Annotated in this window: 376 protein-coding genes, 3 tRNA genes, 3 rRNA genes, 2 pseudogenes and 2 riboswitches (2 of these 386 running past the window's edge); of the genes and pseudogenes, 201 read left to right on the top strand and 183 right to left on the bottom strand. The window is 69.1% G+C overall.

The annotated features are described in order from the left end of the window. The 3 genes from dnaG to rpsU all read right to left on the bottom strand — a co-directional run. Positions 1-1,654 carry the 5' portion of a DNA primase gene (gene dnaG, locus OD750_RS11510; RefSeq protein WP_263545378.1) on the bottom strand. The gene continues 164 nt to the left of window position 1, outside the view, so only the first 1,654 of its 1,818 coding nucleotides appear in the window; the start codon lies at positions 1,652-1,654; its stop codon lies off the left edge, out of view. Between the two features lie 60 nt (positions 1,655-1,714). After that, on the bottom strand, positions 1,715-2,167 hold the full coding sequence (locus OD750_RS11515) for a GatB/YqeY domain-containing protein (RefSeq protein WP_263545379.1): 453 nt from the start codon (positions 2,165-2,167) through the stop codon (positions 1,715-1,717). A 112-nt stretch (positions 2,168-2,279) separates the two neighbouring features. Beyond that, positions 2,280-2,495 (bottom strand): 30S ribosomal protein S21, encoded by a 216-nt coding sequence (gene rpsU / locus OD750_RS11520; protein ID WP_263545380.1) that lies wholly within the window; start codon positions 2,493-2,495, stop codon positions 2,280-2,282. Positions 2,496-2,618: 123 nt separating this feature from the next. Here rpsU and tsaD point away from each other — a divergent pair, with 123 nt between their 5' ends. From tsaD to OD750_RS11540, 4 genes are all read left to right on the top strand, one after another. Continuing rightward, positions 2,619-3,635, top strand: coding sequence for a tRNA (adenosine(37)-N6)-threonylcarbamoyltransferase complex transferase subunit TsaD (tsaD, locus tag OD750_RS11525; protein ID WP_263545811.1), 1,017 nt, complete (start codon positions 2,619-2,621; stop codon positions 3,633-3,635). A gap of 14 nt (positions 3,636-3,649) precedes the next feature. Next, positions 3,650-4,003, top strand: a complete 354-nt coding sequence (folB, locus tag OD750_RS11530) for a dihydroneopterin aldolase (RefSeq protein WP_263545381.1) — start codon at positions 3,650-3,652, stop codon at positions 4,001-4,003. A gap of 120 nt (positions 4,004-4,123) precedes the next feature. Beyond that, entirely contained in the window at positions 4,124-5,590 is a 1,467-nt protein-coding gene (locus tag OD750_RS11535; RefSeq protein WP_263545382.1) for a circularly permuted type 2 ATP-grasp protein, read from the top strand. Then, positions 5,590-6,519, top strand: coding sequence for an alpha-E domain-containing protein (locus OD750_RS11540; protein WP_263545383.1), 930 nt, complete (start codon positions 5,590-5,592; stop codon positions 6,517-6,519). The genes OD750_RS11535 and OD750_RS11540 overlap by 1 nt, the downstream gene beginning before the upstream one ends. A gap of 30 nt (positions 6,520-6,549) precedes the next feature. On the opposite strand, the gene OD750_RS11545 is transcribed toward OD750_RS11540, so the two are convergent. Beyond that, the gene (locus OD750_RS11545; protein WP_263545384.1) at positions 6,550-7,299 is read right to left on the bottom strand and encodes a proteasome-type protease; all 750 of its coding nucleotides are present in this window, start codon (positions 7,297-7,299) and stop codon (positions 6,550-6,552) included. Positions 7,300-7,393: 94 nt separating this feature from the next. Here OD750_RS11545 and folK point away from each other — a divergent pair, with 94 nt between their 5' ends. After that, positions 7,394-7,882: a 2-amino-4-hydroxy-6-hydroxymethyldihydropteridine diphosphokinase gene (folK, locus tag OD750_RS11550; RefSeq protein WP_263545385.1), complete on the top strand. Its 489-nt coding sequence runs from the start codon at positions 7,394-7,396 to the stop codon at positions 7,880-7,882. 74 nt (positions 7,883-7,956) lie between these two features. Next, the gene (locus tag OD750_RS11555) at positions 7,957-8,802 is read left to right on the top strand and encodes a DUF6159 family protein (protein WP_263545386.1); all 846 of its coding nucleotides are present in this window, start codon (positions 7,957-7,959) and stop codon (positions 8,800-8,802) included. A 54-nt stretch (positions 8,803-8,856) separates the two neighbouring features. Here the strand turns inward: OD750_RS11555 and OD750_RS11560 are convergent, their stop codons facing one another. Next, complete coding sequence (locus OD750_RS11560; RefSeq protein WP_263545387.1) at positions 8,857-9,597, bottom strand: pteridine reductase; 741 nt, start codon at positions 9,595-9,597, stop codon at positions 8,857-8,859. A 70-nt stretch (positions 9,598-9,667) separates the two neighbouring features. Between OD750_RS11560 and OD750_RS11565 the strand changes: the two genes are divergently transcribed. Then, positions 9,668-10,798 (top strand): class I SAM-dependent methyltransferase, encoded by a 1,131-nt coding sequence (locus tag OD750_RS11565; protein WP_263545388.1) that lies wholly within the window; start codon positions 9,668-9,670, stop codon positions 10,796-10,798. 106 nt (positions 10,799-10,904) lie between these two features. After that, the gene (locus OD750_RS11570; protein ID WP_263545389.1) at positions 10,905-11,300 is read left to right on the top strand and encodes a VanZ family protein; all 396 of its coding nucleotides are present in this window, start codon (positions 10,905-10,907) and stop codon (positions 11,298-11,300) included. Here OD750_RS11570 and OD750_RS11575 read toward each other — a convergent pair. Then, positions 11,290-12,510, bottom strand: a complete 1,221-nt coding sequence (locus tag OD750_RS11575; protein WP_263545390.1) for a multifunctional CCA addition/repair protein — start codon at positions 12,508-12,510, stop codon at positions 11,290-11,292. The two genes, OD750_RS11570 and OD750_RS11575, sit on opposite strands and share 11 nt — an antisense overlap. 250 nt (positions 12,511-12,760) lie before the next feature. Between OD750_RS11575 and OD750_RS11580 the strand changes: the two genes are divergently transcribed. Beyond that, a complete protein-coding gene (locus tag OD750_RS11580) occupies positions 12,761-13,195 on the top strand; it encodes a group I truncated hemoglobin (protein WP_263545391.1) in 435 nt (144 codons plus the stop codon). Positions 13,196-13,199: 4 nt separating this feature from the next. Here the strand turns inward: OD750_RS11580 and OD750_RS11585 are convergent, their stop codons facing one another. Continuing rightward, complete coding sequence (locus OD750_RS11585) at positions 13,200-15,176, bottom strand: lytic transglycosylase domain-containing protein (RefSeq protein ID WP_263545392.1); 1,977 nt, start codon at positions 15,174-15,176, stop codon at positions 13,200-13,202. A gap of 279 nt (positions 15,177-15,455) precedes the next feature. On the opposite strand from OD750_RS11585, the gene OD750_RS11590 reads away from it, so the two are divergent. Further along, positions 15,456-16,259 carry a sulfite exporter TauE/SafE family protein gene (locus tag OD750_RS11590; RefSeq protein ID WP_263545393.1) on the top strand — a complete coding sequence of 268 codons (804 nt, stop codon included), beginning with the start codon at positions 15,456-15,458 and terminating at the stop codon, positions 16,257-16,259. Between the two features lie 298 nt (positions 16,260-16,557). Beyond that, the gene (locus OD750_RS11595) at positions 16,558-19,470 is read left to right on the top strand and encodes a TonB-dependent receptor domain-containing protein (RefSeq protein WP_263545394.1); all 2,913 of its coding nucleotides are present in this window, start codon (positions 16,558-16,560) and stop codon (positions 19,468-19,470) included. Positions 19,471-19,530: 60 nt separating this feature from the next. On the opposite strand, the gene OD750_RS11600 is transcribed toward OD750_RS11595, so the two are convergent. Both OD750_RS11600 and OD750_RS11605 read right to left on the bottom strand, forming a co-directional pair. Further along, the gene (locus OD750_RS11600; RefSeq protein ID WP_263545395.1) at positions 19,531-21,630 is read right to left on the bottom strand and encodes a TonB-dependent receptor family protein; all 2,100 of its coding nucleotides are present in this window, start codon (positions 21,628-21,630) and stop codon (positions 19,531-19,533) included. Positions 21,631-21,765: 135 nt separating this feature from the next. After that, a complete protein-coding gene (locus OD750_RS11605) occupies positions 21,766-25,224 on the bottom strand; it encodes a S8 family peptidase (protein ID WP_263545396.1) in 3,459 nt (1,152 codons plus the stop codon). A 334-nt stretch (positions 25,225-25,558) separates the two neighbouring features. On the opposite strand from OD750_RS11605, the gene OD750_RS11610 reads away from it, so the two are divergent. Then, the gene (locus tag OD750_RS11610) at positions 25,559-26,155 is read left to right on the top strand and encodes a hypothetical protein (RefSeq protein ID WP_263545397.1); all 597 of its coding nucleotides are present in this window, start codon (positions 25,559-25,561) and stop codon (positions 26,153-26,155) included. Positions 26,156-26,245: 90 nt separating this feature from the next. Here OD750_RS11610 and OD750_RS11615 read toward each other — a convergent pair whose 3' ends face one another. From OD750_RS11615 to OD750_RS11630, 4 genes are all read right to left on the bottom strand, one after another. After that, entirely contained in the window at positions 26,246-27,046 is an 801-nt protein-coding gene (locus OD750_RS11615; RefSeq protein ID WP_263545398.1) for an endonuclease/exonuclease/phosphatase family protein, read from the bottom strand. A gap of 116 nt (positions 27,047-27,162) precedes the next feature. Further along, complete coding sequence (locus OD750_RS11620; protein WP_263545399.1) at positions 27,163-27,807, bottom strand: thiol:disulfide interchange protein DsbA/DsbL; 645 nt, start codon at positions 27,805-27,807, stop codon at positions 27,163-27,165. A 30-nt stretch (positions 27,808-27,837) separates the two neighbouring features. Continuing rightward, complete coding sequence (locus OD750_RS11625) at positions 27,838-28,521, bottom strand: thiol:disulfide interchange protein DsbA/DsbL (protein ID WP_263545400.1); 684 nt, start codon at positions 28,519-28,521, stop codon at positions 27,838-27,840. Between the two features lie 172 nt (positions 28,522-28,693). Then, complete coding sequence (locus tag OD750_RS11630) at positions 28,694-29,356, bottom strand: c-type cytochrome (protein ID WP_263545401.1); 663 nt, start codon at positions 29,354-29,356, stop codon at positions 28,694-28,696. A gap of 156 nt (positions 29,357-29,512) precedes the next feature. On the opposite strand from OD750_RS11630, the gene yihA reads away from it, so the two are divergent. Continuing rightward, on the top strand, positions 29,513-30,160 hold the full coding sequence (gene yihA, locus OD750_RS11635) for a ribosome biogenesis GTP-binding protein YihA/YsxC (protein ID WP_263545402.1): 648 nt from the start codon (positions 29,513-29,515) through the stop codon (positions 30,158-30,160). Positions 30,161-30,310: 150 nt separating this feature from the next. On the opposite strand, the gene OD750_RS11640 is transcribed toward yihA, so the two are convergent. Both OD750_RS11640 and OD750_RS11645 read right to left on the bottom strand, forming a co-directional pair. Continuing rightward, the gene (locus tag OD750_RS11640) at positions 30,311-31,246 is read right to left on the bottom strand and encodes an ABC transporter permease subunit (protein WP_263545403.1); all 936 of its coding nucleotides are present in this window, start codon (positions 31,244-31,246) and stop codon (positions 30,311-30,313) included. Beyond that, positions 31,243-32,829 (bottom strand): peptide ABC transporter substrate-binding protein, encoded by a 1,587-nt coding sequence (locus OD750_RS11645; RefSeq protein ID WP_263545404.1) that lies wholly within the window; start codon positions 32,827-32,829, stop codon positions 31,243-31,245. The genes OD750_RS11640 and OD750_RS11645 overlap by 4 nt, the downstream gene beginning before the upstream one ends. A gap of 98 nt (positions 32,830-32,927) precedes the next feature. Between OD750_RS11645 and OD750_RS11650 the strand changes: the two genes are divergently transcribed. Continuing rightward, a complete protein-coding gene (locus OD750_RS11650) occupies positions 32,928-34,292 on the top strand; it encodes a glutamate--cysteine ligase (protein WP_263545405.1) in 1,365 nt (454 codons plus the stop codon). Positions 34,293-35,315: 1,023 nt separating this feature from the next. Beyond that, the gene (locus OD750_RS11655) at positions 35,316-35,528 is read left to right on the top strand and encodes a type I toxin-antitoxin system SymE family toxin (RefSeq protein ID WP_263545406.1); all 213 of its coding nucleotides are present in this window, start codon (positions 35,316-35,318) and stop codon (positions 35,526-35,528) included. Between the two features lie 56 nt (positions 35,529-35,584). On the opposite strand, the gene OD750_RS11660 is transcribed toward OD750_RS11655, so the two are convergent. Together OD750_RS11660 and OD750_RS11665 are read right to left on the bottom strand one after the other, a co-directional pair. Next, positions 35,585-36,706: a polysaccharide deacetylase family protein gene (locus tag OD750_RS11660; protein ID WP_263545407.1), complete on the bottom strand. Its 1,122-nt coding sequence runs from the start codon at positions 36,704-36,706 to the stop codon at positions 35,585-35,587. A 57-nt stretch (positions 36,707-36,763) separates the two neighbouring features. Next, positions 36,764-37,936: a YfaP family protein gene (locus OD750_RS11665; protein WP_263545408.1), complete on the bottom strand. Its 1,173-nt coding sequence runs from the start codon at positions 37,934-37,936 to the stop codon at positions 36,764-36,766. A 253-nt stretch (positions 37,937-38,189) separates the two neighbouring features. Here OD750_RS11665 and ppc point away from each other — a divergent pair, with 253 nt between their 5' ends. Both ppc and OD750_RS11675 read left to right on the top strand, forming a co-directional pair. After that, positions 38,190-40,910 (top strand): phosphoenolpyruvate carboxylase, encoded by a 2,721-nt coding sequence (ppc, locus tag OD750_RS11670; RefSeq protein WP_263545409.1) that lies wholly within the window; start codon positions 38,190-38,192, stop codon positions 40,908-40,910. An 86-nt stretch (positions 40,911-40,996) separates the two neighbouring features. After that, positions 40,997-43,744: a site-2 protease family protein gene (locus tag OD750_RS11675; protein WP_263545410.1), complete on the top strand. Its 2,748-nt coding sequence runs from the start codon at positions 40,997-40,999 to the stop codon at positions 43,742-43,744. An 89-nt stretch (positions 43,745-43,833) separates the two neighbouring features. On the opposite strand, the gene OD750_RS11680 is transcribed toward OD750_RS11675, so the two are convergent. Further along, positions 43,834-44,727: a hypothetical protein gene (locus OD750_RS11680; RefSeq protein WP_263545411.1), complete on the bottom strand. Its 894-nt coding sequence runs from the start codon at positions 44,725-44,727 to the stop codon at positions 43,834-43,836. 261 nt (positions 44,728-44,988) lie between these two features. Here OD750_RS11680 and OD750_RS11685 point away from each other — a divergent pair, with 261 nt between their 5' ends. The 4 genes from OD750_RS11685 to OD750_RS11700 all read left to right on the top strand — a co-directional run bounded on the left by OD750_RS11685 (position 44,989) and on the right by OD750_RS11700 (position 48,088). Further along, a complete protein-coding gene (locus OD750_RS11685) occupies positions 44,989-46,098 on the top strand; it encodes an S-(hydroxymethyl)glutathione dehydrogenase/class III alcohol dehydrogenase (RefSeq protein ID WP_263545412.1) in 1,110 nt (369 codons plus the stop codon). A 2-nt stretch (positions 46,099-46,100) separates the two neighbouring features. Continuing rightward, a complete protein-coding gene (gene fghA / locus OD750_RS11690) occupies positions 46,101-46,943 on the top strand; it encodes an S-formylglutathione hydrolase (RefSeq protein WP_263545413.1) in 843 nt (280 codons plus the stop codon). Positions 46,944-47,033: 90 nt separating this feature from the next. Next, a complete protein-coding gene (locus OD750_RS11695; RefSeq protein WP_263545414.1) occupies positions 47,034-47,546 on the top strand; it encodes a hypothetical protein in 513 nt (170 codons plus the stop codon). 101 nt (positions 47,547-47,647) lie between these two features. Beyond that, positions 47,648-48,088, top strand: a complete 441-nt coding sequence (locus OD750_RS11700; protein ID WP_263545415.1) for a hypothetical protein — start codon at positions 47,648-47,650, stop codon at positions 48,086-48,088. Positions 48,089-48,248: 160 nt separating this feature from the next. Here the strand turns inward: OD750_RS11700 and OD750_RS11705 are convergent, their stop codons facing one another. Together OD750_RS11705 and OD750_RS11710 are read right to left on the bottom strand one after the other, a co-directional pair. After that, positions 48,249-48,695 (bottom strand): hypothetical protein, encoded by a 447-nt coding sequence (locus tag OD750_RS11705; RefSeq protein ID WP_263545416.1) that lies wholly within the window; start codon positions 48,693-48,695, stop codon positions 48,249-48,251. Between the two features lie 137 nt (positions 48,696-48,832). After that, complete coding sequence (locus OD750_RS11710) at positions 48,833-50,641, bottom strand: tetratricopeptide repeat protein (RefSeq protein ID WP_263545417.1); 1,809 nt, start codon at positions 50,639-50,641, stop codon at positions 48,833-48,835. A 152-nt stretch (positions 50,642-50,793) separates the two neighbouring features. On the opposite strand from OD750_RS11710, the gene OD750_RS11715 reads away from it, so the two are divergent. From OD750_RS11715 to OD750_RS11745, 7 genes are read left to right on the top strand one after another with little or no spacing between them, the layout of a single operon-like run. Further along, positions 50,794-51,606 (top strand): TylF/MycF family methyltransferase, encoded by an 813-nt coding sequence (locus OD750_RS11715; RefSeq protein ID WP_263545418.1) that lies wholly within the window; start codon positions 50,794-50,796, stop codon positions 51,604-51,606. 10 nt (positions 51,607-51,616) lie between these two features. After that, positions 51,617-52,291 (top strand): acetyltransferase, encoded by a 675-nt coding sequence (locus OD750_RS11720; protein WP_263545419.1) that lies wholly within the window; start codon positions 51,617-51,619, stop codon positions 52,289-52,291. 41 nt (positions 52,292-52,332) lie between these two features. Further along, positions 52,333-52,569: an acyl carrier protein gene (locus tag OD750_RS11725; protein WP_263545420.1), complete on the top strand. Its 237-nt coding sequence runs from the start codon at positions 52,333-52,335 to the stop codon at positions 52,567-52,569. After that, on the top strand, positions 52,566-53,309 hold the full coding sequence (locus OD750_RS11730) for an SDR family NAD(P)-dependent oxidoreductase (protein ID WP_263545421.1): 744 nt from the start codon (positions 52,566-52,568) through the stop codon (positions 53,307-53,309). The genes OD750_RS11725 and OD750_RS11730 overlap by 4 nt, the downstream gene beginning before the upstream one ends. Then, on the top strand, positions 53,306-54,688 hold the full coding sequence (locus tag OD750_RS11735) for an AMP-binding protein (protein WP_263545422.1): 1,383 nt from the start codon (positions 53,306-53,308) through the stop codon (positions 54,686-54,688). Before OD750_RS11730 ends, OD750_RS11735 begins: the two co-directional genes overlap by 4 nt. Next, a complete protein-coding gene (locus OD750_RS11740; RefSeq protein WP_263545423.1) occupies positions 54,685-55,755 on the top strand; it encodes a LuxE/PaaK family acyltransferase in 1,071 nt (356 codons plus the stop codon). The genes OD750_RS11735 and OD750_RS11740 overlap by 4 nt, the downstream gene beginning before the upstream one ends. Beyond that, entirely contained in the window at positions 55,752-56,969 is a 1,218-nt protein-coding gene (locus tag OD750_RS11745; protein ID WP_263545424.1) for an acyl-CoA reductase, read from the top strand. The genes OD750_RS11740 and OD750_RS11745 overlap by 4 nt, the downstream gene beginning before the upstream one ends. 163 nt (positions 56,970-57,132) lie before the next feature. Here OD750_RS11745 and OD750_RS11750 read toward each other — a convergent pair whose 3' ends face one another. From OD750_RS11750 to bioD, 6 genes are all read right to left on the bottom strand, one after another. After that, positions 57,133-60,417 (bottom strand): amidohydrolase family protein, encoded by a 3,285-nt coding sequence (locus OD750_RS11750; RefSeq protein ID WP_263545425.1) that lies wholly within the window; start codon positions 60,415-60,417, stop codon positions 57,133-57,135. 90 nt (positions 60,418-60,507) lie between these two features. Continuing rightward, positions 60,508-60,858, bottom strand: coding sequence for a hypothetical protein (locus OD750_RS11755; RefSeq protein ID WP_263545426.1), 351 nt, complete (start codon positions 60,856-60,858; stop codon positions 60,508-60,510). A 14-nt stretch (positions 60,859-60,872) separates the two neighbouring features. Continuing rightward, positions 60,873-61,217 carry a hypothetical protein gene (locus OD750_RS11760; protein ID WP_263545427.1) on the bottom strand — a complete coding sequence of 115 codons (345 nt, stop codon included), beginning with the start codon at positions 61,215-61,217 and terminating at the stop codon, positions 60,873-60,875. Positions 61,218-61,318: 101 nt separating this feature from the next. After that, the gene (locus OD750_RS11765) at positions 61,319-64,429 is read right to left on the bottom strand and encodes an efflux RND transporter permease subunit (protein ID WP_263545428.1); all 3,111 of its coding nucleotides are present in this window, start codon (positions 64,427-64,429) and stop codon (positions 61,319-61,321) included. A gap of 10 nt (positions 64,430-64,439) precedes the next feature. Beyond that, the gene (locus OD750_RS11770) at positions 64,440-65,534 is read right to left on the bottom strand and encodes an efflux RND transporter periplasmic adaptor subunit (protein WP_263545429.1); all 1,095 of its coding nucleotides are present in this window, start codon (positions 65,532-65,534) and stop codon (positions 64,440-64,442) included. 391 nt (positions 65,535-65,925) lie between these two features. Next, on the bottom strand, positions 65,926-66,633 hold the full coding sequence (gene bioD / locus OD750_RS11775) for a dethiobiotin synthase (RefSeq protein ID WP_263545430.1): 708 nt from the start codon (positions 66,631-66,633) through the stop codon (positions 65,926-65,928). 122 nt (positions 66,634-66,755) lie between these two features. Between bioD and OD750_RS11780 the strand changes: the two genes are divergently transcribed. The 3 genes from OD750_RS11780 to OD750_RS11790 all read left to right on the top strand — a co-directional run bounded on the left by OD750_RS11780 (position 66,756) and on the right by OD750_RS11790 (position 69,051). Then, positions 66,756-67,244, top strand: coding sequence for a GAF domain-containing protein (locus OD750_RS11780; RefSeq protein WP_263545431.1), 489 nt, complete (start codon positions 66,756-66,758; stop codon positions 67,242-67,244). A gap of 65 nt (positions 67,245-67,309) precedes the next feature. Further along, entirely contained in the window at positions 67,310-67,741 is a 432-nt protein-coding gene (locus OD750_RS11785; RefSeq protein ID WP_263545432.1) for a TfoX/Sxy family protein, read from the top strand. Between the two features lie 140 nt (positions 67,742-67,881). Next, a complete protein-coding gene (locus tag OD750_RS11790; protein WP_263541087.1) occupies positions 67,882-69,051 on the top strand; it encodes an IS4 family transposase in 1,170 nt (389 codons plus the stop codon). 112 nt (positions 69,052-69,163) lie between these two features. Here the strand turns inward: OD750_RS11790 and OD750_RS11795 are convergent, their stop codons facing one another. Together OD750_RS11795 and OD750_RS11800 are read right to left on the bottom strand one after the other, a co-directional pair. Further along, the gene (locus OD750_RS11795; protein WP_263545433.1) at positions 69,164-70,579 is read right to left on the bottom strand and encodes a nicotinate phosphoribosyltransferase; all 1,416 of its coding nucleotides are present in this window, start codon (positions 70,577-70,579) and stop codon (positions 69,164-69,166) included. Positions 70,580-70,630: 51 nt separating this feature from the next. Continuing rightward, a complete protein-coding gene (locus OD750_RS11800) occupies positions 70,631-71,671 on the bottom strand; it encodes a bifunctional nicotinamide-nucleotide adenylyltransferase/Nudix hydroxylase (RefSeq protein WP_263545434.1) in 1,041 nt (346 codons plus the stop codon). Positions 71,672-71,828: 157 nt separating this feature from the next. Here OD750_RS11800 and recC point away from each other — a divergent pair, with 157 nt between their 5' ends. From recC to OD750_RS11820, 4 genes are all read left to right on the top strand, one after another. Further along, a complete protein-coding gene (recC, locus tag OD750_RS11805; RefSeq protein ID WP_263545435.1) occupies positions 71,829-75,263 on the top strand; it encodes an exodeoxyribonuclease V subunit gamma in 3,435 nt (1,144 codons plus the stop codon). Next, entirely contained in the window at positions 75,260-78,889 is a 3,630-nt protein-coding gene (gene recB / locus OD750_RS11810) for an exodeoxyribonuclease V subunit beta (protein WP_263545436.1), read from the top strand. Before recC ends, recB begins: the two co-directional genes overlap by 4 nt. Continuing rightward, positions 78,879-80,837 carry an exodeoxyribonuclease V subunit alpha gene (gene recD / locus OD750_RS11815; protein WP_263545437.1) on the top strand — a complete coding sequence of 653 codons (1,959 nt, stop codon included), beginning with the start codon at positions 78,879-78,881 and terminating at the stop codon, positions 80,835-80,837. The genes recB and recD overlap by 11 nt, the downstream gene beginning before the upstream one ends. 312 nt (positions 80,838-81,149) lie before the next feature. Then, positions 81,150-84,269, top strand: coding sequence for a M36 family metallopeptidase (locus OD750_RS11820; protein WP_263545438.1), 3,120 nt, complete (start codon positions 81,150-81,152; stop codon positions 84,267-84,269). 53 nt (positions 84,270-84,322) lie between these two features. Here OD750_RS11820 and mmsB read toward each other — a convergent pair whose 3' ends face one another. From mmsB to OD750_RS11850, 6 genes are all read right to left on the bottom strand, one after another. Then, on the bottom strand, positions 84,323-85,213 hold the full coding sequence (gene mmsB, locus OD750_RS11825) for a 3-hydroxyisobutyrate dehydrogenase (RefSeq protein ID WP_263545439.1): 891 nt from the start codon (positions 85,211-85,213) through the stop codon (positions 84,323-84,325). Beyond that, on the bottom strand, positions 85,210-86,376 hold the full coding sequence (locus OD750_RS11830; protein WP_263545440.1) for an enoyl-CoA hydratase/isomerase family protein: 1,167 nt from the start codon (positions 86,374-86,376) through the stop codon (positions 85,210-85,212). The genes mmsB and OD750_RS11830 overlap by 4 nt, the downstream gene beginning before the upstream one ends. Continuing rightward, on the bottom strand, positions 86,373-87,170 hold the full coding sequence (locus OD750_RS11835) for an enoyl-CoA hydratase (protein WP_263545441.1): 798 nt from the start codon (positions 87,168-87,170) through the stop codon (positions 86,373-86,375). Before OD750_RS11835 ends, OD750_RS11830 begins: the two co-directional genes overlap by 4 nt. Beyond that, entirely contained in the window at positions 87,167-88,345 is a 1,179-nt protein-coding gene (locus tag OD750_RS11840; protein ID WP_263545812.1) for an acyl-CoA dehydrogenase family protein, read from the bottom strand. Before OD750_RS11840 ends, OD750_RS11835 begins: the two co-directional genes overlap by 4 nt. An 11-nt stretch (positions 88,346-88,356) precedes the next feature. After that, positions 88,357-89,880 (bottom strand): CoA-acylating methylmalonate-semialdehyde dehydrogenase, encoded by a 1,524-nt coding sequence (locus OD750_RS11845; RefSeq protein ID WP_263545442.1) that lies wholly within the window; start codon positions 89,878-89,880, stop codon positions 88,357-88,359. A 130-nt stretch (positions 89,881-90,010) separates the two neighbouring features. Beyond that, positions 90,011-90,233, bottom strand: a riboswitch (cobalamin riboswitch). Positions 90,234-90,267: 34 nt separating this feature from the next. Further along, the gene (locus OD750_RS11850) at positions 90,268-91,281 is read right to left on the bottom strand and encodes a zinc-dependent alcohol dehydrogenase family protein (RefSeq protein ID WP_263545443.1); all 1,014 of its coding nucleotides are present in this window, start codon (positions 91,279-91,281) and stop codon (positions 90,268-90,270) included. A gap of 133 nt (positions 91,282-91,414) precedes the next feature. Here OD750_RS11850 and OD750_RS11855 point away from each other — a divergent pair, with 133 nt between their 5' ends. Together OD750_RS11855 and OD750_RS11860 are read left to right on the top strand one after the other, a co-directional pair. Next, positions 91,415-92,350 (top strand): LysR family transcriptional regulator, encoded by a 936-nt coding sequence (locus OD750_RS11855; protein WP_263545444.1) that lies wholly within the window; start codon positions 91,415-91,417, stop codon positions 92,348-92,350. Beyond that, positions 92,347-92,943 (top strand): YdeI/OmpD-associated family protein, encoded by a 597-nt coding sequence (locus OD750_RS11860; protein ID WP_263545445.1) that lies wholly within the window; start codon positions 92,347-92,349, stop codon positions 92,941-92,943. The genes OD750_RS11855 and OD750_RS11860 overlap by 4 nt, the downstream gene beginning before the upstream one ends. Before the next feature lie 197 nt (positions 92,944-93,140). Here OD750_RS11860 and modA read toward each other — a convergent pair whose 3' ends face one another. The 3 genes from modA to OD750_RS11875 all read right to left on the bottom strand — a co-directional run bounded on the left by modA (position 93,141) and on the right by OD750_RS11875 (position 94,833). Then, positions 93,141-93,911 carry a molybdate ABC transporter substrate-binding protein gene (modA, locus tag OD750_RS11865; protein WP_263545446.1) on the bottom strand — a complete coding sequence of 257 codons (771 nt, stop codon included), beginning with the start codon at positions 93,909-93,911 and terminating at the stop codon, positions 93,141-93,143. A gap of 11 nt (positions 93,912-93,922) precedes the next feature. Continuing rightward, a complete protein-coding gene (locus OD750_RS11870) occupies positions 93,923-94,420 on the bottom strand; it encodes a molybdopterin-dependent oxidoreductase (protein WP_263545447.1) in 498 nt (165 codons plus the stop codon). Positions 94,421-94,488: 68 nt separating this feature from the next. Further along, positions 94,489-94,833: a winged helix-turn-helix domain-containing protein gene (locus OD750_RS11875; protein ID WP_263545448.1), complete on the bottom strand. Its 345-nt coding sequence runs from the start codon at positions 94,831-94,833 to the stop codon at positions 94,489-94,491. Between the two features lie 830 nt (positions 94,834-95,663). Here OD750_RS11875 and OD750_RS11880 point away from each other — a divergent pair. The 3 genes from OD750_RS11880 (at position 95,664) to OD750_RS11890 (ending at position 97,194) form a co-directional block, all read left to right on the top strand. Next, positions 95,664-95,873 (top strand): type I toxin-antitoxin system SymE family toxin, encoded by a 210-nt coding sequence (locus OD750_RS11880; protein ID WP_263545449.1) that lies wholly within the window; start codon positions 95,664-95,666, stop codon positions 95,871-95,873. A gap of 175 nt (positions 95,874-96,048) precedes the next feature. Next, a complete protein-coding gene (locus OD750_RS11885) occupies positions 96,049-96,630 on the top strand; it encodes a ComF family protein (RefSeq protein ID WP_263545450.1) in 582 nt (193 codons plus the stop codon). Between the two features lie 3 nt (positions 96,631-96,633). Beyond that, a complete protein-coding gene (locus OD750_RS11890) occupies positions 96,634-97,194 on the top strand; it encodes a hypothetical protein (RefSeq protein WP_263545451.1) in 561 nt (186 codons plus the stop codon). Between the two features lie 52 nt (positions 97,195-97,246). Here the strand turns inward: OD750_RS11890 and OD750_RS11895 are convergent, their stop codons facing one another. The 3 genes from OD750_RS11895 to OD750_RS11905 all read right to left on the bottom strand — a co-directional run bounded on the left by OD750_RS11895 (position 97,247) and on the right by OD750_RS11905 (position 101,595). Next, entirely contained in the window at positions 97,247-98,101 is an 855-nt protein-coding gene (locus OD750_RS11895) for a hypothetical protein (RefSeq protein ID WP_263545452.1), read from the bottom strand. A 115-nt stretch (positions 98,102-98,216) separates the two neighbouring features. After that, the gene (locus OD750_RS11900; RefSeq protein ID WP_263545453.1) at positions 98,217-100,550 is read right to left on the bottom strand and encodes a winged helix-turn-helix domain-containing protein; all 2,334 of its coding nucleotides are present in this window, start codon (positions 100,548-100,550) and stop codon (positions 98,217-98,219) included. 211 nt (positions 100,551-100,761) lie between these two features. Then, positions 100,762-101,595, bottom strand: a complete 834-nt coding sequence (locus OD750_RS11905) for an AraC family transcriptional regulator (protein WP_263545454.1) — start codon at positions 101,593-101,595, stop codon at positions 100,762-100,764. 114 nt (positions 101,596-101,709) lie between these two features. Between OD750_RS11905 and OD750_RS11910 the strand changes: the two genes are divergently transcribed. Further along, positions 101,710-102,252 (top strand): carboxymuconolactone decarboxylase family protein, encoded by a 543-nt coding sequence (locus tag OD750_RS11910; RefSeq protein ID WP_263545455.1) that lies wholly within the window; start codon positions 101,710-101,712, stop codon positions 102,250-102,252. A gap of 182 nt (positions 102,253-102,434) precedes the next feature. After that, on the top strand, positions 102,435-103,889 hold the full coding sequence (locus OD750_RS11915; protein WP_263545813.1) for a S10 family peptidase: 1,455 nt from the start codon (positions 102,435-102,437) through the stop codon (positions 103,887-103,889). A gap of 65 nt (positions 103,890-103,954) precedes the next feature. Here OD750_RS11915 and OD750_RS11920 read toward each other — a convergent pair whose 3' ends face one another. Further along, positions 103,955-105,946, bottom strand: coding sequence for a sulfatase-like hydrolase/transferase (locus tag OD750_RS11920; RefSeq protein WP_272841935.1), 1,992 nt, complete (start codon positions 105,944-105,946; stop codon positions 103,955-103,957). 221 nt (positions 105,947-106,167) lie between these two features. On the opposite strand from OD750_RS11920, the gene OD750_RS11925 reads away from it, so the two are divergent. Both OD750_RS11925 and OD750_RS11930 read left to right on the top strand, forming a co-directional pair. Beyond that, on the top strand, positions 106,168-106,542 hold the full coding sequence (locus tag OD750_RS11925) for a hypothetical protein (protein ID WP_263545457.1): 375 nt from the start codon (positions 106,168-106,170) through the stop codon (positions 106,540-106,542). After that, on the top strand, positions 106,539-106,886 hold the full coding sequence (locus OD750_RS11930; RefSeq protein WP_263545458.1) for an NIPSNAP family protein: 348 nt from the start codon (positions 106,539-106,541) through the stop codon (positions 106,884-106,886). Before OD750_RS11925 ends, OD750_RS11930 begins: the two co-directional genes overlap by 4 nt. Before the next feature lie 10 nt (positions 106,887-106,896). Here the strand turns inward: OD750_RS11930 and OD750_RS11935 are convergent, their stop codons facing one another. From OD750_RS11935 to OD750_RS11945, 3 genes are all read right to left on the bottom strand, one after another. Beyond that, the gene (locus OD750_RS11935; RefSeq protein ID WP_263545459.1) at positions 106,897-109,755 is read right to left on the bottom strand and encodes an extracellular catalytic domain type 1 short-chain-length polyhydroxyalkanoate depolymerase; all 2,859 of its coding nucleotides are present in this window, start codon (positions 109,753-109,755) and stop codon (positions 106,897-106,899) included. Positions 109,756-109,852: 97 nt separating this feature from the next. After that, positions 109,853-111,184 (bottom strand): sensor histidine kinase, encoded by a 1,332-nt coding sequence (locus OD750_RS11940; protein ID WP_263545460.1) that lies wholly within the window; start codon positions 111,182-111,184, stop codon positions 109,853-109,855. After that, positions 111,181-111,846, bottom strand: a complete 666-nt coding sequence (locus OD750_RS11945; RefSeq protein ID WP_263545461.1) for a response regulator transcription factor — start codon at positions 111,844-111,846, stop codon at positions 111,181-111,183. The genes OD750_RS11940 and OD750_RS11945 overlap by 4 nt, the downstream gene beginning before the upstream one ends. Positions 111,847-111,953: 107 nt before the next feature. On the opposite strand from OD750_RS11945, the gene OD750_RS11950 reads away from it, so the two are divergent. The 5 genes from OD750_RS11950 (at position 111,954) to OD750_RS11970 (ending at position 117,878) form a co-directional block, all read left to right on the top strand. Continuing rightward, complete coding sequence (locus OD750_RS11950) at positions 111,954-112,529, top strand: class I SAM-dependent methyltransferase (RefSeq protein WP_263545462.1); 576 nt, start codon at positions 111,954-111,956, stop codon at positions 112,527-112,529. Between the two features lie 188 nt (positions 112,530-112,717). Next, entirely contained in the window at positions 112,718-114,610 is a 1,893-nt protein-coding gene (locus tag OD750_RS11955) for a choice-of-anchor X domain-containing protein (protein WP_263545463.1), read from the top strand. 259 nt (positions 114,611-114,869) lie between these two features. Then, complete coding sequence (locus OD750_RS11960) at positions 114,870-116,321, top strand: DUF4832 domain-containing protein (protein WP_263545464.1); 1,452 nt, start codon at positions 114,870-114,872, stop codon at positions 116,319-116,321. Positions 116,322-116,397: 76 nt separating this feature from the next. Beyond that, positions 116,398-117,381 (top strand): bifunctional helix-turn-helix transcriptional regulator/GNAT family N-acetyltransferase, encoded by a 984-nt coding sequence (locus OD750_RS11965; protein ID WP_263545465.1) that lies wholly within the window; start codon positions 116,398-116,400, stop codon positions 117,379-117,381. After that, positions 117,378-117,878: a GNAT family N-acetyltransferase gene (locus OD750_RS11970; protein ID WP_263545466.1), complete on the top strand. Its 501-nt coding sequence runs from the start codon at positions 117,378-117,380 to the stop codon at positions 117,876-117,878. Before OD750_RS11965 ends, OD750_RS11970 begins: the two co-directional genes overlap by 4 nt. Here OD750_RS11970 and OD750_RS11975 read toward each other — a convergent pair. Next, entirely contained in the window at positions 117,875-118,747 is an 873-nt protein-coding gene (locus tag OD750_RS11975) for a LysR substrate-binding domain-containing protein (protein ID WP_263545467.1), read from the bottom strand. The two genes, OD750_RS11970 and OD750_RS11975, sit on opposite strands and share 4 nt — an antisense overlap. 311 nt (positions 118,748-119,058) lie before the next feature. Here OD750_RS11975 and OD750_RS11980 point away from each other — a divergent pair, with 311 nt between their 5' ends. From OD750_RS11980 to OD750_RS12000, 5 genes are all read left to right on the top strand, one after another. Next, positions 119,059-119,676 carry a LysE family translocator gene (locus tag OD750_RS11980; protein ID WP_263545468.1) on the top strand — a complete coding sequence of 206 codons (618 nt, stop codon included), beginning with the start codon at positions 119,059-119,061 and terminating at the stop codon, positions 119,674-119,676. Between the two features lie 79 nt (positions 119,677-119,755). After that, positions 119,756-121,030 carry a hypothetical protein gene (locus OD750_RS11985; RefSeq protein ID WP_263545469.1) on the top strand — a complete coding sequence of 425 codons (1,275 nt, stop codon included), beginning with the start codon at positions 119,756-119,758 and terminating at the stop codon, positions 121,028-121,030. 44 nt (positions 121,031-121,074) lie between these two features. Next, entirely contained in the window at positions 121,075-123,429 is a 2,355-nt protein-coding gene (locus OD750_RS11990) for a winged helix-turn-helix domain-containing protein (RefSeq protein ID WP_263545470.1), read from the top strand. Positions 123,430-123,613: 184 nt separating this feature from the next. Continuing rightward, complete coding sequence (locus tag OD750_RS11995; RefSeq protein ID WP_263545471.1) at positions 123,614-124,360, top strand: hypothetical protein; 747 nt, start codon at positions 123,614-123,616, stop codon at positions 124,358-124,360. A gap of 35 nt (positions 124,361-124,395) precedes the next feature. Continuing rightward, positions 124,396-125,841, top strand: coding sequence for a hypothetical protein (locus OD750_RS12000; RefSeq protein WP_263545472.1), 1,446 nt, complete (start codon positions 124,396-124,398; stop codon positions 125,839-125,841). 33 nt (positions 125,842-125,874) lie between these two features. Here the strand turns inward: OD750_RS12000 and OD750_RS12005 are convergent, their stop codons facing one another. The 4 genes from OD750_RS12005 to OD750_RS12020 form a co-directional block, all read right to left on the bottom strand. Then, entirely contained in the window at positions 125,875-126,435 is a 561-nt protein-coding gene (locus tag OD750_RS12005; protein WP_263545473.1) for a hypothetical protein, read from the bottom strand. Then, a complete protein-coding gene (locus tag OD750_RS12010) occupies positions 126,432-127,010 on the bottom strand; it encodes a DUF4352 domain-containing protein (protein ID WP_263545474.1) in 579 nt (192 codons plus the stop codon). The genes OD750_RS12005 and OD750_RS12010 overlap by 4 nt, the downstream gene beginning before the upstream one ends. Beyond that, positions 127,007-127,660, bottom strand: a complete 654-nt coding sequence (locus tag OD750_RS12015; protein ID WP_263545475.1) for a hypothetical protein — start codon at positions 127,658-127,660, stop codon at positions 127,007-127,009. Before OD750_RS12015 ends, OD750_RS12010 begins: the two co-directional genes overlap by 4 nt. Positions 127,661-127,758: 98 nt before the next feature. Continuing rightward, on the bottom strand, positions 127,759-128,787 hold the full coding sequence (locus OD750_RS12020; RefSeq protein ID WP_263545476.1) for a LysR family transcriptional regulator: 1,029 nt from the start codon (positions 128,785-128,787) through the stop codon (positions 127,759-127,761). Positions 128,788-129,159: 372 nt separating this feature from the next. Between OD750_RS12020 and cysG the strand changes: the two genes are divergently transcribed. The 3 genes from cysG to OD750_RS12035 all read left to right on the top strand — a co-directional run bounded on the left by cysG (position 129,160) and on the right by OD750_RS12035 (position 132,569). Then, a complete protein-coding gene (gene cysG, locus OD750_RS12025; RefSeq protein WP_263545477.1) occupies positions 129,160-130,593 on the top strand; it encodes a siroheme synthase CysG in 1,434 nt (477 codons plus the stop codon). A gap of 27 nt (positions 130,594-130,620) precedes the next feature. Then, positions 130,621-131,595: a cysteine synthase A gene (gene cysK, locus OD750_RS12030; protein WP_263545478.1), complete on the top strand. Its 975-nt coding sequence runs from the start codon at positions 130,621-130,623 to the stop codon at positions 131,593-131,595. Positions 131,596-131,714: 119 nt separating this feature from the next. After that, entirely contained in the window at positions 131,715-132,569 is an 855-nt protein-coding gene (locus tag OD750_RS12035; RefSeq protein ID WP_263545479.1) for a hypothetical protein, read from the top strand. 2 nt (positions 132,570-132,571) lie between these two features. Here OD750_RS12035 and OD750_RS12040 read toward each other — a convergent pair whose 3' ends face one another. Together OD750_RS12040 and OD750_RS12045 are read right to left on the bottom strand one after the other, a co-directional pair. After that, the gene (locus OD750_RS12040) at positions 132,572-133,327 is read right to left on the bottom strand and encodes a hypothetical protein (RefSeq protein WP_263545480.1); all 756 of its coding nucleotides are present in this window, start codon (positions 133,325-133,327) and stop codon (positions 132,572-132,574) included. Positions 133,328-133,405: 78 nt separating this feature from the next. Next, complete coding sequence (locus OD750_RS12045; protein WP_263545481.1) at positions 133,406-133,789, bottom strand: RidA family protein; 384 nt, start codon at positions 133,787-133,789, stop codon at positions 133,406-133,408. Positions 133,790-133,903: 114 nt separating this feature from the next. On the opposite strand from OD750_RS12045, the gene OD750_RS12050 reads away from it, so the two are divergent. Further along, positions 133,904-135,682, top strand: a complete 1,779-nt coding sequence (locus tag OD750_RS12050; RefSeq protein WP_263545482.1) for a vWA domain-containing protein — start codon at positions 133,904-133,906, stop codon at positions 135,680-135,682. Here OD750_RS12050 and OD750_RS12055 read toward each other — a convergent pair. Beyond that, the gene (locus OD750_RS12055; protein ID WP_263545483.1) at positions 135,666-136,268 is read right to left on the bottom strand and encodes a YiiX family permuted papain-like enzyme; all 603 of its coding nucleotides are present in this window, start codon (positions 136,266-136,268) and stop codon (positions 135,666-135,668) included. The two genes, OD750_RS12050 and OD750_RS12055, sit on opposite strands and share 17 nt — an antisense overlap. A gap of 41 nt (positions 136,269-136,309) precedes the next feature. On the opposite strand from OD750_RS12055, the gene OD750_RS12060 reads away from it, so the two are divergent. Beyond that, positions 136,310-137,116 carry an alpha/beta hydrolase gene (locus OD750_RS12060; protein ID WP_263545484.1) on the top strand — a complete coding sequence of 269 codons (807 nt, stop codon included), beginning with the start codon at positions 136,310-136,312 and terminating at the stop codon, positions 137,114-137,116. On the opposite strand, the gene OD750_RS12065 is transcribed toward OD750_RS12060, so the two are convergent. Continuing rightward, complete coding sequence (locus OD750_RS12065) at positions 137,071-138,024, bottom strand: glucose 1-dehydrogenase (protein ID WP_272841936.1); 954 nt, start codon at positions 138,022-138,024, stop codon at positions 137,071-137,073. The two genes, OD750_RS12060 and OD750_RS12065, sit on opposite strands and share 46 nt — an antisense overlap. 64 nt (positions 138,025-138,088) lie before the next feature. Here OD750_RS12065 and OD750_RS12070 point away from each other — a divergent pair, with 64 nt between their 5' ends. From OD750_RS12070 to OD750_RS12080, 3 genes are all read left to right on the top strand, one after another. Next, positions 138,089-138,898 carry an SDR family NAD(P)-dependent oxidoreductase gene (locus OD750_RS12070; RefSeq protein WP_263545486.1) on the top strand — a complete coding sequence of 270 codons (810 nt, stop codon included), beginning with the start codon at positions 138,089-138,091 and terminating at the stop codon, positions 138,896-138,898. Further along, positions 138,895-139,944 (top strand): saccharopine dehydrogenase family protein, encoded by a 1,050-nt coding sequence (locus OD750_RS12075; RefSeq protein ID WP_263545487.1) that lies wholly within the window; start codon positions 138,895-138,897, stop codon positions 139,942-139,944. Before OD750_RS12070 ends, OD750_RS12075 begins: the two co-directional genes overlap by 4 nt. A gap of 92 nt (positions 139,945-140,036) precedes the next feature. Then, positions 140,037-140,612, top strand: coding sequence for a TIGR00645 family protein (locus tag OD750_RS12080; RefSeq protein WP_263545488.1), 576 nt, complete (start codon positions 140,037-140,039; stop codon positions 140,610-140,612). Here OD750_RS12080 and OD750_RS12085 read toward each other — a convergent pair whose 3' ends face one another. After that, positions 140,613-141,992, bottom strand: coding sequence for a M61 metallopeptidase family protein (locus tag OD750_RS12085; RefSeq protein WP_263545489.1), 1,380 nt, complete (start codon positions 141,990-141,992; stop codon positions 140,613-140,615). Between the two features lie 244 nt (positions 141,993-142,236). On the opposite strand from OD750_RS12085, the gene OD750_RS12090 reads away from it, so the two are divergent. Then, on the top strand, positions 142,237-142,929 hold the full coding sequence (locus OD750_RS12090; protein ID WP_263545490.1) for an outer membrane beta-barrel protein: 693 nt from the start codon (positions 142,237-142,239) through the stop codon (positions 142,927-142,929). A gap of 67 nt (positions 142,930-142,996) precedes the next feature. On the opposite strand, the pseudogene OD750_RS12095 reads toward OD750_RS12090, so the two are convergent. Together OD750_RS12095 and OD750_RS12100 are read right to left on the bottom strand one after the other, a co-directional pair. After that, positions 142,997-143,607: pseudogene (locus OD750_RS12095) on the bottom strand (DUF1579 domain-containing protein). A 111-nt stretch (positions 143,608-143,718) separates the two neighbouring features. Further along, the gene (locus tag OD750_RS12100; protein ID WP_263545491.1) at positions 143,719-144,600 is read right to left on the bottom strand and encodes a LysR substrate-binding domain-containing protein; all 882 of its coding nucleotides are present in this window, start codon (positions 144,598-144,600) and stop codon (positions 143,719-143,721) included. Positions 144,601-144,683: 83 nt separating this feature from the next. Between OD750_RS12100 and OD750_RS12105 the strand changes: the two genes are divergently transcribed. After that, positions 144,684-145,268: a LysE family translocator gene (locus OD750_RS12105; RefSeq protein WP_263545492.1), complete on the top strand. Its 585-nt coding sequence runs from the start codon at positions 144,684-144,686 to the stop codon at positions 145,266-145,268. Then, positions 145,265-145,852, top strand: a complete 588-nt coding sequence (locus OD750_RS12110; RefSeq protein ID WP_263545493.1) for an NADPH-dependent FMN reductase — start codon at positions 145,265-145,267, stop codon at positions 145,850-145,852. The genes OD750_RS12105 and OD750_RS12110 overlap by 4 nt, the downstream gene beginning before the upstream one ends. Here OD750_RS12110 and OD750_RS12115 read toward each other — a convergent pair. The 3 genes from OD750_RS12115 to OD750_RS12125 are packed head-to-tail and all read right to left on the bottom strand — an operon-like array spanning position 145,798 to position 147,033. Further along, positions 145,798-146,217 (bottom strand): GFA family protein, encoded by a 420-nt coding sequence (locus OD750_RS12115; protein ID WP_263545494.1) that lies wholly within the window; start codon positions 146,215-146,217, stop codon positions 145,798-145,800. The genes OD750_RS12110 and OD750_RS12115 overlap by 55 nt on opposite strands. Then, positions 146,214-146,699 carry an SRPBCC family protein gene (locus tag OD750_RS12120; RefSeq protein WP_263545495.1) on the bottom strand — a complete coding sequence of 162 codons (486 nt, stop codon included), beginning with the start codon at positions 146,697-146,699 and terminating at the stop codon, positions 146,214-146,216. Before OD750_RS12120 ends, OD750_RS12115 begins: the two co-directional genes overlap by 4 nt. Beyond that, positions 146,683-147,033 carry an ArsR/SmtB family transcription factor gene (locus OD750_RS12125; protein ID WP_263545496.1) on the bottom strand — a complete coding sequence of 117 codons (351 nt, stop codon included), beginning with the start codon at positions 147,031-147,033 and terminating at the stop codon, positions 146,683-146,685. Before OD750_RS12125 ends, OD750_RS12120 begins: the two co-directional genes overlap by 17 nt. Positions 147,034-147,634: 601 nt before the next feature. On the opposite strand from OD750_RS12125, the gene OD750_RS12130 reads away from it, so the two are divergent. The 13 genes from OD750_RS12130 (at position 147,635) to OD750_RS12190 (ending at position 162,671) form a co-directional block, all read left to right on the top strand. Continuing rightward, positions 147,635-149,221, top strand: coding sequence for a 2-isopropylmalate synthase (locus OD750_RS12130; protein ID WP_263545814.1), 1,587 nt, complete (start codon positions 147,635-147,637; stop codon positions 149,219-149,221). Positions 149,222-149,230: 9 nt separating this feature from the next. Next, positions 149,231-150,178 carry a branched-chain amino acid transaminase gene (locus tag OD750_RS12135; RefSeq protein WP_263545497.1) on the top strand — a complete coding sequence of 316 codons (948 nt, stop codon included), beginning with the start codon at positions 149,231-149,233 and terminating at the stop codon, positions 150,176-150,178. After that, positions 150,178-151,605, top strand: coding sequence for a 3-isopropylmalate dehydratase large subunit (gene leuC / locus OD750_RS12140; RefSeq protein WP_263545498.1), 1,428 nt, complete (start codon positions 150,178-150,180; stop codon positions 151,603-151,605). The genes OD750_RS12135 and leuC overlap by 1 nt, the downstream gene beginning before the upstream one ends. Then, on the top strand, positions 151,602-152,183 hold the full coding sequence (gene leuD, locus OD750_RS12145; RefSeq protein ID WP_263545499.1) for a 3-isopropylmalate dehydratase small subunit: 582 nt from the start codon (positions 151,602-151,604) through the stop codon (positions 152,181-152,183). Before leuC ends, leuD begins: the two co-directional genes overlap by 4 nt. Further along, positions 152,180-153,253, top strand: coding sequence for a 3-isopropylmalate dehydrogenase (gene leuB / locus OD750_RS12150; protein WP_263545500.1), 1,074 nt, complete (start codon positions 152,180-152,182; stop codon positions 153,251-153,253). The genes leuD and leuB overlap by 4 nt, the downstream gene beginning before the upstream one ends. Before the next feature lie 77 nt (positions 153,254-153,330). After that, a complete protein-coding gene (gene ilvD, locus OD750_RS12155; protein WP_263545501.1) occupies positions 153,331-154,980 on the top strand; it encodes a dihydroxy-acid dehydratase in 1,650 nt (549 codons plus the stop codon). A gap of 83 nt (positions 154,981-155,063) precedes the next feature. Further along, entirely contained in the window at positions 155,064-156,101 is a 1,038-nt protein-coding gene (ilvC, locus tag OD750_RS12160) for a ketol-acid reductoisomerase (protein ID WP_263545502.1), read from the top strand. A gap of 2 nt (positions 156,102-156,103) precedes the next feature. Continuing rightward, positions 156,104-157,822, top strand: a complete 1,719-nt coding sequence (gene ilvG / locus OD750_RS12165; protein WP_263545503.1) for an acetolactate synthase 2 catalytic subunit — start codon at positions 156,104-156,106, stop codon at positions 157,820-157,822. Further along, a complete protein-coding gene (locus OD750_RS12170) occupies positions 157,819-158,067 on the top strand; it encodes an ACT domain-containing protein (RefSeq protein ID WP_263545504.1) in 249 nt (82 codons plus the stop codon). The genes ilvG and OD750_RS12170 overlap by 4 nt, the downstream gene beginning before the upstream one ends. A gap of 148 nt (positions 158,068-158,215) precedes the next feature. Continuing rightward, positions 158,216-159,205 (top strand): pyridoxal-phosphate dependent enzyme, encoded by a 990-nt coding sequence (locus tag OD750_RS12175; RefSeq protein ID WP_263545505.1) that lies wholly within the window; start codon positions 158,216-158,218, stop codon positions 159,203-159,205. A 102-nt stretch (positions 159,206-159,307) separates the two neighbouring features. Next, positions 159,308-160,768: an alpha/beta hydrolase gene (locus OD750_RS12180; RefSeq protein WP_263545506.1), complete on the top strand. Its 1,461-nt coding sequence runs from the start codon at positions 159,308-159,310 to the stop codon at positions 160,766-160,768. Further along, positions 160,765-161,499, top strand: a complete 735-nt coding sequence (locus OD750_RS12185) for an ABC transporter ATP-binding protein (protein WP_263545507.1) — start codon at positions 160,765-160,767, stop codon at positions 161,497-161,499. The genes OD750_RS12180 and OD750_RS12185 overlap by 4 nt, the downstream gene beginning before the upstream one ends. Further along, positions 161,496-162,671 (top strand): ABC transporter permease, encoded by a 1,176-nt coding sequence (locus OD750_RS12190; RefSeq protein ID WP_263545508.1) that lies wholly within the window; start codon positions 161,496-161,498, stop codon positions 162,669-162,671. The genes OD750_RS12185 and OD750_RS12190 overlap by 4 nt, the downstream gene beginning before the upstream one ends. An 846-nt stretch (positions 162,672-163,517) precedes the next feature. Here OD750_RS12190 and OD750_RS12195 read toward each other — a convergent pair. Continuing rightward, complete coding sequence (locus OD750_RS12195) at positions 163,518-165,344, bottom strand: DUF885 domain-containing protein (protein ID WP_263545509.1); 1,827 nt, start codon at positions 165,342-165,344, stop codon at positions 163,518-163,520. Between the two features lie 325 nt (positions 165,345-165,669). Here OD750_RS12195 and OD750_RS12200 point away from each other — a divergent pair, with 325 nt between their 5' ends. Next, the gene (locus OD750_RS12200; RefSeq protein WP_263545510.1) at positions 165,670-165,918 is read left to right on the top strand and encodes a hypothetical protein; all 249 of its coding nucleotides are present in this window, start codon (positions 165,670-165,672) and stop codon (positions 165,916-165,918) included. 3 nt (positions 165,919-165,921) lie between these two features. Here the strand turns inward: OD750_RS12200 and hemF are convergent, their stop codons facing one another. The 3 genes from hemF to OD750_RS12215 form a co-directional block, all read right to left on the bottom strand. After that, a complete protein-coding gene (gene hemF, locus OD750_RS12205; RefSeq protein WP_263545511.1) occupies positions 165,922-166,830 on the bottom strand; it encodes an oxygen-dependent coproporphyrinogen oxidase in 909 nt (302 codons plus the stop codon). 136 nt (positions 166,831-166,966) lie between these two features. Next, on the bottom strand, positions 166,967-167,368 hold the full coding sequence (locus tag OD750_RS12210; RefSeq protein WP_263545512.1) for a hypothetical protein: 402 nt from the start codon (positions 167,366-167,368) through the stop codon (positions 166,967-166,969). A gap of 98 nt (positions 167,369-167,466) precedes the next feature. Then, complete coding sequence (locus OD750_RS12215) at positions 167,467-168,162, bottom strand: YdcF family protein (RefSeq protein WP_263545513.1); 696 nt, start codon at positions 168,160-168,162, stop codon at positions 167,467-167,469. A gap of 143 nt (positions 168,163-168,305) precedes the next feature. Here OD750_RS12215 and OD750_RS12220 point away from each other — a divergent pair, with 143 nt between their 5' ends. The 6 genes from OD750_RS12220 to OD750_RS12245 all read left to right on the top strand — a co-directional run bounded on the left by OD750_RS12220 (position 168,306) and on the right by OD750_RS12245 (position 174,566). Further along, on the top strand, positions 168,306-169,505 hold the full coding sequence (locus tag OD750_RS12220) for a beta-ketoacyl-[acyl-carrier-protein] synthase family protein (protein ID WP_263545514.1): 1,200 nt from the start codon (positions 168,306-168,308) through the stop codon (positions 169,503-169,505). After that, on the top strand, positions 169,502-170,299 hold the full coding sequence (locus tag OD750_RS12225) for a beta-ketoacyl synthase chain length factor (RefSeq protein ID WP_263545515.1): 798 nt from the start codon (positions 169,502-169,504) through the stop codon (positions 170,297-170,299). Before OD750_RS12220 ends, OD750_RS12225 begins: the two co-directional genes overlap by 4 nt. Next, positions 170,296-171,048, top strand: coding sequence for a glycosyltransferase family 2 protein (locus tag OD750_RS12230; protein WP_263545516.1), 753 nt, complete (start codon positions 170,296-170,298; stop codon positions 171,046-171,048). Before OD750_RS12225 ends, OD750_RS12230 begins: the two co-directional genes overlap by 4 nt. 87 nt (positions 171,049-171,135) lie before the next feature. After that, entirely contained in the window at positions 171,136-172,392 is a 1,257-nt protein-coding gene (locus OD750_RS12235; RefSeq protein ID WP_263545517.1) for a cation:proton antiporter, read from the top strand. Continuing rightward, positions 172,389-173,981, top strand: a complete 1,593-nt coding sequence (locus OD750_RS12240) for an NAD(P)/FAD-dependent oxidoreductase (RefSeq protein WP_263545518.1) — start codon at positions 172,389-172,391, stop codon at positions 173,979-173,981. Before OD750_RS12235 ends, OD750_RS12240 begins: the two co-directional genes overlap by 4 nt. A gap of 45 nt (positions 173,982-174,026) precedes the next feature. Beyond that, positions 174,027-174,566 (top strand): hypothetical protein, encoded by a 540-nt coding sequence (locus tag OD750_RS12245; protein WP_263545519.1) that lies wholly within the window; start codon positions 174,027-174,029, stop codon positions 174,564-174,566. Between the two features lie 3 nt (positions 174,567-174,569). Here the strand turns inward: OD750_RS12245 and OD750_RS12250 are convergent, their stop codons facing one another. The 3 genes from OD750_RS12250 to OD750_RS12260 form a co-directional block, all read right to left on the bottom strand. Next, a complete protein-coding gene (locus OD750_RS12250) occupies positions 174,570-175,796 on the bottom strand; it encodes a hypothetical protein (protein ID WP_263545520.1) in 1,227 nt (408 codons plus the stop codon). A 60-nt stretch (positions 175,797-175,856) separates the two neighbouring features. Then, complete coding sequence (gene glnE, locus OD750_RS12255) at positions 175,857-178,721, bottom strand: bifunctional [glutamate--ammonia ligase]-adenylyl-L-tyrosine phosphorylase/[glutamate--ammonia-ligase] adenylyltransferase (protein ID WP_263545521.1); 2,865 nt, start codon at positions 178,719-178,721, stop codon at positions 175,857-175,859. An 83-nt stretch (positions 178,722-178,804) separates the two neighbouring features. After that, positions 178,805-181,393, bottom strand: coding sequence for a fibronectin type III domain-containing protein (locus OD750_RS12260; protein WP_263545522.1), 2,589 nt, complete (start codon positions 181,391-181,393; stop codon positions 178,805-178,807). A 668-nt stretch (positions 181,394-182,061) separates the two neighbouring features. Here OD750_RS12260 and OD750_RS12265 point away from each other — a divergent pair. The 5 genes from OD750_RS12265 to OD750_RS12285 all read left to right on the top strand — a co-directional run bounded on the left by OD750_RS12265 (position 182,062) and on the right by OD750_RS12285 (position 189,300). Next, the gene (locus OD750_RS12265) at positions 182,062-183,867 is read left to right on the top strand and encodes an assimilatory sulfite reductase (NADPH) flavoprotein subunit (RefSeq protein WP_263545523.1); all 1,806 of its coding nucleotides are present in this window, start codon (positions 182,062-182,064) and stop codon (positions 183,865-183,867) included. A 1-nt stretch (position 183,868) separates the two neighbouring features. Continuing rightward, a complete protein-coding gene (gene cysI, locus OD750_RS12270) occupies positions 183,869-185,557 on the top strand; it encodes an assimilatory sulfite reductase (NADPH) hemoprotein subunit (RefSeq protein WP_263545524.1) in 1,689 nt (562 codons plus the stop codon). Continuing rightward, positions 185,554-186,276: a phosphoadenylyl-sulfate reductase gene (locus OD750_RS12275; RefSeq protein ID WP_263545525.1), complete on the top strand. Its 723-nt coding sequence runs from the start codon at positions 185,554-185,556 to the stop codon at positions 186,274-186,276. The genes cysI and OD750_RS12275 overlap by 4 nt, the downstream gene beginning before the upstream one ends. Before the next feature lie 110 nt (positions 186,277-186,386). Then, positions 186,387-188,135, top strand: a complete 1,749-nt coding sequence (locus OD750_RS12280; protein WP_263545526.1) for a bifunctional sulfate adenylyltransferase/adenylylsulfate kinase — start codon at positions 186,387-186,389, stop codon at positions 188,133-188,135. 40 nt (positions 188,136-188,175) lie between these two features. Next, a complete protein-coding gene (locus tag OD750_RS12285; protein ID WP_263545527.1) occupies positions 188,176-189,300 on the top strand; it encodes a Fic family protein in 1,125 nt (374 codons plus the stop codon). A 61-nt stretch (positions 189,301-189,361) separates the two neighbouring features. Here OD750_RS12285 and OD750_RS12290 read toward each other — a convergent pair whose 3' ends face one another. Beyond that, complete coding sequence (locus tag OD750_RS12290; RefSeq protein ID WP_263545528.1) at positions 189,362-191,461, bottom strand: serine/threonine-protein kinase; 2,100 nt, start codon at positions 191,459-191,461, stop codon at positions 189,362-189,364. Between the two features lie 215 nt (positions 191,462-191,676). On the opposite strand from OD750_RS12290, the gene OD750_RS12295 reads away from it, so the two are divergent. Next, positions 191,677-193,107 carry a hypothetical protein gene (locus OD750_RS12295; protein WP_263545529.1) on the top strand — a complete coding sequence of 477 codons (1,431 nt, stop codon included), beginning with the start codon at positions 191,677-191,679 and terminating at the stop codon, positions 193,105-193,107. A gap of 29 nt (positions 193,108-193,136) precedes the next feature. Next, positions 193,137-194,600, top strand: a complete 1,464-nt coding sequence (gene wsfD, locus OD750_RS12300) for a glycan biosynthesis hexose transferase WsfD (RefSeq protein ID WP_263545530.1) — start codon at positions 193,137-193,139, stop codon at positions 194,598-194,600. Here the strand turns inward: wsfD and OD750_RS12305 are convergent. Further along, complete coding sequence (locus OD750_RS12305; RefSeq protein WP_263545531.1) at positions 194,597-195,562, bottom strand: chorismate transformation FkbO/Hyg5 family protein; 966 nt, start codon at positions 195,560-195,562, stop codon at positions 194,597-194,599. The genes wsfD and OD750_RS12305 overlap by 4 nt on opposite strands. Positions 195,563-195,732: 170 nt before the next feature. Here OD750_RS12305 and OD750_RS12310 point away from each other — a divergent pair, with 170 nt between their 5' ends. Further along, entirely contained in the window at positions 195,733-196,002 is a 270-nt protein-coding gene (locus tag OD750_RS12310; RefSeq protein WP_263545532.1) for a phosphopantetheine-binding protein, read from the top strand. A gap of 21 nt (positions 196,003-196,023) precedes the next feature. Here OD750_RS12310 and OD750_RS12315 read toward each other — a convergent pair whose 3' ends face one another. After that, positions 196,024-197,349: an NAD(P)/FAD-dependent oxidoreductase gene (locus tag OD750_RS12315; protein ID WP_263545533.1), complete on the bottom strand. Its 1,326-nt coding sequence runs from the start codon at positions 197,347-197,349 to the stop codon at positions 196,024-196,026. A gap of 82 nt (positions 197,350-197,431) precedes the next feature. Here OD750_RS12315 and OD750_RS12320 point away from each other — a divergent pair, with 82 nt between their 5' ends. The 7 genes from OD750_RS12320 to fabG all read left to right on the top strand — a co-directional run bounded on the left by OD750_RS12320 (position 197,432) and on the right by fabG (position 203,561). Next, entirely contained in the window at positions 197,432-198,166 is a 735-nt protein-coding gene (locus tag OD750_RS12320) for a COG4648 family protein (protein WP_263545534.1), read from the top strand. Positions 198,167-198,264: 98 nt separating this feature from the next. Then, on the top strand, positions 198,265-198,555 hold the full coding sequence (locus OD750_RS12325) for an ApeI family dehydratase (RefSeq protein WP_263545535.1): 291 nt from the start codon (positions 198,265-198,267) through the stop codon (positions 198,553-198,555). Next, on the top strand, positions 198,552-199,502 hold the full coding sequence (locus tag OD750_RS12330; RefSeq protein WP_263545536.1) for a lysophospholipid acyltransferase family protein: 951 nt from the start codon (positions 198,552-198,554) through the stop codon (positions 199,500-199,502). Before OD750_RS12325 ends, OD750_RS12330 begins: the two co-directional genes overlap by 4 nt. After that, a complete protein-coding gene (locus OD750_RS12335; protein WP_263545537.1) occupies positions 199,435-200,067 on the top strand; it encodes a LolA-related protein in 633 nt (210 codons plus the stop codon). The genes OD750_RS12330 and OD750_RS12335 overlap by 68 nt, the downstream gene beginning before the upstream one ends. Beyond that, positions 200,064-202,397 carry an MMPL family transporter gene (locus OD750_RS12340; protein ID WP_263545538.1) on the top strand — a complete coding sequence of 778 codons (2,334 nt, stop codon included), beginning with the start codon at positions 200,064-200,066 and terminating at the stop codon, positions 202,395-202,397. The genes OD750_RS12335 and OD750_RS12340 overlap by 4 nt, the downstream gene beginning before the upstream one ends. After that, positions 202,387-202,833 carry a hotdog family protein gene (locus OD750_RS12345; RefSeq protein ID WP_263545539.1) on the top strand — a complete coding sequence of 149 codons (447 nt, stop codon included), beginning with the start codon at positions 202,387-202,389 and terminating at the stop codon, positions 202,831-202,833. The genes OD750_RS12340 and OD750_RS12345 overlap by 11 nt, the downstream gene beginning before the upstream one ends. Then, the gene (gene fabG / locus OD750_RS12350) at positions 202,830-203,561 is read left to right on the top strand and encodes a 3-oxoacyl-ACP reductase FabG (protein WP_263545540.1); all 732 of its coding nucleotides are present in this window, start codon (positions 202,830-202,832) and stop codon (positions 203,559-203,561) included. Before OD750_RS12345 ends, fabG begins: the two co-directional genes overlap by 4 nt. Here fabG and OD750_RS12355 read toward each other — a convergent pair. After that, a complete protein-coding gene (locus OD750_RS12355) occupies positions 203,542-204,537 on the bottom strand; it encodes a mitochondrial fission ELM1 family protein (RefSeq protein ID WP_263545541.1) in 996 nt (331 codons plus the stop codon). The genes fabG and OD750_RS12355 overlap by 20 nt on opposite strands. A gap of 219 nt (positions 204,538-204,756) precedes the next feature. Here OD750_RS12355 and OD750_RS12360 point away from each other — a divergent pair, with 219 nt between their 5' ends. Further along, complete coding sequence (locus OD750_RS12360; RefSeq protein WP_263545542.1) at positions 204,757-205,326, top strand: YceI family protein; 570 nt, start codon at positions 204,757-204,759, stop codon at positions 205,324-205,326. Positions 205,327-205,375: 49 nt separating this feature from the next. Continuing rightward, the gene (locus OD750_RS12365) at positions 205,376-206,083 is read left to right on the top strand and encodes a pirin family protein (protein ID WP_263545543.1); all 708 of its coding nucleotides are present in this window, start codon (positions 205,376-205,378) and stop codon (positions 206,081-206,083) included. Between the two features lie 18 nt (positions 206,084-206,101). Here OD750_RS12365 and OD750_RS12370 read toward each other — a convergent pair whose 3' ends face one another. Then, complete coding sequence (locus OD750_RS12370; protein ID WP_263545544.1) at positions 206,102-207,361, bottom strand: Yip1 family protein; 1,260 nt, start codon at positions 207,359-207,361, stop codon at positions 206,102-206,104. A 238-nt stretch (positions 207,362-207,599) separates the two neighbouring features. Here OD750_RS12370 and OD750_RS12375 point away from each other — a divergent pair, with 238 nt between their 5' ends. From OD750_RS12375 to OD750_RS12390, 4 genes are read left to right on the top strand one after another with little or no spacing between them, the layout of a single operon-like run. Further along, positions 207,600-207,809, top strand: a complete 210-nt coding sequence (locus OD750_RS12375) for a zinc-finger domain-containing protein (protein ID WP_263545545.1) — start codon at positions 207,600-207,602, stop codon at positions 207,807-207,809. Positions 207,810-207,820: 11 nt separating this feature from the next. Further along, positions 207,821-208,948, top strand: a complete 1,128-nt coding sequence (locus OD750_RS12380; RefSeq protein WP_263545546.1) for a glycosyltransferase — start codon at positions 207,821-207,823, stop codon at positions 208,946-208,948. A gap of 40 nt (positions 208,949-208,988) precedes the next feature. After that, the gene (locus OD750_RS12385) at positions 208,989-210,245 is read left to right on the top strand and encodes an O-antigen ligase family protein (protein WP_263545547.1); all 1,257 of its coding nucleotides are present in this window, start codon (positions 208,989-208,991) and stop codon (positions 210,243-210,245) included. Continuing rightward, positions 210,245-211,003 (top strand): glycosyltransferase family 2 protein, encoded by a 759-nt coding sequence (locus OD750_RS12390; protein ID WP_263545548.1) that lies wholly within the window; start codon positions 210,245-210,247, stop codon positions 211,001-211,003. The genes OD750_RS12385 and OD750_RS12390 overlap by 1 nt, the downstream gene beginning before the upstream one ends. 3 nt (positions 211,004-211,006) lie before the next feature. Here OD750_RS12390 and OD750_RS12395 read toward each other — a convergent pair whose 3' ends face one another. Genes OD750_RS12395 through lpxL form a run of 3 tightly spaced genes read right to left on the bottom strand, consistent with a single transcriptional unit; the run spans position 211,007 to position 216,184 of the window. Next, positions 211,007-212,386: a DUF3999 domain-containing protein gene (locus OD750_RS12395; RefSeq protein WP_263545549.1), complete on the bottom strand. Its 1,380-nt coding sequence runs from the start codon at positions 212,384-212,386 to the stop codon at positions 211,007-211,009. Beyond that, positions 212,383-215,214 (bottom strand): DUF2339 domain-containing protein, encoded by a 2,832-nt coding sequence (locus OD750_RS12400; RefSeq protein WP_263545550.1) that lies wholly within the window; start codon positions 215,212-215,214, stop codon positions 212,383-212,385. Before OD750_RS12400 ends, OD750_RS12395 begins: the two co-directional genes overlap by 4 nt. A gap of 46 nt (positions 215,215-215,260) precedes the next feature. Continuing rightward, complete coding sequence (gene lpxL, locus OD750_RS12405; protein ID WP_263545551.1) at positions 215,261-216,184, bottom strand: LpxL/LpxP family Kdo(2)-lipid IV(A) lauroyl/palmitoleoyl acyltransferase; 924 nt, start codon at positions 216,182-216,184, stop codon at positions 215,261-215,263. Positions 216,185-216,253: 69 nt separating this feature from the next. Here lpxL and waaA point away from each other — a divergent pair, with 69 nt between their 5' ends. Continuing rightward, positions 216,254-217,534 (top strand): lipid IV(A) 3-deoxy-D-manno-octulosonic acid transferase, encoded by a 1,281-nt coding sequence (gene waaA / locus OD750_RS12410; RefSeq protein WP_263545552.1) that lies wholly within the window; start codon positions 216,254-216,256, stop codon positions 217,532-217,534. Between the two features lie 217 nt (positions 217,535-217,751). On the opposite strand, the gene OD750_RS12415 is transcribed toward waaA, so the two are convergent. The 5 genes from OD750_RS12415 to OD750_RS12435 form a co-directional block, all read right to left on the bottom strand. Next, complete coding sequence (locus OD750_RS12415) at positions 217,752-219,128, bottom strand: TolC family outer membrane protein (RefSeq protein WP_263545553.1); 1,377 nt, start codon at positions 219,126-219,128, stop codon at positions 217,752-217,754. Positions 219,129-219,212: 84 nt separating this feature from the next. Further along, positions 219,213-219,869, bottom strand: a complete 657-nt coding sequence (locus OD750_RS12420; protein ID WP_263545554.1) for a protein-L-isoaspartate O-methyltransferase family protein — start codon at positions 219,867-219,869, stop codon at positions 219,213-219,215. Positions 219,870-220,007: 138 nt separating this feature from the next. Beyond that, positions 220,008-220,301, bottom strand: coding sequence for a hypothetical protein (locus OD750_RS12425; protein WP_263545555.1), 294 nt, complete (start codon positions 220,299-220,301; stop codon positions 220,008-220,010). A 34-nt stretch (positions 220,302-220,335) separates the two neighbouring features. Beyond that, positions 220,336-223,521: an efflux RND transporter permease subunit gene (locus OD750_RS12430; protein ID WP_263545556.1), complete on the bottom strand. Its 3,186-nt coding sequence runs from the start codon at positions 223,519-223,521 to the stop codon at positions 220,336-220,338. Positions 223,522-223,723: 202 nt separating this feature from the next. After that, positions 223,724-224,836: an efflux RND transporter periplasmic adaptor subunit gene (locus tag OD750_RS12435; RefSeq protein ID WP_263545557.1), complete on the bottom strand. Its 1,113-nt coding sequence runs from the start codon at positions 224,834-224,836 to the stop codon at positions 223,724-223,726. A gap of 107 nt (positions 224,837-224,943) precedes the next feature. Between OD750_RS12435 and OD750_RS12440 the strand changes: the two genes are divergently transcribed. The 3 genes from OD750_RS12440 to OD750_RS12450 all read left to right on the top strand — a co-directional run bounded on the left by OD750_RS12440 (position 224,944) and on the right by OD750_RS12450 (position 228,800). Then, positions 224,944-225,567: a TetR/AcrR family transcriptional regulator gene (locus OD750_RS12440; RefSeq protein WP_263545558.1), complete on the top strand. Its 624-nt coding sequence runs from the start codon at positions 224,944-224,946 to the stop codon at positions 225,565-225,567. A 44-nt stretch (positions 225,568-225,611) separates the two neighbouring features. Further along, positions 225,612-225,703: riboswitch (TPP riboswitch) on the top strand. 55 nt (positions 225,704-225,758) lie between these two features. Then, positions 225,759-227,639 (top strand): phosphomethylpyrimidine synthase ThiC, encoded by a 1,881-nt coding sequence (thiC, locus tag OD750_RS12445; protein WP_263545559.1) that lies wholly within the window; start codon positions 225,759-225,761, stop codon positions 227,637-227,639. 138 nt (positions 227,640-227,777) lie between these two features. After that, entirely contained in the window at positions 227,778-228,800 is a 1,023-nt protein-coding gene (locus OD750_RS12450; protein ID WP_263545560.1) for a DUF2333 family protein, read from the top strand. A gap of 85 nt (positions 228,801-228,885) precedes the next feature. Here the strand turns inward: OD750_RS12450 and ppa are convergent, their stop codons facing one another. The 3 genes from ppa to OD750_RS12465 all read right to left on the bottom strand — a co-directional run bounded on the left by ppa (position 228,886) and on the right by OD750_RS12465 (position 233,173). Then, on the bottom strand, positions 228,886-229,425 hold the full coding sequence (ppa, locus tag OD750_RS12455) for an inorganic diphosphatase (RefSeq protein ID WP_263545561.1): 540 nt from the start codon (positions 229,423-229,425) through the stop codon (positions 228,886-228,888). 136 nt (positions 229,426-229,561) lie between these two features. Continuing rightward, positions 229,562-231,622 (bottom strand): sodium-translocating pyrophosphatase, encoded by a 2,061-nt coding sequence (locus OD750_RS12460; RefSeq protein ID WP_263545562.1) that lies wholly within the window; start codon positions 231,620-231,622, stop codon positions 229,562-229,564. 288 nt (positions 231,623-231,910) lie between these two features. Next, the gene (locus tag OD750_RS12465) at positions 231,911-233,173 is read right to left on the bottom strand and encodes a 6-phosphofructokinase (RefSeq protein WP_263545563.1); all 1,263 of its coding nucleotides are present in this window, start codon (positions 233,171-233,173) and stop codon (positions 231,911-231,913) included. A gap of 336 nt (positions 233,174-233,509) precedes the next feature. Here OD750_RS12465 and OD750_RS12470 point away from each other — a divergent pair, with 336 nt between their 5' ends. Further along, positions 233,510-234,082 carry an adenylate kinase gene (locus OD750_RS12470; protein ID WP_263545564.1) on the top strand — a complete coding sequence of 191 codons (573 nt, stop codon included), beginning with the start codon at positions 233,510-233,512 and terminating at the stop codon, positions 234,080-234,082. 15 nt (positions 234,083-234,097) lie between these two features. Here the strand turns inward: OD750_RS12470 and OD750_RS12475 are convergent, their stop codons facing one another. Then, the gene (locus OD750_RS12475; RefSeq protein ID WP_263545565.1) at positions 234,098-234,346 is read right to left on the bottom strand and encodes a sulfurtransferase TusA family protein; all 249 of its coding nucleotides are present in this window, start codon (positions 234,344-234,346) and stop codon (positions 234,098-234,100) included. 26 nt (positions 234,347-234,372) lie between these two features. Here OD750_RS12475 and OD750_RS12480 point away from each other — a divergent pair, with 26 nt between their 5' ends. Genes OD750_RS12480 through OD750_RS12495 form a run of 4 tightly spaced genes read left to right on the top strand, consistent with a single transcriptional unit; the run spans position 234,373 to position 237,367 of the window. After that, positions 234,373-234,927, top strand: coding sequence for a hypothetical protein (locus tag OD750_RS12480; RefSeq protein WP_263545566.1), 555 nt, complete (start codon positions 234,373-234,375; stop codon positions 234,925-234,927). A gap of 2 nt (positions 234,928-234,929) precedes the next feature. Further along, complete coding sequence (gene mpl, locus OD750_RS12485) at positions 234,930-236,291, top strand: UDP-N-acetylmuramate:L-alanyl-gamma-D-glutamyl-meso-diaminopimelate ligase (RefSeq protein ID WP_263545567.1); 1,362 nt, start codon at positions 234,930-234,932, stop codon at positions 236,289-236,291. A 22-nt stretch (positions 236,292-236,313) separates the two neighbouring features. Further along, entirely contained in the window at positions 236,314-236,922 is a 609-nt protein-coding gene (locus tag OD750_RS12490; protein WP_263545568.1) for an LON peptidase substrate-binding domain-containing protein, read from the top strand. Between the two features lie 25 nt (positions 236,923-236,947). Next, positions 236,948-237,367: a VOC family protein gene (locus OD750_RS12495; protein WP_263545569.1), complete on the top strand. Its 420-nt coding sequence runs from the start codon at positions 236,948-236,950 to the stop codon at positions 237,365-237,367. 19 nt (positions 237,368-237,386) lie between these two features. Here the strand turns inward: OD750_RS12495 and OD750_RS12500 are convergent, their stop codons facing one another. Beyond that, positions 237,387-238,505 carry a trans-sulfuration enzyme family protein gene (locus OD750_RS12500; protein WP_263545570.1) on the bottom strand — a complete coding sequence of 373 codons (1,119 nt, stop codon included), beginning with the start codon at positions 238,503-238,505 and terminating at the stop codon, positions 237,387-237,389. A 142-nt stretch (positions 238,506-238,647) separates the two neighbouring features. Between OD750_RS12500 and OD750_RS12505 the strand changes: the two genes are divergently transcribed. Beyond that, the gene (locus tag OD750_RS12505; RefSeq protein ID WP_263545571.1) at positions 238,648-239,874 is read left to right on the top strand and encodes an acetylornithine/succinylornithine family transaminase; all 1,227 of its coding nucleotides are present in this window, start codon (positions 238,648-238,650) and stop codon (positions 239,872-239,874) included. Here OD750_RS12505 and hemL read toward each other — a convergent pair. Then, positions 239,871-241,154, bottom strand: coding sequence for a glutamate-1-semialdehyde 2,1-aminomutase (gene hemL, locus OD750_RS12510; protein ID WP_263545572.1), 1,284 nt, complete (start codon positions 241,152-241,154; stop codon positions 239,871-239,873). The genes OD750_RS12505 and hemL overlap by 4 nt on opposite strands. A gap of 12 nt (positions 241,155-241,166) precedes the next feature. Continuing rightward, positions 241,167-241,787, bottom strand: a complete 621-nt coding sequence (thiE, locus tag OD750_RS12515; RefSeq protein WP_263545573.1) for a thiamine phosphate synthase — start codon at positions 241,785-241,787, stop codon at positions 241,167-241,169. Between the two features lie 118 nt (positions 241,788-241,905). On the opposite strand from thiE, the gene OD750_RS12520 reads away from it, so the two are divergent. Then, positions 241,906-242,112 carry a rubredoxin gene (locus tag OD750_RS12520; protein WP_263545574.1) on the top strand — a complete coding sequence of 69 codons (207 nt, stop codon included), beginning with the start codon at positions 241,906-241,908 and terminating at the stop codon, positions 242,110-242,112. A gap of 39 nt (positions 242,113-242,151) precedes the next feature. On the opposite strand, the gene OD750_RS12525 is transcribed toward OD750_RS12520, so the two are convergent. Next, entirely contained in the window at positions 242,152-242,982 is an 831-nt protein-coding gene (locus tag OD750_RS12525; protein WP_263545575.1) for a SirB1 family protein, read from the bottom strand. Between the two features lie 188 nt (positions 242,983-243,170). Here OD750_RS12525 and OD750_RS12530 point away from each other — a divergent pair, with 188 nt between their 5' ends. After that, positions 243,171-243,365 (top strand): hypothetical protein, encoded by a 195-nt coding sequence (locus OD750_RS12530; RefSeq protein ID WP_263545576.1) that lies wholly within the window; start codon positions 243,171-243,173, stop codon positions 243,363-243,365. A gap of 9 nt (positions 243,366-243,374) precedes the next feature. Here OD750_RS12530 and OD750_RS12535 read toward each other — a convergent pair whose 3' ends face one another. Both OD750_RS12535 and OD750_RS12540 read right to left on the bottom strand, forming a co-directional pair. Then, complete coding sequence (locus OD750_RS12535; RefSeq protein ID WP_263545577.1) at positions 243,375-243,809, bottom strand: DUF192 domain-containing protein; 435 nt, start codon at positions 243,807-243,809, stop codon at positions 243,375-243,377. A 14-nt stretch (positions 243,810-243,823) separates the two neighbouring features. Then, positions 243,824-244,165 carry a PilZ domain-containing protein gene (locus OD750_RS12540; RefSeq protein WP_263545578.1) on the bottom strand — a complete coding sequence of 114 codons (342 nt, stop codon included), beginning with the start codon at positions 244,163-244,165 and terminating at the stop codon, positions 243,824-243,826. 550 nt (positions 244,166-244,715) lie between these two features. On the opposite strand from OD750_RS12540, the gene OD750_RS12545 reads away from it, so the two are divergent. The 8 genes from OD750_RS12545 (at position 244,716) to OD750_RS12580 (ending at position 253,144) form a co-directional block, all read left to right on the top strand. Next, positions 244,716-246,254, top strand: a 16S ribosomal RNA gene (locus tag OD750_RS12545). 88 nt (positions 246,255-246,342) lie between these two features. Continuing rightward, positions 246,343-246,418, top strand: a tRNA-Ala gene (locus OD750_RS12550). A gap of 37 nt (positions 246,419-246,455) precedes the next feature. Beyond that, positions 246,456-246,532, top strand: a tRNA-Ile gene (locus OD750_RS12555). A gap of 183 nt (positions 246,533-246,715) precedes the next feature. Then, a 23S ribosomal RNA gene (locus OD750_RS12560) occupies positions 246,716-249,590 on the top strand. Positions 249,591-249,713: 123 nt separating this feature from the next. Next, positions 249,714-249,826 (top strand): 5S ribosomal RNA (gene rrf / locus OD750_RS12565). The 16S, 23S and 5S rRNA genes sit together here with 2 tRNA genes alongside, the layout of an rRNA operon. A 401-nt stretch (positions 249,827-250,227) precedes the next feature. Then, positions 250,228-250,458, top strand: a complete 231-nt coding sequence (locus OD750_RS12570) for a hypothetical protein (RefSeq protein WP_263545579.1) — start codon at positions 250,228-250,230, stop codon at positions 250,456-250,458. Between the two features lie 203 nt (positions 250,459-250,661). Next, on the top strand, positions 250,662-251,279 hold the full coding sequence (locus OD750_RS12575) for a hypothetical protein (RefSeq protein WP_263545580.1): 618 nt from the start codon (positions 250,662-250,664) through the stop codon (positions 251,277-251,279). A 248-nt stretch (positions 251,280-251,527) separates the two neighbouring features. Beyond that, positions 251,528-253,144, top strand: a complete 1,617-nt coding sequence (locus OD750_RS12580) for a hypothetical protein (RefSeq protein ID WP_263545581.1) — start codon at positions 251,528-251,530, stop codon at positions 253,142-253,144. Between the two features lie 67 nt (positions 253,145-253,211). Here OD750_RS12580 and OD750_RS12585 read toward each other — a convergent pair whose 3' ends face one another. Next, positions 253,212-255,749, bottom strand: a complete 2,538-nt coding sequence (locus tag OD750_RS12585) for a polynucleotide kinase-phosphatase (protein ID WP_263545582.1) — start codon at positions 255,747-255,749, stop codon at positions 253,212-253,214. Beyond that, complete coding sequence (locus OD750_RS12590; RefSeq protein WP_263545583.1) at positions 255,746-257,137, bottom strand: 3' terminal RNA ribose 2'-O-methyltransferase Hen1; 1,392 nt, start codon at positions 257,135-257,137, stop codon at positions 255,746-255,748. Before OD750_RS12590 ends, OD750_RS12585 begins: the two co-directional genes overlap by 4 nt. A 282-nt stretch (positions 257,138-257,419) precedes the next feature. On the opposite strand from OD750_RS12590, the gene OD750_RS12595 reads away from it, so the two are divergent. The 9 genes from OD750_RS12595 to lepB all read left to right on the top strand — a co-directional run bounded on the left by OD750_RS12595 (position 257,420) and on the right by lepB (position 277,041). After that, on the top strand, positions 257,420-260,875 hold the full coding sequence (locus OD750_RS12595; RefSeq protein ID WP_263545584.1) for a DUF4132 domain-containing protein: 3,456 nt from the start codon (positions 257,420-257,422) through the stop codon (positions 260,873-260,875). A gap of 43 nt (positions 260,876-260,918) precedes the next feature. Beyond that, the gene (locus OD750_RS12600) at positions 260,919-264,608 is read left to right on the top strand and encodes a DUF4132 domain-containing protein (protein ID WP_263545585.1); all 3,690 of its coding nucleotides are present in this window, start codon (positions 260,919-260,921) and stop codon (positions 264,606-264,608) included. Positions 264,609-264,622: 14 nt separating this feature from the next. Continuing rightward, complete coding sequence (locus OD750_RS12605; RefSeq protein ID WP_263545586.1) at positions 264,623-268,060, top strand: DUF4132 domain-containing protein; 3,438 nt, start codon at positions 264,623-264,625, stop codon at positions 268,058-268,060. Further along, positions 268,057-269,148, top strand: a complete 1,092-nt coding sequence (locus OD750_RS12610; protein ID WP_263545587.1) for an ATP-binding protein — start codon at positions 268,057-268,059, stop codon at positions 269,146-269,148. The genes OD750_RS12605 and OD750_RS12610 overlap by 4 nt, the downstream gene beginning before the upstream one ends. Next, positions 269,145-271,466, top strand: a complete 2,322-nt coding sequence (locus OD750_RS12615; protein WP_263545588.1) for a DUF5682 family protein — start codon at positions 269,145-269,147, stop codon at positions 271,464-271,466. The genes OD750_RS12610 and OD750_RS12615 overlap by 4 nt, the downstream gene beginning before the upstream one ends. After that, positions 271,463-272,623, top strand: coding sequence for a VWA domain-containing protein (locus OD750_RS12620; protein WP_263545589.1), 1,161 nt, complete (start codon positions 271,463-271,465; stop codon positions 272,621-272,623). Before OD750_RS12615 ends, OD750_RS12620 begins: the two co-directional genes overlap by 4 nt. Beyond that, positions 272,620-274,548 (top strand): SWIM zinc finger family protein, encoded by a 1,929-nt coding sequence (locus OD750_RS12625; protein ID WP_263545590.1) that lies wholly within the window; start codon positions 272,620-272,622, stop codon positions 274,546-274,548. Before OD750_RS12620 ends, OD750_RS12625 begins: the two co-directional genes overlap by 4 nt. A 64-nt stretch (positions 274,549-274,612) precedes the next feature. Next, complete coding sequence (aceK, locus tag OD750_RS12630; RefSeq protein WP_263545591.1) at positions 274,613-276,331, top strand: bifunctional isocitrate dehydrogenase kinase/phosphatase; 1,719 nt, start codon at positions 274,613-274,615, stop codon at positions 276,329-276,331. A gap of 53 nt (positions 276,332-276,384) precedes the next feature. Beyond that, positions 276,385-277,041: a signal peptidase I gene (lepB, locus tag OD750_RS12635; protein ID WP_263545592.1), complete on the top strand. Its 657-nt coding sequence runs from the start codon at positions 276,385-276,387 to the stop codon at positions 277,039-277,041. A gap of 64 nt (positions 277,042-277,105) precedes the next feature. On the opposite strand, the gene OD750_RS12640 is transcribed toward lepB, so the two are convergent. Next, positions 277,106-277,273 carry a hypothetical protein gene (locus OD750_RS12640; RefSeq protein WP_263545593.1) on the bottom strand — a complete coding sequence of 56 codons (168 nt, stop codon included), beginning with the start codon at positions 277,271-277,273 and terminating at the stop codon, positions 277,106-277,108. 113 nt (positions 277,274-277,386) lie between these two features. Here OD750_RS12640 and OD750_RS12645 point away from each other — a divergent pair, with 113 nt between their 5' ends. From OD750_RS12645 to OD750_RS12655, 3 genes are all read left to right on the top strand, one after another. After that, a complete protein-coding gene (locus OD750_RS12645) occupies positions 277,387-278,313 on the top strand; it encodes a LysR substrate-binding domain-containing protein (protein WP_263545594.1) in 927 nt (308 codons plus the stop codon). Positions 278,314-278,411: 98 nt separating this feature from the next. Further along, a complete protein-coding gene (locus tag OD750_RS12650; protein ID WP_263545595.1) occupies positions 278,412-279,338 on the top strand; it encodes a class I SAM-dependent methyltransferase in 927 nt (308 codons plus the stop codon). A 146-nt stretch (positions 279,339-279,484) separates the two neighbouring features. Beyond that, positions 279,485-280,030, top strand: coding sequence for a pseudouridine synthase (locus OD750_RS12655; RefSeq protein ID WP_263545596.1), 546 nt, complete (start codon positions 279,485-279,487; stop codon positions 280,028-280,030). 39 nt (positions 280,031-280,069) lie between these two features. Here OD750_RS12655 and OD750_RS12660 read toward each other — a convergent pair whose 3' ends face one another. Next, on the bottom strand, positions 280,070-280,906 hold the full coding sequence (locus tag OD750_RS12660) for a YbaY family lipoprotein (RefSeq protein WP_263545597.1): 837 nt from the start codon (positions 280,904-280,906) through the stop codon (positions 280,070-280,072). A 184-nt stretch (positions 280,907-281,090) separates the two neighbouring features. On the opposite strand from OD750_RS12660, the gene OD750_RS12665 reads away from it, so the two are divergent. After that, positions 281,091-282,266, top strand: coding sequence for a vWA domain-containing protein (locus OD750_RS12665; RefSeq protein WP_263545598.1), 1,176 nt, complete (start codon positions 281,091-281,093; stop codon positions 282,264-282,266). On the opposite strand, the gene bioC is transcribed toward OD750_RS12665, so the two are convergent. From bioC to bioB, 4 genes are all read right to left on the bottom strand, one after another. After that, positions 282,263-283,138, bottom strand: a complete 876-nt coding sequence (bioC, locus tag OD750_RS12670; RefSeq protein WP_263545599.1) for a malonyl-ACP O-methyltransferase BioC — start codon at positions 283,136-283,138, stop codon at positions 282,263-282,265. The two genes, OD750_RS12665 and bioC, sit on opposite strands and share 4 nt — an antisense overlap. After that, positions 283,135-283,896 (bottom strand): pimeloyl-ACP methyl ester esterase BioH, encoded by a 762-nt coding sequence (bioH, locus tag OD750_RS12675; protein ID WP_263545600.1) that lies wholly within the window; start codon positions 283,894-283,896, stop codon positions 283,135-283,137. Before bioH ends, bioC begins: the two co-directional genes overlap by 4 nt. Beyond that, a complete protein-coding gene (gene bioF / locus OD750_RS12680) occupies positions 283,886-285,076 on the bottom strand; it encodes an 8-amino-7-oxononanoate synthase (RefSeq protein WP_263545601.1) in 1,191 nt (396 codons plus the stop codon). The genes bioH and bioF overlap by 11 nt, the downstream gene beginning before the upstream one ends. A 99-nt stretch (positions 285,077-285,175) precedes the next feature. Next, complete coding sequence (gene bioB, locus OD750_RS12685) at positions 285,176-286,204, bottom strand: biotin synthase BioB (protein WP_263545602.1); 1,029 nt, start codon at positions 286,202-286,204, stop codon at positions 285,176-285,178. A gap of 62 nt (positions 286,205-286,266) precedes the next feature. Between bioB and OD750_RS12690 the strand changes: the two genes are divergently transcribed. After that, a complete protein-coding gene (locus OD750_RS12690) occupies positions 286,267-286,989 on the top strand; it encodes a ComF family protein (protein ID WP_263545603.1) in 723 nt (240 codons plus the stop codon). Here OD750_RS12690 and ubiA read toward each other — a convergent pair. Both ubiA and OD750_RS12700 read right to left on the bottom strand, forming a co-directional pair. Next, a complete protein-coding gene (gene ubiA / locus OD750_RS12695; RefSeq protein ID WP_425508228.1) occupies positions 286,986-287,918 on the bottom strand; it encodes a 4-hydroxybenzoate octaprenyltransferase in 933 nt (310 codons plus the stop codon). The two genes, OD750_RS12690 and ubiA, sit on opposite strands and share 4 nt — an antisense overlap. A gap of 177 nt (positions 287,919-288,095) precedes the next feature. Next, positions 288,096-290,102 carry a bifunctional 2',3'-cyclic-nucleotide 2'-phosphodiesterase/3'-nucleotidase gene (locus OD750_RS12700; protein ID WP_263545604.1) on the bottom strand — a complete coding sequence of 669 codons (2,007 nt, stop codon included), beginning with the start codon at positions 290,100-290,102 and terminating at the stop codon, positions 288,096-288,098. Between the two features lie 127 nt (positions 290,103-290,229). Between OD750_RS12700 and OD750_RS12705 the strand changes: the two genes are divergently transcribed. Beyond that, positions 290,230-291,939, top strand: coding sequence for an alkaline phosphatase family protein (locus OD750_RS12705; RefSeq protein ID WP_263545816.1), 1,710 nt, complete (start codon positions 290,230-290,232; stop codon positions 291,937-291,939). Here the strand turns inward: OD750_RS12705 and OD750_RS12710 are convergent. Further along, entirely contained in the window at positions 291,917-292,525 is a 609-nt protein-coding gene (locus OD750_RS12710; RefSeq protein WP_263545605.1) for a DUF1287 domain-containing protein, read from the bottom strand. The genes OD750_RS12705 and OD750_RS12710 overlap by 23 nt on opposite strands. Before the next feature lie 94 nt (positions 292,526-292,619). Here OD750_RS12710 and OD750_RS12715 point away from each other — a divergent pair, with 94 nt between their 5' ends. After that, positions 292,620-293,711 (top strand): PQQ-dependent sugar dehydrogenase, encoded by a 1,092-nt coding sequence (locus OD750_RS12715; protein ID WP_263545606.1) that lies wholly within the window; start codon positions 292,620-292,622, stop codon positions 293,709-293,711. Positions 293,712-294,113: 402 nt separating this feature from the next. On the opposite strand, the gene polA is transcribed toward OD750_RS12715, so the two are convergent. Further along, positions 294,114-296,849: a DNA polymerase I gene (gene polA / locus OD750_RS12720; RefSeq protein WP_263545607.1), complete on the bottom strand. Its 2,736-nt coding sequence runs from the start codon at positions 296,847-296,849 to the stop codon at positions 294,114-294,116. 114 nt (positions 296,850-296,963) lie between these two features. Between polA and OD750_RS12725 the strand changes: the two genes are divergently transcribed. Continuing rightward, positions 296,964-297,389 carry a DUF2782 domain-containing protein gene (locus tag OD750_RS12725; RefSeq protein WP_263545608.1) on the top strand — a complete coding sequence of 142 codons (426 nt, stop codon included), beginning with the start codon at positions 296,964-296,966 and terminating at the stop codon, positions 297,387-297,389. 144 nt (positions 297,390-297,533) lie between these two features. Here OD750_RS12725 and purH read toward each other — a convergent pair whose 3' ends face one another. From purH to cutA, 11 genes are all read right to left on the bottom strand, one after another. Beyond that, complete coding sequence (purH, locus tag OD750_RS12730; RefSeq protein ID WP_263545609.1) at positions 297,534-299,111, bottom strand: bifunctional phosphoribosylaminoimidazolecarboxamide formyltransferase/IMP cyclohydrolase; 1,578 nt, start codon at positions 299,109-299,111, stop codon at positions 297,534-297,536. A 77-nt stretch (positions 299,112-299,188) separates the two neighbouring features. Next, positions 299,189-299,467 carry a helix-turn-helix domain-containing protein gene (locus OD750_RS12735; RefSeq protein WP_263545610.1) on the bottom strand — a complete coding sequence of 93 codons (279 nt, stop codon included), beginning with the start codon at positions 299,465-299,467 and terminating at the stop codon, positions 299,189-299,191. Between the two features lie 181 nt (positions 299,468-299,648). Next, positions 299,649-300,434, bottom strand: coding sequence for a zinc-ribbon and DUF3426 domain-containing protein (locus OD750_RS12740; protein ID WP_263545611.1), 786 nt, complete (start codon positions 300,432-300,434; stop codon positions 299,649-299,651). Between the two features lie 49 nt (positions 300,435-300,483). Next, positions 300,484-301,368, bottom strand: a complete 885-nt coding sequence (gene prmA, locus OD750_RS12745) for a 50S ribosomal protein L11 methyltransferase (protein ID WP_263545612.1) — start codon at positions 301,366-301,368, stop codon at positions 300,484-300,486. A gap of 208 nt (positions 301,369-301,576) precedes the next feature. Next, on the bottom strand, positions 301,577-302,944 hold the full coding sequence (gene accC / locus OD750_RS12750) for an acetyl-CoA carboxylase biotin carboxylase subunit (protein ID WP_263545613.1): 1,368 nt from the start codon (positions 302,942-302,944) through the stop codon (positions 301,577-301,579). 71 nt (positions 302,945-303,015) lie between these two features. Then, complete coding sequence (gene accB, locus OD750_RS12755; protein ID WP_263545614.1) at positions 303,016-303,495, bottom strand: acetyl-CoA carboxylase biotin carboxyl carrier protein; 480 nt, start codon at positions 303,493-303,495, stop codon at positions 303,016-303,018. A gap of 40 nt (positions 303,496-303,535) precedes the next feature. Further along, on the bottom strand, positions 303,536-303,970 hold the full coding sequence (aroQ, locus tag OD750_RS12760) for a type II 3-dehydroquinate dehydratase (protein ID WP_263545615.1): 435 nt from the start codon (positions 303,968-303,970) through the stop codon (positions 303,536-303,538). Positions 303,971-304,089: 119 nt separating this feature from the next. Then, positions 304,090-306,060: a reprolysin-like metallopeptidase gene (locus OD750_RS12765; RefSeq protein ID WP_263545616.1), complete on the bottom strand. Its 1,971-nt coding sequence runs from the start codon at positions 306,058-306,060 to the stop codon at positions 304,090-304,092. A gap of 70 nt (positions 306,061-306,130) precedes the next feature. Continuing rightward, entirely contained in the window at positions 306,131-306,757 is a 627-nt protein-coding gene (locus tag OD750_RS12770; protein WP_263545617.1) for a TlpA disulfide reductase family protein, read from the bottom strand. After that, positions 306,757-309,063 carry a protein-disulfide reductase DsbD gene (locus OD750_RS12775; protein WP_263545618.1) on the bottom strand — a complete coding sequence of 769 codons (2,307 nt, stop codon included), beginning with the start codon at positions 309,061-309,063 and terminating at the stop codon, positions 306,757-306,759. Before OD750_RS12775 ends, OD750_RS12770 begins: the two co-directional genes overlap by 1 nt. A 36-nt stretch (positions 309,064-309,099) precedes the next feature. Further along, a complete protein-coding gene (gene cutA / locus OD750_RS12780) occupies positions 309,100-309,414 on the bottom strand; it encodes a divalent-cation tolerance protein CutA (RefSeq protein ID WP_425508227.1) in 315 nt (104 codons plus the stop codon). A 264-nt stretch (positions 309,415-309,678) separates the two neighbouring features. Between cutA and groES the strand changes: the two genes are divergently transcribed. The 3 genes from groES to OD750_RS12795 all read left to right on the top strand — a co-directional run bounded on the left by groES (position 309,679) and on the right by OD750_RS12795 (position 312,365). Then, on the top strand, positions 309,679-309,969 hold the full coding sequence (groES, locus tag OD750_RS12785) for a co-chaperone GroES (protein WP_263545620.1): 291 nt from the start codon (positions 309,679-309,681) through the stop codon (positions 309,967-309,969). Positions 309,970-310,059: 90 nt separating this feature from the next. After that, complete coding sequence (gene groL / locus OD750_RS12790) at positions 310,060-311,712, top strand: chaperonin GroEL (protein WP_263545621.1); 1,653 nt, start codon at positions 310,060-310,062, stop codon at positions 311,710-311,712. 347 nt (positions 311,713-312,059) lie between these two features. Continuing rightward, entirely contained in the window at positions 312,060-312,365 is a 306-nt protein-coding gene (locus OD750_RS12795; RefSeq protein WP_263545622.1) for a hypothetical protein, read from the top strand. 78 nt (positions 312,366-312,443) lie between these two features. On the opposite strand, the gene OD750_RS12800 is transcribed toward OD750_RS12795, so the two are convergent. After that, positions 312,444-314,681, bottom strand: coding sequence for a DNA helicase II (locus OD750_RS12800; RefSeq protein ID WP_263545623.1), 2,238 nt, complete (start codon positions 314,679-314,681; stop codon positions 312,444-312,446). 106 nt (positions 314,682-314,787) lie between these two features. Here OD750_RS12800 and ygiD point away from each other — a divergent pair, with 106 nt between their 5' ends. After that, positions 314,788-315,561 carry a 4,5-DOPA-extradiol-dioxygenase gene (ygiD, locus tag OD750_RS12805; RefSeq protein ID WP_263545624.1) on the top strand — a complete coding sequence of 258 codons (774 nt, stop codon included), beginning with the start codon at positions 314,788-314,790 and terminating at the stop codon, positions 315,559-315,561. A gap of 4 nt (positions 315,562-315,565) precedes the next feature. Here the strand turns inward: ygiD and OD750_RS12810 are convergent, their stop codons facing one another. Further along, positions 315,566-317,791: a winged helix-turn-helix domain-containing protein gene (locus OD750_RS12810; protein WP_263545625.1), complete on the bottom strand. Its 2,226-nt coding sequence runs from the start codon at positions 317,789-317,791 to the stop codon at positions 315,566-315,568. Positions 317,792-318,052: 261 nt separating this feature from the next. On the opposite strand from OD750_RS12810, the gene OD750_RS12815 reads away from it, so the two are divergent. Next, positions 318,053-319,273, top strand: coding sequence for an FG-GAP repeat protein (locus tag OD750_RS12815; protein WP_263545626.1), 1,221 nt, complete (start codon positions 318,053-318,055; stop codon positions 319,271-319,273). A gap of 77 nt (positions 319,274-319,350) precedes the next feature. Continuing rightward, positions 319,351-319,932 (top strand): hypothetical protein, encoded by a 582-nt coding sequence (locus OD750_RS12820; RefSeq protein ID WP_263545627.1) that lies wholly within the window; start codon positions 319,351-319,353, stop codon positions 319,930-319,932. A gap of 10 nt (positions 319,933-319,942) precedes the next feature. Here the strand turns inward: OD750_RS12820 and OD750_RS12825 are convergent, their stop codons facing one another. From OD750_RS12825 to OD750_RS12845, 5 genes are all read right to left on the bottom strand, one after another. After that, the gene (locus tag OD750_RS12825; protein WP_263545628.1) at positions 319,943-320,533 is read right to left on the bottom strand and encodes an LOG family protein; all 591 of its coding nucleotides are present in this window, start codon (positions 320,531-320,533) and stop codon (positions 319,943-319,945) included. Positions 320,534-320,607: 74 nt separating this feature from the next. Beyond that, positions 320,608-321,162 (bottom strand): hypothetical protein, encoded by a 555-nt coding sequence (locus tag OD750_RS12830; RefSeq protein WP_263545629.1) that lies wholly within the window; start codon positions 321,160-321,162, stop codon positions 320,608-320,610. An 85-nt stretch (positions 321,163-321,247) separates the two neighbouring features. Continuing rightward, positions 321,248-323,296 (bottom strand): DUF7452 domain-containing protein, encoded by a 2,049-nt coding sequence (locus OD750_RS12835; RefSeq protein ID WP_263545630.1) that lies wholly within the window; start codon positions 323,294-323,296, stop codon positions 321,248-321,250. Positions 323,297-323,357: 61 nt separating this feature from the next. Further along, positions 323,358-326,249: a protein kinase domain-containing protein gene (locus OD750_RS12840; protein ID WP_263545631.1), complete on the bottom strand. Its 2,892-nt coding sequence runs from the start codon at positions 326,247-326,249 to the stop codon at positions 323,358-323,360. Next, positions 326,246-326,902: an ECF-type sigma factor gene (locus tag OD750_RS12845; RefSeq protein ID WP_263545632.1), complete on the bottom strand. Its 657-nt coding sequence runs from the start codon at positions 326,900-326,902 to the stop codon at positions 326,246-326,248. Before OD750_RS12845 ends, OD750_RS12840 begins: the two co-directional genes overlap by 4 nt. 183 nt (positions 326,903-327,085) lie before the next feature. On the opposite strand from OD750_RS12845, the gene OD750_RS12850 reads away from it, so the two are divergent. Continuing rightward, positions 327,086-329,497 (top strand): winged helix-turn-helix domain-containing protein, encoded by a 2,412-nt coding sequence (locus OD750_RS12850; RefSeq protein WP_263545633.1) that lies wholly within the window; start codon positions 327,086-327,088, stop codon positions 329,495-329,497. Between the two features lie 154 nt (positions 329,498-329,651). Continuing rightward, a complete protein-coding gene (locus tag OD750_RS12855; protein ID WP_263545634.1) occupies positions 329,652-331,463 on the top strand; it encodes an N-acetylmuramoyl-L-alanine amidase in 1,812 nt (603 codons plus the stop codon). Between the two features lie 54 nt (positions 331,464-331,517). Here OD750_RS12855 and OD750_RS12860 read toward each other — a convergent pair whose 3' ends face one another. From OD750_RS12860 to OD750_RS12875, 4 genes are all read right to left on the bottom strand, one after another. After that, on the bottom strand, positions 331,518-331,895 hold the full coding sequence (locus OD750_RS12860) for a YbbN family protein (protein WP_263545635.1): 378 nt from the start codon (positions 331,893-331,895) through the stop codon (positions 331,518-331,520). 57 nt (positions 331,896-331,952) lie between these two features. Beyond that, positions 331,953-332,207: a hypothetical protein gene (locus OD750_RS12865; protein WP_263545636.1), complete on the bottom strand. Its 255-nt coding sequence runs from the start codon at positions 332,205-332,207 to the stop codon at positions 331,953-331,955. 82 nt (positions 332,208-332,289) lie between these two features. Next, the gene (locus OD750_RS12870) at positions 332,290-332,832 is read right to left on the bottom strand and encodes a hypothetical protein (protein WP_263545637.1); all 543 of its coding nucleotides are present in this window, start codon (positions 332,830-332,832) and stop codon (positions 332,290-332,292) included. A gap of 64 nt (positions 332,833-332,896) precedes the next feature. After that, positions 332,897-334,156 (bottom strand): PepSY-associated TM helix domain-containing protein, encoded by a 1,260-nt coding sequence (locus OD750_RS12875; RefSeq protein WP_263545638.1) that lies wholly within the window; start codon positions 334,154-334,156, stop codon positions 332,897-332,899. A gap of 287 nt (positions 334,157-334,443) precedes the next feature. Between OD750_RS12875 and olsE the strand changes: the two genes are divergently transcribed. From olsE to OD750_RS12910, 7 genes are all read left to right on the top strand, one after another. Continuing rightward, a complete protein-coding gene (gene olsE, locus OD750_RS12880) occupies positions 334,444-335,367 on the top strand; it encodes an ornithine lipid hydroxylase OlsE (RefSeq protein ID WP_263545639.1) in 924 nt (307 codons plus the stop codon). A gap of 53 nt (positions 335,368-335,420) precedes the next feature. Beyond that, positions 335,421-336,458: an NHL repeat-containing protein gene (locus tag OD750_RS12885; protein ID WP_263545640.1), complete on the top strand. Its 1,038-nt coding sequence runs from the start codon at positions 335,421-335,423 to the stop codon at positions 336,456-336,458. A gap of 106 nt (positions 336,459-336,564) precedes the next feature. Next, positions 336,565-337,605: a lactonase family protein gene (locus OD750_RS12890; protein ID WP_263545641.1), complete on the top strand. Its 1,041-nt coding sequence runs from the start codon at positions 336,565-336,567 to the stop codon at positions 337,603-337,605. Between the two features lie 139 nt (positions 337,606-337,744). Then, on the top strand, positions 337,745-338,212 hold the full coding sequence (locus OD750_RS12895; protein WP_263545642.1) for a MarR family winged helix-turn-helix transcriptional regulator: 468 nt from the start codon (positions 337,745-337,747) through the stop codon (positions 338,210-338,212). 116 nt (positions 338,213-338,328) lie between these two features. Next, positions 338,329-338,757, top strand: coding sequence for an organic hydroperoxide resistance protein (locus tag OD750_RS12900; protein ID WP_263545643.1), 429 nt, complete (start codon positions 338,329-338,331; stop codon positions 338,755-338,757). A gap of 31 nt (positions 338,758-338,788) precedes the next feature. After that, positions 338,789-339,553, top strand: coding sequence for an alpha/beta fold hydrolase (locus OD750_RS12905; RefSeq protein WP_263545644.1), 765 nt, complete (start codon positions 338,789-338,791; stop codon positions 339,551-339,553). 127 nt (positions 339,554-339,680) lie between these two features. Next, positions 339,681-340,085, top strand: a complete 405-nt coding sequence (locus tag OD750_RS12910; protein WP_263545645.1) for a globin — start codon at positions 339,681-339,683, stop codon at positions 340,083-340,085. On the opposite strand, the gene OD750_RS12915 is transcribed toward OD750_RS12910, so the two are convergent. Next, a complete protein-coding gene (locus OD750_RS12915) occupies positions 340,079-342,079 on the bottom strand; it encodes an amidohydrolase family protein (RefSeq protein WP_263545646.1) in 2,001 nt (666 codons plus the stop codon). The two genes, OD750_RS12910 and OD750_RS12915, sit on opposite strands and share 7 nt — an antisense overlap. 120 nt (positions 342,080-342,199) lie before the next feature. Here OD750_RS12915 and OD750_RS12920 point away from each other — a divergent pair, with 120 nt between their 5' ends. Next, a complete protein-coding gene (locus OD750_RS12920) occupies positions 342,200-343,537 on the top strand; it encodes an aspartate aminotransferase family protein (protein WP_263545647.1) in 1,338 nt (445 codons plus the stop codon). Here the strand turns inward: OD750_RS12920 and OD750_RS12925 are convergent, their stop codons facing one another. Together OD750_RS12925 and OD750_RS12930 are read right to left on the bottom strand one after the other, a co-directional pair. Next, positions 343,538-344,251 carry a TetR/AcrR family transcriptional regulator gene (locus OD750_RS12925; protein ID WP_263545648.1) on the bottom strand — a complete coding sequence of 238 codons (714 nt, stop codon included), beginning with the start codon at positions 344,249-344,251 and terminating at the stop codon, positions 343,538-343,540. Positions 344,252-344,283: 32 nt separating this feature from the next. Then, positions 344,284-345,684, bottom strand: coding sequence for an aminotransferase-like domain-containing protein (locus tag OD750_RS12930; protein WP_263545649.1), 1,401 nt, complete (start codon positions 345,682-345,684; stop codon positions 344,284-344,286). 111 nt (positions 345,685-345,795) lie between these two features. Between OD750_RS12930 and OD750_RS12935 the strand changes: the two genes are divergently transcribed. Then, complete coding sequence (locus tag OD750_RS12935; protein ID WP_263545650.1) at positions 345,796-346,656, top strand: DMT family transporter; 861 nt, start codon at positions 345,796-345,798, stop codon at positions 346,654-346,656. A gap of 18 nt (positions 346,657-346,674) precedes the next feature. Here the strand turns inward: OD750_RS12935 and cfa are convergent. The 4 genes and pseudogenes from cfa to OD750_RS12955 form a co-directional block, all read right to left on the bottom strand. Further along, a pseudogene (gene cfa, locus OD750_RS12940) lies at positions 346,675-347,795 on the bottom strand (cyclopropane fatty acyl phospholipid synthase). 190 nt (positions 347,796-347,985) lie between these two features. After that, a complete protein-coding gene (locus OD750_RS12945) occupies positions 347,986-350,892 on the bottom strand; it encodes a hypothetical protein (RefSeq protein ID WP_263545652.1) in 2,907 nt (968 codons plus the stop codon). A 202-nt stretch (positions 350,893-351,094) separates the two neighbouring features. Further along, entirely contained in the window at positions 351,095-353,443 is a 2,349-nt protein-coding gene (locus OD750_RS12950) for a winged helix-turn-helix domain-containing protein (protein WP_263545653.1), read from the bottom strand. A 25-nt stretch (positions 353,444-353,468) separates the two neighbouring features. Continuing rightward, positions 353,469-354,404 (bottom strand): S41 family peptidase, encoded by a 936-nt coding sequence (locus tag OD750_RS12955; protein ID WP_263545654.1) that lies wholly within the window; start codon positions 354,402-354,404, stop codon positions 353,469-353,471. Positions 354,405-354,587: 183 nt separating this feature from the next. Between OD750_RS12955 and OD750_RS12960 the strand changes: the two genes are divergently transcribed. Further along, complete coding sequence (locus OD750_RS12960) at positions 354,588-355,346, top strand: hypothetical protein (protein WP_263545655.1); 759 nt, start codon at positions 354,588-354,590, stop codon at positions 355,344-355,346. 117 nt (positions 355,347-355,463) lie between these two features. Beyond that, positions 355,464-357,275 (top strand): DUF885 domain-containing protein, encoded by a 1,812-nt coding sequence (locus OD750_RS12965; RefSeq protein WP_425508229.1) that lies wholly within the window; start codon positions 355,464-355,466, stop codon positions 357,273-357,275. Positions 357,276-357,285: 10 nt separating this feature from the next. On the opposite strand, the gene OD750_RS12970 is transcribed toward OD750_RS12965, so the two are convergent. From OD750_RS12970 to OD750_RS12985, 4 genes are all read right to left on the bottom strand, one after another. Further along, positions 357,286-357,837: a hypothetical protein gene (locus OD750_RS12970; protein WP_263545657.1), complete on the bottom strand. Its 552-nt coding sequence runs from the start codon at positions 357,835-357,837 to the stop codon at positions 357,286-357,288. Positions 357,838-357,845: 8 nt separating this feature from the next. Next, the gene (gene glmS, locus OD750_RS12975) at positions 357,846-359,678 is read right to left on the bottom strand and encodes a glutamine--fructose-6-phosphate transaminase (isomerizing) (RefSeq protein WP_263545658.1); all 1,833 of its coding nucleotides are present in this window, start codon (positions 359,676-359,678) and stop codon (positions 357,846-357,848) included. A 108-nt stretch (positions 359,679-359,786) separates the two neighbouring features. Next, positions 359,787-361,157, bottom strand: a complete 1,371-nt coding sequence (gene glmU / locus OD750_RS12980; RefSeq protein ID WP_263545659.1) for a bifunctional UDP-N-acetylglucosamine diphosphorylase/glucosamine-1-phosphate N-acetyltransferase GlmU — start codon at positions 361,155-361,157, stop codon at positions 359,787-359,789. Between the two features lie 28 nt (positions 361,158-361,185). Then, positions 361,186-363,840, bottom strand: a complete 2,655-nt coding sequence (locus OD750_RS12985; protein ID WP_263545660.1) for a glycosyltransferase — start codon at positions 363,838-363,840, stop codon at positions 361,186-361,188. A 97-nt stretch (positions 363,841-363,937) separates the two neighbouring features. Between OD750_RS12985 and OD750_RS12990 the strand changes: the two genes are divergently transcribed. Then, the gene (locus OD750_RS12990; protein WP_263545661.1) at positions 363,938-364,690 is read left to right on the top strand and encodes an ABC transporter permease; all 753 of its coding nucleotides are present in this window, start codon (positions 363,938-363,940) and stop codon (positions 364,688-364,690) included. Beyond that, complete coding sequence (locus OD750_RS12995) at positions 364,690-365,391, top strand: ABC transporter ATP-binding protein (protein ID WP_263545662.1); 702 nt, start codon at positions 364,690-364,692, stop codon at positions 365,389-365,391. The genes OD750_RS12990 and OD750_RS12995 overlap by 1 nt, the downstream gene beginning before the upstream one ends. Here the strand turns inward: OD750_RS12995 and OD750_RS13000 are convergent. The 6 genes from OD750_RS13000 to OD750_RS13025 form a co-directional block, all read right to left on the bottom strand. Beyond that, positions 365,388-366,482, bottom strand: a complete 1,095-nt coding sequence (locus tag OD750_RS13000) for a hypothetical protein (protein ID WP_263545663.1) — start codon at positions 366,480-366,482, stop codon at positions 365,388-365,390. The two genes, OD750_RS12995 and OD750_RS13000, sit on opposite strands and share 4 nt — an antisense overlap. Positions 366,483-366,566: 84 nt before the next feature. Beyond that, complete coding sequence (locus tag OD750_RS13005; protein ID WP_263545664.1) at positions 366,567-367,607, bottom strand: hypothetical protein; 1,041 nt, start codon at positions 367,605-367,607, stop codon at positions 366,567-366,569. A 61-nt stretch (positions 367,608-367,668) separates the two neighbouring features. After that, positions 367,669-368,682: a hypothetical protein gene (locus OD750_RS13010; protein ID WP_263545665.1), complete on the bottom strand. Its 1,014-nt coding sequence runs from the start codon at positions 368,680-368,682 to the stop codon at positions 367,669-367,671. Between the two features lie 67 nt (positions 368,683-368,749). After that, on the bottom strand, positions 368,750-368,911 hold the full coding sequence (locus OD750_RS13015) for a hypothetical protein (protein WP_263545666.1): 162 nt from the start codon (positions 368,909-368,911) through the stop codon (positions 368,750-368,752). 59 nt (positions 368,912-368,970) lie between these two features. Further along, positions 368,971-370,020: a hypothetical protein gene (locus OD750_RS13020; protein WP_263545667.1), complete on the bottom strand. Its 1,050-nt coding sequence runs from the start codon at positions 370,018-370,020 to the stop codon at positions 368,971-368,973. 4 nt (positions 370,021-370,024) lie between these two features. Next, positions 370,025-371,017 carry a hypothetical protein gene (locus OD750_RS13025; RefSeq protein WP_263545668.1) on the bottom strand — a complete coding sequence of 331 codons (993 nt, stop codon included), beginning with the start codon at positions 371,015-371,017 and terminating at the stop codon, positions 370,025-370,027. Between the two features lie 241 nt (positions 371,018-371,258). On the opposite strand from OD750_RS13025, the gene OD750_RS13030 reads away from it, so the two are divergent. Further along, the gene (locus tag OD750_RS13030; protein ID WP_263545669.1) at positions 371,259-372,080 is read left to right on the top strand and encodes a hypothetical protein; all 822 of its coding nucleotides are present in this window, start codon (positions 371,259-371,261) and stop codon (positions 372,078-372,080) included. Positions 372,081-372,134: 54 nt separating this feature from the next. On the opposite strand, the gene OD750_RS13035 is transcribed toward OD750_RS13030, so the two are convergent. The 13 genes from OD750_RS13035 to OD750_RS13095 form a co-directional block, all read right to left on the bottom strand. Beyond that, the gene (locus OD750_RS13035; RefSeq protein ID WP_263545670.1) at positions 372,135-373,265 is read right to left on the bottom strand and encodes a S1C family serine protease; all 1,131 of its coding nucleotides are present in this window, start codon (positions 373,263-373,265) and stop codon (positions 372,135-372,137) included. After that, complete coding sequence (locus OD750_RS13040) at positions 373,262-374,443, bottom strand: hypothetical protein (RefSeq protein ID WP_263545671.1); 1,182 nt, start codon at positions 374,441-374,443, stop codon at positions 373,262-373,264. Before OD750_RS13040 ends, OD750_RS13035 begins: the two co-directional genes overlap by 4 nt. 119 nt (positions 374,444-374,562) lie before the next feature. Then, positions 374,563-374,985: a F0F1 ATP synthase subunit epsilon gene (locus OD750_RS13045; RefSeq protein WP_263545672.1), complete on the bottom strand. Its 423-nt coding sequence runs from the start codon at positions 374,983-374,985 to the stop codon at positions 374,563-374,565. Between the two features lie 66 nt (positions 374,986-375,051). Then, the gene (gene atpD / locus OD750_RS13050) at positions 375,052-376,461 is read right to left on the bottom strand and encodes a F0F1 ATP synthase subunit beta (protein ID WP_263545673.1); all 1,410 of its coding nucleotides are present in this window, start codon (positions 376,459-376,461) and stop codon (positions 375,052-375,054) included. A gap of 87 nt (positions 376,462-376,548) precedes the next feature. After that, on the bottom strand, positions 376,549-377,412 hold the full coding sequence (gene atpG, locus OD750_RS13055) for a F0F1 ATP synthase subunit gamma (protein WP_263545674.1): 864 nt from the start codon (positions 377,410-377,412) through the stop codon (positions 376,549-376,551). Between the two features lie 171 nt (positions 377,413-377,583). Continuing rightward, positions 377,584-379,131: a F0F1 ATP synthase subunit alpha gene (gene atpA / locus OD750_RS13060; RefSeq protein WP_263545675.1), complete on the bottom strand. Its 1,548-nt coding sequence runs from the start codon at positions 379,129-379,131 to the stop codon at positions 377,584-377,586. Positions 379,132-379,239: 108 nt separating this feature from the next. After that, positions 379,240-379,773: a F0F1 ATP synthase subunit delta gene (locus tag OD750_RS13065; protein ID WP_263545676.1), complete on the bottom strand. Its 534-nt coding sequence runs from the start codon at positions 379,771-379,773 to the stop codon at positions 379,240-379,242. 3 nt (positions 379,774-379,776) lie between these two features. Continuing rightward, positions 379,777-380,247 carry a F0F1 ATP synthase subunit B gene (locus OD750_RS13070; RefSeq protein WP_263545677.1) on the bottom strand — a complete coding sequence of 157 codons (471 nt, stop codon included), beginning with the start codon at positions 380,245-380,247 and terminating at the stop codon, positions 379,777-379,779. Between the two features lie 104 nt (positions 380,248-380,351). After that, positions 380,352-380,621, bottom strand: coding sequence for a F0F1 ATP synthase subunit C (atpE, locus tag OD750_RS13075; protein WP_263545678.1), 270 nt, complete (start codon positions 380,619-380,621; stop codon positions 380,352-380,354). Positions 380,622-380,690: 69 nt separating this feature from the next. After that, a complete protein-coding gene (atpB, locus tag OD750_RS13080) occupies positions 380,691-381,527 on the bottom strand; it encodes a F0F1 ATP synthase subunit A (protein ID WP_263545679.1) in 837 nt (278 codons plus the stop codon). 10 nt (positions 381,528-381,537) lie between these two features. Next, entirely contained in the window at positions 381,538-381,906 is a 369-nt protein-coding gene (locus OD750_RS13085; RefSeq protein ID WP_263545680.1) for an ATP synthase subunit I, read from the bottom strand. A 225-nt stretch (positions 381,907-382,131) separates the two neighbouring features. Beyond that, the gene (locus OD750_RS13090) at positions 382,132-383,058 is read right to left on the bottom strand and encodes an alpha/beta hydrolase-fold protein (protein WP_263545681.1); all 927 of its coding nucleotides are present in this window, start codon (positions 383,056-383,058) and stop codon (positions 382,132-382,134) included. A 95-nt stretch (positions 383,059-383,153) separates the two neighbouring features. Further along, complete coding sequence (locus tag OD750_RS13095) at positions 383,154-385,193, bottom strand: hypothetical protein (RefSeq protein ID WP_263545682.1); 2,040 nt, start codon at positions 385,191-385,193, stop codon at positions 383,154-383,156. A 193-nt stretch (positions 385,194-385,386) separates the two neighbouring features. Here OD750_RS13095 and OD750_RS13100 point away from each other — a divergent pair, with 193 nt between their 5' ends. The 4 genes from OD750_RS13100 (at position 385,387) to OD750_RS13115 (ending at position 388,376) form a co-directional block, all read left to right on the top strand. Continuing rightward, positions 385,387-386,208 (top strand): cyclic nucleotide-binding domain-containing protein, encoded by an 822-nt coding sequence (locus OD750_RS13100; protein ID WP_263545683.1) that lies wholly within the window; start codon positions 385,387-385,389, stop codon positions 386,206-386,208. 20 nt (positions 386,209-386,228) lie between these two features. After that, a complete protein-coding gene (locus tag OD750_RS13105) occupies positions 386,229-387,248 on the top strand; it encodes an FHA domain-containing protein (protein ID WP_263545684.1) in 1,020 nt (339 codons plus the stop codon). Between the two features lie 7 nt (positions 387,249-387,255). Next, a complete protein-coding gene (locus OD750_RS13110) occupies positions 387,256-387,798 on the top strand; it encodes an STAS domain-containing protein (RefSeq protein ID WP_263545685.1) in 543 nt (180 codons plus the stop codon). A gap of 185 nt (positions 387,799-387,983) precedes the next feature. Further along, a complete protein-coding gene (locus OD750_RS13115) occupies positions 387,984-388,376 on the top strand; it encodes an MAPEG family protein (RefSeq protein ID WP_263545686.1) in 393 nt (130 codons plus the stop codon). A gap of 141 nt (positions 388,377-388,517) precedes the next feature. Here OD750_RS13115 and OD750_RS13120 read toward each other — a convergent pair whose 3' ends face one another. From OD750_RS13120 to OD750_RS13135, 4 genes are all read right to left on the bottom strand, one after another. Then, positions 388,518-388,916 (bottom strand): phasin family protein, encoded by a 399-nt coding sequence (locus OD750_RS13120; protein WP_263545687.1) that lies wholly within the window; start codon positions 388,914-388,916, stop codon positions 388,518-388,520. Positions 388,917-389,080: 164 nt separating this feature from the next. Continuing rightward, complete coding sequence (locus tag OD750_RS13125; RefSeq protein WP_263545688.1) at positions 389,081-389,659, bottom strand: chalcone isomerase family protein; 579 nt, start codon at positions 389,657-389,659, stop codon at positions 389,081-389,083. Between the two features lie 46 nt (positions 389,660-389,705). Continuing rightward, the gene (gene queD, locus OD750_RS13130; protein WP_263545689.1) at positions 389,706-390,071 is read right to left on the bottom strand and encodes a 6-carboxytetrahydropterin synthase QueD; all 366 of its coding nucleotides are present in this window, start codon (positions 390,069-390,071) and stop codon (positions 389,706-389,708) included. Between the two features lie 41 nt (positions 390,072-390,112). Next, positions 390,113-390,189, bottom strand: a tRNA-Met gene (locus OD750_RS13135). A gap of 145 nt (positions 390,190-390,334) precedes the next feature. Between OD750_RS13135 and OD750_RS13140 the strand changes: the two genes are divergently transcribed. From OD750_RS13140 to bfr, 3 genes are all read left to right on the top strand, one after another. Beyond that, positions 390,335-390,886: an RNA pyrophosphohydrolase gene (locus OD750_RS13140; protein WP_263545690.1), complete on the top strand. Its 552-nt coding sequence runs from the start codon at positions 390,335-390,337 to the stop codon at positions 390,884-390,886. Between the two features lie 89 nt (positions 390,887-390,975). Beyond that, on the top strand, positions 390,976-391,185 hold the full coding sequence (locus tag OD750_RS13145) for a (2Fe-2S)-binding protein (protein ID WP_263545691.1): 210 nt from the start codon (positions 390,976-390,978) through the stop codon (positions 391,183-391,185). 121 nt (positions 391,186-391,306) lie between these two features. Next, on the top strand, positions 391,307-391,777 hold the full coding sequence (gene bfr, locus OD750_RS13150) for a bacterioferritin (RefSeq protein WP_263545692.1): 471 nt from the start codon (positions 391,307-391,309) through the stop codon (positions 391,775-391,777). A gap of 63 nt (positions 391,778-391,840) precedes the next feature. On the opposite strand, the gene OD750_RS13155 is transcribed toward bfr, so the two are convergent. The 3 genes from OD750_RS13155 to hemJ form a co-directional block, all read right to left on the bottom strand. After that, positions 391,841-394,171 (bottom strand): ATP-binding protein, encoded by a 2,331-nt coding sequence (locus tag OD750_RS13155; protein WP_263545693.1) that lies wholly within the window; start codon positions 394,169-394,171, stop codon positions 391,841-391,843. A gap of 135 nt (positions 394,172-394,306) precedes the next feature. Beyond that, a complete protein-coding gene (locus OD750_RS13160) occupies positions 394,307-396,943 on the bottom strand; it encodes a GGDEF/EAL domain-containing response regulator (protein ID WP_263545694.1) in 2,637 nt (878 codons plus the stop codon). Positions 396,944-397,101: 158 nt separating this feature from the next. Further along, positions 397,102-397,518: a protoporphyrinogen oxidase HemJ gene (gene hemJ, locus OD750_RS13165; RefSeq protein ID WP_263545695.1), complete on the bottom strand. Its 417-nt coding sequence runs from the start codon at positions 397,516-397,518 to the stop codon at positions 397,102-397,104. 176 nt (positions 397,519-397,694) lie between these two features. Between hemJ and OD750_RS13170 the strand changes: the two genes are divergently transcribed. The 5 genes from OD750_RS13170 (at position 397,695) to OD750_RS13190 (ending at position 401,226) form a co-directional block, all read left to right on the top strand. Then, positions 397,695-398,465, top strand: a complete 771-nt coding sequence (locus OD750_RS13170; protein ID WP_263545696.1) for a DUF6776 family protein — start codon at positions 397,695-397,697, stop codon at positions 398,463-398,465. Next, the gene (locus tag OD750_RS13175; protein ID WP_263545697.1) at positions 398,422-398,847 is read left to right on the top strand and encodes a bactofilin family protein; all 426 of its coding nucleotides are present in this window, start codon (positions 398,422-398,424) and stop codon (positions 398,845-398,847) included. The genes OD750_RS13170 and OD750_RS13175 overlap by 44 nt, the downstream gene beginning before the upstream one ends. Before the next feature lie 48 nt (positions 398,848-398,895). Further along, positions 398,896-399,279: an iron-sulfur cluster insertion protein ErpA gene (gene erpA, locus OD750_RS13180; RefSeq protein WP_263545698.1), complete on the top strand. Its 384-nt coding sequence runs from the start codon at positions 398,896-398,898 to the stop codon at positions 399,277-399,279. A gap of 19 nt (positions 399,280-399,298) precedes the next feature. Next, a complete protein-coding gene (gene nudC, locus OD750_RS13185; RefSeq protein ID WP_263545699.1) occupies positions 399,299-400,270 on the top strand; it encodes an NAD(+) diphosphatase in 972 nt (323 codons plus the stop codon). Positions 400,271-400,350: 80 nt separating this feature from the next. Next, on the top strand, positions 400,351-401,226 hold the full coding sequence (locus OD750_RS13190) for a beta-lactamase induction protein (protein ID WP_263545700.1): 876 nt from the start codon (positions 400,351-400,353) through the stop codon (positions 401,224-401,226). On the opposite strand, the gene OD750_RS13195 is transcribed toward OD750_RS13190, so the two are convergent. Continuing rightward, entirely contained in the window at positions 401,223-401,900 is a 678-nt protein-coding gene (locus tag OD750_RS13195) for an ArsR/SmtB family transcription factor (RefSeq protein WP_263545701.1), read from the bottom strand. The two genes, OD750_RS13190 and OD750_RS13195, sit on opposite strands and share 4 nt — an antisense overlap. 59 nt (positions 401,901-401,959) lie before the next feature. On the opposite strand from OD750_RS13195, the gene OD750_RS13200 reads away from it, so the two are divergent. After that, complete coding sequence (locus tag OD750_RS13200) at positions 401,960-402,943, top strand: alpha/beta hydrolase (RefSeq protein WP_263545702.1); 984 nt, start codon at positions 401,960-401,962, stop codon at positions 402,941-402,943. Between the two features lie 59 nt (positions 402,944-403,002). On the opposite strand, the gene OD750_RS13205 is transcribed toward OD750_RS13200, so the two are convergent. The 4 genes from OD750_RS13205 to OD750_RS13220 all read right to left on the bottom strand — a co-directional run bounded on the left by OD750_RS13205 (position 403,003) and on the right by OD750_RS13220 (position 409,851). Next, positions 403,003-404,427 carry a hypothetical protein gene (locus OD750_RS13205; protein WP_263545703.1) on the bottom strand — a complete coding sequence of 475 codons (1,425 nt, stop codon included), beginning with the start codon at positions 404,425-404,427 and terminating at the stop codon, positions 403,003-403,005. Between the two features lie 36 nt (positions 404,428-404,463). Then, a complete protein-coding gene (locus OD750_RS13210; RefSeq protein ID WP_263545704.1) occupies positions 404,464-406,188 on the bottom strand; it encodes a sodium:solute symporter family transporter in 1,725 nt (574 codons plus the stop codon). 19 nt (positions 406,189-406,207) lie between these two features. After that, positions 406,208-408,595: a TonB-dependent receptor gene (locus OD750_RS13215; RefSeq protein ID WP_263545705.1), complete on the bottom strand. Its 2,388-nt coding sequence runs from the start codon at positions 408,593-408,595 to the stop codon at positions 406,208-406,210. Positions 408,596-408,699: 104 nt separating this feature from the next. Beyond that, positions 408,700-409,851 (bottom strand): mandelate racemase/muconate lactonizing enzyme family protein, encoded by a 1,152-nt coding sequence (locus OD750_RS13220; protein WP_263545706.1) that lies wholly within the window; start codon positions 409,849-409,851, stop codon positions 408,700-408,702. A gap of 72 nt (positions 409,852-409,923) precedes the next feature. Between OD750_RS13220 and OD750_RS13225 the strand changes: the two genes are divergently transcribed. From OD750_RS13225 to OD750_RS13240, 4 genes are read left to right on the top strand one after another with little or no spacing between them, the layout of a single operon-like run. Next, positions 409,924-411,663, top strand: coding sequence for an SMP-30/gluconolactonase/LRE family protein (locus tag OD750_RS13225; protein ID WP_263545707.1), 1,740 nt, complete (start codon positions 409,924-409,926; stop codon positions 411,661-411,663). Between the two features lies 1 nt (position 411,664). Then, positions 411,665-412,423, top strand: coding sequence for an SDR family NAD(P)-dependent oxidoreductase (locus OD750_RS13230; RefSeq protein WP_263545708.1), 759 nt, complete (start codon positions 411,665-411,667; stop codon positions 412,421-412,423). Further along, the gene (locus OD750_RS13235; RefSeq protein ID WP_263545709.1) at positions 412,423-413,304 is read left to right on the top strand and encodes a 2-dehydro-3-deoxygalactonokinase; all 882 of its coding nucleotides are present in this window, start codon (positions 412,423-412,425) and stop codon (positions 413,302-413,304) included. The genes OD750_RS13230 and OD750_RS13235 overlap by 1 nt, the downstream gene beginning before the upstream one ends. Continuing rightward, positions 413,301-413,924 carry a 2-dehydro-3-deoxy-6-phosphogalactonate aldolase gene (locus OD750_RS13240; RefSeq protein ID WP_263545710.1) on the top strand — a complete coding sequence of 208 codons (624 nt, stop codon included), beginning with the start codon at positions 413,301-413,303 and terminating at the stop codon, positions 413,922-413,924. The genes OD750_RS13235 and OD750_RS13240 overlap by 4 nt, the downstream gene beginning before the upstream one ends. A 4-nt stretch (positions 413,925-413,928) precedes the next feature. Here the strand turns inward: OD750_RS13240 and OD750_RS13245 are convergent, their stop codons facing one another. Together OD750_RS13245 and OD750_RS13250 are read right to left on the bottom strand one after the other, a co-directional pair. Next, on the bottom strand, positions 413,929-415,056 hold the full coding sequence (locus OD750_RS13245; protein WP_263545711.1) for an MGDG synthase family glycosyltransferase: 1,128 nt from the start codon (positions 415,054-415,056) through the stop codon (positions 413,929-413,931). Then, positions 415,053-416,942: an MFS transporter gene (locus OD750_RS13250; protein WP_263545712.1), complete on the bottom strand. Its 1,890-nt coding sequence runs from the start codon at positions 416,940-416,942 to the stop codon at positions 415,053-415,055. Before OD750_RS13250 ends, OD750_RS13245 begins: the two co-directional genes overlap by 4 nt. 134 nt (positions 416,943-417,076) lie before the next feature. Here OD750_RS13250 and OD750_RS13255 point away from each other — a divergent pair, with 134 nt between their 5' ends. Then, a complete protein-coding gene (locus tag OD750_RS13255) occupies positions 417,077-418,738 on the top strand; it encodes a tetratricopeptide repeat protein (RefSeq protein ID WP_263545713.1) in 1,662 nt (553 codons plus the stop codon). Positions 418,739-418,792: 54 nt separating this feature from the next. Here the strand turns inward: OD750_RS13255 and purD are convergent, their stop codons facing one another. The 7 genes from purD to OD750_RS13290 all read right to left on the bottom strand — a co-directional run bounded on the left by purD (position 418,793) and on the right by OD750_RS13290 (position 428,639). Then, positions 418,793-420,073, bottom strand: coding sequence for a phosphoribosylamine--glycine ligase (gene purD, locus OD750_RS13260; RefSeq protein ID WP_263545714.1), 1,281 nt, complete (start codon positions 420,071-420,073; stop codon positions 418,793-418,795). Between the two features lie 56 nt (positions 420,074-420,129). After that, on the bottom strand, positions 420,130-421,464 hold the full coding sequence (locus tag OD750_RS13265) for a hypothetical protein (protein ID WP_263545715.1): 1,335 nt from the start codon (positions 421,462-421,464) through the stop codon (positions 420,130-420,132). After that, positions 421,461-422,837, bottom strand: a complete 1,377-nt coding sequence (locus OD750_RS13270) for an AMP-binding protein (RefSeq protein ID WP_272841944.1) — start codon at positions 422,835-422,837, stop codon at positions 421,461-421,463. The genes OD750_RS13265 and OD750_RS13270 overlap by 4 nt, the downstream gene beginning before the upstream one ends. Before the next feature lie 42 nt (positions 422,838-422,879). Beyond that, on the bottom strand, positions 422,880-423,419 hold the full coding sequence (gene tsaC, locus OD750_RS13275) for an L-threonylcarbamoyladenylate synthase type 1 TsaC (protein ID WP_336407560.1): 540 nt from the start codon (positions 423,417-423,419) through the stop codon (positions 422,880-422,882). A gap of 76 nt (positions 423,420-423,495) precedes the next feature. Continuing rightward, a complete protein-coding gene (locus OD750_RS13280; protein WP_263545716.1) occupies positions 423,496-425,970 on the bottom strand; it encodes a DNA topoisomerase I in 2,475 nt (824 codons plus the stop codon). 264 nt (positions 425,971-426,234) lie between these two features. Continuing rightward, complete coding sequence (gene dprA / locus OD750_RS13285) at positions 426,235-427,371, bottom strand: DNA-processing protein DprA (protein WP_263545717.1); 1,137 nt, start codon at positions 427,369-427,371, stop codon at positions 426,235-426,237. 101 nt (positions 427,372-427,472) lie between these two features. Beyond that, positions 427,473-428,639 carry a LysM peptidoglycan-binding domain-containing protein gene (locus tag OD750_RS13290; protein WP_263545718.1) on the bottom strand — a complete coding sequence of 389 codons (1,167 nt, stop codon included), beginning with the start codon at positions 428,637-428,639 and terminating at the stop codon, positions 427,473-427,475. A 217-nt stretch (positions 428,640-428,856) separates the two neighbouring features. On the opposite strand from OD750_RS13290, the gene def reads away from it, so the two are divergent. The 8 genes from def (at position 428,857) to OD750_RS13330 (ending at position 438,574) form a co-directional block, all read left to right on the top strand. Next, on the top strand, positions 428,857-429,363 hold the full coding sequence (gene def / locus OD750_RS13295; RefSeq protein ID WP_263545719.1) for a peptide deformylase: 507 nt from the start codon (positions 428,857-428,859) through the stop codon (positions 429,361-429,363). Between the two features lie 8 nt (positions 429,364-429,371). Next, on the top strand, positions 429,372-430,316 hold the full coding sequence (gene fmt / locus OD750_RS13300) for a methionyl-tRNA formyltransferase (protein ID WP_263545720.1): 945 nt from the start codon (positions 429,372-429,374) through the stop codon (positions 430,314-430,316). After that, positions 430,313-431,614: a 16S rRNA (cytosine(967)-C(5))-methyltransferase RsmB gene (rsmB, locus tag OD750_RS13305; RefSeq protein ID WP_263545721.1), complete on the top strand. Its 1,302-nt coding sequence runs from the start codon at positions 430,313-430,315 to the stop codon at positions 431,612-431,614. The genes fmt and rsmB overlap by 4 nt, the downstream gene beginning before the upstream one ends. After that, positions 431,589-432,176, top strand: coding sequence for a DUF4390 domain-containing protein (locus OD750_RS13310; protein WP_263545722.1), 588 nt, complete (start codon positions 431,589-431,591; stop codon positions 432,174-432,176). The genes rsmB and OD750_RS13310 overlap by 26 nt, the downstream gene beginning before the upstream one ends. Further along, the gene (locus OD750_RS13315; protein WP_263545723.1) at positions 432,152-434,317 is read left to right on the top strand and encodes a sensor histidine kinase; all 2,166 of its coding nucleotides are present in this window, start codon (positions 432,152-432,154) and stop codon (positions 434,315-434,317) included. The genes OD750_RS13310 and OD750_RS13315 overlap by 25 nt, the downstream gene beginning before the upstream one ends. A gap of 88 nt (positions 434,318-434,405) precedes the next feature. Next, positions 434,406-436,199, top strand: a complete 1,794-nt coding sequence (locus OD750_RS13320) for a DUF885 domain-containing protein (RefSeq protein ID WP_263545724.1) — start codon at positions 434,406-434,408, stop codon at positions 436,197-436,199. Between the two features lie 65 nt (positions 436,200-436,264). Next, positions 436,265-437,983 carry an ArnT family glycosyltransferase gene (locus tag OD750_RS13325; RefSeq protein ID WP_263545725.1) on the top strand — a complete coding sequence of 573 codons (1,719 nt, stop codon included), beginning with the start codon at positions 436,265-436,267 and terminating at the stop codon, positions 437,981-437,983. A gap of 111 nt (positions 437,984-438,094) precedes the next feature. Beyond that, positions 438,095-438,574 (top strand): hypothetical protein, encoded by a 480-nt coding sequence (locus tag OD750_RS13330; RefSeq protein ID WP_263545726.1) that lies wholly within the window; start codon positions 438,095-438,097, stop codon positions 438,572-438,574. Positions 438,575-438,583: 9 nt separating this feature from the next. On the opposite strand, the gene OD750_RS13335 is transcribed toward OD750_RS13330, so the two are convergent. Beyond that, positions 438,584-439,366: a glycosyltransferase family 2 protein gene (locus tag OD750_RS13335; protein WP_263545727.1), complete on the bottom strand. Its 783-nt coding sequence runs from the start codon at positions 439,364-439,366 to the stop codon at positions 438,584-438,586. A gap of 177 nt (positions 439,367-439,543) precedes the next feature. Between OD750_RS13335 and OD750_RS13340 the strand changes: the two genes are divergently transcribed. The 3 genes from OD750_RS13340 to OD750_RS13350 all read left to right on the top strand — a co-directional run bounded on the left by OD750_RS13340 (position 439,544) and on the right by OD750_RS13350 (position 443,034). Then, entirely contained in the window at positions 439,544-441,250 is a 1,707-nt protein-coding gene (locus OD750_RS13340; protein ID WP_263545728.1) for an ArnT family glycosyltransferase, read from the top strand. An 81-nt stretch (positions 441,251-441,331) separates the two neighbouring features. Beyond that, on the top strand, positions 441,332-442,714 hold the full coding sequence (locus OD750_RS13345) for a sigma-54-dependent transcriptional regulator (protein ID WP_263545729.1): 1,383 nt from the start codon (positions 441,332-441,334) through the stop codon (positions 442,712-442,714). Beyond that, positions 442,714-443,034: a hypothetical protein gene (locus OD750_RS13350; RefSeq protein WP_263545730.1), complete on the top strand. Its 321-nt coding sequence runs from the start codon at positions 442,714-442,716 to the stop codon at positions 443,032-443,034. Before OD750_RS13345 ends, OD750_RS13350 begins: the two co-directional genes overlap by 1 nt. A 28-nt stretch (positions 443,035-443,062) precedes the next feature. On the opposite strand, the gene OD750_RS13355 is transcribed toward OD750_RS13350, so the two are convergent. Further along, complete coding sequence (locus OD750_RS13355) at positions 443,063-446,980, bottom strand: efflux RND transporter permease subunit (protein ID WP_272841948.1); 3,918 nt, start codon at positions 446,978-446,980, stop codon at positions 443,063-443,065. Next, positions 446,977-448,038: an efflux RND transporter periplasmic adaptor subunit gene (locus tag OD750_RS13360; RefSeq protein WP_263545733.1), complete on the bottom strand. Its 1,062-nt coding sequence runs from the start codon at positions 448,036-448,038 to the stop codon at positions 446,977-446,979. The genes OD750_RS13355 and OD750_RS13360 overlap by 4 nt, the downstream gene beginning before the upstream one ends. Before the next feature lie 190 nt (positions 448,039-448,228). Here OD750_RS13360 and OD750_RS13365 point away from each other — a divergent pair, with 190 nt between their 5' ends. Together OD750_RS13365 and OD750_RS13370 are read left to right on the top strand one after the other, a co-directional pair. Beyond that, on the top strand, positions 448,229-448,900 hold the full coding sequence (locus tag OD750_RS13365) for a response regulator transcription factor (protein WP_263545734.1): 672 nt from the start codon (positions 448,229-448,231) through the stop codon (positions 448,898-448,900). After that, positions 448,897-450,300: an ATP-binding protein gene (locus OD750_RS13370; RefSeq protein ID WP_263545735.1), complete on the top strand. Its 1,404-nt coding sequence runs from the start codon at positions 448,897-448,899 to the stop codon at positions 450,298-450,300. The genes OD750_RS13365 and OD750_RS13370 overlap by 4 nt, the downstream gene beginning before the upstream one ends. Before the next feature lie 102 nt (positions 450,301-450,402). Here OD750_RS13370 and OD750_RS13375 read toward each other — a convergent pair whose 3' ends face one another. Continuing rightward, the gene (locus OD750_RS13375) at positions 450,403-451,296 is read right to left on the bottom strand and encodes a lysophospholipid acyltransferase family protein (protein WP_263545736.1); all 894 of its coding nucleotides are present in this window, start codon (positions 451,294-451,296) and stop codon (positions 450,403-450,405) included. 83 nt (positions 451,297-451,379) lie between these two features. On the opposite strand from OD750_RS13375, the gene dtd reads away from it, so the two are divergent. From dtd to OD750_RS13390, 3 genes are all read left to right on the top strand, one after another. Further along, positions 451,380-451,820, top strand: coding sequence for a D-aminoacyl-tRNA deacylase (gene dtd, locus OD750_RS13380; RefSeq protein ID WP_263545737.1), 441 nt, complete (start codon positions 451,380-451,382; stop codon positions 451,818-451,820). 104 nt (positions 451,821-451,924) lie between these two features. Next, on the top strand, positions 451,925-453,790 hold the full coding sequence (rpoD, locus tag OD750_RS13385; protein ID WP_263545738.1) for an RNA polymerase sigma factor RpoD: 1,866 nt from the start codon (positions 451,925-451,927) through the stop codon (positions 453,788-453,790). A gap of 76 nt (positions 453,791-453,866) precedes the next feature. Then, on the top strand, positions 453,867-455,399 hold the full coding sequence (locus OD750_RS13390; protein ID WP_263545739.1) for a hypothetical protein: 1,533 nt from the start codon (positions 453,867-453,869) through the stop codon (positions 455,397-455,399). A 73-nt stretch (positions 455,400-455,472) separates the two neighbouring features. Here OD750_RS13390 and OD750_RS13395 read toward each other — a convergent pair whose 3' ends face one another. The 3 genes from OD750_RS13395 to OD750_RS13405 are packed head-to-tail and all read right to left on the bottom strand — an operon-like array spanning position 455,473 to position 458,238. Further along, complete coding sequence (locus OD750_RS13395; protein ID WP_263545740.1) at positions 455,473-456,360, bottom strand: cobalamin-binding protein; 888 nt, start codon at positions 456,358-456,360, stop codon at positions 455,473-455,475. A 10-nt stretch (positions 456,361-456,370) separates the two neighbouring features. Further along, positions 456,371-457,171 (bottom strand): ABC transporter ATP-binding protein, encoded by an 801-nt coding sequence (locus OD750_RS13400; RefSeq protein ID WP_263545741.1) that lies wholly within the window; start codon positions 457,169-457,171, stop codon positions 456,371-456,373. After that, complete coding sequence (locus OD750_RS13405) at positions 457,168-458,238, bottom strand: FecCD family ABC transporter permease (RefSeq protein WP_263545742.1); 1,071 nt, start codon at positions 458,236-458,238, stop codon at positions 457,168-457,170. Before OD750_RS13405 ends, OD750_RS13400 begins: the two co-directional genes overlap by 4 nt. 223 nt (positions 458,239-458,461) lie before the next feature. On the opposite strand from OD750_RS13405, the gene OD750_RS13410 reads away from it, so the two are divergent. Continuing rightward, on the top strand, positions 458,462-459,805 hold the full coding sequence (locus OD750_RS13410) for a PQQ-dependent sugar dehydrogenase (RefSeq protein ID WP_263545743.1): 1,344 nt from the start codon (positions 458,462-458,464) through the stop codon (positions 459,803-459,805). A 121-nt stretch (positions 459,806-459,926) separates the two neighbouring features. Here OD750_RS13410 and OD750_RS13415 read toward each other — a convergent pair whose 3' ends face one another. Continuing rightward, positions 459,927-460,481 (bottom strand): DUF2058 domain-containing protein, encoded by a 555-nt coding sequence (locus OD750_RS13415; protein WP_263545744.1) that lies wholly within the window; start codon positions 460,479-460,481, stop codon positions 459,927-459,929. A gap of 74 nt (positions 460,482-460,555) precedes the next feature. On the opposite strand from OD750_RS13415, the gene OD750_RS13420 reads away from it, so the two are divergent. Continuing rightward, complete coding sequence (locus OD750_RS13420) at positions 460,556-461,053, top strand: M48 metallopeptidase family protein (RefSeq protein WP_263545745.1); 498 nt, start codon at positions 460,556-460,558, stop codon at positions 461,051-461,053. A 28-nt stretch (positions 461,054-461,081) separates the two neighbouring features. On the opposite strand, the gene OD750_RS13425 is transcribed toward OD750_RS13420, so the two are convergent. Continuing rightward, positions 461,082-461,373, bottom strand: partial view of a GNAT family N-acetyltransferase gene (locus tag OD750_RS13425; protein ID WP_263545746.1) — the 3' end only. It continues 350 nt past the right edge of the window; 292 of the gene's 642 nt are visible here — the last part of the coding sequence; its start codon lies off the right edge, out of view — the gene reads right to left on this strand; it ends in the stop codon at positions 461,082-461,084.

The following is a 461,373-nucleotide window of genomic DNA, read 5'->3' on the forward strand; positions in this document are numbered from 1 at the left end:
GATCGCCGGGCAGGTCGAGCACCGCGAGCTTGCGCAGCGCGGCACCTTCGTCGCGCTCATTGAAGTGTTCGAGCAAGCCCGCGCTGTTGATTTCCGGCCGCGCACGGCACAGCTGAAGCAGCTCCACGAGCAGCGGCACGCCAGGCCGGCGCAGTGCGACGAACGCGTGCGGCGGCGTCGCGGCTTGCGCGAACGACGGATGCTGCAGCAGCAGCGCCACGGCCTGGCGCACGACGCTGCGTCCGCCGTCGCCGCCTGCCGGCGCGCGGCCGGCCGATTCGCGCGTCGCCGGGGCGGCGGCCGCCGGATCGCCGCGCAATTGCGCGTAGCGTTCTTCGAGCATGCCCTGCGCGCCCTCGCGCATCTGCGGCGACAGCGTCGCGGCCAGCGACCAGCGGATCGCGGTCTTGTCGGTCAGGATTTCGAGCATGCGATCGCGGAACGCGCCTTCCGGTATGCCGCCGATCAGCTCGCGGCAGCGTTCGGCGAGCCGCGCGCGGCCGTCCGCGGTGCGCAGGTCGGTATCGGCTTCCTGGTGCGCGTAGAAGAATTCCGACAGCGGCGTGGCGCTCGTCAGGCGCTGCTCGAAACCTTGAGCGCCCTCCTTGCGGATCACCGAGTCGGGATCTTCGCCGTCGGGCAAAAACAGGAAATGCGCCTGGCGGCCGTCGCGCATGCGCGGCAGCACCGACTCGACCGCGCGCCACGCGGCCTGGCGCCCGGCGCGATCGCCGTCGAAGCAGAAGTACACATCGGCGCAGTTGCGAAAAAGCAATTCCGCGTGGTCGCGCGTCGTCGCGGTGCCGAGCGTCGCCACCGCCTGCGGCAGTCCGTACTGGTGCAGCGCGATCACGTCCATATAGCCTTCGACGACGATGATGCGCGACACCTTCTGCGCCGCCTGCCGCACCTGCCACAGCGCGAACAGCTCGCGGCCCTTGTGGAACACCGGCGTCTCCGGCGAGTTCAGGTACTTCGGGCCGTCGTCTTTCTTCATCACGCGGCCGCCGAACGCGATCACGCGACCGCGGCGATCCAGGATCGGAAACATCACGCGGTCGCGGAAGATGTCGTACAGGCTGCCGCGCTCGCCGCGTTTGACGAGTCCGCCTTTTTCGAGCAGCGCCGAGCGCTGGGCGTTCGTGCCGAGCTGCGACTTGAGCGCATCCCACTGGTCCGGCGCGTAGCCGAGCCCGAAGCGCTTCTGCGTTTCCGCATCGAGCCCGCGGCCCTCGAAATACGCCTGCGCGGTCGGGTTCTGCGACAGCGCGCGCTGATAGAACTGCGCGGCCTGGTCGAGCACGCCGTAGAGATCGGTGTTGTCGGTCGCCGCCGGCGCGTTCGAGCGGCCGCCTTCGTACGGCACTTTCAGGCCGACGCGACCGGCGAGCTCCTCGATCGCGTCGGGGAATTCGAGCCGGTCGTAGTCCATCAGGAACTTGATCGCGCTGCCGTGCGCGCCGCAGCCGAAGCAGTGATAGAACTGCTTGGTCGGGCTGACCGTGAACGACGGCGAGCGCTCGTCGTGGAACGGACAGCGCGCGCTCCAGTCGCGTCCCGCCTTCTTGAGGGGAATGCGCTCCTGGACAACGTCGACGATATCGACGCGTGCCAGCAGCTCGTCGATGAACGTGTCGGGGATGCGACCGGCCATGCGTAGGCCCTGCTATCGCCAGAAGACCCCGGAACGACGCTGCGCTCCGGGGCGAAAGTATCAGCCGAGCGTGGCGAGCTTCGCCTTGACGAGTTCGGACAGCTTGCCGGTGTCGAAGCGGCCGGCGATTTTCGGTTTCGCCGCGCCGATCACCTTGCCCATGTCCTTCGGACCCGCCGCGCCGACTTCGGCAACGGCCGCGGCAACGATTTCGATCGCCTCGGCTTCGGACAGCTGCGCCGGCAGGTAGGCCTGGATCACGCCGATTTCGTAGCGCTCGACGGCGGCGAGGTCTTCGCGGCCGGCCGCTTCGTACTGGGTGACCGAATCCTTGCGCTGCTTGACGAGCTTTTCGAGCACGGCCAGCACCTGCGCATCGTCTAGCGCGATGCGCTCGTCGACTTCGCGCTGCTTGATCGCGGCATTGATCAGGCGGATGACGCCGAGGCGATCCTTTTCGCCGGACTTCATCGCGGTCTTCATGTCGTCGGTGAGGCGGATTTTCAGGGACATGGGACAAGTTTCCTCAAATCGCAGAAAGCACAAAGCCGGCGCCACTTGCGTAGCACCGGCCGGCGGAGCAGCCCGCTGAACGGGGAGGACGGGCGTACGCCCGCCCGGGTGCTCAGTACAACCGCTTGCGCTTGGTCACGTCGCGACCGACGCGACGCAGATGGCGCTTGACGGCCGCAGCGCGCTTGCGCTTGCGTTCCTGGGTCGGCTTTTCGTAAAACTCGCGCTTGCGCGTCTCGGCGAGGACGCCGGCCTTTTCGCAGGTGCGCTTGAAGCGACGCAGGGCAAATTCGAAGGGTTCGTTTTCGCGAACTTTGACGTTGGGCATGAGATCTCCGCTGTTACACTGGGCCCCGTTCTTGGGCGAGCCGCGAAGTTTAGCGTGTCAGACGTGTCAATTGCAAAGCCGATCATCAAGCCCGCCATCGTCAAGCCGGCTGTCGTAAAGCCCGTGCTCGGGATCGAGTCGTCGTGCGACGAAACCGGCGTCGCGGTCTACGACATCGAACGCGGCCTCCTCGCGCACCGCCTGTACAGCCAGATCCGGCTGCATGCGGAGTACGGCGGCGTCGTGCCGGAACTGGCCAGCCGCGATCACGTGCGCAAGCTCTTGCCGCTCGTGCGCGAGACGCTGGCCGCGGCCGGCATCGGCGTCGGCGACTTAGGCGGTGTGGCCTATACCGCCGGACCCGGTTTGATCGGCGCCTTGCTCGTCGGCGCGTCGGCCGCGCGTGCGCTCGCCTGGTCGCTCGACGTGCCGGCGATCGGCGTGCACCACATGGAGGGTCATCTGCTGGCGCCGTTGCTCGAAACCGAGTCGCCGGCACCGCCGTTCGTCGCGCTGCTCGTGTCCGGCGGCCATTCGATGCTGATCGCGGTCGACGCGATCGGCAGCTATCGCCTCCTCGGCGACACGCTCGACGACGCCGCCGGCGAAGCGTTCGACAAGACCGCGAAACTCATGGGCCTGCCGTATCCGGGCGGACCGCAGCTGGCGAAGCTCGCCGAACACGGCGTGCCCGGACGATTCAAGTTCGCGCGGCCGATGACCGACCGGCCCGGTCTGGATTTCAGCTTCTCGGGCCTGAAGACGCAGGTGCTGCTCGCGTGGCAGCAGAGCGATCGCAGCGATGCGACGCGTGCCGACATCGCGCGCGGCTTCGAAGAGGCGATGGTCGATACGCTGCGCATCAAATGCCTGCGAGCGCTCGAGGCCACCGGCGCGAAGTCGCTCGTGATCGCCGGCGGTGTCGGCGCGAACCGGCGCCTGCGTGCGGGGCTCGACGAAGCGACGCGGCGCATCGGCGCGCGCGTGTACTTTCCGCGGCCGGAGTTCTGCACCGACAACGGCGCGATGATCGCGCTCGCCGGCGCGCTGCGCCTGTCCGCCGGACAGATCGAAAGCCCGGCGATCAAGGTGATGCCGCGCTGGGATCTGGAAAGCCTCACCGCGCTCGAAACCCGCTAGGAGATCCGTCGTTCATGGACACCGTCTTCATCGAAGACCTGCGCATCGAAACCGTCATCGGCATCTACGACTGGGAACGCAAGATCCGTCAGGTCGTGGCCATCGATCTCGAAATGGCGTTCGACAATACGAAGCCCGCCGCGACCGATCGCATCGAGGACACGCTCGATTACAAGGCCGTGTCCAAGCGCCTGATCGCGTTCGTCGAGGCGTCGCACTTCGAGCTCGTCGAGACGCTGGCCGAGCGCTGCGCCGCGATCGTGCTCGACGAATTCGGCGTCAGCTGGTTGCGTCTGAAACTGTCCAAGCCCGGCGCCGTGCGCGGTTCGCGCGCCGTCGGGGTGCGCATCGAGCGCGGCAAGGCCTGATCGTTCCTCGCATCCGCGTCGCCGGCTGGAAAAGCGTTCTCGTTCCGCGTATAGATGATCCCGACGTGGTGCGGCGCATCATTCGTCGCACTGCCCAACCGGTGTCGCCGGGGAGGCGCAATGGGGTCGAACGCGATTGGGTCGGCGTGGGGACGCTACCGTTCGTCGACGTGGGACGAACTGATCACGACGGAAGGCGCCGCCCGGCCGGCCGCCGAACATCTGCTCGCCTATCTCGGCGGCCTCAATGCGCGCGATCTCGGCGAGCGCCAGCTCGCCGCCGGGCTCGCGGCGCGGCTCATGGGCATCACGTTCACCGTCTACAGCGACGGCCGCAACGTCGATCGCACGCTGCCGTTCGACATCGTGCCGCGCACGATCACCCGCGCAGAGTGGCGCCGTACCGAAGCCGGCCTGCGCCAGCGCGTGACCGCGCTGAACCGGTTCATCGGCGACATCTACGGCGAGCAGCGCATCGTGCGCGACCGAGTGTTTCCGCGTGCGCTGTTGAGCAAATCGGTGAATTTTCGACCGCAGTGCGTCGGCGTGAAGCCGCCGCTCGGCGTCTGGGCGCACGTGTGCGGTTCGGATCTCGTGCGCGACGGCGACGGGACGCTGTACGTGCTCGAGGACAACCTGCGCATACCGAGCGGCGTGTCGTACATGATCCAGAACCGCATGGTCGCCAAGCGCGTGTTTCCGGAACTCTTCGGCACGAGCGCGATCCTGCCGGTCGACGAATATCCGGCGCAGCTGTACGACACGCTGGCCGCGCTGACGCCGCGTCCCGGCGACGTGCCGACCATCGCGCTGCTCACGCCCGGCATCTACAACAGCGCGTATTTCGAGCACTGCTTTCTTGCGCAGAGCATGGGCATCGAGCTCGTCGAAGGCACCGATCTCTTCGTCGGCGACGACGACTGCTGCTACATGCGCACGGTCGAAGGTCCGCAGCGCGTCGACGTGATCTACCGTCGCGTCGACGACCTCTTCCTCGATCCCGAAGCGTTCAACCCCGATTCCGTGCTCGGCGTGCGCGGCCTGATGCGCGCGTGGCGCGCGGGCAACGTCGCGCTCGCGAACGCGCCGGGCGCCGGCGTCGCCGACGACAAGGTCGTGTTCACGTACGTACCGAAGATGATCCGCTACTACCTCGACGAAGAACCGATCCTGCCGAACGTGCCGAGTTATCTTTGTACGCAAAAGCGCGAACGCGACTATGTGATCGAGCATCTGCACGAGCTGGTCGTCAAACCGGCGAACGAGTCGGGCGGCTACGGCATGCTGATCGGGCCGCGTTCGACGGCGCGCCAGCGCGCGAAATTCCGCGACCTGATCCTCGCCGATCCGCGCAACTACATGGCGCAGCCGACCTTGTCGCTGTCGACCGTGCCGATTCTTACCGAATCGGGTTTCGAGCCTCGCCACGTCGACCTGCGCCCGTTCGTGCTGTCGCGCGAAGACGTCTACGTCACGACCGGCGGCCTCACGCGCGTGGCGATGACCAAGGGCTCGCTCGTCGTCAACAGTTCGCAGGGCGGCGGCGCGAAGGACACGTGGGTGGTCGACATCGAGGAGGCGCACTGATGCTTTCGCGCGTTGCCGACTCTCTCTACTGGTTCAGCCGCTACCTGCGCCGCGCGGAAAACTGCGCGCGCCTCGTCGGCGTCAACGGACAGCTCGAACTCGACCTGCCGCGCGGCCTGCGTTTCGCGTGGGAACCGCTGGTCGAGACGCTCGGCGTGCAGGCGCAGTTCGCGCAGCTGTATCCCGACGGCGGCGAGACGGCCGTCGCGCGCTTCCTGCTCGTCGACGAGCGCAACCCGTCGTCGATGCTCGTCTCGCTCGCGCAGGCGCGCGACATCCTGCGCTCGATCCGCGAAACGCTGCCGCAGGAAGTGTGGTTCAAGGTCAACCACATGCACCTGGACCTGCAGGAAGGCGCCGAGCGCGGCATCGCGCGGCGCTATCGCCACGAGTTGCTCGCGCGCGTCGTCGACGGCTGTCTCGCCGTTTCCGGCATTCTCACGGCGAACGTCAGCCGCGACATCGGTTATCAGTTCCTGCGACTCGGCACCGCGCTGGAACAGGCCGACATGACCAGCCGCATCATCGACGCCGGCGCGCTCGGCCTGATCCGATCGCGCCTGACCGACGATGCGGCCACGATCCGCAACCTGCAGTGGATGAGCGTGCTGCGCTCGCTCGAAGCCGACCAGATGTTCCGCCGCCATGCGCGCGCGCGTTTCGCGCCGGCGCCGGCATTGCGCTTTCTGCTGCAGAGTCGCGATTTTCCGCGCAGCGTCGCGTTCTGCCTCGTGCGCATCCGGCAGTTGCTGCCGTCGCTGCCGCACTACCAGCCGGTCGAGCGCGCCGTGCTGCGCGCGCTCGCGCTGGCGACCGACGCCGACGCGGAAAGCCTGGTCGAAGCCGGGACTACGGCGCTGATGGACGAAATCCAGCGCGCGCTCGCAAGTCTCGACGACGAACTGCGGATAGCCTACTTCCGCGCCTGAGCGCAACCCGGCCGGGCCGGGCCGACTTGACTAGGCCGACTTGATCTTGGCCGCGTCGGTTTCCCACGCGAAGCGCGGCAGCGAATGCACCGCGTGTTCGAGCTTGCGCGACCACGTGTCGCGTATCTCGACGTAGAGCGGCGTATCGGCCTCGAGCCGCAGCGTCTGCGCGATCTTGAGCTCGCCCGTGCGCACGATCGCAAGATCGAACGGCAGGCCGACCGACAGGTTCGAGCGTGCCGTCGAATCGAGCGACACGACGGCGCAGCGCGCGGCGTCCTCGAGCGTCGTCGCCGAACGCACGATGCGATCGAGAATCGGCTTGCCGTATTTCGACTCGCCGATCTGCACGTACGGCGTTTCCGGCGACGCGGAGATCCAGTTGCCGAGCGGATAGATGAGGTACAGCGCCGGCTGCTCGCCGCGAATCTGGCCGCCGAGGACGAGCGTCGCCTCGACGTTCACCGGGTTCGGGCTGTTGTTGTTCGCGACGAGCTGCTGCGCGGCGACGAGCGTCTGGCCGATGTGCTCGGCCACTTCGAACAGATGCTTCGCGCTGCGCAGGCCCGAAGCCTCGTTTTCGGCGTCGCACGCGAGGCGCGCGAGCACCGTCTGCGTCGTGGCGAGATTGCCGGACGAGAGCAGCACGAGCACGCGGTCGGGAAATTCGAACACGTGCATCTTGCTGTGGATGCGCACGTCGTCGAACGCCGCGCTCGTGCGCGTATCGGCCGCGAACACGAGCCCTTGCTGTACCCGGATGCCGACGCAGTAGGTCATGGCGATGCCGTCGTGAAGATGCGCCGATTCTACGACAGACCTCCGCATCGCGACGCGCTTGACCGTCGCATGCCGGTCATGCGCGAATGTCGGCATGACCCGCTACTACCTCAGCCTCGGTTCCAACGAGGAGCCCGAGCGTCACCTCGCGTCCGCGCTCGCCGAACTGCGCGCGTATTTCGGCGACGTCGTCGCTTCCGCCGCCTGGCGCTTTCCCGCCGTCGGTTTCGACGGTCCCGCGTTCGTCAATCTCGCCGCCGGCATCGACACCGAACTCGATCCGGAAGCCCTCAACGACTGGCTGCACGCGCTCGAAGACCGCCACGGCCGCCGTCGCGACGTGCCGCGTTATTCCGACCGCACGCTCGACGTCGACATCGTGCTCTGCGGCGAACGCGTGCTCTCGGGCCGCGGCAACCTCAAGATTCCGCGCGACGAGTTGAAATACGCGTTCGTGTTGAAACCGCTCGCGCAGATCGCGCCGGAAGCGGTGCACCCGGTCGCGGGCGTCCGCCTCGCCGATCTGTGGCGCGAGCACGCCGACTACGCGCGCGACTACGACATCGTGACTTTGAGCACCTGACGTTTCGTCCATGACGGCGCCCCGGCGCCGTGCTAATTTTGCGCACGACTTCAGGGAGCGTCAGGGGAACGACCATGATCGAAAAGTTCAAGCAAAGCTGGGAACTGATGAAGGCCAGCGCAGGCGTACTGCGCGCGGACAAGGAACTGCTGCTGTTTCCGGCGCTGTCGGCGCTGTGCTGCCTGATCGTCGCCGCGACGTTCTTCGTGCCGGCCGCGTTCGCGGGCCTGTTCGAGCACTTTTCGCGCGACAAGATCGATCCGGTGCTCGCGGTGCTCGGGTTCCTGTTCTACCTCGTGCAGTACTTCGTCATCATCTTTTTCAACACCGCGCTCGTCGGCGCGGCGATGATCCGCCTGCGCGGCGGCGACCCGACCGTCGCCGACGGCTTCCGCATCGCGATGTCGAAGCTGCCGGCCATCCTCGGTTACGCGCTGATCTCCGCGACCGTCGGCATCATCCTGCGCGCGCTGCAGGAACGCGCCGGCTTCATCGGCCGCTGGATCGTGGGCCTCATCGGCGCCGCGTGGACCGTCGCGACGTTCCTCGTCGTGCCGGTGCTCGTCAGCAACGACGTCGGCCCGGTCGATGCGGTCAAGCGCAGCGTCGAGCTCCTGAAGAAGACGTGGGGCGAAAACCTCATCGGCAACGTCGGCGTCGGCCTCGTGTTCGGCGTGCTGATGTTCGCGACGGTCATGGGCGGCGTGCTGCTGATCATGGCGGCGGCGTCGGCGAAGTCGGGCGCGCTCGTGGTCACCGCGGTGGCGCTGATGTTCTTCGCGATCGTCGTCCTGAGCCTGATCCAGGCCGCGCTGTCGGGCATCTACGCCGCGGCGATCTACCGCTACGCCGAAGAAGGCGAGATCGGCGGCGGCTTCGACCGCGAACTCGTCGCGCACGCGTTTCGCGTCAAGGCATAAGCGTTCGTCCGATGCGATGCACGAAGGCCCGGCCGACGCCGGGCCTTCGTCGTTTCAGATGCCGAGCGACCGGCCGCCGTCGATGCGGACGACCTCGCCGGTCGTATAGCGCGCGTCGCGAGCGAGCCACAGCACGGCGTCGGCGACGTCGTCGGGCGTGCCTGCGCGCGCGAGCGGCGTGCGTGCGATCAGCGCGTCGCGCTCGGCCGCCGTCTTGCCGGCCTCGGGCCACAGGATCGCGCCCGGCGCGATCGCGTTGACGCGCACGTCGGGCGCGAGATCGAGCGCGAGCGCGCGCGTCATCATCACGAGCGCCGCCTTTGCCATGCTGTACAGCGGATGTCGTGCGAGCGGCCGTTCGGCGTAGATGTCGACGAGATTGACGATCGCGCCGTGCGACGTCGCGAGCGCGGCGGCGGCGGCCTGCGCGAGAAAGAACGGCGCGCGCGCGTTGCTGGCGAACAACTCGTCCCACTGCGCGGCCGTCACGGTGCCGACCGGCGTCGGGTAGAACGCCGAGGCGTTGTTGACCAGCACGTCGAGCCGGCCGTAGCGCTCGAGCGCCGCGTCGACGAGGTCGGGCAACGCCTCGACATTCGCGAGTTCCGCCTGCAGCGCGAGCGTGCCGTTCGGGCGCTCGCGTTCGAGATCGGCGATCAGCGCGTCGAGTTCGGCGCGCGAGCGGCGGCAGTGCAGCGCGACGTCGTAGCCGGCGGCGTGCAGGCGCCGCGCGATCGTTGCGCCGACGCGCCTGGCGGCGCCGGTGACGAGGGCGACGGGACGGATATCGGTCATGGTGTCGGGCCCGCGAGTGAGCAATGCTGACTTATCCTAGGCGCCTTCACGTCTTGCGGCGAGCCCGACCTTGCGTATCGATCTGCCCGAACCCACCGCTGCCGAGCGCGAGCATTCCGACACGCTCGCGCGTTTCATCCGCAACGAAATCGCCGAAAAAGGCCCGATGCCGTTCTCGCGCTTCATGGAGCTGGCGCTGTACGCGCCCGGGCTCGGCTACTACAGCGCCGGCAAGACGAAATTCGGCGCGGCCGGCGATTTCATCACGGCGCCGGAACTCGGGTCCGTGTTCGCGCGCTGCGTCGCGCGCGCGGTGGCGCCGGCGCTGCGCGATATCGGCGCCGACGCGGCCATGCTCGAACTCGGCGGCGGCAGCGGCGCGTTCGCGGAGCATTGCCTCGCCGAACTGCAACGTCTCGACGCCGTGCCGGCGACGTATTCGATCCTGGAGCCGAGCGCCGACCTGCGCGAACGCCAGCGCGAACGCGTGCGGACGGCGCTGCCGCCCGACCTCGCCGCGCGCGTGCGCTGGATCGACCGCCCGCCCGAGGACGACTGGCGCGGCGTGCTGTTCGCCAACGAGGTGATCGACGCGTTGCCGACGACGCGCTTTTCGATCCGCGGCGGCGAAGTGTTCGAGGAACACATCGTCGACGACGGCGACGGCGGTTTCGCGATCGTCGACCTGCCGGCGGACGGTTTCGTCGGCGGCGCGGTGCGCCACATCGAGCGCGACATCGAGCAGCAGCTGCCCGACGACTACCGCTCCGAAGTGCTGCCGCAGCTGCCCTACTGGATCCAGGCCGTGTGCGGCGGACTTGCCGAAGGCCTCGCGATCTTCGTCGACTACGGCTACGCGCGGCGCGAGTACTACCGCGCCGACCGCCGCGACGGTACGCTGCTGGCCAATTACCGCCACCGCGCTCACGACGATCCGTTCCGTCTCGTCGGTCTGCAGGATATTACTGCCTTTGTGGATTTCGGCGCTTTGGCCGAGGCCGGCAAGGGCGCCGGGTTCGACATCGCCGGGCTCGGCACGCAGGCCGATTTCCTGATCGCCAACGGCCTCGCCGACGTCTTCGCCGATCTGCAGGCGAATGCCGACGAGGTCGAGCGCTATCGGGTTTCGCAGGAAATCAAACGCCTGACGCTGCCCGGCGAAATGGGCGAGAAGTTCAAGGTGATCGCATTCTCGCGCTGATGCTCTCGCCCGCGATGCCGACGCCCGCGTTTTGCCAGATCGTCGCCGCGGCGATCGCACGAGCGGGCGGCACGCTGCGCGAACCTTCGAAAACGGACGCTGCGCCATGGCGATGACTGCCCGCCCTCTGCGACACCTCGCGTACTGGCGACTGCTCGGCCGCCTGCTCGTCGCCCTGATGCTGATGCTCGCGCTGCTGCCGGCGCCGCAGGTCGTCGGCGCCGTGCCGTTCGGCGACAAGATCGGCCACGTGCTCGGTTTCGCCGCGTTGATGCTGTGGTACGCGCAGATCTACGGCGGCGTGCGCGAACGCCTGCGCTGCGCGCTGGCGTGCGTCGCGTTCGGACTGGCGATCGAGGTGTTGCAGGCGCTGACGCCGTACCGCAGCGCCGAATTCGCCGATCTCGCCGCCGACGCGCTCGGGGCGGTCCTCGGCTGGCTCGTCGCGCGCGGGCCCTTCGGCGACCTGTTTACGTGGGTCGAGCGTCGCGTTACTGCCTGAGCGCCGCGATCGCGCGAATACGCGCCTCGCGCATCGCCTCGCCGACCGCGGGGCCGGCAAGCCCGCGGTCGACGAACGTCGCGGCCGTGATCGCGGCGGCAGCCGCATACGCTTCGCGCAGCCACCGCGCCTGCGGATACTCCGACTCGGTCAGGCCGAGCCGGCCGCGCTTGTCCGCCTCGCAGACGAGCAGAAACTGTTCCACACGTTCCTTTTTGCGAAAACCGTCGAGCTTCTCGAAAAGCTCGAGCACCGTTCCGGGCCGCAGCTCGAGCGCGCGATGCGCGTTCAAGTGCTGGCGGCAGCACAGCACGGCGAGTTCCGCGAATTCGGCCGGCACGCGATAGCGCGCGTTCACCGCGCGGATCGGTTCGACGCCGCCTTCTTCGTGGCCGACGTGGCGCGGCAGCTGATCGGCCGGCGTGAGCGCCTTGCCGAGATCGTGCACGAGCGCGCACCAGCCGACGAGCGCGTCGCCCGGCGCGAGGCGCGCGGCCATGTCGACGACCATTTCGGTGTGCACGCCGGTGTCGATCTCCGGATGATATTCGGGCCGCTGCGGCACGCCGTACAGCGCGTCGATTTCCGGAAACAGCCGCGCCAGCGCGCCGCAGGCGCGCAAGGCGGCGACGAACGCGGACGGTTGCGGTTCGGTCAGCGCGCGGCGCGTTTCGGCCCATACGCGCTCGGCGACGAGGTGGTCGACCTCGCCGTCGGCGGTCATCGCGCGCATCAGCGCGAGCGTTTCGGGGGCGATGCGAAAACCGAGCGGCGCATAGCGCGCGGCGAACCGTGCGATGCGCAGGATGCGCACGGGATCTTCCGCGAACGCCGGCGACACATGGCGCAGCACGCGCGCCTCAAGATCGGCCGCGCCGCCGAACGGGTCGACGAGGTTGCCGTCCTCGTCCTGCGCCATCGCGTTGATCGTCAGGTCGCGGCGGCGCAGGTCGTCCGCCAGCGTCACGGTCGCGTCGGCGTGAAACGCGAAGCCCGCGTAGCCATGGCCGCTCTTGCGCTCGGTGCGCGCGAGCGCGTATTCCTCGTTCGTCTGCGGGTGCAGAAACACCGGAAAATCCTTGCCGACCGGCCGGTAGCCCAGCGCCAGCAACTGCGAGGGATCGGCGCCGACGACGACGTAGTCGCGATCGACGACCGGCCGGCCGAGCAGCCGGTCGCGCACCGCGCCCCCGACGAGGTATATCTGCATGCTTTCCGACTCCCTGCCGCCCCGGATCGAACGTCGCAGCTTAGCAGCAAGCCGCGCGAACGGCCGGCGGCGCACCCTGGTGCCTGGTGGCCTGCAACAGCCGAATCGAAAGCAGCTCGCTCGTCCTGGCCGCGCAGTACTTGCCGCTCACTCAGCCAATAGCGATGCTATCGGCTTCGCTCCGCAGCGGCGTCCTGCGCGACCAGTCCTTCGCGATCCCTCTTCCGATTTGGCTGATACAGGCCACTAGATGAAAAAAATCGTTCCGATGCTCTGTGCCGTCGCGCTCGCCGCGTGTGCCGCGGCACCGCAAAAACCCGTTGTTCAGAAAGACGCGTTGTATCTGTCCCTCGGCGGACAGGCGGGCATCGATCGTCTCGCCGAAGCGACGGTCAGGGAACTCCTCAACGACCTGCGCATCAACCTGTTCTTCGCCAACGGCAGCATGGCCGAGTCGCGCCGGCTGCTCGCCGAACAGCTCTGCGCGATCAGCGGCGGGCCGTGCACGTACACCGGCCGGTCGATGGAGGAAGCGCACTCCGGCATGTACCTCGTCGACGCCGATTTCGATGCGTTCATGCAGGACTTCGCCGCCGCGATGAACGCGGTGACGGTGCCCGCCGACGCGCAGCGCCGATTGACGGCGCTGTTCGAGGCTATGCGACCGCAGATCGTCGGGCAGTGACCCGTCAGGAGCCGGGCGCGGCGGTCGCCGAGGCCGCGTCGGCCGGTTCCGCGGCGGCCGGGCAGACCACGGCCTTGCGCGGCGTGTCGTCTTTCGGCGCCGCATAGGCCTGGCCGTTGCGCGGCAGGCGCGCGGCGAGCGCGAGCGCCTTGCCGTTCATACGCCAGTCGTAGATCACGCTGAACGCGAGTACGCGCGCGACGTATTCGCGGGTTTCGCGATACGGAATGCTGGCGATGAAGAAGTCGGGTTCGAGGTCGCCGCGTGCCGCGAGCCAGCGTGCGACCGGCGCCGGTCCCGCGTTGTACGCGGCGCTCGCCAGCCACGGCGCGCCGTTGTACTTTTCTGCCATTTGCGACAAGTAGCGCGTGCCGAGCGCGATGTTCGTGTCGGGCAGAAACAGGTCTTCGGCGCGCCGGTACGCGATGTTTTCGGTTTTCGCGAGCTGTGCCGCGGTGCCGGGCAGGAGCTGCATCAGGCCGAGCGCGTTCGCGCTCGAGCGCGCGTCCTCGACCCACGCGCTTTCGGCGCGGATGATCGCGTAGGTCCACGCCGGATCGAGTCCGGTTTCATGCGATTCGCGGCGAATCTGCGGCTCGCGCGCCAGCGGAAAGCGCTGCTCATACAGCTTGAGTTCGTCGCCCTTGTTCAACGCGAACACGGCACGGTCGTACCAACCTTCGCGATACGCGAGATCGGCCGCGAGCCGGCGCTGCGGGGGCGTGAAGCGCGCCATCGCCCAGTCCCATTCGCGCCGCGCGTCGCGCAGCCGGTCGACCGCGCGCCATTCGAACGCGCGATCGAGCGCGCCTTCCCTCAACGATTTTTCCGCGTCGCGGTCGGCGGCCAGCGTCAGCGGGCAGATCGTGTAGGCCTCGCCGCTCCAGTCGGCCGCGAGGAAGCCGTAGAAATTCGCCTCGCGAGCGAGCGCGGCGAATACCGGCGCGGCCTCGCTCTTGCGGTCGAGTTTCGCCAGCACGCGAGCGCGCAGGTAGCGCCATTCGGCGTCGGCCTTCTGCGTGTCGGACAGCGCATCGAGCGCGGCCAGCGCCGCGGTCCAGTCCGATGCCGCGAGCGCGACGCGCACGCGCCACTCGCGCGTGCCGTCGGTCTGCGACGCCGCGGGCACCGACGCGAGACGTTCGAGCGCGTCGGCATCGAATTCGGTCGCACGGTACAGCGCGAAAGCGGCGGCGACGTCGCCTTTTTGCTTGTCCGAAAATTGATACCGGGCCTTGAGCTTCGCGTAGGCGTCGGCCGCGCCGTCGGCGTCGCGACGCGCCACGCGCTTGATCGCGGCGACCACGGCGTCGCGATGGCGCGTGTCGTCGGGCCACGTCGCGGCTTGCTTGAGCGCCGCGGGCGCGTCGCGCAGCGCCAGCGCGATCTGCGTCGCGGCCGGCCGTTCGGCGGCCGGCAGATGCGCGACGAGTTCGTCGATGACGCCGGACTGGCCCGCGTCGAGCGCCCGATCGATGCGCTGTCTGAGCCTGGCGCCGTCGATCACGCCCGCGTCGACCGAGCGCGCGAGCGGCCCGTCGCACGACGCGGGCAGCGCCGTGGACGACTCCCACAGCGCGGTCCAGTCCTTGGCGAAATCGAGCTTTTCGCCGTCGGCCAGGCGCGCCGCGAGGTCATGGCACGCGAATTCGCGGCCGAGACCCGGCGCGTAGGCGGCGCGAAATTCCTTCCAGCGGCCGTTTCCGGCGCGATCGGCGAGCCATGCGCGGCGCACGTCGTCGGCCGCGAGCGTTTCGGGCCAGCGGGCGAGGAACGCTTCTATCTCGTCGGCCTTGATCTCGTCGGGCTTCTTCGCCTTGCCGATCCGGCGCGTCAGCTCCAGCGCCTCGAGCGACGGCAGCAGCGGATAGCGTTCGAGGACGGCGGCTTCCTTCTTCCAGTCGCGTCCGTGTTCGACGGCGTCGAGCGCGCGGCGGAACGCGGCGCGTTCGTCGTCCCGCTGCGCGGCGTAGGCAGGCACCGCCGCGAGCACGCCAGACCAAAGTAACAATCGGCCCAGCGCGCGCCCTAGGGGTGCGCCGCCCCACAGGTAATCCGACCAATTCCGGCGTCTTTCGCCGCGATCCTGCGTTGCGGCTCGTCGCCGTACTGCCGGTACGGCTCCTCGCCGCGCCTTGTCTCGCGACGAAATCCATCCGGAATCTTTGGTCGAATTACCTGTGGGGCGGCACACCAGGTCGGGCATACTTTTGAAATACATGCGGCGATTGTAGCCGCAACGAAAGGAGCGGCGTTCCGCATGGTTCTCGATATCGCGTTGTACCTCGCCGTCGGCGCGGGAGCGGGATTGCTCGCCGGACTCCTCGGCGTCGGCGGCGGCCTCATCATCGTCGCGGCGCTCGCCTGGCTGCTGCCGGCGCGCGGTTTCGCGCCCGACTACGTCATGCAGGTGGCGCTCGCGACGTCGCTCGCCAGCATCGTGCTGACGTCGATCTCGTCGGCGAGCGCGCACTGGCGCCGCGGCAGCGTGCTGTGGACGAGCGTGCGCTCGCTCGTGCCGGGCATGATCCTGGGCGGCCTCGGCGGTGCGCAGATCGCCAGCCACCTGCCGAGCGACGTGCTGCGCTGGATCGTCGCCGGCTACTGCATGATCGCCGCGGCGCAGCTGCTGTTCGGACGCGTGCAGCCCGCGCGCGAAGCGCACGACGCGCCGCACGGCCCTCTGCTGTTCGCCGCGGGCGTCGGCATCGGCGCGCTGTCGGCCGTCGTCGGCATCGGCGGCGGCAGCATGACCGTGCCGCTGCTCGTCTATTTTGGTGTCGTACCCGTGCGTGCGGTCGGCACGTCGGCCGCCTGCGGTTTCGCGATCGCGGTGGCCAGCGCCATCGGCTTCGTGTACGGCGGCCATGCGGTCGGCGCGACGATGCCGCCGGGCAGTCTCGGCTTCGTCTATCTGCCCGCCGCGCTCGGCTGCGCGGTGGCTTCGGTGCTCGTCGCGCCGCTCGGCGTGCGGCTCGCGCATGCCTTGTCCGGCGAGGCGCTCAAGCGCGTTTTCGCGGCGTTTCTGGTGCTGATGGGGCTTGCCGTCGGCCTCAGCGGCTAGGCGTGCGCCGGCGAATCCGCCTGGGACCCCTGTCGTAAGTCGTACCCGCGGCCCCTAGCCGCTGTCTGAAATCTGATTTACATTTCTTTTACACGTTTCCAGGGCGGGGGGCCTCGAAGCGTACGGAACGGAAAGTTCCGGGCGTGCGTGCCTTGGGGGGCCTCGCACGTCTGCAACCGGTTCGAACGAACGCCGCACCGCGCGTGCCCTTTCCGGGCGCCGTGGCGCGGTCGCGTGGGAGGCGCTGGGCCGGTCGATAAGCCTCGGGTATTCGGGTCACCAAAACGGGAGTCACCCAATGAAACTGCTGCACCGTCGCAAGCTCAGCCTGACCATTCACACCGTAACCGCCGCGATGCTCGCCGGCAGTTTCGCCGTGCCGGCGTTCGCCCAGTCCGAACGCGGCGACGACACCACTCGCCTCGAAGCCGTTCAGGTAACCGGCTCGCGCATCAAGCGCGCCGAGCTCGAAGGCAAGAATCCGATCGTCACGATCACGGCGCGCGACATCGAGGCCACCGGCCTCAACGGCATCGGCGACGTGCTGCAGCGCATGAGCGTCAGCGGCTCGTCGCTCAACACCAAGTTCAACTCGGCCGGCAACTTCGGCTTCCCGGCGGACGGCGGCGGCGTCGGCTCCGGTTCCACCACCGTGTCGCTGCGCAATCTCGGCGCCAAGCGCACGCTGGTGCTCGTCGACGGCCTGCGCTGGGTCAGCGAATCGTCGGGTTCCGGCGTCTCGGCCGCGGTCGACCTCAACACGATTCCGTCGAGCGCCGTCGAGCGCATCGAAATCCTGACCGACGGCGCCTCGTCGCTGTACGGTTCGGACGCGATCGCCGGCGTCATCAACATCATCACCAAGCGCAAGCAGGAAGGCGCGAGCGCGAGCTTCCAGTACGGCGACTACTCGATCGGCGACGGCACCACGAAGTCGGGCAACCTGTCGCTCGGCGGCAGCACCGACCGCCTCGACTTCTTCCTCGACATCAGCCACTACGAGCAGGATTCGATCAGCGCGGGCGACTGGGGCCAGTCGTTCTACCCGACGCCGGGCGCCGGCATCTTCGGCGGCAGCTCGTACATTCCGTTCACGCGCACGATCTTCTACCCGACCGACCCGCTCAACACGTACGGCGGCCTGTGCCCGATCGACGCCAGCGGCCGCGCGCGCTGCAACATCACGGCCAACGGCACGACCAACGGCGTGCAGCCGTTCCCGGACGGCTTCCACCGCTTCACCAACGCCGACCGCTTCAACTTCGCGCCGTACAACCTGCTGCTCACGCCGAACGAGCGCAACGCGTTCTTCGGCCAGGCGCGCTACAAGGTCGCCGACAGCATCACCTGGTATCTCAAGGGCAGCTACACGAACCGCAAGTCGGCCAACCAGGCCGCGCCGGAACCGATCGGCCTCGGCTCGGCGCTCAATACGAGCGACCTCGGCCTCATCACCGGCGTCGACGCGACGAATCCGTACAACCCGTTCGGCGTGACGCTCGATCCGAACTCCAACTTCCTCGGCCTCGGCCGCCGTCCGGTCGAAGGCGGACCGCGCGTGTTCAGCCAGGACGTCGACACGCGTTACTTCGCGACGGGCCTGGAAGGCAGCTTCACCGCCGGCGACCGCGACTTCTACTGGGACGTCAACTACGTCGACGCCACCAACAAGGGCCAGCAGACCGTCCACGGCACCTACAACATCGCGCACATCGCGCGCGCGCTCGGCCCGATCAGCCAGTGCACCGCGCCGTGCGTGCCGCTGAACATCTTCGGCGGCCCGGGTTCGATCACGCGCGAAATGCTCGACTACATCAGCTACATCGAGCACGACATCAGCGAGAACAAGCTGCAGACCTGGACGGCCAACATCTCGGGCGACATCGTGCAGCTGCCGGCCGGTTCGCTCGCGTTCGCGGCGGGCTATGAAAACCGCAAGCAGACCGGTTCGTACACGCCGGACGCCATCGTCGTCGCCGGCGAGTCCAACGGCGTGCCGTCGCTGCCGACGCGCGGCGAATACGACGTCGACGAGTACTACCTCGAACTCAACGTGCCGCTGCTCAAGGACGTGGCGCTCGCCAAGAGCCTCGAGCTCTCGATCGCCTCGCGCTATTCCGACTACTCCACGTTCGGCGGCACGACGAACAACAAGTTCGGCTTCCGCTGGCAGCTGTCGGACGACCTGACCGCGCGCGGCACGTGGGCCGAAGGCTTCCGCGCGCCGTCGATCGGCGAACTGTACGGCGCGCCGGCACGTTTCGACGCGACCATCTCCGATCCGTGCAACGGCCAGACGAACCCGACGCTCGCGGCGAACTGCATCGCGCAGGGCGTGGCCAATCCGGGTTCGTTCGAGCAGGCGAACACGCAGATCTCCACGCGCACCGGCGGCAACATCCTGCTGCAGCCGGAAACGTCGAAGACGCTGACCGCCGGCATCGTCTACAGCCCGGGCTGGGCCGAGAGCACGAACTGGGCGAACAAGCTCGACTTCGACCTGACGTTCTGGAAGGTGAAGATCGAAGACGCGATCCAGGCACCGGACGCGCAGGCGCAGCTCGATCGCTGCGTCGCGACGAACCAGGCCGTGTTCTGCAACGGCATCGTGCGCGGTACGTCGGGCGACATCATCAGCTTCAACAACCAGCTGCGCAACCTCGGCAAGATCGACACGCAAGGCTGGGACATCGGCGTCAACTGGTTCGGTCCGGAGTGGAGCTTCGGCACGCTGGGCCTCGCGCTGCAGACCACGTACGCCGACAAGTACAAGGTCGTCGCGTCCGACACCGGCCAGTCCGAACCGCTGACCGTCGGCGTCGAGGTCAACAACTCGTCGATTCCGGAATGGCGCACGCAGGCGTCGCTGATGTGGTCGAACGGTCCGTGGAGCGCGCGCTGGACCTCGCGCTACACCTCGGGCCTCGAAGAAACCTGCAACCCGGACCTGACCGAAGTCGGCGCGGTGTGCAGCAATCTCAACTCGGCCGGCACGGGCGGCACCAACCATCTCGGCGCGACGACGTTCCACGACGTGCGCCTGAACTGGAAGCTGCCGGTGAACTTCGACTTCACGCTGACCGCGGGCGTCAACAACGTGTTCGCGAAGGATCCGCCGATCTGCGTGTCGTGCTCGCTCAACGGCTATGACGCGTCGACCTACGACCTGCCGGGCCGCTTCAGCTATGTCCAGGCGAGCGTGAAGTTCTAAGCATCGTACACAAGGCGACAAACGCATTCGGGCCGCGCAAGCGGCCCGAATCGTTTCCGCCTAGCGCGCATCCCACGTCCAGCGCAATCCCGCAAGCCAGGTCCTTGCCGCCCCGGGCTCGTAGTAGCGCGCATTGCCTTCGTTGACGATGACCGAGCCGACGTAGCCACGATCGAACACGTTGTCTATCCGCGCGAACGCGCGCAGCGTGCCGTCGCCGAACGCGAAGTCGCACGCCGCCTCGACGTCGACGCGCGCGTAGCCCGGCGCCGCTTCGGTGCCGCGGTCGTCGACCGTCACGCGGCCGACGGCGCTCGCCTGCATCGCCGCCGACCAGCCGCCGTCGCGCCACGCCGCACGCAGCCAGGCCTGATCGCGCGCGACGCCCGGCAGGCGCGTGCCGGGCGTGACGCGCGCCGTCGGCGTCGTGCAGCCGGCCGCCGTGCAGACCGCGAACGCGTCGCGGAACGTCGCGTCGAGCCGCGTCGCCGCGATATCGACGCGCCACGCCGTCGACAGCGGAATCGACGCCGAAATTTCAACGCCCTGGCGCCGCGCGCGGCCGACGTTGCGATAGCTGCTGCGGCCGCCGACGTTGCGGGCGACGGCGAGCTCGTCGTCGGTGTCGGCGCGAAACAGCGCGGCTTCGAGCGACGCGCCGTCGGCGCCGCGCCATTTCGCGCCGAGCTCGAGGTTACGGCTGCGCGCGGGCTTCAGGTCGAAAGCGAGCCCCGAACCGCCGTCGGCGCGATACCCGAGTTCGTTGAACGTCGGCGTCTCGAACCCGCGGCCGGCCGACGCGTGCACACGCACGTCGTCGCGCGGTGCGAAGACGAGGCCGGCAACCGGCGTCGTCTGCGCATAGTCGACGCGTCCGCCGTCGTCGGGATTGGCCGCGGTGACGTAGCGGTCGTCCGACGCGAAGCGCACGTCGCTCGCGCGCGCGCCGACGAGCGCCGACCAGCGCGGCGCGAACGCCCACCACGCCTGCGCGTAGCGGTCGACGCTGCGCGCGTCGTTGATCTCGTCGCGCCGCAGCGCGCCGCGGATGCCGGTTGCGGAGCCGACGAAATTTTCAAAGCCGCGGCGATGCTGGCGCTGCCGGTCGGCGTCGATGCCGGCGTCGATCTCGACCGCGCGCGACGCGAGTTCGCCGTGCCACGACCAGCGCAAGTCGACGCCGCCGTAGTCGCCGGCCAGATCGACCACGCCGCCGGCGCTCGTCGGGCTCGCCTGCGCCGTGATCGGCACGGCGAGAAACTGTTCGATCGTGCGGCGCCCGGCGTATGCGGTCGCGCGCAGCGCGTGGCCGCCGCCGAGCGCGTGGCGCCACACCGCGCCGAGCTGGTTCTGCGCCGTCGACTTGCGCGTGTCGAACGCGAGCGCGGCCGGCGTCGCACGGCGCGGATCGGCTCGCGCGTCGGCGCGCGTGAGGCCGAGCGGATCTTGCGCCTCGGGCGCGCGATAGCCGTTGGCGACGAGATCGAGCGTGCCGTCGTCGCCGACCGGCACCCGCAGCTTCAGATTGGCCGACTCGCGGCGCGAGGCGCTGTGCTCGCGCCAGCCGTCGGTATCGGCGACGGCGAACGCGACGTGGTAGCCGACCGGCCCGATCGCGCCGAGCGCGCGTGCGCCGTGGATGCGTTCGCCGTCGCTGCCGAACGCGGTCTGCACGCGCACCTGCGCGGGTTCGGCGCCGTCGGCGGTGAACACCTGTACGACGCCGCCCGACGCGTTGCCGTACAGCGCCGAGAACGGGCCGCGCAGGATTTCGATGCGGTCGGCGGCGACGAGATCGAGATGCGACACCTGGCCCTGGCCGTCGGGCATCGTCGCGGGAATGCCGTCGGCGTAGAGGCGCACGCCGCGCACGCCGAACGTCGCGCGCGCGCCGAAGCCGCGGATCGACAGCTGCGTATCCTGCGCGTGGTTGCGCCGGTCGCGCGCGATCACGCCGGGCGCCTGCGCGAGCGATTCGGCGAGATCGGCATGCGCGCGGTCGGCAATGTCGACGACGCTCACGGACGCCGGCGCGTCGAACGCCTCGACCGATTCGAGGCGTGTGGAGACGACGACGGGCGGCAGCGTGGTTTCCTCGCCGGACGCGGGCAGTGCGATGAAGCCGAGAGCGAACGCGTACGTGGCGGAGCGTCGGGACATCGTTTCGCGGACGCTCCTTGCGCGGTCGTGACGAGCATCGACGGTACCGGCGACGCCGGATCGCGCGCAAGAAAAAGGGCGCGGATCGCTCCGCGCCCTCATCTTTTTACCGCCTACCGCGGTCGCTGCGATCGATCAGTTTTCAAAGTCGTCCGCAAAGATGCGATCCGGCTGGATCACCTGCGCCGCGTTTTCCGGCAGGTTCGTGTGGTGCAGCAGCAGCACGCCGCTCGATCCGTTCGCCGCCATGTTGGCCGGGTTGTACGTGCCGTTGATCTGCGTGCCGTTCTGTTCGAACAGCAGCGCGGCAGGTCCACCGCCCGCGACGTTCACGGTCACGCCCGGCGCGTTGCCGTCGAACGTGAACGGACCGGGCACGGTCGCGTACGCGGAGACCGAGCTGCCGCACTGGTTGGCCGGGTTCAGGCGCACGCACAGCGGATTGAAGCTCGGGCAGACGGCAACGGCGTAGCGCAACGAACGGTCGCCGGCAGCGAGGCCGAGATTGGCCGCGGTGGCGCTGATCAGCAGCGAATTGCTGTTGAACGTGCCGATGTCGATCTGGTCCGGCGACACGAGGTTCGTGAAGCCGACGATGTTGAGCGACGTCGGCGGCGTGAACATGCCGGTGACGAACACGTCCATCGGATCGTTCGCCTGGCCCGCAACCGAGAAATAGCCCGTCACGCTCGTCGCGAACAGCACGCGATCGTAGTTGCCGTCTTCGTTAGTATCGACGCAGACGTTGAACGCCATATTGTTCGGCGTCGCCTTCGCACCGAACGTCGAGATGCCGAACACGAAGCGATCGGCGCCGTAGGTGACGCCCAGGTGCTGCACGTCGAAGTAGCCCGGCAGTTCCTCGTTGCGCGTGCCGGTGTACTGCAGTTCGAGCGCGGACACGAGCGACTGGTGGTCGACGCCGCTTGCGGCATCGCAGCTCGAGCCCGCGAGCGTGCCGGTACAGACGCCGGTGCCGGCGACGTTCAGCTGCAGATTCGGACCCGGGCCGACGGTGGCGCTCAGGTCCGAATGCGGACGGTGCGCCATGTACACCGGGACGCGCGCGACTTCATTGCCGGCCTTCGACACGATCAGGTTCGCCGATTCCTCGTCGAGGTAGTAGCGCGGCAGCGGGCCGAGCGCGGCTGCGCCCGCCGATGCGCCGACCTGCGTCGCCGACACGGTCGGATCGCGATGGCGCTTCATGTCCGTCGCGGTCGCGGTCATGCGGACCGGCACGATCACGGAGCCGGCCGGCGGCACGGTCACCGTCGTCGGGCCGGTCAGCGCGAACGCGACGCCGGGCGAGTCGTTGAGCGTATCGAGCGCAAGCGTCACCGACTGGGCGAGCGCCGTGCGGTTTTCGAGGCGGATGTTCTTCGTCACGTCGGCCGTGCCGACCACGGTGTCGTCGAACGACAGCGAGACCTGTTCCGGATTCGCATCGTTCAGCGCGAGGATCGGCGAAACCGCGTGCGCGACATCGGCGCGACCGGAGCCGATGCGACCGCCGGCGTAGCGGTCGAGCGTGCCGGCCGGACCGAAGAAGAGGTCGTGGCTCGCCGAGTTCATCGCGACCGCCTTGATTTCGGCGACGCTCGCGCCCGGGTTCTGCTGGCGCAGCAGCGCCGCGTAGCCCGACATGTGCGGCGCGGCCATCGACGTGCCGCTGAGCGACAGCGGTCGGCCGGAGGCGAGGTAGCCCGACGGATCGAACGCGACGCAGCCCGTGGCATTGGCGGTACAGATGATGCCGCTCTGCGCCGAAACGATGTTCGTGCCGGGCGCCGAGATATCGGGCTTGAGCGACTGCTGTCCCGGCGCGCCGCTCGGGCCGCGCGAGGTCGACGCGTTCACCGTGTCAGCGCCGTTGGTCAGCGTCGCGGTGACGCCGGCGGCGAGGTTCGCGCGGAACGCGTTCGCGTCGGGCAGGGCGATCAGGCCCGACGGGATCGTCACGGCCGGAATCGTCGCATCGTCGGCCATGCCGATGACCGCGTTCGGATTGCCGCTCAACGCGACGTTGCCGATGATCACGCCGGCCGCGCCGTTCAACTGCGCGTTGTACACCTTGAGCTTGAACGGACAGGCGCCGCGATCGATGAACGCGATCTTGCCGGCTACCGCGGCGGCATTGAGGAACGGCGTCGAGCAACCGTCTTGCGGCGTGCCGCCGGCCGAGCCGGGCGGTACCGTCGCGGTCGAACCGTCGTCGACGGCGACGACGGGCAGCGTCAGGCCCGCCGGCGGCGGCGCGACGCCGAAGTTGGCCGCGCCCGTGACCTTGAGGCCGGCGACGGCCGCCGGCGCATCGCCGCGGACCGGGCCGCCGACGCCGTCGTCCATCGTGTTGGCCACGCTGATCGCGTTCTTCGCGCTCGACGGCGAGCCGAGCACGAAATGCGTATCGCCGTTGTTGCCGGCCGAGATCACCACGATCATGCCGGTCGAGGCGGCGTTGTCGGCGGCGGTCGCCGAATCGTCGTCCGGCTGGCCGAACGCCGAGCCGAGCGACAGGTTCGCAACGTCCAGACGGTCGCTCAGATCGCCGTCGTCGTTCGGATCCTGCGCGCGTTCGAAGCCGGCGACGGTGAGCGCGGTCGAACCGGAGCAGCCGAACACGCGGATCGCGAACAGCTCGGCGCGCGGCGCGACGCCGGCGCCGATGCGCAGGCCGGAGAAGTCGGTCGTCGTGTCCCACGGGCCGTTGTACGGCGTGCCGTCGGCCTTGACGCCGTAGCCCGCCGCGGTACCGGCGACGTGCGTGCCGTGGCCGCCGCAGTCCATCGGATCGGGGTCGGGCGCCGGCGTCGCGGTCGCCTGCGCCGCGGCGTTGTACGCGTCGCCGGCAAGGTCGGTGCCGCCGAACACCTTGGCGGTCGGGAACGCGACCGAGCCGTTGATGAGGTCGGTGATGAGCGTGCGGTTGTTCGCCTGGTAGTCGGCGAGGAGGCCGGTGCCGCCGAACATCGGATGCTGGTAGTCGATGCCGCTGTCGATGATGCCGATGCGGATGCCTTCGCCCTTGTAGCCCGCGCTGTTGAGCGGCGTGCCTTCCCACAGCTTCGGCGCGTTGATGAACGCGACGCTGCTGGCGTTCGACGGCTCGTGCAGCGGCAGCGGACGCACGGCGACGACCCCGGGCAGCGCCTTCAGGCGCGCGAGATCGTCGTACGACGACACGTTCAGCGCGAAGCCGTTCAGGACGCGCGAGACGCGATACAGCTCGGTGGCGCGGATGCCGCTGTTGGCGAGCGTCGTGGCGAAGCGCGACTGCTCGATTTCGTTCGCGGCGACCGCCGCGCGCGACTGCGTGCCGGCCGCGGTGCGGCCGAGCAGGGTATCGCCGCTGCGCGCGATGGCCCTGGCGTACTCGACCGAGGCGGGCGTGCCTTCGAGCGTGACGAAGACGGCGATTGCACGATCTTCGCCCTGCTGCGCGAGATCGGCACGGCCTGCCGACAACGCTGCGTTGCCGGCGTTCGACGGCTGCAGCGCGGTCGCGCCGCCCGATGCCGCGCCGGATACGCCGGTCGCGCCGGCAAGCGCCAGCGCGATCGACGTCGCGATATATGTGTACTTGTTCGCCATAAATATCCCCGAGAGTTACAAACGCCGCGAAGGGTCGCGGGCGAAGCCGCGCCCGTGCGATTCCGCGCGACATCCGCACGATTTGCGACGTCGCGCCGAGCGTCGAGACGCGCACGGGCACTCGTGAGTATGTCCATACAATTCGACTGGTCCGGTTGGTACATTTTTGCCGCTTTGTACCAATCCGCCGTGCGGTTTTCCCCGATTGCGCTCATGCGGCGCAGCAAAACGCGCCATTCCGCGGAGCGTCCCCCATGCACAACGGCATGCTCCGCGCGTTGCCGTTTGTGCTAATTTGTCGGCGAAGCTTCTCCACGACAGTGCGGAGGTCGTCATGCGACCCGTTAGCCTGCGTTTGTCCGTCCTGGCCCTGATGCTTTGCTGCGCGCTGCCGGCCACAGCGCAAACCCCGACCGGTGCCGCATCGCCTGCCGACGCGGCCGCCGACGCCCAGGCGGCGCTCGCCGTCGCCGATCTCGACCTCTACCAGCGCGGCCTGCAGATGGAAATCGACGCGCTGCAGCTGGCGCAGCAGCGGTTGACGGCCGCCCGCGACGCGCGCGACGACGTCGCCGAAAACGTCGCGCTGCAGCCGGTGCTGTCGCGTCAGTACGAGCGCAACGCCGCCAAGGCGCTGAACGTCGACCTGCGACGCTATCGCGACGTCAAGAAGCGCTTCGGCGACATCCTCGTGCTCGGCGAGTACATCGACCAGCTCAACGCGCAGCTCGAACAGCTGCACCAGACCGGTCTGTCCGCGAAGGCGCGCGCCGACCAGCGCAAGCAGCTCGAGGACATGCGCGCCAAGGCCGTCGATCCGTACGCGGTGCTCGACACGGCGTTGCGAGATGCGCTCAAGGCGCGTGCCGACGCGCTGGTACGCCTGCGCATCAGCAACAACGATCTCGTGCAGGAACTGACCAGCCGCTGACCTCCGCGGCACGCCGGCGGATTCAGGGCCGCCGGAATCTGGCGAAGCCCGCGAGGCGGGAAGGGCGGTGCCGCGCTTGCGGCAGCGGCGTCAGGCGGCGCGTTTGAGACCGTGCTGCAGCCGCGCCGGCAGGCGCAGGCTCGCCGCGACCGGCAGGTGGTCGGAAAACGCCTGCGGCAGCGTCCACAGGCTTTCGACTTCGAGCGCTTCCGACGCGAGGATGTGATCGATCGCCCGGCGCGGCCGCCAGCTCGGGAACGTCGCCGGCGGCGCGGTCGGCGGTCGCAGCGACGTGCGCCGGTACAGCTCGCGTAGCTCGGGGCTGTCGGCGGCGCAGTTCATGTCGCCCATCAGCACCGCGTGCGGCGTATCGGCCAAAAGGTCTGCGATGAAGCCGAGCTGGCGCATGCGCGCCTCGGGGCCGAGCGACAGATGCGAGATCACGACGCACAGCGCGTCGCGGCCGGCGCCGAAGCGCGCGAGCAGCGCGCCGCGGCCGGGAATGCGGCCGGGCAGCGGGTGGTCGATGACTTCGGTCGGTTCGAGCCGGCTGATGAGGCCGTTGGCCGACTGCGCGAGGCGCGACACGCGCCGGTTCGGCTGATGGCTCCAGTACGGAAAATCGGCCGCGTCGGCGAGGTACTGGGTCTGGTTGACGAAGCCCGAGCGCAAGGTACCCGCGTCCGACTCCTGCAGCGCGACGATGTCGAACTCGGCGATCGACGCCGCGAGCGCGTCGAGATTCGCGCGCTTGCCCGGATGCGGCAGCCAGGTTCGCGTCACGTAGTCGCTGAAGCGGCCGACGCTGGCCCCGGCCACGATGTTGCAGCTGACGAGCCGCAAGCGCGTGATGCCGTCCGGGGTGGGCGCCGAGCCGTCGTGGGCGTTCATGGTATCGAAGCTATCCGCGACGCCGATCCGCCGCAAGCCTTGCTAAAGTCACTGTTGCCGCGTTGGCCGCGGCAAGCGGAGCCGGCGGTTGCGCGCCGGCCCCGGTGCGACGGCGATTACTTCTTCGCCCCGGCGATTTCCTTGGCGACGAGCCAGCCCGTCAGATCGACGGCCTGCGGAAAGCCGCCGGCCGAGCCCGCGTTGAGGCGGTACTTGCCGTTGACGATGATCGTCGGCGTGCTGTCGATGCCGTAGGCGGCGAGGTTCTTCTGGCCGTTCGCGAGATTGCCCTCGACGACGAACGACTTGGCCGTGCTGAGGAAGTTCTTCTCGTCGACGCCGACCGTCGCGACCAGCGCGGCGATGTCTTCGATCGAGCGCAGCGGCTTCTTGTCGCGGTGCAGCGCGTCGAAGATCGCCTGGTGCGTCTTGTCGAGCACGCCCAGCGACTGGCCGGCGTAGTAGGCGCGTGCGAACGGCTCCCACGACGGGTTGAACACGACCGGCAGGTAGACGAACGTCGCCTGCTTGGGCAGCTTCGCCTTGATCTGGTCGGCGTACGGTTGGAAGTGCGCGCAGTGCGGGCAGGCGTACGAGAACGCCTCGAGCACTTCGACCTTGCCCGGCGTCGCCACGGCGACCGGCGGGTCGATCACGAAATAGTGCTGGCCTTCTTTCCACTCGGTTTTCGCGGCGTCCTGCGCGCTGACCGTGGCGGCCGCCACGAGGCCGGCGAGGACGATAAGGAATCGCTTGAGCATTGCGGTTTCTCCGGAACGGTGACGGGCGGCTTACTTCGCGGCGCTTTCTTTCTTCACGAGAAACAGCACGAGATCGTCGAGCGCTTCCCAGCTGCCGAGTTCCTTGCTGTTCAAACGGTACTTCCCGTTGACGACGAGCGTCGGCGTGCTGGCGACCTGCGTCGCCTTGAGGTACGCGTCGGCTTTCTTCATTTTGGTGTTGACCGAGAACGAGTTGGCCGTGGCGACGAAGTCGGCCGATTTGACGCCGTACTTCTCGTAGAACTTCGCGACGTCTTCGAGCGTGAGCTCCACCGGCTTGTTCGTGCGGCGGTCGAACACCTTGAGCGGCGCATCGTCGCCCCACACGGCCGGGAAGATGTCTCCGTGCGCCTTGTCGGCAACGCCGAGCGCGAGCGCGGCGTAGTACGCGCGCTGGAACAGCGGCCACTTCTCGGCGGTGTTGAACGACGCCGGCACGTACGTGACGACCGTGTTCGGCGGCAGCTTGGCGACGAGCTTCTTGAACGTCGGCGCGTAGCCGGCGCAGGCCGGGCAGCCGTACGAGAACACCTCGGTGACCTCGACCTTGGTCGGGTCGGCGGTCTGCACCGGCGGATCGATCAGTTCGTAGTGCTTGCCTTCGACATAGGTCGTCGGGGCGGCCGGCGCGGGTGCCTGTGCGGCGGCGGCGAGCGGCAGGGCGGCGAGGGCGATGAGCAAACGCTGGAACATCCGGATCTCCTGGTTGGGCGCGCCGGCGGCGGTTCGGCCGCACGGCGGATAGTCTCGCAGCATAGGGGCGCATGCCGTCGCCATGCTGAACGACTGTCACAGACACGCCGAACCGATCCAAGTTCGCGCCGAAGGCCGTGCTGCACGACCTTCGACGGCAGGTGCCGCGTTGTTACTTCTTCGCTTCCGCGACGGCCGGCTTGGCCGTGTGCAGGCCCTCGGCGTACGAGGCGACCGACACCATGTCCTGGTTCGACAGGCGCTTGGCGATGTCCGGCATGATCTTGGAGCGATCGTCGGTGCCCCAGGTCGTGCCCGCGTTCCACTCCTTGAGCTTCGCGGCGACGTAGTCGGTGTGCTGGCCGGCCAGCTGCGGGTAGCCCGCGCCCGGATTGCCGCGGCCGTCCGGACCGTGGCACGACATGCACGCCGGCACGCCGAGCTTCGTATCGCCGCTGCGCCACAGCGTTTCGCCGCGCGCCTTGAGCTGGTTGTCGCCGTTGCCGGCGACGGCCTGCTTCGTCGCGAAGTACGCGCCGAGGTCGTGCATGTCCTGTTCGGTCAGGTTCGCGACGAAGCCGAGCATGATCGGGTTGGCGCGCGCGCTGCTCTTGAACAGCGAGAGCTGGCGGGCGATGTAGTCGGCCTGCTGGCCGGCGATCTTCGGGTACTGGTTCGTCGGCGAATTGCCGTCCGGACCGTGGCAGGCGCCGCACGCGGCGGCCTTGGACTCGCCGGCCTTGGCGTCGCCGACGACATGGGCGGTCGGTTCGGCGGCCTGGGCCGCACCCGCGGCGATCAAGCCCGCCAGAGCAAAACTGCGCCGAAAACTCATTACACTCGACTCCAAGATTTAGCTGGATTCCGGTCCGATCCTCGCACGGACCGTGCCGGCGGGACGGAAAGGCGCCGGATTATACCCGCGCGGTCGCAAAAGGTCTGCTGGGCCGACCCACTCCCTTCCCGCCGGCCTCTCTCAAAAAGGTTCACGATGTCCGATCATTTGTTCCGCCGCGCGCAGTTCCGGCTCGCCGCGCACGAATTGCACCAGCTGCCGGCCGACCACGGGGCCGAAATCGCGTTCGCCGGCCGTTCCAACGCCGGCAAGTCGACCGCGCTCAATCGCATCTGCGACCAGACCGGCCTTGCGCGCACCTCCAAGACGCCGGGCCGCACGCAGCAGCTCGTCGTGTTCACGCTCGACGAAACCCGCCGCCTGATCGACCTGCCCGGCTACGGCTACGCGAAGGTGCCGAACGCGCTGCGCGACCACTGGCGCGAGACCATCGACGGCTACATGCGTGGCCGGCGCTCGCTGCGCGGCATCGTGCTGATCATGGACAGCCGCCATCCGCTCAAGGATTTCGACCGGCTGATGCTCACGTACTGCCGCGACATCGGCCTGCGCTGCCACGTGCTCGCGACGAAGTCGGACAAGCTCTCGCGCGGCGAAGCGGCGCGCACGCTCCTGGCCACGCGCAGGGAGATGGCGAGCCTGTGTCCCGGCGCGACGGTGCAGCTGTTCTCGTCGCTCGCGAAAACCGGCATCGACGAGGCGCGCGCGGTGCTGATGAGCTGGTTCGAAGATTCCGAGCGCGACGACCGGGAGGAAGCGGCTAGCGCAGGCGGAGCCGACTGACCGCCTCGGGCCAGGCGGCCTGCCGGCTCCGCCCGGCATCGAGCGGGACGGCCGTGTCCGTCGTCCCACGTCGCACAGGCTACGGATGCGCCGCGTTCGCGGCGAGCGCGCTTGCGATGCCGCCGCGGGGAAAAACGCCAAGTTTCGCCGTCATGCCGTGCGCAGGCGCGGATCGAGCCGCTCGCGCAGCGCGTCGACCAGCAGGTTGACCGCGATCACCAGCGCGCCGGCCACGAGCACCACGCCGAGCACGAGCGTGTAGTCGCGGTTGAGCGCACCCTGCACGAAATAGCGACCCATTCCGGGAATGCCGAAGATGTATTCGATCACCGCCGAGCCGGTGATCACGGCGATCAGCGCGGGACTGAGCCACGCCGCGAGCGGCAGCACCGCGGCAGGCAATGCGTGCACGACGAGCAGCCGCAGCTCGCCGTAGCCGCGCGCGCGGGCGGCGCGCAGCCACTCGCTGCCGAGCGCCTCGCACATGCTCGTGCGCGTCAGCCGCGCGCACCACGCGAGGTTCGGCAGCATCAGCGCGACGACCGGCAGCACGCCGTAGCGCCACTCGCCGGTCCAGCCGCCGGCGGGCAGCCAGCGCAGCTCGACCGCGAACACGAGGATCAGCAGCGGCGCGATCACGAACTTCGGCACCGCCTGCGAGGCCGCGCCGACGAACATCAGCGCGCGATCGAGCCGGCTGCCCTCGCGCGCCGCCGCGGCGACGCCGAGCGGCACGCCCAGCACGAGCGCCAGCAGCAGCGCCGCGCCGCCGAGCGCGGCCGACACCGGCAGGCCGCCTGCGATCAGCTCGTTGACCGTGAAATCGGGATACTGGAACGACGGACCGAGATCGCCGCGCGCGACGTCGGCGAGATAGGCGGCGTACTGCGCGACGAGCGGCCGGTCGAGCCGATAGCGCGCCGCGAGCTGCGCCTGCACCGCCGGCGGCGCGAGCTTCTCGGTATCGAACGGTCCGCCGGGCGCGGCATGCAGCAGCGCGAAGCACAGCGTCACGAGCAGCCACAGCGTGACGAGCGCGCCGCCGAGCTTGCGCGCGATGCGCAGGGCCAGCGGCGCGCGGCTCACCGCGCCGCGCCTTCGCGCCAGCGCAGCCAGCGCGTCGCGTGATGGTCGAGCGCGTTCGCCTCGAACCCTTCCACGTCGCGCACGACGAGATGTTTGGACGTATAGAAGTAAAGCGGGATCACCGCGTCGGCGTCGACCAGGCGCGCCTCGGCCCGCGCCAGCAGCGCCGTGCGTTCGGCGCCCTGCGGCAGCCGCGCGGCGCGCATCAGCTGCGCGTCGAATTCGGCGTCCGCGTAGCCGGTCGTGTTGAGCGGGTTGTCGGCGCCGGAAAACGTCGCGAGAAAATCGAGCGGATCGTTGACGTCGGCGATCCAGCCGCCGCGAAACACCTGTGTGATCGCGCGCGCGCGGCGGTTCTGCACGAACACCTTCCATTCCTCGTTGCGCAGCGTCGCGCGTACGCCGAGCACCTGCCGCCACATCGCCGCGACGGCCAGCGCGAGCCGGCGATGCAGGGTCGACGTGTTGTAACGCAGTTCGATCGCGAGCGGCCGCTGCGCCGAATAGCCCGCCGCCGCGTAGCGCTCGCGCGCCAGCGCCTCGCGCTGCGCCTGCGTCAGCGACGCGCTCGCGGGCCGGTACGGCGCGTAGTCGCGCGCACCGGCCGGCACGACGCCGTAGGCCGGCTCCTCGCCGAAGCCGGTGACGTAGCGCGTCACGATGTCGCGATCGATCGCGAGCGACAGCGCCGAGCGCAGCGCCGGGTTGTCGCGCAGCGGCGGGCGCGTCAAGTTCATGCCGAGCCAGAAGCTGCCGAGGTAGGGGCTCACTTTGAGCGCATCGCCGAATTCGGCGCGCAGCGCCGCGAGCGGCCGGGGCGGCACGGTTTCGGTCAGGTGCAGGTCGCCGGCCTGGAAGCGCTTCAGTTCGCTCGCGGCGTCCTCGGTCACCGCGAAGCGCACGCGCTCGACCGCGACCGACGCGGCAGAGTGGAATTGCGTATTTTTGGTCAGAACGACCGCGGCCTGCGGCGTCCACGCGTCGAGCCGGTACGCGCCGTTGCCGACGAGCCGACCCGGCCGCGTGTGCTGCGCGCCGAACTGCGCGACCGCCGGGAGGTACACCGGAAACGCAATCGGAAACGTCAGGCGGTCGAGCAGCGCGACGGGTTCGTCGAGCCGGATGACCACGGTCGAGGCGTCCGGCGCCGCGACGCCGAGCGATTCGGGCGGCGCCTCGCCGCGCATCACCGCCGGTGCGTTCGCGATCGGCCGCAGCAGCGCCGCGACGGGCGCGGCGGTCGCCGGATCGAGCGCGCGGCGAAAGCTCGCGACGAAATCGTTCGCGGTCAACGCTTCGCCGTTCGACCAGAGCAGTTCGTCGCGCAGGCGGAAACGCCACTCGCGTCCGTCGGTCGAAACCGACCATGATTGCGCCGCACCCGGAACGATCGCGCCGTGCGCGTCCTCGGTCACGAGGCCTTCGTACAGGTCGCGCAAGATGTTGCCGCAGACGACTTCCTGGCAGCGGTGCGCATCGAGCGTCGCCGGTTCCGGGCCGTTGCCGCGCACGAGCTCGCGCGCCGCCGTCGCCGACGGCAGTAGCGCGAACAACGACAATAGCGCAAGGTGGGGCAGCGGCATCGCGCGAGTGTTTCGATAACGCGCGCCGGCCGCAAGCGCCCCTTTTGTTCGATCCCGGCGTCCCCACGTGGACGCCTTCCGTCCTCAGCGAGCCTCGTATGTCCGGTCCCAGCGCCGTCAAGGAAGAGCCGATCACCCGTCGCGACCAGTTGGTCGAGTTCATCGCGTCGGGCGGCAAGCCGCGCGAGGCCTGGCGCATCGGCACCGAACACGAGAAATTCGGCTTCCGGCTCGACGATCTCAAGCCGCCGACCTGGGAAGGCGAGCGCGGCATCGGCGCGCTGCTCGACGGTCTCACGCGCTTCGGCTGGGAGCCGGTGCGCGAGAACGGAAACCTCATCGCGCTCACGCGCGGCATGGCGTCGGTGACGCTTGAGCCTGCCGGCCAGCTCGAACTCTCGGGTGCGCCGCTCGCGACGGTGCACGAGACGTGCTGCGAGGTCACGAGCCATCTGCGCGAGGTCAAGGCGGTCGCGGACGAACTGAATCTCGGTTTTCTCGGCATGGGTTTCCAGCCGAAGTGGAAGCGCGAGGAAATGCCGTGGATGCCGAAGGGCCGCTACGCGATCATGCAGCGCTACATGCCGCTGCGAGGCGGGCTTGGCCTCGACATGATGACGCGCACGTGCACCGTGCAGGTCAACCTCGACTTCGCCGACGAAGCCGACATGATCAAGAAGTTCCGCGTCTCGCTCGCGCTGCAGCCGATCGCGACGGCGCTGTTCGCCGATTCGCCGTTCACCGAGGGCAAGCCGAACGGCTTTCTGAGCTTCCGCTCGAACGTGTGGACCGACACCGATCCCGACCGCACCGGCATGCTCGACTTCGTGTTCGAAGACGGCTTCGGCGTCGAGCGCTACGTCGACTACCTGCTCGACGTGCCGATGTACTTCAGCTATCGCGACGGCAAGTACATCGATCTCGCGGGTCGCTCGTTCCGGCGCTTCCTCGACGGCAAGCTCGACGAACTGCCGGGCGCGCTGCCGACGCTCAAGGACTGGGCCGACCACATGACGACGGCGTTCCCCGAAGTGCGCCTGAAGAAGTACCTCGAAATGCGCGGCGCCGACGGCGGACCGTGGAACCGGCTGTGCGCGCTGCCGGCGTTCTGGGTGGGTCTGCTGTACGACGATGCGGCGCTCGACGCGGCGTGGGATCTCGTCAAGGATTTTTCGATGACCGAGCGCCACGCGCTGCGCGACGGCGTGCCGCGGCATGGCTTCAAGCTGCCGTTCCGCAACGCGACGGTGCGCGAGCTCGCGCTCGAGGCGCTGAAGATCTCGGGGCACGGTCTTGCGCGGCGCGCGCAGTTCAACAGCGGCGGCGCGAGCGAGGCGGTGTTCATCGAGCCGCTGATCGAGTTCGCGGATGCGAATCAGACGCCCGCCGAACGCAAGCTCGAGTTGTTCCGCACGAAGTGGGGTGGGAGTGTGGATCCGGTGTTCAAGGAGTTTGCGTACTGACGCTCCCGCTCGTCATTCCAGCGCAAACTGGACTGCGAAGGCATGGATGCCGGAGCGAACATTCGCGCAGCGAATGGCCCCGGAGGGGTGAGCCGCGGATGCGGCGAATCATCCAGCCTTTGCTTTCCGCTTTGTAGCTTTCGCCCGGCTTTAAACAAAGCGTTCCGCTCGCTGCCGCGAGCGGGCAGGGAGAGATTGCTTGCCCAATCCCTCCCTGCACCCTCCAAGGGCACCCCGACGGCCGCGGTTTGCGGGCATCCATGCCCGCAAACTTCGCGAGATCGCTCCGGGGTTCGTTGATGGGCCATCCATGGCCCGTCAACGAACTGCGCACATCCTGTGCGCACCCGCTGCGCGGGCTTTTCCTCCGCGATATCGCCGCGACCGACGGGGCCCCGGTGAAGCGGGCGGCTTCCTGCCGCCAGAAGCAACGGCAACGGCCAAAAAGCGCGGCGCTCCACACGCTCGTCATTCCAGCGAAAGCTGGAATCCAGCTTTTAGGCGTCAAGAGCAAGAGCAACGGCTGGATTCCAGCTTGCGCTGGAATGACGATCAAAAGAGAGGGGCCAAGGCTCGCAGCTTCGAGCGCAATACAACTGCTCGCTGCGGTCGTCACAGCCTGGCACCGTGCTCGGCACGTCAAGGACTGTGCAAGTTCGATAAAACCGAATCCTTGACTCCCCCGCTCGTCATTCCAGCGAAAGCTGGAATCCAGCTCTTAGACGTCAAGAGCAACAGCAACGGCTGGATTCCAGCTTCCGCTGGAATGACGATCAAAAGAGAGGGGCCAAGGCTCGCAGCTTCGAGCGCAATACAACTGCTCGCTGCGGTCGTCACAGCCTGGCACCGTGCTCGGCACGTCAAGGACTGCGCAAGTTCGATAAAACCGAATCCTTGACGTGCCTGCGCGCGGCGCTCTGAAAGGTCGCCCACAGCGACCAATCGCTTGAAGGGCGAAAGCGCGAACGGCGCGGTTGGCTCCACGCCGTTCGCTAACCACAAACCACTTAGAAGGAGTGGATCATGGCTGAGCGCAAGCATACGTCACGCGAATCTTCCACAAAGCAAATCCGCATCGGTACGGCCTACTACCCGGCCGTCGACGCCGCGCACCTCCCGCGCGAAGTCCCCAACCTCCGCCTCTGCGGCATCTGGCTCATCAACGCCGGTTTCCTCCCCGGCGATCTCGTCACCATCCGCGTCACCTCAGGCCGTCTCGTCATCACCCGCGCCTGACGCCCGCATCGCGGAAGCCTCGCTCGCCGGGGCTTCCGCGCACTGCCGCCGCATTCCTACTTCGCATACTGCCGGCAATCCCCGAACACGACCCCCGCGTCCTTCGTCTGGGCCACGATCCACGGCACCGCCTTTGCGGCCTTCGGATGCACGTCGTGGAACAGCACCACGCCGCGGCGCCACAGCAGCATCAGCGTCAGCACGCGACCGCCCACCTGGTCGGCGTCGATCTTCGCGCTCCAGTCCTGCGAGTCGATATTCCACAACGCGACCTTCAGACCCTGCTGCTTGAACCACTCGCCGCTATCGGTCGTGCGTTGTCCGTACGGCGGGCGGAACATCGGTACGTACGCGTTCGGCATCGTCGCCTTGACCAGTGCCGTGACGCGCGACACCGAGTCCTGCCATTCGGCCCACCGCGCATGCGACTTGTGCGTCCAGCCGTGCATGCCGACGCATTGCCCTTCGTACAGCGCCGCCGGCTGCGCGTTCGCCTTGATGCGCTCTTCGAGCCGTTCGCCGAGCACGTAGAACGTCGCGGAAAGGCTCTGCTGCTTGAGCATCGCCGCGACCGCGTCGCTCGTGCCGCCGCTGCGCGACGGGCCGTCGTCGAACGTCAATTCGAACTGCTTGTCCGGCACTTCCTCGCCGCGCCGCTCGTTGTCGTTCAGGGTATCGATTTCGCTATTGGTACGACCGAACAATGCGGCGAGCCGCAGCAGTTCGTCGCGATACGCGCGATGGAATGCCGCGGCGCTGTCGTACCACGCCTGGTACTTCGCGTCGGGCACGGCCTTGAAGCCTTGCGCGAGCGCGCGCAGCGCCGCGGCATCGGCAGCCGGCGCGCAGAACACGTCGTCCTTGACGCAGCGCTTCGACGCCGCCGCGTAGTTGCGCGCGAGTTCCTTCCACAACCGTTCGCGCACGCGCTCGAACGACGCGCGGTCGATTTCCTTGATGCCGAGGCGCGCCTTCAACGCGTCGTCGCCGTCGTTCTGGCTTTCCGCCAGCGCATGCGCGAACGCGAGAATTTCCGCACGCGACGCGCGATCGAACGCGGCCGGCGTCGTCGTCGCTTCGGGCCACAGCGCGCGGTCGATCGTCGCGACCGCCGAAGGGCCGGCCGCGTGCACGGCCGGCGCGAGCGCGCACAGCGCGCCGAACATCCATCGTTTCATGACCAGTATCCGGTAGGGGCGCGCGGCGACGCATGCCGCCGCGCGGATGCGAGAGGCTTACTGCTTGCCCTTCACGCGTTCGATGGCCTTGTCGTACACCGGATTGGCCTTCTGGCTCTTCGCCTGCTCGTACGAGCGCTGCGCGTCGGCGAACTGGCCGCTTTCCTCGTACAGCTTGCCGATGTTGTAGTACGAGCTCGCGCGCACCGTCGGCGCCGTGGCGCCGCTCGCGAGCGCGATCGCCTTGCGGTTCGCCCAGATCGCCTCGGCCGGACGGCCCGCTTTCTGATAGGCAAGGCCCAGGTTGCTGTACGCCTGGCCGTATTCCGGGTACAGGTCGATCGCCGAGCGATAGCTGTCGATCGCGCCGTCGAGATTGCCGGCGTGGTACGCCGCTTCGCCGGCGCGGTTGAGTTCCTTCGCCTGCGTCATCGCGTCGGTCGTCGCCGCGACGGCCGTGATCGCGCCGCCGCTCGCCTGCGCGAGCTGCGCGCCGAGCGCGTCGCCCGAGGCGGTCGTGCCGCCCATCGTGTTGATGTCCTGGAACTCGCCGTCGCCGTTGATGCGGAACACGGTCCACAGGTTGCCGGTCTTGCCGGTCGGCACGCTGTAGCTGCGCACGAGCGACTGGCCGATGTACACGTAGACCTTGGCCTGGCTCGTCGACAGGTTCGGCGTGTTCGGCTTGTCGCTGTCGGTGTAGTCGTGCACGGCGTACAGATACGTCTCGCCGAGGTGCTTCTTCTCGAGCGTGATCGTCTCCGGGCCGTAGCTGTCGGTGTCGTCGACGTCGAGGTTCGCGTCGGCGCCCTGCTTCGAGGCGAAGTAGACGTGATTGCCGGGGTACACGACGTGCGAATCGACGTCGTCGGGTTTCTTGCCCCAGGTCAGCACGATGCGCAGACCGTCGAGGCTCTTCATGACCGGGCTCAGCGCATAGGTCAGGCCCTTGCACGGGCAGCGCGCGACGAGCGTCGAATAGCCCTGCATCTTGATGATCAGCAGCGATTCGGCGTCGTCGGCCGCTTCGGTCTCGACCGTCGCCTTGCCGTCGATGCCGGTGCGCGCCTCGACCGACGCCGCGCCGTTGCGCTGCACGGTGACCGACGCATTGGTGATGTGCTGGTCCTTGACCGTGGCGCTGAGCACCGTCACCGGAATGGTGTCGGCGGCGGCGGCGCCGGCGACGAGCAGCAGCGCGGGCGCCGCGAGGCGAAGCAGGTGTTTCATGATGTCCCCCAAGAAAAAGTAATGGCGAGCGAATCGTCGAATGCCCTGCGGCCGTGCCGCGGGCGCGTGCAGGGCAAAACGCGGGCAGTGTAGCGGGGCGAACGTTGCGACGCGTCGTACGCGCGTCGCGGTCGCCGTGCGACGCGTTCCACACTTTGCCCGAGCCGCGGACCCTACCAAAAGCTATTGGCAAGCCCCCCGTCGCGCGTCCACACTCGGCATGCTGCACTGCCGCAACTGCCGGGAACCGCCGATGAGCCGTACCGCTTCCGCCGATGCCGTCGAACTGCGCCACGTCGATTTCCCGCGCACCGACCAGCCGTTGCGCGAAGACGTCAAACGGCTCGGCAGTCTCGTCGGCGAAATCCTCGCCGACCAGGTCGGCGCCGACTTCCTCGCCGAAGTCGAGCGCGTGCGCGCCGCGGCCATCCGCCGCCGCGAAAGTCACGAACCCGCCGACGAACTGGCGAGGCTGCTCGCCGGGTCGGCGTATCGCGCGAACGATCTGGCGCGCGCGTTCGCGACGTATTTCCAGGCGATCAACGTCGCCGAACGCGTACACCGCATCCGCCGCCGCCGCGAGTACGAACGCGCCGGCGCCGCGCCGCAGCCGGGCAGCCTGCGCGACGTGCTGGCGAGCCTGGCGCACGACGGCGTCGGTCGCGACGAGCTCCTGGCCCTGCTCGCGCGCCTGCACATCGAGCCGGTGTTCACCGCGCATCCGACCGAGGCGGTGCGCCGCTCGCTGCTCGACAAGGAGCAGGTGCTGGTTCGGAGCCTGCTCGCCGACGTCGACCGCGGCCGCACGCCGAGCGAGCGCCGCGCCGACACCGAGCGCATGCGCCTGGCGCTCACGGCCGGCTGGCAGACCGCCGACGCCGCGAGCGAGCGGCCGACCGTCGCCGACGAAATGGATCACGTCAGCTGGTTTCTCGCCGACGTGCTGTACGCGATCGTGCCGGTGTTCTACGAAGTGCTCGAAGACCTGCTGCAGGGCGGCGGCGACATCGACATGCCGAGCCTCCTGCGCTTCGGCACCTGGGTCGGCGGCGACATGGACGGCAACCCGAACGTCGGCGCCGCCACCGTGACGACGACGCTGTCGGCCCAGCGCGAACTCGTACTCGCCGCATACCGGCGCGAAATCGCGCAGCTCGAACGCCTGCTGAGCCAGTCGGTGTCGCGCGTCGCCATCGCGCCGGAACTGCTCGCGCGCTACGACGAGTACCGCGAGCGCCTGCCGAAAGCCGCCGCGAAGCTCAAGCCGCGCTACGACGACATGCCGTACCGGCAGTTCCTGAGCCTCGTCGCCGCGCGACTGGCGGCGACCGCGGCCGGGCGCGACGACGGTTACGCGAACGTCGACGAATTCCGTGCCGACATCGCACTCGTCGGCGACAGCCTGCGCGCGCATCGCGGCACGCACGCCGGTTGGCTCGCGGTGCGCCAGCTGCTGTGGCGCATCGATACGTTCGGTTTTCACCTCGCGACGCTCGACCTGCGCCAGGAGTCGGGCGCGCACGATGCGGCATTGGCCGCGTTGTTGAAAAATCCCGAATGGCCGCAGCTGGCGCCGGCGCGGCGTCTGGCCGACCTGCACGCGCTGATCGACGGCGCCGCGCCGGCCGACGCCGATGCGGCCGGCGCCGCGTCGACGCTCGCGGTGCTGCGCACGGCGGGCGACGCGCGCGAACGCTACGGCGCGCGCGCGATCGGTCCGTACATCATCAGCATGAGCCGCAGCGCGGCCGACGTGCTGGCCGTGCTCGCGCTCGCGCGCGTCGCCGGCTGCATCGATGCGACCGGCATCGTGCCGCTCGACGTCGCGCCGCTGTTCGAAACGATCGCCGACCTGCACGCCGCGCACGACATCCTCGTCGAACTCTTCGCCGATCCCTCGTATCGCCGGCATCTGGCCGCGCGCGGCGATCGCCAGGTGGTCATGCTCGGCTATTCCGACAGCGCCAAGGACGGCGGCCTGTTCGCGTCGCGCTGGGCGCTGCAGCGCACGCAGGTGGCGCTGACGGAGCTTGCGCGCACGAGCGGCGTGCGCATCGCGTTCTTTCACGGCCGCGGCGGGTCGATCAGCCGCGGCGGCGGCAAGACCGAGCGCGCGGTGATCGCCGCGCCGCGCGGCTCGGTCGACGGCTATCTGCGCCTGACCGAGCAGGGCGAAGTGATCCACCGCAAGTACGGCATCAAGGCGATCGCGCTGCGCAATCTGGAACAGTCCACCGGTGCGGTCCTGCGCGCGTCGCTGCGTCCGCGCCCGCCCGAGCCGCGCGAGACGCGCTGGCGCGAAATGGCGAACGCGATGGCGGAAGTCGCGCGCGCGCACTATCGCGCGCTCGTGCACGAAGCGCCGAACTTCGCCGAGTATTTTCGCGCGGCGACGCCGATCGACGTGATCGAGCGCCTGCGCATCGGGTCGCGCCCGCCGCGGCGCGGCGGCAGCGCCGGCATCGAACGCCTGCGCGCGATTCCGTGGGTATTCGCGTGGTCGCAGAACCGCGCCGGCCTCACCGCGTGGTACGGCGTCGGCACCGGCCTCGCCTGGGGCGTCGAGCGCTGCGGCATCGACGCGATGCGCGAGGCGGCGCGCGACTGGCCGTTCTTCGCCACGCTGATCGACGACATCGAAATGGTGCTCGCGAAAAGCGACCTCGATATCTACGCGTGCTATTCGCGCCTCGCCGGCGGCCTGCACGACGAATTCCATCCGCGCATCGCCGACGAGTTCGCGCGGACCTTGTCGGTGGTGCTGTCGATCAAGCAGGCCGACACGCTGCTCGCGGCCGACCGGCGCCTGCAGCAGTCGATCCGCCTGCGCAATCCGTACGTCGATCCGATCAGCCTGCTGCAGGTGGATCTGCTCGCGCGCTGGCGCGCGGCCGACCGGCCCGAGGGCGAGCTGTTCCAGGCGCTCGCGGCGACGGTCAACGGCATCGCGGCGGGCGTGCAGAACACCGGCTGAGCCCCGCGCCGCGAACGTACGTCGACGTCGCTATCCTTCGCGGCGTCGGCGCGCAAGAATCGGCGCTTTGCCGCGGCGGCCAGTCGATGATCGATATCGTGTTTCTGATCGGCGCGATCGCGCTCTTGATCGTGCTGCAGATGTTCCGCAGCGTGCTCGCCTTCGTGTTTCCGACCGCGCGATCGCGCCGCGTCGATCTGGCGAAGGCGCCCGACGGCGCGGCCGACCTGTACGCGCAGGCGCATGCCGACCTCGCGACGCTCGGCTTTTCCGGTCCGCAATGGCACCTGCTGCGGCTCGGCGACACGGCCGACGACGCGGCGCATTTCTACGCGACCTACACGCATGAGCGCGGCGACGTCTGCCGGCTGTATCCGCTCATCGGTCTGGACAAACCGAACCGGCTCAACGTCGTGTTCGCGACGCGGCTCGTCGACGGCCGCATGGCGATCGGCCAGGCGTTCGATCCGTTCTTCGAAATCATCGCGTCCGACCGGTTTCCGGCGCGCACGATCGGCGGCGCGACGCTGGCCGAGCAATGGCGGGCGCACGGCGAATTCGTCGCGTCGCTCGGTGCCGCGCCCGATCCGGCCGGCGCGACCGCCGACGCGGGCGCGTTCGACGTCGAGATGCACGACGGCGCACGCGCGCGCCTGCTCGCCGAACGCAAGGCGTGGCTCGACAGCCGCGGTTGGGCGCGTCCGACGCTCGCGTTCGCGTGCCGCATGCTGCGCGCCGTTGTGCGCCGGCCGAAAGCGCCGCCGAACACCGAGCCGGTGCCGCCGGCTCGCCTGGCTGCGCTCGCGCTGATGCAGCAGCGTCTGGTCGAGCGTCCGGCACCGCGGCGCATGCAGGCGTTGCTGTTCGCGATCAGCGTCGCGTTGTTCCTCGCGCTCGGCGCCGCGTTCTGGAGTTCGGGCTTCGCGCTCGTGCTGCTCGTGGTCATCGCGATCCACGAGCTCGGCCACTACCTCGCGATGCGCGCGTTCGGTTATCGCAATGTGCAGATGTTGGCGCTGCCGCTCGTCGGCGGCGTCACGATCGGTCACGAAGCGAAGCCCGACGCCGCGCGGCGCGCTTGGATGAGCCTCATGGGACCGCTGCCCGGCGTCGTCATCGGCTGGGCGATGCTGCTCGCGATGCCGCACCTCGGCGCCGGCGCGCCGTCGTGGTGGATGACCGCGGCATGGGTGTTTCTCGCCGTGAACTACCTCAACGTGCTGCCGGTACCGCCGCTCGACGGCGGCCATGTCGTGCAGGCGCTGTTGCCGGTGCGCGCGGCGCGCCTGCAGGCGGTGTTCATCGTGATCGCCTGCGTGATCGGCGCGCTCGTCGCCTACCGGTTCGGCTTCATGCTGCTCGTCGTGCTCGCGCTGATGCAGCTGACGCTTGCCTCGACGCACTGGCAGCTCGCGCGCGTGATCGATGTCGCGCGCGGCGACGCGGCGCTCGACCCGCAGCGACCGCGCGCGCTGCGCCTGCGCCGGTTGTTCGAGATCGCCGACGACGTGGTCGGTCCGACGCCGCGCGCCGCACCGCGCATCGCGCAGGCGACGCAGGCGCTGCAAAGCCTCGACGTCAGGCCGATGGGATGGCTTCAGCGCGGCGTGATCGGCACGGTGTACGCGGCGTTGCTGGCGGGGCCGGTCGTCGCGGCGGTCGCGATGTGGGGCTTTGCGAGCCGGATGCCGACGGAAGCGGAAATGGCCGCGAGCGCCGATCGAGCGGAACGGCAACGGGCCGACATGGAACGAAAGCGGGTGGCGCTCGCCGCACGGGCGGCGGCACTCGATGTCGGTACGCTCCTGCGGGCGAGGGCGGACGAGGCGTCGTGGCCGCCGCCGGCCTCCGACGAGGCGATCGCCGCGACGCAGGTGCGACTTGGCATCACGCTGCCGGACGATCTCGTCGCGCTGTACCGCGCACACGACGGTCTGCCGGAACTCGGTTTCGCGCCGCTCGCGTCGGTGGCGCGCTGGCGCGACGCGCCGGCTCCCGCACTCGATGCGGCTGCTCCGGACGGCACCGTCGAGGTCAATTTGCGCGGCGGCGACGATTCGCCGTCGAAAGTGCACTCAGTGCCGCGAGCGCGCGCCGCCGAGTGGCTGATGGTCATGCCGGCCGAGGACGGCAGCTTCTTCGCGTACGACGTCGGCGACACGCCAGCCGTGCCCGGTCATCGCGTTTTCGAAGGTCTGGACGGCTATGTCGTAGGGCATCCGTCGCTGCGTGCCTGGCTCGAGGAGCAATGGATTTCCGCCGAATACTCGCGCGACATGGCCCGGCAGGCGCGCGCGGCCGGCGATGCGGCTGAACGCGAATTGGCCGGTCTGCCGGTTCTCGCGCTGATCGATCGTCTGCCGAAACCGGGGTTCCTCGAGCGCATGGCGGGTGCGAATGTTTCGTTGCCCCCGCCGGCCGGCGATGCCGCGATCGCGTCGGTGCAGGAGCGGCTGGGCATCGCGCTCGACGACGATCTGCGCGACCTGCTGCTTCGCCACGACGGCCTGCCTGCGCTGCTCCTGCTTCCGGTTGCCGACTATCGCCGGCTCGACCTTGCCGATGCCGACCATCGCCAGGATCTGGAACGGCAACTCGGGTCGAGGCACCGGGCGTTCGAGCCCCCGCACGACTGGCCGAAGTCGGCCGACGAGCTCGAAGCCTGCATCGCCATCGGCGGCGGCCCGGCACCGCGGTCGTTCGTCAGCGTGTTGTGGTGTCCGACACACGAGGCCCCGCGCCGATATGTCGACCTCTTCGACCGGCGCTTTCACGCGACGCTTACCGGCTACCTGCGCGCCCGTGTCGCAAGCATGAAGTCGCCGGGGTCGTAGCGGCGATCTTGCGTCGCCGCGGCGCCCGCATCACGTGCATCGGGCGCGGTAGCGCACCCGCGGCGGTCCGGCCGCGGGTGCGCGAACGGTCAGTCGACCGAAAACGCCTGCAGCGACACCGGCGTCGTCGCGCCTTCGTATTCGCCGGCCAGCGGCGTGGCGAGCGTCGTCGCCGCGCCGGTCGCGAGGTCGATAGACGCGAAGCGGTTCACGCCGCTGCCTTCGTACAGCCACGCGTACAGCACGCCGGTGGTCTTGTCGAACTCGATGCCCTGCGCGAAGTTCGCGTTGACGCCGGTCGCACCGACGAGCGTCGCCGAACCGTCGACCGTGCTGATCGAATAGATCGAGTCGCTGAAGATGTCGTGGCCGTACATCTGGCCGCTCGCGTTGATCGCGATGTCGATCAGGATCTGCAGCCCGGTGTCGCCGACGAGCGTGGCGACGCCCGTTGCCGGCACCACCGTGTAGAGGTGTGATGTAGCACCGTCCGACGTCGACATGTAGAACGGCGACGCCGCGGTCTGGAATGCAAGGCCCGTGGGATTGTGGCCCGCGGCGACGCCGGTGATCGTGACGCTCGAAGTGAACGCGCCGGTCGTCTTGTTGAGTTCGCCGAGCTGGAGCGTGTCGTTGACGGCCCAGATCTTCTGCGCGACCGGATCGTACTCGAGGCCGTAGATGTTGCCGGTCTGCGGTCCGATGATCGTCGCGGCGTTCGCGTTCGGCAACAGGAACGACTGCAGCGAGTCGGCGCCGGTGCCGGTGGCGCGCATATTGAACTGGTAGGTCGTGTCGCCGATCGTTTTGGGCATCACCGTGAACTCGGCTTCGGCAGCCGGCCCCTTCGCGGCCTTCGCGCCGTACGCGTGGCCGAGGCACAGCTCGGAGTACCAGTCCGGCTCGCGCTTGAAGCTGTTGCGCAGCGCGGCGCAGTCGCGCACCTCGTCGTCCGCCTTCGGGGCTTTCGCCGGTTCCGCCATAACAATTGCAGATGTGGAATAAATAGCAAAGAAAGCGCACAAGCATTTTCTAATATTCATTGCAGCATCCCCAGGGTTCCCCGGCCCCCAACGGCCGGAAGTTTCACTATATCCCTGTTCAATACCGGTTGGCATGTACGGTCGGCATTTACTAATGGACGATGGCCGGAAATCGCACGCTTGCTATCCTTGCCGACCCGATCGGGCGCCGGCCGGACGCCGATCGCAGAATCCTTTGCCGACAAAGACTTGGAGTAGCCCATGAAATCGCGCGCCGCCGTTGCCCTGGAAGCGGGCAAGCCGTTGTCCATCGAAGAAATCGACGTCGAAGGCCCGCGCGCCGGCGAGGTGCTGGTGCAGATCAAGGCAACCGGCGTCTGCCATACCGACGCGTTTACGCTGAGCGGGGACGACCCCGAGGGCCTGTTCCCGTGCGTGCTCGGCCACGAGGGCGGCGGCGTGGTGGTCGACGTCGGCGCGGGCGTGACCTCGCTCAAGGCCGGCGACCACGTGATTCCGCTGTACACGGCCGAGTGTCGCGAATGCAAGTTCTGCAAATCCGGAAAAACCAACTTGTGCCAGGCGGTGCGCGCCACGCAAGGCAAGGGCCTGATGCCGGACGGCACCACGCGCTTCTCGCTCGGCGGCAAGCCGCTGTACCACTACATGGGCACCTCGACGTTCAGCGAATACACGGTGGTGCCGGAAATCTCGCTTGCGAAGATCAACCCGGCCGCGCCGCTGGAAAAGGTGTGCCTGCTCGGCTGCGGCGTCACCACCGGCATCGGCGCGGTGCTCAATACCGCGAAGGTCACGCCGGGTTCGACCGTCGCCGTGTTCGGCCTCGGCGGCATCGGCCTTGCGGTGATCCAGGGCGCGGTGATGGCCAAGGCCGGCCGCATCATCGGCGTCGACACGAACCCCGGCAAGTTCGAACTCGCCCGGCAGATGGGCGCGACCGACTGCGTCAATCCGAAGGACCACGCGGGCCCGATCCAGCAGGTGATCGTCGACATGACCGACGGCGGCGTCGACTACAGTTTCGAGTGCATCGGCAACGTCGACGTCATGCGCGCCGCGCTCGAGTGCTGCCACAAGGGCTGGGGCGAGAGCGTCATCATCGGCGTGGCGGGCGCGGGGCAGGAGATCCGCACGCGGCCGTTCCAGCTCGTGACCGGACGCGTCTGGCGCGGTTCGGCGTTCGGCGGCGTGCGCGGTCGCACGCAGCTGCCGGGCATGGTCGAGCAGGCGATGGCCGGCACGATCGCGCTCGATCCGTACATCACGCACAACCTGCCGCTCGAGCGCATCAACGAGGCGTTCGACCTGATGCATGCCGGCAAGAGCATCCGCACCGTGATTCATTTCTGATCATGACCGCCTCTTTGCAACGCCTCTCGCACCAGCGCTGCTTCGGCGGCTGGCAGGACGTCTACCGCCATCGTGCCGAATCGCTCGGCTGCGACATGAACTTCGCCGTGTACCTGCCGCCGCAGGCCGAGCGCGAGGCGTGCCCGGTGCTGTACTGGCTGTCGGGCCTCACCTGCACCGAGCAGAACTTCATCACCAAGGCCGGCGCGCAGCGCTACGCGGCCGAGCACGGCGTCGTCATCGTCGCGCCGGACACGAGTCCGCGCGGCGAAGGCGTCGCCGACGATCCGGCCTACGACCTCGGCATGGGCGCCGGCTTCTACGTCGACGCGACGCAGGCGCCGTGGTCGGCGCACTACCGCATGCAGTCGTACGTCGCCGACGAGTTGCCGGCGCTCGTCGAACGCGGTTTCGCCGTCTCGCACCGCCGCGGCATCTTCGGACATTCGATGGGCGGTCACGGCGCGCTGATCACGGCCCTGCGGCATCCCGGCCGCTACGCGTCGGTGTCGGCGTTCTCGCCGATCGTCGCGCCGGGCCGTGTGCCGTGGGGCGAAAAGGCGCTGACGGCGTACCTCGGCGACGACCGCGACGCCTGGCGCGCGTGGGACGCGAGCGAGCTCGTCGCGACGGCGCGCGAAAAGCTGCCGATCCTCATCGACCAGGGTGAGGCCGACGAATTTCTCGCAACGCAGCTCAGGCCCGACCTGCTCGAAACGGCGTGCGCCGCCGCCGGCCACCCGCTGACCGTGCGGCGTCATGCCGGCTACGACCACAGCTACTACTTCATCGCGAGTTTCATCGGCGAGCACATCGCCCATCACGCGCGGGCGCTCAGGACTTAACGCATCGGTAACCGGCCGCCGCGCGCGTTGCGCTAACGTCGCGGCGTGTCGCGCCGTCAGATCGTGCGGCGGCCAGGCAGGAGTCCGATCATGAATACGCTCGTTCGAATCGCCGCGGCCGTTGCCGGCCTCTACGGCGCCGGCATCGCCGTTGCCGCAACCCATGAACCGCTGCCCGACGGCGTCGCGCTGCGCGAGCTCGTGCGCCACTATCGGGCGCCGACCGACGCGCTCGGCTATCACTATTCCGGCGTCTCGCTGCCGGCCGCGCTGACGGGCTACGCGCCTCAAAGCTCGCTCGGTTTCGTGTCGGAGACGCCGTTCGCCGGTTCCAGGCCGCTGTACGCCTGTCTCGTCCCGTCGCGGTACGAGGACGCTTCGCCGTTCACGTCATCCGACGCGAACTGCGAAGGCCGCGCCGCGATCCCGGGCGCCGCCGTCGTCGGCCATGTCGCCGCGGCGCCGCTTGCCGGCACCGTGCCGCTGTACCGCTGCCACTTCGCGGGCGGCGGGCGGCTCGACCACTTCGATACCTTGAGCGACGACTGCGACGGCGACAAGCGCGCCCGGCCCGACGGCGTGCTCGGCTACGTGTTCCTCTAGCCGCCCGCGTCCGCGATTTCGACCCGGTTTTTCCCGCCGCCGCGCCTTGCCGCGGCGCGACACGCGACGGACCATGACGAAACCCGTTTCGGAGCTTCGCCATGATCCGCCTGACTGCCGCGCTGGCCTGTCTGCTGGCCGCCACGCCCGCCGCCGCGCACGAGACGCTGCCTCGCCCCGACTGGTGCGAGAACGGCCGCATCGACGTCGTCGGCATGTTCGCCTACGACGGCGGCCAGCTGCATTCGGCGCTCGCGCTGTACTACTGCCCCGACGCGCCGCGCAACTGCGGCGAGTTCGACCACGCCTACGAACGCGCCATGACCTATGCCGGCAATACCTGCGCCGCGTACCAGGGCGGTATCGTGCACGGGGACGCAGGCCAGGTCATTCCGTTCGTGATGTCGCCGGCGACGTTCCTGTCGGCGAGCCATCACTCGGGCTATGTCGTCGCCGACGGCCTGTACGGCTTCTGCCTGCGCTGCACGGATCCGCGCGCGACGGTGCCGGTCGGCCCGCGCGATCCGGGTTCGACGCGCTAATGGCCTGCAACAGACAAATCGAAAGTGGCTCGCTCGTCCTGGCCGCGCAGGACTTGCCGCTCACTCAGCCAATAGCTTGTGCTATTGGCCTCGCTCCGCAGCGGCGTCCTGCACGACCAGTCCTTCGCGATCCCTCTTCCGATTTATCTGCCACAGGCCATTAGTCGTCGCCGAGCTTGCGGATCTCGGCCTCGTAGGCGTCGATGCGGAAGCGCTCGCGCAGATCGCCGAACGCGCGCACGGCCTCGTTCGGCACGCTCACCGTAACGGTCGTGACGCCGTCGACGCCGCCGCCGGTCGGGACCGACAATTCGAAGAAGCCGCGCTTCTGGCACGGCACCTCGGTGTAAGTCGGAATCGTGCACGACGGATGGTTGTGGTTCGCGTGCTGCGCCTTGCTCTGATTCATCATGTTGATGCACTGCTGCATCGTCGTGCCGAGATACGTGTGGCCCGAGCCGTTCGTGTGATTGAGCGACCCGCCATATTTGAGCGAGTCGGCCGTCTGCTGCGTCAGCGGAATCCACGGCGGTATCGCCTGTGCCGCGTTGCTGCCGAAGACGGCCGCGCCGACGGCGGCCAGCGCGAATAGACGGTTTCGAATCATGACGAGCCTCATGCGGATGACCGCGCCGGAATGGCGCCGGGTGCGATCACGCTAGGTTCGGCCTCGCCGGTTCGCCAGCGAAACGCCGGGCCGATTCCGGGCCGGAACGCGATTCGTCCCGCCTTTTTCCCGGCGCCTCAGCCCATCGCGCGCGCCTTGAGCGCTTCGCGCACGCCGGCGACGAGCGCTTCGAGCCGCGTCCGCTCGGCGGCTTCGAGCGGGCATTCGGCCAGCACGAAATACGCGCTGCGCAGCACCTCGCGCCAGCGCGGCTGGCGCGGCAGCTTGGCGAGGCTCAGATACCGCTCCATCGAGCGCATGCGCAGGCGGCCGTCGTCGATGTGCACGCGCCAGATGCCGCTCTTTTCGGCGAATTCGACCGGCGACGTGCGCGTGCTGCGCTCCCACGCGTGCACGCTCGCGACCATCAGCTCGACCAGCGCGCGACGGAACGTATCGGCGGGCGCGACGGTGTCGGCCGGCGGCGCCTCGCCGGGCGCGTTCGCGGCGTCGTCGGCCGCCTCGTCCGGCGGCGCCGCGGCGTCGGTGCGCAGCGCCTCGGCCGCATCGCGGTAGCGCGCGATCTGCGCTTCGAGCCGCGCGCGCTGGCGCCGCACGCGCACGACGAGCGCGCCGGCGACGATCGCGAACAGCGCGAGCGCCGCGCCGAGCCGCAGGCGCCAGCGCGATCCTTCGTCCGCGAGGGTCCGTGCCTGCGCGCGGTTCGTCTCGCGCAGCGCGGCGATCTCCTTCACCTTCTCGGCCACGTCGAGCCGCACCTGCCACTGCGCGATGCGCTCGTTCTGCGTGCGCGTCGCCTCCTCGACGGTGGCCGCCTGTGCCTGTTTGAGATCGGCCACGGCGCGCTCGGCGTCGCCGCCGCGTTCGGATGCCTGCGCGAGAAACCGCCACGCCTCGACGCGGTCGGCGATGGCGTCGCCGTCGCCGGACGCAAGCCGCGCGCGCAGCGCCTGCCGCGCGGGCGACGCTTCGCCGGCGGCGGTCTGCGCGCGCGCCTGCGCCAGCAGCAGCGCGAGCGTCGGCGATTGCTTGAGCGACGTGCCGATGTCGAGCGCTCGCGCGATCCATGCGTTCGCCGCGTCGTTGCGGCCGAGCTCGGCCTCCAGGCGCGCGAGATGCGTCGCGACGCGCAGCTGGTCGCGCGCGGCGCGCTGGCCGGCGAATTCGCTCCAGGCCGCTTCAAGCTTCGCGCGCGCCGCGTCGTCGCGCTGCCGGCGACGGTCGTTCAGCGCGAGGCTTTCGAGCACGTGCGCCACCTGTCGCGGCGACGCCTGTGCGCGATACGCCGCCAGCGCGCGCTGCAGCCAGTCCTCGGCGGCCGCGTAGTCGCCCAGGTCCTGTTGCACGTTGCCGAGATTGTTCAACACCGCGGCGGCTTCGGCGCTCTGGCCGAGCTTTTCGCGCAGGGCCAGGCTCGTCGTGAACGCTTCGAGCGCCTGGGCGTAGTCGCCGACGCGGCGATACGCGTTGCCGACGTCGTTCCAGCTCTGCGCCTGCGCCGCCGCGTCGTCGTGCGCGCGCGCCATGTCGAGCGCCTTGCCGAACGAAAGCGCCGCCTCCGCGAGACGTTCGCGCCGATACGCGACGATGCCGCGGCGCCGTTCGATGCGATGCGCGTCGCGCCAGTCGGCGAACGGCGCGAGCAGCGCGCCGGCGCGGTCGAGATCGGCGGTCGCATCGTCGTAGCGCGCGAGCGCGACGTTCGCGTCGGCGCGTTCGACGAGCGCATCGGCGGCGGTGCGCGCATCTCGCGCGGCGAGGGCGGCGTCGTGCGCGGCGAGGCAGATGGCGAGCGCGTCGTTCGCCGCGCTCTTCGTCGCGCTGCGGCAGGCGTCGAGCGTCGCGGTCTGCGCACCGGCGGCCGACGCGAGCAGCGCGCACAGACCGAACGTCGCGAGAGCCAGCGGCCGGGTCGGGCGTGGCAAGACGATCTCCTCCGCGGGTTCAAAGCGCAGCGTAGCAGCTGCGCGCGAACATCGTTCCGCCGGTCGCAAAGGCCGCGTATCCGGCTAGACTTCGTTACCGGCCGCGCGCCCCGGAATCCCCGCGGTGCCGGGCGCATCGACCAGGAAGATTCATGAGCAGCGACGTTTCGAAGCCTTCGGACGCGGCCCCCGACGAGCCGATTCCGGGCGTACAGAAAATCCGCGGCGAGTTCACGACGCTGACCGGCGACGCGCAGACGCGCCATCGCCGCCTGCGCGACATCGCCGGAGAACTGCTGCCGCAGTACGGCACGAACTGGCACCGCCACGCGCTGGTCGCGACGCAGGCGAGCGCGATGGCGCGCGTTCTGTACTACAACGAGTTGTACCGGAAGATCGTCGACGTGCCGGGCGTGATCTGCGAGTTCGGCGTGCAGTGGGGCGCGACGCTGACTCAGCTCGTCAACCTGCGCAGCATCCACGAGCCGTTCAACCTGAGCCGCATCATCTACGGCTTCGACACGTTCGAAGGCTTCGCCGCGACGGCGCCGCAGGACGGCGACTACTCGGCGAAGGGCGACTACGCCTCGATGCTCGGCTACGAGGAACGGCTCGACGAAATCCTCGCGCTGCACGAGTCGTTCTCGCCGATGCCGCACGTGCGCAAATACGAACTGATCAAGGGCGACGCCGCGCAGACGAGCGCGCGGTGGCTCAAGGACAATCCGCACGCCGTGATCGCGATGGCGATCTTCGACATGGACCTGTACGAGCCGACGCGCGACGTGCTGCGCAACATCCTGCCGCGCCTGACCCGCGGCTCGGTGCTCGTGTTCGACGAACTCAACTGCCGCCAGTTTCCCGGCGAAACGATCGCGCTCGACGAGGTCGTTGGCCTCAACAACCTGCGCCTGCGCCGCTCGCCGCTGCAGCCGTACTGCGCGTGGGCGGTGTTCGGCGAATGAGCGCGCGCGCATGACCGCGGGATTTCATACCGACGAGGCGATCGCCTCGGTCGCGATCGCCGGCGCCGGCGGGTTCGGGCTGGAAATCTTCGACTACCTGACGGCCCGGGCCGCGCACGGCGGACCGCGCGTCGCCGGCTTTCTGGACGACACGCCCGGCGCGCCGCTGCCGCGCGGCGTGGACGCCGCGCACCTCGGCACGATCGACGGCTATCGGCCGACGGCAGGGCAGGTCGTCGTCGTCGCGATCGGTTCGGTGCGCGGACGCCTCGCGGTGCTCGCGCGGCTGCGCGCCAACGGCGCGCGCACCCCGGCGTTCGTCGCCGACATGACGCGCGTGTCCGGCGCCGCGACGCTCGCCGACGGCGTCGTCGTCTGTCCGTTTTCGATCGTCAACCGCAACGCGACGATCGGCGACGGCGCCCTCGTCAACGTGCACTGCAGCGTCGGCCACGGCGCGAGGGTCGGCGCGCATTCGATCCTGTCGCCGTACGCGGCGCTCAACGGTGACGCGGCGATCGGCGAGCGCTGTTTTCTCGGCACGCGCGCGACGATCTTTCCGGGCGTGCGCATCGGCGACGGCTGCATCGTCGACAGCCACACGCCCGTGCGGGCCGATGCCCCCGACAGCCGGATGATATCCTCGCGCGGCCAGTATCTCGTCAACGCGTTGCGGGGCGCCTGACGCGCGACCGACCGCGCGGCGTACCACGAACGGACAACGAAATGTCGATCGACAAGCTCAAGGCTACTTTTGCAGAAAGTCTCGGAATTCCCGCCGGCGACGTGACCGACGCGCTCGCGTACAACAAGGTGCCGCAGTGGGATTCGGTCGCCCACATGGCGCTCGTCGCGGCGATCGAACGCGACTTCGACATCCTCATTAGCACCGACGACGTCATCGACATGTCGAGCTTCGCCAAGGCGCGCGAGATCGTCGCGAGGTACGGGGCCGGCACGTGACGCTCGACGGCAAGGTGGCGTGGGTCACCGGCGCGTCGCGCGGCATCGGCCGCGGCATCGCGCTGGCCTGCGCGCGCGAAGGCGCGAGGGTCGTCGTCGTCGCGCGCAGCGTCGATCATCTCGCGCAGACCGTCGACGAGATCCGCGCCGCGGGCGCTCCCGAGCCGATCGCGCTCGACTACGACATCGCCGATCCGAAACGGGTCGGTGAGGCGTTCGGCAAGGTGTACAAGGAAACCGGCCGGCTCGACGTGCTCGTGAACAACGCCGGCGTCATGCAGGACGCGCTGCTCGGCATGGTCTCCGCGGCGCAGATCCACGAGACGTTCTCGATCAACGTCTACGCCGCGATCTACCACATGCAGTACGCCGCGCGCCTGATGGCGCGCCGCAAGGCCGGATCGATCGTCAACATCGCGTCGATCATCGGCCGCACCGGCAATGCCGGGCAGACGGTGTACGGCGCGTCCAAGGCCGCGGTGATCGGCGCGACGCTGTCGGCGGCGAAGGAACTCGCCCCGCAGGGCATCCGCGTCAACGCGATCGCACCGGGTTTCATCGAAACCGACATGGTGCGCCAGCTCGCGCCGGACAAGTTCGCCGAACGCCTCGGCGGCGTGCGCATGGGCCGCATCGGCACGCCCGACGATGTCGCGCGCGCGACGCTGTATCTGGCGTCCGACGCGTCCGAATACGTGACCGGCCAGGTGCTCGGCGTCGACGGCGGCATGCTCGTATGACGTTCTGGGCGCTGCCCGCGAGCGATGCGCCGGCGCTCGCGCTCGGCGTCGACGCGGCGTCGGCGCGGGTGGTGGACTACCGCCGGCTCGCATCGCTCGCCGACGCCTTCGTCGCGACGCTCGGCACGCGCGCGCGCAAGCGCCTCGGCGTCGTGCTGTGCGCGAACGCGCCGGAACCGATCGCCGCGTACCTCGGCGCGCTGCGCGCCGGCGACGCGGCGATGCTTCTCAACGCGCAGGTCGCGCCCGGCCAGCTTGCGGCGCTCTTCGATGCGTATCGCCCCGACTGGATCGTACAGCCGTCCGCGCGCGACCCGTTGCCGGGCTATCGGCTCGCCGGGGCCGACGGCGGCTGGTCGACGCTGCGCCGCGACGATGGCGCGGGCGCCGGCGAGATCCACGACGATCTCGCCGTGCTGCTGTCGACGTCGGGCACGACCGGCAGCCCGAAGATGGTGCGGCTGTCGTATCGCAATCTCGACGCGAACGCACGGGCGATCGTCGAATATCTCGCGCTCGGCGCCGACGAACGCGCGATCACGACGCTGCCGTTCAACTACGCGTACGGGCTGTCGGTGCTCAACAGCCACCTGTCGGCCGGCGCGTCGCTGGTGCTGTCCGACGACAGCCTGCTCGCGCGCGAATTCTGGAACCGCTTCGCGCTGCACGGCGCGACGTCGCTCGCCGGCGTGCCGTATACGTATGAAATTCTGCACAGGCTCAATCCCGATCGGCTGAATCTCGATACGCTGCGTACGCTGACGCAGGCCGGCGGCCGGCTCGCGCCGAAGCTCGTCGACTATTTCCGCGAGGTCGCGCAGCGCCGCGGGTGGCGTTTCTTCGTGATGTACGGACAGACCGAAGCGGCGCCGCGCATCAGCTACGTGCCGCCGGCGTTGCTCGCGGCCAAGGCCGGATCGATCGGCATCGCGATACCGGGCGGGCGGTTGTCGCTGTCGCCCGACGGCGAACTCGTCTACGAAGGGCCGAACGTCATGCTCGGCTACGCGTTCGATCGCGCCGATCTCGCGCGCGGCGACGAGACCGGCGGTCGCCTCCACACCGGCGATCTCGCCGAGGTCGACGCCGACGGCTGTTACTTTCTGCGCGGACGCCTGCGCCGCTACGTCAAGATCCACGGCAACCGCGTCAATCTCGACGACATCGAGCGCGCGCTCGAGGAGCGGCTCGACCGGCCGGTCGCCGTCGCCGGCGAAGACGATCGCCTGCGGATCTATCTCGGCGGCGACGCCGACGCGGCCAAGGCGTTTCTGACCGACGCGTACCGCCTGCATCATTCGACGTTCGGCATCCGCGTCGTTGAAGAAATTCCGCGCGGTTCGACCGGCAAGATAGACTATTCGGCGCTGCCGCGATGACCGACGCGCCGCCCGCCGTGACGCTCGCCGATCCGTATTCGGTACCGCAGGCCGAACGCGAGGCGCGCCTCCTCGCCGATCTCAACGCGCTGACCGCCTGGCATCGCGAACGCTGCGCCGGCTACGATGCGATGTTGCGCGGCGTCTACGGCGGCGCGACGCAGGCGGCGCGTCTGGCCGACGTGCCGTATCTGCCGGTGCGGCTGTTCAAGCATCTGGCGCTGCGCAGCGTGCCGGACGACGCGGTCGTGCGGCAGCTCACGTCGAGCGGCACGAGCGGACGGCAGGTGTCGCGCATCTTTCTCGACGCCGAAACGTCGGCGCTGCAGGTGCGCGCGCTCGCGGCGATCGTGCAGGATTTCATCGGCCGGCAACGGCTGCCGATGCTGATCGTCGACAGCGCGCAGACGATCCGCGGCGGCGCGTTCAGCGCGCGCACGGCCGGCGTGCTCGGCTTCTCGAACTTCGGGCGGCACCACGAATACGCGCTCGACGAGGCGATGCAGCCGCGCTGGGACGCGATCGAGCGCTTCGTCGACACGCATCGCGACGCACCGATTCTGCTGTTCGGGTTCACCTGGGTCGTGTGGCGGCATTTTCTCGAAGCCGCCGAAAGCGCCGGACGCCGCCTCGACGTCGGTCCGCGCAGCGTGCTCGTGCACGGCGGCGGCTGGAAGAAGCTCGCCGACGAGCGCGTCGACAACGCGACGTTCAAGCGGCGTCTCGCCGAGCGCTTCGGCCTCGTGCGCGTCGCCAACTACTACGGCATGGTCGAGCAGGTCGGCTCGATCTACATGGAATGCGAGGCGGGTTATCTGCACGCGCCGGCGTTCGCCGACGTCGTGATGCGCGACACCGCGACGCTCGCGCCGGCGGATTCGGGCGCGGTCGAGGTGCTGAGCGCGCTGCCGCGCAGCTATCCGGGCCATGCGATCCTGACCGAAGATCTCGGCACGATCCGCGGCCGCGACGACTGCGCCTGCGGCCGCAAAGGTACTTATTTCCACATTCACGGCCGCATTCCCGCCGCGGAACTGCGCGGCTGCAGCGACGTGCGCGCGACATGATCGACTATCTGCTCGCTCCCGCAACGGATGCCCGCGATCTCGATGCGCGGCTCGACGCCGTGGCCGCAGCGCCCGGCGCGGCGCCGTTCGACGAGCGCCGCGTCGCGTTCGTCGCCGAGCTGTCGCGGGCCGTGCTGCTCGACCGGCGCTTTCGCGAATTTCCCGAACTCATGGCGATGGCGCACTGGTTTCGCGCCGCGAGCCTCGCCGACCTGCGCGCGACGCTGACCGGCGGCCCCTTCGTGCGCCGCGGTCTCGTTTTCCATATCGCGCCGTCGAACGTCGACTCGGTGTTCATCTATTCGTGGCTGCTGTCGCTCTTGTGCGGCAACGCGAACGTCGCGCGCGTCTCGCGGCGGCGCACGCCGCAGATGTCGGCGTTCTTCGAAACGACCGGTACGCTGCTCGCGCGCGACGACCACCGCGCGATCGCGGCCGGCAACCTCGTCGTGAGCTACGACCACGATGTGGCCGTGACGCAGGCGATCGGTGCGCGCTGCCATCTGCGCACGATCTGGGGCGGCGATGCGACGATCGCGGCGATCCGCGCCGTGCCGCTGCCGGCGCTCGCGTCGGAACTCGCGTTCGCCAATCGTTTCTCGCTCGCGGCGCTTGCGGCCGGCGCGGTGCTCGGTCTCGACGCCGACGGTCTGGCCGCGCTGGCGCGGGCGTTCTACGCCGACGCGTTCTGGTTCAACCAGCAGGCGTGTTCGTCGCCGCGCGCGGTCGTGTGGATCGGCACGCACGACGACTGCGCCCGGGCGCGCGAACGGTTCTGGCCCGCGCTGGCCGCCGAACTCGCGGCGCGCGGCCACGAAAACCCGGCGTCGCACGTGATGGACCGCGCCACGACGCTGTTCCGCCTCGCGCACGCGCGGCGCGCATCGGCGGCGCAGACCGCGATCGGCGCGCTGCCGACGCGGCTCCTCGTCGACGATCTCGATGCGCAGGACCGTGCCGTTCACGACGGCAACGGCGTGTTTCTTGAGCTCGACCGGCCCGATCTCGCCGGCGTCGCGGCGCTGCTTGCATCGCGCGACCAGACGATCGCGCACTACGGTTTCGATCGCGGCGACTGGCTCGCCGTGCTGCCGATGCTGCCGCCGCACGCGGCCGACCGCATCGTGCCGATCGGACAGGCGCTCGCGTTCGGCGCGGTGTGGGACGGCGTCGACCTGCTGCGCGCGTTCACGCGGCAGATCGACATCCGCTGAAACAAAACCGGCCCGGTCGTTGCGACCGGCAGACCGTGCGATCCAGGGATGGATCGCCCGAACACCGATCGCGCAAGCGATCGGTGTTCGGAGAAGGTGCGCAAGCTCTGCTTGCGCCGTTCGATCGAGAAACAGGCAGGAAGCCTGTTTCTCGACATACGACTTAGTCCTCGTGCGCGTGCACGGTGCCAGACTTCGGGCAGTGGCACGGCGCGGTCGGGCCGTACTCGATGCCGAACGTGCGGCCGTCGCGGTGGCGCTGCCAGTAGAACGTCGGCGCCGGGCGCGCCTTGCCGCCGACTTCGGCCATGTCCGCGTCGACGTCGAACAGACGGCCGTTGACCGCGACGTAGCGCGTGTCGATCGTTGCGCGGATGTTCTCGAGCGGGTTCGAATTGAGCACCGCGAAGTCCGCGCGCTTGCCGGCCGTGAGCGAACCGATTTCCTTCGACAGACCGAGCATGTCGGCGCCGCCGAGCGTCGCCACGCGCAGCGCTTCGTGGTTCGACATGCCGCCCTGCGTCAGCATCCAGATTTCCCAATTGGGAGAAAGTCCCTGCAGCTGGCCGTGGCCGCCGATCTGGATGCCGATGCCCTGATCGCGCAGCGCCTTGACGCTCTTCGAAACCTCCACGTGCCAGTAGTCCCAGTCCGGCGCGGTTTCGCGGCGGATCGAACGCGCCGCGAGCGTCTCCTTCGGGAAGAAGCGGTTGAGCTTCTTGTCTTCCCAGACGTTGTCGCGCGCGTACCACCAGTATTCGCCGGAAAGGCCGCCGTAGCTCACGACGAGCGTCGGCGTGTTGCGCACGTCGGTTTCCTTCCACAGCTTCATCACGTCGCCGTACAGCGGCGCGACGGGGATGTTGTGCTCGATGCTCGTGGCGCCGTCGAGAATCATCGGGATGTTGTGATTGAACGTCGAGCCGCCTTCCTCGACCACCAGCATGCCGAGCTCGCGCGCGGCCTGGTTGATCTGCTGGTGCTGCTCGCGGCGCGGCTGGTTGTAGCTCTTCACGCTGAACGCGCCGTTCGCCTTCATGCGGCGCAGATGCGCGCGCGCGTCGTCGAGCGAATTGACCACGGCTTTGAAATCGCCGTCCGCGCCGTACAGGATCGTGCCGGTCGACAGCACGCGCGGGCCGACGAGCGTGCCGGCCTTGACGAGTTCGGCCTGCGAGAACACGGTTTCGGTCGTCGCCGACGGGTCGTGCATCGTCGTGATGCCGAACGCGAGGTTCGTGTAGTACGCCCAGTTCTGCTGCGGCACCACGCCGCTGTTGAAGTGGTTGGCATGCGCGTGCGCGTCGACGTAGCCCGGCACGATGGTCTTGCCCGACGCGTCGATCACGCGCGCGTTCGACGGCACCGCCACGTTCTTGCCGATCGCCTTGATGCGCTCGCCCTCGACGACGAGCGTGCCGTCCTCGATCACCTCGTCGCCGTTCATCGTGACGAGGCGCGCGTGCGTGAACGCGACGACGTCGCCCGGCTTGTCGCTCGCAACCGTGAGGCCCACCGGAATGCCCTTGAGCGTATCGGGCTTCGGCAGCGTCGCCGGCGCGCCCGGCACGAACGCGAAGGCGTCTTTCAGATCGCGCGAGTAGTACTGGTTGCCGACCATCCAGTGCAGCGACGCGCTGTCGTTGCCCCAGTGCAGGTACGAGCCGACGTCGGCCGAGATCTTGCTGACCGGAATCGCGGTCGTGTCCTTGGAGAGTTCGACCGTGCCGCCGGTCTGCGGCATCGGCGCGACGTACGCGTTGAAGAGTTCGGTGAACGCGACCCAGCGGCCGTCCGGACTCACGGTGACGAAGTCCACGTATTTCAGATCGAACACGTCGCGCGGCTCTTCGCCGGCGAGGCCGACGCTCTGCAGCTTTTTCTTCAGGCCGCCGCCGGTCAGGAACAGCACGCGCTTGCCGTCGGCCGTGAACTGCGGTTCGACGCCGTCGTGCGAGACGCGCTTGGGCGTGCCGCCGGAAACGGACATCACGTACACGCCGCCTTCGCCGGCGTTGAGCGAACCGGTCAGCGACGTGCCGGCCTGCTTCGACCAGGTGATCCACGCGCCGTCGCGCGAATAGCGCGGGCTGTAGTAGAAGCCCGGCGCGGCGGTCAGTGTGCGCTCGGCGCCGCCGGCCAGCGTGCGCTCGACGATCGCGCCCTGTTTCTCGTCGCTCCACGTCGTGTAGACGAGCTTGCGTCCGTCGGCGCTGAACGTCGGCTGGTATTCGAACACGCCGTTCGACGCGGTGAGGCGCTGCGGCGCGCCGTTCGGCAGCGATTTCGTCCACAGCGAACCGACCGCGTGGAACACCATCGTCTTGCCGTCCGGGCTCGTCGCCACGTCGCGGATCATCTTCGGCTCGAAGCGGTCGCCGTCGAACTTCTGTTCGAAGCGCAGCGGCGCCGCGACCGTCTGCTCGACATCGGCGCGGAACGCGATCGGCGCGGGTTTGCCCGACGATGCGTCGACGCGCCACAGCTTGCCCTTGGCCCAGATGACGAGGCTCTTCGAATCGGGCGTCCACGCGTAGTTCGCGTAAGGCCCGAAGATCGCCCAGGCTTCCTGCATGTCGTGCGACAGGCCGTCCCACAGCGGACGCACGTTGTTCGATTCGAGATCGACGACGTGCAGCACGCTCTTGTCGCCGACGCGCTTGACGAACGCGAGCGACTTGCCGTCGGGCGACGGCTGCGGACGCACCGCGCCGCCCGGCGTCGAGACGATGTCTTCGACTTCGCCGGTCTCGCGGTCGAGCCGCTTGATCGCATAGATCGTGTCGTGCGGATTCTTGTTGTACTGGAAGCTCGGTCCCCGGCTGACGTCTTCGGAGTAGTACACGTAGCGGCCGTCGGGGCTCACCGCCGGTTCGCCCAGGTCCTGCTGGTCGTTCTTCTTCTTGACGATCTGCAGGCCGGCGCCGCCGGACTTGTGGTACAGCCACAGCTCGCCGGCGCCGAGCGAGCGCTCGGACGTGAAGTGCTTGCGGCCGACGAGGTATTGGCCGTCGGGCGTCCACACCGGATTGTTGAGCAGGCGGAAGTCTTCCTTCGACACCTGCGACGCGCCCGAACCGTCGGCCTTCGCGCGCCACAGATTGTTGCCGCCGCCGCGATCGGACGTGAACGCGATCTCGCGGCCGTCCGGCGAGTAGCGCGGCTGCACGTCCCACGCGGGGCCCGAGGTGATGCGCTTGGCCGTGCCGCCGTCGATCGGCAGCGCGTACAGATCGCCGAGCAGCGAGAACACGATGGTCTTGCCGTCGGGGCTGACGTCCAGATCCATCCAGGTGCCCTCGTCGGTCGAGAACTTCACCGACTTGGTCGCCCCGTGCGGCGCGTTGACGTCCCACTTGGCGTCTTTCTTGTCGTCCTTCTTGTCGGCGGCGAACGCGGGCAAGGCGAGTATCAGCCCCAGGGCAAGGGCGAGCGGATGGCGCAGCATGGGTGTCTCCCCAGACGGAAAGACCCGATGCTAGGTCATCGGGCGGGCGCGAGCGTAGGACAGAAGTCCCGGTTTGTGCGGGGATTGCCGCTAGGGCACGGCCGATTCGAACCGTTCGCGCAGCGCGGTCGCGGCGGCCGGCAGAAGGTGCGGTTCGAGACAATCGGCGCGTACGCGTTCGACGAGCGCCGATTGGCTTTCTATAAAAGTATCGACGTGCGGCGGATCGGCGCCGTCGCCGAGCACGATGCGAGGCACCTGTTCGACCAGCTGCGCTTTCTGGTGCGGTCGCAGCGCGATCCATGCGCGCAGCAGCAACGCGAATTCGGCGTAGCGCGCCTCGGCGGCGAGTTCGACGCAGACGGCGAGCGCGGGCGCCGACGACTTGTCGATGCGTGCCGCCTGCACCTGCCAGTTCAGGAGTTCGTCGAACGTACGCATTGTCGTTACGCGCGCTACTTCACGTCGTGCAGCTTCCAGGTCCGGCCGGCCAGCAGGTTCAACCGGTGCTTCAGGATCGAATGCGGCAGGTTCGTCACGACTTCGATTTCGGTATGCAGGTCGGATTGCTCGGCCTTTACCGTCGCGCCCGCATCGCTCGCGCCCATCGCATCGTCGACCGCGTCGGGATCGGGCTGCAGCGCCTTCCAGCGCTCCCACAGTGCGGGCGTGCGCAGCGCGGCCTGCAGCGCCGCGGCGAAGCTGTCCGGGCTGATGCCTTCGAACGACAGCTGCGCGTATTCGCCGCGCGCCTTGGAAAGATCGTCGATGCTGAGGTAATACCGCTGCGTCGTGGACATGCCGCGCTCCTGCGTCGTTGGACTCGACCCGAGTGTAACGCCGGAGGAATGCCGCCGCGCGCGTGTCTCACGACAGGCGGCGCGGCGGACTTCGATATTCCTTACGCGTGCGCGGGGCCGCCGATGCCGGCGCCGTGCTCGCTTTCGATCGCCTGGTGCTTGCGCGCCAGCAGCGTGTACACCACCGGTACCACGAACAGCGTCAGCAGCGTGCCGAAGCTCATGCCGCCGACGATGACCCAGCCGATCTGGTGGCGCGATTCCGAACCCGCGCCGCTCGCGAGCGCCAGCGGCAGCGCGCCGAGCACCATCGCGCCGGTCGTCATCAGGATCGGACGCAGGCGCAGACGCGCCGCTTCGAACGCGGCCTGTACCTTCGTGCGGCCCTGCGCCTGCAGCTGATTGGCGAACTCCACGATCATGATGCCGTGCTTGGCGATGAGGCCCACGAGCGTGATCAGGCCGATCTGGGTATAGATGTTCATCGATCCGGTGGCATGCCACAGACCGGCGCCCGCGCCGAGCGACAACAGCCACAGCGCGCCGATCGCGCCGAACATCGCGAGCGGCACCGACAGGAGGATGATCAAGGGATCGATCCAGCTTTCGAACTGCGCGGCGAGCACGAGAAAGATGAATACCAGCGCGAGACCGAACAGCATCCACGTCGACGACGACGATTCGCGGAACTCGCGCGACTGGCCGGAGAAGTCGTACTGCGCGTCGCTGGCCACTTCCTTCACCGCGCCGGCGAGATATTCCAGCGCCTCGCCCATGCTGTAGCCGGGCGCGATGCCGGCGCTGATCGTCGCCGAACGCAGACGGTTGAAGTGGTTGAGCTCCTTCGCCGCCACGGCTTCTTTCGCGGTCACGAGATTGGCCATCTGCACCATCTGTCCGTCGCCGCCGCGCACGTAGATCGCCGAGAGCTGCTCGGGCACCTGACGGCCTTCGTTGGCCACCTGCACGAGCACGTCGTACTGCTCCGAACCGCGCTTGAAGCGCGTCACCTGACGGCCGCCGAGCAGGCTTTCGAGCGTGCGGCCGACGTCGTTCACGTCGGCGCCGACCGCGGCGATCTTGTCGCGGTCCATGTCGATCTTCAGCTGCGGCTTGTTGAGCTTGAGGTCGGTGTCCGGATTCGTCAGCTGCGGGTTTTCGCGGATTTTCGCGAGCAGGCCGTTGGTGATGCGGTCGAGGTCTTCCCACGTGCCGGTGGTCTGCACGACGAACGACACGGGCTGGCCGAAATCGTCCTGCCCGAGCGCGGGCGGCAGCACCGGGAACGCCAGCACGCCCGGTATGCCCATGAACTGCGGAAACAGCATGCCCTGCAGCGCGCTGACCGGCGTATCGCGCTCGGACCAGTCCTTCAGGCCCACGAAGCCGATCGTCTGCGTGACGGTCGGAAAGCCCACGATCTGGAAGTAGCGGTCCACGCCCGGCAGCTGCGAGAACATCGATTCCATCTGCTTGGCGTAGCTGTCGGTGTACTCGGGCGTCGCGCCTTCGGGCGCCATGCCGAAGCCGATGATCATGCCCTGGTCTTCCTGCGGCGCCAGTTCGTTCGGCAGCGCGCGGAACCAGAACAGCGCGACGAGGCCGACCATCACGAGGCCTGCGAAGCCGAGCACGATCGCGCGCTGGCGCATGCCCCAGCGCAGGCCGCCTTCGTAGCCGCGCTGGATGCCGTTCAACACCTTCTCGCCGAGCTCGTACGCCTTGCCGTGCTTTTCGGAGTGCTTGAGCAGGCGCGAGCACATCATCGGCGAGAGCGTCAGCGCGGTGAAGCCCGACACGATCACGGCGCCGGCGAGCGTCAGCGCGAATTCGATGAACAATCGCCCGGTGCGGCCGGTCGAGAACGCGAGCGGCACGTACACGGCGGCGAGCGTCAGCGTCATCGCGATGATCGCGAATCCGATCTCGCGCGAGCCCTTGAGCGCCGCCTGCATCGGCGGCATGCCTTCCTCGACGTGCCGGTAGATGTTCTCGAGCATCACGATCGCGTCGTCGACGACGAGACCGATCGCGAGCACGAGCGCGAGCAGCGTCAGCGTGTTGATCGAGAAGCCGAACAGGTACATCAGCGCGAACGCGCCGACGAGCGACACCGGAATCGTCACGATCGGAATCAGCGCGGCGCGGCCCGAGCGCAGGAACAGGAAGATCACGATGACGACGAGCAGGATCGCCTCGCCGATCGTCTTGTAGACCTCGCTGATCGAGCGGTCGATGAAAATCGTGGAATCGTAGGCGATTTCCACTTTCATGCCCTGCGGCAGCGTGCGCGTGATTTCCGGCAGCAGCGTCTTCAGGCTCTCGGCGATCTGCAGCGGATTGGCCGTCGCCTGTTTGACGACGCCCAGCGGCACCGCGGTACGGCCGTTGTAGCGCGCGATGAAGCGCGCCTGGTCGCCGCCGAGTTCGACGCGCGCGACGTCGCGCACGCGCACGGCGTAGCCGTCGGCGCCGGTGCGCAGCACGATCGCGCCGAATTCCTCGGGCGTCTTGAGGTCGGTTTCGGACAACACCGTGAATTCGCGCTGCGTGCTTTCGATGCGGCCGGCCGGCACTTCGAGGTTCTGCCGGCGCAGCGCGTCTTCGACGTCGGCCGGGGTCATCTGGTACGACGCCAGACGCGCCGGATCGAGCCAGATGCGCATCGCGTAGCGGTTGCCGTAGATCTGCGCCTGCGCGACGCCGGCGATGTTCTGCACGCGATCCTTGACGAGGCGCTTGGCGAGGTCGGCGATTTCCAGCAGCGAGTGGCGGTCGGACGAGAACGCGAGATAGATGATCGGCTGCGCGTCGGCCTCCTGCTTCTGCACGACGGGCTCGCGCGCTTCCTGCGGCAGCACGTCGCGCGACAGCGCGACGCGGTCGCGCACGTCGGCCGCGGCCGAGTCGGCGTCGCGGTCGATGCGAAAGCGCACCGTGATCTGCGACGACTCCTCGCGCGACACCGACTGGATGTAGTCGATGCCTTCGATGCCCGAGAGCTGTTCTTCGATCGGCGTCGTGATCTGCGATTCGATGACCTGCGCGCTCGCGCCGGGATACGACGTCGACACGTTGACGATCGGCACGTCGACCTTCGGGATCAGGCGCACGGCGAGCCGCTCGTAGCAGATGAAGCCGACGAGCAGGATCACGAGATTGACCACCGTCGCGAATACGGGACGGCGGATCGATACGTCGGAAAGGATCATATGGGCTCCGTTACTTCGCGGCCGGCGCGGCGCCCGACGGCGCCTCGCCCGGCGGCTTGCCGTCGACCGGCTGCACCTTCATGCCGGGCCCGATCTTCATCTGGCCGGCGCTGATGACGAGGTCGTTCGCGGTGATGCCGCTCGTCACTTCGACTAGGCCGGGCTTGCGCAGACCGGTCGTGATTTGCACGAGTTCTGCTTTTCCATCTTTGATGATGTACACGAATTGCTTGTCGCCCTGCGGCCACAGCGCCTGTTCGGGCACGAGCAGCGCATTCGCCTTCGAGCCCACTTCGAGCGCGACGCGCGCGAACTGGCCCGGATGCAGCACACCGTCGGGATTCGGCACGCGCGCGCGCAGCGTGACCGAGCGCGTGGTCAGATCGACCTGCGGCGCGACGGCGTACACCTCGCCGTCGAACTTGCGCGCGCCGAGCGCGTCGACGCCGAGCGTGATCTTCTGCCCGGGCTGGAAGCGGCCCAGATACACCTCGGGCAGGCTGAAATCGAACTTCAGCGTGTCGCGCGCGACGAGATCGACCAGCGCGTCGCCGGCGTTGACGTATTCGCCGGGGCTGACCTTGCGCAGGCCGACGGTGCCGGCGAACGGCGCGCGCAGCTCGGTTTTTTCCAGGCGCGTGCGCGTGGAGGCGAGCTTGGCTTCGTCGACTTTCGCCTGCGCGCGCTTCGTGTCGACGTCGGCCGGCGCGATCAGCTTCTTGCCGGCGAGTTCGGTCGCGCGCTTGAGTTCGCGATCGCTGTTGGACGCGTTCGCCTGAGCCTCGGCGACGTCGGCCCGCGCGAGGCTCGGGTCGAGCCGGAACAGCGGCGCGCCCTTGGCGATCTTCTGGCCTTCGTCGAACAGCACCGCTTCGATGCGGCCGGCGACTTCGGGGCGCACCGTCACCGCCTCGTCGGCGCGCAGCGTGCCGACGGCGCTCAGGGTTTCCGAGAGCGATTCGATCTTCGGTTTCGCCGCTTCTACGGCGGTCGGTGGCATCTCGCCGCCGGGAGGGCCTTGCGTGCGGCCGGTACCGGCAATGCCGAGGCAGGCCGCGAGCACGGCGGCGGACAACAGGGAAGGGGATACCAGACGGCGCTGCATACAAGGCTCCGACAAACTTCGGTCGTGATGACTGGCGGCGGCGTCGTCTCGACGCGCCGGCTCTTCAAAGAACTGCGTACCGTAGAAAAATAACGGTAAATCTAAACTCGTGAACCTGCCGGAAGTGCAGGAGGGGCTCGGCGCACCCGCGCAACGGTTCGGCGCAGATGCGAACGTTACCGGGCCGGCGCGACTTTTTCGTGTGACAACCGTCATAAGTGCACCGTTAGGCGCATCATGTGCGGCGCGGGTTTGCCGCGTTCGACGCCGGTCCGCATTGTGCGCCGGCACGGCGTTCGAAGCGTAAGCGTTTGATTCCCCGACGCCTGGGCCGGCCGGCGAGCGCGACGTGTTGCGTGGGTTTGCCCGCACGGGCCGCCCGAACCGACAGCTACGGCAACAGCGCCCCGCAATCGATCGCATGCGCCGCGGCGCCGGCGTCGCCGTAGGGCAGAATCCCGAGACACGGCGCGTCGAGCATCGCGCGCAGGGTGGCGATGTTCTCGTCGGCGCACGGCATGTCGGGATCGATGCGGTTCGCGATCCATCCCGCCAGCACGAAACCGTCGCCGACGATCGCGCGCGCCGAAAGGCTCGCATGGTTGATGCAGCCCAGGCGCACGCCGACGACGAGCACCACGGGCAGGGCGGGAGCGGGCAGCGCGAGCGCGCGCGGCAGCGCCGACATCATCAGCGTATCGGACAACGGCACGTGCCAGCCGCCGGCGCCTTCGACGACGACGTGCGTGGCGTTCGCCGCGAGCGTGTCGTACGCGGCGCGTATCGGCGCGAGTTCGAGCGCGATGCCGCTGCGCCGCGCGGCCAGATGCGGCGCGATCGCTTCGCGCAGCGCGAACGGGTTGCACGTCGCGTAGTCCGGCCGCGGCAGGCTGGCCGCCTGCAGCGCCAGCGCGTCGTCGTTGACGAGGCGGCCGTGCGCATCGGGTTCGCAGCCGCTCGCGACCGGCTTCATGCCGACGGCGCGGGCGCCGCGCGCGTTCAGCGCGGTCAGGAGGGCGACGCTGGCCCAGGTTTTGCCGATACCGGTGTCGGTACCGGTCACGAAACAGCCGCGGGCGGTCGGATTGGCGGTGGACATCGCGGTCGCGCAAGGAAAGGCGCGCGGATTATGCCGCAGCGCGTCGCGCGGGCACTTGATTCCGCACCGAGCGAGCAAACGTTGCCGTGTGGCACACTAGCGGTCTGACTTGGGGAATAACGATGTTCGACGCGGCACCGATCGAAGCGGGTTCGAAGGCGCAGCTGTACGACGCGCTCGCCGGACAGGTGCGCGGACTGTTGCACGACGAGCGCGACCGTGTCGCGAACGCTGCGAATTTTTCAGCGCTCGTGTATCACGCGCTGCCGGACCTCAACTGGTGCGGCTTCTACTTCTACGACGGCACCGAGCTCGTCGTCGGCCCGTTCCAGGGCAAGCCGGCGTGCGTGCGCATCGCGCTCGGCCGCGGTGTCTGCGGGACGGCCGCGGCCACCCGGCAAACGCAGCTCGTGCCCGACGTGCACGCGTTCGAAGGCCATATTGCCTGCGACGCGGCGTCGCGGTCGGAGATCGTCGTGCCGTTGTACCGCGGCGATGCGCTGATCGGCGTCTGGGACGTCGACAGCCCGATTCCGGCGCGTTTCGACGAGGACGACCGCGCCGGCATGCAGCGGCTGTGCGCACTGTTTCTCGAATCCATCCACGCTTGAACCGCCGTCACGCCGCGGTCCGCCGATCGCGGTAAGTTAGCGGCGACAGAACGACCGGAGATCGCATGGCCAGCAACGACAAGATCCGCAACGTCGGCCCGAAATCGGCCGCCTGGCTGCGCCAGGTCGGCGTGCGCACGATCGACGACCTGCGTCGCGTCGGGCCTATCGAGGCGTTCATGAAGGTCAAGCGCGCCGGCTTCCGCCCGAGTCTGAACCTGCTCTACGCGATGCAGGGCGCGCTCGACGACTGCCATTGGGCCGACCTCTCCGAAGAAGTGAAGTCGAGCCTCGTGCTCGCGGCCGAATCGGCCGAAACGGCGAACCCGATCAAGAACCGCTGGGACAAGGCGGCCGCGCGCAGCGCCGCGCGCGACGGATCGGGCAAGTCGAGCGAATCCGGCGGCGAAGATGCCGGGCGCGACGAGGGCGACGGATTCGGCGACGGCGACAGCGGAGTGCGCGAGATTACGGGGACGTCGCGGGATTTTGATTGATCGCCTCGTTTTTGCTCGTCATCCCGGCGCAGGCCCACTGCTGTCCGGAATATTTGTATACGAGCAAGCGAAAAGTGTTGCGGCGCTTGGATTAACGGGTTAAGACCCTGAGCGCCAACTCAAATCCGAGCGCCGCAACGATGTACAGAGTAAGCCGCCTGGGCGAACTATTGGAAGAGAGCTTCCGCGCCCGCTTCGACGCGCAGGTGCGTCAGCACAACGCCGACAAGCACCTCAAGAAGTTCAAACGCTGGGACCAGTTCGTGGCGATGACCTGTGCGCAGTTGCAGGGCGCCACGAGCCTGCGCGCGCTCACCGGCGGTCTGAAGGCGCTGTCGAACCACCACTATCACCTGCGCACCAGACTCGTTGGCCACTCGACCTTGGCCGATGCCAACCAGCGCGATCCGGCGGTGTTCGGAGCGGTGGCGCAAATGCTGATGTCGCAGGTGGCGCGCAAGCTGCGCAAGGAGTGCCAGCGGACGCTGGTACGGATCGACTCGACCTCGATCACGCTCAAAGGCAACGGCTTTGACGCGTGGACGTCCGATACGAGCAACTGCTTCACGCAAGGGCTGAAGCTGCATGTGGCGCTCGACGATGCGGATGTGCCGGTCTATCACAGCATCACGGCGGCCAACGTCAACGATGTGACCGAAGGAGCGAAGATACCGATCGAACGCGGCACGACGTACGTGTTCGACAAGGGCTACTGCGACTATGGCTGGTGGTGGTCGATCCACCAGGCCGGCGCATGGTTCGTCACGCGAGTGAAGACCAACGCGGTGCTGAAGGTCGAGCAGACACTGCCGATTCCTCCGGGCAATCGATCCCGGATTCTGGCTGACGAAGTCGTGCGTCTGAGCAACAAGAACCCCGGCGCGGGCCGCAAGAATCCTTATACCGCGCGGCTGCGGCGTATCACGATACGAAGAGACAACGACCAGACGCTCGTGCTGATCAGCAACGACCTGGACCGCAGTGCTGCGCAGATCGCCGCCTGCTATCAACAACGCTGGGACGTCGAATTGTTCTTCAAGTGGCTCAAGCAGCACTTGAACATCAAGCGCTATCTGGGCCGATCTCCCAACGCGGTGCGTACACAATTGCTCATCGCGCTGATCGTCTATCTGCTCGTGGCCTTGTTAAGACATCGCACGAAAACCGACGCGACGCTCTGGCTGTTCACCGCCGTTCTACGCATGACTTTGTTCGAGCGGCCGCAGTTGCACGAGGACATGCGACAACGACGAGCGACCAAGGCTGCCGAGCTCGATGCTCGACAGCCTCAACTGGCTGATTGGAAATGATATTTATTCCGGACAGCAGTGGGCGCAGGCCGGGATCCAGCTCTTGACGTCGCGGCCTTGCCAAGCCCGAAAGCTCGACCCCGGCCTGCGCCGGGGCGACAGGCACCGGCAGTCACGCCTCGCTGCGCCCCCGCACCTGCGCAAACGTCCAATCCTGCAATAGTTCACCGTTCTCCCACACCGTGACCATCGCGTGTTCCCAGCCCGCGTCGGGGACGTAGTCGTCGACGCGCGCCACGTCGTCGGGCACCGCCACGGTGCGCCAGCTGCCGAATTCGCGGTGATGCAGGAGCGCCAGGCGCCCGCGCTTGGACTGCTTGCCCGGGTCGGTGATCGGCGCCTTGAACACGTCGATCCACGCGCCGTCGATTTTCGCCGCCGAACACTTCAGCGCGAATTTCTGCGTGTCCCGATTGATGCCCTGCAATAGCGCCCCGCCCATGCCGAACGCGAGGTTTTCGGCGCTGTAGCCGCCCTTCGTCACGCGCTCGAGGATCGCGCGGATGCTGTTCGGATTGATGCCGTCGCCCTGGATCAGCCGCACGTGCTTGAGCACTTTGTAGCCCTTCGCGTTGACCGTATGGCCGAACGTTTCGTCGAGCAGCGTCAGGCACTGGTGCACGACGTCGACCGGCTCGCCCGAATCGGGCCGCACGACGAGCGTCGCGCCGCTCGCGATCACTTCGTCGCGCAGCGTCTTGCCCCAGTGTTCGCGGATCGCGCGGTAGATGTCGTAGCTGTCCGACACCACCGCGACGACGGCCCCGGGTTTGGCGAACTGGCGAAGCATGTTGCGGTACGCGTCGACCTCGCGTTCGCGGCCCCAGCTCGTGATCGTCGAATGCTCGGCCGCCGGTATCGAAAACGCGGCCATCGGCTCGTGATAGTACGCGCGCGCCGTCAGCACGCCCGATACGGTGTCGGTGCCGAGGAAGTTCACGAGATGCGCCGCGCCGCCGAGGCCCGCCGATTCGGCGCTCGATACGCCGCGCGCGCCGAAGTCGTGCAGCTTGAAGCCGATCTGCGCGGCCGGGTCGTCGCACGAGAGCTCGAGGTAGTAGCGGATCGTCTGCTTCAGATGCCAGCTCTGCGTCGCGACCGTCACCGGATACCACAGGCGCAGCAGCAGCGTTTCGAGATAGGAGGGCAGCCAGTAGCTGTCCGGGTCGGTCGATTCGATCGTCACGAGCGCGTGGTGCGTCGGCACGACCGTGCCCTCGGGCACCGCGCGGATGCGTAGCGGAAGGCGGCCGCCGAACGTGTCGACGATGCGCCGCCAGCCGGCCTCGTTGAACGGCTCGCCGTGCGCGGCGAAGAAATCGCGCGCCTCGTCGACCATCGCGTGCGTGACCGGCGTGCCGAGGTATTCCTTCAATATCGCCTGCAGTCCGAAGAACAGCGTGCGCTCGTAGACGCCGCCGCGCGATTCCACATAGAAAAAAGTCGCTTCGGTATGCGGCGGATACTGCAGCCAGTGGCTCGCCTTGTAGCTGTCGGTGTTGAGGATCAGGTTTTCGAGGTGACGCATGGTGCGACTCCCGCGCCGCGAAGGCGGCGCCGAACGGATGGGGTGCGGCGCTTACGCGACGCCGAGGAAGAACTGCAGGATGTGGTAGTGGTCGTCGTAGAACTGGTCTTCGAGATCGAGCGCCTGCGCCAGCGGAATCCAGCGCGCCTTGTCGGCGTCGTCGGCGCCGCGCACGGGCGGCAGCTCGCCCGAGGCGAATTCGAAATGGAACGCGTGCGTGATCGTGCGGCCGCGCTGCGAGCGCTGCGGATGGTCGAACACGCGCTGCGCCTTGAGCGAACCTTTGAGCACCGGCGCCGGCAGCTTCAGGCGCGTCTCCTCGCGCAGTTCGCGCAAGCAGGCGTCGAGCAGCGTTTCGGTCTGGCCGACGAAGCCGCCCGGCAGCGCCCACAGGCCCTTGCCGGGCTCGGCGCCGCGGCGCACGACGAGCACGTGGCCCGAATGCACGACGATCGCGTCGACCGTGACGAACGTCGGCGGATACGGCGCGGCTTCCCACGCCTTGCGGTAGTTCTTCAGAAACGTGAACTCGCGCGACAGCTGCGCGAAAGCGGGCGTGCGGCGGAACGCCTCGAGCATCGCGGCGACCGGTGTCGGAACGTTCGCGCGGATCAGCAATTGTCCGCCCTCGTCGGCGCTGAACAGATGCTCGCGGATCTCGGTCGCCGACAGCACCGCGCTGTATTGCACGGCGGCGAGTTCCCACTGCGGAAACTCGCGCAGGTAATAGCTCGACGCGTCCTTGTCGAAGCCGGTGAGACCGACGGTCGCGTCGCTCGCGCCGCCGTCGTCCGCGATCGCCGCGGCCACTTCGCGCTGCACGCCGCCGATCCACGCGGCCTCGTTGTACAGATGGTCGGGCAGTGCACGCAGCAGCACGCGGTCGGCGTCGCCGCCGAGCGCGGCTCGGATCATCACTTCGCGTTCGTTCGCGTTCCACGGATTCGTCGTGGTGCGCGGCTTGCGTGCCGAGCCCACGAGCACGATCACTTTGCGGGCCAGCGTCAGCGCGTGGCGGACGACCGCGTGATGGCCGTTGTGATACGGCTCGAAACGGCCGATGAACACCAGATAGTCGTAACGCATGAGCATCCCTCATGGCGGTAAAGGCGCCGGGTCTATCCCGGCGACAGGCTTATGCTAAGAATGAGCATAAGTGATCGTCAAGTGCCGGATGCGCATCGGAACGCGCACCGCGTCGCAATACGAACACGGCGGGTATCATGGGACTCGACACACGAGAGCGACGATGCGAGGCGAGGCGATCACCCCGGGCCTGATGGTCCTGCAAGGCAACCGGCTGGAAGACCTGCGCGACGTGCTGGCGCTGTGGCTGCGCCGCGAACCGCTCGCGCCGCTCGAAAACGAAGTCGTGCTCGTGCAGTCCAACGGCATCGCGCAGTGGTTCAAGCTCGCGCTGGCGCGCCCGGAGCGCGACGGCGGCCTCGGTGTCGCCGCGGCGGTCGACGTGTCGCTGCCGGGCCGGTTCCTGTGGAACGCGTATCGCGCCGTGCTCGGCGACGACCTGCCCGAGACCTCGCCGTTCGACCGCTCGCGGCTCGTCTGGCGCCTGATGCGCCTCGTGCCCGCGCAAATGCACAAACCCGCATTTGCCACGTTGCGGCATTATCTCGCCGACGACGACGATCTGAAGAAGCGCCATCGCGTCGCCGAACGCATCGCCGACCTGTACGACCAGTACCAGGTCTACCGCGCCGACTGGCTCGCCGACTGGGCCGATCGCCGCAACATCTGGCGCGACGCCGCGGGCCGGCCGCACGCGCTGCCGGAGGCGCAGGCATGGCAGGCGTCGCTGTGGCGCGCGCTGCTCGCCGACGTCGGCATGCCGGCCGCCGCGCAGCACCGCGGTGCGCTGCAGCTCGCGTTCGTCGAGCGGCTCGCGGCGGCAGCGGCGCGACCGGCGAAGCTGCCGCGCCGGGTGGTTGTGTTCGGCATCTCGTCGCTGCCGCGGCAGACGCTCGAGGCGCTGCATGCGCTGTCGCGCGTGACGCAGGTGCTCGTCGTCGTCGCCAATCCGTGCCGCTACTACTGGGCCGACATCGTCGAGCACCGCGACCTCGCGCGCGCCGCCGCGCGGCGCCAGCCCGACAAGCCCGGCATGCCGGTCGCGCCCGACGCGAGCGAGCTGCACCTGCACGCCAATCCGCTGCTGGCGAGCTGGGGCAAGCACGGCCGCGACTACCTGCGCCTGCTCGACGAGATGGACCGGCCCGACGACTATCGCGAACGCTTCAGCGCGTGGGGCCGCGCGATCGACCTGTACGGCGAACCCGAGGCGCGCGGTCTCCTCGGCGACGTGCAGCGCGCGATCCTCGACCTTGCGCCGCTGCCGGCCGACCCGGCGCTGCGGCCCGTCGTCGAGGCCGGCGACGCGACGCTCGATTTCCACATTGCGCACAGTGCGCGGCGCGAACTCGAAGTGCTGCACGACGCGCTGCTCGCGCGCATGGAACGGGCGGCGCGCGACGGCGATCCGCTCGCGCCGCGCGACGTCATCGTCATGGTGCCCGACATCCACGCGTACGCGCCGCTGATCCGCGCGGTGTTCGGACGCTACGCGCCCGGCGACGAGCGCTACGTTCCTTTCGCCGTGGCCGACCAGCGCGCGCGCGGCAACTCGCCGCTGCTCGTCGCCGTCGAGCATCTGCTCGGCCTGCCCGAGTCGCGCGTCGGCGCGAGCGAACTCGTCGACCTCCTCGACGTGCCGGCGCTGCGCCGCCGCTTCGGCATCGACGCCGAACAGCTGCCGCTCGTGCGGCGCTGGGTCGAGGGCGCCGGCATCCGCTGGGGCCTCGACGCCGCGCAGCGTGCCAGCCTCGGCCTGCCGCCGCTCGCGCAGAACACGTGGCGCTTCGGCCTGCGCCGCATGCTGCTCGGCTACGCGGTCGGCGACGGCGCCGGGCGCGACGGCATCGATCCCTACGGCGAAGTCGGCGGCCTCGACGCCGCGCTCGTCGGTGCGCTCGCGCAGCTCGTGCAGACGCTCGAACGCCACTGGGCCGCGCTGCGCACGCCCGCGTCGCCGGCGCGCTGGGCCGAGCGCCTGCGCGCACTGCTCGACGACTGCTTCGAGCCGCGCGACGACGAGGAAATGATCGCGCACGACCGTCTGGTCGCCGCGCTCGAACACTGGCAGGACGCCTGCGCCGAAGGCGAACTCGACGAGGCGCTGCCGCTCGCGGTCGTGCGCGAGGCGTGGCTCGAAGGCCTCGACGAGGGCGGCCTGTCGCAACGGTTCCTGTCCGGCGGCGTCGCGTTCGCGACGCTGATGCCGATGCGCGCGATTCCGTTTCGCGTGATCGCGCTGCTCGGCATGAACGACGGCGACTATCCGCGCGCGCAGCCGCCGAACGAATTCGACCTGATGGCGTGGCCCGGCGCCTACCGCGCCGGCGACCGTTCGCGCCGCGAGGACGATCGCTACCTGTTTCTCGAAGCGCTGCTGTCGGCGCGCCACGCGCTGCACGTCTCGTGGGTCGGCCGCAACGTGCGCGACGACAGCGAGCGCCCGCCGTCGGTGCTCGTGGGCCAGCTGCGCGACTATCTCGCGGCCGGCTGGCAAGGCGCGAACGGTGCGCCGCTGCTCGACGCGCTGACCACGACGCATCCGCTGCAGCCGTTCAGCACCGCGTACTTCGGCGGCGACGCGCGTCTGTACACGTACGCGCGCGAGTGGCGCGAAGCACTTGCCGGCGCCGACGCGGCGGCGCCGGCGGAACTGTCCGAATGGACCTCGCCGTCGCCGCTGACGTTGAACGACGTCGGCAGTTTTCTGCAGCGGCCGGTGCGCTATTTCTTCCAGCAGCGCCTGAAAGTGTTCTTCGAGGACGCGGACGGCGCCGACGACGATCAGGAAACGTTCGCGTTCGACGTGCTCGACAACCACCGCACGTCGCGGCGACTGCTCGATCGCGGCCTCGCGGCCGACGACGCGGCCGGCGGCGTCGCCGCGGTCGACGCAGCGGCCGAGCGCCTGCGCCGCGGCGGCGAACTGCCGCTGGCCGCGTTCGGCGAACTCGCGCTGGCCGAGCCGCTTGCGCACGCGCACGAGGCGCACGCGCGTGCGCGCGAGCACGCCGCGCGCTGGCCCCACGTGTTGCCGCGCGTGGAGCTGTCGTTCGCGCGCGCCGGCCTGCGCATCGAGGACTGGATCGCCGACCTGCGCGCGAACGACGCCGGCGAGCGCGTGCGCATCGAAGCGGCGGCGATGCCGCTTTCGGAAGGCAAGACGATCAAGTACCACCGCTGCGTATCGGTCTGGGCGACGCACGTCGTCGCGCACGCCGCGGGCCTTTCGTTCGCCACGTGGCTCGTCGCGCCGGACGCGGCCTACCGCCTCGCGCCGCTCGACCACGACGACGCGCTCGCGCTCGTCGACCGCATCGGTTTCGCCTACGCGCACGGGCTGCGCGCGCCGCTGCCGGCCGCGCGCAAGACCGCGTTCGCGTGGATCGCCGCCGAGGACCGCGGCGCCGACGGCGCGATCAAGGCGGCGAGCGCCTACGAGGCGCGCGATTTCGGCAGAGGCGGCGAGGCGTCTGAAGATCCGTATCTCGCGCGCAGCTTTCCCGACTTCGCGGCATTGCACGACGCCGGCTTCGAGCGCTGGCTCGACCTGTACCGGCCGCTGGCGCAGCGCCTGCAGCGTGGAGACGACGCGTGAGCGAGCCGCTCGTTCCATTGACGTTTCCGCTCGACGGCGTGCGCCTGATCGAGGCGAGCGCCGGCACCGGCAAGACGTGGACGATCGCGGCGCTGTACCTGCGCCTCGTGCTCGGCCACGGCGCGCCGGCGCTGTGGCCGCCGCGGATACTCGTCGTGACGTTCACGCGCGCGGCGACCGCGGAACTGCGCGAGCGCATCCGCGCGCGGCTCGTCGAAGCCGCGACTGCGATGCGCGGCAATGCGACGGACGATGCGTTGCTGCAAGAACTCCTGGCGTCGTATGCGAACGAACCGGCGCGCGCCGACGCGGCGCGGCGCCTGGAAATCGCCGCGCAGTGGATGGACGAGGCGGCGATCCACACGATCGACGCGTGGTGCCAGCGCATGCTCGCCGAACACGCGGTCGCGAGCCGCACGCCGTTCGGCCTGACGCTCGTCGCCGACGAAACCGAACTCGTCGCCGACGCCGTGCGCGACTACTGGCGTGCCGAGGCCTATGCGCTCGATGCCGCGCAGGCGCAGGCGCTGCGCGCCGTGGCCGCGACACCGAACGACCTTGCGCGTCTCGTCGCGCCGCTGCTCCAGCGCGGCGGCGACGCGCGCGTCGTCGGCATCGATGCGCCGGCGGCGTCGCTGCGCGACACGATCGCGCAGCGCGAAGCTGCCATAGCCGCGCTGCGCGACGGGTGGCACGCGCGCGCCGACGCGCTGGAAGCGTTGCTGCATGGTCTTATCGACGCCAAGCGCGTGAACGGCAGCATGCTCCAGCGGCGCCACTGCGATCCTTGGATCGCGCATCTGCACGCGTGGGCCGACGGCGCCGAGGCCGAACCGCTGCCGGTCGGGAAAGCCGCCGATCGCTTGACGCGCGCCGGCATCAACGAGGCGCTCAAGCCAGGCGCGCCTCCGCTGGCGCACGACGCCAGCGAACTTCTCGACACGTTGGCCGCGCTCCCCGACGCGCTCGAACGCCTCGACCTCAAGCCGCGCGTGATCGCGCATGCGCTGGGCTGGGTGCGTGCGCGCCTCGCCGCCGAAAAGCGCCGCCTCGCCGTGGCGGGGTTCGACGACGTCAAGCGGCGCCTCGCCGACGCGGTGTCGGCCGACGACGGCGCGCCGCTGCGCGACGCGATCGCCGGGCAATACCCGATCGCGCTGATCGACGAATTCCAGGACACCGATCCGGCGCAGTGGCGGCTGTTCCGCGCGATCTACGCGGGGCGGGGCGACACAGGGTTGTTCCTGATCGGCGATCCGAAGCAGGCGATCTACGGTTTCCGCGGCGCCGACATCCGCACGTATCTCGACGCGGGCGCCGCGGCGCGACCGCCGCACTACACGCTGTCGACGAACCATCGCTCGAGCGCCGCGCTCGTCGCCGCGGTCAATCGCGTGTTCGCGTACGGCGAAACCTGGCCGCGCGGCGCGTTCGCGTTCGACGGCGCGCTGCGCTTTCACGACGTCGAGGCGGCCGGACGCAAGACGCGTTTCGTCGACGACGCACGATCGCCGGCGCTGACGTTCTGGCTGCACGACGACGGCGTCGCCGTGCCGTCCGGCGCGTATCAGGCGCGAATGGCGCGCGCGTGCGCCGCGCAGATCGCCGCGCAGCTCGTGCGCGCGGGCGAGCGGCGCTGCGGCATGGTCGACGCCGAAGGCGGCTACACGCCGCTCGCCGCGGCCGATATCGCCGTGCTCGTGCGCAACGTCGCCGAGGCGCGCGCGATGCAGTCGGCGCTCGCCGATCGCGGACTGCGCTGCGTGTATCTGTCCGATCGCGATTCGGTGTTCGCGAGCGACGAGGCGCGCGACATGCTGCGCTGGCTGCGCGCGGTCGCCGAACCCGGCGTCGAGCGACCGCTGCGGGCGGCGCTCGCGACGGCGACGCTCGGCCTGTCGTGGGACGAACTCGATCGCCTGAATCGCGACGAAGTGCATTGGGAAGCGTGCGTCGAACGCTTCCGCGATCTGCACCGCCTGTGGCGCGGCGCCGGCGTGCTGGCGATGCTGCAGCGCCTGCTGCACGAGTTCGGCGTGCCGGCGCGCCTGCTCGCCGCGAACGGCGGCGAGCGCGCATTGACGAACCTGCTGCATCTGGCCGAACTGCTGCAGCACGCCGCGCAGACGCTCGACGGCGAAGCCGCGCTGGTGCGGCACCTGGCCGAATCGATCGCGTGGATCGACGAGGCGCAGACGGCCGAAGAGGCGATCGTGCGGCTCGAAAGCGACGCGGGGCTGGTCAAGCTCGTCACCGTGCACAAATCCAAAGGTCTGGAATATCCGCTCGTCTACCTGCCGTTCGCGTGCTCGTTCAAGGACGCGTCGCGCTCGCCGTACCGGCTCTCGTACGACGCGGACGGCGCGCTCGTCGTCGATCTCGCGCGCGCCGACGGCGACCGCGACGACGACGCGCGGCTGCAGGAAGACCTGCGCGTGCTGTACGTCGCGCTGACGCGCGCGCGCTACGCGTGCTGGCTCGGCGTCGCGCCGGTCACGCGCGGGCAGAACAAGTCGCCGCTCGTGCATCGGAGCGCGCTCGGGTATCTGTTGTCCGGCGGCGAGCCGATCGCCGCGGGCGGCGAACTCGCGCAGCGGCTGGCACGGCTCGCCGGCGACTGCGATGCGATCGCCGTCGTCGCGCCGCCGCAATCGGACGCTCAGGTCGCGCCCGCCGCCGCGCCGGATCTCGCGCCCGCGCGGCGCTACCAGGCCGCGCCGCTGCCGCGCTGGTGGATCGCGAGCTACAGCGCGCTGCGCATCGGCGGCGAGGCCGCGCCCGCCGCGCCCGACACGGCCGGCGAGGACAATCTCGTCGAACAGGCCGGCGCCGACGCGCGCGTGCGCGGCGCGACGCCGCCGGCCGCGGCGCCCGACCTGCCGCTCGCGGATTTTCCGAAAGGCCCCGCGGCCGGCACGTTCCTGCACGGCCTGCTCGAATGGGCGGCCGAAAAGGGTTTCGCGCGCAGCGCGACGGCGTCGCCCGAGGCGCACGACATGATCGCGCGGCGCTGCCTGACGCGCGGCTGGAGAGACTGGATACGGCCGCTCGACGCGTGGCTGCCGATGTTCCTGCGCCAGCCGCTCGCGTTGCCGGGCGCGGAACCCGTCTGCCTCGCCGCGCTCGGCGACGGCGATCGCTACCAGGCCGAACTCGAGTTCTGGTTCGAGGCGCACGACGTCGATCCGCGCCGGCTCGACGCGCTCGTCGCCCTGCGCACGCTCGGCGGCGTCGAACGCGCGCCGCTCGACGCCGACCGGCTCAACGGCATGTTCAAGGGCTTCATCGATCTCGTGTTCGAGCACGACGGGCGCTGGTACGTCGCCGACTACAAATCGAACTGGCTCGGCCGCGAGATCGGCGACTACGCGGCGCCGGCACTCGCCGCGTCGATCGCGCAACATCGCTACGAAATGCAATATTGCCTTTATCTGCTCGCGGTGCACCGGCAGCTGCGCGCGCGCCTGCCGGACTACGACTACGACCGCCACATCGGCGGCGCCGTGTACGTCTACCTGCGCGGCGTCGACGGCGGCGCGCACGGCGTGCACGTCGAACGGCCGCCGCGCGCGCTGATCGAGGCGATGGACGCGCTGTTCGCCGGGCAGGTGCGCGATGGCCGCTGACGCGATCGCGCGCGAACTCGACCGCGCCGTGGCCAACGACGACCTGCGCGCGCTCGACCGCGCGTTCGCGCTGTTTCTCGCCGAACTCGATCCGGCCGCGTCGCCCGCGCTGCTCCTCGCCGCGGCGCTGTGCAGCCGCGCGCTCGGCACGGGACATCCCTGCCTGGATCTCGCCGATCCCGACATCGCCGAACTGCGCGAAAAGTGGCGAGGCTTCGCGCCGGAACTCGGCGACGTCGAAACCTGGCGCGCGCACCTCGCGGCAGCGCCGCTCGTCGCCGGCGATGACGCGCCGCTCGTCGTCGCCGACACGCGCGTCTATCTGCGCCGCTACTACGACTACGAACGCTCGGTCGCCGCCGCGATCACGGCGCGCGTCGCGCGACCGCCGTCGCCGCCCGAGGGTCTCGCGCACGAACTCGACCGGTTGTTCGGACCGGCGCGGGCCGGCGTCATCGACTGGCAGAAGATCGCCTGCGCGCTCGCCGCGCGCGGCGCGTTCGCGGTCATCACCGGCGGACCGGGCACCGGCAAGACGACGACGGTGGTCAAACTGCTCGGCCTGCTGCAGACGCTCGCGCTGCGCGACGAGACGCGCACGCGCCTGCGCATCCGCCTCGCCGCGCCGACCGGCAAGGCCGCCGCGCGGCTGAACGAATCGATCGCGCAGCAGATCGACCGGCTCGACGTCGACGCGGCGGTGAAGGAGGCGATTCCGGCCGAGGTGTCGACGCTGCACCGCCTGCTCGGCAGCCGGCCGGACACGCGCCGCTTTCGACACCATCGCGGCAATCCGCTGCACCTGGACGTGCTCGTGATCGACGAGGCGTCGATGGTCGATCTCGAACTGATGAGCGCGGTGCTCGACGCGCTGCCCGACGCCGCGCGGCTCGTGCTGCTCGGCGACAAGGACCAGCTCGCGTCGGTCGAAGCCGGCGCCGTGCTCGGCGACCTGTGCCGGCACGCGGCCGGCGGCGGCTACGACGCGGCGACGGTCGCGTGGCTCGCCGAGGTCTGCGGCGAAGACGTTTCGGCGTACGCGGCGACCGGCACGCCGCGTGCGCTCGACCGGCACATCGCGATGCTGCGCACGAGCCACCGTTTCGGCGGCGACAGCGCGATCGGCAAGCTCGCGCTAGCGGTGAACCGCGGCGACGCGGCGGCCGTGCGCGCCGCGTTCGCGGCGGGCGGCGACGTTGCACGACTCGAGGCGGCTACGCGGCCCGACGTCGCCGCCGCGCGGCTCGCGGTGCCGCCGCGCGACGCGACGTCGCGCCAGCTCGGCCTGTTCGACGCCGCGCCGGCCGAGCCCGGTTATCGCCACTATCTCGACGTGCTCGCGCGAGCGCGGCCGGCCGAGCGTGCCGAACCCGACGCGTGGCAGCGCTGGGCCGGCGACGTGCTCGCGGCGCGCAACGCGTTTCAACTGCTGTGCGCCGTGCGGCACGGCGACGCCGGCGTCGTCGGCGTCAACGACGCCCTCGCGCAGGCGCTCGTCGAGGCCGGCCTCGTGGCGGCCGGGCACGAGTGGTACGAAGGCCGGCCGGTGATGCTCACGCGCAACGACTACGGCCTGGGCCTCATGAACGGCGATCTCGGCGTCGCGCTGCGCGTGCCCGACGATGCGGGTCGCACGCGTCTCCTCGTCGCGTTCGCCGTGACCGACGCGCAAGGCCGGCGCCGCCTGCGCTTCGTCGCGCCGAGCCGGCTCGACGCGGTCGAAACGGTGTACGCGATGACGGTGCACAAGTCGCAAGGTTCTGAATTCGAACATGTCGCGCTCGTGCTGCCGGTCGACGACGCCGGCGTCGTCACGCGCGAACTCATGTACACCGCCGTGACGCGCGCGCGGCGCCGGTTCAGCCTGATCGCCGACGCGGCGGTCGTCGACGGCGTGGTGCAGCGCGTCGTGCGGCGCAGTTCGGGCCTGGCCGCCGAATGGTCTTAACCGGCTCTTAGCAGGTGCAACCCGGGTTCGTACGAAAAGTAGCGTAGAACTTTTCGCCCTGCTAGAGTCGCAACGCCTTCACGGGAGTCCACACATGAACTACGCGCCTTTGTCGCGAGTTGCAGGAATCCTGTTTGTCCGCCGCCGCGCCGTCGCCTTGTCCCGGGACAGCGCGGGCCGCGCGGCCTCGCGCGCGCTCGCATACCGCACGCAAACGTAACGCATCGCTACGCGACGACGCGGCGCCGCGAACGCCGCGCGTCGAGCGGTCGCCGAAGGCGGCCATCGTTGTCCTCACTGGGGAGGGTTCGAATGAACGGATCAAGATCGTACCGGTGGTCGCCATGGCTGATGGCGGCGGCGTTCGCCGGTGCCGCGCACGCGGCGCCGCCGGCGCTCGACGCGCGCACGCAATGGCTCGGCGGCGACGGGCCGGCGGCGAAGTCCGACGCCGTGCCGCTTGCGCCGGCCACGCGCGCGGGCCGCCGCGCCGCGTTGATCGACGCGGCCGGCCGGGGCACGGGTACGCAGCGTGCCGATCTCGTGCCGGCGGCCGTGCACCAGCAGGCCGGCGCCGCGTCGGTCGTGCAGTACCGGCAGGAAATCGACGGCGTCGAGGTGTACCGCGCGCGCCTGTCGGTGCTGCTCGGCGCCGACCTCGCGCCGCGCGCGTCCGGCGGCGCCCTGGCGGCGAAAACCGGGCCGGTCGCAGGCGCCGCGTTCCGCCTCGACGCCGCGCAGGCGCTGGCCGCCGCGTTGCCGGGCGTCGATGCGTCGCTCACCGCCGCGCCGCGCGAGGTCGGGCAGGCCGGCCGCTACACGCGGTTCGCGCTGGCCGCGACGGCGGAATTCGCGCCGGGCCGTCCGGCCCGCATCAAGCGCGTGTGGTATCCGACCGCCGAGGGTCTGGAACCCGCGTACTACGCCGAGGTGACCGGCACGAAGCGCGGCGCGGACCGGCCGATCGGCCTCGCGCTCGTCGTCTCGGCCGACGACGGCCGTACGCTGGCCTCGCACAGCCTCATTCACGACGCGCTGCCGTTCTCGTACCGCGTGATGGCCGATGCGAACGGCAAGCCCTACTTCGATCCGTACGGTTTCACGAACCCGCATCCCACCGGCCTGCCGGACGGCTGGCTGCCGACCGTGCAGGCGCCGATGCATCTGCTGCCGCGCGTGCACGGCGGCATCAGCACCGGCGATCCGTGGCTCGCCGACGACGCGACGCAGACGCGCGGCAACAACGTCGACGCTTTTTTCAACGCCGAGACGTTCGACGTCGACGGGTTCTGCGACTACAACGGCTGGGGCCCCGGGTTCAACGCGGCCGAGGGCGACTTCCGCGCGCCGGTGACGGGCCTGCGCCGTTTCGACTACGCCTACGACGTCGACCTGCACGCGAGCGACTACTCGCAATGCGACGACGCGCCGGTGCCGATTCCGGTCGGCGACACGCAGCTCAACGCGAAAATCGTGCAGATGTTCTACATGACGAACTGGCTGCACGACCTGTTCTACGACTTGGGCTACGACGAGGAAGCCGGCAACCCGCAGGCGAACAACTACGGCCGCGGCGGCATCGAGAACGATCCGCTGATCGTGCATGCCGCCTACGACACGACGTTCACATTCGCGCCGGCCGACGGCGAAAGTCCGTCGGTGACCTACGGCTTCAACACGTGGACCGACCGTCGCGACGTCAGCGCGCTCGACTTCGGCGTGCTCGCGCACGAATGGGCGCACACGATGTTCGGACGCCTCGTCGGCACGTCGTTCTATCTCGGCCAGGAGGGCGCGCTGAACGAGGCGATCGCCGATTTCGTCGGCATGTTCCTGATGGTGCGCGACCAGGACCGCTATCTCGACGGCCCGGTGGCGTTCAACGGCAAATACGCGGTCGGCGCGTACATGAACGGCAACTACAGCTATCCCGGCGACCCGCTGCCGCCGGTGGGCACGCCGGGCTGGCCCGACAACACGTACTACCACGGCATCCGGCGCTTTCCGTCGACGATCGATCTCGCCGCGAACCCGCTGACGTTCAAGAACATCGGCGTCGATCACCCGGTGCCGCAAAGTGCCAATGCGTACGACTGGAAACAGCGCTCTTTGCTCAATTCGGAAATCCACACCGCCGGCGAGGTGTACACGGCGGCGCTGTGGCAGTGCTCGCGCAACATTCTCGCCGCCGCGCCGCGCGCGCGGTTCGACCGCACGCACAAGCAGTTTCTCGCGTGGCTCGTCGCCGGCATGAAGCTGACGCCGCCCGAGCCGACGTACACCGAGGCGCGCGACGCGCTGCTGATGGCGATACGCGCCGACGACACGCTCGACTATCTGCGCTGCCGCGCCGGCTTCGCCGCCCGCGGCATGGGCGCCGGCGCGATACCGCCGCCGCGCCATTCGTTCGGCCTGCGCGGCACGGTCGAAAGCTTCGACGATGCCGAACGGGCGCTGACGGTGATTTCGACGAAGCTCGAGGAAGTCTCCGGCGCCGACGGCGACGGCGTGCTCGATCGCGGCGAAGTCGGCCGTCTCGTCGCGACGGTGCGCAACACCGGTTTCTCGCCGCTGTCGCACGTGTCGATCGTCGTGCTGCCGCAGTTCGGCCGCTACGCGCTGCCGGGCGGCATCGCCGCCGGCGACGTGACCTTGCAGCCGGGCGAGGAACGCACGCTGACGCTGCCGTTGAACGTCGCCACGTCGACGCCGTCGGCAACGCTCGCGATCGACGTGCAGGCGCTCGCGCTGCAGTTTCCGCCGGTCGCCACGCACCGCGAAACGCCGATCGTCGTGAACTACGACCTCGTGCGCGACAGCGGCACCGACGCGCTCGCGGCGGCGTCGACGTTCGATGCGAACTGGACGCGCGAGTTCACCGATCCGTCGAACCACGGCTGCGCGCGCGGCATGTGTTCGGCCGACACGACCGTACCCGGCGCCTACGCCGACATGCTCGACTGGCAGCGCGTGACGCACCTGGGCGAAACCGCGTACCGCATCGGCGACGAACGCCTCACGTTCGATACCGGCATCGCGACCGCGGCGTTCCAGACGCTGCCCGCGGGCCCGGTGTCGATCACGCTGCGGCACGACTACGACTTCACGCGCAACCAGCCGTCGCCGACGGTGCCGCAGATCGCCAACGGCGTCGGCACGGTGCAGATCGAAGTGAACGGCGGCGGCTGGATGCCGATCGCGCCGTTCGTCGTGTCGGGCCAATGGCAGTTCACCGGGACCTCGGGCGGCTGGCGCGAGGACACGATCGTGCTCAATCCGCCGCTGATCGCCGGCCGCACGCTGCGGCTGCGCCTGCACGCGCGCGCGCCGAGCATCTTCTATCCGGACGACGCGCACTGGGCGATTTCGCGCGTCACGATCAACGGGGCGGCGACGCCGGTGTTCAGCACGGTGCACCCGGACGGGAGCTGATGCACCGTGCGCGCCGCATCCCGGTCGGGCCGGGATGCGGCGCGTTCTTTCGCTCAGACGTCCTTCGCCACGAGCTTCACGACGCTCGAGAAATCGAGGCCGCCGTTGCCCGCGCGGCTGTTCATCGCGTACAGGTTGCGCGCCAGTTCGCCGAGCGGGATCGACGCGCCGACGCCCATCGCCGCTTCGGCGGCGAGGCCCAGATCCTTGAGCATCAGATCGTTGCCGAAACCGCCGGTGTAGCCGCGCGACGCCGGCGCGTTCGCGTGGACGCCCGGCCACGGATTGCACACCTCGGTCGCCCAGCTGCGGCTCGTGCTGACGGCCATCATCTGCGACAGCACGTTCGGATCGAGCCCGTGCGCCACGCCCAGCGCGATGGCTTCGCCGGTCACCGCCATGATCGCGCCGAGCGCCATGTTGTTGCACAGCTTGGCGACTTGGCCCGCGCCGCTCGCGCCCACGTGGAAAATGTTCTTTCCCATCGCCTGCAGCACCGGGAGCGCACGCTCGAGCGCCTGCGCTTCGCCGCCGACGATGAAGGTCAGCGTGCCGGCCGCGGCACCGGCGGTGCCGCCGGACACCGGCGCGTCGATCATCGCGACGCCGCGCGCGGCGGCCGACTCGGCCACTTTTTTCGCCGACGCCGGTGCGATGGTGCTGCTGTCGATGACGAGCGCGTCCGGCGACAGCGTCGCCAGCAGGCCGTCGTCGCCGAGGTAGAGCCGCTCGACGTGGCGGCTGGCCGGCAGCATCGAAATCACGACCTCGGCGCCGGTCGCCGCGTCGGCCGCGTTCGCGGCGGCGTGTGCGCCGGCGGCAACGGCGGCGTCTACTGCGGCGGGCACGAGGTCGAAGACGCGCACGGCATGGCCGGCCTTGACGAGGTTCGCGGCCATCGGGCCGCCCATGTTGCCGAGGCCAATGAAAGCGATGCGGCTCATGCGGAAGTCTCCGTGTCGGCGCGCAGGTCGGCGAGCGGATGCGCGTCGCCGGCCCACGGCGGATTGAGGAAGGTCTCGGCCCAGGCCGGCGTGGCTTCGACCAGCGTGGACGGGTTCCAGCGCGGGTTGCGGTCCTTGTCGATCAGCAGCGCGCGGATGCCTTCGGCGAAATCGCCGTGCGCGGCGCATTGCAGCGAGACGACGTATTCGAGCCGGAACGTGTCGGCCAGCGAAAGCGTCGCCGCGCGGCGCTGCAGCTCGTAGCCGAGCCGCGCCGAGCCCGGCGCGCCGGCGGCGAGCGCGGCTTGCGCGTTGCGCAGCCACGCATCGTCGGGTGCGGCGCTCGCGATCGCCGCGACGACGGTCTCCAGATCGTCGTGTCCGCACAGCGCGGCGACGAGTTCGGCATGCCGCTGCAGCGGACCGGCCGCGGCCGGTTGCGCGAACGACTGCAGCAGCGCGCTCAGGCGCTCGTGGTCGTCGTCGGCGTTCTTACTCCAGTCGACGGCGAGCAGCGCGGCCGTCGTTTCGTCGCGTCGCGCATCGGCGATGCAATAGTCGGCGAGTCCGGCACGGATCGCGTCGCCGGCATCGAGCGGCGCTCCGGTCAGCGCGAGAAACAACCCCGCGCGATCCGGCACGCGGTTGAGCAGCCAGCTGCCGCCGACGTCCGGATACAGGCCGATCGCGATCTCGGGAAACGCGAGCTTCGAACGCTCGCCGACCACGCGATGGCTCGCGCCCGACATCAGGCCGATGCCGCCGCCCATGACGATGCCGTGGCCGAAGCACAGGATCGGCTTTTTATACGTGTGGATGCGATGGTCGAGCCGGTATTCCGTCGCGAAGAAATCGCGCGCGTAGACGTTGTCGCGCGGATCGCGGCTGCCGCTGTCCCGGTACTCGCGCATGCCGCGATACAGCCCGTGCAGATCGCCGCCGGCGCAGAACGCTTTTTCGCCCGCGCCTTGCAGCACGACGACGGCGATGCCGTCGTCGTTCGCCCAGGTGGCGAGCTGCGCGTCGAGCAGCCGCGCCATGGCCAGCGAGAGTCCGTTGAGCGTCTTCGGCGCATTCAACGTGGCGATGCCGATGCGCGAGACCCCGCCGGCCGCGCGCTCCTCGAACAGCACCGGCGCCGGTTCGGTCGTGACGTCGTTCATGCGTTCTTCCATTGCGGTGCGCGCTTTTCCAGAAATGCCGCCACGCCTTCGATCTGATCGGCCGTGTCGAACAAGTCGACGAACGCCTCGCGCTCGCCGACCAGCGCCGTCGCGTGCGACTGCGTGCGCGTCGCCTGCACGAGCGCCTTGCACGCGGCGACGCTGGTCGGGCTCTGTTTGGTCGCCTTGTGCGCCCATTCGAGCGCGCGCGTCTTCGCTTCGCCCTTGCCGACGACTTCCTCGACGAGGCCGATGCGCAGCGCGGTCGGCGCGTCGACGCGCTCGCCCAAGAGGATCATGCGCTTGGCCCAGCCTTCGCCGACCAGTCGCGGCAGATTCTGCGTGCCGCCCGCGCACGGCAGCAGGCCGACCGTCGCCTCCGGCAGCGCCACCTGCGCCTGTTCTTCGATGATGCGCAGATCGCAGGCGAGGGCGCATTCGAGTCCGCCGCCCATCGCGTAGCCGTTGATCGCGGCGATGCTGACGCCGCGAAACGCGCTCAGCGTCTCGAACGCTTCGCCGAAACGGCGCGCGGCCTCGCGCGCCAGGGCCTTGTCGCCGTCGGCGAACTGCTTGAGATCGGCGCCCGCGGAAAAGAACTTCTCGCCCTCGCCGGTGACGACGAGCGCGTAGATCTCGCGGTCGGCATTCAGCGCGCGCACGAGATCGCGCAGCGCCGACAGGCTGTCGCGCGTGAAGGTGTTCGCCGGAGGGTTGCTCAGCGTGACGATCGCGGTATGGCCGTCGATGTCGAGCCGGAGCCCCGTCCACGTCTTGTCGGTGTAGCCGCTCATCGCAATTCCTCGTCCGTATTCAACAGGTGGCGCGCGACGATCACGCGCATGATTTCGTTCGTGCCTTCCAGGATCTGGTGCACGCGGCAGTCGCGCAGCAGGCGTTCGATCGGGTATTCGCGGATGTAGCCATAGCCGCCGTGCAGCTGCAGCGCGTCGTTGCAGATCGAAAAACCGGCGTCGGTCGCGAAGCGCTTGGCCATCGCGCACCAGACCGTCGCGTCGGACGTGCGCGCGTCGAGCTTGCGCGCGGCGGTGTGCACCATCTGCCGCGCGGCGACGAGCTGCGTCGCCATGTCGGCGAGCTTGAACTGCAGCGCCTGGAATTCGGCGAGTCTGCGCCCGAACTGGCGGCGCTCGCCGAGGTAGCGCCGCGCGGCGTCGAGCGCGCCCTGCGCCGCACCGAGCGAACACGCGGCGATGTTGATGCGCCCGCCGTCGAGCCCCTTCATCGCGATGCGAAAGCCTTCGCCCTCGTTGCCGACGAGGTGCGACACCGGCACGCGCACGTCCTCGAACGTGACGCCGCGCGTGGGCTGGCTGTTCCAGCCGAGTTTTTCTTCCTTGCGGCCGTAGACGATGCCCGGCGTGTCGGCCGGCACGGCGAACGCGCTGATGCCGGCCGCGCCGTCGCCGCCGGTGCGCGCCATCACCACGAGCATGTCGGTGGCGCCGGCGCCGGAAATGAACGCCTTGCTGCCGTTCAGCACGTACGTGTCGCCGTCGCGCACCGCGCGGGTTCTGAGCGAGGCCGCGTCCGATCCCGAGCCCGGTTCGGTCAGGCAGTACGACGCGAGCTTCGCGCCGGATGCGAGCGGCGGCCCCCACGCGTCGCGCAGCGCGGGCCGCGCATGCGCGGTCAGCATCCACGTCGCCATGTTGTGGATGCTGACGAACGCGGCGGTCGACGGATCGACCGCGGCGAGTTCCTCGAACACGATGGCGGCGTCGAGCCGCGTCAACCCGGTGCCGCCCGCGATCGCGTCGACGTACAGCCCGCAGAAACCGAGTTCGCCGGCCTTGGCGATCGTCGCGCGCGGAAACGTGCCTTCGGCGTCCCAGCGCGCCGCGTGCGGCGCGAGTTCGGCCTGCGCGAAGTCGCGCGCGGCCTCGCGATACGCGAGCTGCTCCTCGTCGAGCGCCGGCGTCGCCGGTGCCGTCGCGCGGATGTCCATGACGGCGGCCATCACGTGAGGCTGATCGTGGTGTTGACCCCGAGATGCCGCGTCTCGTCGTCGAACCAGCGCGCCGTGACGGTCTTGGTCTGCGTGTAGAACGCGACCGCCTGCTTGCCGTACGGACCGAGGTCGCCGAGCTTGGACGCGCGCGATCCGGTGAACGAGAACATCGGCACCGGCACCGGAATCGGCACGTTGATGCCGACCTGCCCGACGTCGATGTCCTCCTGGAACCGGCGCGCCGCCGCGCCGCTCTGCGTGAAGATCGCGGTGCCGTTGCCGTTCGGATTCGCGTTGACGAGTTCGATCGCGGCGTCGAGCGAGTCTGCGGCGAGAATCACGAGCACCGGACCGAAGATCTCCTCGTCGTAGATGCGCATGCCCGGCTTCACGCCGGAGAAGATCGTGGGACCGACGAAGTTGCCGCGCTCGTACCCGGGCACCGCCGGCGCGCGGCCGTCGAGTTCGAGCGTCGCGCCTTGCTCGATGCCGCTGGCGATGAGTGATTCGACGCGTTCGCGCGCCGCGCACGAGATCACCGGACCGACGTCGGTGCCGGGCTCGGTGCCTGCGTTGACCTTGAGCGTTTTCGCTTTTTCGACGAGTTGCGGAATCCACGATTGCGCATCGCCGACGAGCACCGCGGTCGACGCCGCCATGCAGCGCTGGCCGGCCGCGCCGAACGCCGCGCCGACCATCGCGTTCAAGGTCTGCTCGCGGTTCGCGTCCGGCAGCACGACGGCGTGGTTCTTCGCGCCCATCATGCACTGCACGCGCTTGCCGGCCTGCGAGGCGCGACGATAGACGTGCGTGCCGACGCGCGTGGAACCGACGAACGAGATCGCCTTGATGTCCGCGTGGTCGCAGATCGCGTTGACGACGTCCTCGCCGCCGTGGACGACGTTGAGCACGCCCTTCGGGATGCCGGCGTCGAGCGCGAGCTCGACGAGGCGCATCGTCACCATCGGATCCTGTTCCGACGGTTTGAGCACGAACGTGTTGCCGGTGGCGACGGCCATCGGAAACATCCACAGCGGAATCATCGCGGGGAAATTGAACGGCGTGATGCCGGCGCACACGCCGAGCGGCTGCTGCAAGGTATACGTATCCACGCCGCCGGCGACGTTGTTGGCGATCTCGCCGAGCTGCAGGTTGCCGATCGCCGCGGCATGCTCGACGACTTCGAGGCCGCGAAACACGTCGCCTTCGGCATCGGGCAGCGTCTTGCCCTGCTCGGCGGTCAGGATCGCGGCCAGCTCGCCCATATGCGCGCGGATCAGCTGCTGGTATTTCAGGAACACGCGGGCTCGCGCGCCGATCGGCGTCTTGCGCCAGGTCGCGAAGGCGCGCCTGGCGGCGGCCACCGCCGCATCGATCTCGTCCGGCGTCGCGAACGGCACGCGTGCGAGCACTTCCTGCGTCGCGGGATTGACGACGTCGCGCCAGTGCGACGTTTTCGATTCCACGAACTCGCCGTCGATCAACAGCTTGACGGTCGCGACGTCGGTCGCGGCGTGATGGGGCTTGTACATGATGTCTCGTCTCCGTATCGCTCACCCGCGAAGCGGATGTGCGGGAGCAAGACAAGTCGAATCGAAGCGGCGGACGCGCGTCGAATCAGCTCGTCCGGTTGCCCGCCGCAACACCCGAGGAGAACGCCGCACGCGGCGTCCACCACAGGCCGGTCTCCGGGCTTGCGAGCGATGCGTCGCGCATCACCCCGGCACCTTCCCGCGATACGTCGCAGTGGTTTTCGAGCCGGGTGTTCTCGCCTACCGTTGCGGGGGCAGCGCCGGCATGGGATCGACTCGATCCGCACCGGCTTCCCGTTTCACCCTGCGCACCGGAATGGCGGCGGCAGGGCACCTGTAGCCGGTCGAGTGTAGGCCGGCGGACATCGACGCGACAAGCGCGGCGGATCAGTTCACCGCGATCGCGACCTTGCCGAAGTGGCTGCCCGCGTCGAGATACGCATACGCATCGCGCGCTTCGCCGAACGCGAACACGCGGTCGACGACCGGACGGATGCGATGCAGCGACACGAAGCGCGCGAGGTCTTCGAGCATCGCGAGGCTGCCGACGTAGATGCCGGTCACGTGCTTGGCGCCGCGGATCAGCGTCATCGGGTCGATGTCGCCGCCGAAGCCGCTGACGCCGCCGACGATCGCGATCGTGCCGCCCATGCGCGTCGCCGCGACCGAGCGGCGCAGCGTGCCGGTGCCGCCGACTTCGACGACGAGATCGACGCCTTCGCCGTTCGTCGCGCGCAGCACGTCTTCGTGCCATTCCGGCGATGTGCGGTAGTTGATCGTCACGTCGGCGCCGAGGCTGCGCGCGCGTTCGAGCTTCGCGTCGCTGCCCGAGGTGATCAGCGTGCGCAGGCCGGCGGCCTTCGCCAGCTGCAGCGCCCAGATCGACACGCCGCCGGTGCCGAGCAGCAGCACGCTGCCGCCGGTCGGCACGCGGCCTTCGACGAACAGCGAATTCCACGCGGTCGCGCCGGCGCAGGTGAGCGTCGCCGCCTCGGCGTAGTCGAGATGTTCGGGCACCGCGAACAGGGCGTCTTCGGAAACGACGATTTCTTCGGCGAGCGCACCGTCGATCAGGCCGCCGAACGACAGCGCCGACTTCGCCGGCGTCTGGCGGCCGTCGATCCAGTTCGCGAAAAACGTCGTCGCAACGCGGTCGCCGGGCTTGAATCGCGTGACGCCCGGGCCGACGTCGATCACGTCGCCGGCGCCGTCGGACGCGGGAACCACGGGTTTGACGTCGCCGCCGAGGTAGCTGCCGCGAATCACCATGAGATCGCGGTAGTTCAGCGCCACGGCGCGGATGCGCACGCGCACCTCGCCGGGACCCGGCGCGACGCTCGCGCGGTCGATCGCCACGATGCCGTCGAAGTTCTTGCCGGGGTGTACGTGATAAGCCTTCATCGCCTGCTCCTGGAGTCGTAGATCGTCGCGGCCGGTTGCCGCGGCGGGATGGCGAGCAAGATATAGGTTCCTTGACGTCCGTAGTGGCGAGCGTTTCTACTATCTGTGTAGCCATACAGGAACCAATGACGCGATGAACGACCGCCTGACCGGCATCGATACGTTCGTCGGCGCCGTCGACGCCGGCAGCTTCGCGCTCGCCGCCGAGCGCATGGGGCTGTCGCGCTCTGCCGTCGGCAAGACCATCGCGCGGCTCGAGCACCGGCTCGGCACGCGCCTGTTCCACCGCACCACGCGGCAGCAGAGCCTCACCGAAGACGGCCAGGCCTACTACGAGCGCTGCGTACGCGCGCTGGCCGAGCTCGACGCGGCCGAAGCGACGCTCGCGAGCGGCCGGCGCGAGCCGCGCGGTCGCCTGCGCGTGAGCGTGCCGCTGCTGTTCGGACGGCATTGCGTGGCGCCGGTGATGATGGCGCTCGGGCGCGAGTATCCGAAGCTACAGGTGGAAATGTCGTTCAGCGACCGCGTGGTCGACATGGTCGAGGAGGGCTTCGACCTCGCCGTGCGCATCGGCACGCTGCGCGACAGCGCGACGCTCGCGGCGCGCCGGCTCGGCACGCAGGCGATGGGCATCTGCGCGTCGCCGGCATACCTTGAACGGCACGGCACGCCGCAGAACGTCGAGGATTTCGCGTCGCATACCGCGATCGTCTACGGTTCGAACGGCCAGTCGGCGCAATGGCGATTGCGCGACGTCGACGGCCAGGTGCGCGAGCCGGCGATCGGCGTGCGCCTGCGCTTCGACGACGTGCAGGTGATCGCCGACGCGGCCGTCGCGGGTCACGGCCTCGCCTGGCTGCCGTGCTGGCTGATGGCGCCGCATCTGAAAACCGGCGCGCTGACGCTCGTGATGAACAGCCGGCGCACGGTCGCGAGCGACATCCACGCGGTGTGGCCGCAGACGCGCTACCTGCCGTCGAAGACGCGCGTGGCGATCGACGCGCTCGTCGCGCAGGTGCCGCCGCTCCTGGCCGAACCGTCACCGCTCGAATCGGGGAGCGTTGCATGAAGCCGACATTTTTCAAGACTGCCGCCGATTTCGGCCGCTGGCTCGCCAGGCACTACGCTACCGAAACGGAATTGCTCGTCGGTTTCTGGAAGCGCGAATCGGGCAAGCCGAGCATGACGTGGCCCGAATCGGTCGACGAGGCGCTGTGCGTCGGCTGGATCGACGCGGTGCGCCGTCGCATCGACGACGACAGCTACACGATCCGCTTCACGCGACGCAAACCGGGCAGCGTCTGGAGCGCGGTCAACGTCGCGAAGATCGAGGCGCTGATCGCCCAGGGTCGCGTGCTGCCGGCGGGGCTCGCCGCATACGCGCACCGCAAGGACGAGAAAACCGCCATCTACGCGTTCGAGCAGAAAGAGGTCGTGCTGAGCGCGGAATTCGAAGCGCTGTTCCGGCGCAACGCGCAGGCGTGGACGTTCTTCGAAAAGCAGCCGGCGTGGTTCCGCAAGCGGATGTGCTGGCACGTCATGAGCGCGAAGAAGGACGAGACGCGGCTCAAGCGCCTGGAGAAACTGATCGTCGATTCCGAACGCGGCGTCACCGACAGGGAGCGGTACCGCACGCCGGCGAAGCCGCGCGCGGCCGACTGACCGCGAACGCCGGCGGCCCGGCGTTCTAGTGGCCTGTAACAGATGAATCGGAAGCGGCATCGCGAAGGACGCATCGTGCAGGACGCCGCTGCGGAGCGAGGCCGACAGCACCCGCTATCGGCCGAGTGAGCAGCAAGTCCTGCGCGGCCAGGACGAGCGAGCTGCTTTCGATTTGTCTGTTGCAGGCCACTTGATCGTCACTTCACGTCGAACCCGTACTTCTCGAACACCGCGCGTGCGGCCGGCGTGCGCAGCAGCGCGTGCAGCTTCTTCGCTTCGTCCGACGCATGGCCGCGGATCAGCGCGAGCGGGTACACGATCGCCTCGTGGCTGCCGGCCGGAAACGTCGCGACGACGCGTACGGCGGGTTCCGAGACCGCGTCGGAGCGATACACGATGCCGAGCGGCGCCTCGCCGCGCACGACGAAATTGAGCGCCGCGCGCACGTTGTCGGCCGCGACGACGCGCGATTCGACGGCGGCCCACATGCCGAGCTTCGTCAGCGCCGCCTTGCCGTATTTGCCGGCCGGCACGCTGCTCGGTTCGGCCATCGCGAGGCGCCCGTCGCCGAGCGCGGGCAAGAGCGACGCGCCTTCGCGCAAGTCGGCGGCGATCGTGCTGTCCTTCGCCGCGACCAGCACGAGCGCGTTGCCGACGAGGTCGACGCGCGTGCCGGCTTCGACGAGGTCTTTCTTCGCGACGTAGTCCATCCAGTCCTTGTCGGCCGAGACGAACAGCGCGGCCGGCGCGCCGGCTTCGATCTGCTTGGCGAGCTGCGAACTCGCGCCGTAGCTCGTCTTGATCGTGCCGATCGCCTTGGCTTCCGGCGTTTCGAGCAGCGTGTCGAGCGCGGGCTTCAGGCTCGCCGCGGCGAAGACGATCGTGTCGTCGGCGTGCGCGGGCAGTGCCGCAACGGCGAAGATCGCTGCGGCGGCAACCGCGCGCAGGCGTCGTACGAATCGCAACATGTCGCTTTCTCCTATTTTGAATGCTGTGCCGGCGCCGAGCGCAGTTCGATGCGCTCGACCTGGCGCACCCAGCGGCCGGGGCGTTTTTCGTCGGGCACGACGAGGCGGAACGGCCCCTCGTGCGCGTCGAGCGGCTTGCCGTCGCGCGTGTCGGCGAGAATCGCGCGCGTCGCGCCGAACGCGGCGTCGAACTCGGCGAGCGAAAACACGACGCGATAGCCGTCGGCGGCGCCGACGACGAGGTAGCTCGCGAGCTTGCCGCCGCGCAGCGCGTCGCCGAGCGGCGCGCCGGCCTGCTTGAGCAGTTCGTCGACCGCGACGCCCTGCCAGTTGCCGGGCTTGCCGTGGTCCGACGCCTCGATCGTCGTGCGCGGCAGCTTCGCGAGCGCCGCGCGATCGAACGACGAGGGCTTGGCGAATTCGCCGTCGAAGTGCACGGCGGGTTCCTGTGCCGGAGCGGCACCGGTGAGGAGCAGCGCAAAGCAGAGCGCGAGTGAGCGGAAGGGCATCGGAAGAATCATCGGTTCGCTATGTTCAATCGAATATAGCGAGCGACCGGGACACGCGCCAGCGCGGGTCAGCGCACGAGGCGTTTGCGCAAGGCGGCGACGTCGGCGGCGATGGCCTGCGCGCAGGCGGCTTCGATGCGGCGGTAGCGCGAGAGCACTTCCTCGCCGAGCGGCGTCAGCTGCGCGCCGCCGCCGCCCTTGCCGCCGGTGGCGGTATCGACGACGGGTGCGCCGAAATCGGTGTTGAGCGCATCGATCAACTGCCATGCGCGGCGATAGCTCATGCGCATGCGCCGGCCGGCCGCGGAAATCGAACCGGTGTCGCGGATGCCCTCGAGGAGGTCGGCTTTGCCGGGGCCGAGGGCGGCTTTTTCGTCGATGAGTACGCGCAGGTGGAAGGTGGGTTTTGGCATGGCGGGATGGTAGCGCTGGCGCGCGATAGTTGCTTTTGTTCAGGCATGGCATTGAACAAAGCGTTTCGCTCGCTGCCGCGAGCGAGCAGAGAGAGATTGCTTGTCCAATCCCTCTCTGCACTCTCCAAGGACACCCCGACGGCCGCGGTTTGCGGGCATCCGTGCCCGCAAACTCCGCGAGATCGCTCCGGGGTTCGTTGATGGGCCATCCATGGCCCGTCAACGAACTGCGCACATCCTGTGCGCACCCGCTGCGCGGGCTGATCCTCCGCAATCTCGCCGCGACCGACGGGGCCCCGGGTAGAGCGGGCGGCTTCCTGCCGCCAGAAGCAACGGCAACAGCGTGGCGCTTCTACAGAGCCGTCATACCGGCGAAGGCCGGACTGCATAGGCATGGATGCCGAAGCGAACATTCGCGCAGCGAATGGGCCGAAGGCCGAGCCGCTGATGCGGCGAGTCATCCAGCTTTTGCGCAAAGTAAACACATGAACACCAAGTTGCGCCACGCATAGCCCTCTCCCCAAGCTCCGCTTGGGGGAGAGGGTTGGGTGAGGGGGCGACGCTTCGGTCTTCGTTGTCGTTTCGTCCGGCGAGAAGCTCAAGCTCGCGGCGTTGAGCGCAATACAAAGCTCGCTGCGGTCGTCGCAGCCTGGCACCGTGCTCAGCCCGTCAAGGACTGCGCAAGTTCGCTGCGCGAATCCTTGACGGGCTTCCGCTCGGTGCTCTGAAAGGTCGCCCACAGCGACCAATCGCTGGAAGGGCGAAAGCGCGAACGGCGCGGTTCTGACCCACGCCGTTCGCTAACCACAAACCACTGATTGGAGTGGATCATGGCTAAGCGAAATCATATCTCACGCAAACCTTCCACAAAGCAAATTCGCATCGGTACGGCCCACTATTCCCAAGGCCTCTACTCCGCCGCGCGCCCCGTCCCCTACATCCGCCTGCGCGGCGACTGGCTCACTGCCGCCGGTTTCGCCCCCGGCGATGACATCTTCATCCGCATCACACGCGGCCGCCTCGTCATCACCCGCACGTAGCGCCATCAACGCGGAAGCCTCGCCCGTCGAGGCTTCCGCGCGTCGTCGCACAAGCGTACGGCGGCGTCGCGCGCAAGCGTGTTCTCCTCAAGGGAATCAGGTTGCGACAACACGCATGCTGCGAGCGCGTCGATTCGCACGACCGTGCGCTCGCGCTCGCGCAAGGAGGTGCGCCTTGAAGGTTTCGCTGCGAGAGCTTCACGGACCCTGGGATTGCGGCTGGGCTCTCGACAAACACACGATCAGCAGCGTCTGCATCGGGCGCGACGAAGATGGCCGACCGATTTTCGACACCGAGCGCACCGAGATCGGAGAAGCCGTCTACCGATTGAAGTATCGTGGCGAACTGACACAGGCCGTGCCGCTGGCACAGGCGGTTGCCGCGAATATTTGCCCCAGGTTCGCTCGTGTCGATGCGATCGTACCGATGCCGGCCTCGCAACGACGTGTGCGGCAGCCCGTCGGCGAAGTGGCCGCTGCGCTTGGCAGGCTCCTGGGCCGGCCGGTGCTCCATGGGTTGTTGACGCGCCGCCCGCCCGCCGTGCCGATGAAGAATTTGCCGACCAAGACCGAAAAGATCGACGCGATCGGCGACAGCTTCGGCGTGATCGACCGCATTTCCGGCGGCGCTTCCCGCAGTATCCTGTTGCTGGACGATCTGTTCGACACCGGCGCTACAATGGAGGCCGCGTGCGGAGCATTGCGCGCGTATACGAAAATCGGGCGCATCTACGCGGCCGCATTGACGTGGAAGTAGCTCATGGCGACGAAAGTCTTCATCGCAGGTTCGATGAACATCAAACGTCTCGACCCGAAGGTCAAGGCGCGTATCGACAATATCGTCGCCCGGGACTTCGAAGTCGTCGTCGGCGATGCCGACGGCGCGGACGCGTCGGTTCAGCGTCACCTGTTCGATCACGGTACGACGCGGACCACGGTCTACTGCAGCGGCCAGCTGCCGAGAAACAACGTCGGCAGCTGGCCCGTGCAGCGGGTCGAAACTCGCCACGCGAAGGGTTCGCGCGCGTATTTCACGGCCAAAGATGTGCGCATGGCGGAAGTCGCCGACATCGGCCTCATGATCTGGGACACGAAGAGCACAGGCACGCTCAACAACATCGTCGAGCTGCTTTCGCGGCGAAAGAAATCCGTCGTTTTCGTCGAGAAAGCCGGCGTCTTCAGGAACGTCGGCTCGATCGAGGAACTTGAAGCGCTGATCGCGTACATGTCCGACGCGGCGAAGCGGCAGGCCGACGAAAAAATCGGACTGTTCGACCGGATCGACCGAATGAAGCACGAACCGGTGCCGCTGTTCGGATGACCGCCGGGAACTGCGCGCGCGTTTTCCAAGATTCGCGTCAACGCCGGGATTCCTACGGAATCTCCACCGCATTCCCCCTCCGGTCATACGCATAACTCACGATCGACGCCGGAAACCCCGACACCGACGGCTGGCTCGACCCGCTCGTGGTCAGCCGCGCATACCCGTAGTTCGTCCTGCCGCTCTGCGGATTGAAGATCCGGAATCCTACGTATCCGTCGAACCCCGCCGCCGAGCGCCACGCCGCCGAACCGGCCGCGGACGTCGGATATCCGTAGGCCTTTTCCGGTCCGACCGTATCGCCCGACTGCAGCGGCACCGAGACGCCGTCTTCGCCTTCGACATCGGTCACGATGCCGTACGCATCGGCCGGCGTGGACATCGGAAACCGGAACACGAGGTACACGCGCGTCTGCACCGGAAAGCTCGCCGCGGGCCGCAGCTGAAAATCGCTGCTGCACGGCGCGCCCGACGTGCCGGCGCAGTGCTCGCCGGTGATCCAGTTGAAGCTCGTGCCGAGGATCGCGTTCTGGATCGGTACGTCGTAGTCGTCCGCCCGCACGATGTCGGCGTCGAAATCGCCCTGCATCACGACGTCGTCGGCCGACAGCACGAACGTCGCGGTGATGCCGCAGTCGCCGAGGATGATGTCGGTGGTCCACGTGCCGTCGCCGTTGTCGTGGACGCCGCACGAGCCCATGTCGACGCCGCCGAGGCGATAGCCCGGGTCCGCCGCGATCGCGAACGTGGCGGTCGCGCCTTCGTCGACGACGAGCGACGGCGGCTCGACCGTCCCGTGCCCCACGACATTGCCGGTGACGGTGTGCTGCGGCGTGCCGCCCGGCTGCGCGAGCGACCAGAACGGAAACAGGGCCAGTGCGAACAGCGTTGCGATGCGAACGTTCATGCGGAATCCTGATCGGTGCGAAGGGAAGCGCGCCGACCTCGCCGGCGCCGCCATGACAGCGCCGTGATGCTCCCGCCGCCGCCGTGCGCGGGGCTATGCCGAATCGGTAGCGGTTCTATTGCGCTTGTGTAGCCGCACCGTTGTCGGGCGGCACCGGCCGCTCGCCGGCGAGCCGCCGTACCGCCGCGAGCGCGTTGCGCGCGGCGCCTTCCTGGCCGAGCGCGCGGTACAGCGACAGCTGCAGCACGGCGCAGTCGTAGTCGGCCTCGGCGTAGCGCGCGACGAGGCCGAGCACGGTCGCCGCCTGCGACAGCTCGCCCCGCGCGAGCAGCCAGCGGCCGTACGAACCGGCGACTTCGGCCAGCGCGTTCGGCACGCCCCAGCGTTTCGCGCCGGTCAGCGCGTCGTCGTACGCGTGCCGCGCGTCGGCGTCGCGACGCTCGGCCGCGGCCTGTTCGGCCACGGCCAGCCGTGCGTACAGCGTTACCACCGGATCGTCGTCGCCGGCGGCCCAGGCGGCGAAGGCGCGCGTTTCCTCCGCTGCTTCGCCCGTGCGGCCGAGCGCATGCAGGCTGCGGATCGCGATCAGCCACGCGTCCGCGCGCACCGTGCCGTAAGGCGGCGCCGGCAGGTCGGGCAGCGCCTGGCGTGCGAGCAGCAGGGCGTCGCCGGCGCGGCCCGCGGCGAGGTTCAGACGGGCCTGGCCCGTGCGCGCGATCGCGCGCTCCGGCGCATACGGCGCGCCGTCGGCTTCGTGCAGCACTTCGTCGAACAGCTGCCGCGCCTCGCCGAGCCGGCCGTTGCGCGCGAGCGCGTCGGCGCGCTGCAGCTTGGTCAGATAGCGGATGCTCGCGTCGGCGACGCGGTCGATCAGCGCCAGCGCGCGGTCGTTCATCTTGAGCGCCTCGAGCGGTTGCAGCAGCGCCAGATGCGTGTCGGTCTGGTTGTTGAGCGACGCGACCACTTCGTTGTGCATGCCGAAGCGCGCGAAGCGCTCGCCGATGCGCTGCTGGATCGCCACGGCTTCGGCGTAGCGGCCCTGCGCCATTTCCAGCGTGCTCTCGTTGCCTTCCACCTTGGTCAGCTGCAGCGCGTCGCCGGCGAGGTTCGACGCCACGCGCGCCTGCGCGAAATCCCGCGCGGCGAGGTCGTACTCGTGCCGCAGCAGCCGGATGATGCCGCGGTCGTTGTACACGCGTCCGAGTTCGTCCGGCCGGCCCGCGGGCTCGAGCAGCGCGATCGCGCGGTCGCAGGCCGGCAGCGCCGCGTCCATGCGATTGGTGCGGGCGAGCGCGATGCAGTAGTAGCTCTGCGCGCGTGCGTGCAGCAGGGGTTCGGCCTCGGCCGACACGTGCGCGACGAGCGTCGCGAGGCGGTCGCGCGACGCTTCGAACGCGCCGCCGCGCAGGTCGATTTGCGCGAGCCGCAGCTGCATTTCGGGCGCGGCCTGCGTGAGCGTGTCGGCGGCGGCGATCAGCGCGCGCGCCTGCGCCGGATCGCCGGCGAGCCGCGCGGCGTCGACGCGCTGCAGCCGTTCGGCGAGCGACAGCCCGGTCGCGCCCGGCGCGGCGTCGGGGCGCCGCCGGCCGAGCAGGTCGAGCAGCTGGTCGGCCACCTGCGCGCCGGCACCGATCGCGTTGTCGGTCTGCGCCTGCGCGGCGTGCGTCGCGCCGTCGGGTTCGATCAGCTCGGCGCGCACGAACCACGCGTCGCCCGCGCGCCGCACTACGGCCGCGACGACATGGCTGCGCACGGCGACGCCGCGCGCGAGCGCGACGGCCGCGTCGCGCGCGGTGCCGGCCGGCACGAGGCGCACGACGTTATCGCTCGGCAGCACCGTGACGCCGGCCGCGCGCAGGCGCGAGGCGATGTAGTCCATCAGCCCGAGCCGCAGCCAGCCGTCGTCCGCGTTCGCGGCTACGTCGACGGGCAGCACGACCGTGACGTCGGCGGCGAGCGCCGCCGCGGGCGGCGCCGTCGTGGTGACGGTGTCGCGCGAGCGCAGCCAGACCAGGGCGCAGGCGAGCGCCAGCAGCGCGAGCATGGCGTAGAGCGGTGCACGCGGCGTGCGCGCCGGAGGCACGGCGACCGGCACGGCGGCGACCGGCGCGGGCGCGTCGGCGGCGGGCGGTTCGAAGCGCGTCGGCGCGCCCCATTGATAGCCGAAGCGCGGCACGGTGCGCAGATAGCGCTGCTCCTCGGCGGTGTCGCCGATCGCGCGCCGCGCGACGAGGACGGTCTTGCCCATCACCGCGTCGCTGATGCCGGCCTTGCCCCAGACGGCCGCGACGAGTTCGTCGCGGCCGACGGCGCGGTCGCGATGTTCTATGAGGTAGGCGAGGCAGTCGAACACGACGGGCGCGAGGTTGACGCGCTCGCCGCCGCGCAAGAGTTCGCGCGCGGCGATGTTGATCGCGCAGTCGCCGAAATGAAAAACGCCGTGGATCATGCGCGGCAGAGTAGCGGGCGGGGGCGGCGGCGGGAATCGCGGATGCGTCGCTAGTGTCCTGTCCGGTGAGTTGCTTGAAGAACTCGCGAGCGGCTTTGGCCGCGAATCCAGGCGCACTGACGAGTCGTACCGGCGGTACGGCGAGGAAGTGCAACGACGAGTCGCGGCCAAAGACGTCGCGAGAATTCATGCGAACTCATCGGACAGGACACTAGGCAGACGCCTGCGACGCATCGTTCGCCTTCCACTCCCGCGGCGACACGCCGCACGCCGCCTTGAACGCGCGCGACAACGCCGCGACGCTGCCGTAGCCCACGTCCGCGGCCACGTGCTTGAGCGCGTGGCCGCGCCGCAGCAGGTCCTGCGCGACGCAGATGCGGTACGCGCCGAGATAGTCGCCCGGCGTCGCGCCGACCACGGCCTTGAACGTCGCCGCGTAGTGGCTGCGCGACATGCCCGCGCGCTGCGCGAGCCGCTCGAGCGGCCACGCATCGCCCGGCGCTTCGTGCATCGCCACGAGCGAGCGCGCGAGCTGCGCGTGCGCGAGGCCCGCGAGCGCGCCTTCGCGCACCGCGCCGGCGTTCATCAGCGCGCGCAGGATGTGGATCAGCACCACTTCGAACAACCGGTCGACCACCGCCTGCCGCCCGCACGCCGCGCCGAACGCTTCGCGAAACAGCGCGTCGAGCAGCGCCTGCGCGCCGTCGAGGTCGGCCAGCGGCATCACCACGAGCGCCGGCAGCGCGTCGGCGATCGGTCCGCCGCCGCCGCCGAACGACACGTTCGCGCAGGCCATGTCGGCGCCGGTCTCGGCGTCCGTCGTGAAGCGGTGCGCGAGCGGTTTCGGCGTGAACACCACGCTCGGCCGGTCGACGCGCCGCCGCCCCCGCCGGCCGTATTCGACGAACACCGGCCCGCGCTTGACGAGGTGCAGCTGTCCGAGCCCGTGCCGCGGCGCGAAATCGGTCACGCCGCACAGCGGGCCGGAATGAAACATGCGCGCGCTGAGCGAGAAGCGGCGCAGCAGCGCGTCGAGACGATCCATGGCGGTTTCGGACTCACGATCAACTTTCGGCGACTTTACATCACCGTAACGCCGATACGCGACGGCAAAGTAGCGGCGTGCGATCCGCACCGACCGAAACGCAAGGAGATCCTCATGTCGTACATCCCCACCGTCGACCGCAACCGTCTCGACGCCGTCACCAACGCCGCGCTCGACGGCGTGAAGGCCAAGCTCGGCAGCGTGCCGAATATGTTTCTGACGTTCGCGCACACGCCGGTCGCGCTGAACGCCTACAACCAGCTCGCGGCCGTCACGAGCGGCGGGCGTTTGAACGCCAAGCAGCGCGAGCAGATCGCGCTCGCGGTCGGCGAGGCGAACGACTGCACGTACTGCGTCGCCGCGCACGGCGCGATCGGCAAGCTCGTGGGCCTCAACGCGAACCAGATCGATCTTGCGCGCGGCGCGCAGGCCGACAACCCGCGCGACGCGGCGATCCTCGAACTCGCGCGCCGCATCGTCGAGACGCGCGGCCACGTGCCGACCGCCGAACTCGACGCGTTCAAGGCCGCCGGCTTCGGCGACGCCGACATCCTCGAAGTGCTCGTCAACGTCGTTTTGAACATCTATACGAACTACACGAACCACATCGCGCGCACCGACGTCGATTTTCCGGTCGTCGCCCGCCAGGCGGCGTAGCCGTCATCCGGCGCGCGGTTTACGCCATTGGGCGAATACGAAGCCGCGCGCCCCTTTCGGCACATACCCGCTGCGTCCCCGGCCGCTAGCCTCACCCGTTGGCGACCGGAACGGGGCGACACATGACGACGAAACGATGGCTCGCGGCGCTGGCCGCGGCAGGCTGGCTGGCGTTCGCGGCGATGCCCGCGACCGCCGCGGAAGGCGGCAAGGACAAGGACGCCGCCGAAGCGAAAAGCGACAAGGGCGACGACAAGGACAAGCCCGTTGCGTTTCCGGCCGATCGCACGGTGCGACAGAGCATGTCGCTCGCGGGCAGGAAACTCGATTACGACGCGACGGTCGGCTCGCTGCCGGTGCTCGACGAGAAGGGCAAGACGATCGCCGACGTGATGTACGTCGCGTACACGATGCCGGGCCGCGACCGCCCGGTGACGTTCGCGCTGAACGGCGGCCCCGGCGCGTCGTCGGTGTATCTCAATCTCGGTGCGCTCGGCCCCAAGCGCGTGCAGTTCGGCGCCGAAGGCAACAGCCCGTCCGACCCGGCGACGCCGGTCGACAATCCCGGCACGTGGCTCGACTTCACCGACCTCGTGTTCATCGATCCGGTCGGCACGGGCTTCTCGCGCTCGCGCATTCCCGACGAGGAGGCGAAGAAGAAGTTCTACGCGACGCAGGTGGACATCGAATACCTCTCGCGCGTCGTCTACGACTGGCTGGTGAAGAACAATCGGCTGCAGTCGCGCAAATATCTCGTCGGCGAAAGCTACGGCGGTTTTCGCGGGCCGCGCATGACGCATTACCTGCAGACGCGCCTCGGCGTCGCGATGAACGGCCTCGTGCTCGTCTCGCCGTATCTCGATCCGGCCGCGCGCGAGAACGGCGACCTGTCGCCGCTGCCGTGGATGCTCACGCTGCCGACGATCGCGGCGTCCAATCTCGAACGCCACGGCAAGCTGACCGACGCCGCGATGGCGCAGATCGTCGAGTACACGCGCGGCGAATACGTGACCGACCTGCTCAAGGGCCGCGCCGATCCGCAGGCGCTCGACCGCATCGTCAAGCGCGTGACCGAGCTGTCGGGTCTCGATCCCGCGTTCGTGCGCCGCTCCGGCGGGCGCCTGGAAACGCAGGCGTTCCTGCGCGAAGTGTTCCGCGAGGAAGGCAAGCTGGGCAGCCGCTACGACGCGAACGTCACGGCGTGGGATCCGTTCCCGTTCGATCCGGATTCGCGCACGAACGACCCGATTCTCGACGCGATCATCGCGCCGACGACCACCGCGATGGTCGACTTCATCACGCGCGAAGCCGGTTGGAAATATGCTGGCCGTTACAACGCGCTGAGCTACGAGGTCAACGAGATGTGGAACCGCGAGGGCGGCCGCCGCGGCTCGGTGACGGAGCTGCGCCAGGCGGTGGCGATCGATCCGAAGCTGCAGGTGCTGATCGTGCACGGCTGGGGCGATCTGTCATGCCCGTTCATGGCGTCGCGCCTGATCGTCGACCAGATGCCGGTGATGGGCGACGCGAACCGCGTGCAGGTGAAGTCGTACGCGGGCGGCCACATGTTCTACAGCCGCGGCGACAGCCAGGCGGCGATGCGCCGCGATGTGATGGCGGTGTACGCCAAGCACTGACGAGGCTGCAATGCGGCGGGCGCTGGTCCGTGACCCAGCGCCCGCGCACTCCCTCTGTCCCGGTGTCAGGCCGTCAATGCCGGCGCGGTTTCCTGCTCCGGCGTCGACAGCCATTCCGCCTCGTAGCGTTCGAGCAGCCGGCGCAGGCGCTGCGCCGTTTCGCGCATTTCAGGGTCGGTGTAGCCGGCCGGCAGATCGTCGATCGGCGTCGGGAACGCGCCGTTCGTCACGAGCAGGTTCGTCGACTCGCAGCCGTCGCGGTCGAGGTCGTACAGCTCCCACTCGTCGGCCGCCTCGCCGCTCGGATCGAAATAGCGCGCGAGCTTCCACTCGCCCGAGCGGACGCAGCGCACATGGTTCGGCTGGCAGACCGGGCCGGGTTTGAGCGTCGGCACCGGCCCGTTGTGCGGCACCTTGCTGCTGCCGGTGCGCACCGCGTCGACCATTTCGAGATACACCTTGAACTCGCGGTCGGAATGAATCTGATGCGGGTCGCCGTCGGCGTGCAGGCGCTGCGTGATTTCGTCGTCGGTCGCGAACAGCACGCCCTCGCGCGGGCGGCCGTCGGCCTCGCGCGGCACGTCTTCGTGGCCGCGTATCACCGGCGCGAGATCGACGCCGGGGAACGGCGGCACCGGGCGCGTCTTGCGCAGGTCGTGGCGGATGCGCGCGATTTCGGCGTCGTCCACGCCGGCGAGGCCTAGCAGCGTCGGCACGATGTCGATGTGGCTCGTCAGCGCGTCGATCTGGCGCATGTCGGGCCGGTGATTGATGTGCCGCGACTGGATCACCACCGGCACGTGCAGCGCTTCCTGATACGCCGTGTGCCATTTTTCGATCAGGTAGCTGTGCGCGGCGCCGTACTCGCCGTGGTCGGCCATGAACACGACGATGGTGTTGTCGCGCTGGCCCGACTCGTCGAGCGCATCGAGCACGCGGCGGATGTGGCCGTCGACGAGGTGCTGCAGCCACGCGTAGTACTGCAGGAACTTCACCGCGCCGTCGTGCGGATCCTTCGTCAGCTGGAACGGAATCGCGGACATCAGGCCCGCGGTGACCGGGTCGAGACCCGCCTGTTCCGACGCCGAAAGCCCGGTCTTCGACGCGAGCGCGAGGCCCATCTTGTACGAGTAGTCGAACTGGCACGCCGGCTTGTTCGCGAGCGATTCGTCGAGCGTCGGCGGCGCGCACGCGTTCTCCTGCGGAAAGCCATGCGGATTCAGGTCGATGCGCAGCGAACCCGCGGTCGGCGGATTCGACAGCGCGCCCTTCGCCGGCACGACGAGCGGCCCGAGCTTTGGCGAATCGGGATCGAGGCCGCGCGGCAGCGCCGGGTACGTGGCGATGTCGTGCGGATTGGCAAACGAGGCGACCGCGAGCCACGGCTTGGGCTCGGTGCTCGGACCTTCGGCGAGCGGCGCGGTCTGCAGCTGCTGCGCGAGCTTGCGGTTGTAGACGAGGCCGAGACCCTGGCCGCGCAGGAAGCCGCAGGCGAGGTCGGCGAAACCGACGTCGCGATACGCGCCGAGGTTGTTGATGCTCGAGCCGTGCGGCTCGGGCCACGACAGCTCCCAGTCGTCGAAGCCGTAGTCGTGCAGGCTGTGGCCGGGCGGATTGCTGACGTGCCACTTGCCGAAGTAGTGCGTGCGGTAGCCCGCGCCGCGAAACCAGTGGCCGAGCGTCGGAATGCCGTCGGCGGCGAGCCACGGAAACGCCGCGGCGTCGCCGTTCTTGAACAGGCCGTCGGTCTGCGTGACGCCGGTGCGCGTGCCGTACTGGCCGGTCATCAGCGCGGTGCGGCTCGGGATGCACGCCGACGAGGCGATGGTGTGGCGGCGCAGCACGACCGAGTGCTTGCGCAGCGACCACAGGCCGGGAAAGAACTCGCGGTAGCGATTGGGCGCGTCGGGTTCGCCCTGGAATCCGACGATGTCCTTGAGACCCGGCGCGAAACCGCCGTCGGGGCCGTAGGCGAAGCGCGGAAAGCGCAGCTGGTCGACGAGGATGACGAGAACGTTGGGTCTGCTCGGGGGCTTGCCTGGTTGACCATGTGGCACCTTCGTTGGGAGGGACACCCGCGCGTTGACGATTTTACATGTTGCTATGTCGACAGGTGGCGAAGGCGCGATTGGCCGCGCGCTCGCCGGGTGCGCCGTTCCGACGCGCACCGGATCGCAAAGCGCGGTCGCGTCCGGCTTACTATCGCGGTCGACCCGACGACGTCCCGGCGCCAGGACGCTCACGTTCATAGCTCGTGCTAATGCAAGGACTTGCCGACATGACGACGAAACGCATCATCGGCCTCGCCGCGATCGCCCTGATCGTGCCGGCCGCCTCGCACGCCTCGTGGTTCGAGTACTGCGATCTGCGCGGGGCGATCCGCAACGTCGAAAAAACGGACGACGGCTACGTCGTCGTCGTCTCGGTGACCGACGCGGCGCGTTCGAAGGAAAACGGCGAGCTCGGCTACACCGACTGCGGCGAACATCGGGGCAAGGACACGACGCTGACATTGACCGACGATGCCGTACCGGTCGTGGGCGATCACATCGCGTTCTCGCGCTCGGCGGTCGACGGGTTCACGGCCGACGGCAAGTTCGCGGGCACCACGGTGACGACGCATCTGATCAAGTTGAACAAGGCGAAGCCATGAGGCGCCTCGTCGAAATCCGCTCGTACAAACTCAAGCCCGGGACGCGCGACGCGTTCCACGCCGCGATGGCGGGCGTCGCGGTGCCGATGCTGCGGCAGTGGCATACCGACGTCGTCGCGTTCGGTCCGTCGGCGCACGCAGCGGATACGTATTTTCTCGTCCGCGCGTACGCCGACCTCGACGATCTCGACGCGCGGCAGGACGCGTTCTACGGTTCCGACGCGTGGCGTTCGGGGCCGCGCGAATCGGTGATCTCGCTGATCGGCACGTTCTTGAACACGGTGCTGTGGCTGTCGGCCGACGGCGTCGAGGACTTGCGTCGCAGCAACGCCGTCGCCACATAGCCTCGCCGCGCTACGGCACGTACTCGACCTTGAGCTTCGCCGTGGCGCCCTTGTCGATCCACACGTAGTTCGTCGCCGCGGGATTCTGCGCGAACCGCAGCCGCAGCTGCGTGCGTCCCGCGCGGTTGATCGCCGCGAGGCCCGGCGCGCCGAATGCCGCGCTGTTCTGCGTGCCCGACGTGAATCGCGCGATCGTCGATGCCGCGCTCGCACCCGTCGCCGCGCCGTAGTCCGCCGCTTCGATCGCGCAGCCGCCGTAGCAGCCGCCGTTGACGTCGACGACGAGCGTGTTGCCGGCCGGATCGTTCCACGGATTGCCCGACGCGCTGCGCCACGCGACCGTCAGCACCGCGCCGGTGATCGTCGCGCCGTCGGGCAGCGCGGTCGTGTCGAACGACAGCACCGCGCGATTGAACTTGCCGTCGACGCCGCGACCGAGCGCGAGGCCGCTCGACGCTTCGAGCGTGCCGACCGCGGCGCCGCTGCCGTCGGCGTTCGCCTTGACGTAGCCGTCGTTCGCGTCCTCGTTGTCGAAGACGAGGCTCGTCGCCGCGCCGCCGCCGCCGACGTTCACCGTCGTGTCGCCGTCGCTGCCGGCGTTGCCGGCCGGATCGTACGCCTTGGCGAGCAGCGCGTAGCTGCCGGCGGCGAGGCCCGACGTATTCCACGTGTATACGAACGGCGCGGCGGTGTCGACGCCGATCAGGCCGCCGTTCGCGTAGAACTCCACCTTCGTCACCCCGTTCGCGTCGCTCGCGCTCGCGACGAGATCGACGCTGCCCGACACGGTCGCGCCGTTCGCCGGTGCGGTGAGGTCGACGGCCGGCGGCGTCGTGTCGACGTCGCGGTCGGCGTTGGCGATCAGCACGTCGTCGACGTTCGCGCGCGCCCATGCTTCGAGGCAGACGTTCGCGGTGGCGCCCACTTCGAACCGCAGCGTCGCGGTCTGGTTCGCGAACGCGGCGAGGTCGATGTTCTCGCGGCGCTGCCACGCCGTATCGGCGTACGCGGCGTACGTCACCACGCGTTCGTCGACGGTCGTCGCGTTCACCTTGACGCGAAAATACGCGCTGTAGCTCGCGTTCGCGTTGGCCTTCAGATCGAGCTTGCGCGCGTACGACAGGCGCGGGCTGGCGCCGAACGTCACGCTGCGCGTGAGGTATTTGGTCTTCGTGCCGACCGAGCAGCCGGTGCCGGACGACGCCGCGCCGTACGACGACTGGCTCGCGCCCGGGCCGGCCGTCGCGTTCGCGGCGTCGGCGACGAAGTCGCCGCTCCAGCCGGCGTTGTCGAAATAGTCGCCGTTGCCGTCGCGGTTCGAATAGCGCTCGTCGAGCGCCGCGACGTTCTGCGTGATCGTGACGAGCGCGTTCGCGCCGGTCGCGACGTTGCCGCTGGCATCGCTCGCGCGCACGCCGATCGCGTGGCCGCCGGCGCTCGCCGACGTCGTGTTCCAGTCGAGGGTCCAGGGCCCCGCGGCGCCCGCGCGATTGCCGGTGCCGAGCACGTTGCCGTCGAGCAGGAACACCACGTCCGTGACGCCGACGTCGTCGCTCGCCTGCGCAGCGAGCGTGACCGACCCCGACAGCGTCGCGCCGTCGGCCGGAAACACGAGCGAGACGATCGGCGGGGTCGTGTCGACGATGCCGCCCGACACCGTCACCGCGACCGGCGCCGACGTCGCGGTGTTGCCGGCCGCGTCGAACGCGCGGGCGCGCAGTTCGTGGCTGCCGTTGGATGCGGCCGAACTGTTCCACGTCGCGGCATACGGCGCGGCGGCGTCGCTCGCGAGCAGCGCGCCGTCGACGAGAAATTCGACGCGCGAGACGCCGGCGTTGTCGCTCGCCGTGGCGATCAGCGCGATGCTGCCCGAGACGGCCGCGCCGTTCGCCGGTGCGGTCAGGGCCACCTGCGGCGGCGTGCCGTCGGTGTTGTCGAGGCCCCAGAAGCGGCCGATGTACCAGCTCGAGCAGATGTTGACGTCGAGGATGTAGGCGCCGGCCGTGCCGCACTGCGTCGGGCCGGTGCCGGGATCGACCGGCGTGCCGTGGCCCATGCCCGTGATCAGGACGGTTTCCACGCGCGCGACGCCGTTTGCGTCGTTGTATACCTTGTGCGGGTAGCCCGCGAACGTGTCCTGCACGTCGGGCGTCTGGTCGATGCCGTGCACGTCGGTCCACTGCTGCAGGCTTTCGGTCGCGTTGACCGGCCGCACCGTCGTGTCGGCGTCGCCGTGCCAGATCGACACGATCGGCCACGGCCCGGTCCAGCTCGACGCGGCGCGCACCTTCGCGCCCCATTGCGCGGGCGTGAGGTCGACGCCGGGACTCATGCAGTTGAACGCCGCGGTCGTGCCGGTGCCGCAGCCGTAGGGAATGCCGGCGACGATCGCGCCGCCGGCGAACGCGTCGGGATACGTGGCCAGCAGCACCTCGGTCATCGCGCCGCCGGCGGAAAGGCCGGTGACGTAGACGCGCGCGGCGTCGCTGCCGTGATCGGTGCGCATGCGGTCGATCATCTGCTTGATCGACAGCGGCTCGCCCTGGCCGCGCTGCATGTCGCCGCTTTCGAAGAAGTTGAAGCAGCTCGTCGCGTTGTTCGCGCTCTGCTGCTGCGGCAGGAGCAGCGCGAACTGCCAGCGGTCGGCGAGCATCTGCCAGCCGGTTTCGGCGTCGTACGCGGCGGCGCTCTGCGCGCAGCCGTGCAGCGCGACGACGAGCGGCGCGTTCGCCGGCAGTCCGGCCGGCACATATTTGAACATTTTCAGATTGCCGGGATTGCTGCCGAAGCCCGTCACTTCGGTCAGCGCGGCAGCGTCGCGCGCCGCGAGCGCGGCGACGGCGAAGAGGACAGCGGCGAGCGTTCTCATGCTTGCATCCCCAGGTTGGCCGGGGCGCATTTCTTCATATCGCCGTCGGGCGCGCCATTGTCCAAAAGGGCACGCGGGCGAATGTCCGCGGTACAAACTAGGGAAACAGGATCGTCACGCCGAAGCCCCTGCCGCCGACGCCGTCGCCGACCGCGATCGTCGCGCCGTGCGACGCGGCGATGCGCGCGACGAGCGACAGGCCGATGCCGCTGCCGCGCTCGCGGCTGCCGGCCACGCGATAGAAGCGGTCGAAGATGCGTTCGCGCTCGTCGGGCGCCACGCCCGGCCCGTCGTCGGCGACGCAGAGCGTTCCGCCGCCGCCGTCGCGCGGCGCGCAGCGGATTTCCACGCGCGCGCCGGCGCCGCCATAGCGCAGCGCATTGTCGATCAGGTTGCGCAGCTGGATGCCGAGTTCGTCGACGTCGCCGACGAGCGGGCACGGTTGCGTCGACAGCACGATCTGCTGCGCGTTGCGCCGCGCGCTCGCGGCGTAGTCGCGCGCGACGAGTTCGGCGAGTTCGGCAAGATCGGTGCGCCGCCGCCGCGCGCCGTCGGCCGACGCGTCGAGCCGCGCAAGATCGAGCAGCTGTTCCGACAGTCGCGCGCCGCGGTCGATGCCGGCGGCGAGCAGGCGCAGCGCTTCGTCCTTGTCGGCGACGTCGTGCGCGCGCAGCGCGATCTGCGCGTGCGCCGACAGTACCGCCAGCGGCGTGCGCAGTTCGTGCGCCGCGTCGGCGACGAAGCGGCGCTCGCCCTGCACCGCGCGGTCGAGCCGCGCGAGCTGCGCGTTGAACGTGTCGACGAGTCCGCGCAGTTCCGACGGCAGCTGCGCGGTCGGCAGCGGCGCAAGATCGAACGTGGCGCGCGCGGCCACCGCCTCGCACAGCGCGTCGACGGGTTTGAGCGACCAGCGGATGCCGAGCCACAGCGCGGCGGCGAGCAGCGCGAGCAGCAGGCCGACGGTCGTGAGCGTCGCGCCGGCGAGCCAGCGCGCGATCTGCTCGAGATGGCTGTGCGCCTTGGCGGCCTGCACCTGGATGCCGTGCGCGGCGTCCGACACGGCGTAGACGCGAAAGCGCGCGCCGTCGATGTCGCGCTCGTCGAAACCGTCGAGAAAATCGGGCTTGATCGGCGCGGCCGGCGCGTCGTGCGAGCGGATCAGCAGCGTGCCGCCGGCCCACACCTGGTAGATCATGTCGTCGCGCATCCACACGTTCGCGGGCAGGCCGGTGACCGGCGCGATCGCGAGCAGTTCGCGATCGCGCGGCATCGTGCGCGCGATCGTCTGCGCGTTCGCCGCCAGCGAGCCGTCCCACAGGCCGGTGCCTTCGCGCTGCATGAACATGGCCCACAGCGCGACCCACAGCAGCCAGAAGCCGAGGAACGCGCCGACGAGCACGCCGAACAGCCGCCTGCGCAGCGACGTCATGCGCGCGCCTGCCCGAGGCGGTAGCCGTAGCCGCGCAGCGTCGCGATCAGGTCGTCGCCGAGCTTGCGCCGCAGCTGGTGCACGTACACCGCGATCGTATTGCTCTCGATCGCGCCGTCGCCGCCGTAGACGAGGTCTTCGAGCTGCTCGCGCGTGACGATGCGGCCCTGCCGCTCCATCAGCGCGAGCAGCGTGCGGTATTCGTGGATGCTCAGGGCGACGGCCGCGCCGTCGCGCGTGACGACGCGCCGCGCCGGATCGAGTTCGACGCCGCCGCAGCGCAGCACGGGCGCGACGCGTCCGCTGCTGCGCCGCGCGACGGCGCGCAGCCGCGCGTACAGTTCGTCGAACTGGAACGGCTTGACGAGGTAGTCGTCGGCGCCGGCGTCGAGCCCTTCGATGCGGTCGCTGAGCGCGTCGCGCGCGGTGACGATCAGCACCGGCGTCGCGTCGTAGCGCGCGCGCAGCGTCCGCAGGAGTTCGATGCCCGAGCCGCCGGGCAGGGCGAGATCGAGCAGCACCGCGTCGTATGCGTGGTCGACGAGCGCGATGCGCGCGGTCGCGGCGTCGCGCGCCTGATCGCAGCGCCAGCCGTTCTGGCGCAGGCCGGCGTCGACCGCTTGCGCGAGCGGGGCGTCGTCTTCGACGAGAAGAATGTGCATCGATCGATTCTGCGTTGCGGAGCGGCGTTCAGCATGCGGCGCCGCGATTAAACCAGCCTTAATCGGCCCCGGGCACGATCGGCGCCGGTTCCCAACGAGACGCCCGCATGTCCGTCGCCGAAAGCCTGATGTTCCTGCGTTCGTGGTTGCGCAATCCGCGCCGCGTCGGCGCCGTCGCCCCGTCGGGGCCGGCGCTCGCGCGGCGCATCACCGCCGAAATCACGCCCGCGAGCGCGCCGGTGATCGAACTCGGCCCCGGCACCGGCGCGTTCACGCAGGCGCTGCTCTTGCGCGGCGTGCCGCCGGACCGTCTCGTGCTGATCGAGGCCGACCGCGCGTTCGCGCGCGCGCTGGAGGCGCGCTTCCCGACGCTGCGCATCCTCGCGATGGACGCGGCACGGCTCGGCCAGATCGAACCGCCGTTCGGCGACGAGCGCGCCGGCGCGGTCGTCAGCGGCCTGCCGCTGCTGGCGATCCCGGTGCCGGCCGTCGACGCGATCGTCGCCGGTGCTTTCGCGCAGTTGCGCGCCGGCGGCTGCTTCTACCAGTTCACCTACGGGCCGCGCTGCCCGGTGCCGCGCGCGACGCTCGATCGGCTCGGCCTCGTGGCCGAGCGCATCGGTTTCGCGGTGTGGAACCTGCCGCCGGCGAGCGTCTACCGCATCCGACGGTCGGCCGGCTGACGCGATTCATACGAACGTTTGCTTTTTTGCGCGCACGAGTATAAAAACGCGCGGTTCGGTCGCGTTCTGGGGAGCGGGCGGAACAACGACAGCGGGGCGTCGACAGACTCTCGCCAGGGAAGGCATGCACGTTGGACAGGGAACGACCCCGTCAAACCAGCAGTCCGGCATTCCTGGGAGGGGATACTGTGTCCACGAAACGCACCGCGTTGTACCTTTTGTGCCTCTTTGCTTTTTCCGCATCGTCCGCGCAGGCCGCCGAAGGCCCCGTCGCCAAACAGCTCGCCGGTCCGCCGGCGGAGTTCGACGCGATGCGCGCGCCCGATCCGGCGCAGTCGGCGATCTATTCGAAATCGGCGCTGATTCCGGTCGGCGCGGTGGAAGGCGGCTGGCAGGGCCGCCTGCCGGTCGAAAACGGGCGTCTGCGCTTTCTCGTGTTCGGCGGCGGTTCGGTCGAAGTCGCGCCGCCGGGCGGACGTTTCGCCGAAGCCGCGGGCGTCGCGCGCGCCGGCGCCGCCGAGTTCGGCATCGAACAGGCGAGCTATCCGGCCGACTACTACACGCTCGACGACGTCGCCAACGGCGAGTGGACGGTCAAGATCGACGGCAACGCGCGCGGCGGCTACGTGCTGCTCGAGGGCGACGAGTCGGTGGAACTCGTGTCGTATCCGACGCACCGGCGGCAGATCGTCGGCGAGTCGATCGGCGTCGTCGCGGCGCTGTCGGCCGGCGGCGCGAAGGACGAGGCGCTCGTCGGCAACGCCGCGGGCCGCGTCGATACGGCCGTGCTGCGCGTGACCGGGCCGGACGGCAAGGTGCAGGAACTGCCGATGTTCGACGACGGCCGCCACGATGACGGCGCCGCCGCCGACGGCGTGTACGGCGCCGCGTTCGACGCGCGCGCGGCCGGCGCGTATCTCGCGCAGACGATCGTGCGCGGCGCGAACGGCAAGGGCCGGCCGCTCGTGCGCAGCGCCGAGCACCTGATGACGGTCGTCGAACGGTCGCTGTCGCTCGCCGGCGGCGAGGCCGCGGCGAAGTCGACCGGCGACGGGCGCTACGCGCTCGGCATTCCGGTGACCGCGCGCAAGCTCGATCAGCACTACCGCGCGTTTGCGCAAGTGTGGGGCACCGGTGCCGACGGCAATGCCGTGCCGGTGGCGTGGGTCGGCGGCATGACCACGCCGAAGGCGGGTCTTGCGAGCCTCGGCCTCGACGCGCGCTGGATCGCGCGCAGCGGCGCGAAGGCGCCGTTCGAACTGCGCGACGTGCGCATCGAGGACCCCGACCACTTCGTGCCGCTCGCGACCGCGCAGCGCATGCCGCTCGCGTTGCCGAACGCGCGGCTGCCGGCCGCCGGCGCGTCGGAGGCGATCGACGAGCGCATGACGATGGGCGTGCGGCCGGCCGCGACGAAGGGCACCGGCCAGCGCCTGATTCTCGTGCACGGCTACTGCTCGGGCGGCGTCTGGCCGGCGTCGCAGTTCACGACGGCGTCGACGTTCCTCGATACGAACCAGAACCGCAGCCACGATGCGTTCGCGCGCCTGCTGCAGACGTACGGCAGCACGTGGGCGTCGTTCGGCACCGTGGCGCACAGCCAGGGCGGTGCCGCCGCGCTGCACCTGTACACGTACTACTGGAGCGGGCTCGACTACGCGACCGGCAGCCGCCTGATGCAGTCGGTCGGCACGCCGTACCAGGGCACGAACCTCGCCGGCATCCTCGCCACGCTCGGCTCGTGGTTCGGCGTCGGTTGCGGTACGAACGACAATCTGAGCTACAGCGGCGCGACCGCGTGGCTCGCCGGCATCCCGAATGCCAATCGTGCCAAGGTGAACTATTACACGACGGCGTTCAAGACGACCAACTGGTGGACGAACGACTACTGCAACGTCGCGACCGACCTCGTGCTCAACGACCCCGAAGACGGCACGACCGAGCAGTCGAAAGGCCAGCTGCCGGGCGCGGTCAACCGCGGTCACACGACAGGGCAGTGCCATACCACCGGCATGCGCGATCCGGCGCAGTACCAGGACGCGAGCCGCAACGCGACGATGAACGCCAACGCCGCGAGATAGCGGCGAGTTCGACCGCGCGGCGCCGAAGGCGTCGCGCGGCTATCGGTCTGAGACGCGCTTGAACGTTTTTGCGCCATGGCTGGCGACAATGGGAATACGGCTCCCTCTCCCCCGACGCCGTCGGGGGAGAGGGCTGGGGTGAGGGGGCGACGCGTCGCACTGCCTCGACCCTGACGCGTGCGACGCGTCGCCCCCTTCCCGACCTTCTCCCCAAACGAGTTTGGGGGAGAAGGAGTTTCCCAGGAGCGGAACGAACACCATGCGCAGCATTCTCGCTATCGCCGGCCTGACGCTCGGCCTCGCCGCCCGCGCCGTCACCTACGCGCCGACGCCGACCCAGGACGATCTGAACAACCCGCACAAGGGCTTCATGCTGTGGGGTACGACGTGGGGGCCCGGCGACGAGGAAGGCAACTACTACGGGTCGAGCGTCTATCACGTCTACGTGCCGTGGCGCGAAGTCGAAACGGCCGACCAGGTGTTCGACTGGACGACGTTCGAGGCGAACCACTTCGCGCCGATCCTCGCGGTCGACGCGCAGGCGACGTTCGTGCTGCGCCTCGTCGCCGACTATCCCGACGGCGTCGGCACGGGCCTCGCCGCGCACTACACCGGCGGGCAGAACGAACGCGACTATCCGCTGTTTCTCGAACAGCCGCCGCTCAACATTCCCGGTACCGACTACGCGTCGTGCGACGGCGACGGCCCGGGCCGCGCGCCGGGCTGGAACACCGCGGCGTTCCAGACGCAGGCCGTGCAGCTGATCCAGGCGTTCGCCGCGCGCTACGACAACGATCCGCGCATCACCGCGATCCAGGTGGGCCTGCTCGGCCTGTGGGGCGAATGGCATCAGACGGGCTGCGAATCGCTCGAACCCGGCAACGCCGTGAAGGTCGCCGTGCGCGACGCGTACGCGCAGGCGTTCACGCATGCGCGGCTGCAGACGCGCTATCCGCGCAACCCCGACGCGGTCGGCGTGAACTTTGGCTTCCACGAAGACTACTTCCCGTCGTTTACCACAACGTGCATTTATGGATTTCCGGCGTGCGAGGCGAGCGGCGACTGGAACATGGAATACGGCTTCGCCAACGTGGTGCCTGCCGCGCGCGAGAACTGGCGCGTCAATCCGATCTCCGGCGAAAGCCCGCTGCAGTCGCAGAAAAACGCCTGGACGAACGATACGGCCGACATCCTGACGGTGCTCGGCAACTACCATTTCAGCTTTCTCGGCCCGGCCGGCAAGCACGAAGAGAACGGCTTCGCCGCGCAGCTCGCGCCGATCAAACGCAAGCTCGGCTACGACTTTTCCGTCGCGGCGCTGACGCTGCCCGACACGCTCGGCCAGCTCTCGTCGCTGCCGTGGCGGCTCGATCTCGCCAATCGCGGCAGCGCGCCGGCGTATCACGGGTTCGAGCCGCGCCTGGACTTCGTCGGCGCCGGCGGCGCGGTGGCCGCGACCGCGCGGCTCGCCGCCGACCCGCGTACCGCGTTGCCCGGCGCGACGACGCGCTACGCGGGCCGCTTCGTGCTGTCGGGCATCGCGCCGGGCACGTATTCGCTGCGGCTGGCCGTGGCGTCGACGAGCGCCGGCCGCAACGGCATCGTGCTGCAGAACGCGCCGCGCGACACGGCCGGCCGCGTCGTGCTCGGCGACGTGGCGGTCGGCGGCACCGGGGACCGCATCTTCGCGGACGGCTGCGAAGCGCCGTAGCCGCGCGCGGCCAGGGGATTGCGCAAAGTCCGGCGAGGCAGATATGTTAGTGCTTACGTAAATCATGGAGCACGACATGGCCTTTCTCGCCGATCTTGGCCTCCTGGCGCTCGGCAGCCGCGCGAGGGCGTTGTCCGACCAGCTCTACGGCATCGCCGACGCGGTGTACCGCGCCCGCGGGTCGCAGGTGCAGGGGCGCTGGTTTCCGGTGCTGCGGCTCATCAGCGACGAAGGGCCGCAGACGGTCGGGGCGATCGCCGCGTCGATCGGGCAGACGCATTCGGCCGTCAGCCAGCTCGCCGACAAGCTCGTGCGCGAAGGCTGGCTGCGCTCGGTCGCGGACAAGACCGACAAGCGCTGCCGGCGCCTCGCGCTGACGCCGAAGGCGCAGGAGGCGATCCGCGACGCGCGGCCCGCGTGGCGCGCGCTCGTCGACGTGCTCGGCGAGCGTTGCCGCGCCGCGAACGTCGACATCCTCGGCGCGCTCGATGCGTTCGAGCGCGTGCTCGACGAATCGCTCGCCGACGCGATCGTCGCGCGCAGCACCGAGGTCGATCGCGACGCCGTGCGCGTGGTCGCGTTCGAGCCGTCGCTGCGCGAGCATTTCTACCGTTTGAACGCCGACTGGCTGCGCAAGTATTTCTATCTCGAGGAGATCGACCATCGCGTGCTGTCGCATCCCGAGGAGGAGCTGATCGCGCCGGGCGGCGACGTGCTGTTCGCGCGGCTCGGCGACGCGGTCATCGGCACGTGCGCGCTGAAGTTCGATTCGCCCGGCACGTACGAGCTCACGAAGATGGCGGTCGACGAGCGCTATCACGGTCTCGGCATCGGCCGGAAGCTGCTGCAGGCGGCGATCGAGGCGTTCCAGGCGCGCGGCGGGCGCACGCTGTTTCTCGAATCGAACCGCAAGCTCACGCCCGCGCTGCGCCTGTACGAGAGCATGGGCTTCGAGCACCAGCCGACGCTGAAACCCGATTCGCACTACTCGCGCTCGGACGTCTATATGATCTGGCGCGATCCGGGCGCGGCCGCGCCCAAGCGCAGGAAACAGGCGTGACCGATATCCGCCGGGCCGGCGCCGCGGACGCCGACGGCCTCTGGGACATCTTTCGCGACGTCGTCGCCGGCGGCGACACGTACGTGTTCGGCGCCGACACGCCGCGCGACTTCGCCGACGCGTACTGGCTCGGGCCGGACGTGGCGAGCTGGGTCGCGGTCGACGGCGATCGCGTGCTCGGCATGTACAAGCTCGTGCCGAACCAGCGCGACCATGGCGCGCACGTCGCCAACGGCTCGTACATGGTCGGTTCGGCCGCGCGCGGGCGCGGCGTCGGCGAAGCGCTCGGCCGGCACAGCCTCGTCGAGGCGCGCAGGCTCGGCTATGCGGCGATCCAGTTCAACTTCGTCGTCAGCACGAACACGGCGGCGGTGAAGCTGTGGCAGCGGCTCGGCTTCGACATCGTCGGCACGCTGCCGCGGGCGTTCCGGCATGCGCGGCTCGGTTTCGTCGACGCGTACGTGATGTTTCGTTCGCTCGACGATATCGACGTCTAGACCAAGCCGAGCAGCCACTGCCGGAACGCCGCAATCTTCGGCGAGGCCGCCCGCGCGCTCGCGTACACGAGCCAGTAGCTCGCCGCCTCGCGCACTTCCACCGCGAACGGCGGCACGAGCCGGCCGCTCGCGAGATCGTCGGCGAAGAACGCCGGCGAAATCATCGCCGCACCGCCGTTCGCGAGCGCGGCCTTCACCTCGAACGACTGCACGCCGAGATCCATTTCTACCATTCTGGATACGGCCGTCTCGGGCACGCCGGCCGTGCGAAACCATTCGTGCCACCACACCGGCCGGCCGTACAGCGGCATCCGGAGCAGGTCGGCCGGTTTCTTCAGGCGCCGCGCCGCGATCGTTTCCGGCGCGCAGACGGCCGTGTAGGTGCTTTGCATCAGGCGGTGCGCGGTCAGGCCGGGCCACGGGCCGACGCCCACGCGCAGGCCGACGTCGAATGCGCCGTCGGCGATGTCGGCGAGCACGATCGAGGTATCGATGCGCACCGCCAGACTCGGATGCGCGATCTGGAACTCGCCGAGCCGCGGCGCGAGCCAGTTGCCGGCGATCGTCGGCAGCGCCGTGATCGACAGCACCTCCTGTGCCTGCGCGACTTCCGCGCCGACCGCGCGGCGCAGTCGCGAGAACGCATCGACGACCGCCGCGCCGAGACGCTCGCCGGTGTCGGTCAGCACGACGTGACGGCCTTGCCGCCGGAACAGCGCGACGCCGAGTCGCGTCTCGAGCGCCTTGATCTGGTAGCTGACCGCAGCCTGCGTCATGTGCAGCTCGTCGGCGGCGCGCGTATAGCTCTGGTGCCGCGCGGCGGCTTCGAACGCGCGCAGGGCGGAGAGCGGAGGGAGCAAGGTTTCCATAAGGCGAGCTTATAGGCGGTGGGTCGATTCCAGCTTGTCACTCCTCTCATGGGAACGCAATCTAGCCGCATCAACTATCAGCCGGCCTATTGTGCTGCCGCGCAAAGCCCTCTCCCCCAAGCTTGCTCGGGGGAGAGGGTTGGGTGGCCGCTCCTGTGCATCCTGCACTCGCGGCATTAGTACATCCATGTACGTCAAGGGGGTGACGCCGCGTACTTCCTCGATCCCGACGCAGCGCGAGACGCCGCCCCCTCACCCAACCCTCTCCCCCGCAGGCTTGCGGGGAGAGGGAGCAATGCAGAGGCTTTGCCATGGACTTTCTCCACCTTGGAATCTTTGCACTCGCGCTCGCCGTCGCGGGCGTGACACCCGGCCCGAGCGTCATCGCGGTCGTCTCGCGCGTGCTCGGGCGCGGTCCGGTCGGCGCGCCGATGTTCTGCCTCGGGCTCGTGCTCGGCGATCTCGTCTGGCTCAGCGCCGCGGCGTTCGGCCTCGCAGCGCTCGCGCAGATCTACGCGCCGGTGTTTCTCGCGATCCGCTACGCGGGCGCCGCGTTTCTCGTCGTGCTCGCGTGGAAGCTGTGGCGCTCGTGCGGCGAGGCGCTCGACGTCGCCGCGCCGCCGGCGCGCGGCGAGGGCCTGCGACTCGTCGCGGCCGGCCTGTCGATGGCGCTGGGCAATCCGAAGGTGATGCTGTTCTATCTCGCGCTGCTGCCGGCGCTGATCGATCTCGACGCGATCCGCGCGGTCGACTTTCTCGCGCTGTCGGTCGTCACCGTCTGCGTCGTCAGCGGCGTGCTCGCGTTCTACGTGCTGCTCGCGCAGCGCGCGCGCCGGCTGTTCGCCTCGCCGCGCGCGCTGCGCGCGGTCAACCGGGTCAGCGGCGCGACGATGTTCGGCTGCGCGCTGGTGCTGCTCGTCACGAAGTAGCGATCGCGGCAACGGCGATCCGGCAAACCGCTACGCGGTCGCTGGATCGGGCGGTGGCGCTCGGGCATGCTTGCCGCGCATGTCGATCCCGTTCGAACTCGCCCGTACGACTTTTCGCCTGTTGCGGCGCCACTGGCCGCCGCTCGTCGCGCTCGTGCTCGCAGGCTACGTCGCCGACGCGTGGCTGCTGCGCGGCGTCGTCGAAATCGGCATCCGCAATCACGTGCTCGGCCTGTCGCTGCTGTCGCCGCTCGTCGTGGTGCAGCTCGTCGTCGTCGTCGCGATGTTTCATGTGCTGCGTCCGTCGCTGCCGTCGCTCACGGCCGCGATCGAGAATCCGGCCGACGCCGCGACGCCGACGGGCGCCGACCGTTTCACGGCCGTGCTCGCGCTCGCGCTCGTGCCGTTCTTCGCCTACTACGCGGCGTGGGGATTCCTCGGCGAAACGATCCGCGAATATTCGCTCGCGGGCCTGTCGCGCGATCCGTTCGGAAAGAACGGGCCGCTGCTCGACACCGGCAAGTCGTACGGCCTGCTGATGTCGGTCGGCGCATCGTGGCTGCTGCGCCGCTACGCGAAGGCGCGCGAGGCGCGCAAGCATTCGCCGTGGTGGCAGACGCTGATCGTGTTGTGCGAGGCGAACTGGGTGTTCATCGGCCTGTTCGTCGTCACGCGCTGGAAAGATGCGGCGATGAAATGGCTCGAGTCGCGCGTCGTGTGGCAGTACCTGGGCGGCGCCGATCCCGCGGCCGACGTCGCGCCGCCGGTGCTCGCCGAAGGCTGGCCGACACTCGTCGACGCGCTGACGAACGCCGGGCAGGGCGTGTTCTTCGCCGCGTTGCTGCCGATCGTCTGGCTCGCGCTGACCGCGCTGAACTTCGGCCGCGACCTGTCGGAAAAGACGCTGCTCGCGACCGACCGGCGGCTCGAGCGCGTTGTCACCGGCTACGATGCGCTGCCGTCGCTCGTGCGCCGCTTCGGCGACGACCTCGTCAAGGGTTATCGCTCGCGCTACGTGCCGGTCGCCAACAGCGTGCGTCTGACCTTGAATGCGGGTCTGCCGCTGCTGCTCGCGTTCTGCGTCGGCTATCGCGGGCTCGAATGGCTGTCGGCGCAGGCGTGGATCGGCGCGACGCACCTGATGGGCCCGCATCCGATCGACTTCTGGCGCGCCGCGGGCGATGCGCTCGCGCTCGTCGTCGGCGGTCCGCTCGGTACGCCGAGCATCGTGTTCGAGCCGCTGCGCATCTGCCTGCTCGCCGCGACGCTCGAACTCGGCGTCGCCGCGTGGGTCCGGCGGCGCGAGCCGGCGCCGCCGGCCGAAGACGCGACCGCGCAGCCGCAGGCGGTCTGACGCCGCGTCATTGACAGTCGCCGCGACGCGACGCATACAGCGCCATGTCTTCGCCCGTCTACCGCTTCGGCGCCTGCCGTCTCGACCCGACCAAGCGCGAGCTCGCGCGCGACGACGCCATCGTCGACGTGCCGCCGCGCGTGTTCGCGTGCCTCCTGTACCTCGTCGAGCAGCGCGAGCGCGCGGTCGATCGCGCCGAGCTGATCCGCGCGGTCTGGCGACGCGACAACGTTTCCGACACGCAGCTGTTCCAGCTCGTGCTGCGCGCGCGCCGCGCGGTCGGCGACGATGCCGACAACCCGCACGCGATCCGCACGATCGTCGGATTCGGCTATCGCTGGATCGCGCCGACGACGGTCGAGACGCCCGAAGCGGAACCCGGCATCGAACCGGTTCGGACCGAACCGGCGCTGACCGAGCCGACGCCGCCGCCGCAACCGCCGCGCCGTCGCCCGCTCGCCTGGGGCATCGCCGCTGCGCTCGTACTCGCACTGCTCGCGTTCGCGTGGTTGCGCACGCCGCCGGCGGAGCAAGCGCCTCCGGCGGCCGTCGCCGAGACGGCGCGCATCGCCGTCGTGCCGTTGAATATCGAGGCGAACGCGCAATCGGATGCCGCGTGGGTGCGCTACGGCGGCATGGACCTCGTCGCCGACCGGCTGCGTCGCAGCGGTCTCGTCGTGCAGACGAGCGAGGCGACGCTCGGCGCGGTGATGGCGGCGGGCGAGGCGGCGCCCGGCGACGCGCTGCGCCGCGCCGGGACGATCGGCCTCGTCGTGGGCGGCGACGTCGCGCGCCGCGACGGCGCGTGGCACGTGACGCTGCGCGCCGAGCGGCCCGGCGCGAACGCGCTGCGCGGCGACGCGGCCGACGCCGACCTGATGCGCGCGCTGCGCGCCGCGGGCGACGCGCTGCTGACGGCGCTCGGCCGCGGCGCGCCGACCGACGCGATCGACGCGCCGGTCGCGCAGCTTCTGTCGCAGGCGCGCGCCGCGATGCTCGCCGACGACGCGAAGGCCGCGAAGGCGGCGATCGAAGCGGCGGCGCCGGGTCTGCGCGACGATCCCGAGGTGCGCCTGATGCGGGCGCAGATCGACGCGCGCCTGGGCCGGTTCGCCGACGCGCAGAACGCGATCACGGCGCTGCTCGCCGACGCGAACGCGTCCGACGCCTACCTGCGCATGCGCGCGCTGATCGTGCGCGGCGCGGCGTACATCCCGCTCGGCGACGCCGACCGCGCGCGCGCCGATTTCGACGCCGCGCTCGCCGTGCCGGGCGCCGAACGCTACGCGCACGCGCGCGGCGACGCGTACGCCGGGCGCGGCGCGACCGGTACGATGCGCAACGATTTTTCCGCCGCGGCGAACGATCTGGGCCAGGCGCGCGTGCTGCTCGACCAGAGCGGCGACGCGCTCGGCGTGGCGCGCGTCGATCTCGAATGGGCGCTGCTCGATCACGCGCGCGGCGCGGCCGAACCCGCGGCGACGCGCTTCGCGCAGGCCGCGCGGCAGTTCGAGGCGCTCGCGGCGAAACGGCCGCTCAAGAGCGCGCTGATCGGCCTCGAGGACGTGCAGTACGACCAGTTGCAGACCGCCGCGGCGATGGCGACGAGCGACCGCGCGTGGGCCACGCTCGCGGCCGGCGGCGATCCGCTGTTGCGCCGCGTGATGAGCATCCAGCGCGTGAAGATCCTGATCGCGACCGGGCGTTTGCGCGAGGTCCACGACGTGCTGGCCGCGATCGAGTCGGGCAATCTCGACTATCTCGCCGAATCGCACGACGACACGCGGTTGCGCCTGGCGCGCACCGAACTCGCCTGGCGCGAAGGCCGTCCCGACGACGCCGCGCGCGAAGCACAGCTGTTGCCGAACGGACGCTGGCCCGACGGGAGCGAAGACGTGCTCGCGGCCAAGGCGTCGCTATGGCGCCAGCGCGTGCTGCCCGACAGCGCGTTGCCGGCGGCAGCGCTGCCGCCGGCGACGCACGACGCGCCCGGCGTGCGCCACGCCGCGCCGTACCGCGCGCTCGCCGAGGCCGAGCGTCTCGTGCGCGTCGATCGCGTCGCCGACGCCGAACGGCAGTACCAGGAGGCGCTGCGCCTCGCCGACGAAACCGGCGGGCCGCTCGTACTCACGACGATCGCCGCGTCGTACGTGCCGGTGCTGATCGGCGACGGCCGCACGCGCGACGCGGCGACGCTCGCGGCGCGCATCGCGGTCTGGGCGAGCGACGACTACGAGGCGGCGCTGATCCAGCTGCGCGTCGCGCACGCCCTCGGCGAGCGCACGGCGTGGCAGTCGGCGCTCGACAACGTGCGCCGGCTCGCCGGCGAGCGCCGCGTGCCGGCCGAACTCGAAAAGACGCCGCCGGAGCGTGCGGCACCGGAGCAGGTAAGACACTGATCCGTCACGCTTCGTCATACGCCTGACATCGGTCTTACACGAAGCGCGGCCGGCAGAAGCGGCGAGGAAGACGATCGGAAGGCCCGGCGAATGGACGCGAGGCGGGGCGGCGGCCTAGAACCGGGGCTCCGCCGTCCGTGCCGGCTTCCACCGGCGCGCCTTGCCAGCCCAACCACGCCACGCCATGAAACCCATACTCGTTTTCCTCTTCGCCGCGTTCGCGGCCGGCGCCGTACACGCCGACACGGCGCCTGCGCAGACGGTCGCGTCCGTCTCGCGTTCCGGCCTGCCGACAGGGTGGTCCGTCCGGCTCACGCCGCAGCAGCTCATCCACAACGCGCGGGTCGCCGACTGTTTCGACCGCGTCTTCCACGACAATCTCGACGGCGGCGCTGGCCGCGGCTGCGCGACCGGAGACGGCGGCGGCCTGCAGGTGTACGCCGACCGCGCCGCGTTCATGTCCGCGCTCGCGCCGGGCTACGTCGAGAACGCGTTCGACGCCGTCACCCCGGGCATGTCGGGCGCCCTCCAGTACGCCACGGGCGGCTACGAGTACACGGTCTTCACGCAGTTCAACCGCGACGGCGGCCTGTACAACGGCGCCGGATTCGTCTCGACCGACCGCGTCGAAGACGCCGTGACGCTGTTTTTTCTGAGCGGCGCGCCGGTGCACGCGCTCGGCGCCGACCTGTGGCCGTCCGACTTCGCGTTGCATCGGGTCGACGGCATGATCTCGGTCGAGATCTGGCTCGAAGACGGCACGATCGAAACGGTGACGCCCGCCGGTCCCGGCGACTTCACCGGCTTCGTCTCCGAATCGCCGATCGTGATGGTGATCGTCGACGCGCCGGACCTCGCGTCGGTCCCGCCCGCGCAGTCGCCCGATCGCTGGGCGACGCTCGACAACCTCGTCATCGGAGACGTGCCGTGAGCGCGCGCTCCCTTCCCGCCATCGGAAACGCCACCGTGCCCTCGATCTTCCTGCGCGCCGTGCTGGCGCTGACCGGCTTCATCGCGTTCGTCCACACCGCCCGCGCCGACATGGCCGTCAGCGCGACCAGCCCGCAGAGCACCTACGTCGCGGGCCGCACCAACACGTTCGCGCTCGATCTGAAGCTCACCTCGGCCGCGTGGGAGAACGTCGACAACATCCGCTTCGCGACGCCGGCCGGCGTCGCGATCTCGGCGATCCGCCATATCGACGGCTTCCACACCTGCCCCGACGGCATCCGGCTCGTCCTCGGCATGGGCACGCCGTCGGGCGGCTGGGTGCATCCGGGGCATCCGAGCGGCTGCGGCTATTTCGGCGGCGCGCCGTACGGCGAACCGCAGGCCGTGCAGGTGGACCTGGACATCCCGGCGGCCTACGCCGGCAGTCTGCCGCTGACCATCTATGCCGACGGCGACACGTGCTGCGGCGACGCTCCGCACGACGGCAACGTGACGCTGACGTTCGCGCCCGACCCGACGATCGTCGCCGGCGCGCCGCGCGCGGCGGTCGGGCCGGACACGCTCGCCGTCGCGATGAAACGCGAGGCGACGCAGAACGCGGCGCTCGGCATCGTCAACGTCGGCGGCGGCACGCTCGGCTACGCCGTGGCGTTCGCCGACGGCCAGGCCGCCGACTGCGCGACGCCGGCGAACCTGCCGTGGCTGCGCGCGACGCGTACGAGCGGCGCGCTCGCCGCCGGCCAGAGCGCCGACGCCGGGCTCGTCGTCGACACGCACGGCCAGGCGGCCGGCACGTACACGGCGCTCGTGTGCGTCGCGACGAACGATGCGAGCGCGTCGATGCGCTTCGTGCGCGTCACGGCCGACGTGTCGGCCGACGCGTGCGACGCCGACGATCGCGTGTTCGCCGACGGCTTCGACGGCATCGCGGCCGCGTGCGGCGAGGCGCGCGGCGTCTACGCGAACCGCGACGCGTTCGTCGCGAGCGTCGCGCCGGGCTACAGCGAAGAGCGCTACACCGGCCTGCGCACCGGTTATCTCTACGGGCCGGTGGAGTTCGGCAACGACGACTGGCGCTACCGCGTGTACTCGCACGACGGCGCGGTCGGCGGCCTGTACCTGTTCCCCGGCGCGGGCGTGATGTCGACGGCGGCGGCGTTCGACCATCTGACGATCACGTTCACGGGCGCGCCGGTGACGGCGCTCGGCGGCAACTTCTACGGCACGCTGTTCCACACGAACACGAGCACGACGATGCACGTCGTGCCGACGACGCGCGTGGTGCTGACGCTCGACGACGGCACGGTCGAGACGTTCACCGCGAGCGCGCGCGACGCGTTCCGCGGCATCGTCGCGACGAAGCCGATCCGCACGCTGACGATCGCGACGCCCGACGAGGACGTCGACGGCAATATCGCCTGGGGCGTGGCGGACAATCTGATCGTCGGTCGCCGCCGGTAGTCGGAGCGCTGACGGGCCGGCGCCGCCGACCCGTCAGCGCAACCGCAGGCGCAGCCGCGCCGGTTTTTCGGCGGCGAGGCGGATCACCGCGTCGACGTCGCCCGCGGCGTCTTCCGGCACGAGAAAATCCTGCTCGAAAAGAAACGGCTGCGCGACCTGCGGCGCGTTGTCGTACGTGCCGTTGCAACGTGTCGGTACGTCGCGCCGCGCGGCCGTCACGCCGGCGCCGGGATTCCAGCGGCGCCCACGACCGTCGACGAGTTCGAGCGTGCAGCGGTCGAGCGCTTTCACCGCGGCCTCGTCCTTCGCGCGCAGCGCGACGCGCACGCGTACGAGGCGCGTGCCCTGCGGCAGCGTCGCCGCCGTCAGCGCCTTGCCGGCATCGGGCGGTTGCCCGGCCCAGGTGTCGTAGCGATCGATGCGCCACTCGCTGCCGCCGTAGTCCTGCGTCGCGCCGACGGCGGCGACGGTTTCGACCACGGCGTGCTTTGTACGGTATTCCAGAAAGTCGTCGCCGCTCGCGGTCCACAGCGCGAGCGGCGCGAGCACGACGAGTGCGGCGAGGCCGCGGCGATACGTGCGGCTTGCGCTCATCGCCGCACCAGGTCGTAGAACTCGCGCGGCGCCGGCGCCGCGGCCAGGCGCAGATCGAGTTGCAGTTCGGAATCGAGGATCGCGATCGGCGAATCGGCGAGCACGAGTTGCGCGCCGGCGACCTGGTCGGCCGGCAGTTCGAAAACGAGCACGCCGCGGCTTTCGATGCCGGGCTGCAGTTCGGCGCCGCTCAGCTGCCGCGTGCTGCCGAGCCGTTCGGTGCGCGCATAGCGGCGGCCGTCGCGCGTCAGGATCTGCGCCTTGCCGATCGACACCGGTTCGTCGACGGCTTTGGCGGTCGCGTCGACGACGAGCCAGACGCCGCTCGTGTCGTGCTGCGACAGCGATTCGGGCACGCCGGTTTTTTCGGTGCGGATCGCGCGCGCGGTCAGAACGGTGTCGGCGCGCGCGGCGAAGCGGCGCGCCTGCGTCCACTCGCCGAGCACGCCGCGTTCGACGATCGGGCCGGTCATGCCGTCGTAGTTCGGTATCGACTCGCGCATGGCCAGGAGCAGCGCGAGCGACACGAGCACCCGCCATGCCGAACGCCGTCGTGCCGCGGCGAGCGTGCTCACGGCGCACCTCGCGCGTCGGGCGATTCCACCTTGAGTTTCACCTGAGCCATCGGTTTGGGATTGAACCAGCCTTCGCCGCCGAGCAGGTTGTCGCGGTCTTTGTGGATTTTGCTGATCACCGTGACCGGCAGCGGATCGGGAATCGTCGTGCCGAGCGGAATCTCCCACGACAGCGCGACACGCTCGGTCATCTTCGGATGCAGCGCTAACAGGATCGTGCCGTCGCGCAGCAGCGTCATCGCCGGCAGCGCCTTCGGCGCGATCGCGGAAAGCTCGACGCGCAGCGCCGACGCGATGTCGTTGCTCGACGCGTGCGTGCGATTGGTCAGTTCGGCCTCGACCGTGAGCGCGGCCTTGCCGGTCGGCACGGCGCGGCCGTCGGGGCGGCGGGCGCTGAGCGTCGCGCGGTGCACCGCGACGCGCCATTGGCCGGTGTCGATCGCCTTGCCGGCGTCGAGTTTCGGCAGCGCGGGTTTCGGTGCCGCGGCGAAACCGCCGGCGAGCCATGCGACGAGCACGGCGATCGCGCCGACGCTGCCGACGACGATCCATGTCGACCTGCGCTCCTCGATGCCGTCGAGCGCGCGCAGGGAAGGCAGGCGAAGTTTCAGAAGGCAGTCTCGCGCGTGAACCTGTGCGAAGTGTCGCATGCGCGCCGGCACGTCGTTGCTGAACGTGTCACCGATTCAACGCGGGGGAAACACGCGCGGCCGTCGCGACGACGGCCGCGCGATGTTCTGCGCGGGGCTTACGCCGCGCGCGCGGCGGCGAGTGCCGGCGCGGCGGCGCTGCCGTTTTCGGCGCGTGCCGCAAGCTGCCGCCAGTGCGGCGGCTGCGGCCAGTCCGGCGTCGTGACGCCGTCGAGCACGCGGCGCAGGCCGCGGCGGTCGAGCTGCGGCGCGAGATCGGCGATGAGGTCCAACGCGTAGTCGCGCAGCACGCGGTCGCGGCGCAGCACGACCCACGTCGTGCAGACCGGAAACAGGCCCGGCGCCGGCAGCGCCTTGAGATCGACCTGGTCTTCCGGCGTCATCGCCATCTCGGCCAGCACGCCGACGCCGAGACCGGCGCGCACGTACGTCTTGATGAGATCGGCGTCGCGCGCGGTGATCGCGATGCGGGGCAGGAGGCCCGCGCCGAGAAACGCGCGGCGCAGCGACGAGTCGGGCTTGAGCGACGATTCGTAGCTGACCAGCGGGTATTCGGCGAGTTCGTCCAGGCGCGGCGCGGCGTCGAGCCGGGCCAGCGGATGCGAGCGCGGCACGAGCACGTGGCGGTCCCAGCGGAACAGCGGCACGGCGAAGCCGCCCGCGGGTACGCTGCCGGCCGTCGAGACGAGCGCGATGTCGGCTTCGCCGCGTTCGAGCAGTGCCAGCACTTCGGCGTCGCCGCTGGGCTTCAGGTGCACGCTGACCTGCGGGTAGCGGCGCTTGAGCGCGGCGACGGTGCGCGGCAGTACGAAGCGGGCTTGGGTATGGGTCGTGGCGATGCGCAGTTCGCCCTGCGCTTCGTTGCGCAGATTCGCGGCGAGCGCGCGGATGTTGGCGGCCTCGGCGAGGATGACGCGCGCGCGGTCGATGACCTGCACGCCGGCGGGCGTTATGCGTTCGAGGCTTTTGCCCTTGCGGGCGAAGATCTGGAAACCGAGTTCGTCTTCAAGCTGCTTCAACTGCTTGGAGATGCCCGGCTGCGTGGCGTGTACGCGCTCGGCGGCGAGCGTGATGTTCAGGCCGGAATCGGCAATGGCAATCAGGTAGCGCAGTTGGGTCAGGGTCATGACGGCCTTCTCTGAGGAGATCGCAAGAGTTCGGAGGCGACGGCTACGTTGCGCCAATACGTAAACGAATAATTCGTACAGATTCGATTGAGGGTATTCATCGGTTTCATAGCGCTCTCCACTGCGGTGATGTTCGCCCCGGACCGGCTCTTTGAGGTCGGCCTCTGATGCGAACGGGGTTGATACGATCATAACCACGGATCATTTGGCCGTCTATACGGCTCTCCGTGGAGACATGCCGCGAGGGCATATCGGCAAAGCGTTTGCTCACTTCCGTGCGTCGAGGTCGGCCCTCAGCATGATCGGCAGGCACGCGGTACCGGTTCGAGCCGTATCTCCGCGTATTCCCGACGATTTATGCAAAGTGCCGCCATGTCCTCGCCCCGACTGTATCCGATCTTTGCCGAACTTTCCGCCCGACCGGTACTGGTCGTGGGCGGCGGCGCGGTCGCGCAGCGCAAGGTCGCGGCGCTGCTCGAAGCGGGTGCCGACGTGCGTATCGGTGCACCGGTACTGAATTGCGAACTGGCCCAGTGGGTTGACGCCGGCCGCGTGCGCTGGATCGAAGGCCGCTTCGCGCCCGAATGGCTCGACGACGTCTGGCTCGCGATCGCCGCGACGTCCGACGCGGCCGCGAACGCGGCCGTCGCGGCGGCGGGACTTGCGCGGCGCGTGTTCGTCAATGTCGTCGACGACGCGGCGCTGTCGTCGTTCCAGGTGCCGGCCATCGTCGATCGCTCGCCGCTCGTCGTTGCCATTTCCAGTGGCGGCGCGGCGCCGATCCTCGCGCGGCGCGTGCGCGAGAAACTCGAAACGCTGCTCGATCCGTCGCTCGCTTCTTTGGCGCGGCTGGCCGAGCGTTGGCGCGGGCGCATCCGTGGGCGCCTCGCCGACCTCGGCCGGCGGCGACGTTTTCTCGAACGCGTGTTCGACGGTCCGATCGCCGATCTCGTGCGCTCGGGCCGCGACGACGCGGCCGACGCCGCGCTCGGCGCGGCGCTCGATCGCGCCGCCGCACAGGCTTTGCCCCGAGGCTCGGTCGTCCTGGTCGGTGCCGGCCCGGGCGATCCGGGCCTCCTTACCTTGAAAGGGTTGCGCGCGCTGAACGAAGCCGACGTGATCCTGCACGACCGCTTGGTGAGCCGCGACGTGCTCGCGCTCGCGCGCCGCGACGCAACGTTCGTCGAAGTCGCGAAGGAAGCCGGCAACCACCGCACGACGCAGGACGGCATCCACGCGCTGATGCTCGAACACGCGCAGGCCGGACGCCGCGTGGTGCGGCTCAAGGGCGGCGATTCGTTCATCTTCGGCCGCGGCGGCGAGGAGCTGGAATTCCTGCGCAGCCACGGCATCGCCTACGAAGTGGTGCCCGGCATCACCGCGGCGCTGGCATGTGCCGCGTATGCCGGCATTCCGCTGACGCATCGCGATCACGCGCAGTCGGTGCGCCTCGTCACCGCGCACTGCAAGGATTCGCTCGACACGCTCGACTGGCGCGCGCTCGCGGCCGAGCGCCAGACGCTGGCCGTGTACATGGGCGTCGCCGGTCTCGAGGCGTTCGGCGCGCGCCTGATCGCCCACGGCCGAGCCGGGTCGACGCCGGCCGCGCTGGTCGAAAACGGCTCGCGCCGCGAGCAGCGCGTCGTGATCGGGCGGCTCGACGACATCGCGCGGCTGGCGTCCGAGCACGCCGTGCGCTCGCCGGCGCTGCTGCTGGTCGGCGAAGTCGCCGCGCTCGGCGCGCGCCTGCACTGGTACGGCGCGCCGCCGCTGCAAACCCCGACCTCTTATGCAAAAGCGGCATAAGCGCCGCGCCACACGGAAGCCCTGGCCATGATCTACGACAGCATTCTCGACACGATCGGCAACACGCCTGTCGTCAAACTGCACCGCATCGCGCCGAAGCACGTCGACCTGTACGTCAAGGTCGAGGCGTTCAACCCGGCCGGTTCGGTGAAGGACCGTCTCGCGCTCGCGATCGTGCTCGACGCCGAGCGCCGCGGCGTGCTCAAGCCCGGCCAGACGATCGTCGAGGCGACGTCCGGCAATACCGGCATCGCGCTCGCGGCGGTCGCGGCGGCGCGCGGCTACCCGTTCGTCGCGGTCATGACCGAAACGTTCTCGATCGAGCGGCGCAAGCTGATCCGCGCCTACGGCGGCAAGGTGATCCTGACGCCCGCGGCCGAGCGCGGCACCGGCATGGTGCGCAAGGCCGAAGAGCTCGCGGCGAAGCACGGCTGGTTCCTCGCGCGGCAGTTTCAGAATCCGGCGAATCCGGCGTGGCATCGCTCCACGACCGGGCCGGAAATCCTGCGCGACTTTGCCGGCAAGCGCCTCGACTATTTCGTCAGCGGCTGGGGTACCGGCGGCACGATCACCGGCGCCGGCGAAGTGCTCAAGCTCGCGCGGCCCGACATCCGCATCGTCGCGAGCGAACCCGCCGGCGCGGCGCTGCTGTCGGGGCACGAATGGAAGCCGCACAAGATCCAGGGCTGGACGCCGGATTTCCTCCCCGACGTGCTCAGCCGCACGATCGCCGACGAGATACTGCCGGTCGACGACCTCGTCGCGCGCGACACGGCGCGTCGCCTCGCGGCCGAAGAGGGCGTGTTCGTGGGGCTATCGTCCGGCGCGACCGTGGCCGCGGCACTGCGCGTCGCCGAAACCGCGCCGTCGGGTTCGGTCATCCTCGCGGTGCTGCCCGACACCGGAGAGCGCTACTTGTCGACGATACTGTTCGAAGGCGTCGCCGAGGGCTCGGACGACGAATGGCTGGCCGGTCTCGACGCGAAGGCGCAGGCGGCGTAGCGCGACAGACCGCTCGCGGCGGTCCGCCGCGGGCGCGTTCGGATCGCCGATGCACCGGCGTTTCCCGGGGCGTGGCACGATCGTCGTGCCGCGAGACTCGGGCCGCACCGGAGCACCGCATGACAACGCGTCGATTCGCCACGCTGTGCACGATCGCGCTGCTCGGCGCATGCCGATCCGGTCCGCCGACGCCGGCCGACTACCGCGCGCTCGGCGAAATCGCGTCGGGCGACGCGCGATTCGAAGTGCGCGACGCGTACGTCTGGCGCCAGCCGGTCGGCGACGCGACGACCGTGCTCCTGGCCGACCGCACGTTGCCCGAGCTCCCGGCCGACGACGCCTGGGCCGTGGTCGATCTCGCGCTGCTGCTCGCGTGGTCTCAGACGCCGCACGCCGAGCTCGCGCTCGACGGTCGCGGCGAGCTCACGCGCGTGTATTCGAGCAGCGGCGGGCGCGGGTCGAGCAACGCGGCGTGCGACGGCAATCCCGGCGCGTGCGACGCGTCGGTCCTGTACGTCGGCAGCGATGCGATCGACGCGAGCTACGCGTTCGGCAAGGAATACGACGCGACCGTCGTCGCGCCGATCCATCGGCAGTCGCAGGTGCAGGTCGCGATGATGGACCGCTCGTCCGACCGCATGCCGCGCGAGGCGAGCGTCAAGCGCGTCGACGATCACGACCGCATGGCCGAACGCTACTCGCGGGTGCGCGCCGCGCTCGACCAGAACTCGGCGATGGCGTTTCTCGAAGCGAACGGCTATGACAAGCCGACGCGCGAGGCGCTGGCCGCGTTCGACGGCATCGCCGGCGGCGTGCAGTGGCTCAAGCAGCAGTGTCCGCAGGCGACGTCGTTCGAAGGTTTCGGCAACGACGGCGCGTTCGGTTCGCTGCTGGTCAGGAGCGGCGAGCGCGAGATGGCCGTCTACTTCATGCGCCGCGGCGACGAATGGCTGCTGCACAGCTGTGGCGAGTAGCGCTATTTTTTCTTCCTGCGCGCGTCGCGTTCCGCGCGCTCCGCCGCATGCTCCTCGCGAATCTTCTTCTGCACGACATACGGCGCCCACAGCGCGAACGCCTCGCCGGCGAGCAGCACGCACCACATCAGTTCGGCGCGGTTGCGGCGCGAGGCGTCGGCGGCGACGAGAAACCCGAACCCCGCGACGATCAGCACGAACAGCCGCAGGCCGAGGCTCAGCGAGCCGAGAAAGACGAACGGCGGACCTTTGCGGCGATACGCGGCGACGTCGCCGGCCGTCGCCGCGACGAGTCCCACGCCGGCCGCGAGCATCGGCCAGAGCATGCCCTGCACGCGCACGTAGTCGGCGATCGTATTCACGGTGAGCATCAGCTGGCGGTCGAGGCCGATCTGCGCGCGGTCGGCGCGAAACCACGACCACGCGAGAAACACGATCGCGACGATCGCCCAGAAGCGCACGCCGGAAACCACCTCCTTGCGGAACTGCGCGTCGCGTACGACCGTCGCGGCGAGCGCGAAGCCGATCAGCACGCCCGCGGCGATTTCGCCGGCCATCGGCAGGAGCAGCGCGCCGGCGGTCGCGCCGCGATGGTGGATCGCGTGCCAGGTGAATCCGAACACGAGCGCGAGCGTCGCCACGCGCAGCCCGATCGACAGCGGCTCGGGCTTGGGCCAGCGCTCGAGCATCGCGGCTTCGAACGCGGCGTCGCCGACGGGATCGTTGCTGACCGGCCTTGCGGATTTGCGGCGTGACACGGCAGCCCCCTTGATGCGCGACAGGCTACCGAACGTCGCGGTGCCGGTCGATCGAACACGCCCGTGCCGCGGCCGCGTTCACGCCGCGGCGATCGCCTCGATCTCGAGCAGCCACGCCTCGTCGTAGATGCCGGCGATGACGACGGTCAATGCCGGCGTGCGCGCGCCGAGCACCTCGCGGCGAATCGCGCCGTTCGCTTCGCGATAGCGCCGGTCCGACAGATACGTCGTCACTTTCACGAGATGGTCGAGACCGAGGCCGGCCGCCGCGAGCTGCGCCTCGACGTTGCGCCACACGAGCCGGCACTGCGCGTCGAAACCGGCCGGCACGTCGCCGCCCTGCGCGACCGGAATCTGCCCGCTGACGAAGAGCAGGCGTTCGCAGCCGCGAACGTCGACGGCTTGCGCGTACGAGCCCGACGCGGCCGGCGCGCCGCTCGCGTTGATCGATCGGATGTCCATCGGCCGATGCTACGCGACCGTGCGCCCGCCGCGACGCGCGGCGCGACGAGCCGTGCGAACCCCGCGGCGGAACCCGTGCCGTTGCATGCCCCACACTCACGAAGGAGCACGCCGATGCGCAGCAATCGTCTGACCCTGGCCGTCGCGACGGCCCTGACCCTCGTCGTCGCCGGCTGCGCCGAGCGTTCCGAGCCGAAGCGCGACGCCGTCGCGGTGCTGGTGCAGGGCAAGCAGCAGCCCGCGCCGCCGCCGGCCGACGCAAAGGCGAAAGACCAGGACGAGCAGAAGCTCGAATCGATCGTCGTGACGGGCAGCCGCATCCGCGCGGTCGACCTCGAAACCGCGCAGCCGGTGGTCGAAGTCGACCGCCGCGCATCGCAGACGTTCGCGCCGGCCCCGATGGTGCAGGCGCCGGCGCGGGGCGGCATCGCCTTGCCGCAGAACACCGAGCGCTATCAGGACCACGCCGACAATCCCGTGCACCGCGCGGCCGAAGAGCCGGTCTCGACGTTTTCGATCGACGTCGACACCGGCAGCTACGCGAACGTGCGCCGCATGCTCACGGACGGGCAGCTGCCGCCGGCCGACGCGGTGCGCGCCGAGGAATTCATGAACTATTTCGACTACGGCTACGCGCCGCCGGCGACGCGCGAGGTGCCGTTCCGCGTGACGACCGAAGTCGCGCCGGCGCCGTGGAACGCGCAGCGGCAGCTGATGCTCGTCGGTATCAAAGGCTACGAAGTGCCGAAGTCGCAAATTCCCGCGGCGAACGTCGTGTTCCTGATCGACACGTCGGGCTCGATGGACGAACCGAACAAGCTGCCGCTGCTGCGCGACGCGTTCAAGCGCATGGTGCCGAACCTGCGCGCGCAGGATCGCGTCGCGATCGTCGTCTACGCCGGCAGCGCGGGGCTCGTGCTCGAACCGACGCCGGGCGACCGGCACGAGCGCATCGTGGCGGCGCTCGACTCGCTCGCGGCCGGCGGTTCGACCAACGGCGGCGCCGGCATCGCGCTCGCGTATACGCTCGCGCAGCAAAGCTTCATCAAGGGCGGCGTCAACCGCGTGATCCTCGCGACCGACGGCGATTTCAACGTCGGCACGACCGACGATGAGGCGCTGAAGACGCTCGTCGCCGAGAAGCGCAAGTCCGGCATCGCGCTGACCACGCTCGGTTTCGGCGAAGGCAACTACAACGACCAGCTGGCCGAACAGCTCGCCGACGTCGGCAACGGCAATCACGCGTACATCGACACGCTGGCCGAAGCGAACAAGGTGCTCGGCGACGAGCTGTCCTCGACGATGCTCACGATCGCCAAGGACGTGAAGATCCAGGTCGAGTTCAATCCCGCGCTCGTCGCCGAATACCGGCTGATCGGCTATGAAAACCGCGTGCTGCGCGGCGAGGATTTCAACAACGACAAGATCGACGCCGGCGAGATCGGTGCGGGCCACGACGTCACGGCGCTGTATGAAATCACCCTCGTCGGCTCCGGCGGCGAGACGAGCGACGCGCTGCGCTACGGCGCGAAGCCGTCGGCGCCGGCTGCCGACGCCAACGAGCTTGCGTTCGTGAAGCTGCGCTACAAGCAGCCCGACGCGGACGTCAGCAAGCTCGTCGCGTTTCCCGTCAGGCGCGACGCCGTCGCCCGCGAGGCCGGCGAAAACCTGCGCTTCGCCGCGGCGGTCGCGGCGTTCGCCGACCGCCTGCGCGGCGGCTCGCATCTGGGCGATTTCGACTTCGCCGCGATCGGGCGGCTCGCGGGCGGTGCGCAAGGCCGCGACGCGTCGGGCTATCGCGGCGAGTTCGTCCGGCTGGTCGACCGCGCGGCGAGCCTGTCGGCGACGCCGGTGGCGGCCGTGCAGATCGCGGAACCTACGGCGCGACGGTAACGAGCAGCGGACTGTCGAACATCGCCTGCGGCGAGATCACGGTCTCGCCGAGCGGAATCTTCGCGCCGTAGCGCTCGGCCAGCTTCGCCTTGACGATCGGATCGTCGAGGTCGAAGTCGGCCAGGCGCTGCGTCGCGCCGATCTCGACGCCGAGCGCTTCGCGGTACGCCTTCCACACGAGTTCGGAACAATAGATGCGCGTGTCGGACCATTCGAACGCGAGATCGTACGGGCGTCCCTCGAAGCGCAGCGCGGCCTTGCGCAATCGCTGCATGGCTGCGGCGTCGAGCTTCATGTCCGCATCGCGCCAGCGTTTGACGACGTAGCGGCCGCCTTCGCCGCGCGCGATCCAGCGGTCCAGCGGCGTGTAGCGCACCGGATTGACCGCCTCGTACACGAACGGCTTGCCGTCGCGGTACAGGATCATGCCCATGTGGCTGTAGCGCGAATGCGTCGCGCGCTGGATCGCCGCGCTCTGGTTCGACCGCGACGTGTGGAAGATGATGTCGCCGTCGCGCAGCGGTTGCGCGCGTGCGGTGCAACTCGACACGACCACGGCTAAACCGACGATGACCCAGGGCCGCATGCGAACTATCCGTTGCGAAAGACCGCGGGCATCATAGCCGCATGCGCCGACTCGCGATCATCGCCCTCGTTGCCGCGTGCTGCGCGTATGCGCTGTACGCCGGCCTGTTCTGGCGCCAGCAGCGCTACCTGTTGTTTCCGATCGCCTCGCCCGAGCGTCATGCGCTGCGCGCGCCGCTGCCGCAGTACGGCCGGCTCGTCGAGCTGCCCGCTTCGTTCGGTACCGCGCGCGCGGTGTTCCTGCGCGGCCCGCAAGGCGTCGCGCCGGCCGTCGTGTACACGCACGGCAACGGCGAGATCGTCGACCAGCACGTGCGCGGCTTCGACGCGATTCGCGCGCTCGGCTTCCACGTGCTGCTCGTCGAATACCCGGGCTACGGCGGCGCCGACGGCGAGACGAGCCTTGAGAACATCGCACAGGCGTCGGTCGCCGCTTACGACTGGCTCGTACGTCAGCCCGACGTCGATCGCGAGCGCGTCGTCGCGATGGGCAAGTCGCTCGGCGGCGCCGCGGCGGCCGAACTGACGCGGCATCGGCCGGTGCGCGCGCTGGTGCTGCAGTCGACGTTCACCGCGGTCGCCGACTTCGCGTCGCAGCTGTATCTGCCGGCGTGGCTCGTGCGCGATCCGTTCGACAGCGTCGCACGCCTGCGCGCGTTCGCGGGGCCGGTGCTCGTCACGCACGGGCGCCGCGACGAACTGATTCCGTTCGCGCACGGCGAGCGGCTCGCGGCCGCGGCGCGCGCCGCGACGTCGCGCTGGTACGACTGCGGGCACAACGACTGTCCGTACGAGGGGGCGGACTATCTTGCACTGCTGGGCAACTTTCTGCAGAAAGCGGTGAAGTAGATTCTTGAACCCTCTCCCCCGAGCTTGCTTGGGGGAGAGGGCAGGGTGAGGGGGCGACGCTCGGCTCTGCCTCGCGCTCGACGAAGTGCGAAGCGTCGCCCCCTCACCCCGACCCTCTCCCCCGACACGGTCGGGGGAGAGGGAGTTTCAAGCCAGATACCCCCGTCCACCGCAAACGACGCCCCGGTGATATACGCCGCGGCCGGCGTGCACAGAAACGCGATCGTCGGCGCGATTTCGTCCGGCTGCGCGGCGCGGCCGAGCGGAATCGCGCGCAGCAGCGGTTTCAGGATATCGGGGTTCTGCGTCAGGGCGCTCGCGAACTTCGTGTCGGTCAGACCCGGCAGCACCGCGTTGACGCGCACGCCGTGCGGCGCGAGTTCGCGCGCCCAGCCCTCGGTCATCGACAGGATCGCGGCCTTCGAGAACGAATAGACGCCCTGGCCCGGCGCCGCGCGGCGGCCGTTCACCGACGCGACGTTGACGATCGCGCCGCCGCGCTCGCGCATGCGCCGCGCGGCCTGTTGCGTCATGTAGAAGTAGCCGCGGATGTTGACGTCGACCGTCTTGTCGTACGCGGCGAGCGACATGTCGAGCATCGGCCCGAAATACGGGTTCGCCGCGGCGTTGTTGACGAGAATGTCGAGCGGCGTACCGCGCGCGTCGATCGCGGTATACAGTGCGTCGATCGCTTCGATTTCGCCAATGTGCGCGGCGAGCGCTTCGGCGCTGCCGCCGGCGGCGCGTATCTCGCCCACGACGGCTTCGCAGGCGTCGACACGGCGGCTCGAGACGATCACATGCGCACCGAATGCGGCGAGGAGCCCTGCGGTCGCCGCGCCGATGCCGCGGCTGGCGCCGGTCACGAGGGCGGTCTTGCCGGTCAGGTCGAACAGGGTGTCTTTCATCGCGTCCTCGACATTCAAACGGGCGTATGGAGAATCGAAGCCTATCGCAGCAAGGGGAAGAATGATGCAGCCAGGTCGCGTTCTGATCACGGGTGCGGGCAGCGGCCTCGGCCGCGCGCTCGCGTTGCGCTATGCGAGCGCAGGCTGGCGCGTCGGTGTCGCCGACATCGTCGGCGAACGCGCCGAACTGGTCGCCGGCGAAGCGCGCACGCTCGGCGCGACCGCCGAGGCGTTCGTCGTCGACGTCGGCGACGACGCGTCCGTCGACCGTCTGCGCGACGCGGCGCTCGCCAAACTCGGCGGCATCGACCATCTGATCAACAACGCCGGCGTCAGCTCGGCCGGCAGTGTCATGGAAACGTCGCTCGACGACTGGCGCTGGATGCTCGACATCAACCTCATGAGCGTCGTGCGCGGCTGCCGGGCCTTTCTGCCGGCGATGGTCGCGCAGCAGCGCGGACACATCGTCAACACGGCCTCGTTCGCCGGCATCGCGTGCGCTTCGGGCATGGCGGCGTATTCGACCGCCAAGGCCGGCGTCATCGCGCTGTCCGAATCGCTGCGCGCCGACATGGCGGTCGCGCAGACCGGCGTGAACGTCTCGGTCGTCTGCCCGTCGTTCTTCCGCACGAATCTGCTCGAGAACTGGCGCGGCCCCGAACGCGCGCGGACGATGGCCTCGAAGCTGATGGACCGCGCCGGCGAAACGGCGGACGACATCGCCGGAGCCGTGTACGACGGCGTGATGGCCGGCCGCTTCATGATCGTGCCGACCTCGCCCGAGCGCACGCGCTGGCGGCTCAAGCGCTTTTTCCCGGAGTTCTATTTCCGCAAGCTGGTGCAGGCGCTGCGCGAGGCGGGCCGCACGCTATGAGCGAACTGCTGATCTACGGATCGAACGGCTACACCGGCCAACTGATCGTCGCCGAAGCGCTGAGGCAGGGTCTGCGGCCGGTGCTGGCCGGCCGCAACCGCGACGCGGTCGACGCGCAGGCGCGCGAGTTCGGCCTCGACGCGCGCGCGTTCGCGCTCGACGACCCCGACGTCATCGTGCGCGGCATCGCCGGCGTGCATCTCGTGCTCAACTGCGCCGGCCCGTTTTCGCAGACCGCGGCGCCGATGCTCGAGGCGTGCCTGGCCAACCATGCGCACTACCTCGACATCACCGGCGAAATCGACGTGTTCGCGCTGTGCCATCGCGCGCACGACCGCGCGAAGGAAGCCGGCATCGTCGTCGCGCCCGGCACCGGCTTCGACGTCGTACCGACCGACTGCACCGCGGCGATGCTCAAGCGCAAGCTGCCGGGCGCGACGCACCTCGTGCTCGCGTTCGAAGCCGGCGGCGGGCCGAGCCCCGGCACGGCGAAGACGAGCGTGGAGGGCCTCGCCAAGGGCGGCCGCGCGCGCATCGGCGGCGACGTCGTCGAAGTGCCGCTCGCGTGGAAGTCGCGCACGTTCGACCGCGACGGCGTGCCGCGCAGCGCGATGACGATTCCGTGGGGCGACGTGTACACCGCCTACGTGTCGACCGGCATTCCGAATGTGGAAACGTATATGGCCGTGCCGCCGTCGACGATCGCGCATGTCAGACGCCTGCGCTGGTTCAAGCCGCTGCTGGGCCTCGGCTTCGTGCAGTCGTTCATGAAGAAGCGCATCGACGCGAACACGCCCGGGCCATCGGCGTCGCGGCGCGAGGAAACCGACTGTCGCGTCTGGGGCGAGGCGCGCAACGCCCGCGGCGAGGTTGCGGCGCTGTCGCTGTCGGCGCCCAACGGCTATGCGCTGACGGCCACGGCGTCGGTCGGCATGGTGCGCGCGGTGCTCGCCGGCACGCGGCCGGGCGGCTTCTACACGCCGTCGATGCTGATGGGCGCGGACTACGTGCTGAGCCTGCCTGGGGTGACGCTGCATTCCGCCTGAAGGCGTAGCGTCGTCGGGGAACCTCATCCGCGGCGCGGATGTCATACGCCGCCTGTTAAACTTCCCGGTCCCCTCCGACCCGCCCTCAACCCATGTCCGAACTCAGAAACCGGAACCTCGGGCCGCTGCCGGCCCTGATCTTCTCGTCGCGCTGGCTGCAGCTGCCGCTGTACCTCGGCCTCATCATCGCCCAGGGCGTCTACGTCGTGCAGTTCTTGCGCGAGCTGTGGCATCTCCTGGAGACCACCATCCTGCACGGCGGCCTGTCCGAAGCCGCCGCCGCGGCCGGCCAGACGGCCGAAACCGCGATCATGCTCACCGTGCTGGGCCTGATCGACGTCGTGATGATCTCGAACCTGCTCGTCATGGTCATCGTCGGCGGCTACGAAACGTTCGTGTCGCGCCTGCGCCTGGAAGGCCATCCGGATCAGCCGGAATGGCTCTCGCACGTCAACGCCGCGGTGCTCAAGGTGAAGCTTGCGACGGCGATCATCGGCATCTCGTCGATCCACCTCCTGGCCACGTTCATCAAGGCCGAAAAGCTCGACGAAAAAACGATGCTGTGGCAGACGCTGCTGCACCTGACGTTCGTCGTGTCGGCCGTCGCGATCGCGTGGGTCGACCGCATCATGACGCCGCCGTCGAAAGTCGCGCGCGAGCATCACTGATCAATCGCGAGGCGGTCGCATGATCGCCTCGCGTATCGCCGCATCCGGTGCGCCGTCGTCGTAGCGCAGCGCGCCGGCCTCCCTGACGATGCCGAGCGCCGCGTACAGCGGCGCGAGATCCGGAAAACCCTTGCGCGCGTCGGCCTCGCGCCAGCGACGCGCGAATACGTCGGTGCCGGCGAGTTCGTCGAGTTTCGCCACGAACGCCTCGGGCTCCCACGCGCGCATGCGCGCAAGGCAGCATTGTTGAAAACGCGACAGGGCCACGTCGACGCCGAGCTTGCCGCGGCTCGCGCGGCGCAGTTCGACGTCGACGCCGAGCCAGTACGCTGCGCCCGCCCAGTACACGCGCATGTAGGCGCCGCGCGCATGCATGTCAGCGGTGATGTCGTGCAGCGTCATGTCGGCGCCGCGGGCTTTCATGCCGCGGCCGAAGCCGGCGTCGAGCAGGCGCCACGCCTGATCGGACGTCAGCTGGCCGGCGCGCGCGCGCAGCACGTTCTGCCAGTAGCTCGCGAGTCCTTCGGCGAGCCACGCGCCCGACTCGCCCAGGTACGGATGCGCGACATGCGACATCTCGTGGATCGCGGTCCAGTCGGCGACGAGTTCTTCGACGGGTCGCTTGGGGTCGACGTAGATCGTCAGCGCCTGGCCCTGGCCGCGCGTCGACTGCCCGAAGCCGACCGCGCCGCCGCGCGTCTTCGACGCGATCAGCTTCACCTGGATCTCATCGAGCGGCAGCCGGCCGTATGCGGCGAGGGCGCCGCGCACGACGGTGCGCATCCACTGCGCCATCTTGTCGGCCTCGTCGCCGCTCATGCCGCCGAGCGCGGCGATGCGCAGCACGCCGCCGGGCACCGTCACGTCGCGTTCGGGAAAGCGGCCGACCGCGACCATGCCCGCCCAGTCGTCGGGCGTCGCGGGAATGCGATAGCGACGCAGGCCCTCGCGGTCGGGCAGGCGCGTCCACGGCGTGGAAAACGCGTAGCCGCCGGGCAGGCGCAGCGTGGCGTCGGCCGGTGCGCCGGCATCGGTCGCGACGAGCCACTGCATCGGCGAAACGACGAGATCGCCGCCCACGCGCGCGCCGACGTCGCGCGCCTGCCGGTCGGCGAGGGCGCCGAGCGACACCGTGTACGCGAGGCATTCGCCGGCCTTCCAGTCCGCCGCGTCGAAGCCGCGTCCGCGGCGCGCGAGCGTGCCGCCGCGTTCGCGTGCGAGATCGTCGAGATTGGCCGCCGCGCCGGGGTCGAGGCGAAAGCGGCGCAGCGGCGCGGCTTCGTCGACGCAGACGCGGACGCGCATGCGCTCGTCGGCGGCATAGTCGAGTTCGTAGCGCACGGCCGCGGCCGGTGCGGCGGAAAGCGCGAGCAAAACCATGAGTGATGTCGGCATGAATCGATAGACCGCGAAACCGCGCATTCGGCTTTCGCCCCGATGATGAACCGGCTGCGCGTTCGGTGGTACCGTGCGCGCCGGCGGCGCTTGTGGCGTTGCGAATCGTCGAATTTCCCAATTGCGACAATGTCTTGGCGAGCCCGTGCCCGCCGGATGAGGGATTTTCCGGTCTTTCGCGTCCTTGGAGGAAGGCGCATGGACTTTCACGCACCAACACGGAGCAGACATGAATCACAAGCTGGTTTGCGCGGCGCTCGCCGCGGTTCTCGCAGGTACCGCGCACGCGGCCGACACGGGCTTCTACGTCGGCGGCGGCGTCGGCCAGTCGAAGTATTCCGACGATCTCGGCAATCAGGTGCGCCAGGCCTACGTCGGCCACACGGGTTTCGCCGTCACCGCGGTCGATCTGACCGACGACTCGGACACGGCCTACAAGATCTTCGGCGGCTATCGTTTCCTGCCGTGGCTCGGCGTCGAGCTTGCGTGGAACGATCTCGGCGAAGCGCGCAGCCACTACGTGCTGCACTCGCTCGTGCCGCTGACGAACGCCGACGCGATTCTCGACGGCCGCTACCAGGTCAAGGGTACGAGCCTGACCGTGTTCGGCGAACTCGCGTTCAACGACACGTTCTCGGGCATCGCGCGCGTCGGCGTGTTCGACGCGAACGTCGACTACGTGGAAACCGGCCTGCAGGCCTCCGGCGAACCGTGGTACTTCAAGGCGCCGGACGACAGCAGTACGAAGACGACCATCGGCCTCGGCGTGAACTGGCGCGTGACGCCGAACGTCGACCTGCGCCTCGACTACGACCGCTACCACGACATCGGCCGCCGCTTCGCGCTCAACGAAACCGGCAACGGCCGCTTCGACTACATCGACGTCGCGTCGCTGAACCTCGCGTATCGCTTCGGACAGTAAGCCCGCGCCGCGTTCGCCGCGGGGCATCGACGAAAACCCCGGCTTTCGCCGGGGTTTTCGTTCGCGCTCACCGGCGCGTGTACGTGATTTCCATCGTCTTGGCTTCGTTGCCGTCGTGCGTGTCGTACCAGTCGAACACGTAGTGATCGTCGTCGACGACGCGGAACACCTGGCGTACCTTCGTGCTCGTGCCGGGCTTCATCGGTCGGGCATCGAACCGTGGAACGTGTACGTCTTCTTCGCCGTGTCGTACGTGCCGTACGCGAGCCAGAATCCGGTCGACATCGAATCGATCCACGTCGAGAAGAACTGGTTCTTGAGGTTCTCGAAGCCGAGATAGCCCTGGCCTTCGAACTTCGCGCCGTTGAACTCGCCTTCCTGTCTGAACACGAGATAGCGGCCGTCGTACATCGGCGCGACGTTCATCGTGCCGGTGCTTTCCTGCGGCGGCGCCTTCGGGTCCATCCACATCTTCGTCGCGCTCGTCCAGTTGCCTTCGAAGAACTTGAGCTGCTTGTGCTCGGCGCGGATCTCGCTCATGCGCGCCCAGGCTTCCATCATCGCCTGCTGCTCGGCGCTCATGGCCGGTGCCGCCGCCGGCTTCTTGTCGTCCGCGCCGGCGCCCATCGACGCCAAAGCCAGGACCGCCGCGAGCGCGGCCGTCTTCGTCTTCGTCATGGTTGCTCTCCCGTTGCCCGTCAGGGGCGGGCCGATGCTACGCCTCGCGCATGACCGCGCAAAGTATCGACGTGGCGAAGTGGACGCGCCGTTGCGCGATCGCCCCGATGTTCAACCGGCCTCGGCCTTGAGCCGCTCGACGACGTCGAGCACGGCGCGGCGCCGCTGCAGCCGTCGCGGCAGCACGAGCCAGTACGCGTTCGGCACGGCGACGTAGCGTTCGCCGAACGGACACATGAGCCGCCCGGCCAGGATGTCGGCCGCTGCGAGCCGGCCGCGTGCGAGCGCGACGCCGAGTCCTTGCGCGGCGGCCTGCAGCACGAGATCGGACGAGGCGAAGCGCGCGCCTGTGCGCGTGTCGGCGCCGTTTCCGCCATATGCTGCGATCCATACCGGCCACGCGGCCTGCGGATCGCGATCGTGCAGCAGCGCGAGGCGCTTCAGGTCGCGCGGCGTGCGCGGCCGGCCGTGCCGTTCGTAGTACTCGGGGCTCATGACCGGAAACAGCGTCTCGTCCATCAGCGGCGTGCACTCGAGACCGGGCCACGGGCCGCGACCCATGCGAATGGCGATGTCGACGCCGGCCGCGGCGAGGTCGTCGAGGCCCTGATTCAACAGCACCGATACCTCGACGCCGCCGGCCTGCAGCGCGGCCAGACGCGGCAGCAGCCAACGCGCGCCGAACGACGGCGTCGTGGACAGCATGACGCCGCGGCCGTCGCGGTCCTCGCCGATCGCGTCGACGACGCTCGCGATGCCGGCTAGGCCGTCGAGCGTCGCCCGCGCGAGCGCGCGGCCCTGCGGCGTGACGTTCAACGCCGCGCGACCGCCGGCCGGTTCGATCAGGCGCACGCCGACGCGCTTTTCGAGTTCGGCGATGTGCCGGCTGATCGACGAATGCGCGATGCCCAGCTCGCGCGCGGCCGCGCGCACGCCGCCGTGTTCGACGGCGAGCGCGAATGCGCGCAGTGCGGCCAGCGGCAGGTCGTTCATGGTCGCAAAGATAGACCATTCTTCGCCTCAATTCGACCAGCACTTCGGGCGAGACTGGCGCTCCGGATCGCACAGGAGTCGCCATGAACACGTACTACGCCGTCGCCGCGCTGATCGCGCTCGGCGCGCTCACGCCCGGTCCGAACAACCTCGTCGTGCTCGGTGCCGGCGCGCGCGGCGGACTCAAGGCGGCGCTGCCGCCGATCGCCGGCATCGTCGCCGGATCGCTCGCGATGCTCGCCGTCGTCGCGGCCGGCCTGGCCTTGCCGCTGTCGTCGCCGCCGGCGCGAGCGCTCGCCGCGCTTGCGGGCGCCGCCTACCTCGCCGCGCTCGGCGTGCGTCTGCTGCGTGCACGGGCCGCGACGGATGCATACGCCGCCGCGCTGCCGCGCAACGCCGCCGGCCTGTTCGCGTTCCAGTTCGCGAATCCGAAAGCGTGGCTGCTCGCCGCGAGCGTCGTGGCGCTCGCACCGTCGCGCGATGCCGTGCTGTTCACGCTGTACGCCGCGATACCGGCCGTTTCGCTCGCGCTATGGGCCGGCGCCGGCGCGATGCTGGCGCGCTGGTTCCAGGCGCATCGGCGCGGCGTGGACATCGCCAACGGCGTGCTGCTGCTCGCGTTCGCGGCGTTCCTCGCGGTTGAAAATATCATGAAGATTTCGCTGTGAAGAAGGCCCTTTCGATACTCGGCATCGCCGGCAGTCTGCGCCGCGATTCGCTCAACCGGCGCCTCGTCGATGCCGCCGCCGCGCTCGCGCCGGACGACGTGACGATCGCGCGCTACGACGCGCTCGGCGCCGTGCCGATGTTCGACGAAGACGTCGAGGCGGCCGGCGAACCGGCGGGCGTGCGCGCGCTGCGCGACGCGGTCGCCGGTCTGCTGATCGCGACGCCGGAGTACAACCAGTCGTTTCCGGCGGTGCTCAAGAACGCGATCGACTGGCTGTCGCGCGGCGACGAGATGCTGGCGGGCAAGCCGGTGGCGCTCGTCGGCGCGACCGCGGGCCGCTGGGGCACGCGGCTTGCGCAGGCGGGGCTGCGTCAGGTGTTCGCGGCGACCGAATCGCTCGTTATGCCGTCGCCGATGCTGTTCCTCGCCGGCGGCGAAGCGCTGTTCGATGCGCAGGGCCGCCTGCGCGGCGACGAGCACGCGCGTCTTGCGCACTTCGTCGCCGCGTTCGCCGCGTGGACGCGGCGCTACCAGCCGATCGTGTTGCCGCTGCCGCCGAAATCCGTCGGCGCGTCGGCGTAGTGCGGCAGGTCGTCGACGACCGGATTGACCGCGTAGCGGCATTGAATATGAAACGCCGGCTTCGACACGCCCGGCGGCAGCCGCGCGCCGTTCACGCCGATCTGGTCGAACGCCGTCACTTCGGCGAACACCTGTATGCCGCACCTCGCGCAGCGATGGCGCGGCAGCGCGCGCAGCTTCCAGGTCTCGAGCGTGCCCCGCAGCACCGTCACGGCCGACTTCGGAAACAGCGCGACCGATACGTACGCGCCGCCGCTGACGGCCTGGCAGTCGTCGCAGTGGCAATAGAACGCGATGTCCGGCGCGCCTTCGAGGCGAACGCGCACGTCGCCGCACGCGCAGGCGATGTCGGTCGAGGTGCTCATGCGGCCTCCTGGAGTTTGCGCACGTAGTCGCCGAGCTGATCGAAGCATTCGAGCCAGCCTTCGTTGTGATCGTCGCGCGCCTTGGGGGTCGAGAACACGCCCTGTCGCATCGTCACGCGCGTCTTGCCGTCGACCGGTTCGAACCGCACGACGATCGTCGTGACATGGCCCGGCTTGCCGTCGGCGTCGTCCCACGCCTGCGTGAAGACGAGCCGTTCGTTCTCGACGACTTCCTGGTACACCTCGGTCGCCCAGTATTCGGCGCCGTCGCGACCGCGCATGCCGCAGCGCGACGTGCCGCCGGGCCGTACGTCCATCTGGCAGAAGAACAGCTCCAGCCCGTCGGGCGCCGACCAGCGCTTCGCGTGTTCGGGCGTCGTCCACACGGTGTAGACGAGACCGGGCGGCGCGTCGAAGACGCGGACGATTTCGAGCACGCGTTCGGCCGGTTCGGCCGGCACGGGGTCATTCCTTGCGGACATCGGATGTCTCCTTGGATTGCAGTTCGGCGAGATAGCCGTCGAGTCGGTCGAAGCGCGATTCCCAGAAGCGGCGGTACGTCGCGAGCCATGCGTTGACGTCGGCGAGCGGACCGGCCTGGAGCCTGCACGGACGCCACTGCGCGTCGCGGCTGCGCGAGATGAGGCCCGCGCGTTCGAGCACCTTGAGGTGCTTGGAGATCGCCGGCAGGCTCATCGAGAACGGCTCGGCCAGCGCGGTGACCGAGGTCTCGCCGTCGGCGAGGCGCGCCAGCAGGGCGCGGCGCGTCGGGTCGGCGAGGGCGGCGAGCGTGAGGCTCAGCGGGTCGGGGGGCATGAATTAAACCGATTGGTTAATTTCGTGATTGGTTAAATACTCGGAGCGCCGGGTGTTGTCAACGGCCGCAATGTGCCGCGACCCGTGCGGGGCCTCCGATGCCCGTCATCCCAGCGCAAGCTGGGATCCAGTTTTTTGCGTTAAGAAGCAACGGCTGGATCCCAGCTTGCGCTGGGATGACAAACCCCGGGGTCGCATGCATTTGCACGTCCATACGTCCAGACGTCCAAACCCAGGCAACGACGCCAAAAACTACATAAGCACCGGAATTTGACGAATCAGTGCTCCATTGCGCCGATATCGGTCAAAAATACGCCCCGTAATTGACAGCCCCACAGAATCGCAACTAGCTTCGGGTCCATGACGCAGCGCAACAGCCACGACCAGAACCGCACCGCCGAGCTCTCGCTCGGTCTTGCGATCCTGCGTGCGCAGAGCGTCCGAATTTCGCTCGTACTCGTCCTCGTACTTCTTATTACCTCCGGAGGTGCGGGTTAAGGGCGCGCGAGTCTGAAACACCAGACGAACGAAACCAGAACCCCGCCTCCGGCAACGGAAGCGGGGTTTTTTTATGCCCGGCCCGCGAACAGCGGCCATGCAGATGACAAACCCCGACAACACGCAAGCCCCCGACGACACGCGAGTACGCGTGTTCGACACGACGTTGCGCGACGGCGAGCAGGCGCCGGGTTTTTCGATGACGCGGGCGCAGAAGCTGCGCCTCGCGCACGCGCTCGCCGAACTCGGCGTCGACGTGATCGAGGCGGGCTTTCCGCAGGCGTCCGACGGCGACTTCGCGTCGGTGCAGGCGATCGCCCGCGATGTGCGCGGCAGCCGCATCTGCGCGCTCGCGCGCTGCCAGACCGGCGACATCGAAACCGCGGCGCGCGCACTCGAACCCGCGACCGCCGCGCGCATCCACGTGTTCATCGCCACGAGTCCGCTGCACCGCGAGCACAAGCTCGGCATGTCGAAGGCGCAGGTGATCGACGCCGCCGTCGCCGCCGTGCGCCGCGCGCGTGAACTGTGCACCGATGTGGAATTTTCCGCCGAAGACGCGATGCGCAGCGAACCGGACTACCTCGCCGAGGTGTTCGCCGCCGTCATCGAGGCCGGCGCCACGACGCTGAACGTGCCCGATACCGTCGGCTACACCACGCCGGCGGAAATGGGCGAGCGCATCCGGTATCTCAAAGCGCACGTACGCGGCATCGAGCGCGCCGTGCTGTCGGTGCACTGCCACGACGATCTCGGCATGGCGGTCGCCAACAGTCTTGCCGCCGTCGCGGCCGGCGCGCGCCAGGTCGAATGCACGCTGACCGGCATCGGCGAGCGCGCCGGCAACGCCGCGCTCGAAGAAGTGGCGATGGCGCTGGCGACGCGCGCGGAACTGTTCGGCGCGGCGACGAACTTGAAAACGCCGAAGCTGTATCCGACCGCGCGCCTCCTCGCGCAGATCACCGGCCAGCCGATTCCGCGCAACAAGGCGATCGTCGGCGAGAACGCGTTCGCGCACGAGTCGGGCATCCACCAGCACGGCATGTTGAAGCATCGCGGCACGTACGAAATCATGCGGCCCGAAGACGTCGGCTTCGCGCGCTCGCAGCTCGTGCTCGGCAAGCACAGCGGGCGTCACGCGCTGCGCGAACGGCTTGCCGCGCTCGGCCACCAGCCGGCCGACGCCGAACTCGACCAGATCTTCACGCGCTTCAAGACGCTCGCCGACAAGAAGCGCGAAGTGTTCGACAGCGACCTCGAAGCGCTCGCGCTCGGTCGCGACGGCGAAGCGCTCGGCCCGTGGCGCATCGTGCAGTTGAACGCGACCTCGCACCTGGGCGGCAGCGGCTCGGCGTCGGTGCGCCTCGCGCACGAGGACGGCCGCGGCGCGAGCGAAGCGGCGATCGGCGACGGTCCGGTCGACGCCGCGCTGCGCGCGATCGGCCGCGCGGTCGGCCAGACGTTCGAACTCGTCGACTTCAACATCCGCGCGCTGTCCGAAGGCGGCGACGCGCAAGGCCAGGCGACGCTCGGCGTGCGCCACAACGGCAAGGAACTGCGCGGCCGCGGCGTGTCGACCGACATCGTCGAGGCCGCCGCGCTCGCGGCGCTCGAAATCGCCAACCGTATCGAGCGCGCCACACCCGCATCCACCGCAACGACCCCGCTAGCCGCGGTCAACGACCGCTGAGGAACGACGATGAAAGCGCCCCAACTCATCTGGCACAACGGACGCATCAAGCCGTGGCACGAGGCCACGGTCAACGTCGGCGCGCACGCGCTGCACTACGGGTCGTCGGTATTCGAAGGCGAGCGCGTCTACGCGACGAACCACGGCCCCGCGTTCTTCCGCCTGCGCGACCACACCGAGCGCCTGTTCCACTCCGCGCGCGTCTACGATCTCGACATCGCGTACAGCGCCGACGACATCGACGCCGCGTGCGCGCAAGTGGTGCTCGCCAACAAGCTCGGCAGCGCGTACCTGCGGCCGATCGTGTACCGCTCGGGTTTCACCTTCAGCCTCGCGCCGCCGCGCGACACCGCCGTCGACGTCGCGATCATCGCGATCGAATGGGGCAGCATGCACGGCGCCGCCGCGCTGGAGCAGGGCGTCGACGTCTGCGTCAGCTCGTGGAACCGCGCGGCGCCGAACACCTATCCGAGCGGCGCGAAAGCCGGCGGCAATTACTTGAACAGTCAGCTGATCGCGCAGGAAGCCGTGCGCGGCGGCTTCGTCGAAGGCATCGCGCTCGCGCCGGGCGGACTCTTGTCCGAAGGCGCCGGCGAGAACCTGTTCATCGTTCGCAACGGCAAGATTTATACGCCGACGGCCGGTGCGAGCATCCTGTGCGGCATCACGCGAGACACGGTGATGACGCTCGCGCAGGAACTCGGCTATCAGGTGATCGAACAGGCGCTGCCGCGCGAAATGCTGTACTTCGCCGACGAAGTGTTCATGACCGGCACCGCCGCGGAAATCACGCCGGTGCGCTCGGTCGACCGCAAGCCGGTCGGCGAGGGCAAGCCCGGTCCGGTGACCCGCGCGCTGCAGCGCGCGTTCTTCGGCCTGTTCGACGGCTCCACCGAAGACCACTGGGGCTGGCTCACGCCGGTGACCGCGACGGCGTACGCGAAGGAGGCCGCGTGATGGCCGCGCGCACGCTCTTCGACAAACTGTGGGACGCGCATGTCGTGCGTCCCGAAACCGACGCGACGCCGGCGATCCTGTACGTCGACCTGCACCTGATCCACGAAGTGACTTCGCCGCAGGCGTTCGCCGAACTGCGTGCGCGCGGCCTGACGGTGCGCCGCCCGGAACGCACGCTCGCGACGCTCGACCATTCCACGCCGACGACGCCGCACGACGATCTCGGCCAGCCGGTGTACGCGTCGGAAGAAGCGGCGGCGCAGGTCGCCGAACTCGAACGCAACTGCGCCGAATTCGGCATCCGCCTCAACGGCTGGGACAGCGAGCACCGCGGCATCGTGCACGTGATCGGGCCCGAACTCGGCGCGACGCAGCCGGGCATGACGATCGTCTGCGGCGACAGCCACACCTCGACCCACGGCGCGTTCGGCGCGCTCGCGTTCGGCATCGGCACGACCGAGGTCGGCCACGTGTTCGCGACGCAGTGCCTGTTGCAGCAGAAGCCGAAGTCGCTCGCGATCCACGTCGACGGCGCGCTGCCGGCCGGCGTCGGCGCGAAGGACCTGATCCTGCACGTGATCGGCAAGATCGGCGTCAACGGCGGCACCGGCCACGTCATCGAGTATCGCGGCGAGGCGATCCGCGCGCTGTCGATGGACGAGCGCATGACCGTCTGCAACATGTCGATCGAGGCCGGCGCGCGCGCGGGCCTGATCGCGCCCGACGAAACGACGTTCGCGTACCTGAAGGGCCGTCCGCTCGCGCCGCAGGGCGCCGCGTGGGACCGCGCGGTGGACGCGTGGAAAACGCTGCGCAGCGACGACGGCGCGACGTACGACCGCGAAGTGCGCATCGACGCGCGCGCGGTGCGCCCGACCGTCACCTACGGCACGCACCCGGGCATGGCCATCGCGCTCGACGCGCCGGTGCCGGCCGCGGCGAGCCTGCAGGAGCGCCGCGCGCTCGACTACATGCGCGTCGAGGCGGGCCGACCGGTCGCCGGCATGCCGGTCGACGTCGTGTTCGTCGGCAGCTGCACGAACTCGCGCATCGGCGACCTGCGCGACGCGGCCGACGTGCTGCGCGGACGCCGGCTCGACCCGCGCGTGCGCATGCTCGTCGTGCCCGGCTCGGTCGCGATCAAGCGCGAAGCCGAACGCGAAGGGCTCGACCAGGTGTTTCGCGCCGCCGGCGCCGAGTGGCGCGAACCGGGCTGCTCGATGTGCATCGCGATGAACGGCGATCTCGCGCAGCCGGGCCAACTGGTCGTCTCCACGTCGAACCGCAATTTCGAAGGACGCCAGGGACCGGGCGCGCGCACGGTGCTGGCGAGTCCCGCGGTCGCCGCCGCGTCGGCCGTCGCGGGCGTCGTCGCCTCGCCGCAATCGCTTTCTCAGCAACCGCTCTCCCAGGAACAGGCCGCATGACCGCCGTGACCCATGTGCGTTCGCGCACCGCCGTGCTCGCGCACGAGAACATCGACACCGACCGCATCATCCCGGCGCGGTTTCTGACGACGACCGAGCGCGCGGGCCTCGGCCGCTACGCGTTCAACGACTGGCGCTGGCGCGCCGACGGCACGCCGAACCCCGAGTTCGTGCTGAACCAGCCGATGGCACGCGGCTGCGAAATCCTCGTCGCCGGCCGCAACTTCGGCTGCGGCTCGTCGCGCGAACACGCGCCGTGGGCGCTCGTCGACTACGGGTTTCGCGCCGTGCTGTCGAGCGAGATCGCCGACATCTTCCGCAACAACGCACTCAAGAACGGCCTGCTCGCCGTGGTGCTGTCCGAGGCCGAGCATCGCTACCTGCTCGACCATCCGGGCATCGAGCTTGCGATCGACGTCGCCGCGCAGACGATCGAACTGCCCGACGGCGGACGCTTCACGTTCGCGCTCGATCCGTTCGCGAAGCACTGCCTGATCGCCGGCGTGGACCAGCTGGGCTTTCTCGTCGGCCACGAGCGCGACATCGCGCGCTTCGAACAAGCACGGGAGGCCGCATGAAAGCGCGCATCGCCGTGTTGCCGGGCGACGGCATCGGCCCCGAGGTCACGGCCGCGGCGGTCAGCGTGCTGCGCGACGCCGCCGCGCGCGGCGGCCACGAATTCGAATTCAGCGAACACGCGATCGGCGGCTGCGCGATCGACGCGCACGGCGATCCGCTGCCGGCCGAAACGCTGATCGTGTGCAAGCAGGCCGACGCGGTGCTGCTCGGCGCCGTCGGCGGTCCGCGCTGGTCCGATCCGAAGGCGAAGGTGCGGCCCGAGCAGGGCCTCTTGCGCCTGCGCGCGGAACTGGGCGTCTACGCGAACCTGCGGCCGGTGCGCGTGCATCCGAAGCTCGCCGCGCTGTCGCCGCTCAAGAACGAGCGGCTGACCGGGGTCGACCTGCTGTTCGTGCGCGAACTCACCGGCGGCGCGTACTTCGGCGCGAAGACGCGCACGGCCGACGTCGCCACCGACGAGACGAAGTACACGACGCAAGAAGTGGAACGCGTCGCGCGCCGCGCCTTTGCGCTCGCGCGCGGCCGCGGTCGCCGCGTCACGTCGGTCGACAAGGCGAACGTGCTCGAAACCTCGCGCCTGTGGCGCGAAACGGTGCAGCGCGTCGCACACGAGTTTCCCGACGTCGCGCTGGAGCACCAACTCGTCGATTCGATGGCGATGCTGCTGCTCACGCGCCCGGCCGCGTACGACGTGATCGTCACCGAAAACCTGTTCGGCGACATTTTGACCGACGAAGCCGCGGCGCTCGCCGGTTCGCTCGGCCTCTTGCCGTCGGCGTCGCTCGGCGACGGCAAGGTGGGCCTGTACGAGCCGATCCACGGCTCGGCGCCGGACATCGCCGGACGCGGCGTCGCCAATCCTCTCGGCGCGATCCTCTCGGCCGCGATGCTGCTGCGCCACTCGCTGGGCCTCGCCGACGAAGCGGCGGCGATCGAAGCGGCGGTCGACCGCGTGCTCGACGCGGGTGTGTCGACGCGCGACCTCGGCGGCGACGCCGGCACGCGCGAAGCGACGGCAGCGGTGCTCGCGGCGCTCAACGAGCGCGCGGCTTCGAAGGAGGCCGCGTGATGCGCATGCACGCAGCAATCTTTAGCCCTCTCCCCCAAGCGAGCTTGGGGGAGAGGGAGAAAACCCGGAGCAACGCCATGCGCAGTGACGCGATCAAGACCGGCCCCGACCGCGCGCCCGCTCGCGCCATGCTGCGCGCGACCGGCCTCGACGACGCGGCCATCGCCAGGCCGCTCGTGGCGGTCGTGCACACGTGGTCGAACGTCAGCCCGTGCAATCTCAACCTGCGCGATCTCGCGCAGGCCGCGAGCGACGGCATCCGCGCGGCCGGCGGCACGCCGATCGAGTTCAACACGATCGCCGTGACCGACGGCATCGCGATGGGCACGTCGGGCATGCGCGCCTCGCTCGTCAGCCGCGAAATCATCGCCGACTCGATCGAACTCGCCGTCGACGGCCACTGCCTCGACGCGATGGTCGTGCTGTGCGGCTGCGACAAGACGATTCCCGCCGCCGCCATGGCGCTCGCGCGGCTCGACATTCCCGGCGTCGCGCTGTACGGCGGCTCGATCGCGCACGGCCGGCTCGATGCGAAGTCGATCACCGTGCAGGACGTGTTCGAAGCGGTCGGCGCGCACGGCGCCGGCAAGCTGTCGACGCAAAAACTGTGCGATGTGGAAAAGCATGCATGTCCCGGCGCCGGCGCGTGCGGCGGCCAGTTCACCGCGAACACGATGGCGATGGTGCTGACCGCGCTCGGCCTGTCGCCGCTCGGCGACAACGACATACCGGCGACCGATCCGGCCAAGCGCGACGCGGCGTTCCGCTGCGGCGAACTCGCGATGGAATGCCTCAAGCAAGGCCGCACGCCGCGCTCGGTGCTGACGCCGACGGCGTTCCGCAACGCCGCGCGGCTCGTCGCCGCGACCGCGGGCTCGACGAATGCCGTGCTGCACCTGCTCGCCATCGCGCGCGAAGCCGGCGTGCCGCTGACGCTCGAGGATTTCGAGAGCGCGTCTCGCGACACGCCGGTAATCGCCGATCTCAAGCCGGGCGGTCGCTATACGGCGGTCGAACTCTCGGCCGCTGGCGGCACCGCGCTCGTCGCGGGCGAAATGCGCAAGGGCGGCATGATCGACGACGCGCCGACCGTCACCGGCCGCACGCTGTACGCCGAACTCGACGCGGCGCCCGCGCCGGCGCCGGGCCAGGACGTCGTGCGCGCGACCAACGCGCCGCTCAAGCCGCGCGGCGGCTATTCGATTCTCTACGGCAACGTCGCGCCGCAGGGCTGCGTGCTCAAGCTCGCCGGTCACGGCCGCGCGCGGCACGAAGGCCCGGCGCGCGTGTACGACAGCGAAGAGCTCGCGTTCGCGGCGGTGCAAGCGGGCGCGATCAACGCCGGCGACGTCGTCGTGATCCGCAACGAAGGTCCGGCCGGCGGCCCCGGCATGCGCGAAATGCTCGCGGTGACCGCGGCGCTCGTCGGGCGCGGCCTCGGCAACGACGTGGCGCTGATCACCGACGGCCGCTTCAGCGGCGCCACGCACGGCTTCATGGTCGGCCACATCGCACCGGAAGCCGCGCGCGGCGGTCCGATCGCGCTCCTGCGCGAAGGCGATCGCATCGTCATCGACATGCACGATCGCACGCTGTCTACCGACGCGCCGCTCGAATCGCGCCGCGCCGACTGGCGCGCGCCCGAGCCGAAAGTCACGCGCGGCGTGCTCGCCAAGTACGCGCAACTCGTCGGCTCGGCCGCCGAAGGCGCGGTAACGCACACATGAACCCTTTCCTCTTGCGCACCGGGCGGTCCCCCGGGCGTTGAAACCGTAGAAGACCTTTCAATCATCGAACCCGGAGATACGCCATGACCGCACAAACCCCGACCACCGCCGCCCTGCAATCCGCCAAAGTCGCCGTACTCGGCTACGGCAGCCAGGGCCGCGCGCATGCGCTGAACCTCAAGGATTCCGGCCTCGACGTCGTCGTCGGCGTGCGCCGCAACGGCCCGTCGTGGGACAAGGCGCGCGCCGACGGCCTGAAAGTCGCCGAGCCCGCCGACGCCGTGAAGGACGCCGATCTCATCGCCGTGCTGACGCCCGACATGGTGCAGCCGGCGCTGTACACCGACGCGATCGCGCCGAACGCGAAGCCCGGCGCGGCGCTGTTGTTCGCGCACGGTTTCAACGTGCACTTCAAGCAGATCGCGCCCCGCGCCGACATCGACGTCGTGCTCGTCGCGCCGAAGGGCCCGGGCGCGCTCGTGCGCCGCGAATACGAGAAGGGCCACGGCGTGCCGTGCCTGTACGCGATCCACCAGGACGCGAGCGGCAAGGCGCGCGACAAGGTGCTCGCCTACGCGGCCGGCATCGGCGGCGCCCGCGCGATGCTGATCGAAACGAACTTCGGCGAGGAAACCGAGACCGACCTCTTCGGCGAACAGGCCGTGCTGTGCGGCGGCGCGACGAAACTCGTGCTCGCCGGCTACGAAACGCTGGTCGAAGCCGGCTACCAGCCGGAAATCGCGTACTACGAAGTGCTGCACGAACTCAAGCTCATCGTCGACCTGCTGCACGAAGGCGGCCTCGCGAAGATGCACCAGTTCATCTCCGAGACCGCGCAATACGGCGACCTCACGCGCGGCCCGCGCGTCGTCGACGGCGACACGAAGGCGCGCATGCGCAAGATCCTCGATGAAATCCAGGACGGCCGCTTCGCGCAGGAATGGGTCGCCGAGTACCAGGCCGGCAACGGCAACTACCGCGCGTTGAAAAATGCCGATCTCGCTCATCCGATCGAGGCGGTCGGCGCGGGCCTGCGCGCGCGCATGCCGTGGCTGAACCCGACGCCGGCGCTCGCCGCCGTCCCGACGTCATCCGACGCTCCCCTGAAACGGACGGCCTGACCATGGATGGGGGCGGGGACAAACAAGCCACCGGCAGCGGCGCCGCCGCTGCCGAACCCGCGGCCAGCCTGCCGCGTACCGGCGCGCAGCATCTGCTCGATGCGCTCCAAGCCGAGGGCGTCGACACGATCTTCGGCTATCCCGGCGGCGCGATCATGCCGGTGTACGACGCGCTGGTCGATTCGACACTCAAGCACATCCTCGTGCGCCACGAGCAGGGCGCGGCGCTCGCGGCCGACGGCTATGCGCGCGCGAGCGGCCGCGTCGGCGTGTGCATGGCGACGTCCGGTCCCGGTGCGACGAACCTCCTCACCGGCCTTGCGAACGCGTATCTCGATTCGGTGCCGATGATCGCGATCACCGGGCAGGTGCCGACGTCGCTGATGGGCACGGATGCGTTTCAAGAGGTCGACGTGTTCGGCATGAGCCTGCCGGTGGTCAAGCACAGCTACATCGTGCGGCGCGCCGAAGACGTCTACGCCGTCGTGCGCGAAGCGTTCGCGATCGCGCGCGAAGGCCGGCCCGGTCCGGTGCTGATCGATCTGCCGAAGGACGTCGCGAACGCGCGCGCGGTCGCTCGCGCGGTGCGCCGCGTCACGCGCGCGGCGCCGTCGCCGCACGAACTGCGTTTCGCCGAAGCGCGCGCGCTGTTGTCGCATGCGAAGAAGCCGCTGCTGTACGTCGGCGGCGGCGTCGGCATCGGCAACGCCGAGCGCGAGCTGCGCGAATTCGCGCGGCTGACCGGCATACCGGCCGTCTCGACGCTGAAGGGCCTCGGCGCGTGCGATCCGGACGAGGCGCACTACCTCGGCATGCTCGGCATGCACGGCAACCCGGCCGCGAACTACGCGGTGCAGGAGTGCGATCTGCTGATCGTCGCCGGCGCGCGTTTCGACGATCGCGCGACGGGCCGCCTCGCGTCGTTCGCGCCCGAGGCGCGCGTGATCCATCTCGATGCCGATCCGGCCGAGATCGGCAAGCTGCGCGCGTGCGACGTCGGCCTCGTCGGCGACCTGCGCGACCTGTTGCCGCGCCTCGTGCATCCGGTGGCGATCCGCGCGTGGCAGCGCCGCTGCCGCGTGCTGAAACAGCAGCACGCGTGGCGCTACGACGCGCCGGGCGAAGGCATCTACGCGCCGGCGCTGCTCAAGCAGCTGTCGGAGGCGGGCGGCAATCGCCTGATCGTCGCGAGCGACGTCGGCCAGCACCAGATGTGGGTCGCGCAGCACTGGCGCGTGCCGTACACCGCGGCGCACCTGTCGTCGGGCGGGCTCGGCACGATGGGCTACGGACTGCCGGCAGCGATCGGCGCGCAGCTCGCGCGGCCGGGTTCCACGGTCGTGTGCGTGTCGGGCGACGGCTCGATCATGATGAACGTGCAGGAGCTCGCCACGCTCCGGCGCTACGGCATCCCGGTGAAGATCGTGCTGCTCGACAATTCCAGCCTCGGCATGGTGCGGCAGTGGCAGGAGCTGTTCTTCGAGAAGCGCTACAGCGAAGTGGATTTGTCCGACAATCCCGATTTCGCCGAAGTGGCGCGCGCGTTCGGCATCCCGGCGTTCGCGATCGAGCGGCGCGACGAAGTCGAAGGCGCCGTGCAGCGCCTCTTGCGCGAGCCGGGTCCGCTGTTCTGCCACGTCAAGATCGACGCGCGCGAGAACGTCTGGCCGCTCGTGCCGCCGGGCAAGTCGAACGGCGAAATGATGGGGTGCGCGGCATGACCTGCAGCCTGGAGCTCGCGCTGGATCGGGCCGAAGGCGCGCTGCTGCGCGTGCTGGGAACGATAGAACGCCGCGGCTGGAACGTCGTCGCGGTCAATGCCGCAACGCACGCCGATGCGTACGCCGTGCGAGTGACGCTCGACGGCGCGCGCGATGCGCAGATCCTGTGCCGCCAGCTCGAACGGCTCGTCGACGTGCGCCAGGTGCGCCTCGTCGGCGCCGACGAGGCGGCACGCTGCGCCTGACGAAGCATGAGCCGGCGCGCATCCGCGCGCCGGCAACGAAACTCACGAGGAATTGCCATGAACACGAACCCCATCCAGATCCAGAGCATTCGAATTATTCGCGCGTCGTCGATCCGTAAGGCCCCCTCCCTCGCCTGCGAACGCCGCCATGACCGCGCACACCGAACTCGCCGACTCGTATCACGATGAAACGTCCGTCTTCGATTCAACGCCGGTCGCGCCAGCGATGCCGGCGCCGCTGCATATCGTGACGCCGCTGATCCGTGCGCGCGTTCACCATCTGTCGGTCGGCTTCAAGCTCGACAACCTCCAGCCGGCGCGCTCGTTCAAGCTGCGCGGCATCGGCCGCCTGTGCCAGCACTACGCCGCGCGCGGCGTGCAACGCTTCGTGTGTTCCTCGGCCGGCAACGCCGGCTACGCGGTCGCGTGGGCGGGGCGCGCGCTCGGCATTCCCGTCACCGTGGTGATTCCCGAAACGACCTTGCCGTTCATGCGCACGCGCATTGCCGCGCTTGGCGCCGAGGTGCGCTGCGAAGGCCGCGTATGGGACGACGCGAACGCCGCGGCGCTCGAGCTCGCGCAAGCGCCGGATACGGCCTACATCCCGCCGTTCGATCACCCGCTGCTGTGGGAAGGCCACGCGTCGCTCGTCGTAGAACTCGCGCGGCAATGCGACGAAGCGCCGGACGCGATCCTCGTCGCGGTCGGCGGCGGCGGTCTGTTGCTCGGCGTGCTCGAAGGGCTGCGCCGCGTCGGCTGGCGGCATACGCGCGTGATCGCGGCCGAGCCGGAAGGTTCGGCGTCGCTCGCGCCGAGTCTCGCGCAGGGAAAAGTCGTGGAGCTGGCGTCGCCGAAAAGCGTCGCGACGAGCCTGTGCGTGCGGCGCATCGCGCCGGCGCTGATCGACGCGTGCCGCGGCGGCACGGTCGTGCCGGTGACGGTGAGCGACGCGGAGGCGGAAAACGCGTGCGTGCGCTTCGCCGAGGAACACGGGCAGATGATCGAACCGGCGTGCGGCACGGCGCTGGCGCCGTTGTATGCGAATCACCCGAGTCTGGCGGGAATGCGACGCGTGGTCGCGGTGGTTTGCGGGGGGCAGGTCGTGACGCTCAGGCAGCTCGCCGACTGGGGCTGCTGACGTCGAGCCCGCGCTGCTAGGCCGCCCAACTGACGACATACGCGCGACCGGCGGTCGCGCAGTTTGGTTAGACTCCGGCGGACAAACCGGGGAATCGAACCGATGATAGTGAGCTTGGGTGCGGCGCTGATATCGCTGGCATCAGGAGTAACCGCGAACGACCGCCTGCAGATCGGCACGCTCTCGTTCGCGCCCTGCGAGCTGTCGCAACCGAAATCGGCGACGACGACCGCGGCGTGGTGCGTGCCGTTCGAAGTGCCCGAGAACCGCGCCGATCCGAACGGTCGCAAGATCGCGCTCAAGCTCGCGGTGATCGGCAGCGACATCGCCGCGACGCAGGACGACCCGATCGTGTTCCTCGCCGGTGGCCCGGGGCAGGCCGCGACCGAAACGTGGCCGTCGATCGCGCCGGCGCTGCAGTCGGCGCGGCGCTACCGCCACGTCGTGCTGCTCGACCAGCGCGGCACCGGCGGTTCGAACGCGCTGCGCTGCAAGGCATCGGACGCCGCAGCCGACGCGGATTTCGATCCGGCGGTCGCGGGCGCGCAAGCGCGGCGCTGCCTCGACGAAATCAAGGCGAAGGCCGACCCGCGCTACTACACGACGACCGACGCGGTGGAAGACCTCGAAGCCGTGCGCGTCGCGCTCGGCGGCGTCAAGTTCAACCTCGTCGGCGTTTCGTACGGCACGCGCGTCGCGCAGCAGTACATGGCGCGTCATCCCGACGGCGTGCGCAGCGCGGTGCTCGACGGCGTCGCGCCGAACGAGCTGATTTTCGGCGGCGAATTCGCGCGCAATCTCGACGAGGCGCTCAAGGGCCGCTTCGCGCTGTGCGCGAACGACAAGGCGTGCGCCGCGCGCTTCGGCGACGTGTACAAAGCGCTGTACGAAACGCGCGAAAAGTATCGCGCCGCGCCGGTTCCGGTGACGATCCGCGATCCGCAGAACTTCGAAACGAAGCAGCGACGCTTCGACCACAACCTGCTCGACGGTCTCGTGCGCCTGTTCGCGTACGCGCCGGAAAGCGCGGCGCTGCTGCCGCTGGTGATCCGCGAAGCGGCGGCCGGCAACACCGCGCCGATCGTCGCGCAGGCCGAATACGTCGTGAAGGACCTGTCCGACGGCATGACGGCCGGCATGGGCCTGTCGGTGGTCTGCGCCGAGGACGCAGATCTCATCGTGGACGCGCCGCAGGACAAATCGCTGATCCTCGGCGAAACGATGGTCGCGGCGATTCGCGCGCAGTGCGAGGCGTGGCCCAAGGGCAAGCGGCCGGACGACTTCCACCGGCCGATCAAGTCCGACCTGCCGGTGCTGATCCTGTCGGGCCAGTTCGATCCGGTGACGCCGCCGCGCTACGGCGACGCGGTGCTCAAGGGACTGTCGAAGGGGCGCCATCTCGTCGCGCCGGGGCAGGGCCACAACGTGATCGGGCGAGGCTGCATGCCGCGGCTGGTCAAGCGGTTCATCGAAAAACTCGAGACCGACCAGCTCGACGCCGGCTGCATCGCCGAACTCGGCCCCACGCCGTTCTTCCTCGACTTCAACGGAGCGGCGCCATGATCGAAGTGACCGACCTGCACAAGGCGTTCGGCAGCGTCAAAGCCGTCGACGGCGTGACGTTCGCCGCGCGCGACGGCGAAATCACGGGCCTGCTCGGCCCCAACGGCGCAGGCAAGACGACGACGCTGCGCATGCTCTACACGCTCATGACGCCGGATCGCGGCGCGGTGCGCGTCGACGGCATCGATGCGGCGACCCATGCGCACGAAGTGCGCCGCCGGCTCGGCGTGCTGCCCGATTCGCGCGGCCTGTACAAGCGACTGACCGCGCGCGAAAACGTGGAATATTTCGCACGCCTGCACGGCATCGACGAAGGCACGATCAAGGCGCGCTGCGACGCGCTGATCGACGCGCTCGACATGGGCGACATCGCGCAGCGCGCGACCGAGGGCTTTTCGCAGGGCCAGCGCGTGAAGACCGCGATCGCGCGCGCGCTCGTGCACGATCCGCGCAACGTGATCCTCGACGAACCGACCAACGGCCTCGACGTGATGGCCACGCGCGCGATGCGCAAATTCCTGCTGCGGCTGCGCGGCGAAGGCCGCTGCGTGCTGTTTTCGAGCCACATCATGCAGGAGGTCGCAGCGCTGTGCGACCGCATCGTGGTGATCGCCAAGGGGCGCGTCGTCGCCGAGGGCACGGCCGACGAACTGCGCGCGCAGACCGGCGAAAGCAATCTCGAGGACGCGTTCGTCCGCATCATCGGCAGCGAAGAAGGATTGGCCGCATGAAAGCCGCGTGGGTCGTATTTCTGAAAGAAGTGATGGAAAACCTGCGCGACCGCCGCACCGTGACCAACGCGCTCCTGATGGCGCCGCTGCTCGGGCCGCTGCTCTTCGTCGGCCTGACGTCGATCGTGATTTCCAAAGAACTGGAAAAGAGCGAGCAGGCGCTCAGCGTGCCGGTGATCGGCGCCGAGCACGCGCCGAATCTCGTCGCGTTTCTCGGCCAGAACGGCGTGCGCGTGAAGCCCGCGATCGACAACCCGGAAGCGGCGATCATCGCGCAGGACGTCGACATGGTGCTGCGCATTCCGGCCGGCTACGGCGAGGCGTGGAGCGCCGGGCGCACCGCGCAGGTCGAGCTGCTGTTCGACTCCTCGCAGCGCGAATCGGGCACGCCGGTCGCGCGGCTGCGCGGCGTGCTGTCGCGCTACGCGAGCCAGAATTCGACGATGCGCCTGCTCGCGCGGGGCCTCGCGCCGTCGGTGGCGATGCCGCTCGCGGTAGCCGAACGCGACCAGTCGACGCCGCAGAGCCGCAGCGGGCTGTTGTTCGCGATGCTGCCGTATTTCCTGATCCTGTCGAGCTTCATGGGCGGCATGTACCTGGCGATCGACACGACTGCGGGCGAGCGCGAGCGGCAATCGCTGGAGCCGCTCTTCGCCAATCCGGTGACGCGTTCGGCGATCCTGACGGGCAAGCTCGCCGCGACGTGCACGTTCGCGATGGCGAGCCTTGCGTTGTCGGTCATCGCGTTCGGGCTTGCCGGACCGCTGATTCCGAGCGGCAAGATCGGCATGGTGCTCGACTTCGGTCCGACGTTCGCGGTGACGGTGCTGGTCATGATGCTGCCGCTGGTGCTGCTCGCGTCGTGTCTGCAGACGCTGATCGCGGCGTTCGCGAAAAGCTATCGCGAGGCGCAGACGTACCTGTCGGTGCTGCTGCTGATCCCCGCGCTGCCGTCGATGATGCTCGTGGTGTCGCCGATCAAGGCGAAGTTGTGGATGTACGCGGTGCCGCTCCTGAGTCAGCATCTGGCGATTACGCGGCTCGTGCGCGCCGAGGGGATCGAGCCTGCGCAGCTCGGGCTTTGTCTTGCGAGCGGGTTCGTCGTCGCGCTCGTCGCCTGGGCGGTGACCGCTCGGGTTTATCGGTCGGAGAGGTTGGCGATTTCGGGGTAGGTCTCGCGCTCGCCGCTTTTTTCCCTTTTTTTGTTTATTCATCTTTGCTCGTCATCCCGGCGAAGGCCGGGATCCAGCTCTCGGCGTTGGTTTTTCGCCGCTACTCCAACCCGCGTCGCTCTCGTCGTTGACGGTCGCTTCGTCGTTGTTGCTTGGCTTTAGACAGAGCGTTCCGCCCGCCTGCCGGCGGCCGTCTTACTTTCTTTGTGTGGACAAAGAAAGTAAGCAAAGAAAACCACCCCAGCTGCCACGCCCTCCGGGCATCCTGCCCTGCGGGGACCGCAAGCGCCCGGCGGGGTCCGTCGATGGTCCATCCATGGCCCACGACGGACGACGCACATCCGTGTGCGTCCCCTGCGGGCCTGATCACCGGTCGCTTGCTCGCGGCAGGAAGCCGCCCGCTTCACCCGGGGCCCCGTCGGTCGCGGCGAGATTGCGCAGGATCAGCCCGCGCAGCGGGTGCGCGCAGGGATGCGCGCAGTTCGTTGACGGGCCATGGATGGCCCATCAACGAACCCCGGAGCGATCTCGCGAAGTCGGAGGGCAGGATGCCCGGAGACCGCGGCCGTCGGGGTGGTTTCTCCTGGTTACTTCTCTTTGGCAGCAAAGAGAAGTGACCCGGCCGCCGGCAGGCGGGCGGAACCGCTCTGTCGAAGGCCGGGCGAAAACTACAAAGCGACAATCAAAGGCTGGATGATTCGCCGCATCCGCGGCTCACCCCTCCGGGGCCATTCGCTGCGCGAATGTTCGCTTCGGCATCCATGCCTGCGCAGTCCAGCTTGCGCTGGGATGACGAGCCGAGCGCGACATGCTGTGAGCAACGCGCCAAAAAAGAGAGCGGCGCCGTTACGGCGCCGCCGCCCCCTTCGTGTCACGAATCCACGTCTCCACATTCTCGCGCAGCGCCTTGAGCGGCAATACCCCGTTCCCGAGCACCTGCTCGTGAAAAGCGCGCAGATCGAAACGACTGCCAAGCTCCCGCTCCGCCTGCTCGCGCAACGCGAAAATTTCCAGCCCGCCCGAGTCGTACGACGTGAGCTGCCCCGGCATCACCGCGATGCGATCGACCAGCGCTTCGGCGGTTTTCGGATCGAAGCGGCCCGTCGCGACGAAGTAGTCGATCGCCTGCTTGCGCGTCCAGCCGAACATGTGGATGCCCGGGTCGGCCACCATGCCGCGCGCCGGCCAGATGCGCCGGCTGATCTTCGCGTAGTCGGTGTTGTAGATGCCGGCTTCCTCGGCCAGCCGCTCCGAATAGCGGCCCCAGCCTTCGATGTACGCCGAGTTGAACGACAGCTTCGTCATCACGTGCCGTGCCGGCAGGCCGTTCGCGATTGCGATCTGCAGGTGATGGCCCGGCCAGGTTTCGTGCACGAGCGTGATTTCGGCGCTGCCGCGCGTATCTTTTTTCCAGTTTTCCAGCGGGATGCGGTATTCGCCGGGCTTGTTCGGATCGCCGCTCGGAATGTAGTGCGCCGACATGCCGCTGCCGCGCTGGTAGTCCGGCAGCGGCTGGATGATCGCCGGCTGCGACGGCAGTTCGCGGAACAGCGGCGCCGACAGCTCCCGCGCACGCGCGAGCATGCCGCGCGAGAAGTCGAGCAGTTCCTTTTCCGAGGTGAAATGGTTGTCTTTCGCCTTTTCCACTTTGGCGATGATCGTCTTGATGTCGCGCGTGCCGAACACGCGCTGGCCGATGTCGGCGACGTTCGCTTCGTTCGCGGCGACCGTCTTCTGGCCCAGCTCGTACACTTCCTTCGGCGTGCGCGTCAGCGTCGTGAAGTTGCGCAGCTGCGCGGCATAGCAGGCCGCGCCGTCCGGCAAGTCCGACAGGCCGATGCTAACGCGCGCCTTCGGCGCATATTCGTTGGCGAGAAAATCGCGGTAGCGCTGCACGGCCGGCTTGATCTGCTGCACGATGACATCGCGCATGCGCGCCTTGAACGCGTCGTCGTTCGAGCGTTCGGCCGGCGACCAGAACGGCCATTCTTCGGGCTTTGCGCCAAGCGCGCCGTCGAGCTGCTGCAACACGCGCGTCAGGATCGCCTTCGGTACGGCGTAGCCGGTGGCGAGACCTTCGCGCAGATTGGCCGTGTCGTTTTCGATGAAGCCGGGCAGGCTCGACCAGCGCTTGATCGCCTGTTCGCGCGCTTCGGGCGTATCGACCGGCTGCGACGCGGCGGCTTCGGCGAGATACACCTGCCAGCCGCCCATGTGGCTCAGGCTCCAGCGTTCCTGGTGACACACGCGCAAGCCGCGGCTGGCGTCGAAGCCTTCGCGCAGCACCGCGTACGTCACGGCCGCGGGCGTGCCGCGCAGCGCGGCGGCGTCGATGCGGTCGAGGTCGGCGATCATCGCGTCTTCGACCGCCACGTACTGCGCGATCTCGCTCGCCGAATTGCGCGGCAGGCGATCGTGCGACGGAACCGGCACGCCGGTGGCGTAGGTGACGGTCGGATCGAAGTCGATCACGGCGGCGACGAAGCGGTCGGCGATGGCGTTGACCGCGGCGACGGGATCGGGTTTCGGCGCGGCGACCGGCGTCGCGACGGCGGCGGGCGTCGAGGGCGCCGCTTCGCGCTTGGCGCCGCCGGCGCAGGCGGCGGCGAACAGGGCGGCGGTCAGCGCGGCGATCGCGGCACGAACCGGATACGACGTACGGGTGCGAGGCATTGCGGCATTCCTTCGAGGGGCTGCGTTGAGGGCCCTGTCCCTATCGCAATGGTCGTGCCAACCGTCGATTGCCGGCAAGCGCGAGCAGCGACAAGGGTTTGCGCGCGCCGATGCCGCGCGGACGGTGTCCGCCGGACGGACGCCGGACAGCGCGGCCGACTTGCTTCGCGAAGCGCCAGCGGGCATCGTCGCGATCGCAACTGATTTTTGTGACCCTGTTTTCCGCCGAACTGCGGTTATGACATTCGTGGGTGCGCAGCGTGCGGTGGACAGACCGACCCAGACCCGGCCGCCGCACGCTGCCCCCGCGCTTTACGGAGCGACCATGACGAAGCCGAAGAGCCACATCGAGATCGCGTACGAATCGATTCCCGTATTCGCCGACGACGGACAGATCGACGTCGGCGAGATCAACTTCCTGCTCGGCCTCGCGCTGCGCGACAACACCATCGACGACGACGAGCGCCGCGTGCTCGCGAAGGTTTTCGCGCAGGCGCAGAAGACCACGCTGCCGTCGGCGGTGCAGGCGCGCATCGACGAAGTGCGCGCGCTGCACAACATTCCTGCCGCGTAAGCGTCAGACCCAGTCGCGCGGTGTCAGGTACTCGCCGAGGCGCGCCTCGGCGCTGCCGGGCTGCGGCTGATACATGTACTCGAAGCGCACGCGCGGCGGCAGGCTCATGAGGATCGACTCGGTGCGGCCGCCCGACTGCAGACCGAACAGCGTGCCGCGGTCCCACACGAGATTGAACTCGACGTAGCGGCCGCGCCGGTACAACTGGAATTCGCGCTCGGTGTCGCCGTACGGCGTGTCGCGGCGACGCTCGACGATCGGCAGGTACGCCGGCAGAAACGCGTTGCCGACCGCGCGCGTCAGATCGAAGCAGCGTTCGAAGCCGCCGTCGTTGAGATCGTCGAAGAAGATGCCGCCGACGCCGCGCGTCTCGTTGCGGTGCTTCAGAAAGAAATACTCGTCGCACCATTGCTTGTAGCGTGGATAGACGGCGTCGCCGAACGGCGCGCACGCATCGCGCGCGGTGCGATGCCAGTGACGCACGTCGTCGTCGACCGGATAGAACGGCGTGAGATCGAATCCGCCGCCGAACCACCACACCGGTTCGGCGTCGGGCTTCACGGCCTCGAAGTAGCGCACGTTCATATGCGTCGTCGGCACGTGCGGATTGTTCGGGTGCAGGACGAGCGACACGCCGAGCGCGGTCCAGCGCCGGCCGGCGAGTTCGGGCCGGTGCGCGGTCGCCGACGGCGGCATGCGCTCGCCGTGCACGAGCGAGAAGCCGACGCCCGCCTGTTCGAACAGCGCGCCGTTCTTCATGACGCGCGAACGGCCTCCGCCGCCTTCGGCGCGCTGCCACGGATCTTCGACGAAGCGCGCCTGCCCGTCGGCTGCTTCGAGCGCGGCGCAGATGCGATCCTGCAGGTCGCGCAGGAACGCTTCCATGCGCGCGATGGGTGTTTCGGCCGACATAGTGAAGAACCTGAACGAAGAAGCTTTTTCTTTCGGAGCCCCCTTAAGTTAGGGGCGGCCAAACGCTTGCAGCGCAAGCGTTTGGCCAGGGTTGTGGGATGCGACCTGTTGTATGCAGCACCCCGAGCTGAGCGCTTCACTCGGTGAGGAGGTTCAAATTCGCACTGATATCGGTAACGAGGTTGTTGATCCAGCCGAGGTAGTTCTTGTGGATCAGCCGCTTGCCGTTCTCGACCTCGTACTTGAGGTTTTCCGAGTCGACGTAGGCGATCTTGATCGCGCGCTTGTCCCAGGTGATGTCGATGCGCACCTTGTGATCGCGCAGCATCAGCGTCGACTTGATCTCGCCGGGCTTCTCGTCGGTGACGGTCCACTTGCGGTTGATCAGCGCGCCGCGGATCGACTTGGCGACCTGCGCGTCGGTGATCTTCGCCGGAATGGCGATCGGATCGGGATCGACCAGCGGCGCCTGGCGCGCGGCCATCAGCATCAGGAGGATCGGCAGCAGCAGGATGACGAGGAGGCGGGAACGCAGCATGTTTCACTCCATTGAGGGTTGGGTGCGGCCCGGCGATGGTAGGGCCCGCCTCGGGTCGAGGCAACGGACCGCCGCGAGCGACGCGGCGCAATGACGATCTATGTCAGGCGATCGAGCATGCGCCGGTTGCCGATCAGCCGCGCCCAGCGCGTGCCGGTATCGAGCCACAGGCAGTAGCCGGATTCGAGCACGAGCCGCAGCAAGAGGCGCGGCCGCCACGAGAAGCGCGCGTCGGCGGCGACCGGCTCGGCGTCGAAGCCGAGCGAACGCGCGAGCAGCACGCAGCGGGCGAGGTGGTAGCGGCTGGTGACGAGCGCGACCGGCTCGCACGCGGCGTCGCCGAGGAGCGTCCGCGCATTGCGCAGATTTTCCAAAGTATCGGTTGACGCATCCTCGCAGACGGGCGCGACGCCGGGCGGCAGGCCGATCTCGGACAAGCGCGCGAGCGCCGCCGCCGCTTCGGTCGTGCCGCCGTCAGCCGCGCCGCCGAGCAGCAGCACGCGCCGTGACGGATCGGCGACGACGAGCGCGTGCAGCCGCGCGATGCGCGCGTCGTAGTCGGCGTCGGGCCGGCCGTGCGCGAGGCGCTTGCCGAACAGCAGCAGCGCGCGCGCGCGCGGCGCCGCAACGCCGCTCGTCGCGGCGAGCCGCAGCGCGTAGGCGAACCAGAACGCCCACAGCAGGCCTGCCGTCGCGACGCAGGCGAGCGCGGCGACGACGAGCGAATGCCACACGTCGCGGTCGCGCAGATGGCGCCACGGACCGCGGCGGAACGGAGCGATGAGGTCGGTCATGCGGCGGGCGCGACGGTATTTCGTTCGAGGTTGCGTATTGAAACAGATCGATCCGTTTGCCGACGAGGGCGCGTCGCAGTTCGTGCGAGTCGCTCTATACTCAAGCGCACATCCAGCAAGCGCATTCAGGGACCGACCGCCGCGTGCCGCAACGCCAATCTCCGCTCGCCATCAGTGCCTACACCGTCACCTGCGCCGCCGGCCGCGGCGTGGACGCGCTGGCCGCCGCGCTCGCGGCGAGGCGCTCGGGTCTGGCGCCGAACGATTTCTCCAGCGTGCCGCTCGCGTGCCACGTCGGTCGCGTGGCCGGCGTCGAAGACACGCCGGTGCCGGCCGCGCAGGCGGCGTGGGACTGCCGCAACAACCGGCTCGCGTGGCTCGGCCTCTCGCAGGACGGTTTTCTCGACGCCGCGCTCGCGCTCGTCGCGCGCTACGGCGCGTCGCGCGTCGCGGTCGTGCTCGGCACGTCGACCGCGAGCATCGGCGCGACCGAAGAGGCCTATCGCACGCTCGAGGACGGCCGTTTCGCCGCGCGCTTCCACGAACCGCTGCTGCACACGCCGCATTCGCTCGCCGCGTTCGTGCAGGCCGTGCTCGGCACGCGCGGACCCGTCGCGACCGTGGCCACCGCGTGTTCGTCGAGCGCGAAAGTCTTCGCGCAGGCCGAGCGGCTGATCCGCCTGGGCTGGGCCGACGCGGCCGTCGTCGGCGGCGTCGACACGCTGTGCGACAGCGTGCTGTTCGGCTTCAACGCGCTGCAGCTCGTCTCGCCGGATCCGTGCCGGCCGTTCGACGCCGCGCGCCGCGGCATCTCGATCGGCGAGGCCGCGGGCTTCGCGCTGCTCGAACGCGGCGACGCCGCGCCCGGCGCGCCTCGGCTCGCCGGCTGGGGCGAGTCGAGCGACGCGCACCATATGTCGAGCCCGCATCCCGAGGGCCTCGGCGCGCGCCTGGCGATCGCCGACGCGCTCGCGCGTGCGGGCCTGACGGCCGACGCGGTCGACTACATCAACCTGCACGGCACCGCGACGCCGGCGAACGACGCGGTCGAGGCGGCCACGATCGCCGCGCTGTTTCCCGCGACGACGCGCGCGAGTTCGACGAAGGGCTGGACCGGCCACACGCTCGGCGCGGCCGGCATCGTCGAGGCGGTGATCTGCCTGATCGCGCTCGAGCGCGGCTTCGTGCCCGGTACGCTCAACTGCGTCGATCCCGATCCGGTCTGCGGGCCGCAGCTCGCCGTCGCGAACGAGGCACGTGCGCCGCGCATCGCGCTGTCGAACTCGTTCGGCTTCGGCGGCAGCAATGCCGCACTGCTGTTCGCGCACGCGGGGGCCGCATGAGCGCGCTCGCGGTACGCGTCGCCGGCATCGGCCTGTGGGGGCCGGCGCTGGCCGGTTGGCCCGCGAGCGTCGCCGTGCTGCGCGGCGAAGCGCCTGCCGATTTGTCCACAACGCAAAAACCGTCGCCGCCGCTGCTGCCGCCGGCCGAGCGACGGCGCGCGCCGGAAACCGTGCTGTTCGCCGCGCAGGCCGCGGTCGAGGCGTGCGCGGCGGCCGGCCTGTCGCCCGGCGAGCTGCCGGCCGTGTTCGGTTCGGCGCAGGGCGACATCGCGATCACCGACTACATGTGCGCGACGCTCGCGACGGCGCCGTTCGAGCTGTCGCCGACGAAATTCCACAACTCCGTGCACAACGCCGCCGTCGGCTACTGGACCATCGCGACCGGCTGCCGCGCGGCGTCGACGGCGCTGTCGGCGTGGACCGACACGGTCGGTGCGAGCCTGCTGGAAGCGGCGATCCAGGCGCACGACACGCAGGCGCCGGTGCTGGTCGCCGTGTACGACAGCGCCGCGGTAGGCCCGATGGCCGATCCGATCCACCACGACTGCGGTTTCGCGTTCGCGCTCGTCGTCGACGTCGACGATCCCGCAGCGCCGGGGCCGCGCCTCGTGCTCGAGCCGCTCGACGGCGCCGGCGCGACCGAACCCGATGCCGCTTGGGCGCGCGAACTGCGCGAACGCAACTCGAGCGCGATCGCGCTGCCGCTGCTCGCAGCGCTCGCCGGTACGACCGAGCGCCGCGTGCGCGTCGCCGCGGGCCCGGGCTTCGTACTCGACGTGACGGTGCGCCCATGACCGCGCCGCGTGCGGCCGTGGTGATACCCGCGCTGAACGAAGAGCGCGCGATCCGGGACGTCGTCGCCGGCGCGCTTGCGCATTGCGTCGACGTCATCGTCGTCGACGACGGCTCGACCGACGGCACGGTCGCGGCGCTCGACGGCTTGCCGATCCGCCTGATCCGCCACGCGAAACCCGGCGGCAAGGGCAATGCGCTGCGCGCGGGATTTCGCGCGGCGCTCGAGCTCGGCGTCGACGGCGTCGTGACGATGGACGGCGACGGCCAGCATTCGCCGGACGATATTCCGCGGCTCGTGCGCGTCGCCGCGCAGCGGCCGGGACAGATCGTCGTCGGCGCGCGCCTGATCGGTCGCGAGCGCCAGCCACGCATCCGCCGCGTCGCGAACGACATCGCCGACTGGGGCATCGCGTGGGCGGTCGGGCAGCGGCTGATCGACAGCCAGAGCGGCCAGCGATGGTATCCGCGCGCGGTGGTCGAACTCGCGGTCGACGTCGTGCCGCAGGGTTTCGTGTTCGAGGCCGACATCCTGATCGAGGCGGCGCGGCGCCTGGGCACGCGCGTCGTCGCGGTGCCGATCCGGTCGCGCTACGCGGGCGAGTTTCGCGCCAGCCACTTCAAGCCGCTGCGCGACTTCTATCGCATCACGAGGCATGTCGTCGGCCGGGTGGTCGAGGCCGGTTCGGTCGTCGCGAGCTACCGCCGCGCGCGCGTCACGCCGATCGAACTCGTCGATCCCGACGCGTGACGTCGCGGCGCGTGGTTTTCGTCAACGGTGCGCCTGTGCAAACCGTGTAAAGTCGATCAACGGAGATTGACGGTCGGGGAGGGCCGGATGTCGCATAGTCCACTTCTGCTGCAACTGCTCGTCATCATCGGCACCGCGCGCCTGCTGGCGCTCGGGCTCGCTCGCATCGGCCAGCCGCCGGTCATCGGCGAGATGATCGGCGGCCTCGTGCTCGGCCCGATCGTGTTCGGCGCGCTCGCGCCGCAGTGGCATGCGCAGCTGTTCGCGCCGGGCAGCCTCGGCGCCCTCAACGGTCTGGCGCAGATCGGACTTGCGGTCTTCATGTTCATCGTCGGTGCGGAGCTGCGCCTGCCCGGCGGCGCGCGCGAACGCATCGTGGCCGCCGGCCGCGTCGGCGTGCTCAGCGTCGTGCTGCCGATGGCGCTCGGTTTCGCGATCGCGCCGATCCTGCATCCGCGCTTCGCGCCGGCCGGCGTCGCGTTCGCGCCGTTCGCGCTGTTCGTCGCCGCGTCGATGGCGATCACGGCGTTTCCGGTCATGGCGCGCATTCTCAAGGAGCGCGCGATGACGCAGACCGCGATCGGCCGGCTCGCGCTGACGTCGGCCGCGTTCGCCGACGTGCTCGCGTGGATCGCGCTCGCGCTCGTCGTCGCGCTGATCGCGTCGGGCAGCGGCTGGCCGCGCTTCGGTGCGACGCTGGCCGGCCTCGTCGCGCTCGTCGCCGTCTCGTTCCTCGTCGTGCGGCCCGCGCTCGCGCGGCTGCTCGCGCGCCGCGCGCCGGACGGCAAGCCGTCGGGCATGATGCTCGCGCTGCTGATGATTCTGCTGTTCGCCTACGCCGCGCTCACGCAGCAGATCGACCTGCACGCGGTGTTCGGCGCGTTCCTGTTCGGCGCGTGCCTGCCGCGCGACGACCGCCTGCTCGGGAGCCTCGTCGAACGGCTCGAGCACGTGGCGATCGTCGTGCTGATGCCGGTGTTCTTCGCGCTCGCGGGGCTCAACACGACGGCCGACGCGTTCAACGGCGGCGGCGGGCTCGCGCTCGTGCTGATACTGATCGCCGCGATCGTCGGCAAGGTCGTCGGCGGCGCGGCCGGCGCGCGCTGGTCCGGCATGGACTGGCGCACGAGCGTCGCGGTCGGCGGGCTGATGAACGCGCGCGGACTGATGGAGCTCATCGTCATGAAGATCGGACTCGACATCGGCGTGATCGGCAAGGAAATGTTCACGATGCTGCTCGTCATGGCGATCGTCACCACGCTGATGACGACGCCGATGCTCGCGTACTTCGGCCGCACGCGGCGCGAGCGCGAACCCGACCTCGACGCGAAGGAGATCGTATGACGACGCCTGCGCGCCGCGATGTCGTCATCGCTGGCGGTGGCCTTGCCGGCCTGTGCCTTGCGCTGCAGCTCAAGCGGCGTTTCGGCGACATCGACGTGCTGGTGCTCGAGCGGCGGCGGCACCCGCTGCCGCTCGCGGCGCACAAGGTCGGCGAATCGACGGTCGAAATCGGCGCGCACTATTTCGGCGAAACGCTGGGCCTGCGCGAACATCTCGACGCGCAGCACATCCGCAAGTTCGGCTTTCGCTTTTTCTTCTCGGAAGGACGTGAAGATCTTCCGGCGGTAACCGAACTGGGCGTCCGCGAAGTGCTGCCGACGCCGACGTTCCAGATCGACCGCGGCATCTTCGAAAACCACCTCGGCGACGCCGCGCGCGCGGCCGGCGTCGATTTTCGCGACGGCGCGGTCGTGCGCGGGATCGATCTTTCGACCGACGGCGCCGATCACGCGGTGCGCTTCGAGCACGACGGCGCGGCGCACGAAATCCGCGCGCGCTGGGTCGTCGACGCGAGCGGTCGCGCGGGCCTGCTCAAGCGCAAGCTCGGTCTTGCCGAGCCGAACGGCCACGACGCCAACTCGGTGTGGTTTCGCATCGACGACAAGCTCGAGATCGACGACTGGTGCGGCGACGAACGCTGGCGCGGCGAATGCACGCCGCCCGAGCGCTGGCGTTCGACGAATCACCTGTGCGGGCCGGGCTACTGGGTCTGGCTGATTCCGCTCGGTTCCGGCGCGCATTCGGTCGGCATCGTCTGCGATGCGGCGATGCATCCGCTCGAGACGATGAACACGTTCGAGCGCGCGATGGAATGGTTGAAGAAATTTCAACCGATCGTCTGGCGCGAATGCGACAGGCGGCGCGACAAGCTGATGGATTTCCTGTTCCTGCGCGGCTTTTCGTACGGCTGCAGGCGCGTGTTCTCGGGCGACCGCTGGGCGCTGACCGGCGAGGCCGGGCTGTTTCTCGATCCGTTCTATTCGCCGGGCAGCGACTTCATCGCGATGTCGAACACGTACGTCTGCGAGCTGATCGCGCACGATCGCGCCGGCACGCCGGTGGCGCCGTACGCGTCGCTGTACGAACAACTGTACTTTTCGTTCTACCGCAACACGCTCTCGCTGTACGAGGGCCAGTATCCGCTGTTCGGCGACGCGCAGGTGATGCCGGTCAAGGTGATCTGGGACTACGCGTACTACTGGGGCGTGCTGTGCCAGATCGTGTTCCAGAATCGCCTGGCCGATCTGCGGCTGTTCGCCGACCTGCGCGCGTCGTTCGAGCGCGCGTCCGATCTCAACCGCCGCGTGCAGGCGTTCTTCCGGCGCTGGAGCGCCGCCGCGCCGGCGCGCAATCCGGCGGTCATGCTCGACCAGGGGCGGCTCGACTGGTTCCACGCGCTCAACCGCGAACTGCACGACGTGCTCGACGACGCCGGGCTGCGCGCGCGCCTCGTCGCGAACGTGACGATGCTCGAACGGCTCGCGGCCGGCATCGTCGAGCAGGCGCGGCGCGACGCGCCGGACATCGACGCCGACGGCCTCGCCGATGCGGACGCGACGCGGGCGCCGGCCTTGTTCGACACGGCGTGACGCAGTCGGCTTGACCGGCGCCTTGCGACGCTGCTCAATGCGCGCATGAACAAATTCGCCCTGTGCCTCGTCTGCTTCGCGCTCGCCGCCTGTGCGCCGACCGACCCGCCGGCCGCGTCCTACACCGCCGCGACGGCCGCCGCGCGCGATCCCGCGCGCGGCGGCGCGCGCCCCGGCGTCTGGCACCGTGCCGAGGCCGAGCGCAACGGCGCGCCGATCGCGTGGGAGTTCCGCGCGGACGTCGACGCCGCGCGCCGCGCGACATTGCCGCAGCTCGTCGTCGTCTCGGTCGTGAACTACGTCGACGTCGGCGAGGACAAGCGTCTCAAGGCGTCGACGATCGACGCCTACGACCGCATCGAGCGCGATCTCGCCAAGTTGATGGCGGGCAAGGGCGAACTCGTCGCCGTGCTCGATCACTACCGGCAGTACGACTGGTACTTCTACGCAACCGGCGTCGCCGACGTCGACGCGATCAAGGCGCTGTTCGCGCAGTCGGGATACAACGGCGTTACCGTGAACGTCGAGAACGACGCGCAGGGCGAGTTCTACGCGACGCTGCGCGAGCGCGTCGACGCGCGCTGACGGTTATTCGAATCCGCTCCGGAACACCGGATCTGCCGTCGCGGTTTCCGAATACGTATACAGTTTCACCGTCGTCGCGTTCGCCGAGCCCGAGACCCAGGCGACGCCGCCCGACGGCGTCGCGCGCAGCGAATCGTCGCGTGCGTTCCACGACACGCCGAGCGTCTGCACTTCTTCGGCGGCGACGCCGAACGCGCCGTCGCCGTCGACCACGCCGAGCAGGTAGCGCGTCGGCGAACTCGCTCGCCAGCCGACGAGAAAGCGTTCCGGCAGGCCGTTGCCGATGCGCGCGATGACCGGATCGCGCTCGGTGCTGCCGTCGGTGTTCGTCAGCCATCGGGTCGTCGCGTTGGCGCCGCCGCTGCCGAACGTGATGAGGCCGATGCCCTTGGCGTCGCAGCAGTCGCGGTGCTGTGCCGCGAACGCGAGCTTCCACGTCGACGCGCCCGGCGCGAGCTGGCCGAACTGCGCATACACCGTGCCGTTGCAGCCCGCGTCGGCGGTGAACAGGCTGCGGCTGTTGTTCACGAGGATGCCCTTGTTCGAATAGCAGTCGGACACGCACATCGACGTCATCGCGTTCAGGCCCGGATGAAAACCGACGAGACCCGCCATCTGGTGCGAGCAGCCCCATTCCCAGCCGCCGGCGGCGATATTGCCGTTCTGGTCGAGATACGCGAGCTGGTCGCCTTCGTGGCCGTCGAAGCCGCCGGCCGTGCCGTGCACCGCGAAGTATGCGGCGTAACGGTTGTTGCCGAACGCGAGGCGGCCGTCGCCGGTGTTCATCTGCGCGATCGCGGTGGAATTGGGAATGACCGTCGAGAACGTCTGCGCGTTCGCGTCGGTGCGCCGCGTCAGGCGTATCGCGCCGCTGGCGCTCGTGCGCAGCAGCACCGCGAATCCGCCGTCGTCGTGCGCGACGAGGCCGCGCACTTCTTCGCCGGCATAGTCGTACGTCGCGGCGATGCCGGCCGTGCCGACGAGGCTGACGTGCGCGGCGCCGTTGCGATCGGTCCAGCCGAGCCAGTGACGCCCGTCGGTACGCGGCGCGAGATACAGGCGCGGGCCGAGCGTGCAGTTGCCGCCGATGCAGTAGCTCGACTGCGACGCCTGCAGCGCGACCGGCAATGTGAGGGTGGTGGTCTGTATGCGATCGCCGATCGGACCTGCGGCGGCGCTCGATGCCGCGGTCGCGGCGCACGCGAACGCCGCGAGGCGTAGAAGATTCATCAGTGGTTTCTGCGAGCCGTTGCGGGCCGCGACGCTAACACCGGTTTCGTTCGGCTTGCGTTAACCGGAAGTAAGAAAGCGCAGATCGAGCGACTGCGCGACCGCGAGCACCGCTGCCGTGGCGGCGTCGAGCGCCGCGTCGCGTGCCGCGATGCGAGGTCGCGCGTCGAGCGTGCACGCGAGCGCGCGTTCGAGCAGCGCCGCGTACGCGGCGGCGAGATCGTCGGCCTGCTGCGGCGAGAGCAGGCCCGCATCGCGCGCCACGGGAATCAGCCGCGCGGTGCTGCTTTCGCGCAGCAGCGCCGGCGTCTCGTGCGCGTGCGCGAGCACGAGCGCCTGCAGCGTGAACTCGATATCGAGCAGCGCGCCGGCGCCCTGCTTGAGATCGAGTTCGGCCGCGCTCGACCGATCGCGTTCGGCGCGCCAGCGCGTGCGCATCTGCGCGACGTGGCGCATCACTTCGGCGCGGTCGCGTGCGGCGCCGAGCACGCCGGCGCGCGCGTCGGCGAAGCGCCGGCCGAGCGATGCGTCGCCGGCGAGAAAGCGCGAACGCACGAGCGCCTGGTGCTCCCACGTCCACGCGCGGTCGCGCTGGTAGTCGGCGAAGCCCTGCACGCTCGTGACGAGCAGGCCCTTGCCGCCGTCGGGCCGCAGGCGCACGTCGACTTCGTACAATCGCCCGGCGCGCGTCAGCGTGGTCAGAAGATGCACGACCCGCTGCGCGATGCGCGCGTAGTAGCGCTGGCCGTCGAGCGGTTTGTGGCCGTCGCTTTCGACCTGTCCGAGCCTCTCGTCGTACAGAAAGACGAGATCGAGATCCGACGCGAAGCCGAGTTCCGACGCGCCGAGGCTGCCGTAGCCGAGGATGCCGAGGCCGCTGCCGGTGCCGGCGTAGCCGGCGGGACGGCCGTGCTGACGCAGCGCGTCGCGTTCGGCGTACGCGAGCACCGTGGCGATGATCGCCTCGGCGAGCACGGCGAGGCGCCGCGCGGTCGCGACGGCGTCGGCGCGGCGACCCAGGAACGCGAGACCCAGTCGAAATCCGAGGCTGTGTTTCAACTCCTGCAGGACTTCGATTTCGGCCTCGGCGTCGGCGTCGTCGAGCGTCGCGGTGCGCCGCGCGATTTCGCGGCCGATCTCGGCGCGGTCGACCGGCACCTGCTCGAGCCGCGGATCGAACAGGTCGTCGATCAGCAGCGGATGGGCGATCACGCGTTCGGCGAGCCAGGCGCTGTCGGCGAACAGCGCGATCAGGCGCCGGCGCGCGCCCGGTTGTTCGTCGAGCAGCACGAGATACGCCGCGCGCCGCACGATGGCGTGCAGGAGGCGCACGAGGCGTTCGAGACAGGCCGACGGCGAGCGCGTCGCCGCGGCCGCCTGCAAGAGCTGCGGCATCAGGCGGTCGAAGCGTTCGCGCGAGCCGGCGGCCATGCTGCGCACGGCCGGCGAGCGCACGAGGCCGAGCAGCGCCTCGCGCACCGGTTCTGCCGGCACGAAGCCCATGGCGGCGAGCGCGCGCGCGTCGGCGCCGTCGTCGTCGAGACCGCGCCACAGTTCGGTCCACGCGGTCGGCGCGCTCGTGTCGATGCCTTGTACCGGCGCGAGCAGCGCCGCGTATTCCTCGGCCACGACGCGGCGCTCTTCGGCGAGCGCGGCGAGAAACGCGTCGACGTTCGCGAAGTCGAGCGCCGCGGCGATGCGGGCACGCAGATCGGCGTCGGCGGGCAGCGCGTGCGTCTGTTCGTCGCGCAGCATCTGCAGCCGGTTTTCGACACGGCGCAGAAACACGTACGCCTTGCGCAGCCGCGCCGCGCGCGCGCGTTCGAGCACGCCGATCTGTTCGCACGCGGCGAGCGCGGGCAACAGGCCGCGCACGCGCAGCGAGGGCTCGCGCCCGCCGCGGATCATTTGCAACAACTGTGCGATGAACTCGATTTCGCGGATGCCGCCGGGCCCGAGCTTGAGGTTGTCGGAAAGATCCTTGCGCGCGACTTCGGCGTCGATCAGCGCCTTCATTTCACGCAGGCCGGCGAACGCGGTGTAGTCGAGGTAGCGCCGATACACGAACGGCCGCAGCGTCTCGGTCAGCCGTTTGCCGGCAGGCAGGTCGCCGGCGACCGGCCGCGCCTTGATCCACGCGTAGCGTTCCCAGTTGCGGCCTTCGCGCTGGTAGTACTGCTCCATCGCGGCGAAGCTCAGCGCGACGCGGCCGGCGTTGCCGAACGGGCGCAGGCGCAGATCGACGCGGTAGACGTAGCCGTCCGGCGTCACCTCGGCGAGCAGGCGCACCATCTGCTGGCCGAGGCGCGCGTAATACGTTTCGTTGTCGACGACGCGGGCGCCGTCGGTCTGTCCGTTTTCGGCGTAGGCGAGTATCAGATCGACGTCGGACGAGAAATTGAGCTCGCCGCCGCCGAGCTTGCCGAGGCCGAGCACGACGAGCCGCTGCGGGCGGCCGGCCGCGTCGCGCGGTACGCCGTGCCGCGCGGCGAGCGGACTCTCCGCGTAGCGCAGCGCCGCTTCGAGGCACGTTTCGGCGAGCGCTGTGGAGCCGGCGAGCGTGTCGGCGACTTCGTCGAGCCCGTTGACGTCGCGCCAGATCAGGCGCAGCGCCTCGCGTTTGCGGAATTTGCGCAACAGCGCGAGCTGGCGCGCCTCGTCGCGTTCGCCGGCGTCGAGCTGGTGCGCGCGCGCGTCGGCCTGGCGCGGGTCGCTCATGAGCATCAGCGCGTCGGGTGCGAGCAGCGCGGGTGCGCGCGAGAAACAATCGAACGCGAAATCGCTCGCGAGCAGCACGCGCTGCAGCTGCTCGGCGACGCCGGCGTCGTCGTAGAACGGCACGCCGGCTTCGCGGCAGCGCGCGAGCAGGCGCGCGTAGCGCGATTCGAGGAAGTCGGCGTGCGGCGACGCGGTCGGATTCGGCATGGGCTGCCGATTGTAGCGGCGTTGCCGGGAAAGAACCCCCTCCGCGGACGGAGGGGGTTCGAAACGCGAATACCGCTCGCGGTTTAGCGAACGACGAGTTCGAAGCCGTTCGCGAAGATCGAATCCGGCAGGTTGCACGCGCTGCCGTAGAACACGCGCACGTCGTCGACCCAGAAGCCCGGGTCGGCGGCGGTCAGGCTCACGTCGCTCTTGAAGCGGAAGCGGAACGTGACGTTGCGGCCGAGGAAATCGGTCATGTCGACCGCGACGCGCCGCCAGCCGCTCGACGAGCCGTGCCACGCCGTGCGCGCGCCGAACGAACCGTTCGCGTTCATCGCACCGTTATACCCGCCCGCGGTGAAGCGGTTCGCGTTCGCCGGCACGGGCGCCTGCGCGCCGAGGATGTCGGTCCACGTCGTGCCGCCGTCGAGCGAGTATTCGAGCAGCGCGCCGTCGTAGTTCTGCTCGGTGTTGTAGCGGATGTACGCCTCGAAGATCGTCGACGGATTGTTCAGCACCGCGACCGGCGAAGCGGTCGTCAGGAAGTGCTCGCTCGGCGTATCCGGCGCCGGCGTGAACCAGGAATGCGTCGGCGAGTTCGACTGCGTGGTGACGATCGAGAAATTCGCGCCGGCGCCGCTGCCGGCCACGGTCCACGCGGACGTGCCGCCTTCGGCGTCGTCGGCGAACGCGTTCGTGTTCGGGCCGGCCGGCGTCGCGCTCCTCACCGCGGTGTTCGTGTCCGAAAGACCCGCGGCGCAGATGCCGCTGCCGGTGCCGGACGAATCCTCGGCGCGCACGATGTAGTGGTACTGCGTTGCCGGCTGCACGTTCGGATCGTTGAACGTCGTGCCGGTGACGCAGGTCGCGACCGCATTGCCGGCCGACGGCACGAACGGCGTCGTCGTCGAGCGGAACACGTTGAAGCGCATCTGTCCGCCGCCGCCGCAGTTCGGCGAAGCGGTCGCCCAGTTCACGTTGATCGCGCAGCCCGCCGTTCCGGCGCTCGCCGCGGACGTCGCACCCGCGAACGTCGGCGAGAGCGTGCACGCGCCGGTCGCGGTCGCGCTCGAGCACGTGCTCTGCGTCGATTCGCACGGCTCGTTGCTGACCGACGTCACCTTGTAGCTGTAGGTCGACGCGCCGGAGACGGTCGTGTCGGCGTAACTCGTGACATTATCCACTTCGGCAATCTGCGCATAGTTGCCGCCGGGGCAGGCGCCGTCCGAGCGCAGAATGCGGTATTTCGTGACGCCGGCCGTCGCGGTCCACGTGACGGTGATCTGGTTCGGCGCGGTCGCGGTCGCCGAGATGTTCGTCGGCGCGTCCGGCCGCGTGCACGCGTTGATGCCGTCGATGAACTGCGCGGTGCCGCCGCCGACCGGGTCGAGCCAGGTCTTGGCGGCGGTGGCAGTCGTGCCGCCGCCTTCCCACGCCATCGCGAGTCGGCCGTAGTAGTCGGACAGATCCGCGCCGGTCGAGCCGCAGGCCGACGGGCCGCCGCTCAGCACGCCGACGAGGCGATGGTCGGCGTTGTACAGCGGCGAACCGGACGAGCCGCCGAGCGTCGCGCCGGCGACGACCGACGACGGCGGCGGCTGGATGCCCGGCAGGATCGGCGGGGTCGGATCCCAGAACGGATGCAGGTGCGTCGTGCCCGACGGCGTGCCGTAGCCCGAGATCGCCATGGTCGACTCGACGAACGTGATGCGCTTTTCGTCGACGCCGGGATGGTGGATCGTCGCGCACAGGCCGCTGGTCGACGTCGGATCGCCCGGCGCGGCGCACGTATGCGCCTGGTCGCGGCGGTCCCAGCCGCCCCAGTAGTGGTTGTACGCCGGATTGAGCGGCTGCACGAATTCGATCAGCGAGAAGTCGGCCGTGCTGGTCGAGCCCGTGCGCATGCGGAACGCCGCGCCGTTGTAGGTGGTGTTCGGCTTGGGAATCACCGCGCCGTTGTTCGCCGTGCCGGGCGTGCGGCATGTCGGCGATTCGTAGTTCCAGTACGCGACGACGGTGGCCGCGACGGTATCGTTGCTGACCGCGCAATGTCCGGCCGTCGCGAACAGCAGCTTGCGGTCGTTCGCGGTGTTGTTCACGAGCGAGCCGGAGCACTGGTCGGTCGCGCCGAGCGAGTAGCCCGCGACCGCGCGGCGCTGGTTGTTCCACGGATCGGAAGGACCCAGGCAGGCCACGTCCATCATGCAGTCGCCGGCCTTGCAGTGCTTGGCGCGCGCGCCGAAGCCGCGATAGCCGTGGCCGACCTTCACGAGCTTGAGCTGCAGCTCGTCGCGCACGGCCGGCGGCACGGTCAGTTCGAGCACCGCGTCGGGGGAAAGCAGCACTTCGGTCCACCACTGGCCGGTGGACAGGTTGTTCGCATCGGTCAGCGTCTTGAGCGACGTCTTGCCGTCGAGCGAGCGGATCGAGAGCGTCGCGCCCGGCGGCAGATGAAACGGATTGAAGCCGAAGTTGAGGTGCGCCGCGTCGCCCGTGACGACCTCGAATTTCCAGACGAGATTGCCGTCGGCCTTGGTCGACCACGTGCCGTAGCCGGCCGGCGTGACCGCAAGGTCGCGGCCGATGGCGAAGCGGTAGGGCCCGTTGCCCTTGTAATCGTTGAGTCCGTCTTCTCCGGCGATCTTCACCATGTCGAGATCGTCGAACGTCACCCTCGATTTGTCCGCATTGAAACCGGCCGCTCCCGCGACCCCCGAAATTCCCACGAAAAGCGCCAGGATGAACCCGGCGAACATCTTCTTGCTCACGGTATGACCCTCGGTTGCGTCGACCCTTGCCGCCACGCGAGCGCCTTCAAGGCGCATGCGTTCGCGGCCCCGAGCACCGGTTCCGATACGTGATTTCGCCCCTGTTTGCCGTCCGAAAACCCCGCACTAGGACCCGATACCGAGCATCCCTGCGACTGCGGACTGACGCCACCCCCGGCCGTCCGCGGTTTTCATGCGCGCAAAAAAACCCGCCGCAGTGCGATCTGCGACGGGTTCCCTCCCGGCAAGCTTCTGATGAGCTTGCGCGTTGGGGATTTTCGCGATCTTCACGCGCCAGTCACGCGGCGGTGCAGCATGAAGGCTATCCATACGCCTGAATACAAAACTCGCCGCAAGGCGCCGTTCCGGCTCAGGTTTGTTGCGATTTGTACGGCCGGATTCTGCCGTTCCGCGCGAGATCGGGCGCCTGTGCCGCGCGAGCGGCAGCGCCCGGGCCGAACATGCCGGGCTGTAATAACCGCATAACCCCCCATCCTTTCCGCGCTGTCGGGCCGAGCCATAGCATCGTGTTACTGCGGGCGTTTAGACGTCCAAATCTTTCGGTGACGCTCATGTCCGCCAACGCCGCTCTGCCCCTGATCCCGCTGCCCGAAGAGAAGGCCGCCCAGCTCGCGCGCGTCGTCGACGGGCTCGATACCGCCGCGTTGTGGTGGCTGTCCGGCTACGCCGCGGGTCTCGCCTCGCAACCGGCCGCGCTGCCGCGCGCCGTGGGCGCGGCGCTTGCGAAGGAGCCGTCCGCGCAGCAGCGCCTGACGATCGTGTTCGGCAGTCAGACCGGCAATTCCCGGCGCGTGGCCGAACAGCTCGCGAGCAAGGCCGAAGCGGCGGGCCTCGCCGTGCGCCTCGTGCGCGCCGATGCCTACCCGACGCGCGAAATCAAAAACGAGCGCCTGCTGTACGTCGTCATCAGCACGCTGGGCGACGGCGATCCGCCGGACGACGCGCGCGGCTTCGTCGAATTCCTCGCCGGCAAGCGCGCGCCGGAACTGCCGGAACTCAAGTTCGGCGTGTTCGCGCTCGGCGATTCGAGCTACCCGCAGTTCTGCGCGATCGGCCGTCGCATCGACGAACGCCTGGCCGAACTCGGCGCCGTGCGTCTCGTCGATCGCGCCGACGCCGATCTCGACGTCGAACGCGCGGCCAAGCCGTGGCTCGACGCGGCGCTCGCCGCCGCGCGCGACGCGCTCAAGGCGCACGCGCCGCTCGCGACCGTTACGCCGCTGCGCCCGGTCGCGGCGCCCGCGTGGACCCGCGAGAGACCTTTCGCGGCCGAGGTGCTGGTGAACCAGCGGCTGACCGCGCGCGGCAGCGAAAAGGACATTCGCCACTTCGAGATTTCTCTCGAAGGTTCCGGTTTGAACTATGAGCCGGGCGATTCGCTCGGGGTGTGGCCGCGCAATCCGCCGGCGCTGGTCGACGCGGTGCTGCAGACGTTGAAGCTCGACGGCAACGCATCCGTGGGCCACGAGGAAACGACGCAGCCGCTGCGTCTGTGGCTGACCGAACACCGCGAGCTGACCAAGCTCGCGCGACCGTTCGTCGCGCACCACGCGGCGATCGCCGGCAGCGCGGAACTGAACCGCCTGCTGTCGCCCGATCACGCGCCGGCGCTCGTCAAGCTCCTGGCCGAGTACCAGGTGATCGACCTCCTGCGCGCGTTTCCGGCCGCGTGGTCGGCCGAGGAACTCGTCGCGGCGCTGCGTCCGCTGACGCCGCGGCTGTATTCGATCGCCTCGAGCCAGAAGGCGGTCGGCGACGAGGCGCATCTGACCGTCGCGCACGTCGCGTACGACGCGTTCGGCAGCGCGCACTGGGGCGCCGCGTCGAACTACCTCGCGCGCAGCGACGAAGCCGGCCGCGTGCCGGTGTTCGTCGAGCACAACGACCGCTTCCGCGTGCCGCGCGACGGCGCGCGCGACGTCGTCATGATCGGCCCCGGCACCGGCGTCGCGCCGTTCCGCGGCTTCGTGCAGGAACGCGCCGCGACCGGCGCCGCGGGCCGCAACTGGCTCTTCTTCGGCAACCCGCATTTCCGTTCCGATTTTCTGTATCAGACCGAGTGGCAGGACGCGCTGAAGAAAGGCGCGCTGACGCGGCTCGATCTCGCGTTCTCGCGCGACGCCGCGCACAAGGTCTACGTGCAGCACCGCATCAGCGAGCACGGCCGCGAGCTGTGGCAGTGGCTCGACGGCGGCGCGCACCTTTACGTCTGCGGCGACGCCGCGCGCATGGCCAAAGATGTGCACGAGGCGCTGATCGCGGTCGCGGTCGCGCACGGCGGCAAGAGCCGCGAGGACGCCGAAGCCTACGTCAACCAGTTGCAGCAACAGGGCAGGTACGCCCGAGACGTGTACTGAAATGAGCGCGATACTTTCACCCGTCGAAAAAATCAAAGCTGAAAGCCGTTTTCTGCGCGGCACGCTGAAGGAAAGTCTCGCCGACGCCGTCACCGGCGCGCTGCGCGAATCCGATACGCAGCTCATCAAGTACCACGGCAGCTACCAGCAGGACGATCGCGACCTGCGCGAAGAGCGCCGCATCGCCAAGCTCGAACCCGACTACAGCTTCATGATCCGCACGCGCACGCCGGGCGGCGTGGTGACGCCGGAGCAGTGGCTCAAGCTCGACGCGATCGCGACCGCGTACGCGAACGGCACGCTGCGCGTCACGACGCGCCAGGCGTTCCAGTTTCACGGCGTGATCAAGCGCGAACTGAAGCCCACGCTCGCGGCGATCAATGCCGCGCTGATCGACACGATCGCCGCGTGCGGCGACGTCAACCGCAACGTGCTCGTGGCGGCGAATCCGCATGTGTCGGCGGTGCACGCGACCGTGTACGACGACGCGCGCCGCCTGTCCGAATATTTCCTGCCGCGCACGCACGCCTACTACGAAATCTGGCTCGACCAGGAACAGGTCGGCGGCACGCCCGAGCACGAACCGATCTACGGACCGACGTACCTGCCGCGCAAGTTCAAGACCGCGTTCGCGGTGCCGCCGACGAACGACGTCGACACGTTCGCGAACGACCTCGGCTTCATCGCGATCGTCGAGAACGGCGACGTCGCCGGCTACAACGTGACGATCGGCGGCGGCTTCGGCGCCACGCACGGCGACGCCGCGACGTATCCGCGCCTGGCCGACGTGATCGGCTACGTCACGCGCGATCAGGTGCTCGCCGTCGCCGAGGGCGTGATCACGACGCAGCGCGACTGGGGCAATCGCAGCGACCGCAAGCGCTCGCGCCTGAAATACACGATCGACGACCGCGGCCTCGAGGCGTTCAAGAACGAAGTCGAACGGCGCGCCGGATTCACTCTCCTGCCGGCGCGTCCGTTCGCCTTCGACCACAACGGCGACCGTTTCGGCTGGACGCAGGGGCAGGACGGCCGCTGGCACCTGACCTTGCGCATCGAGGCCGGCCGCGTCGCCGATCGCGGCGGGCGCCGGCATCTGTCCGGCCTGCGCGCGATCGCCAAGGTGCACCACGGCGAGTTCCGCCTGACGCCGAACCAGAATCTCGTGATCGCGAACGTCGCGCCGGAAGATCGCGTCGGCATCGATCTCATCGTCGACGAATACGGTCTCGACGGATTTCGCCATGCCTCGCCGCTGCGCCTGAACGCGCTCGCGTGCGTCGCGCTGCCGACGTGCTCGCTCGCGATGGCAGAGGCCGAACGCTACCTGCCCGACTTTCTCGGCCGCGTCGAAACGCGCCTCGCCGCGCACGGCCTGCTCGACGCGCCGATCGGCCTGCGCATCTCCGGCTGTCCGAACGGCTGCTCGCGGCCGTATCTGGGCGAGATCGCGCTCGTCGGCAAGGCGCCCGGGCGCTACAACCTGATGCTCGGCGCCGACCATCGCGGCCAGCGCCTGAATCGTCTGTACAAAGAAAACATCGCCGAAACGGAAATATTGGACACGCTCGATCCGCTGTTCGCGGACTACGCGGCGCGACGCACGGAGGCCGAAGGCTTCGGCGATTTTCTCGTGCGCAGCGGCGTCGTTGCGGCGAAGCCGGCGATCGCGCTGGAGTTGCGCTCATGAGCATCCCCGATCTCGTCGCCGCGGCCGAAGACGCGCGCGCGCTGGCCGAACTCAACCGCTGGCTCGAAGGGCAGGACGCCGCCGACCGCGTCGCCTGGGCGATCGCGTCGCTGCCGCAGAGCCGCGCGCTGTCGACCTCGTTCGGCGCGCAGTCGGCCGCGGCGCTGCATCTGGTCACCAGCCAGACGCCCGACATCCCCGTGATCCTGATCGACACCGGTTATCTGTTCCCGGAAACGTATCGGTTCGCCGACGAGATGACGCAGCGCCTGAACCTCAATCTCAAGGTGTATCGCGCGACGCTCAGCCGCGCGTGGATGGAGGCGCGCTACGGCCGGCTGTGGGAAAACGGTGTCGAAGGCATCGACGAATACAACCGCGTGCGCAAGGTCGAACCGATGCGGCGCGCGCTCGACGATCTCGGCGTGCGCACGTGGTTCGCCGGCCTGCGCCGCGCGCAGGCGCGCACGCGCGCCGACGCCGACGTGCTCGAATTGAAGGGCGGACGCTGGAAATTCCAGCCGCTCGTCGACTGGAGCGACCGCGACGTCTGGCAATACCTCAAGGCCCACGACCTGCCTTATCACCCGCTGTGGGAAGAAGGCTACGTGTCGATCGGCGACGTGCACACGACGTCGCGCTGGGAGCCCGGCATGCGCGAGGAAGACACGCGCTTCTTCGGCCTCAAGCGGGAGTGCGGTATCCATGTGGATCTTTGAGCATCACGGCCGCGCCCGCGCGTTCCGATGTTGAACGCGCCGCCGCGCCCGTCTCCCACCTTCGGCATTTCCGGCGCTCGCACCCGAGCGCGCATCGAGATTTCGACGCCATGACCACGAACACCGCTCTTGCTCCGACCTTGCACGACACCTTAAATCCGCCGCACGGCGGCGTGCTCAAAGACCTCTACCTGCCGGCGCCCCAGGCCGCGGCGCTCAAACAGCACAGCGCGACGCTCGTCGGCTGGGATTTGTCCGCGCGGCAGCTGTGCGATCTCGAACTGCTGCTCAACGGCGCGTTTTCGCCGCTCGAAGGATTTCTCGCGCGCCGCGACTACGACCGCGTCGTCGACGAGCTGCGCCTGGCCGACGGCACGCTGTGGCCGATGCCGATCACGCTCGACGTGTCCGAGGCGTTCGCCGCGACCGTGCAGCCGGGTCAGCACGTCGCGCTGCGCGACAGCCAGGGCGTACCGCTCGCCGTGCTGACGGTCGAAGACATCTATTTTCCGGACAAGCTGCGCGAGGCGCGCGAGGTGTTCGGCACGACCGACACGACGCATCCGGGCGTGGCCGATCTCATCGAGCGCAGCCATCCGGTGTATCTCGGCGGCAAGGTGCGCGGCATCGCGCCGCCGCAGCACTATGATTTTCCCGAGCTGCGCGATACGCCGCGCGGTCTGCGCGAGTGGTTCGCCAGGAACGGCTGGGAAACGATCGTCGCGTTCCAGACGCGCAATCCGATGCACCGCGCGCACCGCGAGCTGACCTTGCGCGCGGCCGAGCAGGTGGGCGGCAAGCTCCTGATCCAGCCGGTGGTCGGCCGCACCAAGCCCGGCGACGTCGACCACTACACGCGCGTTCGCTGCTATCGCGCGCTGCTGCCGCACTATCCGAAGAACGACGCGACCCTATCGCTGCTGCCGCTCGCGATGCGCATGGGCGGCCCGCGCGAGGCGGTGTGGCACGCGATCATCCGCAAGAACTACGGCGCGTCGCACTTCATCGTCGGCCGCGACCATGCCGGTCCGGGCAACGACAGGAGCGGCAAGCCGTTCTACGATCCGTTCGCGGCGCAGGAGCTGCTCGCGCGTCATCAGCAGGAGCTCGGCATCCGCATCGTGCCGTTTCCGGCGATGGTCTACGTCGAAAATCGCGACACGTACGTGCCGTCGAACGAGGTGAAGGCCGACGACGTCGTCAAGGACATCTCCGGCACCGAACTGCGCCGGCGCCTCGCGACCGGCGAGCACATTCCGGAATGGTTTACTTTTCCCGAAGTGGTCGAGATCCTGCGCGAGCGCCATCCGGCCGGCGGCGGCAAGGGTGCCGCGCTGTTCTTCACGGGGCTGTCGGGTTCGGGCAAGTCGACCCTGGCCGAAGCGGTGATCGCCAAGCTGCTGGAAACGTCGAGCCGTTCGATCACGCTGCTCGACGGCGACGAAGTGCGCAAGAACCTGTCGAAGGGCCTGGGCTTTTCGCGCGAGGACCGCGCGGCGAACGTCACGCGCATCGGCTGGGTCGCGAGCGAAATCGTGCGGCACGGCGGCATCGCGATCTGCGCGCCGATCGCGCCGTACGCCGACACGCGCGCGCAAGTGCGCAGGCTCGTGCAGCAGCACGGCGAATTCGTCGAAATCTACGTCTCCACGCCGATCGCGGTGTGCGAAGGCCGCGACCGCAAAGGGCTGTACGCGCAGGCGCGTGCCGGCAAGATCCCGCAGTTCACCGGCGTTTCCGATCCCTATGAGGTGCCGGCGAATCCGGAACTCGCGTTCGACACGAGCGACGCCGATCCGGCGCTGATCGCCAATCAGGTGCTGGCGTTTCTGCGCAATCGCGGGGTGCTGGCGAGCTGAGCGCTTGCGGTTGCGGTGAATAGGGCCGATATTCTCCGCAATGAATGCGGAGAATATCGGCCGGTATATCCACGAACGCGGCGACTGGCCGTTTTTTGTGTGGAACGAGGCGGCGCTCGCCGACACGCTTGCGGCCGTTCGCTACCGGCAGGGCCGGCTGTTCGGCCGCATGGCGGCGCTCGGTTTCGAACTGCGTGCCGAGGCCGTGTTGCACGCGTTGACGCAGGACGTGGTCAAGTCGAGCGAAATCGAAGGCGACGTGCTCGACGATGTACAGGTGCGCTCGTCGATCGCGCGGCGCCTGGGCATAGACATTGGCGCACTCGCGCCGGTCGACCGTCACGTCGACGGTGTCGTCGAGATGATGCTCGACGCGACGCAGAACTATGCCGCGCCCCTGACCGCGCAGCGGCTGTTCGGCTGGCACGCGGCGCTGTTTCCGACCGGCTACAGCGGTATGGCGAAGATTGCCGTGGGCACGTGGCGCGACGATGCCACCGGGCCGATGCAGGTCGTTTCCGGGCCGATCGGCCGGCAGAAAGTTCACTTCGAGGCACCGGCCGCGGCGCGCCTGCCGGCCGAAATGACCGCCTTCGTCGACTGGTTCAACGCTGCGGCGACGCTCGATCCGGTACTCAAATCCGCGCTCGCGCACCTGTGGTTCGTGACGATCCATCCGTTCGACGACGGCAACGGCCGCATCGCGCGCGCGATCGCCGACATGGCGCTGGCGCGCGCCGAGGACAGCCCGCAACGCTTCTACAGCATGTCGGCGCAGATCCGGATCGAGCGCGACGACTACTACGCGATGCTCGAAACGACGCAGAAGGGCGATCTCGACGTCACGCGCTGGCTGCATTGGTTTCTTGGCTGTCTCGATCGTGCGTTCGACGGTGCCGAAGCCACGCTCGCCGGCGTGCTGCGCAAGGCGAAGCTGTGGGATTCGCTCGCCGGCGTCGCGCTGAACGAGCGGCAGCGCAAGGTGATCAACCGACTGCTCGACGGGTTCGAGGGAAAGTTGACGTCGACGAAATGGGCCGCGTTGACGAAGACGTCGGCCGACACGGCGCTGCGCGACATCGGCGAACTCGTGACGCTGGGCGTGCTCGTCAAGGACGAGGGCGGCGGACGCAATACCCGCTATTCGCTCGCGCCCGGTCGCTGACCCGCCAACGAAAACGGCGCCGCAAGGGCGCCGTTTTCTGTCGCTTCGTATGGCCGTTCGCTCAGCCGCGCCCGCGCCGCGCGCGGAATTCGTCGAGCGCCTGCGCCATGTCGTCGGCCATCGGCTCGATCGTCTCGCGCGCCTTTTCGGTCGCGTTCAACGTGGTGAAATTGACCTGTTCGGTCCAGCCCGCGCCGAGCGCGCGGCGACCCCGCATCGCGAACGCGCGCATCGAGATCTGCGCCGTGTACAAGGTCGACGCCTGGCCGTAGTACGTGAGCACCTGCGAGCCGACCGGGCGCACGAACACGACGACCGCCGCGTTCGCGCGACCGCCGAGGCGGCCGAAGTCGGCATCGCCGTCGTCGTGCGCGCGACCGCCGTCGATCACGTTGAAGCCCTGGCGCTGCAGCGCGCGCGTGACTTCCTGTCGTGCCGGCCCCGCGATCGCGCTGTCGCCGCCGACGATCACCGCGATGGTCGGGATCTTCGGCTCGGCCGGCGCGCTCGGCGTTTCCGGCGGCGCGGCCTTGGCGATGCGCGGACCGGGCGCTTCGGCGCCCGCCCGCGCGGCGGCGAGATCGCGCACCGCGTCGATGTCGTTCGACGCGCGCGGTGCCGGCGCGTTCGACGGCGAGGCCGTCGCGAGCGTCTGCGCGGCCGGATCGGTGCTCGCCGCGACGTTCGCCGGCACCGCGATCGCGTTCGGATCGGGCGTCTGCGCGGTCGCGACGTTCGCGGACGGCGGTGTGGTCGCGGCATTCGGGTCGGCGACGGCGTTCGGCGGCGGCACGCTGGACGCCGTCGTGTTCGTCGCGGTCGCGTTCGGATCGGTTGCCGCGGCCGTCGTCGTCGCCGGCAGCGTGCTCGGCGCGGTGTTCTGCGCGGTCGTCGCGGCCGGTTGCGTGGTCGTGGCCGGCGGCTGCGGCGTTGCCGGCGGCGGCGCGACGCTCGTCGTGGCGGCCGGCGTCGTCGTGGTCGTCGTGGCAGTGGTCGTCGTTGCGTCGCCGCCGTTCAGGAACGGAATCTGGCTGCGGAACGCCCACGCGCCGCCGCCGAGGGCGACGAGCAGCGTCGCGGCGATCGCCCACGGCAGCGCCGACGATTTGCGCTGCGGCTGCGCGGCGCCCGGGGACGTCGCGCGGTCGAGCACCGACGCGCGCGGCGCCGGCGGCGGCGTCGGCATCGAGGCGGCCTGCGTCGGCGCCGCATACGCGCCGGGACGCGGCGTCGGCTGCGTCTGCGGCAGCGGGCGCTGGCCCGACACCGGCGTCTTCATGCCGAGCACGGTCGCCGCCGCGGTGGAAATCTGCGGCTTGAGATTGATCGTCTGCGTGCCGCCCGCGAGCAGCGGATGGCGCGCGAGATCGTTCGCGAGTTCCTGGCAGCTCTGATAGCGGTCGTTCGGGTCCTTCGCGATCATGCGGCCGAGGATGCGCGACAGCTCCGGGTCGACGTCGGCGTTCAGCAGGCGCACGTCCGGGATGTCGGCGCGCACCACTTCGAGCATCAGGCCGAGCGGCGATTCGTCGGTGAACGGCATGCGGCCGGTCAGCATCTCGAACAGCACGATGCCGAGCGAGAAGATGTCCGAGCGCTGGTCGACCGGCTTGCCGAGGCACACTTCCGGCGACAGATAGCCCGGCGTGCCGACGAATTCGCCGGTCGACGTGAGCTTCTTGGAAAAATCCTGCGTGACCAGCGCGATGCCGAAGTCGGCGATCTTGATCGCGCCGCGGCTCGTGACCATGAGGTTGCCGGGCTTGATGTCGCGATGGATCACGCCCTTGTCGTGCGCGGTGGTGAGGCCCTGCGCGGTCTGGTAGATCACGCGCGCGGCCTGGTCCGGCCGCAGTCGACCGTCGCGCTTGAGCATGGAGCCGAGCGATTCGCCCTCGACGAACTCCATCACGAAGAACGTCTGTCCTTCGTGCTCGCCGATGAAATAGATCTGGATGATGTGCGGGTCGTTCAGCGACGCCATGCTGCGCGCTTCGCGCAGGAAGCGCTCTTTCACGCTCTCGTCGTGCGCGAGCGATTCCGCCAGCACCTTGATGGCGACGTAGCGGTTGAGCGACGACTCGTAGCCCTTGTAGACCACGCCCATGCCGCCGCGGCCGAGTTCGGCGACGATGTCATAGTGGCCCAGCTGCGTTTTCATGGCGACTCCGGTTTGAGGCAAAACTGCCTGTTGACTCTGGCGGAAAGCTTAGCACCGTGGAATTTCGATGCCGTGCCGCGCTTGGCGAGCAACACATAACGCGCTTCTCGCGCCGATTGTGAGCCAATGCGCACTCCAGAACGTAAAAACGCCGCGAAAACGCACATCGGTTGCGCCGCAACATTTCCGGCGCCGGCGCGGCTAGACTCCGCCGCGTGCCGAATCCGACTCTTTCGACCCCGACCCGCGCCGCGCCGCGCCGAACCCTGTGGCTCGCCTTCGCGCTGCTGGCGCTCGCGCTCGTGCGCGGCGTGCTGATGCTCGCCGCGCAGCCGCTCGTGGCCCTGGCGAACAACTACGACCAGGTGCGCTACACCGGCTGCTTCGACCTGTATCCGGTGCGGCCCGGCGTCGACCCGACATCGAACAACTATCAGGCGCCGCTGGAGACCTATGCGTTCCAGCCCGTGCCCAGCCCCATCTGCTACTGGACGTCGGACCTGGCGTTTCAGGGCTTGGCCGCCGCCGCGTTCGCGGCGCACGAAGCGGTCGGCGGCGACGCGAACCATTCGGTGCGCCAGCTCGGCATGCTCCGCCTCGCGGCATGGCTCGCGGCGGTCGCGCTCGTGTCGCTCGCGTTCGTGAGGGAAGGCTATGCGCACGTGGCAATCGCCAATCTCGCGTGGTTCGCGCTGCTCGGTCTCGATCCGGTCAATTCGTTGTATCTCAATACGTTCTACAGCGAAGCCGGTGCGCTGTTCTTCGCGTACCTCACGATCGCGCTGACGGCGCTCGCGGCGGTGCGCGCCACGCCGCTGCGGCTGGTCCTCGTCGCGCTGGCGGCGTTCGCGCTCGGCTTTTCGAAGATGCAACATCTCGCGCTGCCGCTCGCCGTCGGCGGCGCGGTGGCGTTCGCCGCGTTCGTGCGCGCACCGGCGCTGTGGCGGCCGGCGCTCGCGCTCGCGGCCGGCGGCGCGCTGGCGCTCGGCGTGCAGTTCGCGCAGATGCACCGCGGCGGCCCGATGTTCGGCAGCATCGAAACCGCGAACAACCTCGATTTCGCGCTGACGGCGCTGTTGCCCGCGTCGGACGACGCTGCGCGCACCGCGCAGCGCGTCGGGCTCGGCGCGGAATGCGCGGCGCATCGGGGCAAGTCGATCTACACGGTCGGCGCGCCGCCGGAAGCGGCGTGCCCCGGCGTCGGCGCGCTGTCGCGCGCACGTGCGCTGGGCCTCGCGTTCTCCGAACCGATGACGCTCGTACGCCTCGTCGCCGCGATCCCGCGCGACCTCCTGCCGTGGATTCCGCATTACCTCGGCACGGTCGCGGGCGCGCAGGTCGCGCCGTTGCCCGACGGCTTCGTCACCGTCGATCGCTGGCTCGGACGCCGCGCCGCGTTCGCATGGCTGCTGCTCGCGCTGCCGGTCGCGTTCGCCGCCGTGCTGCTCGCGCGGCGCCGGTCGAGTCCGCTCGCGCTCGCGTTCGCCTGCGCGTGCGCGGCGGTCGCGCTCGCGGTGCCGGTCGTGAGCATGTTCGGCGACGGCCTCGTCGAACTCGCCAAGCACTCGCACCTGGCGCTCAACGCGGCGTGCGCGGCCGTGCTCGGGTTCGGCGTCGGCGCGCTCGTCCGGCGCGCTGCCATCTGAGGTTCATCTTGGCCGTGCAAACTGGCGCGATGACCCGTCCCTCGCGCCTGCTGCTGAGCCTGGTGATCTTCGCGCTCGCCGTGGGGCTCCTGCGTGCCCTGACGCTCGTGTCCCACACGCCGCTCCTGGCCATCGCGAACAGCTTCGACCAGGCGCGCTATACCGGCTGCTTCGAGCTGTTTCCCGATCGGCCGCCGCCGATCCGCCCCGACGAGAACAGCCCGAACGCGCCGTTCGAGTTCTACCGGTTCCTCGAGAACCCCGTGCGGCTGTGTTACGGATCGAGCGAGCTCCTGCTGCAGGGCACGACCGCCGCGGTCTACGGCGTGCAGGAACTCGCCGGCGTCGAGCGTCACTCGGTGCGCTGGATCGGATACTTGCGCCTCGCGCTCCTGACCGCGCTCGTCGCCGCGTTCTGCCGCGCCTGGTGGCGCCGCGGCAAGCCTGCCGGCGCGGTCGCGAACGCCGCGTTGTTCGCGCTCGTGCTGACCGATCCGGCCGACACGATGTACTTCAACACGTTCTATGCTGAGGCGACCGCGCTCTTCGCCGCGTATGCCTTGTTCAATCTCGTGCTGCTGTACCACGGACAGGAACGCACGCGCCGCGGCGTGCTGCTGCTCGGCGCCGGCGCGCTGCTGCTCGCCACCAGCAAGATCCAGCACCTGCTGCTGCCGACCGTGCTCGCGCTCGTCGTGCTCGCGTTCGGCCGCAGGCACACCGGCCGCTGGCCGTGGCAGGGCTACGCGCTGCTGGGTGGCGCCGTGCTTGGTGCATTGTTCCAATTTGCGCAATTGTCGCGCGGCGATCTCATGATGCAGTCGATCCGCTCGTACAACCGCGCCCACGTGATTTTTACCGGCCTGCTGCCTGCGGTGCGCGATCCGGCGGCGACGCTCGTGCGGCTCGGCATGCCGGCGCGTTGCGCCGAGCACACCGGCAAGGCCGCGTGGCAGATGCCGGGCATGCCCGAAGACGTGTGTCCGGGCATCGAAAAGCTCGGGCGCGTGCGCATCCTGTTCGAATTCGTACGCGAGCCGATGGCCGCGGTGCGCTACCTCGGCAACGGCCTGGCGGCGCTCAATCCCTGGCTGCCGCGCAATCTCGGCCATGTCGAAGGCGAAATTCTCGGCAAGCTGCCGGCGCGGTTCGTCTCGTTGAACGGCGTGCTCGACCGCGTGCCGCCGCTGCGCTACGCGCTGTTCGCGCTGCCGTTGGTTGCCGCGGCGCTCGCGTGGCGCAGGCGACCGGTGTCGGCGTTCGCCCCGTCGGAAACGTCGAGCGCCGGCGATCCGCTGCTGCTGCTCGGTGCGATGACGTCGGCGCTGATCGTCGCGACGCTCGGCATCACGCTCGCCGGCGACGGCATCGCCGACGTCGCCAAGCAGGGACACCTCATCTTCAACGCCTCGCTCGCGTGGGTCGTCATCGCCGCGATCGCGCTCGCCGGCAGGCTCGGCTCGCAGCCGCAACGCGAGATGCTGACGGCTTAAATCACCGCGGCATGCAGCCCGTCGATTTCGACGAGCAGTTCCAGCCGGCAGATGTCGCCGATCAGCACGAGCCGCCGCGCGTCGGGCGGCAGGCGGCGATCGAGGTTGGCCGTCACGGCCGCGACGTCGGACGCGTGGCGCACGTAGACCTTGAGCACGCTGCCCGCGCCGAAATGCGGCAGCGTCGCGCTCGCGAGCAGACTGTCGAGGTTCGCGAACGTTTCGGCGAGCTGCGCATCGACGTCGCCGTCGTGCTGCGAGGCGTGGCCGACCACCGACGCGGTTCCCGAAATATACAATTGCGGTGCCATGCCCGGCGCGCGCATCGCGCGCGCGAACGTCGGCGCGGTCGGACCGAACTGGCGCGGGTAGCGCCACGCGCTCGTCTGGCGCGGGTTTTCGATCGGCCGGCCCGGTTCGCGCGCGGCGAGCCAGTACACCTGCAGCACGCGTGCGCCGTCGCTGCGCCCGATCGCGCTCGCGGCCGGAAACGCGGTGCCGGAAAGGGCGCCCATGCCGGCGGCGCGGCCGGTGCAGAAATGCTTGTAGCGCTCGGCGTCGCCGTCGCCGACGTTGATGTCGGCGAGGTAGTTCCAGATGCGCACGAGGTGCGGCCAACGCGACCCGGCGACGAACGCGGCGAGCGCTGAATAGGCCGCGCGCGTCGCGTCGGCGATATCGGCGTAGTCGCTCTCGGCGAGTTCGATCGCACCGTAGCAATAGTCGGCGTCGGCGGCCCAGCGCACGTCGCCGTCGCGGCCGGTTTCGACAACGCCTTGCGCGCGCCACACTTCGTACGGCGCCGGCGATGCGGCCGGCACGAGGCCCACGCGCAGATAGCGCGGATCGTCCGACGCCGGTGCGTCGGCGAACCCGAGCACGGCCAGCACCCGCGGTTCGGCGAGGAGGTCGGCGAGGTCGGCGCTGACGTAGTCGATGGAAATCGGGGCGGGCAGGCTCATGCGGGCAGGACCCGCGGGCGGCGCGAATGTGCGTGGATCGGCATGTGGCAGACGGTTCGAAGCCGGTCGGGGCCGGCAAGCAAACCGCTATGATACACTCGCGCGCCCCGCGGGCCGCCGCCGTCGTTCGAGCGACGCCCGCCGTCCCCGCCCCATCCGAGTTCAACCCGATGTCGGAACAGACCCCCGCCGAGCGCGAGCTCGCCGCACTCCTTGTCGACAGCCTCAATCTCGAAGGCGTCGCGCCCGACGACATCGCGCCCGAAGCGCCGCTGTTCGGCGGCGAGCTGGGCCTCGATTCGATCGACGCGCTCGAAATCGCCCTCGCGGTGTCCAAGCGCTACGGCTTTCAGCTGCGCTCGGACAACGACGACAACAAACGCATCTTCGGCTCGCTGCGCGCGTTGTCGGCGCATATCGAAGCGAACCGCGTCGCCTGACGGTCGCGCCATGGCGTTGCGTCAGACCTTGTCGACCGGCGTCGTACCGCCCTCGAACGCGTAGCGCGACTGGCGCCGCCGTTCGGCGAGATCGTTCCACCAGCGCCGGAAGTTCAAAAGGCTCGTGAACGCGTAGATCGCCTTGAAGATGCGCAGGCGGGCGAGCACCGGCGCGCTGTCGAACACGTCGCCGGCCAGCATCGAGATCACGCCTTCCTCCACGCGCCACGTATTGCGCGGATTGGCGAACAGCGTGCGCATGGTCGGCGAGTTGAAGCGGTAGATGAACCACGAGAACACGCGTATGCCGCGGCGGATGCGCGTGTCGAACTGCGCCTGCAGTTCGGCCTCGCGGGCGGGTTGCTTGAGAATCGCGTCGACCGTCGCCGCGGCGTGCTTGCCGCTGTGCATCGCGAGGTACACGCCGGACGAGAAGATCGGATCGACGAACGCGAACGCGTCGCCGACCATCAGATAGCGCGGGCCGGCCATGCGCGTGGACACGTACGAGTAGTTGCCGGTCACGCGCACTTCGTTGACGATCTTCGCGTTCTTCATGCGCGCGCGCGTTTCGGGAATGCGCTCGAGCGTGGCGAGCAGGAACTCGGTGGTCTTGCCGCGGCGCTGCTTCAGGTATTCCGGAAAGCACACGCAGCCGATGCTCATGAGGCCGTCGGACAGCGGAATGAACCAGCTCCAGCCGTACTCGAAGCGGTAGATGCTGATGTTGCCGGCATCGTCGCCGTCGCGGCGTTCGACGCCCGAGAAATGCGCGAAGATCGCCGCGCTCTGGTGCTTGACGTTCTTCACCTTGAGCTTCAACTGATTGCCGAGCAGCGTGTCGCGGCCGGTCGCGTCGACGAGATAGCGCGCCTCGACGGCGAGCGCGGCGCCGTCTTCGCCGGTCGCGAACGCGCGCACGCCGTCCGCCTTGAACGCTATGCGATCGACCTTGACGCCTTCGCGCGCGTCGACGCCGAGCCGCCGCGCGTTCTCGAACAGCACGCGGTCGTAGTCCTCGCGCTTGACCTGGAACGCGAACGGCGGGGTTTTTCCGAGCGACCGGCGGAAATGAAACGTATGGAACTTGTCGTTCTGTGGAAAATCGGCGCCGAGCTTGAGCACGCCGATCTTGCGCACTTCGTCCATGACGCCGAGTTCCTCGAGGATCGGCATGTTCGCCGGCAGCAGCGATTCGCCGATGTGAAAGCGCGGGTGGTGCTCCTTCTCCAGCTGCAGCACCGACAGGCCGCGCTGCGCGAGCATCGCCGCGGTCGTCGAACCCGCCGGTCCGCCGCCGACCACCAGCACGTCGCATGCGATCGTCGATTCCTGCGCTGCCGTCATCGTGGAGTTCCCGTCGTGAAGTCGCCGTATCATAGCCACAGCGATGCGACACGCGAGACGGATTCGGCGCGATGACCCGGCAATGAGTGCGAAAAACCCGGCAACGGGCGCGGCGTGGCCGCGTCGCGTCTTCGTCCTGCTGCTGTGCGCGTATCCGCCGCTGCTGGTGCTGTCGTTGTGGCTGCATCGCGGCGTGCTGTCGGCCGCGGCCGGCCTCGTCTTGATCAGCCTGCTGCTGTGGCCCGGCCTCGTCGGCGGCAAGCGTCTGGCATGGGCGCTGTGGCTCGCCGCGGTCGCCGGCGGCGCGCTGCTTGCGCGGTACGACCATGCCGCGCTCGGCCTGATGCTGCTGCCGGTGGCGATCAACGCCGCGGTCGCCTGGCTGTTCGGCGCGAGCCTCGCGGCCGATTCCGAACCGCTCGTCGCGCGCGCGATCGTCGCGCTCGAAGGCGACGATCGCCTCGCGCAGCCGGGCGTCGCGCGCTACGCGCGTTCGCTGACGCTCGCGTGGACGCTGCTGCTCGGCATGCAGGCGCTGATGCTGCTCGCCGGCGCCGTGCTCGCCGCGCCGGGCGGCGCGCTCGACCTGGCCGGCGTCGCCTCGCCGCTGCCGGTGCCGGCCGACGCGGTGATCGGTTACGGCCACCTCGGCGGCTACCTCGTCGTCGGCGGGTTCTTCGTACTCGAATTCGCGTGGCGTCAATGGCATCTGCGACACCTGCCGCATCCGACCGCGCGCGAGTTCTTCCACAACCTCGCAAAGAACTGGACGCGGCTCCTGCACGCGCGGCCGGCGGAGCGATCGACGGAACCGTGACGGGGTTCATCCCCGCGTTGCGTACTACGGCATTGCCCTTGCATTGCAAACCGGTGATGCTTGCGCGCCGTCATCGCCACCGCCGACGCACCCGAAGAATGTCCGAACACGCCACCGACCGTTTCCGCGTCGCGCCGGATCATCCCGCGCTGCCCGGCCATTTTCCCGGCAATCCGCTCGTGCCGGGCGTCGTCGTGCTCGATCGCGTCGCCGCGGCGCTCGAAGCGCGCGGCGTCGTGCTGGCGGGTTTCGCGCAGGTGAAATTCGCCGCAACGCTCAAACCCGGCGAAGACGCGCGGATCGAACTCGAACCGCGCGACGCGCGCTGGCGCTTTCGCGTGCTGCGCGACGCCGACGTCGTCGCCGCCGGCGAGGCGCTGGCACGATGAGCGGTCCGCACTGGACCGAGCGTCCCGAGGGCGGCGGGCGTTTCGCGGTCTGGCTGATCCGCACGATCGCGCTGTACGGCGGCCGGCGCGTCGCGCGCGTCATCCTGTATCCGATTACGCTGTACTTCTATCTGCGGCGGCGCCCTGAACGCGAGGCGTCGCGCGCGTTCCTGACGCGCGCGCTCGGCCGGCCGGCGCGAACGCTCGACGTGATGCGGCACATCCATCGTTTCGCCGGCGTCATTCTCGATCGCGTGTTCCTGCTCGCGAACGGCGGCATGAACGGCTTCGACGTGCGCGTGCACGGGCTCGACCTGCTCCTGCAGTGCTGGCGCCAGGGCCGCGGCATGTTTCTGCTCGGCTCGCACGTCGGCAGCTTCGAAGTGCTGCGCGTACTCAGCCGCGAGCGGCCCGAGGTGAAGGTGCGCGTCGTGCTCGACAAGTCGCAGACGCCGGCGATCACCGAACTGCTGCACGCGCTCGATCCGACGATCGCCGACACCGTGATCGACGCGTCGACCGGCGGCACGCACATCGTGCTGTCGATGAAAGAGGCCGCGGAGGAGGGCGCGCTGGTCGCGTTCCTCGGCGACCGCGCGCGGCGCGGCGAACTCACGCGCAAGGCGCCGCTGTTCGGCGAGCCGGCGCCGCTGCCGATCGCGCCGTACCTCATCGCGTCGGCGCTGAACGTGCCGGTCATGCTGTGCTTCGGCCTGTACCGCGGCGGCAACCGTTACGACCTGTATTTCGAAAATTTTGCAGAACGCATCGAAATTCCCCGGACCGAACGCAGCGCCCGGCTGGACGAATGGCTCGCGCGCTACGCCGCGCGCATGGAACACTATGCGCGCATGGATCCCTACAACTGGTTCAACTTCTATGATTTCTGGGAAAGCGATCGCGTGGGCCTGTCTCCTGCTGCCGACGGCGAGCCTCGCCGCGCCTGACGCCGCGACGATCATCGCGGGTCTGAAGCGCAACGGGCCGTCGACCACGGCGTATACCGAAGTGCGGTTCGTCGACATGCTCGAGGCGCCGATGATCCTCTCCGGCGAGCTGCAGTATCTCGCCGACGGCGGGCTGATCAAGCGCGTGACCAAGCCCTATCGCGAAACGACGACGGTCGGCGCCGGCGGCGACGTGACGATCGAACGCGAGGGCCGCGAAACCAAGAAGTTCACGTTGAAGCGCGCGGCCGCGCTCGGCGCGTTTCTGGAAAGCTTCTCCGGCGTGCTCGGCGGCGACTCGGCGCGTCTGGCGCAGAGCTACACCGTCGCGATCGCCGGCGACGAGTCGCACTGGAGCCTGAAGCTGATGCCGCGCGACCGGTCGCTCGCCAAACAGGTCACGCGCATCGAGATCGACGGCGAAACCCGCACGCCGCTGTGCTTTCGCGTGCAGGAAGCGAACGGCGACTCGAGCGTGCTGCTCGTCGAGCGCCTGGCCCGCGCGCGCCTGTCCGCCAACCCGACGAAGAACGAACTCGACCAGATGTGCAAGAACGGCACATGACCCCGCGCGCGCGCGGCGCATTGCTCGCGTGCTGGCTCGCCGTGCTCGCGGGCTTGTTCGCGTACGTCGCGTCGAACCTGCGCGTCGGCACCGATCTGCGCGGCTTCATGCCGCCGGCGCAGACGCCCGGGCAGCGCCTGTTGCTCGACGAGATCGGCGAAGGCCCGGGCTCGCGCCTGCTGCTCGTGGCGCTCGCCGGCGACACGCCCGACGCGCTCGCCGACGTCGGCAAACGCCTCGCCGCCGCGCTGCGCGGCGACGCGCGCTTCGTGCGCGTGCTCAACGGCGAAACCGATCTCGACGCGCTCGGCGCCGATCTATTGCCGTACCGCTACCTGCTGTCGCCGACGCTCGACACCGAGCGCTTCGACGCCGCGTTCCTGCGCGGCGCGCTGGAGCTGCGCGTCGAGGATCTCGGTTCGCCCGCGTCGGCCTGGTTGAAGCCGATGCTCGCGCGCGACCCGACGCTCGAAACCTTGCGACTGGCCGAAGCGTGGGCACCGCCGCGCGAGCCGGAGCGTTACGCCGACGTGTGGTTCGGCGCCGAACGCAGGCACGCATTGCTGCTGGTGGAAACCGCCGCGCCGGGCTTCGATCCGGCGGCGCAGCGCGACGCCGTTGCCGCGCTGCGCGACGCGTTCGCGCACGCCGCGCAAGGCACGCGCGCGACGCTCGAAGTCAGCGGCCCCGGTGCGTTCGCCGTGCGCGTGCACGAAACGACGAGCGACGAGGCGAACCGCATCGGTCTCGTCGATTCGATCGGTTTTCTGACGTTGCTGCTGCTCGCGTATCGCCGCGTGACGACGGTCGCTGCCGGCGCGCTGCCGCTCGTCACCGGCGGGCTCGCCGGTACCGCGGCGCTCGCGCTCGCGTTCGGCGGCGCTCACGGCATCACGCTCGCGTTCGGATTTACCTTGATCGGCGTCGCGCAGGACTATCCGATCCACCTGTTCAGCCACCTGCGGTCCGGCACGCCCGCAACGCAGGTCGCGCGCCGCCTGTGGCCGACGCTGTCGACCGGCATCGCGAGCACGTGCATCGCGTACCTCGCGTTCTTCGCGTCCGGCGTCGAGGGCCTGCAGCAGCTGGCCGTGTTCACCGCGGTGGGCCTCGCGGTCGCCGGCGTCTCGACGCGCTTCCTGCTCGCGCCGCTCCTCGGCGGCGAGCCGCGCGACGCGGCCGATTCGCGCTTCGTCGCGCGCGTCGACCGGACGCTCGCGCGGATTCGCGTGCCGGCGTTCGTTTTTATCCTTGTCGCTTTGTTCGCAGTCGAGAGCGCAATCCACGACCGCAGTCCGTTTTGGGAGAACAATCTCGCGGCACTCACGCCGGTGCCGCCGCAGCTGATCGCGCGCGACGGCGAGCTGCGGCGCGAACTCGGCGCGCCGGACGTGCGCTATCTCATGGTGATCGAGGCGCCCGACGCCGACGGCGTGCTCGCCGCGAGCGAAGCGCTCGACCGCGAACTCGCCGCATTGCGCGAGCGCGGCGCGCTCGCCGGGTACGAGACGCCGTCGCGCTACCTGCCGAGCGCCGCGACGCAGCGGGCGCGCCAGGCCGCGCTGCCCGACGAAGCCGCGCTGCGCGCATCGCTCGCCGAGGCGTCGGCCGGACTGCCGTTCAAGCCGGGCCTGTTCGAACCGTTCGTCGCCGACGTCGCCGCCGCGCGCGCGCTGCCGCCGGTCGACGCGGCGACGTTCGCCGCGAGCCCGCTCGGGCTGCGCGTGAAGGCGATGCTGCAGCCGCGCGACGGACACTGGGTCGGACTCGTCAACCTCGTCGGCGTCGCGGACGTCGCGGCGCTGGCCGCGCTCGGCGAAAAGCCCGGCGCCTTGGCGCACCTCCTCGATCTGAAAGCCACGTCCGAGTCGCTCGTCGCGGCGTACCGCACGCGCGTGCTGTTCTCGCTCGCGGTCGCGTCGCTGCTGCTCGTCGGCGTCGTCGCGTTCGCGCTGCGCAAGCCCGCGCGCATCGCGCGCGTGCTCGTGCCGATGCTGTTGTCGACCGTCATGATCGTGGGCAGCCTGCGCTTCTTCGACGTGTCGCTGTCGCTGTTCCATCTGATCGCGCTGATACTCGCGGCCGGCCTCGGTCTCGACTACGCGCTGTTCTTCGAACATGCCGAAGACGACGAACGCGAACAGCGCCGCACGCTGCACGCGATACTCGTGTGCAGCGCGTCGACGTTTCTCGTGTTCTTCCTGCTGGCGCTGTCGAGCCTGCCGGTGCTGCGCGCGATCGGCGTCACCGTGACGCTCGGCGTCGCGTTCAATTTCGTGCTCGCGATGCTCGTGTCGCGCCCGCGCCGGAGCGTGCCGCATGCTGGATAAATCCCATTGGGCGCATCTGATACCGCACCGCGGCGCGATGTGCCTGCTCGACGCCGTGGTCGGCCACGACGACGAACGCGTGCACGCGCGCACCGCCTCGCACCGGCGCGCCGACAATCCCCTGCGCAGCGACGGACGCCTGCGCGCGCTGCACCTGTGCGAATACGGCGCGCAGGCGATGGCGGTGCACGGCGCGCTGCTCGCGCAGGCGGCAGGCCGAAGGGCGCTGCCGGGCATGCTCGTGTCGCTGCGCGCGGTAGAACTCGAGGTCGAACGCATCGACGACCTGCCGGGCGACCTCGACGTCCACGCCGAGCGGCTGCTCGCCGGCGACGCGAGCTGGCAATATGCGTTTCGCGTCGAGCACGGCGGCGTGGTGCTGGCGCAAGGGCGCGCGGCGGTGATGCTGGCGCGAGACGGGAAGGACGACGCATGAACGCAACGATTCCACGCGCGCTCGTCACGGGCGGCAGCGGCGACATCGGCGGCGCGATCTGCCGGCAGCTCGCGCGCAACGGCCTGCACGTGATCGTGCACGCGAACAGCGGCCACGAACGGGCCGCCGCGGTCGTCGCGGCGATCGTCGCCGACGGCGGTTCGGCGCAGGCCACCGCGTTCGATCTCGCCAACGGCGCGGCGACGCGCAGCGCGGTCGAACGGCTGCTCGAGGCCGGCGCGATCGGCACGCTCGTCCACAACGCCGGCGTGCACGACGACGCGCCGCTCGCCGGCATGAGCGAAACGCAGTGGCGCCGCGTCATCGACATTTCGCTGCACGGTTTTTTCCATGTGTCTCAACCGCTGCTGCTGCCGATGGCGCGCGTGCGGCGCGGTCGTATCGTCGCGTTGTCTTCGGTCGCGGCGGTGCTCGGCAATCGCGGACAGGCGAACTACGCCGCGGCGAAGGCGGGTCTGCACGGCGCGGTGAAGTCGCTCGCGCGCGAGATGGCGTCGCGCGGCATCACGGCGAACGTCGTCGCGCCGGGCGTGATTGCCGGGCGCATGAGCGACGAGACGTTCACGCCCGACGCGATCAGGCAGATGGTGCCGGCCGCGCGCGCGGGTACGCCGGACGAAGTCGCCGCGCTCGTCGCGTTCCTGTGCTCCGACGCGGCCGGCTACGTCAACGGGCAGGTGATCGGCGTCAACGGCGGGATGGCGTAGCGGCTTTCCAGCGCCGCTCGACTTCCGCCGCGACGGCGGCAGTTTCGCGCAGCGGCGGCGGCTGCGGCAGCTTCGGGCCACCGAACACGCGGATGTGGCCGCTCGCTATCAGTTCCGCGTGCAGGCGGCCGAGCTTGCCGCGCGCGGGCGTCGGCAGCCACACGCGCACCGGCACGCCGACCGCGCACGCTTCCGACAGCATATTGACCGAGTCGGGCGTCACGACGATGCGCTGCGCGTGCGCGAGATAGCCGGCGTACGGGTTCGGGCCGTCGTCCGCGCCGCCCCAGAACGCGCCGGGAAAACGCGCGAACGCGCTGCGCAGATAGTCGCGCAGCGGCGCGGGCGTGCGCCGCGACGTGCTGACGAGAAAGCTGCCGCCGCGCCGCGCATGCGCGCGCGCGAGCGCTTCGACGAGGCCGACGCAGTAGTCGGTGTCGACCGCGACGTCGCGGTGGCTCGCGCCGATCAGCACCGCGGTGCGCGGCGCCGGCAGGCGCGCGAGGTCGCCGAAGGCGGCCGCGCCGTCGGCGAGCCAGGCGTCGTCGATCGGATTGAGCGAGCCCAGCGGGTTGATCACGTTGGCGCCGGCCAGATCGTCGTGACGCGGCGCGACGACGAGATCCCAGTGCGCCGGTGCGATGCGCGGATCGAGTATCTGCACCGCGTACGTGCGGCCGTCGCTCCACGTGCGCAGCGCTCGCGTATACAACGCGGCCGCGCGACCGCAGCCGATGGCGAGCGCGGGCCACGGCGCGACGAACTGCCCGCGCACGCTCGCCGGCAGCGCGAGCCGCGCGCCGGCGACGAGGCGCGGCGCGAACCACGACCACGGCGCGCCGGGTGCCAGACGCCACACGCGCGCCGCGACGCGCAGGCGTTGCGCGAGCGCGAGCGCCTGGCGCTCGTTGCCGGCGGCGCCGTCGGTGACGATCCAGCATGTCGCGGTGTTGTCGGGCGTGGGGGCGTCGGGCATGGCTGCCGGGTCGGGGAGGGCGCGCCATTGTAGAGCGCCGGTCACCAGACTGTTTTCGGCGCCGGCGATGATGCCGAACGATCCGCACCCTACACTGTCGACACTTCGGGCTTGCGGAGCAGCCGACCGATTCGAGTACGATCGATTCGATCGGCCCTCAAGACCGGGCCGCCCGCTCAGGGGCCGCAAGCAAACCCGCCACCCAACGAGGGAACTCAAATGATCCGCAAGCTCGCACTCGCCACCGCTTTCGTCTTCGCCGCTTCGGCCGCCCAGGCCGCCGACGTCTACAAGCTCGAACCGGGCCACACCCAGGTCCTGTTCCAGTACAACCACATGGGCTACTCGAACATCACCGGCTCGTTCACCAAGGTCGAAGGCGAGATCAATCTCGACACGGCCGATCTCGCCAAGTCCTCGGTCAAGGCCACGATCTCGATCGACAGCGTGTCGACCGGCGTCGCCAAGCTCGACGAGCACCTGAAGTCCGGCGACTTCTTCGACGCGCCGAAGTTCGCCAACGCGACGTTCGCGAGCAACAAGGTCGAGAAGACCGGCGAGAAGGCGCTCAAGGTGTCGGGCGATCTCACGATCCACGGCGTGACGAAGCCGGTGACGTTCGACGTGACCGTCAACGCGATCGGCGAGCATCCCATGGCGAAGAAGCCGGCCGCCGGTTTCGACGCGACCGCGAAGATCAAGCGCTCGGATTTCGGCATCAGCAAGTACGTGCCGAACGTCAGCGACGACGTGACGATCCGCATCACGACCGAAGCGGTCAAGGGCTGAGCCCGTCGCGACGGCCCGGACGACAGGTCCGGGCCGCTGCGCGATGCCGATGCAGACACCGATCTTCGCCGACGAACGGGGCCGCAGCGCGAGCGACTGGCTCGACAGCCGCCACACGTTCTCGTTCGGCCAGTACTACGATCCGCGCCGCATGGGCTACGGCCCGCTGCGCGTGATCAACGACGACCGCGTCGCGCCCGGCGGCGGCTTCGCCACGCACGGCCACGCGAACATGGAAATCCTGACCTGGGTGATCGACGGCGCGCTCGCGCACCGCGATTCGCTCGGCACCGGTTCGACGATCCGGCCCGGTGACCTGCAGCGCATGAGCGCGGGGTCGGGCATACGGCACAGCGAGTTCAACGCGTCGCAGACGCAGCCCGTGCACTTCTTACAGATCTGGATACAGCCCGACCGCGTCAACGGCAAGCCGTCGTACGCGCAGCAGTCGTTCGACGCGGCCTCGCGCGACGGCCGCTGGTGCCTGATCGCCTCGCGCGACGGCGCCGACGGTTCGGTCGCGGTGCTGCAGGACCTGAAACTCTACGCGGCCGACCTGCAGGCCGGCGTGCGGCTCGATCGCACGCTCGATCCGGCGCGCGGCTACTGGCTGCAGGTGGTGAGCGGCGCCGTTGCGGCCGGCGAGCGTACCCTCGGCGCCGGCGACGCGCTCGCGCTCGACGGCGAGCGCGCGCTGAATCTCGCCGCGAGCGCGGCGAGCCAGGTGCTGCTGTTCGATCTGCCGGCCGTCGCGTAGCGGCGCCGGCCCGCGCGATCAGCCTTTCTTCACGCCTTCGTTCTTGAGCGCCTCGAGTGCGCGCAGGTCGACCGTGTCGAGCGCGCGCTTGAGCGTGTCGATGCTGTCGCCGCCGCCTTCGACCTTGACGGCGAAGCGGTCGCCGACGATCACCGAGTACTCGCCCGACTTGCTCGCGCCGTCCCACTGCTCGTGCGTGAGACGGCCGCCGCTGCGATAGGTTTTCTCGTAGCCGTTCTCATGCTGGCTTTCGGATTCGACGTTGGCCCAGCCGGCGAACGCCATCACGCCCTTGACGCTGCCCGAATCGGTGATCGTGAGCGTCAGGCTGCGGCCCGAGCCGTCGCCGTACCAGCCGCTCGCCTCCGACACCTGCATGCCGGCGATGCCGTTCTTCTCGGCGCGATAGTCGGTGCGGGGCAGGTTGCCGAACGTGTCGGGAATGAAGCCCTTCAGGCGATCCGGCGCGAGCGCCTCGACGCTCGCGTCGCCGCCGGAAAGCACGGCGCCGAGCACCGCGCCGGCCGCCGCCGCCTGCGCCTGCGCGTCGCCGCTGCGCTGCGCCTGTTCGAGCTGCTTCGACGCCGCGTCCGCGCGCTCGCCCATCGCGGCGAGGCGGCCGAGCGTGCTGTTCGGGTCGACCTCGACGCTCGTGGTGCCGTTGCCGTAGCGCATGCCGCCCTGCAATCCGGTGGTGCTGCCGAACATCGCGTTGATGATGCCGCCGCCGACGAGGCTCGCGACGAAGCCGATCACGATGACCACGGCCGCATAGCCCGCCGCGCGTTCCGGCGGCGCCTTCATCGTGTACGGCAGGCCCAGATAGAGCAGGTAGATGCCGTAGGCCGCCGCCGCGAGCGCGACGATGAAGTACAGCGGTATGCCGAGGAGGATCGTGACCGACGCGACCCAGCCCGCGGTATAGGCGTAGGCGGCCGACTTGAGCGCCTGCTCGGGATTCTTCTCGCCGCCGAAGGTCGGCGCCAGCGCGTCGATCAGGAGGCCCACGAGATAGACGATGCCGAGCGACAGGCCGTAGGCGAGGATCATCTGCCCGATGCCGTCGAAGAATCCGACGCGAACGGTAACGCCGAACAGGCTGAGGCCGATCAGGCTGCTCTTGATGAATCCGAACACCGCCGGGATCGCGGCCAGGATCAGGATGTAGTTCTTGTACAGGTCCGCGACGGTGGTGCGTTCTGCGGCGATGACCGGCCATTCGGTCTTCGGCGTCAGAAGAATGTTCTTTACGCGAGCGATCAGTGCGTTGACGTCCATGGTGCTCCCCGTTTCGGCTGGAATCCGCGATTGCGAGCGGCGGAATGCGTCGGCGATTCTAGGCCGTACCCGCGCCGTGGGCGCGTGACGGCGTCGCAGCGGTCGCGTGCCGCAGGTCCGGCACAAAGCGTGCATCACATCACGGTTTCAAAAGGCGCATCGATAGCGGGGCCGACGCCGGCCCGTTCCGGTACTCCTGCTAAACTCGCGCGCTTGCCTGTCGAAATCGGAGTTTTTCATGTCCCGACCGAATCCCGCGGCGGCCGACCGGATCCCCGCCAACGCTCAGAATCGTTACGAAGTGACGCGCGCCGACCTGCCGCTGTCGTGCCCGATGCCGGGCATGAGCCTGTGGAACTCGCACCCGAAGGTATACCTGCCGATCGAAGACGAGAACGGCGAGTCGGTCTGCCCGTACTGCGGCGCGCACTACGTGCTGAAAAACTGAACGAGCCTTCGGTGCAGGAGCCTCGCCTAACCGTCATCCAGCTCGTCCCCGCCCTCGACACGGGCGGGGTGGAGCGTTCCACGCTGGAAGTCGCGCAGGCGCTGGTTGCGGCGGGTCATCGTTCGATCGTCGTATCGGCCGGCGGCCGGCTCGTCGCGCCGCTCGTGGCGGCGGGCAGCGAACATATCGCGCGCACGATCGGCCAGAAGTCGCTGTTTTCGCTGCGCCATATCGGCGCGCTGCGGCGCCTGTTCGCCGACATCAAACCCGACATCGTGCACGCGCGCTCGCGCCTGCCGGCGTGGCTCGCGCACTTCGCGCTCGGCGGTGCGGCGCACCCGCAGACGCATTTCGTGACGACCGCGCACGGCCTGAACTCGCCCGGCCGCTACAGCGCGATCATGACGCGCGGCGAACGCGTGATCGCCGTGTCGCACACGGTGCGCGACTATCTGATCGCGAACTACGAAATCGATCCGGCGCGCATCGTCGTGATTCCGCGTGGCATCGACCATGACGAATTCCCGTACGGCCACCGGCCCGACGACGAATGGACGGCCGCGTTCCACCGCGACTTTCCCATGCTCGCGCAGGCGCCGCTCCTGACTTTGCCCGGCCGCGGCACGCGTCTCAAAGGCCACGCCGACGCGATCGAACTCGTGGCCGCGCTGAAGGCGCGCGGCATCGATACGCGGCTGCTGCTGCTCGGCGTCGTCGATCCGAAGCGCCGCGCGTACGTCGAGGAGCTCAAGCAGCTTGCGATCGAGCGCGGCGTCGCCGATCGCGTGGCGATGTCGCCGCCGCGCGCCGACGTGCGCGACGTCTACGCGGCGAGCGCGCTCGTGCTGCAGCTGTCGAACAAACCCGAGGCGTTCGGGCGCACCGTCGTCGAAGCGCTCGCGCTGTGCCGGCCGGTGCTCGGCTACGCGCACGGCGGCGTCGGCGAGCTGTTGTCCGAGCTGTATCCGGCCGGACGCGTGCCGTTCGGCGATTTCGGACGGCTCGTCGAGCGCGCCGCGGAGCTGTTGCGGCTCGCGCCGGCGATCCCGCCGCTCAAGCGCTACGACCTCGCCGAAATGCAGCGCGCGACGCTCGCGCTGTACGCCGAACTCGTGCGCGGCAAGACTAACGGCAACTGATCGGCGATCATTCGGCCTTACCCGCCGCTCCCCGCCTCGCATGACCGCCGTTTCCCCGGGTTCGAAATTCCTCAACGTCCTGCGCTCGCCGCTCCTGCCGATCTGGCTCGTGCCGGCGCTGCTGCCGCTCGGCCGCTCGGCCGAAATCGGCGTCGCGCTCGCGCTCGTCGGCTGCATCGGTCTCTTCGTGCGCAACCCGCAGGCGCTGCGTGGGCATGATGGCGCGCGACTGTTCCTGATGCTGTGGGCCTGCTACGTCGTCGCGGCGCTCGTCTCGGCGCTCGATGCGGTCAACCCCGGCAAGAGCTGGAGCACGGTCGCCTCGGTGCTGCGCTATGCGCCGCTCGGCGTCTACGTCGCGTTCGCGGTGCGCCGCGAACCTCTGGTGCGTTCGCTGTACGCGGGCACCGCGTTGATCGTCGCGCTGTGGCTCGTCGATGCGTGGGTGCAGGCGCTGACCGGCTACAGCCTCGGCGGCGCGCCCGAAGCGGTGCGCCTGACCGGCGTGTTCGGCGCCGAGAATCTGAAGTTCGGTCCGGTGCTGTCGACGCTCGCGCCGTTCGCGCTGTGGGAAGCGCGCGAACGATGGGGGCGCCGCGGACTCGTCGTCGCGTTTCTCGTGCTGCTCGGGCCGGTGCTGCTGTCCGGGTCGCGCGCGAGCTGGCTCGCGTACGCGATCGTCGCCGTCGCGTTCCTGTGGCGCGAAGTCGGCAACGGGAAAAAGTTTGCGTTGTGCATCCTGGCGCTCGGCGCCGTCGGCGCGCTCGGCGTGTTCGCGGCGCTGCGCACCTCCGATACGTTCGCCGCGCGGTTCGACCGCACGCTGCTCGCGCTGCAAGGTTCGCCCGACGCGATCGACTACGCGCTCGCCGGCCGTCTGCGCATCTGGCACGCGGCCGAACGCATGATCGCCGAGCATCCGGTCAACGGCGTCGGCGTGCGCGGTTTTCGCTACGACTATGCCGAGCACGCGCTGCCGGGCGACGATTTCGTCATCGCGGACGGTACCGGCGCGATGCACGCGCACCAGTGGGTGCTCGAAGTCGCGAGCGAAACGGGCCTCGTCGGACTCGCGCTGTGGTGCATCGGCATCGTGCTCGCGCTGCGCGCGTGGCGGCGCGCGACGCGCTCGGCGCGCGAACGCGCATTCGCACCGGCGGTCGCGCTGGTCGCGATGGCGTTTCCGCTCAATACGCACCTCGCGTTCTATTCGGCATGGTGGGGCCTGCTGTTCTGGTGGCTCGTCGCGCTGTACTGCGCGGCGCTCAGCGCCGATCTCGACGAGCGGGGGCTGTGATGGCGCGCGCGCCGTTCTCGCTCGTCGTCACGACGTTGAACAACGCCGGCACATTGGAACGGTGCCTCGCCAGCGCCGCGTTCGCCGACGAGATCGTCGTGCTCGACTCGGGCTCCACCGACGCGACGCGCGACATCGCCGCGCGCCACGGCGCGCGCGTCGTCGTCGAACCGTTCAAGGGCTACGCGCTGCAGAAACAGAGCGCGATCGACAAGGCTGCGCATGCGTGGGTGCTGCTGCTCGACGCCGACGAAGCGCTGGCCGGCGGCGCGCGCGATGCGATCGAACGCGCGCTGGAGCAGCCGGCCGTCGCGGGATTCCGGCTGCCGCGGCGCGAACGCGTATTCTGGCGTTTCAACCGTCGCGGCGTGCGCCTGAACACGCACCTGCGCCTGATCGACCGCACGCGCGTGCGCATGAACGACGTGCCGGTGCACGCGGCGCCGGAAACGCGCGAGCCGACGGCGACGCTTGCCGACGCCGAATTCCTACACTACGGCGAACCCGACATCCATACGAAGGTCGCGAAGATCAACGCTTACTCGACCGGCCTCGTCGAACACAAGCGCGGCAAGCGGCGGCGCTTCCTGGCGCTGCGGCTCGTCGTGTATCCGGGGTTCTTCTTTCTGCGCCAGTACGTCGGCAAGCGCTGGTTTCTCGACGGCTGGGCCGGTTTCATCAACGCGGTGAGCGCGGCGTATTACGTTTTTCTCAAATACGCCAAACTGTACGAAGCGACGCGCCGGCGCGAGCCGTAGCGGTTACGGTTCGCGCGGCTTGCGCAACAGATGCAGCGCCATCGCCGCGACGAGCGCCGCGCCGCCGACGAGAGACGCCCACAGCAGCCACGACGACCACGCGACCGGCTTGGGCGGTGGCGGCGGCGTCGCGAGCGCCGCGGAACCCGACAACGCGCGCGCGTCGCCGAGCGTCGCCGGATACGGCTGCCAGTCGCCGCCGCGTTTCGCGCGCAGTTCGCTGACGAGTCTTGCGATCGGCGCTTCCTGCCGCCGCGCCTTCACGCTGCCGGCCGCGAGCGTGTACGGGCCGGCGCCTTGCGCGAGAAAGACGATTTCTTCGGCACGCCAGCCGAGACGCAGCACCGGCGGCGCGTTGCCCGGCTGCGCGCTGTCGGCGCGCCACAGCCGATCGCGAACGAGGCTCGCCAGGCGCTGCTCGGCGGAGCGCTCCACGGTGCCGCCCGCATCGACCGCGTAGGCCATCCAGGGACCCGCGCGATGCTGCCAGGTCCATTGCGCGTTCTCGCGGCTCTGCACGGTCCACTCGGCCGCGCTGTTGCCGGCGGCGGGCGCGAGATCGACGCGCTCGGCCGGCACGCGCGCATCGAGCGCGTATTCGTAGTGCGCGACGCCGTTCGCCTCGACGCGGCGGCCCGCGACTTCGTTCCATTCCCACGCCGCTTCGGCCGGCGGCGGCGCGAGTTCGGCGACGATGCGCGTGATCTCGAACGGGGTGTTCGTCGCACGCGGCACGAGCCGCAGATACGGCCCGTACGTACCGGCGAGCGCGACGCGGTCGCGACGCAGCGTCGCGTTGTCGTTCGCGAGATCGACGAGGTCGACGTCGACGCCGGTCGCGCGCCAGCGCGTCAGATCGTCGCTCTGTTCGAGCCGGTAGCCCGCCTGCGCCGACGCGCCGGACGCCTTCCATTCGAAGCGCAGCGCAGCGAGCGGCGAGCGCAGCTGGCTCAGGTCGACGAGCAGTTCGCGCGTCGCCGGCGCCGCGTCGGGCGCGGCGGCGACGCCGACGTCGACGCGGCTGACGCGTCCCGTCGCGTCGCGTTCGGCGCGCACGTTCCAGTCGGCGGTCGCGTCGGCCGGTTTCGGCGCGAGCGGAAACCAGCGCAGCTCGGCGGTCAGCGGCTCGGCGGCGCGCACGAGCACCGCGCGCGCGGGCAGCAGCGCGGACGGCACGGCTTCGCCGGCCGCGTTGAACACTTCGATGTCGGCGAGAACGACGTCCTGCGCGGTCGCGTAGACGTCGCGCGTCAGCGCGACGCGAAACGCGCCGCCGTCGTCGCGCGAAAGGCGCAGCGGCCATTCGCGGACGTAGTCGTCGCGCGTGCCGGCGTGCGCGGCGGTCGCCGCGACGAGGGCGATGAGGACGACGGCGCGCTTCATTCGCCGGCTCCTTCGGCCTGACGCGGCGGATTCGGCGCGAACCAGCCGACGACGAGCAGCAGGCCGCCGACCGCGAGCACGCCGAGAATCGCCGACAGGTCGGAGAGGTGGCTGCGGTCGACGAGGATGAGCTTGGCGATGACGATGCCGACGAGCGTCGCGCCGCCGATCCAGATCGCGCGCGAGCCGCGGCGCGCGCCGACGAGCATCGCGGCGAGGCCGGCGAGGCACCACACGACCGACAGCAGGGCCTGCGCGAGCGCCGACGAGAACATCGCTTCGGTCCAGGGCACGCCGCCGATGAAATGCGCGCCGCGCAGCGTGATGCTGGTGAGCAGCGCGAATGCCACGCCGGCCAGCAACTGCGCGCGCGTCGTGGCGTCGAGGATCGCGTCGCCGTCGGCTTCGGCGCGGCGATACCAGCCGAGCAGCGCGAGCACGAACGCGATCTGCGCGAGTTCCAGCGGGTTGAGCACCGGCAGGTAAGGCAGGGGCCGCGGATCGCCCTCGGCGAACAGGCCGCCGAACCAGGCGAAGCCCAGCACGAACGACAGCGACGCGAGCAGCATCGTGCGCGCGCTTTCGGCGGCGTCGCCGAGCGGGAAGCGCAGCGGCCGGAACCGCACGATCGTGCCCCAGAACGCGAACGCGGCCGGCAGGAGGCTCGCGAGCGCCTGCCAGATGCGCGCGACGTCGGCGCCGGCGGCGGTGAGCTTGTGGATCTGCGTGCCGAGCAGAAGTACCCAAGTCCACGTATGCGCGAAATGGATGAACGCGAGCAGCGGTGCGCCGCACGCGGCGAGCGCCGCCTGCGCGCGCAGGCTCGCGGCGAACCACGCGATCCACGCGGCGAGGCCCCAGCCGGCGAGCGGGCTGCCGTTCGCTTCGAGCGTCGGCGCGATCAGCGCCGGCGCGATCAGGAAGCCGGCGTACGCGGGCCAGCCGAGATCTTCCCAGTCGAGGCCGCGGCGCAGTTCGGCGTACAGCCACGTCGACAGCGCGACGAAGCCGAGTGCCCAGTTCGTTTCCGTGCCGTCGGGCGCGAAGCGCGCGATTTCGTTGGCGCCGAGCGCGATCCACCACAGCACGCTCCAGCCGAGCAGCAGGCGCGCGGACGGCGACTCCGGCGCGGCGTCGCGCACGAGATGCGCGCTGACGAAGCCGGCGGCGGCGACGAGCGCGATCGCGAGAAAATCGCCGTTGACGATCGCCGCGGCGCCGTCCGGTGCGCTCTCGCCGATGCCGTGGATCAGGAGCGACGCGCCGGCCGCGAGCTGCAACGCGTAGCCGATCCAGCGCGGCAGGTTGCGCCCCTGGCGCAGACCGAGCCAGACGAGCGCCGCACCCTCGACGGCCCACGCGCACGCGGTGGAACGCGCCGACAGCGCGAGCGGCACCGCGAGCGTGGCGAAGCCGAGCGCGAGCAGCGCGTGCGAATGCCCGAGCAGGCGATACGACAGTCTGCGCAGCACGAACCACGCGACCCCGACATGCGTCGCCGCGAGCACGACGGCCGACAGCGCCAGCTGATGCCGGTTGCCTTCGAGCAGCGCGGCCTGCAGCGGAAACGCGATCAGCGGCGTGCCGAACACAAGGCTGCCGTCGACGATGCCTTCGCGGTTGTCGGACCGGCGCCACGCATACAGCACCGGAATCGCGAGATAGGACGCGTAGAACAGGATCAGGAACGGCTCGGTCGTGTCGAACAGCTCCGGGCGATACTTGAGCGTGCCCCAGGCGATGCCGATGACGAACGTGAAGACGAAGCCCATGAGATTGAGCGCGCGCCACGGCTTGAACCATGCGATGCTGAAGATCGCCGCGTTGAGGACGGCGTAATAAGTGAACAAGGCAACATGGTTGCCGCTGTCGCTCGCGGTGAGTATCGGGGCGAGAAAGCCGCCGACGATACCGAGCACGGCGAGGGCGAGCGCATCCTGCAGCACCGCGAGCGCGCCGGCGCCGGCGACGAGCACGACGAGCAGCGCGAACGCGGCGCCCGAGGGAATCAGGCCGTACAGCTTGTACGCGCCGAAGACCACGAGTATCAGAATGCCGATCGCGCCGCCCTGCAGGCTCAGCGCGAACGCGCGATGGGTTTCGCGCTTGCGCCACGCGAACACGAGCAGCGCGAGCGCGCCGGCCGCGATGCCGGCGAGGCGCAGCTCGATCGGCACGGTCAGCCAGCCCTGGTCGGCCGCGTACTTCATCAGCGCGCCGACGCCGAGGAACAACAGCAGCACGCCGATCTTCACCGGCACGTTGCCCTCGGTGAACCAGCGCCGGACCGCGTCGACGGCGCGCTCGACGATGTCGGGTTCGTGCGGAACGCTCGCGGGCGCCGGGCGCGGCGCGGCCGGCCGTGACGACTGCGGCGGGGTTTCGCGGCGCAGCACGGGCGACGGCGCCGGTTCGCCGCCGACGTCGAACGTCGCGCGGCCTGAGCGCGGCGGCAGCGGCGGCGGCGTGAAGTCGAGCGCGAGCGGTTCGACCGCGTCGTCGGCCGGCTCTGTCGGTTTCGACGCGACCGGCGGCGCGACCGGCTCGACCGGCGCGGTGGCGCGCGGCGGTTCGGGAGCCCGAGCCTGGGCTCTGGCGCGCCGTTCGTCGTCGAGGTCGGCCGCGCCGCGTCGCGAGATCGCCGCGTTCAGCACGTCGAACCGCGATTCGATCTCCGCGAGCTTCTGCTTCAGCGTGGCGATACGTCCGAACAGCACGCCGATCACGGCGCCGACGATCGCGCTGAGCCAGGAAATATCGTGGCGGAATACCCCACCGCCGAGAAACGCGCCGACGAACAACCCGATCAAGCCGAGCAGCCAGCCCATACGTGACGCCCCCGTCCATTTCGCATCACTCTAACGCAAGCGGCGTTCAATAGACGTTCGGCGCGCCCGGCGGCCGTGTCTTGAAGCGCTTGTGCAGCCACAGATACTGGCTCGGCGCTTCGCGCACCATCGCCTCGATCGCGGCGTTGACGCGCGCGGTGTCGGCGACCACGTCGTCGCTCGGAAACGCCTCAAGCGGTGCTTCGAGGCGCAAGGCGTAGCTGCCGTCGGCCTCGCGGCGGTGATAGAACGGCATCACGAGCGCGCCGGACAGCCGCGCCAGATGATGCGTCGCGGTGATCGTCGACGCGGGCACGCCGAAGAACGGGACGAATACCGAATCCTTGCCGCGCATGTCCTGGTCCGGCGCGTACCAGACCGTGCCGCCGCGCTTGAGGTACTTCACGGTCGCGCGCAGCTCGTCCTTCGTGAACATCGCGTCGGCGTAGCGCAGCCGCGCGGCGAGCACGGCGCGTTCGAACACGGCGTCGTCCATCACGCGGTACATGCCGGCGATGCGGATGCGCTGCGACACGAGCCGCGCGCAAAGTTCCAGATGGGAAAAGTGACCGCCGATGAGCAGTACGCCGCGGCCTTCCGCGCGCGCGCGCGCGAGGTGTTCGAGGCCGTCGACGCGGCAGGGGATCGCGGCGATCGTCCTGTCGCTGCCGAACCACGCGAGCGCGAATTCCACGAGCATGCGGCCGCTGTCGCGCAGCGTCGCGCGCAGCAGCTGACGGCGTTCGGCGTCGGAAAGCTCGGGAAAGCACACTTCCAGATTGCGCCGCGCGACGTGCCGGCGTACCGACAGCAGCGCGCCGGCGACGACGCCGGCGGCCGTGCCGAGCGCGCGCAGCACGGGTAGCGGCAGGCGGGCGACGCCGCGCGCGAAGGCGAGGCCGATCCAGGCGAGCCAATGGCGCGGCGCGGCGAGGGAGGCGGGCGGGTCAGGGGGCTGGGTGTCGGACATCCGGCCAAGTTTAGCGGGCTCCGGACGCGACGCCGCTATACTGCGCCACCTTTCGCCGCCGGCCGGTACGTGTTCCCGCGCTCTCTCTACACGCTCGTGATGTATCTGCTGACGCCGGTGATCCTGTTCCGGCTGGCGCGTCGCGGCCTGCATTACCGCAGCTATCTCGGGCGCTGGCGCGAACGCTTCGGCTTTTTCCGCGCGCCCGGGTTCGAGCGCAGCATCTGGATTCATGCGGTGTCGGTCGGCGAGGTCAACGCGGCCGTGCCGCTGATCGAGGCGCTGATGCGCCGTCACGCCGACCTGCCGTTCGTGATCACGACGATCACGCCGACAGGTTCCGAGCGCGTGCAGAAGCTGTTCGGCGACCGTGTTTTCCACGTCTATCTGCCGTACGACCTGCCGGCGTCGGTGCGCCGCTTCCTCGAACGCGTGCGGCCGAGCCTCGGCGTGATCATGGAAACCGAGATCTGGCCTAACCTGTTCGCCGAATGCGAGGCGCGCCGGGTGCCGCTCGTGGTGGCGAACGCGCGGCTGTCGGCGAAGAGCCTGCGCGGCTACGGGCCGGTGCGTCCGCTCGCGCGCGTCGCGATCCGCTCGGCGCGGCACGTGGCGGCGCAGTCGGGCGCCGACGCGCAGCGGCTGCTCGAACTCGGCGCCGATCCGTCACGCCTGTCGGTGCTCGGCAACATCAAGTTCGACATGGCGGTGCCGGCCGACCTGCCCGAACACGGCCGCGCGCTGCGTGTGGAGTGGGGGCCGCATCGGCCGGTGTGGATCGCCGCGAGTACGCACGAGGGCGAAGAGGTGGCGATGCTCAAGGCGCATGCGCTCGTGCTGCGGCGCTTTCCCGACGCGCTGTTCCTGATCGCGCCGCGCCATCCGGAGCGCTTCAAGCCGGTCGCGCTGGCCTGCCGCAGCTTCGGTTTCGCCACGCGCACCCGCAGCGAGGACGTGAGCGCCGAGAGCGCGACGCAGGTGTTCGTCGTCGATACGCTGGGCGAGCTCCTGCGCTACTACGCCGCGGCGGATCTCGCGTTCGTCGGCGGCAGCCTCGTGGAAATCGGCGGACACAACGTACTGGAGCCGGCAGCGCTGTCGGTGCCGGTGATCGTGGGCCTCAACACGTTCAATTTCGCCGAGATCACGACGAGCCTCGTCGACGCCGGCGGCGCGCTGCAGATCGCCGACGGCGAAAAGCTCGGCGCCGAAGTCGTGCGTCTGCTCGGCGACGAGCGGCGCCGCGTCGAGATGGGCGAAGCGGCCAGGCACGTGTTCGAGCGCGAGCGCGGGGCGGTCGAGCGCAATCTCGAGGCGATTGAGAAGGTCATGACCGGATCGCCGGCGTAGTCGGTGATCCGGTCCGCTCTTGCGGCGGGAGCCGCCATTTCTGGTTCAAATTGATACTGCCGGAATCGTCGGCGTAGCCGACGGTTTCGTCAGCTCTTGCGGCGGGAGCCGCCATTTCTGGTTCAAATTGATACTGCCGAATCGGCAGCTCGCTGACGCTCGATCAGGCAAAAAAAGCGGGCCGAAGCCCGCTTTTTCTTTGGCGTCTCGCGCCGAATCACTCGAGCAGCGCGTTGACCTCGGCGAGATCCTTCTGCTCGACGCTGCCGGCCGACTGGCGCAGCTTGAGCTGGTTCACGACGAAGTTGTGGCGCGCCTGCGAATGATCGCGCTGCGCCTGGAACAGCTGGCGCTGCGACAGCAGCACGTCGACGATCGTGCGCGTGCCGACTTCGAAGCCGGCCTGCGTCGCTTCGAGCGCGCTGTTGGCCGAAACCACCGCCTGCTTGCGCGCTTCCACTTCGCTGATGCCGGCGACGACCGCGCGGAAGTTCAGGCGCGTGGCACGGATCAGCGCGCGCTTCTGCTGTTCGAACGTGTCCTGCGCATTGTCGCGGTCGTATACGGCCTGACGCACGCGGGCCTGCGTCGCGCCGCCCGAGAAGATCGGCACGTTCAGCGTGACGCCGATCGCCGTGTCGCTGCCGGTGTTGTGGATCGGGTTGAGCCGGCCCTGCACCGTGCGATCGCCCCAGCTCGGCTGGTTCTGATAGGTGATCGTGCCGGACAGCGTCGGCAGGTGGCCGGAACGCTGCGTCTTGATGTTCGTGTTCGCCGCGGCGAGCGCGAGTTCCTGCGCCTTGAGGCCCGGGTTTTCGCTGATCGCCTTGTCGACCCACGCCTGCATGTCGTTCGGCACCGGTTCGTTCATCGGCAGCTTTTCGCGCAGGCGCAGCAGCGTGCCGGGTTCCTTGCCGGTGATTTCGCGCAGCGCTTCGCGCGAGTCGTCGAGCGCGTTCTGCGCGTTGATCGTGGCGGCGCGCGCCGAGTCGTACTGCGCCTTTGCCTCGTTCACGTCGGTGATCGCCGACAGGCCGACCTCGAAGCGCTGCTGCGCCTGGTCGAGCTGGCGTTCGAGCGCTTTTTCCTCGGCCTGCGAGAACGTCAGCGAGTCTTCGGCGGTGAGCACGTTGAAATACGCGGTCGATACGCGGATCGTCAGGTCCTGCTCGGCCTGCACGTACTGCGAATCGCTACGGCGGGCCAGTTCCTTGGCGGCCTTGCGCGCGGTCCAGCGGCTGAAATCGAGGATCGACTGGTCGAGCCGGCCGCCCCAGCTCACGCCGCGCGTCGACGACGACGAGGTGTACGGCAGCAGCACGAGATTGCCGTTGTCGTCCTGCACCGGCTGCTGGCTCGTCGAGCTGCCGTGCGAGTCGGTGAACGAGTAGCTGCCGGAGATCTGCGGCAGCAGCGCGGCCGTCGCGATGTCGACGTTCTCGCCGACCGACAGGTTGGTATCCTTGGCGATCGCGAGGGTCGGGTCGTTCTGGCGGGCCTGTTCGAACACCTGCAGGAGGTCTTCGGCCGACGCGAGCGTCGGGGCGAGCAGCAAGGCCAGCGATAGGGGCAACAGCTTCATCGGGTTACGCATTGTTGTGGCTTCCTGAGTTGGAACTCGTCCTTGCGGGGAGTTCGCGCTTATCGAATTCCTGGTGCGCCGGCCTGCCCGGATCGTTCAGAGCGTGAAGCGCTTGGGCGGCGCGGCGTTCGTGAGATACGGCAAATCGGTTTCGAACAAACTTTCTTCTTTGCAGCTGTCGCCGGTGCGCGTCAGGACCGCGGCGCGCTGGACCGGCGATTCGCCGATCACCGCGAACATCCGGCCGCCGGGCTTGAGCCAGCGCTTGAAGCGCTCGGGCAATGCAAACACGGCACCCGTGACGACGACGACATCGAACTCCCGCTTCGGATCGAAAGCCTTGACCGCCTCGCCGACCTCGACCCGGACATTGCCGATGCCGGCCTTGTCCAACCGCGCACGCGCGGTGTCCGCGAGGTCCGCGTGCTGCTCGACGCTGACCACCTCTTGCGACAGTCGTGCCAGACACGCCGTCAGAAAGCCCGAACCGGTGCCGATTTCCAGAACGCTTTCGTGCGGCGCGGGCAACAGCGCCTGCAACACGCGGCCTTCGATCACCGGTTTCATCATGACTTCGCCGTGCGCGAGCGGCAGTTCGAGGTCGGCGAACGCGATGTCGCGATGCGCCGTACCGACGAATTCCTCCCGACGCACCTGCGTCAGCACGTCCAGCACGCGGGCGTCGAGCACGTCCCACGGCCGCACCTGCTGCTCGACCATGTTGAACCTGGCCTGTTCGACGTTCAGCGACATGGATCTGCTCCAGCATAAAAGGGGCGAAAGCATAGGCTCTGCTGCCCTTCGCGGCAATTGAGCATCGCCTGAGTCGGCTTTCCCCCGTAGTGCCGGAAGTCACCGCAACTATCTGACATTCCTCACCTTCTGACCCGTTTACGCTGTCCGGCGCGGCGTTCCGGACACGGCCGGACGTCCGCCGACCGGCAGCCGCGCGCGCGCGTGGACGACCCCCGCCGCGAGGCGCTGATCGACCCGTTCGATGCGCGTGAGCGCCTGCGGGTTGCGCACGTGGCTCTGCCAGGCGAGCCAGCGCGACAGCCTGCCGGCGTCGACGCGGTCGAGCGCGGCGAGCGTGCCGCGCGCGGCGAGCGCCTGGCTCGCGTCGAACTGCGCCCGGTCGAGCAGCGTCGCGAAAGCGCGTTGCGCCAGTTTGAACGATTGGCTCAAGTGAAGTTCGGTACTCGGTGACATTGGGAGTTTCCTATGCGCCGGCCGGTTGCGCGTCCGCGGCCGGACGTTGAATCCGGAACCACGCGGCATACAGCGCCGGCAGGAAAAGCAGGGTCAAGGCCGTGGCGACGAAGAGTCCGCCCATGATCGCTACCGCCATCGGCCCGAAGAATGCGCTGCGCGACAACGGAATCATGGCGAGGATCGCCGCGAGCGCCGTCAGTACGATCGGCCGGAAGCGCCGGACCGTCGCATCGACGATGGCATCCCAGGGCGCGTGGCCCTTGGCGATGTCCTGCTCGATCTGATCCACCAGAATTACCGAATTGCGCATGATCATTCCCGCCAGCGCGATCGTGCCCAGCATCGCGACGAAGCCGAACGGAACGTTGAACACCAACAGAAACAGGGCCACGCCGATCGGGGTCAGGAACGCGGTCAGGAACACCATGATGGTGCGGCTGAAGCTTTTCAATTGCAGCATGAGCAGCGTCAGCACCACGAAAACGAACAACGGGAAGCCGGCGTTGACCGACCGCTGGCCCTTGCTCGAATCCTCGACCGTGCCGCCGACTTCCAGCAGGTACCCGGCCGGCAGCGCGGCGCGGATCGGATCGAGCGTCGGCAGGATCTGGTTCGTGATCGTCGGCGGCTGCAGCACGCCGTCGGTGTCGGCGCGCACGGTGATCGTCGGCAGGCGGTTGCGGCGCCAGATGATGCCTTCCTCGGTCGCGTAGTCGACCGTCGCGATCTGCGACAGCGGCACGGTCTTGCCCGACGCCGTGGGCACCGCGAGGCTGGTCAGCAGCGACAGCTGAGCGCGCTCCTCGGCCGGCCCGCGCAGCACGACCTGGATCAGCTCGTCGCGCTCGCGGTACGTCGAGATCGGCACGCCGGTCAGCGAACTTTGCATGAAGTTCGACAGGTCCTGCGAACTGACGCCGAGCACGCGCGCGCGATCCTGGTCGATGTTGAGCCGGATCACCTTGCTCGGCTCGTCCCAGTCGAGGTTGACGTTGCGCACGTGCGGGTTCTTGCGCACGAGGTCGGCGACTTCGCGAGCGTGCTTGCGCACGTTCGCGACGTCCTCGCCCGACACGCGGAACTGCACCGGATAGCCCACCGGCGGGCCGTTCTCCAGGCGCGAAACGCGTGCGCGCAGTTCGGAGTAGTCGGTTTCGAACAGCTTGAGCAGATCCACGCGCAGGCGTTCGCGCTCGACCTTGCCCTTGGTCAGCAGGACGAACTGCGCGAAGCTCGCCTGCGGCAGCTGCTGGTCGAGCGGCAGGTAGAAGCGCGGCGAGCCGGTGCCGACGTAGCTGACGTAGTTGTCGATCTCGGGCCTTTTCGCGAGCCACGCTTCGAGCTTCTTGACCTGCGCTTCGGTCGCGTTGAGCGACGAGCCTTCGGTGAGCTTGAGATCGACCATCAGCTCCGGCCGCGTCGAATCGGGGAAGAACTGCTGCTGCACGAAGCGGAAGCCGACGATCGACGCGACGAACATGCCCAGCGTCATCGCGATGACCAGCCAGCGCCGGTCGACGCACCAGTCGACGGCGCGGCGGAAGCTCGCATAGAACGGCGTCGAGTACGGGTCGCGTTCGTGCGCATGCGATGCCGGTGCGCTGAGCTTCGTGCGCAGGCGGCGCGGCAGAAAGCCGATGAGCGCGAGGCGCAGGCCGGCGACGCGCGCGGCGAGCGATCCGGGCCTGGGCGGCTGCGCCGGCTTGCCGAGGTCGGGCAGCAGCTTGTAGCCGAGATACGGAATGAACACGACCGCGGCGATCCACGACACCAGAAGCGCAATCGTGACCACTTCGAAAATGGAACGCGTGTACTCGCCGGTGCTCGACTTCGCCGTCGCGATCGGCAGGAATCCGGCCGCGGTGATCAGCGTGCCGGTGAGCATCGGGAACGCGGTCGAGGTGTAGGCGAACGCGGCGGCGCTGACGCGGTCGTAGCCCTGTTCCATCTTCACGGCCATCATCTCGACCGCGATGATCGCGTCGTCGACGAGGAGGCCGAGCGCGAGCACCAGCGCGCCGAGCGAAATCTTGTGCAGGTCGATGCCGAAGTAGCTCATCACGGCGAACGTCATCGCCAGCACGAGCGGAATCGACAGCGCGACGACGAGGCCGGTGCGAAAGCCGAGCGAGAAGAAGCTCACGAGCAGCACGATGATCACGGCTTCGCCGAGCGTGCGCACGAACTCCTCGATCGAGCGCTGCACGGCGTGCGGCTGGTCGGCGACGCGCGCGAGTTCCAGGCCGACCGGCAGGGTGGTTTCCAGGCGCTTCGTCGCGGCGTCGAGGTCGCGGCCGAGCTGGATGATGTCGCCGCCCTTTTTCATCGACACGGCGATGCCGAGACCTTCCTTGCCCATGAAGCGCATGCGCGGCTGCGGCGGGTCGCTGTAGGCGCGACGCACGTCGGCGACGTCGCCGAGCTTGAACAGGCGGCCGTTCGCGCGGATCGCGATGTCGCGGATCGCCTCGGGCGAATCGAACGCGCCGGACGTGCGCAAGTAGATGCGGTCGCTGTCGGTTTCGAAGCTGCCGGCCGGCGTGATCGCGTTCTGCGTTTCGAGCGTGCGCTGCACGTCGGCGAAGCTGACGCCGAGCGTGGCGAGCTTCGTGTTCGACACTTCGATGAAGATTTTTTCGTCCTGCAGGCCGATCAGATCGACCTTCGCGACGTTGGGCACGCGCAGCAGGTCGAGCTTCAGGCGCTCGGCGTAGTCCTTGAGCTGCGCGTAGCTGAAACCGTCGCCGGTCAGCGAATAGATATTGCCGAACGTATCGCCGAATTCGTCATTGAAGAACGGGCCGAGCGTGCCGGGCGGCAGGGTGTGGCGAATGTCGCCGATCTTCTTGCGTACCTGGTACCACAGGTCCGGCACGTATTTGGAATCGAGCGAATCCTTCGCGATGACGATGATCTGCGACTCGCCCGGCCGCGCGTAGCTGCGCAGGAAGTCGATCTCGGGCAGTTCCTGCAGCTTCTTTTCGATCTTCTCGGTGATCTGCTCGTTGATCTCCGCCGCGGTGGCGCCCGGCCACTGCGTGTTGACGACCATCGCCTTGAACGTGAACGGCGGGTCTTCGGACTGGCCGAGCGAGCGGTACGCGAGGAGGCCCGCGATCGCGAGTACGACGATGAAGTAGCGCACCAGCGACTGGTTGCGCAAAGCCCATTCGGAAAGATTGAACTTTGTCATTGTTTTTTATGCCGCATCTAAGCCCTGCCCGGGCAGCAAACGCACGACGTTGCAGAACGTGCGCGCGAGGAGAAAAAGCCGCGCGCCGCCCGAACCGATCCGTGGTCCAACCGTGCGCAAAGAAGCGCCCGAACCGCTGCGCGCCGTGGGGAGGAGGGGGAAGACGGCGGGCGGCGGTCGGGCTTTGAACGTATCGGGTGCGTTACAGCGACAGCGGGCGATTGCCGCCGTCGACCGGCGCCACCGGCTGGCCTTCGCGCAGCTTGTGCACGCCGGCCGCGATGATCCAGTCCTGCGTGTCGACGCCGGCGGTCAGGAGCACGCCCTGTTCGCGGTACGCGCTGACCGTGACGGGCTTCAAGTGCACCTGGCGCGTCTTCGGATCGAGCACCCACACGGCCGGCTTGCCGTCCTTTTCGTACAGCGACGCGAGCGGGATCACGTGCGCGTCGTCGCCGCCGGCGCCGGCGAAATACACGCGCGCCGTCTGGCCGAGCTTGACGGCGTCGGAGCCTTCGCCGAGCGCCACGCGGACGCGATAGGTGCGCGTCGTCGCGTCGGCTTCCGGCGCGATCTCGCGCAGCATGCCGTCGATGCGCTTGCCCGACTCGGCCCACAGTTCGACCGTCGCTGTCTGTTCCTTGCGGTAGTCGGCGATGCGGCCTTCCGGCACGCTGATTTCGACTTCGCGTTCGCCGTCGCGCGCGAGGTTCGCGACGCTCTGGCCGGCGGCGACCACCTGGCCCGCCTCCGCGCTGATCGCGGTGATGACGCCGTCGTGGTCGGCGCGCAGGCCGGAGTACGCGGCCTGGTTCTGCGCGACGTTGAGCGCGGCGCGCGCCTCGGCGGCGCGCGCGGTGGCGGCCTTGAGCTTGTTGTCGACCGCGTCGAACTGCGTCGCGCTGACGAAATGCTTTTCGAGCAGCGCGCTGTAGCGGTCGCGCTCGGACTTGGCCATCGCAAGATCGGCCTCGGCCGCGGCGACCGTGGCCTTGGAACTCGCCGCCTGCAGGTTCAGATCCTGCGGGTCGAGTTCGGCGATGAGGTCGCCGGCTTTGACGTGTGCGCCGACATCGACGAGGCGCTGCTTGATCTTGCCGCCGACGCGGAAGCCGAGCGCGCTTTCGTAGCGCGCCTTGACGTCGCCCGAATACAGCATGCCGGCTTCGGCGGCGGCCGGTTGCGGGCGCGCGACGATGGCGGGGCGGATCGGGTCCGGGGTTTCGGCGTGGGTACTGCAGCCGGCGAGCCAGAGCGCCGGGGCGATCATGGCAAGACCGATGGCGATCCGGCCGACTCGTATGAAGGCACGCATTGTTACAATCCTCAAAGGCGTGTAGCGTGATGGTTTACCTAAACTGTCCGGTACAGTATCATTACTAAACTGCACTGTCTAGTATTCAATTTGCCATGTCATCACTGATGAAACAGGCCGCCCCCGGGCGACCGAAAGATCTCGAAAAACGCGCCGCAATCCTGCAGGCGGGCAAGCGCCTGTTTCCGCGGCAGGGTTTCGACGGCACGAGCATGGACGCGATCGCGAACGAGGCGGGCGTCTCCAAGCTCACGGTCTACAGCCACTTCAACGACAAGGAGACCTTGTTCAAGGAAGTGATCCAGGCCAAATGCGAAGAACAGTTGCCGGCCGAGCTGTTCCTGGCCGACCTCAAAGGGCCTATCCGCGGGCAGCTGCAGACGATCGCGCGCGCGTTCTTCAATCTCATCGCGAGCGAAGAGGCGATTTCGCTGCATCGCATGATGACCGCGCAGACGCAGCAGTCGGCCAAGCTTGCGCAGATGTTCTGGGAAGCCGGTCCCAAGCGCCTGCAGGATTCGTTCGAAGCGTTCCTGCTGGCCGAAATCGCCGGCGGCCAGCTCGACATTCCCGATCCGCGCCGCGCGACCGGGCAGTTCTTCTGCCTGCTCAAGGGCGAACTGCACGCGCGCATGAGCTTCGGCTGCTGCGAACCGTATACGGAACGCGACGTCGACGAGCACATCGACGCGACGGTCGACCTGTTCCTGCGCGCGTACGCGCCGCGCTGAACCGGCGCTCCCGAGACAACCGCCCCCGCTTCGTGCTTGAATGCGCGCCGAAGCGGGGGTGCCCAGGCATGGGCTGAGAGAGTCCCTTCGTACCTGAGCGGGTCATGCCGCCGTAGGAAGCTTCGCCGCGACGCCCTGCGCGTCGTCCGGCCGCGCCTTCGCTTCGTTCCTACCTTACGAGGACGATGCCGATGAATGCCGTGCCCTCCGACCTGGTGCTCAAGACCCAGGAACTTTCCGACAGCGTGACGCGCCCGATTCCGGGCTCGCGCAAGATTCACGTCGAGGGCAGCCGCCCGGATCTGCGCGTGCCGATGCGCGAGGTCGCGCTCGCCGACACGCCGCTCGTATTCGGCGCCGAAAAGAACGCGCCCGTGACGCTGTACGACACTTCCGGTCCGTACACCGATGCCGACTATCGCGTCGATCTCACGCGGGGGCTGCCGGCGCTGCGCGCCGCCTGGATCGCCGAGCGCGGCGACGTCGAACGACTGAGCCAGCTTTCATCGGAATTCGGCCGCAAGCGCGAGCACGATCCGCGCCTCGCGGCCGTGCGTTTTTCGAACCTCTCCAAGCCGCTGCGCGCGAAGGCCGGCCGCAACGTCACGCAGATGCACTACGCGCGACAGGGCATCGTAACGCCGGAGATGGAATACATCGCAATACGCGAGAACCAGCGCATCGACGCGATCCGCGAAGCGCACCTCGCCGCGCAGCATCCCGGCGAAAGCTTCGGCGCCGCGCTGCCCGGGCGGATCACGCCGGAGTTCGTGCGCGACGAAGTGGCGCGCGGCCGCGCGATCATTCCGAACAATATCAACCATCCGGAAAGCGAGCCGATGATCATCGGCCGCAACTTTCTGACGAAGATCAACGCGAACATCGGCAACTCGGCGGTCACATCGTCGATCGCCGAAGAAGTGGAAAAAATGGTCTGGTCGATCCGCTGGGGCGGCGACACCGTGATGGACCTTTCCACCGGCAAGCACATCCACGAGACGCGCGAGTGGATCCTGCGCAACTCGCCGGTGCCGATCGGCACGGTGCCGATCTACCAGGCGCTCGAGAAGGTCGACGGCCGCGCCGAGGAGCTGACCTGGGAAATCTTCAAGGACACGCTGATCGAACAGGCCGAGCAGGGCGTCGACTACTTCACGATCCACGCCGGCGTGCGTCTGGCGCACATCCCGCTGACCGCCAAACGCGTAACCGGCATCGTCAGCCGCGGCGGCTCGATCCTCGCGAAGTGGTGCCTCGCGCATCACAAGGAAAACTTCCTCTACACGCACTTCGAGGACATCTGCGACATCATGAAGGCGTACGACGTCGCGTTCTCGCTCGGCGACGGCCTGCGTCCGGGTTCGATCGCCGACGCGAACGACGCGGCGCAGTTCGCCGAACTCGATACGCTCGGCGAGCTGACGCAGATCGCCTGGAAGCACGACGTACAGACGATGATCGAAGGCCCCGGCCACGTGCCGATGCAGCTGATCCGCGAGAACATGGAACGCCAGCTGCGCGTTTGTCACGAAGCGCCGTTCTATACCTTGGGACCTTTGACCACCGACATCGCGCCGGGCTACGACCACATCACGAGCGCGATCGGCGCGGCGATGATCGGCTGGTTCGGTACCGCGATGCTGTGCTACGTCACGCCGAAGGAACACCTGGGCCTGCCGAACAAGCAGGACGTGCGCGACGGCATCATCGCCTACAAGATCGCCGCGCATGCGGCGGATCTCGCCAAGGGCCATCCCGGCGCGCAGGCGCGCGACAACGCGCTGTCGAAGGCGCGCTTCGAGTTCCGCTGGCAGGATCAGTTCAACCTCGGCCTCGATCCGGAAAAGGCGCAGGAGTTCCACGACGAGACGCTGCCGAAGGACGCGCACAAGCTCGCGCACTTCTGCTCGATGTGCGGTCCGCATTTCTGCTCGATGAAGATCACGCAGGACGTGCGCGACTACGCCGCCGAGCAGGGCGTCGCCGCCGACGCCGCGGCGCTCGAGCACGGCATGGCGCAGAAGGCCGAGGAGTTCCGCAAGGCCGGCAGCGAGATCTATCGCGAAGCGTGATCGCTCGACGGGCCGTCCGCATCGCGCGGACGGCCCGGGAGCGGCGGCGGCGTGCGAAGATCGACCGTGCCGAGGGTCACTCTTGAACCCTCCGGCCGGCCGCCCAAGAATTCGCCCGAACGCACAAGGATGATTCCGATGAATACGCCCGACACTCTGATCGCGTCGCGCAGGCGCCTGCCGTGGTTCGGCGCGATCGGCACGCTGCTCAGCGTGATCCTGATCGCGATCCTCGCGCTGATGTGGTGGTGGGACTACGAGCCTGCCTCGCTCGACGTGCAGCGCGAAGCGCAGCGGCGCGCCGACGCGGTCAAGCAGCCGGTGGTCGTCGGCAGCGTGACGACGGCGACGCTGATCGCGAGCGTCGAAACGCTGCTCGACAAGCGCGGCGGATATCTGTCGAACGACATGCTGCCGCCCGGCGTGTTCATGGACAACGTGCCGAACTGGGAATTCGGCGTGCTGACGGCGAGCCGCGATCTCGCCGGCGCGCTGCGCAACGACTTCAGCCGGTCGCAGACGCAGAGCACGGAAGACAACGACCTGCGCGAAGCCGATCCGCTGCTGTCGAGCCCGAACGACCGCTGGCTGCTGCCGAGTTCGGAAGGCCAGTACCGCAAGGCCGTGCGGCATCTCGACGCGTATCTCGTGCGCCTCGGCGACAACGACCAGAACAACGCACAGTTCTACGCGCGTGCCGACAATCTCTCTGACTACCTGCAGATCGTGTCGACGCGCCTGGGCTCGCTGTCGCAGCGGCTGTCGGCGAGCGTGGGTCAGTTGCGGCTCGACACCGATCTTTCCGGTGACGCGAACGCGGAGCAGTCCAAGCCCGGACCGGGTCCGCGCATCGTGCAGACGCCGTGGTCGAAGATCGATGACGAGTTCTACGAGGCGCGCGGCTACACCTGGGCACTGCTGCAGCAACTGCACGCGATGGAGCGCGATTTCGCCGGCGTGCTGCGCGACAAGAACGCCGTGGTCAGCATGCAGCAGGTCGTGCGCGAACTCGGCGAAGCGCAGAAGGGGCTCGGCAGCCCGGTCGTACTGAACGGCTCGCCGTTCGGCTTTTTCGCCAACCACTCGCTCGTGATGGCGAACTACGTGTCGCGCGCCAACGCGGCGATCATCGATCTGCGGCGGTTGCTCGAACGCGGCTGATCGGCCAGGTTTCGGGCAAAGAAGGTTTCGCGCAAAGAAAAAGCGGCCGTCGGGCCGCTTTTTCGTTTTCGGATGGCGCCTTGCCTCAGCCGGTCTTGTCGGCCTCGTACCGCGCGATGCCGTCGAGCACTTCCTTCTTCGCGCTGTCGGCGTTTTCCCAGCCATCGATCTTCACCCACTTGCCCTTCTCGAGATCCTTGTAGTGCTCGAAGAAGTGGCCGATGCGCTCGAGCCAGTGCGCCGACACCTGCTTGATGTCTTCGATGTGGCCGTAGCCGGCGAACACCTTCGACACCGGCACGACGACGAGCTTTTCGTCGCTGCCGGCCTCGTCGGTCATGCGCAGCACGCCGACCGGGCGGCAGCGGATCACCGCGCCGGGCACCAGCGGCAGCGGCAGGATCACGAGCGCGTCGAGCGGGTCGCCGTCGCCGCCGAGCGTGTGCGGCACGTAGCCGTAGTTGCACGGGTAGCGCATCGGCGTCGACAGCACGCGGTCGACGAAGATCGCGCCGCTGGCCTTGTCGACTTCGTACTTGACCGGCTCGGCGTCCTTGGGGATTTCGATGATGACGTTGATGACGTTCGGCACGTCGCTGCCGGTGGGGACGAGGTCCAGGCCCATTGCAATTTCCACGATAAGCCCCGGGGCGGGGCGCAAGGGCGCGAAGGATACGGCAAACCCTGCTGCGGTGCAGCAGGGGCCGTACCTTCCGGTTCAGCAGCCGTCGGGGCGGCGAGGAGCGCCGCCCCGAGCGGATTTACAGCAGCGGAATCAAGAGCAGCGCGACGATGTTGATGATCTTGATCAGCGGATTGACGGCCGGGCCGGCCGTGTCCTTGTACGGATCGCCGACCGTGTCGCCCGTTACCGCCGCCTTGTGCGCGTCGGAACCCTTGCCGCCGTGATGGCCGTCCTCGATGTACTTCTTGGCGTTGTCCCAGGCGCCGCCGCCGGTCGTCATCGAGATCGCGACGAAGAGGCCGGTGACGATCGTGCCGATGAGCAGGCCGCCGAGCGCCTGCGCGCCGGCCTGGGCGCCGCCGATCCACTTGAAGCCGAATACGACGACGATCGGCACGAGCACCGGCAGCAGCGACGGAATCATCATTTCCTTGATCGCGGCCTTGGTCAGCATGTCGACCGCGCGCGAATAGTCGGGCTTGGCCTTGCCTTCCATGATGCCGGGGATGTCGCGGAACTGGCGGCGCACTTCCTCGACCACCGCGCCGGCCGAGCGGCCGACCGCCTCCATCGCCATCGCGCCGAACTGGTACGGAATCAGGCCGCCGATCAGGAGGCCGATGATCACGTACGGATTCGACAGGTCGAAACGGAAGTCGGCGATGCCGAGGTGCACGTTGAGGTTGTGCGTGTAGTCGGCGAACAGCACCAGCGCCGCGAGGCCGGCCGAACCGATCGCGTAGCCCTTCGTCACGGCCTTGGTCGTGTTGCCGACGGCGTCGAGCGGGTCGGTCACCGCGCGCACTTCGGGCGGCAATTCGCTCATTTCGGCGATACCGCCGGCGTTGTCGGTGATCGGACCGTACGCGTCGAGCGCGACGATCATGCCGGTCATCGACAGCATGGCCGTGGCGGCGATCGCGATGCCGTACAGGCCGCCGAGCGTGAACGCGCCCCAGATCGACGCGCACACCGCGAGCACCGGCAGCGCGCACGACTTCATCGAAATGCCGATGCCGGCGATGATGTTCGTCGCATGCCCGGTGACCGACGCTTTCGCCACGTCGCGCACCGGCTTGTACTCGGTCGCGGTGTAGTACTCGGTGATGACGACCATCGCCGCGGTGAGCGCCAGGCCGATCAGCGCGCAGCCGTAGATCTTGCCGGCGCCGACCGTCGCGCTCGCCATCAGCGCCGTCGTGATCGGATAGAACGCGATCGCCGCGAGCACGCCCGAGACGATCACGCCGGCGTACAGCGCGTTCATGATCTTCGCGCCGGGCTTGGTCTTGACGAAGAACGTGCCGATGATCGACGCGATGATCGATACGCCGCCGAGCAGCAGCGGATACAGCGCGGCGGTCGCGGCGTCGACGCCGATCTGCGCGGCCATCACGCCGCCGAGCAGCATCGTCGCGATCACCGTCACGGCGTAGGTTTCGAAGAGGTCGGCGGCCATGCCGGCGCAGTCGCCGACGTTGTCGCCCACGTTGTCGGCGATCACGGCCGGGTTGCGCGGATCGTCCTCGGGAATGCCGGCTTCGACCTTGCCGACGAGATCGGCACCGACGTCGGCGCCCTTGGTGAAGATGCCGCCGCCAAGGCGCGCGAAGATCGAGATCAGCGACGAGCCGAATGCGAGGCCGATCAGCGCATGCAGCGCTTCGTTGACCGGCACGCCCATCTTGAGCAGCACGTAGTAGTAGCCGGCGACGCCGAGCAGGCCCAGGCCGACCACGAGCATGCCGGTGATCGCGCCGCCGCGGAACGCGACGTCGAGCGCCGCGCCGATGCCCGAGCGCGCGGCCTCGGCCGTGCGCACGTTCGCGCGAACCGAGATGTTCATGCCGATGTAGCCGGCGAGGCCGGAGAGGATCGCGCCGATCGCGAAGCCGATGGCCGTCCCCCAGTTCAGCGCGAAGCCGATCACGACGAGCAGCACCGCCCCGACGACGCCGATGGTTGCGTACTGGCGGTTCAAATAGGCGCGCGCGCCTTCCTGGATCGCCTGGGCGATCTCCTGCATCCGCTCGTTACCGGCCGGTTTGGCAAGAATCCAGCGTATCGACCACACCCCGTAAACGATCGCCAGCACAGCGCAAACCAAGGCGATCAGCAAGCCGTTCTGTTGCAGCATCGAACTCTCCCATCGTCACGAACGCACGCATCAAGGCAGACCCTGAGCCTGCCGGCAGGAGCGATGGGTGTTGCGCTACTTTCCGGGCACGAACACACCTCGCGTCCGTACGACCTTCCCCCGGTCGTGCGGACCTGCGGCAATCTCAAGCGGAAGTACAGCAGACCAACGCGCCGAGTATGCCAGCGTTTCGCGATTGTGGTTTTTGCGCTGCAAAAGGCCGCCGCGGTACGGCGGCGGCCGGCGCGCGGCCCGCGCCGCGCGCTTTGTCCACGAAGGGAAAAGCGGTTACTTGTCGGCGATCTTGTACTCGGGCAGCTTCTTGGCCACCAGCACCTTCTTCATGCGCGCGTACTTCGGCAGGCCGTCCTTGCCGTACGGCGGATACGCCTCGCCGCGGATCAGCGGCTCGAGGTAGCGGCGCGCCGCGTCGGTGATGCCGTAGCCGTCGCGGCTGATGTAGTTCTTCGGCAGCTTCTTCTCGTGGTTGGCCACCTTCGACAGCGGCGCCGACTCGATTTTCCAGCGATACGGCGCGTCCGACGTGCGTTTGATCACCGGCATCACCGCGTTCTTGCCCGCGAGCGCGAGCTCGACCGCGGCCTTGCCGACGGCGGTGGCGTGCTCGTAGTCGGTCTGCGACGCGATGTGGCGCGCCGAACGCTGCAGATAGTCCGGCAGCGCCCAGTGGTACTTGTAGCCGAGCTTGGATTTGACGAGCTGCGCGAGCACCGGGGCGAGGCCGCCGAGCTGGCTGTGGCCGAACGCGTCGCGCGTGCCGGCTTCGGCGAGGAACTCGCCGGCCTGGTTCTTGAGCCCTTCCGACGCGATCACCGTGCAATAGCCGACGCGTTCGACGGTCGCCTTCACCTTCGCGAGGAAGGCCTCCTCGTCGAACGCGACTTCCGGAAACAGGATCAGATGCGGCGGCTCGTCGGCGTTCTTGCCGGCGAGGCCCGCGGCCGCGGCGATCCAGCCGGCGTGGCGGCCCATCACTTCCATGATGAACACCTTGGTCGACGATTCGGACATCGATTCGACGTCGTAGCCGGCTTCGAGGATCGACAGCGCCGTGTACTTGGCGACCGAACCGAAGCCCGGGCAGCAGTCGGTGACCGCCAGGTCGTTGTCGACCGTTTTCGGCACGCCGATGCAGTTCACCGCGTAGCCGAGCGCCTTGCCGACCTGCGACACCTTGTGCGCGGTGTCGGCCGAATCGTTGCCGCCGTTATAGAGGAAGTAGCGCACGTCGTGCGCGCGCAGCACGTCGATCAGGCGTTCGTACTGTTCGCGGTTCTGCTCGAACGACTTGAGCTTGAACCGGCACGAGCCGAACGCGCCGCCCGGCGTGTGGCGCAGCGCGGCGATCGCCGCAGCCGATTCCTTGCGCGTGTCGATGAGTTCTTCGCGCAGCACGCCGATGATGCCGTTGCGGCCGGCGAGCACCGGCACGCCGGCGGCGCGCGCGGTTTCGATCACCGCGGCGGCGGTGGCGTTGATGACGGCGGTGACGCCGCCGGACTGCGCATATAGCAACTTGCCCTGACTCATGACGAAAACTCCGTGCGCCGGGTTGTACCCGGTGTGGCTGATACGACCAAGGTCCGATGCGCATCGTCCGGCCCGGGGCGCGAGGCGCGATCCGGCGGCGGAACGAGGCTTCCTGGCTGCGTCCGACATGACGGTTGTTTGACTAACCGGGTGCCTGCCGCTAGCTTTGCCGAACAGTCTAACCCAGCGCTGCGGCCCCGCCGCGGCCGAAAACAACGAGCAACGTCGGCGTCGCGCGCGCGACTGCCGCCCGACCGCGTCGGGCGGTCACAGGCGCGGAACGAGCCCCACGCGGACGATGCGAGCGATATTTCATCATCGAGGTAGTCGTCCATCATGCGTATCGTCCTACTCGGGGCGCCGGGCTCAGGCAAGGGAACCCAGGCCGCCATGCTCAAGGTCGAACTCAACATTCCGCACATTTCCACTGGGGATCTTTTGCGCGCCGCCGTCAAGGCCGGCACGCCGCTCGGTCTCAAGGCGAAGGAAGTGATGGATGCGGGGCACCTGGTCTCCGACGAGATCGTGCTCGGCATGCTCGAGGAGCGCCTGGAACAGGCCGACGCGCGCGCCGGCTTCATACTCGACGGCTATCCGCGCAACCTCGTGCAGTGCGAAGCGCTCGAGGCGCTGCTTACGCGCCTGCGCCAGCCGGTCGACGTCGCGCTGCAGCTCGTCGTGCCGAACGAGATGATCGTCGAGCGCCTCGCGGGCCGCGCCGCCGCCGAAGGCCGCAAGGACGACACGCCCGAAACCGTGCGCAAGCGCCTCGAGATCTACGAGCAGCAGACCGCGCCGGTCGCCGGCTACTACGAAAAACACGGCAAGCTGACGGTGCTCGACGGCGTGGGCGAACTCGGCGACGTGTTCCAGCGCATCCTTTCGGCGTTGCCGCGTCAGGCCGCATAAATAGTTCGGCGGGCTCTAGTCGCTGCGCTTGCGAATCAGCAGGCGCAGCGCCGTCCCTTGCGTTTCCTCACCGATCAACCCATGTCCGACGCGCTGGCAGTGCGCCGTCACGTCGATCAGCGCGTGCGGGTCGTCGGCGACGAGGCAAATTGTCGCACCCGGCTGCGCATGGCGCAGCGCGCCGCGCAGCAGGCGCAGCGGTTGCGGACAGACGAGGCCGCGCGCGTCCACCAGAATGTCGTAGTCTTCGCCGCGCACGGACATCGGGCGTCGCCGTCTTTGGAATCGTAATGCGTGAATTGCTCCAGATCCTACGCGATATCCTGACGTTCAAGCGCGGCCCGCAGGATCTGCCGTACGCGCCGAACCTGACGATCGCCTCCGTCGTCGCCGTCCTCCTGATCCCGCTCGCGGTCAGCGTGCTGTTCGGCGACAAGCCGCTGTCGCAGACGCTGCCGCGGCTCATCGTGACGAACGCGGTGCCGATCGGCCTGATGTATCTGCTGCTGCACGCCCGCGGCTTCAACAGCCGCTTCATGCAGACGCTGCTCGCGCAGACGCTGACCAGCATCGTGTTTCTCGCGCTCGCCGCGCCGCTCCTGTGGATGCTCGGCGACATCTCGCCGGAATCCACGCGCCTGATGCGGCCCGAACAGGCGCTGCCGGGGCTGCTGTTCCTCGTCGCGGCGATCTGGAAACTCTGCGTCGAGGCGCACATCCTGCGCCACTCGCTCGACGTGCCGTTCTTCGCCGGCATGCTCGTGACGATCCTGATCGGCATCGCCAACGTCATCGTGCTGGCGGCGCTGTTCGGCGAGCGCGCGGCGTCCGCTGCGGGAGTCTAGCGATGCACGTTCACATCCTCGGCATTTGCGGCACCTTCATGGGCGGCGTCGCCGCGCTCGCGCGCGAGCTGGGCCATCGCGTGGAAGGCTCGGACGCGAACGTCTATCCGCCGATGAGCACGCAGCTCGCCGAACTCGGCATCGAACTCAAGTCCGGCTACAGCGCCGCGCATCTGACGCCGGCGCCGGAACTCGTCGTCGTCGGCAACGCGCTGTCGCGCGGCAACGCCGCGGTCGAGCACATGCTCGATACGCGCATGGCGTACATCTCCGGCCCGCAGTGGCTCGGCGAAAACGTGCTGCGGCAGCGCCGCGTGTTCGCCGTCGCCGGCACGCACGGCAAGACCACGACGACGGCGATGCTCGCCTGGATCCTCGACGCCTGCGGTCGCGCGCCGGGTTTTCTCGTCGGCGGCGTGCCGCAGAATTTCGGGGTCTCGGCGCGGCTCGGGGCGAGCGACGACTTCGTCATCGAGGCCGACGAATACGACACGGCGTTCTTCGACAAGCGCTCGAAGTTCGTGCACTACCGGCCGCAGATCGCGATCCTCAACAATCTCGAATTCGACCACGCCGACATCTTCGCGAACGTCGGCGAGATCCAGCGTCAGTTCCACCACCTCGTGCGCTGCGTGCCCGGCAACGGGCGGCTCGTCGTGAACGCCGAGGACGCGCGTCTCGCGCAGGTGCTCGCGCAGGGCTGCTGGACGCCGGTCACGCGTTTCGGCATCGACGAGGGCGACTGGCAGGCGCGGCTCGAGCGCGCCGACGGCTCGGCGTTTCGCGTCGTGCACGCCGGCGTCGAACGCGGCGCGGTGCGCTGGAACCTCATCGGCCGCCACAACGTGATGAACGCGCTCGCGGCGATCGCCGCGGCCGATGCGGCCGGCGTCGACGCGGCGGCGGCGATCGCCGCGCTCGCGCGGTTCGACAGCGCCAAGCGCCGGCTCGAGCGCGTCGGCGAGCACGGCGGCGTCGCGGTCTACGACGATTTCGCGCATCACCCGACCGCGATCGCGACGACGCTCGCGGGACTGCGCGCGAAGGTCGGCCAGGCACGCGTGCTCGTCGGCATGGAGCCGCGTTCGAACTCGATGCGCGACGGCGCGCACGCGGACGAACTCGCGCCGTCGTTCGCCGACGCCGACGCCGTGGTGTTTCTCAAGCGCCCGGAACTCAAGTGGGACGCCGGCCGCGTGACCGACGCGCTGGACGGCCGCGGCCGCACCGCCGCGAGCGTCGACGAACTGCTGGCCGAACTCGTGGCCGCGGCGCGGCCGGGCGACCACGTCGTGTTCATGTCCAACGGCGGTTTCGAGAACGCGCCGCGGCGCTTCGTCGATCTTCTGCGCGCGCGGCGCTGACGCTCGCGCGAGGCCGGCGACTGTGTCTACACTCGGCGCCGTGGCGCTCGACGACATCCCGTTGTTTCCGCTCAACACCGTGCTGTTTCCGGGCGGTTCGCTCGCGCTGCGCATTTTCGAGCCGCGCTATCTCGCGCTCGTGCGCGACTGCACGAAGAACGGGCAGGGCTTCGGCGTCTGTCTGATCCTGTCCGGCACCGAAGCCGGGCTGCCGGCGGCGCCGGCCGCGGTCGGCACGCTCGCGCGCATCGACGACTTCTACACCTTGCCCGACGGCCTGCTCGGCATCCGCGCGAGCGGCAGCCGCCGTTTTCGGGTCGCGCATTCGCGCGTGCGCGACAACGGGCTCGTGCACGGCGAAGTGGCGTGGTGGCCGGACGAACCGGTCGTGCCGGTGCCGCCCGAGCACGGTCTGCTCGCGACGATCCTCGAACGCCTGCTCGAACGCGCCGGCGGCGAACACGCACGCGCCGAGCGCGCACGATTCGACGACGCGAGCTGGGTCGGTTTCCGGCTGGCCGAGTTCCTGCCGCTTGAAATGTCCGAGCGGCAGCACCTTCTACAGTTGTCCGACCCGCTCGCGCGGCTCGATGCGCTCACGCGCTGCATTCCGCGGTTCCAGTCGGCGTGACCCGAACAAGTACAAAGGTAGAGCCATGAAATACTTGCATACGATGGTGCGCGTGCGCGATCTCGACGCGTCGGTGAAGTTCTACTGCGACGCGCTCGGCCTCGTCGAAGTGCGGCGCAAGGACTATCCGCAGGGACGCTACACGCTCGCGTTCCTGTCGGCGCCGGAATCGCCCGACGCCGAAATCGAACTGACGTACAACTGGGATGCCGAGGACTACGGCGGCGCGCGCAACTTCGGCCACCTCGCGTTCGCGGTCGACGACATCTACGCGGCGTGCGAACGCCTGCAGGCACACGGCGTGACGATCAATCGGCCACCGCGCGACGGCCGCATGGCGTTCGTGCGTTCGCCCGACCTGATCTCGATCGAGCTGCTGCAGAAGAACGGCTCGCTCGAACCGCGCGAGCCGTGGGTGTCGATGCCGAACACCGGCAACTGGTAGATCGCTGCGACAGCGCCCGTTAGGACAGCGCCTGCTCGAGGTCGGCGATCAGATCGTCGACGTGTTCGACGCCGACCGACAGGCGCAGCAGATCCGGCGGCGACACCGGATGCGGTCCTTCGATCGACGCGCGGTGCTCGATCAGCGATTCGCAGCCGCCGAGGCTCGTGGCGTTCGTGACGAGTTTGAGTTTTCCGGCGACGGCGAGTGCGGCGTCGCGCCCGGCGTGCGGTTGAAAGCTCAGCATCGCGCCGAAATCGCGCATCTGCCGCGCCGCGATCGCATGGCCCGGATGCGACGCGAGGCCGGGATAGTGCACCGCCGCGACGCGCGGATGCGCCGCGAGAAACGCCGCGATGCGCCGCGCGTTCGCGCAATGCCACGCCATGCGCGCCGGCAGCGAGCGCAGGCCGCGCAGGATCAGCCACGCGTTGAACGGCGACAGCACCGCGCCGGTGATGTGCCGGCGGTGGAACACCGCCTCGTGCAGCTCGTCCGAGCGGCCGAACACGAGCGCGCCGCCCATGACGTCGCTGTGGCCGCCGAAATACTTCGTCATCGAATGCATCACGACGTCGGCGCCGAGCGCGAGCGGCTGCTGCAGTGCCGGCGTCGCGAACGTGTTGTCGCACGCGACGATCGCGCCGTGGCGATGCGCGAGATCGGCGATCGCGCCGATGTCGGCGACTTGCAGCAGCGGGTTCGACGGCGTTTCGAGCCAGACGCAGCGCGTGTTCGGACGGAGCGCGGCGGCGACGGCTTTGAGATCGCCCATGTCGACGGCGCTCGCCTCGAGGCCCCGCTGCGGCAGAAACTCGCGCGCGAGTTCGCGCAGGCCGGTGTAGCAGTCGGACGGCAGCAGCACGTGCGAGCCGGCCGGCAGCGATTCGAGCAGCGCGTTCATCGCGGCCATGCCCGACGCGAACGCGAGCGCCGCGCGCCCCTGCTCGAGCGAGGCGAGCGCGGTTTCCAGACGCGTCTGCGTCGGATTGCTTTCGCGCACATATTCGTAGCCGGCCTGGCGTTCGCCGGCCGGGCCGTGGCGGAACGTCGTCGCCAGGTGCAGCGGCGGCGACAGCGCGCCGGTTTCGGCGTCGGGCTCGGCGCCCGCATGTACGGCCTGGGTTTCGAAACGCATCGGCGTGCTCCTGGCAAAGTCGAACGGGCAGTGTGCGATGCCGGTGCGCGAGCGCGCAAAGGCCATCGATCATCGTCGCATTAGAGCCATGTGCGGCGCTGCCGCATAATCGGCGTTCTTTCCCCCACGCCATGGAACCGTCGTGACCACGTCCGCCGCCACGCAAGCCCTGCTCGCCAACGCCGATCGCTACTACGTGCCGGTGTATCGGCCGCGACGCATCGTGCTGGCGCGAGGCGCCGGCTCGCGCGTGTGGGACAGCGAAGGCCGCGAGTACGTCGATTTCGCCGCCGGCATCGCCGTGTGCGGGCTCGGCCACGCCGATCCGGAACTCGTCGCGACGCTCGTCGAACAGGCCGGCAAGCTGTGGCACACGAGCAATATCTTCGTCAGCGAACCGCCGCTGCGGCTCGCCGAAGAACTCGTCGCGGCGTCCGGCTTCGCCGAGCGCGTGTTCCTGTGCAACTCCGGCGCCGAGGCGAACGAAGCGGCGATCAAGCTCGTGCGCCGCTGGGCCGCGGCGCAAGGCCGCGGCCCGGATCGCCGCGTGATTATCACGTTCCAGGGTTCGTTCCACGGCCGCACGCTCGCGGCGGTCACCGCCACCGCGCAGCCGAAATACCAGGAAGGCTACGAGCCGCTGCCGGGCGGTTTCCGGTACTGCCCGTACAACGATCTCGCCGCGGTCGAGGCGGCGATGGCGACCGGCGATGTCGCGGCCGTGCTGGTCGAGCCGATACAGGGCGAAGGCGGCGTGCTGCCGGCCGCGCCGGGATTCCTCGCGGGGCTGCGCGAACTGTGCGATCGCCACGGCGCGCTGCTGGCGCTCGACGAAATCCAGAGCGGCATGGGCCGCACCGGCAAGCTGTGGGCGTGGCAGTGGGATAACGCGAAACCCGACATACTCACGCTCGCCAAGGCGCTCGGCGGCGGTTTTCCGATCGGCGCGATGCTGGCCGGCGAGAAGGTCGCGCAGACGCTGCAGTTCGGCGCGCACGGCACGACGTTCGGCGGCAATCCGCTGGCGGCCGCGATCGCCCGCGTCGCGCTGCGACGGCTCGATTCGGCGGACATTCGCGCGAATGTCGAACGGCAGTCGGCCGCGTTGCGCGCGGGGCTCGAAGCGATCGATGCCGATTTCGGCGTGTTCCGCGAAATCCGCGGACGCGGGCTGATGCTCGGCGCCGTGCTCGCCGAACGTCTCGCCGGCAGGGCCGGCGACGTGCTCGACGCCGCGGTCGCGCGCGGCCTGCTGTTGCTGCAGGCCGGCCCGGATGTGCTGCGCTTCGTGCCGGCGCTGAACATCGGCGACGCGGACGTCGCCGAGGGCCTGGCCGTGTTGCGCGAGGTGCTGAAAGACCTCGCCTAGTTCTTTGCGACGCGCAGCGATTCGCGCGCGGCGTCGAACGTCGCGGCGATGACGCCGTCATCGTGCGCGCTCGACACGAATCCGGCCTCGAACGCGGACGGCGCGAGATACACGCCGCGTTCGAGCATCGCCTGGAAGAAGCGATTGAACAGCGCCGTGTCGCACGCGGTCGCCTGTGCGAACGTTTCCACTTTTTCCGACGTGAAGAACAGGCCGAACATGCCGCAGACGCGGTTCGTGGTCATCGACACGCCGGCCTCGAGCGCGATCGCCGCGAGGCCGTCGGTGAGCACGCGCGTCTTGCGGTCGATTTCGGCGTAGAAACCCGGCGTCTGGATCAGTTCGAGCATCGCCAGGCCCGCGGCCATCGCCACCGGATTGCCCGACAGCGTGCCGGCCTGATAGACCGGGCCGCTCGGCGCGATCAGCCGCATGATCTCGCGCCGGCCGCCGTACGCGCCGACCGGCATGCCGCCGCCGATGATCTTGCCGAACGTGGAGAGGTCCGGCGTGATGCCGTAGTGCGCCTGCGCGCCGCCGAGCGCGACGCGAAAGCCGGTCATCACCTCGTCGAAGATCAGCAGCGCGCCGTGCTTCGTGCACAGGTCGCGCAGGCCTTGCAGATATCCGTCGCGCGGCAGGATGCAGTTCATATTGCCGGCGACCGGCTCGATGATGAGGCCCGCGATGTCGTCGCCGGCTTCGGCGAACAGTTTTTCGGCGGCGGCGAGATCGTTGTACGGCAGCGTCAGCGTGAGATCGGCGAGCCCGGACGGCACGCCCGGCGACGTCGGCACGCCGAAGGTCAGCGCGCCGGAACCGGCCTTGACGAGAAACGCGTCGCCGTGGCCGTGATAGCAGCCCTCGAACTTCACGATCTTGTTGCGGCCGGTGTAGCCGCGCGCGAGGCGGATCGCCGCCATCGTCGCCTCGGTGCCCGAATTGACCATGCGCACCATATCCATCGACGGCACGAGGCGCGTGACCGTTTCGGCCATCGTCACCTCGGCCGCGCACGGCGTACCGTACGACAGGCCGTTCTGCACGGCGCGCTCGACCGCGGCGCGCACGTGCGGATGGTTGTGGCCGACGATCATCGGCCCCCACGAACCGACGTAGTCGACGTAGCGCTTGCCTTCGACGTCCCACAGGTACGCGCCGTCGGCGCGCGCGGTAAAGAACGGCTCGCCGCCGACCGACTTGAACGCGCGCACCGGCGAGTTCACGCCGCCAGGCATGAGGTGCTGCGCGCGCTGGAACAGTTCGTGATTCGTAGTCATCGTGGCATCCGCTCAGGTAAACAAAGACTGGAACCGCTTCGCCGCCGCGCGCACGTCGCGCGCGCCGAACACGGCGGTGATCACGGCGACGAGATCGGCGCCGGCGTCGATCAACGGGCGCGCATTGTCCGGCGTGATGCCGCCGATCGCCACTCGCGGCACGCCGAGCGCCGCCGCTTCGCGCAACAGGGCGGTCGTCGCCCGGCGCGCGTGCGGCTTCGTCGCGGACGGATAGAACGCGCCGAACGCGACGTAGTCGGCGCCGGCCGCGACGAGTCCACGCGCGCGATCGATGGCGTCGTAGCACGAGACGCCGATGATCGCGCTTGGGCCAAGCACGGCGCGGGCGGCGGCGACATCCCCGTCGTCTTCGCCCAGATGTACGCCGGCCGCGCCGACGGCGTGCGCGAGCGCCACGTCGTCGTTCACGATGAAACCGACGCCGCGCGCGGCGCACAGTCGCGCGAGCGCCTGCGCCTCGTCGCGGCGGCGCGCATCGTCGGCCGTCTTGTCGCGGTACTGCAGCAGCACGGCGCCGCCGGCGAGCGCGGCATCGGCGGCATCGACGAGATCGGCGCGCGGACCGTCGGTGATCGCGTACAGGCCGCGGCGCGCAAGCAGAGGGTGGGGCACGGGCGATTCCGCCGGAGAAACGCCGAGTTTAACCGCTCGGTCGTTCGTGCCGGGTGCGTTGAACCGTCCACGGCCGGGCTGCGACAATGCGCGTCTTCCGTTTTTCTTGCGAGCCGACATGTCTCCAGCCGATTCCGCGGCGGGCGCCGACGCCCCGTTCCGCACCTTCATGTGCGTCGTTTGCGGATTCATCTACAACGAAGCCGAAGGCTGGCCGGGCGACGGCATCGAAGCCGGCACGCGCTGGGACGACGTGCCGGAAACCTGGACGTGCCCGGACTGCGGCGTGACGAAATCCGACTTCGAGATGATCGAAATCGGCTGAGCAGGCCGATGGTTCGTCCTTGCGGTTTTTTCGAGCCGCTCAGTTGATCCGCAGCGTCTCGGCCGAACAGCTGATCAGCTGGCTCATCACCGTTTCGGCGTCCTCGGCCTGAGGCGCGAGCGCGAGATAGCGCTTGAAATCGTCACGCGCCGCGAGCGTGTGGCCGAGTTTCAGGTACAGGTTGCCGCGCTCGCGGTATTCGCTGACGGCAAGCGGATCGAGCGTGAGGACGCGGTCGGCGCAACGCACCGCCTTGTCCCACGCGGCGCGCTCCTCGTAGCCGATCCGCAGGTTGCGCAGCATCCGCGCGACGATGGCGCGATGGCTGGCCGGTTCGAGCAGGTTGGCGAGGCGTTGATCGTCGACGTCGCGTGCGGCCAGTTCGCTGCGTGCGCGACGCCGCAGTTCCGGCAGGTCGAGCGTGCGTCCGCGGTGGAACGGGTCGAGCACGACGATGCCCTCGTCGAGCGGCAGGCACACGAGAAAATGCCCGGGAAACGACACGCCCTCGAGCGGCAGGCCGAGCCGCTGCGCGAGCGTGATCTGCACGACCGCGAGCGAAATCGGATTGCCGAGGCGGCGATCGAGCACTTCGTTCAGATAACTGTTGCGCGGATCGAAATAGTTGCGCTCGTCGCCGGCGAAGCCGAGTTCGCCGAACAGGAACGCGTTCAGGCGGGAGAGACGGGCGGTGTCCGAGTCGGCGCGGCGAAATTCGGCGTCGAGGCGGTTGCAGTAGTCGTCGATACGGCGTTCGTAGTCGGACGTCGACAACTCGGGGTATTCGTCCTTGGCGATCAGAAGCGATGCCGAGAGCAGGGAAATTTCACGATCGGGAGCTTGCTGCAAACGGAGCCAGGGATCGTTCATGCGACTACTCCGGGGCCTTGGATCGATGGTAACCCAACCGGACAACCGTGCCACTATCGATCGCCACCATTGCGCCATAAAGACGTCATGGCCGCTCCCGCAGCCGCTGGCCTAATGGCCTCGTGCGGGCAGCCGGCGCCGCGACCCAGAGACGCCGGCAGATGCCCGCCGTCAGCAGGAGTGGTGTCGTGAAACAATTCGTTCCGGTGTGCGACGAAGACTGGTCGGACGCGATGTCGGCCGGACTGGTGCCGGTGCCTTACCAGCCCGGCGTGCGTTGTTTCCATGCGCTGCGCGAGGCGGTCGCGGAAGGCGAGCCGCACCGGGCGCCGCTCGCGCCGACGGCCGTCGAGGCGATCCGCGCAGTATCGATCGCGCGCTGAATCGGCGAACTAGCGGTGAATGTCGAGCTTGTCGCCCGGCTTGACGCCGAGTTTCGCGGCCTGGCCGGCGTTGAGCTCGAGCACGTACATTGCAGGTCCCGCGCTCGGATAGGTCGAACACGGGTCGGCCTTGCACGGCGGGACGTTCTGCTGCACCGAAACCAGGCGCTGCTGCTTGTCGAAAAACAGCATGTCCAGCGGAATCAACGTGTTCTTCATCCAGAACGCGAGCGGCATTTCCGCCGGGAACGTGAACAGCATGCCGTGCTCCTTGCCCATGCGTTCGCGGAACATCAGGCCTCTGGTGCGCGTCTCGTCGTTGTCGGCGAGCTCGACGATGAAACGATGCTCCTTGAGCATGACGTACGAAACCGCCTGGGCGTGAAGATTCGAGCAGGCGGCGAGCGCCAAGGCGCCTAGCGCGCGGATAACACGGGTGGACATCGGGGTTCCTGTGATCAAGTGGCTTGAAGGGCGCTGCGTCGATGCTGTTCGACGAGCCGCGCGAGCGCGCTGAAATGGTCGGGCGACATGTCGTAGAACTCGACGCCCACGCGCCCGTTGGCGATGTGCTGAACGAGGACGTCGGCGGCAAAGTCGGGCTGGCCGGGAAAACTCAGAACGAGGAGTACGCGCGTACCGGTCGCCAGCGGCTGACCCGGAACCTCCTCGAGCATCGCTCCGTTCAGCGACAGATCGAAAACGCGCCCCGGCGAACCGGTCGAACCGCTTTGCAGGGTGTAGGTGCCCGACGTCGCGAAACGGGGCTCCTGGCGGCGCTCGTCGTACAGCTCGCCCATACAGTCTTTCACCGAGGTCCTTGAGATCGTCCGGATGCTAGCACAGGCCTTTGCGGCGTCCCGTGCGACCTGTCCGATCTGCGGGGCTCCCCGGCCCGCGCGCGTGCGAGCTTTCTATGCGCGAGAGAGGTTCGCCTGCCGCGCTCGGGTCTCTTGCGCGAAGATCGAAAAAACTTTGCCCGAACCCCTTCCCATTCCCGACACGGCTCAGTATGATTCGCGCCCCTTCGCTGAGACGGCAACGTTGAGGCGGCGGGGAGGGGCAGGAAGCTCTGTGGTTGGCATCTGGGTTCGGTGGAAAAAAGATCGAATTTGGGTGTTGACGGAAACGAAAAGGGATGTAAGATAGCGGGCTCGGTTGAACGAAATGTTCGCCGCCGCGGGGCCGGAAGGTTCCGCACCGCAACGAGATCTTTGACAGTGTGCGCAGGTGACTTGTGTGGGCGCCTTGGGTGGACGTAGTCCATCGATACACAAGGCGTCCGAAAAGCAAGCATGCATATGCAAGCTAGATGGACCCTGAGATAAGTTTGACGTAAGTCAGAAGATCTAACTGAAGAGTTTGATCCTGGCTCAGAGTGAACGCTGGCGGCAGGCCTAACACATGCAAGTCGAGCGGCAGCGCGGGGGCAACCCTGGCGGCGAGCGGCGGACGGGTGAGGAATGCATCGGAATCTACCCTGTCGTGGGGGATAACGTAGGGAAACTTACGCTAATACCGCATACGACCGAGAGGTGAAAGTGGGGGACCGCAAGGCCTCACGCGATTGGATGAGCCGATGCCGGATTAGCTAGTTGGTGGGGTAAAGGCCCACCAAGGCGACGATCCGTAGCTGGTCTGAGAGGATGATCAGCCACACTGGGACTGAGACACGGCCCAGACTCCTACGGGAGGCAGCAGTGGGGAATATTGGACAATGGGCGCAAGCCTGATCCAGCCATGCCGCGTGTGTGAAGAAGGCCTTCGGGTTGTAAAGCACTTTTGTTCGGGAAGAAATCAGTTCGGCTAATACCTGGGCTGGATGACGGTACCGAAAGAATAAGCACCGGCTAACTTCGTGCCAGCAGCCGCGGTAATACGAAGGGTGCAAGCGTTACTCGGAATCACTGGGCGTAAAGCGTGCGTAGGCGGTTAGTTAAGTCTGCTGTGAAAGCCCTGGGCTCAACCTGGGAACTGCAGTGGATACTGGCTGGCTAGAGTGTGATAGAGGATGGTGGAATTCCCGGTGTAGCGGTGAAATGCGTAGAGATCGGGAGGAACACCAGTGGCGAAGGCGGCCATCTGGATCAACACTGACGCTGAGGCACGAAAGCGTGGGGAGCAAACAGGATTAGATACCCTGGTAGTCCACGCCCTAAACGATGCGAACTGGACGTTGGTTGCAACTTGGCAATCAGTGTCGAAGCTAACGCGTTAAGTTCGCCGCCTGGGGAGTACGGTCGCAAGACTGAAACTCAAAGGAATTGACGGGGGCCCGCACAAGCGGTGGAGTATGTGGTTTAATTCGATGCAACGCGAAGAACCTTACCTGGCCTTGACATCCACGGAACTTTCCAGAGATGGATTGGTGCCTTCGGGAACCGTGAGACAGGTGCTGCATGGCTGTCGTCAGCTCGTGTCGTGAGATGTTGGGTTAAGTCCCGCAACGAGCGCAACCCTTGTCCTTAGTTGCCAGCACGTAAAGGTGGGAACTCTAAGGAGACTGCCGGTGACAAACCGGAGGAAGGTGGGGATGACGTCAAGTCATCATGGCCCTTACGGCCAGGGCTACACACGTACTACAATGGTCGGTACAGAGGGTTGCGAAGCCGCGAGGTGAAGCCAATCCCAGAAAACCGATCCCAGTCCGGATCGGAGTCTGCAACTCGACTCCGTGAAGTCGGAATCGCTAGTAATCGCGAATCAGCAATGTCGCGGTGAATACGTTCCCGGGCCTTGTACACACCGCCCGTCACACCATGGGAGTTGGTTGCTCCAGAAGTAGGTAGTCTAACCGCAAGGGGGACGCTTACCACGGAGTGGTCAATGACTGGGGTGAAGTCGTAACAAGGTAGCCGTATCGGAAGGTGCGGCTGGATCACCTCCTTTCGAGAACGACGAAGCCCATACCAAGGCGTCCACACAAGGCACCTGCATCCAGAATAAGAGCCCGACGAGAGTCGGGGCTCCGTTAGACGGGGCTGTAGCTCAGCTGGGAGAGCACCTGCTTTGCAAGCAGGGGGTCACCGGTTCGATCCCGGTCAGCTCCACCAACCAGCGAACGGCGCGCGAGCGTCGACTAAGACATTTGGGTCTGTAGCTCAGGTGGTTAGAGCGCACCCCTGATAAGGGTGAGGTCGGTGGTTCGAGTCCTCCCAGACCCACCATTCTGGATGTAACTGCGCACACGAATTTAAAGCAACGCGACGTTGAGGTCGCGGTGCGTTCTTTGACAACTTGGGATGTGAACAAGCGTTTGGGACTCAGTCGAGTCACCAAGACGTGTCGTTGAGGCAAGTAGGCGAAATATCCAGGAGTTTGATCGATTCCGAGGCAACTTGGAGTTATATGGTCAAGCGACTAAGCGCATACGGTGGATGCCTTGGCAGTCAGAGGCGATGAAGGACGTGGCAGCCTGCGAAAAGCATCGGGGAGTTGGCAGCAGACATTGATCCGATGATGTCCGAATGGGGAAACCCACTCAGCAATGAGTATCCTCACCTGAATATATAGGGTGAGGAGGCGAACCCAGGGAACTGAAATATCTCAGTACCTGGAGGAAAAGAAATCAACCGAGATTCCCCAAGTAGTGACGAGCGAACGGGGAACAGCCCATAAGCACACGATGTTCTAGCGGAACAGTCTGGAAAGGCTGGCCATAGAAGGTGATAGCCCGGTACGCGAAAGGGCATCGTGGGTGAAATTGAGTAAGGCGGGGCACGTGAAACCCTGTCTGAACATGGGGGGACCATCCTCCAAGGCTAAATACTCCTGACTGACCGATAGCGAACTAGTACCGTGAGGGAAAGGCGAAAAGAACCCTGGTGAAGGGAGTGAAATAGAACCTGAAACCGTATGCGTACAAGCAGTGGAAGCCCGCAAGGGTGACTGCGTACCTTTTGTATAATGGGTCAGCGACTTACATTTTGTGGCGAGCTTAACCGTCTAGGGTAGGCGAAGGGAAACCGAGTCTGAATAGGGCGCATAGTCGCAAGGTGTAGACCCGAAACCGGGTGATCTAGCCATGACCAGGGTGAAGGTCCGGTAACACGGACTGGAGGCCCGAACCCACTCCCGTTGCAAAGGTAGGGGATGAGTTGTGGCTAGGAGTGAAAAGCTAATCGAACCCGGAGATAGCTGGTTCTCCTCGAAAGCTATTTAGGTAGCGCCTCACGTATCACTGCTGGGGGTAGAGCACTGTTATGGCTAGGGGGTCATTGAGACTTACCAAACCATTGCAAACTCCGAATACCAGCAAGTGTCAGCGTGGGAGACACACGGCGGGTGCTAACGTCCGTCGTGAAAAGGGAAACAACCCAGACCCGCAGCTAAGGTCCCAAAATCATCGCTCAGTGGAAAACGATGTGGGAAGGCATAGACAGCCAGGAGGTTGGCTTAGAAGCAGCCACCCTTTAAAGAAAGCGTAATAGCTCACTGGTCGAGTCGGCCTGCGCGGAAGATTTAACGGGGCTAAGCGATGTACCGAAGCTCGGGGTTTACTCGCAAGAGTAAGCGGTAGAGGAGCGTTCCGTAAGCCTGCGAAGGTGGATCGTAAGGTCTGCTGGAGGTATCGGAAGTGCGAATGCTGACATGAGTAACGATAAGGGGGGTGAAAAGCCTCCCCGCCGAAAGCCCAAGGTTTCCTCGCGCAACGTTCATCGGCGCAGGGTGAGTCGGTCCCTAAGGCGAGGCTGAAAAGCGTAGTCGATGGGAAGCCGGTTAATATTCCGGCACCTGACTGTAGTGCGATGGGGGGACGGAGAAGGCTAGGTGTACCGGGCGTTGGTTGTCCCGGGGAAAGGCGGTAGGCGTTGAGAGTAGGCAAATCCGCTCTCATTTACGCCGAGCACCGAGACGAGCTCTTTGAGCGAAGTCACTGACGCCACGCTTCCAGGAAAATCCTCTAAGCTTCAGCTACGGTCAGACCGTACCGTAATCCGACACAGGTAGGCAGGGTGAGAATCCCAAGGCGCTTGAGAGAACTCGGGTGAAGGAACTAGGCAACATAGCACCGTAACTTCGGGAGAAGGTGCGCCCAGAACTGTGGCAACACGCGTTGCTGAGCAGTTTTGGGCCGCAGTGACCAGGCCGCTGCGACTGTTTATCAAAAACACAGCACTCTGCAAACACGTAAGTGGACGTATAGGGTGTGACGCCTGCCCGGTGCTGGAAGGTTAATTGATGGGGTCAGCCGCAAGGCGAAGCTCTTGATCGAAGCCCCAGTAAACGGCGGCCGTAACTATAACGGTCCTAAGGTAGCGAAATTCCTTGTCGGGTAAGTTCCGACCTGCACGAATGGCGTAACGACAGCGGCGCTGTCTCCACCCGAGACTCAGTGAAATTGAAATCGCTGTGAAGATGCAGCGTTCCCGCGGCAAGACGGAAAGACCCCGTGAACCTTTACTATAGCTTTACACTGAACGTTGAGTTCGTCTGTGTAGGATAGGTGGGAGGCTTTGAAGTGCCGGCGCTAGCTGGCATGGAGCCAACGTTGAAATACCACCCTGATGTGCTTGACGTTCTAACCTGGATCCGTAATCCGGATCGGGGACCGTGTATGGTGGGTAGTTTGACTGGGGCGGTCTCCTCCCAAAGAGTAACGGAGGAGCTCGAAGGTACGCTCAGCGCGGTCGGACATCGCGCACTGTGTGCAAAGGCATAAGCGTGCTTGACTGCAAGATCGACGGATCAAGCAGGTACGAAAGTAGGACTTAGTGATCCGGTGGTTCTGTATGGAAGGGCCATCGCTCAACGGATAAAAGGTACTCCGGGGATAACAGGCTGATACCGCCCAAGAGTTCATATCGACGGCGGTGTTTGGCACCTCGATGTCGGCTCATCACATCCTGGGGCTGTAGTCGGTCCCAAGGGTATGGCTGTTCGCCATTTAAAGTGGTACGCGAGCTGGGTTCAGAACGTCGTGAGACAGTTCGGTCCCTATCTGTCGTGGGCGTTGGAGATTTGAGAGGGGCTGCTCCTAGTACGAGAGGACCGGAGTGGACGTATCTCTGGTGTTCCGGTTGTCACGCCAGTGGCACTGCCGGGTAGCTATATACGGAAGCGATAACCGCTGAAAGCATCTAAGCGGGAAGCGCGCCTCAAGATGAGATCTCCCGGAGCTCAAGCTCCCTGAAGGACCCAGGTAGACTACCTGGTTGATAGGTCGGGTGTGTATCGCAGTAATGCCGAGCTAACCGATACTAATGATCCGTGCGGCTTGATCATATAACTCCAAGCTGCTTCGCTTCGTCTCAACTACACGTCGAGACTGCGATCCCAACTCTGTTCACATCCCAAGTCCCAATGCCGGGCAGTGCGCTTCTTTTACGGCGCAAGCCCCAACGTCTCCCTGGCGGCCATAGCGGTTTGGTACCACCCGATCCCTTCTCGAACTCGGAAGTGAAACGAACCCGCGCCGATGGTAGTGTGCATCCGCATGCAAGAGTAGGTCACTGCCAGGGCCTTACAACTACAAGGCGCTCTCCATCGGAGAGCGCCTTGTGCTTTTAGCGGCTCAAAAACAACAACGGTGTTCCGCGCGCGCTCGATCGCATGATCTGCGCGAGCGATCCGGCATGAGGAACGAGTTTATACAAAGCACCAATCTTGCGATTGGTGCTTTTTGCTTTTATGGTTCTCGAAAAGAGCCCGCGCACGCGAAAGTCCGTGGAATCCGCTCGACGCTTCGGTCACCGCTGTTTCACTACCGAAGCAAGGTGTCGTTCGTATACGAAAACGTGCCGTTGACGGACGTTCGCACCGAAACGTGCGTCTTTGCCCGCGCCCCGACTCGAGGGGGCGGCTAGTCTACGAGCCTCTTCGTGGCGAACGGCGTCGCCGTTCTTCAACGGCAGGAATACGGATGAACTCTTTCTCGATTCGAAATGGCGCCCCCATCGCTGAGCTGTCCGCCGCGCTTGCCGGCGCTGCGCACGCGCAGACGGCGAACTGGACGGTCGTCGGCGGCCAGAACCCGGTCGTGCCGATGGCGCCGATGCAGGCAGCCGGCGACCGCGCGATCGAGTCGGCCGGCTGGACCGACGGCGGCAGCCGCTGGGGCTTCTGGACGTCGCAGGCGCCCGATGCCGGCTAGTGGACGCGCCAGCGGAACGGCACGCTGCAGCGCTTCATGGCGTTGGGTGTTACCGGCACGACCGGACCGGGTCGCGTCGGCGTCGAGTCCGGCCATACGTTCGCACAGCGTTTCGACGACGCGTACGACGGCGGCATCGACGGCAAGCGTGCGTTCCTCGCGCGCGCAGGCGCGGCGAACGCGTACACCGACGGCGCCTGGCTATGGGACGGCGTGCGCAACATCGAAATCGCGCGCTCGCCGGCGACATCGGCGATTTTTCGCCGCACTGGAGCGGCGCGGCGTTCTCGAGCTTCGTCTGGGAATCGCTCGACGCCGCGGGTCGCCACGTCACATTCAGCGCGTTCGTGAACACCGCCTCGGGCAGCCGAGTCGGACTTTGGCGCGCAGGCTCGAGCGCAGGCCCGCAACCGGTAGCCATTCTCGGCGACACCGGCGCCTATTCGCCCGGCGGCGGACTGACCTGGACCGACCTGTACGAACGCACGATCTTGGCCGGCGGCGACATCGCGCTGATCGCGCGTACGTCCGACGGACAAGTCGCCCTGTGGCTGCCGTCCGAAGGTCGCGCGCCGGAAAGGCTGCTCGCCACCGGTCAGGCGGTCGGGGTGCCGACGGCGTCGGGCACCGCACAGGCGGCGATCGCAACAATCGCAACGAGCGGCGGCGCGATCGCCGCGCGTTCGGGGAGCGGCGCCGACACGTGGGCCGGCGCCGACGGTTCGGTGCTGCTGCGCGTGACGACGACGCCGAGCTACGACACCTTGTGGATCGCCGCGAAAGCCCGCGATCGAATTTTCCAGGACGGCTTCAAAGACTGACGAGCCGTCGGTCGCATCCGACGAAAACAAACCGGTGACGAAAGTTTCAACGAATCGGTAACGACGGCGATATCGCCGTAGCGACGCGATTTTCGCGCGATAGAGTACGTACGTTCGCCGCCGCCGCGCACAGCCGACGGCACACCGCGAATCCCGTCATCGCAGCCACGACTTCGGCGCATACGTGCCGGCGTCCGCGCGCACGCGCCTCGACGACGCGCAAAGAGCAACCCCTGCAAGGAGATCGCATGAAAACCACCACTCTCATCGCCGGCGCACTCGCATTGCTGCCGCTCGCCGCCGCGGCCCAGGACGTGACCTGGACGGTCATCGCCGGCGAAGACTTCCGCGTGCCGATGCCGCCGTTGCAGACCAACAGCAGTCGCAGCATGGACGCGCTGTACCTCGCGCACGCGGGCGGCGACCGTTGGGGCTTCTGGCAAAGCGGCCCGGATGTGGATCGCGGCCTGTGGTCGCGGCGCAACGGCGCGCTCGTGCGCTACATGCAGTTCAATGCGACCGGTGCGACCGGCCCCGGACGGGCCGGAACGAACCACGTGTTCGTCGAGCGCTACTCCGGCTACGAGGACGTCGCCGCCGACGGCAGCCGCGTCTTTCTCGCGCGTGCCGGAGATCCGGCCGTCGCGGCGACCTTGAGCAACGGCGTGTGGTCGTGGGTCGGCGGCGCCAATCGCGAGATCGCGCGCGCGGTCGAACCCGGCACGCTCGGCCCGGGCCTCGGTCCCGGCTGGTACATCCATGGCAGTTCCGGCTTCAACCAGATCCGCGCGCTGCCGATCGGCGCGGCGATGGTCGACGCGACCGTCGTGGCGCCGAACACGTCGCAGCAGGACGTGATTTTCAAGCACACGCCGCAGGGCGGCAACGTGCCGTGCGCGCTGTCGAATTCGGCCGATGCCGCGTTGTCGCCCGGCATCACGGCCGGCGACACGTTCGCGCGCTGGTCGAGCAATACCCGCGTGCGCACGGTCGACGCACAAGGACGCATCTATGGCCTGCTCACGGTCAGCGGTTCGCGCGTAGGCATCTTCGAACTGTGCAACGGTGCGCCGCGCGCGCTGGCGGTCGACGAGGAAACCGGCGCGCGCGGTCCGGGGCTCGCGAGCCCCAACGGCACGTTCATCGACTTCTACAACGGCGCGCTGCACGGCGGCAACGGCACGTTCCATTTCGTCGCGACCGCGCGCGAGGCGCCGGGCGGTTCGTCGGTCAACGGCATCTTCCGCAACGACGGCACGCGCAATCGTCCGCTCGCCCTGTCGGGCGACACCGGCCTGCTGTCGCCGCACTGGGCGGGTTCGGTGTTCATGACGTTCAACGAAGACACGCTCGACGCGTCGGGCCGCTATATCGTTTTCGGCGCGAGCGTCAACGCGGGCGGGCAGAGCATCTCGGGCGTGTTCCGCGCCGGCGGCTCGAACGGTCCGCAGCCGGTCGCGCTCGCCGGTACGCTCGAATACAACCCCGGTCCGGGTCTGACGTGGACGTCGTTCTACGACCGCACGGTTTTCGCGAACGGCGACATCGTCATGCTCGCGCGCTCGTCGGATTCCGTCACCGCGCTGTGGCTGTTCCAGGAAGGCAGGCCGGCGCGCAAGATTCTCGCGCCGGGCCAGGCGTTCACACTGCCGACGTCGACGGGTCCGGTGCAGGCGACGATCAATTCGATCGAGCTGCCGAATTCCGGCGGTTACGGCGCGCAGTACGCGAGCAGCCGCGACGGCTGGGCGTCGCCGGACGGTACGGTTCTCGTGCGCACCACCGTCAACGGCTACGACGTGTGGCTGACCGCGAAACCGAGCGATCCGAGCGACCATGTGTTCAAGGACGGCTTCGGCGGCTGATGCCGGGGCCGACAAGGACGTCGATCCCTGCGACGAGGCCGCCGCGAGGCGGCCTCGCTATACGATGCTACAGACGCGCGTCGACCGGCTCGCTCTCGAGCGCGAGCACGCCGAACACGCATTCGTGCACGCGGTACAGCGGTTCGCGTTCGACGAAGCGATGCAACGCTTCCACGCCGAGCGCGAATTCGCGTGCCGCGAGCGAGCGCTTCGCGCCGAGGCCGCGCGAGCGTAGCCGTTCCAGATTGCGCGGCAGCAGATACTCCGGCCCGTAGATGATGCGCAGGTATTCGCGGCCGCGGCACTTGATCGCCGGCTGTACGACGCCGCGCGTGCCGCGCACGACTGCCGCCACCGGCTTGACGACCATGCCTTCGCCGCCCGCGTCCGTCAGCGCGCGCCACCACGCGGTTGCCGCATCGAGGCTGTCGTCGTCCGCCAGATCGACGTAGCGATGACGCGTCGCGTGCAGCAGTTTCGGATCGGCCGCGCACAGGCGCGCGAGCGTATCCATCTGCCAGCGATGGTCGCGTACGAGGCCGACGGCGCCTTCGTAGGCAAGAATATGGAAAGGTGCAATCTTGTAGTCGTCGATGCCGTCGACCCGCCAGCAATAGCGCCGGTACGCGTCGACATAACGCGCGAGCGCGTCGCGCTTGCTCGCGGCGGCGTCGTGCAGCGCGGTCGCGTCGGGCACGCGCCGCATCGCGCGCGCCAGCCATTCCTGCGCCGTCGTCAACGCCGCATTGCCGGCAGCGCCGGTCGGCGCGTACTGCTGCCGCAACAGCTCCTGGGCTTTCGCCGACCACGGCATCAGTTCGGTGTCGAGCACGATCCAGTTCGTGCCGAGTTCGTCCCACAGGCCCGACGCGTCGAGCGCCGCGTCGATGCGATCGAGCAGCGCGCGTTCGATCGCGCCGTCGTCGAAGAAGCGCCGGCCGCTGCGCGTGTGAATCACGCCGCGTCCGTCGCCGGCAATACCGAAGCGCTGTCGCGCGGCGGACTCGTCGCGACACAGCACGATCACGGCGCGCGAACCCATGTGCTTTTCCTGGCACACGACGTCGCCGACGCCTTCGTTGCGGTAGTACGCGAACGCCTCGAGCGGACGTTCCAGCGCGTCGCCGTCGCTCGCCGCGGCCGGCGGCGCCATCGTCGGCGGCAGGTAGACGAGCCAGCGCGGGTCGATCGCGAAGCGGCTCATCACTTCGAGCGCCGCGCCGGCGTTTTCCTCGCGCACGGTCACGGTGTGCGCGAGCCGCGTCGCGATCACGCGCTTGCCCGCGACGTCGGCGATGTCGAGCAGCAGCGCGTCGCGCGCCGGCGGTGCGGCTGCGGCGAGCGGCCTGATCGGCTCGTACCAGGTTTTCAGCGCCGGCACCGACACGAGTTCGCGCTCGGGCCAGCGCAGCGCCGTGAGCTTGCCGCCGAACACGCAGCCGGTGTCGATGCAGATCGTGCGGTTGATCCACTCGGCTTCCGGCACCGGCGTATGGCCGTAGACGACCGATGCGCCGCCGCGATAGTCGCGCGCCCATTCGTAGCGCACGGGCAGGCCGTACTCGTCGATCTCGCCGGTCGATTCGCCGTACAGCGCGAACTGCCGCACCGCGCCGGAGCCGCGGCCCTGCATCGATTCCTTCATGCCCGCGTGCGCCACGACGAGCCGGCCGTCGTCGAGCACGTAGTGGCTCACCAGGCCGTCGACGAAGGTTGCCACGTCGCGCCTGAACGCGTCGGTTTCTTTTTCCAGTTGTTGCAAGGTTTCGGCGAGGCCGTGGGTGATCTGCACGTCGCGGCCGTTCAACTTGCGCATCAGCTTCACGTCGTGGTTGCCCGGTACGCACAGCGCCGTGCCGTCGGCGACCATGCGCATCGCGAGCCTGAGCACGCCCGGCGAATCGGGACCGCGGTCCACGAGGTCGCCGAGAAAGATCGCGCGGCGGCCGTCCGGTGCGGACACCTGCGGCGCGTCGCGCGTGCCGCCGAGCGTGTAGCCGAGTTCGCGCAGCAGCGCGCACAGCTCGTCGTAGCAGCCGTGCACGTCGCCGATGATGTCGAACGGGCCGTGTTCGTCGCGTTTGTCGTTCCACAACCGTTCGCGCGCGATTTCGACCGCATCGACGTCCGCGACCGAGCGCAGCACCGTGACGTTGCGAAAACCTTCCTTCGCGAGGCCGCGCAGCGAACGATGCATCGCCTGCGTCTGCTGCCGCACGACGTGCGGACCGAACGCGCGGTCGGCGCGCTGCGCATTGCGGTCGTGGCAAACGCTCTCGGGCAGGTCGAACACGAGCGCGACCGGCAGCACGTGATGCTCGCGCGCGAGCGCGACGAGATGCTTGCGATCCTCCGCGCGCACGTTCGTCGCGTCGACGACCGTGAGTTTGCCGGCGGCCAGACGCTTGGCCGCGATGTAATGCAGCACGTCGAACGCGTCGGCCGTCGCCGACTGGTCGTTCTCGTCGTCGCGCACCCAGCCGCGGCAGGCGTCCGACGACAGGATCTCCGTTGCGCGGAAGTGCCGGCGGGCGAAGCTCGACTTGCCGCTGCCCGACGCACCCACCAGCACGACGAGCGACAACGCGGGGATCCGTACGATCATCGTGTGAACACTCCCATCTGCGTAGGCGGTCCGAGCGCGGCGTCTTCCTCGCCGACCGGCAGGAATTCGACGCGATAGCCGTGGCGCGCGGCGGCGCCCTCGGCCCAGGCGCGAAACTCGGCGCGCGTCCATTCGAAGCGATGATCGGGATGGCGCATGCGGCCCGCCGGCAGCGTTTCGAACTTGGCGTTGTATTCGACGTTCGGCGTCGTCAGCACGATCGTGCGCGGCTGCGCGTGCTCGAACAGCACGCGTTCGAACGCATCGAGGCGCGACGCGTCGATATGCTCGATCACCTCGATCGCGCACGCGGCGTCGAAGCCGGCGAACCGCGCGTCGCGATACGTCAGAGAGCCGTGCACGAGTTCGATGCGCGCGCGCTTCAAAGGCGCGAGGCGGTCGAGCTTCAATCGCTCGGCCGCGCGTTCGAGCACGAGCGGCGAAACGTCGGCGCCGACGATGCGCGCAAAGCGCGCGTCGTCGAGCAGGCGGCCGAGCAGACGTCCTTCGCCGCAGCCGAGATCGAGCACGCTCGTCGCGCCGGCCGCGCGGAGCGCCGCGACGACGGCGTTCATGCGCTGATCGTTGAGGCTCAGCGGCCGTTCGATGCGCGCCTCGGATTCCTCGCGCGCGATTTCCGCGGTTTCGACGTCGTCCTCGTCGACGTCGATCAGCCGCGCGAGCGCCGCGCGGGCGAGCGAACGGCGCTTCTTGAGATAGCGCAGCGCGATCCACTCGCGTTCCGGATGCGCCGGCAGCCATGCCGCGGCCTTGTCGACGAGTTTGTCGACCTCGTCGTCGCCGACGTAGTAGTGCTTGTCGCCGTCGAGCGCCGGCAGCAGCACGTACAGATGACGCAGGAGTTCGGACAGGCGCACGGTGCCGGAAAGTTTCAGACGGTAATAGTCGCTTTCGCCCCATTCGGGAAACTGCGCGTCGAGCGGCAGGCGTTCGACGTCGACCGCGTAGCCGAGCGGCTCGAAGCAGCGGCGGATCATGTCCTCGCCGGCGCGGCAGCGCAGCACCGGCACCTGCGCGTCGAGCGCGATGGCGCTCGCGGCGAGTTCGGGGCGCGACTTGCTGTCGCCGTTCAACGCCGTGCCGAACACGCGCGACAGCGCGACCGACAGGAACGACGAAGCGACGTACGGGCGGTCGTTGACGTACTGCGACAGCGGTCCGCCGCCGTCGCCGCGACCGCGCACGAGCGCGATCGGATCGACCTCGACGAGCAGCGCGGCTTCGCAATAGTCGGCGTCGGCGTGCGGATAGAACACATGCGCCTCGCCGAACGCGAGGTCGAACGTCTGCAGGCGGTCGGGGTGCTTGGCGAGCAGAAATCCAAGGTCGGTCGCGGGTGGATGGCGGGTGGCTATGCTCAGCAGCATCGCGCGAATTCCGGAATGCAAGACGCCGAGTATCGCAGGCGTCGCGTCCGCGATTCCAATGCGGCGCCGCAACGCGGCAGCGTCCCCGACAAGCACCTGCGGCCTGCGCCGCGATCGCGCAGCGCGCTTGACGCCGCGTCAAGCGCGCGGGCCTCGCGCACCGGACAAGCCTGCGATTGTAGCGGCGCCGAAGTCGGCGACAATGCGCCATCCCCTGGTTGCCCCGACGAACGGCGCGCGACGCGACGCCGCCGACGCTTCGTCGCCGATAGGAGTTTGCGCATGCGTATCGAATCCGCCACCGCCGCGTCGTCCGCGCCCGGCGTGCCGTCCGGTTTTCAATGGCAGGAGTCGTGGATCAAGCTGCTCGCGCCGATGCGCGGCGAGGGTCGCGCGCCGGTCGCGCTCGACGCCGCGGCGCTCGTCGCCGACATCCCGCTCAGCCATGCGAGGAAGTCGTGGTGGCGCGACGCCGACGCGCCGGCGCGCACGCTGAAGCTGCCCGACGGCGTCGCGTTCGACGGCGTTGCCGGCGAATTCGCCGAGTGGACCTGGGAGGAACGCAAGAGCGCGCTGACCGCCGATGCGCTGCGCTCGCGCGACGCGTTGTTCTGGCTGCGCACCTTCGTCGCGTGCATCGAAGAAAACAACTACCCCGAACCGTGGAGCGAAGTGTCCGGCGACTGGGCGATCGATGCGGCGACCGCGCAGTTCGGCGTCGCGTTCGCCGCGCCGCGCTGGCTCGCGGCCGTGCTCGCGCATGCGGCCGACGCTTCCGAGATGGCGAGGCTGCTGGAGCATCGCCGGGTGGGGCATCGCCGCCTGCGCGAACACCTCGCCGCCGCGAGCGACGCCGACTACGCCGCCGCGCTCGCGGCCGTCGCGCCGCTGCGCGGTGCCGGGCGCTGGGCGACCACGCTGCTCGCGTATGTGTTTCCGAACGAGCGCGATCTGCTCGACGCCGCGCTCGCCGACCTGCCGACCGTCGCGCGTGCCGCCGCGCGCCACACGCGCTGGCTGCTCAACTGCGCGCTGACGGTCGACGAGGCCGATTTCCTGATTCGCGAGCGCGGCGTCGGCTACGCCGAGCTCGGACTCGGCTATCTGCTCAACTACGTTCGTCTGCATCGCGACGCGGCGCTGCCGCTCGTCGGTCGCGCGATGGCGGCGGTGCAGGGCGGCGAAGAGGTCGCGCGCCGCATCGCGCTTCTGGCGACGTTCGACAACGAGGCCGCGCTCGCGACGCTCGTCGCGCACGCCGGCGTCGTCGCCGCGCAGTCGACGCTCGCGGCGATGCTCGACGCCATGCCCGAGGCGGGGCTGCGCCTGCTAGCCGAACGCGTGCTCGCACAGCGAGACGCCGCGACCGAGACGCTGTTCGCGCGCCACGCCGCGGCGCACCGCGATCTGCTCGCCGCGCTGCTCGATGCCGCCGATGCCGCCGACCGCGCGCGTCTCGAATCGATACTCAAGCCGTCCGGCGCGCTGTCGCCCGAGGCCGACGCGGCGAGCCTGCCCGAAGTGCTGCGCGATCCGCCGTGGCTGCGCGCCAAGCCGAAGAAGACGAAGACCGCGCCGGCGGAACCGGTCGCGGCGATCGCCGAAGCGGCGATGGCGTGGGATGCCGGCCAGCGCGCGGCGTGGGCGAAGCTGCCGTCGTGGAGCGACTGGGACGACGAGGATTTCACCGCGAGCGACGCGCCGTACGCGCCCAAGCGCCTGAACTGGATGCTGCACCGCTTCGGTTTCGACGACGCCGGCATCGCGCAGCTCGAACGCGGCGAAACCGCCGCGTCGACGAACGCGCGCCACGAAGCGCGCGACCCGAATCCGCTCGCGCAGATGCCGGCGACGATCGCCGGGGCCGTGTGGCGCAGCCTGCCCGCGGCGTCGTGGAGCGACTACTTCGTGGGCGGATTCCGGCGCCTGCTCGCGCGCGACGAACTCGCGCAGCTGCCCGCGCTCGTGCGTTTCGCGACCGAGCGCCCCGCGCTGGGCCTGCCGCTGTGCATGCCGTTCGCCTGTTCCGACGTCGCGCCGATTGCGGCGCTGCTGCTGCGCGGCGGTTCGGGCGCGAACAAGCGTCACGCGCAGCGCTGGCTGCGCAAGCATCTCGACGTCGCCGCGCGCGCGCTCGTGCCGCAGTCGCAGGCAACCGAGGCGCGGCTGCGCAGCGACGCCGAGTTCGCGCTGCGCATGCTCGTCGCGCTGCCTGACGGTGCCGCACGCCTGCGCGCCGCCGTCGCGCCGCTCGGCGACGCGGGCGCGGCGCAGCTCGAACGCGTGCTGTCGTTCGATCCGCTGGCGCTGTTCCCGGCACGCCTGCCGACGCTGCCCGACTTCTGGCGCCCGTCGCTTCTCGCGCGACCGCGACTGGCCGACGGACGCCAGCTGCCGCTCGCGGCGGTCGAGACGCTCGGCACGATGCTCGCGTTCGACAAGCCCGACCGGCCGTACGTCGGTCTGGATCAGGTGCGCGCCGCATGCGATCCGGCGTCGCTCGGCGCGTTCGCGTGGGATCTGTTCGACGCATGGCAGCGCGCCGGCACGCCGAGCAAGGAGCAATGGGCGTTCTTCGCGCTCGCCACGCTCGGCGACGACGCGACCGCGCGCCGGCTCGCCGCGCGCATCCGCGAATGGCCGGCCGAAGGCGGCTTCTCGCGTGCGGTCGTCGGTCTCGACGTGTTGATGCGCATGGGCAACGACATGGCGCTCGCGCTGCTGCACGGCATGGCGCAAAAAATGAAATCGAAGAGTTTGCAGCAACGTGCACAAGGCAAGCTCGATGCGCTGGCCGAACAGCGCGGCCTGTCGCCGGCCGAACTCGAAGATCGCGTCGTGCCGACGTTCGGGCTCGACGCGGCCGGCGGTCTCGATCTCGACTTCGGCCCGCGCCGCTTCCGCGTCGTGTTCGACGAACAGCTGCGCCCCTGCGTGCTCGACGAGGCCGGCAAGCGCATCAAGGATCTGCCCAAGCCCGGTGCGAAGGACGACGCCGCGCTCGCGACCGCCGCGAGCGAGCGGTTCAAGCAACTGAAGAAAGACGTGCGCACGGTCGCGGCGATCCAGATCAAGCGCCTGGAAGCGGCGATGTGCGGCGAGCGGCGCTGGAGCGCCGGCGATTTCCGCACGCTCGTCGCGGGCCACCCGCTGCTCGGCCATCTCGCGCGGCGCCTGTTGTGGACCGCGATCGACGAGAACGGCGCGGCGCAGGCGTTCCGCATCGCCGAGGACGCGAGTTTCGCCGACGCGAACGACGATGCGTTCGTGCTGCCCGACGACGCCGAAGTCGCTTTGCCGCATCCGCTGACGCTCGACGCGGCGGTGCTCGCCGCGTTCGGCCAGGTGTTCGCCGACTACGAAATCCTGCAGCCGTTCGCACAGCTTGGCCGGGAAACGTTCGTGCTGTCCGATGCCGAGGGTGCGCAGCAGCCGCTCGCGCGCTGGAACGGTCGCACGATCGAGGCGGTGCGCCTGCTCGGCCTGGAAAGCCGCGGCTGGCGCCGCGGCCCGGTCGAGGACGGCCCGCGCATCAACTGTTTCGAGCGCGACCTGCCGAACGGCACGTCGCTGCAGCTCGACTTCTCGCCGGGTATCGAACCGTACGACGTTCGTGGCTCGGAGCCGCAGACGCTCGACGGCGTCTGGGCGACGCGCGATCGACAGCGCGTCGGCGTGGCGGAACTCGGTCGCGTCTGGGCGAGCGAGATCGTGCGCGACATCGAATCCCTGTTGTAGCCGCCTGCTACGATCGCCGTTCGGATCAGCGTCGGGGACCGCCATGCGGCGTTTCGAGTTCGTCGAGGGATCGTCGAGCAAGTTCTGGGAAATCGAGCAGACCGACGCCGCGGTGACGGTGCGCTACGGGCGCATCGGCGCCGCGGGTACGGCGCAGACGAAGACGCACGCCGACGCCGCGAAGGCGCGTGTCGAAGCCGACAAGCTCGTGCGCGAGAAAGTCGCGAAGGGCTATGTCGAACAAGGCGTCGCCGCCGGCGCGACGGTTGCCGCCGCCATGCCGAAGCCCGCGCCGGCATCCGCCGCGGTGCCGTCGCCCGTGGCGAAACCCGCCGACGCGAACGTTTTCGAACCGCCCGGCGCGCTGCGCTGGACCGCCGCGTGGCGCAGGCTGCTGCCGGACTGGAACGCGCCGCCCGCCATGCCCGACTGGCTGACGCACGACCGCGAGACGATGCTCGCCGACGAGCCGTTGACCGGTACGCGCTTCGCGAATTTCTACGGCGATACGCGCACGCCGCCGTTGCCGGTGATCGAGCCCGACGCGGTGCCGGCGAAACTGACGCCCGCCGCGCTCGCGAGCGCGAGTCTCGACGACTGGACGCGCCTCATGGCCACCGCCGCCCAATGGGGCGTGTATCCGAAGACGTCGCATCCGCACGGCGGCATCGCGCTGTACTGGGTCGTGCGACTGTGTGCGCTGTGGGCCGGCGCGTCGACGGCGATCGAGGCGTATTTGCGCCAGTTCTGCGGGCCGCCGGGGGCCGGGCATATTCCGGACTACTGGCTCAACCGCGATCTCGGCCTGGGTCTTGCCGATGCGCGCGCGCTCGTCGCCTCGCTCGACGACGCGGCACACGGGCGCATGCACGCGCGGCTCGTCGAATTCGCCGCGAGCGGGCCGCAGCAGGCGTTCGTCGCCGCGGCGCTGTCGCCGCGTTCGGCCGATCTGATCGATACGGCGCTGGCGGCATTTGTCCACAATACGCAGTACGCGTGGACGCTGCTGCTCGGCTGCGCGCTGTCGCCGGCGCAGATCGAAACGGTGTTCGCGCATCCGCAGCTGTGGCTTGCGATGAACCGTGACGACGCGGTGCGGCTGGCGCTTCTTGCCGCGCAACTGCCGCCCGAACGCGCGTACGCGGCGCTCGACCGGCTGCTCGACGTGGCGCAGTCGACCGAAGCGCGCGCCGCGCTGGCAAAGGTGATCCGCGCGCACGACAACGCCGCCGCGATGCGGTTGTTCGTGAAGCACGCCGCGCGCAAGGAGATGCGCGCGCAGCTCGACGAATTCGCGCAGGCGTGGCCGGCGCTCGCGATCGCGAGCGCGGCCGAACTCGGCGACGATCTCGACAAGACCGCGCGGCAGTGGCTCGTCGGGTTCGCGAACGGCTATCCGCAAGACCTCGCGCGCGCGCGCGAACGCGTCGGCGACGCCGGCCGCGCGGTGCTCGACGGTCTGCGCAGGCGCGCCGACGTCGAAGACGCGCCGCTCGACGCGATACCCGCCGTGCTGCGCGATCCGCCATGGCTCAAGCCGCGCGCGGAACGCAAGCCGCCTGCCGTCGAACTGGCGCGATACGACGCGGCGCCCGAACTCGTCTGGCCGCCCGGGCTCCAGGCGCGCTGGCGCGCGCGCTGCGGCGACGACGCCGCGGCGCACGCGCCGTGGGTGGCGCGGCATGCGAAAGGCGAGGCGCTCGCGCAATGGCTGCTCGGCGAATTCCGCCTGCCGCCGGAATGGCTGGCGCGGCTCGAAGCCGGCGAAACGCCGGCGTTCGACGATCGCGCCCACGCGAGCTTTTCGATCGGGCTGCTGCTGGCGCTGCCCGGTACCGCCGGCGCGACGCTGTGGACGTGGTCCGATCCCGCGCGCTGGTACGACTACACCGACTGCAAGCCGGGCCTCGCCGCGCGCTGGGGCCTTGCGTTCCTGCCGGGACTTTTGCGCTTTGTGCAGAATGATCCAGTCGAAGGATTGACGCTCGCGCTGCCGTTTCGCGCGGCGGCGCTCGCGCCGGTCGCCGCCGACGCGCTGCGCAATACGCGCCGCGCGCGCAACGCCGCGCAGACATGGCTGCTCGCGCACGCGGCGCTCGCCTGCGCCGCGCTGCTGCCCGTTGCGCTGCGCGACGACGCGGCCGGCCAAGACGCGCAGTTCGCGCTGCGCTGGCTCGCGCGCAACGGCCGCGCGGCGGAACTCGACGACGGCGCGGCGCGCCACGGCGACGCCGGCCGCGCGGCGCTCGCGCACGTACTCGCATTCGACGCGTCGAGCCTGTTCCCGACGCGACTGCCGAAACTGCCGGGCCTGTGGACGCCGCGCAGCTTCGCGCGCCCGCAGCTCGCATCCGGCGGCGCGTTGCCGGAAAGCTGTCTCGACGCGCTCGGCACCATGCTCGCGTTTTCGACGCTCGAGGCGCCGTATGCCGGTATCGCGCAAGTGCGCGACGCGTGCACGCCGTCGTCGCTCGCGGCGTTCGCGTGGGATCTGTTCGAAGCGTGGATCGCGGCCGGCGCGCCGAGCAAGGAATCGTGGGCGTTCACGGCGCTCGCCGCCATCGGCGGCGACGATGCGGCGCGGCGACTGGCGCCGCTGATTCGCGCCTGGCCCGGCGAAGGCGGCCACGCGCGCGCGGTGCTCGGTCTGGACGTGCTCGCGGGCATCGGCAGCGATGTGGCGCTGATGCACTTGAACGGCATCGCGCAGAAGGTGAAGTTCAAGGCGCTGCAGCAGCACGCGCGCGACCGCATCGGCACGATCGCCGACGCGCGCGGCCTGACGAGCGAAGCGCTCGCCGACCGGCTCGTGCCCGATCTGGGCCTGGACGCCGACGGCAGCCTCGCGCTCGACTTCGGTCCGCGCGCGTTTCGCGTCGGCTTCGACGAGGCGCTCAAACCGTTCGTGCGAGACGAAGACGGCGCGCGCCTGAAAGACCTGCCGAAACCGAACCAGGGCGACGACGCCGCGCTCGCGAACGAGGCGACCGAGCGCTGGAAGGCGCTCAAGAAAGACGCGCGCGCGCTCGCGGCGCTGCAGCTGCAGCGGTTCGAACGCGCGATGGTCGAACGGCGCCACTGGTCGGCCGACGAATTCCGCCTGTTCCTGCTCGGCCATCCGCTGCTCGTGCATCTCGTCCGGCGATTGCTGTGGACGGCCACGCGCGATGGTGCGCGCGTGGCGAGTTTCCGCGTGGCCGAGGACGCCTCGTTCGCCGACGAGAACGACGACGCCTGGGAGTTGCCGGGCGACGTGCGCGTGCGCCTCGCGCATCCGCTCGAACTCGATGCGGCGACGGCCGCGGCGTTCGCGCAGGTGTTCGCCGATTACGAAATCGTGCAGCCGTTCCGCCAGATCGGCCGCGAAACCCATGCGCTGACCGCCGAGGAGGCGCTGGCGTCGACGCTTGCGCGGTTCGAAGGCCGCAGGATCGCGACCGGCAGCGTGCTCGGCCTCGAACACCGCGGCTGGCGCCGCGGCAGCCCGCAGGACGCCGGCTGGATCGGCGAGATGACGCGCGAACTGCCGGACGAACTCGACGCGGAGCTCGCCCTCGATCCCGGCATGTCGGCGGGCGACATCACGATGGAGCCGGTGCAGCGCCTCGCAAAGCTCACGCTGCGCCGCCGCGGCAGCTGGAACGACGACGGTTTCGTCGCGTTCGGTACGCTCGATGCGATCGTCGCGAGCGAACTGCTGCGCGACGTCGATCTCCTCACGCAGATTCCGTAACGGCAGGAAGCCGCATGATCGAAACAGAAAATTTGGAAGAATATTCAGTGACGACGCCCGGTTCGCACGATCCGCCCGGCGTGTTCCGGCGCACGGCCGCGTGGCGCAAGCTGTTGCCGGACTGGGAGGCGAAGCCCCCGAAGATCAAGCTCGACCGCGATGCGCTGCTTGCGGCCGAGCCGCTGTCGCGCGCGAACATCGACACGTACGATGCCGCGCGGCGCCGGTCGCCGCTGCCGCCGCTGACGTGGGACGAAGTGCGTGCGCGACTCACGCCCGACGCGCTCGTCGCGGCCGACCCCGACGCCTGGACGCGCCTCTTCGTCACCGCGGCGAAATGGGCGACGTATCCGCCGCGCGAGCGCGACGGCCATCGGCTCGCGCTCGACTGGGCCGTGCCGTTCTGCGCGTCGTGGGCCGGTGTCGAGACGGCCCTCGAGGCGTATGCGCGCCTGTATACCCCGATCGACAACCGCTCGTTCATGCGAGCGGACCGCCTGTGCCGCGACTGCGGCGACGGCATCGACGAACTGCGCGACCTGATCGCGACGCTCGACGCGCAAACGACGCAGCGTGTGCGCGAGCGCCTTGCGCAGCTGTCGGCGCACGGCGGTCTCGCGGCGGTAGTCGCAGCCGCGCTGCTGCCGCGCGACTCGGCGCTGATCGGCGCGGCGCTCGCGGCGTTCGAGAGCGGTCCGCTCGATGCGGCGTGGCAGGCGCTGCTGCGCTGCGACCTGTCGGTGGCGCAGGCGTCGCGCGTGCTCGCGCAGCCGTCGCGCTGGTACGCGCTCGATCGCGAGGCCGCGCTGCGACTCGCGCTGCACGCGGTGCGGCTGCCGGCGCCTCAGGCCGAAGCCGCGCTCGATCGCGTGCTCGAAGAGACGCAGCACGGCGAACGCGTGGCGGTCGCAAGGCTCGTGCGCGCCCTCGACAGCGCGACGGCGATGCGATTGTTGCTCAAGCACCGCAGGCAGACGTTCGGCAACGAGATACGCAACCTGCTCGACGATTTCGCCAAGACGTGGCCGGTGTTCGCGATCGCGACGGCGGCGCCGGTTTCCGGCATGGACGACGCGGCGCGCGAATGGCTTGCCGGTTTCGTTGCCGGGTATCGGGACGAGGCGCTGATCGCGCGCGAACGCGTCGACGACGCCCCACGCGCGGTGCTCGACGCGCTCGTTCCGTCCGACGCCGTGCCGCTCGTCGAAGCGCCGCTGGCCGCGGTGCCCGCGGTGCTGCGCGATCCGCCGTGGCTGCGGCCCGCGGCCGGACGCGCCGCCCCGGCGCGCCGGCTCGACGCGCTCGACGTGCCGCCCCGGGTCGTCTGGCCGGAGGGCCTCGAAGCGCGCTGGCGCGCGCATCGCGTCGAACCCGCGCGCGCGGCGCCCGGCCGGTCGCCGGCCGAGACCGTGCTCGGCGAATTTCTGCTCTCGCCGGACCGGCTGGAGCGTCTCGCGGCCGGCGAGGCGCCGCCGCACGACGACCTGTCGACGCGCGGCAAATGGCCGGAACAATTGCTGACGCTCCCCGACGCCGCCGGCGCGACGTTGTGGGCGTGGGCGAACCCCGCGAACTGGTACGACCGTCACCGCCGGCTCGAAGCCGTTGCCGCGCGCTACGGCGTCGCGTTCGTGCCGGGACTCCTGCGCTACGCGCAAGTGCACTTGCCGGAAGCGCTGCAGCTCGCGCTGCCGTTTCGCGCCGCGCCGGTCGCGCCGCTCGCCGCGAACGCCTTGCGCACATCGCGCAAGGCGCGCACCGCCGCGCAGGCATGGCTGTTCGCGCACGCGTCGCTCGCCGCGACCGCGCTGCTGCCGGCCGCGCAGCGCGGCGGCAAGGTCGCGCTCGATGCGCAGTTCGCGTTGCGCTGGCTCGCGCGCAACGGTCGCGCCGACGAACTCGCGCAGGGCGCCGCGTTGCATGGCGATGCCGGACGTCTCGCGCTCGACGACGTGCTCGGTTTCGATCCGCTGTCGCTGTTCCCGGCGAAGCTGCCGGCGCTCCCCGGGTTCTGGATGCCGCGCGCGTTCGCGCGACCGCTGCTCGCCGACGGTCGCGCGCTGCCGGCGGCGTGCCTCGACGCGCTCGGCACGATGCTCGCGTTTTCGACGCAAGACGCGCCCTACGCGGGCATCGACGACGTGCGCGCGGCATGCACGCCCGCCTCGCTGGCGGCGTTCGCGTGGGATCTGTTCGAAGCGTGGCTCGCGGCGGGTGCGCCGAGCAAGGAAGGTTGGGCGTTCGCGGCGCTCGGCGCGCTCGGCGGCGACGAGGCCGCGCGCCGGCTCGCGCCGCTGATTCGCGCGTGGCCCGGCGAGAACGCGAACGCGCGCGCCGTCGCCGGCCTCGACGTGCTGGCGGCGATCGGCAGCGACGTGGCGCTGATGCATCTGAACGGCATCGCGCAGCGGGTGAAGTTCAAGGCGCTGCAGCAGCAGGCACGCACGCGCATCGCGACGATCGCCGATGCGCGCGGCCTGACCTGCGACGAACTTGCCGACCGCGTCGTGCCCGATCTCGGCCTCGACGACCACGGCGACCTCGCGCTCGACTTCGGCCCGCGCGAGTTCCGGGTGGGCTTCGACGAAGAACTCAAACCTTTCGTGCGCGACGCGAACGGCGCGCGCCTGAAAGATCTGCCGAAGCCGAATCGCGACGACGACGCCGAGCGCTCGCGCGCGGCGACGGATCGCTACAAAGCGCTCAAGAAGGACGCCCGCGCGCTCGCGTCGTTGCAGATCCGGCGCTTCGAGCGCGCGATGGTCGAGCGCCGGCGCTGGTCGCGCGAAGCGTTCGACCTGTTCCTGCTCGGCCATCCGCTGCTCAAGCATCTCGTGCGGCGTCTGCTGTGGGGCGCGTATCGCGACGACGCGCTCGTCCTGCCGTTTCGCGTTGCCGAGGATGCGTCGTTCGCCGATGCGCACGACGGCGCGATCGACCTGCCGTCCGAAGTTGCGATAGGGATCGTGCATCCGCTCGAACTCGATGCGGCGGCGCTCGCCGCGTTCGGTCAGCTGTTCGCCGACTACGAGATCGCGCAACCGTTTCGACAGCTCGGCCGCGAAACGCATCGTCTGACCGACGCGGAGTCGCGCGCATCGGCGATCGGGCGCTACGCCGGCCGCCGCGTCGCGAGCAGCAGCGCGATCGGCCTGGAACATCGCGGCTGGCGTCGCGACGATCCGTCGGACGGCGGCTACATCGGCGCGATCGTGCGCGAACTGCCGGGCGACCTCGTTGCGGCGGTCGCGCTCGACCCGGGCCTGTACGCAGGCTACGTCGATGCGACCGCGCAGACGCTCGGTGCGCTGACGCTGCGGCGCGCCGGCGCGTGGTATACGCATACGTGGAACAATCAGGACGGGGTCGCGTTCGACACGCTCGACCCGATCGTCGCGAGCGAGATGCTGCGCGATCTCGACGGCCTGCCGATGCTCGGAGACACCGCATGAAGAACAAGGAATCCGCGACCCAGCGCCCGCCGGTCGAGCTGCTGCACGCCGACGAACTCGCCCGGCTGCGCAAGTCCGACAAGGACCCGCGACCGCCCGGCTGGCAGCTGTCGCTGCGCGCGGTGCGGCGTTTTATTCTTGGGGACAACGGTAAAACGCCGCCGAAGCTTGTCGTGCCGGCGTCGCTCGTCGATCGCGCGATGGTCACGCTCGCGAGCAATCGCGCGCTGTTGCTCGTCGGCGAGCCCGGCACGGCCAAGTCGCTCCTGTCCGAACTCCTCGCCGCGGCGATCAGCGGCGACAGCACGCTGACGATCCAGGGCGGCGCGGCGACGACCGAGGACCAGATCAAGTACGCGTGGAACTATGCGCTCCTGCTCAACGAAGGCCCGTCGCCGCGCGCGCTGGTGCCGGCGCCGCTGTACAGCGGCATGCAGGGCGGACGTCTCGTGCGCTTCGAGGAAATCACGCGCTGTCCGCCCGAGGTGCAGGATTCGCTGCTGAGCGTGTTGTCCGAGCGCGTGCTGATGGTGCCCGAACTCGCCGGCGACGACGGCCGGGTGTTCGCGCAGGCCGGCTTCAATCTCATCGCGACGGCGAACACGCGCGATCGCGGCGTCAACGAAATGTCGAGCGCGCTGAAGCGCCGGTTCGCGTTCGAGACCGTGTTTCCGATCGCCGACCTCGACGCCGAACTCGATCTCGTGCGCCGCGAATCGGCGCGCCTGCTCGCCACGTCGGGCGTGCCGCACGCGCCGCCGGACGACGTGCTCGAAGTGCTCGTTGCGAGCTTTCGCGAACTGCGCAACGGCGTCGACGGCGACGGCGGCGGCATGGAACGCCTCGCGAGCGTGCTGTCGACGGCCGAGGCGGTGAGCGTCGCGTACGCGGTGGGCCTGCGCGGCTACTACCTGCGCGGCGACCGCGGCGACGCCGGCGACATCGTGGAGGCGCTGGCCGGCACCGCGGTCAAGGACAACGCCGACGATCTGAAAAAAGTGCGGCGGTATCTGGAGCAGCGCGTCGCGCGGCGCGAAGGCGCGCAGTGGCGCGCGTTCTACGAGGCGAGGCACCGCCTGCCGGCATGAGCGTCGAGATCGTCGGCGTACGGCACTACAGCCCGGCGTGCGCGCGCCTCGTCGCCGCGCGCATCGCGGCGCTGCGTCCGCGTCACGTCCTGATCGAGGGGCCGAGCGACTTCAACGCGCGCATCGACGAACTCGCGCTGCCGCATCGCCTGCCGATCGCGTTGTACAGCTACTACGCGAGCGACGAGGCCACGCATCACTGCTACGCGCCGTTCGTCGAGTTTTCGCCGGAATGGGCCGCGCTCGTCGCCGGCCGCGAGGTCGGCGCACACGTGCGTTTCGTCGACCTGCCGTACCACGCGCGCGCCTGGCGCGGCGAATCGCAGCGCTACGACGTCGCGGCGTGGCGAGGCCGCGACCGCTACGCGCGCGCGCAGGCGAGCCTCGCCGCGCGCTGCGGCGTCGACGGCGACGACGCGCTGTGGGATCACCTGTTCGAGCGCGGTGCCGATCCCGTCGATCTGCAGAAGCAGCTTTCTACCTATTTCCACGAATTGCGCGGCGACGACGCCGGCGACCCGGCCGACGATGCGCGCGAGGCGTTCATGGCGCGCTACGTCGCGTGGGCCGCCGCGCAGGGGTGCGACGTCGTCGTCGTTTGCGGCGGCTGGCACGAGCCCGCGATCGAGCGCCTGTGGCCGTCGATCGGCGAGGTCGTCGACGAACCGTCGCTTGCGCCGGACGCGTCGATAGCGCGCCACGGCAGCTTTCTCGTGCCGTATGCCGACCGGCGGCTCGACGCGCTCTCGGGCTACGGCGCCGGCATGCCGTCGCCGCAGTACTACCGCTGGCTGTGGCGGCACGGCGCCGAACACGCGGCGCAGGCGGCGGTGCGCGCGGTCGTGGCGCGGCTGCGCGCGAAGAAACAATCCGTGTCGACCGCGAGCCTCGTCGCCGCGCAGCAGCGCATCGACGGGCTTGCGCGCCTGCGCGGTCACGCCGCGCCGCTGCGCTGCGACGTGCTCGACGGACTCGCCGACGCGCTCGTCGACGGCGCGCTGGACGCGCCGCTGCCGTGGACGGCACGCGAACGCCTGCGCGGCGACGTCGATCCGCGGCTGCGCGAGGCGCTGCTCGCGCTGACCGGCGAGCACGAAGGCCTGCTCGACGGTGCGACGCCGCAGCCGCCGCTCGTCGCCGACGTCGCGCGCCTGTTGGCGCTCAACGATCTGGAACCCGGCGCGCGCACGCGCGAGTTCGCGCTCGACCGGCGCGACACGAACGACGCGTCCCGTGCGATCGTGCTGTGGCGATTGCACCTGTTGCGCATCAGCGGCTACACGCTCGACGGCGTCGACGCGCCCGGTGCCGCGCGCGGTCTCGCGCCGGATCTTGCGTATCTCGAACGCTGGCGCGTGCGACGAACCGACGCGGCCGTCGCCGAGCTGATCGAGGCGGGCGCCTGGGGGCCCGACCTCGCGACCGCCGCGCGCGAACGGTTGTCCGAACGGCTCGCGGCGACCGGCGATCCCGCACGATTGGCCGACGGCGTCGTCGACGCCGTGCGCGCGGGCTTTGCGGATCTCGGTACTCGTACGCTCGGCGCGCTCGACGCCGCGCTCGCGCGCAGCCACGATCACGGCGCGCTCGCGGCGGCGGGCCTGCGGCTCGCGTCGCTGGCCGAACAGGGCTTCTGGCGCGAATCGCTGGCCGCGCCGCTCGCGCCGCTCCTGACCGCGCTGCTCGCGCGGCTGACGTGGCTCGTCGAAGGCATCGCCGGCGCGCAGGCGCCGGCCGACGCGGCCGACATCGACGCGGTCCGCTGCATCGAGCGCGTGACGCGCGGCGACCTGCCGGTCGATGCGCATGCGGCATCGGCCGCGCTCGCGCTGCTGCGCCGGCGCAGCGGCGACACCGACGCGCCGCCGGCCTTGCGCGGCGCGGCGTTCGGCCTGCTCTGGCGCCGTCGCGCGCAAGTGGCGCAGCACGACGTCGGCGCCGCCGCGCGCGCGATGCCGAACGCGACGACGCTCGGCGACTTTCTGTCGGGCCTGTTCGCGCTCGCGCGCGAAGACGTCGTCGCGTCGGCCGAACTCGTCGCGGCGCTCGACCGCGGCTTCGTCGCGCTCGGCGACGACGAGTTTCTCGTCGCGCTGCCGGCGCTGCGGCAGGCGTTCGCCTGGTTTCCGCCCCGCGAGCGCGGCGAGCTCGCCGCCACCGTCGCGCGCCTGCACGGGGCCGGCGCGGGCACGGCGCACGCATTGACCGCGCGGCTGCCGGTGGACGTCGACGCGATCGGCCGCGCGCGCGAACTCGAGCGCGACGTCGACGCGGTGCTCGCGCGTTACGGCCTCGCGCGCACGGAGATCGGCGCATGACGACGACACCGCTGCAGCGCTGGCGATTGCTGCTCGGCGAGGCCGCCGAGCAGGCGTGCGGCGGCCTTGGCGGTTCCGCGGGCGCCGACGGCGGCGGCGATGCGAGCGACGGCGATCTCGCGGCGATGGACCGGGCGCTGGCGTGGCTCTACGGCCGCGACGAAGAACAGCGCGGCCGCCATCAGCACGAGCGCGCCGCCGGCCTCGGCGCCAGCACGCTGACCGTGCCGGAGTGGGTCAACGCGGTGCACACGCTGTTTCCGAAGGAGACGATCGAGCGGCTCGAACGCGACGCGGTCGAGCGCTATCGCATCGACGAGATCGTCACGAACCGCGACGTGCTCGAACGGCTGCGGCCGAATCCGGCGCTGCTCAAAGCCGTGCTCCGCTCCAAGCATCTGATGAATCCCGACGTGCTGGCGCTCGCCCGCGCGCTCGTCGCCGAGGTCGTGCGGCAGCTGATCGAAGCGCTCGCGACGCAACTGACGCAGGCGTTCGCCGGCGTGCGCAACCGGCGCCGCCGCACGCGCGTGGCGAACTCGCGCAATTTCGACGCGGCGGCGACGCTGCGCGCGAACCTGAAACATTACGATCCGTCCACAAAGAAACTATTTCTGCGCAACCCGCTGTTCAACACGCGCAGCACGCGTGCGATCGAACGCTGGCAGCTCGTGCTGCTGGTCGACCAGAGCGGCAGCATGCTCGGCAGCGTGATCCACACGGCGGTGACGGCCGCATGCCTGTACGGCTTGCCGGGCATCCGCACGCATCTCGTCGCGTTCGACACGAACGTCGTCGACCTGACCGGCGAAATCGACGATCCGGTCGAGACGCTGATGCGCGTGCAGCTCGGCGGCGGCACCGACATCGCGCGCGCGATGCAGTACGCGGCCGAGCTGATCGAGACGCCGCGCCGGGCGATCGTCGTGCTCGTGAGCGACCTGTACGAAGGCGGCTCGCCGTCGCACCTGCTCGCGCTGACGCAGTCGCTGGTCGCGCAGGGCACGCGCGTGCTCGCGCTCGCGGCGCTCGACGAGGCGGCCGAGCCCGCGTTCGACCGCGCGCTCGGCGCGCAGATGGTCGAACGCGGCGCCGAAGTCGGCGCGATGACGCCGGGCGAACTCGCCGCGTGGCTCGCGCAGAAACTGCGCCGATGAGAACCGATCTTCTCGCGCTCGGTTCCGAGGCGCTGACGCAGCTGTCGAACGCGGGCCTGTACAAGCGCGCGCAGCGCGAGTTCGACGGCGGCTACCGGCCCGAACTGCGCGTCGCCGACGACGGCGCCGTGCACGGCCGCTACGCCGACGGCGTCGAAGCGAGCCTGCCGGCCGGCGCGAGCCTGCGCGAAGGCCGCTGCACCTGCGGCGCGGCGGGCATCTGCCGGCATCGCCTCGCGCTGGTGCTCGCGTATCAGTCGCACGCGAGCGCCGCGTCGGCGACGCCCGCGCCACCGGCCGATCCGTCGTCGATCGACGAGGCGGCGCTCGTCGCGAGCCTGCCGCGCGCAATCGTCGAGGCGGCGCGCCGGCTGACGGCGCGCGGGCTCGTCGTCGACGTCGAGCGCGCGAGCGCGGCCGATCCGATCGCGACCGCGCGCCTGCCGACGGCGACCGTGCGCTTTCTCGCCGGCGCCGACCTCGCGTTCGCGCGCTGCGACTGCGCGCTCGGCGAGCGCTGCGAACATGTGGTTCTGGCCGTGCGCGCGTTTCGCCTCGCGGCCGAACGCGATGCCGGCGCGCCGCGCGCGCGCGTGGAACTCGGCGCGCGCGACGATGCGACCGCGGAACAGTGGCCCGCCGTCGATGCGCTCGTCGCGCTCGTCGTCGAGCGCGGTGTCGCGGCCGGCGCCGCGACGCACGCCGCGGCGCTGACGGCGGCGTTCGACGAGGCACGCGAACGCCGCGCGACCTGGCTGACGTTCGCGCTCGAAGCGCTGCAGGAATGGCTGCACGGATTCGATGCGCGCAGCGCGCGCTATCGCACCGAGGACGGCATCGCGCTCGTCGCCGAACTCGCCGCGCGCACGCGCGCCGCGAGCGGCGCGGGTGCGTTGTCGCGCCGCGACGTGCTCGGCGTCGACGAGCCGATGGAAAGCGAGCTCGGACGCACGCGGCTCGTGTCGCTCGGCGCGCGCGTGCAGGTCGACGGCGGCACGCGCGTGGCGCGCGTCGCGCTGATCGATCCCGACACCGGCACGCGCCTCGTCGTGCGGCACGAAAGCACCGTCGCGGCCGAGGCGGCGCCCGGCGCGATCGAACGATTGCGGGTCGCGCCGGGCGTCGCGCTCGGTGCGCTCGCGCGCGGACAGATCGTCGCGACCACGCTGCGCCGTCGCGCGAACGGCGAGCTGAAGATCGGCGCGACCTGGGGCGGCCGGCTGTCGCTGACGCCGCAGAACGGCGACTGGCGCACGCTGCCGGCCGCCGCGGTCATCCGCGATCTGGCCGCGTGGCGCGACGCCGAGCGCGAAGCCGCGCCGGGCGTGCTGCGTCCGCGTCACGGCCTGGCCGACTTCCGTGTGATCGCGCTCGACACGGTGCGCGACGTCGCCTACGACCCGGTGGAGCAATGCCTGACCGCGTGGTGCGAAGACGCCGCCGGCAATGCGTTCGCGCTCGTGCGCGAGCACGACGGCGCGGCGCCCGGCGCGCTCGACGCGCTGTACGCGGCGCTGACCGGCGCAGACGGAGCGCCGCGATTCGTCGCGGGTCCGCTGCGTCGCGACGGGGCATTCGTGCGTGTCGATCCGTGGTCGGTCGCGACGACGACGCGGCTATGCGTGCCGGATACCGAGAACGCGACCGGCGCGCTGGCGGCAGCGCCGGTCGGACGCCTGCCGCGCGCGCACGATCCGCTCGCAAGTGTGCTGCACGACGCGGCGCTCGTGTTGGCCGAGGCGCTGCATCGCGGCCTGCGCGACGCGGGCGAGGGTTGGCGCGAACGCGCGGGCGGCGCGGCGGCGAAACTGGACGCCGTCGGCTTCGCGACGCTCGCCGCCGGTATAGGCGCGGCCGCGCGCGGCGAGCGTCGCGCGATCGCGGACCATTGCCTGCGGCTAAAGTCGCTGGTCGAGCGCCTGTGACGACCGCGGCCGCACGGCCGCGACCGTTTCGCGCTGCGCGACGGCCTTTTGCGATACTCGCGCCATGACCGATCCCGTTCACGTGGCAGACGCGCTCGTCGCCGGCTTCGCCGACTATCACGCGCGCTTTCGCGCGATCACGCAGCGCGCGCAGCGGCGCTTCGAGGCGCGCGACTGGAGCGCTGCCGGCGACGACGCGGTCGAACGCATCGAGCTGTACGACCGCTGCATCGGCGAGATGGCCGTTCGGCTCGACGCGCTGCTCGGCGCGCGCATCGGCGAACGCGCGGTGTGGGTGCCGGTGCGCGAAGCGTACGCGCGGGCGATCGCGCGGCTGCTCGATCAGGAATTGTATAAAACGTGGTTCAACACGCTGACGCGGCGTTTCTTCAAGACGCGCGGCGTCGATCCCGGCATCGAGTTCGTCGCGCTCGACATCGAGCCGACCGACCGCATCACGCATCCGGTCGCGCGCCACAGCTATGCGGTGTGGGGAAACCTGCCGCGCGTGTTCCAGGCCGTGCTCGACGACTATCCGTTCGGCGCGGCCTACGCGCATGCGGGCCTGTGCGCGATCCGCATCGCGCAGGCGCTGTCGCGCCGGCTCGACGCGTGGGGGCCCGATCCGGTGCGCGCGATCGAGCTGATGCAGACCGTGTTCTACCGCGAGCAGCGCGCGTACCTCGTCGGCCGCGTGTTCGGCGTCGAGCGCATCGCGCCGCTCGTGATCGCGCTCGTCAACGACGCCGCCGGCATCCGCGCCGACGCGGTGCTGACCGAGCGCGAGCACGTCGCGCAGGCGTTCGGCTACACGCGCAGCTACTACCAGGCCGATCTCGAAACCGTCGGCGACGCCGTGGTGTTCCTGCGCACGCTGCTGCCGAACAAGCCGATCGACGAGCTGTACACCGTGCTCGGCCGCGCCAAGCAGGGCAAGACCGAGCGCTACCGGCATTTCTTCCGGCATCTGGCGCGCGATCCGGACGAGACGTTCGTGCACGCCGAAGGCGAACGCGGCATGGTGATGCTGGTGTTCACGCTGCCGTCGTATCCGGTGGTGTTCAAGCTGATCCGCGACCGCTTCGCGTTTCCGAAGGAGACGGCGCGCGAAGAAGTCATGGCCAAGTACCGGCTCGTGTTTCATCACGACCGCGCCGGTCGCCTGGTCGATGCGCAGGAATTCCGGTTCCTGCGTTTTCCACAAAAAATGTTCGCGCCGGCGCTGCTGGCCGAAATCCTCGCCGAATGCCGCGACAGCGCGTACGTCGACGGCACCGATCTCGTGATCGCGCATTGCTATATCGAGCGCCGGCTGCGACCGCTGAACCTGTACCTGCGCGAAGTCGACGCCGACGCCGCGCGCCGCGCCGCCGTCGACTACGGCCAGGCGATCAAGGATCTGGCGCGCAGCAACGTGTTTCCGGGCGACCTCCTGCTCAAGAATTTCGGCATCACGCGCAACGGCCGCGCGATCTTCTACGACTACGACGAGCTGTGCCTCGTCACCGAATGCCGCTTCCGCGCGCTGCCCGACGACGAGGAACGCCCGGGCGGCGATGCCTGGTACGTCGGTCCGCACGACGTGTTTCCGGAGCAGTTTCCGCGCTTTCTGGGGCTCTCGGACGACGCGCGCGCGGCGCTGCTCGAACGGCACGGCGACATCTTCGACGTGCGCTGGTGGCTCGACCTGCAGGCATCCATCCGCGCCGGGCGGCGCATCGACGTGCCGCCGTATCCGGCGTCGGCGGGCGTGGTGCCGGAAGTATTGTGGAGCGGGGTGTGAACTCGCCGTGCCCGGCGCGCTCCAAGCGCCGTCACGTCACGAGGATCGCCCCGATGCAAGCCGTTGCCGAGCCCGGCCTGTTGCGCCGCAACCGCGGATTCATTCTCTTCATGCTGCTGATGGTCGTGTTCCGCACGTCGTTCGCGGACTGGAACACGGTGCCGACCGGCTCGATGCAGCCGACCATCGTCGAGGGCGACCGCATCCTCATCGACAAGCTCGCCTTCGACCTCATCGTACCGCTGACGCACACGAGCCTGTATCGCTTCGGCGATCCCGAGCGCGGCGACATCGTCGTGTTCGATTCGGCCAAGGCAAATACGCGGCTCGTCAAGCGCGTGATCGGCGTGCCGGGCGACGTCGTGCAACTCGTCGACAACCGGCTCGTCGTCAACGGCGAGAAGGCACGGTACGACGATCTGCGCGAGACGCCGATGGGCGTCGAGGCGACCGAAACGATCGCCGGGTTCTCGCATCGCGTGCTGTGGATGCCCAAGCGCCGCAACCCGCTGGCGAACTTCGGGCCGGTCACCGTCCCGGACGGACACTATCTCGCGTTCGGCGACAGCCGCGACAACAGCATGGACAGCCGCTACTACGGCTTCGTGCCTCGCGAGGAGATCGCCGGCCGCACGCGCAGCGTCGTGGTGTCGCTCAACTACGACAACTACTATCTGCCGCGGTCGGATCGGTTCTGGCACAGGCTGTGAGACGGCAAGTCGTCAGCTTGTCATCCCGGCCTCCGCCGGGATGACGAGCAAAAAGCAGCCGACGCTAGCAAGCCCCACATTCCACATTGCCGACCGGCACCGCGTTCGCGCGCAGCGGCGTCGTCGCCACGCGCTCGGGCGTTGCGGGCTCCTGTCGCACAGCCGGTTCGAGATCTTCCGGGCGCGTGACGTAGCCGTGCAGGAACAGCAGGTCCTTGGCGAGCGAATACATGTTTCCTCCGGTTCGCGCCGGGCGGCGCGGTTTGAATGTGCTGCGAAGCGTAGTCCTCGCCGCTGCACGCAAAAAGCGATATGTTTGCAAGCCAGCCTTGAAGGAAATTCAAGATGGCGCGCGCACCCCTGGCGGCTCTGCAGGCATTCGTGCTGGCCGCCCAGTACAAGAACCTGTCGCGCGCGGCCGAGCGTCTGAATCTCACCGTCAGCGCGCTGTCGCATCAGATCCGCGCGCTCGAGCAGCGCCTGGGGCAGCGCCTGTTCGAACGGGGGCCGCGCGGCGTTTCGCTGACGGCCGACGGCGAGCGACTGCTCGACGCGGTCGCCTCGCCGCTCGAATCGATCGAGCGCGCGCTCGCGCCGGTCAAGACGAGCCGCGAAGGCGCGCTCTCGCTGTCGATGATGACGACGTTCGCGTCGGGCTGGCTCGTGCCGCGCCTGCCGCGCTTCGTCGAGAAGCATCCCGAACTCGAACTGCAGCTGCATTCGGGCGTCGCGCTCGTCGACTTCGCGCGCGAGCCGGTCGACGCCGCGCTGCGCTTCGGTCCCGGGCAGTGGCCCGGCCTGAACGCCGTGCACCTGTTCGACGAATGGATCGCGCCGGTCGCCAGCCCCGGTTTCGTCGAACGGCACAAGCTGGCGCTGCCGGTGTCGAGCGATCTTGCGCGGCTGCCGCTGCTCGGCGATCCCGGCGAGCGCTGGAAGGACTGGTTCGACCTCCACGGCGGCGCGCCGCCGCGCCGTTACGTCGCAAGCTTCGGCGATTCGGAAACGCTGCACCGCGCGGCGGTCGAAGGGCTCGGCGTCGCGCTCGGCCGCATGGTCACCGCGCGTCCGCTGATCCACGCCGGTCGGCTTGTCGTGCTGGTGCCCGAACGCCTGCGGTCGGAATGGTCGTACTACCTCGTCTATCCGCCGCGTTCGGCGAGGCACGCCGGCGTCGCGGCGTTTCGCGAATGGGTGCTTGAAGAAGCCGCCGTGTACCAGGCCGGCGGCGTGGTCGACGCGCAACAGTCGCGCAAGAAAGCCAGGCGCTGAATCGAACGCGCGGCGCGCCGAGCCGAGCGCGGCGTGCGCCCGGCCGTTGCGCGCGCGTGCTAGCCTGCCGGCCCCCGCCTGTTTCCCTGGAGAGGATCATGAAGAAACTCGTGCTGCCGATGTCCCTCGTCGTCGCGCTCGCCGCCTGTTCGCCGCAGTCCGAAGCGCCGAAGCCGGCCGCGCCCGCCGCCGCGCCCGCGCCGGAAGCGGCCAAGCCCGCCGATCAGCCGGCGACGCCGACACCGCCCGCCGCGGCCGCGCAGACGTTCGACGCGCGCATCGACGCGGCGCTGGCCGGCGCGTGGCGCTCGGACGCGAACAAGGCCCGCGACGCATACCGTCATCCGAAGGAAACGCTCGCGTTCTTCGGCGTGCAGCCGAGCCAGACGATCGTCGAGATCACGCCGGGCGGCGGCTGGTACACCGAAGTGCTCGCGCCGCTCGTGAAGGGGCAGGGCAAGCTCGTCGCCGCGGTGGCGGACGCTGCGACCGCCGCGAAGGAAGGCACGCAGAAGTATCTGGCCAACGGCAATGCGAAGTTCCGCGAGAAGCTCGCCGCCGACGCCGCGAACTACGGCGAAGTGGAAGTGCGCGAGTTCTCGCTGACGGCGCCGAAGCTCGGCGAGCCCGGCACCGCCGACGTCGTGCTAACGTTCCGCAACGTGCACAATTTCATGAACTGGAACAATGACAAGGCGATGTTCCAGGCCGCATTCGACGTGTTGAAGCCGGGCGGCGTGCTCGGCGTCACCGACCATCGCGCGGCGTCGGGCGCCGACCTTGAGAAGATCAAGGATTCGGGCTACCTGCCGCAGGACTATGTCGTGAAGCTCGCGACCGACGCCGGCTTCAAGCTCGACGGTTCCAGCGAGATCAACGCGAACCCGAAGGACACGAAGGACTACGAAAAAGGCGTGTGGACGCTGCCGCCGAGCTACGCGCTCGGCGACAAGGACCGCGAGAAGTACGCGGCGATCGGCGAATCCGATCGCATGACACTCAAGTTCGTGAAGCCGGCACAGTAAAGAACCCTCTCCCCCAGGCTCGCCTGGGGGAGAGGGCAGGGTGAGGGGGCGACGCATCGCGCTGCGGCGAGACCGACGAAGAACGCGACGTCGCCCCCTCACCCCGGCCCTCTCCCCCGACAGCTGTCGGGGGAGAGGGAGCTTCCATGCTCATCGCCCTCAACAAACCCTACGGCGTGCTGTGCCAGTTCACCGACCGCAGCGTGCCGCCGCGGCCCACGCTCGCTGCGTACGTCGCGCTCAAGGACGTCTATCCGGCCGGACGTCTGGACTTCGATTCGGAAGGCCTGCTGCTCTTGACCGACGACGGCGCGCTCGCGCATCGCCTGACCGACCCGCGCCACAAGCAGGACAAGACCTACCTCGTGCAGGTGGAGGGCGTGCCCGACGCCGCGGCGCTCGCGCGGCTGCGCAACGGCGTAGAACTCAGCGACGGTCCGACCCTGCCGGCGCGCGTACGCGCGCTCGACGCCGCGCCCGACTGGTTGTGGCCGCGCGATCCGCCGGTGCGGTTTCGCAAGAGCGTGCCGGACAGTTTTATCGAACTGACGATACGCGAAGGCCGCAATCGCCAGGTGCGGCGCATGACGGCGGCGGTCGGACTGCCGACACTGCGGCTCGTGCGCGTGGCGGTCGGCGAGCATCGGCTCACGGGCCTGGCGCCCGGCCAGTGGCGGCACGCGAACCCATGAAACCCGCGCCGGGCCGTTGCGGCCCGGCGCGCGGAATACTTACGGCTTCTTCTTCGATACCGTTTCGAACTTCGACACGGCGAGATCGTGCAGCGCCTTGGCGTCGTTGTCCGCGAGTTCGGTCGTGGTACTGCCGTCGCGCTTCGTCTTGAGCACGAGCACGCCCTGGTCGTTCCAGCCGGCGCGCGTCACGGCGTTCGGCCGCGTCGCCATCGCCGGCACGTTTTCCTTGACCACGGCCATCGGCTTGCCGTCGCGGTACGCGAAGTACGTATTGATGCGGCCCTTGTCGCCGTAGTCGGTGATCTCGCGCACGTAGCGCAGGCCCGACGAATCGAAGAAGCCGTCCCACGCGGTCGTGCTGGCTTCGTCTTCGCTCGCGCCGCGCGCGATCTTCATGGCGCCGATGGCGCGCTCGAGCGATGCGTATTCGGCGTCGAGCTTTTCCGACGGCGTCGGCTCGGCCGCGAGCACCACCTCGACCTTGGCCGGCGCACCCTTCGTCACGACCGGATACTGGCGCGGCGCGACGAAGTTGCGCTCGCCGTCGGCAATGGCGACTTCGAGCACGTAGAACGCGTTCTGGTCGATCTTGCTCGGATCGAACGCGAGCTCGAACGGCGCCGGCACGGCCGAGATCGGCGAATTCGACTGCGCGATCGCGACCGACGGCTTGAGCGTCACGTTGACGAGCTGCAGCTTCAGGTGCGCGGCCGTCGTGAGGGGGATCGGCGTCTTCAGGCTGACCGTGCCGGTTACCGAAGTCGGGGCCGGAGCCTGCGCCTTGGCGGCGGTCTGCGGCTTGTCGGTGCCGGAATTGCCGCACGCGGTGAGAAAGAGGCTCGCGGCGAGAAGAGGAAAGATCAGCTTGTACACGTCGAAATCTCCGCAAAAAACGTCAGAATCTTAGGGTCAAAAGCCTGATGCCAGCCCGACAGCCTAGCCGGTTTTCAAGACGCTGTCGCGGCAACTTCCGTCGTAAGGCGTAGCGCTAAACGCCCCGATCGAGGGCTCGGGGTTCGATAATGCCACCAACGGTCGCGCAAAGAGTCCTCGTTTCATGCTGATTCGTTTCTTTCTATGGCTGCGCTCGCAGGGCCTCAAACCGAGCCTCAACGAGCTCCTGGCGCTGCTCGAGGCGCTCAAGGCGGGGCTTGCGCGCCTCTCGCTCGACGAGTTCTATCATCTTGCGCGTGTCTGCCTGATCAAGGACGAAACGCTGTTCGACCGCTACGACCGGGCCTTCGCCGGCTTTTTCGCCGGCGTCGACGCCGCTGCCACGGAGCTGTACGGCAAGATTCCCGAGGAATGGCTGCGACGCGAGTTCGAGCGCGTCTTCACCGACGAGGAAAAAGCCCAGATCGCCGCGTTCGGCAGTCTGCAGAAGCTGCTGGACGAACTGCGCGAGCGGCTGGAGCAGCAGGACGGCGCGCATCGCGGCGGTTCGCGCTGGATCGGCACCGGCGGCACGTCGCCGTTCGGCAACGGCGGCTACAACCCCGAAGGCGTGCGCATCGGCGGCCGTTCGGGCCAGCGCCGCGCGGTGAAGGTGTGGGACCGCCGCGAATACCGCAATCTCGACGACACGCGCGAACTCGGCACGCGCGACATCAAGCTCGCCTTGCGCGTGCTGCGCCGGCTTGCGCGCACGGGTGCGGCCGAGGAACTCGATCTCGACGGCACGATCGACGCGACCGCGCGCAACGCCGGCTGGCTCGATCTGAAACTGCGGCCGGAGCGGCACAACGCCGTGAAGGTGTTGCTGCTGCTCGACGTCGGCGGATCGATGGACGACCACGTGCGCGTGTGCGAGGAGCTGTTCTCGGCCGCGCGCAGCGAGTTCAAGCACCTCGAACACTTCTACTTCCACAACTTCATCTACGAGCGCGTGTGGCGCGACAACGCGCGGCGCTGGAACGTGCATCAGTCCACGTTGGAACTGATGCACAAATACGCTGCCGACTACCGGCTCGTGATCGTCGGCGACGCGAGCATGGGGCCGTACGAAATCACGGCGCCCGGCGGCAGCATCGAGCACATGAACGAGGAGGCCGGCGAGGTGTGGTTGAAACGCCTGACCGATCTCTACCGTCGCGCCGTGTGGATCAACCCGGTCGACGAATCGCGCTGGGAATGGATGCCGTCGATCGGCCTGACGCGCGAACTGATGGAAGGGCGCATGTATCCGATGACGCTGTCGGGGCTCAACCGCGCGGTCGACAAGCTGCGCGCCTAGGTCTTCTTTCTGACCTTGATCTGATCGGCCGGAAACGTCGCGATGTCGCCGCCGCGTGCGCGGCGCGGCTGGCCCGGCTCCGGGCCCCAGGCGTGCGCGTAGATCACCTCGTACGTCGCGGGCAGCACGCCGTCGCGGCGGAACGGCTCGTACGCCCGCGCGACCGCGGCGAGGCGATCCTTCGTCGCGAGGCCGCGCGCGCGCGCCGGATCGGCGTTCGTCGCGCCGATGGCTTTCAGGTCGCGCATCAGCGCCGATGCGTCGGGATAGGTCAGCGTGAAGTCTTCGCCGTCGAGCACCGGATCGCGAAAGCCCGCCATGAGCAGCGCGTCGCCGACGCGCTGGATGTCGGCGAACTGCGAGACGTGGGGCCGGCGGTCGACTTCGCCCCACGCCGCGCGCAGTTCGTGCAGCGTCAGCGGGCCGAACGTCGACAGCGCGAGAAAGCCGCGCGGCTTGAGCACGCGGCGGAATTCGTCGAACAGCGCCGGCAGGTCGTCGATCCACTGGATGCACAGACTGGAAAAAAGCACATCGATACTCGCGTCGGCGAACGGCAGCGCGCGCGCGTCGGCGCACACGCGCGGCAGCGGCTTGAACCAGCCGCCCTGGCGCTTCGCCTGCCCGAGCATCGGCAGCGCGAGATCCGTCGCGATCACCTGCGCCGACTTCCAGCGCTTGCGCATGAGTCCCGACGCGCGGCCCGGGCCGCTGCCGATGTCGAGTACGCGCAGCGGCGCGTCGCTCACGTAGTCGAGGCGTTCGAGCAGGCGGTCTTCGACTTCGCGCTGCAGCACCGCGTGCTCGGCATACGTCGCGGCGGCGCGGCCGAACGCGCGGCGCACGTGGCTCGTGTCGAACGGCGGCGTCATGCGGGGTTTTCCGTGTCGAGCGCGCCGATCGCGTCGGCGACGAGGTCGGCGTGCGCGATGAACGGCGCGTGGCCGGCCGGCGTTTCGACGTAGCGGCCGTGCGCGGCCTGCGCCGCCCATTGCATCGCGCCGGCGGGGATCAGGCGGTCGCGCCGTCCGGCGATCCACACGTTCGGCATCGCAAGTTCGGCCAGGCGCGCGCGCAGGTCGGTGCGATCTAGCACGTCGAGGCCGTCGCACAGCACGGCGAGCGACGGTTCGCCCCGTTCGAACACGTGCTGTTTCAACGTGCGCAGTTCGGCCTTCGCATGATCGGAGCCGAGCGTTTCGAGCGCGAGAAAGCGTTCGATCGTGCGGTGGTAGTCGTGCCGCAGGCCGTCGGCGAACTGGCGAAAGATTGCCGGATCGACGCCGTGCGGCCAGTCGTCGCCGACGACGAAGCGCGGGCTCGACGCGACGAGCGCGAGCGCGCGCACCTGTTGCGGCGACTGCAGCGCGGCGTGCAGGCAGACGAGGCCGCCGAGCGACCAGCCGCACCAGATCGCGCGCGGCAACGCCGCGAGCAGGCGGCGCGCGGATTCGACCGGATCGAAACCGCTGTCGCGTTCGGGGCTCAGGCCGTGTCCGGGAAGATCCACGAGATGCAGGCGGAAACTGCCGGCGAGGCGTTCGGTCAGCGGCGCGAAGATGCCGGCGTGCATGGCCCAGCCGTGGATCAGGACGAGGTCCGGGCCGTCGCCGAGTGTTTCAATGTGCATTTTGCATTCCTTGCGCGCCGCCGAGCGCGAGCGCGTCGAGCAGGCGTTCGACATCGGTTTCGGTGTGCAGCGCCGACAGCGTCACGCGCAGCCGCGCCTTTCCGTTCGGCACGGTCGGCGGACGGATCGCCGGCACGTAGAAGCCGCGTGCTTCCAGATCGCGCGACAGGCGCAGCGCGTCGCCGCTCGCGCCGACGAGCACCGGCTGGATCGGCGTCCCCGACGGCAGCAGTACGAACCCGCGCCGCTGCGCGCCGTGGCGGAAGTGCGCGATCAGCGTGGCCAGGCGCTCGCGCCGCCAGTGTTCGAAGCGGGCGAGCCCGATCGCCGCGCGCGCGGCGGCGGCGAGTGCCGGCGGCATCGCGGTCGTGTAGACGTGCGTGCGCGCGAACTGCACGAGGCCGTCGATCAGCGCCGCGCTGCCGGCAACGAACGCGCCGGCGACGCCGAGCGCCTTGCCGAGCGTCGCCATGTGGATCGGCACGTCGTGCGCCGACAGACCCGCCGCGGCGACGCTGCCGGCGCCGTCGGCGCCGAGCACGCCCAGGCCGTGCGCGTCGTCGACGTGCAGCAGCGCGCCGCGTTCGCGGCAGAGCGCGGCGAGTTCGGGCAGCGGCGCGACATCGCCGTCCATGCTGAAGACGCCGTCGGTCGCGAGTACCGCGCCGGCGTCCGGCGCGGCGTCGAGCTGGCGCCGCGCGCCGTCGACGTCATTGTGCGGATAGCGTTTGAGTTCGGCGCCCGAGAGTCGCGCGCCGTCGATGAGGCAGGCGTGATTGAGCTTGTCCTGCACGCACACGTCGCCGTCGCCGAGCAGCGCGCCGAGCACGCCGAGGTTCGCCATGTAGCCGGTCGAGAACAAGAGCGCGCGTTCGCGGCCGAGCCAGTGCGCGAGGTCGTGTTCGAGCGCTTCGTGTTCGGCGCGGTGGCCGCCCAGAAGATGCGCGGCGGTCGCGCCGACGCCCCAGCGCTGCGCGGCGTCGACGAGCGCTTCGGTCACGCGCGGATGCTGCGCGAGGCCGAGGTAGTCGTTGCTCGCGAAGCTCAGCAGGCGGCGGCCGTCGACGGCGATCCACGCGCCGTCGGCCTCGCGCACGGTGCGCAGGCGGCGCAGGAGGTCGGCCTGCGCGCGGTCGGCGTGGGCTTGGGCAAGGCGATTTAGCAGGTCGGGACGAGGCATTGTCTTTGCCCGTCATCCCAGCGAAAGCTGGGATCCAGTTTTCAAAGACGCAACAGCAACGGCTGGATCCCAGCTTTCGCTGGGATGACGGCTCTGTCGTTACGCCGCTTCGAAGTGACGCGCATCGCCGCACCCACCCTCTTCGACGATATCCGCATGCACCGTCCCCGGCTCGAATTCGACCTCGAGCGGATGAATGCCCAGGCGCGCGAACAGCGCACGGTCGTGTTCGACGTCGGGGTTGCCGGTCGTGAGCAGCTTTTCGCCGTAGAAGATCGAGTTCGCGCCGGCGAGGAAGCACAGCGCCTGCAGCTCGTCGCTCATCTCGGCGCGACCGGCCGACAAGCGCACCATCGACGCGGGCATCAGGAGGCGCGCCACCGCGATCGTGCGCACGAATTCGAACGGATCGAGCAGCGCCGTGCCGGCGAGCGGCGTGCCCTGCACCTGCACGAGCCGGTTGATCGGCACGGACGTCGGATGTTCGGGCAGGTTCGCGAGCGTCTGCAGCAGGCCCGCGCGCTGCGCACGCGTTTCGCCCATGCCGACGATGCCGCCGCAGCACGTCTTCATGCCGGCGTCGCGCACGTGTTCGAGCGTGTCCAGACGATCCTGATACTCGCGCGTGTGGATGATCTCGCCGTAGAAGTCGGGCGCGGTGTCGAGGTTGTGGTTGTAGTAGTCGAGGCCGGCCGATTTCAGCGTGCGCGCCTGATCGCCCGAGAGCATGCCGAGCGTCGCGCAGGTTTCCATGCCGAGCGCCTTGACCGCGCCGACCATCGCGGCGACCTTTTCCACGTCCTTGTCTTTCGGCGAGCGCCACGCGGCGCCCATGCAGAAACGCGTCGCGCCGGCCGCCTTCGCCTGGCGCGCCTTGTCGAGCACGATGTCGAGCGACATCAGTTTTTCGGCCTTGAGCCCGGTCGCGTAGCGCGCGCTCTGCGGGCAGTACGCGCAGTCTTCCGGGCAGCCGCCGGTCTTGATCGACAGGAGCGTCGACACCTGTACCGCGTTCGCGTCGTGATGTTCGCGGTGCATCGCCTGCGCGCGGCTCATGAGATCGGCGAACGGCAGGTCGAACAGGGCGAGCACTTCGTCGCGCGTCCAATCGTGGCGGATGGCTGTCATCGGGCGGGTTCTGCGGCTTAGAGTGGGCGCGAGTGTGGTGAAGCGGCCCGGAGGCTGTCAACTTGAACGGACGTTTGAAGGTTGACGGCTGGCTGCGCCGCGTCGAGTTCGCGCTGCTGCCGGCCGCGTGCGTGCTGTGCGGCGCCGCGGCGGTCGACCGCGACCTGTGCGCCGGCTGCGCGGCCGATCTCGTGCCGAACCGCCGCTGCTGCGCGCGCTGCGCGATTCCGCTCGAATCCGGCGCGCTGTGCGGCCCGTGCGCGAAACGCGCGCCGCCGCAGACGTCGGCGTGGGTGCCGTTCGTCTACGGCGCGCCGATCGATACGCTGCTGACGCGCCTGAAATTCGGCGGCGATCTCGCGGCCGGGCGCGTGCTCGCCGAAGTCGCGCTGGCGCGGCGCGCGAACGACGCGCCGCTGCCCGACGCGCTCGTGCCGGTGCCGCTGCACGCGAGCCGGCTGCGCGAGCGCGGCTACAACCAGTCGCTCGAACTCGCCCGCGCGTGGTCGCGCGCGCTGCGCGTGCCGCTCGCCGCCGACGCGCTCGTGCGCACCCGGGCGACGCCGCCGCAGACAGGCCTGTCGGCGCTCGAACGGCGGCGCAACCTGCGCGGCGCGCTCGCGGTGGTCGCGCCGTTGCCGCGCCGCGTCGCGATCGTCGACGACGTGATGACCACCGGTACGACGCTGCGCGAATCGGCGCGCGCGTTGCGCCGCGCGGGGTGCGTGCACGTCGAGGTGTGGGCCGTCGCGCGGGCGCCGCGCGTGGGGAAGACCGGCGCTTAAGCCGCGCCGTGCTTGAAGCCGAGCGCGAGCACGATGCCGATCCATACGGCCATGCCGAGCCACAGGTTGTTGCGGAACGCGGCGAAGCACGCGGTGCGCTCGCGCTCGCGGATCAGCCACTGCTGCCATACGCACAGCCCGGCCGCGACGGCGACGCCCGCGTAGTAGACGACGTGCAGGTCGGCGCGCGTGCCCACGAGCACGAGCGCGAGCACGAGGGTCGCCATCAGGACGCCGATGATCGCGCGGTCGGCGTCGCCGAACAGGATCGCGGTCGACTTCGATCCCGCGGCGATGTCTTCCTCGCGGTCGACCATCGCGTACTGCGTGTCGTACACCGTCGCCCACACGACGTTGGCGAGAAACAGCAGCCAGCACAGCGGCGGCAGCGCGTCGACGTAGCCGACCGCCGGCGCGCCGCCCTTGACCGCCGCGAACGCCATCGGGATCGACCAGCCGAACGCCGCGCCGAGCACGACCTGCGGCAGATGCGTGTAGCGTTTGGCAAACGGATACAACGTCGCGAGCGCCGCCCCCACGAACGAGAGCTTCACCGTCATCGGGTTGGTCAGCAGCACGAGTCCGAACGAGGCCAGCATCAGCATTACGAACAGGATCAGCGCGTCGCGCGGACTCACGCGCCCCGACGCGATCGGCCGCTCGCGCGTGCGTTCGACCTTCGGATCGAGCCAGCGGTCGGCGTAGTCGTTGATCACGCAGCCGGCGGCGCGCATCAGGAACACGCCGAGCGTGAAGATCACGAGCAGGCCCGGCGGCGGAAAATCGCCCTGCGCGAGCCACAGCGCCCACCACGTGGGCCACAGCAGCAGCAGCGCGCCGATCGGTCGGTCGAGCCGCATCAGCACGAGGAGGTCGTGCGCGCGTTCGCGCCAGCCTTCGGGCAGGAGCCGCAACAGCGCGCCGAAAATCTTGCGCGAACGCATCGACGCATCGGCCGGATGCGGCGGCGCGGCCGGCGCGTCCTTGCGGCGCGCGCCGGGCGGCACTGTCGTTCTGGGGTTGCCGCGCGGCGCGGGCGTCTTGCTCATGCGCCGGAGTGTAGCCGTGCCGGCGCGATCGGACCTAGCCCGAAGCTGCGCGTTCGTTCAGCGAGGTTCGAACGTATACGTCGCGGTGCCGTCGCCGTTGTCGGCGATCTGCTTGACGCCCTTGATGCCGTTCGCCTGCGCGACGGCCGCCTGGCCCGCGCGGCCCTTGAACGTCAGCGGCGCTTTCAGCGCGATCGGCGCGAAGCGCACGGGACTCGCCTCGATCGCCTTGCGGTCGAGGTTCGGATGCGCGCGGATCCACGCGATCACGACGTCGCGATTCGTCGTTTCTTCCGACATCACGATGTTCTTGCCGTCGAGGCCCGGAATGTTGCCGCTGCCGCTCGCGCGGTAGTTGTTCGTCGCGACGATGAACGGCTGCTCGGGTTTCACCGGCTTGCCGCGCAGCGCGAGCTTGACGATGCGTTCGCCGGCCGCGCGCGTCAGGTCGATCGTGTACGCAAGTTCGCCCTGGATCACGTCGAAGTTGTACGTCGGCACTTTCGCGTTGATCAGCGCCTGCGGCTCGGCCGCGGCCGGATCGACGCGGTTGAAGCGTTCCGCCGATTTTTCAAGCCACGCCTTGAGCGTCGTTCCGTTGATGCTCACCGCGGAAATGGTGTTCGGGTACAGGTACAGGTCGGCCGCGTTCTTGATCGTCACCTTGCCGGCCGGAATGTCGGTGTAGTCCTCCGGCCCCGCGAAGCCGGCCTTGAACGCGGCCGCGGCCGACAGCACCGGCACGTTCGCGAGGTCGGGCCGTTCGCGCTTGATCCACTCGATCGTGTACTCGCGCTGCGCGGCGTTGATGACGCCGAGCGCGCTCGTGTCGCCGAGATCGGCGAAATACGTCGACAGGCGTTCGCGCGTCTGCCCGATCGGCGTGTCGACCCAGGCGACGGTCGCTGCGTGCTCGGCCGCGACGATCCGCGCGATCTGCTGGTCCGGCGCGACGCAGTCCTTCGGCGTCACGCAGATCTGACGCACTTCGCTGTGCGTCTTGTCGCGATCGATCTGCCAGCGGCCGTCCTTGCGCGCGAGCGCGAGCTTGATCACGCCGAGGCCCTTGCCCCAGAAGCTGCCCATGACCGCCGGCACGCCGCGCACGAAGCCGCGTTCGTTGTCGACTTCGGGCATGTTGTTGAAACGCGACTTCGGGTTCGCCGCGTTCGGGAAGGTGTCGTGCGAATGGCCGAGCAGCATCGCGTCGATGCCGGGCACGGCCGCGAGATGCCAGTTCGCGTTTTCCATGTTTTCGTCGTACGGGCTCGGGTTGAGTCCGCCGTGCGAGATCGCGACGACGAGATCGACGTTGCGCGCTTTCAATTCCGGCAGATAGCGTTTCGCCGCCTCGACCACGCCCATCGTGGTGACCTTGCCTTCGAGGTTGCGCTTGTCCCATTTGAGAATCGGCGGCGGCGCGAAGCCGAGGATGCCGATCTTGAGCGGCACGTCGATCGCGCTGCCGTCCGGCGTCCACGCCTTGATCGTTTTCTCGACGACGTGAAACGGCGGATACAGCGGTGAGCCGGTCTTCGCCGAGAACACGTTCGACAGCACGATCGGAAACGCCGGTCCCTTGCAGCGCTGCTTTGTGGAGTCGTCCACATCGTACGGCGTGCCGGTGACCTGCGACAGGAACGCAAGACCGTAGTTGAACTCGTGGTTGCCGATCGCCGCGCCGTCGTAGCCGAGCGCGTCCATCGCCTTGTACATCGCGAGCTGTTCGGTGCACGCGAGCTTGCCGGGCAACGCCTGGAAGTCGGACAGCGCCGTACCCTGGATCGTGTCGCCGTCGTCGAACAGGAACGTGTTCGGGAATTCTTCGCGCGCCTGCCGGATCAGCGAGGCGACGCGCTCGAAACCGAGCGTCGGGTCGGCGACGCCCTTCATGTAGTCGAACGAGAGCACGTTCGAATGCAGGTCGGTGGTTTCGAGCAGCGCGACGTCGGCGCGCGCGCCGTCGTCGAGGGTCGGTGCGGCGGCGGGCTTCGACGACGGCGGCGCGGAGGCGCAGGCGGCGACGAGAACGGCGACCGCGGCGGCGAGAAGATGGCGTTGCATGGGCGTCTTGAGGTCGTTGGCAGGCGCGCACCTTAGCATCGGGCGAGGGTTGGCACACGCATCGAAGCGCTGTCACACTCGCTCGCTATCGTCGCCGTTCGCCTGGGAGAAAACCGTCGTGAAACGCCTGCGCCTGGTACCGCTGACGCTCGCCGTCGCCCTGTCCGCCGCCTGCGCCCACCAGCCGTCGTCCAATGCGCCGTCCGCGCGCACGCCGACCGCCATCGCGGTGCCGTCGATCGAACGGCCGGGCGGCGAGTCCGCCGCGTGGTGGTTCACGGCCGGCGCCGCCGCCGCGCACGCCAACGTCGGCGCGACGCCGCCGCGCGCGAAGAACGTCATCGTGTTCCTCGGCGACGGCATGAGCATTCCGACGATCGCCGCGGCGCACATCCTCGCGGGCCAGCGCGCGGGCGTCGACGGCGAAAGCTATCGCCTGTCGTTCGAAACGCTGCCCTACACGGCGTTCTCGCGCACGTACGAAACCGATTCGCAGACGCCCGACTCGGCCGGCACGATGACCGCGATCATGTCCGGCGTGAAGACGAAGTCCGGCTTCATCGGCATATCGCAGGCGGCCAACCGCGGCGACTGCGCGTCGAGCAAGGGCCAGGAACTCGTCAGCGCGCTCGAAATCGCGGAACTCGCCGGCATGTCGACCGGTGCCGTCACGACGACGCGCATCACGCACGCGACGCCGGCCGCGACGTACGGCCATCTGCCCGAGCGCGACTGGGAAGTCGATGTCGAGCTGTCGAAGGCCGCGCAGGATCAGGGCTGCAGCGACTTCGCGCGCCAGCTCGTCGAGTTTCCGATCGGCGACGGCCTCGAAGTGGCGATGGGCGGCGGCCGTACCGAGTTCATGCCGGCGACGCAGCGCGATCCCGAATATGACGGCTATCCAGGCCAGCGCCTCGACGGCCGCGACCTGATCGCGCAGTGGACCGGCCGGCCCGGCGCGCAGTACGTGTGGAATCGTGCACAGTTCGAAGCGATCGATCCGGGCAAGACGAAGCATCTGCTCGGCCTGTTCGAGATCTCGCATATGCAGTACGACCACGACCGGCCGACCGACAAGGCCGGCGAGCCGTCGCTCGCGGAAATGACGCACACGGCGCTCAAGGTGCTGAAGAAGAACCCGAACGGCTATTTCCTGATGGTCGAAGGCGGCCGCATCGATCACGGCCATCACGCCGGCAACGCGTATCGCGCGCTGACCGACACGATCGCGTTCTCGGACGCGGTGCGCGCGGCGATGGAAGACACCGACGCCGCCGACACGCTGATCGTCGTGACGGCCGACCACGCGCACACGATGACGTTCTCGGGCTACCCGATCCGCGGCAATCCGATCCTCGGCCTCGTGCGCGGCGGCTCGGACTTCGAAGGCGCGACGAATGCGCTCGCGCTCGACCAGCTCGGTCTGCCGTACACGACGCTCGGCTACGCCAACGGCCCGGGCTACCAGGGCGCGACCGACCGGCAGCCGGCCGGCCCGAAGACGTATCCGCATTCGTATACGAGCGCGCTGGCGAACAAGGCCGGCCGCGCCGACCTGACGCACGTCGACACCACGGCGCCGGACTACATGCAGGAATCGCCGATCCCGTTCAAGAGCGAAAGCCACGGCGGCGACGACGTCGCGATCTTCGCGCGCGGTCCGGGCGCGCAGGCGTTCCACGGCGAACTCGAACAGAACGTGATCTTCCACATCGTCGCGCAGAGCGCGCCGCGCATCCGCGCGCAGCTGTGCGCGCTCGGCAGCTGCAACGCCGACAAGGTGCCCGTGACCGTGCCGACGCGCGAGCGGCTGCTCAACGCGGCGAAGAAGCAGTAGCCGCGGGCGCGTAGCGGTAGTGGCCGGTGACGACGAACGCGAACAGCGCGTCGTCGTCGCGCGTGCCGAGGCCGATGTTGTGCACGACGGTCGGCCGGTTCGCCACGCGCCGCGTCGACACGATGCCGATGTGCGGCACGCCGCTCGGCAGGCGCCAGGTGACGATATCGCCCGGCGCGTACAGCGACGCGTCGGTCTGACTCGCTTCCAGCGCGGTGCCGTGGCGCGCGAAATACGTCGCGAGGTTCGGCACGCGGCGATGATCGATGTTCGAGTCGGGCGACTTCAGTCCCCACAATTTCGGATACGCGGCGAACGCGCGGCGCATGTCTTCGTGCACGCGCTGCTGCAGGTCGACGCCGAGCGCACGGTACGCGCGCACGACGACGTCGGTGCACACGCCGGTTTCGATCGGCACGTCGCCGCCGGGATAGGCGAGCTTCACGTACGCGCCGTCGTAACCAAGCGTGACGCCGATCTGCGCGCTCGCCGCGGTGACGAGGCGCGCCGGAAAATCCGGCTCCGCGGCGACCGCGTTTGCCAGGGCGAGCGCGGGGAGCAGGATCAGAAGACGCAACCGGCGCATGCGAAATCCTCGACGAAGGTCGAGTCCGCAGAGTCCGCTCCGCCCTGAAAGTTCCTCGCGCATAATCGGGCGACGACCGCCACGGAGTCTTTCGATGAGCCCTCTGTTTCGCACCGCCGCGATCGCCTTGCTCGCCTGCGGCAGCGCCGCCGCCGATCCGCTCGAGGGCGTGACGGTGCCCGCCGGATTTCGCATCAGCGTGCTGACCGACGAGGTGCCCGACGCGCGCGGTCTCGCGTTCGGGCAGAACCACCTGTTCGTCGGCTCGCGCGGCGCCGACAAGGTTTATGCGGTCGACTGGCCGCCCGGCGCGGACGGTCGCGCGAAGGCGCGCGTCGTGCTCGACGACCTGACGAATCCGCACGGCGTCGCGTTCAGGGACGGTGCGCTGTACGTCGGCGAGCGCACGCGCATCGCGCGCTACGACGCGATCGAGACCTCGCTCGACGCGCCGCCCAGGCCGGCGGTCGTGCTCGGCAATCTGCCCGACATTCCGCATCACGGCATGCGCACGATCCACTTCGGCCCCGACGGCTTGCTGTACCTGTCCGTCGGCGTGCCGTGCAACGTCTGCGCGCGCAAGGATCCGTTCGGGCAGATCCTGCGCTTGGATGCGAAAGCCGCCTCGCCGAGGCCAGAGATCTACGCGACCGGCATCCGCAACAGCGTCGGCTTCGACTGGGACGCGAACGGCGAGATGTGGTTCACCGACAACGGCCGCGACCTGCTCGGCGACGACATCCCCGACGACGAACTCAACCACGCGCCGAAGGCGGGCATGGATTTCGGTTTCCCGTATTGCCACAACGGAACGATCCCCGACGGCGAATTCGGCAAGGAGCGGCCGTGCAAGGATTTCGTCGCGCCGGCCTACGGCCTGGGCGCGCATGTCGCGGCGCTGGGTATCGCGGTATATGACGGCAAGGCGTTTCCCGAGGAATACGAAGGCGCGCTGTTCATCGCCGAGCACGGCTCGTGGAACCGGTCGAGCAAGGTCGGCTATCGCGTGACGGTCGCGAAAGTAAAGGGTGGAAAAGTGCAGAAGCCTGAAGTGTTCGCGTCGGGCTGGCTCAAGGGCCAGAGCGTCGACGGCCGGCCGGTAGACGTCGTCGTCGCGCCGGACGGCAGTCTGGTGGTTTCCGACGACAAGGCCGGCGCGATCTACCGCATCGAATACAAAAAATAAAAGCCGGGCAACAAAGTTCGACGCAGGTCTCGTGCTTCCGGAGCCCCCTTACGTTAAGGGGGCGGCCGAATGCGACAGCATTCGGCCAGGGTTGCGGGTGCACGCGCAATACGGCAGGAACCCGACCTGCGAAGGTTGCCTCAAGGAAAAAAGAACCCCGAAGACCAGGGGGGATCTTCGGGGTTCGGGGGTGCGGAAGCGGGTCTGGGGAGGGACCCGGGTTCCGTGGCTCATCCAGGGAGGGGAATGAACCAGGTGCCGTTGCGTGCACCTGACGAATAAGACGGTATTCGATCCAAAAGGTTCGCAGCGGTTTCGGGTCGAATTCAGAATCCATTCATTGGGAAGAAAATCAAGGCGTTACGTGTTAATCGGCGTTTACGTTTTGCCTTGGTCGCGCGTTCAATGCGCTTCGTCCCAGTTCCTGCCGGTGCCGATATCGACGACGAGCGGCACGGCGAGTTCCGCGGCACCGCTCATGCGTTCGCGCACGCCCGTCGCGATCTCGTCGAGCACGTCCTCGCGCACTTCGAACACGAGTTCGTCGTGCACCTGCATCAGCATGCGCGCGTCGTCGCGCGCGCCGAGCCAGCCGTCCACCGCGATCATCGCGCGCTTGATGATGTCGGCCGCGGTGCCCTGCATCGGCGCGTTGATCGCCGCGCGTTCGGCGCCGGCGCGCAGGTTCTGATTGCGCGCGCGGATGTCGTCGAGATAGAGGCGGCGGCCGAACACGGTTTCGACGTAGCCGTCGCGGTGCGCCTGTTCGCGGATGTTGTCCATGAACGTGCGCACGCCGGGATAGCGCGCGAAGTAGCGCGCGATGTAGTCGTTCGCCTCGTTGCGCGCGATGCCGAGCTGGCGCGCGAGGCCGAACGCGCCCATGCCGTACATCAGGCCGAAGTTGATCGCCTTCGCGGCGCGCCGCTGGTTCGAATCCACCTGCTCGGGCGGCAGTCCGAACACTTCGGCCGCGGTCGCGCGGTGCACGTCGAGGCCGCCGACGAACGCCGACAGCAGGCCCGCGTCGCCCGACAGATGCGCCATGATGCGCAGCTCGATCTGCGAATAGTCGGCCGCGAGGATGCGATAGCCCGGCGGCGCGACGAACGCCTGGCGGATGCGCCGGCCCTCCTCGGTGCGGATCGGGATGTTCTGCAGGTTCGGATCGTTCGACGACAGCCGGCCGGTCGCCGCGATCGCCTGGCCGTAGCTCGTGTGCACGCGGCCGGTTCGAGGATTGACGATCTCGGCGAGCTTGTCGGTGTACGTGGATCGCAGCTTCGCGTAGCCGCGGTAGTCGAGGATCAGCTTCGGCAGCTCGTGCTGGTCGGCGATCGCGTCGAGCGCTTCCTCGTTCGTCGACGGCTGGCCGGTCGGCGTCTTCACGACGATCGGCAGCTTCAGCTCTTCGAACAGGATCGCCTGCAGCTGCTTGGGCGAGTCGAGGCTGAACGTGCGGCCGGCGATGTCGTACGCGCGCTGCTGCAGCTCGTGCATGCGCTTGGCCAGTTCGTTGCTCTGTACGCGCAAGGCGTTCGTATCGATCAGGACGCCGCGCTGCTCCATGCGCGCGAGCACCGGAATCAGCGGCGCTTCGATCGTTTCGTACACGCGCATCAAGCCCGGTTCGGTCGCGAGTTTCGGCCACAGCGTCTCGTGGAGGCGCAGCGTGACGTCGGCGTCTTCCGCGGCATAAGCCGACGCCTGCTCGAGCGCGACCTGGCTGAACGGTATCTGCTTGGCGCCCTTGCCGGCGACCGCGTCGTACGGAATGGTCGTGTAGCCGAGATAGCGGCGCGCGAGCGAATCCATGTCGTGGCGCGTCGCGGTCGAGTTCCACACGTACGACTCGAGCATCGAGTCGTAGCGCACGCCGCGCATCGTGATGCCGTAGCGGCTGAACACGTTGATGTCGTACTTCGCGTGCTGGCCGAGCTTGGGCCGGTCGGGATCTTCCAGCAGCGGCTTCAACGCCGCGAGCACGGCGTCGCGGTCGAGCTGCTGCGGCGCGCCGGGATAGTCGTGCGCGAGCGGCACGTACGCCGCCTTGCCGGCTTCGACCGCGAACGACAGGCCGACGATCTCCGCGCGCATCGGATCGAGCGACGTCGTTTCGGTGTCGATCGCGACGATCGGCGCCGCGCGCAGCTTTTCCAGCCACGCGTCGAACGCGGCCTGGTCGACGACGCAGTCGTACACGCCCTGCATCGCGAGCGTGCCGTCGGCATCGCTCGTCGTCTGTTTGCGGAACTGCGCCGGCACGTTCGCGCCGCGCACGTCGTCGGGCAGCGGCTTGTTGTCGAGTTCCTTGAGCGCCGCGTTGAACTCGTACCGCGCATACAGGCGGCGCAGCGCGTCGACGTCGCGCTCGCGCAAGGCGAGGTCGGTCGGCGCCTCGTCGAGGGGCACGTCGAGCCGGATCGTCGCAAGCTGGCGCGACAGCGGCAGCTGCGGCAGCGCGGCGCGCAGGTTTTCGCCGATCTTGCCGCCGATCTTCGCGGCGTTGTCCATCACCGCGTCGAGCGTGCCGTACTCGGCCAGCCACTTCGCCGCGGTCTTCGGGCCGCACTTTTCCACACCGGGAATATTGTCGACCGAGTCGCCCATCAGCGAGAGGAAGTCGATGATCTGGTTCGGATGCACGCCGAACTTCTCGAACACGCCGGCCGCGTTCATCGTCGTGTTCGTCATGCTGTTGCTCAAGGTCACGTGCGGACCGACGAGCTGCGCCATGTCCTTGTCGCCGGTCGACACGACGACGTCGATGCCGGCCGCGGCCGCCTGCGTCGCGAGCGTGCCGATCACGTCGTCGGCTTCGACGCCCGAAACCCGCAGGATCGGAAAGCCGAGCGCCTTGACGATTTCCATCATCGGCTCGATCTGCGCGCGCAGTTCCTCGGGCATCGGCGGGCGATTCGCCTTGTATTCGGGATACAGCTCGTCGCGGAACGTCGGGCCGGAGGCGTCGCACACGAACGCGATGTAGTCGGGTTTCGCCTTGAGCGAATTGCGCAGCATGTTGACGACGCCGAACAGCGCGCCGGTCGGCTCGCCTGCCGCGTTCGTCAGCGGAGGCAGCGCATGGAACGCGCGAAACAGATAGCTCGAACCGTCAATCAGGATGAGGGTGGGCATGGCAACTCCTTGGCCTGCGCACAGGCGAACCGGTCGGAGTTTAATCGTTCGGCGGCAGGGGCGGTTCAGGCGCCTTTGCTATGCTGCGCGCAGCATCCGTCGCAGGAGTTCGTCATGAATCGCATCGCCATCGCCGTGGGCCTGAGCCTCGCCGCAACGCTCGCCTGCGCCGCCGAGAAGAAGTCCGATCCGACGCCGCCGCCGTCGGCCGCAGACCTCAAGACGCAACCGCCGCCGACCATGGACGATCCGGGCGTGAAGGCCGCCGTCGACGCCGAGGTCGCCGCGCAAGCGGCTGCCGACAAGGGCAAGCCCGCCTCGCAGGCACCGAAGGGCAACACCACCGTCACGGTACGCAACGAGGGTGAGGACACGATCGAGGAATACCGCACCGACGGCAAGGTCAGCATGATCCGCATTTCGCGCAAGGGCGGCGTGCCGCACGAGTACATCGACACGAACGGCGACGGCAAGCTCGAGGGCAATCCGAAGGAAGGGCCTGTCGCCCCCGTGTACTATAAACTTTACGAATGGAATTAATTCGTATTGCTCGAGGTTCTGCGAGCAGCAGGTCGCATCCCACAACCCTGGCCAAACACTGCGTGTTTGGCCGCCCCTTTACTTACGGGGGCTCCAAAAACCAACAGCCGAAGCGAGGCCGCGTTTTCTGCGCGGCCTTTTCGTTCAGTGGCGGAAGTGCCGCACGCCGGTGAACACCATCGCCATGTCGTTTTCGTCGGCGGCCTTGATCACCTCTTCGTCGCGCATCGAACCGCCGGGCTGGATCACGGCGCGGATGCCGGCTTTCGCCGCGGTGTCGATACCGTCGCGAAACGGGAAGAACGCGTCCGACGCCATCACGCTGCCGCGCACGTCGAGGCCGGCTTCTTCGGCCTTCATCGCGGCGATCTTCGCGCTGATCACGCGGCTCATCTGGCCGGCGCCGACGCCGATCGTCTGTCCGCCCTTGGCGTAGACGATCGCGTTCGACTTCACGTACATCGCGACGTGCCAGGCGAACAGGAGGTCGCGCAGTTCGTCGGCGTTCGGCACGCGCTTCGAGACGATCTGCAGATCGGACAGCAGCAGCGTGTCGCGGTCGGCGTCCTGTATCAGCAGGCCGCCGGCGATGCGCTTGAGGTCGTGGGACGTCGGCGACTGTTCCGGCCAGTGGCCGGTCGCGAGCACCCGCACGTTCGGCTTTTTGGAGAATGCCGCCAATGCCGCTTCGTCCACTTCCGGCGCGATCACGACTTCGACGAACTGCCGGTCGAGAATCGCGCGCGCCGTGACCACGTCGAGCGAACGGTTGAACGCGATGATGCCGCCGAACGCCGAGGTCGGGTCGCACGCGTAGGCGCGCTCGTACGCGAGCATCGGCGTTTCGCCGAGCGCGACGCCGCACGGATTGGCGTGCTTGACGATCACGCAGGCCGGCGCGCTGCCGAACGCCTTGACGCATTCGAGCGCGGCATCGGCGTCGGCGATGTTGTTGAACGACAGCTCCTTGCCGGCGAGGACGCGCGCGGTCGCGACGATGCCGGCCGGACCGCCCTGTTCGACGTACAGCGCGGCGGACTGGTGCGGGTTCTCGCCATAGCGCAGCGTCTGCGCGCGGCGGAACGACAGGTGCAGGCTCGGCGGGTAGTTGTCTTCGCGCTCGCCGGTGCGCGCACCGAGCCAGTTCGCGATCAGGCCGTCGTAGCGCGCGGTGTGTCCGTACGTCTTCGCGGCGAAGCGCCGGCGCAGGTCGAGGGTCGTGCCCTGGTGCGCATGCAGCGCCTGCAGCAGTTCGGCGTAGTCGGACGGATCGGTCACGACCGCGACGTGCTCGTGGTTCTTCGCCGCGGCACGCAGCATCGCCGGACCGCCGATGTCGATGTTTTCGATCGCATCGTCGAGCGTGCAGTCGGGCCGCGCGGTCGCTTCCTCGAACGGATACAGGTTGACGACGAGAAGGTCGATCGGCGCGATGCCGTGCTGCGTCATCACCTGATCGTCGATGCCGCGCCGGCCGAGCAGGCCGCCGTGAATTTTCGGATGCAGCGTCTTGACGCGGCCGTCCATGATCTCGGGAAAACCCGTGACGGTGGACACGTCGGTCACCGGCAGGCCGGCGTCGCGCAGCGCGCGCGCGGTGCCGCCGGTCGATACGAGACTGACGCCGAGCGCGTCGAGGCCACGGGCAAGATCGAGCAGACCGGATTTGTCGGACACGCTGAGCAGCGCGCGCCGCACCGGAACGAGGGTGGCGTCGAACATGGCGATAGTCGGTCGGAGCGAGAGAGGCGGAAAGTATAGCCGGCGCTCGCGCGCTGCGCGTCGGATCGATGCGACGGTTACAGCAATCCGTGCTGCGTGAGCTTCTTGCGCAGCGTCGCGCGATTGATGCCGAGCGCGATCGCGGCCTTGCTCTGGTTGTCGCCGTACCACGTCATGACTTCGCGCAGCATCGGACCTTCGACTTCCTGCATGACGAGGTCGAACAGGCCTTCGGCCTGGTGCGTGTCGAGATCGGTCAGATAGCGGCGCACCGCGCGCGCAACGCATTCGCGCAGCGCCGGCTGCAGGACGGAATCGGGTGCCGCGTCGGCACGCAGGAAAGGGACGGCATTCACGAAGGCGGCAACCTGGGTCTGTTCTTCCATGACCGCCGGATGCGAGTAGCCGACGGGGCAGGGATGTTAGCGCGGGACGATCGGCTTGGTAAGTGCCAAGGTGTGACTCGCGCGCGAAAACTCCCATCTGAATCGCGACGTCGTGCGCACGCGCGACGAACTCAGGGATTCGGGCCGCGGCTCACAGAAATTTGAATTCGAACGCGACGGCGTTCTTGCCGGGATCGCGCACTTCGAACACCAGCGCCGTGCTCGCGCCTGCCGCGAGGCCGCCGGCGATCGTGCGCGAATCGCCCAGATACTCGCGCGGCTGGAAGCGGCGCATCGCGACGCGGTTTTCGTCGAGGTCCGACAGCGTGATCTCGACGACCGGATAGGCCTGCGCGAAGTCGGCGCCGTTCTGCAGCGTCGCCGAAACGATCAGCGCGCCCGGCACCGACGGATGCGGCCGGATGTCGCGCGACAGAAGTTCGAGACGGCTCGCATCGTGCCTCAGCGGCAGCGTGCAATGCAGCTGTTCGCAGCCACGATCGAGCCACGGCCGGATGCTGTCGGTATTGAGCAGGCGATCGCGCTCGGCGTACGAAATCTGCGCGCCGAGACTGACGAACAGCACCGCGACGCCGACGACCCACGGCCAGCGGCGTCGCGTGCCGCTGCGTCCGTGATGCGCGAACGCGGGCGTGCTGCGGCGTTCGCGGTGACGCGGCCGTTCGTCGGGATCGAACGTGAAGGTGACTTGCTGCGCGTTGGGCCGGTACACCGGCACGCCGAGCTGCGGCGGATCGGATTCGGCCGGCTGTTGCGGCAGACGGTCGAACGGTTCCGGCGGCAGCTGGTCGGCGAGCGTATGCAGCGCGTCGAAGATCGCGCTGCAATGGCTGCAGCGCACCGTGCCGTGGCCGCGCGCGATCGCCGCGGCATCCGCGTTGTAGACGGTCAGGCATTCGGGGCATTGCGTGTACATGCCGCAAGTCTAGCAGGCTGTCGGAAAACGGCTTGCCGGACCGCTGCGGCTAGCGCCGCACGCCGCTGATGCGCACCCAGTCTTCGCGCTGCGCGACTTCCAGGCCGTCGAACCATTCGGCGTAGCGCTTGAGCAGATCGACGTCCTGGCCGGCGAGGATGCCCGACAGCGCGAACGGCGCGCCCGGCGCCACGCTCGCGGCGAACAGCGGCGCGAGTTCGTCGAGCGGGCCGGCGAGAATGTTGGCCACGAGCAGATCGCACGGCCGCGGCGCGTACGCGTCGGGCAGCATCAGTTCGAGCCGTTCGACGACGCCGTTGCGCTCGGCGTTGTCACGACTCGCCTCGAGCGCCTGCGGATCGAGATCGACGCCGAGGACGTGCGCGGCGCCGAGCTTGAGCGCCGCGATCGCGAGCACGCCCGAGCCGCAGCCGTAGTCGACGAGCCGTTTGCCGGCGAGGTCGAGTCCGTCGAGCCATTCCAGGCACAGCGCCGTCGTCGGATGCGTGCCGGTGCCGAACGCGAGGCCCGGGTCGAGCCGCACGACTACCGCCTCGGCATCGTCCTCGGGTGGCTCGATGTTCCACGGATAGATCCACAGGCGCCGGCCGAACTGCATCGGCGCGAACGTATCCATCCAGGCGCGCGTCCAGTCCTCGTCGGGCACGTCGCGAAATTCGAGCTGGTCGGGCGCGAGCTCCGGCACGAGGTCGGTCAGCACGTGCACGAGGCCGACGCGATCGCAGGCGACGTCGAACAGCGCGGCGAGCTTGATCGTCGGCCACACCGGCGTCTCGCCGGGCGCGGGTTCGAAGATCGGATGGTCTTCGGCGTCGAGCAGCGTGACCGACAGCGCGCCGAGGTCGTCGAGCGCGGCTTCGATGCGCGCCTGCTGGTCGGCGTGGAGGGTGAGCGAGAGTTCGATCCAGGGCATGGGAATGTCTGCGAAGGCCTGACGGCGTGTTGCGAGAATCGTGCCGCGTTCTACGTGAAAGCGGCACGAACGTAGCGGATAAAAACGGGCTCCTGCCCGTTTTTGGATCGAGCGGCGCAAGCGCAGCTTGCGCACGCCCTCCGAAGATCGACCGCTGAGCGGTCGATCTTCGGGCGATCCATCCCTGGATCGCTTCCGCGCGTTCGCGTCAGCCCAGCGTTATCCCTTTTTCGCGCTGTTCGGCGATGCGCTTTTCGAGATAGTGAATGTTCTGGCCGCCCTGCTGGAAACCGCCGTCGGCCATGATGCGCTGCTGCAGCGGGATGTTCGTCTTGATGCCGTCGACGACCATCTCGGCGAGCGCGAGGCGCATGCGCGCGATCGCGGTTTCGCGGTCGCGGCCGTGCACGATCAGCTTGCCGATCATCGAATCGTAGTTCGGCGGAATGCGGTAGCCGTCGTAGATGTGCGTGTCCAGCCGCACACCGGGGCCGCCGGCGCCGAGAAAGCGCTTGATCGTGCCGGGGCTCGGCATGAACGTGTCGGGGTCTTCGGCGTTGATGCGGCACTCGATCGCATGACCGGTGAAGCGGATGTCCTCCTGCCGGATCGACAGCTTTTCGCCGGCGGCGACGAGGATCTGCTCGCGCACGAGATCGACGCCGGTGATGAGTTCAGTCACCGGATGCTCGACCTGGATGCGCGTGTTCATCTCGATGAAGTAGAAGCGGCCGGCTTCGTACAGGAACTCGAACGTGCCGGCGCCGCGATAGCCGATGCGCAGGCACGCGTCGACGCACACCTTGCCGATCGCCTCGCGCTGTTCGGCGGTGATGCCGGGCGCCGGCGCTTCCTCGACCACCTTCTGGTGGCGGCGCTGCATCGAGCAGTCGCGTTCGCCCAGATGAATCGCGCCACCCTGGCCGTCGGCCAGCACCTGGATTTCGACGTGGCGAGGATTCTCGAGAAATTTCTCCATGTACACCATGTCGTTGCCGAACGCGGCCTTCGCTTCCGACTTCGTCATGGCGATGGCGTTGTGCAGGTGCGCCTCGGTGTGCACGACGCGCATGCCGCGCCCGCCGCCGCCGCCGGCGGCCTTGACGATGATCGGATAGCCGATGTCGCGCGCGATGCGGCCGTTGTCGACCGGATCGTCGCCGAGCGGCCCGCCCGAGCCCGGCACGCACGGTACGCCGGCCGCCTTCATCGCCTTGATCGCCTCGACCTTGTCGCCCATCAGGCGAATCACGTTCGGCGTCGGGCCGATGAAGATGAAGCCGGATTTTTCGACGCGTTCGGCGAAGTCGGCGTTCTCGGAGAGAAACCCGTAGCCCGGATGGATCGCCTGCGCGTCGGTGACTTCCGCCGCGGCGATGATCGCCGGCACGTTGAGATAGCTTTCGGCTGCGGGCGCGGGGCCGATGCAGACCGATTCGTCGGCCATGCCGACGTGTTTCAAGTTGCGGTCGACGGTCGAATGCACCGCGACCGTCTTGATGCCGAGCGCGTGGCACGCGCGCAGGATGCGTAGCGCGATTTCACCGCGGTTGGCGATGACGATTTTATCCAGCATGGCAAAGCCCGGTTGTAGCGCGCACGTGTCGCGGCGAGACGCCGGCGTGCGCGCGGGTGGGACGATCTCGCTCAGCCGATCACGAACAGCGGTTCGTCGAACTCGATCGGCTGGCCGTTGCTCGCGAGCACCGCGACCACGGTGCCGGCGACGTCGGCTTCGATCTGGTTGAACATCTTCATGGCTTCGATGATGCCGAGCGTGTCGCCGGCCTTGACGGTCTGGCCGACCTTGACGAAGGCCGGCGCTTCCGGATTCGGCGACGCATAGAACGTGCCGACCATCGGCGAGCGCACGACGTGGCCGTCCGGCAGCGTCTTGGCGTTGGCGCCGCCCGCGGCGTCCGGCGCGGAGCCCGAGGGCGCCGGGCGATGCTGTTCGACGTGCACATGGGTGACCGGCGTCGGCGCGGGTGCCGCCATCGCCATCGGCAGGCCCGCACGCGGCATGCGGCTCAGGCGCACGACTTCCTCGCCTTCCTTGATTTCGAGTTCGGCGAGATTCGACTCTTCGAGTATGTCGATCAGCTTCTTGATCTTGCGCAGGTCCACGGACGGATCCTCACGGGGTGCAGAAAGGGATGGGGTGGTTTCAGAGGCGGCGCAAGGCCGCCTGCAGCGCGAGGCGGTAGCTGTCGGCACCGAACCCGGCGATCACGCCGACGGCGATGTCCGACAGGTACGAATGCCGCCGGAACGGCTCGCGCGCATGGACGTTCGACAGGTGCAGCTCGATGAACGGCAGCGCGACCGCGAGCAGCGCGTCGCGCAGCGCGACGCTCGTATGCGTGAACGCGGCCGGATTGATCAGCACGAACGCCGTGCCGTCGGCGCGCGCGGCGTGAATGCGCTCGATCAGCACGTGCTCGGCGTTCGACTGGTAATGGTCGAGTTCGTGACCCGCCGCTTGCGCGATCTGGGCAAGATCGCCGACGATGCCGGCCAGCGTCGCGTGGCCGTACGTCTCCGGCTCGCGCGTGCCGAGCAGGTTCAGATTCGGGCCATTGAGCAGCAGGATCCTGGCCAAGCCGGCACTCCGTCGCCGGTGGGGACCGGCAGGGGGCGCAAGTCTGCGCTTCGGCGCTGATCTTGTCCATATCGGCGAAGTTGGCCGATGTTTTAATTCGCTCCGCGCGCCGCGCCCGTTCAGGGCGGGTCGAAACCGTCGGCAAAGATCGCGTCGATCGCGGGGTCGGGCGTGCCCGTCGCGCCGATCGTGAAGTTCGCATCGGATACGTCGAAAAACACGTTCGTCGCGCAGGAGATCCTGACGCGCGCCGCGTTCGTGTCCGTCACCGCCGGCACGACGATCGATGCAAGGCCGCTGTTGGGCGCCGCCGTCGCGAGCGGTTGCGCGAAGGTCGCGCCGCCGTCGGTCGACAGCGCAATGTCGACCGCGGCGCAGCCGACCGGTGCGATGTCGGTGTTCGCCACGTTCCAGCGCACGAGGCGCGTTTCGCCGCGGCCCCAGGCCAGTGCGCCGTTCGGCAGCGTCAGTACGAACGGACCGGCGGCGCTCGTGACGTTCAGCGCGACGTCGGCGCTCGTCGAGCGGCCGTCGTCGGCGCGGCTGTCGCGCACGGTCAGGCGGAAATTCAGCGGGCGCGTCGTCGTCGGCAGGATTTCGCCGGGTGCGGCCGGGCCGCCGAGGATCGTCGACAGGCGCGGAAAAAGACGCGTCGGGCTCGAGGTCGGCGCGACCGAGCGCAGGATCGGGCCGTTGCCGATGTCGCCGTCGGCGAGCGTCGTGACGGCGCCGAGGTCGAACTGCTCCCACGCATAGGTCAGCGCGTCGCCGTCGGGATCGGTCGCGCTCGCGGTCAGCGCGAACGCCGTGCGTGCGGGAATCGTCCTGCCGGTCGGCAGCGACGCCGCCGCGATCGCGGGGACGGCGTTCGGGTTCGGCGAGTTCTGCGCGCAGGTGCCGCCGAAAATCAGCGTCCAGCGGTTGATGTCCTGCAGGCTTTTCGCATGGAAGTACGGATCGGAATGCGGCTGCAGGTCGTCCGCGCCGCACAGGCCCGCGTAGCCCATGATCGTGCTGCCGCTGCCCGGCTCGTAGCCGGATTCGTCGGTGCCTTCGCCTTCGCAGCCGTTGAACGAGTGGACGGCGCCGAACTGGTGGCCGAGTTCGTGCGCGACGTAGTCGATGTCGAACGGATCGCCTTGCGGGTTCGCCTGGCCGGTCGAGCCGCCGCCCTTGGTCGCGCTCTGGCACGTCGAGGCGGCATAGGCGATGCCGCCGTCCGCGGTCGTCAACACGTGGCCGACGTCGTAGTTCGCGGTGCCGATGACGGCATCGAGATTCGCCGTGTTCTGGCCGACGTCGTTCAGGCTGTTGAGGTACGGATCGTTCGCGGCGTTCGCGTAGATCACGAGATCGTTGTTCGCGACGAGCGTCAGGTGGATCGCGAACTCCGACTCGTACACTTCGTTGACGCGGTTGAGCGTCGCGACGACGGCCGCGAGACCGCCCGACACGCTGCCGTTGCCGACGGCCGCCACGTACGGCGCGGTCGCGGCGACGGCGACGCGATAGTTGCGCCGCGTCGCGCCGGTGATCGTCGCCGGCGACGCCGGTGCGGCGCGCAGTTGGGCCGGCCGACGATCGAATGACGCATCGAAGCCGCACCGGAACGGTTGCGTGCGCGGCGGCAGCCGGTCGCGACGGTAGACGATATAGCGCCGGCTGTTCGCGTCGCCGAGGGGCGCGACGACGAAGCCGCCTTCCAGCGCGAACACGCGCACGTGCAGGCCGAGTTCGGACAGGTCGACGCGCGCGCGCCGGCCCTGCGCGTCGCGGCCGGCGAGGCTTTCGATCTGCGGAAACTTTTGCCGGAGCGCGGTCGGCATCGTGCCGGAGTCGGACAGCGCGAACGTGGAAACGCCGCCGTCCGGCAAGGGCAGCGACAGCAGGGCCGTGCCGCCGGGCGCGTCGCCGAACGCGTCGCGCAGTGCGGCGATGTCGAGCGCGACGATCCGGTAGTCCGCCGGCTGCGGCGCCGTCGGCGGCAATGCGGCCGTTGCCAGATCGGTCCACGGATCGGACGCCGCCCGCGCCGCGCAGGTGCCGATCGACAACAGCACCGCTGTCGCTACCCGTACTGTGGCCCGCATGCGCACGCTCCGATGGCCGCTACGCCGCGAGTGTGCCGGAATCGGTCCGGTTTGCCGTGTCGCGGCGCACTCAACCCGGATCGCCGATCCAGCGTTCGAGCTGCGCGGCGTCGATCTTGCCGAGCCGCTGCTCGAGCACGCGGCCGTCGCGGCCGATCAGCACGCTGTACGGCAGCGCGCCGTGCGTATTGCCGAACAGCGTGGTCGGGCTCGGCAGCGTGTCGCGCGCGAACACGATCGAATACGTGACCGGCGTGGTGTTGAGGAATTCCTTCACCGATGCCGGATCGTCGATCGCGAACCCGACCACTTCGACGCCCTTGTCGCGCTGCGCCTGATGGAAGCGTTCGAGTTCCGGCATTTCCTCGCGGCACGGCGTGCACCAGCTCGCCCAGAAGTTCACCACGACGAGTTTGCCGTCCCACGCCGATTGCGCGGCCGGCTGCCCGTCGAGATCGACCAGCGCGATGTCCGGGCGGCGATCGCCCTTGCGCGCGACCGGCACGCCCGGCGGCGCGGCCAGCTTCGTCGCGGCGATCCACGAATCGGCGAGCCAGCGGCCGGGGCGGGTCGTCGACATCGCGTCGGTCAGCCACGCGGGCGGACCCTTGCGGTCGAGAAAACTGCCGGCGACGAGACCGGCGACGGCCGCGCCGAGCGCGAGCCCGACGACGCCGGCGGCCTGGCGCGCGCGCATCAGCCGCCCGCCTTCTTCACGCGCGCGACGAACGCGCCGGCCTCTTCGAAGCCGATCAGGCGCGACGCGCGACGCTCCTTGCCGTCGGCACCGAAGAAGATCGTCGCGGGCGGGCCGAACAGCGAGAAATGCTTGAGCAGCGCCTGGTCGGTCTCGTCGTTCGCGGTGACGTCGGCCTTGAGCAGCACGTAGCCGGACAACGCGGCCTGCACGTCCGGTTTGGTAAACGTGAACTTCTCCATTTCCTTGCAGCTCACGCACCAGTCGGCGTAGAAGTCGAGCAGCACCGGCTTGCCGCCGGCGAGTTCGCGTTCGAGGTCGGCGACGCTCTTGATCGTGCGAAATTGCAGATGCTGCTCGGCCGCGGCACCGCCCGAACCCGCGATGCCCTTGAGCGGCTGCAGCACGTCGCGCGAACCGGCCGCGGCGCCGATCAGCTGCGCGGCGCCGGCGATCAGCGCGATCACGCCGAGCGCCTTCCACAGCTTCGTGAAGCCCGAGGCGTCGTCGGCGAGGCGTTCGAGCGCGCCCAGATAGATCGCGCAGGCGACCAGCAGCGCGCCGATCATCAGCATCACCCACACCGGATCGAGGATGCGCGAGAGCATCCAGATCGCGAGCGCGAGGAAGCTCACGCCGAACACGTTCTTGACCGCGTCCATCCACGCGCCGGCGCGCGGCAGCAGTTTGCCGGCCGCGGTGCCCGCGACGACGAGCGGCGCGCCCATGCCGAGCGACAGCACGAACAGCGCCAGGCCGCCGAACACCGGATCGCGCGTCTGGCTGATGTACAGCACGGCCGCGGCGAGCGGCGGCGCGACGCACGGACCGACGATCAACGCCGACAGCACGCCCATGATCGCGACGCCGACGAGCGAGCCGCCCTGCTGGCGATTGCTGACGTTCGCGATGCGGTTCTGCAGCGCGCTCGGCAACTGCAGTTCGTAGAAGCCGAACATCGACAGCGACAGCGCGACGAACAGCGTCGCGAAGCTCCACAGGATCCACGGTTTCTGGAACAGCGCCTGCAGGTTCGCGCCGACGAGGCCCGCCGCGACGCCGGCGATCGTGAACACGACCGTCGAGGCGAGCACGTAGACGAGCGACAGCACGAACGCGCGCTTCGTCGACACGTTATCGCCGGCGCCCGCGATGATGCCCGACAGGATCGGGATCATCGGAAACACGCACGGCGTGAACGCGAGCAGCAGGCCGAAGCCGAAGAACGACAAGAGCGCCCACAGGCGATTGCCCGACAGCTGCGACGCGAGCGCCTGTTCCTCGGACTGTTCCGCGGCCGGCGCCGCGACCGCATTCGCGGCCGACGCCTTGATCTCGGCCGCGCTCGCGGCCGGCAGGTCGAAGTCGACCGTGCGCGTCATGACCGGATAGCACACGCCGCCGTCTTCGCAGCCCTGGAATTCGGCGGACAGGCGCAGCTTGCCGGCGTCGCCGCGTTCGCGCGCGATCGAAATCGGCAGCTCCACCTGGTCGAAATACACGGTGACCTGACCGAAGTGTTCGTCCTGGTGCAGCTTGCCGGCCGGCCAGCGCAGCGCGCCGAGCTTGACGCCGGCGTCGGCGTCGGCCGGCACGGTCAGTACCGTCTTGTCGCGATACAGGTAATAGCCTTTCGGCATCGTCCAGCGCGCGAGGAGTTCGGTCGGGCCGAGCGCGATGGTTTCGAAACGGAACGCCTGTTCCGGCGGCAGCGGCAGTTTTTCGTCGCCCGGGACGGCGGCGTCGGCGCCGATCGCGTCCATGCCTTCGATCGGCGCGGCGGCCGGCTTGCCGAGGCTGCCGAGCGCATCCTTGAGCGAGCCGCCGCTCGCGACCGGGGCAGCCGGCGCGGTTGCGCCCGGCGGCGGCAGTTTCAGCGACAGCTTTGTCGTGGCCGGCGGATAGCAGATCTTCGGATCGAGCTCGTGGCAGCCCTGGATCTGCACCGACAGCTCGACGGTGTCGGCCGCGGGATCGGCGAGCGTGAACGGCTGCGTCGCGGTCGCCTGATGGTGGAACACTTCGACGTCGCCGAGGAATTCGTCGTGCTTGGGCTCGCCCGGCGGCAGGTCGAGCGTGCCGAGCGTCGTACCGGCACCGGCCTTCGTCTTGATGCGCGAGCGGTACAGGTAGTAGCCGTCCGCGATCGTCCATTCGAGCCGGACCGTGTCGCGCGTCGGCGCGGTCGCGGTCAGCGCGAACGCCTTTTCGACCGGCAGCAGGAGGTCGTCGGACTGCGCGTGCGCACCGGCGATCGCGACGAGACCGGCCAGGAAAGCGGCGAAACGGGCGAAACGGCGGTTCATTGCAGCTCCAATAGAGAAGGCCTGGCCAGACCGGTGCTACGCGGTCGCGCTTTCAATCCAGGCCAGGTAGTCGGGAAGCCCCAGGGCGACATCGACCGCGACGATTTCGGGAAGTTCATACGGATGCAGCTCGACGATGCACGCGCGCAGCGCGTCGAACCGTTCACGTGTGGTCTTTATCAGCAGCAGCAACTCCGCGTCGGTCCTGATCTCGCCTTGCCAGGCATAGGTGGACACGACGCCCGTGATGCGATTGACGCACGCGGCCAGGCGCTCGGCGACGAGCCGCCGCGCGAGGCGGTCGGCGACGTCCTGATCCGGGACGGTGCAATAGACGATCAGCGCGGACATGGCGCTCATCCGGCGGGCGACAGGGGGCGCGACGATACCGCCTGGGCCGGGGGCGGCACCAGGACCGCCGTGTGCGAATTCCGGCAGGCCGCGGCCTGTGGCCCCTTGAAAGGGGCGGCCGGCCGCCCAACGTGTCGGCCACGTCGACGGCATTGCGTCGTCACAACTTCCGGCTAAAATTGGCACTCACCTATCCCGAGTGCTAACAACCGGGGTAAACTCGTTTCGTTTCAGTCCTTTGTTCAACACTTTGAGGGAGTTCACATGAAGCTTCGTCCGTTGCACGACCGCGTCATCATCAAGCGCATGGAAGAAGAGCGCGTCTCGGCCGGCGGCATCGTCATCCCCGACAGCGCGACCGAAAAGCCGATCCGCGGCGAAGTCGTGGCCGCCGGCACCGGCAAGATCCTGGAAGACGGCAAGGTCCGTCCGATCGCCGTCAAGGCCGGCGACAAGGTGCTGTTCGGCAAGTACTCGGGCACCGAGGTCAAGGTGGACGGCGAGGAACTGCTGGTCATGCGCGAAGAAGACATCATGGCGGTGATCGAAGGCTGAGCGGAGCTCGCGGCGCGTCACTCGCAGCCCGGTCCGTAACGTCTTTCGTCCACGTCTTTCCCCATCAGAAAAATCAAAGGTAGATTCAACATGGCAGCCAAAGAAATCCGCTTCAGCGAAGACGCGCGCGCCCGCATGGTCCGCGGCGTCAACGTTCTCGCCAACGCCGTCAAGGCCACGCTCGGTCCGAAGGGCCGCAACGTCGTGCTCGAAAAGAGCTTCGGCGCGCCGACGATCACCAAGGACGGCGTCTCCGTCGCCAAGGAAATCGAACTCGCCGACAAGTTCGAGAACATGGGCGCGCAGATGGTCAAGGAAGTCGCTTCCAAGACCTCCGACGTCGCCGGCGACGGCACCACGACCGCCACGGTCCTGGCGCAGGCGCTGATCCGCGAAGGCATGAAGGCGGTCGCCGCCGGCATGAACCCGATGGACCTCAAGCGCGGCATCGACAAGGCCGTCTCGGCCGCCGTGACCGAGCTCAAGGCGCTGTCCAAGCCGACCGCCGACGACAAGGCGATCGCGCAGGTGGGCACGATCTCGGCCAACTCCGACGCGAACATCGGCGAAATCATCGCCACCGCGATGAACAAGGTCGGCAAGGAAGGCGTCATCACCGTTGAAGAAGGCTCGGGCCTGGACAACGAACTCGACGTCGTCGAAGGCATGCAGTTCGACCGCGGCTACCTGTCGCCGTACTTCATCAACAACCAGCAGTCGATGCAGGCCGAACTCGACGATCCGTACATTCTGCTGCACGACAAGAAGATCTCGAACGTCCGCGAACTGCTGCCGGTGCTCGAAGGCGTCGCCAAGGCCGGCAAGCCGCTGCTGATCGTCGCCGAGGAAGTGGAAGGCGAAGCGCTGGCCACCCTCGTGGTCAACACGATTCGCGGCATCGTCAAGGTCTGCGCCGTCAAGGCGCCGGGCTTCGGTGACCGTCGCAAGGCGATGCTCGAAGACATGGCCGTCCTGACCGGCGGCACCGTGATCTCCGAAGAAGTCGGCCTGCAGCTCGAGAAGGCCACGATCAAGGATCTGGGCCGCGCCAAGAAGATCGTCGTGTCGAAGGAAAACTCCACGATCATCGACGGCGCCGGCGAAAGCGAGACGATCCAGTCGCGCATCAAGCAGATCAAGGCGCAGATCGAAGAGACGAGCTCCGACTACGACCGCGAGAAGCTGCAGGAACGCGTGGCGAAGCTCGCCGGCGGCGTGGCGGTGATCAAGGTCGGCGCCGCGACGGAAGTCGAAATGAAGGAAAAGAAGGCTCGCGTCGAAGACGCGCTGCACGCCACGCGCGCGGCCGTTGAAGAAGGCGTCGTGCCGGGCGGCGGCGTCGCGCTGATCCGCGCGCTGCAGAACATCTCGGCGGTCAAGGGCGACAACGAAGACCAGAACCACGGCATCAACATCGCCAAGCGCGCGATGGAAGCGCCGCTGCGCGAAATCGTGTCGAACTGCGGCGAAGAGCCGTCGGTCGTGCTGAACAAGGTCGTCGAAGGCAAGGGCAACTACGGCTACAACGCCGCGACCGGCGAATACGGCGACATGATCGCGTTCGGCATCCTCGATCCGACCAAGGTCACGCGCTCGGCGCTGCAGAACGCGGCTTCGATCGCCGGCCTCATGATCACGACCGAAGCGATGGTCGCCGAAGCGCCGAAGAAGGAAGCGGCGGCCGGCGGCCACGACCACGGCGGTGGCGGCGGCATGGGCGGCATGGGCGGCATGGACTTCTGATCGACGCGCAAGCGCCGATAAAGTCAGCAAGGCAAAGCCCCGCGGAGACGCGGGGCTTTTTTATTTTCCGCGACGTTTTCAAACGCGACGGTTCGCGTTGCGAAGTTTGCGCGAGGCATTCGCGCACACCCCTGCCGAAAGTACGTGACCTCGTTGCAGCGCTGCCGAAAGTCCCGTGTTCGTGATGCGATTCCTGCGCTCATTGCATTTCGATGCAGCCTTTTGCGCCCGAACGGCGTCTAGTGAGTCATGCCGACGCGAAGAGAAAAACGCACCGGCTGGCGATCAACGATCGCGCCCACTCGCAAACGGCATTGCCGGCCCGCCTGCCGGCCCAGGAGACGACCATGAAAGCTTCCTTCTTGACCCTCGCGCTGATTCTCGCCGCTTCCCCCGCGTTCGCCGGCAAGCAGCACATCGACCTCAACGATCTCGCCGCCGAAACCGATATGAGCGCGCGCCAGGTGGCGATGGTGCTCGGCGCGTCCGGCGCCTATCCCGAATTCAAGGCCTCGTACGCGCAGATGAAAGCCAAGTTCGTCGCGGCCGTCGGTCAGCGCCGCTACGAATCGCTCGCCGCCGCCGTCAAGGCGCAGGAAGACGGGCAGCAGCTGTATGCGCGCAACGTCGCGTCGCGCGATTCCGACTCGTAAGAACAGCCGGGTCTGCGGCGCCGCGCACGGACGGCGCGGCGCCGCGACAGGGCAGCGACTGAAAAAAGCCGGATCGAATCAGGCCGTCTCGAGCTTCGCGTAGGCGAGCACGAGCCACTTCGATCCGGCGTTCTCGAAGTTCACCTGCACGCGCGTGTGTTCGCCGGCGCCTTCGTAGTCGGTCACGACGCCGCTGCCGAACGTCGCATGCACCACGCGTTGGCCGAGCTTGAGCGCGCGATCCTCTTCGATCGGCGTCGCGTAGCGGCTCGTGTATGCGGGCCGGCTCACCTGCACGCGCGGGCGCACTTCGGTGACGAGGTTCGGCGGAATTTCCGAGAGAAACCGCGACGGCCGCTGATAGCTTTCCGAACCGTGCAGCCTTCGCGATTCGGCATAGCTCAACGTGAGCAGCTCGCGTGCGCGCGTGATGCCGACGTACGCGAGGCGGCGTTCTTCTTCGAGCCGGCCGGGCTCGTTGAGCGAGCGATCGCTCGGAAACAGGCCGTCTTCCATGCCGACGAGAAACACGACCGGAAACTCGAGCCCCTTCGCCGTGTGCAAGGTCATGAGCTGCACGCAGTCCTTGCCCGGATCGGCCTGGCCTTCGCCGGCTTCGAGCGCCGCGTGCGACAGGAACGCCGCGAGTTCGGTCAGGTTCGCCTCTTTGTCTTCCTGCGTGAGCTTGAAGCGGCTCGCGACGTTCACGAGTTCGTCGAGGTTCTCCACGCGCGTTTCGGCGCTGCCCCGCGCATCCTTCTCGTAGTAGTCGCGCAGGCCCGTCTGCACGATGACGTGATCCATCTGCTCGGCGAGCGTGATGCCGGCGTCTTCTTCGGCGATCGCCGATCCGGTGAGGAGGTCGGGCGCCGCCGCCGCGACCGCGCGCGCCGGCCCCAGGCATTCGCGCGCGAGCTTCTCGGTCAGCTCGACGAACGCGCGCAGCGCCGACTTGCTGCGCGACGCGAGCTCGTTGCCCGACAGCGCGCCGAGCGCGGCTTCCCACAGCGAACTGGCGTTGCGGCGCGCGCTCTGGCGCACGAGATCGAGCGTGCGCTCGCCGATGCCGCGCGGCGGCGTGTTCACCGTTCGCTCGAACGCCGCGTCGTCGTGGCGGTTGGCGACGATGCGCAGGTAGGCGAGCGCGTCCTTGATTTCCGCGCGATCGAAGAAGCGTTGGCCGCCGTACACGCGATACGGCATGCGGTACTGGTTGAACTGTTCTTCGAACACGCGCGACTGCGCGTTCGAGCGATACAGGATGGCCACGTCCGACGCCGCGCCGTCGCCCGCGACGTACTCGCGGATGCGCTCGACGACGTAGCGCGCCTCGTCCTGCTCGTTGTAAGCCGCGTAAAGCTGGATCGGCGTGCCGCTTTCTCCCGAAGTCCACAATTGCTTGCCGAGGCGGCTCGGGTTGTGCGCGATCACCGCGTTCGCGGCCTTGAGGATCGTCGCGGTCGAGCGGTAGTTCTGCTCGAGGCGGATCGTTTTCGCGCTCGGATAGTCGCGCAGGAACTGCTGCACGTTCTCGACCTTCGCGCCGCGCCAGCCGTAGATCGCCTGGTCGTCGTCGCCGACGACGAACACGCGGCCGGTGTTGCCGGCGAGCACGCGGATCCACGCGTACTGCAGGCTGTTCGTATCCTGGAACTCGTCGATCAGCAGGTGCCGCCAGCGTTCCTGGTAGTGCGCCAGCAGCGACGCGTCTTCGAGCCACAGCTCGTGCGCGCGCAGCAGCAGCTCGGCGAAATCGACGAGGCCCGAGCGTTTGCACACCGCTTCGTAGTCGCGATAGATGTCGAGCAGCGTGCGCGTGACCGGGTTGTCGCCGTGCTCGATCGCGTCGGGCCGCCTGCCTTCGTCCTTCGCGTTGTTGATGAACCACGTCGCCTGGCGCGCGGGCCAGCGCGCCTCGTCGAGGTCGAGGCTCTGGATCACGCGCTTGACGAGCCGCTGCTGGTCGTCGGCGTCGAGAATCTGAAACGTTTCGGGCAGGCGCGCCTCGCGCCAGTGGCGGCGCAAGAGGCGGTGCGCGATGCCGTGGAACGTGCCGATCGACAGGCCGCGCGTGCCGTGCTCGATCAGGTGTTCGCAGCGCCCGCGCATTTCGCCGGCGGCCTTGTTCGTGAACGTCACCGCGAGTATCGAGTACGGCGACACGCGCTCGACTTCGAGCAGCCACGCGATGCGGTGGATCAGTACGCGCGTCTTGCCGGAGCCGGCGCCGGCGAGTACGAGGTAGTGGCCGCTCGGCGCGCTGACCGCTTCGCGCTGAGCCGGGTTCAAGTGATCGAGCAGGTGGGAGACGTCCATCGAGCGATTTTATCCGAGTGCGCCGACCGCATGCGGACGCGCGCGCGTTGCGGGTGCGCGGAACGCGGCGTACGCTCGGTCGTCATCGCGAACGCGGACGCAATCGATGCCCGGGCAACCTGTGCTGTTCGTCGGCCACGGCACGCCGATGAACGCGATCGACGACAATCGCTGGAGCCGCGGCTTTCGCGCGCTCGGCCGGTCGCTCGCGAAACCGCGCGCGGTGCTCGCGATCTCGGCGCACTGGTATCTGCCGGCGAGCGCCGTCACGGCGCAGGAGCATCCGAAGACGATTCACGACTTCGGCGGATTTCCCGAACCGCTGTACGAGGTGCAGTATCCGGCGCCGGGCGATCCCGCCTTGGCCGCCGACGTCGTCGCGCTGTCGCAGGGGCAGGTGCTCGCCACGCGCGACTGGGGCCTCGATCACGGCACGTGGAGCGTACTGCGGCATCTGTTTCCCGACGCTGACGTGCCGGTCGTGCAGCTGTCGATGGACACGCGCCTGACGATGCGCGAACACGTCGAACTCGGCGCGCGAATGATGCCGCTGCGCGAGCGCGGCGTGCTGATCGTCGCGAGCGGCAATCTCGTGCACAACCTCGCGCACGCGTTTCGCGCGTGGCGCGCGGGCGACCGCGCGACGCCCGACTGGGCGATCGCGTTCGACGCCGACGTCGCGCAAGCGCTCGAACGCGGCGATCGCGACTTTCTGGAAAATGCGCTCGACAGCGAAACCGGACGCGACGCGCATCCGACGCCCGAGCACTATCTGCCGCTGATGTACGCGATCGGCGCGGGCGGCGGCGACGCGGTCGCGTTTCCGATCGACGGTTTCGACATGGCGTCGCTGTCGATGCGCTGCGTGCGGTTCGGATGAACGCTCACCGCGCATCGCCGCGCAGCCGCGCGGCGACGGCGCGGTAGCGCGGATCGCGTTCGACCAGCGGCATCGACACGACGCGTCCGGCCGGCAGCGCGAGCAGTTCGCGCACGATCGCCGCGCCTTCGTCGACGTCGCCGAGCCGCAGATGGATCTCCGCGAGCGTCGCCGGATAGTACGGCCCGTCGACCGCGTCCTGGCTCACGGGCAGCAGATCCACGGCGCGCTTGCCCGAGCGGATCGCGGCATCTTTTTCGCGCAGTCCGGCCTGGGCGAGGCCGAGGAGGCTCACGACGGCGGGATTGTCCGGCTGCGCATCGAACATCGATTGCAGCAGGCCGCGCGCGACGCCGTACTCGCGTTGCGCGCCGGCTTCGTCGCCGCGCGCCTGCAGCGCCTGCGCGCGCAACAGGCTCGACGGGACGTAGCCGGGCGTCCACGGCGCTTCGATCAGGGCCGGCGCGCCGTCGAGGATGGCGATCGCCGCGTCGAAGTCGCTCGCCGCCCACGCGGCGGCGAAGCGCAGGGCCGACGCGAGGCCTTCGGGATCGACGCCGGGCGGTATCGCGTCGAGCGCGCGCCGCGCGCGCTCGACGTCGCCGCGCAGAAGGATGCAAAGCCCTTGCGACAGCGATGCGGCGTAGCTGTTCGGATTGACCGCGCGCGCGCGGTCGTAGGCCGCTTCGGCTTCGTCGTAGCGGCGCAGCATCGTCAGGCTGTCGCCGAGCAGCGCCGGAAACTGCGGGTTGCGCGGATCGAGCACCGACGCGCGCTCGTAGCCGACGAGCGCCGCCTCCCAGCGGCCGAGCCGGCGATCGACGTTCGCGATCGACGCGTTGACGTCGGCGTTGTTGGGCAGGTCGCGCCGCGCGCGTTCGAACTCGGCCAGCGCCGCGGCGTAGTCGCGCCGCCCGTAGTAGTGCGCGTAGCCCATCGCGACGTGCGCGAGCGCCAGGTCGGGTTCGAGTTCGAGCGCGCGTTCGGCGGCGACGCGGCCGGCCGCCGCGCGTTCCGGCGTGTGATCGATGTCGAGCCAGTACGCGTGGCTTTCCAGATACGACAGCCGCGCATAGGCGAGCGCGAACTTCGGATCGCGCGCGATCGCCTTCGCATAGAACTCGCGCGCGATCGCGGTCGATCCGGCCGGGCTCGTCGCGTTGCCCGACTCGATCTGCAGCGCCGCGTATTCGGCCTGGAGGAACAGGTCGTACGCGATCGCGTCGCGCGTGGGCAGGCTCGCCACGCGCGTGGCCTCGCTCGGCAGGAGCTGCGCCTCGAGCGCCGCGGCCACCTGTTCGGCGACGTCGCGCTGCACTTCGAATGCCTGATCGAGCGTGCGCGTATACGACTGCGCCCACAGATGGTCGCCGTTGCGGCCGTCGATCAGCTGCACGTTGATGAGCACCTGGTCGCCGGAACGCTGCACGCTGCCTTCGAGCACGGTCGCGACGCCGAGCTGCGCGACGATCGCCGGCAGGTCGTCCGGATGGCTCTGGTAGTGCTCGGTCGAGGCGCGCGATACGACGCGCAGCGCGCCGATGCCGGCGAGCTTCGTCAAGATCGTTTCCTGGATGCCGCTCGCGAAGTACGCGTTGCCGGGATCGGCGCTGAGGTTTTCGAACGGCAGCACGGCGACCGATCGCGGCGACGGCCCCGTCGCGGTCGCCGGCGGCTTCGGCGCTTGCAGGCGTATCGCGTCGCGCCACACGACGATGCTCGCGATCGCAATCGCGAGCGCCACGAGGCCGGCCGCGACGAATCCGATCGAGCGCGGCGGCGGCGCGTTCGGCGTCATGCTTGCCCGATCCGCCGCGGACGTCGCGCGCGGACCGGGTTCGGGCGTCGCGACGGGTTCGGCCGGCACGACCGCTTCGGGCGCGGCCGGCGCGGGTTCGTGCAGCGGCGCGATGAAGCGATAGCCGTGGCCGCGCACCGTCTCGATGTACTGCGGCGCGTCGCCGGTATCGCCGAGCGCCTTGCGCAGCGCGGAGAGGTTCCACGTCAGGCTGTGCTCCTCGACGATCGTGTCGGGCCACAGCGCCGCGATCAGCGCGTCGCGCGAGCGCAGGTGCCCGGCGTTTTCGATCAGCGCGAGCAGCAGGTCGAAGGTCTTGCGGGTCAGCGCCACGTCGGCGCCGTCGCGGCGCAGCCGGCGCTCGGCGACGTCCAGCTCGAACGGGCCGAAGACGTAGCGCGTGCCGCTCTCGGGCTCGGGTTTGCGGGTCATCTTCAGGCGGTACCGCGGTCTCACACTCAAATCACACGCAATTTACACGCCCCTGGGAGGCGAGAGTAGGAGGGCCGTCCCGATACTCGCCGCCGCCTCGCCTCGACGCGAGAGCGACGAGAAACACCATCGGGAGGGTTGCGCTTGAACGTTCAGAAGTTTTCCGCTTGCCTGATTCTCTGCGCCGCGAGCATCGGTGCATTCGCAGCGCCCCGCGGCGCCTGCACGTCTATCCGTCCATCCGTCTGTACGTCGAGCGTCATGTCGACGCTCGGGGTCGACGAATGGTGGGAGCAGAAGGTCGGTGCCGACGACGGCGCGGCCGGCGACGTGTTCGGCTTTTCCGCCGCGATCGACGGCGACGTCGCGCTGATCGGCGCGGCGCAGGGCACCGCCGCGCCGACCGGCACTTCCAACGGCGGCCCCGGCGCGGCCTACGTTTACACGCGCACGGCACGGCTGTGGTCGTTCGCGCAGAAACTCGTGCCGAGCGACGGTACGGACGACGACCAGTTCGGCTACGCCGTCGCGCTCGACGGCGACACCGCGCTCGTCGCGGCAGCCTTCGGCGACGTCGGCAAGAACGTCAACCAGGGCGCCGTCTACGTGTTCACGCGCGGCCCCGGCGGTTGGACGCAGGTGCAGAAGCTCGTCGCCGACGACGGCGCGGCCGGCGACCAGTTCGGATGGTCGATCGCCGTCGACGGCGATCTGGCGATCGTCGGCTCGCGCGGTTCGGACATCGGCGCCAACGGTTCGCAGGGCGCGGCCTACGTGTTCGCGCGCGCCGGCGGCACATGGACACAGGCCGCGAAACTCGTCGATTCGGCCGGTGCCGCGAACGACCAGTTCGGTTACTCGGTGGCCCTCCACGGCACGACGGCGCTCGTCACCATACCCAACGGCGACGCCACGCAGGGTGCGGCGGTGTTCTTCGACGGTGCCGGCGGCACGTGGACGCAAGGCCAGCGCATCGCGGCCGACGACGGCGTCGCGGGCGAAAACTACGGCTATTCGGTCGCGTTCGACGGCACGACGGCGCTCGTCAGCTCGCCGTTCGCGACGGTCGGCAACCCGTTCCAGGGCGCGGTCTACGCGTACGAGAAGACCGGCGGCACGTGGACGCAGACGCAGAAGCTCGTCGCCGACGACGGCCAGTTCTTCGACGTGTTCGGCATCGCGCTCGCCGTCGACGGCGACGACGCGATCGTCACCGCGCCGTTCTTCGATGCGAGCAACGGCACCGCGTACCGGTTCGTGCGCAGCGGCGGCACGTGGACGCAAGCCGACAAGATCGTCCCGGCCGACGCCGTGTCGGGTCAGGGTTCGGCGTTCGGCTATGCCGTCGCGCTGTCGGGCGGCAGTTTCGTGGTCGGCCAGGCGCTGGCGAACAACGGCAACGCGTACCAGGGCGCGGCCTATTTCTACGAACCGGCGCCGACCGACGCGATCTTCGCGAACGGGTTCGAAGCGGCGCAGTAAGCGGCAAGGCCCTGCCGGCCGGGCCGGCAGGGCGACGCGCGTGATCATGCCGCGCGTCGAAATACGGGAAGTCAGGCATGAACGCCAGCCACGACTTCCTCAACGCCCGTGGTGCGGCAACCGACGCGCCTTGCGGTATCGCTCGCGAGATCGAGCACGAGCAGACCGTTCCGGTGACGATCGCGCGCGAAACGATTCTCGCGTGGTCGGCCGCGCGCGATATCGAGCGGCTCGGCGCACTGTGCCGGCTGATCCAGGCGCCGAACGTCGCGGTCGAACCGCCGCTGTCGTTCGCCGAATACGCCGGCATCGTGCTGCCGTATCTGCGGCGCTGCATCGACGAAGATCCGCGCGGCGAATGGGCCGAGTCGCGCGCGTCGGCGGCGACGACCTTCCGCCACTGGTTCGCGTGGCTGTGGCGTCATCGCGCACGCTGGCAGAGCGAGCTGTTGCGGCTCAAGGCGTGGCTGCACGAAACCGTCGCGGCGGCCGACGAGGCGACGCGCGCCTGCCTCGTCGCCGCCGTGCTCGAACCGCTCCTCGACGATCCGGCGATCGCGCGGTATTTCGCCGACTGGCGCGCGATGCCGGCAACGGCGCGGGCCTACGCCGATGCGTTCCGCCGGCGCGAGACGCGACGATTGATCGATGCGGCGTGATGCGGGCGTATCAGCCGGCAGTCCCGCGAACCACCGCGAACTCCCGCGCATTCTCATGCCACCGCGGCGTATCGAGAATGCGCGGGATCACGTCTTCGGTGCGGTCGACGAGCGACCACATCTGCCCGTGTTCCGGATTCATGAACCGCTCGTCGATCACCTGCTGCATGAACGTCTGCAGCGGCGCGTAGAAGTTCTTCGTGTTCAGCAGAATGATCGGACTGAAGTACAGCGCGAGGCGCTTCAACGTGATCGCTTCGAACAGCTCTTCGAGCGTGCCGCAGCCGCCGGGCAGCGCCACGACCGCGTCGGAACCGGTCAGCAGCCGATGCTTGCGCTCGCGCATGTCCTCGACGATTTCGAGGTTCGCGATGCCGGGGTGCTGCCATTCCACCTCGGTCATGAAGCGCGGAATGATGCCGATCACGCGACCGCCCCTGGACAGCGCGCCGTCGGCCACCGCGCCCATCAGGCCCGCGCCGCCGCCGCCGTAGACCGTCGTGTAGCCCGCGTCGGCGAGGCGCGCGCCGAGATCGAACGCGGCTTCCTTGTAGATCGGGTCGACTTCGTTGCTCGACGCACAATAGACGCAGATGCGCATGATCGTTCCGTGCCGAAAAGATCGCGCATTCTACGTCACGCGCCTGTCGCCGCCGCATCGACGCCGGGTGCGCGTCAGGCCGTTCTGGCCGGCGCCGGCAGCACGACCGCGCCCGGAAACTCGCGCGCGGCGGCGGCCGGGTCGGCGATGCCGAGCGCGTGCCGCCCGAACGCGTCGAGTCCGTCCGCGCCGCCAATGCGCCGCACCTCGACGAGCACGCGCACCAGCCGCCCGAACGTTGCCGCGAGCCGGCGAAACAGTTCCGCGTAGGCCGCGCGCGCGGCGTCGGCGAGGTCTGCGTAGGCGCGGCTGCCGAGGTCGAAGAAATAGCGCAGGCTCACGAGCCGCCGCTGCGCCTGTTGCGGATACAGGCCGGCGATCAGCAGGCATCGGTCGCCGACGTCGCGCAGGTTGTCGCGGCGCGAGACGCCCGCGTCGTCGAGCGCGGCGAAGTAGTCGAGCGCGAGCACGTGGCCGCCAAGGCCGGCATCGCGCAGGTGGCGCATCAGGAGGAAGACGAGATACGCCTCGATCTCGTCGTCGAGCGCTGCTGCGCCGCGCCGCTGCGCCTCGCGCACGAGGTCGTGCCATAACGCGGTCGCCGCGGTGTCGGTGAGGATCGTGCTCATGGCGCATCTCCTGCCGTTTGGTGTTTCATACAGCAAGAGACGCGCCACGGGCATGCGACGGTTGTGAATATTCGCCAACGCGCGACTACTGGAAACCGTCCGCGAAGATGCGGTCGGTGCAGTCGAACACCTGGCGCGGATCGATCACGACGTGGAAGGTCGTACCGGCAGGCAGCGCGGAATAGCCGAAGATGCGCCAGGTGCCGTCGCTGCCGTAGTAGACGTCGTGATTGCCGACGACGGTCGACCCTGACCACAGCCGCGTCGTGTTCACCTGCGCGCACGGCACCCCGTTGAGCAGCGGGTGATCGAGCACGATCGAACTCGAGCCGCCGGCCGCCGACACGCGGAACGCGTTCGGGCTTTCCGGCTGCGCGTAGACGTTGAAGCCCGCGTTCGCCGGCATCGTCGCGCCGCCGCTGTCGAGATTCGCGATCTGCCAGCGGCTCGTCGCGCCGGAATAGACGAGGCCGATCGGATGCGCGTTGTAGATGCCGCTGCCGGCGCTCCAGTTCTGCGTCGCGAGCACGATGTAGCCCGGCACGTTGTTGGTCGATCCGCTGTCGATTTCCGTGAAGCGCCCGACCGTGTTCGCGGCCGTGGAGACGTGGCGGAACGAGCCGCTGCCCGGTGCCGGCGCGAAGACGTTGAACTTCGCGCCGCCGGGCATCGGCGTGGCCGCATCCTCGTTGAACACGCGCCAGCGCGCCGACGCGTAGTACACGCCGAACGGCTGATCGTTCGCGACGCCGGGACCGGCGAGGTTGCCGCCGAAGTTCGGCGTGGCCATGAGGTTCGCCGCGCTCTGCGCGTTCGCGCCCGGGTGATCGAACGTGCTGATGTAGCTCGACGTGTTCGCGGGCGTCGCCGTGTGCCGGAACGACAGGTCGCCGTATTCGTACGCGCCGATATCCGCGTCGTCGCCGCCGCCGGCCTCCTTGATGCGGCGCAGACCGTCCGCGTCGACGACGGGCAGTCCGTTGAAGATCAGGCCGAAGCCGAGCGTCGCCGTGTCGGCCGCGTCGATCGCCGGCGACGTCGCGGTGAGGCGCGGCGCGGTATTGCTCGCCAGCTGCGCCGCCGCGGTGATCGTGTGCGCGCCGGTCGCGACGCTCGTCGCGCCGTTGAGCAGGTTGTAGTCGTTCGCGAGGTCCGGCGTGAGCGCCGCGTTGAACGACAGTGTCGTATTTGCAACGACGAGATTGTTCTTCACGAGGCCTGCGATCGCCGCGCTCGCGCTCGTGCCGCCCGACCACTGGCTCGCGAGAATGCCGTAATTGCAGCGCGAAATCGTGTTGTTCACCGCCTGCGCGTCGAGCGTGCCGTTGTTGACGACGAGGCCGATGCCGGTGCCGCCGTCCGGCGCGCAGACCAGCACGTTGTTGTACAGCCGTGCCGCGTAGTTGCTCGCCGTCGACGAGAACAGGCCTTCGGACACGTAGATGCCGGCGCGAAAGAAACCGCCGCGCACCTCGTTCGCGTGCGCCTTGAACGTGCCGGCCGCGTTGCCTGCGGCGTCGAGCAGGATGCCGGCGCCCGATACCGCGGTCGGCGACGTATTCGTCACGCGGTTGTACAGCGCGCTCGCATCGAGCGTCGCGCCGCCGCTCGCGGCGAATTCGACGAGACCGTTGTTGAGGCCGAGCGGCCGGCCGCTGACGCGGTTGTCGTAGACGGTCGCCTCGACCGTGCCGCCGTTCGCGGCGACACGGATGTACGACGCCGCGCCGGCCGGCGTCTGCGTCAGCGTCATGCGGCGCACGTCGTAGCGCGCGGTGCCGGTCCCCGCGTAGGCGAGCCAGACATAGCCGTCGGTCAGCGTCAGGCCCGAGAGATTGACGGTCAGGTCGCCCGCGATCGCCGACGAGCTGACGACGATCCAGCGCGTTCGCGCGAGCGACGGGTGATGGCCCGCGCCGGCGCCGAGCGTCAGGCTGCGGTTGTACAGGTTCAGGTTTTCGTCGATCGGCGTGTCGGTGACGATATCGATCGCGCGGCCGTCCGCGACGCCGTCGATGCACGCCTGCAGCGTGGCGTTGCACGGCGGGGCGCCGGGCCAGTTCACCGGCGGCGAGCCGGCGTGCGCGGTGCCTGCGAGGACGGCGAGCGCCGCGGCGATGGTGCGAGCTTGCATAGCGTGTTTCCTCCTATTCGTGCCGGTTGAAGCGCGAAACGGGGGAAACGCAGGACATCGGTTATGGCTTGAACGAGGCTCGTTCGTCGCGCAGCGCGCGCGGGCGGTACGCAAGATCGGCGAGGCGTGCGTCGGCGGCGGCGAGCGCGGCAGTGCGTTCCGCGACGCCGGCGGCGCAGCGCGCGAGCACGAGATGCGCGCCGGCGGCGTCCGGGCGTTGCGTCAGACCGCTGCGGTCGAGCTGTTCGGCGAGCGTGCGTACGCGGTCGAGGTCGACTTTGCACCGGTCGGCCGCGCGTGCGCGCAGCAGCGCGAGTTCGACGCCGGCGCGATTCGGATTCGCGCTCGGCAGGCCCTGGTCCGCCGCGGCGAGCGCCGCGGCCGCTTCGCGCTCGGCAGCGTCGCGCTCGCCGAGCGCGAGCAGCAGGCGCGCGCACGCGGCATGTGCCTGCGCCGCGTCGCCGCTGTTCGCGCCGAGGCGCGCGTCGACGATCGCGAGCGCGTCGACGCAGGTCGCACGCGCGGCCGGATCGCCGAGCTCGTACTGCGTCGCGGCGAGGCCGAGCTTGCCGACGCCGATGAGGTAATGGTCGGCACCGAGCGATTCGGCGACGATCGCGAGCGCTTCGCGCTGGTCGGCGAGCGCCGTGTCGAGATCGCCGGCGAACCGCTCGAACGACGCGAGGTTGTACAGCATCGTCGCGACCGTCGGATGCTTCGCGCCGTACGCCTTGCGCGAGACGGCGATCGCTTCGCGCGTGCGTGTGATCGCCGTCGCGGCATCGCCCTGCCGCCACGCCAGCGCGCCGAGCGAGTTGAGCGTGTTGGCGACGTCGGGATGCGCGTCGCCGAACGTCGCGCGCTGAATCGCCAGCGCCCGCGCAAAAAACGAGGCCGCTGTCGCGCGGTCGCCCGCGCGGCTGTGTGCCACGCCGAGTTCGAACAGCGTCTGCGCGTAGTCCGGATGGGTCTCGCCGAGCAGCTCGTGTCGCGACTTTTCCGCTTTCTGCAATATTTCCATCGCTTCGGCCGCCGCGCCGCGCTGCAGCAGCACCACCGCGAGATCGTGCTCGATGCGCGCGGTCGCCGTGTGTTCCTCGCCGTGCAACGAACGCGACAGATCGAGCGCGGCGCGCAGGTTCTCCTCGGCGCCGGGCAGGTCGCCCGCGCGAAAACGCACCGCGCCGAGCGCGGCGAGGTCGCGCAGGCGCGTCGCGTCGTCCGAACCCGCCTTGATCGCCTGGTCGAGCAGCTTGCGCGCCGCGTCCGGCTGGCCGCGTTCGACCAGCACTTCGGCCAGCCGTACGCGCGCTTCGCCGCGGCTGGCCGGCGCGTCGTCCTGTGCGAGCGCCGCGCGCAGATCGGCTTCCGCGGCGTCGAGATTGCCGTTCGCGGCCCGCACGCGGCCGAGTTCGATGCGCGCTTGCGCGGCGACCTCGCCGCTCGCGCCGGCCGCGACCGCCGCCTGCGCGAGCGCCGCCGCGCGATCGAGCGCGCCGAGCTGCCGGTATGCGGAAGCGAGCGTGGTGGAGAGTTCGGCTTCGAGTTCCGGATGTGCCGCCAGCGTTTCGGCGAGCCGCGCCTCGCCGCGCTCGACGAGTTCGCGCGCGCCGATCGCGCGGCCCTTGCTCTCGTCCGGCGTGACGCCGTCGAACAGCGCGAGCACGAAGTTTTTCACCGCGCCGGCGCGTGCCGCTTCGGCCTGCGCCGCGAGCGCCGCCGCCTGCGCGCGTCGCGATTCGTGCAGCGTCGCGACCGTGCCGGCGACGAGGCTCGCGACGACGAGAACGGCCGCGACCGAGCCGACGCGATGGCGCGCGAAGAACTTGCGCAGGCGATACGCGACGCTTGCGCGGCGTGCGGCGATCGGGCGCGCGGCGAGATGCGCGCGCACGTCGGCCGCGAGCGCGGCCACGCTCGCGTAGCGGCGCTGCGGTTCCGGCGCGAGCGCGGTGGCGACGATCGTGTCGAGATCGCCGCGCAGCCTGGCCGCGAGCACGCGCGGCGTCGTGCCTCGCGCCCGTGCGAGCGCCTCGCGCGCATCGTGGCGCGCGTACGCGCCGGACGGCAGCCGTTCGGTCGCTTCGGTGCCGGGGCGCGGGCGCGTGCCGGCGAGCAATTCGTGCAGAAGTACGCCGAGTGCATAAATATCGACGGCGGTGGTCGCGACGCCGCCGGCGAATTGTTCCGGCGCGGCGTAGGCCGGCGTCAGGCGGCGCAGGCCCGTCTGCGTGTCGCCGTCGCGCTCGGCCTCGTCGAGCAGCCTGGCGATACCGAAATCGAGCAGCTTCGGCCGGCCGGCCGTGTCGACGAGGATGTTCGCGGGCTTCAGGTCGCGGTGCACGATCAGCGCGCGGTGCGCGGCGTCGACCGCGTCGCACACCGTCAGGAACAGCTCGAGCCGCGCGTCGACGGTCGCGCATCTCGCATCGCACCAGTGCGTGATCGCTTCGCCGTCGACGAGTTCGAGCGCGAACCACGGCACGCCTTCGGGCGTGAAGCCGCCGTCGATCAGCCGTGCGATCGACGGGTGCTCCAGGCGCGCGAGGATGCGCCGCTCGCGGCGAAAACGCGCCTGTTCGGCCGGATCGCGCAGCCCCACGCGCAACAGCTTCACCGCGACGCGCTGCGTGTAGCCGTCGGCGTCGCGCTCGGCGCGATAGACGCTGCCGCTGCCGCCTTCGCCGATGCGCTCGACGAGGCGATACGGCCCGACCTCACGCGGATCGTGACCGTCCGGCACGGCGATCAGCGCTTCGGCGTAGTTCGCGCTGCTGCCGTCGAGAAAGCCCGCTTCGTCGCCGCGCGCGAGCAGTCGTTCGAGCAGCGCGCGCAACTCGTCGTCGGTCACTTCGCGCGCGAGAAACGCGGCGCGCTCGCCGGGTGCGAGATCGAGCGCGCGGTCGACGAGCGGGGCGAGCTCGCGCCAGCGGGCCGCGACCGGATCGGTCACGGCGCGACCGCGAGCGCGTGATGCAGAAACAGCCGCGCCTTGTTCCAGTCGCGCACGACGCTGCGCGAGGCGACGCCGAGCACCGCGGCGACCTCCTCGACCGACAGTCCGGCGAAGAAGCGCAGCTCCACCACGCGTGCGAGCCGCGCGTCGAGGTCGGCCAGCCGCGTCAGCGCCGCGTCGAGCGCGACCATTTCGCCGGCGATGCAGTCGACCGGCAGTTCGGCATCGGTCCAGTCGAGCGCCGCCTGGCCGCCGCCGCGCTTCTGCGCGCCGCGCCGGCGCGCGTGGTCGACGAGGATGTGACGCATCGCGGTGGCCGCGTAGCCGAGAAAATGGGCGCGGTCCTGCCACACGGCGTCGCGCTGGTTGACGAGGCTCAGGTAGGCCTCGTGCACGAGCGCGGTCGTCGACAGCGTGTGCGCGCCGTCGCCGGCGAGATAGCGGTGCGCGAGCTGGCGCAGGCGGTCGTAGACCTGCGGCAGCAGTTCGTCGACGGCGCGACGGTCGCCGTGGCGGGCACGGCCCAGAAGTTCGGTGACGCTGGCGGTGGCGACGAGCATGTCCGGATCGTACGCGGGCCGACGTTCGCGGTTCGCCGGATACGCCACGCTCGTGGCGGAAGCGCCGCACGCGTGAAATGCGAAACGCATCACACTTTCATCGGCGCGGCGGCGTCGCCGCGGCGGCCTACACATTTCTCCCTGTAAAAAATCCAACGAGTTCGCAAATTAAACGTTCGTTTTGCACCGCCGGACTGAGCCGCGAGCGCGCATCGTTGCGCGTATTTTCATCGAGCGGGACGCCGCGCCAGCCGCCCCCGCGACGGAAAGGTCATGCCGGAAACGACGACGATCGACATCGCCGCACTGCGCTTCGGCGCCTTCGTGCTCGACGGCGCCGCGCGCGAACTGCGCCGCGACGGCGCGTCGCTCGTCGTGCCGCGGCGCGTGTACGACTGCATCGAATATCTCGTGGCGAACCGCCAGCGCGCGGTCGGGCGCGACGAACTCGTCGAGCACGTGTGGGGCCGTGCGAACGTCTCCGACGTGCAGCTCGGCCAGATCGTCGTGCAGGCGCGCCGCCTGCTCGGCGATGACGGCCGCGCACAGGCGTGCGTGCGCACGGTGCCCGGCTACGGCTATCGCTGGGTTGCGCCCGTCGAGCCGGTCGACGCGCAGGCCGAATCCGTGCCGGCGACGACCGTGCCGGCGCTCTTCGTGCCGGCGATCGCGCAGCCGGAACCCGTGCCGGCAACGCTGCCGCTCGATGACATCGGCGACGCGCCCGCCTCCGGCGACGCGTCGCCGCGCGCGCTGCACTGGACGTCGGTCGTCACCGCCGTCGTCGCCGTGCTGCTCGCGCTTCTGGTGATGGTCGCCGCGCGCTACGTGCCGCCGCCGCGCGAACTGCCGGCCGGCGCCAATCCCGTGCTCGTCACGCCGATCGAGATCGGCGGCGACGTCGGCGCCGACAACCGCTGGATGCGCCTGGGTCTGATGGACCTCATCGGCGAGCGTCTGCGCGCCGCCGGCGTCGCGGTGGTGCCGAACGAAAGCGCCCTGGCGCTGCTGCGCGGCATGTCGGCCGACGCCGACCTCGTCGCACTCAAGCGCCGCGCCCGCGTCGGCATGGTCGTGCGGGCGCGCGCCGAATCCGGCCCCGACGGCTGGCGCCTGTCGGCCGAGGGTCTCGCCGCCGACGACACGCGTTTCGAATTCGCCGCGACCGACCGCGACGCCGTACGCGCCGCGCAGCATCTGGCGCATCGCCTGCTCGACGACTTCGGCCGCGACCACGGCGGCGTCGACGCGCGCGAAAGCCAGGCGCGGCAGGTGCTGCAGCGCGCGCAGGCGGCGATCCTCGGCAACGATCTCGACGCCGCGCGCGACATCCTCGCGACGGCGCCGCAGCTTGCGTCGCTCGAACCGCAGCGCCGCTACCGCCTCGCCGAAATCGACTTCCGCGCCGGCCGGCTCGCCGAGGCCGACACGGCGCTGACGGCGCTCCTGGCTGACGCCGACGCCGCGTTCCGTCCGACCGTGCTGAATCTGCGCGGCGCGGTGCGCGTGCGCAACGAGCAGTACGCGCTCGCGCGCGTCGACTTTCAGGCCGTCATCGACGCCGCGGGCGACGCGACCGATCCGGTCGATCTCGGCAAGGCGCTGATGGGCCGCGGCATCACGATCCTGTTCAGCGAAGCGCCCGAACGCACCGCGGGGGTCGCCGACCTCGGCCGCGCGCGCACGCTGTTCGACAACGCCGGCGACCGGCTCGCCGTCGCGCGCGTCGACGCGAACCTCGGCGCGGCCGAAGTGCTGCACGGGCGCCACGCGAACGCGCTCGCGCACTACGCGGCGGCGGCGCAGCGGTTCGAGGAGCTCGGCGCGGTCAACGAGTCGATCACGAACCTGTCGAACATGATCGACTGCCAGCGCAAGCTGCTGCGCTGGCACGACGCGCTCGCCACGAGCGAACGCGCGCGGGCGCTGCTGCCGCGCGTGGTCGACCCGAAATGGCGGCTCGATCTCGCGCAGCGGCACATCGAAGCGCTGCTCGGCGTCGGCCGCCTCGGCGACGCGCTCGCGCTGCTGCCCGAACTCGACCTGCCGGTGGAACCCCGGCACGCGTTTCTCGCCAGCCGCGGTCGCGAACTGCGCGCGGAACTCGCCTGGGAACTCGGCGACGTCGCGGCGGCGCTCGACTTTGCGCGCGCCGCGCTCGCGCAGCGGCCCGCGCACGATTTCTGGCACGACGAAGAACTCGCGCTCGGCATCTACGTGCGCGCGGCGATCGCGCGCGGCCTGCGCGACGACGCCGACCCGATCGTCGCCGCGCTCGCCGCGCGCGTGCGCGACCCGGCCGCCGACATCGAGCCGCGCCTGCGCATCGCCTATGCCGAATGGGCCTATGCGCTCGGCAGGCGCAACGAGGCGCTCGAACAGCTGCGCATCGCGCAGGCGCACGCCGAGGCGCGCGGCGTGCCGATCGACGTGGTCGCGGTCGCCGCCTCGCTCGGTCCGATGCTGCTGCGCGAAGGGCGCGTCGACGAATCGGCCGCGGTGATCGGTCGCGTCGCGGTGTGGGCCGACCACGACTTCACCAGCGCGGTGCTGCAGGCGCGCCTCGTCCGGCAGCACGCGGGCGCCGACCGCGGCGACGCGGCGCTCGAGCGCGTGCGTGCGCTCGCCGGCGAGCGGCGCATACCGGCCGAACTCGTCGCGCGCAGCCTCACGCGCGCCGAGTAATCCGTTCGGAGCGTCGTCGGAGCGCGATCGGAATGACCGGAGAAACCGCCGCGGGCACGCTCGCGGCGCGATGCGTTGTCATCGCACAAGTGCATAACGGGAGCTGTGGAACAGGGAAGATCGCAACGACGCCACCACCTTTCGGGAGAGAAGCATGCAACGTTCATTGCTGTCGATCGGATTGACGCTGACCCTCGCCGCGCTGCTGCCGGCCGCCGCCGGCGCGCAGACCGACCCCGCGCTCGAGACGCGCATCGCGTCCGAGGCCGCCGCGCTGCGCGCCGAACGCGCCGCGTATCCGGCGTCGTTCAGTGCCGCCTACAAAGCCTATCCGACGCTCGCGCGCGGCCAGCTCGAAGCGCTCGCGTGGGTGCAGACGCGCTGGAGCACGCCGAGGTACGACAAGGGCGACAACCATCTCGACCTGCCGCGCGCGTACGGCGTGATGGGCCTGTATCGCGGCGAAGGCTTCGACGACCAGGTCGGCCGCGCGGCACGGCTGCTCGGCGTATCGGCGCAGGCCGTGATCGACGATCCGCGCCTGAACATCCTCGGCGCCGCGGCGCTGCTCGACGCGGCGAAGGCGTCGGCCGGCAAGGGCGCGAGCGAAGCGGCCGTGCTCGCCGCGTATGCCGGCTTCGCGCCGGCGAAGGAAAGCGCGCTGCAGTCGTTCGCGCGCGAAAGCTTCGCGTACGACGTGCTGTTCGCGCTCGACCGCGGCGTCGACGACGACGGCGTGCGCGTGCCCGAGCGGGCGATCGAGTGGGAACGCGAATTCGCGCCCGACGCGCTGGTGCGCCAGAAGGCGCCGTTCGTGCGTCTCGACGCCGCGCGCGACCGCGTCGAGACGAGCGACTACTTCGTCGACCCGCAGACCGAAACGCTCAAGCCGCAGGTGCCGGCCGCGACCGAAAGCACCGACTACGGCCCGGCGTTGTGGGTGGCGTCGCCGTACCACTCCACGCGGTCGGCCAACGCGAGCGCGGTGACGATCCACACGATGCAGGGCAGCTATTCGGGTTCGATCTCGTGGTTCCAGAACAACCCGAACTCGGTCAGCGCACACTATCTCGTGCGCAGCTCCGACGGCCAGATCACGCAGATGGTGCGCGAAAACCGCGCCGCGCATCACGTGCTGTCGCACAACGGCTATACGCTGGGCATCGAGCACGAAGGATTCGTGAACAATGCGAGCTGGTATACCACCGCGATGTACAACGCGTCGGCGCTGCTGACGCGGCACTTCTGCTCGGCGTGGTCGATCAACTGCGCGACGGCGTACAACGGCAACGCGTCGAGCGGCGCGAACGTGCTGCCCGACAGCGTGCGCATCAAGGGCCACCAGCACTATTCCGGCAATACGCACACCGATCCCGGCATCAACTGGGACTGGCGCCGCTACTACACCCTGCTCAATCCGGGCAGCGGCGGCACGACGCGCGTGTTCGACACGTTCGAGGCGAACGAAGGCCACTTCACGAACAGCCCGACGTATTCGGGCAGCACGGTCGGCATCGGCGCGGATTCGGCGTCCGAGCGCATCTGCACGACCGCGCGCAACGGCAGCTGCTCGGAGCAGGTCAAGCTCGTCGACGACACGGCGACGACGGCCGCGTGGTCGGTGCGGTTCCTCTCGGGCGGCGGCGCGGCGGGATCGAACACGAGTTTCTCGCGCGACGGGCAGGTCGGCTTCTGGGCGTACACCGGTGCGACGGGCGTGACCGTGGCGGTCGGCGTCGACGACAGCGACGGCACGGAGCAGTCGACGTACAAGACGCTGCCGGCGAACACGTGGACGTACGTCGAATGGTCGCTGACCGACGCGAACCAGTGGAACGCGTGGGTCGGCGGCAACGGCGCGATCACGGCGGCGAACGTCACGCTCGATGCGATCTGGATCGATCACGCCAACACGGCGTACACGATCTATGTCTACATCGACGACGTGCAGTGGCAGTCGAACTGAAGTAAGGCGAGCCGGAAGAAAGGACGCGATGTTCTTTCTTCCGGCTCGCGCTGTTCAGGTTTGCAGTTCGGCGATCTGCTTGTCGATTGCCTCGACGAACGCCTCCGGACCGGGCCACGACGTGATGCGCCCGATCTTGCGCGCGCCGCGAAACACGAAGAACACCGGAATGCCGTGCAGGCCGAAGCGATGCGCCATCGCCTCGTCGTCGTAGACGTTGTCGTGCAGCCAGCGCACGGCGGGCCAGTGGAAACGGTCGGGCCGCGCGAGCAATGCGCGCTTGGCGATGTCGCAGTTCGGACAGTCGCGGCCCCACAAAAACAGGATGGTCAGCGGCGGTGCGTCTTCGTCGAGCACGGCGTCGAGCTGCGCGCTCGTGACGGCGCGCATCGCGAAGCGGTCGAAGAAATCGGGAACGGCGCTGTCGCTCATCGAACGATCCGCATCGCGGGGAAGACGCGCAACGAGTGGGTTCGCGCGACGGCGAATTCAAGCGTCCGCATCGCGGGCGGCGCGCTTCTCGCGCGACAGCAGCCACAGCCACGTCGCGACGGCGACGGCGACGCCGCAGATCGGAACCAGCGCGGCCGTGATTCCGAGTCCGGCGAAGCGGCACAGGATGCCCTCGGCGTTGAATTCCTTCGGGCAGACGAGAAACGACAGCGTGTCGAAGTGATGGATCGCAACGATGAGCGCGAAGAACGTCGCGACGAGCGTGGCGGCGAGCCCGGCGAGGAGTTTCATCGAGCGGCGGCACGCGTATCGGCTGAGAGGTTCGCGATCATGCCTGATTTTATGCTTCGCGACGCCGACTCTCGTGCCGGCCCTATCGCGTATAGACCGCAAGATCGCTCGGCGTGCCGACGATGAAGCTCCGGCCGGTGCAGGAAAAACCGCAGGCGCGCAGTTCCGATTCCGTATGCAGCTTGTGCATGGCGGCGGGTTGTTCCCGTGACGAATCGTGCGGATGGGAATCGGGCTCCTTCAGCAGCACGTCCGTGTCCGGCCAATCGGGCGCGGCGAGTTCAATCGACCAGCCGTCCGAGGTGTACAGCGGCAAGCCGCCGCCGGTCAGGCCGGCGACGCGCAGCGTCTTGCCGGCGAGCGGGCCGATGCCTTCGGCTTCGAGCAGTTGTTGGTCTTCCCAATAGTCGCTCGGGTCGCGCGCGATCTTTTCGCCGGTGCGGCAGTCGATGACGCTGCGCCCCGACGCGGAAACGACGAGCAGCAGCTCCGAGTCGCGGTCGAAGCCGGCCGCGCGCAGGCCGCCGACGGCCATGACGGTCGAGCGGCGCCAGGGCGCCGGCGGAAGCACCTTGGGGAGCGCGCGCAGGCGTGCTCTGAGCAATGCATGCTGATCGGCCGGCATTTCGCGACTCGCGTGGATGTGTGCGGTGTTCCGACTATGTCGACAACCGCGATGCCGCCGCAACTCACTCGCCGGCGCGCGCCAGCGCCGGAACCTCGGTAGCGTCGTCGGCGCGTTCGCCCGCCTTCGCACCGCGCCGCTGCGCCCCGCGTACCCGCACCGCGCGCTTCTTCGCCCAGATCACGAGGCCCGTGATCGACAGCATCGCGACGATGAGCCCCATCGCCGAAATCAGCACGCGCCCCGGGATGCCGAGTATGCGTCCGGAGTGCAGCGGAAACTGCGCCTGCATGAAGATGTCGCCCGCGCTGCCGGTGCCCGGCACGAAGCCGCCGGCCGGCGCGCCGTCCTTGCCTTCGAAGTACAGCCACGGGTTGCCGAGGCCGCCGTCGCCGTGGTCCTGCCCGAGTTCGAAGAAGCCGATGCCGTAGGTGCCGTAGTACGAAGCGTAGTAGATCGCGCCCGCCGACGCGGTCCACCCGCGCTTCGCCGCTTCGGCACGTCCGATCGCCAGCGCGCTTTCGCGTGCGATGCCCGGCGCGATCGGTTTGTCGAGATCGTTCGGCGTGCGGTCGGCGTAGATGTCCGGCGACAGCGGCGAGAACCACGACACCACCGGCCGCATCACCTGCGCGCCGAGGTTCATCGACACCGCCGTGACCGCGAGCACGAGTAGCAGCAGCCATACGATCACGCCGCCGGAGCGGTGCAGGTCGAAGTTCAGCACGTGGCCGCCCTTGCGCCAGCGGAACGCGAACGACCTGCGCCACAGGCTCCACTTCGGAAACGACAGCCACAGCGCGACGAAGCAGTCGAACACCCAGACGATCGCGATGATGCCCATGAACCACAGACCGAGCTCGACGCCCCAGCCGTCCGGGATGTGCATCGTGTAGTGCAATTTGTACAAAAACGGCAAAAGGTTCTCGCGCGTCAGCGAGATGGCGCCCCAGAACCGCTTGCCCTGCACCTCGCCGGTAGCGGGGTCGAGCGCCACCTGGTTGAAGTCGAGATCGAACGCCTTGCCGGTGGCCGGATCGATGCGCGGATCGACCGACATCATCAGCGTATGCCCCGGTTCGGTCGCGAGCGGCAGGTAGCTCACCCGCACGCGCGGGTCCGACGCTTCGTACTGCGCGGCGAGCTCGAGCGCCGGACGCGCCGTCGCTTCGGCGCCGCTGCGCGCGTGAAACAGCTGCGGATTGAGCCACTCGTCGAGCTCGTGATCCCACGAGATCACCGCGCCGGTCAGGCCCGAGACGATCAGGAACAGCGCCGCGGCGAGGCCGAACCAGCGATGCAGCAGGGTGAGGAATGGGCGCATGGTTCGTTCAGGGTATTGCGAATCATTCGCATTGTAGTCCGCATGCGCCCGTAAGCAAGGTGCTGCGACTTTCGGCCCAGGCGACTGCGCCCTCGGTCGGTATCCGCCGCACGCGCCTGAACGCCGCGCGCAGCTTCCGCGACGGCGCCGCGGCGCCGCGAGCGAAAGTGTTGCCGGGCGCGCCGCCGCTGTGTCTAATCGGCCGGCGGGCTCAGCAACGCGGACGCAACGTGCGTGACGCAGCATGCGCGGCTCGCACGGCAACAGCGATAGGGAAGGTGCGCGCAATGGCTACGGTTGTGATCGGCGAAAGCCGGTTGTCGAGGGCGCTGTCGTACGTCTGGTGGCCCGTGTTGTACGTCGGCGGGCTGTACGGCGCGTATCTCGCGCTCGGCAGCGCTCGGCCGCTGTTGTGGTTCAACGTCGTCTACCTGTCGCTGATCGCGATCATCGCGGTGCTCGAGCGATTCTCGCCGCACGAGCCGCTGTGGCTCGCCGAAGACGGCGAGACCGGCACGAACGTCGCCCATACATTGTTCACCAAGGGATTGGTACAGATTGCCGCCGCGCTCGTGTCGACGGCGACGATGGCCACCGCGATCGCGGTGCAGCCGCAGACGCATCCGGCCGCCGGGCTGTGGCCGGGCGAATGGCCGCTGTTCGCGCAGGTGGCGCTCGGCCTCGTCATCGCCGAACTCGGCCTGTACGCCGCGCACCGCATCGCGCACGAATGGCCGAAGTTCTGGCGCTTCCACGCGCTGCACCACAGCGTCGAGCGGCTGTGGGTGGTCAATACCGGCCGCTTCCATATCGTCGACACCTGCTTCAAGGCCGCGCTCGGGCAGATTCCGCTGTACTTCCTCGGTGCGCCGCTGCCGGTGTTCCTGTGGATCAGCGCGGTCACCGCGGTGACGGGCATCCTCACGCACTGCAACGTCGTCATGCGCACCGGACCGATCGACTGGTTCCTGTCCACGCCGCGCCTGCACCGCTGGCACCATTCGAAGCTGCTCGAAGAGGGCAATCGCAACTACGGCGAAAACCTCGTGCTGTGGGACCAGCTGTTCGGCACGTACTACAACCCGGACCGTCCGCCGCCGGCCGACATCGGCATCCACGGCCGCATCGCGAAAGGGTTTCTGGCCCAGCTCGTGCAGCCGTTCCACCGGCGCGGCGTGCGCGAAATCATGGGCGACGACGCGGCGCATTGAGGTTTGGCGCATCGTTTTGCGTTGAGATCGGCAGTCCTTCGTCGGAGCCGGTCATGTCGCGTCGCCTCGTTTTCCCGTTGCTGCTCGCCGCGTTCGCGTGCGCCTCGCGCGCCGACATCCTCGTCGGCGACTACCGCTCGGGTGCGCCCGGCCCCGTACTGCGCTTCGGTCCCGAGCAGACCGGCAACCGCGCGCCGCTCGCGAGTTTCTGGACCACCGGCGGCGACGTCGAACTGCAAACGCCGCTGCACCTGACGTACGAGCCGGTCCTCGACGTCGTCTTCGTGTCGGACTACTACGGCCAGGCGATTCGCGTCTATGCCGCCGACGCATCGGGCAACGCCTTGCCCTTTCGCACGCTGACGTCGCCGCGGCTCGGCCAGCCGCGCCAGAGCGCGATCGACCGTGTGCACAACGAGCTTCTCGTCGTCGCGCAGAACTGCTGCGTCTCGACGTTTCCGCTCGATGCGAGCGGCAGCGTGGAGTTTCCGCTGCGCAATATCGGGTGGGGCGGCGTTCCCGGGAGCGCCACGCGGCTGAACAATCCGGTGCATCTGTACCATCTCGCCGCGAGCGACGAGGTCGTCGTCTCCGACGTGCAGTACGCGGCAGGCGTCGCCAGCGGCGTGCTGCTGTTCTTCGCGCGCACGGCCAACGGATATCCCGCGCCCGTGCGAACGATCGAAGGCGCAGCAACGAAGCTCGGCGACTACGTCGCGGGGCTCGCATACTCGCCGCAGCACGGCGAACTGCACGCGCTGACGGGCGCCGCCGGCACGTATCGCATCGTGACGTTCGCGCAAACCGCGAGCGGAAACGTCGCGCCGCTGCGCACGATCGAGGGACCGGACCTCGGCATCGAAAATCCCGGCGCGATGACCTACGACGCGAGCACCGACCGGCTGTACGTCGCGTCGGGCGCGTTCAATTCGCCGAACAGGGCGCTGCTCGCGTTTCCCCGCACCGCGAGCGGCAATGTCGCGCCGGTGCGCCGCATCGCGGGTTCGAACACGACGATGCAGGGGCCGACCGGCCTCGTCGCCGTGCCGCCCGGCGATCGCGTCTTCGTCGACGGATTCGACGCGGGCTGAGCGCGCAGGCGCGATCGTTGCGCGTCGGCGATCGCGTCGCTGCGCGCCGTTACAGCTTTGCGTGCGCTTTTCCGTCCTGGTCGGCATACCCGTCAAGGAGCCGACCATGTTTCGCCGACTGCTTTCCATCGCCGCGCTATGCGCGTATGCGGCCGCGAAGATCGCGAGCGCCGACGTGCTCGTCGGCGACTACCGCGGCGTCGCGCCGGGCCCGGTGCTGCGCTTCGGACCGGAGCAGAGCGGCAACCGCGCGCCGCTCGCGAGCCTGACGACGCAGCAGGACGGCAACGTCCTCGAATCGCCGCTGCATCTTGCGTACGAGCCGGTCGAAAACGTGGTGTACGTGTCGGACTTCTACGGCCGCGCGATCCGCGTCTATCCGGCGGGCGCGTCGGGCAACGCCACGCCGCTGCGCACGTTGACCGGGCCCCTCGGACAGCCGCGCCAGGTGACCGTCGACGCCGCACACGACGAGCTCATCGCGATCGTGTCGGGCTGCTGCCTCTCGACGTTCCCTCGCACGGCCGACGGCAGCGTCAGCGCGCGGCGCCAGATCTTCTGGGGCGGCACGGGCGGGCCGTCGCGCCTGGACAGTCCGGTCAACGTCCACTATCTCGCCGCGACCGACGAAGTCGTCGTCGCCGACATCGTGCCGGGGCAGGGCGGCGCCAACCGCGGCGAACTCCTGTTCTTCGCACGCACCGCGAGCGGCGACGCCGCGCCGACGCGCGCGATCGAAGGCGCGGCGACGCGGCTCGGCGATCACGTCGCGGGCCTCGCATACGTGCCCGCGCACGGCGAGCTCGTCGCGCTCGTGCGCGACGGCGACGACTGGCGCATCGTCACGTTCGCGCAGGACGCGAGCGGCAACGTCGCGCCGACGCGCGTGCTCGAAGGACCGGATCTGGGCATCGTCTACGGCCGCGCGATCACGTACGACGCCCTCACCGATCGTCTGTACGTGGTGTCGGGCACGTCCGGCTTGCCGAATTCGTCGGTACTCGCGTTCGCGCGCACGGCGACCGGCAACGCCGCGCCGGTGCGCCGCATCGCCGGGTCGCGGACGGGCTTTGAGGAGCCCGTCGGAATCGTCGCGGTGCCGGGCGCCGACTGGATATTTGCCGATCGCTTCGACGCCGCCGACTGAGCGCCCGCCGGGCGCGACGGGGCGGCGCCGGTGCGCCGTCCCGTCGCGAGGCCGGTGCGACGAACGCGCCGGCGAGTTCGACCAATGTCGATAAATAATAGCTTGCAATTAAATAGCGCGCTATGTAATCTCTCGCCCCATGAAGACGCCAAGCGCCAACCCGAAGAATGCAGCCCCGGCACCGCAGGCCCTCGACAGCCAGCTCTGCTTCGCGCTGTACTCGACGAACCTCGCGCTGAACAAGGTCTACCGCAAGCTGCTCAAGCCGTTCGACCTGACGTATCCGCAGTACCTCGTGATGCTGGTGCTGTGGGAGAGCGACGCGGTGACGGTGTCGGAGATCGGCGAGCGCCTGTTTCTCGATTCGGCCACGCTGACGCCGCTGCTCAAGCGGCTGGAAAGCGCGGGCTTCGTCACCCGCACGCGCGCCGCCGGCGACGAGCGCCAGGTCATCGTCGCGCTGAGCGAGCGCGGCCGCGCGTTGAAGGCGAAAGCGAAAGTCGTTCCGCAAGGTCTCTTCTGCGCCACCGGCTGCACGCTTGACGAGTTGTTGTCCATGAAGTCGAGCATCGAGGCGCTGCGGTCGAATCTGATGCGCAGCGAATGAACCGTCGACTTCCCGTTCGTTCGTCGTATAAATAGCGCACGATTTAATAGCTGGCGATTCATTTCGAGCCCAACAGTCCCATTCATCCGTAGTCCCACCACCCAAGGAGTTGCGCCATGTCCATCGAAAAAGTGCTCTACACCGCCCATGCCACCGCCACCGGCGGCCGTGACGGCAAGGCCGTCTCTTCCGACGGCGTGCTCGACGTGAAGCTGACCACGCCGCGCGAGCTCGGCGGTGCCGGCGGCGAAGGCACGAACCCCGAACAGCTGTTCGCGGCCGGCTACTCGGCTTGCTTCATCGGCGCGCTGAAGTTCGTGGCCGGCAAGGAAAAGGTCGCTCTGCCGGCCGACACGTCGATCGAAGGCAGCGTCGGCATCGGCCCGATCGCCACCGGCTTCGGCATCGAAGCCGAACTGCGCATCCGCGCGCCGGGCGTGCCGCGCGAGACGCTCGAAGCGCTCGTGGCGAAGGCGCACGTCGTGTGCCCGTACTCGAACGCGACGCGCGGCAACATCGACGTCAAGCTCGTCGTCGTCGAATAAATCCCGGCCAACTCAACCAGAGACTCAAGCCATGAAAACCCTGTATGCCGTACTCGCCGCCGCCGCGCTCGCCCTGGGCGGCGCCAACGCCAACGCCGCCGATGCGGCCAAGCCGCCCGTTTCCGTCGTGCTCGTGCACGGCGCGTTCGCCGACGGCTCGTCGTGGAACGAAGTGATTCCGCTCCTGACCGCCCAGGGCCTCAATGTGATCGCGGTGCAGAATCCGCTGACCTCGCTCGCCGACGACGTCGCGTTCACGAAGCGCGCCATCGCGAACCAGCCCGGCAAGGTCGTGCTCGTCGGCCATTCGTGGGGCGGCACCGTGATCACGCAGGCCGGCAACGACGACAAGGTCGGCGCGCTCGTCTACGTCGCGGCGTTCGCGCCGTCGGCCGGGCAGTCGGTCGAAGACACGACCAAGGGTCGCGCGACGCCGCCGGGCCTCGCGAGCCCCGTGGTCGATGCGGCCGGCTTCGTCAGCCTGTCGAAGGAGACGGTCGCCAAGCATTTCGCGCAGGATCTCTCGCCGAAGCAGACGGCGCTGATCTACGCGACGCAGGGCGCGATCCGCGGTGCGAACTTCGCCGAGAAAGTGGATGCCGCCGCGTGGCAGGGCAGGCCGAACTGGTACATCGTGGCCGAACAGGACCACATGATCGACCCGGCGCTGCAGAACGAGTTCGCGGCGAAGATCAAGGCGACGCGCGTCGCGCTGCCGTCGAGCCACGTGCCGATGGTCTCGCATCCGAAGGTCGTGGCCAAAGCCATCATCGATGCGGCGAACGGCCTGAAATAATGTCGGCAATGTAAAGTTCTGGAAAATCCCGCGCCCGTCGCGGGGTTTTTCGTTGCGACATCGTGCCGCACCGGAGCGCTTGCGTCGCACGCGATACTCGTGCCCTTTCCCTCGCGACCACGACGCCTTGTCCGACAACTACGACGATTTGCAGCAAAGTTACGGCCGCTGCCTGCGCAACAAGGATTTCATCACGCGCTTCTACGAGATATTTCTCGCGAGCCATCCGTCGATTCCGCCGATGTTCGAGCGCACCGACTTCTCCAAGCAGCGTCTCGCGCTGCGTCGCGGCATCAGCGTCGCGATCTCGTACGCGGCCGGCAGCGGCATCGTCGCGCGCACGACCGACCACATGGCGCGCGTGCACTCGCGCGACGGCCGCACGCCGGTGACGCCCGGCCTTTATCCGTACTGGATCGACAGCCTGATCCAGGCGATCACCGAAAACGATCCCGAAGTCGACGCAGCGCTGCTCGCGCGCTGGCGCGCGGCGATGCGCCACGTCTGCGACCGCTTCGCCGCCTGCTACTGAGTCCTGTCGCGCGGCGCCATGCCGAGCGCGGCCTCGATCTGCGCCGGGTCGTACACTTTTCCGCCTTTGAGCACGAGATCGACGCGGCGCACCTGCGCGATGTCGCGCGTCGGATCGCCGTCGATCAGCACCATGTCGGCGAGCTTGCCGGCCGCGATCACGCCGAGCCGGTCGTCCGCGCCCATCACCTGCGCCGACGTCAGCGTGGCCATGCGCAGCACTCGCGCGGGTTCGATGCCGGCGCGCGCGTACAGTTCGAGTTCGTGATGCAGCAGATAGCCGGCCAGCGCGTCGGTGCCGGGCACGATCGTGACGCCGGCGTCGTGCGCGGCCTTGAGCAGCGCGAGCATCACCGGCAGCGCTTCGCGATAGGCGGCTTCCTGGCCTTTCGGCGCCTCGTACGACGCGCTGCGCAGCGCGCGCCGCATTTCGGGCGGAAAGCGCGGCGCGACGGTTTCCAGGCCCGGAATCGGCTGTTTCGGATCGCCGGCGAAGCGCATTTCGAACAGGCCGAGCGTCGGGTCGAGCACGGTGCGGTGCTTGACGAGAAAAGCGAGAAACGCCCGTACACGCGGATGGTCCGGCGGAAAATCGCGCGCGTGCTCGGCCACCTTGCCGAAGCGCTCGCTCTGCCGGTTCGTTTCCTTCACGTCGGGCCACAACAGGTCGAGAACGAAATAATTGAAATGTTGCAATTCGTCGGCGCCGGCCTCGACGAACTGTTCGGCCGACATCAGCGACGGTACGTGACCCGACACGCGCATGCCGCGCGCGTGCGCGAGATCGGCGATCAACGGCACGAGTTCCGGCTTGATCGACATGTACGTCTTGATCTGCACGTATCCGCGGTCGGCGAACCAATCGACCGCGTGCCTGGCCTCCTCGGCGGTGTCGACGTGCATCTTCGTCGGACCGGAATACTTGCCGCTGCCGTCGATCATGCCGGCCTTGAACACGCGCGGACCGATTTCGGTGCCGGCGTCGAAGCGCGCGACGCGCGCGAGGAACGTGTCGGGGTCGTTCGCCAGATCGCGCGCGCTGGTCACGCCGCAGGCGATGTCGAGCAGGCCGTCGATGCCGCCGAAATGCTGGTGGTTGTCCCATAGCCCGGGCATCAGAAAGCGCCCGCGCGCGTCGACGACTTCGGCGCCGGGCGCCGCGATCTGCGCGTCGGGCGCGACGCGCACGATGCGCTCGCCGCGGACGAGCACGCTCGTGCCGGGCGTGACGGCGAGATCGCGCGGATCGAACACGCGCGCGTTGCGAATCACGAGATCGCCCGCGGGCTGGCGGGCGATCCGCTGCGCGAGCGACGCATGCCACGCGTTCTCGGCGGCGTCCTGCTCGGCGACGAGCTTCGCCGCCTGCGCTTCGCGGCCCTTCGGCACGACCGACACCCACTGCGACGCGAGCCACGTATCGCCGTTGCGATCGAGCCAGACCGACGACGGCGAAAACCCGAGCCCCGTGATGCGGTAGTGCGTCACCGTCGTCTTCGACGCGCCGTCGCCGACGACGAGTTCGCCGGCCGCCTCGATGCGCGCCTCGCCGCTCGGCAGCAGCGCCAGACGGCGGTCGGGCGCCTTGAGCAGCGCGCGCGCCAGCACGCCGACGACTTCCGGCGGCGCGTTCGCCGGCAGGAAGAAAGCCTTCGTGTTCGCGCTGTCGCCGGCCTCGTCGAGCGACTTCCAGCTCGCCTTGCCGTGCGCGATACGGAACTGCTCGTCGACCGGCGCCTTCATGTAATTGTGGCCCTTGCCGCGATAGGCGACGAGCAGGCCCGCGTCGTCGAGCGTCCACGTCGCGACGATGTGATCGCCATGGTCGCGGTCGTTGTACGAGTACTCCGCGCGCACGCTGCCGTCGGCCTGTTCGGCGACGGTCTGCGTGCCGGCGGCGTTGCCGAGCATGAGGTAGGTGTCGGTGCGCGCACGCGGCGCGGCGGCGGCGATCGAAGACGCAAGAACCAGGGCGAACGCAACGGGCAGGCGCATGACGTGCTCCGCGAGAGGGCGATTGACGTTTGTTGTACAACGTACAATGATGGGTGTCAAACGCCGACCGATAAAACGAAGCGGTGTGACCAATTCGATGAACGAAGTACAGGAAACGTCATGACTGCCGTGCTGCAACGTTCGCTGTCCCAACGCTCGCCGCTCGCGCTGCGCGGCGAAGGGCCGATGCTCGTGCTGGCCGACGGCCGCCGCATCGTCGACGCCAGCGGCGGCGCCGCGGTCGCGTGCATCGGCCACGGCGACGCGCGGGTGATCCAGGCGATGACGCATCAGGCGGCCCGCCTGGCCTATGCGCACACCGGCTTCTTCACGTCCGAACCGGCCGAAGCGCTGGCCGAAAAACTCGTCGGGCATCGGCCCGGCGGCCTGTCGCGCGCGCTGTTCGTCTCGTCCGGCTCCGAGGCGATGGAGGCGGCGTTGAAGCTCGCGCGGCAATACTTCGTCGAGCGCGGCGAACCCGGGCGCGTGCATGCGATCGCGCGGCGCCAGAGCTATCACGGCGCGACGCTCGCGGCGCTCGGCGTCGGCGGCCACCGCGCGCGCCGCGCGCTGTACGAGGCGCTGCTGCCGGTGCACGTGAGCCATGTGTCGCCGTGCTTCGCGTTTCATCATCGCCGTGCCGACGAAGACGACGCGGCGTACGTCGCCCGGCTCGCGCTGGAACTCGACGCCGAATTTCAACGCGTCGGTCCGCATCGCGTGATGGCGTTCTGCGCCGAAACCGTGGTCGGCGCGACGACGGGCTGCGTCGCCGCGGTGCCCGGCTATTTCGCCGCGATGCGCGCCGTGTGCGAGCGTTACGGCGCGCTCCTGATTCTCGACGAGGTGATGTGCGGCCTCGGACGTACCGGCGTGCCGCACGCATGGGAGGCCGACGGCGTCGCGCCCGATATCCAGACGATCGGCAAGGGCCTGGGCGGCGGCTACCAGCCGATCGGCGCGGTGCTCGTCGGCGAGCGCGTCGTGCACGCGCTGTGGCGCGGCTCGGCGGCGTTTTCGCACGGCCAGACGTACCAGGCGCATCCGGTCGCCTGCGCCGCGGCGCTCGCCGTGCAGACGATCGTCGAGGCCGAGGGGCTGATCGCGCGGTCGCGCGATCTCGGCGAGCGGCTGCAGACCAACCTGCGCGCGGCGCTGTCCGAGCATCCGCACGTCGCCGACGTACGCGGTCGCGGCCTGTTCGTCGGCGTCGAATTTCTCGCCGATCGCGCGGCGCGCTGCCCTTTCGCGGCGTCGGACGGCGTCGCCGAACGCGTGAAGAACGCCGCGCTCGATGCCGGCGTCGGCGTCTATCCCGGCAGCGGCACGATCGACGGCGTCGTCGGCGATCACGTGCTCATCGCACCGCCGTTCAACGTGCCCGAATCGCTCGTTGACGAAATCGCCGACAAATTTGCAAAGGCTGTCGCAAGCGCGTTCGAACGCGTGTCGGCGTAGTCACGCGTCGCGCAGACTTTCCACGCCGGCGATCACCTGACCGACGAACGCATCGAACGCCGCGTCGAGCGGCGCCTCGCTGCCGTTCTGCCAGCGCAGCACGAACGCCTTGTTCGCGAGCAGCGGCAGGTTCGCGGCGAGAACCGGATGGCGTTCGGGGTCGACGCCGAGCAGGCGCTGCTGCACGGCCGATTGCCATTGCGCCGTGTCGTCTTCCGGCATCGGCGAGAATTCCTGGATCACGAAGCCGATCAGCGACGCGAACACGGCGTTGTAGCCGGCCGAGAGTTTCGCGCCCGCCAGGCCCGCGTCGACGAGCGCGCCGAGAATGCCTTCGACGAAATCGAAATCGATGCTGACGTTGCCGACGAGCTGCGCGCCCACGAGCGGCGCGACGTTCGGGTGGCGCCGCGCCGATTCGCGATAGCGGTGAAACACGAGGCGCAGGTAGTCGCGCCACGCGCGGCCGTCGCGCGGCGGCGCCACGTCGCGGAACACCGCAGCCGCCACTTCGGCGAGGATCGCGGTCTTGTTCGGCACGTGCCAGTAGATCGCGGTGGGATAGACGCCGAGGCGATCGGCGAGCGCGCGCAGATTGAAGGCGTCGACGCCGTGCGCGTCGATCTGCGCGAGCGCGGCGTCGATGACGATCTGTCGGGTGAGTGCGGGCTTCGTCGCGGCGCGGCGCCTGCGCGTGTCGGTGGATTTCGCCATGCGCGCATCGTGCGGGATGCGCGCGCGGGCGTCTAGGCGATGGTCGCCTCGAGCACGCGCATCACCTGCGGATCGACGCATTGCGCGACGTTGAATCGCATGAAGGCGGCGGCCGACTGCGAGGCGCTGAACACGTTGCCCGGCGCGAGCACCACGTTGCGTTTCAGCGCCGCGCGCGCGACGTCCGCCGAGTCCGCGCCTTCGGGCAGACGGCACCACAGATAGAAGCCGCCGCGCGGCATCAGCCACGGTTCGACGCCGACGCGCTGCAACGCGCCGGCCGCGTCGCGCCGCGCACGCGCCAGCCGCCGCCGCACCGTTTCGATGTGTTTGCGGTAGCTGCCGCCGGCCAGCACGTGGGCGATCAGCGCGGTCGCGAGCGGGCTCGGCCCGCCGAAATTGGTGGCGACCTGCAGGTCGACGAGCTGCTCGATCCGGTCCGCGCGCGCCGCGATGTAGCCGCAGCGCACCGATGCCGACAGCGTCTTGGAGAAACTGCCGACGCGAATCACGCGATCGAGGCCGTCGAGCGCCGCGAGGCGCGGCGAAGGTTCCGGTTCGAAGTCCGCGAAGATGTCGTCTTCGATGACGACGACGTCGTGCGCCGCCGCGAGGTTGAGCACGCGGTGCGCGGTCTGCGCCGACAGCGTGGCGCCGGTCGGATTGTGCAGCGCCGAATTCGTGAGGTACAGGCGCGGACGTTCCGCCGCGAGCACGGCTTCGAACTGCGCGACGTCCGGGCCGGTCGGCGTGTATCGGACGCTCGCCACGCGCACCTGGTGCGTGCGCAGCAGCGCGCGGAAGTTGAAATAACAGGGATCGTCGACGAGCACGGTGTCGCCGGGGCGCAGCAGCAGCCGGCAGATCAGGTCGCTCGCATGCGTGCCCGACGCGGTGAGCAAAATCTGGTCGACCGCGACGTCGACGTCGTCTTCCGCGCAGCGCGCCGCGAGCAGCCGGCGCAGGGCGAGCGAGCCGCGTGTCGCGCCGTACTCGACGAGGCCCGCATCGTCGGCGCGCGCGACCGCACGCATCGCACGGCGCAGCGCGTCGCCCGGCATCCACTCCGGCGGCAGCCAGCCGCAGCCCGGCTTGAGCGTCGCCGGATCGGCATCGAGCGACTGGCGCGAGACCCAGAAAGGATCGACCGCCTGTTCGTGCCGCCGCGCTTCGTCGTTCGTGGAAGCCGCCGGCACGATCGTCGCGGCGACGTAGAACCCCGAACCGCGCCGCGCGCGGATCGCGCCTTCCGCCGCGAGCCGGTCGTAAGCCTCCACGACGGTGGACGGCGATACGCCCATGCTCGATGCGAAGCTGCGAATCGACGGCAGGCGGTCGCCGGCGGTCAGTGCGCGGCTCGCGAGCCGTGCGCGGATCGCCTGGACGACGCCGTCGGTCTGCGTGCCTGCGCGTGCGGGTCGACTTCGGTTCAAGGTGTGTGGTCGCCGTAACCCGTACAGTTCGGTGGTAACGCGCCCGACTGTATCTCATCCGGAACGCGGCGTTCGGCTTTCATAGGCGCGACGAATCGAGCGGCGGGCGACGTGAAAGGATCGATCGAAGGGTGGGGCAACGGCCTTCTGGGCGTCGTGATATTCAGCGGCTCGCTGCCGGCGACGCGCGTCGCCGTGGCGGGCTTTTCGCCCGTGTTTCTGACGTCCGCGCGCGCCGTCATCGCGGCGCTGCTCGGTGCGGCGCTGCTCGCGCTGCTGCGGCAGGCGCGGCCCGAGCGTCGCGACTACTTTCCGCTCGCCATCGTCGCGCTGGGCGTGGTGGTCGGCTTTCCGCTGCTGACGGCGCTGGCGCTGCGGCACATCACGTCGGCGCATTCCATCGTCTTCGTCGGCCTCTTGCCGCTCGCCACCGCCGTATTCGGCGTGCTGCGCGGCGGCGAGCGGCCGCGACCGCCGTTCTGGCTGTTTTCGGTGCTCGGTGCCGCGACGATCGTCGCGTTCGCGCTCTCCAACGATGCCGAGGCGTCGCTCGCCGGCGATCTGCTCATGATCGCCGCGATCGTGGCGTGCGGCCTGGGCTATGCCGAAGGCGCGAAGCTCTCGCGCCGGCTCGGCGGCTGGCAGGTGATCTCGTGGGCGCTCGTGTTGTCGCTGCCCGTGATGGTGCCGGCGGCGTGCTTCACCGCGCCCGCGTCGTGGCACGACGTCGGCGCGCCGGCGTGGCTCGGCCTTGCCTACGTCTCGGTCTTCAGCATGCTGGTGGGCTTCGTGTTCTGGTACCGCGGCCTCGCGCTCGGCGGCATCGCGAGCGTCGGCCAGCTGCAGCTGCTGCAGCCGTTCATGGGCCTCGCGCTCGCCGGCTGGCTGCTGCACGAGCCGGTGGCGTGGACGATGGTTCTCGCGACGGGCTTCGTCGTGGTGTGCGTGGGCTTTGCGCGGCGCTTTGCCTAGCCGCTTGCCGGGTACGCGTCACCGCGGCGCGACGTATCCCCCGCCACGCCGTGCGGCGAAAGTACCAATTGCCACAACTGCGAGTGACGCGTGCGGAACGTGGCGATCGACGCCGACAGGTAGTAGCGCCACATGCGGCGAAAGCGTTCGTCGTAGCGTTGCGCGTCGAGCCGCGGCCACGCGCGTTCGACGTTGTCGCGCCAGGCCGTGAGCGTGCGTTCGTAGTCGGCGCCGAAGTTGTGCCAGTCCTCGATCACGAACGCGCCTTCGACCGCGTGCGCGATCTGCGCGGCCGACGGCAGCATCGAATTCGGAAAGATGTAGCGCTCGATCCACGGGTCGGTGCGGCGCGTCGAGAGGTTCGTGCCGATCGTATGCAGCAGAAACAGACCGTCCGGCGCGAGGTTGCGCCGCGCGACGTCGAAATAGCGGCGGTAGTTCTTCACGCCGACGTGCTCGAACATGCCGACCGACAGGATGCGGTCGTAGCGCTCGTCGATGTCGCGGTAGTCCTGCAGGCGTATCTCGATCGGCAGCCCGGCGCAGAGTTCCGTCGCGTAGTCCGCCTGCTCCTGCGAGATCGTCACGCCGACGCCGGATACGCCGTAGCGCTCGGCGGCGAACTTCAGCGTTTCGCCCCAGCCGCAGCCGATGTCGAGCACGCGCATGCCGGGTTCGAGACGCAGCTTGCGGCAGACGAGGTCGAGTTTGGCCTCCTGCGCGGCGTCGAGATCGGCGGCATGGCGCCAGTAGCCGCAGCTGTAGACGAGGCGGCGGCCGAGCATCGCTTCGTAGAGATCGTTGCCGAGATCGTAGTGGCGCTCGCCGACCGCGAACGCGCGCCGCGCGTTCTGGCGGTTGCCGAGCCAGGCGCGAGCGGCGTCCCAGTAGTCGGGCAGCGTGCGCACGGCGGTGTCGAGGCCGCCGGCGAGCAGGCGCGAGAGAAAGTCGTCGAGCGCGCGCGCGTCCCACCAGCCCTCCATGAACGACTCGCCGAGGCCGAGCGAGCCGGATGCGAGCACGCGCGCATAGAACGCGTCGTTGTGGACGTCGAGGTCCCAGGGGCGCGCACCGTCGAGGCCGATGTCGAGCGGCGCGAGGAGTTGTTGCACGCGGTGTCTGAGGCGTTCGACGAGCATGGCCGTGCCCTCGCTGCGGTCGTGGCCGCGGCGCTCGCGCGCGCAACGTCGGGCATGGCGGCGCCGAAAGTCCGTGCAACGCATCTGGCGCCGTTTCGGCACTTTCCAAGTGCCCGCCGCGGAGGTCGGTCATGGACCGTATCGATCGCGCGCCGGCCGGCACTTCGCATGCCGGCCGGCGCCGCCGCGCTCAGTCGTCGAACCCGCTGTCGAAGATCGTATCGTTCGTCGTCACGGTGAACTTCACCGGCACGCCGAAGATGCGGTTCGCCAGGTCGTTGCTGCGTACGCAAATATTCGCTTCGTATACGCCGGCCGCGAGATGCGTCGCGTCGAACGTCGCGGCCAGCGGCGCGAGTTCGTCCGCGGCGGTCGTGCCGCTCGTCGCATCGAACGACAGCCACGGCACGTTCGCAGGCAGGGTGCAGCCCGCGTACGGCACGGCGAGCGCGAACGCGAACAGGTCGTAGCCGAACACGACAGGGCCGACCACGCTCGCGCGGCCGTTCGCCGGGTTGAGCGTCCAGATCGCCGGTTCCGGAAACGCGCCGATATGCGGCCGACGCGGGTGGCCCGCGTACCAGATCACGCCGCTGCGCGGATCGAAATCGATGCTGCCGATGTTCGACACAGCGACGCCGAGCGGGCCGATGCCGCGCCAGTCGCCGTTGCGCTTGTCGATCGCGACGAGCTGGCTGCCGAGGCTGTCGAGGCCGTACAGGTGCCCCGTTTCGTCGAACGTGCCGCTGACGAGCACGATGCCGTCGATGCGCGCGGCGCGCGTCATCGCACCGGTCGCGAGATCGACCGTGTAGAGATAGCTGACCGTCGTGTTCGTCGGATCCCACGCCGTCGCGTACATCGTGCGCGTCGCCGCGTCCCAGGCAAGATCGGTGATGCGGATGCCTTGCGTGTCGGTCGCGCCGATCGGCGTCGTGATGCCGGTGGCGACGTCGATCGACTGGAATCCGCCGTACATCGTCGCGAGATATTCCTTGCTGAAATCGTTGTTCGCGAACGCGCCGCCGACGTAGCTGAAGAACGGCATCGCGTTGATGCGCAGCATCGTGTCGGGCGCCGCGGCGTCGAGCGCGAACCAGCTCAGCCAGACTGCGCCGATCGGGCCGTTCGGACCGTCGCCCGCGAGCGCGTAGGCCGGAATGTCGGCGGCGTCGAGCGCATCGCGCAGCGGCGGCATCGCGTTCGGCGCGGCCGGCTTCGTCTGCGCCGGCCGGGCGCTTTCGTCGAGCAGCGCGAGCTGCGCCGCGCTCGCCGGCGGCGCGCGGTACGCGACGGCGGGGAAGTGCGCGCGCGCGTCGGCGAGATCGGCGCCGGCATCGATGTTCCACGAAAGATCGCGATCGCCGGTGTTGGCGACGGTGAGGCGTGCCGTCTTCGTCGAGCCCGCGACGGCGCCGACGTTGAGCGCGCCCGGCGCGACGGTGATCTGCGGCGCGCCGACGTCGAGCGTGACGGCCGCGCTCGTGGTGAACGCGTTGTCGACCGCGGCCGGACCCCATACGATCGACTTGCCGTTCGCGACCGACGCCGTCGTGAACGAATACTGCGTCGCCAGCGTTTCGTCCTTCTGCACGCCGATCGTGGCGCACACGCCGCCGTTGCAGCTGTCGGTATCGGGATAGCCGCCGAACGCGGTGTAGTCGACGTCGGCGTACTCGAACGAGAAGCCGCCGGTCGCCTCGTCGATGATCACTTCGAACGTCGCGCCGTCGGTGTTCTGGTCGCTGTTGTAGTGCACGACGTTCGACCACTCCACGACGAAGCGGCGGTTCGGCGCTTCGCCGAGCACCGCGGTGTAGACGCCGCCGCTCGTCGTTTCGAAGTCGTCCCACAGCGGCAGCATCGCCGGCATCGAGAACGAGGTGGTCGGCAGCTCGCGGTTGAAGAAATCGAGCGGTCGCACCGCGCCGACGAACAGGCCGCCGTTCGCCGATACGCCGAGGAGGTTCGTCGTCGCGCCGTAGTAGGCGAACGAGAACGGCATGTCGACGTACGTGCTCGAGTCGTTGCCGAGATCGAGCCGCGTGCCGGTACCCGATATTTCGACGAAGCGCGACGCGCCGTTGTCGGTATGGCCGTAGCCGGGCAGGCGGTCCTGCGCCGACAGCGTCGCGCGCAGGACGCCGCTGTCGCGCGTTTCCACGACGATCGTGCGGTTGACCTTGAAGCTCGCGCCGGCGGGCAGCGGGCGGTTCTGCATCGCGAACAGGCTGCCGACCTGCGTGTCGCCGAGCGTCTGATAGTCGAGCGCGACGGCGCTGTCGTTCGTGATCGTGTAGCACAGATTGATCTTGTCGCCGGCGCTCGCGCGGATCGACGTCGCGGTACCGCACTGGTTCGGATCGCCGTTGTCCGGCGCGACGGTGAGCGCGAGCGAGACGGTGTCGTCCGCGCCGCCGCCGGCGTAGCCGAGCACGCCGAAGCCGAGCGTATCGAGCGGCGAGCGGCAGTCGGCCGGCACCGACCACGCGGTGCAGCCCGTGCCGTAGTCGTCGGTCGGGTTCTTCCACATCGCGCCGTAGCCGGGCCGCGGCTGCGCGGTATAGCCCTGCCAGTACAGCGACGGCGCGAACGGCTGCGACGCGTCGACGTCGAGGTTCGCCTGGAACGCGAGCCAGTACGTGCCGGGCGGCAGCCGGCATGCCTGCGGCAGCGGCACGGTCACGGTGCCGCTCGCCGCGTCGTAGGCGCCGCCGGCGTGTTCGGCCGCGCACAGCGGCGCGAGGCCTTCGTTCGGCGCGCCGGCGACGTCGGCGAAAACGCGGACGTTGTAGGTGGGCGCGAGGTCCGGCGCGTAGTTCGCGAACGCGACGGCGAAGTCGAACGCGGCGATCGTCCAGCCGTTCGGATTGGCGATCGTGAAATCGTCGGCGGCGAGCGATTCGCTGCCGCTCGTCGTCGTCTGCGTCACGAGCGCGTTGATGTAGAGGTCGTTGTACGCCTGCCGGTACAGCACCATGGCGTCGCCGGCCGGCAGGGCGCCGTGGCGTTGAATGACGGACGATTGCGTCGCGCCGGCGCCGACCGTGACGACGGTCGAGAACGCCGCGGCGATGCCGAGGACTATCTTGCGCATGAGGAAGATCCGAAGCTTGAGGAGTGGACGAAAACCCTGCGAGCCGACGGTCGTGCGACCGGTGGCGTCCCCTGCCGGTGCTCGTTGAGGCCGTCGACGAGGTTAGGAGCGGGTTCGGAGCGTCGCCACCGGATCTCACGCACAGACGTTCCGTCCGCGTTGCGGGAGCGTTTCCGCGTCGTGACTTTTGTATGACCGGTCGTTACGGGGCCGTGGAAAGCGCCGGCACGACGCGTTCGCCGGCGAGGCGGCGCGCCGCGGCGAGCGCGTTCGCCGCGGCGGGTTCCTGGTTCAGCGCGCGATACAGCTGCGCCTGCAGCAGCGCCGATTCGTAGTCGACGTCGGCGTGCCGCGCGATGAGCCCGGCGATCGCGCTGGCCTGCGCCGTGTCGCCGCGCGCGAGCAGATAGCGCGCGTAGCTCGCGACGGTTTCGCGCACGACGTCCGGCGCGCTCCAGCGCCGGGCCATCGCGAGCGCGTCGTCGAACGCGGCGCGCGCATCGGCGTCGCGACGCTCCGCGGCGGCCTGCTCGGCCTGTGCGAGGCGCGCGAACAGGCTCACCGACGCGTCGTTCGACGTCGCCGCCCACGCGGCGAAGCGCTGCGTTTCGTCGGCCGCCTCGGCGACGCGCGCGAGCGCGTCGAGGCTGCGCACGACGGTGATCCACGCGCCGGCGCGATGCGCGTTGTATACCGGCGCGGGCAGTGCGGCCAGCGCCTGCCGCGCGAGCGCGAGCGCCGACGTCGGCTGGCCGGCGCCGAGTTCGAGTCGCGCCTGGCCGGCGCGCGCGATCGCGCGCTCGGCGGCGTAGGCGTCGTCGTTCGCTTCCTGCACGGCGCGGTCGAGCACCGCGCGCGCATCGCCGAGGCGGCCGACGAGCTCGAGCGCGTTCGCGCGTTCGAGATAGACGAAGAGGCGCGTCCCGACGTGCTGCACGCGCTCGACCAGCGCCATCGCACGGGCGCTCGTTTCCAGCGCTTCGACCGGCCTTAGCAGCGTGATCTGCGCGGTGCTGACGTTGACCAGCGAGCGCGCGTATTCGTCGGTCATGCCGAAGCGTTCGAAGCGCCGGCCGACGCGTTCCTGGATCGCGGCCACTTCGGCGTAGCGGCCCTGCACGGCCTGCAGGTTCGCCTCGTTGCCTTCGATCTGCGCGAGCAGCAGCGAATCGACCGCGAGATCGGCGGCGACGCGCGCGCGGGCGAAATCCTGTGCGGCGAGATCGTATTCCTCGCGCATGAGATGCACGATGCCGCGGTTGTTGTAGGCGCGCGCGACGTCGCCGGGCAGGTCGCGGCCGGCGAGGAGCGCGATCGCGCGGTCGCAGGCGGCGAGCGCGGGTTCGGGGCGGCCGAGCCGCGACAGCGCGACGGCGAGACTGCGGTTCGCGCGTGCGAGCAGTACGGGATCGGTTTCGGCCGACACCGACGCGATCAGCGCTTCGAGCTGTTCGCGCGCGGCTTCCGATTCGCCGAGATCGAGGGCGATCTGCGCGCGTCGCAGGCGGATCGCCGGCGTCTGTTGCAGCGCGGCCGGCGCGGCATCGATCAGCGCGCGCGCATCGAGCGGCGCACGCGCGAGCCGCGCGGCGTCGATGCGCTGCGAGAGCTCGGTCGCGGTCAGCGAGCCGGCGTCGACCGGCGCGCGCGGCGGCCGATGCCCCAGGCGCTCGAGCAGCGCGTCGGCGACGTCGCGCGCCGCGGCGACGACGTTGTCGGCGCGCGCTTCGACGGCTTGCGGCTCGCCGTCGCCGTCGAGGAGTTCGGCGCGCACGATCCACGCCGATCCTTCGCGCCGCGCGACCGGCACGACGAGGCGACCGCGCTCGGTGACGTCGCGCACGGCCGCGAGCGCGGCGTCGCGCGCGATGCCTGCGGGCGCGAGCCGCACCACGTTGTCGCTCGGCAGCACCGGCACGCCGGCCGCCGCGAGGCGTGTGCCGAGCATGTCCATGAGGCCGAGGCGCAGCCACGCGTCGTCGGCCGACGCGGCCACGTCGGCGGGCAGCACGACGGCGACGCCGACCGGCCGATCGGCGGTGGCCGCGGACGGTACCGTCGCCGGCGGCGCGCGCCGCGACGGCAGCCAGGCCAGCAGGGCCAGCGCGACGGCGGCGGCGATCGCCGCGGCCATGCCGAATCGCCGCTGCCGCGTCAGGCCCGTGCGCGCGAGCGCGTCGGTCGCGGTCACCGCCGGCGCGTAGTCGCCGGCGGGCGCGTCGGCGGTGTTCTCGATCGCCTGCGTGTCGGCGCTCCAGCGATAGCCGAAGCGCGGCACGGTGCGCAGGTAGCGCTGGGCCTCGCCGTCGTCGCCGATCGCGCGGCGCGCGGTGAGGATCGTCTTGCCGAGCGCGGCGTCGCTGACGTCGACCTTGCCCCACACCGCCGCCACGAGTTCGTCGCGGCCGACCGCGCGGTCGCGGTGCTGTATCAGGTACACGATGACGTCGAACACGAGCGGCGCGACCGTCACGGCTTCGCCGTCGCGCACGAGCGTGCGCGCGGCGGTGTTGACGACGACGTTGCCGAAGCGGACGACGGGTTGTGTCATCCGCCTAGAGTACCAGCCGTCCGCGCTAGATCGACTTCGGACCGCGCACGAGCTCGGTCGCCTTGTCGAGCGCCTCGGCGGCGGGCACCGCGACGTCCGGCGCGACGCCCGTGCCTTCCCAGTTCGTCTTCGTGACCGGGCTGACCGGTGTCCCGTCGGACACGAACACCGCATACCCGTCGCCGACCTCGACGAAGCCGCCGGGGTTCGCCGCGCCGCGGCTCGTTTCGCCGACGATCGTCGCGCGCTTCGCGTTCTTTACCGTGTACGAGAACGCTTCGCCGGCCGACGCGGTGCGGCCGTTGATCAGCACGTACAGCGGCACCGTCAGCATCGGTTGCGCGTACGGCTCGGCCGGCGCCTCGCTCGTCGTGCCGCCGTTGCGGGCGTGGAACGTGTTGTAGATGTCGGCGCCGCGCGGCGTGAATGCGCTGACGAGATAGCCGACCATGTTGGGCGATCCGCCGCGGTTGTCGCGCAGGTCGACGACGATCGCGTCGCTGCCGGCGACGCGCGCGAGCGCCGCGTCGATCGCGCGGCGCACCGGCGCGTCGCGGTCGCCGAACTCGAAGTTCGCGAAATGCGTCAGCTTCAGGTAGCCGATATTGCCGGGCAGCACGTCGACGCGTTCGATGCCGTCGCCGGACGGCGGTCGCGGCGCCGACGGGCCGGACCTGCCGGCGCCGTCCGACCACGTCACGCGAAAATGCCGGTCGAGCGGCTTGAGTCGTTCGGTCAGCGCTTCGGCGAGTTTCGCCGGCTCCGTCAGCGCGTCGAACGCACCGTCGGCGGACGCCTGGCGCAGGTCGTCGGCGATCGTCTTGCCGCGCGCCGCGTCGAAGTAGTTGTCTTCGATCGCGGAGGCGACCGCGGCGACGGGCTTGCGCGCGGTCTGCGCGCCGGCGCCGGACGCGAACAGCAGCGCCAGCGCGATCGTGGGGATACTTGCAATACGCGACATGGTGTACTCCGTGAGGATGGCATTCCCGCAAGATGCCGCGGACGCCGCCGAAGTTGCATCGCGACGGCGAATTCGCAACGAACGTCTCGCCAGATGCGGCGCGGGCGCGGCGAGCGCGTGTTCGTTTCGCGTACGTTGCCGCGTTGGCATGACGATGCGCTTCGGCGGAAACCGGCAACACGCATGAGCGAGCATTTCTATTTTCGGGCGATGCGCCGCGCGGTGCACTTCTCGAACGGCGAGTACGTCGATCTCGCCGCGGCGTTCGCCGCGCTCGCGCAAGGCGAGCCGGCGTCGGCCGCGCGCGACGCCGTCGCCGCGTATTTCAGCGACGAGCGTCACCCCGGATTCGATCTCGAAACGCCGCCGGAAGCCCTGGCGTCGCCCGACGGCCTGCGTGTGCTCGTTGCGGTCGTCACGGCGCTCGCGGTCGAACTGGCGCTGCCGGTCGACGCGTCGCGGGCACGGTTCGATCCGTGGGACGAAGAGCGGCAGGTCCGCTGGCTCGCGCGGCTGTCGCAGATGCACGAGGTCTTGCTCGCGACCGCCGCCGCCCGCGGCATCGTGCTCGATGCGCTCTCGCTCGACCTGCCGTCCGCGCTCGCGCAGGAGGTGCATGCTTGCCGCCTCGGCATGACGCTCGACGATCTCGAGCGCTCGTATCGGCGTGCGCCGTGGGACGGCATGTGGCTCCAGGCGCATCGCGTCGCGACAGAACTGATCGCCGTCGCGCTCGCGCCGCCGGGGCTCGCCCGGCAGCGCGAAGTGCTGCTGCACGCATACCAGCGGCTGGCCGAAAGCTGCGAAGGGCTGGGCGACGACGCGACCGCGTCCGTCGCGTGGAGCGCCGCCGCCGCGCACGCGCCGGAGGGACCGTATCGCACGTCGCTGATCGACTGCGCGGACGAAGCGGCGCAAGCCGCGGCACCCGCCAATTCCTGAGCGCTCGCGGCGAGCCGTTGCCGATTGCGGCGAGCGGTTGTCGAACGTGACGAACGGCGGTCGACGCATCGGCGGACCCGCCATAGCCTCGACCATTGCCCCTACCGATCGACAGGAATCGCACCGATGAGTCCGCGTCCGCTTGCTCTTTGTCTCGCCCTCGCGCTCGCCGCCGGCGCGGCGCCTTCGTTCGCCGCCGACGCGCCGGCCGTCGCGCAAGCGCAGTCCGACAAGGCGGCGCGGCTCAACACGCTGTACGACGAATACTGGGAAGAAAACCTGAAGCTCAACCCGCTGCAGGCGACGCAGCAGGGCGATACGCGCTACAACGATCAGCTGCCGGACATTCTCTCGGCGCAGTACCGCGCCCAGTCGCTCGAATTCACGCAGCGGTGGCTCAAGACGGTCAAGGCGGTCGGCACCGACGGTCTTTCCGGCCAGGATCTCCTCAGCTACGAAATCTTCGTGCGCGACGCCGAACAGGACATCGACGGCGAGCGCTTTCCCGACTGGCAGCAGCCGATCAACCAGTTCCGCAACCTCGCGAACTTCGCGGTGCAGTTCGGCTCCGGCGCCGGCGCGCAGCCGTTCAAGACGGTCAAGGACTACGACAACTGGCTCGCGCGCGCCAAGAAGCTCCCGACGCTGTTCGACACGGCCGCGGCGAATATGCGGCAAGGTATAAAAGAAGGCGTCGTACAGCCGCGCGTGCTGATGACCAAGGTGCTCGTGCAGCTCGACAACGTGATCAAGGAAAAACCCGAAGACACGCTGTTCTGGGGGCCGATCCAGCGCATGCCCGAATCGTTTTCGGCCGACGAAAAGGCGCGCCTGACGAGCGCCTATCGCGAACTGATCGCCAAAGACCTGATGCCGTCGTACCGCAAGCTGCGCGCGTTCGTCGCCGACGAATACCTGCCCAAGACGCGCAGCACGGTCGGCCTCGACGCGCTGCCGAACGGCAAGGCGTGGTACGCGTACAACGTCGCGCGGTCGACGACGACCGACATGACGCCCGAGCAGATCCACAAGCTCGGTCTTGCCGAAGTCGATCGCATTCACGGCGAAATGCGCAAGGTGATCGAAAAGGTCGGCTTCAAGGGATCGCTGCAGGATTTCTTCAAGTTCATGCAGAACGAACCGCGCTTCAGCTTCGAGAGCGAAGAAGCGCTGCTCAAGTACTACCGCGGGCTCGAAGCGAAGATCAACGAGAAGGTGCCGCAGTTGTTCTCGCTGATCCCGAAATCGAAGTTCGAGATCCGGCCGGTCGAGGCGTTTCGCGCGCAGTCGGCGTCGGGCGGACAGTACCAGCGGCCGAGCGAGGACGGCAGCCGTCCCGGCGTGTTCTACGTCAACACCTACGACCTGCCGACGCGCAAGACGTGGGACGCCGAAGACCTGTACCTGCACGAAGCGATTCCCGGCCATCATTTCCAGCTCGCGCTGCAGCAGGAGCTGACGAACCTGCCGAAGTTCCGCCGCTTCGGCAGCGAAACGGCGTTCTCGGAAGGCTGGGGTCTGTATGCCGAATCGCTCGGTACCGACCTCGGCGTCTACACCGATCCGTACAATTACTTCGGTTATCTACAAAACGAATTGTGGCGGGCGATCCGCCTCGTCGTCGACACCGGCCTGCACAGCAAGGGTTGGACGCGCGAGCAGGTGATCAAGTACATGCTCGACAACTCGGCCGAATCGGAAACGCAGTCGATCGCCGAGGCCGAGCGCTACATGGCGATCCCGGCGCAGGCGCTCGCGTACAAGATCGGCGAGCTGAAGATCCAGGAAGTGCGCAAGCGCGCCGAGAAGGCGCTCGGCAAGCGCTTCGACATCCGCGAGTTCCACGCCGAAGTGCTCAAGGACGGTTCGATTCCGCTGTCGGTGCTCGACGCGAAGATCGACCGGTGGATCGCGGCGAAGAAGAAGTAGTTCGACGGCGCTAGTGACCTAAGGGGCTGCCGTCGGCGTAGTCGAAGCGATGGATCCGGCCGTCGAAGTCCGTGGCTTCGACGGCATCGGACGCAAGGCGAAACGCGCCGGTGAAAATGTCGGCGCCGGATGCCGACCAGACGATGCGACCGGTGTCGTCCAGACGCGCGATCTGCAGTTCGCCGTGCGAGATCAGCGCGTCTTGCGCGGCGTCGTAGTGCACGCCGAAACACGTTGCGGGGTCGGCGACGACGGTCCAGCGCCGTTCGTAAGGTTTCGGGCGCACGCACACGACACGGTCGCAGACGGCGACGTACAACAACCCGCGTACGTGGACGGCCGAATGCGGATGCACCGCGGTCGCGCCGCCGCTACCGACGAACAGCGCGATCGGCTCGCCGTCGAGGGTCAGCAGGTGCGCCGAACTCGGCCGGTATCCGGCGGTGAAGTCTTCGACATGCCGACCGTCGGGCGCGGCACCCTCGTACTCGAGGACGTCGACGAGTTCGATCGCGCCGACGTCGGTTTCCAGCCGCCACGCGGGCCGGTCGTTCGCGGACATCGGTGCGACTACTCCACCGTCACGCTCTTGGCCAGATTGCGCGGCTGGTCGACGTCGGTGCCGCGCAGCACCGCGACGTGGTACGCGAGCAGTTGCAGCGGCACCGTGAACACGATCGGCGCGACGAGCTCGCCGCACGGCGGCAGCACGATCAGGCGGCCGTCGGCGTGCGGCACCTGCTGCGCGACGTCGGCGTCGGCCAGCACGTAGAGTTCGCCGCCGCGCGCGCGCACTTCCTCGATGTTCGACTTGAGCTTTTCGAGCAGGTGGTCGTTCGGCGCGACCGCGATCACCGGCATTTCCTCGTCGACGAGCGCGAGCGGCCCGTGTTTGAGTTCGCCCGCCGCGTACGCTTCGGCGTGGATGTACGAGATTTCCTTGAGCTTGAGCGCGCCTTCCATCGCGATCGGGAACTGCGTGCCGCGGCCCAGGAACAGCGCGTGCTGCTTCGTCACGAAGCGTTCGGCGAGCGCGCGGATCTGTCCGTCGAGCGCGAGCGCGCCGTTGATCGCGCCGGGCAGGCCTTCGAGCTGGCGCACGAGGTCGGCGTAGCGCGCCTCGTCGAGGCCGTGATGGCGGCCGAGTTCGAACGCGAGCAGCGCGAGCGCCGTCAGTTGCGTCGTGAACGCCTTGGTCGACGCGACGCCGATTTCCGGGCCCGCGCGAGTCATCAGCGACAGGTCGGATTCGCGCACGATCGACGATTCGGGCACGTTGCAGATCGCGAGCGTCGCCAGGTACCCGCGCGCCTTCGCGGACTTCAGCGCCGCGAGCGTGTCGGCGGTTTCGCCGGACTGGCTCACCGACACGAACAGCGTGTCGGGCATGACCACGCTTTCGCGATAACGGTACTCCGACGCTATTTCCACATTGCACGGAATCTTCGCGAGCGATTCGATCCAGTAGCGCGCGACGAGACCGGCGTGATAGCTCGTGCCGCACGCGATGATCTGCACGGCGCGCGTGCGCGTGAGCATGTCCTTCGCGCCGACGCCGAAGATTTCGGTCAGCACGCGCCCGCCGGCGATGCGGCCTTCGAGCGTATCGGTCACCGCCTGCGGCTGCTCGTGGATCTCCTTGAGCATGTAGTGGCGGTACTCGCCGCGCTCGACCGCGTCGGCGGAGAAGTGCGCCTGCTTGACCTCGCGTTCGGCGGGCTTGCCGTGCTCGTCGTAGATGCGCACGCCGTCGATGCCGACGTCGACGACGTCGCCCTCGGCGAGATAGACGAAGCGGCGCGTGACCGGCAGCAGCGCGTGGATGTCGGACGCGAGAAACTGTTCGCCTTCGGCGAGGCCGACCACCATCGGGCTGCCGCGGCGCGTGCCGACGACGCGGCCGGGCTCGCGCTTGGAGATCACGGCGATCGCGTAGGCGCCGTGCAGGCGCGGAATCACCTGCTGCACCGCGCTGAGCAGATCGACGCCGGCGCTGTGCAGATGTTCGATCAGGTGCGCGATGACTTCGGTGTCGGTCTGCGTCGCGAACGTGTAGCCGAGCGCGAGGAGTTCGGCGCGCAGCGTTTCGTGATTTTCGATGATGCCGTTGTGCACGACCGCGACGGTGTCGCGTGAGGCGACCGGATGCGCGTTGCCGGTCGTCGGCGCGCCGTGCGTCGCCCAGCGCGTGTGCGCGATGCCGGTGAAACCTTCCAGCGGGTGCTCGGCGAGGAGCGATTCGAGTTCGCGCACCTTGCCCTTCATGCGCTGGCGCTCGAGACCCTTGTCGGTCAGCAGGGCGACGCCGGCCGAGTCGTAGCCGCGGTATTCGAGCGCCTTGAGCCCCGAAATCAGCGTATCGACCACGTTGCGCCGTGCCGCGGCGCCGACAATTCCGCACATGCCTTTCTCCCGCATTCGTTCGAATCAGACGCCGATTTTAACCGGTCGCATGGCGCGTGCCGGCGTCGCGGATGGCGAAATGCGGGCAATGGCGGCCCGGCGGCACGTTCAGGTGCGCTTTTTTGGCCGTTTCCAGCCCGGAATCGTGTGCTGACGGCCGCGCGCGACGGTCAATTCACCCGGCGGGGCGTCGCGCGTGATGACCGAACCGGCGCCGATCGTCGCGCCGGCGCCGATCTCGACCGGCGCCACCAGCGCGCTGTTGGAGCCGATGAACGCGTCGTCGCCGATCGTCGTGGTCGATTTGTTCACGCCGTCGTAGTTGCAGGTGATCGTGCCGGCGCCGACGTTGACGCGCGCGCCGACCACCGCGTCGCCGAGGTAGGCGAGGTGATTCGCCTTCGCGCCTTCGGCCAATAGCGCTTTCTTGGTTTCTACAAAATTTCCGACGTGGACGCCGGCGGCGAGCTCGGTGCCGGGCCGCAGCCGCGCGTACGGGCCGATCGTGCAGGCGCCGTGCGTCTTCGTGCCGTCGATGTCGCAGTGCGCCTGCACGATCGTACCCGGCGCGAGCGTCGTATCCTTGATGCGGCAGAACGGTCCGATGCGCACGCCGTCGCCGATCTGCACGCTGCCTTCGAGCACGACGTCGACGTCGATGTCGATGTCGTGTCCGACCGTGACGCTGCCGCGCGCGTCGAAGCGCGCCGGATCGGCGAAGCGCACGCCGGCCAGGGCGAGCGCGCGGGCCTGTCGGCGCTGGTAGTGGCGCTCGAGTTCGGCGAGCTGCCACGGATCGTTCGCGCCGAACGCTTCGAGCGCGTCGGCGCAGACGGCGCACAGCGCCGGATCGCCGTCCTGAGCGGCCAGCGCGAACACGTCGGTGAGGTAGTACTCGCGCTGCGCGTTGTCGTTGCGCACGCGCGAAAGCCATGCGCGCAGGCGCGCCGCGTTCGCGGCGACGATGCCGGTGTTGACGAGACGGATGGCGCGCTGCTCGAGGCTCGCATCCTTTTCCTCGACGATCGCGCGCACCTGCCCGAGGCCGTCGCGCACGATGCGGCCGTAGCCGGTCGGATCGACCACGTCGGCCGCGAGCACGACGAGGTCGGCCGGCGATTCGGCGAGCGGCCGCAGCGTCTGCGCCGCGAGCAGCGGCACGTCGCCGTACAGCACGAGCACGCGCGCGTCGTCGGGCACCGACGGCAGCGCGAGCTGCACCGCGTGGCCGGTGCCGTGCTGCTGCGCCTGATGCACCCACGCGAGATCGCCGTCGGCGGCGAACGCGGCCCGCAGCGCCTCGCCGCGGTGGCCGTACACGACATGGATCGCCGCGGGGCGCAGCGCGCGCGCCGCCGCCAGCACATGCGCGAGCATCGGCTGTCCGGCGAGCGGCAGCAGCACTTTCGGCAGCGACGATTTCATGCGCTTGCCCTCGCCGGCGGCGAGAACGATGACGTGGAGCGGCGATGCGGACATGGATTGGCCCGGTCGGAAACTATGCCGATTATGGCAGGCCGGGCGGGACCGATGGCTGGCCCGGATCGGGCGCGTCGGCGACGACGGCGGGCCGTTCGCGGCGTTCGCGGATGCTCGCCAGCCGCGCCGAGATCGCCGCGAGGCTCGCCTCGACCGACAGGCGCTGCCGCACGCTGCGGCGGGCGTTGTCGCCGATGCGGCGCGCGTAGGCGGGATCGTCGACGAGGCGGCGCAGATACGTTGCCGCCTGATCGACGTCGGGCTCGGCCCAGCGCTGGCCCTGCCACGCGGGGTATTGTCCTTCGCGCACCGGCACCAGCGCGTAGTCGACGAGACAGCTGTTGTCGGCGTCCATGAACGCGAGATTGCCCGAGTAGGCGGTCGCGACCACCGGTTTGCCGAGCAGCATGCATTCGGCGAGCCCGAGGCCGAAGCCCTCGGAGCGGTGCAGCGACACGTAGCCGTCGCAGCACGCCTGCAGCGCCCACATGCCGGCGCGGTCGAGAAAGCCGTCGCGCACTTCGATGCGGTCGTCGTCGGCGACCGCGTCGACGAGCGCACGCAGTTCGCGCGGCATGCGCTGGCCGTTGATCGTCTTGATCACGAGCCGCACGTCGCGGCGGCCGTCGGCGAACGCGCGGCGGAACGCGGCGATCGCGCCGTCGGCGTTCTTGCGCGTGGCGTACGAGTTGAAATCGAAACTAAACAAATATACGAAATTATTTTCGTCGAGGCCGAAGTCGCCGCGCGAATAGCGTGCCGGCAGTTCGACGTCGAGCGCGGCCGGCACGATGTGCACCGGCTTGCGCGTGCACGCGGCGACGGCGTCGCGGACGAACGGCGACATCACCCACACCTCGTCGACGAGATCGAACGCGCCCTGCCAGCGCTGCGGAAAGCGTTCGAGCTCCCAGAACCAGCAGCCGATGTTGTAGCGGCCGGCGAACGCGCCGGCGCCGAGGTGTTCGCGCGCGACCGGCATCTGGTCGGCGTTGATGCAGAACAGGTTGATATCGTGGATCAGCGTGTCGGACAGGAACCGCTGCATGCGCCGGTCGTGCTGGCGGCTGGCGACGCCGATGTCGTAGTTGCGCACCACGAACGGCACGCCGCCGCGTTCGAGCGTGTGCGCGTAGCTGCGCAGGATTTCGGCGACGCCGAACTCGCCGTGCGCGTAGCCGACGAGATTGATGCCGGGACGATCGGGCTGCGGCGCAAAGACGGGTTGCGACGCGGCGGCTTCCGGCGGCGGCGCGAACGCGAGCCGTTCGAGCGTGCGCCGGATGCGATGCCGCAGCGCCGCCGGAATCAGCCGGTACAGCGCGAGCGCGACGCGGTGGCGGCAGGTCCAGTCGATCGCCGAAAGACACGTCGCGCCGACGCGGCGCACGAGGCCCGGCGCCGGATGCCGGCCGGCCCGTGTGTCGAATGCGAACGCGCCGCCACCGTCGCGGCCGTTCGCGGCGGCGAAGGCGCGGTGCACGGGATCGATATGGCGCGCCGCGACACCCATCTCGCGGCCGGCGGCGCGCACGAACCAGCGGATGAATCCTTCGCGGCCTTCGCGTTCGCCGAGGTCGAACGCGCTGTGCAGGTCGGCGCGCTGGCGCCAGGCCGCGTACATCAGGCGCGTGACCGGCGCGTCGGCGCGCGCGGGCAGCTCGTCGCAGGGCAGGTCGTACGGCGTGCGGTCCATCGCGAACGGGTGGAGCTGCGGCTGCGCGGTGCCCTTGTCGAAATAGCGCCGGTACACGGCGCGCAGCGGCGCGCCGATCGTCTCGCCGTCGGCGAATGTCGCGAACGCGTACGGCTTGCGCCGCTGCTCGGCATGGCCGTTGGCCGCCAGGCGCGCGAGCCAGTCTTCGTACAGCGGTCGCAGCGCGCCGATCGTCGCGATCGTGTGGCGGTTCTGATGGCGCGAGAACACGGCCGGCCGGTCGACGTCGACGCCGCTGAAGTGCGCGAACACGAGCGGCCGTTCGCCCGCATACCAGCGCTCGCCGTGCTGCGACACGGGTCGCTGCGACAAATTCCAGTACGCGACGTTGTAGCCTTCGTCGCGCAGAATGCGCACGTCCGGAAACAGGCCCGGCACGAGGTCGATCCATTTCTGGTCGGTGAACAGGCCCGCCGCCGGATCGTTGACGCAGCCGAACTCCAGGCGGTCGGCCCACCACGCGATCAGTCGGTCGGCGTCGGCGTGCGCGCCGATCGCGACGAAGCCGCAGTTGTACGTGCCGCTGGCGAGGATCGCGCGTTCGCCGGGATGCCGGTCGTCGTCGACCGGCGCGACGAGATGCGGCGTCAGCACCGCCAGCGCGCCGTCGGCGAACGCGGCTTCGACCGCGGCGAGCGGTTCGAGCACGAGCACGTCGGGATCGAGATAGACGATGCCGGCGTCCGGATGCAGCCGGCGCAGATGCGCGAACGCGTACGGCTTGATCGCCGTGTTGAATTCGACGATGTCGTAGCGGAACGCGAACGCGTCGAAGTCGGGCAGCGCCAGCGCCTCGACCGGAACGAGGTCGAACGGCGCGTCGGCGAGCGCGGGATCGTCTTCGCCGCGATCGGCGAGCGCGAGGTAGCGCGGCGCGTCGGGATAGCGCGCGGCGACCGACTGCATCAGCGTCCTGGCGTACGCCAGATAGTTGCGCGAAGCGATGGTGAAGAAAACCGGACTCACAGGCGCCGCATGTGTTGCGAAGACCGGCGCGCAGCATAGCAAGACCGCCGCGCGCGATCCGTCATGTCGTGCGTCATCCGGTATATGCTCGCGCGCCATGCGCCACCACCTGACCGAACTCGTGCTGTTCAGCACCTACGCCGAGCTGCGCGCCGAGCGCGCGCGCAGCTACCTCGGCTTCGTCTGGTGGCTGGCGGAACCGGCGATGATGATGGCCGCGTTCTGGATCGTGTTCGACGTGATCCTCGATACCGGCGGTCGCGACTACCTGCCGTTCCTCCTGATCGGCCTCGTCGTGTGGCAGTGGATGAAGTCGTGCATCACACATGCGGGCCACGCGATCTGGACCAACCTCGGCCTGATCCGGCAGGTGCGCGTGCCGGTACTGATTTTTCCGTTCGTGCAGATGTTCGCCGACACGGTGAAATTCGGCTGCGTTTTCGTGCTGCTGCTCGCGATCCTGTGGCTGCTCGGCTTTCCGCCGAACCGCGCCTACGCCGCGCTGCCGCTGCTCCTGCTGTCGATCTTCGTCTGCGCCGCCGGCGCGGGGCTCGTCGTCGCGGCGCTGATGCCGCTCGTGCCGGACCTGCGCTTCGTGATCGAGCAGGTGCTCACGGTCGTGATGTTCCTGTCCGGTGTCGCGTTCGCGCTGCGCAACGTGCCCGACTGGCTGATGACGGCCAATCCCGTGCTCGTGCTGCTCGATGCGGTCCGCGGCGTGCTGATGTACGGCACGTGGCCGGACTGGCCGGCGCTCGCGCGGGCGACGGCGGCGTCGTTCGCGGCGGGCGCGATCGGCGTCGGGCTCGTGCTGCGCTTCGCGCCGCGTTATCCGAAGATGGCGGTCTGATGGCGGCGCTCGTCGAACTCGATCGCGTCGGCGTCGCGTTTCGCGCGCAGCGGCGCCTCGGCAGCGAGCGTTACTGGGCGCTCGAGGACGTGAGCGTGTCGCTCGAACGCGGCCACCGGCTCGGCGTGGTCGGCCGCAACGGCGCCGGCAAGAGCACGCTGCTGCGGCTCGTCGCGGGCATCCTCGAACCCGACCGCGGCACGGTGCGGCGCGCGCCGGTCACGTGCCAGCTGCTGTCGCTCACGCTCGGATTCGTGGGGCATCTGTCGGGACGCGACAACGCGATCCTGTCGGGCCTCCTGCTCGGCCTGTCGCGCCGGCAGATCGAAGCGCGCATCGAAGCGATCCGCGAATTTTCGGAACTCGGCGATTTCTTCGAGCAGCCGATCGCGAGCTATTCGTCGGGCATGGTCATGCGGCTGGGTTTTTCCGTGGCCATCCAGGTCGAGCCCGACGTACTGCTGATCGACGAAGTGCTCGCCGTGGGCGACGCGCACTTCCAGGAAAAATCGGGCCGCGCGCTGCACGAGCGCCTGCGCGAAGGCTGCACGGTGGTGATCGTGAGCCACGAGGAAAGCAAGCTCGCGGACCTGTGCGACCGGCTGCTATGGATCGAGCACGGCCGCAGCGTGATGGAAGGACCGTTCGACGAGGTGATCGCGGCGTATCACCGCGAATTGCACGTGGGAGAGGGAGGCTAGTCGACGTTCCCGCCGGCGTATCGCTGCTCGGCGACGTAGTCTTCGACCTCGAAGCCGGGGCCGTGCAGCACGCACACGGCGACGTGCACCGGATCGACCGGCTTTGGTCGCAACGCGAGCGGCAGCGACGCGGCGACCGCCTCGATGGCGTCGACGCCGTTGCCGTCGCGCAGCAGCCGGTGGAACTCGCGCGCCGCCAGCGACCCGGTGCCGTCGAGCACCATCGCATCGATGGCCTCGTCGACGGCGATTCCGCGTAGCGCGAGGCGGCAGTAGCGATCGCGATCAGCCGCATCGGTCGCGGCCTTCGCACCGAGCTGCGCGCCGTACTGCGCCGCGTACGGGGAGTTCTTCACGGCGATCAGCATCTGCGCCAGCCGCAGACGTTCGACGTCGGACGTTGCGTAGTCGTCGCGAATTTCCTCGAGCGCGCCGCGCAACACGGTATCGGGCTGGAAGAAGTCGGCCGACCGCGCGTAAAAGGTCTCGCTGGTCTGCGCATCGAAATCCGCGGGCGCGGTGGGCGGCACGAACCCGTAGCGTTCGACGACGCTCGCCGCGAGTGCGCGCGTTGGCGCGTAGTGATCGTCGTAGCGCGTGGCGCCGGAGAATTCGCCGACCTCCCGTCCGCATGTCTGCTCATCGTCGCCGTCGTCGGAATCCGTGCCGGATGTGCGCGCCTCGGCGGACAGCCCGAGAACGAACAGATTGCCCGGTTCGGCGGCACGCCAACGCACGAGCGTTCCTTCGCAACGCTGCGTCCGCGCGCAGTACTCATGCCACATCAGACGGCCGGCGCCCGTCGCCGGCTCGGGCAGCCGCGCGGGCGGCGCATGCTCGTCGCGGCAGGTTTCCTGCGCGGCGATGACGGCGCCGGCCCAGGCGATATCGGGATCCGCATCGGCGGCGACGCGCGCGCCGAGCGCGCGTCGCCATGCGCAGACCGCGGCGTCGTACTCGACCGTCGCCGCGTTGCGGCGGTCGGGCGGCAGTTCGTACGGTATCGGTTCCTCGACCCAGATCTCGCGCGGCGGATCGGCTTGCGCGACGGGCGTCGCAGCCAGCAACAAGGCGATGATCGATATGCGCATTCGTGCACCTCCGAGACGACGGACGTTGCGCGCGCAACGAAACGTCGCAGCGACGCGCGCGCAATCGGAGGAGTCGCCGGCCGGCTACGGTATCGTCGTGACGTCTGCTATCGCCTCGATCGGTTCGACGTCATCTTCGTCCTCTTCGCCGTCGACTTCATCGACGCAGGCATCGATGTCGTTCTCGTTGACCGGCGCCGGCCGTTGCGCGAGCGGGAGACTCGCCGCGAAGGCGTCGATCGCATCGAGCGCGTTGCCGTCGCGCAGCAGGTCGGCGAACCGTTGCGCGGCGGGGGAGTCCGGCTTTTCGATCGTCAGTTCCCACAGCAGCTGGGCGTTTTCGTTGGCGCGCGCGTCGGCCGTGCAGTACCGGCGGCGTTCGACGGGATCGGTGACGGCGTCGTCGATGCCGTGCCGCGCGCCGTACTCGGCGGCGAACGGCGTGTCGCGTGCGGCGAGCAGGATCCGCGCGAACTGCGCATGCAGCGCGGGCGCGAACGGCTCGCGGTTGTCCAGAGCATCGAGCGTGCGGCGCATCGCCTGCATCGGAAAAACGAGGTCGGCCGGCTTCTCGTCGATCGTGCGCCACATCGGGCCGGGCAGGTAGTCGCTCGGCTTGCGCGGCGGCGCGACGTCGTAGCGCGCGAGTACCGTCGCGACGATGCGGCGCACGTCGCGCCAGCCGTCGGCATAGTGCGTGGTGCGGTCGAAGTCGGCGTCGGAAACGGGTTCGTCGTTCTCGATCGCGAGCGCCAGCACGTAGAGATTGTCCGGCTCGGCCTTGCGCCACCGCGCGAGCGCGTCGTCGCAGGTGCCCGAGCGCTGGCAGTAGTGCAGCTGCATCAGCCGGCCGCCGGCGGTCGTCGGCGGCGACGGCACGAGCGCCGGCGGTTCGGTCGCCTCGCAGTTGTCGCGCACCGCGAGTGCGGCGCCGGCCCACGCGACGTCGGGATCGGGATCGGTCGCGATGCGCTCGCCGAGCGCGCGCTGCCACGCGCAATACTGGCGGTCGTACTCGATCGACGCCGCGTTGCGCGGCCCCTGCGGAATGAAGATCGGACACGCGCTCGCCGCGGTTGCGAGTGTGACGGCGAATCCGGCAAACAGGAGCGGCAGCAGTCGCATGGGCTTCTCCTCGGCAAACGCAACGGGGAAAAGCTGCAACGGCACGCGCGGCGCCGCGGGGTCAGGTCGGTTCGTCGTCGTCGAGTGCGTCGAGGCTGATCTCGGTGGTGGTGGTGACGTCGCGATCGTCGCCCGCGGCGCAGCGTGCCATCCGTGCCGCGTCGACAGGGGCCGGGCGCAATTGCGGCGGCAGGTGCGCGACGATGGCGTCGACCGCGTCGATGCCGTTGCGGGTGCGCAGCGCCTTGCGGAATTCGCGCGCGGCCGGCACGCCGTCATTCTCGATCGACAGTTGCGCGATGGTGGCGTCCGCGGCGCTGGCGCGCAGCACGAGGCGGCAGTAGCGCTCGCGCTCGACCGGGTCTGTCGCGGCGAGGGCGCCGAGGTGCGCGCCGAACACCGCGGCTTCCGGCGTTCCGGTGGCGGCGACCAGCAGTGCGGCGAGTCGGGCTCGCACCGTGCGATCGAGCGTCCGGTTTTGCACCAGCGCACGCAACGACAGCGAGTACGCGATCATCAACGGAACCAACGAGATCGGCTCGTCGTCGACGATGGTGACGGGCAGGCCCGAGTCGTAGTCTTCCGGTTTGTGCGGCGGCGTGAGGTCGTAGCGCGCGGCGACCGCTGCGAGCAGCGCATGCGTGTCGAGGTAGTAGTCGTCGTACCGTGCGGCGCGCGCAAGGTCGACGGCGCCGTCCGAGCGCGCCCTCAGCAGCACGAACAGGTTGTCGGGTTCGGCCGCGAGCCATTGCGAGAGCGCTTCGGGGCAGCGTTTGATGCTGCAGAACTTGTAGCGCATCAGTCGCCCCGCGCCGGTTCTCGGCATCGGCGGCAGCGCTCCCGTGTAGTCGCCGACCGCGCCGTGCGCTTGCGTCGTGATGGCCAGGCCGGCCCAGGCGATGTCGGGATCGGGATCGGCGCCGATGCGATCGGCGAGCGATCGCAGCCACTCGCCGCGCAACCGGTCGTATTCGACGGATGCGTCATTGCGCGATCGCCGCTCGACGAACGAATCGGCGCGCGCGTCGAGCGTGGCGAACGTCATCAGCAGCAGCCAGCCGAGTGCGAATCGCATGGGTCACCTCTGCGTCGGAACAGGCCGAGTATCGCATTCGCGATCCCGGCGGCGAGGACGGTTCGATCTATTCCTCGGCATCGCTGCGTGCGACGCACGCGGCGATGGCCGCTTCGTCGGGCGGCTCGGCGCGCCGGTTGTCGGGCAGTTGCGCCTCGATCGCGGCGTACGCATCGATCTCGGGCATCTTCGCGTCGGCGGCGAAGGCGGCGATGCCGATCGTCAGCAACAGCGCGGTCGGTGCCTATCGCATGGTGCGAAATCCTGTGGACTGTGGCAGGAGCGGCGTCAGCGGCCGACCGATGAGCTGCTCGCTGCGATGCATGCCGCGACGGCCGCGTCGTCGATGTCGCGCAGCGGCTCGTTTTCCTCGCGCGCGACGGCTTCGGCCGCATCGATCGCGTTGCGCGTCGTCAACGCCGCATAGAAGCGACGGCGGCGTTCGTCGGCGGCGTCGTCCCCGAAAAGGTAGCGGCTCGCGAGCGTCCTCGATACCGCCTCGAGCCTCGCCTTTTCGCGGCACCAGCGCTGGCGGTCGGCCGGCGCGACGGCGACCGCGTCGCCGATCGCCACTGCGCGGTCGGCCGCATACGGCGTGTCGGTCGCGGCGAGCATGAGTTCGGCGACGTGCAGTTTCGTCGAGGCGGAGATCGACGCGTCGCGCCGGATCGCCGAGGCCGTGAGATCGGAAATCGTCGAGACGCGATACGCGAACACTTCGGCGAAGCCGACGCCGTAGTGCGTCTCGCACGGCGGCATCTCGTAGTCCGCCGGCGGCACCGGCGGCGCGACGTCGTAGCGTGCCGCGATCTTCGCCGGCAGCGCGCGGAACGCCGCGTCATGATCGTCGTAGCGCGTCGCCAGCCGGAGGCGGCGATCGACGTCGCCGAGGCCGGCACGACGTTCTCGCGTCAGCGCGCGCTCGAAGACGAACGCGTTGTCGGGCTCCGATGCGATCCAGTCGGCGAGGCCGTCTTCGCAGCGCGACGGGCGGTCGCAGTAGAGAAAGCGCAGCCAATGCGCGAGCACGGTAGCCGGCTGCGGCAGGTCGCGTGCGGCCGGTTCGGGCGCTTCAGGAGGCGGTCGCGCACCCGGCGGCGGGGGAGGCCGTGGCGGCGCGTGGCTCGGAGTCCGGAGACCGAAGAGCCGCCCCGCGTACGAGATTTCGGGATCGGGGTCGTTGCGCAACCGTGCGCCGAGTTCGGCGATCCAGGCGTCGTACGCGTCGTCGTATCGCGCGAATGTCTCGTTACGCTGGTAGCCGAGCTGCAGGGAGCACGCGCCCGCGGCGCCGGCGGCGGCGAGCGTCAGGACCAGCGCGGCGGCGATGCGTCGCATGGCGTCACTCCTTCTTCGCGAGCCGCGCGTTGCATTTGGCGAGCGCCGCCTCGTCGATCGGCTTGGGCTTGAGCGCCTGCGGCAGTCTTGCCGCGATATCGGTCAGCGCGTCGATGCCGTTGCGCGTCGCGAGCGTCGCGAAGTAGTCGGCACGTACCGCCGGATCGACGCCGTGTCCGCCCTTGACGATCCATTCGTAGACGTCGCCGTCGAACGACCGTCCGCGCGCTTCGAGCGCGCAGTAGTGCGCGAGTTCGTCGGTGTCGACCGCGGCCCACGTGCCGAGGCGCGCGCCGGCGACCGCGGCGAGCGGGCTGCGGTTCGGCGTGGTCAGCAGCTGCGCGATTTTCAGCCGCAGGGGCGTTGCGAGCTTGCCGTCGTCGAGAAACACCGCCGCCGCAGCCAGCACGGCCGGCTGGTTGCCGAGGTTGGGACGCGGCGCAACCGCGTCGAACGCCAGCACGCTGCACGCCGGCAGCACATAGCCGGCCGGCACGGGCGGCGGCGCCGGCACGCGCGCGAGCAGCGTTTCCTCGAGCGTGCGCGTCGCGACCGTGTAGTCGTCGTAGCGCGTCGCCCCGTCGAGCTTGCGCCGCGCCTTCGACGCGTAGCTGTCGTTCTCGTGCAGCGCGACCGCGAGCACAAACAGGTTGTCGGGTTCGCTTTCGACCCACTCGGTGATGCCGGTCGGGCAGCGCTCGGTTTCGCCGCAGTACGCGTAGCGCATCAGGCGGCCGACGCCGCTCGTCGGATCGCGCGGCAAGTCGAGCGTGGCCGCGTGATCGCCTTCGCCGACCTGCAGCAGCATGACCAGCGATGCCCAGGCGACGTTCGGGTCGGGATCTTTCACGAGCGCGTCGGCGGCATCGTGCGTCCACTGCGCGTAATGCGCGTCGTAGGCACGCTGTGCGGGTTCGCGCCGATAGTCGCGCGGGGGCTTGCACGCGTCCGCGGTCGATGCGGCGAGCAGGCAGAGCAGGGCAAAAGCCAGGCGCATGGAAACCTCCTTGTTCGGCGAATGACGCACCGGCGCGCCGTTCAGTCGCTCCCGGCGACACAGGCGGCGACACGTTCGGGATCGACCGGATCGGGCCGGCGGCTCGCCGGCAGCTGCGCGGCGACGGCGTCGACGGCGTCGACGGCGTTGCGCGTGCGCAGGGCGTCGAAAAAAGGCGGCGCACGCCGAGACGTTCAGCGTCGGGTTCGTCCATGATCCATTCGAGCATGCCGACGTCGGCTTGAAGAACGGCGCGTTCGTTCAATTGGCAGTAGCGTTTGCGCTCGGCCGGCGATCGGGCCGCCGCGACACCGAGTGCCGCGCCGACCTGCGCCGCGACCGGGCTGCCTTTTGCCGCGACCATCAGTTTTGCCAGATGCAGGCGTGCCGTGTCGTCGAGCGTGTCATCGTACTTGAGGTCTTCGGCGCCGAGCGACGCCATCGCCACGAGTGCGTCGATACGTCCGGCGATGCCGTTCCCGTGCATGAAGCTGCATGGTGGCGAGACGTATCGTTCGGGCTCCGGCGGCGGCTCGCCGGCGAGCCGCGTGATCTTGTCGCTCAGCGCTCGCGACGCGAGAAAGTAGTCGTCATAGCGGGTCGTTGCATCGATGCCGCCGTGCGAGCGCCAGGCCGCTGCGTCGCCGAGATCGTCGCGAGCGAGCGAGCGCACGAACGCGTTGTCCGGCTCGGCGGCGATCCATGCGTCGAGCGCGGCCGGACAATGGCCGGAACCTTTGCAGTAGGTCGCGCGCAGCAGCCGGCCGAGACCGGTCGTCGGCGGCATCGGCAGTGCCGGTTTCGCGTCGTCGCCAGACGTTTGTGCCGACACGATAATCGCGCCGGCCCAGGCGACTTCGGTATCGGCGTCCGTCGCGAGCCGCCGGCCGACCGACTCGCGCCATTGCGCGTGCCGTTGGTCGTAGTCTTCGAACTCGGCTTCGCGTATGTAGCCCGGCGCGACGGAGCACGCATCCGCGTCGAACGCCGTCGCGCACGAAGCCAGCACGAGCCATGGCAGCACGAATCGCATCGGAATCCCCCGTCGGCAACGCGCCGATGATGCCGCAGCGCGCCGCCGCGCTGAACGCGGCGGCGGTTCGCGGTTGGCGCCGATTCAGGCGTTTTCGTGCGCCGGGGCGTCGAGGAAGTCGGTTTGCGTTTCCGGCGCCGGCAGGCAGCCGTAGGTCTTGATCAGGAGGTTGTCGGCGGAGTCGGCTTTCGTGATGAAGCGGCCCACGCGCTCGACGAGATCGTCATGCTCGGCCGGCGTGAACACGTCGCTCATGTGGATGACGAGATTCATGCGGATCGTGCTGCCGGCGAGGTCGAAGAAGAACGGCGCGTGTTCGGCCGACAGTAGAAATCGGAACAGATCGTTCAACCCGCGCTTGCCCGGCTGCGCCAGGCGCGACGAGAAGTTCAGGTGGTCCGAGCAGCAGCACCACACCTTGATCGGCGCGCTGCCGTTGTAGAACGACCAGTTGAGATCGCCGTGCCGCGCGAGCACCGGGTCGACGTTCGCTTTGGCGAGCGCGCGCTCGACGAAGTCGGCGACCGGATGCGCATCGGGCGTGTGGAAAAATTCCTTGAAGTCGTCGCGCGTGTCGAGGTTCGAGCCGCAGCTCGGGCAGTAGCGCGTCGCTTTGGCGATCAGCTCGTCGCACGCCGGACACTGCACCCCGAACGGCACGGACTGCGCGCGGAACTCTTCGACGAAGCGGCGCACGTCGGCGACCGGTATGCCGAAGCCGACCGCGTCGGCTTCGTTGAGCTTGCACGTCGTCACCGCGATGATGCGCTGCTCGTCGTCGAGCATCGGGCCGCCGGAATTGCCGGGGTTGATCGCCGCGTCGGTCTGCAGGAAATACTGCTCGTCGAGCAGCTGGCGCGGATGCGAGATGACGCCTTCGGTCAGCGACAGCGGCAGCCCGACCGGAAAGCCGAGAATGTGCACCGGCTGCTTCGGCCGGTACTGTTCGATGTCGGAGAGCGGCAGCACCGCGCCGTCGACGGGGCGGGAGAGTTCCACCACGGCGAGGTCGCGCTGCGGGTGCACGCGGCGCACGGTGCCGAGGATGCGCGTGCGATCGCGCATTTCGACCGCGACCGTGCGATACGGCGAAACGACGTGGCTGTTCGTGACGAGGTGCGTCGCGTCGATCAGAAATCCGGTGCCGGTGCCGCCGCCGGTGTACACCTGATAGACGCCGAGGTGATCGATCGCGTCGAGTATCTGCGCGCTCATCGCGTGGCTCCTGCCGTATCGGCGTCTGCGGGTTCGTCGCGCTCGTCGTCGTCTTCGCCGCCGTGGGCGCGCACGAGATTCGTCGCGTGCGCGCGCATGACGTCGGCCGCTTCGCGCAGCGGCCGGCCGGAGGCGAGGTCGAGCGGTTCGCGCAGCGCGGCGGCGATCGCCGCCGGCCATGCGAAGTACGCGAGCAGATAAAGATAGTCGACGGCCTGGTACAGCGCCGATTCGAGCGTGCGGCCGGCGGCGTTCAGATCGCCGATCGTCTGGTCGCGCTGGGCGCCGGAGAGCACCTTGGTCAACAGCGACGGCGAGCCGTCGTGCAGCGGGTTGATCGCGTAGCGCGCGTGGCCCAGGCAGCGCGCGAGTTCGTCGCGCGAGCGCTGCCGCATTTCCTTGACGCACTGCGCGAGCGCGGCCTGGCGCTTGGTCGGATGTTCTTCGCGGTCGGCGTAGACGTCGTCGGCGTCGGAGAGATCTTCGCGCAGCGAGCCGTACAGCGGCAGTGCGTATTCGATCTGGCTGTTCGCGTACGCGGCGATCGTATTGAGCAGCGCGGTCGAGCGGCGGCGGCGCAGTTCGTCGAGCATGTCTTCGGTCGCGGCCCAGTGCGCGTCCCAGATCGCGCAGGCGGCGTCGAACTCGTCGGCGGCGAGCGGCGCGATCGGCTCGCGGTCGCTCGCTTCGACGCCGAAACTGTCGACGAGCCACGCGTCGTGACCGCTGGCTTCCTTCGCCGTGGTTTGCAGAAGTTCGATCAGTTTCAACGGATGCATCAGCGCGACGCGATCGGAGTATTCGAGCGCGACGACGTCGTCGCGCAGACGCGGCTGGTACAGCTGGCCGGTGGCCGCGACGCTCGACACGAAATGGCGCAGCGCGGCGGTCGCGTTGCTGTCGGGCGTCAGCGTCGCGAGCACGGCGCTGAGATAGAACCGGTCGCCGTCGACGTGCAGGCGCACGCGCGCCGAACCCTGCACGAGACACAGCGGTTCGCGCACGAGGTCGGGCGTCGCCATGCCGGGAATGAGATAGGCGATCGACTCGCCGATCGCGGCGAGGCGTTCGCCGCTCTCGAACATCTCGACGGCGCGGTCGCGGCGCGCGTGATCGCGCGGGGTATGCGCGAACTGGCGGCGAACGGGCGCGGGCAGATACAGCGAAGTGATCGACATGTCGGTCTTCCTTGGCGAGCGCGCAGTCTTGCAGCCGTGGCCGGTGCGCGCAAGCGAGCGCGGAAACGAAAACGCCGGCGCGAGGCCGGCGTTCCGTGGGTCGTGCGTGATGCCCGCGATCAGTGCTTGAGGTTCTTGCGCAGTCGTTCGAGCGCCTGCAGCTGCGCGAGCGCCTGGGCGAGTTCGGCCTGCGCCTGCGCGACTTCGATCGCGTCGGTGCGGTTGGCGAGCGCGCGCTCGGCTTCTTCCTTGGCCTTGCGGGCCGCGGCTTCGTCGAGGTCCTTCGCGCGGATCGCGGTATCGGCGAGCACGGTCACGACCTGCGGCTGCACTTCGAGAATGCCGCCCGAGACGTAGAAGAACTGCTCGTCGCCGTTCTCGAGGATCACGCGCACCTGGCCCGGCTTCAGACGGGTGATGAGCGGCGCGTGACGCGGCGCGATGCCGAGTTCGCCGAGTTCGCCGGCGGCGACGACCATCTGCACGTTGCCGTGGAAGATTTCTTCTTCGGCGCTGACGATGTCGCAACGGATGGTAGACATGGTTTCGTTCCTATCCAACGAGGCCAAGCCGCGCTCCGGCGACAACCGGAGCGTCGGTGCGAATCATCAGGCCTTCTCGGCCAGCTTCTTGGCCTTCTCGAACACTTCGTCGATGCCGCCGACCATGTAGAACGCCTGCTCCGGCAGGTGATCGCATTCGCCGTCGCAGATCATGCGGAAGCCGCGGATCGTTTCCTTGAGCGAGACGTACTTGCCCGGCGAGCCGGTGAAGACTTCTGCGACGTGGAACGGCTGCGAGAAGAAGCGTTCGATCTTGCGCGCGCGCGAGACCGCCTGCTTGTCTTCTTCGGAAAGCTCGTCCATGCCGAGGATCGCGATGATGTCCTTGAGTTCCTTGTAGCGCTGCAGCGTGCCCTGCACCTTGCGCGCGGTCTCGTAGTGATCGGTGCCGATCACCAGCGGATCGAGCTGGCGGCTGGTCGAGTCGAGCGGATCGACGGCCGGGTAGATGCCGAGCGAGGCGATGTTGCGCGAGAGCACGACGGTCGCGTCCAAGTGCGCGAAGGTCGTCGCCGGCGACGGGTCGGTCAGGTCGTCCGCGGGCACGTACACGGCCTGGATCGACGTGATCGAACCGGTCTTGGTCGAGGTGATGCGTTCCTGCAGCACGCCCATTTCTTCGGCGAGCGTCGGCTGGTAGCCCACCGCCGACGGCATGCGGCCGAGCAGCGCGGACACTTCGGTACCGGCCAGCGTGTAGCGGTAGATGTTGTCGACGAACAGCAGCACGTCGCGGCCCTTGCCGGAGGCGGCGTCCTTCTCGTCGCGGAAATATTCGGCCATCGTCAGGCCCGTGAGCGCGACGCGCAGGCGGTTGCCCGGCGGCTCGTTCATCTGGCCGTACACCATCGCCACCTTGTCGAGGACGTTGGAGTCCTTCATTTCGTGGTAGAAGTCGTTGCCTTCGCGGGTGCGCTCGCCGACGCCGGCGAACACGGAAAGGCCCGAGTGTTCCTTCGCGATGTTGTTGATGAGTTCCATCATGTTGACGGTCTTGCCGACGCCCGCGCCGCCGAACAGGCCGACCTTGCCGCCCTTGGCGAAGGGGCATACGAGGTCGATGACCTTGATGCCGGTTTCCAGCAGTTCGTTCGACGACGATTGCTCGGCGTAGCTCGGGGCTTCGCGGTGGATGACCCAGCGGTCCTTCTCGCCGATCGGACCGGCTTCGTCGATCGGGTTGCCGAGCACGTCCATGATGCGGCCGAGGGTCGGCGTGCCGACCGGCACCTTGATGCCTTCGCCGGTGTTGCGCGCGACGAGGTTGCGCTTCAGGCCATCGGTGGAGCCGAGGGCGATCGTGCGGACGATGCCGTCGCCGAGCTGCTGCTGAACTTCCAGCGTGATTTCGGTGCCGTCGACTTTGAGTGCGTCGTACACCTTCGGTACCTGGTCGCGCGGGTATTCGACGTCGACCACGGCGCCGATGATCTGAACAACTTTGCCCTGGCTCATGATGGTTTCCTCAAGAATCGTAATCTTTGCGTCATTCCCGCGCGTGCAGGAATCCAATAATTGCGTTTTTCCGAAAGTCGCGCGCGATCAGACCGCCGCCGCGCCGCCGACGATTTCGGAGATTTCCTGCGTGATCGCCGCCTGGCGCGCCTTGTTGTAGATCAGCGACAGCGTTTCGATCGCCTTGGTGGCGTTGTCGCTGGCCGACTTCATGGCGACCATGCGCGCCGCGTGCTCGCTCGCGAGGTTTTCGAGCGTGGCCTGGTAGACCAGCGACTCGATGTAGCGCGTCAGCACGTGGTCGAGCACCGTTTCGGGGCTCGGCTCGTAGATGTAGTCCCAGTCGTGCGTCGTCGACAGATCCTGCGACGGCGGCAGCGGCAGCAGCACGTCGATCGTCGGCTTCTGCGTCATCGTGTTGACGAAGTCGCTGTAGCCGAGCTTGAGCTGGTCGATGCGGCCTTCGGTGTACGCGTCGAGCATCACCTTGATCACGCCGACGAGCGCGGCGACCTGCGGCTTTTCGCCGAGGTGCGTCGCGGTGCCGACGAGGTTGACCTTCAGGCGCTTGAAGAACGCCGAGGCCTTGCTGCCGATCGCGACGACGTCGATTTCGACGCCCCGTTCCTGCCATTCGCGGATTTCGCCGAGCAGGCGGCGGAACAGGTTCGAGTTGAGGCCGCCGCACAGGCCGCGGTCGGTCGACACGACGATGTAGCCGACGCGCTTGACGTCCTTGCGCGCGACGAGGAACGGATGCTTGTACTCGGTGTTGGCCTTGGCGATATGGCCGATCACCTGGCGCATCAGACGCGCGTACGGACGCGACGCCTTCATCAGATCCTGCGCTTTGCGGATCTTCGAAGCCGAGACCATTTCGAGCGCGCGCGTCACCTTGCGGGTGTTCTGCACGCTCTTGATCTTGGTTTTGATTTCTCTGCCGCCAGCCATGTCTTCGTTCTCTCTGTAGTTGAAAAAAGGACTTCGTGTCCTTTTTTCAATCGAGCGACGCAAGCGGAGCTTGCGTACCCCCTCCGAAACGCATCCGCGTTTCGTGCGATCCATCCCTGGATCGCAAGCGATCTTCGATCGACCGCCGGGGCGTCTCAATTGAGCCGGGTGTTACCAACTGCCGGTCTTCTTGAACTCGGCGATGCCGCTCTTGAACACGGCTTCGATGTCGTTGTTCCAGTCGCCCGTGTCGACGATCTTCTTCATCAGATCGCCGTGGTTCTGGTGGAAGAACGCATGCAGGCCGCGCTCGAACGGCAGCACCTTGGCGACCGGCAGGTCGTCGAGGAAGCTCTTTTCGGCCGCGTAGACCGACAGCGCGAGTTCGGCGATCGACAGCGGCGCGTACTGGTTCTGCTTCATCAGTTCGGTGACGCGCTGGCCGCGTTCGAGCTGCGCACGCGTCGCGGCGTCGAGGTCGGACGCGAACTGCGCGAACGCCGCGAGTTCGCGGAACTGCGCGAGCGCGAGCTTCACGCCGCCCGAGAGCTTCTTGACGATCTTCGTCTGCGCGGCGCCGCCGACGCGGGACACCGAGATACCGGCGTTCACGGCCGGACGGATACCGGCGTTGAACAGGTCGGTTTCAAGGAAGATCTGGCCGTCGGTGATCGAGATCACGTTGGTCGGCACGAACGCCGAGACGTCGCCGGCCTGCGTTTCGATGATCGGCAGCGCGGTGAGCGAGCCGGTCTTGCCCTTGACGGCGCCGTTGGTGAACTTTTCCACGTACTCTTCCGAAACGCGCGAGGCGCGTTCGAGCAGGCGCGAGTGCAGATAGAACACGTCGCCCGGATACGCTTCGCGGCCCGGCGGACGGCGCAGCAGCAGCGAGATCTGGCGGTACGCGACGGCCTGCTTGGAAAGGTCGTCGTAGATGATCAGCGCGTCTTCGCCGCGGTCGCGGAAGTACTCGCCCATCGCGCAGCCCGAGTACGGCGCGATGTACTGCAGCGCGGCCGATTCCGACGCGGAAGCGGCGACGACGATCGTGTGCGCGAGCGCGCCGTTCTCTTCGAGCTTGCGCACGACGTTGGCGATCGAGCTCTGCTTCTGGCCGATCGCGACGTAGATGCACTTAATGCCCGTGCCTTTCTGGTTGATGATCGCGTCGATCGCCAGGGCGGTCTTGCCGGTCTGACGGTCGCCGATGATCAGCTCGCGCTGGCCGCGGCCGATCGGAATCATCGAGTCGACGGACTTGTAGCCCGTCTGCACCGGCTGGTCGACCGACTTGCGCCAGATGACGCCCGGGGCGACCTTTTCGATCGGCGAGCTGACCTTCGCGTTGAGCGGGCCCTTGCCGTCGATCGGGTTGCCGAGCGCGTCGACGACGCGGCCGAGCAGTTCCGGACCGGTCGGCACTTCGAGGATGCGGCCGGTGGTCTTGACGGTGTCGCCTTCGCGCAGGTGCTGGTACGCACCCAGGACCACCGCGCCGACCGAGTCGCGCTCGAGGTTGAGCGCCAGGGCGAACGAGTTGCCCGGCAGCTCGATCATTTCGCCGGACATCACGTCGGCGAGGCCGTGGATGCGCACGATACCGTCGGACACCGAGGTGATGGTGCCTTCGTTGCGCGCTTCCGCCGTGGCCTGGAACTGCTGGATGCGGCTCTTGATGAGCTCGCTGACTTCGGAGGGGTTGAGCGTGGTCTGCATGGGTTTTCTCGGGTATCTGTGTAGGGCGGGAGGTGTTCCCGCCGTTCCTGGCGAGCCTGGGCGCGCCGTACCGGTTTGTTCAACAGCGGGTCGAAACCCGCCCTACATTCAATGCGTAAGCGATTGCGCGAGGCGTTCGAGACGACCGCGGACCGAACCGTCGATGACGACGTCGCCGGCGTCGATGATCGCGCCGCCGATGACCGATTCGTCGATCACGCTTTCGAGTTCGATCTTGCGGCCGAAGCGGCGCGACAGCGCGCTCGAGAGCGCGTCGGCCTGGGCGCCGTCGACCGGCACCGCGGCGCGTACGCGCACCTTGAGCACGCCCTCGGTCGCACGCTTGAGCTCGTCGAAGCCCTGGGCGATGTCGGCCAGAATCGACAGGCGGCGGTTGGCCGCGAGCGTCGAGACGAAATTGCCGAACGCGCTGCCGGTGTTCTCGCCCTTGGGCAGGAACAGTCCGATCAGCGCGTCGCTGCCGAGCTTGGGATTGCCGATCAGCGCTTGTACCTGCGGATCGCGCGCGACGGCGGCGGCGAAGTCGAGCTTGGTCGACCATTCCGCGAGCGCCTTCGACTCGCTGGCGAGATCGAACGCGGCGCGGGCGTAGGGACGGGCGAGGCTCTGCGTGCTGCTCATCGATCAGATCTCTTTGGCGAGCGCGTCGAGCAGGTCGCGGTGGCGGGCCTGGTCGATTTCACGCTTGAGAATCTTCTCGGCGCCGGACACGGCGAGCGCGGCGACCTGCTGGCGCAGCACTTCCTTGGCCTGGTGCGAGAGCGATTCGATTTCGGCCTGGGCGGCGGCCTTCTGGCGCGCGCCTTCGGCGATCGCGTCGGTCTTGGCCTTGTCGACGATCTGGTTGTACTGCTGGTTGGCACGATCGACGATCTGCGTCGCTTCCTCGCGCGCCTTGCGGATTTCGTCCGCGACGCGGGCGTCGGCGTCCTTCAATTCCTGACGTGCGCGTTCGGCGGCGGCGAGGCCGTCGGCGATTTTCTTCTGACGTTCTTCGATGGCGGCCATGAGCGGCGGCCAGATGAACTTCATGGTGAACCAGATCAGGATCGCGAACGAGATCGCCTGACCCAGCAAAGTCGCATTGACGTTCATTGCGACGACTCCATCTTCAATGCGCTGCGAAAACCGGAGCGCGCACGTCGGCGCGCGCCGGAACCTTTAGCGCCGCGGACGAGCCGCGGCGCGAGTCCTGCCGCTTAGTGAGCGAGCTTGGACAGCAGCGGGTTGGCGAACGCGAAGAACATCGCGATGGCCACGCCGATCAGGAACGCAGCGTCGATCAGGCCGGCGAGCAGGAACATGCGGCCCTGCAGCATCGGCACGAGTTCCGGCTGGCGCGCGGCCGATTCCAGGAACTTCGAACCCATGATGCCGATGCCGATGCAGGCGCCGATCGCGCCGAGGCCGATGATGATGCCGACGCCGAGAGCGGTGTAGGCCTGAACGAGAGCGATGAACTGTTCCATGGTGGTCTCCTCGAACTAAAGATCTGAAAGGTCAGGTTGTACGAATGGGGGCGTTACGCAGCAGCGACTTCAGTGGTGTTCGTGCGCCATCGAGATGTACACGACGGTCAGCACCATGAAGATGAAAGCCTGCAGGCCGATGATCAGGATGTGGAAGATCGCCCAGCCGGCGTTGATCAACACGCCCGGCACGAAGCCGATCGCGGTGATCATCAGGCCCGAAATCAGCATGAACACGAGCTCGCCTGCGTACATGTTGCCGAACAGTCGCATCGCCAGCGAAACCGGCTTGGACAGGTATTCGACGAGATTCAGGAAGAAGTTGGCCGGGGCGAGGATGATCTTGGCGCCGGTGCCGTGCGCGTGGAACGGCGCGGTGAACAGCTCCTTGGTGAAGCCGCCGGCGCCCTTGGCCTTGATCGAATAGAAGATGATGATGAAGAACACGGTGATCGACATCGCGAACGTCGTGTTGACGTCGGCCGTCGGCACCGCGCGGAAATAGAAGTGGTGGGCGAATTCCGGACCGCCGACGAGGCCGGCGATGCTGCCGATGAGATCGAGCGGCAGCAGGTCCATCGCGTTCATCAGGAACACCCACATGAAGATCGTGAGCGCGAGCGGGGCGATGAAGCGGCGGTCGCCGTGGAAGACGTCCTTGACCTGGCCGTCGACGAACTCGATGACCATCTCGACGAACGCCTGGCCCTTGGACGGCACGCCGGCGGTCGCCTTGCGCGCCTTGAGCGAGAACCACACGATGAAGATCAGGCCGAGCACCGCCGAGACGATGACCGAGTCGAAGTTCACCGACCAGAAGCCTTCACCGACCTTGACCACGTTGTGGGTCAGGTGATGGGTGATGTATTCGGTCAGACCGCCACCGCCGCTCGTTTCGGTACTCACGTGATCTCCGCTATTCCTTGAACCGCAATCCCAACAGGTTGACCAGGAGGGCTGCTACGAAACCGGTCAGTACCGGCAACGGCGGCAGCGCCCATACCCCGATCAGCGCGTACATGCCTCCCAGCACCACCAGCCATTTCAGCGCCGTGCCCGCCACGAACCGGAAGAACGCGAGTCCTGCGCTCTGGGCCGGGTCGGCGAACATGCGCGCTGCGAGCAGCGCCGTGCCGATCAGAACCAGTGCGCCGCCCGCGAAGGCTCCCGTCGCCGGACGCCATCCCTGCGCCAGAAACACCAGTGCCATCAAGAGGGAAACGCCCGCCTGGGCGATCACGATGCGAGCGGCCAGTCGCCGGCCGGCGGCGATGGAATTTCTCACTCGGATTCATGCCTTGGCGGTTGCCGGTCGGCCATGAAGGATGCGCAAACCGGTCAATAAAGCCGCGAAAGTATATCAGCGGGCTTTGACGCGTCGCAACCAAAACGCCGGTCGCGCGACGGATTTGGCAGTTTGCATCGTTCGGTCTGGCAGGGTGGTACCGCATGATCGACGCCAAGTATGACGCCGGCCGTGCCGGCCGCAATTACCTGCGGGGTAAGGCTTCTACGGCGCGGTCGCGAAACGGCAGACGAACGACCAGATCTGCGCCGCGTGGGCGGGCGTGTAGTCGTGTCCGCCGGAAAACGTGACGTAGCTGAGCGTGTCGCCGGGCACCCAGCCGGCGTTCTGCAGGCGGCCGATGTCGAGGTCTGCGTCGTACGGCGGGGCGCCCATCGGGTCGGTATCGCCCAGGTGCAGGTCGAACGGCGGCTTGCGCGGCTGCGCGGCGAGCAGGTTCGCGCAGCCCGTTTCGGTGAGTCCCTTGCATGCCGCGCCGAACAGGCGGCCGGCGCTCGCGGCGTAGGCGGCGACGTGGTTCCGATCGAGGTTCGGCGCCTCGCCGTTCATGACGAGATCGTGCGCGACGTGGCCGCCGGCCGAGAATCCCCACAGATAGATGCGGGCGCGATCGACGTTGTACTGCGCGGCGACGTCGTCGAGCACGCTCGCGATGTAGCCGTAGTCGTAGGTCGACGACCCGACCGGTTCGACCCACGAGCCGTTCGAACCGTTGGCGACCGGCGCGACGACGATCGCGCCGTACAGATAGCCGATGTCCTGCCAGCTGCCGCGCGCGCGCAGCGCTTCCTGGTCGGCCCAGAACGCCGAGCCCGCCGCGCCGTGCAGCACGACGATCACCGGCCATGCGCGCGCCGGCGTGTAGCGCGGCGGAATGTACAGGTGCGCCGCCTGCGAACCGGTGCCGACGTCGGGAATCGTGTAGTACAGCGACACGCTGCCGGGTCCGGCGCCGCCGCTGCCGTTGCTCGGCGCCGTCGGTATCGCCTCGCCGGTGTCGAAGCCGCTGCGCAGGATACGGTCGGCGAGCGTGTCGCACGCCCACGGCGCGAGGCGCACGGTCGTCGCCGCGTGCGCCTGCGCGGCGCTGACGGCGAGCGCGGCGGCGGCGAGCAGGCGGCGAAGGTTCATCGATGTTCCGGCGGTGACGACGCCGCCACGATAGCGGCGGCGCCGTCGCCGCGTCGAGACGCACTCGTCGCGGCGACTGCGATGCGGTCGACGGTTTACGGCGTCACGGCTAGCGTGTGCGCGCCGTTCCACGTGCGGTTGATCGTCAGCCACAGGCGCGAGCGCGCGGCGTCCAGCGTCGCGAAATAGTCGGCGTCGGCGGTCAGCGCGACGCCGTCGATGCGCACGTTCGCCGGCAGCGCGCCGGTGTAGCCGTTGAGCACGAAGATCGGCCGGTCGAGCGCGGTCGCGGTCAGCGTGAGCGTCGCAGCGTTCGCCGCCGCGTCGGCTTCCCACGTGCCGTAGACGCGGTTGTAGCCGGCCGGCTGGTACGGCAGCGTGTCGACGCGGTTGACGCCGGCCGGACCCGAGGTGCGTACCGCGCCGACGCTCGCGGTCAGCGTGGCCGTCATCGTCGCTTCGACCTGCGTCACCGCGTTCGCCGTCGGCGTGCGCGAATGGCGGTCGAGCACGACGTAGGTGCTGTAGCTCTGGCGCGGCCAACCCGCGCGGTTCGCGCCGAAGCCGTGTTCGGGATAGCTCGTCGCGCCCAGGAAGCCGAAGTTCGTGCCCCAGGCGAGGCGCTTGGAGTCGGTCGGCGTCGTCGCGTTCGCGAACGAGTAGGCGATGGCCTGGTACGGCCAGTTGTAGTCGCACGGCATGAGGTACGCCGGATTCGTGCACGCGTTGCCGGCCGCCGACGTCGTGTTCCAGCGTGTCGTGCCCCAGTAGCCGCCGGCGTCCTGCTGCGTGTAGTTCTGCGTCAGCACGACGCCCATCTCCGCGTCGACGTTTTGCGTCCACAGGTATACATAAGGAATCGTGTTCGGCACGTTCCACGTCCACGGGCTTTGCAGCGTGACCGGTCCCGCGCTCGTCGTGACGAACTTGTAGCGGTCGCCCCAGCCGACGCCCTTGACCGTGTCGGGATTCGCCGCGTCGCCGTCGAACGCGAGATCGCCGTAGGGCGCGCGGCTGTCGGCGCTGATCCGGTCGGGCGGCGCAGCCGACAGGTCGTAGCTGACCGACCACAGCGGATGGTCGCGTCCTGTCGCGACGAGCCATTCGACCGTCACCGGCATCTGGAACGTCGTCGCGGTGCCGGCGACGCACTGGTTCTGCGCGTTGTAGGTGCAGTAGTAGCGCGGATAGTTCTGCGTATAGCGCAGGATCGCGTGGTGACGGCCTTCGAGCGCGCGCGTCCACGTGCCGGCGTAGAAGTGGCCGAGCGGAGAGTCGTCCTGGCCGAGCATCGCCGCGGGCGTGGGGTCTTCCAGGTGCGACACGACATAGCCGAATCCGCCGAACCCGCCGGTCGTCGCATTGACCGTGCGCGTGCCGGCCGGCGTCTGGTACGCGTAGCGCCGCAGCTCGCCGCCGCGCGTGCCGCCGGGGCCGTTCTGGTCGTTGTGCGCGAGCACGACCGAACGCGGCTGGTTGTCGCGGTCGCGCCAGGTCCAGCGCTCGGACAGCATCGTGTCGACCGTCACGTCGCGTTCGATCACGATCGCCGTCGCAGGCGCGCCGCCGCCTTCGAAGCCGTTCGCGAAGATCGCGTCGGGTACGCTCGGGCGGTCGACGAGGGCGATGTCGTCAAAGTATACATTGGGCTGGGCCGCGTCGTTCTGGTCCTGGAAGTACAGCTGGTTGAACGTGCCGCTGAACGCGAGCGGGCCGGCGTCGAACGACGCTTCGACGAGCGTCCATGCGCCGGCGGGAATTGGCGCGCCGTGCAACTGCGCGACGGTCGCGGTCGCCAGTTCCACCGGCGGCGAACCGCCCGCGAGCGCGAGCTTGAGATTCTGGCCGCCGGCGCTGCCGCCGTGCACCCAGAAGCGCAGTGCGCGGTACGTCGCACTCGAGATGCCGCCCGCCGGCGTGCACCACGACAGGCCTTCGAACTGTGCCGGCGTGAAGCGGATCGCCTTCGCGCCGGTGTGCACGATCGTCGCTTCGTTGAAGTCGACGGTATCGCTCCAGGTGCAGTTCTGGTCGAAGCCGTTGGCGCTGGCGTCGGCGTAGACGACGAGGTCGGCGCCGTCCGCGGTGCATGCGACGAGCGACAGGAGGACGAAAACGATGCGCAGCAGCGGCATGGCGATCTCCGAAAGGCCTATAGAGCGTATGTGAGTTTCGAGGCGCGCGTATCGCAGCGGATCACGCAGACCTCGCGACGCAGTACGCGGTTTCGCATCGCCGGCCGACATCGTGTCGGTGTCGGCGGTTGCCGCCCGGATTGACCGCTCGGCATAATCGGATGCGCATCGGCCGCGGACGAAAAGCACTCGGATGAGCAGGACGAACGACCTCTACATCGAAGTTCCGGCCGGGCAGGCGCTGTTTCGCGAAGGCGACGCGGGCGCCGAAATGTTCATCATCGAGTCCGGCACGATCGCGATCGTGCGCGAGGCGCGCGGCGGCGAACCCGTCGCGGTGCTCGAAGCCGGCGACTTCCTCGGCGAGATGGCCATCCTCGAAGACCAGCCGCGCTTCGCCTCGGCGATCGCGCGCACCGACGCGCGCCTCCTGCGCATCGAGCGCGCGGCGTTTGCCGACCTGTTGCGGCAAAATGTGGAAATTGCGGTGCGCATCATGCGCAAGCTCGCCGCGCGCCAGCGCCGCGCCGAACAGCGCGCGACCGAGCTGCAGACGCTCGTCGACCGCTACGCGAAGGCGCAGTCGGCGGCGCCCGCCGCGGCACCGGCGGCAGCGCCGGCACCGGTCGCCGCGCCGGCGCCCGCCGCGCCGGCGCCGAAGCCCGCCGCGCCGACGCCCGCGGCTGCGACGCCGCTCGTACTCGTGCACACGGCGAGCGGACAGCGCTTCACGCTCGATCCGGCGCGCGCCGAATTCCTGGTCGGACGTACCGATCCGGTCACCGGCATCACGCCGGAGATCAATCTCGGACCGCTGGATGCGTCACGCAGCCTTTCGCGCCGGCATGCGAAGCTCCTGAGCGAAGGCGGGCTGTATTTTCTGCGCGAGGAGGTCGGTACCGCGAACGGCACGTTCGTCAACGGCCAGCGCATCGCGACCGGTACGACCGTACCGCTCAAACCCGGCGACCGTCTGCGTTTCGGCACGGTCGAGATCGAACTCGTCGCGGCCTGAAACGCGGCTCGGAGAACGCTATGACCAACGAAAGACTCGCGGCACTGGAAACGATCGACGTGACCGCGGTCGACGCGCTCAAGCTCGTCAAGGCCGAACAGGACGTGCTGTCCGAGCGCCTGGCGCAGCTCGAAGAGCGACGCGGCGGCGTCGCCGACGCGGTCTATCTGCGCGTGCGGGCCGACTACGAAACGCGCAGCCGCGCGCTCGACAACCAGGCCGCGCCGCTCAAGCAGGGCGCGCGCGAGCAGTATTCGGCGCTGCGCGCGCTGCTCGACCGCTTCGGCGCCGATCACGAATCGATCAGCCTCGACCGCCAGGAAATCGAGCTGCGCCACCAGCTCGGCGAATACGACGACTCGGAGTACAAGAGCCGCATCGCGGACCTCGAAACCGAGCTGGCCGCGCGCGCCGACGCGTTGAACCGCGCGCAGGCGCTCAAGGCGCACTTCCTCGAAGCGTTCCACTCCGAGGCCGAACTCGAGGGCGCCGCGCCGCCCGCCGCCGCGACGACGAATCCGGGCCAGACGCTGCCGCCGACCGCGCCGTACCGCACACTTGAAACCGACGCGGTCGCGTCGCCGGATCGCACGCAGGCCATTCCGGCCATCAGCGTTCCGGACATCGCGGTGCCGCCGGTGCGCCCGCCCAGCGAAACGCAGATGATGCCGGTGCTCGACATTCCGCTGCCGCCGCGCGCTCCCGCGGCGCCGCCCGCCGCGCCGGCGATCGGTTCGACCGTCGTCATGCGCGCCGCAAGGCTCGTGCCGCAGAACGCCGAAGCCGGCAAGAACAGCACCATGCTGTCGTTGAAGCCCGTCGGTATCGGTGCCGATCCCGCGAACGAACTGCGCGTCACCGGCCCCGGCGTCGAACCCAAGCATGCGCAGCTGACCGTCAGCATGGCCGGCTACACCGTCGTCGATCTGGGCACCGTGCACGGCACACGCGTCAACGCCGAAAAGGTGCGCGAACGCCTGCTGCGCGACCAGGACGTCATCCAGATCGGCGCCGCGCGCTGGGTCTTCCGCGAAGGCTGACGCGCCGATGGCCCTGGAAGTCAAGATCGACGAGCAGGGCGAAGTCCGCATCGTCGCCGTGGCCGGGCGCCTCGACGCCGACGGGGCGGTCGACCTCGAACTCGCGCTGCAGGAACTCGAAGCGGCCGGCGCACGGCACTACGTCGTCGACGGCGGCGGCCTCATCTACGCGTCGAACGCCGGCCTGCGCGTGCTGATCGGTCTCGCCGACCGCATGCGCGGCAAGGGCAGCGTGCGTCTGGCGGCGATTCCGCTCGCGCTGCGCGAGGCGTTCGCGCAGACCGACGTCGCGCAGCGCATGAAGGCTTACCCCGATCGCCGCGCCGCGCTCGCCGAGCATCCGGCCGCGCGCGGCGAGGCCGATCCGCTCCTGAGCGCGGCGAGCAAGCTCATGGGCGCCGCGCCGGACAAGTCCGAAGGCGGCGCGGCCAGCAGCGAGCTGTCGCAAGCCGCGGCGCGCCTGCTGGGGACCGGCGACGCCAAGCCGTCGCGCAAGCGCACGCCGGCTCCCGCGTCGCGCGGCGGCGGTTCCGATCCGAAAAAGCGCTAAGCTCGGAAAAATTCGCCGGCAGGCTGTTGAGAAACGGCCTGCTGTGCGGTCCACGGACGGACCGCTCGAAAGCCAATCGCGCAAGCGATCGGCTTTCGGAGAGGGTGCGCAAGCTCGGCTTGCGCCGCTCGATGGAGAAACGGGCAGGAGCCCGTTTCTCAACAACCTGCCAGGGGAAGAAGACGATGACGATCGCATTCTGGTGCGTGCTCGCCGCGGCCGTCATGCCGCTGTTGTTTACCGCGATCGCGAAGTTCGGCGAAGGCGGCAAGGGCTTCACGAACCGCAAGCCGCGCCTGTTCCAGCAGAATCTCGAAGGCTATCGCGCCCGCTCGCACTGGGCGCATCTGAACTCGCTGGAGGCCTTTCCGCCGTTCGCCGCGGCCGTGCTGATCGCGCAGTTCCTGCATGCGCCGCAAGGCCGTATCGATCTGCTCGCTATCGCCTTCATCGTGCTGCGCCTCGTGTACGGCGCGCTGTACATCGCCGACAAGGCGCTGTTGCGCAGCGCGGTCTGGGCGCTCGGCTTCTTCTGCGTCGTCGGTCTGTTCGTCGTTGCCGCGACCGGTGGCGGCTGACGCAATAGAAAAAGGCCGGATGATGTTGATCATCCGGCCCAAAGCGGCGCTACGACTACGGGGAGGGGAGGGTTGCCGTAGCGCGGCTTGATGCAGCTTCAGCGATCGGAGCGGACTTGCAGATCCGCTCCGGCGCCGGTCTTACTTCGCAGCGGCGGTGGCCGCCTTCTTGAACGAGTTGACCTGGCTCTGCAGGGTCTCGTTCGTCGCCGCGAAATTGGTCTTGGCGATTTCGCTCAGCGCTTCGCCGGTCTTGACCTGGAGGCCGAAGACTTCCTGCGTCGTGCTGTAGGCCTTCTCGGCCGATTCCTTGGCGAGCGTGACGCCCTTCGGCCAGATGGCCTTCAGGCCTTCGAAGTCGCGCACTTCGAGCGCTTCCGACACGAACGCGGCGGTCGCGTTGGCGCGGTTCTCGAAGATCTTGAGCTGGATGTCGGCGATCTTTTCGAAGTTCGCCAGCGCGATACCCTGGGCCTTGAACGCGGCGTCGGCGAAGCTCTTGCTGAACGCCAGCACCTGGTTGTTGTACTGCTCGATCATGATGGCTTGCCCTCAGAGGCAGTTGGAGTGTGGGCGTAGCCTATCCGAACTTTTGTTGCGACGCAACATCTCGCGAAGAAAAAAATGCACTTGACGTGGGTATTCTTCATCAAGGCATTGATCTTAAACGAATTAAAGTTTTTCGCCGAATCTGACGCGACGCGTCATTGAGCGGCAACCCCGGCCAGCAATGCGGTGCGGAAGTCGCGCGGAGCGCTCTCGCCGAGCCAGATCGACGTCAGTGCCTTGTTGAACTCGACACCGGCGAGCTGGCCGGCCGGCTTGTCGTCGATGTAGATGCGCATGCCGGCGTCGGGAATGTAGTCGAACAGCACCGTCTGGCCGTGGCGTGCGTCGTCGAAGATGTCGATGAAGCGTTCGACCTGGCTGCGGATGCGCGGCAACCGGTCGGCGCCGGCGGCGTCGGTGAACGCCTTGCGCCAGTATTCGTCGACGCGCCCGGCGTCGAGCGCCGGAATCTGCCAGACCAGCGTCATGCGGTACGGGCTCATGCCGGACAGAAGCTGCTCGCTCGAGCGCACCGACACCGGCAGATACAGCGCCGCCGCGTAGAACGGCACGTAGTTGCGGTCGAACACGGCCGCGCCGGACAGCCGCAGATTAGTGCCGACGCCGGGAACGCTGATGCGATCCGGGAAATCGTGACCGCCCACCGTCGCCGCCGACGCCTGCGCGCCGAGGAGACAAGACAGCAGCAGCGGCAGAACCCGTGTCGTCGACATCGTCGTGGCCGTTCGAGCGTGCTAGAAAGTACGGAATTGTAACCGCTCAGCCCGGGGCGGGTCCGCCGTAACTGCAGCCCGATGTGCAGGTTTCGTGAATTACGACACGCGACAGCAGCGGCAGCGCGGGTTTGAGCCGCTGCCAGATCCAGATCGCGAGGTTTTCGCTGGTCGGATTGTCGAGGCCGTCGATGTCATTGAGGCAACGGTGGTCGAGCGCGTCGTACAGCGGCGCGAACGCCTGCTTGATGTCCGCGAAATCCATGACCCAGCCGGTGTCGTCGCCGACCGGCCCGGACACATGGATCTCGATGCGGAACGAATGGCCGTGCATTCGCGCGCATTTGTGACCGGCGGGTACGCGCGGCAGGCGATGCGCCGCCTCGATCTGGAAAATCTTGAACAGTTCCATCGGGACGGACGCCGAAGGCCGCGTGCGGCCGAGGAATAAAGTGGTGGCTAGAGGCGGGATCGAACCGCCGACCTCAGCATTATGAGTGCCGCGCTCTGACCGGCTGAGCTACCTAGCCACGGTCGGGTGAATTGTGCCCGAAAGAAGGGCGGGGATTGTAGCTTTGCGCGACGGCCTGTCAAGACGATAAGCGCACCTCGCCTTGCTGGCTGCGCGCAGGCTGTGGAAGAATCGGCCTCAGATCGTATTTCTGGAGTCGGCCGGTGATCGACCCCGATGGCTACAGACCCAATGTCGGTATCGTCCTTCTGCGCGACGACGGTCGCCTGTTCTGGGCGCGCCGGGTCAATCGTGACGGCTGGCAGTTTCCGCAAGGCGGCATGCGCAGCGACGAAACGCCGCTCGAGGCGATGTATCGCGAACTGCAGGAAGAAACCGGCCTTGCGCCCGAACACGTCGAAGTGCTCGGTGCGACGCCCGGCTGGCTGCGCTACCGCCTGCCGCGCCGCTATCTGCGCCGCAACGAGCGACCGCTGTGCATCGGCCAGAAGCAGGTGTGGTTCCTCTTGCGCTTCGTCGGCGAGGAATCGCACGTACGCCTCGACGCCAACGAAAAGCCCGAATTCGACCTGTGGCGCTGGGTCGACTTCTGGTATCCGGCCCAGAACGTCGTGACGTTCAAGCGCCGCGTGTACGAGCGCGCGTTGCGGCAGTTCGCGCCGGTCGTCGAGTCGGCGTGCGCGGTCTGCGTCGGCGACCTGCCGCCCGAAGCCCAGCCCTGCATGCCCCCGCTGCGTTTCGCGGAAGTCGGATAGTCCCAGAGGGCGGGCGGTCCAATACGAGTCTTGTTGACACTCATTCGCATTTAGGATTCAATGGCGGCCACTGGAGAACCCGAGCCGCCATGTACGTCTGTATCTGCAACGGAGTGACCGACACCGCCATCCGCGAAGCCGCGGCCGAAGGCGTCAGCTCGCTCGCGGAACTGACGATGCGCACCGGTTGCGCCGGCACCTGCGGCGCCTGCGCCGGCTTCGCCGAAGAAGTGCTTCACGCCGCGCTGCCGCGCAACGCGCGCCTGTTCTCGCTGCCGCTCGTCGCGCAAGCCGCCTGACACCGGCGCGTTGGCGCCGCCGCCGCGCCCCCATCGCGGCCGAAACTGCATCCGATTCGCGTTTCATCGCGCGCCCGCGCGCGTCGCTATAGTCCGCGCATTCACACGAGGAGACGCGGCCATGAAAGGCGACGCCAAAGTCATCGAGCACCTCAACAAGGCGCTGTACAACGAACTCATCGCGATCAACCAGTATTTCCTGCACGCGCGCATGTTCCGCAACTGGGGCTTCAAGGAACTCGCCGAGCACGAATACAAGGAATCGATCGACGAGATGAAGCACGCCGACAAGCTGATCGAGCGCATCCTGTTTCTCGACGGCCTGCCCAACCTGCAGAACCTCGGCAAGCTCCTGATCGGCCAGACGCCGAAAGAAGCGCTCGAATGCGACCTCAAGCTCGAGTACATGGCCGTGCCGGACCTCAAAGCCGGCATCGCGCATTGCGAGTCGGTCGGCGACTACATCAGCCGCGAGCTGCTCGAAGACATCCTCGAGTCCGAGGAAGAACACATCGACTGGCTCGAAACGCAGCTGAGCCTGATCGGCCAGCTCGGCGACGGGTTGTACCTGCAGACGAAGATCGGCGACTGACGCGGGGGAAGGGAAGGGGGCTTGCGGCCCCCTTCTCGTTTTCGCCTTTTCGTTGCCGGCCGCCTACGCGCCGCTGCGCGCGAGCAGGTTGCGCAGTTCCGCGGCCACGCGGCCGTATTCGCGCGAAAGGTCGCGCACCAGCATCGACGGATCGGTCAGCGTGCCGCTGCGCGCCTCGTGCTCGATGCGCTTGGCGATTTCCGCGAGCGTCATCGCGCCGAGATTCGCGCTCGTCGACTTGAGCGAATGCGACGGCGCGATGAGCCCGCTGACGTCGCCGCGTCCTGCCGCCTGTTCCAGCAGGCCGAGATTCTTCGGCGTGTCTTCAAGGTAGACGCCCACGAGATCGGTGAACTCCTCGCCCATGACGTCGACGAGATCGCGCACGATCTCCTGATCGAGCGCGGCGCCGTCGCGCGGCGCCAGCGGCATCGCCGTGTCCATGCCGTCGGCGAGCGCGACCGGTGCCGTCGCGCGCTGCGGCGCACCGGATGCCGCGGCCGTCGGCGCCACCGGCGCGGCGGTGACCTGCGAACGCGCGCCCTTCGGCAGCCAGCGGCGCAGCGTCTGTTCGAGCAGGCCGCGGTTGAGCGGCTTGGACAGGTATTCGTCCATGCCCGCGGCGAGACATTTCTCGCGATCGCCGGCCATCGCGTTCGCGGTCATCGCGACGATCGCGATGCGGCTCGCGCGCCCTTCGGCCTCGCGCGAACGCCGCATGCGCGTGGCCGTGTAGCCGTCCATGATCGGCATCTGGCAATCCATCAGCACGAGGTCGAAGCGCCCCGCATCGAGCTTTTCGAGCGCTTCCTTGCCGTTTTCGGCCGTATCGAGCGACAGGCCCAGAAGGCCGAGGATGCGCTGCGCGACCTGCCGGTTGACCGGATTGTCCTCGACCAGCAGCACATGGCCGGCGAGGGCGCTCGCGCCCGTCGGCGAGGGCGCGATGCTGACTTCGGGCTCGAGCGCTCCGGCGTCGGCGGCCGCCGCGGCCCGCGTTCCGGCGTCCTGGATGTCGAGCAGGCGATGGATCGCGACCCGCAGCTCGCCTTCGCCGGCGCCGGCCGGCGCGATCGCGGCGCGCGCGTCGTTGCGCAGATCCGCCGGCACGTCGTCGGAGCCTGAAAGGAACAGGCAGCGCACGCGCTCGAGCGTCGGCTCGCGCGTGATGTTGCGCAGGAGCGCGACCGGATTGCCGCGCATGCTGCCGAGGTCGACGACGACGAGGTCGATCGCCCAGTTTTCGCCCATCGACGCCGCGCTGCGCAGCTTCGCGAGCGCTTCGGCGGCGACGTTCGTCGTCTGGTGCTGCACGCCCCAGCCGGCGAAATGCGTTGCCAGGCGGCGCTGCACGCCGGCGTCGTCGCCGACGACGAGCGCGCGCGCCCCGGCGAGGTCGCTGCGTGCGGCGGCCACGTCCCCGTGTGCCTTCAAGAACGGCACGCTGAACCAGAACACCGAGCCTTTGCCGAGCTCCGATTTCACGCCGATCTTGCCGCCCATGAGATCGACGATGCGCTTGCAGATGACGAGTCCGAGGCCCGTGCCGCCGTGGATGCGCGTCGTCGAGGCGTCGGCCTGCGAGAACGCATGGAACAGCTTGTCGGCCGCATCGGGCGCGATGCCGACGCCGGTGTCCTGCACCTGGAACACCACTTCGCTGTGCGTGCGCGTTTCGCCGCGCTTGCCGACGCGGATGGCGATCGAGCCGCGCTCGGTGAACTTGATCGCGTTGCTGACGAGGTTCGTCAGCACCTGGCGCAGGCGTACCGAATCGCCGCGAACGGCGAGGCGCACGGCCGGGTCGATCGCGACATGGAAAGCCAGGCCCTTGCTCTCGGCGCCTTTCTCCATCAGGCGTTTGACCGCGTCGAGCACCTCGCGCAGGTTCATGCCGACGGTTTCGAGCTCGAGCTTGTTCGCTTCGATCTTCGAGTAGTCGAGGATGTCGTCGACGATGCGCAAAAGCTCGCGTGCCGACTTGTACGCGGTGACGAGATAGTCGCGCTGGTCGGCCGCGAGCTTGGTCGACAGCACGATGTCGAGCAGCGGGATGATGCCGTTGAGCGGGGTGCGGATCTCGTGGCTCATCGTGGCGAGGAATTCGCTCTTGGCCATCATCGCGGCCTCGGCGTCCTGCTTCGCCTTCATGAGTTCTTTTTGCACATTGCGCAATTGTTCGAGTTCGGCGAGCAGCGGCGCGTCGGCCGCAGGCGCCGCCGTCGCGCGTTGCGGCACGGGCGTCTGCGGCGCAACGACCTCTATCTCGATGGCGCTCGCCGGCGCCAGGAGCGTCAGCACCGCCGCGCCGACGATCAGGAGCGCGACCCACCAGCCGTGCGCGGCGGGCATCAGGACGAGTGCGACGAGTGCGGCGGCGACCGCGAAGGCCATGCCGCTCAGGGCGAGCGGGTGGGTGAGTCGTTTCCAATCCGCGCGTGGCGCCATCCGTGCTACCTCCGATGCGCGTTGCCGGGGGCGGTTCGACTGCGGCATCCCCCAATGCCGCCGGCGGCGCGGATCACTCCGTCACCCGGCCGCCGCGCGGAAATCGTAGTCGAGATTCTGCGCTTCGTGCTGGACGAAGTTGCCCTGGATGAAATCGACGCCGACCGTCCACAGCATCGCCGCGCTCTGCGCGTCCTCGATGCGCGGCGCGATCACGCGCCGGCCACCTTCGTGCGCATGGTGCACGAGACGGCGCAGTTCGTCGCGATGCAGGATCGAGCGGTCGTCCATGCAGTTGGGCGAGAGCTTGACGTAGTCGGTCGGCACGCGGTCGATCGCCGCGTGCGCCGGCTCGCCCGGTTCGAGCCCGGACAGGCACAGCCCCGTGCCGATCTTCTGGGCCGCGACCGCGAAGCCGACGAGCACGTTGCGCGCGGCCTCGTCGGCCGGCACGCGCAGTTCGAGCACGAGGCGGCACGGGTCGATGCGTCGCGTTTCGATCTGCTGGCGCAGCCAGCCGATGCGCGACGGATCGCGCACGGCACTGCCGGACTGGCTCGCGAACAGGCGCACCGGGCGGCCCTGGCGCGCGCGATCGGACAGCACCATCAGACACCGGCTGAGCACCCAGCGGTCGACGTCGTCGATCAGGCCGGCCTGCTCGGCCGCCGGCACGATGTCGCTCGCGGTGAGGATGCGTCCGCCGTCGCCGCGCAGGCGCAGGAGCGCCTGGAACTGTTCTTCCGAGTCGTCGCCGTCTTCGCTCTGCAGCGCGGCGATCGGCTGGAACACGAGATGGAACGAGTCGCCGCGCAGCGCAGCGCGGATTTCCTCGACGAGCGCGGCGTCGCCGGTCGGCTTGTGCGCGAAGACGTGCACGTTGCCCGCGCCGGGCTTGCGAGAATCGCTCATCGCGCGCTCGGCCGCGTTGAGCATCGCGCCGGCGTCGCCGAGCGCGGTGGCGAACGCGCAGATGCCGAAGCTCAGGTTGACGTGCAGCTGCCGGCCGCCGATGTCGAACGTTTCGCGCGAGGTGCCGTCGCGCAGTTGCGCGCATTGCCGGTGCAGCTCTTCGGCGCCGCGTTCGGGCGACAGCACGATGAAGCTGGAATCGCCGAAGCGCGCGATCAGTTCGCTCGTATCGACGTTGCCGGCGAGGAACGTGCCGACCTGGCCCAGGAGCTTGTCGAAGTCGATGAGGCCGATGCGCTCGCGCTGCGCGACCGCTTCGTCGAGATCGACGAACAGGATGCCGCCGCGGTGCGCGATCGCCTCGTCGGAGGCGAGCTTCGCGTTGATGCGGTCGAGCACGTAGGCGCGGTCGTACAGGCCGCTGACCGGATCGCGCGGATTCTGGTTCTGGCTGCGCCGCTGGATGTGGCGCGCGCGGCGCAGGCGGTTCGTCACCGCGGAAATCAGGTGCTTGGGCCGGATCGGCTTGGACAGGAAGTCGTCGCCGCCGGCGTTGAGCGCCTCGAAATGCTTGTCGGTGTCGTGCTCGCCGGACAGGAACACGATCGGCGTCGACACGAACGCCTCGCGCTCGCGGATGATCGCGGTGAGTTCCATGCCCGAGCAGCCGGGCATGTAGAGGTCCATCAGGATCAGGTCGGGATGCACCTTGTCGAGCTGGTCGAGCACCGCGAGCGGATCGATGACCATCGTCGTCTGCATGCCGGCCTTGCGCAGGATCGACTCGGCGAAGATCGCCTGCGAGCGATCGTCCTCGACGATCAGCACGCGGTACGGGTCGGTGTCGCCCGCTTCGGTCAGCTCGGCGATGCGCGTCATGATCTCGGCTGCCGAGGCAGGCACCGTGACGAACGCGTCGGCGCCGGCGCGCATCGCGCGCAAACGCACGTCGAGGTCGCCGGCGTCCGACAGCGCCAGCATCGCGACGCGGTGGCTGGCACGGTTGCGCGCGGTCTTGACGAGGTCGCCGATGCGTTCGAGGTCGCCCAGGAATGCCGCGTCGACGATGACGAGATGCGGCGCGATCGCGCCGATCACCTCGATCAGCTCGTCGGTGTGGTCGAGCAGCGACAGCTCGTAGCCCGACAGTTCGAGCTTCTGGTCGATCTCGCAGGCCAGAGGGGCGCCGTCGGTCAGGTGATAGACCTTGCGCGCGCCGTTGCGGGCGGTCGCGGCGGGCGTCGCCGCGGTCGCGGCCGGTTTCGTTTCGGTCGCGCGTGCCTCGTCCGCGGCCGGGGCCGCCGGACGCAGCGGTACGACGTTGCTCGCGGCCGGAGCGACCGCCGCGACCGGTGCGGGAAACCGCTTCCAGTAGTCGGCCGGCGGCACGAGCTGCAGCGGGTAGCCGTTCTCGGTGCGGTCGAGGTCGTCGGGGGCGATGCCCGCGAGCGACGCTGCGGCCGGCGTCGAGGCGATCAGGCCGCAGGTCAGCTCCTGCAGGTCTTCGAGCAGGCGCACGATGTGTTCGGTCAGGATCTCGTCGGGCAGCGCGACCGCTTCGACGCGCTCGGCCAGCGCGGTTTCGATCGCGTAGAGCTTTTCGGCGAGATCGAGCAGGCCGTAGCGTCCGCTGGCGCCGGCGAGCGTCTGCACCTCGCGAAAGATGAGGCTGAGCGTGTTGATGTCCCAGCCGTCGCGCGCCTGGCGCAGGCCGCGGCGCGTGAGCGTGTCCAGGCGTTTGGGCAGATGCCGCAGAAAGGCCTGCCGCAGTTCCGCGTTCTGCTGGGAGTCGTCCTGCTTGTGCATCGGCGCGCGGTCCGCCAGCCCGGGGGTGCGGAAAACTATACCACGCGGGTTTCCAGGGCAATCCGCAAGGCGCGCCGCGTAGCGATTCGTTGCACATGCCGGAGCGTGCCGTCGCACAACGTGCGGGCCGGCGGGCTTTCACGAAGCCAATCGCCCGGTTAGAACGGTTTCACCACGACGAGCACGACGATCGCGATCAGAAACAGCACCGGCACCTCGTTGAACACGCGCAGCCAGCGCGGCGAGCGCGTGCAGGCGTCCCGCGCGAACTGCTTCGTCAGACGCACGAGCCAGCCGTGGTAGCCGTACAGGCCCAGTACCAGCGTGAGCTTCGCGTGCATCCAGCCGGTCTGCAGGAAGCCCGGCACCTGCAGCACGGTCAGCACGCCGAAGACGAGCGTCGCCACCGCGCCGATGTTGGTCATGACCAGCAGCCGGCGCTCCATCACCTTCAGGCGCTCACGCACGACCGGCTCGGTCGCCTCGGCGTGGTAGACGAAAAGGCGCGGCAGGTAGAACAGGCCGGCGAACCAGGCGGCGACGAAGACGATGTGAAACGCTTTGAACCAGAGCATGGCGGGTCGGCGGCGGCTGGCGGATGCGCGAGTGTAGCCAGACTCGGGGGCCGCCCGTGCGGCGGTGCGGCGATAAGACGCGCCGCCGTCCGGCGCTTTGACCGAAACCGCAGACGCCGCTCGCCGTTTGCGCCTATCATCCCGGACCCCGCAGCCACGGCCGGACCGACTCGCCGATGTCCCGCAACACCCCGCAATTTCCGCAGCTCGTGGTGCGCCGGTACGATCCGCAGCAATTGCGGCGCCGCGTGCTGCTCGGCGCGGTCGCGTGGGTCACGACGGTGCTCGTGACGATCGCGGTGATGCGCTGGTTCGCGCCGGTGCCGGTCGACGGTCCGTCGCCGGCGGCGTTCGAACAGGTGAAACAGGAAAACGAGACGCTCAAGCAGCGTGTCGCGGTGCTCGAGCGCGCCGACCAGGTCGACCGCATCGCGAGCTCGGACCTGCAGCAGACGCTGCGCGAGCGCGAAGAGGAGATTGCCGGCCTGCGCACCGACATCGCGTTCTACAGCCGGCTCGTCGGCGGCGGTGCGCGGCGCGAGGGTTTGGCGGTACATTCTGTACATGTGTCGGCGCTCAAGGAATCGCGCGCCTGGAACGTGACGGTGACGCTGACGCAGAACCTCAAACGCTCCCAGGTCAGCGAAGGCAAGGTGCAGGTCGCGATCGAGGGCGTCAACGGCGGACAGCTCAGGAGCCTGCCTTGGTCGGAGCTGTCGGCCGGCGGCGAAGCGGGGGGCATGCCGTTTTCGTTCAAGTATTTTCAACAGGTCTCCGGCACCGTGATGTTGCCGGAGGGGTTCTCGCCGAACCGCATCAAGGTGCTGGTCGACGCGGGCGGCGGTGGTCGTATCGAACAGGGATTCGCCTGGGACGAAGCTCAGGCGGCCGAGGAGACTCAAAATGTTCAACAGCAAGAAAAGTCCGGCGCAGGAACCGCTCGGTAGCCCGACGGTGATCGCGCGGGGCACCACGATCCGCGGCGACCTGACGTTCTCCGGCGCGATGTTCCTGGAGGGGCGCATCGAAGGCACCGTGCGCGCCGAAGGCGACGACGCGAGCTTCACCCAGACCTCGCAGGGCGTCGTGCACGGCGAAATCCAGGCACCGTCTATCGTGCTCAACGGCGAAGTGCACGGCGACGTGCACGCGTCCGAACGCCTGCAGCTCGGCGAGGGCGCGCGCGTGGAAGGCAACATCTTCTACAAGGTGCTGCAGATGGACGCGGGTGCGCGCGTCAACGGCAAGATGGTGCACCAGACCGAGGCGCCCAAGCGCCTGACCGCGCCGGGCGTCAACACGTCCGCCGCGGCGGCCGAACCGGCCTGACGCCTTGAATCGGCGGCCTGCCGACACGATCTCGCGGGCAGGCCCGCCATGCCGCACGGAATACCGATGACTACCGCAACGCCGAGTTACCAGGATGCGATCGAACAGCCGCTGCTGTTCACCGACGCCGCCGCGCGCAAGGTGCGCGAGCTGATCGACGAGGAAGGCAATCCCGAACTCAAGCTGCGCGTGGCGATCTCGGGCGGCGGCTGTTCCGGCTTCCAGTACGGTTTCAGTTTCGACGAGGACCGCGCCGAGGACGATCTGGCGATCGAGAACGGCGGCGTCACGCTCGTCGTCGACCCGCTGTCGCTGCAATACCTCATGGGCGCGGAAATCGACTATGCCGAGTCGCTGACCGGCGCGCAGTTCGTCATCCGCAACCCCAACGCGAAAACGACCTGCGGCTGCGGGTCGTCGTTCACGGTCTGACGGGCCGCTCCGGGTTCGCATGGTCGCCAGCGTTCGCAGCCGGGCCAACGTCTTCGCCGCGCTGGCGCTCGATCGTGCCGGGGAGTTTCGCGACGACGACGCGTTCATCGGGCTGCATCGCGCCGCCGAAACCACGCGTTTTCTCGTACTGCGCGCCGACGGCCGTGCGCTCGTCGACGAGGCTCGCCGCAGCCTGCGTGCGCTGACGGAAGCCGAACGCGCCGAACGCGTGCCGCTCGCCGTGCCGACGTTTCTCGGACGCAACGAACACGCCGCATGGTTCGCGGTGGGCGTGGAGGCCGACGAGGATGCGTTCGCGCAAAGCCTCGGCGCGCGCTGGATGGACCTGCGCAGCGCCGGGCTCGCGCTGCCGGCGTTCGACGCGGGCCTGTTCGCCTATGCCCGCGGCGTGCTGTTCTGGCAGACGCGCGTGCGTTTCTGCGGCGCGTGCGGTTCGCCGACCGTGCTGCTCTCGTCCGGCCATCGCGCGCGCTGCACCGGCGCCGCGTGCGGTCTCGAACACTTTCCGCGTACCGACCCCGCGATCATCGTGATCGTCGGCTGGCGCGACGCGTGCCTGCTCGGCCGGCAGCCGTCGTGGCCCCAAGGGCGCTGGTCGACGCTCGCGGGGTTCGTCGAACCGGGCGAAACGCTCGAAGACGCCGTACGCCGCGAAGTGCACGAGGAAGCCGGCGTCACCGTCGACGAATGCGACTACCACTCGTCGCAGCCCTGGCCGTTTCCGTCGTCGCTGATGCTCGGCTTCACGGCGCGCGCGACCGACCCCGCGATCAAGGTCGGCGCCGAACTCGCCGAGGCGCGCTGGTTCGAAGTCGACGACATCGTGCGCGGCCTCGCCGACAAGAGCTTCGTGCTGCCGCCGCCGCTGTCCGTATCGCATCGCCTGATCGAGCACTGGCTGCGCGAAACGGCGGGCCTCGAACTCTCCGCGCTGGCGAACGACGAACCCTGGCTCGCGCCGCGCCGTTAAACGTCGTTTCGGCATCGCCGCAGCACTGCTATTGACGCGCGCGGCGGCTACAATCGGGCAAACCTCCAGACGTCCGGTTTATGGCCATCAAACTCCTCGCCGTTCTCGTCGTGTTCGCGCTGGCCCAGGGCCTGCCCGATCTTTCGCGCCTGCGCGACTTCGGCCGCCTGCGCGTATGGCTCGGCGTGCTCGAACAGCTCGGCGACGGCGGGCGCACGGTCGTCGCGCTGGCCGTGCCGGTCGTACTTTGTGCACTCGTGCAATATGCGCTCGGCGGCTGGCTGTTCGGCCTGCTCTCGTTCGCGTTCGCCGTCTGCGTGCTGTGGTACAGCTGGGGGCCGCGCGATCTGTCCGAAGACGTCGACGCGATCGTCAAGGCGCCCGACAGCGACCGCCGCCTCGCCGCCGCACAGGCGCTGCGCTGCGACGGCGACGACCGCCCGCTGCCGTTCGAGGCGCCGGCGCTGGTCGACGCCGCGTTCTGCTCGGCGCTGCGCCGCTGGTTCGGCGTGCTGTTCTGGTTTCTCGTGCTCGGCCCGTGCGGCGCGCTGCTGTACCGGCTGACGCAGCTCCTGGCGTATTCGCCGTCGCTCGCGGGCGTGCAGGGCGAGGTCGGCCGCGGATTCGCGCAGAAGCTCGCGACGCTGCTCGACTGGGCGCCGGCGCATCTGATGGCGCTCGCGCTCGCGATCGCCTCCGACTTCGACGCGGTTTTCCAGACGTGGAAAACGTGGCACGACCGTGCCGGCAAGGGCTATTTCAGCCTCGATCTCGGGTTTCTCTCGGCCATCGCGCGCGCCAGCGTCGACGCCGACGTGATCGCCGGCGACGGCTACGCCGAAGACGTCAACGATCCGCTCGTCGAACTCGCCGACGCGCGCCATCTGCTCGTGCGCGTGCTGATCGTCTGGCTCGCCGCGACGAGTTTGCTCGTGCTCGGCGGTTTCGGCGTCTAGCCGGCGTTCTCGAAGCGTTCGACGCCGAACGCGACCCGCAGGACTTCTTCGCCGGCCGGCGTCACCCACAGCGCGCGGCTCGCCTTTTCGCGTCGCACCCAGTCGCTGGTCAGCGCCGCGCGCGCGATTTCCGCGCCCAGCGCACCGGCGACGTGCGGCCGGCGTTCGCTCCAGTCCATGCACGCACGGCCGTCGGCCGCCGCGATGCCGAGCGCGGCGAGCGCCGACGCGCCGGCCGGCGTCACGCGAAACCACGGTTCGGCGTCGACGATCCAGCCGTTGCGCACCATCGCCTGCGCGAGCGCGACGCCGATTTCGCCGGCGACGTGGTCGTAGCACAGTCGGCAGCGGCGCAGCGCGCCCGATGCGCGCGTCTCGCCCGGCGTGCGCGGTCGTCTCGGTGTGGAAAAGTACGCAAAGTGCTCGAGCATGCGCGCAACCTCGCCGTCGGCGAGCCGGAAATAGCGATGCCGTCCGCTCGGCGTCACGCGAATCAGGCGGCCGTCGACGAGCTTGCGCAGGTGTGCGCTCGCGGTCGAGGCGCCGACGTTCGCCGCGCGTCCGAGCTCCGTCGCCGTCCAGCCGCGGCCGTCGAGCAGATGCGCGAGCATCGCCGCGCGCGCGGGTTCCGTGATGAGCGCGGCGAGGCTCGCAAGGTCTGGATCGTTCGTCATTTCGTCTCGCAACGAAGCATCGGCGGGCTACCGTCGGCGTCTTGCCCGGAGTGCCGCCGATGTCTCGCATCCTTCTGCTGTTGTGCCTCGCCACGTTAACCCGATTCGCCGTCGCCGACGAAGCGCGCATACCATCCGGCGTCGACGGCCTGCGCCTGTACCTGCGCCATCAGGCGCCCGCGCGGCCGTCGCGCGCCGCGCCGGTGCTGATCGTGCACGGCGCGACGTTTCCGTCCGCGAACGCGGCGGCGTGGAAGATCGGCGGCCGTTCGTGGATGGACGAACTCGACGCCGCCGGCTTCGACGTCTACGCGCTCGATTTTCTCGGCTACGGCGAATCGGATCGCTATCCGGCGATGGCGTCGGACGACGCGGCCGGCGCGCCGCTCGTCGGCATCGAGGCGATGGTCGAACAGCTCGATCGCGCGGTCGAGCATGTTCGCACCCAGGCCGGCGCGCCGCGTGTCGACGTCGTTGCGCACTCGGCCGGCACGCTCGTCGCCGCGCGCTACACGCAGCTGCACGGCGACAAGGTCGAACGGCTCGTGCTGTTCGGCACGCCGGGGCCGGGCGAGCCCGACGCGTCGGCGCAACCCGAGGCCGTACGCTGGTTCGCGTCGACGCGCGATGCGCAGCTCGGGGGCTACGAAGCGAAGGTGCGCAGCGCGAAGCGCCTGGATCTTGCGATGTTCGAGTCGTGGTGGCGTACGTACCTGGCGAGCGATCCGCCGGGTGCGCGGCGGCAGCCGCCGTCGGTGCGCGTGCCGTCGGGCCTGTCGGCCGCGATCGGCGACATCGCGCGCACCGGCCGGCTGCCGTACGAGCCCGGGAAGATCGATCGCCCGACACTGGTGATCCAGGGCGAATGGGATGCCGTCACGCCGCCCGCCGAAGGCCTGCGGGTGTTCGAGCGCCTCGCGTCGCCGCTCAAGCGCTACGCGATCGTCAGCCGCGCCGGCCATCGCGCGCACCTGGAGGCGAGCCGGATGCAGCTGTTCCGCGAGATCGAAGCGTTTCTCGCCGGCAACGACGACGACCGGTGAAAATTCTGTGCCGGATTCAGCAGAACCGCCGACGCTCTCGCGAGCGCCGGCGGCCGATGCTACTGCTGCACCCAGAACTCGATCGAGTTTTTCGGCACGCTGACTGAAAGGCTCGGACCCGCGACCGTCGCGAGCGCGAGCTTCCAGTTGGCGAGGTTGTAGCGATAGCCTTTGAAGTTGCCGACGGTGCCGGTGCCGGTGTCGACGTTGAACGTGAACGTCGTCGCGTCGCGATTGGTCATGACGACGACGAGCTTGCCGGTATCGCCGCCTTGGCGGAATGCGAGGATGCGCTGGTTGTTGCGTACGGTCGGCTCGTCGACCTGGTAGCGGCGCGAATCCCACGGCATCCATTCGAGAAAGCCCACGAGCGCGCGCCAGTTGCGCAGTTCGTAGTCGAAGTGGCCCTTCTGGATGTTCGGGTACTTGGTGAAGTCGTTGTCGTCGGCCGGCCGCCAGTAGCCGAGCGCGTAACCCTGCGCCTCCGCGTTGTACGTCGGCTTGAGCGCGTGCAGCCAGTACCAGGTCGGCGAATCGACGAACGCGAACCAGTTCATCACGGACTGCGCGGTGTTCATCATGCGCGCTTCGGACGTCGTGTTGTCGAGATACTCGAACTCGTTGTTGTAGACCACCTTGCCGAGCTTGTTCGCGTTGTACGTCGCGGCGTTCGCGATCTGGTCGTTCGAGTTCGCGCCGATCTTGTGCCACGTCCATGCGTCGACGAGGTCGAGATCGAGGCCGGTGCGCAGCGCGGCGCGATTCTGGCCGTCGAGACTGTTCGCGTGCAGGTGGATGCCCGGGAATGCCGCGCGCACTTTCGCGTTGACGGCGTTGTACGTCGCGACGTATTCGGCGTCGCTGTAGACCGCCGACGAATAGGCGGTCGAATAGACCGGTTCGTTCTGCAGGCCGAACGCGACGACCGGCACGTCGTTCGCGATCAGGTAGCGGATGTCTTCGACTACCGCGTCGCCGAAGCTGCCGAGAAACGCCGCGTCGAACTGCTTGAGCTTGCCGCCGATGTAGCTGTTGTTCGATTTCCATCCCGGCGTCGGCGACCAATATTCGAAATTGACGCCTTCCGCGCCCGAATCGCGAATCAGCGCGGCAAGTTCGCTCAGCTGTTCGGGCCAGCGCTCGACCAGGTTCTTGCCGTCGTTGCGCAGGCCGCGGTAGTACAGGCCGCCCGCGAGGCGGATGTAGCGGAAGCCGTATCCGCGGCCGATCATTTCGGTAGCGAAACGCGTGCGCTCGCTCGGCACGAGATCGTGCGGCACCGACGTCGTCGCCGCGGGCAGGCCGTTGTTGCCGGAGCCGATGGAGTCGCTCTGGATCTCGACGCCGAGGCCCCAGATCGTCTGCTTCGGCACGTCGAGGCGTACGCGGTACTGCTGTGCGGACGCCGCGATCGACCAGGCGCCCGCGACCGCGGCGCAACCGAGGAACAGCAAGGATTTGAGCAAGTGCGGCTTGCGTTGCATGACTTCCCTCCCGTGGTGAGCCCGTCGAACGGGCGTTTATTTATTGACTAATGCACTGTTGTTCCTCGACGAAATGCGCCAGGCGACGAACGCGATCGCGAGCGACGCGCAGCCGAATACCGCGAGTGCGACGCGGCCTTCGCGGTTGAACGCCGTCAGCGCGAGCGTCAGTGCGCCGGACGCCGCGAGCGAGATCGCGACGATGCGCGCCGGCGCGTGGTCGACGCTTTCGCCGGGCGAGAGCGGCGTCGGCGCGTAGGCGGCGACGCGCGCTTCGATATCGCGCCACACGGGCTGGTCGGTGCGGCGCATGACGTGCGCGATCGCGAGCAGCACGACCGGCAGCACCGCGCCGATCAGCACGTCGGTCATGCGCGGATTCGCCTGCGTCCACGCGGCGAACGCGCCGCTGCCGAAAGGGCCGTCTGCGCTCATGCCGAACTTGACCCAGACGCCCGTCGCGAAGCTCGTGCAGGCCGAGCCGGCGACGGCGGCGAGGCCGATGCGACCGCTCAGCAGGCCCCAGATGATCGGCGCCATCAACGGGCCGAACAGCAGGCCGGTCAGCGTCAGGATGATCTTTTCCGCGCCGCCCATGAGCGGCACGAGCAGGGCGACCGCGGTCAGTGCCGCGCCGATCGCGAGCGTGAACCAGCGCCCGGCCGAGACGAGCGCGGTGTCGCTCGCGCCGGGACGAAACAGCCGGCGATAGAACTGTTCGGTCAGCACACCGGCGAACACGTTGATCTGGCCGCTCACCGCGCTCGCCGTCGCCGAAAACATCGCCGCCATCATCAGCCCGAGCATGCCGGCCGGCAGCACGAGCTGGCTGGCGAGGATGTAGGCCTGCTCCGGATCGGCGTCGGCGCGCAGCATGCGAAACAGGATCGGCGGCGTCAGCCACAACGCGGGGCTGACGAGGTACAGCGCGCCGAACAGCCAGGCGCTCTTCTTCGCGTCGATATCGCTCGGCACGCAGATGTAGCGCTGCGCGAACGCCCATTCCGCGCCGACGAGAAAAAAGTGCACGCCGACCCAGCCGGCCATGAACCACAGGGTGTACTGGTCCGACAGCGGCGAGAAAAACGTCGCCGGCAGAACGGCCGTCGCGCCGCCGTCGTGCACGCGCAGCCACAACAGCGGAATCACGAACAGCACCGCGAGCTGCAGCACGATGAACTGCAGCACGTCGGTCATCAGCACGGCCCACAGGCCACCGGCGACGGTGTACGTCACGACGATCGCGCCGAACAGCAGCACCGCGAACGTCAGCGACAGATGCCCGGTCGCCGGGTCGCGCAGCCACGCGCCGGGTTCGAGCGGCACGAGCGCGACGAGCATCACCGACACCGCGTACAGCGCGACGCCGGTCGAGACGATGCGCACGCCCATCATCGCCCACGTATAGAACTGCACGGCGGCCGGACCGAACCGCAGTTCGACGAACTCGGCAGGCGTCGTCACGCCGGTTCGCCGCCAGCGGCCGGCGACGAAGAACCCGACAAGGATCGCCGACACGCCGATGCACGTGTTGATCGCGATCGCGACGACGCCTTCGCGATACGCAAGGCCGCCCCACACGACGAACGTGCCCGCCGACTTGAGCGTCATGAAGCCGCTCAGGCCCGACACCCACCACGGCGACTTGCCGCCGGCGGCGAACATGTCTTTCGACCGCCGGTTGCGCCTGGCGTAGTAGAGGCCGATCGCGAGCGTGCCGACGAGATACAGCGCGAGCACGACGGTGTCGATCAACGACATGGCATGGGCTCCGCGACGATCAGAAGCGCGCGCGGAACGTCACGCCGGCATAGCGGCGGAAGTCGCGCGGAATCTGCTGCGCATAGGCGTTCGCGCCGCCGGCCGTGCCGACCGCCATCATGCCCGCCGCGTACTGCTTGTCGAACAGGTTCTTGACGAACAGGCCGACTTCGTACTGCCCTCCCGAGAAGTCGAGACCGAACGACAGGTCCGCGACGCCGTACGAGCCCTGGCGCAGGTTCGGGTTCTGCGAAATGTCGAACACGACATCGCTCTGCCAGCGCAGATCGGCCTGTACGTACCCGTCGACGTCGCCCGAGAGCGGCGCCTGATAGCGGCCGCTCAGCACGTAGCGCCGGTCCGGCGCGTTGACGAACGGCTTGCCGTCGAGGTTCTGCACGGCCGGACCGCCCGGCGTCGCCGGCGCGCAGCCCTGCGCTGCGGTCTGGCCGGTGTAGCAGGGGCCGTTCGGCACGTCGATGAAGCGCGCGTCGAGGAACGTCGCGCCGCCGGTGAGGCTGAAGTAGTCGAACGGATAAATGGTAAATTCCACTTCGACGCCGTCGACCGCGACGCCGCCCGCGCTGGTCAGCACGACGAGTCCCGCGGCCGAATTGAAGGTCTGCGCCTGGTAGTCGTCGAAGCGCGTGCGAAAGCCGGTGACGTTGAGCAGCAGCCGGTTGTCGAAGAACTGCGTCTTCAATCCCGCTTCGACGAGCTTCGAGGTTTCAGCAGGCGCAGGCAAGCGCGCGAACTGCGCGGCGGAAAGGCCGAGCGTCGCGGCGAGGCCCTCGCTCTTGTAGCCGGTGCTGTAGCTGACGTAGCCGGTGACCTTCGGCGCGAAGCGGTACGTCACGCTCGCCTTGCCGATCGTCGCGCTGTCGTCGTAGTTGCCGACGACGGGACCGAACGCCGGATTCGTCGGCGCCTGGTTCGATCCGTTGAAATAACCCGCGACCGGGCGCACGAAGCGCAGCCGCTGGTTTTCCCACAGGTGGCGCAGGCCGCCGGTCAGCGTCAGCGCGTCGGACAGATGCCAGTTCGCCTGTCCGAACGCCGACACGTTGCGCGTGTCGACGACGGAGTTGCCGGTGAGGATCGCATCGTCGCCGGGCACGAGCGGCACGATCGAACCGTCCGGATTGATCGTGCCGACCGCGCCGATGTTGAGGCCGCGCCGGTCGAGGAAGTTGTACGCGGACCCGTCGAACCAGTAGGCGCCGAGCACGTAGTCGAGCACGCCGCCGGTCGGCGACGTCAGGCGCAGTTCCTGCGTGCGTGTCGTGCTCGATTCGATGTTGAAGTTCTGGCGGATGAAGCGGCCCGGCGTGTTGTCGAGGTCGACGTCGCTGACGTTTTCGAAACGGCGGTACGCGGTGATGCTCGTCAGCGTGTAGTCGCCGAACGTCCAGTCGGCGGTGATCGACGCGCCGTAGTTCTTCTGGTGCACGAACGGGTCGACGTCGTTGTTGACCTCGTCGTTGCCGGGACCGACCGGCGTGCCGGTCGGCACGGCGCGCGGGTTGTTGCTCGCGACGGTCAGCGGCAGCGCGCAGCAGCGGGCGTCGAGCTTCGAGTAGTCGGCGCTGAACAGCACTTCGAGCGGCGATTCGCCCGGCTTCCACGCGAGCTTGCCGCGGAAACCGTACGCTTCCTGGTCGTTGACCGTGTCGCCGTTCGCGCGATTGGTCACGTTGCCGTCCTGCGTGCGGTAGAAACCCGCGAACCGGTACGCGACGGTGTCGGACAGCGGACCCGACGCGCTGCCGTTGACGCGATATTCGTTGTCCTGCGCGATCGTCGCGGACATCTCGCCGCCCTGACGGTCGAAGTCCGGCGCGCGCGTGACGACGTTGATCACGCCGGCCGACGAGTTCTTGCCGAACAGCGTGCCTTGCGGGCCGCGCAGCACTTCGACGCGTTCGATGTCGCCGAGGTCGCTGAACGCCGAGCCGGGACGCTGCAGCACGACGCCGTCGACGACCGTCGACACGCTGGCCTCGACGCCGGTCGAGAACACGTCGGTGCCGACGCCGCGCACGCGGATCGAGTTGTTGCGCAGTTCGTTGCCGGCCGAGAACGACACGCTCGGCACGATCGCCGTGAGGTTGCTGATGTCGGTCGCGTTGACGCGCTCGAGCGCGTCGCCGCTGACGACCGCGACGGCGACCGGAATCTTCTGCGGATCTTCTTCGCGGCGCTGCGCCGTGACCGTGATCGATTCGAGCCGTGCGGGCTGTTTCGTTTCGTTCGGCGCGGTCGCAGGCGCGTCGGCAGGCGTGTCGGCGCCGGCCGACGCCGGGTCGCTTTCGGTTTCGGCAGGCCCGGCGGCGACATCGGCCGCGCGCACCGTCCCGTTCGCGCACAGCACCGCGAGTATGGCCAGTACCAGATATTGAGTACGCATCACTTCCTCCCCCGAACGGTTCTTTGGTTTTGTCGGCATGCGCCTGTCGGCGGTGCGTTATAGCACGCAGTTTCTATATTTGGAACATCATTCCAAAATACGGTTCAGTATGTTGGTTTGACCGGAAACCAGCCGGGCCGGGCGGGGTCGAGATAGGCGCCGGAAATCGCGTCGACGCGATAGCGTTCGAGCTGTTCGACGTCGATCTCGACGCCGAGCCCCGGTTCCGTCGGCACGGCGTAGCCACCGTCGCGCAGCACGGGCGGATTGCGCACGATGTCGCCGGCGAGATACGCGCGTTCGGTGTCGATCGCGATGTCCATGTTCGGAATCGACGCGGCGAGATGGACGTAGGCCGCCTGCGACAGGCCCAGTTCGCCGCCGCTGTGCAGCGTGACCGACAGGTCGGACGCCTCGGCGATCGCTGCGGCCTTGATGGTCTGCCAGAGCCCGCCCGCCTCGTGCGGATCGAGCAGGATCACGTCGGCGGCGTCCGCGCGTACGATCGCGGCGACGTCTTCGAGCGTGTACGCGCTTTCGTCGAGCGCGACGGGTGTCGGCTGCGAACGCCGCAGGTCGGCGTGGCCGGCGAGGTTCTCCAGCGGCAGCGGCTGTTCGATGTACGCAAGATCCAGCGATTCGAAGCGGCGCAGCATGCGTTTGGCGGTGCCCGGATGCCACGCGCCGTTGACGTCGGCGCGCAGCGGCGCCGCGCCGATGCGCGCGCGCACCGCTTCCAGGATCGCGCCGTCGGCGGCCTCGCCGAATCCGATCTTGGCCTTGAACGTGTCGTAGCCCTGGTCGGCGAACCACGCCGCCTTGTCGGCGCAGGCGCGCGCGTCGCTCAGAAACAGGTACGCCGACGCGCGCACGTCGGCGCGCCACAGGCCGCCCCAGAGGGCATGCAGCGGCTGTCGCGCGGCCTTGCCGAGGGCGTCCCACATCGCCATTTCGAGTGCCGCGATCGCCATTACCGCGGCGCGCTTGTGGTGGTAGTAGCCGGCGCCCAGCACGTGGCGGCCGAACCGCTCGACCTGGCTGACGTCGTAGCCCAGCGCGAGTTCGGCGACGACTTTTTCGAACACGGCACGTACCGTTTCGATCAGGCAGATCGTTTCGCCCCAGCCCACGATGCCGGCGTCGGTTTCGATGCGGGCGACGAGCCGGGTCGCGCCGGTGCGCGCCCCGGACGCCCACGCGATCGACTCGGTCAGGGGCATGCGTACCATCCAGTAATTCACTTCCACGATTTTCACGGCGGGCTCCGTCAGTTGTCGGAACGCCGTTCTATATTATAGACTGACCACAATCAACCACAGGGAACGTCCATGATTCCGGCGAGACAAAACCCCGACGGCGGCGACGCGGCCGACGGTGCCGACGACGACAAGCGCTACGACGCGATACCGGGCGCGCAGGCGCTGACGAAGGGCCTGAGTCTGTTGGCGCTGATCGCGGACGCCCCCCATCCGCTGCGGTTCGGCGATCTGTCGCGGTATTCCGGCATGCCGAAGAGCACGCTGCATCGCATGCTGCAGGCGCTGTCCGACTTTCGCCTGATCCGCGTCGACGAAGCGACGCAGACGTATCGGCTCGGTCATCGGCTGTTCGAGATGGCGCACCGCGTCTGGAGCGAATTCGACCTGCGCAGCGCGGCGGAGCCGGAACTGATCCGGCTCAGGGACTTCACGCACGAGGCCGCGCGCCTGGGCGTGCTCGACGGCACCGAGGTGCTGATCATCGATCAGCGCGAAGAACTGCAGCCGATGCGCATGGCCTACGGCGTCGGCAGCCGCCTGCCCGCGACCGCGAGCGCGATCGGCAAGGCGCTGCTCGCGTACCGGCCGCCGGAAGAACTGCAGCGCTATTTCTCCGGCCGCTCGCTGCGCGCGATGACGCCGAACTCGATCTTGAATCCGCTGGAGATGCAGCGCGAACTCGATCTGACGAAAGCGCGCGGCTACGCGATCTCGGTCGAAGAGCAGGCGATCGGCGTCAGCGCCGTCGCGGCCCCGATCCTCAACCACCGCGGCGAATCGATCGGTGCGATCAGCATCAGCGGTCCGTCGTTCCGGCTGCCCTCCGACCGGCTGCACGCGCTCGGGCGCGACGTGATCGAATCCGCGCGCCGCGTATCCGGCAACGTTGGTGAAACTTTTATGTCGATTTCTACGGCCGTCAGCCCCGCTCATGCCGCCGACGGCCAGGTGCGGTGTGTCGTTCCTTCGAGCGCGTTTCTCGGCGAAGGGCCGCACTGGCTCGGCAACGGTCAGTCGCTGTTGTGGGTGGACATTCTCGCGCCGGCGATTCACCTGTCGAACGTCGCGAACGGCGATACGCGCACGACGGCGCTGTCCGAACTCGTCGGCGTGGTCGTGCCGCGCCGGCGCGGCGGCTACGTCGCGGCGACGCAGAGCGGTTTTCGCAGCGTCAATCCGCAGACCGGCGAGATGGCGGCGCTGGCGAGCCCGCCCGGCATGGCCGGACGCCGCTTCAACGACGGCAAATGCGACGCCGCCGGCCGGCTCTGGGCCGGCACGCTCGCGCTCGACGCCGGCCCGGGCGGCGGTTCGCTGTACTGCCTCGACGTCGACGGCACGCTGCGCGAGATCGAAAGCGGATTCCACATCTGCAACGGACTCGGCTGGAGTCCCGACGCGAAGCGTTTCTATCTCGCCGATTCGGGGCGACGCGAAATCTACGTCTACGACTTCGACCTCGCCGCCGGCACGCTGTCGAACAAGACCGTGTTCGCCAGATTCCAGGAAGCCGACGGCATGCCGGACGGACTCGCGGTCGATGCGCAAGGCCACGTCTGGTGCGCGATGTGGGACGGCTGGGCGATCCGGCGCTATGCGCCGGACGGCGTGCTCGAACGCACGATCTCGCTGCCGGTGCCGCGGCCGACGAGCTGCGCGTTCGGCGCGGAAGGGCTGAAGACGCTGTTCGTGACGTCCGCGCGCATCCGCCTCTCGGCGACGCAGCTTGCCGCGGCGCCGCTGTCGGGCAGCATCCTCGCGGTGCAGGTCGACGTAGCCGGCACGCCGGTCGGCGAATACGGCGGCTGAGATGGCGACCTATCCTTCGCTGTCCGGCCGGCTCGTGCTCGTCACCGGCGGCGGCGGCGGCATCGGCGCGGCGATCGTCGAGGCGTTCGCGGCGCAGCATGCCGACGTCGCTTTCGTCGACGTCGATGCCGACGGCGCCGCGCGGACCGTCGCGCGCGTCGTCGACCGCGGCCTGCCGCCACCGCGCTGCGCCCTCGTCGATCTGCGCGACATCGAGCGCACGCTGCAGACGGTCGATACGCTGCTCGGCGGACGCGCGGCGCACGCGCTCGTCAACAACGCCGGCAACGATACGGCGCAGCCGCTCGCGGAAGTGACCGTCGCCGACTGGGACGACCGCGTCGCGGTGAATCTGCGGCATCAGTTCTTCCTCGCGCAGGCAGTGTCCGCCGGCATGCGCGCGGCGCGGCGCGGCGCAATCGTCAACCTCGGCTCGATCGCCTGGATGATGGGGGCGGCGGGCGTACCGGTATACGCGACGCTGAAATCGGCGGTCGCCGGCCTGACGAAAAGCCTCGCGCGCGAACTCGGCGCCGACAACATTCGCGTCAACGCGATCGCGCCGGGCTGGGTGCTGACCGAGCGGCAGCTCGCGAAAGGCGCCGCCGATCCGTCGAAGTTCCAGCGCTATCTCGACCGGCAATGCCTGAAAACGCATCTGCGGCCCGAGCACGTCGCCGAACTCGCGCTGTGGCTTTGCGCCGACGAGAGCGCGCTGTGCACCGGCCAGACGTACATCCTCGACGGCGGCGTGATCTGATGACCCCGCGACCCGCACTGATCGGCGTCGACTGGGGCTCGACGAACCTGCGCGCGATGCTCGTCGGCGACGACGCGACGGTGCTCGCGCGCCGCAGCGCGGAAGTCGGCGCGGCATCGCTGCCGTCCGGCACGCATGCCGCGGAACTCGCGCGCGTGATCGGCGACTGGCGCGGTGACGGCCTGCCGGTCGTCGTCTGCGGCATGGCCGGCGCGCGCAACGGCTGGCGGGAAGTGCCGTATCTGCCATGTCCCGCGAACGCCGCGGCGCTGCACGCGGGGCTCGTCGAGGTCGAGCCGGGCGTGTGCCTGGTGCCGGGCGTCAAATGCGAAGACGGCGATGCGCTGCGCGACGTCATGCGCGGCGAAGAAACGCAGGCGATCGGTCTTGCGCCGGCGGCGGACGACGAACTCGTGCTGTGTCCGGGCACGCATTCCAAATGGATACGCGTGGTCGACGGACATATTTCCACTTTTCGCACCTGCGTCACCGGCGAACTGTTCGCGGCGCTGTGGCCGCGCTGGCAGGCGACAGCTCCCATTCCCGACGCGCCCGCGTGGCCGGCGTTCGAGCGCGGCGTCGAGGCGGGCCGCGCCTCGCCGCTGCCGACCGCGCTGTTCTCGGCACGCATCGGCTACGTCGCCGGAACGCTCGCGGCGGGCGAGGTTTACGACTATCTGTCCGGCCTCGTGATCGGCGCCGAAATCGCGGCGTGCGCCGATCTCGTGCCGGCGGCCTGCCGCCTCGTCGGCGCGCCGGCGCTGGCGCGGCGCTATGCGCGCGCCCTGGCCCTCTGCGGCGTCGCGGTCGCGGCCGTCGACGCCGAAGCCTGCGTCGCACGCGGCCTGCTGCGCGTGTCGAACGGGACGTTGCGCGCATGACGCCGGGGCTCGACGCTCCGATCGTCGCGATCCTGCGCGGCCTGCGCGTCGACGAGGCGGTCGATGTCGGCGAGGCGCTGTGTGCCGCCGGTATCCGCGCGCTGGAAGTGCCGCTCAATTCGCCGCGCGCATGCGACAGCGTGCGCGCGCTCGCGCAACGTTTTCTCGGGCGCGCGCTCGTCGGCGCCGGCACCGTGCTGACGCCGGCCGATGTCGACGCGGTCGCCGACGCGGGCGCCGAACTCGTCGTATCGCCCGACGCCGATACGGACGTGATCGCGGCGACGCGCCGGCGCGGATTGATCGCGTTGCCCGGCGTGTTCACGCCGACCGAAGCGTTTCGCGCGCTGCGCGCCGGCGCGCACGGCCTGAAGCTGTTTCCGGCGGAAGTCGCCGGTCCGTCCGGTCTGCGCGCGCTGCGCGCGGTGCTGCCGCCGGCGACGCGCGTGTACGCGGTCGGCGGCGTGTCGCCGGAAAACGTCGCGGAGTGGCGCGCGGCCGGCGCCGATGGCATCGGCGTGGGATCGGCGCTCTACAAGCCGGGCATGGCGCCGGCGACGATCCGGCGCAACGCCGAGGCGTTCGTGCACGCCTGGCAAGCCGCCACGAACCGGCGGTGAACCGTCAGGCGTTGCGCGCGAACACCCGGTCGAGTACCGCGCGTGCCGCATATGGCGTGCCGAGCCGGCGTGCATTCGCGCGCATCGCGGCGAGCCGTGCCGGATCGGCGACGAGCTCGCGCACGCGGTATTCGAGCGCGGTCGCGTCGACGGCCTTCAACGCGGCGCCGTGCTCGAGCAGGTAGTCGCAGTTGCGTTCTTCCTGGCCCGGTATCGGCGCGAACACGATCATCGGCAGGCCGAGCGCGAGGCACTCGGACGTCGTGAGGCCGCCGGGCTTGCTGACTGCGAGATCGGCCGCGCCCATCAGCCGCTCGATGCGGTTCGTATAGCCGTGCGGAAACAGCCGGCCGGGATGGCGCTGCGCGAGCGCCTGGAGTTTTTCGAGCATCGCCGCGTTGCGGCCGGCGAGCGCGATCAGCTGGAAATCGACGTCGAGCGCGAGCAGCGTTGCCGCCGCCTCGTCGAGCGCGCCGACGCCGGCGCCGCCGCCCATCAGCAGCAACGTGGTCCTGGCCGGATCGAGCCCGAGCTCGCGCGCGCAGTCGGCGCGGTCGGGAATCTCGGCGAACGCCGGCATGATCGGAATGCCGGTGACGTGCACGCGCTCGGCCGGCAGGCCGCGCGCGCGCATGCGATACGCGACCTCGTCGCTCGCCGCGAAATAGCCGGCCATGCGCGGCACTTCCCACAGCGCGTGCAGGTCGAAATCGGTGACCTGCACCCACACCGGCGCATCGAGCCGTCCGCGCTCGCGTTCGCGCAGCAACAGCTCCGCCGGCAGGAAATGCGTGCAGATGACGATGTCCGGCGCGAACGCGGCGATCGCCTTGCGCAGATCGCGTGCGTTCAGGCGCTCGATGCCGCGGCGCAGGCGCGCGCCGGGCGCATCGGCCGGCGTTTCGTTCGTGATGCGGTACAGCTGCGCCCAGAGCGCCGGATACTTGTCCACGAGGCGCAAATAGTAATCGGTATACAGTTTGCGGAACGCGGCGGTCACGTGATCCATCACGTCCAGATGCAGCGCTTGCGCACCGTAGTGCGCCTGCGCCGCGACGCGCAGCGCTTCGGCCGCGCGCGCGTGGCCGGCGCCGGCCGAGACGGAGAGCAGCAACAGCCGCGGTGCGCTCACGCCCAGTCGCCGCGCAAGGTTTTCACCTTCGCTTCGAGCGCCTCGGCGGTCGCTTCGGCGGCCGGCACCGGATCGCTCGCGGCGAGGCCGATCTTCGACCAGAACCGGCGCGGCAGACGCGAGCGGCCCAGCGCGGTGTCGCGGCGGCTGAACACCGAGCCCCACAGGCCGCGCAGCGCGAGCGGCACGACCGGCACCGGCCGGCGCGCGAGGATTTTTTCCACGCCGCTCCTGAACTGCGCGATGTCGCCGTCGCGCGTCAGGCCGCCTTCCGGGAAGATGCACACGAGTTCGCCCTCGGCGAGCGTGGCGTCGACCGCGTCGAAGGCCTTGGCCAGCAGTTCGGGATCTTCCTTCGAGCCCGCGATCGGAATCGCCTTGGCCGTGCGGAAGATGAAGCTCAACACCGGGATGTTGAAAATCTTGTAGTACATGACGAAGCGCACCGGCCGGCGCACGCTGCCGCCGATGATCAGCGCGTCCATGTAGCTGACGTGGTTGCACACGAGGAGCGCCGCGCCGGTGTCGGGAATGCGCTCGAGCCCGTCGAGCTTGATGCGGTACAGCGTGTTGACGAGGATCCACGACAGGAACCGCATCAGGAACTCGGGCACCAGCGTGTAGATGTAGATCGCGACGACGGCGTTCATCAGCGCGGTGGCGAGCAGCAGGCCCGGAATCGACAGGCCCGCGGCGTTGAGCAGCACCGCCGACAGGCCGGCCGCGACGACCATGAACAGTGCGTTCAAGATGTTGTTCGCGGCGATCACGCGCGAGCGGCGGGCGGGGTCCGAGCGCGTCTGGATCAGCGCGAACAGCGGCACGATGAAGAAGCCGGAGAACACGGCCATCAGGAAGATGTCGACGAGCACGCGCCACACCCACGGCTGCGACAGCAGCTGCGCGACGTGCAGACCCTGCGCCACGGCGAGATCGGGCTTGGCGAAATACATGTCGACGCCGAACAGCGTCATGCCGATCGATCCGAACGGCACGAGGCCGATTTCCACCTTGTGGCCCGACAGGCGCTCGCACAGCAGCGAGCCCAGGCCGATGCCGAGCGAGAACACGGTCAGCAGGAACGTGTAGACGCCCGCGTCGCCGCCGATCACGTACTTGGCGTAGCTCGGCAGCTGCGTGATGAACACCGAGCCGAAGAACCAGAACCACGAGATGCCGAGGCACGACAGGAACACCGCGCGGTTGCCGCGGATGTAGGTGAGGTTGTTCCAGGTCTCGCTGAACGGATTCCAGTTGATCTTGAGGTCGGGTGCCGGCGAGGGGACCTTCGGCATCATCAGCGAGCAGCCGAGGCCGACGAGGGCGATCAGGATCGTCGCGCCGCCGACGAGCCACGCGCCGGTGTCGGGTATCGCGATCAGCGTCGCGCCGAGGTTCTGGCCGAGCAGGATCGCCAGGAACGTCGCCATCTCGATCAGGCCGTTGCCGCCGACGAGTTCGCGCTCGTCGAGCACCTGCGGCAGGAGGCCGTATTTGAGCGGTCCGAAAATGGTCGAGTGCAGTCCCATCAGGAACAGCAGCGTCATCAGGAGCGGGATGTTGCGCCAGACGAAGCCGGCGACCGCGACCACCATGATCGCCAGTTCCAGCGCCTTGACCCATTGCGCGATGCGCGCCTTGTCGAACTTGTCCGACAACTGGCCGCTCGTGGCCGAGAACAGCAGGAACGGCAGGATGAACAGGCCGGCCGCGAGGTTCGTGTAGAACGCGCTGTCGGCGCTCGACGCCGCGGCGATCTGATAGACGACGAGAATGACGAGCGCGTTCTTGAAGACGTTGTCGTTGAAAGCGCCGAGCGCCTGCGTCCAGAAGAACGGCCCGAAGCGGCGCGAGCGGAGCAGGGCGAACTGGTTCGATTCCGACATGGAAGCTTTCCCCGGGGATCGCGCCGGAGCCTAGCAGAGCCCGGCGTCGCGTGAATGTTTTCCGCTCGGGAACGCACCATTCAGGCGTACCGGCTAAACTTGCGGTTTCTCAAGGTTCAGGCCCCGTCGACCCCATGAAATTCACCCGCATCGCCTCCGCGCTGATTCTCAGCCTCGCCGCGACGGCCGCTTGCGCGGAATCCGCGCTCAAGCCGCTGCCGGAGCCGAACCTCGGTCAGATCGACAAGGCGCAGGCCGAGCAGCTGACCAAGAATCGCGCCGACTTCGAGAAGGCGAGAAAGGACCTGATCGGTCCGCCGCTGGCGCAGGCCTACGCGATGATGGCCTCGTCGTACTACGCCGCCGGCTTTCCCGACATCGCCGCGATCGCGCTCGACAACGCCGTCGTGGTCGTGCCCGAAGACGGCCGCTGGATCTACCTGCAGGGCGTGCTGGCGAACGCGCGCAAGCAGCAGGCCGCCGCCCGCGACTATTTCGAGCGCGCGTTTCTCGTCGACAAGTCGTATCTGCCGATCCGCATCGCGCTCGCGACGGCGCTGATCGAGCAGGGCAATCTCGATCGCGCGCGCCAGATCACCGACGACGGCGTGAAGGATTTCGGCAGCGCCGCGAAGCTGCACGCGATGCGCGCGGAGATCGCGCTCAAGCAGAAGCGCTACGCCGACGCGCTGTCGGCGTCGAACGAGGCGCTCAAGCTCGACCCCGACGCGACGAGCGTGTACGCGCTCCAGGCCGACGCGTACCAGGCCCAGGGCAACGCGAGCGCCGCGCAGGCGGCGAGGGCGAAAGCCGGCAACACGCCGCCGGTGATGGGCGATCCGCTCGCCCAGGGCTTTCTCGGCGGCGGCGCGCAGACCGCGGCGCCCGACGAGAGCAATCCGATCGTGCGCGCGTCGCGCCACATCGCCGCGCGCCAGTACGACGAGGCGCGCAAGGAACTCGACGCGGCGCTCAAGCAGGCGCCCGGCGACATCGGCGTGCTCGGACTGTACGCGCGCACCGAAGCGCTCGCGGGCAACCGCAGCGCGGCGGCATCGCGCGCGGCCGAGGCGCTGCGCGCGGCGCCGAACGACGCGCAGGCGTTCCTGACACGCGGCGTCGTCAACGAAACCGCCGGCGACGAGGAAGCGGCCCGGCGCGACTACGAAAGCGCGATCCGCGCCGATCCCAACGCGGCCGAGGCGCGGCTCTTGCTCGGCAACTATCTGATGCGCAAGGCGCAGTACGGTCAGGCCGTCGAACAGTACCGTCAGATTCTCGTGATCGACCCGCAGCGCTTCGAGGTCTACGGCCACATCGTCGGTGCGCAGGTCGCAAACGGCCGCTGCGCCGAATCGCTCAAGGAATTGAACGATGGGATGCGCGGCAACCAGCGCCAGGGCTTTCTCGCGCAGGTGTTCGTGCGCGTCGCGAGCACGTGCCCGGCCGCGAACGACACCGAGCGTTCGCTCGCGCTCGACATCGGCCGCAAGCTGTACGTGCAGCGGCCGATGCCGCAGGTGACCGAGGCGTTCGCGCTCGCGGCGGCGGCGGCCGGCAAGTTCGACGATGCGGTGCAGCTGCAGGGCGGCGCGATCTTCGCCGCGGTGCGCGACGGCGGCACGCCGGCGTCGGCGCCGTTCCAGGAGTTCTTCAAGCAGTTCCAGGCCAAGCAGAAGCCCGAGCGGCCGTGGCCGAGCACGAGCCCGTTCTTCAAGCCCGAGCGCCTGCAGCCGGCGCCGGCGCTGCCCGCGCAACCGGCGGCGGCGAAACCCGCGGAAAAGCCGGCAGGCTGATCCCGTCCGCGTGATGCACGACCGGCGGAAGCCGTTCCGCCGGTCGCGTCGCCGTCAGCGGTGCAGCGCGCGATGCCCGATGTCGCGCCGATAGAACATGCCTTCGAACTGCACCTCGTGCGCGAGCGCGTAGGCGCGGTCGCGCGCCTGGGCGACGTCGTCGCCGAGCGCGCAGACCGTCAGCACGCGCCCGCCGGCGCTGATCGCGTGGCCTTCGTCGTCGAGCTTCGTGCCGGCCTGGAACACCTTCGAGCCGGCCGGCGCGGGGCGGTCGAGCCCCCGGATACGGTCGCCCTGGCGCACCGGACCGGGATAGCCCTGGGCCGCGACGACGACGCCGAGCGCCGGCCGCGCGTCCCATTCGGCTTCGGTGCGGTCGAGCCGGCCGTCGAGCGCGGCTTCGACGAGATCGACGAGATCGGACTTCAGGCGCAGCATGATCGGCTGCGTTTCAGGATCGCCGAAGCGCACGTTGAATTCGATGACCTTCGGCGCGCCGCTCTTGTCGATCATGAGACCGGCGTAGAGAAAACCGATGAACGGCGCGCCTTCGGCGGCCATGCCGGCGAGCGTGGGTTCGATCACCTCCTTGAGAATCCGCCGCTCGACCTCGGGCGTGACGACCGGCGCGGGCGAGTACGCGCCCATGCCGCCGGTGTTGGGGCCGAGGTCGCCTTCGTCGCGGCGCTTGTGGTCCTGGCTCGTCGCCATCGGCAGCGCGGTGTGGCCGTCGCTGATGACGATGTAGCTGGCTTCCTCGCCTTCTAGAAATTCCTCGATCACGACGCGCGCCGACGCGTCGCCGAGCGAATGCGCGCCGAGCATGTCGTGCAGCGCCTGTTCGGCGTCGGTCAGCGTCAGTGCGACGACGACGCCCTTGCCGGCGGCGAGGCCGTCGGCCTTGATGACGATCGGCGCGCCGTGCTTGCGCACGTACGCGAGCGCCGGATCGAGGTCGGTGAACACGGCGTAGCGCGCGGTCGGAATATTGCGCCGGTGCAGAAAATCCTTCGCGAACGCCTTGGAACCTTCGAGCTGGGCGGCGATGCGGCGCGGCCCGAAGCACCGCAGGCCGGCGGCGCGGAAGCGGTCGACGACGCCGGCCACCAGCGGCGCTTCGGGGCCGACGATCGTCAAAGCGACGGCTTCGCGCTGCGCCAGTGCGAGCAGGCCGTCGATGTCGGTCATCGCGACCGCGGCGTTGCGCACGCCGTGCTCGTGCGCGGTACCGGCGTTGCCGGGCGCGACGATGACCTCGGAAACGCGCGGCGACTGCCTGATCTTCCACGCGAGCGCGTGTTCGCGACCGCCCGAGCCGATGACGAGAATTTTCATGAGAGTGTCGCGTTGAGGCGAGGGGGCGCAATTCTACCGGGTCGGCGCCGTCGCGCTTAATGCCTTTCGTCGCCGGCCGCGACGGACCGTTCGGTACGACCGGCGCCGGCGAGGGTCAGCCAGATGCCGAGCGCGCTCGCCACGCACGGCCACAGCACGTAGCGGAATTCCGCGGCCGGCGCGATCAGCGCGAGCGGCAGCGCGTACAGCCACGCGCTCGCGAGCACCGTGAGGCCGGCGACGCCGCCGGACGTGCGCCGCGCGCGACGGGCCAGGAGCGCCACGAGCACGCCGGGTACGAGGTACGTCAGCGCGGCGAACGCCGGGGTCGCGCGCAGATCGCCGATCAGCGCGGTCCAGCGCCGGTGCAGCGCGCTCTCGTTCGGCGCGATCTTCGGGTTGTCGCGATATTCGAGCAGGGTCGGCACGAACGTGAGTTCGTGCGGGAGCGCCGTCGGCCGCGTCCAGAACAGATAACGCGACAGCTGCGCGCGGTGCGCGAGATAGGCGGCCGGATGCGCGAGGATCGCGCCGGCCCAGTCGCGCATCAGCGCGTGCAGCTCGGGCGCGGGCCAGCTGCCGAAAGGATCGCGCAGCGCCGCGCGCGAACTCATCAGCACCGACGTGTTCGTATACGGCCGATACGTCTCGCGCAGGTCGGCGACGGTGGCTTTCGCGTCGATCGCGTACGGCGGCACGAGCAGCGTGTCGGCGCGCGCGGACATGCCCGACAGATCCCACAGCACGAGCGACGGCAGCATCGTGACGTGCTTGCGCACCGCGAGCCGGTCGACCGCGCCGGTCGCGACGACGAGCGCGGCCATCGCCGCGACCGTCGTCAGCGCGACGCGGCGCGATGCGATTTTTGCTTCCTTCTGGAAATAGCAACGACTGCACCAGTACGCGAGCGGCAGCACGGCGGCAAGCGCGTTGTGCCGCAGCAGCGCCGCGTAGAACAGCGCCGGCACGGCGACGAGGATCCAGCGCCGGTCGCCGCGCGCCTGCGCACGCGTCAGCGCGCCCGTCGCGAGCGTGAGGCAGGCGAGCAGGCCCGCGTCGCTCCATGCGTGCGCGAGCAGCCACGTCGGCGGCAGCAGCGCGAGCGCGGCGAGCAGCAGCGCCTGGCGCGCGCGACCGACGTCGAACGCAGTCGCGACGAGCCACGCGCCGGACCAGAACATCGCCAGATGCGCCAGAAACAAGCCGCCGGGCCCGTCGAGCACGAGATCGCACAATCGCCACATCAGCACGATGCCGATGCCGGCGATGTCGGTCGTGTCGCCGGTGCGCGCCTGCCACCACTGGTAGGCGCTGTCGAACGACATGAAACCCGGAAAGAAGCCGAACGCGAACAGCGCGAACAGCAGCGCGGCAAAAACGGCGATGATCATCCGGTAATGGTAGCCGCCCCGCGCAACGCCGCGAGCAGCGCCGCGCGCGGCAGCTTGCCGGTTTCGTTGCGCGGCAGCCTCGGCACGCGCCGCAGCGGTCGCGGCAGGAACGCCGGATCGATCGCCTCGCGCAACTGCGCGAGGATCTGCGCTTCGGTCAGGCCCGGCGCGACCACCAGCGCGGCGATGCGCTGCACGCCGGCGGTGTCGTCGTCGCTCTGGAACATCGCGCCGTCCTCGACGCCCGGTATCGCGAGCAGGCGCCGCGTCAGGTCGCCGAGCGACGCGCGCTTGCCGGCGATTTCGAGCAGGTCGGCGTTGCGGCCGCACAGGCGAAACGCGTTCTTCGGCAATATCTCGACGATGTCCTGCAACAGCACGGGCGCCGCGAACCAGGGCGCGTCCACCTGCGTGCCGTCCGGCTGCGGTCTGAGTTCGACGCCCTCGTAGCCCTGCCACGCGTCGTCCGAGGCCGTGCGCCGGTGCGCGATGACGCAGGTTTCGGTCGAGCCGAACACCTCGATCACGCGCGTGTCGAACCGCGCCTCGGCCGCGGCGGCGAGATCGGCCGCGAGCGGCGCGGTGGCGCTGAGCACCGCGGCGATCGGCGGCAGGTCGATGCCGGCCTGCACGAGCGCGCGCAGATGCACCGGTGTCGCGACGAGCAGGCGCGGCGCCGGCACGGCGGCGAGCGCACGCGCGACGTCGGCCGGCAGGAGCGGCTTGCCGGCGTGGATCGCGACGTCGGCGAGCAGCGGCAGCAGCACCGAGGTTTCCATGCCGTACATGTGCTGCGGCGGCACGGTGGCGACGACGTTGAGCGGCGCGCCGGCGAACTCGCGCAGCAGCGCGGCGTTCTTCGCGGTGCTCGCGCTGAACGAGCCCCAGGTTTTTGGATTCGCCTTCGGCGTGCCGGTCGAGCCCGACGTATAGCCGATTGCGACGACGCGGTCGGCCGGCAGGTGCGGCACGTCGAAGGTCTCGAGGTGTGCGCCGAGCGTATCGAGGTCGGGCAGGCGCCACAGGTTTGGCGGGTCGAGTTCGAGCGTCTGGTCGCTGATCGCGTAGCAGCCCGGGTGCGCGTGCATGACGTCGAGCACGGCCTGCGGTGCCCGCGACGGCGGCAAGAGGTTCGTCTGGCCGGCCCACGCGACGGCGCAGAACGCGACGAGGAAATGGTAACGGTCGTCGCACAGGTTGACCGCGTTGGGCGCGGCCGGCAGCCGTTCGGCCACGGCGGCGACGTGCGCGAGGAAATGCGCGGCGTCGACCGGCACGCCGTCGCGCCACGCGACGATGCGTCCGGCCGGTCCGGCCACGAGCGGCAGGCGCGCAGCGGCGGCGCCCGTATGTGTCTGGATGACTGCGGACAAGCGAGGAGCCCCCCGGGCCTCAGTGTCTGAGTGAATCCCCGGTCATAGCGTCGCGGATCGGCGTGGGGCGCTCAAGCCCCCGACCTCGCCGTCGAGCACCAGGTCGATGTCGTTGCCGAACGCGGCGCGGACTTCCGCGGCGGTTTTCGCCGGCGCGTCGCCGTGGCGGTTCGCGCTGGTCGACACGAGCGGGCCGCCGAACGCGCGGCACAGCTCGCTCGCGAGCGGATGCGCGGTGACGCGCAGCGCGACGCCGGCGTGTCCGCGCGCGATCCATTCGGGTACCGCGTCCGATCGCGGGAAGATCCAGGTGTGCGGGCCCGGCCACGTCGCGAGCGCGCGTTCGATCGACGCGGCCGACGCGGTGCGGCGGTCTATCAGCGGTTCGATCTGCGCGTAGTCGGACGCGATCAGCAGCACGCCGCGCGCCGACGGGCGGAGTTTCGCGGCGAATACGCGATCGAGCGCGGCGGCGTTGAACGGGTCGCAGCCGAGGCCGTACACGGCCTCGGTGGGATAGGCGACGATGCCGCCGCTGCGCAGGATGCGCACGGCGTCGTCGATGGTCGGGTTCGTCGGCATGAGATTCCGTTCCTGCATGTCACAGACGCAATATGACGCACTATTCCTTCACTGCGCAGTACAGCTCCGTAGGCGATCAGGTTTTCTTGGCCGGCGCCTTCTTCACGGCAGCCTTCTTCGCTGCGGTCTTCTTCGTCGCGGTCTTCTTCGCGGCGGCCTTCTTGGCCGGCGCCTTCTTGACGGTTTCCTTCTTCGCCGCGGCCGTCTTCTTCGGCGCGTCGTCGGCCTTCTTCTTGCCGAAACGGCCGCCGCCGCGCTTGGGCTTGTCCGGCGCCGCGGCGAGGAGTTCCACGCATTCGGCTTCGGTCAGCGATTCGGGCTCGCGGTCCTTGGGCATGCGCGCGTTCTTGCTGCCGTCGGTGATGTACGGGCCGTAGCGACCGCGCAGCACCTGGATCGCGCCGTCGTTGAAGCTCGAAATCACGCGGTTCGCGGCGGCCTCGGCTTTTTCCTGCAGCAGCTGCAGCGCGCGCGGCAGCTCGACCGTGTACGGATCGTCCTCGGGCTTGAGCGACGCGTAGATCTTGCCGTGCTTGACGAACGGCCCGAAGCGGCCGATGCCGACGGTGATGTCGTCGCCGTCCGGCGCCTGGCCGAGATTGCGCGGCAGCTTGAACAGCTCCAGCGCCTCGGGCAGCGTGATCGTGTGCATGCTCTGGCCGGCGCGCAAGCTGGCGAACTTCGGCTTGTCCTCGTCTTCCTTCGTGCCGATCTGCACGAACGGCCCGAAACGGCCCAGGCGCACCGAAATCGGCTTGCCGGTGGCCTCGTCGACGCCGAGCTGGCGCGAACCGCTCGCCTCGGACTTGTCGACCGTTTCGATCTTCTCGTCGACGAGCGCCTTGAACGGCGACCAGAACCGCTGCATCAGCGGCACCCAGTCCTCTTCGCCGCGGCTGACGGCGTCGAGCTCGTCTTCGAGCCGGGCGGTGAATTCGTAGTCGACGTATTGCGCGAAGTGGCCCGACAGGAACCGGCTCACGGCGCGGCCGACGTCGGTCGGACGGAAGCGGCGCGCATCGAGCGTCACGTATTCGCGACCGAGCAGCGTCTGGATGATGCTCGCGTACGTCGACGGGCGGCCGATGCCGTATTCCTCGAGCGCCTTGACGAGGCTCGCTTCGGAGAACCGCGGCGGCGGCTCGGTGAAATGCTGTTCGGCCAGGATGTCGGTCAGCGGCACGCGGTCGCCGACGGCCATGCGCGGCAGCTTGCGGCCTTCGTCCTCGTCCTCGGCGTTCTTCTGGTCGCGGCCTTCCTCGTACACGGCGAGAAAGCCCGGGTCGACGACGGTCGTGCCCGACGCGCGAAACGCCGAATCGGCGCCGCAGGCGAGGTCGACCGACACGGTGTTGAGCGTCGCGTGCTGCATCTGGCTCGCAACGGTGCGCTTCCAGATGAGGTCGTACAGTTTGCGCTGCTCGTCGGAAAGCGCGCTGGCGACCGACGCGGGGCGGCGCAGCGCGGAGGTCGGGCGCACGGCTTCGTGGGCTTCCTGCGCGTTCTTCGACTTGGTCTTGTAGACGTTCGGGGTTTCCGGCAGCGCCTTGTTGCCGTAGTCGCGCCCGATCACGTCGCGCAGCTCGGCGATCGCGTCGTCCGACAGGCTGGTCGAGTCGGTACGCATGTAGGTGATGAGGCCGACGACGCCCTCGTCGCCGATCGCGATGCCTTCGTACAGCTGCTGCGCCAGGCGCATCGTGCGGCTGGTGGTGAAGCCGAGCTTGCGCGCGGCCTCCTGCTGCAGCGTCGACGTCGTGAACGGCGCGGCCGGACGGCGCTTGCGCTCCTTCGACTGCACGTCGGCGACGACGAGCGTGCCGTTGGCGGCCTTGAGCAGCGCTTCGCGCGCGGCATGCGCGTCGGTCGCGTTGGTCAGGTCGAACTGTTCGAATTTCTTGCCGTTCAGGCGCAAGAGGCGCGCGCGGAACGGCTGGGTCGCATGGGCGACGTCGGCGTCCATGCTCCAGTATTCGCGCGGCACGAAGCGTTCGATCTCTTCCTCGCGCTCCACGATCATGCGCAGCGCGGGCGACTGCACGCGGCCGGCCGACAGTCCGCGCTGCACCTTGCGCCACAGCACCGGCGAGAGGTTGAAGCCGACCAGGTAGTCGAGCGCGCGCCGCGCCTGCTGCGCGTTGACGAGGTCGAGCGACAGGTCGCGCGGATTGTCGACGGCGTCCTTGATCGCGCGCGGCGTGATCTCGGAGAACACCACGCGGTGCACGTCCTTGCCTTCGAGCAGGCCGCGCTCGCGCAGGATTTCGCTGATGTGCCAGCTGATCGCCTCGCCTTCGCGATCCAAGTCGGTCGCGAGGTACAGGGAGTCGGCCTTGGCGGCGGCCTTGGCGATGGCGTCGACGTGGCGTTCGTTCTTGTCGATCACCGCGTAGTTCATCGCGAACTCGCGGTCGGGCGCGACCGCGCCTTCTTTCGGCACGAGGTCGCGCACGTGACCGTAAGAGGCGAGGACCGTGAAGTCCTTGCCGAGGTATTTGTTGATCGTCTTCGCCTTGGCGGGCGACTCGACGATGAGGAGGTTCTTGGCCATGGGTTCCTTGCGCATCCTGCGCGCAGGCCGGTCGGGCGGCCGGCGATGGTATGGGGTGGCGGTCCGCAACGGCGACCGGGCATGCCGTCGGGGCACACCTTCTTTATTCATCGTGCACACAGCCCGGCGCGCGCTGTCAAGCTGAACGCCGAGCGTTGGGGCGCCGGAGCGTCGATCAAGGGAGCGGCCGCGGGCCCTCCTGTCGACTGCCGCACGGTTCGGCAAGTTCTTGTCGCGGCGCGAGTTCGTGAGGCGCCGAACGGCTCAGGCCCGGCTGTAGCGGCCCCCGCCCACGCTGATCACTTCGCCGTCGAGTTCCAGTACCAGCAGCATCGACGACAGCGCGCCGATCGACAGCGCCGAGCGTTCGGCCAGCTCGTCCACGCCGATCGGATCGTAACCGAGCGCGTCGAGCACGCGGCGATAGTCCGCGTCGCGGGCGGCCGGCGCCGGTTCGGCGGCGACCGGCGCGTCCGGCGCGGCCAGCCGCGCGCGCAGGCTCTCGCCGAGCGCGGCGGCGAGCGGCGCGAGTTCGGCGGCCACCTCGTCGGCGGTCTCCACGAGCTTGGCGCCCTGGCGAATCAAAAGGTGGCAGCCGCGCGCGAGCGGGTTGTGGATCGATCCCGGCAGCGCGAATACCTCGCGGCCCTGTTCGCCGGCGAGCCGGGCGGTGATCAGCGAACCCGACTTGACGCCGGCTTCCACGACCAACGTGCCGAGCGCCAGCCCCGAGATGATGCGGTTGCGGCGCGGAAAGAACGCCGCCTGCGCCTCGACGCCCGGCGCGAATTCGGTCACCAGCGCGCCGCGTTCGGCGATGCGCGCGGCGAGGTCGCGGTGCTTGCGCGGATAGACGAGGTCGGGGCCGGTGCCCATCACGGCGATCGTCGCGCCGCCCGCGTCGAGCGCCCCGGCGTGCGCCGCGCCGTCGATGCCGTCGGCGAGGCCGCTGGTGATCGCAAAACCGCTGCCGGCGAGGCTGCGTGCGAACTGCCGCGCGTTCGCGATGCCGCCGGCCGTCGCGCTGCGCGCGCCGACGAGGGCGATCTGCGGCAGCCACAGGAGCGTCGGGTCGCCCGCGACGAACAGCGCGGCCGGCGCGGCGCCGATTTCGCGCAGGAGCGGCGGATAATCGACGTCGGTCCAGGTGACGAGATGGTGGTCCGGCGCGGCGAGCCAGTCGAGATCGGCCGCGATGCGCGCGTCGTCCGGTTTGCGCAGCCAGGTCAGCGCGGCGTCGGCGAGCGCGAATTCGGCGCGCAGGCGTTCGAGGTCGGCAAGCGCCGCGGCGGCGCCGCCGGCGCGGACGGCGAGGCCGCGCGCGGTCGCCGAACCGATGCCGGGCGCGCGCAGCAGCGCGAGCCACGCGCGGGTGTCGTCCGGCGAACGGTCGTTCGGCATCGCTGTGCTCCGTAAACGAAAACGGCGCGGGTTGCCCCGCGCCGTTCGTTGTAGCAAGCATTCGCCGGCGGACTCAACGAGTCCGACTCAACGGGTCCGACTCAATCCGGCGCGCGCAGCACGTCGCCCTTGTGAACCGGACGGATGCCGTCCATGACGAGGCCGTAGCTGACGCGATCGAACGTGCGGAAGATCATCACGTGGCCGATGTACTCCTCCGGCAGCGTGGTCTTCGAGTCCTTCGGGTTGAACAGCTTCTTGAACGAGCCTTCCGGATACTTGTAGTTGTCGGTGATGCGCTCGCCCGGCGTATAGATGCTGAACGTGTGGCCGTTTTCGATGCCGTCGGCCGCGCCGCGCGACAGCGCGACGACCTGGCGCGGTCCGATCGCGTTGCTCGCATCGGTGAACGCGAGCACCTGGAAGTCGGCCGGAACCTGCGCCGGCGCGTGCGGCAGGTAGTGCGAGTCGTACGGCTTGTCTTCGATCGGCATGACGAGATCGCCGGGCCGGATCTCGATATCCGAGTAGGTGACGAGCAGCGAGGCCGGGTTCGTGGCGCGCGTGAGCGTGACGTTGCCGATCACCATCACTTCGTAGCCGAGCAGCTTCACGTCGCCCTTGAACGTATGTTCCAGCGGCGCGTGGTGCCACAGCGTGCCCTTTTCGCCGCGGAAGAACGGATCGGTCTCGCGCACGTGCGTGGTCGGCGCGTCGCCTTTCTCTTCCGGCGGCATCGACCAGTACAGGTTGGTCTGGCGCACGATCACGAACTGGTCGCCGGCCTTGGCGTTCTCCATGCCCTTGGCGTAGACGAGGTTGCCCTCGGCGACGCGCAGGCGCGATTCCTCGACGCCGACGATGTGCGGCAGGCGCTTGTACGTCGCCTCGTCGACGATCCGCATGTTCTTCAAGAACTCTTTGATGTCCTTGAGCGGAATCGGCTCGATCGCGTTGTCGAGCGGCTCGGTGCGCACGCGCGGGCCGTTGTCGGCGCGCGTGATGCGGTTCTTGCCGTTGAGATACGCGAGGTTGAGCACGTCGCCCGGATAGATCAGGTGCGGGTTCTCGACCTGCGGATTGGCTTGCCAGATCTCCGGCCACAGCCACGGCTTCTTGAGGAAGCGCGCGGAAATGTCCCACAACGTATCGCCGCGCTTGACGGTGTAGGTATCCGGATGACCCGAACGCAACTCCGAGTCGTCGACGGCCGCCGCAACGAGGGTGAGCAGCAGGCCGGCAAAAAGTGCAGGTAGTTTTTTAAGCATGGCTGCCAATTACCTGATTCCCCAAGGACATTGTGAGTGTATCTTAAGAAAACGCTTGAGCAAATGACCGGCCGTGGCCGTTACCCCCGGGTCTTCGTGCGAATTCGCTGCCGCGTGTCCGACGCGGTTGATTCCGCGTAGAATTTCCGCATGTTACGCGCGCGGCGGATAGCCGTTCCGCCAACTTCCGCGCAAATCGGCTTTCGAGGCAGCACCCATGGCCAAGCTCACCGTTCTTGAAACCCCCGACCCGCGACTGCGCACCAAGGCGCAGCCGGTCACCGAATTCGGCCCCGATCTGGCGCGCCTCGTCGCCGACATGTTCGAGACCATGTACGAGGCGCCGGGCATCGGCCTGGCCGCGACGCAGGTCAACGTGCACCGGCAGCTCGTCGTCATCGACGTCTCCGAGGAAAAGAACAGCCCGCACGTCTTCGTCAATCCGCGCATCGTCGCGAAAGACGGCATCCAGACGTATCAGGAAGGCTGCCTGTCGGTTCCCGGCATCTTCGCCGACGTCGAGCGCGCCAACCGCATCACGGTCGAGGCGCAGGACGTCGACGGCAAGCCGTTCACGATCGAGGCCGACGGCCTGTTCGCCGTGTGCATCCAGCACGAAATGGATCACCTCGCCGGCCGCCTGTTCATCGACTACCTCTCGCCGCTCAAGCGCCAGATAGTGCTCAAGAAGCTCGAAAAGCGCCGCGGCGCGGCCAGCGCTTGAGCGGGCCGATGCGTGAACCGCTGCGCGTGGTGTTCGCCGGAACACCGGATTTCGCCGTGCCTTGTCTCGCCGCCTGCTTCGACGCCGGCACGAACGTCGTGGCCGCGTACACGCAGCCCGACCGTCCCGCGGGCCGCGGCCGCAAGCTGACGGCAAGCCCCGTCAAGGCCGCCGCGCTCGCCGCCGGCGTCATCGTGGAGCAGCCGGAAAATTTCCGCAGCGTCGAATCGCGCGCGCGACTCGCCGCGTACGACGCCGATCTCATGGTCGTCGTCGCCTACGGGCTCATTCTGTCGTCGAGCGTGCTCGCCACGCCGCGCTACGGCTGCTGGAACGTGCACGCGTCGCTGCTGCCGCGCTGGCGCGGCGCCGCGCCGATCCAGCGCGCGATCCTCGCCGGCGACGACGCCTCGGGCGTGTGCCTGATGCAGATGGAGAAAGGCCTCGACACCGGCCCGGTCATCGCGCGGCGCGCGACGCCCATCGGCCGCGACGACACCGGCGGCAGCCTGCACGACCGTCTCAGTGCGATCGGCGCCGACCTGTTGCGCGAAACGCTGCCGCTGCTGGCCGCCGCGCGTGCGCCGCTGCCGACGCAGGCGCAGCCGGACGACGGTGTGGAATATGCGCACAAGTTGGAAAAATCCGAAGCGCTGATCGACTGGAACGCGTCGGCGCTCGCGATCGAGCGCAAGGTGCGCGCGTTCGATCCGTGGCCGGTCGCCGAAGGCGACGTCGCCGGCGAGCGCCTGCGCATCTGGCGCGCGAGCGCGCTCGACGCGCGCGCGAACGCCGCGCCCGGCACGCTCGTCGGCGCGTCGCGCAACGGCCTCGATGTCGCGACCGGCGACGGCGTGCTGCGCGTCGCCGAACTGCAGCGCGCCGGCGGCAAGCGCATCTGCGCGCTCGACTATCTCAACGCACGGCCGGAACTCAAGCAGGCAGCCGCATGAGCGACGCCCGCGCGTTCGCCGCGCAGGCGCTCGAACGCATCGTGCGCGGCGGCGTGTCGCTGCGCGACGCGTTCGCCCAGTTCGCGCCGAGACTCCACGACGCGCGCGACCGCGCGCTGCTGTCGGCGCTGCTGCACGACGGCGCGCGCTGGTGGCTGCGCTACGACGCGGCCGTCGGGCGCCTGATGGATCAGCCGCTGCGCACGCGCGAACCGGCGCTGCACGCGCTGATCGTGCTGGGCCTCGTGCAGATCGAAGTGATGGGCCTGCCGGACTATGCCGCGGTCGCCGGCAGCGTCGACGCCACGCGCACCTTGCGCCGGCCGAAGTTCGCCGGGCTCGTCAACGCGGTGCTGCGCCGCTGGCTGCGCGAACGCGACGAAATCGGCGCGAAGCTCGATGCCGATCCGATGACCGCCTGCGCGCACCCGCGCTGGCTGCTCGACACGCTCGCCGCCGACTGGCCGCGCGACGTCGAAGCGATACTCGCCGCGAACAACGCGCAGGCGCCGCTGACGCTGCGCGCCAACCGCCGCCGCACGACGCGCGACGCGCTGATCGCGCGGCTCGCCGAGGGCGGCTGCGAAGCGGCCGCGCACGCGTGGCTGCCCGACGCGATCGTGCTGGCGCAGAGCACCGACGTGACGCGCCTGCCGGGCTACGCCGACGGCGAATTCTCGGTGCAGGACGGCGCCGCGCAGCTCGCGCCGCAACTGCTCGATCTGGCGTCCGGTCAGCGCGTGCTCGACGCGTGCGCCGCTCCGGGCGGAAAGAGCGCGCATATTCTCGAATGCGCCGATGTGGAACTGACCGCGCTCGATCGCGATCCCGAACGCGTCGCGGCGATGCGCGACACGTTCTCGCGCCTCGGCGTGAAGCCGCGCGTCGCCGTCGGCGACGCGGGCGCGCCGAAGGCGTGGTCGAACGGCCGCCGCTACGACCGCATCCTCGTCGACGCGCCGTGCACGGCGACCGGCGTGCTGCGGCGCCAGCCGGACATCCGCCTGCATCGCCGCGGCGGCGACGTCGCGCCGGTCGTCGCCGAACAGACGCGCATCCTCGACGCGCTGTGGCCGCTCGTCGAACCGGGCGGCCGCCTCGTCTATGCGACGTGCTCGATATTGCGCGCCGAAAATGCCGCGCAGATCGCCGCGTTTCTCGCGCGCCACCCCGATGCCGCGCCGCTCGCCGACTTCGCGTCGGAATTCGGCCGCCCCGACGGACACGGCCGCCAGAACCTGCCCGGCGACGGGGGCATGGATGGTTTCTTCTATGCCGTGCTCGACAAACGCGCCTGACCGCCGATCGCGCCTCCGTGCGCTCGCGCTGGCCGCGGCGCTCGTGCTCGCCGGCTGCACGCCGCCGCCCGGCGCGCCGGTGCTGGCGTTGAACGGCGCGCGCGTCGAAACGCGCGGCACCGGTGCGGCGCTGCTCGTCGACTGCGACTGGCGGCCGAGCGCGATCATGCTCGAAGCGCTCGACCACGGCGTCGTGCTCGGCCTGCGCCTGCGCGTATCGCGGCAGCGGCCGGGCCTCGTCGGCTGGCGCGACGCCGCGAGCGTCGAGCGGCACGTGGAGCTGCGCTATTTTCCGCTGACGCGGCAGTATCAGTTGCGCGATCAGGAACAAGGCAGCGTGCGCGCGTTCGGCGTGCGCGCCGCGGCGCTCGCGGCGCTCGGCCGCTACGAACTGCCGCTCGCGTCGAACGCGATCGTCGCCGGCGACGGCGAACGCCAGCGGCTCGTGGTCGAATTCGACGCGAGCACGCTGCCGGGTGCGCTGCGCCTGCCGGCGTTCGTGCAGCGGTTGTGGCAGCACCCTCGCGCGGAGCGGACATGGCCCGGTTCCCGCGCGGGCTGAACTGGCTCACGCGGCGCGTGCTGCCGGCCGCGGCCGTGGTCGCGCTGCTCGGCTGCGCGCTGCTCCTGGCCGGCGACGCGGCCGGCGGCGAGAGCCGTCTCGGCCGCCTGCATCCGTGGATGCTCGGCTTCGCGAGCCTTGCGCTCGTCGTGCTCTGCGTCGTCATCGCGCAGCGCCTCGTGCGCCTCGTGCGCGACGTGCGCCGCGAGGTGCCGGGTGCGCGGCTGACGCGGCGGCTGCTCGCGATGCTGATGCTGCTGGCGCTGCCGCCGGTCGTCGTCGTCTACGGGTTTTCGCTGAACTTTCTGAACGCGACGATCGACGCGTGGTTCGACGTGCGCCTCGAACAGTCGCTCGACGACGCGCTGGAAATCGGCCGCCTGTACGTCGACGAGCGCTTGCGCGCGAGCGAGAAGGAGAGCGCGGCGCTCGCGTCGGAACTCGCCGACGTCGCCGACGCCGACGCGCAGGGCAAGCTCGACGATGCGATCGACGCGTTCGCCGCGACGCAGCTGACGCTGTTCGGCGACAACGCCACGGTGATCGCGACGTCGAGTTCCGACCCGAAGTTTCTGACGCCGGCCTATCCCGATGCCGCGACGCTGATGCGCCTGTCCGGCGGCGGCCGTTACGCGTCGGCCGAACCGCTGGCCGATCAGCTCGTGCTGCGCGTGCTCGTGCGCGTCGGTTCGCCCGGCAGCGGCGACGCGCGACTGCTACAGGCGCTGTTTCCGCTGCCCGAGCGCCTGCGTCCGTTGACCACACGCGTCGAATCGGCGGCGTTCGACTTCCAGGGGCTGAAGTTCCTGCGCAGTTCGTTGAAGCTTACGTTCACGCTCGTGCTGACGTTCGTGCTGCTGCTGTCGGTGCTGTTCGCGCTCCTGACTGCGTTCGGCGTCGCGCGCCGGCTCGTCGCGCCGGTCGGCCGGCTCGCCGCCGCGACGCGCGCGGTCGGCGCGGGCCGCTACGACACGCCGCTGCCGGTCGCCAGTCGCGACGAGCTCGGCTTTCTGTTGAATTCGTTCAATCAGATGCAACGCGAGCTCGAACGCGCGAGCGCGCGCGCGCAGCGCAGCACGCAGGAGACCGAAGCGCAGCGCGCATATCTGAAAGCGGTGCTCGAACATCTGTCGGCCGGCGTGCTCGGCGTCGACCGCGACGGCGTGCTGCGCACCGCGAACCGGGCGGCCGACGGCATCCTCGGACTGCCGCTGTCGCGCCAGCTCGGCCAGCCGCTGGCCGCGATGCGGCGCGATCATCCGTCGCTCGGGCCGCTGATCGATCCGCTGCTGCGGCACCTGCGCGAGAACGCGCGCGAGTGGCGCGAGGAGATCGTGATCGAACGCGACAACGAGCGCCGCGTGCTGCTGCTGCACGGCACAGAACTCGTCGCCGGCGGCGCCGAAGACGCCGGCTACGTCGCGGTGTTCGACGACCTGACGCTGCTCAATCGCGCGCAGCGCGACGCGGCCTGGGCCGAAGTCGCGCGGCGCCTCGCGCACGAAGTGAAGAACCCGCTGACGCCGATCCAGCTCGCCGCCGAACGCCTGCGCCGGCGCTTCATCGGCCGCCTGCCGGCCGACGACACCGAAGTGCTCGACCGCGCGACGCGCACGATCGTGAGCCAGGTCGAAGCGCTCAAGACGATGGTCAATTCGTTCGGCGACTACGCGCGCCCGCCGCAGCTGTCGACGCGGCCGCTCGCGCTGCACGCGCTCGTCGGCGAAGTGCTCGACCTGTACGAGAACGACCAGCGCCTGCAGCTGACGCGCCGCTTCGCCGACGAGGAGCTGATGGTGCGCGCCGATGCCGGCCGTCTGCGCCAGCTGCTGCACAATCTACTGAAGAACGCGCTCGAGGCGATCGGCGAAACGGCGAAGCCGCGCATCGACGTCGTGACCGAACGCGTCGAAGAAGGTGGCCGCGCGTTCGTCGAGCTGACCATCGCCGACAACGGCCCGGGCTTGCCCGACGGCTTCGGCGACCGCTGGTTCGAGCCGTACACGAGCAGCAAGCAGCGCGGCACCGGGCTCGGTCTCGCGGTCGTCAAGAAGATCGTCGAGGAACACGGCGGCAGTATTCGCGCCGAGGACCGCCCCGAGGGCGGCGCGAGTTTCCGCCTGCGCCTGCCGCTCGATTAGCGAAACGGTTCACATCCCTGCCTTTTGGGATATCTGGATTTGTCGAGACACGGCTAAGCTCCGGCAACCCCCTGCGCCGGAGAAAACCATGTCGCGCCGCCTGCTCGTCGCGTGTCTCGCCGCCTGTTTCGTCGTCGCCGGCTGCCAGCCGCAGGCCGTGCGACCGCCGGATGCCGCCGTCTCCAGCGAGGCCGACCGCACCTTCGAAACGCTGTCGGCGCAGTGGCTGTCGGAATCGATGCGCCTGTCGCCGGTCAATGCCACGCTGGCCGGCGATCACCGCTACGACGCCGAGCTCGACGATCTTTCCGCCGGCGGTCGCGGCCAGTCCGAAGCGTTTGCGCGGCGCCTGCTCGACCGGCTCGCGCGCATCGACCCCGCGCAGCTGTCGCGCGCCAACCACGTCGACTATCTGATGCTGCGCAATCAGCTGCGCGCCGACGTGTGGAACGCCAAGACGTTCCAGTCGTGGCGGTGGAATCCGCTCGTCTACACGCAGCTCGCTGGCAATTCGCTGCATCTTCTGATGGCGCGCGAGTTCGCGCCGCTGCCCGAGCGACTGCGCAACGCCGCCGCGCGCATGGAAAAACTGCCTCGCCTGTACGCGCAGGCGCGCGCGAACCTCGATCCGTCGCGCGTGCCGAAGATCCACGCGGAAATCGCGTCGGTGCAGAACGCCGGCGTGCTCAGCATCATCGACGAGCTGATCGTGCCGGCGGCCGGCGCGCTCGAGGCGGCCGACCGCGCGCGCCTCGACGCCGCGATCGCGGGCTTGCGCACGGCGGTGGCCGAGCAGCAGAAGTGGATCGACGGAACGCTCGTGCCGGGCGCGCGCGGCGACTTCCGCGCGGGCGCGCAGCGGTTCGACGAGAAGCTCGCGTTCGCGCTCGACTCGCCGCTGCCACGCGCGGAAATCCGCACGCGCGCCGAGGCGGAGCTGGCGCGCGTGCGCTCGGAAATGTATGCGTTGTCGCGGTCGATCCTCGCCGCGCGTCCGGGCGCGCCGTTCTATCCGCAGCATCCGAGCAAGGCCGAAGAACGCCGCACCATCGCCGCGGCGCTCGATCTTGCGGCGGCGCAGCGCCCCGCGCGCGACGGCGTCATTCGCGAAGCCGAGGCAGCGCTCGCCGAAACCACCGCGTTCGTGCGCGAAAAGAACCTGCTCACGCTGCCCGACGCGCCGCTCAAGATCGTGCCGCTGCCGCCGTTCCAGCGCGGCATCGCGCTCGCGACGTGCGATCCGCCGGGGCCGCTGGAGAAGCACCTGCCGACGTTCTACTCGGTCTCGCCGATTCCCGACGACTGGACCGCCGAACAGGTCGAGTCGTACCTGCGCGAGTACAACACGCGCTCGATCCGCGAGCTGACCGTTCACGAGGCGATGCCGGGCCACTTCGTGCAGATGTGGCATGCGAACGGCTACGCCTCGCCGCTGCGCGCCGTGCTGTGGTCGGGGCCGTTCGTCGAGGGCTGGGCGTGGTACACGCAGAACGTCATGGTCGACGTCGGCTATCGCGCCGACGATCCGCTGTTCAAGCTCGTGCACCTGAAGTGGCTGCTGCGCGGCATCAGCAACGCGATCGTCGACCAGATGGTGCACGTCGACGGCGCGAGCCGCGAAGACACGGTACGTTTCATGATCGACGAGACGTTCCAGGAAGAACGCGAGGCGGCCGGCAAGTGGACGCGCGCGCAGCTCGAAGCGGTGCAGCTGTCGACGTATTTCGTCGGCGCCGAGGAATGGATCGCGCTGCGCCGCGAGGCCGAGCGCCGCGAAGGCGCGCAGTTCGACCTCAAGCGCTATCACGACGCGGTGCTGTCGTACGGCGCGCCGCCGGTGAAGTATGCGCGGGCGCTGTATTTCAACGAGCCGATTCTCTGAGACGTTCCTGAGAAGGCCGTAACGCGGGCGCGGCTATACTGTGCGCCCGCTTTGTATCCTTTCGCATGACCATGTCCTCGTTCCGGCTGACCGAGCGCCAGCAATTCTGGCTGTTTTTCGCGATCGCCCTCGTGATCCTCGCCGCCGGCATCGGCCTGCGCGACCCGTGGCCGGCCGACGAGCCGCGCTTCACGCTCGTCGCCAAACAGATGATCGAGAGCGGCAACTGGCTGATTCCGCATCGCGGCTCGGAGCTTTATTCCGACAAGCCGCCGATGTTCATGGCGATGCAGGCGTTCTTCTACACGCTGACCGGGCAATGGCGCGTCGCGTTCCTGCTGCCGTCGCTCCTGGCCGGCCTCGGCATGCTGTGGCTCGTCTACGACCTCGGCCGCCGCCTGTGGAATCCGCGCGCCGGCCTGTACGCGGCAGCTGCGCTGTTGTGCACGTTTCAATTCGTGTACCAGGTCAAGCGCGCGCAGATCGATCCGACCGTGTGCTTTTTCCTGACGCTCGCGAACTACGGCCTGCTGCGGCACTTTCTGCTCGGCCCCGACTGGCGCGCGTACTGGCTCGGCTGCTTCGCCGCGGGGCTCGGCGTGATCACCAAGGGCGTCGGCGTGCTCGCGCTGTTCATGTTCCTGCCGTACCTGTTCGCGCGCTGGCAGCGGTGGGAGCATCTGCCGCGCATCGAGGGCGGCGCCTGGCGCTGGCTCGGCGGCGCGCTGGCGTTCGTCGCGGCGGTCGCGCTGTGGCTCGGACCGTTGTTCGTTGCCGCCCGGACGCAGGATTCGCCGGAGTTCGCCGCGTATCTCGACGACATTCTTTTTCGCCAGACCGCCGGCCGCTATACGCAATCGTGGGACCACCACCAGCCGCCGTGGTACTACCTGCCGATCGTGCTGTTCACGTGGCTGCCGCTGTCGCTGGCGTATCCGTGGACCGTGCCGGCGTGGGCGCGTTCGCTGCGCCTGCGCGACGCGCGTGTGCTGCTGCCGCTCGCGTGGGTTGTGATAATCATTGTTTTCTTTACTTTTCCCAAAGGCAAGCGCGACGTCTATATCATGCCGGCGCTGCCGCTCGTCGCGCTGCTCGTCGGCGCGCAGCTCGAAACGTTCGCGCAGCGGCCCGCGTTCCGGCGCGCCGTGTTCGGCTTCACCGTTCTTCTCGCGGTGCTGTTTCTCGCGATCGGCGGCTACGCGTGGAGCGGCCAGTGGCCGCGCGCGAACCTCCTGGTCGAACAGCGCGGCTTCGAAGGCGGCGGCGCGATGCTGTGGGGCTTCATCGTCGCGATCGGCGCGGTCGCGGCGCTGGCCGCGCTCGCGTTCCGCGTGCGGCGTAGCCTGTACGGTCTGGTCGCGACGCTCGCCGCGATCTGGCTCGGCTGGAGCCTGTGGGCGTACCCGATCCTGAACGACTCGACCTCGGCCGCGCTCGTGATGCGCCGCACCGGCGAAATGATCGGTCCCGACGGCGAGCTCGGGCTGGTCGCGTGGAAGGAGCAGAACCTCCTGCTCGTCGACCGCCCGGCGCGCGATTTCGGCTTCGTGCGGTCGTGGCCGGAGCAGCTCGCGCTCGCCCGAACCTGGGTTCTGGAGCAGCCGGAAAAACGGTGGTTGTTCATTCTCGACCAGGCGCTCGGCGAATGCGTCGACAAGGACAAGTCGCGCTACGTCGGTCACGCGAACCGGCGCGAATGGCTGCTGATCCGCGCCGACGCGTTCAAGGACGGCTGCGATCCGCGCAGCAAGGCCGGGACGGCCGGCGACGATCCGGACGATTGACGCGGCGCTTGCGCGATCGCGACATAAAGCCGACATTTCACAACACGTTGCTGGACAATTGCTGCAGTGCAACGCTAACTTTCGTGCCGGGGGGCAACGGGAGCGGGGACTATGCTGGACAACGCGATACCGGAAAAAACCGACGCTGGAGTACGTGAACTCGGCGAACGCCGGCACAAGCTTCATGCGCGTACGCGATCATTGCTGATCGCGATACATGGGCGTCAGTCGGCGGCCGAACTCAAACGTCAGTTTCAGGCGATCGGCGACGTCGGCAGCATTCTCGACGAACTCGAACGGCTCGGCCTGATCTCGGCGCACGGCGGTGCCGCGCCGGTCGCGGCGAATGCGCCGACCGCGGTGGCGACGCTGCCGCCGCTGCAGCTCGCGCGCGCGTTCATCAACGAAACGGCGGTGGCCGCGCTCGGGCTGCGCGCTTTCCTGTTCACGCTCAAGCTCGAACGCGCGTACTCGAAGGCCGAGCTGACCGACCTTCTGCCGGAGTATCGCCGCGTGCTGGCGAAGGCGAAGGACGAGGCGTTCGCCGACGCGATGGCGCGGCGCGTCGAGGCGATGCTCGCCGAGGCCTGACGTTGAGAACTAGGCGATCGGCTGGCCGCGGTCGAGCAGCCACAGCTTGATGTACTTCTGGCGTACGTAGTTCGCGTCGACCCACGCGTAGACGAGGCCGCGCCAGCCGTCGAGAAAGCCCAGGCGCAGCACGTAGCCGCGCACGAAGCGCCACCACGGATTGAACAGGAGGTTCATGACCGTCGCGCGGCGTCCGCGCGCGCGGTCGTGCTCGGCCATCATCCGCGCGTAGCGCTCCAGCCGCGCGAGCTGGTCGGCGAGCGAGCGGTACGCGTGATGCAGGAGGTCGCCCGCGAGCGTCTCGACCTTGCCGTCGACGCTCGCGTGCTCGTGGATTTCGCGGTCGCCGCGCCAGCCGCCGCGGCGGCGGTCGAACAGGCGCAGCACGCGGTCGGGATACGCGTTGCCGTGGCGCAGGTACGCGCCGAAATAGTCGGTCGCGCGCGCGCAGCGATAGCCCGACGTGCCGGCGAAGCCCGCGTCGCGCGCCGTTTCGATCGACGCGCGCAGCTCGGCGCTCACGCGCTCGTCGGCATCCAGGCACAGCACCCAGTCGTGCGAAGCCTGTTGCACCGCGTAGTCCTTCTGGCGCCGGTAACCGTCGAACGCACGCTCGATCACGCGCGCGCCGGCTGTCTGCGCGCGTTCGCGGGTGCCGTCGGTCGAGCCCGAGTCGACGACGACCACCTCGTCGCAGAACGCGAGCGACGCGATGCAGGCGTCGATGCGGTCGGCCTCGTTCAGCGTGATGATGCAGGCGGACAGGCGCGGTCGGTCGGCGATGGCAGTCATGCGGGTGGCGGCAAGGGCACGGCCGTGAAGGATAGCCGACGCGGCACCCGCAGCCCTGCACGGCCGCCCCGGTGCGTACCGGCCGCCGCGCGCCGCGATGGCCGGCGTTCAGCCGTTTGGGCCGCTTCCGGCGCCGCGCTCGGCTAAACTGCGCGCCCCGTACCGAACCGGCGCCCGATGCGACAGTCCGCCCGACACTTCCTCGTTCCGCCCGCGTGGCTGGCGCTCTGGTGCGCGGTCGCGCTGTTCGCGATCTTCCAGCACGGCCCGATGCCGCTGTACTCGACGCGCACGCTCGCCGTGGCGTGGGAGATGTGGCAGAGCGGCCAGTTCATCGTGCCCCACATCAACGGCGAGCCGTACAGTCACAAGGTGCCGCTGCTGTTCTGGCTGATTCACGCGGGCTGGGCCGTGTTCGGCGTCAACGACGTGTGGCCGCGCGTACTAGAGGTGCTGATCGGCGCGAGCTGGATCGTCGTGTCGGTCGCGCTGGCACGGCGCGTGTTCGCGCTGCGTCCGGCCGTCGCGCGCCTGACGCCGTGGTTCCTGCTCGCGCTGACGTACGCGTTCCTGTTCGGTCTGCAGATCATGTACGAGGTGCTGCTGGCCGTATGGGTCGTCGCGGCGCTCGCATCGCTCGCCGGCAAGCCGCGCTGGGGCTGGTTCGCGGTGTTCGTCGGCGCGGGGCTCATGACCAAGGGGCCCGTCATGCTCCTGCACGTCGCGTTTCCGCTGCTGCTCGGTCCGTGGTGGAGCGAACACGCGCGCGCCGACCGGCGCGGCTGGTATCTGAAGGGCATCGCGGCGCTCCTCGGCGGTTTCGCGATTCTCGTCGCGTGGGCGCTGCCCGCCGCGTACGCCGGTGGCGAGGCCTATCGCAACGAACTCTTCTTCATGCAGACCGCCGGTCGCATGGTCGACAGTTTCGATCATGCACGGCCGCTGTACTGGTATTTCCCGATGCTGCTCGTGCTGCTGTTTCCGTGGGTCGGCTGGCCGCGGCTGTGGCATGCGATGGCGAAGCTGCGCCGGCCGATCGGCGACGGCGAGCGGTTTCTGATCGCGTGGCTCGCGCCGACGTTCGCGGTCTTCTGCCTGATCTCGGGCAAGCAGGTGTATTACCTCCTGCCGCTGCTGCCGGGCGCCGCGATGGCGCTGGCCTGTGCGCTCGGGCGTCAGCAGGTGCGCGACGAGACGCTTGGCCGCTTCTGGAATCCGTGGCCGCTGGCCGTCGCCGCGCTGTTCTTCGCGGTGCTGCTGTTCGCGCTGCCGGCGTGGCTCGCGAGCGGACACCTGAACTCGCACTGGGCGCACGACGCCGCGCGACTCTCGCCCTGGTACGGCGTCGTCTTCGTCGTGCTCGGCCTCTTGTTGCTGCTGCCGGGCCGCGGCGACGACACGCAGCTGCACCGCGTCGCGGGCGTGGGTCTGTTCGCTGCCGCCGCGGCGCATTCGCTGTTCGCGCAGACGCTGTTCCACAATTTCGACCTGCGTCCGGCCGCTGCGGCGATCGGCGCGGCGCGCGCGCAGGGCGTGCCGGTCGCCAATCTCGGCGTGTACGCCGGCCAGTTCCATTTCCATGCGCGCATGACGGGGCACATCGACGAGATCTACGAAGGGCAGATCGCCGAGTGGACGCAAAAGCATCCCGGCGGCCTGATCGTGCGCTACTCGCCGAAGCTCGATCTCGATGCGCGCCGCTACGCGCGCCTGATCCAGCCGTTCCGCTCGCAATGGCTCGAAATCTGGGACGCCGACAAGCTCGCCGCGCTCAAGGCCGGCAAAACCCCGGCCGAACCGGAGCGCCGCACGCAGCTGTACCCGCCCGACTACTGGCGCTACGGCACGCCGCCGGCGCGCGACGGCGCGGAGCTGACGGACTGACCGACCGCTAACGGCGAACGAACTCCCGCCGTGACGCGATGCGCTATGCTGCATCGTCGTATTGGCGCCACAGGGGCGGGCATGGCTTCCGGACACATACTCGTCGTCGACGACGAGCCCGACATCCGCAGTCTGGTCAAGGAAATCCTCGAGGACGAGGGGTACCAGGTCAGCGTGGCGGAGAACGCGCAAGCCGCGCGCGAGGCGCGCCGGCAGCAGCGTCCGGACGTCGTGCTGCTCGATATCTGGATGCCCGACACCGACGGCATCAGCCTGTTGCGCGAATGGTCCGAGCGCGGCGGCCTGCCGTGTCCCGTGATCATGATTTCCGGCCACGGCACGGTCGAAACCGCGGTCGAGGCCACGCGCCTGGGCGCGTACGACTTCGTCGAAAAACCCATCTCGCTCGCCAAGCTCTTGCTCACCGTCGAGCGCGCGCTCGAAGCTAGCCGCCTCAAGCGCGAGAACGAAGGCCTGAAGCGCAATATTCCGGTGCCGCTCGAGCCGATCGGTTCGTCGCGCGCGATGCAGTCGCTGCGCAGCCAGCTCGAACGTCTCGCCGGCCACGACACGTGGCTCCTGATGACCGGCGAACCCGGCAGCGGCAAGGAATCGCTCGGCCGCTGGATGCACGAGCGCAGCGCGCGCCGCGCGGGCCCGTTCGTGACCGTGGCGCCGGGTTCGATCGCGCGCGAACACGCGGCGCAAGCCCTGTTCGGCGCCGAGGACGGTAACGGCGTGCAGTACGGCCTGCTCGAACAGGCGAACGGCGGCACGTTGTTTCTCGACGAGGTCGCCGAACTCGATCCGGAACTTCAGCTGCGCCTTTCCTCGACGCTCGAACGCCGCGCGCTGATCCGCTGCGGCGGTCGCGAGCCGGTGCCGCTCGACGTGCGCGTGATCGCCGCGACCGCGCAGGATCTCGAAGCGCTCGTCGGCGCGGGCCGTTTCCGCGACGAACTCTATTACCAGCTCAAGGTGGTGCCGCTCGCCGTGCCGGCGCTGCGCGAACGCATCGAGGACGTGCCCGAGCTCCTGCACTACTACGCCGATTTTTTTGCCAATCGCGACAAATTGCCTTATCGCCATTTTCCGGTCGCGGTGCAGAATCGCCTGCGCAACTACGGCTGGCCCGGCAATCTGCGCGAGCTGCGCAACCTCGTGCAGCGGCTTCTGATACTCGGCGCCGCGCCCGAGGTCGAACTCGCCGAAGTCGAGCACGCGCTCGGCGCCGCGCCGCCGCCGGTGCGCGCGCCGCGCGGCGACGGCTTCGACATCGACTACGGCCTGCCGCTGCGCGAGGCGCGCGAGCAGTTCGAACGCGCCTACCTGTTGCGCCAGCTGCAGGAGGCCGGCGGCAGCGTCGGCAAGCTCGCCAAGGCCGTCGGCATGGAGCGCACGCATTTGTACCGCAAGCTGCGCGACCTCGGCGTCGACGTGAAGGCGATGGCGCGCGAAGACTGATGGACGTGCAGGCGCTGATCGCGAACCTGCGCGCGCAGATCGGCGGCGCGCGCGACGGCGCGCTGCTGCGTTTCTCGCTCGCCAACGCGCTGGCCGGTGGCGGCGATCACGCCGCCGCGGCGCAGGCGTGCCGCGACACGCTCGCGTTCGACGCGAACTATTCCGCGGCGTGGAAGCTCTTGGGAAAATCCCTCGCGCAGAGCGGCGACACAGCCGGCGCGATCGACGCGTACGAGCGCGGTATCGCCGTCGCCGCGGCGCGCGGCGACAAGCAGGCCCAGAAGGAAATGGATGTTTTTCTACGGCGCCTGAAGCGCTGACGCCGCCTGGCGTCAGCGTTGCGCACGTTCAGAACCGGTACGCGGCGAACACGCCCACGGTGTTCTGGTTTTCGTCGGCGACGATCGGGCTGTCCTTCGCATCGCCCTGCAGCCGCGCCGCCGTCGCGCGCGCGCCGAGGCTCCACTTTTCGCCGAGCCGGTACGTCGCGCCGAGCGAAAAGCGCACTTCGCTCGCGCCCGCGTCCGGCGTGTACGGGGCGAGGCCCGACGCTGCCGCCTGCGCGGCGTCGACGCCGAAGAACGTCTGGTTGCGCTTGGCGTTGCTCCAGCTCACGCCGGGACCGAACGACACGCGCAGGCGGTCGGTGACGTCGAGGTTCGCCTGCGCGTCGAGCGAGACGATCGTGCCGTGATCCTTGCCCGCGGCGTCGGTCGCCACGCCGCCGGACAGTTCGAACCAGCCGCGCTCGTAGACCGCGTAGAAACCGGCGTAAGCCGTCCCGTCGATGTCGCCGAGGCCGCGCAGGCGCGGATCTTCGTCGGCGTCGTCCTCGTCGCGCAGCTTCGTCGGCTGCGCCGAGATCGCCGCGCCGACGCGGAAGTTTTCCGTGTGCCACAGGTCGTAGCCGACGCCCAGTCCCGGCATGCCCGGCGCGCGGCCGACGAAGAAATTGCCGCGGCGCGCGTTGATGAACGGCAGCGCCTGCGTTTCGGTCTTGTCGCTGCCGGGAAACAGCGGTCGCGACCCGACGCCCGCGCCGAGCACGACGTGCCACGCATCGTCGTCGGGCGGCGCGTCGGCGATGGCCGCGCCGAACGGCAGCAGGACCGCGAACGCGGCGAACGTATGGGCTTTGCGGCGGACAAACGCGGTTTCTCGATTCATCGTTCCAGCTCCGATTGCAAGGTCAATTGGTTGTTGCGTACGACACCCGGCTCGTGCGCCGGACGAAAAAAACTGCGCGGCGCGGCGGCGAGCCGCGTCGACGCAGGCGAAAACCACGGGAACGACGAGGAGCGACAACGCGGTCGACGTGACGAGTCCCCCGATCACCGCGATGGCCATCGGCTGGCGGAAGCTCGCGTCGGGGCCGAGACCGAGCGCGATCGGCGCCATGCCGGCGATCATCGCGAGCGACGTCATGACGATCGGCCGCGCGCGCTTGGCGCACGCGTCGAGCATCGCGTCGACGGCGCTCAGGCCGCGTTCGCGCATACCGAGCACGGCGTATTCGACGAGCAGGATCGAGTTCTTGCTGACGATGCCCATCAGCATGACGAGGCCGATCAGCGCCGGGATGTCGAGCTCGCTGCCGCCCAGCAGCAGCGCGACGAACGCGCCGCCGAGCGACAGCGGGATCGCCGAGAGTATCGTCAGCGGCTGCAGAAAATCCTTGAACAGCACCGCGAGCACGCAGAACACGCAGACGAGGCCGACGACGATCGCCATTGAAAATCCGGCCGCGAGTTCGCCGGCCATTTCGGCGTCGCCTTCTTCGACGAGACGCACCGACGACGGCAGCGCCGCGACCGAGGGCAGGGCCATGGCGGCTTCGAGCGCCGGCCCGAGCGGCGAGCCGCCGAGATCGGCCGTGAGCATGACGTAGCGGCGCCGGTCGTAGCGCTCGATCTGCGCCGGGCCGCTTTCGAGTGCGACGGCGGCGATCGTCGACAGCGGCACGAGGCCGTCGCGGCCCGGCACGCGCAGGTTCGCGAGCGCGGCGAGATCGTTGCGCGCCGCGTCGGGCAGGCGCACGCGAATGTACAACTGGCGGTTGTCGAGATTCAGGCGCGCCACGCGCGCGTCGAAGTCGCCGCTGGTCGCGATGCGCAGCGTGTCGCCGATCGTCGCGGCGGTGACGCCGCGTTCGGCGGCGAGCCGCGCGTCGGGACGAAACACGATCTCGGGGCGCTCCAGGCTCGCGCTCGACGTGACGTTCGACAAAGACGCCACGCCGCGCAGCTCGCGTTCGATCGCGCGCGCGCTCGTCGTCAGCGCGGCGGTGTCGTCGCCGGTCAGGATCAGCTGCAGCTTCTCGCCGGGCGCGCCGGACGACAGCGCGAAGCGCGCGCCGGCGACGTCGCCGAGCCGCTCGCGGATGCGGCGTTCGATCTCGCTCTGACCTTCGCGCTCGCCGCGCGGCGCGAACGTCAGTACGAGGCTGCCGCGGCGCACGTCGGCGGCCTCGCCGTCGTCGTTTTCGCCGGACGTCGCGCCCGCGGTCGCGAACACGCGCGCGATGCCGTCGACGCCCGCGAGGCTCGCGCGCGCCGCTTCGATCGCCGCGAGCGTATCGGCGAGCGAACTGCCGGGCGGCAGCTCGACCGCGATCGTCGTGTGGCCGCGGTCGGCGGCCGGCACGAAGCCGGTCGGAATCAGCGGCACCAGCGCAAGCGACGCGGCGAGAAACCCCGTGGCACCGGCGAGCGTCGCCGTGCGATGCGCGAGGCACCAGCGCACCGCGGCGAGATACGAGCGCGTGACCCGTCCGTCGACATGTTCGCGCTGCGGCGCATCCTTCAGCACGAAGGCGGCGAGCATCGGCGTCAGTGCGCGTGCTACCAGGAGCGACATCAGCACGGCGACGACCGCGGTCCAGCCGAACTGGCGGAAGAACAGGCCCGGCACGCCGCTCATCAGTGCGGTCGGCAGGAACACCACGACGAGCGCGAGCGTCGTCGCGACGACGGCGAGCGCGATTTCGTCGACCGCGTCGACGACGGCCTCGCGCATCGGCTTGCCGTAGCGCCGGTGTCGTTCGATGTTTTCGACCTCGACGATCGCGTCGTCGACGAGCACGCCGACGATCACCGCGAGCGCGAGCAGCGTGAGCATGTTGAGCGAGTAGCCGAGCCAGTACATCGCCGCGAACGTCGGCAGGATCGACAGCGGCAGCGCGAGCGCGGCGACGAGCGTCGCGCGCCAATCGCGCAGGAACGCGAACACCACGAGCACGGCGAGCAGCGCGCCTTCGAGCAGCATCTGCATGGAGCCGGCGTATTGCTGGCGCGTGTAGTCGACGCGGTCGTACACGATGTCGGCGCGCAGCGACGCATCGCCGGCCGCGAGTTCCGCGAGCGCCGCGGCGACGCCCTCGGCGATGCGCGTGTCGTCGTGTCCCTTGGCGCGGTACAGGCGAAACCCGACGACCGGCCTGCCGTCGAGCAGTGCGGCCTGCCGGCGTTCGGCGGCGCCGTCGCGCACCGCGGCGATCTCGTCGAGGCGCAGGCGCCGGCCGTCCGGCAGCGCGATCGGCCAGGCCGCGAGTTCGCTCGCGCGGCGCACGGTCGCGATCGTGCGCACCGACTGCTCGGCGCCGCCGACGCGGCCCGCGCCGCCGGACGATTCCTGCTGCATCTCGCGCAACGCGCGCGACACGTCGGCGGCCGTCACCCCGAGCGCGGCGAGGCGTACCGGATCGACCTCGACGCGCACCTCGCGCGCGACGCCGCCGACGCGCTCGAAGCGCCCCACGCCCGGCACCGCGAGCACGCGCTTGGCGATCGTGTCGTCGACGAACCACGACAGCGCGGTTTCGTCCAGGCGCGACGACGCGACCGCGTAGCCGAGTATCGGTTCGCCGGCGACGACGACCGATTCGACGGTCGGCTGCAAGAGGTCTTCGGGCAGGTCGGCGCGCGTGCGGTCGACGGCGTTCTTGGTTTCGATCAGCGCATCGGACAGGCGCTTTTCGAGCACGAACTCGACCCGGATCGTGACGAGGCCGTCGCTGACCGTCGTGCGCAGGTGCTTAAGGCCCGCGAGCGTCGACAGCGAATCTTCCACTTTGCGGGCGACTTCGGTTTCGAGCTGCGCCGGCGCCGCGCCGGGCTGCGCGAGCGTCACGACGACCACCGGCAGGTCGATGTCCGGCAACGCCTGTACCGGCAGCCGCGCGAAACCCCACAGGCCCGCGAGCGTCAGCAGCGCGAACAGCAGGATCGCCGGAATCGGATTGCGGATCGACCACGTCGCGAGGTTCACGGCGGCGCTCCGACCACCTTGACGACGTCGCCGTCGTTGACGAGCCCGGCGCCCTTGGCGACCACGCGATCGTGCTCGGCGAGTCCGCCGACGATTTCGACGCGCGCGGCGTCGCGCCGGCCGACCGCGACCGGCTGCAGCGCGATCGCCGACGCCGTGCCGGGCGCGACGAGGCGCGCGACGAACGTATTGCCGTCGCGAACCACGAGGCTCGCGGCCGGAATCACGAGCGCCGGGCTGTCGCGCAGCACGACGCGGCCCTGCACGTACATGCCGGCGCGCGCGCGGCTGCCGGGTTCGAGGTCGGCGTAGACGATGCCGAGCCGCGTGCGCGCGTCGAGCGACGGCGCGCGCCGGCTGACGGTCGCGCCGACTTCGCCGCCGTCGGGCAGGCGCAGCGCGACGCGCTGGCCGATCTCGATATCGATGAATTCGTGCGCCGGCAGTTCGCCGCGCCATTCGAGCCGGTCGGCGCGGATCAGGCGAAACAGCTCGTCGCCGACGTTGGCGACGGCGCCGAGCGTCGCGACGCGCGCGCTGATCGTGCCGGCGTCGGGCGCGACGACGTCGGTGTAGCGCAGCTGCACCCGCTTGGCCTCGAGCGCCGCGGCGGCGGTCTTGGCCGCGGTCGCGAGCTGCTGCACGTCCTGTTCGCTCATGCCGCCGCGCTCGCGCACCGCGACGCCGCGCGCGCGATTCGCCTCGGCCTGCTCCCAGGCCGCCACGAGCTGCGCCTCCTCGGCGCGCAGCAGCGCCGCGTCGAGCCGCGCGAGCAGCTGTCCCTTCGACACGCGGTCGCCGACGTCGGCACGCACGTCGACGAGGCGATAGCCGCCGATCTGCGTGCCGACGACCGCCTCTTGCCACGGTGAAATCGAGCCGAACGCTTCAAATGCGACGGGCCAGGTCGTCGACTGCGTCGCAGCGGCGGTGACGGTCAGCGCGGTCGCGGTTTCGGCGCCGTGCACGCGGCTCGCGGCCCATAGCGCGGCGGCGGCGAAGAGAACGCGGACGGCGCGGCGCGGCCATTGGACATCTGAACGGAAAATACGGGTCATATTCGTTTTTTGTTAATCGGGCCGATGTGCGACGGGAAAATGACGAATGGCCCGCAAAGCGAGCAGCGACGGGGCGCGAGTGTGTTTTTGTCTTTTTAAGGATTGTTTAAATCGCGTCATTCAGGCGGCATTGCGCCGTCTTAAACAAACCTTAAAATCCCGCCGGCATAAATCGCCCCGCGGAGGGTCCATGTCGATTGCGAAAATCCTGCTCGTCGAAGACGACGCGATGCTGGCCGAAGCGGTCGGCGCGGGCCTGCGCCGGCACGGCTGGCGCGTCGACAACGCGTCCGACGCGGTGGCCGCGCGCCTCGCGCTCGTCGAGCACGGCTACGGCGCGGTGCTGCTCGATCTGGGGCTGCCGCGCGGTTCGGGCCTCGACGTGCTGCGCGCGCTGCGCGCGGCGTACGACACGACGCCGGTCATCATCATCACCGCGCGCGACCAGCTCGGCGACCGCATCCGCGGCCTCGACGCCGGCGCCGACGACTATCTCGTCAAGCCCTTCCAGATCGACGAGCTGTTCGCGCGCCTGCGCGCCGTCGTGCGACGCACGAACGGGCAGGTCGCGCCGGCGCTGCGCTACGGCGAGATCAGCCTCGACCCGGCGCAGCGCTCGGTCACGCGCGACGGCGTGCGCGTGCACCTGTCCACGCACGAGTACCGCACGCTGCTGGCACTGATCGAGCGCCCCGGCCGCGCGGTCGCGCGCAGCTTCATCGAGAATCGCGTCTACGGCGACGCGTGCGCAACCGAAAGCAACACGATCGCGGTGTACATCCACCAGCTGCGGCGCAAGCTCGGCGACGATCTCATCGCGACCGTGCACGGCTACGGCTACCGTCTGGGCGACGAGCGGTGACGCGTTCGCTGCGCACGCGGCTGTTTCTCGTGCTGCTGCTGCCGTTCGTCGGCGCGTGGCTGATCGCGATGATCGTGCTCGGCACGGCGTTCATGCGCGAACGCATCGGCGACTGGGAAGACGATCTCGTCGCGATCGCCGTGGAGGTGATGTCGGCGATGCCGGCCGACCTGCCGGCGCTGTCGGCCGGGCCGCGCCTGACGCCGTTGCCGGTCGATCGCACGGGCGTGAACGATGTCGACGACATCGAGTTCCAGGTATGGGTGAAGGATCGGCGCGAAGCGATCGTGCTGTCGTCGCGTTCGACGGGCGAACCGCTCAAGCCCGACTTCGTCGACGGTCGCCAGACGCGCACGATCCGCGGCGTCGAATGGCGCGTCTACGCGCTGACGGATACGACCGGGCGCGTGCAGGTGCAGGTCGGCAAATCGCTCGATCTGATTCTCGCGGAAGTGCGCCGCAAGGTGAGCCGGGCGCTGGCGGTGTCGATCGTGGTGTTGCTGTTGCTCGCCCTTGCGATGAAGGCCGTGATCGACTGGTCGCTCAAGCCGATGGTGCGCGTCAACGCGGCGATGGCCGCGCGTTCGGCGACCGATCTCGAACCGCTGCCGGGCGGCGATCTGCCGAGCGAGGTCGGGCCGCTGGTCGATTCGTTCAACCGCCTGCTGGCGCGCGTCGATCGCGCGGTGCGCCGCGAACGCCAGTTCTTCTCCGAGGCGGCGCACGAGCTGCGCACGCCGCTGGCCGTGCTGCTCACGCAGGCGCAGGTGGCGCTCGGCGCGCGCACGCTGGCCGAGGCGCGCGGATCGCTCAGGCAGCTCGTGCGCGGCGTCGAGCGCAGCGCGCGGCTGTCGCAGCAGCTGCTCGATTCGGCGCGGCTCGACGTCGAGCATCGCGGCGGCGCCCAGGCGCCGCTCGACCTTGCCGCGATCGTCGCGATGGTCGTCGACGACTACGGCGCGATGGTCGCCCAGAAGCATCAGGCGATCACGCTCGACGCGGAACGCTGCCCGATCGTCGGCAACATCGACGAGATGGGCGTGCTCGTCGCCAACCTCGTCGACAACGCCGTGCGCTACACCGGCCGCGGCGGCCGCATCGCCGTGCGCTGCCTGCGCGAAGGCGCGGCCGTGCAGCTGCAGGTGTTCGACGACGGCCCCGGCGTCGCCGACGGCGACCGCGAACGCATCTTCGACCGGTTCTTCCGCGTGCTCGGCAGCAACGAGCGCGGCAGCGGCATCGGCCTGTCGCTGGTCGCCCGCATCGCGCAGTCCCACCGGGCGACGATCGCGACCGGACGAGGCCTCGACGGCCGCGGATTCGGCGTGACCGTGGCGTTCGCGCTCGCGGCCGGGGAGCCGGACAAGGTATCGGATACGGGGATTCTCGCCGCGACGTGAGTCGCCGCGCCCCCCGATTACGCGTTGTGGACACCTGCGCGCGTTTTTGCGCTTTGGATCACCGAAGCCGCCCGGCCTCCCGATCGGGGAGGGAGGTTCGGCCTACCCGCGCCAGTAAGGGTTGGTGCCGCCGTCCGGACGCAATTGGAAACGTTTGTAATGCCACTGGTACTGCTCGAACGCGAGATTCACGCATTCTTCGACGCCGCGATTGAGCGCGGCGACCGCCGTGGGCAGGTCGGCGTCGGCGATGCCGTCGGGCGCGGCACGAAAGCGGATGCGAAAGCCCGCGCCGTCCGGCAGGCGTTCGGCGAACGCGAACAGCACGGCCGCGCCGGTGCGGTGCGCCAGACGCGACAGCAGCACCATCGTCAGCGCCGGCACGCCGAAGAACGGCGCGAACTCGCCGTCGCCCTGCTTGGGCTGCTGGTCGGGCAGGATGCCGACCGTGCCGCCGGCCTGCAGTCGCTTGTACAGCGTGCGCACGCCGGCGCCTTCGGCGCGCACCTGTTCGGGGCTCAGCGCGCCGCGCGCGCGCAAGAGCAGCGGTTCGAGCGCCGCGCGCCGCGGCGGGCGGTAGACGATCGCCATCGGCGTGCGGCTGCACAGCCAGATGTTCAGAAGCTCCCAGCAGCCCAGGTGCGGCGCGGCGACGATCAGGCCCTTGCCGGCCGCGAGCGCGTCGCGGAACAGATGTTCACCGTCGACCTCGCGCACGAGCGCGAGCGCGGCTTCGGGGCCCGCGCCCCAGACTTTTGCGATCTCGGTCAGCGATTTGCCGGTTTCGCGCAACGTGCGGCGTGCGATTTGCTGACGCTCTTTTTCGCCGTATTGCGTAAGTACCAGCGAGAAATTGACCTCGGTGTGATGCCGCTCCGGCCCGTTGGTCAACCAGAACAAGCGACCCAGCCCCGCCCCGACCGCGTGCAGCGCACGCAGCGGCAGGCGGCCGACCAGCCGCAGCAGGAAAAACAAGATGGCGATATACCAGCGCATGGGAACCTGCGAGTTTACCGGGCGCATTGACCCGGCCGCCATGGTTGACGACTATCGCGCCCCCTTCGGTGCCGGGAATCGACATGATCGCCTTGATCCAGCGCGTTGCGAACGCACGTGTCGACGTGGCCGGCGAGACGGTCGGGCAGATCGGTCCGGGCCTGCTGGCGCTCGTGGCCGTGCAGCCCGGCGACGGGCAGCCGCAGACGCGGCGCATGCTGCAGCGCCTGTTGGGCTACCGCGTGTTCGGGGACGAGGCCGGCAAGATGAACCGGTCGCTGACCGACACCGGCGGCGGCCTGCTGCTGGTATCGCAGTTCACGCTCGCCGCCGACACCGATTCGGGCATGCGGCCGAGCTTCACGAGCGCCGCGCCCCCCGCCGAAGGCGAACGCTGGTTCTCGTATCTGGTCGAACTGGCACGCGCCGCCCACCCGAGGGTGGAAACCGGCCGGTTCGGCGCCCATATGCAAGTGCACCTCGTCAATGACGGACCGGTCACGTTCCGTCTCGAAGTACGCTGAAGGCGCTGTTTTGCGTTATGCATCCGGGACGGCCCGCTCGCCGTCCGAAGCGCCCTTGACAGCCCTCCTATAATCCCAAGTCTTTGTTTCCAGCCGATACAGCCATGGCCATCGAGAACACCACGCAGGACCAGCAGTCCGACCTCAAGCTCCTCATCGTCAAGGGGCGCGAACAGGGCTACCTGACCTACGCCGAAGTCAACGACCACCTGCCGGACGACATCGTCGACCCCGAGCAGATCGAAGACATCATCGGCATGATCAATGGCATGGGCATCGAGGTGCATGAAATCGCGCCCGATACCGAATTGCTGACGCCCGACGCGCCGTCGGCCGTGACCGACGACGAAACCGCGACCGAAGAAGCGGTCGCGATGCTCGCGGCCGTCGACGCCGAAGTCGGCCGCACCACCGATCCCGTGCGCATGTACATGCGCGAGATGGGCACGGTCGAACTCCTGACGCGCGAGGGCGAAATCGCGATCGCCAAGCGCATCGAGGAAGGCCTGAACGCGGTGCAGACCGCGCTCGCGAGCTTTCCGTGGTCGATCCACCTCCTGATCGAGGAATACGACCAGCACGTCGAAGGCAAGCGCCGCCTGTCCGAAGTCATCGCCGGTTTCGCCGACGTCGAGGAGCCGCAGCCGGCCATCACCGACGACATGCTCGAAGCCGACGAGGGCGCGGGCGCCGCCGCCACCAAGGACGACGAGGAAGAAACCGAGGGCGGCGAAGAGGCCGGCCCCGGCGAAACCGGTCCGGACCCGGAAGAGGTCAAGCGCCGCCTCGAGGAACTGCGCCAGTTCTACGGCAAGTTCCAGAAGACCGGCGAAAAGAACGGCCTCGCCGACAAAAAGGCGCAGAAGCTGCGCGAGCAGATGGCCGAGGCGTTCCTGAAGCTCAAGCTGCCGGCCGTCATGATCGACAGCTTCGTCAAGAAGCTGCGCGACGTCGTCAACAACATCCGCAACCACGAACGCATCATCATGGATCTGTGCATCAAGCACGCCAAGATGCCGCGCAAGGACTTCCTGCGCTCGTTCCCGGGCCAGGAGATCAACCTCGACTGGGCCGAGGACCTGATCCGCAAGAAGCAGAAGTGGTCGTCGGGCATCCGCGCGCACAAGGACGAAATCGTCGCCGAACAGGAAAAGCTCGGCGCGATCGAGCGCGGCCTGTTCCTGTCGCTGCCCGACATCAAGGAAATCAACCGCGCGATGTCGATCGGCGAGGCGAAGGCCCGCCGCGCGAAGAAGGAGATGGTCGAGGCGAACCTGCGTCTCGTCATCTCGATTGCGAAGAAGTATACGAATCGCGGCCTGCAGTTCCTCGATCTCATCCAGGAAGGCAACATCGGCCTCATGAAGGCCGTGGACAAGTTCGAATACCGCCGCGGCTACAAGTTCTCGACGTACGCGACGTGGTGGATCCGCCAGGCGATCACGCGTTCGATCGCCGATCAGGCGCGCACCATCCGCATCCCGGTGCACATGATCGAGACGATCAACAAGTTGAACCGCATCAGCCGCCAGATGCTGCAGGAAATGGGCCGCGAGCCCACGCCCGAAGAGCTGGCGAAGAAGATGGAAATGCCCGAGGACAAGATCCGCAAGGTGATGAAGATCGCCAAGGAGCCGATCTCGATGGAAACCCCGATCGGCGACGACGAGGATTCCCACCTGGGCGATTTCATCGAAGACACCAACGTCGATTCGCCGGTGGAATCGGCGACGTCGACGGGCCTGTCGGAAACCGTGCGCGACGTGCTCGCCGGCCTCACGCCGCGCGAGGCGAAGGTGCTGCGCATGCGCTTCGGCATCGACATGAACACCGACCACACGCTGGAAGAAGTCGGCAAGCAGTTCGACGTGACGCGCGAACGCATCCGCCAGATCGAAGCCAAGGCGCTGCGCAAGCTGCGCCACCCGAGCCGTTCGGAGCAGCTGCGCTCGTTCCTCGATCTCGATTGATCGACGCCGGGTGACTTCGGGCCGGATCGCACGCAGCGATACCAGGGCCGCCGCGCTGCTCGTCGGCGCGGCGGCCTTGCTCGTTCTGGGCGTGCACTGGGGCAGTTTCGGCGGACATTTCCTGTCCGACGATTTCGGGTTTCCGTGGGGCCTGTACCACGCCGCCGCACGCGGCGACGTCTGGGGCTACGTCTGGGACCACGTCGTCGTCACCACGCCGCAGCCGGGCAATTTCTACCGGCCGGTCGGCTTTCTCTCGTTCGCACTGAACTGGCTCGCCGTCGGCGCCGAGCCGCTCGGCTGGCGGCTCGTCAACTTCGCGCTGCATCTGATCAACGGCCTGCTCGTCTATCGCGTCGCGCGGCGCATCGCCGACGGACAGGCGCACGCGCGCTTCGCCGCGGCGTGCGCGGCGGCGCTGTTCGTGGCGTATCCGCTTGCGCCGGAAGTCAGCGCGTGGATGGTCGCGCGCTTCGACGCGCTCGCGCTCGCCGGCGTGCTGCTGGCGCTCGACCGGCATCTCGCCGCGCGCGCGTGGTTCGACGGCGCGCGCATCGCGAGCCTCGCCGCGTTCGCGTTCGCGCTCGGCAGCAAGGAGCCGGCGATGACCGCGCCGGCGTTTCTCGCGCTCGGCGGCTTCTTCGTCGTGCATGCGCGCGAACCGCTCGCGCGCCGCGCCGCGCTCGCGCTGCGCGACGTCGTGCCGGCGCTCGTCGTGCTCGCGGCATATCTCGCGTGGCGGCGCTATCTGTTCGCCGGCAACATGGTCGAGGTGTACGCCGGCTCGTCGCCGCTCGCGCATCTGTCGCCTGCGCAATTGTGGAATCATCTCGTCGGCATGCGGCCGATACCCGATGCCGCGTTCGGCGGCGCTTGGCCATGGGCTGCGTTCGTCGTTGCCTTGGTCGCCGCGTGGAACGGCGTGGGCGCGTGGCGACGCGGCGCGTTCGCGACGCTGTGGCTGTTGCCGCTCTTCGGCTTCGCCGTGTCGGTCGGCGCTGTGCTGCCGCATTTCTCCGGCGTGCCGGAGAACGGCGAAGGCGCACGGCTGTTCTATCTCGCCGGAAGCTGGCTCGCGTTGTGGCTGGCGCTGCCGCTCGCCTGCCGCGATGCGACGCGCACGCGTGTCGGCGTCGCATGGGCGCTCGTCGCGTTGTTCGTCGCGGGGCAGGCGCAGGCGATGGTGCCGTGGCGCAAGGCCGGACAGGCGATGAACGCGTTGTTCGTGGCGATCGACGACGTCGTCGCGCACGGCGATCCGAACGTGCACGCGCTCGTGGTCGTACCCGACCACTGGCGCAGCGCGCCGTTCCTGCGCAATGCGCAGGGCGCGCCGACGATACCGCCGTTTCGCCGCGCGTCGGTCGCGTCGCGCGTATCGCTGTTCACGCCGGTCGCCTACGCCGAATGGGCTGGCCGCATCGCGCGCCGCGACGTGCCGTGGACGCCGGCGCAACCGGTCGTGCCGCACCTGTACTGCTTCGATGCCGACGCCGCGCGGTTCGTCGCGCTCGATGTGGCGACGACGCCCGACGCGCTGGCCGACTGGCCGGCCGCGTGGCAGGCGGCCATCGCGGGTTCGGCGTGCGCGGACGAGTTTCGGCGCTGACGTCGCCGGCGCGTCACACGGGCCGAATGCGACGATGGTGTTTGCGTGAGCCGCAGACGCGCGTGCGATGCGGCTACTTCGCCGCCGCGCCGCGCCGTTCGCGCGCCCGGTCGAGTTCGACGCAGAGATTTTCCGCGCCGTCGAGAAATCGCGGCGACGGCCGGCCGAGCGTCGGCGTCGACAGCGGCACGAGATTGCCCCAGGTCGCGGCGTTGAGCGTCGTCAGCGATTTCCAACCGGCAAGACCGTCCTCGCCCTCGCCGTTGAACGTGACGATGACGTCGGGATTGGCCGCGACCACCGCTTCGCGGTTCACGGTCGGCACGGTGGGCGCAAGGTCGCCGAAGATGTTCACGCCGCCGCACAAGGCGATCGCATCGCTGATCATCTGCTGGCCGTTGACCGTCATCAGCGGCCGTTCCCACACCTGGTAGAACACGCGGATCGGCGGTCGTCCGGCATAGCGCGCGTGCAGTTTTTCGCGGCGTTCGCGCAGGTCGTTCGCGGCGCGCGCGGCGGCTTCGTTCGTGCCGGCCAGCGTGCCGAGGTCGGTCAGCGATTTGGCGATGTCCACGATCTTGCGCGGCTCGCTGTAGTACACCGGAATGCCGAACACCTTGAGCTTTTCGAGCACGGCCGCCGAATCGACATGCGACCACACGACGATGAGGTCGGGTTTCAGGCTGACGATGCGCTCCATGTTGATCATCGCCGCGTCGCCGACCTGCGGCACGGCCTTCGCCTCGGGCGGGTAGTCGGTATAGCTCGACGTGCCGGCGACGTAGGCGCCGGCACCCGCCGCGTAGATGAGTTCGGTCGTGCTCGGCGCGAGGCTGACGATGCGCCGTGCCGGCGCCGCGAGCGTCACGGTGCGGCCGGCGTCGTCGACGACGCTGATCGGCTCTGCGCGTGCGGCGAACGACACGACGGTGGCAAGCGTGAACAGGGCGGGTCGAAACACGGGCGTTCCTTCAGGGCTGCGGCGGCGAATCGTGCGCGCGATCGGCCATGAAGAACACTTCGCCGTCGACGAGCCGCTCGGAAATCGGATGATTGAACGCGCGCGACAAGGCGGCGCCGGTCATGACGTCGCGGATCGGTCCGTGTATGACCGTTCCGTCGCCGAGAAACAAGATGCCGTGCGTCGAATACGCGTACGCGAGATTCGTGTCGTGGATCGAGTACACGATCGTCCTGCCGGCGCGCGCGAGCGCTTCGAGGTGGCCGAGCACGAGTATCTGGTGATGCAGGTCGAGCGACGCGGCCGGTTCGTCGAACAGCATCGTGTCGACTTCCTGCGCGAGCAGCGTCGCGATCGAGACGCGCTGACGCTCGCCGCCGGACAGCGTCGTCACGTCGCGATCGACGAAGCCGTCCATGCCGACCGCCGCCAGCGCGCGGTAGGCGACCGACCAGTCTTCCTCGCCGCCCCATTCCCACAGCGACAGGCGCGGATGCCGCGCCGACAGCACGACGTCGATCACCTTCATGCTGAACGCGTCGGTCACGGTCTGCGGCATGAAGCCGCGCAGACGCGCCAGACGCAGCGGATCGTGCCGGTGCGCATCGACGCCGTCGACCAGCACGTGGCCCGCGTGCGCACGCGCAAGGCCGGCGACCGCGCGCAGCAGCGTCGACTTGCCGGCGCCGTTCGCGCCGAGTACGCACCACATTTCGCCGGCGCCGATGCGCACGTCGAGCGCGCGCGCGAGGTCGCGGCCGGCGACGCGCAGCGTCAGATCGCGCAGTTCGACGCGGGTCGGCGCGTTCATCGCGTGCGCAGCAGCAGCGACAGAAACGCCGGCACGCCGATGAACGCCGTGACGACGCCGACCGGCAGCTGCAGCGGATCGACGATCGTGCGCGCGGCGGTATCGGCGACAACGAGAAGGCCGCCGCCGGCGATCGCGCAGGCCGGCAAGAGCACGCGCTGATCGTTGCCGACGAGAAGACGCAGCGCATGCGGCACGACGAGGCCGACGAAGCCGATCGTGCCGGCGGTCGTCACGGCGACGGCCGTCGCGATCGATGCCGCGACGAAGATGAAGCGCTTGAGCGCCGGCACGCGCACGCCGAGCGTCGCGGCGACGGCGTCGCCGCGCAGCAGCACGTTGAACTGGCGCAGGAGCGGCATCGCGGCGGCGACGATGAGCGCGAGCGCGGCGAGCGCGGGCCACCAGCGCTCGACGCCGCCGAGATCGCCCATCGCCCAGAACAGCATGCCGCGCAGGTTGCGTTCGGGCGCGAGCACGAGAATCAGCGTGACGACCGCGCCCCAGCCGGCGGCGAGCATCACGCCGGTCAGGATCAGGCGCGGCGAGTCGACGACGGTCGTCGAAATGTGCAGCCGGGCGAGGTCGCGATTGGCGAGCACGAACACGAGCAGGCTCGATGCGAGCGCGCCGGCGGCGGCGCCGAACGTCACCGCGACGAGGCCGGCGCCGAACAGCATCGCGCCCAGCGCGCCGACGGCGGCGCCGCTGGAAAGGCCAAGAATATACGGATCCGCAAGTGGATTTCGCAGCAGAACCTGCATCAGGCAGCCGGCGACGGCGAGGAGACCGCCGGTGCCGAACGCGGCGAGCGTGCGCGGCAGGCGCAACTGGTAGACCGCGGCGCCGGCGAGGCTGTCGCCGGGCGATACCAGCGCGGCGAGCGAATCGCCGATGCCGATGTCGCTGCTGCCGAGCAGCAGGGCGACGAACACGGCGGCGAGCGCGCACGCGAGCAGCACGGTCCAGACGGCGACGGCGCGCGCGAAGCCGGCGGGCCGGTACGGCGCGGAATCGTCGGGCGCTGACGTTGCTTCGGGCCGTGCCCGGCGTTCGGGATGAGTCATGCGGTGCGCAGCATAGGCTTGGCGTTGCGGCGAGTCCATGCGCTCGCCGCCCCGCCGGATCGGCCGGCGAGCGCCGCACGCCGGTGCGGATGGATCGGTCGGGGGGCGCGATTGTACGGTGTGCGCCTGCGCCGCGCGCATCTGTTCCAACCCGCGCGCGCCGAGCGGGTGTACAGTTTTCGCCTCACGCTTCGGGGGCCTGGCAATGCGGTGGACTCGGTCTATGGCCGGCGCGGCGATCGCGCTGTACGCGGTTGCGGCGGCGGGGCAGTCGGTGCCGCCGGACCTTGCGCTGGTCGAAATCACGCGTGCGGTGCCGGCGCCGATCGGCGTGCGCGCGCCGCACGACGGCAGCGGCCGGCTGTTCGTGATCAGCCAGGCGGGAACGATCCGCATCGTCAAGAACGGCGTGTTGCTGCCGACGCCGTTCCTGACGCTGTCCGTGACCTATCCCGGCAGCGGCGGGACGAGTGGTCTGCTCGGTCTGGCGTTTCATCCGAACTACGGTCGCGCGGGGCTTCCGCACAGCGACGAGTTCTATGTCGCGTCGATGCGTTCGGGCAACTGCAGCGTTGCGGGCAGTTGCCTGGGCAGCGGACCCGACGAAGTGGTCGAACGTTTCACCGTTTCGGCCGACCCCGATGTCGCGAACCCGGCCGGCACCGTCGTACTGCGCCTTGCCGATAACTCGCCACCGTCGTTTCACAATGGCGGCGATCTGCATTTCGGACCGGACGGCTATCTGTACATGTCGTCCGGCGACGGCGGCCAGGAAAGCGGCACGAACGGATTTGCCGAATGCCTGTGGAAGAAGCCGGCGGACAACAATCCGGCGACCTGCGGCACCGGCAGCGGCACGCAGTATTTCCTGCGCGGCAAGATGCTGCGCATCGACGTGGACACGCGCGGCGCGAACGCGACGGCCGAGATGTGCGGCACCGCGACCGGCCAGCCGGCGCAATACGCGATCCCGCAGGACAATCCGTACTTGGCGTCGACGAACACCTGCGACGAAATCTTCCTGTACGGCTTCCGCAATCCGTGGCGCTTCAGCTTCGATCGCGAGACGGGCGATCTGTGGATCGCGGACGTCGGCCAGAGCCGGTCGGAGGAAATCGACTTTCGTGCGGCAAATTCAACGCAGCCGCTGTTCTACGGCTGGCGCTGCATGGAGGGATCGACGGTTTTCAACACCTCGAACGTCTGCGCGCCGCCGCTGCCCGCTCACGTATTGCCGCTGATGGAATACGGCCACACGGGCGGACGCTGCGCGGTCACCGGCGGCTTCCGGTATCGCGGGCCGATCGTGCCGTTCCGGGGCATGTACGTGTTCGCCGACTCGTGCTCGAGCGAAATCTTTTTCGCGCGGCCCGACGCGCAGAACGCGTGGTCGTTCACGCGCTGGCGCGACGATCCGAATGCCTACGGCTCGTATTCCGGATTCGGCGAGGACGAGGCGGGGAATTTGTACATCGCCAATACCGCGACGTCGGTCGTCTATCGATTCCAGTCGGACCAGACCGATGGAATTTTCGACGACGGGTTCGAGACGGCGGCATCGCGTTGACGAATCCCGGCGCGCCGGCCCGACCGGCTCGCCCGGTCCGCAGAAGCGTCGAGCGTTGAAGAAGCCGCCGGGGAGATGCCGCGGTGGTTCGCGAACCGGATGCGTCGCGGACGCGGCGCAGTTACCAGATCAGATCGTCCGGCACCTTGAACTGCGCGTAGTACGCATCGTCTTCGGAGGTGGCCGTCGACGGCTCGGCGTCCGCGTTCTGGCCATGATCGAGCACGATCATGGCGGCGTCGCGTTCGCGCACCTTGTCGGCGGCCGCGCGCGGCAACAACTCGAAGCGTTCGTCGATGCGCACGATCACGAGCGCGCCGGAGGACAGCTGCTTGCGAAGGTCGTCGTTGACCAGCACGGTGCGGATCGCGCCGTCGACGCTGAAGCGGTACTCGCTCTCGCCGGAGCGCGGTACTTTCCGGTCGGCGACGATCTGCCGCGCCTGGGCGCGAAGTTCGGCGACGCGCGCCTGTGCCTTGCTCTCGGCGGCGAGTGCGCGATCGCGTTCGACTTTCTCGGCCCGCGCGCGTTCCGCTTCCCGCTGGATTTCGCTGGGCGTGGCCGGCGCCTTGGAATGCCGGGCCTTGTTCTGCTCGCGCGCCACTTCGGCCACTTTGGACTTCTTGACCAGTCCCGCCTTGAGCAGCTGTTCCTGAAGAGGGTTCGCCTTTGCCATGTCGCCGTTTCGCGCTGAGGATTTCCGGCCCATCATACCTGCCGTCCCCGCCGCCCGCGCTCCTCCCGCCGCTCATGAACGTCTTGAAGTACCTCGCCGGCTATCCCGCGCACGTGCAGGCGCGCGTGCACGAACTGATCGCACAGGGCAGGCTGGGCGCCATGCTCGCCGAGAAGTACGATCAGCCTCACGCCGTGCGCAGCGACGGCCAGCTGTACGACTACGTGCAGGCGCTCAAGGACCGGCATCTGAAAAAATCGGTGCCGCTCGGCAAGGTGATCTACGACGCCAGGCTGCAGGTGGTGAAGCACGCGCTCGGCACGCACACGACCATCTCACGCGTCCAGGGCGACAGGCTCAAGACCAGCCGCGAGATTCGCATCGCCGGCGTGTTCCGCGACGCGCCCGCCGAGTTTCTCAGGATGATCGTCGTGCATGAGCTGGCTCACCTGAAGGAGGCCGAGCACAACAAGGCGTTCTACCAGCTGTGCACGCACATCGAGCCCGACTACCACCAGCTCGAGTTCGACATGCGGCTGTATCTGACGCATCTGGAGACGGAGGCGCGGTAACGCGACGCGTGTCGGTTCGCGTACCGGCTCAACTTTCCGGGATCGTCGCGGCCGCGAACGGTGCGAGCACCGTCCAGCCGAGGTTCGCATAGAGGCCTCGGCCGTCTTCCGTCGCGACCAGAAGCTGCGGAGTGGCGAGTGACTTTCTCGCGCTTGCGAGCGCGATCATCACCGCGGCGCCCAAGCCTTTGCGTCGATGATCATGCGCGGTCTCGATGCGATCGTAGATGAAGACATCCGCGGTTTCCGCCGCGCTACCGCTCGCGGCCCGGTCGCCGGTCGGCGCGATGACGCACGCGCGGGTGACGGGGCCGGCCCGA

It is taken from the genome of Tahibacter soli (assembly GCF_025717065.2).
In the GTDB taxonomy this organism is placed as follows: domain Bacteria; phylum Pseudomonadota; class Gammaproteobacteria; order Xanthomonadales; family Rhodanobacteraceae; genus Tahibacter; species Tahibacter soli.

What these genes read in the sequence shown, in the direction of transcription:
- OD750_RS13205 (WP_263545703.1), bottom strand. Translation starts at nt 404,427, where the DNA reads ATGCAACGCAAGCCGCACTTGCTCAAATCCTTGCTGTTCCTCGGTTGC.
- OD750_RS11580 (WP_263545391.1), top strand. Translation starts at nt 12,761, where the DNA reads ATGAAAAAAATCGTTCCGATGCTCTGTGCCGTCGCGCTCGCCGCGTGT.
- OD750_RS11795 (WP_263545433.1), bottom strand. Translation starts at nt 70,579, where the DNA reads ATGCGTCACCTCGAAAACCTGATCCTCAACACCGACAGCTACAAGGCG.
- OD750_RS11605 (WP_263545396.1), bottom strand. Translation starts at nt 25,224, where the DNA reads ATGGCGAACAAGTACACATATATCGCGACGTCGATCGCGCTGGCGCTT.
- OD750_RS12265 (WP_263545523.1), top strand. Translation starts at nt 182,062, where the DNA reads ATGTCCGCCAACGCCGCTCTGCCCCTGATCCCGCTGCCCGAAGAGAAG.
- OD750_RS11685 (WP_263545412.1), top strand. Translation starts at nt 44,989, where the DNA reads ATGAAATCGCGCGCCGCCGTTGCCCTGGAAGCGGGCAAGCCGTTGTCC.
- OD750_RS12945 (WP_263545652.1), bottom strand. Translation starts at nt 350,892, where the DNA reads ATGCGCAAGATAGTCCTCGGCATCGCCGCGGCGTTCTCGACCGTCGTC.
- OD750_RS11625 (WP_263545400.1), bottom strand. Translation starts at nt 28,521, where the DNA reads ATGTTCCAGCGTTTGCTCATCGCCCTCGCCGCCCTGCCGCTCGCCGCC.
- OD750_RS13160 (WP_263545694.1), bottom strand. Translation starts at nt 396,943, where the DNA reads ATGCACAAGCAGGACGACTCCCAGCAGAACGCGGAACTGCGGCAGGCC.
- atpG (WP_263545674.1), bottom strand. Translation starts at nt 377,412, where the DNA reads ATGGCTGGCGGCAGAGAAATCAAAACCAAGATCAAGAGCGTGCAGAAC.
- rsmB (WP_263545721.1), top strand. Translation starts at nt 430,313, where the DNA reads ATGAGCGACGCCCGCGCGTTCGCCGCGCAGGCGCTCGAACGCATCGTG.
- glmU (WP_263545659.1), bottom strand. Translation starts at nt 361,157, where the DNA reads ATGTCCGCATCGCCGCTCCACGTCATCGTTCTCGCCGCCGGCGAGGGC.
- OD750_RS12615 (WP_263545588.1), top strand. Translation starts at nt 269,145, where the DNA reads ATGAGCGTCGAGATCGTCGGCGTACGGCACTACAGCCCGGCGTGCGCG.
- OD750_RS12105 (WP_263545492.1), top strand. Translation starts at nt 144,684, where the DNA reads ATGAACACGTACTACGCCGTCGCCGCGCTGATCGCGCTCGGCGCGCTC.
- OD750_RS12870 (WP_263545637.1), bottom strand. Translation starts at nt 332,832, where the DNA reads ATGCCGGCCGATCAGCATGCATTGCTCAGAGCACGCCTGCGCGCGCTC.
- OD750_RS12865 (WP_263545636.1), bottom strand. Translation starts at nt 332,207, where the DNA reads ATGAAACTCCTCGCCGGGCTCGCCGCCACGCTCGTCGCGACGTTCTTC.
- OD750_RS11910 (WP_263545455.1), top strand. Translation starts at nt 101,710, where the DNA reads ATGTCGTACATCCCCACCGTCGACCGCAACCGTCTCGACGCCGTCACC.
- OD750_RS12855 (WP_263545634.1), top strand. Translation starts at nt 329,652, where the DNA reads ATGCAACGTTCATTGCTGTCGATCGGATTGACGCTGACCCTCGCCGCG.
- fabG (WP_263545540.1), top strand. Translation starts at nt 202,830, where the DNA reads ATGAACGCAACGATTCCACGCGCGCTCGTCACGGGCGGCAGCGGCGAC.
- OD750_RS11850 (WP_263545443.1), bottom strand. Translation starts at nt 91,281, where the DNA reads ATGAAGGCTTATCACGTACACCCCGGCAAGAACTTCGACGGCATCGTG.
- OD750_RS12290 (WP_263545528.1), bottom strand. Translation starts at nt 191,461, where the DNA reads ATGAAAACGCAGCTGGGCCACTATGACATCGTCGCCGAACTCGGCCGC.
- rpsU (WP_263545380.1), bottom strand. Translation starts at nt 2,495, where the DNA reads ATGCCCAACGTCAAAGTTCGCGAAAACGAACCCTTCGAATTTGCCCTG.
- OD750_RS11935 (WP_263545459.1), bottom strand. Translation starts at nt 109,755, where the DNA reads ATGAGAACGCTCGCCGCTGTCCTCTTCGCCGTCGCCGCGCTCGCGGCG.
- OD750_RS12065 (WP_272841936.1), bottom strand. Translation starts at nt 138,024, where the DNA reads ATGAAAGACACCCTGTTCGACCTGACCGGCAAGACCGCCCTCGTGACC.
- OD750_RS11600 (WP_263545395.1), bottom strand. Translation starts at nt 21,630, where the DNA reads ATGTCCCGACGCTCCGCCACGTACGCGTTCGCTCTCGGCTTCATCGCA.
- OD750_RS11900 (WP_263545453.1), bottom strand. Translation starts at nt 100,550, where the DNA reads ATGATCCACGGCGTTTTTCATTTCGGCGACTGCGCGATCAACATCGCC.
- OD750_RS12960 (WP_263545655.1), top strand. Translation starts at nt 354,588, where the DNA reads ATGAGCGAGCATTTCTATTTTCGGGCGATGCGCCGCGCGGTGCACTTC.
- OD750_RS11860 (WP_263545445.1), top strand. Translation starts at nt 92,347, where the DNA reads ATGAAGCCGACATTTTTCAAGACTGCCGCCGATTTCGGCCGCTGGCTC.
- atpA (WP_263545675.1), bottom strand. Translation starts at nt 379,131, where the DNA reads ATGCAGACCACGCTCAACCCCTCCGAAGTCAGCGAGCTCATCAAGAGC.
- OD750_RS13120 (WP_263545687.1), bottom strand. Translation starts at nt 388,916, where the DNA reads ATGATCGAGCAGTACAACAACCAGGTGCTGGCGTTCAGCAAGAGCTTC.
- OD750_RS11785 (WP_263545432.1), top strand. Translation starts at nt 67,310, where the DNA reads ATGGCCAGCAACGACAAGATCCGCAACGTCGGCCCGAAATCGGCCGCC.
- OD750_RS13250 (WP_263545712.1), bottom strand. Translation starts at nt 416,942, where the DNA reads ATGTCGGAATCGAACCAGTTCGCCCTGCTCCGCTCGCGCCGCTTCGGG.
- cutA (WP_425508227.1), bottom strand. Translation starts at nt 309,414, where the DNA reads ATGTCCGCGCTGATCGTCTATTGCACCGTCCCGGATCAGGACGTCGCC.
- OD750_RS12810 (WP_263545625.1), bottom strand. Translation starts at nt 317,791, where the DNA reads ATGACCCGCAAACCCGAGCCCGAGAGCGGCACGCGCTACGTCTTCGGC.
- OD750_RS12640 (WP_263545593.1), bottom strand. Translation starts at nt 277,273, where the DNA reads ATGTATTCGCTCGCCAAGGACCTGCTGTTCCTGCACGGCTACGTCACG.
- OD750_RS12125 (WP_263545496.1), bottom strand. Translation starts at nt 147,033, where the DNA reads ATGCCCCCCGACCCGCTGAGCCTCACGCTCGCCGCCCTCGCCGACCCG.
- OD750_RS12325 (WP_263545535.1), top strand. Translation starts at nt 198,265, where the DNA reads ATGTCCGAACACGCCACCGACCGTTTCCGCGTCGCGCCGGATCATCCC.
- OD750_RS12275 (WP_263545525.1), top strand. Translation starts at nt 185,554, where the DNA reads ATGAGCATCCCCGATCTCGTCGCCGCGGCCGAAGACGCGCGCGCGCTG.
- OD750_RS11820 (WP_263545438.1), top strand. Translation starts at nt 81,150, where the DNA reads ATGAACGGATCAAGATCGTACCGGTGGTCGCCATGGCTGATGGCGGCG.
- OD750_RS12480 (WP_263545566.1), top strand. Translation starts at nt 234,373, where the DNA reads ATGCGTGAATTGCTCCAGATCCTACGCGATATCCTGACGTTCAAGCGC.
- OD750_RS12715 (WP_263545606.1), top strand. Translation starts at nt 292,620, where the DNA reads ATGAGCCCTCTGTTTCGCACCGCCGCGATCGCCTTGCTCGCCTGCGGC.
- OD750_RS12970 (WP_263545657.1), bottom strand. Translation starts at nt 357,837, where the DNA reads ATGTCCGCGAACGACCGGCCCGCGTGGCGGCTGGAAACCGACGTCGGC.
- OD750_RS12330 (WP_263545536.1), top strand. Translation starts at nt 198,552, where the DNA reads ATGAGCGGTCCGCACTGGACCGAGCGTCCCGAGGGCGGCGGGCGTTTC.
- OD750_RS11695 (WP_263545414.1), top strand. Translation starts at nt 47,034, where the DNA reads ATGAATACGCTCGTTCGAATCGCCGCGGCCGTTGCCGGCCTCTACGGC.
- groES (WP_263545620.1), top strand. Translation starts at nt 309,679, where the DNA reads ATGAAGCTTCGTCCGTTGCACGACCGCGTCATCATCAAGCGCATGGAA.
- OD750_RS13235 (WP_263545709.1), top strand. Translation starts at nt 412,423, where the DNA reads ATGACCCCGCGACCCGCACTGATCGGCGTCGACTGGGGCTCGACGAAC.
- OD750_RS12200 (WP_263545510.1), top strand. Translation starts at nt 165,670, where the DNA reads ATGACGAAGCCGAAGAGCCACATCGAGATCGCGTACGAATCGATTCCC.
- OD750_RS11720 (WP_263545419.1), top strand. Translation starts at nt 51,617, where the DNA reads ATGACCGCGGGATTTCATACCGACGAGGCGATCGCCTCGGTCGCGATC.
- OD750_RS12825 (WP_263545628.1), bottom strand. Translation starts at nt 320,533, where the DNA reads ATGCGCATCTGCGTCTATTGTGCGTCGAGCAACGAAGTCGACCCGATC.
- bioC (WP_263545599.1), bottom strand. Translation starts at nt 283,138, where the DNA reads ATGACGCCGCCGTTCGACACGAGCCACGTGCGCCGCGCGTTCGGCCGC.
- OD750_RS12525 (WP_263545575.1), bottom strand. Translation starts at nt 242,982, where the DNA reads ATGAACGATCCCTGGCTCCGTTTGCAGCAAGCTCCCGATCGTGAAATT.
- OD750_RS13070 (WP_263545677.1), bottom strand. Translation starts at nt 380,247, where the DNA reads ATGAACGTCAATGCGACTTTGCTGGGTCAGGCGATCTCGTTCGCGATC.
- OD750_RS12585 (WP_263545582.1), bottom strand. Translation starts at nt 255,749, where the DNA reads ATGATCGTACGGATCCCCGCGTTGTCGCTCGTCGTGCTGGTGGGTGCG.
- ppa (WP_263545561.1), bottom strand. Translation starts at nt 229,425, where the DNA reads ATGGGCCTGGACCTCGTCCCCACCGGCAGCGACGTGCCGAACGTCATC.
- OD750_RS12955 (WP_263545654.1), bottom strand. Translation starts at nt 354,404, where the DNA reads ATGTCGCGTATTGCAAGTATCCCCACGATCGCGCTGGCGCTGCTGTTC.
- OD750_RS12240 (WP_263545518.1), top strand. Translation starts at nt 172,389, where the DNA reads ATGACGACGCCTGCGCGCCGCGATGTCGTCATCGCTGGCGGTGGCCTT.
- OD750_RS12045 (WP_263545481.1), bottom strand. Translation starts at nt 133,789, where the DNA reads ATGGACATCCGATCGATCAACGCGAGCGGCGCGCCGGCCGCGTCGGGC.
- OD750_RS11555 (WP_263545386.1), top strand. Translation starts at nt 7,957, where the DNA reads ATGATCGAAAAGTTCAAGCAAAGCTGGGAACTGATGAAGGCCAGCGCA.
- polA (WP_263545607.1), bottom strand. Translation starts at nt 296,849, where the DNA reads ATGCCCACCCTCATCCTGATTGACGGTTCGAGCTATCTGTTTCGCGCG.
- OD750_RS11965 (WP_263545465.1), top strand. Translation starts at nt 116,398, where the DNA reads ATGGCCTTTCTCGCCGATCTTGGCCTCCTGGCGCTCGGCAGCCGCGCG.
- OD750_RS11925 (WP_263545457.1), top strand. Translation starts at nt 106,168, where the DNA reads ATGACGACGAAACGCATCATCGGCCTCGCCGCGATCGCCCTGATCGTG.
- OD750_RS12475 (WP_263545565.1), bottom strand. Translation starts at nt 234,346, where the DNA reads ATGTCCGTGCGCGGCGAAGACTACGACATTCTGGTGGACGCGCGCGGC.
- OD750_RS11875 (WP_263545448.1), bottom strand. Translation starts at nt 94,833, where the DNA reads ATGCCAAAACCCACCTTCCACCTGCGCGTACTCATCGACGAAAAAGCC.
- cysI (WP_263545524.1), top strand. Translation starts at nt 183,869, where the DNA reads ATGAGCGCGATACTTTCACCCGTCGAAAAAATCAAAGCTGAAAGCCGT.
- OD750_RS12905 (WP_263545644.1), top strand. Translation starts at nt 338,789, where the DNA reads ATGAAAACCCTGTATGCCGTACTCGCCGCCGCCGCGCTCGCCCTGGGC.
- OD750_RS13280 (WP_263545716.1), bottom strand. Translation starts at nt 425,970, where the DNA reads ATGGCCAAGAACCTCCTCATCGTCGAGTCGCCCGCCAAGGCGAAGACG.
- OD750_RS11725 (WP_263545420.1), top strand. Translation starts at nt 52,333, where the DNA reads ATGTCGATCGACAAGCTCAAGGCTACTTTTGCAGAAAGTCTCGGAATT.
- OD750_RS11740 (WP_263545423.1), top strand. Translation starts at nt 54,685, where the DNA reads ATGACCGACGCGCCGCCCGCCGTGACGCTCGCCGATCCGTATTCGGTA.
- OD750_RS12460 (WP_263545562.1), bottom strand. Translation starts at nt 231,622, where the DNA reads ATGCTGCAACAGAACGGCTTGCTGATCGCCTTGGTTTGCGCTGTGCTG.
- OD750_RS13065 (WP_263545676.1), bottom strand. Translation starts at nt 379,773, where the DNA reads ATGAGCAGCACGCAGAGCCTCGCCCGTCCCTACGCCCGCGCCGCGTTC.
- OD750_RS12845 (WP_263545632.1), bottom strand. Translation starts at nt 326,902, where the DNA reads ATGCGTTTCGCATTTCACGCGTGCGGCGCTTCCGCCACGAGCGTGGCG.
- rpoD (WP_263545738.1), top strand. Translation starts at nt 451,925, where the DNA reads ATGGCCATCGAGAACACCACGCAGGACCAGCAGTCCGACCTCAAGCTC.
- OD750_RS11735 (WP_263545422.1), top strand. Translation starts at nt 53,306, where the DNA reads ATGACGTTCTGGGCGCTGCCCGCGAGCGATGCGCCGGCGCTCGCGCTC.
- fghA (WP_263545413.1), top strand. Translation starts at nt 46,101, where the DNA reads ATGACCGCCTCTTTGCAACGCCTCTCGCACCAGCGCTGCTTCGGCGGC.
- OD750_RS12535 (WP_263545577.1), bottom strand. Translation starts at nt 243,809, where the DNA reads ATGTCCACCCGTGTTATCCGCGCGCTAGGCGCCTTGGCGCTCGCCGCC.
- accC (WP_263545613.1), bottom strand. Translation starts at nt 302,944, where the DNA reads ATGCTGGATAAAATCGTCATCGCCAACCGCGGTGAAATCGCGCTACGC.
- OD750_RS12020 (WP_263545476.1), bottom strand. Translation starts at nt 128,787, where the DNA reads ATGACCCTGACCCAACTGCGCTACCTGATTGCCATTGCCGATTCCGGC.
- ilvD (WP_263545501.1), top strand. Translation starts at nt 153,331, where the DNA reads ATGCGCAGTGACGCGATCAAGACCGGCCCCGACCGCGCGCCCGCTCGC.
- OD750_RS13110 (WP_263545685.1), top strand. Translation starts at nt 387,256, where the DNA reads ATGGCCCTGGAAGTCAAGATCGACGAGCAGGGCGAAGTCCGCATCGTC.
- bfr (WP_263545692.1), top strand. Translation starts at nt 391,307, where the DNA reads ATGAAAGGCGACGCCAAAGTCATCGAGCACCTCAACAAGGCGCTGTAC.
- OD750_RS12915 (WP_263545646.1), bottom strand. Translation starts at nt 342,079, where the DNA reads ATGCGCCTGCCCGTTGCGTTCGCCCTGGTTCTTGCGTCTTCGATCGCC.
- OD750_RS12650 (WP_263545595.1), top strand. Translation starts at nt 278,412, where the DNA reads ATGAAGAAACTCGTGCTGCCGATGTCCCTCGTCGTCGCGCTCGCCGCC.
- OD750_RS12600 (WP_263545585.1), top strand. Translation starts at nt 260,919, where the DNA reads ATGCGGCGTTTCGAGTTCGTCGAGGGATCGTCGAGCAAGTTCTGGGAA.
- OD750_RS12390 (WP_263545548.1), top strand. Translation starts at nt 210,245, where the DNA reads ATGGCGCGCGCGCCGTTCTCGCTCGTCGTCACGACGTTGAACAACGCC.
- OD750_RS13375 (WP_263545736.1), bottom strand. Translation starts at nt 451,296, where the DNA reads ATGCGCTGGTATATCGCCATCTTGTTTTTCCTGCTGCGGCTGGTCGGC.
- OD750_RS13265 (WP_263545715.1), bottom strand. Translation starts at nt 421,464, where the DNA reads ATGATCATCGCCGTTTTTGCCGCGCTGCTGTTCGCGCTGTTCGCGTTC.
- OD750_RS12345 (WP_263545539.1), top strand. Translation starts at nt 202,387, where the DNA reads ATGCTGGATAAATCCCATTGGGCGCATCTGATACCGCACCGCGGCGCG.
- mpl (WP_263545567.1), top strand. Translation starts at nt 234,930, where the DNA reads ATGCACGTTCACATCCTCGGCATTTGCGGCACCTTCATGGGCGGCGTC.
- OD750_RS12860 (WP_263545635.1), bottom strand. Translation starts at nt 331,895, where the DNA reads ATGAGCGACAGCGCCGTTCCCGATTTCTTCGACCGCTTCGCGATGCGC.
- ppc (WP_263545409.1), top strand. Translation starts at nt 38,190, where the DNA reads ATGAGCCGTACCGCTTCCGCCGATGCCGTCGAACTGCGCCACGTCGAT.
- OD750_RS11660 (WP_263545407.1), bottom strand. Translation starts at nt 36,706, where the DNA reads ATGAAACGATGGATGTTCGGCGCGCTGTGCGCGCTCGCGCCGGCCGTG.
- lpxL (WP_263545551.1), bottom strand. Translation starts at nt 216,184, where the DNA reads ATGTCCGACACCCAGCCCCCTGACCCGCCCGCCTCCCTCGCCGCGCCG.
- cysK (WP_263545478.1), top strand. Translation starts at nt 130,621, where the DNA reads ATGATCTACGACAGCATTCTCGACACGATCGGCAACACGCCTGTCGTC.
- OD750_RS12775 (WP_263545618.1), bottom strand. Translation starts at nt 309,063, where the DNA reads ATGAACCGCCGTTTCGCCCGTTTCGCCGCTTTCCTGGCCGGTCTCGTC.
- OD750_RS12540 (WP_263545578.1), bottom strand. Translation starts at nt 244,165, where the DNA reads ATGGGCGAGCTGTACGACGAGCGCCGCCAGGAGCCCCGTTTCGCGACG.
- OD750_RS11830 (WP_263545440.1), bottom strand. Translation starts at nt 86,376, where the DNA reads ATGAACGACGTCACGACCGAACCGGCGCCGGTGCTGTTCGAGGAGCGC.
- OD750_RS12895 (WP_263545642.1), top strand. Translation starts at nt 337,745, where the DNA reads ATGAAGACGCCAAGCGCCAACCCGAAGAATGCAGCCCCGGCACCGCAG.
- OD750_RS12435 (WP_263545557.1), bottom strand. Translation starts at nt 224,836, where the DNA reads ATGCGTGCCTTCATACGAGTCGGCCGGATCGCCATCGGTCTTGCCATG.
- OD750_RS12595 (WP_263545584.1), top strand. Translation starts at nt 257,420, where the DNA reads ATGCGTATCGAATCCGCCACCGCCGCGTCGTCCGCGCCCGGCGTGCCG.
- OD750_RS11975 (WP_263545467.1), bottom strand. Translation starts at nt 118,747, where the DNA reads ATGGAAACCTTGCTCCCTCCGCTCTCCGCCCTGCGCGCGTTCGAAGCC.
- OD750_RS11650 (WP_263545405.1), top strand. Translation starts at nt 32,928, where the DNA reads ATGTCCGGTCCCAGCGCCGTCAAGGAAGAGCCGATCACCCGTCGCGAC.
- fmt (WP_263545720.1), top strand. Translation starts at nt 429,372, where the DNA reads ATGCGTGAACCGCTGCGCGTGGTGTTCGCCGGAACACCGGATTTCGCC.
- OD750_RS13215 (WP_263545705.1), bottom strand. Translation starts at nt 408,595, where the DNA reads ATGCGTACTCAATATCTGGTACTGGCCATACTCGCGGTGCTGTGCGCG.
- OD750_RS13405 (WP_263545742.1), bottom strand. Translation starts at nt 458,238, where the DNA reads ATGACTCATCCCGAACGCCGGGCACGGCCCGAAGCAACGTCAGCGCCC.
- OD750_RS12645 (WP_263545594.1), top strand. Translation starts at nt 277,387, where the DNA reads ATGGCGCGCGCACCCCTGGCGGCTCTGCAGGCATTCGTGCTGGCCGCC.
- OD750_RS12830 (WP_263545629.1), bottom strand. Translation starts at nt 321,162, where the DNA reads ATGAGCACGATCCTCACCGACACCGCGGCGACCGCGTTATGGCACGAC.
- OD750_RS12015 (WP_263545475.1), bottom strand. Translation starts at nt 127,660, where the DNA reads ATGCGACACTTCGCACAGGTTCACGCGCGAGACTGCCTTCTGAAACTT.
- OD750_RS12815 (WP_263545626.1), top strand. Translation starts at nt 318,053, where the DNA reads ATGTCGACGCTCGGGGTCGACGAATGGTGGGAGCAGAAGGTCGGTGCC.
- OD750_RS12055 (WP_263545483.1), bottom strand. Translation starts at nt 136,268, where the DNA reads ATGCGGCCCTGGGTCATCGTCGGTTTAGCCGTGGTCGTGTCGAGTTGC.
- recC (WP_263545435.1), top strand. Translation starts at nt 71,829, where the DNA reads ATGCGAGGCGAGGCGATCACCCCGGGCCTGATGGTCCTGCAAGGCAAC.
- OD750_RS11790 (WP_263541087.1), top strand. Translation starts at nt 67,882, where the DNA reads ATGTACAGAGTAAGCCGCCTGGGCGAACTATTGGAAGAGAGCTTCCGC.
- OD750_RS11665 (WP_263545408.1), bottom strand. Translation starts at nt 37,936, where the DNA reads ATGAAACACCTGCTTCGCCTCGCGGCGCCCGCGCTGCTGCTCGTCGCC.
- OD750_RS12280 (WP_263545526.1), top strand. Translation starts at nt 186,387, where the DNA reads ATGACCACGAACACCGCTCTTGCTCCGACCTTGCACGACACCTTAAAT.
- OD750_RS11655 (WP_263545406.1), top strand. Translation starts at nt 35,316, where the DNA reads ATGGCTGAGCGCAAGCATACGTCACGCGAATCTTCCACAAAGCAAATC.
- OD750_RS12740 (WP_263545611.1), bottom strand. Translation starts at nt 300,434, where the DNA reads ATGTACACGCAATGCCCCGAATGCCTGACCGTCTACAACGCGGATGCC.
- OD750_RS13360 (WP_263545733.1), bottom strand. Translation starts at nt 448,038, where the DNA reads ATGACCCGTATTTTCCGTTCAGATGTCCAATGGCCGCGCCGCGCCGTC.
- OD750_RS12420 (WP_263545554.1), bottom strand. Translation starts at nt 219,869, where the DNA reads ATGTCGCTGAACGTCGAACAGGCCAGGTTCAACATGGTCGAGCAGCAG.
- OD750_RS12620 (WP_263545589.1), top strand. Translation starts at nt 271,463, where the DNA reads ATGACGACGACACCGCTGCAGCGCTGGCGATTGCTGCTCGGCGAGGCC.
- OD750_RS12655 (WP_263545596.1), top strand. Translation starts at nt 279,485, where the DNA reads ATGCTCATCGCCCTCAACAAACCCTACGGCGTGCTGTGCCAGTTCACC.
- OD750_RS12820 (WP_263545627.1), top strand. Translation starts at nt 319,351, where the DNA reads ATGAACGCCAGCCACGACTTCCTCAACGCCCGTGGTGCGGCAACCGAC.
- OD750_RS11770 (WP_263545429.1), bottom strand. Translation starts at nt 65,534, where the DNA reads ATGCAGCGCCGTCTGGTATCCCCTTCCCTGTTGTCCGCCGCCGTGCTC.
- OD750_RS13325 (WP_263545725.1), top strand. Translation starts at nt 436,265, where the DNA reads ATGACCATGTCCTCGTTCCGGCTGACCGAGCGCCAGCAATTCTGGCTG.
- OD750_RS11560 (WP_263545387.1), bottom strand. Translation starts at nt 9,597, where the DNA reads ATGACCGATATCCGTCCCGTCGCCCTCGTCACCGGCGCCGCCAGGCGC.
- OD750_RS12580 (WP_263545581.1), top strand. Translation starts at nt 251,528, where the DNA reads ATGAAAACCACCACTCTCATCGCCGGCGCACTCGCATTGCTGCCGCTC.
- OD750_RS11755 (WP_263545426.1), bottom strand. Translation starts at nt 60,858, where the DNA reads ATGCGTACGTTCGACGAACTCCTGAACTGGCAGGTGCAGGCGGCACGC.
- OD750_RS13290 (WP_263545718.1), bottom strand. Translation starts at nt 428,639, where the DNA reads ATGCTTAAAAAACTACCTGCACTTTTTGCCGGCCTGCTGCTCACCCTC.
- mmsB (WP_263545439.1), bottom strand. Translation starts at nt 85,213, where the DNA reads ATGAGCCGCATCGCTTTCATTGGCCTCGGCAACATGGGCGGCCCGATG.
- OD750_RS12990 (WP_263545661.1), top strand. Translation starts at nt 363,938, where the DNA reads ATGCGCCACCACCTGACCGAACTCGTGCTGTTCAGCACCTACGCCGAG.
- OD750_RS12060 (WP_263545484.1), top strand. Translation starts at nt 136,310, where the DNA reads ATGCGCCGACTCGCGATCATCGCCCTCGTTGCCGCGTGCTGCGCGTAT.
- OD750_RS11950 (WP_263545462.1), top strand. Translation starts at nt 111,954, where the DNA reads ATGTCCGTCGCCGAAAGCCTGATGTTCCTGCGTTCGTGGTTGCGCAAT.
- OD750_RS11705 (WP_263545416.1), bottom strand. Translation starts at nt 48,695, where the DNA reads ATGATTCGAAACCGTCTATTCGCGCTGGCCGCCGTCGGCGCGGCCGTC.
- OD750_RS12310 (WP_263545532.1), top strand. Translation starts at nt 195,733, where the DNA reads ATGTCGGAACAGACCCCCGCCGAGCGCGAGCTCGCCGCACTCCTTGTC.
- OD750_RS12590 (WP_263545583.1), bottom strand. Translation starts at nt 257,137, where the DNA reads ATGCTGCTGAGCATAGCCACCCGCCATCCACCCGCGACCGACCTTGGA.
- ilvC (WP_263545502.1), top strand. Translation starts at nt 155,064, where the DNA reads ATGACCGCACAAACCCCGACCACCGCCGCCCTGCAATCCGCCAAAGTC.
- OD750_RS11905 (WP_263545454.1), bottom strand. Translation starts at nt 101,595, where the DNA reads ATGGATCGTCTCGACGCGCTGCTGCGCCGCTTCTCGCTCAGCGCGCGC.
- OD750_RS11980 (WP_263545468.1), top strand. Translation starts at nt 119,059, where the DNA reads ATGGACTTTCTCCACCTTGGAATCTTTGCACTCGCGCTCGCCGTCGCG.
- OD750_RS11630 (WP_263545401.1), bottom strand. Translation starts at nt 29,356, where the DNA reads ATGAGTTTTCGGCGCAGTTTTGCTCTGGCGGGCTTGATCGCCGCGGGT.
- atpE (WP_263545678.1), bottom strand. Translation starts at nt 380,621, where the DNA reads ATGGAACAGTTCATCGCTCTCGTTCAGGCCTACACCGCTCTCGGCGTC.
- OD750_RS12080 (WP_263545488.1), top strand. Translation starts at nt 140,037, where the DNA reads ATGTCCGAACTCAGAAACCGGAACCTCGGGCCGCTGCCGGCCCTGATC.
- OD750_RS12135 (WP_263545497.1), top strand. Translation starts at nt 149,231, where the DNA reads ATGAAAGCGCCCCAACTCATCTGGCACAACGGACGCATCAAGCCGTGG.
- OD750_RS12180 (WP_263545506.1), top strand. Translation starts at nt 159,308, where the DNA reads ATGATAGTGAGCTTGGGTGCGGCGCTGATATCGCTGGCATCAGGAGTA.
- OD750_RS12995 (WP_263545662.1), top strand. Translation starts at nt 364,690, where the DNA reads ATGGCGGCGCTCGTCGAACTCGATCGCGTCGGCGTCGCGTTTCGCGCG.
- OD750_RS12210 (WP_263545512.1), bottom strand. Translation starts at nt 167,368, where the DNA reads ATGCTGCGTTCCCGCCTCCTCGTCATCCTGCTGCTGCCGATCCTCCTG.
- OD750_RS12320 (WP_263545534.1), top strand. Translation starts at nt 197,432, where the DNA reads ATGAGTGCGAAAAACCCGGCAACGGGCGCGGCGTGGCCGCGTCGCGTC.
- OD750_RS11620 (WP_263545399.1), bottom strand. Translation starts at nt 27,807, where the DNA reads ATGCTCAAGCGATTCCTTATCGTCCTCGCCGGCCTCGTGGCGGCCGCC.
- OD750_RS11540 (WP_263545383.1), top strand. Translation starts at nt 5,590, where the DNA reads ATGCTTTCGCGCGTTGCCGACTCTCTCTACTGGTTCAGCCGCTACCTG.
- OD750_RS13020 (WP_263545667.1), bottom strand. Translation starts at nt 370,020, where the DNA reads ATGCGACGCATCGCCGCCGCGCTGGTCCTGACGCTCGCCGCCGCCGGC.
- OD750_RS13095 (WP_263545682.1), bottom strand. Translation starts at nt 385,193, where the DNA reads ATGCCGCTGCTGCGCATCGTTTTCGTCCTCCTGTCGCTCGTCGCATGC.
- OD750_RS12430 (WP_263545556.1), bottom strand. Translation starts at nt 223,521, where the DNA reads ATGACAAAGTTCAATCTTTCCGAATGGGCTTTGCGCAACCAGTCGCTG.
- OD750_RS11680 (WP_263545411.1), bottom strand. Translation starts at nt 44,727, where the DNA reads ATGGCGGAACCGGCGAAAGCCCCGAAGGCGGACGACGAGGTGCGCGAC.
- purD (WP_263545714.1), bottom strand. Translation starts at nt 420,073, where the DNA reads ATGAAAATTCTCGTCATCGGCTCGGGCGGTCGCGAACACGCGCTCGCG.
- OD750_RS12225 (WP_263545515.1), top strand. Translation starts at nt 169,502, where the DNA reads ATGAGCGCGCTCGCGGTACGCGTCGCCGGCATCGGCCTGTGGGGGCCG.
- OD750_RS12235 (WP_263545517.1), top strand. Translation starts at nt 171,136, where the DNA reads ATGTCGCATAGTCCACTTCTGCTGCAACTGCTCGTCATCATCGGCACC.
- OD750_RS12385 (WP_263545547.1), top strand. Translation starts at nt 208,989, where the DNA reads ATGACCGCCGTTTCCCCGGGTTCGAAATTCCTCAACGTCCTGCGCTCG.
- OD750_RS11995 (WP_263545471.1), top strand. Translation starts at nt 123,614, where the DNA reads ATGAAACCCATACTCGTTTTCCTCTTCGCCGCGTTCGCGGCCGGCGCC.
- lepB (WP_263545592.1), top strand. Translation starts at nt 276,385, where the DNA reads ATGCAAGCCGTTGCCGAGCCCGGCCTGTTGCGCCGCAACCGCGGATTC.
- OD750_RS12340 (WP_263545538.1), top strand. Translation starts at nt 200,064, where the DNA reads ATGACCCCGCGCGCGCGCGGCGCATTGCTCGCGTGCTGGCTCGCCGTG.
- OD750_RS11700 (WP_263545415.1), top strand. Translation starts at nt 47,648, where the DNA reads ATGATCCGCCTGACTGCCGCGCTGGCCTGTCTGCTGGCCGCCACGCCC.
- thiC (WP_263545559.1), top strand. Translation starts at nt 225,759, where the DNA reads ATGAATGCCGTGCCCTCCGACCTGGTGCTCAAGACCCAGGAACTTTCC.
- OD750_RS11675 (WP_263545410.1), top strand. Translation starts at nt 40,997, where the DNA reads ATGATCGATATCGTGTTTCTGATCGGCGCGATCGCGCTCTTGATCGTG.
- OD750_RS13175 (WP_263545697.1), top strand. Translation starts at nt 398,422, where the DNA reads ATGTTCAACAGCAAGAAAAGTCCGGCGCAGGAACCGCTCGGTAGCCCG.
- queD (WP_263545689.1), bottom strand. Translation starts at nt 390,071, where the DNA reads ATGGAACTGTTCAAGATTTTCCAGATCGAGGCGGCGCATCGCCTGCCG.
- OD750_RS11840 (WP_263545812.1), bottom strand. Translation starts at nt 88,345, where the DNA reads ATGGACATCCGCGCGACGGCACCGGCGACGCCGGCGCTCGACGAGGAG.
- OD750_RS13320 (WP_263545724.1), top strand. Translation starts at nt 434,406, where the DNA reads ATGTCGCGCCGCCTGCTCGTCGCGTGTCTCGCCGCCTGTTTCGTCGTC.
- OD750_RS12950 (WP_263545653.1), bottom strand. Translation starts at nt 353,443, where the DNA reads ATGACACAACCCGTCGTCCGCTTCGGCAACGTCGTCGTCAACACCGCC.
- OD750_RS13330 (WP_263545726.1), top strand. Translation starts at nt 438,095, where the DNA reads ATGCTGGACAACGCGATACCGGAAAAAACCGACGCTGGAGTACGTGAA.
- OD750_RS12365 (WP_263545543.1), top strand. Translation starts at nt 205,376, where the DNA reads ATGCAGACACCGATCTTCGCCGACGAACGGGGCCGCAGCGCGAGCGAC.
- bioF (WP_263545601.1), bottom strand. Translation starts at nt 285,076, where the DNA reads ATGCCTCGTCCCGACCTGCTAAATCGCCTTGCCCAAGCCCACGCCGAC.
- purH (WP_263545609.1), bottom strand. Translation starts at nt 299,111, where the DNA reads ATGTTCGACGCCACCCTCGTTCCGGTGCGGCGCGCGCTGCTCAGCGTG.
- OD750_RS12920 (WP_263545647.1), top strand. Translation starts at nt 342,200, where the DNA reads ATGACTGCCGTGCTGCAACGTTCGCTGTCCCAACGCTCGCCGCTCGCG.
- OD750_RS11615 (WP_263545398.1), bottom strand. Translation starts at nt 27,046, where the DNA reads ATGAACGCCCACGACGGCTCGGCGCCCACCCCGGACGGCATCACGCGC.
- OD750_RS12315 (WP_263545533.1), bottom strand. Translation starts at nt 197,349, where the DNA reads ATGACGGCAGCGCAGGAATCGACGATCGCATGCGACGTGCTGGTGGTC.
- OD750_RS11845 (WP_263545442.1), bottom strand. Translation starts at nt 89,880, where the DNA reads ATGTACAAGCCCCATCACGCCGCGACCGACGTCGCGACCGTCAAGCTG.
- OD750_RS12245 (WP_263545519.1), top strand. Translation starts at nt 174,027, where the DNA reads ATGAACAAATTCGCCCTGTGCCTCGTCTGCTTCGCGCTCGCCGCCTGT.
- OD750_RS13400 (WP_263545741.1), bottom strand. Translation starts at nt 457,171, where the DNA reads ATGAACGCGCCGACCCGCGTCGAACTGCGCGATCTGACGCTGCGCGTC.
- OD750_RS12115 (WP_263545494.1), bottom strand. Translation starts at nt 146,217, where the DNA reads ATGAGCACCTCGACCGACATCGCCTGCGCGTGCGGCGACGTGCGCGTT.
- OD750_RS12400 (WP_263545550.1), bottom strand. Translation starts at nt 215,214, where the DNA reads ATGGGCTGGCTGCTCGGCTTGATCGGGTTGTTCGTCGGCGCGTTTCTC.
- OD750_RS12765 (WP_263545616.1), bottom strand. Translation starts at nt 306,060, where the DNA reads ATGCGGGCCACAGTACGGGTAGCGACAGCGGTGCTGTTGTCGATCGGC.
- hemF (WP_263545511.1), bottom strand. Translation starts at nt 166,830, where the DNA reads ATGTCGGCCGAAACACCCATCGCGCGCATGGAAGCGTTCCTGCGCGAC.
- olsE (WP_263545639.1), top strand. Translation starts at nt 334,444, where the DNA reads ATGGCTACGGTTGTGATCGGCGAAAGCCGGTTGTCGAGGGCGCTGTCG.
- OD750_RS12230 (WP_263545516.1), top strand. Translation starts at nt 170,296, where the DNA reads ATGACCGCGCCGCGTGCGGCCGTGGTGATACCCGCGCTGAACGAAGAG.
- OD750_RS11715 (WP_263545418.1), top strand. Translation starts at nt 50,794, where the DNA reads ATGAGCAGCGACGTTTCGAAGCCTTCGGACGCGGCCCCCGACGAGCCG.
- recD (WP_263545437.1), top strand. Translation starts at nt 78,879, where the DNA reads ATGGCCGCTGACGCGATCGCGCGCGAACTCGACCGCGCCGTGGCCAAC.
- OD750_RS13000 (WP_263545663.1), bottom strand. Translation starts at nt 366,482, where the DNA reads ATGCGCATATCGATCATCGCCTTGTTGCTGGCTGCGACGCCCGTCGCG.
- OD750_RS13125 (WP_263545688.1), bottom strand. Translation starts at nt 389,659, where the DNA reads ATGTCGACGACACGGGTTCTGCCGCTGCTGCTGTCTTGTCTCCTCGGC.
- OD750_RS13225 (WP_263545707.1), top strand. Translation starts at nt 409,924, where the DNA reads ATGATTCCGGCGAGACAAAACCCCGACGGCGGCGACGCGGCCGACGGT.
- OD750_RS11960 (WP_263545464.1), top strand. Translation starts at nt 114,870, where the DNA reads ATGCGCAGCATTCTCGCTATCGCCGGCCTGACGCTCGGCCTCGCCGCC.
- def (WP_263545719.1), top strand. Translation starts at nt 428,857, where the DNA reads ATGGCCAAGCTCACCGTTCTTGAAACCCCCGACCCGCGACTGCGCACC.
- OD750_RS11760 (WP_263545427.1), bottom strand. Translation starts at nt 61,217, where the DNA reads ATGTCCACGACGCAGCGGTATTACCTCAGCATCGACGATCTTTCCAAG.
- OD750_RS11575 (WP_263545390.1), bottom strand. Translation starts at nt 12,510, where the DNA reads ATGCAGATATACCTCGTCGGGGGCGCGGTGCGCGACCGGCTGCTCGGC.
- bioB (WP_263545602.1), bottom strand. Translation starts at nt 286,204, where the DNA reads ATGACAGCCATCCGCCACGATTGGACGCGCGACGAAGTGCTCGCCCTG.
- OD750_RS13345 (WP_263545729.1), top strand. Translation starts at nt 441,332, where the DNA reads ATGGCTTCCGGACACATACTCGTCGTCGACGACGAGCCCGACATCCGC.
- OD750_RS13410 (WP_263545743.1), top strand. Translation starts at nt 458,462, where the DNA reads ATGGCCGGCGCGGCGATCGCGCTGTACGCGGTTGCGGCGGCGGGGCAG.
- OD750_RS12625 (WP_263545590.1), top strand. Translation starts at nt 272,620, where the DNA reads ATGAGAACCGATCTTCTCGCGCTCGGTTCCGAGGCGCTGACGCAGCTG.
- OD750_RS13350 (WP_263545730.1), top strand. Translation starts at nt 442,714, where the DNA reads ATGGACGTGCAGGCGCTGATCGCGAACCTGCGCGCGCAGATCGGCGGC.
- OD750_RS12835 (WP_263545630.1), bottom strand. Translation starts at nt 323,296, where the DNA reads ATGCAAGCTCGCACCATCGCCGCGGCGCTCGCCGTCCTCGCAGGCACC.
- OD750_RS13200 (WP_263545702.1), top strand. Translation starts at nt 401,960, where the DNA reads ATGTCTCGCATCCTTCTGCTGTTGTGCCTCGCCACGTTAACCCGATTC.
- OD750_RS11880 (WP_263545449.1), top strand. Translation starts at nt 95,664, where the DNA reads ATGGCTAAGCGAAATCATATCTCACGCAAACCTTCCACAAAGCAAATT.
- OD750_RS12085 (WP_263545489.1), bottom strand. Translation starts at nt 141,992, where the DNA reads ATGGTTTTGCTCGCGCTTTCCGCCGCACCGGCCGCGGCCGTGCGCTAC.
- OD750_RS12005 (WP_263545473.1), bottom strand. Translation starts at nt 126,435, where the DNA reads ATGAGCGCAAGCCGCACGTATCGCCGCGGCCTCGCCGCACTCGTCGTG.
- OD750_RS12470 (WP_263545564.1), top strand. Translation starts at nt 233,510, where the DNA reads ATGCGTATCGTCCTACTCGGGGCGCCGGGCTCAGGCAAGGGAACCCAG.
- OD750_RS12440 (WP_263545558.1), top strand. Translation starts at nt 224,944, where the DNA reads ATGAAACAGGCCGCCCCCGGGCGACCGAAAGATCTCGAAAAACGCGCC.
- OD750_RS12875 (WP_263545638.1), bottom strand. Translation starts at nt 334,156, where the DNA reads ATGCGCCCATTCCTCACCCTGCTGCATCGCTGGTTCGGCCTCGCCGCG.
- glmS (WP_263545658.1), bottom strand. Translation starts at nt 359,678, where the DNA reads ATGTGCGGAATTGTCGGCGCCGCGGCACGGCGCAACGTGGTCGATACG.
- OD750_RS12495 (WP_263545569.1), top strand. Translation starts at nt 236,948, where the DNA reads ATGAAATACTTGCATACGATGGTGCGCGTGCGCGATCTCGACGCGTCG.
- OD750_RS12130 (WP_263545814.1), top strand. Translation starts at nt 147,635, where the DNA reads ATGACAAACCCCGACAACACGCAAGCCCCCGACGACACGCGAGTACGC.
- nudC (WP_263545699.1), top strand. Translation starts at nt 399,299, where the DNA reads ATGGTCGCCAGCGTTCGCAGCCGGGCCAACGTCTTCGCCGCGCTGGCG.
- OD750_RS12725 (WP_263545608.1), top strand. Translation starts at nt 296,964, where the DNA reads ATGAATCGCATCGCCATCGCCGTGGGCCTGAGCCTCGCCGCAACGCTC.
- OD750_RS13190 (WP_263545700.1), top strand. Translation starts at nt 400,351, where the DNA reads ATGGCCATCAAACTCCTCGCCGTTCTCGTCGTGTTCGCGCTGGCCCAG.
- OD750_RS11570 (WP_263545389.1), top strand. Translation starts at nt 10,905, where the DNA reads ATGGCGATGACTGCCCGCCCTCTGCGACACCTCGCGTACTGGCGACTG.
- OD750_RS12185 (WP_263545507.1), top strand. Translation starts at nt 160,765, where the DNA reads ATGATCGAAGTGACCGACCTGCACAAGGCGTTCGGCAGCGTCAAAGCC.
- OD750_RS13230 (WP_263545708.1), top strand. Translation starts at nt 411,665, where the DNA reads ATGGCGACCTATCCTTCGCTGTCCGGCCGGCTCGTGCTCGTCACCGGC.
- OD750_RS13315 (WP_263545723.1), top strand. Translation starts at nt 432,152, where the DNA reads ATGGCCCGGTTCCCGCGCGGGCTGAACTGGCTCACGCGGCGCGTGCTG.
- OD750_RS12375 (WP_263545545.1), top strand. Translation starts at nt 207,600, where the DNA reads ATGTCCCGACCGAATCCCGCGGCGGCCGACCGGATCCCCGCCAACGCT.
- OD750_RS12575 (WP_263545580.1), top strand. Translation starts at nt 250,662, where the DNA reads ATGGGACGGCGTGCGCAACATCGAAATCGCGCGCTCGCCGGCGACATC.
- OD750_RS12890 (WP_263545641.1), top strand. Translation starts at nt 336,565, where the DNA reads ATGTTTCGCCGACTGCTTTCCATCGCCGCGCTATGCGCGTATGCGGCC.
- OD750_RS13005 (WP_263545664.1), bottom strand. Translation starts at nt 367,607, where the DNA reads ATGCGACTGCTGCCGCTCCTGTTTGCCGGATTCGCCGTCACACTCGCA.
- OD750_RS13240 (WP_263545710.1), top strand. Translation starts at nt 413,301, where the DNA reads ATGACGCCGGGGCTCGACGCTCCGATCGTCGCGATCCTGCGCGGCCTG.
- OD750_RS12465 (WP_263545563.1), bottom strand. Translation starts at nt 233,173, where the DNA reads ATGAGTCAGGGCAAGTTGCTATATGCGCAGTCCGGCGGCGTCACCGCC.
- OD750_RS12070 (WP_263545486.1), top strand. Translation starts at nt 138,089, where the DNA reads ATGCAGCCAGGTCGCGTTCTGATCACGGGTGCGGGCAGCGGCCTCGGC.
- OD750_RS12100 (WP_263545491.1), bottom strand. Translation starts at nt 144,600, where the DNA reads ATGAACGACCTGCCGCTGGCCGCACTGCGCGCATTCGCGCTCGCCGTC.
- OD750_RS13255 (WP_263545713.1), top strand. Translation starts at nt 417,077, where the DNA reads ATGAAATTCACCCGCATCGCCTCCGCGCTGATTCTCAGCCTCGCCGCG.
- OD750_RS11800 (WP_263545434.1), bottom strand. Translation starts at nt 71,671, where the DNA reads ATGCTCATGCGTTACGACTATCTGGTGTTCATCGGCCGTTTCGAGCCG.
- tsaC (WP_336407560.1), bottom strand. Translation starts at nt 423,419, where the DNA reads ATGCCGACGAACCCGACCATCGACGACGCCGTGCGCATCCTGCGCAGC.
- dprA (WP_263545717.1), bottom strand. Translation starts at nt 427,371, where the DNA reads ATGCCGAACGACCGTTCGCCGGACGACACCCGCGCGTGGCTCGCGCTG.
- OD750_RS11610 (WP_263545397.1), top strand. Translation starts at nt 25,559, where the DNA reads ATGCGACCCGTTAGCCTGCGTTTGTCCGTCCTGGCCCTGATGCTTTGC.
- OD750_RS13045 (WP_263545672.1), bottom strand. Translation starts at nt 374,985, where the DNA reads ATGTCTACCATCCGTTGCGACATCGTCAGCGCCGAAGAAGAAATCTTC.
- bioD (WP_263545430.1), bottom strand. Translation starts at nt 66,633, where the DNA reads ATGTCCACCGCCAATCCGACCGCCCGCGGCTGTTTCGTGACCGGTACC.
- OD750_RS12770 (WP_263545617.1), bottom strand. Translation starts at nt 306,757, where the DNA reads ATGCGCGCGCGCCAGGCCGCCGGCGTCGTCGGGCTCGCGCTCGGCGCG.
- OD750_RS12665 (WP_263545598.1), top strand. Translation starts at nt 281,091, where the DNA reads ATGCTGATTCGTTTCTTTCTATGGCTGCGCTCGCAGGGCCTCAAACCG.
- prmA (WP_263545612.1), bottom strand. Translation starts at nt 301,368, where the DNA reads ATGCCCTGGATCGAACTCTCGCTCACCCTCCACGCCGACCAGCAGGCG.
- OD750_RS13035 (WP_263545670.1), bottom strand. Translation starts at nt 373,265, where the DNA reads ATGAGCGCGCAGATACTCGACGCGATCGATCACCTCGGCGTCTATCAG.
- OD750_RS12355 (WP_263545541.1), bottom strand. Translation starts at nt 204,537, where the DNA reads ATGCCCGACGCCCCCACGCCCGACAACACCGCGACATGCTGGATCGTC.
- OD750_RS12370 (WP_263545544.1), bottom strand. Translation starts at nt 207,361, where the DNA reads ATGGACGTCAACGCACTGATCGCTCGCGTAAAGAACATTCTTCTGACG.
- OD750_RS13105 (WP_263545684.1), top strand. Translation starts at nt 386,229, where the DNA reads ATGACCAACGAAAGACTCGCGGCACTGGAAACGATCGACGTGACCGCG.
- OD750_RS11545 (WP_263545384.1), bottom strand. Translation starts at nt 7,299, where the DNA reads ATGACCTACTGCGTCGGCATCCGGGTACAGCAAGGGCTCGTGTTCGCG.
- OD750_RS13420 (WP_263545745.1), top strand. Translation starts at nt 460,556, where the DNA reads ATGAACGTCTTGAAGTACCTCGCCGGCTATCCCGCGCACGTGCAGGCG.
- hemJ (WP_263545695.1), bottom strand. Translation starts at nt 397,518, where the DNA reads ATGCTCTGGTTCAAAGCGTTTCACATCGTCTTCGTCGCCGCCTGGTTC.
- OD750_RS12215 (WP_263545513.1), bottom strand. Translation starts at nt 168,162, where the DNA reads ATGACCGACCTCATCGCTCCGTTCCGCCGCGGTCCGTGGCGCCATCTG.
- OD750_RS12190 (WP_263545508.1), top strand. Translation starts at nt 161,496, where the DNA reads ATGAAAGCCGCGTGGGTCGTATTTCTGAAAGAAGTGATGGAAAACCTG.
- OD750_RS11855 (WP_263545444.1), top strand. Translation starts at nt 91,415, where the DNA reads ATGAACGACCGCCTGACCGGCATCGATACGTTCGTCGGCGCCGTCGAC.
- modA (WP_263545446.1), bottom strand. Translation starts at nt 93,911, where the DNA reads ATGTTGCGATTCGTACGACGCCTGCGCGCGGTTGCCGCCGCAGCGATC.
- OD750_RS11595 (WP_263545394.1), top strand. Translation starts at nt 16,558, where the DNA reads ATGAAACTGCTGCACCGTCGCAAGCTCAGCCTGACCATTCACACCGTA.
- OD750_RS11835 (WP_263545441.1), bottom strand. Translation starts at nt 87,170, where the DNA reads ATGAGCGGCTACACCGACAAGACGTGGACGGGGCTCCGGCTCGACATC.
- cysG (WP_263545477.1), top strand. Translation starts at nt 129,160, where the DNA reads ATGTCCTCGCCCCGACTGTATCCGATCTTTGCCGAACTTTCCGCCCGA.
- OD750_RS12795 (WP_263545622.1), top strand. Translation starts at nt 312,060, where the DNA reads ATGAAAGCTTCCTTCTTGACCCTCGCGCTGATTCTCGCCGCTTCCCCC.
- erpA (WP_263545698.1), top strand. Translation starts at nt 398,896, where the DNA reads ATGCCGCACGGAATACCGATGACTACCGCAACGCCGAGTTACCAGGAT.
- OD750_RS11915 (WP_263545813.1), top strand. Translation starts at nt 102,435, where the DNA reads ATGCCCGCGACCGCCGCGGAAGGCGGCAAGGACAAGGACGCCGCCGAA.
- OD750_RS11930 (WP_263545458.1), top strand. Translation starts at nt 106,539, where the DNA reads ATGAGGCGCCTCGTCGAAATCCGCTCGTACAAACTCAAGCCCGGGACG.
- OD750_RS13115 (WP_263545686.1), top strand. Translation starts at nt 387,984, where the DNA reads ATGACGATCGCATTCTGGTGCGTGCTCGCCGCGGCCGTCATGCCGCTG.
- OD750_RS13210 (WP_263545704.1), bottom strand. Translation starts at nt 406,188, where the DNA reads ATGTCGTTGATCGACACCGTCGTGCTCGCGCTGTATCTCGTCGGCACG.
- hemL (WP_263545572.1), bottom strand. Translation starts at nt 241,154, where the DNA reads ATGACTACGAATCACGAACTGTTCCAGCGCGCGCAGCACCTCATGCCT.
- OD750_RS12605 (WP_263545586.1), top strand. Translation starts at nt 264,623, where the DNA reads ATGATCGAAACAGAAAATTTGGAAGAATATTCAGTGACGACGCCCGGT.
- OD750_RS11590 (WP_263545393.1), top strand. Translation starts at nt 15,456, where the DNA reads ATGGTTCTCGATATCGCGTTGTACCTCGCCGTCGGCGCGGGAGCGGGA.
- OD750_RS12500 (WP_263545570.1), bottom strand. Translation starts at nt 238,505, where the DNA reads ATGCGTTTCGAAACCCAGGCCGTACATGCGGGCGCCGAGCCCGACGCC.
- bioH (WP_263545600.1), bottom strand. Translation starts at nt 283,896, where the DNA reads ATGCACATTGAAACACTCGGCGACGGCCCGGACCTCGTCCTGATCCAC.
- OD750_RS13025 (WP_263545668.1), bottom strand. Translation starts at nt 371,017, where the DNA reads ATGCGCCTGGCTTTTGCCCTGCTCTGCCTGCTCGCCGCATCGACCGCG.
- OD750_RS12035 (WP_263545479.1), top strand. Translation starts at nt 131,715, where the DNA reads ATGACAACGCGTCGATTCGCCACGCTGTGCACGATCGCGCTGCTCGGC.
- ygiD (WP_263545624.1), top strand. Translation starts at nt 314,788, where the DNA reads ATGCCCGGGCAACCTGTGCTGTTCGTCGGCCACGGCACGCCGATGAAC.
- OD750_RS12285 (WP_263545527.1), top strand. Translation starts at nt 188,176, where the DNA reads ATGAATGCGGAGAATATCGGCCGGTATATCCACGAACGCGGCGACTGG.
- aceK (WP_263545591.1), top strand. Translation starts at nt 274,613, where the DNA reads ATGACCGATCCCGTTCACGTGGCAGACGCGCTCGTCGCCGGCTTCGCC.
- folB (WP_263545381.1), top strand. Translation starts at nt 3,650, where the DNA reads ATGGACACCGTCTTCATCGAAGACCTGCGCATCGAAACCGTCATCGGC.
- OD750_RS13155 (WP_263545693.1), bottom strand. Translation starts at nt 394,171, where the DNA reads ATGGCCTTCGCGGTCGCCGCCGCACTCGTCGCACTCGTCCTGATGCCC.
- OD750_RS12120 (WP_263545495.1), bottom strand. Translation starts at nt 146,699, where the DNA reads ATGTCCGCAAGGAATGACCCCGTGCCGGCCGAACCGGCCGAACGCGTG.
- OD750_RS11895 (WP_263545452.1), bottom strand. Translation starts at nt 98,101, where the DNA reads ATGAACGTTCGCATCGCAACGCTGTTCGCACTGGCCCTGTTTCCGTTC.
- OD750_RS11780 (WP_263545431.1), top strand. Translation starts at nt 66,756, where the DNA reads ATGTTCGACGCGGCACCGATCGAAGCGGGTTCGAAGGCGCAGCTGTAC.
- OD750_RS12175 (WP_263545505.1), top strand. Translation starts at nt 158,216, where the DNA reads ATGACCGCGCACACCGAACTCGCCGACTCGTATCACGATGAAACGTCC.
- OD750_RS12360 (WP_263545542.1), top strand. Translation starts at nt 204,757, where the DNA reads ATGATCCGCAAGCTCGCACTCGCCACCGCTTTCGTCTTCGCCGCTTCG.
- OD750_RS11745 (WP_263545424.1), top strand. Translation starts at nt 55,752, where the DNA reads ATGATCGACTATCTGCTCGCTCCCGCAACGGATGCCCGCGATCTCGAT.
- OD750_RS13415 (WP_263545744.1), bottom strand. Translation starts at nt 460,481, where the DNA reads ATGGCAAAGGCGAACCCTCTTCAGGAACAGCTGCTCAAGGCGGGACTG.
- OD750_RS12195 (WP_263545509.1), bottom strand. Translation starts at nt 165,344, where the DNA reads ATGCCTCGCACCCGTACGTCGTATCCGGTTCGTGCCGCGATCGCCGCG.
- OD750_RS11940 (WP_263545460.1), bottom strand. Translation starts at nt 111,184, where the DNA reads ATGACGTCGCTGCGCAGGCGGCTGTTCGGCGTGCTCGTCGGCGCGTTC.
- OD750_RS11765 (WP_263545428.1), bottom strand. Translation starts at nt 64,429, where the DNA reads ATGATCCTTTCCGACGTATCGATCCGCCGTCCCGTATTCGCGACGGTG.
- OD750_RS13170 (WP_263545696.1), top strand. Translation starts at nt 397,695, where the DNA reads ATGTCCCGCAACACCCCGCAATTTCCGCAGCTCGTGGTGCGCCGGTAC.
- OD750_RS12925 (WP_263545648.1), bottom strand. Translation starts at nt 344,251, where the DNA reads ATGGCGAAATCCACCGACACGCGCAGGCGCCGCGCCGCGACGAAGCCC.
- OD750_RS11750 (WP_263545425.1), bottom strand. Translation starts at nt 60,417, where the DNA reads ATGCTGCGCCATCCGCTCGCCCTTGCCCTGGGGCTGATACTCGCCTTG.
- leuC (WP_263545498.1), top strand. Translation starts at nt 150,178, where the DNA reads ATGGCCGCGCGCACGCTCTTCGACAAACTGTGGGACGCGCATGTCGTG.
- OD750_RS12850 (WP_263545633.1), top strand. Translation starts at nt 327,086, where the DNA reads ATGCCGGAAACGACGACGATCGACATCGCCGCACTGCGCTTCGGCGCC.
- OD750_RS12520 (WP_263545574.1), top strand. Translation starts at nt 241,906, where the DNA reads ATGTCTCCAGCCGATTCCGCGGCGGGCGCCGACGCCCCGTTCCGCACC.
- OD750_RS12610 (WP_263545587.1), top strand. Translation starts at nt 268,057, where the DNA reads ATGAAGAACAAGGAATCCGCGACCCAGCGCCCGCCGGTCGAGCTGCTG.
- OD750_RS11870 (WP_263545447.1), bottom strand. Translation starts at nt 94,420, where the DNA reads ATGCCCTTCCGCTCACTCGCGCTCTGCTTTGCGCTGCTCCTCACCGGT.
- OD750_RS12075 (WP_263545487.1), top strand. Translation starts at nt 138,895, where the DNA reads ATGAGCGAACTGCTGATCTACGGATCGAACGGCTACACCGGCCAACTG.
- OD750_RS13310 (WP_263545722.1), top strand. Translation starts at nt 431,589, where the DNA reads ATGCCGTGCTCGACAAACGCGCCTGACCGCCGATCGCGCCTCCGTGCG.
- OD750_RS13090 (WP_263545681.1), bottom strand. Translation starts at nt 383,058, where the DNA reads ATGAACCTTCGCCGCCTGCTCGCCGCCGCCGCGCTCGCCGTCAGCGCC.
- OD750_RS12885 (WP_263545640.1), top strand. Translation starts at nt 335,421, where the DNA reads ATGTCGCGTCGCCTCGTTTTCCCGTTGCTGCTCGCCGCGTTCGCGTGC.
- yihA (WP_263545402.1), top strand. Translation starts at nt 29,513, where the DNA reads ATGTCCGATCATTTGTTCCGCCGCGCGCAGTTCCGGCTCGCCGCGCAC.
- OD750_RS11985 (WP_263545469.1), top strand. Translation starts at nt 119,756, where the DNA reads ATGTCGATCCCGTTCGAACTCGCCCGTACGACTTTTCGCCTGTTGCGG.
- OD750_RS12710 (WP_263545605.1), bottom strand. Translation starts at nt 292,525, where the DNA reads ATGCGCCGGTTGCGTCTTCTGATCCTGCTCCCCGCGCTCGCCCTGGCA.
- folK (WP_263545385.1), top strand. Translation starts at nt 7,394, where the DNA reads ATGACCCGCTACTACCTCAGCCTCGGTTCCAACGAGGAGCCCGAGCGT.
- OD750_RS12305 (WP_263545531.1), bottom strand. Translation starts at nt 195,562, where the DNA reads ATGAGCCTGCCCGCCCCGATTTCCATCGACTACGTCAGCGCCGACCTC.
- OD750_RS11645 (WP_263545404.1), bottom strand. Translation starts at nt 32,829, where the DNA reads ATGCCGCTGCCCCACCTTGCGCTATTGTCGTTGTTCGCGCTACTGCCG.
- OD750_RS13195 (WP_263545701.1), bottom strand. Translation starts at nt 401,900, where the DNA reads ATGACGAACGATCCAGACCTTGCGAGCCTCGCCGCGCTCATCACGGAA.
- OD750_RS12170 (WP_263545504.1), top strand. Translation starts at nt 157,819, where the DNA reads ATGACCTGCAGCCTGGAGCTCGCGCTGGATCGGGCCGAAGGCGCGCTG.
- glnE (WP_263545521.1), bottom strand. Translation starts at nt 178,721, where the DNA reads ATGCCGAATCCGACCGCGTCGCCGCACGCCGACTTCCTCGAATCGCGC.
- OD750_RS13335 (WP_263545727.1), bottom strand. Translation starts at nt 439,366, where the DNA reads ATGACTGCCATCGCCGACCGACCGCGCCTGTCCGCCTGCATCATCACG.
- OD750_RS13365 (WP_263545734.1), top strand. Translation starts at nt 448,229, where the DNA reads ATGTCGATTGCGAAAATCCTGCTCGTCGAAGACGACGCGATGCTGGCC.
- OD750_RS12700 (WP_263545604.1), bottom strand. Translation starts at nt 290,102, where the DNA reads ATGCAACGCCATCTTCTCGCCGCCGCGGTCGCCGTTCTCGTCGCCGCC.
- OD750_RS11535 (WP_263545382.1), top strand. Translation starts at nt 4,124, where the DNA reads ATGGGGTCGAACGCGATTGGGTCGGCGTGGGGACGCTACCGTTCGTCG.
- leuD (WP_263545499.1), top strand. Translation starts at nt 151,602, where the DNA reads ATGACCGCCGTGACCCATGTGCGTTCGCGCACCGCCGTGCTCGCGCAC.
- OD750_RS13040 (WP_263545671.1), bottom strand. Translation starts at nt 374,443, where the DNA reads ATGTCGATCACTTCGCTGTATCTGCCCGCGCCCGTTCGCCGCCAGTTC.
- OD750_RS13010 (WP_263545665.1), bottom strand. Translation starts at nt 368,682, where the DNA reads ATGCGATTCGCACTCGGCTGGCTGCTGCTGATGACGTTCGCCACGCTC.
- OD750_RS11945 (WP_263545461.1), bottom strand. Translation starts at nt 111,846, where the DNA reads ATGCACATTCTTCTCGTCGAAGACGACGCCCCGCTCGCGCAAGCGGTC.
- OD750_RS11890 (WP_263545451.1), top strand. Translation starts at nt 96,634, where the DNA reads ATGGCGACGAAAGTCTTCATCGCAGGTTCGATGAACATCAAACGTCTC.
- OD750_RS12395 (WP_263545549.1), bottom strand. Translation starts at nt 212,386, where the DNA reads ATGAAGCGCGCCGTCGTCCTCATCGCCCTCGTCGCGGCGACCGCCGCG.
- OD750_RS12250 (WP_263545520.1), bottom strand. Translation starts at nt 175,796, where the DNA reads ATGAATCTTCTACGCCTCGCGGCGTTCGCGTGCGCCGCGACCGCGGCA.
- OD750_RS12335 (WP_263545537.1), top strand. Translation starts at nt 199,435, where the DNA reads ATGATTTCTGGGAAAGCGATCGCGTGGGCCTGTCTCCTGCTGCCGACG.
- OD750_RS12570 (WP_263545579.1), top strand. Translation starts at nt 250,228, where the DNA reads ATGAACTCTTTCTCGATTCGAAATGGCGCCCCCATCGCTGAGCTGTCC.
- wsfD (WP_263545530.1), top strand. Translation starts at nt 193,137, where the DNA reads ATGACCCGTCCCTCGCGCCTGCTGCTGAGCCTGGTGATCTTCGCGCTC.
- OD750_RS11990 (WP_263545470.1), top strand. Translation starts at nt 121,075, where the DNA reads ATGTCTTCGCCCGTCTACCGCTTCGGCGCCTGCCGTCTCGACCCGACC.
- OD750_RS12090 (WP_263545490.1), top strand. Translation starts at nt 142,237, where the DNA reads ATGAATCACAAGCTGGTTTGCGCGGCGCTCGCCGCGGTTCTCGCAGGT.
- groL (WP_263545621.1), top strand. Translation starts at nt 310,060, where the DNA reads ATGGCAGCCAAAGAAATCCGCTTCAGCGAAGACGCGCGCGCCCGCATG.
- ilvG (WP_263545503.1), top strand. Translation starts at nt 156,104, where the DNA reads ATGGATGGGGGCGGGGACAAACAAGCCACCGGCAGCGGCGCCGCCGCT.
- OD750_RS12415 (WP_263545553.1), bottom strand. Translation starts at nt 219,128, where the DNA reads ATGCGTAACCCGATGAAGCTGTTGCCCCTATCGCTGGCCTTGCTGCTC.
- OD750_RS13340 (WP_263545728.1), top strand. Translation starts at nt 439,544, where the DNA reads ATGCGACAGTCCGCCCGACACTTCCTCGTTCCGCCCGCGTGGCTGGCG.
- atpD (WP_263545673.1), bottom strand. Translation starts at nt 376,461, where the DNA reads ATGAGCCAGGGCAAAGTTGTTCAGATCATCGGCGCCGTGGTCGACGTC.
- OD750_RS12800 (WP_263545623.1), bottom strand. Translation starts at nt 314,681, where the DNA reads ATGGACGTCTCCCACCTGCTCGATCACTTGAACCCGGCTCAGCGCGAA.
- OD750_RS12450 (WP_263545560.1), top strand. Translation starts at nt 227,778, where the DNA reads ATGAATACGCCCGACACTCTGATCGCGTCGCGCAGGCGCCTGCCGTGG.
- OD750_RS13100 (WP_263545683.1), top strand. Translation starts at nt 385,387, where the DNA reads ATGAGCAGGACGAACGACCTCTACATCGAAGTTCCGGCCGGGCAGGCG.
- dtd (WP_263545737.1), top strand. Translation starts at nt 451,380, where the DNA reads ATGATCGCCTTGATCCAGCGCGTTGCGAACGCACGTGTCGACGTGGCC.
- leuB (WP_263545500.1), top strand. Translation starts at nt 152,180, where the DNA reads ATGAAAGCGCGCATCGCCGTGTTGCCGGGCGACGGCATCGGCCCCGAG.
- OD750_RS12050 (WP_263545482.1), top strand. Translation starts at nt 133,904, where the DNA reads ATGCGCAGCAATCGTCTGACCCTGGCCGTCGCGACGGCCCTGACCCTC.
- OD750_RS11515 (WP_263545379.1), bottom strand. Translation starts at nt 2,167, where the DNA reads ATGTCCCTGAAAATCCGCCTCACCGACGACATGAAGACCGCGATGAAG.
- OD750_RS13145 (WP_263545691.1), top strand. Translation starts at nt 390,976, where the DNA reads ATGTACGTCTGTATCTGCAACGGAGTGACCGACACCGCCATCCGCGAA.
- OD750_RS12900 (WP_263545643.1), top strand. Translation starts at nt 338,329, where the DNA reads ATGTCCATCGAAAAAGTGCTCTACACCGCCCATGCCACCGCCACCGGC.